Annotated in this window: 419 protein-coding genes, 1 tRNA gene, 2 rRNA genes, 5 pseudogenes and 1 riboswitch (2 of these 428 only partly in view); of the genes and pseudogenes, 236 read left to right on the top strand and 191 right to left on the bottom strand. The window is 62.6% G+C overall.

The features are described from left to right. From HS968_RS20655 to HS968_RS20635, 5 genes are all read left to right on the top strand, one after another. Window positions 1-1,676, top strand: a 23S ribosomal RNA gene (locus HS968_RS20655) (it extends 1,219 nt beyond the left edge of the window). Between the two features lie 141 nt (window positions 1,677-1,817). Further along, window positions 1,818-1,933: ribosomal RNA gene (gene rrf, locus HS968_RS20650) — 5S ribosomal RNA — on the top strand. A 159-nt stretch (window positions 1,934-2,092) separates the two neighbouring features. Then, complete coding sequence (locus HS968_RS20645) at window positions 2,093-2,752, top strand: paraquat-inducible protein A (RefSeq protein WP_179622460.1); 660 nt, start codon at window positions 2,093-2,095, stop codon at window positions 2,750-2,752. Continuing rightward, a complete protein-coding gene (locus tag HS968_RS20640) occupies window positions 2,739-3,356 on the top strand; it encodes a paraquat-inducible protein A (protein ID WP_106736999.1) in 618 nt (205 codons plus the stop codon). The genes HS968_RS20645 and HS968_RS20640 overlap by 14 nt, the downstream gene beginning before the upstream one ends. Next, complete coding sequence (locus tag HS968_RS20635) at window positions 3,349-5,652, top strand: PqiB family protein (RefSeq protein WP_119695358.1); 2,304 nt, start codon at window positions 3,349-3,351, stop codon at window positions 5,650-5,652. The genes HS968_RS20640 and HS968_RS20635 overlap by 8 nt, the downstream gene beginning before the upstream one ends. 125 nt (window positions 5,653-5,777) lie before the next feature. On the opposite strand, the gene mksF is transcribed toward HS968_RS20635, so the two are convergent. The 3 genes from mksF to mksB all read right to left on the bottom strand — a co-directional run bounded on the left by mksF (window position 5,778) and on the right by mksB (window position 10,624). Beyond that, complete coding sequence (gene mksF, locus HS968_RS20630) at window positions 5,778-8,609, bottom strand: Mks condensin complex protein MksF (RefSeq protein WP_182368489.1); 2,832 nt, start codon at window positions 8,607-8,609, stop codon at window positions 5,778-5,780. After that, window positions 8,606-9,298 carry an Mks condensin complex protein MksE gene (gene mksE, locus HS968_RS20625; protein ID WP_182368487.1) on the bottom strand — a complete coding sequence of 231 codons (693 nt, stop codon included), beginning with the start codon at window positions 9,296-9,298 and terminating at the stop codon, window positions 8,606-8,608. The genes mksF and mksE overlap by 4 nt, the downstream gene beginning before the upstream one ends. Before the next feature lie 84 nt (window positions 9,299-9,382). Then, window positions 9,383-10,624: an Mks condensin complex protein MksB gene (gene mksB, locus HS968_RS20620; protein ID WP_143499129.1), complete on the bottom strand. Its 1,242-nt coding sequence runs from the start codon at window positions 10,622-10,624 to the stop codon at window positions 9,383-9,385. A gap of 324 nt (window positions 10,625-10,948) precedes the next feature. On the opposite strand from mksB, the gene HS968_RS20615 reads away from it, so the two are divergent. From HS968_RS20615 to HS968_RS20590, 6 genes are all read left to right on the top strand, one after another. Beyond that, window positions 10,949-11,980, top strand: coding sequence for a DUF6160 family protein (locus HS968_RS20615; protein ID WP_017362521.1), 1,032 nt, complete (start codon window positions 10,949-10,951; stop codon window positions 11,978-11,980). A gap of 2 nt (window positions 11,981-11,982) precedes the next feature. Continuing rightward, complete coding sequence (locus HS968_RS20610) at window positions 11,983-13,044, top strand: hypothetical protein (protein WP_182368486.1); 1,062 nt, start codon at window positions 11,983-11,985, stop codon at window positions 13,042-13,044. After that, a complete protein-coding gene (locus HS968_RS20605) occupies window positions 13,031-13,621 on the top strand; it encodes a DUF6160 family protein (RefSeq protein ID WP_179622455.1) in 591 nt (196 codons plus the stop codon). The genes HS968_RS20610 and HS968_RS20605 overlap by 14 nt, the downstream gene beginning before the upstream one ends. Window positions 13,622-13,632: 11 nt before the next feature. Further along, window positions 13,633-15,960: a DUF6160 family protein gene (locus HS968_RS20600; RefSeq protein WP_182368485.1), complete on the top strand. Its 2,328-nt coding sequence runs from the start codon at window positions 13,633-13,635 to the stop codon at window positions 15,958-15,960. A gap of 272 nt (window positions 15,961-16,232) precedes the next feature. Then, complete coding sequence (locus HS968_RS20595) at window positions 16,233-17,330, top strand: carboxynorspermidine decarboxylase (RefSeq protein WP_182368484.1); 1,098 nt, start codon at window positions 16,233-16,235, stop codon at window positions 17,328-17,330. 137 nt (window positions 17,331-17,467) lie between these two features. Then, entirely contained in the window at window positions 17,468-18,712 is a 1,245-nt protein-coding gene (locus HS968_RS20590) for a saccharopine dehydrogenase family protein (RefSeq protein ID WP_182368483.1), read from the top strand. Between the two features lie 42 nt (window positions 18,713-18,754). Here the strand turns inward: HS968_RS20590 and HS968_RS20585 are convergent, their stop codons facing one another. Further along, window positions 18,755-19,579 (bottom strand): dienelactone hydrolase family protein, encoded by an 825-nt coding sequence (locus tag HS968_RS20585; RefSeq protein WP_182368481.1) that lies wholly within the window; start codon window positions 19,577-19,579, stop codon window positions 18,755-18,757. Window positions 19,580-19,676: 97 nt separating this feature from the next. On the opposite strand from HS968_RS20585, the gene HS968_RS20580 reads away from it, so the two are divergent. The 3 genes from HS968_RS20580 (at window position 19,677) to rimI (ending at window position 22,258) form a co-directional block, all read left to right on the top strand. Continuing rightward, entirely contained in the window at window positions 19,677-20,672 is a 996-nt protein-coding gene (locus HS968_RS20580) for a GlxA family transcriptional regulator (RefSeq protein ID WP_182368480.1), read from the top strand. Window positions 20,673-20,816: 144 nt separating this feature from the next. Next, window positions 20,817-21,620, top strand: a complete 804-nt coding sequence (locus tag HS968_RS20575) for an energy transducer TonB (protein ID WP_182368479.1) — start codon at window positions 20,817-20,819, stop codon at window positions 21,618-21,620. A gap of 185 nt (window positions 21,621-21,805) precedes the next feature. Then, window positions 21,806-22,258, top strand: coding sequence for a ribosomal protein S18-alanine N-acetyltransferase (rimI, locus tag HS968_RS20570; RefSeq protein ID WP_021488733.1), 453 nt, complete (start codon window positions 21,806-21,808; stop codon window positions 22,256-22,258). A 294-nt stretch (window positions 22,259-22,552) separates the two neighbouring features. On the opposite strand, the gene HS968_RS20565 is transcribed toward rimI, so the two are convergent. From HS968_RS20565 to hmpA, 3 genes are read right to left on the bottom strand one after another with little or no spacing between them, the layout of a single operon-like run. Next, window positions 22,553-23,728: an NnrS family protein gene (locus HS968_RS20565; protein ID WP_182368478.1), complete on the bottom strand. Its 1,176-nt coding sequence runs from the start codon at window positions 23,726-23,728 to the stop codon at window positions 22,553-22,555. Continuing rightward, window positions 23,715-23,966 (bottom strand): transmembrane sensor/regulator PpyR, encoded by a 252-nt coding sequence (locus HS968_RS20560; protein ID WP_182368476.1) that lies wholly within the window; start codon window positions 23,964-23,966, stop codon window positions 23,715-23,717. Before HS968_RS20560 ends, HS968_RS20565 begins: the two co-directional genes overlap by 14 nt. An 18-nt stretch (window positions 23,967-23,984) precedes the next feature. Then, the gene (gene hmpA, locus HS968_RS20555) at window positions 23,985-25,166 is read right to left on the bottom strand and encodes an NO-inducible flavohemoprotein (protein WP_182368475.1); all 1,182 of its coding nucleotides are present in this window, start codon (window positions 25,164-25,166) and stop codon (window positions 23,985-23,987) included. A 194-nt stretch (window positions 25,167-25,360) separates the two neighbouring features. Between hmpA and norR the strand changes: the two genes are divergently transcribed. Then, entirely contained in the window at window positions 25,361-26,911 is a 1,551-nt protein-coding gene (gene norR / locus HS968_RS20550) for a nitric oxide reductase transcriptional regulator NorR (RefSeq protein ID WP_182368474.1), read from the top strand. A 128-nt stretch (window positions 26,912-27,039) separates the two neighbouring features. On the opposite strand, the gene HS968_RS20545 is transcribed toward norR, so the two are convergent. Genes HS968_RS20545 through HS968_RS20535 form a run of 3 tightly spaced genes read right to left on the bottom strand, consistent with a single transcriptional unit; the run spans window position 27,040 to window position 28,727 of the window. After that, window positions 27,040-27,966 carry a class I SAM-dependent methyltransferase gene (locus HS968_RS20545; RefSeq protein WP_182368473.1) on the bottom strand — a complete coding sequence of 309 codons (927 nt, stop codon included), beginning with the start codon at window positions 27,964-27,966 and terminating at the stop codon, window positions 27,040-27,042. Further along, entirely contained in the window at window positions 27,959-28,297 is a 339-nt protein-coding gene (locus tag HS968_RS20540) for an FKBP-type peptidyl-prolyl cis-trans isomerase (RefSeq protein ID WP_182368472.1), read from the bottom strand. Before HS968_RS20540 ends, HS968_RS20545 begins: the two co-directional genes overlap by 8 nt. A gap of 1 nt (window position 28,298) precedes the next feature. Continuing rightward, window positions 28,299-28,727, bottom strand: a complete 429-nt coding sequence (locus tag HS968_RS20535; RefSeq protein ID WP_182368471.1) for a group II truncated hemoglobin — start codon at window positions 28,725-28,727, stop codon at window positions 28,299-28,301. A gap of 211 nt (window positions 28,728-28,938) precedes the next feature. Here HS968_RS20535 and HS968_RS20530 point away from each other — a divergent pair, with 211 nt between their 5' ends. The 3 genes from HS968_RS20530 (at window position 28,939) to HS968_RS20520 (ending at window position 32,856) form a co-directional block, all read left to right on the top strand. Further along, on the top strand, window positions 28,939-31,302 hold the full coding sequence (locus HS968_RS20530) for a DNA polymerase II (protein WP_182368470.1): 2,364 nt from the start codon (window positions 28,939-28,941) through the stop codon (window positions 31,300-31,302). Window positions 31,303-31,499: 197 nt separating this feature from the next. Then, entirely contained in the window at window positions 31,500-32,486 is a 987-nt protein-coding gene (locus HS968_RS20525; protein ID WP_182368469.1) for a TerC family protein, read from the top strand. Between the two features lie 64 nt (window positions 32,487-32,550). Beyond that, window positions 32,551-32,856, top strand: a complete 306-nt coding sequence (locus HS968_RS20520) for a hypothetical protein (RefSeq protein WP_182368468.1) — start codon at window positions 32,551-32,553, stop codon at window positions 32,854-32,856. 35 nt (window positions 32,857-32,891) lie between these two features. Here the strand turns inward: HS968_RS20520 and HS968_RS20515 are convergent, their stop codons facing one another. Both HS968_RS20515 and HS968_RS20510 read right to left on the bottom strand, forming a co-directional pair. Then, on the bottom strand, window positions 32,892-33,548 hold the full coding sequence (locus HS968_RS20515) for a DsbA family protein (RefSeq protein WP_182368467.1): 657 nt from the start codon (window positions 33,546-33,548) through the stop codon (window positions 32,892-32,894). Further along, complete coding sequence (locus tag HS968_RS20510; RefSeq protein ID WP_182368466.1) at window positions 33,545-33,976, bottom strand: disulfide bond formation protein B; 432 nt, start codon at window positions 33,974-33,976, stop codon at window positions 33,545-33,547. Before HS968_RS20510 ends, HS968_RS20515 begins: the two co-directional genes overlap by 4 nt. Before the next feature lie 158 nt (window positions 33,977-34,134). After that, a riboswitch (yybP-ykoY riboswitch) is annotated at window positions 34,135-34,299 on the top strand. A gap of 5 nt (window positions 34,300-34,304) precedes the next feature. Here HS968_RS20510 and mntP point away from each other — a divergent pair. Then, window positions 34,305-34,874, top strand: a complete 570-nt coding sequence (gene mntP, locus HS968_RS20505) for a manganese efflux pump MntP (protein ID WP_182368464.1) — start codon at window positions 34,305-34,307, stop codon at window positions 34,872-34,874. A gap of 2 nt (window positions 34,875-34,876) precedes the next feature. Next, on the top strand, window positions 34,877-35,821 hold the full coding sequence (locus tag HS968_RS20500) for an SMP-30/gluconolactonase/LRE family protein (RefSeq protein WP_322790694.1): 945 nt from the start codon (window positions 34,877-34,879) through the stop codon (window positions 35,819-35,821). Here the strand turns inward: HS968_RS20500 and HS968_RS20495 are convergent. The 7 genes from HS968_RS20495 to HS968_RS20465 form a co-directional block, all read right to left on the bottom strand. After that, a complete protein-coding gene (locus HS968_RS20495; protein WP_182368463.1) occupies window positions 35,802-36,242 on the bottom strand; it encodes a hypothetical protein in 441 nt (146 codons plus the stop codon). The two genes, HS968_RS20500 and HS968_RS20495, sit on opposite strands and share 20 nt — an antisense overlap. Then, window positions 36,227-37,366 (bottom strand): NAD(P)/FAD-dependent oxidoreductase, encoded by a 1,140-nt coding sequence (locus HS968_RS20490; RefSeq protein WP_182368462.1) that lies wholly within the window; start codon window positions 37,364-37,366, stop codon window positions 36,227-36,229. Before HS968_RS20490 ends, HS968_RS20495 begins: the two co-directional genes overlap by 16 nt. 74 nt (window positions 37,367-37,440) lie before the next feature. After that, window positions 37,441-38,883, bottom strand: a complete 1,443-nt coding sequence (gene rhlB, locus HS968_RS20485) for an ATP-dependent RNA helicase RhlB (RefSeq protein WP_182368461.1) — start codon at window positions 38,881-38,883, stop codon at window positions 37,441-37,443. 110 nt (window positions 38,884-38,993) lie between these two features. Next, on the bottom strand, window positions 38,994-40,157 hold the full coding sequence (locus tag HS968_RS20480) for a dipeptidase (RefSeq protein WP_179622434.1): 1,164 nt from the start codon (window positions 40,155-40,157) through the stop codon (window positions 38,994-38,996). 96 nt (window positions 40,158-40,253) lie between these two features. Beyond that, window positions 40,254-41,192 carry a GGDEF domain-containing protein gene (locus tag HS968_RS26545; RefSeq protein WP_182368459.1) on the bottom strand — a complete coding sequence of 313 codons (939 nt, stop codon included), beginning with the start codon at window positions 41,190-41,192 and terminating at the stop codon, window positions 40,254-40,256. 191 nt (window positions 41,193-41,383) lie between these two features. After that, entirely contained in the window at window positions 41,384-43,285 is a 1,902-nt protein-coding gene (locus HS968_RS20470) for an acyl-CoA synthetase (protein WP_182368458.1), read from the bottom strand. A 109-nt stretch (window positions 43,286-43,394) separates the two neighbouring features. Further along, a complete protein-coding gene (locus HS968_RS20465) occupies window positions 43,395-44,054 on the bottom strand; it encodes an alpha/beta hydrolase (protein ID WP_182368457.1) in 660 nt (219 codons plus the stop codon). Between the two features lie 479 nt (window positions 44,055-44,533). On the opposite strand from HS968_RS20465, the gene HS968_RS20460 reads away from it, so the two are divergent. The 4 genes from HS968_RS20460 to HS968_RS20445 all read left to right on the top strand — a co-directional run bounded on the left by HS968_RS20460 (window position 44,534) and on the right by HS968_RS20445 (window position 48,793). Then, on the top strand, window positions 44,534-45,562 hold the full coding sequence (locus HS968_RS20460) for an amino acid ABC transporter substrate-binding protein (RefSeq protein WP_106736967.1): 1,029 nt from the start codon (window positions 44,534-44,536) through the stop codon (window positions 45,560-45,562). A 98-nt stretch (window positions 45,563-45,660) separates the two neighbouring features. Next, window positions 45,661-46,845: an amino acid ABC transporter permease gene (locus tag HS968_RS20455; protein WP_170965283.1), complete on the top strand. Its 1,185-nt coding sequence runs from the start codon at window positions 45,661-45,663 to the stop codon at window positions 46,843-46,845. Window positions 46,846-46,854: 9 nt separating this feature from the next. Then, window positions 46,855-47,952 carry an amino acid ABC transporter permease gene (locus tag HS968_RS20450; RefSeq protein WP_182368456.1) on the top strand — a complete coding sequence of 366 codons (1,098 nt, stop codon included), beginning with the start codon at window positions 46,855-46,857 and terminating at the stop codon, window positions 47,950-47,952. 79 nt (window positions 47,953-48,031) lie between these two features. Continuing rightward, a complete protein-coding gene (locus HS968_RS20445) occupies window positions 48,032-48,793 on the top strand; it encodes an amino acid ABC transporter ATP-binding protein (RefSeq protein WP_106736965.1) in 762 nt (253 codons plus the stop codon). 107 nt (window positions 48,794-48,900) lie between these two features. Here HS968_RS20445 and HS968_RS20440 read toward each other — a convergent pair whose 3' ends face one another. The 4 genes from HS968_RS20440 to HS968_RS20425 all read right to left on the bottom strand — a co-directional run bounded on the left by HS968_RS20440 (window position 48,901) and on the right by HS968_RS20425 (window position 53,202). Next, window positions 48,901-50,241 (bottom strand): sigma-54-dependent transcriptional regulator, encoded by a 1,341-nt coding sequence (locus HS968_RS20440; RefSeq protein ID WP_182368455.1) that lies wholly within the window; start codon window positions 50,239-50,241, stop codon window positions 48,901-48,903. Window positions 50,242-50,243: 2 nt separating this feature from the next. Beyond that, window positions 50,244-51,836, bottom strand: a complete 1,593-nt coding sequence (locus HS968_RS20435; protein ID WP_179625217.1) for a sensor histidine kinase — start codon at window positions 51,834-51,836, stop codon at window positions 50,244-50,246. Next, window positions 51,826-52,068: a PP0621 family protein gene (locus HS968_RS20430; RefSeq protein ID WP_119695392.1), complete on the bottom strand. Its 243-nt coding sequence runs from the start codon at window positions 52,066-52,068 to the stop codon at window positions 51,826-51,828. Before HS968_RS20430 ends, HS968_RS20435 begins: the two co-directional genes overlap by 11 nt. A 141-nt stretch (window positions 52,069-52,209) precedes the next feature. Then, complete coding sequence (locus HS968_RS20425; protein WP_106736961.1) at window positions 52,210-53,202, bottom strand: outer membrane protein assembly factor BamD; 993 nt, start codon at window positions 53,200-53,202, stop codon at window positions 52,210-52,212. A gap of 138 nt (window positions 53,203-53,340) precedes the next feature. Here HS968_RS20425 and rluD point away from each other — a divergent pair, with 138 nt between their 5' ends. The 4 genes from rluD (at window position 53,341) to HS968_RS20405 (ending at window position 56,903) form a co-directional block, all read left to right on the top strand. Next, window positions 53,341-54,315, top strand: coding sequence for a 23S rRNA pseudouridine(1911/1915/1917) synthase RluD (rluD, locus tag HS968_RS20420; RefSeq protein ID WP_182368454.1), 975 nt, complete (start codon window positions 53,341-53,343; stop codon window positions 54,313-54,315). Then, on the top strand, window positions 54,312-55,049 hold the full coding sequence (gene pgeF / locus HS968_RS20415) for a peptidoglycan editing factor PgeF (RefSeq protein ID WP_182368453.1): 738 nt from the start codon (window positions 54,312-54,314) through the stop codon (window positions 55,047-55,049). Before rluD ends, pgeF begins: the two co-directional genes overlap by 4 nt. 126 nt (window positions 55,050-55,175) lie before the next feature. Beyond that, window positions 55,176-55,766: a TetR/AcrR family transcriptional regulator gene (locus HS968_RS20410; RefSeq protein ID WP_238338866.1), complete on the top strand. Its 591-nt coding sequence runs from the start codon at window positions 55,176-55,178 to the stop codon at window positions 55,764-55,766. Window positions 55,767-55,793: 27 nt separating this feature from the next. Then, window positions 55,794-56,903 carry an NADH:flavin oxidoreductase gene (locus HS968_RS20405; RefSeq protein WP_182368451.1) on the top strand — a complete coding sequence of 370 codons (1,110 nt, stop codon included), beginning with the start codon at window positions 55,794-55,796 and terminating at the stop codon, window positions 56,901-56,903. A 125-nt stretch (window positions 56,904-57,028) separates the two neighbouring features. On the opposite strand, the gene HS968_RS20400 is transcribed toward HS968_RS20405, so the two are convergent. Together HS968_RS20400 and bsrA are read right to left on the bottom strand one after the other, a co-directional pair. Beyond that, window positions 57,029-58,231 carry a glycosyltransferase family 4 protein gene (locus HS968_RS20400; protein WP_182368450.1) on the bottom strand — a complete coding sequence of 401 codons (1,203 nt, stop codon included), beginning with the start codon at window positions 58,229-58,231 and terminating at the stop codon, window positions 57,029-57,031. A 58-nt stretch (window positions 58,232-58,289) separates the two neighbouring features. Then, window positions 58,290-59,192 (bottom strand): LysR family transcriptional regulator BsrA, encoded by a 903-nt coding sequence (gene bsrA, locus HS968_RS20395; RefSeq protein ID WP_182368449.1) that lies wholly within the window; start codon window positions 59,190-59,192, stop codon window positions 58,290-58,292. Window positions 59,193-59,271: 79 nt separating this feature from the next. On the opposite strand from bsrA, the gene HS968_RS20390 reads away from it, so the two are divergent. After that, window positions 59,272-60,381: an SRPBCC family protein gene (locus tag HS968_RS20390; RefSeq protein ID WP_182368448.1), complete on the top strand. Its 1,110-nt coding sequence runs from the start codon at window positions 59,272-59,274 to the stop codon at window positions 60,379-60,381. Here the strand turns inward: HS968_RS20390 and cysZ are convergent. Continuing rightward, window positions 60,355-61,119, bottom strand: a complete 765-nt coding sequence (gene cysZ, locus HS968_RS20385) for a sulfate transporter CysZ (protein WP_119695400.1) — start codon at window positions 61,117-61,119, stop codon at window positions 60,355-60,357. The genes HS968_RS20390 and cysZ overlap by 27 nt on opposite strands. Before the next feature lie 271 nt (window positions 61,120-61,390). On the opposite strand from cysZ, the gene trxB reads away from it, so the two are divergent. Next, window positions 61,391-62,338: a thioredoxin-disulfide reductase gene (gene trxB, locus HS968_RS20380; protein ID WP_119695401.1), complete on the top strand. Its 948-nt coding sequence runs from the start codon at window positions 61,391-61,393 to the stop codon at window positions 62,336-62,338. 94 nt (window positions 62,339-62,432) lie between these two features. Here trxB and HS968_RS20375 read toward each other — a convergent pair whose 3' ends face one another. Beyond that, window positions 62,433-63,377, bottom strand: a complete 945-nt coding sequence (locus HS968_RS20375; RefSeq protein ID WP_182368446.1) for a GlxA family transcriptional regulator — start codon at window positions 63,375-63,377, stop codon at window positions 62,433-62,435. A 196-nt stretch (window positions 63,378-63,573) separates the two neighbouring features. Between HS968_RS20375 and HS968_RS20370 the strand changes: the two genes are divergently transcribed. From HS968_RS20370 to HS968_RS20355, 4 genes are all read left to right on the top strand, one after another. Then, window positions 63,574-64,044: a nuclear transport factor 2 family protein gene (locus HS968_RS20370; RefSeq protein ID WP_119695403.1), complete on the top strand. Its 471-nt coding sequence runs from the start codon at window positions 63,574-63,576 to the stop codon at window positions 64,042-64,044. Window positions 64,045-64,144: 100 nt separating this feature from the next. Continuing rightward, entirely contained in the window at window positions 64,145-64,864 is a 720-nt protein-coding gene (pcsA, locus tag HS968_RS20365; protein ID WP_119695404.1) for a phosphatidylcholine synthase, read from the top strand. Then, the gene (locus HS968_RS20360; protein ID WP_106736948.1) at window positions 64,861-65,142 is read left to right on the top strand and encodes a GIY-YIG nuclease family protein; all 282 of its coding nucleotides are present in this window, start codon (window positions 64,861-64,863) and stop codon (window positions 65,140-65,142) included. The genes pcsA and HS968_RS20360 overlap by 4 nt, the downstream gene beginning before the upstream one ends. Before the next feature lie 64 nt (window positions 65,143-65,206). Then, window positions 65,207-66,142: a glutathione S-transferase family protein gene (locus tag HS968_RS20355; protein ID WP_182368445.1), complete on the top strand. Its 936-nt coding sequence runs from the start codon at window positions 65,207-65,209 to the stop codon at window positions 66,140-66,142. A 6-nt stretch (window positions 66,143-66,148) separates the two neighbouring features. Here HS968_RS20355 and eutC read toward each other — a convergent pair whose 3' ends face one another. The 4 genes from eutC to exaC all read right to left on the bottom strand — a co-directional run bounded on the left by eutC (window position 66,149) and on the right by exaC (window position 71,389). Then, on the bottom strand, window positions 66,149-66,961 hold the full coding sequence (gene eutC, locus HS968_RS20350) for an ethanolamine ammonia-lyase subunit EutC (protein ID WP_182368444.1): 813 nt from the start codon (window positions 66,959-66,961) through the stop codon (window positions 66,149-66,151). Between the two features lie 15 nt (window positions 66,962-66,976). Continuing rightward, on the bottom strand, window positions 66,977-68,371 hold the full coding sequence (locus HS968_RS20345; protein ID WP_182368443.1) for an ethanolamine ammonia-lyase subunit EutB: 1,395 nt from the start codon (window positions 68,369-68,371) through the stop codon (window positions 66,977-66,979). A 75-nt stretch (window positions 68,372-68,446) separates the two neighbouring features. Continuing rightward, window positions 68,447-69,706: an ethanolamine utilization protein EutH gene (gene eutH / locus HS968_RS20340; protein WP_179622425.1), complete on the bottom strand. Its 1,260-nt coding sequence runs from the start codon at window positions 69,704-69,706 to the stop codon at window positions 68,447-68,449. A gap of 162 nt (window positions 69,707-69,868) precedes the next feature. Next, window positions 69,869-71,389: an acetaldehyde dehydrogenase ExaC gene (gene exaC, locus HS968_RS20335; RefSeq protein ID WP_179622424.1), complete on the bottom strand. Its 1,521-nt coding sequence runs from the start codon at window positions 71,387-71,389 to the stop codon at window positions 69,869-69,871. Between the two features lie 341 nt (window positions 71,390-71,730). On the opposite strand from exaC, the gene qhpR reads away from it, so the two are divergent. After that, window positions 71,731-72,810 carry an AraC-like transcriptional regulator QhpR gene (qhpR, locus tag HS968_RS20330; protein WP_182368441.1) on the top strand — a complete coding sequence of 360 codons (1,080 nt, stop codon included), beginning with the start codon at window positions 71,731-71,733 and terminating at the stop codon, window positions 72,808-72,810. A gap of 216 nt (window positions 72,811-73,026) precedes the next feature. Here qhpR and HS968_RS20325 read toward each other — a convergent pair whose 3' ends face one another. From HS968_RS20325 to yjeH, 4 genes are all read right to left on the bottom strand, one after another. Next, window positions 73,027-73,347, bottom strand: coding sequence for a glutaredoxin family protein (locus HS968_RS20325; RefSeq protein WP_182368440.1), 321 nt, complete (start codon window positions 73,345-73,347; stop codon window positions 73,027-73,029). Between the two features lie 232 nt (window positions 73,348-73,579). Beyond that, on the bottom strand, window positions 73,580-74,587 hold the full coding sequence (gene yejK / locus HS968_RS20320) for a nucleoid-associated protein YejK (RefSeq protein ID WP_182368439.1): 1,008 nt from the start codon (window positions 74,585-74,587) through the stop codon (window positions 73,580-73,582). A 138-nt stretch (window positions 74,588-74,725) separates the two neighbouring features. Next, window positions 74,726-76,066, bottom strand: a complete 1,341-nt coding sequence (locus tag HS968_RS20315; protein WP_182368438.1) for a TAXI family TRAP transporter solute-binding subunit — start codon at window positions 76,064-76,066, stop codon at window positions 74,726-74,728. Window positions 76,067-76,607: 541 nt separating this feature from the next. After that, window positions 76,608-77,861 (bottom strand): L-methionine/branched-chain amino acid transporter, encoded by a 1,254-nt coding sequence (gene yjeH / locus HS968_RS20310; RefSeq protein ID WP_182368436.1) that lies wholly within the window; start codon window positions 77,859-77,861, stop codon window positions 76,608-76,610. A gap of 121 nt (window positions 77,862-77,982) precedes the next feature. Here yjeH and HS968_RS20305 point away from each other — a divergent pair, with 121 nt between their 5' ends. From HS968_RS20305 to HS968_RS20270, 8 genes are all read left to right on the top strand, one after another. Continuing rightward, window positions 77,983-78,402 (top strand): Lrp/AsnC family transcriptional regulator, encoded by a 420-nt coding sequence (locus HS968_RS20305; RefSeq protein ID WP_119693371.1) that lies wholly within the window; start codon window positions 77,983-77,985, stop codon window positions 78,400-78,402. After that, window positions 78,399-79,619, top strand: a complete 1,221-nt coding sequence (sbcD, locus tag HS968_RS20300; RefSeq protein WP_182368435.1) for an exonuclease subunit SbcD — start codon at window positions 78,399-78,401, stop codon at window positions 79,617-79,619. The genes HS968_RS20305 and sbcD overlap by 4 nt, the downstream gene beginning before the upstream one ends. Before the next feature lie 31 nt (window positions 79,620-79,650). After that, entirely contained in the window at window positions 79,651-79,926 is a 276-nt protein-coding gene (locus HS968_RS20295; RefSeq protein WP_182368434.1) for a putative quinol monooxygenase, read from the top strand. A gap of 218 nt (window positions 79,927-80,144) precedes the next feature. Beyond that, window positions 80,145-80,612: a hypothetical protein gene (locus tag HS968_RS20290; RefSeq protein WP_182368433.1), complete on the top strand. Its 468-nt coding sequence runs from the start codon at window positions 80,145-80,147 to the stop codon at window positions 80,610-80,612. A gap of 80 nt (window positions 80,613-80,692) precedes the next feature. Beyond that, the gene (locus tag HS968_RS20285; protein ID WP_182368431.1) at window positions 80,693-81,298 is read left to right on the top strand and encodes an HD domain-containing protein; all 606 of its coding nucleotides are present in this window, start codon (window positions 80,693-80,695) and stop codon (window positions 81,296-81,298) included. A 99-nt stretch (window positions 81,299-81,397) separates the two neighbouring features. Next, window positions 81,398-81,757 carry a hypothetical protein gene (locus HS968_RS20280; protein WP_182368430.1) on the top strand — a complete coding sequence of 120 codons (360 nt, stop codon included), beginning with the start codon at window positions 81,398-81,400 and terminating at the stop codon, window positions 81,755-81,757. A 48-nt stretch (window positions 81,758-81,805) separates the two neighbouring features. Then, window positions 81,806-85,240: an AAA family ATPase gene (locus HS968_RS20275; protein ID WP_182368429.1), complete on the top strand. Its 3,435-nt coding sequence runs from the start codon at window positions 81,806-81,808 to the stop codon at window positions 85,238-85,240. Window positions 85,241-85,242: 2 nt separating this feature from the next. Further along, the gene (locus HS968_RS20270; RefSeq protein WP_182368428.1) at window positions 85,243-85,785 is read left to right on the top strand and encodes a hydrolase; all 543 of its coding nucleotides are present in this window, start codon (window positions 85,243-85,245) and stop codon (window positions 85,783-85,785) included. Between the two features lie 2 nt (window positions 85,786-85,787). Here the strand turns inward: HS968_RS20270 and HS968_RS20265 are convergent, their stop codons facing one another. Next, window positions 85,788-86,549 (bottom strand): substrate-binding periplasmic protein, encoded by a 762-nt coding sequence (locus HS968_RS20265; RefSeq protein ID WP_238338865.1) that lies wholly within the window; start codon window positions 86,547-86,549, stop codon window positions 85,788-85,790. A gap of 314 nt (window positions 86,550-86,863) precedes the next feature. On the opposite strand from HS968_RS20265, the gene HS968_RS20260 reads away from it, so the two are divergent. Both HS968_RS20260 and HS968_RS20255 read left to right on the top strand, forming a co-directional pair. Then, window positions 86,864-87,637: a substrate-binding periplasmic protein gene (locus HS968_RS20260; RefSeq protein WP_182368425.1), complete on the top strand. Its 774-nt coding sequence runs from the start codon at window positions 86,864-86,866 to the stop codon at window positions 87,635-87,637. Window positions 87,638-87,732: 95 nt separating this feature from the next. Beyond that, the gene (locus HS968_RS20255) at window positions 87,733-88,977 is read left to right on the top strand and encodes an SLC13 family permease (protein ID WP_182368424.1); all 1,245 of its coding nucleotides are present in this window, start codon (window positions 87,733-87,735) and stop codon (window positions 88,975-88,977) included. A gap of 363 nt (window positions 88,978-89,340) precedes the next feature. Here the strand turns inward: HS968_RS20255 and rlmF are convergent, their stop codons facing one another. Beyond that, entirely contained in the window at window positions 89,341-90,342 is a 1,002-nt protein-coding gene (gene rlmF, locus HS968_RS20250; protein ID WP_182368423.1) for a 23S rRNA (adenine(1618)-N(6))-methyltransferase RlmF, read from the bottom strand. Between the two features lie 209 nt (window positions 90,343-90,551). Between rlmF and HS968_RS20245 the strand changes: the two genes are divergently transcribed. Next, complete coding sequence (locus tag HS968_RS20245; protein ID WP_182368422.1) at window positions 90,552-91,022, top strand: bacteriohemerythrin; 471 nt, start codon at window positions 90,552-90,554, stop codon at window positions 91,020-91,022. Between the two features lie 6 nt (window positions 91,023-91,028). On the opposite strand, the gene HS968_RS20240 is transcribed toward HS968_RS20245, so the two are convergent. The 5 genes from HS968_RS20240 to HS968_RS20220 form a co-directional block, all read right to left on the bottom strand. Beyond that, window positions 91,029-92,858, bottom strand: coding sequence for an SLC13 family permease (locus tag HS968_RS20240; RefSeq protein WP_182368421.1), 1,830 nt, complete (start codon window positions 92,856-92,858; stop codon window positions 91,029-91,031). 31 nt (window positions 92,859-92,889) lie between these two features. After that, complete coding sequence (locus HS968_RS20235; protein ID WP_182368420.1) at window positions 92,890-93,186, bottom strand: winged helix-turn-helix domain-containing protein; 297 nt, start codon at window positions 93,184-93,186, stop codon at window positions 92,890-92,892. Window positions 93,187-93,285: 99 nt separating this feature from the next. After that, window positions 93,286-94,734: an APC family permease gene (locus tag HS968_RS20230; RefSeq protein ID WP_106736921.1), complete on the bottom strand. Its 1,449-nt coding sequence runs from the start codon at window positions 94,732-94,734 to the stop codon at window positions 93,286-93,288. 98 nt (window positions 94,735-94,832) lie between these two features. After that, complete coding sequence (locus tag HS968_RS20225; RefSeq protein WP_043094305.1) at window positions 94,833-95,246, bottom strand: RidA family protein; 414 nt, start codon at window positions 95,244-95,246, stop codon at window positions 94,833-94,835. Window positions 95,247-95,258: 12 nt separating this feature from the next. Beyond that, a complete protein-coding gene (locus tag HS968_RS20220) occupies window positions 95,259-96,152 on the bottom strand; it encodes a phytanoyl-CoA dioxygenase family protein (RefSeq protein ID WP_043094307.1) in 894 nt (297 codons plus the stop codon). A 263-nt stretch (window positions 96,153-96,415) separates the two neighbouring features. Between HS968_RS20220 and HS968_RS20215 the strand changes: the two genes are divergently transcribed. Continuing rightward, on the top strand, window positions 96,416-97,111 hold the full coding sequence (locus HS968_RS20215) for a helix-turn-helix transcriptional regulator (protein ID WP_106736919.1): 696 nt from the start codon (window positions 96,416-96,418) through the stop codon (window positions 97,109-97,111). 4 nt (window positions 97,112-97,115) lie between these two features. Here HS968_RS20215 and HS968_RS20210 read toward each other — a convergent pair whose 3' ends face one another. The 8 genes from HS968_RS20210 to HS968_RS20175 all read right to left on the bottom strand — a co-directional run bounded on the left by HS968_RS20210 (window position 97,116) and on the right by HS968_RS20175 (window position 106,134). Next, a complete protein-coding gene (locus tag HS968_RS20210; protein WP_182368419.1) occupies window positions 97,116-97,577 on the bottom strand; it encodes a hypothetical protein in 462 nt (153 codons plus the stop codon). 238 nt (window positions 97,578-97,815) lie between these two features. After that, window positions 97,816-98,610, bottom strand: coding sequence for an ABC transporter ATP-binding protein (locus HS968_RS20205; RefSeq protein ID WP_119693360.1), 795 nt, complete (start codon window positions 98,608-98,610; stop codon window positions 97,816-97,818). Further along, a complete protein-coding gene (locus HS968_RS20200) occupies window positions 98,610-99,500 on the bottom strand; it encodes an ABC transporter permease (protein ID WP_106736916.1) in 891 nt (296 codons plus the stop codon). The genes HS968_RS20205 and HS968_RS20200 overlap by 1 nt, the downstream gene beginning before the upstream one ends. A 110-nt stretch (window positions 99,501-99,610) precedes the next feature. Next, a complete protein-coding gene (locus HS968_RS20195; RefSeq protein WP_182368418.1) occupies window positions 99,611-100,588 on the bottom strand; it encodes an ABC transporter substrate-binding protein in 978 nt (325 codons plus the stop codon). A gap of 82 nt (window positions 100,589-100,670) precedes the next feature. Further along, entirely contained in the window at window positions 100,671-103,502 is a 2,832-nt protein-coding gene (locus tag HS968_RS20190) for a valine--tRNA ligase (protein WP_182368417.1), read from the bottom strand. Window positions 103,503-103,652: 150 nt separating this feature from the next. Then, window positions 103,653-104,090, bottom strand: a complete 438-nt coding sequence (locus HS968_RS20185) for a DNA polymerase III subunit chi (protein ID WP_182368415.1) — start codon at window positions 104,088-104,090, stop codon at window positions 103,653-103,655. Window positions 104,091-104,150: 60 nt separating this feature from the next. After that, window positions 104,151-104,570: a DNA polymerase III subunit chi gene (locus HS968_RS20180; RefSeq protein ID WP_182368414.1), complete on the bottom strand. Its 420-nt coding sequence runs from the start codon at window positions 104,568-104,570 to the stop codon at window positions 104,151-104,153. 76 nt (window positions 104,571-104,646) lie between these two features. After that, on the bottom strand, window positions 104,647-106,134 hold the full coding sequence (locus HS968_RS20175; RefSeq protein ID WP_182368413.1) for a leucyl aminopeptidase: 1,488 nt from the start codon (window positions 106,132-106,134) through the stop codon (window positions 104,647-104,649). A gap of 142 nt (window positions 106,135-106,276) precedes the next feature. Here HS968_RS20175 and lptF point away from each other — a divergent pair, with 142 nt between their 5' ends. Continuing rightward, window positions 106,277-107,395, top strand: a complete 1,119-nt coding sequence (gene lptF / locus HS968_RS20170) for an LPS export ABC transporter permease LptF (protein WP_182371660.1) — start codon at window positions 106,277-106,279, stop codon at window positions 107,393-107,395. Continuing rightward, entirely contained in the window at window positions 107,388-108,452 is a 1,065-nt protein-coding gene (lptG, locus tag HS968_RS20165; protein WP_182368412.1) for an LPS export ABC transporter permease LptG, read from the top strand. Before lptF ends, lptG begins: the two co-directional genes overlap by 8 nt. 74 nt (window positions 108,453-108,526) lie before the next feature. Here the strand turns inward: lptG and HS968_RS20160 are convergent, their stop codons facing one another. From HS968_RS20160 to HS968_RS20150, 3 genes are all read right to left on the bottom strand, one after another. Continuing rightward, the gene (locus HS968_RS20160) at window positions 108,527-109,024 is read right to left on the bottom strand and encodes an RDD family protein (RefSeq protein WP_106736908.1); all 498 of its coding nucleotides are present in this window, start codon (window positions 109,022-109,024) and stop codon (window positions 108,527-108,529) included. Between the two features lie 105 nt (window positions 109,025-109,129). Then, complete coding sequence (locus tag HS968_RS20155) at window positions 109,130-109,342, bottom strand: cold-shock protein (RefSeq protein WP_003459665.1); 213 nt, start codon at window positions 109,340-109,342, stop codon at window positions 109,130-109,132. Between the two features lie 344 nt (window positions 109,343-109,686). Beyond that, window positions 109,687-109,771: transfer RNA gene (locus HS968_RS20150), tRNA-Leu, on the bottom strand. A 217-nt stretch (window positions 109,772-109,988) separates the two neighbouring features. Between HS968_RS20150 and HS968_RS20145 the strand changes: the two genes are divergently transcribed. The 7 genes from HS968_RS20145 (at window position 109,989) to HS968_RS20115 (ending at window position 116,869) form a co-directional block, all read left to right on the top strand. Further along, window positions 109,989-110,762: a substrate-binding periplasmic protein gene (locus HS968_RS20145; protein WP_182368410.1), complete on the top strand. Its 774-nt coding sequence runs from the start codon at window positions 109,989-109,991 to the stop codon at window positions 110,760-110,762. A gap of 35 nt (window positions 110,763-110,797) precedes the next feature. After that, entirely contained in the window at window positions 110,798-111,841 is a 1,044-nt protein-coding gene (queA, locus tag HS968_RS20140) for a tRNA preQ1(34) S-adenosylmethionine ribosyltransferase-isomerase QueA (protein WP_182368409.1), read from the top strand. Window positions 111,842-111,861: 20 nt separating this feature from the next. Beyond that, on the top strand, window positions 111,862-112,977 hold the full coding sequence (gene tgt / locus HS968_RS20135; RefSeq protein WP_179625148.1) for a tRNA guanosine(34) transglycosylase Tgt: 1,116 nt from the start codon (window positions 111,862-111,864) through the stop codon (window positions 112,975-112,977). A gap of 39 nt (window positions 112,978-113,016) precedes the next feature. Continuing rightward, entirely contained in the window at window positions 113,017-113,346 is a 330-nt protein-coding gene (yajC, locus tag HS968_RS20130; protein ID WP_106736904.1) for a preprotein translocase subunit YajC, read from the top strand. 68 nt (window positions 113,347-113,414) lie between these two features. Beyond that, window positions 113,415-115,283, top strand: a complete 1,869-nt coding sequence (gene secD / locus HS968_RS20125; protein ID WP_179622402.1) for a protein translocase subunit SecD — start codon at window positions 113,415-113,417, stop codon at window positions 115,281-115,283. 8 nt (window positions 115,284-115,291) lie between these two features. Beyond that, on the top strand, window positions 115,292-116,209 hold the full coding sequence (secF, locus tag HS968_RS20120) for a protein translocase subunit SecF (protein WP_182368408.1): 918 nt from the start codon (window positions 115,292-115,294) through the stop codon (window positions 116,207-116,209). Window positions 116,210-116,326: 117 nt separating this feature from the next. After that, window positions 116,327-116,869 carry a glycine zipper 2TM domain-containing protein gene (locus HS968_RS20115; RefSeq protein ID WP_119693345.1) on the top strand — a complete coding sequence of 181 codons (543 nt, stop codon included), beginning with the start codon at window positions 116,327-116,329 and terminating at the stop codon, window positions 116,867-116,869. Window positions 116,870-116,925: 56 nt separating this feature from the next. Here HS968_RS20115 and suhB read toward each other — a convergent pair whose 3' ends face one another. Then, entirely contained in the window at window positions 116,926-117,741 is an 816-nt protein-coding gene (gene suhB / locus HS968_RS20110) for a type III secretion system regulator SuhB (protein ID WP_106736900.1), read from the bottom strand. 144 nt (window positions 117,742-117,885) lie between these two features. Here suhB and trmJ point away from each other — a divergent pair, with 144 nt between their 5' ends. The 22 genes from trmJ to HS968_RS20000 all read left to right on the top strand — a co-directional run bounded on the left by trmJ (window position 117,886) and on the right by HS968_RS20000 (window position 137,027). Further along, complete coding sequence (trmJ, locus tag HS968_RS20105; RefSeq protein WP_182371659.1) at window positions 117,886-118,665, top strand: tRNA (cytosine(32)/uridine(32)-2'-O)-methyltransferase TrmJ; 780 nt, start codon at window positions 117,886-117,888, stop codon at window positions 118,663-118,665. Next, the gene (gene cysE, locus HS968_RS20100) at window positions 118,658-119,437 is read left to right on the top strand and encodes a serine O-acetyltransferase (protein WP_119693343.1); all 780 of its coding nucleotides are present in this window, start codon (window positions 118,658-118,660) and stop codon (window positions 119,435-119,437) included. The genes trmJ and cysE overlap by 8 nt, the downstream gene beginning before the upstream one ends. Before the next feature lie 136 nt (window positions 119,438-119,573). Continuing rightward, window positions 119,574-120,065: a Fe-S cluster assembly transcriptional regulator IscR gene (gene iscR / locus HS968_RS20095; protein ID WP_182368407.1), complete on the top strand. Its 492-nt coding sequence runs from the start codon at window positions 119,574-119,576 to the stop codon at window positions 120,063-120,065. A gap of 30 nt (window positions 120,066-120,095) precedes the next feature. After that, the gene (locus HS968_RS20090) at window positions 120,096-121,310 is read left to right on the top strand and encodes an IscS subfamily cysteine desulfurase (RefSeq protein ID WP_182368405.1); all 1,215 of its coding nucleotides are present in this window, start codon (window positions 120,096-120,098) and stop codon (window positions 121,308-121,310) included. Between the two features lie 74 nt (window positions 121,311-121,384). Further along, window positions 121,385-121,771, top strand: a complete 387-nt coding sequence (gene iscU / locus HS968_RS20085) for a Fe-S cluster assembly scaffold IscU (RefSeq protein ID WP_017362576.1) — start codon at window positions 121,385-121,387, stop codon at window positions 121,769-121,771. A gap of 13 nt (window positions 121,772-121,784) precedes the next feature. Continuing rightward, window positions 121,785-122,108 carry an iron-sulfur cluster assembly protein IscA gene (gene iscA / locus HS968_RS20080; RefSeq protein WP_106736894.1) on the top strand — a complete coding sequence of 108 codons (324 nt, stop codon included), beginning with the start codon at window positions 121,785-121,787 and terminating at the stop codon, window positions 122,106-122,108. After that, window positions 122,108-122,629: a co-chaperone HscB gene (hscB, locus tag HS968_RS20075; protein WP_179622397.1), complete on the top strand. Its 522-nt coding sequence runs from the start codon at window positions 122,108-122,110 to the stop codon at window positions 122,627-122,629. The genes iscA and hscB overlap by 1 nt, the downstream gene beginning before the upstream one ends. 45 nt (window positions 122,630-122,674) lie before the next feature. Continuing rightward, entirely contained in the window at window positions 122,675-124,540 is a 1,866-nt protein-coding gene (hscA, locus tag HS968_RS20070; protein ID WP_182368404.1) for a Fe-S protein assembly chaperone HscA, read from the top strand. Window positions 124,541-124,543: 3 nt separating this feature from the next. Continuing rightward, window positions 124,544-124,885 carry an ISC system 2Fe-2S type ferredoxin gene (gene fdx, locus HS968_RS20065; protein WP_106736892.1) on the top strand — a complete coding sequence of 114 codons (342 nt, stop codon included), beginning with the start codon at window positions 124,544-124,546 and terminating at the stop codon, window positions 124,883-124,885. Between the two features lie 15 nt (window positions 124,886-124,900). Next, the gene (gene iscX, locus HS968_RS20060; RefSeq protein ID WP_182368403.1) at window positions 124,901-125,101 is read left to right on the top strand and encodes a Fe-S cluster assembly protein IscX; all 201 of its coding nucleotides are present in this window, start codon (window positions 124,901-124,903) and stop codon (window positions 125,099-125,101) included. A 102-nt stretch (window positions 125,102-125,203) separates the two neighbouring features. Continuing rightward, a complete protein-coding gene (gene ndk / locus HS968_RS20055; RefSeq protein WP_106736890.1) occupies window positions 125,204-125,635 on the top strand; it encodes a nucleoside-diphosphate kinase in 432 nt (143 codons plus the stop codon). A 28-nt stretch (window positions 125,636-125,663) separates the two neighbouring features. Then, the gene (rlmN, locus tag HS968_RS20050; protein ID WP_182368402.1) at window positions 125,664-126,812 is read left to right on the top strand and encodes a 23S rRNA (adenine(2503)-C(2))-methyltransferase RlmN; all 1,149 of its coding nucleotides are present in this window, start codon (window positions 125,664-125,666) and stop codon (window positions 126,810-126,812) included. 13 nt (window positions 126,813-126,825) lie between these two features. Continuing rightward, complete coding sequence (pilW, locus tag HS968_RS20045) at window positions 126,826-127,587, top strand: type IV pilus biogenesis/stability protein PilW (protein ID WP_182368400.1); 762 nt, start codon at window positions 126,826-126,828, stop codon at window positions 127,585-127,587. After that, complete coding sequence (locus HS968_RS20040) at window positions 127,584-128,579, top strand: helix-turn-helix domain-containing protein (protein WP_182368399.1); 996 nt, start codon at window positions 127,584-127,586, stop codon at window positions 128,577-128,579. Before pilW ends, HS968_RS20040 begins: the two co-directional genes overlap by 4 nt. Before the next feature lie 3 nt (window positions 128,580-128,582). Next, window positions 128,583-129,695 carry a flavodoxin-dependent (E)-4-hydroxy-3-methylbut-2-enyl-diphosphate synthase gene (gene ispG / locus HS968_RS20035; protein ID WP_106736886.1) on the top strand — a complete coding sequence of 371 codons (1,113 nt, stop codon included), beginning with the start codon at window positions 128,583-128,585 and terminating at the stop codon, window positions 129,693-129,695. A 23-nt stretch (window positions 129,696-129,718) separates the two neighbouring features. Further along, window positions 129,719-131,008 (top strand): histidine--tRNA ligase, encoded by a 1,290-nt coding sequence (gene hisS / locus HS968_RS20030; protein ID WP_182368398.1) that lies wholly within the window; start codon window positions 129,719-129,721, stop codon window positions 131,006-131,008. A 31-nt stretch (window positions 131,009-131,039) separates the two neighbouring features. Further along, on the top strand, window positions 131,040-131,678 hold the full coding sequence (locus HS968_RS20025; protein ID WP_182368397.1) for a tetratricopeptide repeat protein: 639 nt from the start codon (window positions 131,040-131,042) through the stop codon (window positions 131,676-131,678). Then, complete coding sequence (gene bamB / locus HS968_RS20020; RefSeq protein WP_119693334.1) at window positions 131,671-132,822, top strand: outer membrane protein assembly factor BamB; 1,152 nt, start codon at window positions 131,671-131,673, stop codon at window positions 132,820-132,822. Before HS968_RS20025 ends, bamB begins: the two co-directional genes overlap by 8 nt. A gap of 113 nt (window positions 132,823-132,935) precedes the next feature. Further along, on the top strand, window positions 132,936-134,411 hold the full coding sequence (der, locus tag HS968_RS20015) for a ribosome biogenesis GTPase Der (protein WP_179622391.1): 1,476 nt from the start codon (window positions 132,936-132,938) through the stop codon (window positions 134,409-134,411). A gap of 138 nt (window positions 134,412-134,549) precedes the next feature. Further along, a complete protein-coding gene (locus tag HS968_RS20010; RefSeq protein WP_182368396.1) occupies window positions 134,550-135,698 on the top strand; it encodes a pyridoxal phosphate-dependent aminotransferase in 1,149 nt (382 codons plus the stop codon). 74 nt (window positions 135,699-135,772) lie between these two features. Continuing rightward, entirely contained in the window at window positions 135,773-136,555 is a 783-nt protein-coding gene (locus tag HS968_RS20005; RefSeq protein ID WP_182368394.1) for an amidohydrolase, read from the top strand. A 16-nt stretch (window positions 136,556-136,571) separates the two neighbouring features. Next, window positions 136,572-137,027, top strand: a complete 456-nt coding sequence (locus HS968_RS20000; RefSeq protein ID WP_182368393.1) for a hypothetical protein — start codon at window positions 136,572-136,574, stop codon at window positions 137,025-137,027. 161 nt (window positions 137,028-137,188) lie between these two features. On the opposite strand, the gene leuA is transcribed toward HS968_RS20000, so the two are convergent. From leuA to HS968_RS19975, 5 genes are all read right to left on the bottom strand, one after another. Beyond that, window positions 137,189-138,859 carry a 2-isopropylmalate synthase gene (gene leuA, locus HS968_RS19995; RefSeq protein WP_119693329.1) on the bottom strand — a complete coding sequence of 557 codons (1,671 nt, stop codon included), beginning with the start codon at window positions 138,857-138,859 and terminating at the stop codon, window positions 137,189-137,191. A gap of 389 nt (window positions 138,860-139,248) precedes the next feature. After that, on the bottom strand, window positions 139,249-140,499 hold the full coding sequence (locus HS968_RS19990; RefSeq protein WP_182368392.1) for a mechanosensitive ion channel family protein: 1,251 nt from the start codon (window positions 140,497-140,499) through the stop codon (window positions 139,249-139,251). A 121-nt stretch (window positions 140,500-140,620) separates the two neighbouring features. Next, on the bottom strand, window positions 140,621-141,445 hold the full coding sequence (locus HS968_RS19985) for a peptidoglycan DD-metalloendopeptidase family protein (protein WP_182368390.1): 825 nt from the start codon (window positions 141,443-141,445) through the stop codon (window positions 140,621-140,623). 187 nt (window positions 141,446-141,632) lie between these two features. Further along, the gene (gene xseA / locus HS968_RS19980; protein ID WP_182368388.1) at window positions 141,633-143,012 is read right to left on the bottom strand and encodes an exodeoxyribonuclease VII large subunit; all 1,380 of its coding nucleotides are present in this window, start codon (window positions 143,010-143,012) and stop codon (window positions 141,633-141,635) included. Between the two features lie 43 nt (window positions 143,013-143,055). Next, window positions 143,056-143,988 carry a LysR family transcriptional regulator gene (locus HS968_RS19975; protein WP_182368386.1) on the bottom strand — a complete coding sequence of 311 codons (933 nt, stop codon included), beginning with the start codon at window positions 143,986-143,988 and terminating at the stop codon, window positions 143,056-143,058. Between the two features lie 34 nt (window positions 143,989-144,022). Between HS968_RS19975 and HS968_RS19970 the strand changes: the two genes are divergently transcribed. Both HS968_RS19970 and HS968_RS19965 read left to right on the top strand, forming a co-directional pair. Next, entirely contained in the window at window positions 144,023-144,490 is a 468-nt protein-coding gene (locus HS968_RS19970) for a multidrug/biocide efflux PACE transporter (RefSeq protein WP_182368384.1), read from the top strand. A 56-nt stretch (window positions 144,491-144,546) separates the two neighbouring features. Continuing rightward, window positions 144,547-145,101: a sugar ABC transporter ATPase gene (locus HS968_RS19965; protein ID WP_182368382.1), complete on the top strand. Its 555-nt coding sequence runs from the start codon at window positions 144,547-144,549 to the stop codon at window positions 145,099-145,101. Window position 145,102: 1 nt separating this feature from the next. On the opposite strand, the gene HS968_RS19960 is transcribed toward HS968_RS19965, so the two are convergent. After that, the gene (locus HS968_RS19960; RefSeq protein ID WP_182368380.1) at window positions 145,103-147,211 is read right to left on the bottom strand and encodes a TonB-dependent siderophore receptor; all 2,109 of its coding nucleotides are present in this window, start codon (window positions 147,209-147,211) and stop codon (window positions 145,103-145,105) included. A 143-nt stretch (window positions 147,212-147,354) separates the two neighbouring features. Between HS968_RS19960 and guaB the strand changes: the two genes are divergently transcribed. The 3 genes from guaB (at window position 147,355) to HS968_RS19945 (ending at window position 151,737) form a co-directional block, all read left to right on the top strand. Then, on the top strand, window positions 147,355-148,824 hold the full coding sequence (gene guaB, locus HS968_RS19955; protein WP_182368378.1) for an IMP dehydrogenase: 1,470 nt from the start codon (window positions 147,355-147,357) through the stop codon (window positions 148,822-148,824). Window positions 148,825-148,899: 75 nt separating this feature from the next. Then, window positions 148,900-150,477: a glutamine-hydrolyzing GMP synthase gene (gene guaA, locus HS968_RS19950; RefSeq protein WP_182368376.1), complete on the top strand. Its 1,578-nt coding sequence runs from the start codon at window positions 148,900-148,902 to the stop codon at window positions 150,475-150,477. A gap of 282 nt (window positions 150,478-150,759) precedes the next feature. Then, window positions 150,760-151,737: a class I SAM-dependent methyltransferase gene (locus tag HS968_RS19945; protein ID WP_182368373.1), complete on the top strand. Its 978-nt coding sequence runs from the start codon at window positions 150,760-150,762 to the stop codon at window positions 151,735-151,737. On the opposite strand, the gene HS968_RS19940 is transcribed toward HS968_RS19945, so the two are convergent. The 3 genes from HS968_RS19940 to HS968_RS19930 all read right to left on the bottom strand — a co-directional run bounded on the left by HS968_RS19940 (window position 151,727) and on the right by HS968_RS19930 (window position 153,285). After that, window positions 151,727-152,074, bottom strand: coding sequence for a hypothetical protein (locus HS968_RS19940; RefSeq protein WP_182368372.1), 348 nt, complete (start codon window positions 152,072-152,074; stop codon window positions 151,727-151,729). The genes HS968_RS19945 and HS968_RS19940 overlap by 11 nt on opposite strands. 237 nt (window positions 152,075-152,311) lie before the next feature. Further along, window positions 152,312-152,824 (bottom strand): hypothetical protein, encoded by a 513-nt coding sequence (locus HS968_RS19935; RefSeq protein ID WP_182368370.1) that lies wholly within the window; start codon window positions 152,822-152,824, stop codon window positions 152,312-152,314. Then, window positions 152,821-153,285: a hypothetical protein gene (locus tag HS968_RS19930; protein WP_182368368.1), complete on the bottom strand. Its 465-nt coding sequence runs from the start codon at window positions 153,283-153,285 to the stop codon at window positions 152,821-152,823. The genes HS968_RS19935 and HS968_RS19930 overlap by 4 nt, the downstream gene beginning before the upstream one ends. A gap of 264 nt (window positions 153,286-153,549) precedes the next feature. Between HS968_RS19930 and HS968_RS19925 the strand changes: the two genes are divergently transcribed. From HS968_RS19925 to HS968_RS19915, 3 genes are read left to right on the top strand one after another with little or no spacing between them, the layout of a single operon-like run. Beyond that, window positions 153,550-154,920, top strand: a complete 1,371-nt coding sequence (locus HS968_RS19925) for a multicopper oxidase family protein (protein ID WP_182368366.1) — start codon at window positions 153,550-153,552, stop codon at window positions 154,918-154,920. Window positions 154,921-154,976: 56 nt separating this feature from the next. Then, window positions 154,977-155,453: a tRNA adenosine(34) deaminase TadA gene (gene tadA / locus HS968_RS19920; protein WP_119693314.1), complete on the top strand. Its 477-nt coding sequence runs from the start codon at window positions 154,977-154,979 to the stop codon at window positions 155,451-155,453. 33 nt (window positions 155,454-155,486) lie between these two features. Beyond that, window positions 155,487-155,942 (top strand): hypothetical protein, encoded by a 456-nt coding sequence (locus HS968_RS19915; RefSeq protein WP_182371658.1) that lies wholly within the window; start codon window positions 155,487-155,489, stop codon window positions 155,940-155,942. 4 nt (window positions 155,943-155,946) lie between these two features. Here the strand turns inward: HS968_RS19915 and mltF are convergent, their stop codons facing one another. Then, on the bottom strand, window positions 155,947-157,413 hold the full coding sequence (mltF, locus tag HS968_RS19910) for a membrane-bound lytic murein transglycosylase MltF (protein WP_119693312.1): 1,467 nt from the start codon (window positions 157,411-157,413) through the stop codon (window positions 155,947-155,949). 167 nt (window positions 157,414-157,580) lie between these two features. Here mltF and purL point away from each other — a divergent pair, with 167 nt between their 5' ends. From purL to HS968_RS19895, 3 genes are all read left to right on the top strand, one after another. After that, a complete protein-coding gene (purL, locus tag HS968_RS19905; RefSeq protein WP_182368364.1) occupies window positions 157,581-161,477 on the top strand; it encodes a phosphoribosylformylglycinamidine synthase in 3,897 nt (1,298 codons plus the stop codon). A gap of 238 nt (window positions 161,478-161,715) precedes the next feature. Continuing rightward, on the top strand, window positions 161,716-161,985 hold the full coding sequence (locus HS968_RS19900; RefSeq protein ID WP_182368362.1) for a CDGSH iron-sulfur domain-containing protein: 270 nt from the start codon (window positions 161,716-161,718) through the stop codon (window positions 161,983-161,985). Between the two features lie 155 nt (window positions 161,986-162,140). Beyond that, window positions 162,141-162,458 (top strand): Nif3-like dinuclear metal center hexameric protein, encoded by a 318-nt coding sequence (locus HS968_RS19895; protein WP_106736861.1) that lies wholly within the window; start codon window positions 162,141-162,143, stop codon window positions 162,456-162,458. 46 nt (window positions 162,459-162,504) lie between these two features. On the opposite strand, the gene HS968_RS19890 is transcribed toward HS968_RS19895, so the two are convergent. Next, window positions 162,505-163,008 (bottom strand): L,D-transpeptidase family protein, encoded by a 504-nt coding sequence (locus HS968_RS19890; protein WP_179622376.1) that lies wholly within the window; start codon window positions 163,006-163,008, stop codon window positions 162,505-162,507. Between the two features lie 19 nt (window positions 163,009-163,027). Next, on the bottom strand, window positions 163,028-163,582 hold the full coding sequence (locus tag HS968_RS19885) for an NUDIX hydrolase (RefSeq protein WP_119693307.1): 555 nt from the start codon (window positions 163,580-163,582) through the stop codon (window positions 163,028-163,030). A 149-nt stretch (window positions 163,583-163,731) separates the two neighbouring features. Here HS968_RS19885 and HS968_RS19880 point away from each other — a divergent pair, with 149 nt between their 5' ends. Genes HS968_RS19880 through HS968_RS19860 form a run of 5 tightly spaced genes read left to right on the top strand, consistent with a single transcriptional unit; the run spans window position 163,732 to window position 166,990 of the window. After that, window positions 163,732-164,334, top strand: coding sequence for a CoA pyrophosphatase (locus HS968_RS19880; RefSeq protein WP_119693414.1), 603 nt, complete (start codon window positions 163,732-163,734; stop codon window positions 164,332-164,334). Between the two features lie 12 nt (window positions 164,335-164,346). Continuing rightward, complete coding sequence (locus HS968_RS19875) at window positions 164,347-164,871, top strand: gamma carbonic anhydrase family protein (RefSeq protein WP_179622375.1); 525 nt, start codon at window positions 164,347-164,349, stop codon at window positions 164,869-164,871. Continuing rightward, window positions 164,864-165,064 (top strand): DUF1289 domain-containing protein, encoded by a 201-nt coding sequence (locus tag HS968_RS19870; RefSeq protein WP_106736857.1) that lies wholly within the window; start codon window positions 164,864-164,866, stop codon window positions 165,062-165,064. Before HS968_RS19875 ends, HS968_RS19870 begins: the two co-directional genes overlap by 8 nt. A gap of 28 nt (window positions 165,065-165,092) precedes the next feature. Then, complete coding sequence (gene purT, locus HS968_RS19865) at window positions 165,093-166,274, top strand: formate-dependent phosphoribosylglycinamide formyltransferase (RefSeq protein ID WP_106736856.1); 1,182 nt, start codon at window positions 165,093-165,095, stop codon at window positions 166,272-166,274. After that, window positions 166,271-166,990, top strand: coding sequence for an SGNH/GDSL hydrolase family protein (locus HS968_RS19860; RefSeq protein ID WP_179622373.1), 720 nt, complete (start codon window positions 166,271-166,273; stop codon window positions 166,988-166,990). The genes purT and HS968_RS19860 overlap by 4 nt, the downstream gene beginning before the upstream one ends. Before the next feature lie 84 nt (window positions 166,991-167,074). Here the strand turns inward: HS968_RS19860 and HS968_RS19855 are convergent, their stop codons facing one another. Beyond that, complete coding sequence (locus tag HS968_RS19855; RefSeq protein WP_179622372.1) at window positions 167,075-167,875, bottom strand: cytochrome C assembly family protein; 801 nt, start codon at window positions 167,873-167,875, stop codon at window positions 167,075-167,077. A gap of 156 nt (window positions 167,876-168,031) precedes the next feature. Between HS968_RS19855 and ffh the strand changes: the two genes are divergently transcribed. The 5 genes from ffh (at window position 168,032) to rplS (ending at window position 171,488) form a co-directional block, all read left to right on the top strand. Further along, window positions 168,032-169,408, top strand: coding sequence for a signal recognition particle protein (gene ffh / locus HS968_RS19850; protein WP_119693302.1), 1,377 nt, complete (start codon window positions 168,032-168,034; stop codon window positions 169,406-169,408). Window positions 169,409-169,549: 141 nt separating this feature from the next. Next, window positions 169,550-169,801: a 30S ribosomal protein S16 gene (gene rpsP / locus HS968_RS19845; RefSeq protein WP_009403592.1), complete on the top strand. Its 252-nt coding sequence runs from the start codon at window positions 169,550-169,552 to the stop codon at window positions 169,799-169,801. An 8-nt stretch (window positions 169,802-169,809) separates the two neighbouring features. Continuing rightward, on the top strand, window positions 169,810-170,346 hold the full coding sequence (gene rimM, locus HS968_RS19840) for a ribosome maturation factor RimM (RefSeq protein ID WP_182368360.1): 537 nt from the start codon (window positions 169,810-169,812) through the stop codon (window positions 170,344-170,346). A gap of 5 nt (window positions 170,347-170,351) precedes the next feature. Further along, window positions 170,352-171,095: a tRNA (guanosine(37)-N1)-methyltransferase TrmD gene (gene trmD, locus HS968_RS19835; RefSeq protein ID WP_182368358.1), complete on the top strand. Its 744-nt coding sequence runs from the start codon at window positions 170,352-170,354 to the stop codon at window positions 171,093-171,095. Between the two features lie 42 nt (window positions 171,096-171,137). Continuing rightward, window positions 171,138-171,488 (top strand): 50S ribosomal protein L19, encoded by a 351-nt coding sequence (rplS, locus tag HS968_RS19830; protein WP_106736850.1) that lies wholly within the window; start codon window positions 171,138-171,140, stop codon window positions 171,486-171,488. A 75-nt stretch (window positions 171,489-171,563) separates the two neighbouring features. Here the strand turns inward: rplS and HS968_RS19825 are convergent, their stop codons facing one another. Next, window positions 171,564-172,244, bottom strand: coding sequence for a hypothetical protein (locus tag HS968_RS19825; RefSeq protein WP_182368356.1), 681 nt, complete (start codon window positions 172,242-172,244; stop codon window positions 171,564-171,566). A 216-nt stretch (window positions 172,245-172,460) separates the two neighbouring features. On the opposite strand from HS968_RS19825, the gene xerD reads away from it, so the two are divergent. The 4 genes from xerD (at window position 172,461) to thrC (ending at window position 177,308) form a co-directional block, all read left to right on the top strand. Continuing rightward, window positions 172,461-173,357: a site-specific tyrosine recombinase XerD gene (gene xerD / locus HS968_RS19820; protein WP_182368354.1), complete on the top strand. Its 897-nt coding sequence runs from the start codon at window positions 172,461-172,463 to the stop codon at window positions 173,355-173,357. 92 nt (window positions 173,358-173,449) lie between these two features. Then, window positions 173,450-174,175: a bifunctional protein-disulfide isomerase/oxidoreductase DsbC gene (gene dsbC / locus HS968_RS19815; protein ID WP_106736848.1), complete on the top strand. Its 726-nt coding sequence runs from the start codon at window positions 173,450-173,452 to the stop codon at window positions 174,173-174,175. Between the two features lie 361 nt (window positions 174,176-174,536). Further along, window positions 174,537-175,841: a homoserine dehydrogenase gene (locus tag HS968_RS19810; protein ID WP_182368352.1), complete on the top strand. Its 1,305-nt coding sequence runs from the start codon at window positions 174,537-174,539 to the stop codon at window positions 175,839-175,841. A gap of 57 nt (window positions 175,842-175,898) precedes the next feature. Then, window positions 175,899-177,308 (top strand): threonine synthase, encoded by a 1,410-nt coding sequence (thrC, locus tag HS968_RS19805; RefSeq protein ID WP_119693296.1) that lies wholly within the window; start codon window positions 175,899-175,901, stop codon window positions 177,306-177,308. Window positions 177,309-177,411: 103 nt separating this feature from the next. Here the strand turns inward: thrC and HS968_RS19800 are convergent, their stop codons facing one another. Further along, window positions 177,412-178,611: a CaiB/BaiF CoA transferase family protein gene (locus HS968_RS19800; protein WP_182368350.1), complete on the bottom strand. Its 1,200-nt coding sequence runs from the start codon at window positions 178,609-178,611 to the stop codon at window positions 177,412-177,414. 339 nt (window positions 178,612-178,950) lie between these two features. On the opposite strand from HS968_RS19800, the gene bacA reads away from it, so the two are divergent. From bacA to HS968_RS19755, 9 genes are all read left to right on the top strand, one after another. After that, window positions 178,951-179,571, top strand: coding sequence for a biofilm formation regulator BacA (gene bacA / locus HS968_RS19795; RefSeq protein ID WP_119693294.1), 621 nt, complete (start codon window positions 178,951-178,953; stop codon window positions 179,569-179,571). Window positions 179,572-179,585: 14 nt separating this feature from the next. Further along, window positions 179,586-180,281, top strand: coding sequence for a PspA/IM30 family protein (locus HS968_RS19790; RefSeq protein ID WP_182368347.1), 696 nt, complete (start codon window positions 179,586-179,588; stop codon window positions 180,279-180,281). Between the two features lie 60 nt (window positions 180,282-180,341). Beyond that, window positions 180,342-180,983, top strand: coding sequence for an OB-fold-containig protein (locus HS968_RS19785; RefSeq protein ID WP_182368346.1), 642 nt, complete (start codon window positions 180,342-180,344; stop codon window positions 180,981-180,983). 83 nt (window positions 180,984-181,066) lie between these two features. Next, window positions 181,067-183,103 (top strand): flotillin family protein, encoded by a 2,037-nt coding sequence (locus tag HS968_RS19780; protein ID WP_179622366.1) that lies wholly within the window; start codon window positions 181,067-181,069, stop codon window positions 183,101-183,103. A 161-nt stretch (window positions 183,104-183,264) separates the two neighbouring features. Next, window positions 183,265-183,504 carry a hypothetical protein gene (locus HS968_RS19775; protein WP_119693292.1) on the top strand — a complete coding sequence of 80 codons (240 nt, stop codon included), beginning with the start codon at window positions 183,265-183,267 and terminating at the stop codon, window positions 183,502-183,504. Window positions 183,505-183,610: 106 nt separating this feature from the next. After that, complete coding sequence (locus tag HS968_RS19770; protein ID WP_182368344.1) at window positions 183,611-188,848, top strand: DNA repair ATPase; 5,238 nt, start codon at window positions 183,611-183,613, stop codon at window positions 188,846-188,848. Next, window positions 188,845-189,393 carry a rhomboid family intramembrane serine protease gene (locus HS968_RS19765; RefSeq protein WP_182368342.1) on the top strand — a complete coding sequence of 183 codons (549 nt, stop codon included), beginning with the start codon at window positions 188,845-188,847 and terminating at the stop codon, window positions 189,391-189,393. The genes HS968_RS19770 and HS968_RS19765 overlap by 4 nt, the downstream gene beginning before the upstream one ends. A gap of 15 nt (window positions 189,394-189,408) precedes the next feature. After that, complete coding sequence (locus HS968_RS19760; RefSeq protein ID WP_182368340.1) at window positions 189,409-190,095, top strand: phospholipase D-like domain-containing protein; 687 nt, start codon at window positions 189,409-189,411, stop codon at window positions 190,093-190,095. Next, window positions 190,095-192,806, top strand: coding sequence for a DEAD/DEAH box helicase (locus HS968_RS19755; RefSeq protein ID WP_182368338.1), 2,712 nt, complete (start codon window positions 190,095-190,097; stop codon window positions 192,804-192,806). Before HS968_RS19760 ends, HS968_RS19755 begins: the two co-directional genes overlap by 1 nt. Here HS968_RS19755 and HS968_RS19750 read toward each other — a convergent pair. Next, window positions 192,803-194,557 carry a hypothetical protein gene (locus HS968_RS19750; protein WP_182368336.1) on the bottom strand — a complete coding sequence of 585 codons (1,755 nt, stop codon included), beginning with the start codon at window positions 194,555-194,557 and terminating at the stop codon, window positions 192,803-192,805. The two genes, HS968_RS19755 and HS968_RS19750, sit on opposite strands and share 4 nt — an antisense overlap. Window positions 194,558-194,748: 191 nt before the next feature. On the opposite strand from HS968_RS19750, the gene HS968_RS19745 reads away from it, so the two are divergent. Next, window positions 194,749-195,288, top strand: coding sequence for a YaeQ family protein (locus tag HS968_RS19745; RefSeq protein ID WP_182368334.1), 540 nt, complete (start codon window positions 194,749-194,751; stop codon window positions 195,286-195,288). Window positions 195,289-195,360: 72 nt separating this feature from the next. Further along, window positions 195,361-197,070, top strand: coding sequence for a single-stranded-DNA-specific exonuclease RecJ (gene recJ, locus HS968_RS19740; protein WP_182368332.1), 1,710 nt, complete (start codon window positions 195,361-195,363; stop codon window positions 197,068-197,070). On the opposite strand, the gene dapA is transcribed toward recJ, so the two are convergent. The 8 genes from dapA to HS968_RS19700 form a co-directional block, all read right to left on the bottom strand. Continuing rightward, window positions 197,067-197,933, bottom strand: a complete 867-nt coding sequence (gene dapA / locus HS968_RS19735; protein ID WP_182368330.1) for a 4-hydroxy-tetrahydrodipicolinate synthase — start codon at window positions 197,931-197,933, stop codon at window positions 197,067-197,069. The two genes, recJ and dapA, sit on opposite strands and share 4 nt — an antisense overlap. Before the next feature lie 119 nt (window positions 197,934-198,052). Then, a complete protein-coding gene (locus tag HS968_RS19730; RefSeq protein ID WP_182371696.1) occupies window positions 198,053-198,220 on the bottom strand; it encodes a hypothetical protein in 168 nt (55 codons plus the stop codon). A 32-nt stretch (window positions 198,221-198,252) separates the two neighbouring features. Beyond that, window positions 198,253-199,677, bottom strand: coding sequence for a gamma-aminobutyraldehyde dehydrogenase (locus HS968_RS19725; protein ID WP_182368328.1), 1,425 nt, complete (start codon window positions 199,675-199,677; stop codon window positions 198,253-198,255). A 79-nt stretch (window positions 199,678-199,756) separates the two neighbouring features. Then, entirely contained in the window at window positions 199,757-200,257 is a 501-nt protein-coding gene (locus HS968_RS19720) for a DUF3156 family protein (protein ID WP_182368326.1), read from the bottom strand. A gap of 1 nt (window position 200,258) precedes the next feature. Next, on the bottom strand, window positions 200,259-201,680 hold the full coding sequence (locus tag HS968_RS19715; RefSeq protein WP_182368324.1) for an APC family permease: 1,422 nt from the start codon (window positions 201,678-201,680) through the stop codon (window positions 200,259-200,261). Between the two features lie 14 nt (window positions 201,681-201,694). Continuing rightward, window positions 201,695-202,846 carry an iron-containing alcohol dehydrogenase gene (locus tag HS968_RS19710; protein ID WP_179622356.1) on the bottom strand — a complete coding sequence of 384 codons (1,152 nt, stop codon included), beginning with the start codon at window positions 202,844-202,846 and terminating at the stop codon, window positions 201,695-201,697. 116 nt (window positions 202,847-202,962) lie between these two features. Continuing rightward, window positions 202,963-204,417 (bottom strand): gamma-aminobutyraldehyde dehydrogenase, encoded by a 1,455-nt coding sequence (locus tag HS968_RS19705; protein WP_182368321.1) that lies wholly within the window; start codon window positions 204,415-204,417, stop codon window positions 202,963-202,965. A gap of 134 nt (window positions 204,418-204,551) precedes the next feature. After that, on the bottom strand, window positions 204,552-205,463 hold the full coding sequence (locus tag HS968_RS19700; protein ID WP_119693279.1) for a LysR family transcriptional regulator: 912 nt from the start codon (window positions 205,461-205,463) through the stop codon (window positions 204,552-204,554). A 186-nt stretch (window positions 205,464-205,649) separates the two neighbouring features. Here HS968_RS19700 and HS968_RS19695 point away from each other — a divergent pair, with 186 nt between their 5' ends. After that, window positions 205,650-206,384, top strand: a complete 735-nt coding sequence (locus tag HS968_RS19695; RefSeq protein ID WP_182368319.1) for a tellurite resistance TerB family protein — start codon at window positions 205,650-205,652, stop codon at window positions 206,382-206,384. Window positions 206,385-206,399: 15 nt separating this feature from the next. On the opposite strand, the gene HS968_RS19690 is transcribed toward HS968_RS19695, so the two are convergent. Beyond that, the gene (locus HS968_RS19690) at window positions 206,400-208,172 is read right to left on the bottom strand and encodes a SulP family inorganic anion transporter (protein ID WP_182368317.1); all 1,773 of its coding nucleotides are present in this window, start codon (window positions 208,170-208,172) and stop codon (window positions 206,400-206,402) included. A 178-nt stretch (window positions 208,173-208,350) separates the two neighbouring features. On the opposite strand from HS968_RS19690, the gene HS968_RS19685 reads away from it, so the two are divergent. Continuing rightward, on the top strand, window positions 208,351-210,003 hold the full coding sequence (locus HS968_RS19685; protein WP_182368315.1) for a GMC family oxidoreductase: 1,653 nt from the start codon (window positions 208,351-208,353) through the stop codon (window positions 210,001-210,003). On the opposite strand, the gene HS968_RS19680 is transcribed toward HS968_RS19685, so the two are convergent. Next, window positions 209,996-211,642: a sensor domain-containing diguanylate cyclase gene (locus HS968_RS19680; RefSeq protein ID WP_182368313.1), complete on the bottom strand. Its 1,647-nt coding sequence runs from the start codon at window positions 211,640-211,642 to the stop codon at window positions 209,996-209,998. The genes HS968_RS19685 and HS968_RS19680 overlap by 8 nt on opposite strands. A 163-nt stretch (window positions 211,643-211,805) precedes the next feature. On the opposite strand from HS968_RS19680, the gene prfB reads away from it, so the two are divergent. The 8 genes from prfB (at window position 211,806) to HS968_RS19640 (ending at window position 219,312) form a co-directional block, all read left to right on the top strand. Continuing rightward, window positions 211,806-212,901 (top strand): peptide chain release factor 2 gene (gene prfB, locus HS968_RS19675; protein WP_179622350.1). Its coding sequence is split into 2 segments (ribosomal slippage): window positions 211,806-211,877 and window positions 211,879-212,901, totalling 1,095 coding nucleotides; the frame shifts between segments, so codons are not numbered across the junction. Between the two features lie 119 nt (window positions 212,902-213,020). Then, a complete protein-coding gene (gene lysS, locus HS968_RS19670; protein ID WP_179622349.1) occupies window positions 213,021-214,523 on the top strand; it encodes a lysine--tRNA ligase in 1,503 nt (500 codons plus the stop codon). A gap of 142 nt (window positions 214,524-214,665) precedes the next feature. Then, window positions 214,666-215,379 (top strand): TetR/AcrR family transcriptional regulator, encoded by a 714-nt coding sequence (locus tag HS968_RS19665; protein ID WP_119693272.1) that lies wholly within the window; start codon window positions 214,666-214,668, stop codon window positions 215,377-215,379. Between the two features lie 37 nt (window positions 215,380-215,416). After that, window positions 215,417-215,968, top strand: a complete 552-nt coding sequence (locus tag HS968_RS19660) for a hypothetical protein (protein ID WP_182368312.1) — start codon at window positions 215,417-215,419, stop codon at window positions 215,966-215,968. Between the two features lie 8 nt (window positions 215,969-215,976). After that, window positions 215,977-217,266, top strand: a complete 1,290-nt coding sequence (locus tag HS968_RS19655) for a flavohemoglobin expression-modulating QEGLA motif protein (RefSeq protein WP_119693270.1) — start codon at window positions 215,977-215,979, stop codon at window positions 217,264-217,266. A gap of 96 nt (window positions 217,267-217,362) precedes the next feature. Next, window positions 217,363-218,109: a TIGR00266 family protein gene (locus tag HS968_RS19650; RefSeq protein WP_119693269.1), complete on the top strand. Its 747-nt coding sequence runs from the start codon at window positions 217,363-217,365 to the stop codon at window positions 218,107-218,109. Continuing rightward, window positions 218,099-218,992 carry an alpha/beta hydrolase gene (locus tag HS968_RS19645; protein WP_238338864.1) on the top strand — a complete coding sequence of 298 codons (894 nt, stop codon included), beginning with the start codon at window positions 218,099-218,101 and terminating at the stop codon, window positions 218,990-218,992. The genes HS968_RS19650 and HS968_RS19645 overlap by 11 nt, the downstream gene beginning before the upstream one ends. Further along, window positions 218,989-219,312: a hypothetical protein gene (locus HS968_RS19640; protein ID WP_017362792.1), complete on the top strand. Its 324-nt coding sequence runs from the start codon at window positions 218,989-218,991 to the stop codon at window positions 219,310-219,312. Before HS968_RS19645 ends, HS968_RS19640 begins: the two co-directional genes overlap by 4 nt. A gap of 77 nt (window positions 219,313-219,389) precedes the next feature. On the opposite strand, the gene HS968_RS19635 is transcribed toward HS968_RS19640, so the two are convergent. Together HS968_RS19635 and HS968_RS19630 are read right to left on the bottom strand one after the other, a co-directional pair. Next, complete coding sequence (locus HS968_RS19635) at window positions 219,390-220,175, bottom strand: OmpA family protein (protein ID WP_119693267.1); 786 nt, start codon at window positions 220,173-220,175, stop codon at window positions 219,390-219,392. A 47-nt stretch (window positions 220,176-220,222) separates the two neighbouring features. Further along, on the bottom strand, window positions 220,223-220,636 hold the full coding sequence (locus HS968_RS19630; protein WP_179622345.1) for a DUF4398 domain-containing protein: 414 nt from the start codon (window positions 220,634-220,636) through the stop codon (window positions 220,223-220,225). 459 nt (window positions 220,637-221,095) lie between these two features. On the opposite strand from HS968_RS19630, the gene ppc reads away from it, so the two are divergent. From ppc to HS968_RS19595, 7 genes are all read left to right on the top strand, one after another. Then, window positions 221,096-223,732 carry a phosphoenolpyruvate carboxylase gene (gene ppc, locus HS968_RS19625; protein WP_182368310.1) on the top strand — a complete coding sequence of 879 codons (2,637 nt, stop codon included), beginning with the start codon at window positions 221,096-221,098 and terminating at the stop codon, window positions 223,730-223,732. Between the two features lie 223 nt (window positions 223,733-223,955). After that, window positions 223,956-224,603: an adenylate kinase gene (adk, locus tag HS968_RS19620; RefSeq protein WP_106736811.1), complete on the top strand. Its 648-nt coding sequence runs from the start codon at window positions 223,956-223,958 to the stop codon at window positions 224,601-224,603. Window positions 224,604-224,788: 185 nt separating this feature from the next. Continuing rightward, entirely contained in the window at window positions 224,789-225,562 is a 774-nt protein-coding gene (locus tag HS968_RS19615; protein ID WP_182368308.1) for a 5'-nucleotidase, lipoprotein e(P4) family, read from the top strand. A gap of 115 nt (window positions 225,563-225,677) precedes the next feature. Next, on the top strand, window positions 225,678-226,361 hold the full coding sequence (gene tsaB / locus HS968_RS19610) for a tRNA (adenosine(37)-N6)-threonylcarbamoyltransferase complex dimerization subunit type 1 TsaB (protein ID WP_182368306.1): 684 nt from the start codon (window positions 225,678-225,680) through the stop codon (window positions 226,359-226,361). A 113-nt stretch (window positions 226,362-226,474) separates the two neighbouring features. Next, window positions 226,475-226,819, top strand: coding sequence for a hypothetical protein (locus HS968_RS19605; protein WP_106736808.1), 345 nt, complete (start codon window positions 226,475-226,477; stop codon window positions 226,817-226,819). Window positions 226,820-226,843: 24 nt separating this feature from the next. Continuing rightward, window positions 226,844-227,713, top strand: a complete 870-nt coding sequence (locus HS968_RS19600; protein WP_182368304.1) for a DUF72 domain-containing protein — start codon at window positions 226,844-226,846, stop codon at window positions 227,711-227,713. Window positions 227,714-227,725: 12 nt separating this feature from the next. Further along, the gene (locus HS968_RS19595) at window positions 227,726-228,427 is read left to right on the top strand and encodes an extensin-like domain-containing protein (protein ID WP_182368302.1); all 702 of its coding nucleotides are present in this window, start codon (window positions 227,726-227,728) and stop codon (window positions 228,425-228,427) included. Window positions 228,428-228,541: 114 nt separating this feature from the next. On the opposite strand, the gene HS968_RS19590 is transcribed toward HS968_RS19595, so the two are convergent. Beyond that, entirely contained in the window at window positions 228,542-229,309 is a 768-nt protein-coding gene (locus HS968_RS19590; protein WP_238338863.1) for a hypothetical protein, read from the bottom strand. 106 nt (window positions 229,310-229,415) lie between these two features. Here HS968_RS19590 and HS968_RS19585 point away from each other — a divergent pair, with 106 nt between their 5' ends. Beyond that, complete coding sequence (locus HS968_RS19585; protein ID WP_119693259.1) at window positions 229,416-230,201, top strand: class I SAM-dependent methyltransferase; 786 nt, start codon at window positions 229,416-229,418, stop codon at window positions 230,199-230,201. Here the strand turns inward: HS968_RS19585 and HS968_RS19580 are convergent. Continuing rightward, window positions 230,198-230,833, bottom strand: coding sequence for a TetR/AcrR family transcriptional regulator (locus tag HS968_RS19580; RefSeq protein WP_182368300.1), 636 nt, complete (start codon window positions 230,831-230,833; stop codon window positions 230,198-230,200). The two genes, HS968_RS19585 and HS968_RS19580, sit on opposite strands and share 4 nt — an antisense overlap. Before the next feature lie 144 nt (window positions 230,834-230,977). Between HS968_RS19580 and HS968_RS19575 the strand changes: the two genes are divergently transcribed. Together HS968_RS19575 and HS968_RS19570 are read left to right on the top strand one after the other, a co-directional pair. After that, the gene (locus HS968_RS19575) at window positions 230,978-232,081 is read left to right on the top strand and encodes an efflux RND transporter periplasmic adaptor subunit (protein WP_119693257.1); all 1,104 of its coding nucleotides are present in this window, start codon (window positions 230,978-230,980) and stop codon (window positions 232,079-232,081) included. A 6-nt stretch (window positions 232,082-232,087) separates the two neighbouring features. Next, window positions 232,088-235,174, top strand: coding sequence for an efflux RND transporter permease subunit (locus tag HS968_RS19570; protein WP_182368298.1), 3,087 nt, complete (start codon window positions 232,088-232,090; stop codon window positions 235,172-235,174). 250 nt (window positions 235,175-235,424) lie between these two features. On the opposite strand, the gene bfr is transcribed toward HS968_RS19570, so the two are convergent. The 3 genes from bfr to HS968_RS19555 form a co-directional block, all read right to left on the bottom strand. Beyond that, the gene (gene bfr, locus HS968_RS19565; protein ID WP_106736800.1) at window positions 235,425-235,895 is read right to left on the bottom strand and encodes a bacterioferritin; all 471 of its coding nucleotides are present in this window, start codon (window positions 235,893-235,895) and stop codon (window positions 235,425-235,427) included. Between the two features lie 269 nt (window positions 235,896-236,164). Continuing rightward, window positions 236,165-237,694, bottom strand: coding sequence for a glycerol-3-phosphate dehydrogenase (glpD, locus tag HS968_RS19560; RefSeq protein WP_182368295.1), 1,530 nt, complete (start codon window positions 237,692-237,694; stop codon window positions 236,165-236,167). 206 nt (window positions 237,695-237,900) lie between these two features. Beyond that, complete coding sequence (locus HS968_RS19555) at window positions 237,901-238,659, bottom strand: DeoR/GlpR family DNA-binding transcription regulator (protein WP_119693254.1); 759 nt, start codon at window positions 238,657-238,659, stop codon at window positions 237,901-237,903. Between the two features lie 98 nt (window positions 238,660-238,757). On the opposite strand from HS968_RS19555, the gene ybaK reads away from it, so the two are divergent. From ybaK to HS968_RS19535, 4 genes are all read left to right on the top strand, one after another. Continuing rightward, the gene (ybaK, locus tag HS968_RS19550) at window positions 238,758-239,228 is read left to right on the top strand and encodes a Cys-tRNA(Pro) deacylase (RefSeq protein WP_182368293.1); all 471 of its coding nucleotides are present in this window, start codon (window positions 238,758-238,760) and stop codon (window positions 239,226-239,228) included. Between the two features lie 81 nt (window positions 239,229-239,309). Next, complete coding sequence (gene glpK, locus HS968_RS19545; protein ID WP_182368291.1) at window positions 239,310-240,797, top strand: glycerol kinase GlpK; 1,488 nt, start codon at window positions 239,310-239,312, stop codon at window positions 240,795-240,797. 47 nt (window positions 240,798-240,844) lie between these two features. Further along, window positions 240,845-241,582, top strand: coding sequence for a substrate-binding periplasmic protein (locus HS968_RS19540; RefSeq protein WP_182368289.1), 738 nt, complete (start codon window positions 240,845-240,847; stop codon window positions 241,580-241,582). A gap of 97 nt (window positions 241,583-241,679) precedes the next feature. Continuing rightward, window positions 241,680-242,486, top strand: coding sequence for a PhzF family phenazine biosynthesis protein (locus tag HS968_RS19535; protein ID WP_182368288.1), 807 nt, complete (start codon window positions 241,680-241,682; stop codon window positions 242,484-242,486). On the opposite strand, the gene HS968_RS19530 is transcribed toward HS968_RS19535, so the two are convergent. After that, entirely contained in the window at window positions 242,487-243,590 is a 1,104-nt protein-coding gene (locus HS968_RS19530) for an ABC transporter ATP-binding protein (RefSeq protein ID WP_182368286.1), read from the bottom strand. Next, a complete protein-coding gene (gene argF / locus HS968_RS19525) occupies window positions 243,587-244,507 on the bottom strand; it encodes an ornithine carbamoyltransferase (protein ID WP_182368284.1) in 921 nt (306 codons plus the stop codon). The genes HS968_RS19530 and argF overlap by 4 nt, the downstream gene beginning before the upstream one ends. Window positions 244,508-244,845: 338 nt before the next feature. On the opposite strand from argF, the gene HS968_RS19520 reads away from it, so the two are divergent. The 3 genes from HS968_RS19520 (at window position 244,846) to grxD (ending at window position 247,987) form a co-directional block, all read left to right on the top strand. Continuing rightward, window positions 244,846-245,277 carry a hypothetical protein gene (locus HS968_RS19520; RefSeq protein ID WP_021490288.1) on the top strand — a complete coding sequence of 144 codons (432 nt, stop codon included), beginning with the start codon at window positions 244,846-244,848 and terminating at the stop codon, window positions 245,275-245,277. 145 nt (window positions 245,278-245,422) lie between these two features. Next, window positions 245,423-247,531, top strand: coding sequence for a molybdopterin oxidoreductase family protein (locus tag HS968_RS19515; RefSeq protein WP_182368282.1), 2,109 nt, complete (start codon window positions 245,423-245,425; stop codon window positions 247,529-247,531). Between the two features lie 129 nt (window positions 247,532-247,660). After that, window positions 247,661-247,987, top strand: a complete 327-nt coding sequence (gene grxD / locus HS968_RS19510) for a Grx4 family monothiol glutaredoxin (protein WP_013716756.1) — start codon at window positions 247,661-247,663, stop codon at window positions 247,985-247,987. A gap of 63 nt (window positions 247,988-248,050) precedes the next feature. Here the strand turns inward: grxD and HS968_RS19505 are convergent, their stop codons facing one another. Genes HS968_RS19505 through HS968_RS19495 form a run of 3 tightly spaced genes read right to left on the bottom strand, consistent with a single transcriptional unit; the run spans window position 248,051 to window position 251,152 of the window. Then, the gene (locus tag HS968_RS19505) at window positions 248,051-248,389 is read right to left on the bottom strand and encodes a YdbL family protein (protein ID WP_119693248.1); all 339 of its coding nucleotides are present in this window, start codon (window positions 248,387-248,389) and stop codon (window positions 248,051-248,053) included. Window positions 248,390-248,400: 11 nt separating this feature from the next. Then, window positions 248,401-248,592, bottom strand: a complete 192-nt coding sequence (locus tag HS968_RS19500) for a YnbE family lipoprotein (protein ID WP_013716754.1) — start codon at window positions 248,590-248,592, stop codon at window positions 248,401-248,403. A gap of 4 nt (window positions 248,593-248,596) precedes the next feature. Further along, window positions 248,597-251,152, bottom strand: coding sequence for an intermembrane phospholipid transport protein YdbH family protein (locus HS968_RS19495; protein WP_182368280.1), 2,556 nt, complete (start codon window positions 251,150-251,152; stop codon window positions 248,597-248,599). Between the two features lie 132 nt (window positions 251,153-251,284). On the opposite strand from HS968_RS19495, the gene HS968_RS19490 reads away from it, so the two are divergent. From HS968_RS19490 to rmuC, 4 genes are all read left to right on the top strand, one after another. Further along, complete coding sequence (locus tag HS968_RS19490) at window positions 251,285-251,656, top strand: XRE family transcriptional regulator (RefSeq protein ID WP_182368278.1); 372 nt, start codon at window positions 251,285-251,287, stop codon at window positions 251,654-251,656. A gap of 206 nt (window positions 251,657-251,862) precedes the next feature. After that, window positions 251,863-252,615 (top strand): RES family NAD+ phosphorylase, encoded by a 753-nt coding sequence (locus HS968_RS19485; RefSeq protein WP_182368276.1) that lies wholly within the window; start codon window positions 251,863-251,865, stop codon window positions 252,613-252,615. Between the two features lie 428 nt (window positions 252,616-253,043). Continuing rightward, a complete protein-coding gene (locus HS968_RS19480) occupies window positions 253,044-253,295 on the top strand; it encodes an SEL1-like repeat protein (RefSeq protein ID WP_182368275.1) in 252 nt (83 codons plus the stop codon). A gap of 180 nt (window positions 253,296-253,475) precedes the next feature. Further along, a complete protein-coding gene (gene rmuC, locus HS968_RS19475; protein WP_182371656.1) occupies window positions 253,476-254,837 on the top strand; it encodes a DNA recombination protein RmuC in 1,362 nt (453 codons plus the stop codon). Between the two features lie 97 nt (window positions 254,838-254,934). On the opposite strand, the gene HS968_RS19470 is transcribed toward rmuC, so the two are convergent. Both HS968_RS19470 and HS968_RS19465 read right to left on the bottom strand, forming a co-directional pair. Next, window positions 254,935-255,825 carry a metal-dependent hydrolase gene (locus HS968_RS19470; protein ID WP_182368273.1) on the bottom strand — a complete coding sequence of 297 codons (891 nt, stop codon included), beginning with the start codon at window positions 255,823-255,825 and terminating at the stop codon, window positions 254,935-254,937. After that, a complete protein-coding gene (locus HS968_RS19465; protein WP_182368271.1) occupies window positions 255,822-256,754 on the bottom strand; it encodes an alpha/beta fold hydrolase in 933 nt (310 codons plus the stop codon). Before HS968_RS19465 ends, HS968_RS19470 begins: the two co-directional genes overlap by 4 nt. Before the next feature lie 285 nt (window positions 256,755-257,039). On the opposite strand from HS968_RS19465, the gene HS968_RS19460 reads away from it, so the two are divergent. Beyond that, complete coding sequence (locus HS968_RS19460) at window positions 257,040-257,852, top strand: MerR family transcriptional regulator (protein WP_238338862.1); 813 nt, start codon at window positions 257,040-257,042, stop codon at window positions 257,850-257,852. 75 nt (window positions 257,853-257,927) lie between these two features. On the opposite strand, the gene HS968_RS19455 is transcribed toward HS968_RS19460, so the two are convergent. After that, window positions 257,928-261,416, bottom strand: coding sequence for a hybrid sensor histidine kinase/response regulator (locus HS968_RS19455; protein ID WP_182368267.1), 3,489 nt, complete (start codon window positions 261,414-261,416; stop codon window positions 257,928-257,930). Between the two features lie 200 nt (window positions 261,417-261,616). On the opposite strand from HS968_RS19455, the gene HS968_RS19450 reads away from it, so the two are divergent. From HS968_RS19450 to HS968_RS19440, 3 genes are all read left to right on the top strand, one after another. Continuing rightward, window positions 261,617-262,186, top strand: a complete 570-nt coding sequence (locus HS968_RS19450) for a GNAT family N-acetyltransferase (protein WP_182368265.1) — start codon at window positions 261,617-261,619, stop codon at window positions 262,184-262,186. Window positions 262,187-262,191: 5 nt separating this feature from the next. Continuing rightward, window positions 262,192-263,019 (top strand): helix-turn-helix transcriptional regulator, encoded by an 828-nt coding sequence (locus tag HS968_RS19445; RefSeq protein ID WP_182368263.1) that lies wholly within the window; start codon window positions 262,192-262,194, stop codon window positions 263,017-263,019. A gap of 417 nt (window positions 263,020-263,436) precedes the next feature. Beyond that, the gene (locus HS968_RS19440) at window positions 263,437-264,408 is read left to right on the top strand and encodes an IS110 family RNA-guided transposase (RefSeq protein ID WP_182368261.1); all 972 of its coding nucleotides are present in this window, start codon (window positions 263,437-263,439) and stop codon (window positions 264,406-264,408) included. 102 nt (window positions 264,409-264,510) lie between these two features. Here the strand turns inward: HS968_RS19440 and HS968_RS19435 are convergent, their stop codons facing one another. Next, window positions 264,511-265,848 (bottom strand): imelysin family protein, encoded by a 1,338-nt coding sequence (locus tag HS968_RS19435; protein WP_106736779.1) that lies wholly within the window; start codon window positions 265,846-265,848, stop codon window positions 264,511-264,513. A 190-nt stretch (window positions 265,849-266,038) separates the two neighbouring features. Between HS968_RS19435 and HS968_RS19430 the strand changes: the two genes are divergently transcribed. Both HS968_RS19430 and HS968_RS19425 read left to right on the top strand, forming a co-directional pair. Then, window positions 266,039-266,611: a LemA family protein gene (locus HS968_RS19430; protein WP_182368259.1), complete on the top strand. Its 573-nt coding sequence runs from the start codon at window positions 266,039-266,041 to the stop codon at window positions 266,609-266,611. A gap of 1 nt (window position 266,612) precedes the next feature. Further along, window positions 266,613-267,518: a GIDE domain-containing protein gene (locus HS968_RS19425; protein WP_182368257.1), complete on the top strand. Its 906-nt coding sequence runs from the start codon at window positions 266,613-266,615 to the stop codon at window positions 267,516-267,518. Window positions 267,519-267,601: 83 nt separating this feature from the next. Here the strand turns inward: HS968_RS19425 and HS968_RS19420 are convergent, their stop codons facing one another. Then, window positions 267,602-269,656: a putative bifunctional diguanylate cyclase/phosphodiesterase gene (locus HS968_RS19420; protein ID WP_119693236.1), complete on the bottom strand. Its 2,055-nt coding sequence runs from the start codon at window positions 269,654-269,656 to the stop codon at window positions 267,602-267,604. A 255-nt stretch (window positions 269,657-269,911) separates the two neighbouring features. On the opposite strand from HS968_RS19420, the gene HS968_RS19415 reads away from it, so the two are divergent. Together HS968_RS19415 and HS968_RS19410 are read left to right on the top strand one after the other, a co-directional pair. Continuing rightward, window positions 269,912-271,207, top strand: a complete 1,296-nt coding sequence (locus HS968_RS19415) for an ammonium transporter (protein ID WP_182368255.1) — start codon at window positions 269,912-269,914, stop codon at window positions 271,205-271,207. A 2-nt stretch (window positions 271,208-271,209) separates the two neighbouring features. After that, on the top strand, window positions 271,210-271,854 hold the full coding sequence (locus tag HS968_RS19410) for a hypothetical protein (RefSeq protein WP_182368253.1): 645 nt from the start codon (window positions 271,210-271,212) through the stop codon (window positions 271,852-271,854). Window positions 271,855-271,932: 78 nt separating this feature from the next. On the opposite strand, the gene HS968_RS19405 is transcribed toward HS968_RS19410, so the two are convergent. The 8 genes from HS968_RS19405 to HS968_RS19370 form a co-directional block, all read right to left on the bottom strand. After that, entirely contained in the window at window positions 271,933-272,514 is a 582-nt protein-coding gene (locus HS968_RS19405; RefSeq protein WP_003462535.1) for a superoxide dismutase, read from the bottom strand. A gap of 252 nt (window positions 272,515-272,766) precedes the next feature. Then, window positions 272,767-274,098 carry a DUF58 domain-containing protein gene (locus HS968_RS19400; protein WP_182368251.1) on the bottom strand — a complete coding sequence of 444 codons (1,332 nt, stop codon included), beginning with the start codon at window positions 274,096-274,098 and terminating at the stop codon, window positions 272,767-272,769. Then, the gene (locus tag HS968_RS19395; RefSeq protein WP_182368249.1) at window positions 274,095-275,135 is read right to left on the bottom strand and encodes an AAA family ATPase; all 1,041 of its coding nucleotides are present in this window, start codon (window positions 275,133-275,135) and stop codon (window positions 274,095-274,097) included. Before HS968_RS19395 ends, HS968_RS19400 begins: the two co-directional genes overlap by 4 nt. Further along, entirely contained in the window at window positions 275,132-276,310 is a 1,179-nt protein-coding gene (locus tag HS968_RS19390; RefSeq protein ID WP_182368247.1) for a DUF4350 domain-containing protein, read from the bottom strand. The genes HS968_RS19395 and HS968_RS19390 overlap by 4 nt, the downstream gene beginning before the upstream one ends. Beyond that, on the bottom strand, window positions 276,307-277,884 hold the full coding sequence (locus HS968_RS19385) for a DUF4129 domain-containing protein (RefSeq protein ID WP_182368245.1): 1,578 nt from the start codon (window positions 277,882-277,884) through the stop codon (window positions 276,307-276,309). The genes HS968_RS19390 and HS968_RS19385 overlap by 4 nt, the downstream gene beginning before the upstream one ends. Next, window positions 277,871-278,851, bottom strand: a complete 981-nt coding sequence (locus HS968_RS19380) for a stage II sporulation protein M (protein WP_182368243.1) — start codon at window positions 278,849-278,851, stop codon at window positions 277,871-277,873. The genes HS968_RS19385 and HS968_RS19380 overlap by 14 nt, the downstream gene beginning before the upstream one ends. Beyond that, window positions 278,848-279,573, bottom strand: coding sequence for an RDD family protein (locus tag HS968_RS19375; protein WP_182368241.1), 726 nt, complete (start codon window positions 279,571-279,573; stop codon window positions 278,848-278,850). Before HS968_RS19375 ends, HS968_RS19380 begins: the two co-directional genes overlap by 4 nt. A gap of 88 nt (window positions 279,574-279,661) precedes the next feature. Then, window positions 279,662-280,420: a DUF975 family protein gene (locus tag HS968_RS19370; protein WP_119693227.1), complete on the bottom strand. Its 759-nt coding sequence runs from the start codon at window positions 280,418-280,420 to the stop codon at window positions 279,662-279,664. A gap of 181 nt (window positions 280,421-280,601) precedes the next feature. Here HS968_RS19370 and sbcB point away from each other — a divergent pair, with 181 nt between their 5' ends. Further along, complete coding sequence (gene sbcB / locus HS968_RS19365) at window positions 280,602-282,035, top strand: exodeoxyribonuclease I (protein ID WP_182368239.1); 1,434 nt, start codon at window positions 280,602-280,604, stop codon at window positions 282,033-282,035. A 278-nt stretch (window positions 282,036-282,313) separates the two neighbouring features. Here sbcB and mvaT read toward each other — a convergent pair whose 3' ends face one another. Next, window positions 282,314-282,688 carry a histone-like nucleoid-structuring protein MvaT gene (mvaT, locus tag HS968_RS19360; RefSeq protein ID WP_182368237.1) on the bottom strand — a complete coding sequence of 125 codons (375 nt, stop codon included), beginning with the start codon at window positions 282,686-282,688 and terminating at the stop codon, window positions 282,314-282,316. A gap of 304 nt (window positions 282,689-282,992) precedes the next feature. Between mvaT and purU (HS968_RS19355) the strand changes: the two genes are divergently transcribed. From purU (HS968_RS19355) to HS968_RS19345, 3 genes are all read left to right on the top strand, one after another. Beyond that, a complete protein-coding gene (gene purU, locus HS968_RS19355) occupies window positions 282,993-283,844 on the top strand; it encodes a formyltetrahydrofolate deformylase (protein WP_182368235.1) in 852 nt (283 codons plus the stop codon). Window positions 283,845-283,952: 108 nt separating this feature from the next. After that, the gene (locus HS968_RS19350) at window positions 283,953-284,381 is read left to right on the top strand and encodes a CBS domain-containing protein (protein ID WP_119693224.1); all 429 of its coding nucleotides are present in this window, start codon (window positions 283,953-283,955) and stop codon (window positions 284,379-284,381) included. Window positions 284,382-284,396: 15 nt separating this feature from the next. Then, window positions 284,397-284,579 (top strand): hypothetical protein, encoded by a 183-nt coding sequence (locus tag HS968_RS19345; protein ID WP_119693223.1) that lies wholly within the window; start codon window positions 284,397-284,399, stop codon window positions 284,577-284,579. An 84-nt stretch (window positions 284,580-284,663) separates the two neighbouring features. On the opposite strand, the gene HS968_RS19340 is transcribed toward HS968_RS19345, so the two are convergent. Beyond that, on the bottom strand, window positions 284,664-286,541 hold the full coding sequence (locus tag HS968_RS19340) for a methyl-accepting chemotaxis protein (RefSeq protein ID WP_182368233.1): 1,878 nt from the start codon (window positions 286,539-286,541) through the stop codon (window positions 284,664-284,666). Window positions 286,542-286,696: 155 nt separating this feature from the next. Here HS968_RS19340 and HS968_RS19335 point away from each other — a divergent pair, with 155 nt between their 5' ends. Next, on the top strand, window positions 286,697-288,172 hold the full coding sequence (locus HS968_RS19335; RefSeq protein ID WP_182368231.1) for a helicase HerA-like domain-containing protein: 1,476 nt from the start codon (window positions 286,697-286,699) through the stop codon (window positions 288,170-288,172). A 76-nt stretch (window positions 288,173-288,248) separates the two neighbouring features. Here the strand turns inward: HS968_RS19335 and HS968_RS19330 are convergent, their stop codons facing one another. Beyond that, window positions 288,249-288,470, bottom strand: a complete 222-nt coding sequence (locus tag HS968_RS19330) for a hypothetical protein (RefSeq protein ID WP_179622309.1) — start codon at window positions 288,468-288,470, stop codon at window positions 288,249-288,251. Window positions 288,471-288,716: 246 nt separating this feature from the next. Then, complete coding sequence (locus HS968_RS19325; protein ID WP_182368229.1) at window positions 288,717-289,592, bottom strand: aldose 1-epimerase; 876 nt, start codon at window positions 289,590-289,592, stop codon at window positions 288,717-288,719. Window positions 289,593-289,692: 100 nt separating this feature from the next. On the opposite strand from HS968_RS19325, the gene HS968_RS19320 reads away from it, so the two are divergent. Next, window positions 289,693-290,448, top strand: a complete 756-nt coding sequence (locus HS968_RS19320) for a FadR/GntR family transcriptional regulator (protein WP_119693219.1) — start codon at window positions 289,693-289,695, stop codon at window positions 290,446-290,448. 90 nt (window positions 290,449-290,538) lie between these two features. On the opposite strand, the gene HS968_RS19315 is transcribed toward HS968_RS19320, so the two are convergent. The 21 genes and pseudogenes from HS968_RS19315 to HS968_RS19220 all read right to left on the bottom strand — a co-directional run bounded on the left by HS968_RS19315 (window position 290,539) and on the right by HS968_RS19220 (window position 314,378). Next, window positions 290,539-291,444: an EamA family transporter gene (locus HS968_RS19315; protein WP_182368227.1), complete on the bottom strand. Its 906-nt coding sequence runs from the start codon at window positions 291,442-291,444 to the stop codon at window positions 290,539-290,541. Between the two features lie 234 nt (window positions 291,445-291,678). Next, complete coding sequence (locus HS968_RS19310) at window positions 291,679-292,959, bottom strand: TRAP transporter large permease (RefSeq protein ID WP_182368225.1); 1,281 nt, start codon at window positions 292,957-292,959, stop codon at window positions 291,679-291,681. Continuing rightward, window positions 292,960-293,487, bottom strand: coding sequence for a TRAP transporter small permease (locus HS968_RS19305; RefSeq protein ID WP_119693216.1), 528 nt, complete (start codon window positions 293,485-293,487; stop codon window positions 292,960-292,962). It abuts the gene before it with no gap. A 59-nt stretch (window positions 293,488-293,546) separates the two neighbouring features. Further along, complete coding sequence (locus tag HS968_RS19300) at window positions 293,547-294,521, bottom strand: TRAP transporter substrate-binding protein (protein ID WP_106736753.1); 975 nt, start codon at window positions 294,519-294,521, stop codon at window positions 293,547-293,549. 77 nt (window positions 294,522-294,598) lie between these two features. Continuing rightward, on the bottom strand, window positions 294,599-295,474 hold the full coding sequence (locus tag HS968_RS19295; RefSeq protein ID WP_179622307.1) for an SMP-30/gluconolactonase/LRE family protein: 876 nt from the start codon (window positions 295,472-295,474) through the stop codon (window positions 294,599-294,601). Between the two features lie 53 nt (window positions 295,475-295,527). Further along, the gene (locus tag HS968_RS19290; protein WP_119693214.1) at window positions 295,528-296,352 is read right to left on the bottom strand and encodes an NAD-dependent epimerase/dehydratase family protein; all 825 of its coding nucleotides are present in this window, start codon (window positions 296,350-296,352) and stop codon (window positions 295,528-295,530) included. A 437-nt stretch (window positions 296,353-296,789) separates the two neighbouring features. Beyond that, entirely contained in the window at window positions 296,790-297,899 is a 1,110-nt protein-coding gene (locus HS968_RS19285; protein WP_179622306.1) for a DUF1513 domain-containing protein, read from the bottom strand. 2 nt (window positions 297,900-297,901) lie between these two features. Then, window positions 297,902-298,963, bottom strand: a complete 1,062-nt coding sequence (locus tag HS968_RS19280; protein WP_179622305.1) for an imelysin family protein — start codon at window positions 298,961-298,963, stop codon at window positions 297,902-297,904. Window positions 298,964-298,973: 10 nt separating this feature from the next. Continuing rightward, on the bottom strand, window positions 298,974-300,386 hold the full coding sequence (locus HS968_RS19275) for a di-heme oxidoreductase family protein (RefSeq protein ID WP_119693211.1): 1,413 nt from the start codon (window positions 300,384-300,386) through the stop codon (window positions 298,974-298,976). A 156-nt stretch (window positions 300,387-300,542) separates the two neighbouring features. Beyond that, window positions 300,543-301,340, bottom strand: a complete 798-nt coding sequence (locus HS968_RS19270) for an SH3 domain-containing protein (RefSeq protein WP_119693210.1) — start codon at window positions 301,338-301,340, stop codon at window positions 300,543-300,545. 150 nt (window positions 301,341-301,490) lie between these two features. Then, entirely contained in the window at window positions 301,491-302,201 is a 711-nt protein-coding gene (locus HS968_RS26820; RefSeq protein ID WP_407681666.1) for a methyl-accepting chemotaxis protein, read from the bottom strand. A gap of 198 nt (window positions 302,202-302,399) precedes the next feature. Continuing rightward, window positions 302,400-303,404, bottom strand: a pseudogene (locus tag HS968_RS26815) (methyl-accepting chemotaxis protein); the annotation flags it as partial. 457 nt (window positions 303,405-303,861) lie between these two features. Continuing rightward, window positions 303,862-304,632: an IclR family transcriptional regulator gene (locus tag HS968_RS19260; RefSeq protein ID WP_182368221.1), complete on the bottom strand. Its 771-nt coding sequence runs from the start codon at window positions 304,630-304,632 to the stop codon at window positions 303,862-303,864. A gap of 73 nt (window positions 304,633-304,705) precedes the next feature. After that, window positions 304,706-305,380 carry a sarcosine oxidase subunit gamma gene (locus tag HS968_RS19255; protein WP_182368219.1) on the bottom strand — a complete coding sequence of 225 codons (675 nt, stop codon included), beginning with the start codon at window positions 305,378-305,380 and terminating at the stop codon, window positions 304,706-304,708. Between the two features lies 1 nt (window position 305,381). Next, complete coding sequence (locus HS968_RS19250) at window positions 305,382-308,279, bottom strand: 2Fe-2S iron-sulfur cluster-binding protein (protein ID WP_182368217.1); 2,898 nt, start codon at window positions 308,277-308,279, stop codon at window positions 305,382-305,384. Beyond that, window positions 308,276-308,587 (bottom strand): sarcosine oxidase subunit delta, encoded by a 312-nt coding sequence (locus tag HS968_RS19245; protein WP_182368215.1) that lies wholly within the window; start codon window positions 308,585-308,587, stop codon window positions 308,276-308,278. Before HS968_RS19245 ends, HS968_RS19250 begins: the two co-directional genes overlap by 4 nt. A gap of 10 nt (window positions 308,588-308,597) precedes the next feature. After that, window positions 308,598-309,839 (bottom strand): FAD-dependent oxidoreductase, encoded by a 1,242-nt coding sequence (locus HS968_RS19240; protein WP_182368213.1) that lies wholly within the window; start codon window positions 309,837-309,839, stop codon window positions 308,598-308,600. 5 nt (window positions 309,840-309,844) lie between these two features. Next, complete coding sequence (folD, locus tag HS968_RS19235) at window positions 309,845-310,720, bottom strand: bifunctional methylenetetrahydrofolate dehydrogenase/methenyltetrahydrofolate cyclohydrolase FolD (RefSeq protein WP_182368211.1); 876 nt, start codon at window positions 310,718-310,720, stop codon at window positions 309,845-309,847. Then, complete coding sequence (gene purU, locus HS968_RS19230) at window positions 310,717-311,583, bottom strand: formyltetrahydrofolate deformylase (RefSeq protein WP_182368209.1); 867 nt, start codon at window positions 311,581-311,583, stop codon at window positions 310,717-310,719. The genes folD and purU (HS968_RS19230) overlap by 4 nt, the downstream gene beginning before the upstream one ends. A gap of 696 nt (window positions 311,584-312,279) precedes the next feature. After that, window positions 312,280-313,659: an ATP-binding protein gene (locus HS968_RS19225; RefSeq protein ID WP_182368207.1), complete on the bottom strand. Its 1,380-nt coding sequence runs from the start codon at window positions 313,657-313,659 to the stop codon at window positions 312,280-312,282. Then, window positions 313,656-314,378, bottom strand: a complete 723-nt coding sequence (locus tag HS968_RS19220; protein ID WP_119693201.1) for a response regulator — start codon at window positions 314,376-314,378, stop codon at window positions 313,656-313,658. The genes HS968_RS19225 and HS968_RS19220 overlap by 4 nt, the downstream gene beginning before the upstream one ends. Before the next feature lie 180 nt (window positions 314,379-314,558). Between HS968_RS19220 and HS968_RS19215 the strand changes: the two genes are divergently transcribed. From HS968_RS19215 to HS968_RS19195, 5 genes are read left to right on the top strand one after another with little or no spacing between them, the layout of a single operon-like run. Then, complete coding sequence (locus HS968_RS19215) at window positions 314,559-316,904, top strand: TonB-dependent receptor (RefSeq protein ID WP_182368205.1); 2,346 nt, start codon at window positions 314,559-314,561, stop codon at window positions 316,902-316,904. After that, on the top strand, window positions 316,904-317,584 hold the full coding sequence (locus HS968_RS19210) for a Fe2+-dependent dioxygenase (RefSeq protein WP_182368203.1): 681 nt from the start codon (window positions 316,904-316,906) through the stop codon (window positions 317,582-317,584). The genes HS968_RS19215 and HS968_RS19210 overlap by 1 nt, the downstream gene beginning before the upstream one ends. A gap of 20 nt (window positions 317,585-317,604) precedes the next feature. After that, window positions 317,605-318,708, top strand: a complete 1,104-nt coding sequence (locus HS968_RS19205) for an ABC transporter substrate-binding protein (RefSeq protein ID WP_182368201.1) — start codon at window positions 317,605-317,607, stop codon at window positions 318,706-318,708. After that, window positions 318,705-319,778, top strand: a complete 1,074-nt coding sequence (locus tag HS968_RS19200; protein WP_182368199.1) for a FecCD family ABC transporter permease — start codon at window positions 318,705-318,707, stop codon at window positions 319,776-319,778. The genes HS968_RS19205 and HS968_RS19200 overlap by 4 nt, the downstream gene beginning before the upstream one ends. After that, complete coding sequence (locus tag HS968_RS19195) at window positions 319,775-320,557, top strand: ABC transporter ATP-binding protein (protein ID WP_182368197.1); 783 nt, start codon at window positions 319,775-319,777, stop codon at window positions 320,555-320,557. Before HS968_RS19200 ends, HS968_RS19195 begins: the two co-directional genes overlap by 4 nt. A 31-nt stretch (window positions 320,558-320,588) precedes the next feature. On the opposite strand, the gene HS968_RS19190 is transcribed toward HS968_RS19195, so the two are convergent. From HS968_RS19190 to HS968_RS19170, 5 genes are all read right to left on the bottom strand, one after another. After that, a complete protein-coding gene (locus HS968_RS19190; RefSeq protein ID WP_179622289.1) occupies window positions 320,589-321,266 on the bottom strand; it encodes a carbohydrate-binding family 9-like protein in 678 nt (225 codons plus the stop codon). A 252-nt stretch (window positions 321,267-321,518) separates the two neighbouring features. Beyond that, window positions 321,519-321,872, bottom strand: a complete 354-nt coding sequence (locus HS968_RS19185; RefSeq protein WP_179625143.1) for a cupin domain-containing protein — start codon at window positions 321,870-321,872, stop codon at window positions 321,519-321,521. Window positions 321,873-321,906: 34 nt separating this feature from the next. Continuing rightward, window positions 321,907-323,301 (bottom strand): NAD(P)/FAD-dependent oxidoreductase, encoded by a 1,395-nt coding sequence (locus HS968_RS19180; protein WP_238338861.1) that lies wholly within the window; start codon window positions 323,299-323,301, stop codon window positions 321,907-321,909. Between the two features lie 20 nt (window positions 323,302-323,321). Continuing rightward, a complete protein-coding gene (locus HS968_RS19175) occupies window positions 323,322-324,605 on the bottom strand; it encodes a glycosyltransferase (RefSeq protein WP_179622288.1) in 1,284 nt (427 codons plus the stop codon). 182 nt (window positions 324,606-324,787) lie between these two features. Then, the gene (locus tag HS968_RS19170) at window positions 324,788-325,717 is read right to left on the bottom strand and encodes a GntR family transcriptional regulator (RefSeq protein ID WP_182368195.1); all 930 of its coding nucleotides are present in this window, start codon (window positions 325,715-325,717) and stop codon (window positions 324,788-324,790) included. A gap of 188 nt (window positions 325,718-325,905) precedes the next feature. Between HS968_RS19170 and HS968_RS19165 the strand changes: the two genes are divergently transcribed. The 11 genes from HS968_RS19165 to HS968_RS19115 all read left to right on the top strand — a co-directional run bounded on the left by HS968_RS19165 (window position 325,906) and on the right by HS968_RS19115 (window position 337,033). Beyond that, a complete protein-coding gene (locus HS968_RS19165; protein ID WP_182368193.1) occupies window positions 325,906-326,958 on the top strand; it encodes a polyamine ABC transporter substrate-binding protein in 1,053 nt (350 codons plus the stop codon). Between the two features lie 90 nt (window positions 326,959-327,048). After that, on the top strand, window positions 327,049-327,912 hold the full coding sequence (locus HS968_RS19160) for an ABC transporter permease (RefSeq protein ID WP_119693190.1): 864 nt from the start codon (window positions 327,049-327,051) through the stop codon (window positions 327,910-327,912). After that, window positions 327,905-328,717 carry an ABC transporter permease gene (locus tag HS968_RS19155; RefSeq protein ID WP_179622286.1) on the top strand — a complete coding sequence of 271 codons (813 nt, stop codon included), beginning with the start codon at window positions 327,905-327,907 and terminating at the stop codon, window positions 328,715-328,717. Before HS968_RS19160 ends, HS968_RS19155 begins: the two co-directional genes overlap by 8 nt. After that, window positions 328,707-329,786: an ABC transporter ATP-binding protein gene (locus HS968_RS19150; RefSeq protein ID WP_119693188.1), complete on the top strand. Its 1,080-nt coding sequence runs from the start codon at window positions 328,707-328,709 to the stop codon at window positions 329,784-329,786. Before HS968_RS19155 ends, HS968_RS19150 begins: the two co-directional genes overlap by 11 nt. A gap of 29 nt (window positions 329,787-329,815) precedes the next feature. Next, window positions 329,816-331,102 (top strand): nucleotide disphospho-sugar-binding domain-containing protein, encoded by a 1,287-nt coding sequence (locus tag HS968_RS19145; RefSeq protein WP_182368191.1) that lies wholly within the window; start codon window positions 329,816-329,818, stop codon window positions 331,100-331,102. Then, window positions 331,095-331,460, top strand: a complete 366-nt coding sequence (locus tag HS968_RS19140) for a cupin domain-containing protein (protein ID WP_106736725.1) — start codon at window positions 331,095-331,097, stop codon at window positions 331,458-331,460. Before HS968_RS19145 ends, HS968_RS19140 begins: the two co-directional genes overlap by 8 nt. 63 nt (window positions 331,461-331,523) lie before the next feature. Continuing rightward, window positions 331,524-331,868, top strand: a complete 345-nt coding sequence (locus HS968_RS19135; RefSeq protein ID WP_106736724.1) for a cupin domain-containing protein — start codon at window positions 331,524-331,526, stop codon at window positions 331,866-331,868. A 4-nt stretch (window positions 331,869-331,872) separates the two neighbouring features. After that, window positions 331,873-332,916 (top strand): aminoglycoside phosphotransferase family protein, encoded by a 1,044-nt coding sequence (locus HS968_RS19130; protein ID WP_182368189.1) that lies wholly within the window; start codon window positions 331,873-331,875, stop codon window positions 332,914-332,916. A 16-nt stretch (window positions 332,917-332,932) separates the two neighbouring features. Continuing rightward, the gene (locus tag HS968_RS19125) at window positions 332,933-334,435 is read left to right on the top strand and encodes an aldehyde dehydrogenase family protein (protein WP_106736722.1); all 1,503 of its coding nucleotides are present in this window, start codon (window positions 332,933-332,935) and stop codon (window positions 334,433-334,435) included. A 10-nt stretch (window positions 334,436-334,445) separates the two neighbouring features. Next, on the top strand, window positions 334,446-335,423 hold the full coding sequence (locus HS968_RS19120; RefSeq protein WP_182368187.1) for an NTP transferase domain-containing protein: 978 nt from the start codon (window positions 334,446-334,448) through the stop codon (window positions 335,421-335,423). A gap of 128 nt (window positions 335,424-335,551) precedes the next feature. Continuing rightward, window positions 335,552-337,033: an aldehyde dehydrogenase family protein gene (locus HS968_RS19115; protein ID WP_182368185.1), complete on the top strand. Its 1,482-nt coding sequence runs from the start codon at window positions 335,552-335,554 to the stop codon at window positions 337,031-337,033. Between the two features lie 52 nt (window positions 337,034-337,085). Here the strand turns inward: HS968_RS19115 and HS968_RS19110 are convergent, their stop codons facing one another. Further along, the gene (locus HS968_RS19110) at window positions 337,086-338,378 is read right to left on the bottom strand and encodes an NAD(P)/FAD-dependent oxidoreductase (RefSeq protein ID WP_182368183.1); all 1,293 of its coding nucleotides are present in this window, start codon (window positions 338,376-338,378) and stop codon (window positions 337,086-337,088) included. A gap of 126 nt (window positions 338,379-338,504) precedes the next feature. Here HS968_RS19110 and HS968_RS19105 point away from each other — a divergent pair, with 126 nt between their 5' ends. Beyond that, window positions 338,505-339,263, top strand: a complete 759-nt coding sequence (locus HS968_RS19105) for an IclR family transcriptional regulator (protein WP_182368181.1) — start codon at window positions 338,505-338,507, stop codon at window positions 339,261-339,263. A 470-nt stretch (window positions 339,264-339,733) separates the two neighbouring features. Here HS968_RS19105 and HS968_RS19100 read toward each other — a convergent pair whose 3' ends face one another. Both HS968_RS19100 and HS968_RS19095 read right to left on the bottom strand, forming a co-directional pair. Continuing rightward, on the bottom strand, window positions 339,734-340,705 hold the full coding sequence (locus HS968_RS19100) for an MBL fold metallo-hydrolase (RefSeq protein ID WP_182368179.1): 972 nt from the start codon (window positions 340,703-340,705) through the stop codon (window positions 339,734-339,736). Window positions 340,706-340,804: 99 nt separating this feature from the next. Beyond that, a complete protein-coding gene (locus HS968_RS19095; RefSeq protein WP_182368177.1) occupies window positions 340,805-341,629 on the bottom strand; it encodes an alpha/beta hydrolase in 825 nt (274 codons plus the stop codon). A gap of 119 nt (window positions 341,630-341,748) precedes the next feature. On the opposite strand from HS968_RS19095, the gene HS968_RS19090 reads away from it, so the two are divergent. Continuing rightward, window positions 341,749-342,756: a GlxA family transcriptional regulator gene (locus HS968_RS19090; protein ID WP_182368176.1), complete on the top strand. Its 1,008-nt coding sequence runs from the start codon at window positions 341,749-341,751 to the stop codon at window positions 342,754-342,756. A 500-nt stretch (window positions 342,757-343,256) separates the two neighbouring features. Here the strand turns inward: HS968_RS19090 and HS968_RS19085 are convergent, their stop codons facing one another. The 6 genes from HS968_RS19085 to HS968_RS19060 form a co-directional block, all read right to left on the bottom strand. Further along, window positions 343,257-344,513 carry a flavin monoamine oxidase family protein gene (locus HS968_RS19085; protein ID WP_182371654.1) on the bottom strand — a complete coding sequence of 419 codons (1,257 nt, stop codon included), beginning with the start codon at window positions 344,511-344,513 and terminating at the stop codon, window positions 343,257-343,259. 181 nt (window positions 344,514-344,694) lie between these two features. Further along, window positions 344,695-345,822 (bottom strand): YheT family hydrolase, encoded by a 1,128-nt coding sequence (locus tag HS968_RS19080; RefSeq protein ID WP_182368174.1) that lies wholly within the window; start codon window positions 345,820-345,822, stop codon window positions 344,695-344,697. Window positions 345,823-345,886: 64 nt separating this feature from the next. Next, the gene (locus tag HS968_RS19075) at window positions 345,887-347,557 is read right to left on the bottom strand and encodes an AMP-binding protein (RefSeq protein WP_182368172.1); all 1,671 of its coding nucleotides are present in this window, start codon (window positions 347,555-347,557) and stop codon (window positions 345,887-345,889) included. Window positions 347,558-347,606: 49 nt separating this feature from the next. Further along, window positions 347,607-348,770 carry an FAD-binding oxidoreductase gene (locus HS968_RS19070; protein WP_182368170.1) on the bottom strand — a complete coding sequence of 388 codons (1,164 nt, stop codon included), beginning with the start codon at window positions 348,768-348,770 and terminating at the stop codon, window positions 347,607-347,609. Then, on the bottom strand, window positions 348,763-350,283 hold the full coding sequence (locus HS968_RS19065; RefSeq protein WP_182368169.1) for a phytoene desaturase family protein: 1,521 nt from the start codon (window positions 350,281-350,283) through the stop codon (window positions 348,763-348,765). The genes HS968_RS19070 and HS968_RS19065 overlap by 8 nt, the downstream gene beginning before the upstream one ends. Before the next feature lie 47 nt (window positions 350,284-350,330). After that, window positions 350,331-351,167 carry an enoyl-CoA hydratase-related protein gene (locus HS968_RS19060; protein ID WP_182368167.1) on the bottom strand — a complete coding sequence of 279 codons (837 nt, stop codon included), beginning with the start codon at window positions 351,165-351,167 and terminating at the stop codon, window positions 350,331-350,333. 118 nt (window positions 351,168-351,285) lie between these two features. On the opposite strand from HS968_RS19060, the gene HS968_RS19055 reads away from it, so the two are divergent. Continuing rightward, a complete protein-coding gene (locus tag HS968_RS19055) occupies window positions 351,286-351,915 on the top strand; it encodes a TetR/AcrR family transcriptional regulator (RefSeq protein ID WP_182368165.1) in 630 nt (209 codons plus the stop codon). Window positions 351,916-352,152: 237 nt separating this feature from the next. Next, window positions 352,153-353,574: a MocR-like pyridoxine biosynthesis transcription factor PdxR gene (pdxR, locus tag HS968_RS19050; RefSeq protein WP_182368163.1), complete on the top strand. Its 1,422-nt coding sequence runs from the start codon at window positions 352,153-352,155 to the stop codon at window positions 353,572-353,574. 90 nt (window positions 353,575-353,664) lie between these two features. On the opposite strand, the gene HS968_RS19045 is transcribed toward pdxR, so the two are convergent. Further along, window positions 353,665-354,636 carry a GlxA family transcriptional regulator gene (locus HS968_RS19045; RefSeq protein WP_182368161.1) on the bottom strand — a complete coding sequence of 324 codons (972 nt, stop codon included), beginning with the start codon at window positions 354,634-354,636 and terminating at the stop codon, window positions 353,665-353,667. A gap of 108 nt (window positions 354,637-354,744) precedes the next feature. On the opposite strand from HS968_RS19045, the gene HS968_RS19040 reads away from it, so the two are divergent. Next, window positions 354,745-355,287 (top strand): thioesterase family protein, encoded by a 543-nt coding sequence (locus HS968_RS19040; protein WP_119693168.1) that lies wholly within the window; start codon window positions 354,745-354,747, stop codon window positions 355,285-355,287. A gap of 48 nt (window positions 355,288-355,335) precedes the next feature. Here the strand turns inward: HS968_RS19040 and nhaA are convergent, their stop codons facing one another. Continuing rightward, on the bottom strand, window positions 355,336-356,601 hold the full coding sequence (gene nhaA / locus HS968_RS19035) for a Na+/H+ antiporter NhaA (protein ID WP_182368159.1): 1,266 nt from the start codon (window positions 356,599-356,601) through the stop codon (window positions 355,336-355,338). Window positions 356,602-356,994: 393 nt separating this feature from the next. Then, on the bottom strand, window positions 356,995-357,594 hold the full coding sequence (locus HS968_RS19030) for a helix-turn-helix domain-containing protein (protein WP_106736711.1): 600 nt from the start codon (window positions 357,592-357,594) through the stop codon (window positions 356,995-356,997). A gap of 245 nt (window positions 357,595-357,839) precedes the next feature. Here HS968_RS19030 and glnT point away from each other — a divergent pair, with 245 nt between their 5' ends. From glnT to HS968_RS19010, 4 genes are all read left to right on the top strand, one after another. Beyond that, window positions 357,840-359,174, top strand: coding sequence for a type III glutamate--ammonia ligase (gene glnT / locus HS968_RS19025; protein WP_182368157.1), 1,335 nt, complete (start codon window positions 357,840-357,842; stop codon window positions 359,172-359,174). 77 nt (window positions 359,175-359,251) lie between these two features. Continuing rightward, entirely contained in the window at window positions 359,252-360,154 is a 903-nt protein-coding gene (locus HS968_RS19020; RefSeq protein ID WP_182368155.1) for a class II glutamine amidotransferase, read from the top strand. A gap of 160 nt (window positions 360,155-360,314) precedes the next feature. Continuing rightward, complete coding sequence (locus HS968_RS19015; protein WP_182368153.1) at window positions 360,315-360,998, top strand: GltB/FmdC/FwdC-like GXGXG domain-containing protein; 684 nt, start codon at window positions 360,315-360,317, stop codon at window positions 360,996-360,998. Window positions 360,999-361,028: 30 nt separating this feature from the next. After that, on the top strand, window positions 361,029-362,354 hold the full coding sequence (locus HS968_RS19010; RefSeq protein WP_119693162.1) for an FMN-binding glutamate synthase family protein: 1,326 nt from the start codon (window positions 361,029-361,031) through the stop codon (window positions 362,352-362,354). Window positions 362,355-362,637: 283 nt separating this feature from the next. Here the strand turns inward: HS968_RS19010 and HS968_RS19005 are convergent, their stop codons facing one another. After that, entirely contained in the window at window positions 362,638-363,423 is a 786-nt protein-coding gene (locus HS968_RS19005; protein ID WP_182368151.1) for an IclR family transcriptional regulator, read from the bottom strand. Between the two features lie 247 nt (window positions 363,424-363,670). On the opposite strand from HS968_RS19005, the gene HS968_RS19000 reads away from it, so the two are divergent. The 3 genes from HS968_RS19000 (at window position 363,671) to HS968_RS18990 (ending at window position 366,781) form a co-directional block, all read left to right on the top strand. Continuing rightward, window positions 363,671-365,032, top strand: coding sequence for an MFS transporter (locus tag HS968_RS19000; protein ID WP_182368149.1), 1,362 nt, complete (start codon window positions 363,671-363,673; stop codon window positions 365,030-365,032). Between the two features lie 63 nt (window positions 365,033-365,095). After that, window positions 365,096-365,965 (top strand): sugar phosphate isomerase/epimerase family protein, encoded by an 870-nt coding sequence (locus HS968_RS18995; protein WP_182368148.1) that lies wholly within the window; start codon window positions 365,096-365,098, stop codon window positions 365,963-365,965. Between the two features lie 9 nt (window positions 365,966-365,974). Beyond that, the gene (locus HS968_RS18990; RefSeq protein WP_182368146.1) at window positions 365,975-366,781 is read left to right on the top strand and encodes a shikimate dehydrogenase family protein; all 807 of its coding nucleotides are present in this window, start codon (window positions 365,975-365,977) and stop codon (window positions 366,779-366,781) included. A 40-nt stretch (window positions 366,782-366,821) separates the two neighbouring features. Here HS968_RS18990 and HS968_RS18985 read toward each other — a convergent pair whose 3' ends face one another. The 3 genes from HS968_RS18985 to HS968_RS18975 form a co-directional block, all read right to left on the bottom strand. Then, window positions 366,822-367,265, bottom strand: a complete 444-nt coding sequence (locus tag HS968_RS18985; protein WP_182368144.1) for a GNAT family N-acetyltransferase — start codon at window positions 367,263-367,265, stop codon at window positions 366,822-366,824. Between the two features lie 137 nt (window positions 367,266-367,402). Then, the gene (locus HS968_RS18980; RefSeq protein ID WP_182368142.1) at window positions 367,403-367,885 is read right to left on the bottom strand and encodes a hypothetical protein; all 483 of its coding nucleotides are present in this window, start codon (window positions 367,883-367,885) and stop codon (window positions 367,403-367,405) included. A 67-nt stretch (window positions 367,886-367,952) separates the two neighbouring features. Continuing rightward, on the bottom strand, window positions 367,953-368,408 hold the full coding sequence (locus HS968_RS18975; RefSeq protein ID WP_182368140.1) for a GNAT family N-acetyltransferase: 456 nt from the start codon (window positions 368,406-368,408) through the stop codon (window positions 367,953-367,955). A gap of 131 nt (window positions 368,409-368,539) precedes the next feature. Between HS968_RS18975 and HS968_RS18970 the strand changes: the two genes are divergently transcribed. The 3 genes from HS968_RS18970 (at window position 368,540) to HS968_RS18960 (ending at window position 372,397) form a co-directional block, all read left to right on the top strand. Beyond that, window positions 368,540-369,058, top strand: a complete 519-nt coding sequence (locus tag HS968_RS18970) for an RNA polymerase sigma factor (protein WP_182368138.1) — start codon at window positions 368,540-368,542, stop codon at window positions 369,056-369,058. Next, window positions 369,055-369,894, top strand: coding sequence for a FecR family protein (locus tag HS968_RS18965; RefSeq protein ID WP_182368136.1), 840 nt, complete (start codon window positions 369,055-369,057; stop codon window positions 369,892-369,894). The genes HS968_RS18970 and HS968_RS18965 overlap by 4 nt, the downstream gene beginning before the upstream one ends. A gap of 79 nt (window positions 369,895-369,973) precedes the next feature. Next, window positions 369,974-372,397: a TonB-dependent siderophore receptor gene (locus tag HS968_RS18960; protein WP_182368134.1), complete on the top strand. Its 2,424-nt coding sequence runs from the start codon at window positions 369,974-369,976 to the stop codon at window positions 372,395-372,397. Between the two features lie 88 nt (window positions 372,398-372,485). On the opposite strand, the gene HS968_RS26810 is transcribed toward HS968_RS18960, so the two are convergent. The 3 genes and pseudogenes from HS968_RS26810 to HS968_RS18950 all read right to left on the bottom strand — a co-directional run bounded on the left by HS968_RS26810 (window position 372,486) and on the right by HS968_RS18950 (window position 376,074). After that, complete coding sequence (locus HS968_RS26810; RefSeq protein WP_407681665.1) at window positions 372,486-373,193, bottom strand: methyl-accepting chemotaxis protein; 708 nt, start codon at window positions 373,191-373,193, stop codon at window positions 372,486-372,488. A 201-nt stretch (window positions 373,194-373,394) separates the two neighbouring features. Further along, window positions 373,395-374,330, bottom strand: a pseudogene (locus tag HS968_RS26805) (nitrate- and nitrite sensing domain-containing protein); the annotation flags it as partial. A gap of 544 nt (window positions 374,331-374,874) precedes the next feature. Further along, window positions 374,875-376,074: a GGDEF domain-containing protein gene (locus HS968_RS18950; RefSeq protein WP_182368130.1), complete on the bottom strand. Its 1,200-nt coding sequence runs from the start codon at window positions 376,072-376,074 to the stop codon at window positions 374,875-374,877. Window positions 376,075-376,661: 587 nt separating this feature from the next. On the opposite strand from HS968_RS18950, the gene HS968_RS18945 reads away from it, so the two are divergent. The 7 genes from HS968_RS18945 (at window position 376,662) to HS968_RS18915 (ending at window position 383,274) form a co-directional block, all read left to right on the top strand. After that, complete coding sequence (locus HS968_RS18945) at window positions 376,662-377,966, top strand: ammonium transporter (protein WP_182368128.1); 1,305 nt, start codon at window positions 376,662-376,664, stop codon at window positions 377,964-377,966. Between the two features lie 402 nt (window positions 377,967-378,368). Then, window positions 378,369-378,914, top strand: coding sequence for a dimethylamine monooxygenase subunit DmmA family protein (locus HS968_RS18940; protein WP_182368126.1), 546 nt, complete (start codon window positions 378,369-378,371; stop codon window positions 378,912-378,914). Further along, complete coding sequence (locus HS968_RS18935; RefSeq protein ID WP_182368124.1) at window positions 378,911-379,855, top strand: PDR/VanB family oxidoreductase; 945 nt, start codon at window positions 378,911-378,913, stop codon at window positions 379,853-379,855. Before HS968_RS18940 ends, HS968_RS18935 begins: the two co-directional genes overlap by 4 nt. Before the next feature lie 10 nt (window positions 379,856-379,865). Continuing rightward, a complete protein-coding gene (locus HS968_RS18930) occupies window positions 379,866-380,894 on the top strand; it encodes a heme-dependent oxidative N-demethylase family protein (protein WP_182368122.1) in 1,029 nt (342 codons plus the stop codon). Between the two features lie 108 nt (window positions 380,895-381,002). Continuing rightward, window positions 381,003-382,133 carry an aminomethyltransferase family protein gene (locus HS968_RS18925; protein WP_182368120.1) on the top strand — a complete coding sequence of 377 codons (1,131 nt, stop codon included), beginning with the start codon at window positions 381,003-381,005 and terminating at the stop codon, window positions 382,131-382,133. Between the two features lie 105 nt (window positions 382,134-382,238). After that, a complete protein-coding gene (locus tag HS968_RS18920; RefSeq protein WP_074917000.1) occupies window positions 382,239-382,577 on the top strand; it encodes a DMT family transporter in 339 nt (112 codons plus the stop codon). A 10-nt stretch (window positions 382,578-382,587) separates the two neighbouring features. Further along, window positions 382,588-383,274 (top strand): type 1 glutamine amidotransferase, encoded by a 687-nt coding sequence (locus HS968_RS18915; protein WP_182368118.1) that lies wholly within the window; start codon window positions 382,588-382,590, stop codon window positions 383,272-383,274. A gap of 284 nt (window positions 383,275-383,558) precedes the next feature. On the opposite strand, the gene HS968_RS18910 is transcribed toward HS968_RS18915, so the two are convergent. The 7 genes and pseudogenes from HS968_RS18910 to HS968_RS18885 all read right to left on the bottom strand — a co-directional run bounded on the left by HS968_RS18910 (window position 383,559) and on the right by HS968_RS18885 (window position 392,521). Continuing rightward, window positions 383,559-385,214 (bottom strand): methyl-accepting chemotaxis protein, encoded by a 1,656-nt coding sequence (locus tag HS968_RS18910; RefSeq protein ID WP_179622242.1) that lies wholly within the window; start codon window positions 385,212-385,214, stop codon window positions 383,559-383,561. 485 nt (window positions 385,215-385,699) lie between these two features. Further along, window positions 385,700-385,879, bottom strand: a complete 180-nt coding sequence (locus HS968_RS18905; RefSeq protein ID WP_106736687.1) for a hypothetical protein — start codon at window positions 385,877-385,879, stop codon at window positions 385,700-385,702. A gap of 52 nt (window positions 385,880-385,931) precedes the next feature. Continuing rightward, window positions 385,932-387,299 (bottom strand): ammonium transporter, encoded by a 1,368-nt coding sequence (locus HS968_RS18900; RefSeq protein ID WP_182368116.1) that lies wholly within the window; start codon window positions 387,297-387,299, stop codon window positions 385,932-385,934. Window positions 387,300-387,559: 260 nt separating this feature from the next. Then, a pseudogene (locus HS968_RS26430) lies at window positions 387,560-387,733 on the bottom strand (methyl-accepting chemotaxis protein); the annotation flags it as partial. 117 nt (window positions 387,734-387,850) lie between these two features. Further along, window positions 387,851-388,135 (bottom strand): annotated as a pseudogene (locus tag HS968_RS26425) (PAS domain-containing protein); the annotation flags it as partial. A gap of 589 nt (window positions 388,136-388,724) precedes the next feature. After that, window positions 388,725-391,070: a DUF1989 domain-containing protein gene (locus HS968_RS18890; protein ID WP_182368114.1), complete on the bottom strand. Its 2,346-nt coding sequence runs from the start codon at window positions 391,068-391,070 to the stop codon at window positions 388,725-388,727. 80 nt (window positions 391,071-391,150) lie between these two features. After that, window positions 391,151-392,521 carry an NAD(P)-binding domain-containing protein gene (locus HS968_RS18885; RefSeq protein ID WP_182368112.1) on the bottom strand — a complete coding sequence of 457 codons (1,371 nt, stop codon included), beginning with the start codon at window positions 392,519-392,521 and terminating at the stop codon, window positions 391,151-391,153. A 298-nt stretch (window positions 392,522-392,819) separates the two neighbouring features. Between HS968_RS18885 and HS968_RS18880 the strand changes: the two genes are divergently transcribed. The 5 genes from HS968_RS18880 to HS968_RS18860 all read left to right on the top strand — a co-directional run bounded on the left by HS968_RS18880 (window position 392,820) and on the right by HS968_RS18860 (window position 396,565). Further along, window positions 392,820-393,917 carry an ATP-binding protein gene (locus HS968_RS18880; protein ID WP_182368110.1) on the top strand — a complete coding sequence of 366 codons (1,098 nt, stop codon included), beginning with the start codon at window positions 392,820-392,822 and terminating at the stop codon, window positions 393,915-393,917. After that, entirely contained in the window at window positions 393,914-394,579 is a 666-nt protein-coding gene (locus HS968_RS18875) for a response regulator (RefSeq protein WP_182368108.1), read from the top strand. The genes HS968_RS18880 and HS968_RS18875 overlap by 4 nt, the downstream gene beginning before the upstream one ends. Next, complete coding sequence (locus HS968_RS18870) at window positions 394,576-395,370, top strand: PAS domain-containing protein (protein WP_182368107.1); 795 nt, start codon at window positions 394,576-394,578, stop codon at window positions 395,368-395,370. Before HS968_RS18875 ends, HS968_RS18870 begins: the two co-directional genes overlap by 4 nt. Window positions 395,371-395,525: 155 nt before the next feature. Then, window positions 395,526-396,236: an AzlC family ABC transporter permease gene (locus tag HS968_RS18865; protein ID WP_182368105.1), complete on the top strand. Its 711-nt coding sequence runs from the start codon at window positions 395,526-395,528 to the stop codon at window positions 396,234-396,236. Then, window positions 396,236-396,565 carry an AzlD domain-containing protein gene (locus HS968_RS18860; protein ID WP_182368103.1) on the top strand — a complete coding sequence of 110 codons (330 nt, stop codon included), beginning with the start codon at window positions 396,236-396,238 and terminating at the stop codon, window positions 396,563-396,565. The genes HS968_RS18865 and HS968_RS18860 overlap by 1 nt, the downstream gene beginning before the upstream one ends. A gap of 249 nt (window positions 396,566-396,814) precedes the next feature. Here the strand turns inward: HS968_RS18860 and HS968_RS18855 are convergent, their stop codons facing one another. The 7 genes from HS968_RS18855 to HS968_RS18825 form a co-directional block, all read right to left on the bottom strand. Further along, the gene (locus tag HS968_RS18855; protein WP_182368101.1) at window positions 396,815-397,402 is read right to left on the bottom strand and encodes a putative glycolipid-binding domain-containing protein; all 588 of its coding nucleotides are present in this window, start codon (window positions 397,400-397,402) and stop codon (window positions 396,815-396,817) included. A 157-nt stretch (window positions 397,403-397,559) separates the two neighbouring features. After that, window positions 397,560-397,901: a HopJ type III effector protein gene (locus HS968_RS18850; protein WP_182368099.1), complete on the bottom strand. Its 342-nt coding sequence runs from the start codon at window positions 397,899-397,901 to the stop codon at window positions 397,560-397,562. After that, window positions 397,898-398,191: a DUF1244 domain-containing protein gene (locus tag HS968_RS18845; protein ID WP_119693131.1), complete on the bottom strand. Its 294-nt coding sequence runs from the start codon at window positions 398,189-398,191 to the stop codon at window positions 397,898-397,900. Before HS968_RS18845 ends, HS968_RS18850 begins: the two co-directional genes overlap by 4 nt. 64 nt (window positions 398,192-398,255) lie before the next feature. Beyond that, a complete protein-coding gene (gene folX, locus HS968_RS18840) occupies window positions 398,256-398,627 on the bottom strand; it encodes a dihydroneopterin triphosphate 2'-epimerase (RefSeq protein WP_106736674.1) in 372 nt (123 codons plus the stop codon). Beyond that, a complete protein-coding gene (folE, locus tag HS968_RS18835) occupies window positions 398,627-399,187 on the bottom strand; it encodes a GTP cyclohydrolase I FolE (protein WP_106736673.1) in 561 nt (186 codons plus the stop codon). The genes folX and folE overlap by 1 nt, the downstream gene beginning before the upstream one ends. Window positions 399,188-399,208: 21 nt before the next feature. Beyond that, entirely contained in the window at window positions 399,209-399,919 is a 711-nt protein-coding gene (folM, locus tag HS968_RS18830) for a dihydromonapterin reductase (protein WP_182368098.1), read from the bottom strand. A gap of 307 nt (window positions 399,920-400,226) precedes the next feature. Continuing rightward, complete coding sequence (locus HS968_RS18825; protein ID WP_182368096.1) at window positions 400,227-400,793, bottom strand: antibiotic biosynthesis monooxygenase; 567 nt, start codon at window positions 400,791-400,793, stop codon at window positions 400,227-400,229. A 278-nt stretch (window positions 400,794-401,071) separates the two neighbouring features. On the opposite strand from HS968_RS18825, the gene HS968_RS18820 reads away from it, so the two are divergent. Continuing rightward, window positions 401,072-402,025 (top strand): MerR family transcriptional regulator, encoded by a 954-nt coding sequence (locus HS968_RS18820; protein WP_182368094.1) that lies wholly within the window; start codon window positions 401,072-401,074, stop codon window positions 402,023-402,025. Window positions 402,026-402,034: 9 nt separating this feature from the next. Here HS968_RS18820 and HS968_RS18815 read toward each other — a convergent pair whose 3' ends face one another. Both HS968_RS18815 and HS968_RS18810 read right to left on the bottom strand, forming a co-directional pair. Then, window positions 402,035-402,643, bottom strand: coding sequence for a PilZ domain-containing protein (locus tag HS968_RS18815; protein WP_182368092.1), 609 nt, complete (start codon window positions 402,641-402,643; stop codon window positions 402,035-402,037). A gap of 66 nt (window positions 402,644-402,709) precedes the next feature. After that, on the bottom strand, window positions 402,710-403,156 hold the full coding sequence (locus HS968_RS18810) for a PAS domain-containing protein (RefSeq protein WP_179622233.1): 447 nt from the start codon (window positions 403,154-403,156) through the stop codon (window positions 402,710-402,712). Between the two features lie 103 nt (window positions 403,157-403,259). On the opposite strand from HS968_RS18810, the gene HS968_RS18805 reads away from it, so the two are divergent. The 8 genes from HS968_RS18805 (at window position 403,260) to HS968_RS18770 (ending at window position 409,122) form a co-directional block, all read left to right on the top strand. Continuing rightward, window positions 403,260-403,709, top strand: a complete 450-nt coding sequence (locus tag HS968_RS18805; RefSeq protein ID WP_179622232.1) for a flavodoxin — start codon at window positions 403,260-403,262, stop codon at window positions 403,707-403,709. Window positions 403,710-403,915: 206 nt separating this feature from the next. Then, the gene (locus HS968_RS18800) at window positions 403,916-404,692 is read left to right on the top strand and encodes a class II aldolase/adducin family protein (protein WP_407681637.1); all 777 of its coding nucleotides are present in this window, start codon (window positions 403,916-403,918) and stop codon (window positions 404,690-404,692) included. After that, entirely contained in the window at window positions 404,689-405,585 is an 897-nt protein-coding gene (locus HS968_RS18795; protein WP_182368090.1) for an alpha/beta fold hydrolase, read from the top strand. The genes HS968_RS18800 and HS968_RS18795 overlap by 4 nt, the downstream gene beginning before the upstream one ends. Further along, a complete protein-coding gene (locus HS968_RS18790) occupies window positions 405,578-406,108 on the top strand; it encodes a DUF1569 domain-containing protein (RefSeq protein WP_182368088.1) in 531 nt (176 codons plus the stop codon). Before HS968_RS18795 ends, HS968_RS18790 begins: the two co-directional genes overlap by 8 nt. Before the next feature lie 154 nt (window positions 406,109-406,262). Further along, complete coding sequence (locus HS968_RS18785) at window positions 406,263-406,550, top strand: hypothetical protein (RefSeq protein WP_119693122.1); 288 nt, start codon at window positions 406,263-406,265, stop codon at window positions 406,548-406,550. A 115-nt stretch (window positions 406,551-406,665) separates the two neighbouring features. After that, the gene (locus tag HS968_RS18780) at window positions 406,666-407,577 is read left to right on the top strand and encodes an SDR family oxidoreductase (RefSeq protein ID WP_182368086.1); all 912 of its coding nucleotides are present in this window, start codon (window positions 406,666-406,668) and stop codon (window positions 407,575-407,577) included. A 91-nt stretch (window positions 407,578-407,668) separates the two neighbouring features. Further along, the gene (locus HS968_RS18775) at window positions 407,669-408,436 is read left to right on the top strand and encodes a crotonase/enoyl-CoA hydratase family protein (RefSeq protein ID WP_182368081.1); all 768 of its coding nucleotides are present in this window, start codon (window positions 407,669-407,671) and stop codon (window positions 408,434-408,436) included. Window positions 408,437-408,513: 77 nt separating this feature from the next. Beyond that, window positions 408,514-409,122, top strand: a complete 609-nt coding sequence (locus HS968_RS18770) for a DUF2846 domain-containing protein (RefSeq protein WP_182368079.1) — start codon at window positions 408,514-408,516, stop codon at window positions 409,120-409,122. Between the two features lie 12 nt (window positions 409,123-409,134). Here HS968_RS18770 and HS968_RS18765 read toward each other — a convergent pair whose 3' ends face one another. The 6 genes from HS968_RS18765 to HS968_RS18740 all read right to left on the bottom strand — a co-directional run bounded on the left by HS968_RS18765 (window position 409,135) and on the right by HS968_RS18740 (window position 415,110). Further along, window positions 409,135-409,995 carry a DUF6279 family lipoprotein gene (locus HS968_RS18765; RefSeq protein ID WP_182368077.1) on the bottom strand — a complete coding sequence of 287 codons (861 nt, stop codon included), beginning with the start codon at window positions 409,993-409,995 and terminating at the stop codon, window positions 409,135-409,137. Window positions 409,996-410,218: 223 nt separating this feature from the next. After that, window positions 410,219-410,920 (bottom strand): ABC transporter ATP-binding protein, encoded by a 702-nt coding sequence (locus HS968_RS18760; protein ID WP_182368075.1) that lies wholly within the window; start codon window positions 410,918-410,920, stop codon window positions 410,219-410,221. After that, window positions 410,921-411,688: a high-affinity branched-chain amino acid ABC transporter ATP-binding protein LivG gene (gene livG / locus HS968_RS18755; protein ID WP_106736658.1), complete on the bottom strand. Its 768-nt coding sequence runs from the start codon at window positions 411,686-411,688 to the stop codon at window positions 410,921-410,923. Continuing rightward, the gene (locus tag HS968_RS18750; protein WP_407681636.1) at window positions 411,685-412,953 is read right to left on the bottom strand and encodes a high-affinity branched-chain amino acid ABC transporter permease LivM; all 1,269 of its coding nucleotides are present in this window, start codon (window positions 412,951-412,953) and stop codon (window positions 411,685-411,687) included. The genes livG and HS968_RS18750 overlap by 4 nt, the downstream gene beginning before the upstream one ends. Continuing rightward, on the bottom strand, window positions 412,950-413,873 hold the full coding sequence (livH, locus tag HS968_RS18745; RefSeq protein WP_119693116.1) for a high-affinity branched-chain amino acid ABC transporter permease LivH: 924 nt from the start codon (window positions 413,871-413,873) through the stop codon (window positions 412,950-412,952). Before livH ends, HS968_RS18750 begins: the two co-directional genes overlap by 4 nt. A gap of 115 nt (window positions 413,874-413,988) precedes the next feature. After that, window positions 413,989-415,110, bottom strand: a complete 1,122-nt coding sequence (locus HS968_RS18740; protein ID WP_119693115.1) for a branched-chain amino acid ABC transporter substrate-binding protein — start codon at window positions 415,108-415,110, stop codon at window positions 413,989-413,991. Between the two features lie 297 nt (window positions 415,111-415,407). On the opposite strand from HS968_RS18740, the gene HS968_RS18735 reads away from it, so the two are divergent. Next, the gene (locus tag HS968_RS18735; protein ID WP_119693114.1) at window positions 415,408-415,725 is read left to right on the top strand and encodes a DUF2288 domain-containing protein; all 318 of its coding nucleotides are present in this window, start codon (window positions 415,408-415,410) and stop codon (window positions 415,723-415,725) included. Between the two features lie 89 nt (window positions 415,726-415,814). Continuing rightward, on the top strand, window positions 415,815-416,183 hold the full coding sequence (locus tag HS968_RS18730; RefSeq protein ID WP_119693113.1) for a DUF5064 family protein: 369 nt from the start codon (window positions 415,815-415,817) through the stop codon (window positions 416,181-416,183). A gap of 110 nt (window positions 416,184-416,293) precedes the next feature. Here the strand turns inward: HS968_RS18730 and HS968_RS18725 are convergent, their stop codons facing one another. From HS968_RS18725 to pyrC, 3 genes are all read right to left on the bottom strand, one after another. Beyond that, window positions 416,294-416,512, bottom strand: coding sequence for a bacterioferritin-associated ferredoxin (locus HS968_RS18725; protein ID WP_106736653.1), 219 nt, complete (start codon window positions 416,510-416,512; stop codon window positions 416,294-416,296). Window positions 416,513-416,693: 181 nt separating this feature from the next. Further along, a complete protein-coding gene (rnt, locus tag HS968_RS18720; protein WP_119693111.1) occupies window positions 416,694-417,368 on the bottom strand; it encodes a ribonuclease T in 675 nt (224 codons plus the stop codon). Beyond that, window positions 417,365-418,411 carry a dihydroorotase gene (gene pyrC / locus HS968_RS18715; RefSeq protein WP_182368073.1) on the bottom strand — a complete coding sequence of 349 codons (1,047 nt, stop codon included), beginning with the start codon at window positions 418,409-418,411 and terminating at the stop codon, window positions 417,365-417,367. The genes rnt and pyrC overlap by 4 nt, the downstream gene beginning before the upstream one ends. Before the next feature lie 318 nt (window positions 418,412-418,729). Here pyrC and HS968_RS18710 point away from each other — a divergent pair, with 318 nt between their 5' ends. The 3 genes from HS968_RS18710 to gloA all read left to right on the top strand — a co-directional run bounded on the left by HS968_RS18710 (window position 418,730) and on the right by gloA (window position 421,499). Then, a complete protein-coding gene (locus tag HS968_RS18710) occupies window positions 418,730-419,677 on the top strand; it encodes a flagellar protein MotY (RefSeq protein WP_182368071.1) in 948 nt (315 codons plus the stop codon). A 117-nt stretch (window positions 419,678-419,794) separates the two neighbouring features. After that, entirely contained in the window at window positions 419,795-421,012 is a 1,218-nt protein-coding gene (locus HS968_RS18705) for an argininosuccinate synthase (protein WP_106736649.1), read from the top strand. Window positions 421,013-421,106: 94 nt separating this feature from the next. Continuing rightward, the gene (gloA, locus tag HS968_RS18700; protein WP_106736648.1) at window positions 421,107-421,499 is read left to right on the top strand and encodes a lactoylglutathione lyase; all 393 of its coding nucleotides are present in this window, start codon (window positions 421,107-421,109) and stop codon (window positions 421,497-421,499) included. Window positions 421,500-421,541: 42 nt separating this feature from the next. Here gloA and nadE read toward each other — a convergent pair whose 3' ends face one another. Genes nadE through HS968_RS18685 form a run of 3 tightly spaced genes read right to left on the bottom strand, consistent with a single transcriptional unit; the run spans window position 421,542 to window position 424,221 of the window. Then, on the bottom strand, window positions 421,542-422,369 hold the full coding sequence (gene nadE / locus HS968_RS18695; protein WP_106736647.1) for an ammonia-dependent NAD(+) synthetase: 828 nt from the start codon (window positions 422,367-422,369) through the stop codon (window positions 421,542-421,544). Window positions 422,370-422,380: 11 nt separating this feature from the next. Continuing rightward, window positions 422,381-423,580 (bottom strand): nicotinate phosphoribosyltransferase, encoded by a 1,200-nt coding sequence (pncB, locus tag HS968_RS18690; RefSeq protein ID WP_182368068.1) that lies wholly within the window; start codon window positions 423,578-423,580, stop codon window positions 422,381-422,383. Further along, window positions 423,577-424,221: a nicotinamidase gene (locus HS968_RS18685; RefSeq protein ID WP_119693106.1), complete on the bottom strand. Its 645-nt coding sequence runs from the start codon at window positions 424,219-424,221 to the stop codon at window positions 423,577-423,579. Before HS968_RS18685 ends, pncB begins: the two co-directional genes overlap by 4 nt. Window positions 424,222-424,361: 140 nt before the next feature. On the opposite strand from HS968_RS18685, the gene HS968_RS18680 reads away from it, so the two are divergent. After that, window positions 424,362-425,054, top strand: coding sequence for an NUDIX hydrolase (locus HS968_RS18680; RefSeq protein ID WP_182368065.1), 693 nt, complete (start codon window positions 424,362-424,364; stop codon window positions 425,052-425,054). A gap of 266 nt (window positions 425,055-425,320) precedes the next feature. Here HS968_RS18680 and HS968_RS18675 read toward each other — a convergent pair whose 3' ends face one another. The 4 genes from HS968_RS18675 to HS968_RS18660 all read right to left on the bottom strand — a co-directional run bounded on the left by HS968_RS18675 (window position 425,321) and on the right by HS968_RS18660 (window position 429,123). Next, window positions 425,321-427,834, bottom strand: coding sequence for a penicillin acylase family protein (locus HS968_RS18675; RefSeq protein ID WP_182368062.1), 2,514 nt, complete (start codon window positions 427,832-427,834; stop codon window positions 425,321-425,323). 109 nt (window positions 427,835-427,943) lie between these two features. After that, window positions 427,944-428,405 (bottom strand): DUF2489 domain-containing protein, encoded by a 462-nt coding sequence (locus tag HS968_RS18670; protein ID WP_182368059.1) that lies wholly within the window; start codon window positions 428,403-428,405, stop codon window positions 427,944-427,946. Between the two features lie 7 nt (window positions 428,406-428,412). After that, window positions 428,413-428,607 (bottom strand): SEC-C metal-binding domain-containing protein, encoded by a 195-nt coding sequence (locus tag HS968_RS18665; protein ID WP_182368056.1) that lies wholly within the window; start codon window positions 428,605-428,607, stop codon window positions 428,413-428,415. Between the two features lie 18 nt (window positions 428,608-428,625). Beyond that, window positions 428,626-429,123, bottom strand: a complete 498-nt coding sequence (locus HS968_RS18660) for an LEA type 2 family protein (RefSeq protein ID WP_170965184.1) — start codon at window positions 429,121-429,123, stop codon at window positions 428,626-428,628. Window positions 429,124-429,314: 191 nt separating this feature from the next. Between HS968_RS18660 and HS968_RS18655 the strand changes: the two genes are divergently transcribed. After that, window positions 429,315-429,875, top strand: coding sequence for a hypothetical protein (locus HS968_RS18655; RefSeq protein ID WP_182368053.1), 561 nt, complete (start codon window positions 429,315-429,317; stop codon window positions 429,873-429,875). Between the two features lie 82 nt (window positions 429,876-429,957). Here HS968_RS18655 and HS968_RS18650 read toward each other — a convergent pair whose 3' ends face one another. From HS968_RS18650 to HS968_RS18640, 3 genes are all read right to left on the bottom strand, one after another. Beyond that, window positions 429,958-431,079: a hypothetical protein gene (locus HS968_RS18650; RefSeq protein WP_182368050.1), complete on the bottom strand. Its 1,122-nt coding sequence runs from the start codon at window positions 431,077-431,079 to the stop codon at window positions 429,958-429,960. 72 nt (window positions 431,080-431,151) lie between these two features. Next, entirely contained in the window at window positions 431,152-431,634 is a 483-nt protein-coding gene (locus tag HS968_RS18645; RefSeq protein ID WP_182368047.1) for a YchJ family protein, read from the bottom strand. Window positions 431,635-431,638: 4 nt separating this feature from the next. Beyond that, the gene (locus HS968_RS18640) at window positions 431,639-432,136 is read right to left on the bottom strand and encodes a DUF6231 family protein (protein ID WP_106736636.1); all 498 of its coding nucleotides are present in this window, start codon (window positions 432,134-432,136) and stop codon (window positions 431,639-431,641) included. A gap of 442 nt (window positions 432,137-432,578) precedes the next feature. Between HS968_RS18640 and HS968_RS26420 the strand changes: the two are divergent. From HS968_RS26420 to HS968_RS18625, 3 genes and pseudogenes are all read left to right on the top strand, one after another. Further along, window positions 432,579-432,932: pseudogene (locus HS968_RS26420) on the top strand (OmpA family protein); the annotation flags it as partial. Between the two features lie 293 nt (window positions 432,933-433,225). Beyond that, on the top strand, window positions 433,226-433,531 hold the full coding sequence (locus HS968_RS18630) for a DUF1145 domain-containing protein (protein ID WP_119693097.1): 306 nt from the start codon (window positions 433,226-433,228) through the stop codon (window positions 433,529-433,531). After that, window positions 433,524-434,285, top strand: coding sequence for a collagen-like protein (locus tag HS968_RS18625; RefSeq protein WP_119693096.1), 762 nt, complete (start codon window positions 433,524-433,526; stop codon window positions 434,283-434,285). The genes HS968_RS18630 and HS968_RS18625 overlap by 8 nt, the downstream gene beginning before the upstream one ends. Before the next feature lie 96 nt (window positions 434,286-434,381). On the opposite strand, the gene HS968_RS18620 is transcribed toward HS968_RS18625, so the two are convergent. After that, a complete protein-coding gene (locus HS968_RS18620; protein ID WP_106736632.1) occupies window positions 434,382-434,846 on the bottom strand; it encodes a CopD family protein in 465 nt (154 codons plus the stop codon). 130 nt (window positions 434,847-434,976) lie between these two features. Between HS968_RS18620 and dinG the strand changes: the two genes are divergently transcribed. The 15 genes from dinG to HS968_RS18545 all read left to right on the top strand — a co-directional run bounded on the left by dinG (window position 434,977) and on the right by HS968_RS18545 (window position 451,221). Further along, window positions 434,977-437,121, top strand: coding sequence for an ATP-dependent DNA helicase DinG (dinG, locus tag HS968_RS18615; protein ID WP_119693095.1), 2,145 nt, complete (start codon window positions 434,977-434,979; stop codon window positions 437,119-437,121). A 95-nt stretch (window positions 437,122-437,216) separates the two neighbouring features. Beyond that, window positions 437,217-438,362, top strand: coding sequence for a serine hydrolase domain-containing protein (locus HS968_RS18610; protein WP_119693094.1), 1,146 nt, complete (start codon window positions 437,217-437,219; stop codon window positions 438,360-438,362). 69 nt (window positions 438,363-438,431) lie between these two features. Beyond that, window positions 438,432-439,082 carry an OmpA family protein gene (locus HS968_RS18605; protein ID WP_119693093.1) on the top strand — a complete coding sequence of 217 codons (651 nt, stop codon included), beginning with the start codon at window positions 438,432-438,434 and terminating at the stop codon, window positions 439,080-439,082. Window positions 439,083-439,158: 76 nt separating this feature from the next. Continuing rightward, entirely contained in the window at window positions 439,159-439,806 is a 648-nt protein-coding gene (gene pdxH, locus HS968_RS18600) for a pyridoxamine 5'-phosphate oxidase (protein ID WP_119693092.1), read from the top strand. 178 nt (window positions 439,807-439,984) lie between these two features. Then, window positions 439,985-441,106: a sugar diacid recognition domain-containing protein gene (locus tag HS968_RS18595; RefSeq protein ID WP_119693091.1), complete on the top strand. Its 1,122-nt coding sequence runs from the start codon at window positions 439,985-439,987 to the stop codon at window positions 441,104-441,106. A 160-nt stretch (window positions 441,107-441,266) separates the two neighbouring features. Next, window positions 441,267-442,634: a GntP family permease gene (locus tag HS968_RS18590; RefSeq protein ID WP_119693090.1), complete on the top strand. Its 1,368-nt coding sequence runs from the start codon at window positions 441,267-441,269 to the stop codon at window positions 442,632-442,634. A gap of 55 nt (window positions 442,635-442,689) precedes the next feature. Next, entirely contained in the window at window positions 442,690-443,829 is a 1,140-nt protein-coding gene (locus tag HS968_RS18585; protein WP_119693089.1) for a glycerate kinase, read from the top strand. A 130-nt stretch (window positions 443,830-443,959) separates the two neighbouring features. Further along, window positions 443,960-444,421 (top strand): outer membrane lipoprotein, encoded by a 462-nt coding sequence (locus HS968_RS18580; RefSeq protein WP_119693088.1) that lies wholly within the window; start codon window positions 443,960-443,962, stop codon window positions 444,419-444,421. A 329-nt stretch (window positions 444,422-444,750) separates the two neighbouring features. After that, the gene (locus HS968_RS18575; RefSeq protein ID WP_119693087.1) at window positions 444,751-447,543 is read left to right on the top strand and encodes a monovalent cation/H+ antiporter subunit A; all 2,793 of its coding nucleotides are present in this window, start codon (window positions 444,751-444,753) and stop codon (window positions 447,541-447,543) included. Further along, window positions 447,544-447,873 carry a Na+/H+ antiporter subunit C gene (locus tag HS968_RS18570; protein WP_106736622.1) on the top strand — a complete coding sequence of 110 codons (330 nt, stop codon included), beginning with the start codon at window positions 447,544-447,546 and terminating at the stop codon, window positions 447,871-447,873. Next, on the top strand, window positions 447,870-449,375 hold the full coding sequence (locus HS968_RS18565; RefSeq protein WP_182368045.1) for a monovalent cation/H+ antiporter subunit D: 1,506 nt from the start codon (window positions 447,870-447,872) through the stop codon (window positions 449,373-449,375). Before HS968_RS18570 ends, HS968_RS18565 begins: the two co-directional genes overlap by 4 nt. Then, complete coding sequence (locus HS968_RS18560) at window positions 449,372-449,869, top strand: Na+/H+ antiporter subunit E (protein WP_106736620.1); 498 nt, start codon at window positions 449,372-449,374, stop codon at window positions 449,867-449,869. Before HS968_RS18565 ends, HS968_RS18560 begins: the two co-directional genes overlap by 4 nt. Then, window positions 449,854-450,123, top strand: a complete 270-nt coding sequence (locus tag HS968_RS18555) for a K+/H+ antiporter subunit F (protein WP_106736619.1) — start codon at window positions 449,854-449,856, stop codon at window positions 450,121-450,123. Before HS968_RS18560 ends, HS968_RS18555 begins: the two co-directional genes overlap by 16 nt. A gap of 152 nt (window positions 450,124-450,275) precedes the next feature. After that, window positions 450,276-450,614 (top strand): Na+/H+ antiporter subunit G, encoded by a 339-nt coding sequence (locus tag HS968_RS18550; RefSeq protein WP_119693084.1) that lies wholly within the window; start codon window positions 450,276-450,278, stop codon window positions 450,612-450,614. A gap of 82 nt (window positions 450,615-450,696) precedes the next feature. Further along, entirely contained in the window at window positions 450,697-451,221 is a 525-nt protein-coding gene (locus HS968_RS18545) for a GNAT family N-acetyltransferase (protein WP_182368042.1), read from the top strand. A 65-nt stretch (window positions 451,222-451,286) separates the two neighbouring features. On the opposite strand, the gene HS968_RS18540 is transcribed toward HS968_RS18545, so the two are convergent. Next, window position 451,287, bottom strand: partial view of an NAD(P)/FAD-dependent oxidoreductase gene (locus HS968_RS18540; protein WP_182368039.1) — a 1-nt sliver only. The gene runs 1,610 nt beyond the window's last position; only 1 of the gene's 1,611 nt is visible here; its start codon lies beyond the right edge, outside the window; only part of the stop codon is in view: it crosses the right edge, with 1 base visible at window position 451,287.

Below are 451,287 nucleotides of genomic sequence, written 5' to 3'. Positions count from 1 at the left end.
CTTGCTGGAGGTATCAGAAGTGCGAATGCTGACATGAGTAACGACAATGCGAGTGAAAAACTCGCACGCCGAAAGACCAAGGTTTCCTGCGCAACGTTAATCGACGCAGGGTTAGTCGGCCCCTAAGGCGAGGCAGAAATGCGTAGTCGATGGGAAACGGGTTAATATTCCCGTACTTCTAGTTACTGCGATGGAGGGACGGAGAAGGCTAGGCCAGCACGGCGTTGGTTGTCCGTGTTTAAGGTGGTAGGCTGATTTCTTAGGTAAATCCGGGAGATCAAGGCCGAGAGCTGATGACGAGCGTTCTTTTAGAATGCGAAGTGGTTGATGCCATGCTTCCAGGAAAAGCTTCTAAGCTTCAGGTAACTAGGAACCGTACCCCAAACCGACACAGGTGGTTAGGTAGAGAATACCAAGGCGCTTGAGAGAACTCGGGTGAAGGAACTAGGCAAAATGGCACCGTAACTTCGGGAGAAGGTGCGCCGGTGAGGGTGAAGTATTTACTACGTAAGCCCATGCCGGTCGAAGATACCAGGCCGCTGCGACTGTTTATTAAAAACACAGCACTCTGCAAACACGAAAGTGGACGTATAGGGTGTGACGCCTGCCCGGTGCCGGAAGGTTAATTGATGGGGTTAGCGCAAGCGAAGCTCTTGATCGAAGCCCCGGTAAACGGCGGCCGTAACTATAACGGTCCTAAGGTAGCGAAATTCCTTGTCGGGTAAGTTCCGACCTGCACGAATGGCGTAACGATGGCGGCGCTGTCTCCACCCGAGACTCAGTGAAATTGAAATCGCTGTGAAGATGCAGTGTATCCGCGGCTAGACGGAAAGACCCCGTGAACCTTTACTATAGCTTTGCACTGGACTTTGAGCTTGCTTGTGTAGGATAGGTGGGAGGCTTTGAAGTGGGGACGCCAGTTCTCATGGAGCCATCCTTGAAATACCACCCTGGCAACCTTGAGGTTCTAACTCTGGTCCGTTATCCGGATCGAGGACAGTGTATGGTGGGTAGTTTGACTGGGGCGGTCTCCTCCCAAAGAGTAACGGAGGAGTACGAAGGTGCGCTCAGACCGGTCGGAAATCGGTCGTAGAGTATAAAGGCAAAAGCGCGCTTGACTGCGAGACAGACACGTCGAGCAGGTACGAAAGTAGGTCTTAGTGATCCGGTGGTTCTGTATGGAAGGGCCATCGCTCAACGGATAAAAGGTACTCCGGGGATAACAGGCTGATACCGCCCAAGAGTTCATATCGACGGCGGTGTTTGGCACCTCGATGTCGGCTCATCACATCCTGGGGCTGAAGCCGGTCCCAAGGGTATGGCTGTTCGCCATTTAAAGTGGTACGCGAGCTGGGTTTAGAACGTCGTGAGACAGTTCGGTCCCTATCTGCCGTGGACGTTTGAGATTTGAGAGGGGCTGACCTTAGTACGAGAGGACCGGGTTGGACGAACCTCTGGTGTTCCGGTTGTCACGCCAGTGGCATTGCCGGGTAGCTATGTTCGGAAAAGATAACCGCTGAAAGCATCTAAGCGGGAAACTTGCCTCAAGATGAGATCTCACTGGAGCCTTGAGCTCCCTAAAGGGCCGTCGAAGACTACGACGTTGATAGGTTGGGTGTGTAAGCGCTGTGAGGCGTTGAGCTAACCAATACTAATTGCCCGTGAGGCTTGACCATATAACACCCAAACAATCTGCCCTCAAAGCAGAGGGTGTCGATGGTGAAGTCGACAGAAAGCCGAAAGTTTGCAAGAACTACAAATTACGAATCACATACCCAATTCGCTGTAGCGGCTAACCCCGAGACAGCAACAAATTGCTTGACGACCATAGAGCGTTGGAACCACCTGATCCCATCCCGAACTCAGTAGTGAAACGACGCATCGCCGATGGTAGTGTGGTGCTTCACCATGTGAGAGTAGGTCATCGTCAAGCTCCTATACGAAACCCCAGATCGCCTAGCGGTCTGGGGTTTCTTCTTTGTGGTGTGGAAAATAGCGCTTCGCGTAGGGTGCGCTGCGCGCACCGCTCCCTACGATATGTCGGCGTCTGGTGTCGCTCGGGTAGAATGCGTGAATTCTGCAGGGGACTTTCATGTCTGACTCGCCACCCGAACCTTCCTTGTCATCTTTGCCGCTCGAACAGTTGATTGCCTGTCATGAGTGCGATCTGCTGATGCGCAAGCCGGTACTGCAGGATGGAGAAAGCGCCGAGTGTCCGCAGTGTGGGTATGAGTTGTTCAGCCATCGCCATCACGTCGTTCGACGTAGTCTGGCCTTGGTGCTGACGGCTCTACTGCTTTATATCCCCGCGAACTTCCTGCCAATCATGCAGCTCAATCTACTGGGCCAGACCTCGCAAGATACGGTCTGGAGCGGTGTGATCGGTTTGTATGAAAGTGGTATGCAAGGCATCGCTGTGGTGGTGTTCCTCTGCAGCATGGCCGTACCACTGCTCAAGCTGATTTGCCAACTGCTGGTGTTGCTCAGCATTCGTCTCGATTTTGCCCGTAGCTACGGACTGCTGCTTTATCGTATCTACCACCATCTGCGTGAGTGGGGGATGCTCGAGGTCTATCTGATGGGCATCCTGGTGGCGATGGTCAAGCTGATGGATCTGGCGGACCTGAGTATCGGCCTGGGGTTGTTCTGTTTTATCGCGCTGTTGCTGGTGCAGGTCTGGCTGGAGGTGACCATGTCGCCGCATCAGATTTGGCAAGCCTTGTCCGGGGAGGACATCCATGCGGGCGATTGAAGCTGGATTGCTGGTCTGTCATGAGTGTCATCAGCTCAATCCGGTCGATACCGAGGCCGAACATCAGTATTGCAGTCGCTGCGGTGGCAGGGTTCATGAGCGTCGGCCAGGCAGTCTGGTGCGTACCTGGGCGCTGTTGCTGACGTCGGCGATTCTTTATATTCCAGCCAACCTGTTACCCATCATGACGGTCAACAGCCTGGGCAAGGGCTCGCCGGCGACCATCATGGGCGGGGTGGTGGAACTCATTCACCTGGGCATGCTGCCAATCGCTGCGGTGGTGTTCATCGCCAGTATTCTGGTGCCGACGTTCAAGCTGGTCGGGATCGCGCTGCTGCTGTACTCGGTTCAGCGCCATCAGCCGATGTCGGCGCGTCAGCGTATTCTGATGTACCGCTTTATCGAATGGATCGGCCGCTGGTCGATGCTGGATATATTCGTCATCGCCATTCTGGTGGCGATAGTGAATTTTGGCAGCCTGGCCAGCATCGAAGCTGGAGCCGGAGCGGCCGCCTTTGCCAGTGTGGTCATCCTGACCATGTTGGCTGCACTGACTTTCGACCCTCGCCTAATCTGGGACAACACGGAAACCGACCATGACTGACCTTCCTCTGGCCAAGACGCGTCCTGCTTCGAATTGGTCGGCCATCTGGGTTTTGCCCCTGATTGCACTGATGATCGGTGGGTGGCTGGCCTGGCGCGCCTACAGTGACGCCGGCATTCAGGTCGAGTTGGTATTCGCCAGTGGCGAGGGCATCCAGGCCGGCAAGACCGAGCTGATGTACAAGGGCATGGCGGTCGGCAAGGTGACGGCCATTAGCCTCGACAGCAGCGAGAAGAACAGGGGCGTCGTCGCCACGCTTGAGGTCAACAAGGAGCTCGAGCAGTACCTGCGCAGCGGTACGCGCTTCTGGTTGGTCAAACCGAATGTAAGCCTGGCAGGGATCAGTGGCCTGGAGACGTTGGTGTCAGGTAACTACATCACCTTTAGTCCAGGCGATGGCGAGCCGAGCAAGAGTTTCACCGCCCTGACCCAGGAGCCGCCGATGGGCGATGATGTGCCTGGTCTGCACCTGACGCTGAAGGCCGATCGGCTCGGCTCGCTCAATCGCGACAGCCCTGTGTTCTATCGGCAGATTCAAGTCGGTCGGGTGAAAAGCTACACCTTGGGCGAAGACCAGAGCACCGTCGAGGTGAAGGTTTTCATCGAGCCTGCCTACGCCAATCTGGTGCGCAAACATACGCGCTTCTGGAATGCCAGCGGGATCAGCGTCGACGCCGACCTGTCCGGCTTCAAGCTGCGCAGCGAGTCGCTGGCCAGTATCGTTGCCGGCGGTATCGCATTCGCCACGCCGGAGCACCGCAAGGACAGCCCGCCTACCGATCCGGCACTGCCATTCCGTCTGTACGAGGACTATGACGAGGCGCAGGCCGGGATCAAGGTCATGGTGACGCTGACCGACTTCGAAGGGTTGCAGGAAGGTCGTACGCCGGTGATGTACAAGGGCATCCAGGTGGGCTCGCTGAAAACCATGAAGGTCGACCGTGATCTCAATAGTGCCACGGCGGAGCTGACCATCAACCCGCTGGCCGAGGAGTACCTGGTCGAAGGCTCTGAGTTCTGGGTGGTCAAACCATCCATTTCGCTGGCTGGAATCACCGGCCTGGAAGCGCTGGTCAAGGGTAACTACATCGCTGTACGACCGGGCGAGAAGGGTAAGCCGCCGGCACGTAACTTCGTCGCGCGCAGCAAAGCTCCGCCTCTGGATCTTGGGGCGCCGGGCCTGCACCTGGTGTTGTTCACCGATCAGCTCGGTTCCATCGAGGTCGGCAGCCCGGTGCTCTACCGGCAGATCAAGGTCGGCTCGGTGCAGAGTTATCAACTGGGGCGTGATAACAACCAGGTGGTACTCGGCGTGCATATCGAGCCTGATTATGTGCATCTGGTGAATACCACCACGCGCTTCTGGAACGCCAGCGGCATCACCCTCAAGGGTGGGCTGTCTGGTGTCGAGGTCAAGAGTGAGTCGCTGCAGACCCTGCTTGCAGGCGGTATCGCTTTCGAGACGCCTGACCTACAAGCGGCCAGGTCGGATCGCCAGGTGCAACGCTTTGCCCTGCACGCCGATCGCGACAGCGCTTTGCAGTTGGGTCAGCAGATCACCATACGCGTCGCCGATGGCGATGGCCTGCAACCGGGTACGCTGGTGCGCTACAAAGGTCTGGAGGTCGGCAAGGTCGAGAACCTCAGCCTGACCGATGACCTGCAAGCAGTGATTCTCAATGTTCGTATCACCCAGGCCGCCGAGCAGATTGCCCGTGACGGCACGCGCTTCTGGGTCGTGAAGCCGGAGTTGAGCCTGACCCGTGCCGCGAACCTCGGGACGCTGGTCAGCGGCCAGTATCTGGAAGTACAGCCCTCGGCGCAGAAGGGCGCGCGCCGTACCGAGTTCACCGCGCTCGCCAGTGCGCCGAATCAGGCCGTGCGCGAGGAAGGCCTGCGCCTGGTGTTGAGCGCGCCACGGCGTGGTTCGATCAAGCCGGGCGTGATCGTCAGTTACCGCGAGGTGCCGGTGGGCAAGGTGGTGGATTTCGAACTTGGGCCGACTTCGGATCGCGTGCTGATCCATGTGCTGATCGAACCGCGTTACGCGCCCTTGGTACGTTCGGGTAGCCGCTTCTGGAACGCCAGCGGTATTGGTGTCGATGCCGGGCTGTTCAAGGGCCTAAAGGTGCGTACCGAGTCACTGGAAGCGTTGATCGAGGGCGGTATCGCTTTTGCCACGCCGAACAATCCAGAGATGGGTGGGCCGGCGCAACCTGGGCAGACCTTCGCGTTATTCGATGAACCGCAGGAACCCTGGATGCAATGGGCGCCGAAGATCGTGCTGGAGCAGTGAGTAAACTATAGAAATGAAAGGGGCCGCATCGAGCGGCCCTTTGCATTTTTGTGGTTATAAAAGCTCGCGGCTAAAGCCGCTCCTACACAAGATTGACCGTAGGAGCGGCTTTAGCCGCGATGCGTTCAGGCCGGCTCGGTGGCTTCTTCCTGCTGAGTTACCTGGGCTTTGGCACTTTCACGCGGCTTGATGAACTTCCAGTCCGCCTCGTCGATGTAGATGCCGTTGGGGCCGCTGCCGCCTTCCAGGTCGATGGCCACGTGCGCCGAGACCTGTGGTTTCACCGACGCCAGGATCGGCACGAAGCCGAGCTGCAGGCTGGTTTCGATCAGCGCCTGCTGGTTGCGTTCGTCGATGTCTGCCGCCTCGTCGAGGTAGTAGGGCAGGCGCACGCGCCCGGCCTGCTCGCGATCCATCAGGTGCAGCAACAGGTACATGTTGGTCAGCGCCTTGATGGTCATGGTGGTGCCGTTGGAAGCAGCACCATCGATGTCGGTGTGGATGATCGGCTGGCCATGCACCTTGGTGATCTCGAAAGCCAGTTCGAACAGATCCTTCAGGCCCAGCTGGTTGCCGTTGGCGGCTACCAGGCGCGACAGGTAGTCCTTGGCTTCCTCGTTCTTGGCATCCTGATCGGCTGATTGCGACAGGTCGAACACCGACAGGGTTTCGCCTTCCTCATACTGGCCGGCGCTGTGGATGATCTGGTCGATATGGCGCAGCGCTTCCTTGTTCGGCGCCAGGACGATGCGGAAGCTCTGCAGGTTGGAGACCTGGCGCTTGTTGATCTCGCGGTTGAACAGCGCCAGTTGGTGTTCCAGGTTGTCGTAGTCGCTGCGGATATTGCGCAGGGTACGGGCAATATCGGTGACCGCTGCACGGCGCGCCTTGGCCAGCGTCAGCGCCTCGTCCTGGCGGTGGGCGTAGGCGTTGACCAAGAGTTGCAGGCGGCGTTCGACATCATCCTCGCTGTCGAACTTGGCCACGCCTTTCAGGCGCACCTGGGCGTACAGCGCCTCGATCTGGCCGTCGATGCGCTGCAGTGCCTGCCAGGTGTCCTGATAGTCGTTGAGCAGCGGCAGCAGGTTGTCCAGCGAGTCGTCCACCGGCTCCATGAACGGCGTGCCGAAGGGCAGGTCGGCCGGCAGCAACTGGCGACGGCGCAGGGCGTCTTCCAAGGTGCGCTCCTTGGCTTCCAGATCGGCCAGTTGGCGGCCGACCAGTTGCAGCTTGGCGGAGAGCTGCTGCACGCGCTCGGCAAAGGCATCGCTGGCACGCTTGAGTTCGTCCTGGGCACCTTCCAGCTCGGCCAGGCGTTCCAGCTTCTGCGGCTCTTCGGCGGCCAGGGTCTGGCTCTTGCGGAAGTCTTCCAGCGCTTTCTGCGCATCCAGCACGGCCTGGTACAGCTGCTCGGCCTGGGCCTTGCTGGCGGCGCGGTCGGCGGCGACCGATTGCTGGGTCTTGAGCTGCTTGAGTTCGCGCTCCAGGCGATCCTTCTGGTCACGCAGGGCGGCACGATCGGCCAGTGCCTGCAGTGCCGGTGGTTCGATATGGCTGAGGTCGATGGACAGGCCCGGCACGGCGAAGGTATCACCCTTGAAGCGATCCAGCACTGCTTCGACGGCCTTGACCCAATCGTCACCCTCGGCCTGGATGCCTTTCTCGCCGAGCGGCAGGCTGAACAGCTGACCATTGAACAGGCGCATCAGGCGGTCGACATCGGCCTGGCTGAATTCCTCGCGCAGGCGCGAGTAGCTGTTGTTGTCGGCATGGTCGAGTTGCTGCTTGACCGACTTGAGGCGTTTTTCCAGGTCGCGCAGACGCTCGTCTAGGTCTTCGCTGGAGAACTGCCGCGACTGCGCCAGGGCGCCGGCCAGTTCGTCGTGGGCGTCCTTGGCGGCGAGCAGTTGCTCTTCCAGCACCTTGGCGTTTTCCACCAGGGCGAAGCGGTTCTTCAGTGCCGACAGCTCGCCCAGCCAGCGCTGGATTTCACTGATCTCGCGCTCCAGGCGCATCAGCTCACTGGTGCCGCCGCGCTGTTCGTTCTGCAGGCCGTCCTGCTCGCTGCGATAGTGCTCGGCCTGGATCACCAGCTCTTCCTTACGAGCATCGGCGTAGTCGTGCCAGGTGCCGAGCAGGTTGTCGAGCAGCGGCGAGAGGCGATGCAGCTTGCCGCGCAGCAGTTCGCGCTGGCCAACGCCGGCCGCCAGTGCCTCGATCTGCGGGCCGGCAGTCACTAGCGCCTGGTAGTCCTGCTCCATACGGCGCACGTCGCGGAAGGCCTCTTCGGTGGCGGCGATATAGTCGACGCTACCCGAGCGCAGGCTGTGCTCGAAGGCATCGAGGAACAACTGCTTGAGCTTGGCCGCGGTGATTTCGCGCATGTGCAAGAGGTTGATGAACAGCGCGCGGAAGGTCTTCAGGCTCTGCTCGCTGGTCGAGCGCAGCGGGATCAGGGTCAGATCCAGCGGGATGCTGGTGTGACCGCCGACCAGCAGGCGACGCAGTTCGTCTGGCTTCAGTTCGTAGGCGGTGATGCCGGCCTGGCCGAGGTGCTTGAACAGCTCGCGTTGACGCAGACAGGTGCCGTTGCTCTGGTAATGCTCCAGATCCAGCTCGCCGGCGTAGGCGAAGAACTGGTGGCCGAAGCCGCCGCCCGGGCCGCGACCGGCCACGCCGATCACGTGCGGGCCGTGGGGCAGGGCGACTTCGACGAGGATGTAACTGGTGTCGCTGGCGAAGTAGAACTTGCGCGAGGCTTCCAGGCTGTACTTGCCGAAGCTCATGTCCGACATACGCGCCAGGATGGGGAACTGCAGGGCATTGATCGAGGCGGATTTACCCAGGTTGTTGGCGCCGTAGACCGACAGCGGGTTTTCCAACGGGAACAGGCCGAGGCTGTAACCGGCGGTGTTCAGCAGGGCGAAGCGGCGGATGCCGTAGCGTTCCTGGCTCATGCGTCCATCTCCTGTGCGGCGCGTTCTTCGGCCATGGCGCGGGCCAGGGCGTCTTCCTCGGATTCCTCGGTATCGATGGCAACTGCCGTGTCGGTGTCGCCGTCATCGTCCAGCAGTACCGGCGCCGGCAGTGGCAGGTCGCTGCTGTGCAGGCTGGCGGCCAGGTCACGGTCGTGCTGCACCGACAGGCAGACGTCGAGGAAACGGTGCATCGGTGGGAGGAAGCGGTACACGCCGTTGCTGTCCTCGGCGAAGCCGAGTTGGGTCAGACGGCGGATGATCTTGTCTTCCAGTTCCTCGAAGGTGGTCACTTCGGCTTGCAGGAACAGGTCGCGGTACTTGTCCAGCAGTGCTGGCAGCTCATCACGGCCGATGCTGCCGCCGTCGAGTACGGAGAGCGGGTCGCGGCCCTGGTCGGCCAGGTGCTCGACGAGGATGAAGGTGAACAGCGCCAGGCGTTGGGCGGTCTTGTTCACCTGCGGGGCGACCTGCTCGGGGACGAAGTAGTAGAAGCCGCGCGGGTCGCAGACCAGCTCGAAGCCGAGGGCGCGGAACAGTGCACGATACTCATCCTGCATGCTGGACAGCTGGGCGTAGCACTCCGGCTCGCTGCGCGAGATGTGGTAGCCCTTGAACAGGTCGCGGAAGGCGGCCGCGAGCTGGGTCATTTCTTTTAGATCGATGTTCATACGCAATGCTCACGGGCAGTCGTAGGGTGCGCTGTGCGCACCCTGTCGTCGGTTGCGGTGCGCACAGCGCACCCTACGGGCAGCTCAGCCATTGGGCTGGCCTACCAGGGCAAAGGAGGCAAGGCTGACCTCATGGTCGCGGGTCAGGTACTGGCGGCGCTCCAGGCGTTCACGCTGGAAGCGCGATTCGCGCGACAGGCGTGAAAACCAGTAGAGCAGCTCGTCGGTAGCGCCTTCCGGTTCCTGTTCCAGCAGCCAGGTCATCAGATCCGGCAGCGGCAGGGACTGTTCGCAGCGTTCGATCATTTCCCGCGCGGTCTTCGGTGCCTTGGGCGCACCGCCCTTGCGGCTGCCGCTGGCCTTGGGGAAGTGCGCCGGCTTGGCTTCGAAACGAGCCAGGGCGTAGACGTAGGCTTCGACCTGACTGGCGCTGCCGAGGAAGTTGCTCTGCGGCCGAGTGAACAGCGGCATGGCGGCCTGCGGCACGGCGTCGATGCCCTTCTTGCGGATCACCGACAGCGCCAGCGCCGCGCCGCGGGTCACGGCGTTGTGCCGACGGGCCTCCTCGCGCAGCGGCAGCAGCAGTTCGCGGGCCTTGCGCAGGGTCAGCTGGGCGGTGGTCTGCATCTCCAGAATGCGCGCATGGGTGCGCAGTAGTAGGTCGTCGTCGACCAGCTGGCCGAGGCGCTGCTGGTCGCCGAGCAGGCGCAGCAGCACCTGTTCGACGCGGCGCACGCCCTGCTCGAAGGCGCCGTCGGCGGCGACCAGCTGGATCATCGGCTCGACGTATTCGTCCCAGGTGGCGAGCACCTCGGCGTAGCGTTGGCGCAGGGGAATCTGCCGGTCGCTGGTCTTGGCCCGGTCGGCCACGCCGACCAGCGCCTGTTCGTCGTTGGCCAGCTTTTTGAGGACGTCCCTGACGCGCATATCGAGCAGGCGCAGTTGGCGCGCCAGGTCGTTGGCGTCGCGTACCTCGAAGGCGTCCTGGATATAGCCGGCCAGGCGTTCCAGGTGGCGCAGGTAGGCTTCGATCTCCAGGCACAGGCCGAGGCGATGCTCGCGGCGCAGATAGGCGAGAAAATCATGGATCTGCGCGTTGAGCTCGAAACGATTGGGGCTCTTGGCCACTGGCACGAGGATGTCCAGGCGAATCCAGGTGTCGAGCAGGGCAGTGGTGTCGCTGGGCGTGGCGTCGGGCAGTTGCGCGGCGAGTTGGCCACGCAGCTCGACCAGGCTCAGGGTGCCAGCATCGAAGCGCTCGCAGAGCGGTTCGAGCAACGTCCAGTGTTCGGCGAGGGCGCGCAAAACGCGCTTGGGATCGATCATCGAGGCGCCGGGTTCCAGGCAAGTGAAAAGGGGAGATTGTACTGCAAGCAGTGGGCCGGGTTTGAGTCCGAATCGATCAGAGGCAAGCGACTCGATGTACGTGGTGACCAGACGCCTGTTGATGGTTCTTCAGCGGTGAATGAAGAGGTGTTACGCCGCTGTTGCCACTGGTAACACTCGTCTCGCTTTGACCAAGCGACTGGCGGCCATTTGCTGGCCCTTTCTCGACTATGGGTCGGGCCGCTCTGGCGCTGGTGTCCCTATAGTGGCCATAAGGATTCGAGTCGGAGTGCTCGACACCACAATAAGAACAGGGGTTTCGCCATGCGGCAGTCCTTTCGCTTTGCCAAACACGCTCAGGTACTGCTCTGTGCCGGTCTGATGAGCGCTTCTGTCCATGCCAGCATGGTTGAGCTGGAAGATAGTGAGCTTTCGGATGTCACCGGGCAGGCGTTCATCAACCTCAGTACCGACTCTCATTCTGGGTTGAATTTCACCAAGATCGATTTCGGCGTGAAGGTGGAAACCCAGATGAACATCAAGAAGCTGGAGTTGGGGAATTACTCGCGAAGCGGCGAAACGATGCCGGCCGATCTGTCGATCAACAACTTCGCGCTCGGAACGGTCGGCCCCAATGACACCATCAATCCCTTCTTGATCAATAACCCTTATCTCGAACTGGCCTACAACGGTAATCGGGTAGTCGGGGTACGTATCGGCTTCGGCGAGGCTCAGGGATTTCTGTCAGGCGACATCAACAGCTTTACCGGCAATCTGGCGATCGATATCTACGGTAAGGGCAGCTACCTCGGCGACAAGATCACCTGCGGCTGGGACTTCATCGTCTGTCTGCCAGCTAAGGGGCTGGTCAGCGGTGTCTGGGCTGACGAAGAGTTCAAGGCACAGGCGACGCTGGTCAACGGCCAGGGTGGCGCTGACCCAGTTCGCGCAACCAAGGCCGGGTTGGTCAATGGAACCCAGCTCGCCATGCCGGACAACAGCCAGTTCGCCAACTTCCTGCTGGGGTTGTTCACCTCGCAGAACTGCAATCTTCTGGGGGTGACCACCTGCTTCAACTTGGCAGACTACAAGACTCTCCCTGTGGGCAAGTTCGATACCAATACCAACCAGTTTCTCGACACCTCCAAGGGCGTGTTCATTTCCCTGCAGACGGAAAACGTGCCTTGGCGCGATCAACAGAATGCCGGACAGTTCATCAATGCGCTGGCCGGCGCCTTCATGAACATGCCGCGCAATGCCGACGGTTCGGGTGCCGTGACGCTGTCATTCCAGCAGGCGCTGGAGGGCATTCTGCGCCGCGATACCTGCCTTGGTAGCGCCGTCTCGGGGTGCTGACCATGGATGCTCGCGCGCTCTATCCGCTGCTTGGGGTATTGCTCGGTGCTTCGGCTCAGGCCATGGAGCCGTTGAGCGACGAGGAGATGTCCGATGTCCAGGGTGCAGGCCTTGGCTTCGTGTTGGATCAGGTGCTGATCGATGGCTCCGGCGCACAAATCGTGATCAATGACATCACTGATCGCCAGGGCCGCAATGTGCCTATCTCGCTGAAGAACCTCTACCTGGGTGCAGCCGGTAGCAACAAGGGCACCAACCTCAATCCGGTGACCATCGGCAGTCTCGATCATCCATTCGAGCTGGAACTGGCCAAGGGCGAGGAACTGCGCACCTTGCGTGATGACGGGCAATGGGTGCAGACCACTCCGAGCAACATCACCGTATTGTCGTTCAAGTTTCCCGAGCGCCTGACCTCCGGCGGCAATCCCTGCATCGCCAGCTATGCCGGCGCAGGCTCCAACTGCTCGACCGGGGCTAGCGGGCGCGCCGACCTGGGGATGCGCTTCGATTTTCAGGTTGCGGCCGGGCGTACCGAGATGCTCGCGCTGGACTTCCACCAACTGGTGATGGACGGCTCCTACCTGCGTCTGTGGGGCGATCGTGGACAGAACGGCAGCGGAGAGTTGGTGGGCGAAGCGCGTATCAACATTTTCACCAAGACCTTGGAAGTGATGTCCTGCGCCCAGGCCAACTGCAATACCACTGGCGAAACCGCGGCGCAGCGTGGTGCACGCACGCTCTACATCACCAATGGCTACGCCAATATTGCCCTGGGTTACGGCAAGTCGCAGCCGCTGCGTTTGCGCTCCAGCGCCGATGGCCAGTTCGTGCTGGAGTTGCAGAATCCCACTGCTAGCGGCACCACGGCGGCGCAACGCCAGGCCCTGGCCAGTGACTTCTACGCCAACGCGCCGCGCACCAATCTGGTGTTCGAGAACCTGACCGTTGGCGGCACGCGCAGCAGTCCCACCGCGGTTCCCACCGGTGGCTACAACTTTGGCCGCAACGAAATTTCCGGGCTGAGCTTCAACTACCTGAAGGTGAGCAGCTATGACCTGCGCTAGAACGGCTGTAGTGCTGCTGTCGCTGCTGCCGGCGTTGGCGCTGGCGGAAATGCAGGCACTGGACGACAGCACCCTCAGCGAGATGAGCGGGCAGGGCGGGGTTTACCTGTCCGGCGAGTTCAGCATCAACAAGGACGGTGGTGTGCTCTGGGGCACGCCGGCGACCAACAACCCGGCGCAGTGGACGGCCAACCAGCGCAGTTGCGCTCTGGCTGGCGCGACCAGCCCGGAGAGCTGCGGCATGCGTGTGGCCGTGCGCTCCGGTGCCAATGCCGGCTGGTACGTGCTGGACAACCTCAAGGGCATCTTCAGTTTCGAAGGCCTGACCCTGGATACCCGCACGCTCACCAGCGCCAGTGGCGAGCGCGAGGTGCTGGCGCTGGGGCTGCCCAACGAGATCCGCTTCAAGGACGGCAACTTCTCCTTCGGCGTGGCCAGTCAGGGCGGCTGGAAGAACAAGGCGCTGAGCGCGGCCAACGGCGGCGACCCGAGCTATCAGCAGACCAACATCTTCTCGGCCAAGATCGACGGCAGCATCCGCATGCAAGGCAGCGTGCTGGTGTTTCCCACGAACTGAGGAAGCGGATCATGCAGCGTTACGGATGGTTTGCGGCGCTCGTTCTTGGCAGCTCACCGGTCTGGGCCATGCAGGCGCTGGATGACGACGGCCTGGCCAATGTCAGTGGCCGTGGCGGTATCAGCATCGAAACCGCCGGTGGTGGCTGGTCGGCAGAGAGCCTCGAATACCGCGAGGATGGCCAGAGCCTGCGCCTCGAGGGTGTGTCCAGTCGGCCGCAGCAGGCCGGCAGCTTTTCCACCACGAAGATCGACGTGATCGATGACCGCCTGCATGTCGAGCATCAGGGCCGCCCGAACGAGCTGGCGGTGAACAACATCGGTTTTGCCGGCAGCGACAAGAGTTTTGGTGCCTTTCGCGCGTTCTACACCCTCGGCGCCAGCCTCAAACTCAGCGGTGGTGGCGCCAGTGGCGTGGCCGGTTTCAGCGTCGATGGCAGCCGGCTGAGCCTGGATGCGGTGACCTTCTATTACCGCGACAACGGTTTCGATCTGATCGTGCGCAATGCCTCGTTCGATGCCTACCTGAACAACGCCTATCTGGACATCGTCAGTGGCGGCAATGGTTCGGCGGTGCGCCTCGACCTCGGCGATACGCGCTTCGTCGCGCATATCGGCGGCATCGGCCTGGATCTGGCGCATGGCGATCCGCTGGCCGGCGTTGCGGTCACCCCAGGCGCTCCGGATACGCGGCACCCCGACCACGCACGCAGCTTCGGTCAACTGGATATGGATCTGCGCCTTGGCGGCAGCATTCGTATCGCCGGCGGGGGAGCCAATGGCCAGGGGCTGCGCCTGATTCCGCAGATCACCTTCGCCAACAGTCTGTTCCAGTACAAGGACGACGGTGTGCTGCGCGCCGAGAATTTCGCCGGCGTGCTCAGCAGCCAGAACGGCATCACGCTCGACCTGGTCGAGGACGGCAGTGGACGCTATGCCCAGTTGGCCTTTCAGGATCTCAAGCTCAACGCCAGCCTCGGCGGTCTGATCATCGGCAATCCCAACAATCAGAAAATCGGCAGCCTGGCGCTGGATCTCAACTTCCAGGATCAGGGCGCCCGGCAGAACTGGTTCAAGCTGCGTCCGGGCGGCGACCCCAACTCCGGGCTCAAGGGCATTACCGCGGATGTGTCATGGAACATGGTCAGCAGTTCGGTTTCGCTCACCGATAACGGCAACAGCATGTGGTTCAGTGGCCTGCGCACCCATGGCAGTGGTCAGCTTACGGTTGACCTGACCAAGAGCTGCGTGGGCGGTAGCAGTGCTGGTTGCTACGCCGGTAGTGCCAATACCCAGCCCGGCAGCAGCGGTTATGACGGCCATTTCGACGGCCTGCGCCTGGGCCTGAAGAACGTCAAGGGTAGCTACAGCTTCGATGGCTTGCGGGTCGGTCGCGCCGATGCGCCGTTGCAGGGTGGCACCGAGTTGCTGGTGCTGCTGGAAATCTTCCCGGCCTACGACTTCACCCTCAACGGCCAACTGACCCTGCGTCCCGGTGGGGCGAGCGGCGATGGCGTGCGCTACAACGCCGACTTCGTCGTCACCGATGCCAATGCCGCGATCACCGTCGACGAGGCCGGCAAGGGCTTGTGGCTGGCCGGCACCCGCTACGACATGCACTTTCGCGATGGTTCGCTGGACGTGACTCAGAATGGCGTGCAACTGAGCAAGGGCACCTACTGGTCGACGCTGGATGTGCACGATGTGCGCTGGGGGGATCGCAACACGGGGCAGAGTCTCGGTCGTATCGTGCTACGTCGCTACGAGCAGGGCTCGACCCTCAGCCTCAGTTCCGGTGGCGCGGGGGCTCTGTGCGTTGGTGGCAGTGGCGCCAGCGCATCGGCCTGTACCGCCAGCGGTGGGCGCTGGGAGGATCGCGGCAACGAAGGGCTGACGGCGGGGCTGAAGAACGTCTTCGTGCGCGATACCTCGGGCAATCCCGCGGACAGCGTGTCGACCAGCGAGAAGCGCAACCAGTTGATCATCGAGACGGATCGGGTGGGGGGCGTCAACGGCACTGGGGCACAACTGGTGGTGGACAACTTCCACACCTCCGATGCCAATCCGAGCGATGCCAATGCCAACAGCTATGGTGTACGCGTAGACCTCAATCTGGACGTGGCGCCGACCAAGGTCTGCAACAAGGGCGCCAGCGGTTGCCCGCCGGTGTCGCCTGACCCGCTGGGGTTCGCCGTCAACGGCCGGGTGCATTTCAAGGAAATCAACATCGACCGCATCCAGAATGTCCACCCCACTGGCGGGGCGGTCACCTCCATGTACGGCATGAAACTGCAGAATGCCGATATCCGCGCCAACCTGACCGCTACGCCGATCAACTGACTGTCGTGGTCATGTGGTTGTCATCGCGGCACGTTAGCGTGCTGTTCCAGGCCTGGTGTGATTCGTAGGGTGCGCCGCGCGCACCTGACCCGTCGCTTGCGGTGCGCACGGCGCACCCTACGTTTGTCGCTGGCGAACCGACTGGTAATCACCCGTTGTACAAAAAATCTCCAATGCCCTTTCGATATGCGCCGGTTATCGGCACAATTCGCGTCCACTTTTTTCCGGGGGGCTGAAAGTCCTCCCTTGGCCGACCTTGCTGGGGCGACGAGATGATCCAGACGCCGTACTACCTCATCGACAAACAGAAGCTTCTGGTCAACCTGGAGAAGATCGCCTACGTGCGTGAGAACTCCGGTGCCAAAGCGCTGCTGGCGCTGAAATGCTTCGCCACCTGGTCGGTGTTCGACCTGATGCAGCAATACATGGACGGCACCACCTCGTCGTCGCTGTATGAGCTGAAGCTGGGCCGGCAGAAGTTCGCCGGCGAAACCCACGCCTACAGCGTGGCCTGGGCCGACGACGAGATCGAAGAGATGGTCGCCAACTGCGACAAGATCATCTTCAACTCCATCGGCCAGCTCGAGCGCTTCGCCGAGCGTACCGAGGGCACCATCCGCGGCCTGCGCGTCAACCCGCAGGTGAGCAGCTCCGATTACCTGCTGGCCGACCCGGCGCGCCCGTTCAGCCGCCTCGGCGAGTGGGATCCGGCGAAGATCGAAAAGGTCATGGGGCAGATTTCCGGCTTCATGTTCCACAACAACTGCGAGAACGGCAGCTTCGAACTGTTCGACAAGATGCTCACCACCATCGAGGAGCGCTTCGGCCACCTGATCGCTCAGGTCGAGTGGGTCAGCCTCGGTGGCGGCATTCACTTCACCGGCGAGGGCTATCCGATCGATGCCTTCTGCGCGCGGTTGAAAGCCTTCTCGGAAAAGTACGGCGTGCAGGTGTATCTGGAGCCGGGCGAAGCGGCGATCACCCTCAGCGCCTCGCTGGAAGTCACCGTGCTCGACACCCTGTACAACGGCAAGCACCTGGCCGTGGTCGACAGCTCCATCGAAGCGCACATGCTCGACCTGCTGATCTACCGCCTCAACGCCAAGATGGCGCCCAACGATGGCGAACACACCTACATGGTCTGCGGCAAATCCTGCCTGGCCGGCGATATCTTCGGCGAGTACCAGTTCGACAAGCCGCTGCAGATCGGTGATCGCCTGTCGTTCATCGACGCGGCCGGTTACACCATGGTCAAGAAGAACTGGTTCAACGGTTTGAAGATGCCGTCCATCGTGGTCAAGCAGCTCGACGGCAGCGTCGAGGTAGCTCGCCAGTTCGAGTTCGACGACTACCTGTCCAGTCTGTCGTGACATTGCTGTGGTGGGCTGAAGCGGAACGCCGCCCGGCCCACCCTACAAACACGGGCACGCCGTAGGGTGGGCTTCAGCCCACCACCAAAATACGCATCAAACGCTTTCAACAACGCAGTACCCTGGAGGTGAAACAATTGAAGAAGAATGTTCTGATCATTGGTGCAGGAGGTGTTGCCAAGGTGGTGGCCCACAAGTGTGCGCAGCATAACGACGAGCTGGGTCGTATTGCGATTGCGTCACGGAACATCTCCAAATGCCAGGCCATCATCGACAGCGTGCAGGCAAAGGGCGGCCTCAAGCAGCCCGGCGAGATCAAGGCCTATGCGCTGAACGCCCTGGACGTGGAAGCGACCAAGGCACTGATCCGCGAAACCGAATCGCAGATCGTCATCAACGTCGGTTCGGCGTTCCTCAACATGTCCGTTCTACGCGCCTGCATCGACACCGGCGTCGCTTACCTGGACACCGCCATCCACGAAGATCCGAGCAAGATCTGTGAAACCCCGCCGTGGTATGGCAACTACGAGTGGAAGCACCTGGCCGAGTGCCAGGAGAAGGGCGTGACCGCCATCCTCGGCGTCGGCTTCGACCCGGGTGTGGTCAACTCCTATGCCGCTCTGGCGCAACAACAGTACTTCGACAAGATCGAGTCGATCGACATCCTCGACGTCAACGCCGGTTCGCACGGCAAGTACTTCGCCACCAATTTCGACCCGGAAATCAATTTCCGCGAATTCACCGGTACGGTCTACAGCTGGCAGAACAGCCAGTGGACACCCAACAGCATGTTCGAGGTCAAGCGTACCGACGACCTGCCCGTGGTGGGCGTACAGAACCTGTACCTGACCGGCCATGACGAGGTGCACTCGCTGTCCAAGCACCTCGACGTACCGAACGTGCGCTTCTGGATGAGCTTCGGCGACCACTACATCAACGTCTTCACCGTGCTGAAGAACCTCGGCCTGCTCTCCGAGCAACCGGTCAAGACCGCTGAAGGTCTCGAAGTGGTGCCGCTGAAAGTGGTCAAGGCCGTGCTGCCAGACCCCGCCTCGCTGGCGCCGGGTTACACCGGCAAGACCTGCATCGGCGACCTGGTCAAGGGCACCAAGGATGGTCAGCCGCGCGAGCTGTTCATCTACAACGTGGCCGACCACGAAGAAGCCTTTGCCGAGACCGACAGCCAGGGCATCTCCTACACCGCCGGCGTACCGCCGGTCGCCGCTGCGCTGCTGGTAGCGCGTGGCGAGTGGGATGCGCAGCGCATGGTCAACGTTGAGGAACTGCCGGCCGAGCCGTTCCTCAAGCTCCTGGATGGGATGGGCCTGCCCACTCGCATCAAGGACGAGCACGGTGATCGTCCCTGGGATCAGGCACTCTGACCCCGAACGAGGCCCGCCAATCGGCGGGCCTTGTCTTTTCTGCTAGGCGCCGGGCACCAGCTTCTGCCTGAAGAAGGCGAGAATCTCGTCGCGTGCGGCGCGGGTTGGTTGCCCGGCCTCGTCGATCAGGTGCACGGTCACCACGCTGTGCGGCGTCTGCACCACCTTCTCGAAGAACTCGGGTACCTCCTGATTGGCCGCGTTGTCGGGCAACTCGCGGGCGATGAAGTGCTCGCCCAGCGCACGTTGGTAAGCGGCGAAGCGCTGTGCCTGGCAGATGCGGTCGCCCGCGAAACGGTAGGCCAGTACGTCCAGTCCGTCGCGGTCGAGGCGTGCCTTGATCCTGGCGAGCTCCTCGTCGCTGCTCTCCAGCTTGGCGGGGTAGTCGATCGGCAGCGACGGCTGGGCCAGAACCGGAGCCAGCATGACCGGTTCAAGCATCATGCTCAGGGCAAAGTTGCCGGAAAAGCACATACCGATCGCGCCCACGCCCGGGCCGCCACATTCGGCGTGGGCCTGCCGTGCCAGGGCGCGCAGCCATTGCGTCACGGGACTCGACCCGGCACCGGCGAAGGCGTGGAACTCGGCGCTGACGCAGATCTTGCGGAAGATTTCCTGGGTTGCTTCCAGGTTGGAGGGATCGCCATCGCGGCCGTACAGCGAAGGCATGTAGACGGTGAAGCCGGCTTCGCGCACCCAGCGGGCAAAACGTGCCATGTACGGACTGATGCCGGGCAGCTCGGGCATCACGATCACCGCTGGGCCGCTGCCGCTGACTTGCACCACCTTGGTAATGCCGTCGAGGGTGATGGTGCGCGGGGTGAAATCATCGAGTGGATCGAATTCGTCGAGCTTTCTGGATGTCATGGTCGGGCTTCCTGTGATGGCGGCTGGCTTGCATTTGGCGCTGAAATGTCGCTTGCTTGAAGTGTCTTGAACGACATCTTTCGAGCGTTATCGGTCAATGTACGATTTCACCCTCATCGCCCTGCCCGGGGCTTTCGCCACGGCGGTCAGTGGCACCCTGGACATCCTTGCGTGCGCGGCGCGCCTGTCGCGTCAGGTTGGCTGCGCCGTTCCGCGCTGGCGGGTCTGTTCGACAGTCGCCAGCGTGCCCTTGAGTAGCGGCTTGCGTATCGAGGCGCAGCCGCTGCCTGAGGCGGGTCAGGCTGACGCCTCGGTCTGGCTGCTGCCGGGGCTTGGTGTCACCGATGCACAAAGCATAGCCACGCGTTTGGCCCAGGAGGACGCCCGCAGGGTCGCTGCAGACCTTCGTGCGCATGCGGCCAGCGGTGGCACCCTGGCCGCAGCCTGCACGTCGGTGTTCCTGCTGCAGGAGGCGGGGTTGCTGGCGCGGCGGCGGGTGACTACCACCTGGTGGCTGGGCGGCCTGTTGCAAAATCGCGCGCCCGATTGCCAGGTCGACGTTGCCCAGGTGCTGGTGGCCGATGGCGAGTTGCTGACAGCAGGCGCGGCCTTTGCCCATATCGATCTGATCATGCACCTGCTGCGTTGCCGCTTCAGTCCGGCGCTGGCGGAGGCTGTTTCGCGGGTGCTGCTGATCGATGGTCGTCAATCGCAGGCACGCTACATCGATCCGGCATTGCTGGCCGGTGGCAACGAACTGGTGGCGGATCTGGTCGCGCGTTTCGCGGCGGCACTGCCAAACCCGCCGAGCGTCGCTGAACTGGCAGCGGAGCGGGCGATGTCCAGTCGTACACTGGCGCGGCATGTGCGCAAGGCCACCGGCGGCAGTGTTTCCGCTCTGTTGCAGGGTGTGCGCATCAACCGTGCGCGCCTGTTGCTGGAGAACTCCCGCCTGTCGGTCGAGCAGGTGGCGGAACAGGTCGGTTATGCCGATACCTCGGCGTTGCGCCGGCTGATGCGCAAGTGGGCGCGTGGCACGCCGAGCCAGTTCCGTCAGGTCGTTGGCCAGATACAGGGGCGTGATGGTGACTAGAGGCCGTTCGTGCTTCCCGCGCGGGGTATTTCACGCGACAATTGCCGCCATCTTGCGACGTTGCTGTGTAGACGTCGCGATCCCCAATCCTGTTGCCGTGCCCAACGCCTGTTGGAGCGGCGCATCTTTGCCAGTGGAGGCCGTGTGATCCCCGAGCAGCGCCGACGTGCCTACCTCGACGCGATGCAGGTTGCCAGCTGGCTGCCGCGTACCGTATTGCCTTTCGCTGCCCCGTCACGCCCCGAGTTGCTCGAGCCGCCGCAGGCTGAGGTCGAGGTGGACGTGGTCGAAATGCCGGCCGAGCCGAGCGCTCCGGCGGTGGCTGCCGTGCGTGAAGCCTCGGCGGCAGCGGTTGTCGAACGGCCGAAGATCGAGATTCCGCGTCCAGGTGCCCAGCCGCGCCAGGCAGTTGTCGAGCCGGTAGCTGCAGAACCGGAGTCGGTCGAGGAAAAACCGCAGCGCGTTAGCCTGCCGCCTCCGCGTTTCGCCCTGCAGTTGCTGCGTGCCGGTGACTGCGCCCTGCTGGTGGAGCTGCCTACTGGCCAGCCTTTCCAGAGCCGCGACCCGGCCTACATCCTGCTCAAGGATCTGCTGCGCGCCGCCGGCTTGCCGGATAGCCCGCAACTGCTCGGCGAGCCAGTGCGCTGGCCACTGCTGGTGCGCGGCAATATGGATCAGGGCCCGCAAGCGGCGCTGGAGTTCGTGCAGAGCTTCGTTGCCGCACGGCTGGAAGAGCAGCCCAGTGCCTGCCTGTGGTTGGTCGGCCTGCCGGCCATTCGCTTCGCCGGTGAGGGCGACGAACATAGTTACAACCGCGAATCTCAGGTCGAAGGGCTGGGGACGTGCTGGGCCTTGCCGGGCCTGGAGCTGCTGATGGAAGAGCCGGCGCGCAAGCGCGAGCTGTGGCAGGCGATGCGGCGTGTTCGTCAGCGCTGGCTAGCTCCGTAAAACTATTAGCTGTGTGTCGGCCCTGCTGTGTTTAAAACAATCTGGCACGCCAGCCCGGCCGAAATACTCATGTACAAAAGTACAGTCGCCCGCGACTCCGACCGTTTCTCACTTGTTTTTGCGGGGGCGCCATCGGTATTGCATGGCTCTAGCTCGCAAGATCGTAGATATTTTTGAGTATTCCAATGAGCGATGCGATTTCCTTCCGCCCGATGACCGAGGCGGATCTCGATGCCGTGCTGAAGATCGAATACGCCGCCTTCAGTCATCCGTGGACGCGCGGCATCTTCACCGACAGCCTCAAGTCCTATAACTGCTGGCTGATGTTCGAAGGCAATCAGCAGGTCGGCCATGGCGTGATCAACCTGATCCTCGACGAAGCGCACCTGCTCAATATCACCGTCAAGCCGGAAAGCCAGGGCCGTGGGCTTGGCTTGCGTCTGCTCGAGCACTTGATGAAAGAAGCCTACGAGCTGGGTGGGCGCGAGTGCTTCCTCGAAGTGCGCGCCAGCAACCAGAGTGCCTACCGCCTGTACGAGCGTTTCGGCTTCAACGAGGTGGGGCGTCGCCGTGACTATTACCCGGCGGTCGGTGGACGAGAGGATGCGCTGGTGATGGCCTGTACGCTGGTCGATTGAGGCCGGGGTATGTACCGGGCGGCGATCCGTTCGCGAAGCGATCGCCGGCGATCGCGAAGGTAATCGGCGGACTGTTCGCTTGCGCTCCTGAGTCCGCCCTACGGTGCTGGTCGATTGAGATGAAGCTCGGTTGCTTCGTCTTGGGTGGTGCGCACGGCGCACCCTACCCGTAGTTCGTCTGGGCTCCTGAGTCCGCCCAGGGGCGCTGGTCGATTGGGATGAAGCCCGGATGCTGCGTCCTGGGCAGTGCGCCCTCCCCGTAGGGTGCGCCGTGCGCACCGAAATTTCCGCCAATCACCCCGGATGCCCATCGACCCGCGCCTGGCACAGCATCGGCGCGTAATACCAGGCGAACAGGACGAAGGCCGCGCCCCAGCATACGACTGCCAGCCATAACCAGCCGCTGCCGGCGGCGACCCTGATCAGTGCGCCCAGATTGAGCAGACCAAAGGCCCAGGCCATCGCCTTGGGCGGTTGCAGGGCGCGACCGGTATGGCCGAGGCTGACCCGCGCCATCATCGCCAGGATCAGCCCGCCCATCGCACCCACTGCCAACGCATGGCTGGCCAGGCTGGGGTGCGTCAGCCAGCCCAGGTGCCAGGCGGCCATGCTGAGGCTGGCGACCAGCAGCCAGGCGTAGCCCAGGTGCAGCGACCACAACAGCGGCACGCCCCAGATGCCGCGTAGATGCCAGCGCCACAGACGCAGGCCATGCAGCACGCTCAGCAGGATGAAAGGCGCGGCCAGCCACGGGTGGCCCTGCAGGTTATGCCCGCTGGCGAATAGCGCCGCGACCAGTACGCCGCAGGCTAGCAGCAAGCGATCCAGCCAGGGGTGAGTGGCGAATGCCTCGACTCGACCCAGGCCGCGCTGGGTGAAGAAGGGGATCACCCGGCCGCCGATCAGGCTCAGCAGCACCGCGACCAGCCATAGGGCGGCCAGCGCCCCGCGACGCTGCAGGTTGTCATCGCCCAGCGCCAGACCCGTGAGCGTGAGTGCCTGGCACAGCGCAAGCAGGCTCAGCACCAGCAGGATCGGGTAGTTGTTGCGTTGCCGGGCCGCGATCAGTTGGCGCGCCATCTGCGCGATGAACAGGCCGATAAAGGCCAGTTGCAGTGCGATCAGCACCGCCAGCGATGCGGGTACGAACCAGGCCAGGCGTGCCGCCAGCCAGACGCCGAACAGGCTGATCAGCGGCCATCCGCTCAGGCCTGGGCGGCCTGTCCAGTTCTGCACGGCAGTTAGCAGGAAACCGGCGATGATCGCCAGACCGAAACCAAAGGGCATCTCATGACGATGCCAGGCCAGCATGCCGCCGGGCACCGCCAGGCCCGGTGCACCATGCAGCACCGCCGCCCAGAGGGCGACGGCGAGCAGGGCGAACAGGGCGCCAGCGAGAAAGAACGGGCGAAAACCCAGGCGCCAGACTGGCGGGATGCTCAGTGCCTGTTTGCGATCAAGCAATTGCATGAACACCGACCCTCTTTTTCAGACGTTCCTGCGCGATCAGGCGCAGCACATAGCCGATCTTCAGCAGGCTCGGACCGATCAGCGTCAGGCTGTGCGCCAGCACCAGTGTCGGCACATTCAGGTAGCGTTCCAGGCCATAGGCCGCCAGCAGTCCCAGAAGCAGCAGAGACAGGCCGCTCCAGAGCAGTTGGCTGGACAGGTGCAGAATGTGTGCGGGTGGAAGGTTCAGCGGGTACATGTGTCACCTCCTCATCGATCAACTATCCAGGGCCGAAGCCGGGCCGAAGAATTCGTAGCGGCTCTGCTCGTCCGGTACGCCCAGCGCCTGCAGGTGGCGTTTGACCTGCGCCATGAACGGTTTCGGGCCGAGGAAGTAGGCGTCCAGATCGCGATCAGCCGGCAGCCATTGCGCCAGCAGATCGCGGCTCAGCAAACCGGTGGCGTCGGCGGCATCGCCCTCGCATGGTTCGCTGTAACAGACGTAGTGGCGAATCTGCGGATGCTCGGCGGCATGGGCATCGACCCAGTCGCGGAAGGCATGCACCTCGGCATTGCGCGCGCAGTGGATGAAGTGGATCGGCCGGCCACTGTGTCGCGCGGCATCGAGCATGGCCAGGGCCGGGGTGATGCCGACGCCGGCGCTGATCAGAGCCAGTGGCTTGTCCGACGCGTTCAGGGTGAACTCACCTGCCGGTGGGAACAGCTCCAGTTCGTCACCGACCTGGACGTTATCGTGCAGGTGGCTGGAGACCCGGCCGCCAGGCTCGCGCTTGACGCTGATGCGGTATTCGCGACCGTTGGCCAGGGCCGAGAGCGAGTAGTTGCGGCGTACTTCCTCGCCGTCCAGCAGCAGGCGCATGCCGATGTACTGGCCAGGCTGGTAATCGAGCAGGGCACCAGCATCGACAGGTGCCAGATGGAAGGAGGTGATCTCGGTGCTCTCGACGACCTTGCGTGCTACGCGGAAGGCCCGCGCGCCGCGCCAGCCACCAGGTGCCGTAGCGTTGTCCTGATAGAGCTGTTCCTCGGCACCGATGAAGATATCGGCCAGTTGCTGGTAGGCCACGGCCCAGGCCTCGATTACCGTGTCGGTGGCAATTTCCTCGCCCAGCACTTCACGGATCGCGCGCAGCAGGCAACTGCCGACGATGGGGTAGTGCTCGGGGAGAATCTGCAGGGCGACGTGCTTGTTCACCACCTGGCGCACCAGCGGGCCGAGTGCTTCGAGTTTGTCGATATGGCGGGCGTACATCAGCACGCCGTTGGCCAGAGCGCGTGGCTGATCACCACTGGCCTGATGCGCCTGGTTGAACAGCGGGCGTACCTCGGGGTACTCGCTGAGCATCATCCGGTAGAAGTGCGTGGTGAGCGCTTCTCCGCCGCTTTCCAGCAGGGGTACGGTGGCTTTGATCAGGTCACGTTGAGCGTTGGTCAGCATATGGGGTATCTCCGCAAGGCAAGTAAAAGACGCCGGTGTGGCTCGTATGGCCAGTTGTGGCGTGCTAGCGTTAGCGGTAGATACCTTTCAGAAAGCATGCCATTTAAATAATCTTTAAATATCAATGGCTTGCTTGTTTTGTTGTATTAATGACTCGCTTTGCGTGTGGGTCATAAAGACAAAGAGTAGTCTAAGTGACCGCTAACCCTCTGCTGGAAACTCTGATTCCCCTGGTCGCTGATCTGTCCCGTGAGCTGGATGACAGCGAGCGTTACCGCCGCCTGCTCGCCGCCTTGCGCCAGCTATTCCCCTGCGATGCCGTGGCGCTGCTGCGGCTCGATGGTGAAATTCTGGTGCCGCTGGCGGTCGAGGGGTTGAGCGCCGATACCCTGGGGCGACGGTTCAAGGTCAGCGAGCATCCGCGTTTGGCTGCGTTGCTGGAGCACGCCGGGCCGACCCGTTTCGCTGCTGATTGCGGCCTGCCTGACCCCTATGACGGCCTGGTCGAGGGGCTGCATGGCCACCTTGAAGTGCACGACTGCCTCGGTTGCCCGCTGTATCTGGACGAGCAGCTCTGGGGCCTGCTGACCCTGGACTCGCTCGATCCGGCCAGTTTCGGGCGGCTCGATCTGGACAGCCTCGACGCCTTTGCCAGCCTGGCGGCGGCCACGGTCAAGGTCAGCGAGCGTATCAGCGGCCTGGCGCAGCGGGTCGAGACTGAGCGTCAGCTCACCGAGCTGTACAAGCAGGCGCGGCAGCGACCGCGCGAGTTGGTGGGGCAGAGCGCGGCGCTGCGCAAGCTGCAGGACGAGATTCGTCTGGTTGGCGACAGCCCGCTGACCGTACTGATCACGGGCGAGACCGGCGTCGGCAAGGAGTTGGTGGCCGAGGCGATTCATGCCGCTTCGCCGCGCGCGCAGCGCCCGCTGGTCAGCATCAACTGCGCAGCATTGCCCGATGCGCTGGTGGAGAGCGAACTGTTCGGCCATGTGCGCGGCGCTTTTTCCGGGGCGATGAGCGAGCGTAGCGGCAAGTTCGAGCTGGCCGATGGTGGCAGTTTGTTTCTCGACGAAGTGGGCGAGTTGCCTTTGGCGATCCAGGCCAAGCTGTTGCGCGTGTTGCAGAGCGGCCAGTTGCAACGGGTTGGCTCGGATCGCGAGCATCGCGTCGATGTGCGGGTGATCGCCGCCACCAACCGCGACCTGGCGGCCGAAGTGCGTGCCGGACGCTTTCGCGCCGACCTCTATCACCGCCTGAGCGTCTATCCGCTGCCGGTGCCGCCGTTGCGTGAGCGCGGTCGCGATGTGTTGTTGCTGGCCGGCTACTTCCTCGAAGAGAACCGCGCCCGGCTCGGGCTGCGCAGCCTGCGCCTGAGTGCCGAGGCGCAGAAGGCGCTGCTGGGCCACGACTGGCCGGGCAACGTGCGTGAGCTGGAGCACTTGATCGGCCGCGCGGCGATCAAGGCGCTGGCGCGCCATGGCGAGCGTCCGCGGATTCTCAGTTTGGACGTGCAGGATCTGGACTTGCCGAGCAGTGAGACGAGGGCAGCCGTCGAGGCCGTGTTGGCGTCCGGCGAGCCGGTGCCGGAAGGCGTGGAGCTGCGCACGGCGGTGGACGCCTTCCAGCGACAGTTGATCGAACAGTGCCTGGCGCGGCATCAGGGCAAATGGGCCGACGCGGCGCGCGAGCTGGGCGTGGATCGCGCCAACCTCAGCCGCCTGGCCAAGCGGCTGGGCATTAAGTAGGGTGCGCTACGCGCACCGGGTCTGTCAGCGTTGGTTGGCGGTGCGCACGGCGCACCCTACGATGAGCAAGGCGTTAGCCCGTAGCCCGGATGTAATCCGGGGCCAGCAATTCCCGGATTTCATCCGGGCTACAGTTGGAACACCAACGCTTTCAGGTCACTCTCGGGGGATATGTCGGGGAACTCCGGCGGGTTGTCCAGACGCTCGACGAAGCGCAGTTGCGGCGCCTCGGCGGCCATGCCCTCAACGAGAAAGTCCGGGCCGATATCCGGGTCGTTGACGCAGGCCAGCACGGTGCCGTGCTCGGTCAGCAGCTCAGGCAGGCGCCGGAGAATCTTGGCGTAATCCTGAGTGAGAGCGAAGCTGCCTTTCTGAAAGCTTGGCGGGTCGATGATCACCAGGTCGTACGGCCCGCTCTTGCGCACCTTGCCCCAGGACTTGAACAGCTCATGGCCGAGAAACTCCACCCGGGAGAGGTCGTGCCCGTTCAGGCGATGGTTGTCGCGCCCGCGCGACAGGGCCGCACGGGCCATATCCAGATTGACCACATGCGCGGCACCGCCGGCGATGGCCGCGATGGAGAAGCCGCAGGTGTAGGCGAACAGGTTGAGCACGCGCTTGCCGGCGGCCTGTTCGCGCACCCACTGGCGGCCCAGGCGCATATCGAGGAATAGGCCGCTGTTCTGCTTGCTGCCCAGGTCGAGCAGGTAGTGCAGGCCGTCCTCGACGATGGGCCATTGCGCTTGTGGCTCACCGGCCAGCCATTCGCTCTCGCTGCCGTGCACGTAGCGGTGCTGCAGCAGCAGGCCACGTGCACCGCTGGCCTGCCATTGTGGCGTTTCCAGCAGTTCCATAAGCAGCGGCCGCAGCGCCGGTGACGGTTCACGGAACAGCATTACCAGGACGATGCCGGACAGCCAATCGACGGTGATCTGTTCCAGCCCCGGCCAGCAGCGACCGCGGCCATGGAACAGGCGCCGGGTCTCGTTGCCGGGGTGGTTTTCCAGTGCCTGCAGCAGGTGCTCGCGCAGGGTGACGAGGGCGGTGTCAGTCATCGCGGGTCAGCACTTCCAGCAGCTCGATCTCGAAGGTCAGGTCGGAGTTGGGCGGAATCGCGCCCATGCTGCGCTCGCCATAACCCAGGTGTGCCGGCACCTGCAGCTTGCGCTTGCCGCCGACCTGCATGCCCATCAGGCCCTGATCCCAGCCCTTGATCACGCGACCGGTACCGATCACGCACTGGAACGGCATGCCGCGCGAGTAGGACGAGTCGAACTCGCTGCCATCGGCCAGCCAGCCGCGATATTGGGTAGTGATCAGGGCGCCCTTGACCACGGCCTTGCCGTCGCCGGGTTGCAGGTCTTCGATGATCAGTTCGTCAGTCATGTCAGGTTTCCTTGCGGTGACGGTTTTGGCTGGCCTGTACCGAGCGTTCGGCGGGTACGCGCAACTGGGTCAGCAGATAATCGGCGAAGGCCGGTGCATAGTTCTGCAGGGCGACGGCCCCGGCCATACAGCTCAGCCAGCTTTCCGCCAGCGCCTGGTCGATTGGCCACTGGGCATGGAAGGCCGGAATGCTGATGCCGCCGTATTTTTCGGCGAACAGGCGTGGGCCGCCCAGCCAGCCGCTCAAGAAGCACGCCAGCTTGTCACGCGAGGCGCTCAGGTCGGCTGGGTGCAGGGCGCGCAGCGCGGTGGCCTCGGGGCGTTCATCCATCAGCCGGTAAAAGTCGTCGACCAGACGGCGTAGGCCGTCGATGCCGCCAGCGGCCTGGTAGGAGGCATCACCGGTGCCGTAGGGAGGTGTGTCGCTCATCGCGTTGTTCCGCGGAAAAGGCGCCATTGTAACCGCTGGCGTAGAATGCTCGGCCAGTTTGGTTCGAGGTAATGGGTAACTGCAGAGGCTGTTTTCTCCCCTCTCCCATTCATGGGAGAGGGGCCGGGGGAGAGGGGAAAAGCTAACACCCTCTCCCCAGCCCTCTCCCGCAAGCGGGAGAGGGGGCCGATCGTGCTTGCCTGAAACGATGATGACGCAACCCCAGCAAGGCTTCGTGCTCAGCCGCCATTGGCGTGATACGCCGGAGGGTACAGAGGTGGCCTTCTGGCTGGCGACCGATGCCGGCCCGCGTCAGATACGTCTGCCGTGCCAGGAGATGGTCGCCTTCATTCCCGCCGAGCAGCGCGCCTGGGCGGAGCCGCTGTTGCGTAATGAAAAGGGCGTTGAGCTGCGCGAGTTGGCCTTGCGCGACTTCAAACGCCGCCCGGTGCTGGGCCTGTATTGCCGCCAGTACCGCCAGTTGCTGCAACTGGAGAAGAAGCTGCGTCAGGTTGGCGTGGATGTGTACGAGGCCGATATTCGCCCGCCGGATCGTTACCTGATGGAGCGCTTTATCACCGCCAGCGTGCTGTTCGACGGTATCGAGCAGGCGGACGGCAGCCTGCTCTGCAAGTCACTCAAGCCCGCCGCCGATTACCGCCCGGCGCTGCGCCTGGTGTCGCTGGATATCGAGACCAGCGCTCGCGGCGAGCTGTATTCCATTGCCCTGGAAGGCTGTGGTCAGCGCCAGGTGTATATGCTCGGCCCGGCCAATGGCGACGCCAGCATCGTCGACTTCGACCTGGAGTACTGCGACAGCCGCAAGGCGCTGCTCGAACGCCTGAATGCCTGGCTGCAGCGGCATGATCCGGACGCCATCATCGGCTGGAACCTGGTGCAGTTCGACCTGCGCGTGCTGCGCGATCACGCCGAGCAACTCAAGGTGCCGTTGTTGCTGGGGCGTGGTGGCGATGTGATGGGCTGGCGCCAGCACAACAGCAGCCAGCACTACTTCGCCGAGGCGGCCGGACGGCTGATCATCGATGGCATCGAGGCGCTGCGCTCGGCCACCTGGAGCTTTTCCTCGTTCAGCCTCGAATCGGTGGCGCAGACCCTGCTCGGTGAGGGCAAGGCCATCGACACGCCCTATGCACGGATGGACGAGATCCAGCGCATGTTCGACGAGGACAAGCCGGCGCTGGCCCTCTACAACCTCAAGGACTGCGAGCTGGTCACGCGGATTTTCGCCCACACCGATCTGCTCGCTTTCCTCCTGGAGCGCTCCAGCGTCACCGGTCTGGCGGCCGACCGCAGCGGCGGCTCGGTGGCGGCCTTCACTCACCTGTATCTGCCGCCCATGCACCGCCTGGGTTTCGTCGCGCCGAACCTCGGCGACATTCGTGGCGAGAACAGTCCCGGTGGCTTCGTCATGGACTCGCGCCCCGGCCTCTACGACTCGGTGCTGGTGCTGGACTACAAGAGCCTGTATCCATCGATCATCCGCAGCTTTTTGATCGACCCGCTGGGCCTTGTCGAAGGCCTGCATCAGCCGGATGACGAACACTCGGTGGAGGGCTTTCGTGGCGCACGCTTCTCGCGTACCCGGCATTGCTTGCCGGCCATCGTTGAGCGCGTCTGGCAGGGGCGCGAAGCGGCCAAGCGCGAGGGCAACGCAGCCTTGTCGCAGGCGCTGAAGATCATCATGAACGCCTTCTACGGCGTGCTCGGCTCCAGTGGTTGCCGCTTCTTCGACCCGCGCCTGGCTTCATCCATTACCCTGCGTGGGCACCAGATCATGAAGCGCACGCGCGAGCTGATCGAAGCCGAGGGGCATGCGGTGATCTACGGCGACACCGACTCCACTTTCGTCTGGCTCGGTGGTGCGCATGGCGAGAAAGACGCCGCGCGGATCGGTCGTGGGTTGGTGAGCAAGGTCAACGCCTGGTGGCAAGAACACCTGCTGCGTGAATACGGCCTGAGCAGCGCGCTGGAGTTGCAGTACGAAACCCACTACCGACGCTTTCTCATGCCGACCATCCGCGGCACCGAGGAAGGCAGCAAGAAGCGTTATGCCGGCCTGGTTCACAACGAGGACGGCAGCGAGCGCATGGTGTTCAAGGGCCTGGAGACGGTGCGCACCGACTGGTCGCCGCTGGCCCAGCGCTTCCAGCAGGAGTTGTATCGCCTGGTGTTCGCCGGCCAGCCCTATGAGGGCTACGTGCGCGACTACGTGAAACGCACGCTGGCCGGCGAGCTGGACGAGCTGCTGGTCTACCGTAAGCGCTTGCGCCGGCGCCTCGACGATTACCAGCGCAACGTGCCACCGCATGTGCGTGCCGCGCGACTGGCCGACGAGCACAACCAGCGTCTTGGTCGGCCCCTGCAATACCAGCGCGGCGGCTGGATCAGCTACCTGATCACCACTGCCGGGCCACAGCCGCTGGAGCGTTTGCAGTCACCCATCGACTACGAGCACTACCTGAGCCGCCAACTGCAGCCGGTAGCCGATGCCATCCTGCCGTTCGTCGGCGGCGACTTCACCAGGCTGGTGGATGGGCAGCTCGGGCTGTTCTGAAAAACCTCCGGCGCCGCTCTGGGCAGCCGTTCGCGTCGAGAAACTGGCAACTTGCCGTGAAATACTTTGCAAAATTCGCCCCGTTGAGCGGCGTTCGCGGCCTGAGTATCTTTGCGCCCGTGATGCCGGGCCCCTCTGGCGGTTAATACCGCGATGTCGGAATCACAGTCTGTTCAATCTGACTGTAGGAGGGGCTCATGACTGCCCTAGAACCGTTCCTCTTCGCCGACTTCCTCGGCACGGCCACCTGGTTGTGGCTGGTCTTCATCGCTGTCGTCATCTCCCTGCTGGCCTTCGACCTTGGCGTACTGCATCGCGATAACCGCGAAATCGGTGTGCGCGAGAGCTTGTTGCTGTCCGCCGGCTACATCACCGCAGGCCTGCTGTTCGGTGTCTGGGTGTTCTTCCAGAAAGGCGGCGACGCCAGCATGGATTACGTCACCGGCTTTCTGATCGAGAAATCGCTGTCGATGGACAACGTGTTTCTCATGGCCATGATCTTCAGCTTCCTCGCCATCCCGCGGCAGTACCAGCACAAGGTGCTGTTCTGGGGAATCATGGGCGTGCTGGTGCTGCGGGCGATCATGATCGGCCTGGGCGCTGCGCTGATCCACGAGTTCGCCTGGATCCTCTACGTGTTCGGCGCCTTCCTGTTCTTCACCGGTGTGAAGATGCTGTTCTCCAAGCTGGACGCCGAGCCTGACCTGGAAAGCAACGTGCTGGTGAAATTCCTGCGCAAGCACCTGCGCGTGACCGACGACCTGCACGGCGAGCGCTTCTTCGTGCGTCAGGATGACGGCAAGGGCCGCAGCGTGCTGTGGGTGACGCCGCTGTTTCTGGCGCTGATCCTGATCGAGTGCGCCGACCTGATGTTCGCCATCGACAGCGTGCCGGCGATCTTCGCCATCACCCAGGATCCGTTCATCGTCTACACCTCGAACATCTTCGCCATCCTCGGCCTGCGTGCCCTGTACTTCGCCCTGGCGGCGCTGATCCACCGCTTTGCCTACCTCAAGTACGCGCTGGCGCTGGTGCTGGTGTTCATCGGCGCGAAGATCTTCCTGGTCGGCATCATCGGCAAGATCCCGGCCGTGGTGTCCTTGAGCGTGACCCTGGGCCTGCTGATCGGCGGCGTGCTGCTGTCGTTGTACAAGACCCGTGGTCAGCCGCCCGCCAAGATCTGACGGATAAGCTTTTTGCCCGGCTACGCCCCGTGTGTGGCCGGGCTTTCGACACTGGAGAAACCTGATGTACAACCCCTGGAAACACCGCCTGGCGCCTGCCGCACTGGGCCTGGCACTGATCGCCCTGGTTGGCTGCGATGCTGCCGAGCAATCTGCGCAGAAGTTGGCCGAAGAGGCGAAGAAGGAAGCCCAGGCGCTGATCAGTGACTCGGTTGGCGAGGTGGTCGATGAGGTCAATCGCCAGGTGGATTCCCTGCAGGAATCCACCAACCGCGCCCTGGGTAAAGAAGGCGAGGAGCAGGCTGAGAAGGACGATGAAGCCGAGCCGCAGAAGGCGGATCAGCTCGAGGCTCAGGGCGTCGAGACCTGAGTTCGCAACGCCCTGTATCGAGACGGCGGGGTGGGCTAGTTGCCTGCCCGCGCCACTTCCTCCATCACCAGCGCCCGCAATGGGGCTGGGCCGAATTCACGCAGCGGCTGGCCATTGACGAAGAAAGTCGGCGTGCCGCGTACACCTACGGTCTGCACATCCTGCATGTCGGTCTTCAGGATGGCGTCGATGGCCGGTGAATGCATCTCCTCGCGTGCCTTGGCTACGTCCAGACCGACTTTCTCGGCTGCTTCCCAGGCCTTGGCGGCACTGGCGTCGTCATGCCATTGCGGCTGGGCCTGAAGGATGGCGTCCAGTACCGGCAGATAGAGATCCTGCTTGCGCGCCGCTTCCAGCAGGCGAGCCGCTTGCTCCGAGGCCTGGTGGAACAGGGTGTAGCGGATCACCAGACGAACGCTTTGTGGATTCTCGGCGAGGATCTGTTTGACGTAGGGGTGGAACGCCCGACATGCCTCGCAGGACGGATCGAAGAACTCGACGATGGTGACCGGGGCCTTGGCCGGCCCGATCACGGGGGAATGGAAGCGCACCAGGCTGCTGCTGTCCGGCGCCGGATGCGGCGCTTCGGCGTGCTGCTCGGAGGGGGCCAGGCCCTGGTAAAGCAGAGCCGCGCCAGCGAATACGGCAAGAATCAGCAGGCTGAGGGTGACGACCAGGGTTTTGCGGGTCATTGCAGGGTTCTCCGGCGAACGATGAGCAGCAGGATGGTGATCAGGGCGAAGGTGGCCAGGGCCAGCAAAGGCAGCGGCAGGCCGAGGATGGTCATGTTGGCATCGGTGCAGGATGGGCCGCTGGCGCTGCACGGCTGGATGCGCTGCGGGATGATGTCGAAATACAGCAGGCTGTGTCCCAGGGCGATCAGACCGCCGATGACCGACAGCGGCAGGGCGTAATGCCAGACGGCGAAGTCCGCTCGGTAGCAGGCCACAGCGAGAATCAGGGCCAGCGGAAACATGAAGATGCGCTGGAACCAGCACAGTACGCAGGGGGCCTGCCCCATGACCTCGCCGATGAACAGCGCGCCAAGCGTGGCGAGCAGAGCCAGTAGCCAGGCCAGCAGCAAAGGCGTCCAGGCAGGAGAGTGAGGTGTGGTGCTCATCGGCAGTCTCTTGGTTGAGGTCGTGCGACGCCAGGCGTTGCGGCGCCACTCGGGGCGCAGAGTGAACACCCTGAAGCCGCTACAGGGTCAAGCCGTGTCGGCTGACGATCGGTATGCCTGCCCTCTTTTTCCTGTCCGGGGTTCTGCTATGCTGCGCGCCTCTTTGGGGAGTAGCCTGCCGTCGCGTTAGCGCCGGCGCGTTGGTCAACATTCTCGGCAACCTGCCGTGGCCAACGCATCCGCTGGGATTGGTGAGACCAACGACAGTCCTGTGCCAGGTCGGGCGCGCAGTGGCTTGTCGTTGACTCAGGCCCGGCTGGAGTTTCCCTTGAATCCTCTTTCGCTGCTTCTTCTGTCTTTCGCCATGTCGACGGATGCCTTCGCGGCTGCCATCGGCAAGGGCTCGGGCCTGCACAAGCCACGCTTTGCCGAGGCCCTGCGCGCAGGGTTGATCTTCGGCACCATCGAAGCCATCACGCCGATCATCGGTTGGCTGATCGGCCAGGCGGCCAGCCGCTTCGTCCTCGAGTGGGATCACTGGATCGCCTTCATCCTGCTGGTCGGGCTCGGCCTGCATATGATCCATGCCGGGCTCAGCACCGATGAGGACGAGCCAGAAGATCGACCCGCGCGCCATTCCTTCTGGGTACTGGCCATCACCGCCGTGGCCACCAGCATCGATGCGCTGGCTGTCGGTGTGAGCCTGGCGTTCGTCGAGGTGAACATCCTGGTTGCAGCACTTTGTATCGGTTTGGCCACCACCCTCATGGTGACACTGGGCATGTTGCTCGGTCGTATACTCGGTCAATTGGTTGGCAAGCGCGCCGAGATACTCGGCGGCGTGGTGCTGATGCTGGTTGGCGCGACCATTCTCTACGAACATTTTGCGAGTCTGTGAACATGAGCATGTCCCTGCGTTTGCTGAAAAACGCACTGCTGGCTGCTGCCGCGCTGGTGGCCGCCGCCCTGACGTTCTTCGCCTGGCAGTATTTCTTTCCGGTACAGGCTGCCAGTGGCTGGTCGTACCGCGTCGCTTACAACGGTGTGCAAAAGGCCGCCGGGCTGGCGCGCGCTCCGGGTGGCGGCATTCTGGTCAGCCAGGAGTTGCAGGATGGCCGCGGTAATATCCTGCTGATGCGGCCCGAAGGTGGCCGTGAGGTGGTCGTCGAGGGGCTGTCCAAACCCGACGGCATGCTCGCTACGCGTGGCGGTCTGGTATTCAGCCAGGAGTCGGGCGACAAGCCGGTCAGCTTCCTGTTGGACGAACGTGTCTCCGCGCTGTTCGAGGGCGATCAGGTGCAGGGGCTGTGGGACGATGGCCACTACCTGTATGCCATCGAGGATCGCAAGAGCGATGGTCGCCTGTGGCGCTACCGCTGGGATGACCAGCAACTGAGCGTGGTGCGTGACAACCTGTCGGAAACCGAGTCGATCACCCGTTGCACGGACGGGCGCATGCTCTACAGCGAGAAGGAAACCGGGGTGATTCGAGAGTTGCGCGAGGATGGCCGCGATCCCGTGGTGATCGATGGCCTGCGTAACCCGACGTTCCTGTTGTGTGACGAGCAGGGCTTGTGGATCAGCGAGGACTCGACCCATCGCGCCCGCTTGCTGCTGGTCGATGCACAGGGCGAGCAGACCACCGTGCTGTCCTTCCTCAAGGCGCCGCAGGCGATCCTGCCGCTGGACGATGGCCGCTACCTGATTGCCGAAGGTGGGCGTGATCGGGTGCTGGAATTGAGCCTGGCCAAGGATGACGGTTCCCGTCGCCAGCCTGGCAGTTTGACCAGGCACGAAGGCGCGGACGAGCAGGAGCAGAGCGTGCTCAGGGGCGCGGGCGGTTGAGCCGTTCCAGTAGCGCTAGCAGCCCCAGGCTTGGCAGCAGTGCCAGGCCCAGCAATTCTAGGTCGTTCAGGAACAACTCGTGGAAGATCTCGTCGGCTGTCCAGGTGTTGCCATAGGCATTGGCGAGCAGGTTGACGGCGCAGTACGCCGCAAATGCCGCGCACAGAGCGAAGACCAGCAGCACCGTCACGGGTTGAGCGCGCCGCAACAGACCGCAGGCGGCGGCCAGCAGAAACAGTGCGAATGCGGGTACGCAGGCCAGCGCCAGCTCGATGACGAGATGACCGTCTGACTCCGTCAACAGCGGCCAGGCCAGTACCTGGCACACTTGCTGTAACTGGCAGGTCAGCAGGCCGATGAACAGCGCGGTGCCTGGCAGCAGGCACAGCCCCTGTAGCAGCCGAATCAGCGTGGTTCGCATGTGGATAACCGTGCAGGGCTGAGCAGCGCTTCGCTGAGGCCGAACTGCTGTAGCGACGGTGGCAGTGGCTGCCGACGGATCAGCGCCGCGCAGGCCTGGCCCATGGCGGCACTGGTCTGGATGCCGTAGCCGCCCTGAGCCGCGACCCAGAAGAAATCATCCGCCTGGGTATCGAAGCCGCCGACCAGATCGCCGTCGGCGACGAAACTGCGCAGGCCTGCCCAGGTATGCGCCGGGCGGCGAATTCGTAGCGTGGTGTGGCACTCGATTTGATGAATGCCCAGAGCGATATCCAGCTCTTCCGGTTGCACGTCATGCGCTGTCACCGGGTCGGCATTGGCTGGCGAGCCCAGCATCAGGCCAGCATCGGGTTTGAAGTAGAAGGATTCGTCGAGGCTGACCAGCGCCGGCCAGGCCTGGCAGTCGACACCCGCCGGGCCATCGAAGGTGAAGGCTGTACGGCGTTTGGGTCGCAGGCCGATACCGGGCAAGCCGGCCAGATGTGCGATCTCATCGCACCAGGCGCCGGCCGCGTTGATCAGCACGGCCGCGAGGTAGCGTTGCCCTGCGCAATCCACTTGCCAGCCGTCTGCTTGGCGGCTGATCGTCAGCACCTCGCGGTTGCAATGAATCTCCCCGCCTTGCTGGCGGATGCCGCGCAGGTAGCCCTGGTGCAGCGCCGCGGTATCGATATCGGCGGCGCTGGGGTCGAACAGCGCGCCATGCACGAGCTCACGGCGCAGCACCGGAACCAGTGCGCAGGCTTCGTCAGCGCTGAGCAGGCGAGCCGCGGCGACATGTTCACGGGCCTGTTCGTACTGGCGCTGCAACTCGCTGGCGTCACCGCTGAAATCCACCACCAATTCGCCCCGCGGCGTGAGCAGTGGATGCTCGGCAAAACCGGCTGGTGGCGCATCGAAAAAGGCGCGGCTGGCAGCAGTCAGCGCGCGTACCTGTGGCGTGCCGTAGGCCACGGTATACAGTGCCGCCGAACGTCCTGTGGAGTGGTAGCCGGGCTGCGCTTCGCGTTCGAGCAGGAGTGTCTTGCCGTGGCTGGCGAGGAAATAACCGGTGGAGGCACCGGCAATGCCGGCGCCGATGATCAGGTAATCGCAGTGCTGCATGGCGTATCGAATCAACGGGATCAAATGAAAAAGGCGAAGCTGGAGGGCTTCGCCTTTGTTCTGTCTGCGCCGCCTCAGTGCTTGCGCGGTACCGGTTTGAGCAATTCATCCGGCGGCATTTCGCACTGGATCTTGCGGCCGATCAATTCCTCGATCGGCGGCAGGGCGAAGGCGTCATCTTCACCGGCGAAGCTGATCGAGGTGCCACTGGTGCCGGCACGACCGGTACGGCCGATGCGGTGCACGTAGTCGTCCGGGTCTTCCGGCAAGGTGAAGTTGATCACGTGGCTGATGGCATCGACGTGAATGCCGCGGCCTGCGACGTCGGTGGCGACCATGACGCGGATCTTGCCTTCACGGAAGCCTTCCAGCGCGCGGATGCGCTTGTGCTGGGGAATGTCACCGGACATCTGCACGGCGCTGATGCCGTCGCGGGTCAGGCGCTCTTCGATACGGCGCACTTCGTCCTTGCGGTTGGCGAAGACCATCACCCGCGTCCAGTCGTTCTGACTGATCAGGTTGTACAGCAGCTTGTACTTGTCGGCCGAGGCCACGGCGTAGACGTGTTGTTCGACGGTGTCGCTGGCGACGTTTTCCGGCTCGATCTCGACGATGGCCGGGTTGACCGTCCACTGCTTGGCCAGGTTCATCACGTCTTCGGTGAAGGTGGCGGAGAACAGCAGGGTCTGGCGCTCGCCCTTCATCGGCGTCTGGCGGATGATCTGGCGCACCTGCGGGATGAAGCCCATGTCGAGCATGCGGTCGGCTTCGTCGAGCACCATGACCTCGACCATGTCCAGGTGCACCTCGCCGCGCTGGTTGAAGTCCAGCAGGCGGCCGGGGGTGGCCACGAGGATGTCGCAGAAGCGCGATTCCAGCTGCTTGAGCTGCTTGTCGAAGTCCATGCCGCCAACGAATTGCATGACGTTGAGGCCGGTGTACTTGGTCAGCTCGGCGGCGTCCTTGGCGATCTGCACCACCAGTTCACGGGTCGGCGCGATGATCAGAGCACGCGGCTCACCCATGTAGCGCTCTTTCGGCGGCGGGGTCTGCAGCAATTGGGTGATGATCGAGATGAGGAAGGCGGCAGTCTTGCCGGTACCGGTCTGGGCGCGACCGATGGCGTCCTGGCCTTTGAGGGTGTAACCCAGTACGCCCGCCTGAATCGGCGTGCAGTAGGGGAAGCCGAGGTCGTGAATGGCATGCATCAGCTCGGGAGCGAGCTTGAAGTCATGGAAGCGCGTCTTGCCTTCGGCCGGTTCGACCACGAAGTCTTCCAGTTTCCAGGTGTTTACTGGCTTGGCCGGGCGCTCACGGCGCGGTTTGTCGGCCTTGGGCGGGCGGGCCTGGCCTTCCTGAGCGGCAGCGCTTGTCTCAGGTTTGCGTGATGGTTTGTCTTTGCGGCCAGGCTTTTCCTGGTCGCCGGCCTTGGCCTGGACGGGTGTTGCGGGCGTAGGTGCCGGTTGTGGCTGCTCGCCTTCGGCTTTGCCGAACATTTTCTTGAGTGCTTTGAGCACGGGCTTCTCATCGATTGGTTAAGGAGTCAACGCCCGCCAGTGTAATGCAAGACGCGGGCGTGGCGAAGTGCTTCGCTCGCGTCTGTCAAGAGGGCAGCGCGTCGCGCGTCTCATTTCTCCGGCAGGCTGGCCAGCAGCAGGCGCTGCACGTTGCCACCCATGATCGCGGCGATGGCCGTATCGTCGAAGCCTGCTTTCTGCAGGCCTTCGGTGATCTGCGCAAGGCCGGTGACATCGAATGGCGTATGCACGGTGCCGTTGAAGTCCGAGCCCAGGGCAACGTGTTCGACGCCAACCTTGTCGGCGGTGTAGCGGATGGCTTTGACGATGGCGGCGACCGAGGTGTCGCACACGGCCGTGCTCCAGTAACCGATGCCGATCACTCCGCCCGTGGCGGCGATGGCCTGCATGTGCTGGTCGCTGAGGTTGCGCGTGCCGGCGCAGGTGCCTTCGACGCCGGTATGCGAGACCAGCACCGGGCGCTTGGCCATGGCCAGTACGTCGTCGATCAACGGGCGTGAGGCGTGGGCCAGATCCACCAGCATGGATTTCTCTTCCAGGCGTGCGATGACCTGGCGACCCAGTGGGGTCAGGCCACCTTTTTTCAGGCCATGGGCGGAGCCGCCGACTTCGTTGTCGAAGAAGTGGGTGAGGCCAGCGATGCGAAAGCCGGCGTCATACAGCACGTCGATGTTCTCCAGTTTGCCTTCGATGGGTTGCAGGCCTTCGGTGGCGAGCAGACCGGCGACGCGGCGCGGATCCTGTTGCCAGGCTTCGACGAAGCGGGCGAGGTCGCCACGCGTGCGGATCAATACCAAGCGGCCGTCGCTGTCGGCAGCGGCGTCCTTGAGCTTCTGTGCCTGATACAGCGCACGTTGCAGCAGGCTGCTCCAGGTTTCCCGCGGCCAGCGCTGGGCCATGGCCAGCAGAGTGATGTTGTCGCTGTCGGCGCCGTTGCTCTCCATGTTCAGGCCACGTGGGGTTTTGGTCACGGTGGAGAACACCTGCAGGCCGAGTCGGCCTTCGAGCATGCGTGGCAGGTCGGAATGGCCGTAGTCGTAGCGCTTGAGCAGGTCGCGCTCCCAGAGCAAGGCGTCGTCGTGCAGGTCGGCGACGAACAATCCCTGGTGCAACTTCTGCGCGCTGGCGCTGGCTGGATAGGGTGGCGGGCTGGCCACACTGTTCATCTGTGCGTCGAGTACCTGGGGCAGGCCCAGAAAGGCGAGTGCGGAAAGAGGGACGAGCAGAAGCACAGCGATCAGCAGTTTGCGCATGAGAAGCCATCCGGGCGTGTTGTTATGCCGGGCACTCTAGCAGGGAAGCGGTGCGCACGGCGCTTAGGGCGTGTCGTACGCACCAAATAAGTCGGCTCAACCGCAGAGGCAGTTACGCCCTTGCTGCTTGGCCTGGTACAGCGCGGCATCGGCGCGGGCGATCAGGCTTTGCAGGCTGTCCTGATGCTGCATCTGGGCCAGGCCGATGGAGATGGTCACGCCGGGCAGGACGCCGACCGGTGAGTAGAAGGAGGCGATCTGCTCCAGGCTCACGCGCAGGCGCTCACCGATGCTGCGCGCCTCCAGATCGCTGATCTCGGGCAGCACGATGACGAACTCTTCGCCTCCGAAACGCACCAGGCTGTCCTTGGGGCGCAGCTGACTGCGCAGCGTGTGCGCCACCAGGCACAGGGCATAGTCGCCGGCCAGGTGGCCGTGCTGGTCGTTGTAGGCCTTGAAGTGATCGACATCCAGCATCAGCAGCGACATCGGTTCGTCATTGAAGGCGCAGCGGGTGCTCTCGCGCTCGAACACGTGCTCGAGCCAGCGTCGGTTGAAGCAGCTGGTGAGGGTGTCGACGTTGGCGTTCTGTTCGCTGTCGAGGATCAGCCGGTTGCCCTGGCGCACTCGCTCGCACAGCAGCTCCAGCAGGTTCTGCATCATTTGTGGCGATTGCTGGAACAGCGCGACCAGCGATTCACGGTGCAGGCGCAGTACCGTGGAAGGGCGCTCGGCTACCACGTAGGCGGAGGGATGCTCATTGTCGATGAAGCTGATCTCGCCGGCGCAGTCACCGACTTCCAGGGTACTGACGGCCTGGTTGTCCAGCGAGCCGAGGTAGACGCGGAGCTGGCCTTCTATCAGCAGGTAGAGGTGTTGGTTGCGGTTGAAGGGGGAGAGCAGGACTTCGCCGGCCTCCAGCTCGCAGGCACGAAACTCTCGCAGCAACTGATCCAGGCTGCTGGCTGCGACTTTCTGGAACAGTCGCAACTGTCGAACTTGTTGCAGGTCTGCCTGCCAATGCGCCGGTTTCATCGCGGTCTTGTCGGGCCTGTCTGGGCGTCGAGGCCGGACGGCATCGCAAACGCTCCGTGTCGTGGTCGTGAACGAGTTTCGACATTATTCCCGCGCTGAAGGCGTGGCAATGCTTGCCCAAAGTTGGGCCGACCAGTGGTGCGGCGTTGATGCAAAGCTGTTAACTGGCGCGCGTCCTTGCGCGCTCGGCGTCACGGTACGAGGTGGATGCGGTGCCCTACGGCATAGCCGGCCAGACGCTCGCCAATGGCAGGCACAAGTGCCTGTTCCTGGCTGGGCAGGTGGATATGCGCCAGTTGCCCGGCCTTGTCGTCGCTCAGTACCTCGACCTGAATGGCGGGATGCAGATCGCTCAGGGCGGCCTGGTAGACGCGGGTAATGGCATCGAAGCGCAGCGCTGGTTTGAATGTCTTGCCTACCGCGGTCAGCGGAATGGCGTCGATGATCCAGGCGTCCTTGGGCACGGCGGCGCGCTCGGGGATGTGCGCGGCGGCATGTTCGAGCAGTTCGGCTTCGCTGACCTCGGTGCCGGGCTTGAGCTGGATGTAGACCACCGGCAGCTCACCGGCTTTCTCGTCAGGTTTGCCGACGGCGGCGGCCATGGCCACGGCGGGATGCTTGTGCAGAGCCTCTTCGATCATCTGCGGGTCGATGTTGTGACCACCGCGGATGATCAGATCCTTGCTGCGTCCGGTCAGCCAGATGTAACCCTCCGCATCGACACGGCCGAGGTCACCGGTGTTGAACCAGTCGCCATCGACCCAGATGCCGGCATTCTTGCTTGCCTGCAGGTAGCCCTTGAACACCGTGGCGCCACGGATGCACAGGTTGCCGATTTCGTTGGGCGCGGCCTCGCGCAGGTACTGCCCCTGTTCGTCGAGCACCTTGATGCTGACTGCGCAGTAAGGCATCGGCAGGCCGATGGAGCCAGGACGGCGCTCGCCCGCCGGCGGGTTGGCACAACTGCCGCAGGTGCCTTCGGTCAGCCCATAGCCTTCGAGCAGGGTCAGGCCGGTCTTGGCCTCGAACTGACGGATCAGCTCCACCGGCATCGGCGCGGCGCCGCACAGGGCGTACTTCAGCGAGGACAGGTCGTAGCCTTCGCTGGGAATCTGCAGCAGGCCGGCATAGATAGTCGGCACGCCGCTGAAGAAACTCACCTTGTGGCGTTCGATGACCTTCCAGAAATTGCCGATCAGCGTGGTGTTGCGATAGCCCTGCGGCGTTGCCAGCAGCACTTCCGCACCACCGATAAAGGCCGTAAGACCGGTGACGATGACGCCATTGACGTGAAACAGCGGCAGGCCGCACAGCGTCACGTCGCCTGGGCCGAAGCGGGTGACCAGGTTCATGCTGTAGGCCATCGCCACTTCGTTGCCATGGCTATGCGGCGCCAGTTTCGGCGTGCCGGTAGTGCCGCCGGTATGGAAGTAGCTGGCGATGTCGTCTGCTGCGATCACGCGGCCGCTTTCAAGATGGTCGGCGGGGCAGTCTGCAATGGTCGTGTCGAAGTCCAGTACGCCCTCTGGCAACGGCCCGCGTTGGGCCTTGATGGCGCTGCGTTGTGGCTCCGGCAGCAAGTTGGCCATGTCCACGCAGAGAATCGCCTTCAGCTCCGGCAGTCGATCACGGAGGGCGTCGACCTTGGCCCACAGGTCGGTGCCGGGGAAGGGCGCCAGGGTGACCAGCAGTTCGGAGTCGGAGGCATGGATCAGCTCGGCGATATGCTCGGGATCGAGCAGCGGGTTGATCGCATTGACGATGCCCGCCGCTTCGCCGCCCCAAATGGTGTAGTGGGTCTGTGGCAGATTGGGCAGCAGGAACGACACGGCCTTGCCCGGTTGCAAGCCCAGGCGGTGGAAGGCATTGGCGGTCTGAGTGATCTTGCCCAGCAGTTCGCGGTAGTTCAGGCGCAGTGGGGATTCTTCGCCCGTGCCCTGGAGGATGAACGACAGGGCTGGCGCGTCGGGGTGGGCCTGCGCCGTGCGGCGAATCAGATCATAGGTGCTCGGTGGCAGGTCGCGTTCGACGAGCGGGGTGCGCTCGATCGTTTCGATGTCCTGCTGTGTACGGATCAGGGGCGCTGTGCTCATTCGTGCATCTTCTCCGGGGCGGGTTGCCAGCATGTAGGGTGTCACCGTGCGCATCGGGTCGAATCCGGTGCCGAACCGGTGGTGCGCAGAGCGCACCCTACGGCACTGTTCAGCTGGCGAGCAGTTGGCTCAGCCAGTCGGCGATGTCGCGAATCTCTTCCGGAATGACCTCGTGGGCCATCGGGTAGTCGCGCCACTGTACCGGTACAGATCGAGCGTGCAGACGGTCGAAAGCGGCGCGTCCCATATCGGGGGCTACGACGTCGTCGAATCTGCCATGCAAACAAAGCACCGGCAGTTGTCTTTTTGTATCTGCCAGGCTCATTTCGTCGTTGAAAGTCGGGGCGTAGGTGGACAGCGCGAGCACGCCGCCGAGTGTCTCCGTGCAGCGCAGGAAGGCGGTATGCAGCACCACTGCGCCGCCCTGGGAAAAGCCTGCAAGCACGATGCGGCGGGCCTCGATGCCACTGTCCAGTTCTGCCTGGATCAGATCCAGCACCTGCTGCGCCGACTCTTCCATCTGTTGCTCGTCGATGGCGCGGGCCGGGGTCATGGCCAGGATGTCGTACCAGCTCGGCATGCTCCAGCCGCCGTTGATGGTCACCGGGCGGGTTGGTGCCTGTGGCAACACGAAGCGTGTGCTGGGCAGGCGCTCCTGCAGGGCCTCGGCCACCGGCAGGAAATCATAGCGATCGGCGCCCAGGCCATGCAGCCAGATCACGCAGGCATCAGCGGTGTGTGGGGGCTGCAGAATCATGGGTGGGGTCATTGGTAGCTCCAGTGTGGTGCGCCCGCTCGAAAATGGGGCGGCGCCTTTTTTCAGGCTTGGCTAATCTGTGAATAAGTTGTCGCACGGGTGCAACTTTTGCTCTTGACCGGCAGTTATGCTGCATTTCGCATGACGCTGGTACGGCGCTTGCTATGGCTGAAACGGACTGACGAAGCAGCGCGGTAACGGTAACACTGTGCCATTGCCCGCTGCTCAACAGGCAGGAATCTGCTGTGTGGGGTTCCTTGACTCAAGCCACCGGGGCACTACCGTCCTGGTGGACGACGATCCGTCTCTAGCCCGTTCAACCAATGGGCAGGGTGAGAGTCGGTTGGCCAGCAGAGGGCATCGCCGACTAGACTCATGCCTGACGTCCGATCTTCTCGTCGTCGCCGTTGCTGCCAGCGGCGCGCAGGCCTCAAAAGGGTGGGGAAGTAGGACGGAGACTCCAACACAACAAGAGCAACTGGAGGTTTTTGATGAAGATGGTGAAATCCACCCTGGCAATGCTGACCACCGCAGCTGTGCTTGGTGTCAGCGGCTTCGCGCAAGCCGGTGCCACCCTGGACGCGGTACAGAAAAAAGGCTTCGTGCAGTGCGGCATCAGCGATGGTCTGCCGGGCTTCTCCTACGCCGATGAAAAAGGCAATTACCTGGGTCTGGACGTTGATGTCTGCCGCGCTGTTGCTGCTGCGGTATTCGGTGACGCCACCAAGGTCAAGTACAGCCCGCTGACCGCCAAGGAGCGCTTCACCGCTCTGCAATCCGGCGAAGTCGACATCCTGTCGCGCAACACCACCTGGACCAGCTCGCGTGATGCGGCTCTGGGCCTGAACTTCACCGGCGTGACCTACTACGACGGCCAAGGCTTCCTGGTTAACAAGAAGCTGGGCGTTTCCAGCGCCAAGGAACTGGACGGCGCCACCGTGTGCATCCAGGCCGGTACCACTACCGAGCTGAACCTCTCCGACTACTTCCGTGCCAATGGCCTGAAGTACACCCCCATCACCTACGATACCTCCGACGAGAGCGCCAAATCGGTCGAAGCTGGCCGTTGCGACGTACTGACCTCCGACCAGTCGCAGCTGTACGCGCAGCGCATCAAGCTGGCCAACCCGGACGACTACGTCGTACTGCCGGAAGTCATCTCCAAGGAGCCGCTCGGCCCGTCCGTTCGTCAGGGTGACGAGGAGTGGTTCGACATCGTGCGCTGGACCCTGTTCGCCATGCTCAACGCCGAAGAACTGGGCGTGACCTCGGCCAACGTCGAAGAAACTGCCAAAACCACCAAGAACCCGGACGTCGCTCGTCTGCTGGGTACCGAAGGTGAGTTCGGCAAGGATCTGAAACTGCCGAAAGACTGGGCTGTTCAGATCGTCAAGCAAGTGGGTAACTACGGTGAATCCTTCGATCGCAACGTCGGTGCCGGCAGCGAGCTGAAGATCGAGCGTGGTCTCAACGCCCTGTGGAACAAGGGTGGTCTGCAATACGCACCGCCAGTGCGCTGACCATCCACAACGGCAGGCCAAATGGCCTGCCGTTGTCGTTTCCGACTACATGAATCCCCGACCCGCTGCAGCGGGCCGGAGATTCAACGAGGGCTGTTATGCAAACGACCGCTAATGCCCCGCGCCCGCGAGGATCGCTATTGACCGATCCGCAGGTGCGCGCGTGGCTGTTCCAGATCATTGCCGTAGTCGCCGTTGTGGCGCTCGGCTGGTTTCTATTCCAGAACACCCAGGCCAACCTGGAGAAGCGCGGAATCATCTCCGGCTTCAGTTTTCTCAACAACAGTGCCGGCTTCGGCATCGCTCAGCACCTGATCGATTACTCCGAGAGCAACTCCTACGGGCGTGTGTTCATCATCGGTCTGCTCAACACCTTGCTGGTGTCGGTCATCGGTATCGTGCTGGCGTCCATTCTCGGCTTCCTGCTCGGTATCGCGCGGCTGTCGCCGAACTGGCTGATCAGCAGGCTGGCGACGGTCTACATCGAGATTTTCCGCAACATTCCGCCGTTGTTGCAGATTCTCTTCTGGTACTTCGCGGTATTCCTGACCCTGCCCGGACCACGGCAAAGCCTGGACGTCGGCGAAGTCTTCTTCCTCAACAGCCGTGGCCTGTACATGCCGGCACCGGCTCCATCGGAGAGCTTCGGTTTCTTCGCCGTGGTGCTGCTGGCGACTATCGTTGCCATCATCGTGCTCGGGCGTTGGGCCAAGGCGCGGCGTGAGGCCACTGGCAAGATCTTCCCGCTGCTGTGGACGTCGCTGGCGATGATCGTCGGCATCCCGGCATTGGCTGTGTTGATCGGCGGTAACCCGCTGGTGTGGAGCGTGCCGGAACTGACCGGCTTCAACTTCCGCGGCGGCTGGGTGCTGATCCCCGAACTGATGGCGTTGACGCTGGCTTTGACCATCTATACCGCAGCCTTCATCGCCGAGAACGTGCGGTCCGGGATCATGGCCGTGAGCCATGGCCAGACCGAGGCGTCGCGCTCGCTGGGTTTGCGTCCGGGTATCACGCTGCGTCTGGTGATCATTCCGCAATCGCTGCGCGTGATCATTCCACCGCTGACCAGTCAGTACCTCAACCTGGCCAAGAACTCCTCGCTCGCCGCCGGTATCGGTTATCCCGACATGGTTTCGTTGTTCGCCGGAACGGTACTCAACCAGACCGGGCAGGCCATCGAGGTGATCGCCATCACCATGAGCGTGTACCTGGCCATCAGCATCAGCATTTCCCTGTTGATGAACTGGTACAACAAGCGCATTGCGCTGACTGAGCGGTAAGGAGCAGCCATGCAAAGTCATATTTTCAAACCGGATCTGCCGCCGCCGCGCATGAGCGTCGGCGTGCTGGGCTGGCTGCGGGCCAACCTGTTTTCCAACTGGTTCAACACCCTGCTGACCTTTTTCGCCATCTACCTGATCTGGCTGATCGTGCCGCCTCTGCTGCAGTGGGCGATCATCGATGCCAACTGGGTCGGTAGCACGCGCGCCGACTGCACCAAGGAGGGCGCCTGCTGGGTGTTCATCCAGCAGCGCTTTGGTCAGTTCATGTACGGCTTCTACCCCACCGAGCTGCGCTGGCGGGTAGATACCACGCTGTGGCTGGCGATCATCGGCGCTGCGCCGCTGTTCGTCCCGCAGATGCCGCGCAAGGCGCTGTATGGCCTGGCTTTCCTGGTGATCTACCCGGTCATCGCTTGGTGCCTGTTGCACGGTGGCGTGTTCGGTCTGAGCGTGGTTTCCACCAGCCAGTGGGGCGGCCTGATGCTGACCCTGGTGATCGCCGCTGTCGGTATCACCGGTGCGTTGCCGCTGGGCATCCTGCTGGCATTGGGGCGCCGCTCCAACCTGCCGGCGATCAAGGTCATCTGCGTCACTTTCATCGAGTTCTGGCGCGGCGTGCCGCTGATCACCGTGCTGTTCATGTCTTCGGTGATGCTGCCGTTGTTCCTGCCCGAAGGCATGCACTTCGACAAGCTGATGCGTGCGCTGATCGGGGTGATCCTGTTCCAGTCCGCCTACATCGCCGAAGTGGTGCGCGGTGGCCTGCAGGCCATCCCCAAAGGCCAGTACGAGGCCGCTGCGGCCATGGGCCTGGGCTACTGGCGGATGATGGGCCTGGTGATCCTGCCGCAAGCGCTCAAGCTGGTGATTCCCGGCATCGTCAACGTGTTCATCGCCCTATTCAAGGACACCAGCCTGGTGATCATCATCGGCCTGTTCGACCTGCTCAACAGCATCAAGCAGGCGACTACCGACCCAGCCTGGCTGGGTATGGCGACCGAGGGTTATGTATTCGCCGCGTTGGTTTTCTGGGTTTTCTGTTTTGGTATGTCCCGCTACTCCCTGCATCTGGAGAGAAAGCTGGATACCGGCCACAAGCGTTAGGAACCGTTCAGTCGCTGAGGCGCGCCTGCCCGTGATGCGGCGTGCCAGAACCTGAATGAGTCCCTTGGAGGAATGAATAATGAGTGAAGCAATCAAGCAACCCAGCGCTGAGCCGATGATCCTGCTGCAAGGCGTGAACAAATGGTACGGCCAGTTCCACGTGCTCAAGGACATCAACCTCAGCGTGCAGCAGGGCGAGCGTATCGTGCTCTGCGGCCCGTCCGGTTCGGGCAAGTCCACCACCATCCGCTGCATCAACCGCCTGGAGGAACACCAGCAGGGGCGCATCGTGGTCGATGGCACCGAGCTGACCAGCGACCTCAAGCACATCGAGGCGATCCGCCGCGAAGTGGGCATGGTGTTCCAGCACTTCAACCTGTTCCCGCACCTGACCGTGCTGCAGAACTGCACCCTGGCACCGATGTGGGTGCGCAAGATGCCCAAGCGCCAGGCTGAGGAAATCGCCATGCATTTCCTCGAGCGCGTGCGCATTCCGGAGCAGGCCAACAAGTTTCCGGGGCAGCTCTCCGGTGGTCAGCAACAGCGTGTGGCGATCGCCCGTGCGCTGTGCATGAAACCGAAGATCATGCTGTTCGATGAGCCGACCTCGGCACTCGATCCGGAGATGGTAAAAGAGGTTCTGGACACCATGATCGGCCTGGCCGAAGACGGCATGACCATGCTCTGCGTGACCCATGAAATGGGCTTCGCTCGCACCGTGGCCAACCGGGTGATCTTCATGGACAAGGGTGAGATCGTCGAACAGGCCGAACCCAACAGCTTCTTCACCAACCCGCAGAACGAGCGCACCAAGCTGTTCCTCAGTCAGATCATTCACTGAGTCAGCGTTGCGTTATCAAAAAGGGAGCCTTCGGGCTCCCTTTTTCGTTGTGGGCGCAGGTCGTAGGGGGCGCTGCGCGCACCGACGCGCAGGAGGCATGGTGTGTGTCAGTCGATGCCCAGCTTCTTCAGGCGATAGCGCATCGAGCGGAAGGTAAGGCCAAGGCGCTGGGCTGCGGCCGTGCGGTTCCAGCGGGTTTCTTCCAGGGCCTGCATGATCAGTTTGCGCTCGATGTCTTCGAGGTAGTCCTCGAGGTTGTCGATCTGCGCCAGGCTGGCTTCGCCGCCTTCGTTGCTGGGGCCGCTGGCGTCGGCCAGGCGCAGGTCGCTGGGTGTGATCTGGTCGTCTTCGCACAGGGTATAGGCGCGCTCGAGCATGTTTTCCAGCTCGCGCACGTTGCCGGGGAAGCGGTAGTTCTTCAGTTTCTCCAACGCATCGGGATGCAACTTGGCAGCAGCAAGGCCGGTGCTGTCGGCCAGGCGCGTGAGCATCACGTCGGCCAGCTGGGCGATATCTTCGCGACGCTCACGCAGCGGCGGTACGCGCAGTTCGATGACGTTGAGGCGGTAGTAGAGATCCTGGCGGAAGCGGCCGGCGGCGACTTCGGCGGCGAGATCCTTGTGGGTGGCGCAGAGTATGCGTACGTCGACCACCACTTCCTGCTGACCGCCGACGGCGCGCACGGCTTTTTCCTGAATTGCACGCAGCAGTTTTACCTGCATTGGCAGCGGCAGGTCGGCGACTTCATCGAGGAACAGCGTGCCGCCATTGGCCGCCTGGAACAGGCCCAGCTTGTCTTCGATGGCGCCAGTGAAGCTGCCTTTCTTGTGCCCGAAGAACTCGCTCTCCATCAACTCAGAGGGGATGGCGCCGCAGTTGACCGGGACGAAGGGCTGTTCGACGCGCGGGCCCTGCTCGTGGATCAGGCGGGCGACCAGTTCCTTGCCGCTGCCCGACTCACCGCTGATATAGACTGGTGCCTGGCTGCGCGAGAGCTTCTGGATCTGCTTGCGCAGCGACTTCATGGGCGGCGAATCGCCGAGCAGGCGGCTGTCGACCGGGGTTTCCCCGCACTCGGGGGAGCGGATGCGCAGGGCGGTGGCGACCAGTTCGCGCAGGCGACCGAGATCTACCGGTTTGGTGAGGAAGTCGAAGGCGCCGGCTTTGAGCGAGTTGATCGCGGTATCCAGGCTGCCGTAGGCGGTGATCATCGCCACCGGCACTTGTGGGTAGCGCTGTTGGATGTGCTGCACCAGTTCCAGGCCGGTGCCGTCGGGCAGGCGCATGTCGGTCAGGCACAGATCGAAGGGTTCGCGCGCCAGCCATTCGCGTGCTTCCTTGACGTTGCGGGCGCTGCGGGTGTCCAGCTTCATGCGTCCGAGGGTGATTTCCAGCAACTCGCGGATATCGGGCTCGTCGTCGACGATCAGTGCTCTCTGACGGTTCATGCTCAGCTCAGTTTGCGCGGGTGGGCGAAGGTGATGCGGAAGCAACTGCCGCCATCTTCGCGGGGTTTATAGTCGAGGCGTGCCTGGTTGCCCTGGCACAGCTCGCGGGAGATATACAGGCCGAGGCCGGTGCCCTTGTTCTCGGTGGTATAGAAGGGCTCGAAGATATGCTGCTCCAGCTCGGGCGGCACGCCGGGGCCGTCGTCGAGAATCTCCAGCACCGGCAGGTCGCTGGTCTCGTCGCGAAACAGGCGCAGCCATACCTGGCCGAGCCGGTGTTTCTGGGCGCTATAGCGTAGGCCGTTCTGTACCAGATTAGTCAGTACCTGGGTCAGTTGATGCGGATCCATCCGTGTTTGCAGACTGCCGCCCTGGGTTTCCAGATGGATCTGTCGATCGTTCGGTGCCGAATTGCGAAATTCGCTGGCAAAACGGTGCAGCCAGTATTTCAGGTCGAGCAGTTGCGGTTCAGCCTGGCGTCTGCGCGAGAGCTGCAGGACGTTCTCGATCACCAAGTTCATGCGCTTGGAGTGATCCTGAATGATCTGCGCCAGGCGTTGATCCGGGCCTTGCAGGTCTTCAGATTCCTGTAGCAGCTGTGCGGCGTGGCTGATCGCGCCCAGCGGATTGCGAATCTCGTGGGCGATACCGGCGGTCAAGCGGCCGAGCGAAGCCAGTTTGAGCTGTTGTGCCTGCTGGGCGATCTGCGAAATATCATCGAGAAACACCAGGATGTGTTGCTGTTCGCCGCGGTGCAGGGAAATGAAGCTGGGCTGCAGAACCGGGCCGTCGACCTGAGCCTGCAGGCTGTCCGGACGCAGGGTCGGGTTGTGCAGCCACTGCTGTAGGCGCTTGACCAGTTCGGGGCAGTGCGGATCGATGATCTTGCCGGTCAGCTCACCTCGCCCGAGCAACTGCGTTGCGCCCTGGTTGGCCAGCAGCACTCGGTGTTGGGTGTCGAGCACGAGGATGCCGGTGCGCATGCGCTGCAGGATCTGTTCGTTGAGCTCTTCCAGATTCGCCACGTCGGCCGCGCGTTGCTCGGCCAGGCTTTCGCTCACCTGCAGGCGGCGTGTGATGCCCTGGATGAAAAGGGCTCCGGCGAAGCACAGCGCACCGAGGGCGCCTGCTTGTACGTACTGCGCGGCAGCGGCGGGGCGGCTGAGGCTGAGATAGAAGGTCAGGTAGATCAGCGCCATCGCGGCGATGGCGGCAATCAGCAGGCCGATGCGCCCGCGCAGCAGGATGTTGGCGATGGCCACGGCAACCACCAGCAGGTTGCCGATGCCGCTGGGCGTGCCGCCGGCTGCATAGAACAGGGCCGAGAGGAAGATCACGTCGACCAGCGCCAGGCTGAACAGCTGCATCAGGTGCTTGGGCTTTTGCACCAGCACGGCAATGAAGATATTGAGGATCAGATAGACCCAACTGCCGGTGCGAAACAGCTCGATATGCACGACGTCCAGCAACTGTTCGTCGAGATTGCTGGAGATCAGCAGGATCAGCGCCAGCCCGATGGTCAGGCGATAGAAGTGATAGAGCCTGAGGATGCGCTGCCCTTGTTTGCTGTTCTGTACGCTGGTGTCAGCGATCACCGGTGTGAGGGCCTTGCTCAAGGTGTTTCTGGCTGCAGTACCAGCGCTGATCCTGAGTCAGCGCTTGAGTCTGGGGAATGTGCACGCCGCAGTGTGCACAGCGCACCATGGGCGCAGGTTCATCTTCGCGCTGCGCTTGGCTGGGGCGCTTGGGGGCGCTGATATAGCGGCGCCAAACCCAGATCGCGGCGAAGATGATGGCGATCCAGAACAGCAGGCGAAACAGACCCATGGTGCACTCTTTTGTTTGGTTGAGGGTGGCAGTTTAGCCAAGGTGAAGTCCGCGGCACAGGGGGGGCGGTGGCAAGCTGTGCGCTGTTTCCGGGGCAATAAAAAGGGAGGCCGAAGCCTCCCTTGTTCAATCACGCATCGCTCAGTCGAACAGACCGAAGGTCAGGTAGCTCCAGATCGAGCGCTTCTTGGCGGTTTCGCCGGTCTTGGCGTCCTGTTGCAGTTCAGCCGGGATTTGTTGCTCGGCGTCTTCGTACTGGCGGATCACGTCCTGGCTGGCGCGGGTTTCGCCCGGCGGCAGCGGCGTGTCGGTTTCGATCAGGCCCAGGGTGGCCTTGGCCAGCCAGGAACGGTTATCGGCTTCTTCTTCGAGCGGGACGAACTCGCCGCTTTCCAGGCTCGGATGATCCGGGTAGTTGAGCTTGAGGGTTTCCAGGCTGGTGGCCGCCAGGTCATCCAGCGACAGGCGCTGATAGGCCTCGGTCATGATCGCCAGGCCGTCACCCACGGATGGGGTTTCCTGGAAGTTTTCCACCACGTAGCGGCCACGGTTGGCCGCGGCGACATAGGCCTGGCGGGTCAGGTAATAGTGGCCAACGTGCACTTCGTAGGCAGCCAGCAGGTTGCGCAGGTAGATCATGCGCTGCTTGGCGTCTGGCGCGTAGCGGCTGGTCGGGTAACGGCTGGTGAGCTGGGCGAACTCGTTGTACGAGTCGCGCGCAGCGCCTGGGTCACGCTTGGTCATGTCCAGCGGCAGGAAGCGCGCCAGCAGGCCACGATCCTGGTCGAACGAGGCCAGGCCCTTGAGGTAGTAAGCGTAGTCGACGTTGGCATGCTGCGGGTGCAGGCGGATGAAGCGCTCGGCCGAAGACTTGGCGGCTTCCGGCTCGGCATTCTTGTAGTAGGCGAAGATCAGTTCCAGCTGCGCCTGCTCGGCGTAGCGCCCGAACGGATAGCGCGACTCCAGTGCCTTCAGTTTGGAGATAGCCTGGGTGTAGCTGCGGTTGTCCAGGTCGGCCTGGGCCTGCTGGTACAGCTCCACCTCGCTGAGGTTTTCATCGACCTCCGGCTGCTTGGAAGAGCAGGCGGCGGTAAGGGCGAGGATGGCGATCAGCAGCAGGTGTTTCACTTGCATGGCGGCTTGCGTCCCTGTGACGGCCGCGCGGCCGTCCTGTTATGATGAGCGCCCCCGGAAAACCCTGGGGCAAAGACGCCGTATTTAACCACAAGCCTGTCGCCGAAACCAAAGGCCAGGCTCCCGCCGTTGCCGAAGATGACTTCTATAAACAAGCAGCTGATTCAACTCCAGGCCGTCGTCCCCTTTGAACAGGGCGGTCAACGCCTCGACCAAGTGGCTGCGCAGCTGTTTGGCGAGTTCTCCCGTTCGCGCCTTTCCACCTGGATCAAGGAAGGTCGCCTGACTGTCGATGGCGCCGTGGCGCGCCCGCGCGATACCGTGCATGCCGGCTCGACGCTGGTGCTCGATGCCGAGCAGGAAGCGCAGGGCGAGTGGATCGCGCAGGACATCGAACTGAACATCGTCTATGAAGACGAACACCTGCTGGTCATCGACAAGCCCGCAGGTCTGGTGGTGCATCCGGCAGCCGGACATGCCGACGGCACCCTGCTCAACGCCCTGCTGCACCACGTGCCGGACATCATCAACGTGCCGCGTGCCGGTATCGTCCATCGCCTGGATAAGGACACCACCGGCCTGATGGTGGTGGCCAAGACGCTGCAGGCGCAGACCAATCTGGTCGAGCAACTGCAGAAGCGCACCGTCAGCCGTATCTATGAATGCATCTGCATCGGCGTGATCACCGCCGGCGGCACCATCGATGCGCCGATTGGCCGTAGCTCCAGTCAGCGTCAGCGCATGGCGGTGACCGATGGCGGCAAGCCGGCGATCAGTCATTACCGTGTGCTCGAGCGCTATCGCTCGCACACCCATGTGCGGGTCAAGCTGGAAACCGGGCGCACCCACCAGATTCGCGTGCACATGACCCACGTTGGTTATCCGCTGGTGGGCGATCCGGTCTATGCCGGGCGTTTCCGCATTCCGCCGGCGGCGAGCCCGACCCTGGTGCAGAGCCTCAAGGAGTTTCCGCGTCAGGCCCTGCATGCACGCTTCCTCGAGCTGGATCACCCGGCCACTGGCAAGCGTATGAAATGGGAGTCGGCGCTGCCGGATGATCTGGTCTGGCTGCTGACCCTGTTGCGTCAGGATCGCGAGGCCTTCGTCGGGTGAGTGCCCACGATTGGCTCATTCCCGATTGGCCTGCGCCGGCCAACGTGCGCGCCTGCGTCACCACGCGCAGTGGCGGTGTCAGCGTGGCGCCGTTCGATAGCTTCAACCTGGGCGATCACGTCGATGACGCCCCGGCGGCGGTGGCGAGCAATCGTCAGCATCTGGTTGAGGCCCTGGGTTGCCAGCCTGCCTGGCTGCGTCAGGTGCATGGCATCGTGGTGGCAGAAGCCGATCCGGCGACAGTCATCGAAGCCGATGGCAACTGGACGGCCACCCCAGGTATCGCCTGCACGGCAATGACGGCCGACTGCCTGCCTGCCCTGTTCTGTGATCGCGCGGGGACGCGTGTGGCAGCGGCCCATGCCGGTTGGCGCGGGTTGGCCGGTGGCGTGCTGGAGGCGACCGTGCAGGCGCTCGACGTCGCACCGCATGAGCTGCTGGTCTGGCTCGGCCCGGCCATCGGCCCGGCAGCGTTCGAAGTGGGTAGCGAGGTGCGCGAGGCCTTCGTGCAACAGCATGCCGAGGCTGTCAGCGCATTCGTACCCAGCGCCAATGCCGGCAAGTTCATGGCCGATATCTACCAGCTGGCGCGCATTCGCCTGGCCGCCATCGGCGTGACCGCCGTCAGCGGCGGTGGGCTGTGTACTTACAACGATGCGCGCTTCTACTCCTATCGCCGCAACGCCCGCACCGGGCGTTTCGCTTCGCTGATCTGGCTACAGCCGCGAGCTTGAGTAGGGCGGGTGAAACCCGCCAGACTGGCTAGCGGCGGGTTGAACCCGTCCTACGTTTTCTAGTCCTTAATCACCAATATCAATAGTGCTGGGCTGGGCGAGACGACCGGTCATATGCTCGGCGCCATGAACAGCATTCGACTCGACAAGCGCGATCTGATCCTGAGCAAAGGCTCGGCGGTGATGACACGTCGCGGCTACCACGGCACCGGCGTGCTGGAGATCGTCCAGGCGGCCGGGATTCCCAAGGGCAGCTTCTATCACTACTTCGCCAGCAAGGAAGATTTCGCCCTGCAGGCGCTGGCCTTCATCTATCGGCCACGTCTGGCGCGTTATGCCCAGGCGCTGAATGATCCGGCGTTGAGTCCGCGTGCACGCATCCTCGCTTACTACCGTGATCTGCTGGCGCACTTCGCCCGGCAGGACACGCCGCAGTACCACTGTTTCATCGGCAGCCTGAGTTTCGAGATGAGCGAGATGCTGCCGGCGATCGGCGCCGAGGTCGCGGCCATTCAGCAGGCCTCGGTGGACATCCTGCGCGATTGCCTGGAGCAGGCGCAGACCGTCGGCGAACTGCCGGCCGACGAGGACTGCGGCAACCTCGCCACCTTCATCAGCGACGCCTGGCAGGGCGTGCTCGCCCGCCTCAAGGTGGGCCGCAACCTGCAGCCGCTGGAAGCTTTCGTCACCCGCCTGGAGCGTTTGCTGCAGGCCTGATTACCGTTCAACCCCAGAGGAAAGATGATGAGCGCTCCCGTTCAAGCCCTGTTCGCCCCGTTCCGCCTCGGTAACCTGGAGCTGCCGACCCGTGTGGTCATGGCGCCGATGACCCGCTCCTTCTCGCCCGGTGGCGTGCCCAACGCCAAGGTCGTCGAGTATTACCGTCGCCGTGCCGCCGCGGGCGTGGGCCTGATCGTCACCGAGGGCACCACCGTCGGTCACAAGGCCGCCAACGGCTACCCGAACGTGCCGCGTTTCTACGGTGAAGACGCCCTGGCCGGTTGGAAGCAGGTGGTCGATGCCGTGCATGCCGAAGGTGGCAAGATCGTCCCGCAGCTCTGGCATGTGGGTAACGTGCGCAAGCTGGGCACCGAGCCGGATGCCAGCGTGCCCGGTTATGGCCCGATGGAGAAGGTCAAGGACGGCCAGGTGGTCGTGCATGGCATGACCCAGGCCGATATCGACGAGGTGATCGCAGCCTTCGCTCAGGCTGCGCGCGACGCCAAGGCCATCGGCATGGACGGCGTGGAGATTCATGGTGCCCACGGTTACCTGATCGACCAGTTCTTCTGGGACGGCAGCAACCAGCGTACCGACCAATATGGGGGTGACCTGGCGGCACGTTCGCGTTTCGCCATCGAGCTGATCCAGGCGGTGCGCGCGGCGGTCGGCCCGGACTTCCCGATCATCCTGCGTTACTCGCAGTGGAAGCAGCAGGACTACACCGCACGCCTGGTGCAAACCCCGGAGCAACTGGAAGCCTTCCTCAAGCCACTGTCCGATGCCGGCGTGGACATCTTCCATTGTTCGACCCGCCGTTTCTGGGAGCCGGAGTTCGAAGGCTGCGACCTCAACCTGGCCGGCTGGACGCGCAAGCTCACCGGCAAGCCGACCATCACCGTCGGTAGCGTCGGCCTGGATGGCGAATTCCTGCAGTTCATGGTCAAGACCGACAAGGTGGCCGAGCCGGCCAGCCTGGAAAACCTGCTTGAGCGCCTGAACAAGGAGGAGTTCGACTTGGTTGCCGTGGGCCGTGCGCTGCTGGTCGACCCGGATTGGGCGCTGAAGGTGCGTGAAGGCCGCGAGCAGGACATTCTGCCGTTCAGCCGCGATGCGCTGACCACGCTGGTCTGAGTCCGTTTCTATCGGGCGCCGCGATCCGGCGCCCCGTTTCAGCCCCGGCACATCGGGGCTTTTTTACGTCCGCATGTTTTGAGCGGATGTGATCACGTAGGGTGGTTGTAACCCGCCAGATTGTCTCAGTGGCGGGTTTCACCCGCCCTACTGGCAAGCTCCGTGTGGACGCTGAGTTGCGCCTGAGGTTGCATGGCGCTGCGCAGGTGTTGTTCGAACAGCGTGACGATGCCATCCCAACTCAGGTGGCTGGCATGTCGGCGGGCATTGAGGCGGATGCGGCGCAGTACCTCTGCATCTTCCAACAGCTCGCAGGCCGCTTCGCAGAAGCCGGCCTCGTCGCCAGGGCGGGCAAGCATGCCGTTGTGCCTGTGATGAATATGCTGAGCGGCTGCCGCCTGGTCGAACGCCACCACGCCGAGGCTCGATGCCAGGGCCTCCAATACCACGTTGCCGAAGGTTTCCGAGAGGCTGGGGAACAGGAACAGATCGCCAGAGGCATAGTGCATGGCCAGCGTCTCACTGCGCTGCAGGCCACAGAACTGCGCCTCCGGCAATTGCGTCTGCAGGCTGGCGCGCAGTGGCCCGTCGCCAACCAGAATCAACCTCATACGGCGCTGGGGATGGGCTGTCTGCAGGGCCTGGAAGGCTTTTACCAGCAGACCGAGGTTCTTCTCTGCCGCCAGGCGACCGACATGCAGCACGGCCAGATCAGCCGGCCCCAGGCCCCAGCTTTCGCGCAGGGCGTCGCTGCGTCTGCGTGGGTGGAACAGCTGGCTGTCGACACCCCGCGCGAGCAGGGCCAGGCGTTCGAAATCACGGCGTTCGAGATCGACCTTCTGGCCGATGCTTGGCACCAGCGTGAGCTGCGTGCGGTTGTGGAACCAGCGCAGGTAGTTGGTCATCGCCCGTGTCAGCAGGCCGATGCCGTAGTGCCCGGTGTACTGCTGGAAGTTGGTGTGAAAACCGCTGACCACCGGGATCGCCAGGCGCCTGGCGGCGCGCAGTGCGGACAGGCCCAGCGGGCCTTCGGTGGCGATATAGAGTACATCCGGGCGTTGTCGCTGCCAGCGCCTGAGTAATTTGTGCAGCGATGACTGGCCCCATTGTAGACCGGGATAGCCGGGTAGCGGCCAACCGCGGGTGAGCAGCAGATCGCTGCCCGTTTCCTGCTCCTGGTCGACTTCCTGGCGTGGTCGTACCAGCTGCACGTGATGACCACGACCACGCAGACCGTCGACCAGGCGGCCGAGGGTATTGGCTACGCCGTTGATTTCCGGCGGGAAGGTTTCGCTGATCAGCGCGATATGCAGAGAAGGTGCGTTCATGCATGCAGTCTCTGCCCAGGTCATGTAGTGAACATGACGTTTTGATTGCGCTTATATGTCAGGCGAGCAGGCCGTGCAGTTGTTCACGCAGCCAGCTGTGCGCCGGATCATGGTGCTGCTGGCGATGCCAGATCAGGCTGATCTGCACGGCAGGCATGTCGAAGGGCAGCGGCGCCACCTGCAGCGCGAACATCGGCGCGAAGGCTTCGGCCAGGCGCGCCGGCACGGTGCCGAGCAAGTTGGTTTGGGCGACGATGGCGGGAATCGGCAGGTAATTGGGCAGATGCAGCGCCGCCTGACGTCTGACCTTGGCCGAGCCCAGGACGATTTCCAGTGGTGAGCCACGTCCTGCTCGCGGCGTAACGAGCACATGGCGGGCCTGCTGGTAATCCATGAGACTCAGGCCGCCGACGAACGCCGGATGATCCTTGCGCCCGATCACCACCAGCGCCTCTTCACGCAGGGGCGAATAGCGCAGGTCAGGCGAGTCGAAATGCAGGTAGTCGATGGCAATGTCCAGGGCGCCACTCTCCAGGCGCGCGAGCAGGTTGTCGGCATCGTCATGCTGCGCCACCAGTTCCACCTGCGGCGCGACGCGGGCCAGATGTGCTTGCAGCATCGGCAGCAGCGCAGCCTGGGCGTAGTCGTTGAGCGACAGGTTGAACACGTGCGCGGCCTGCACATCGAAGGGTTCCGCGGGGCCGAGACCAGTCAACAGCAGCTGCAGCGCCTGGCGCACGGGCGGGTAAAGCGTTTGGGCACGTGCGGTTGGCGTCATACCGCGAGCGGTACGCTGGAATAGCTCCTCGCCCAGTTGCTGGCGCAGGCGGGCGAGGGCATTGCTCACCGTCGACTGGCTCAGGTGCAGACGCTGGGCCGCGCGGGTCAGATTGCCTTCCTGCATCAGGGCATCGAAGACCAGTAGCAGGTTTAGGTCGAGCTGGCGCAAATTCGTTATCACGGATAATGCTCTTTTCAACTATCCATTATTCGAATGATTCGGCCGCGCCTAGACTGCTGTCAATCCACAGGAGAGCGCCATGGCCTACAACAACGACAATGCCCAGGCTTTTCGCAGCGATTACCGGGCTGCCATCCATCCGCTATACAACCCCTGGCTGCACGCCGCGTTCGTGCTGGCCTATGGGCTGCTTTGCATCGGCTTGCTCTGGAGCACATTGGAAACCGTGGCGCCCTGGCAATGGCTGCTGGTGCCGGCCACGCTGGTGTTCTTCAGTTGGGGTGAATACCAGGTGCACAAACGGCTCGGCCATAACAAGACACGCTTCGGCAAACTCTTCTACAAACGTCACACCGGTGACCACCACAGTTTCTTCGTCGAGACGCTGATGCCCTACGAAACGGCGCGCGACTGGCGCGTGATCCTGTTCCCGGCCTGGCTTATCGTACTCTTCAGTCTGCCTACGTTCGCCGCCTGGTGGCTGCTGTCTCAGCTCGACGGCAACTTCGCCGCGCTGTTCGCCGGCAGCATGCTGCTGGGCTATATGAGTTACGAAGTGGTGCATGCCTGCGAACATCTTCCGGCCGAACACCCGGTGTCGCGCTTGCCTTGGATTCGCCAGATGCGCCGTCTGCATGCGCTGCACCATCGCCGTGAGCTGATGCATTCGCGCAACTTCGGCATCGTCCATCCGCTGATGGACTGGCTGTACGGGACTCTGCACTGGGAGCCGGAGGTGATTCATCAGCAGAACCGCCAGCAGCACCGAATCCGCATCGCCCAGCCTACCGAGCACGTGCTGGAATACGCCGCGGCGCCGAGCCACTGGCCGCAGTGGCACCCGTCGTCACTGCGTATCTACGGTCGCGAGGGGGCGCTGTTCGCGGGCGAGCGATTCGAAGAAGACATTCATGCCGGTGGCCGTGCCGGGCATCTGCGCTGGGACGTGCTCGACTATCAGCCCGGCCAGCGTTGGCAGGCCAGCGCGCGTGGCGATCATGGCCTGCAATTGCTGTTGACCTACGAGTGCGTGTCGCTTGAGGACGGCTGCGAGTTCGTGCGCACCCTCGAGTACGGTTTCGACGGCTGGCTGATGCGCGTGGTGAACGCCCTGTTCATGCACCGCCGCGTCGAGCGTGAGTCGCAGGCGTCGATGCGGGCGTTACACGATGTCCTTGCGCGAACCTAGCGCCTGCTCACCGCGCTCGCGCACCCAGAACAAGGTGGCACCGGCCACTGCCGCCGGCATCATCAGGATGTTCAGCCCCGGCACCAGCAGCGCGGCGTAGGTGATGCCGCCGAAGCTCAGGCTCTGCCAGCGTTTTTCGCGCAGCCAGGCGAGCATGTCCTGCCAGCTCATCTTGTTGTTGTCCGCCGGGTAGTCGATGTACTGCACGGCCATCATCCACACGCCGAACAGTAGCCACAGTGGCGCAGCGATCAGGTTCACCACCGGTATGAAGCTGAGGATCAGCAGGCCGATGGCGCGTGGCAGAAAGTAGGCCAGCTTGCGCATCTCGCGGCCCATGGTGCGCGGCACCATGGCGGCCAGTTCGCCCCAACTGAACGGCGGAAAGTGATCCTCGCCGCGCGCCACCACCTCGACCTTTTCCGCGAGAAAACCGTTGAACGGCGCGGCGATGATGTTGGCCAGCATGGTGAAGGTGAAGAACACCATCAGCAGCACCAGTACCACGAACAGTGGCCAGAGGATGTACTGGAGAAAGCTCAGCCAACTCGGCAGGGTGGGCATGAAGGTGTCGACCCAACCGCTGAACTGCTGCACGGCAAAGCTGATCATGGTGACGAACAGGATCAGATTGACCGCCAGTGGTAGCAGTACGAACAGGCGCAGGCCAGGGCTGAGTACCAGCTTCAGGCCTTCTCGCAGGTATTGCGGGCCGGACAGAACGGGAGCGGCAGGCATGGCGGTCTCCTGAGTGGTTGATGCGCGCGACCATACCGACTTCGTCGGCGCGGCGAAAGTTCAGCCATGGGCGAGGTTCAACGCCAGCGGCAATAGGCGAATTCTATTCGCGAAATTGGCAATGGATATTTCCGCTTCGTCAGCCGCATCGATAGCCTTGCGCACAGTTTCCCTTTTGCGGGGCTCTCATCCTTCCAAGCCTTCCCCTAGTGCTTCGAGAGTCCCTTTTTATTCTGGCCTGCTGGCCCTGTGGGCCTGCGAGGAGATAGCGATGTCTGTCGTTCGTCATGCCCGCGTCATCATCCTGGGTTCCGGCCCCGCCGGTTACAGCGCAGCGGTCTATGCTGCGCGCGCCAACCTGAAGCCACTGCTGATCACCGGCATTCAGGCGGGTGGTCAGCTCACTACCACCACCGAGGTGGACAACTGGCCTGGCGATGCCCATGGCCTTACCGGCCCGGCGCTGATGCAGCGTATGCAGGAGCACGCCGAGCGCTTCGATACCGAGATCGTCTTCGACCATATCAACGCCGTGGATCTGGCCGGCAAACCCTTTACCCTGGTTGGCGACAGCGGCACCTATAGCTGCGACGCGCTGATCATCGCTACCGGTGCCAGTGCGCGTTACCTGGGCTTGCCCAGTGAAGAGGCGTTCATGGGCCGCGGCGTTTCGGCATGTGCAACCTGCGACGGTTTCTTCTACCGCGGTCGTGAGGTCGCGGTGGTCGGTGGTGGTAACACGGCTGTAGAGGAGGCGCTGTACCTGGCCAATATCGCCAGCAAGGTGACCCTGATTCACCGCCGTAATGGCTTCCGTGCCGAGAAAATCCTGCAGAACAAGCTGCAAGAGCGCGTGGCCGAGGGCAAGATCGAGCTGCAACTGAATGCCGAGGTGGACGAGGTGCTGGGTGATGCCAGTGGCGTTACCGGCGTGCGCCTGAAGCAATACGGTGGTGCCTACCGCGAGCTGAGTGTCGAAGGGCTGTTCGTCGCCATCGGTCACACCCCCAACACCAGTCTGTTCGAAGGTCAGCTGGCGCTGAAGGACGGCTATCTGGTGGTCAACGGCGGACGCGAAGGCAATGCCACCGCGACCAGTATTCCTGGCGTGTTCGCTGCCGGTGACGTGGCCGATTCGGTCTATCGACAGGCGATTACCTCGGCCGGTGCCGGTTGCATGGCGGCGCTGGATGTCGAGCGCTATCTCGACGGCCATTGATCGAATAGTGCAGTTAACGAGGCCCGCCAATCGGCGGGCCTTTTTTTGTCGGGATGACAGCGCGAAACGCTCTGGGTGCAAAGGTTTTCGTTGTCTAAACGCCACGCTGCATACGTTTACGAAAGGCCCCGGGTGTTTCGCCGCAAAGCTGTTTGAAGCGCTTGGCGAAGGTGGCGCGGTCGGCGAAGCCGATCTGGCTGGCGATCTGTTCCAGCGACTGGCCCGAGCTTGCCAGCGTTTGCTGCGCCAGGCTGATGCGCAAGCGCTGCAGGTAGTCGCCAGGCGTCAGTCCGGTGGTGTGTTTGAAACGGCGCAGCAGGGTGCGGGGCGAGCAGTGCGCCTGCTGCGCAAGGCGGTTCAGGTCGATCGCTTCGGCGTGATGCTCGCGTAGCCAGCTCAGTACCGGCAGTAGCGTGCTGTCATCGATGGCGGGCAATAACGGTGCGAAACGCGTCTGTGTGCCGCGTTGACGTTCGATCACCATGGCGCTGGCCACCTGCTGGGCCAGCCATTCGCCCGCATGCAGGGCAATCAGATGCAGGCACAGATCGAGCCCTGCCTGGGCGCCGCCGGAGCAGAACAGCGGGCCGTCTTCGGTGAGCAGCAGGTCGCTGCGCAGGTTCACCTGGGGATAGTGCCGGGCGAAGGCTTCGGCCAGCGCCCAATGAGTGGTCGCCTGGCGTCCATCGAGCAGCCCGGCCGCCGCCAACAGGAAGGCGCTGCTGCACAGGCTGGCCACCTGTTGTTCGCCACGCTGCGCCAGCCAAGGCAGCAGCCTGGCGTTGTTTTCCAGCGTTCGGCTGATGGCACTGCCGGTGGCGGGCACTATCAGCAGGTCGGCCTGCTCGGCCAGAAGTAGGCCGCCATCGACCTGTATCTGGGCGAACTCCAGCTGCACCGGTTCTCCGTCCAGGCTGAAGCGCTGAACCAGAAAACAGGCTGTGCCCGCCAGGCGATTGGCCAGGCTGAAGGCATCCTGCGCCATGCTCAGGCTGGAGCAGACGGTTTGCGGGCAGACGTACAGCGCGATGCGCAGCATGGGAGTACTCTTGATTGAGGTTGGCGATTATTGACACAAAGTTGTCGCTATAGCCAATCGCCATGTCCCCGCCGGACGAACAGACTGAAGTGAACCATCCTTGCGAACGTGTAGGGTGCGCTGTGCGCACCAGTGAGCGACACCGTGACAGCGGTGTGCGCGACGCGCCCTAATGAAAAGCCTGTAGGAGCACCTCATGAGCCACCCCAATGCCGATCTGATCCAGCGCTTCTACAGCGCCTTCCAGAAGCTCGACGCCGAAGCCATGGCCGCCTGCTATGCGGCGGATGTGCGCTTCTCCGACCCGGTTTTCGTCGGTCTGCAAGGCGCGGAGGCAGGGGACATGTGGCGTATGCTTTGCAGCCGTGCCGAGGGCTTCTCGCTGACCTTCGACTCGGTGCATGCCGATGACCATGCCGGTAGCGCCCGCTGGGTCGCCACGTACCGTTTCAGCGCCACGGGGCGGCAGGTGGTCAACCATATCCAGGCCCGCTTCGTCTTCCGTGATGGCTTGATCGTCGAGCACCGTGATCATTTCGACCTGTGGCGCTGGGCTCGCCAGGCGCTAGGGGCCAAAGGGCTGTTGCTAGGCTGGGCGCCGCCGGTTCAGGCTGCCATTCGTCGACAAGCGGCCCGCGGACTGGCCCAGTTTCGGACGGCGCGCTAAGGCAGGCGAAGGAACGCAGTGGTAGGCTAGCCGGTCATAGCCTTCAATAAGAGAGTGCGCACATGGGGTGCCGCATCTCCACTGCCAATCGAGACCTGCCGTGACCGAACTGATCGTAGCCGTAAAACAGGCCAAGGCCTGGGGGGTGCATGCCGTCACTGCCAGTGGTGTGATTCTCGCCCTGCTGGCGTTGCTCGCCGTGCTCGACGGCCAGCCCAAACAGTGTCTGATGTGGCTGGGACTGGCGCTGCTGGTCGATGGCCTGGATGGCTCCCTGGCGCGACGTTACGACGTCAAGGGAGTGTTGCCGCATTTCGATGGCTCGACCCTGGATCTGGTCATCGACTACCTGACCTATGTGTTCATCCCGGCGATCTTCCTTTACCGCTTCATCCCGTTGCCTGAATACACCCCGCTGTTCGCCGTAGGCCTGATTCTGGTGTCGTCGCTGTTCTGCTTCTGCAACCTGAACATGAAGAGCAAGGACAACTACTTCGTTGGCTTCCCGGCGGCCTGGAACGTGGTGGTGCTGTATTTCTACATTCTCGACATCCACCCCTGGGTGACGCTTGGCATCATCGTTCTGCTGGCGGGGCTGACTCTGACCAGGATGAAATTCCTGCACCCGTTCCGCGTACGTCAGTTCATGCCGCTGAACATTCTGGTGACCTTCGTCTGGATGCTCAGCAGCGCCCTGCTGATCCTGCAGTACCCCGTTAGCCAGCCTTGGCTGCTGGCGCTCTGGTGGCTGGCTTCGGCCTATTTCGTCGGTATGTGCCTGTGGCGCTCGGCGCGTGAGTGGTTCCCGGCGCGCGGATGACGGCAGCACTCGACAAGCCCTGGTTCGTCTATCTGGTGCGTACCGCCAATGGTGCGCTGTATTGCGGCATCAGCGACGACCCGCAGCGGCGTTTCGCCCAGCACCAGAGCGGCAAGGGCGCACGCTTCTTTCACACCAGCCCGGCGCTGGCATTGGCTTATGTCGAAGCCTGTGCCGGCAAGGGCGATGCCCTGCGTCGTGAACGTGCGATCAAGCGCCTGAGTAAAACCGCCAAAGAAGCGCTCATTCTGGCCGTTGATGGCGATTCATCAGCCTGAGGCAGTGTGCGCGTCTCGGCCGCGCGGGTAAGCTGGGCGCTTTCGAATCGACGCGGAGCGCGCCATGCACGAGCTGATCCTTCATCACTATCCGACCTCGCCGTTTGCCGAGAAGGCTCGCCTGCTGCTGGGCTTCAAGCAACTGTCCTGGCGTTCGGTGATGATTCCGCCGGTGATGCCCAAACCCGACCTGACCGCGTTGACGGGTGGCTACCGCAAGACTCCGGTACTGCAGATCGGTGCTGACATCTACTGCGATACGGCGCTGATCGCCCGTCGTCTGGAAGCGGAAAAGAGCACGCCGTCACTGTTCCCGGAAGGGCAGGGTTTCAATGCCGCCACACTCGCGCAGTGGGCTGATTCGGTGCTGTTCCAGCATGCGGTATCGCTGGTGTTCGCCCCCGAGTCCATGGCTGTGCGCTTCGCCAAGGTGCCGCCGGAATTCGCCAAGGCTTTCGCCGCCGATCGCGCGGCGCTGTTCTCGGGTGGCACGGCCAGCCGTTTGCCGCTGGAGCAGGCGCGCCACCAATGGCCGGCGCTGATGGGGCGTTTGCAGCAGCAACTGCAGCAGGGCGGGGGAGATTTTCTGTTTGGCGAGCCCTCGATTGCCGATTTCGCCGTTGCCCATCCGTTGTGGTTCCTGCGCGCTACGCCAGTCACTGCGCCGCTGGTTGACGATTATCCGGACGTGGCGGCCTGGTTGGCGCGGGTACTGGGCTTCGGCCATGGTGCGCTCAGCGAGATGAGCAGTGAGGAGGCCATCGCTACTGCCCGCGACGCTCAGCCGGCACCCTTGCCGGACGAGGCGTTCAGCGAGCCCAACGGTTTCAGCGCTGGGCAGCGCGTGGCCATTGCAGCCATCGACTATGGCGTCGATCCGGTCGAGGGCGAATTGGTATTCGCCGGGCGTGAAGAGTTGATCCTGCGGCGTGAGGACGAGCGTGCCGGCGTGGTGCACGTGCATTTCCCACGCCTGGGCTTTCGCATCGAGGCGCGCTGAAGCGCCTCAGTCATGCAGCGGTGGCAGCAGGAAGTTTCCTGGGCCGCCGCCTTCGAGGGTGGGGACTTGCGCCTCATCCTTGAGATCCACTCCGGACAGTTGCCGGCGACAGGCCTCCCGCATCAGGTACATCAGGCGGAAGGTGGCCATGCCGTAGCTGAGCCCCTCCAGGCGCACGTTGGAGATGCAGTTGCGGTAGGCGTCATTGAGGCCGACACGCGGCGCGTAGGTGAAGTACAGGCCTAGGCTGTCTGGTGAGCTGAGGCCGGGGCGTTCGCCGATCAGGATCACCGTCATCTTCGCCCCCAGGCGTTCGCCCACTTCGTCAGCCACGGCGACCCGGCCCTGCTCGACGATGCCGATGGGCGCCAGTGACCAACCTTCCTCCAGCACCTGCTCCAGCAAACGATCGAGAAACGGCAGGCTGTGCCGTTGCACCGCCAGTGACGACAGACCGTCGGCGATGACGATGGCCAGGTCGTAGCCCCGCCCGTGTTTCTCGGTGTAGTCATCGAGCTGGCGCGCCGCGTCTTCGTGCAGGCGCCGGCCCAGATCCGGGCGTTGCAGGTAGGTATGGCGATCCGCCGCGGCGCTACGCAGCACCAGTGTCGGGAGTTGGCGGTCGTGCAGCGCCTCACGCAGGGGCGTGTGTTCGAAGGGCAGGTGCACGGCGTCACGGGCCTGAGCGTGGGCGAACTGGAAATCCAGCTGCGCGGCGGTCGGCAGGCTGGTGCCGGCGCGGCCCAGGGCTATGCGTGCGGGGGTCAGCTGGCGCAGTTGTTGCCAAGGGTTTTCGGTAGCGGGGGATTTGTCTGTCATGGCTATCTCGAATACTCAGGCGAGCTGAGCCAGGGCCTGGCGAAAGGCGGGGGGCAGTTCCTCGCCCATGTGCAGGCGACCACCCTGTTGCTGGAAGATGCCCATACGTGCCAACCAGGCCTCGAACTCTGGTGCGGCGTGCAGGCCGAGCACCTTGCGCGCATAGAGCGCATCGTGGAATGAGGTGGTCTGGTAGTTGAGCATCACGTCGTCGGAACCGGGGATGCCCATGATGAAGTTGATGCCGGCGGCGCCGAGCAGGGTCAGCAACATGTCCATGTCGTCTTGGTCGGCTTCGGCATGGTTGGTGTAGCAGATGTCGCAGCCCATGGGTACGCCGAGCAGCTTGCCGCAGAAGTGATCCTCCAGGCCGGCGCGGATGATCTGCTTGCCGTTGTACAGGTATTCGGGGCCGATGAAGCCGACCACGGTGTTGACCAGGAACGGGTTGTAGTGGCGCGCCACGGCGTAGGCACGGGCCTCGCAGGTCTGCTGGTCGACGCCATGGTGGGCGTTGGCCGACAGCGCGCTGCCCTGGCCGGTTTCGAAGTACATCAGGTTGTTGCCGAGGGTGCCGCGCCCCAGGCTCAGCCCGGCTTCGTAGCCCTCCTGCAGGATCTTGAGGCTGACGCCGAAGCTGGCGTTGGCCGCCTCGGTGCCGGCGATGGACTGGAACACCAGATCCAGCGGTGCGCCGCGCTCGATGGCGGCGATGGAGTTGGTGACGTGGGTCAGCACGCAGGATTGCGTGGGAATCTCGTAGCGCTGGATCACGGCGTCGAGCATTTCCAGCAGGGTGCAGATAGCACTCATGCTGTCGGTGGCCGGGTTGATGCCGATCATGGCATCGCCGTTGCCGTAGAGCAGACCGTCGACCACGCTGGCAGCGATGCCGGCCGGGTCGTCGGTGGGGTGATTGGGTTGCAGGCGCGTGGACATGCGACCGCGCAGGCCCATGGTGTTGCGAAAACGGGTGACCACGCGAATCTTCTGCGCCACCAGCACCAGATCCTGCACGCGCATGATCTTCGATACCGCTGCCGCCATTTCCGGCGTCATGCCCGGCGCCAGGGCGCGCAGGCTGGTTTCGTCGGCGGCGTCGCTGAGCAGCCAGTCGCGTAGTCCGCCCACGGTCAGGTGGCTGACCGGTGCGAAGGCCTGGGCGTCGTGGGTATCGATGATCAGGCGGGTGACTTCGTCGCTTTCGTACGGAATCAGCGCTTCATGCAGGAAGTTCTTCAGCGGCACGTCGGCCAGGGTCATCTGTGCGGCTGCCCGTTCGGCATCGCTGCTGGCCGCGACGCCGGCGAGGTAGTCGCCGGAGCGTGCCGGCGTGGCCTTGGCCATCAGCTCGCGCAAGTCGTCGAAGCGCCAGGTCTGGCCACCGATGCTGTGGGAGTAGCTTGCCATGTGTTTCTCCTGAACCAGTCTTTCATGTTCGCCCACGGCGCCTGCCAGGGCAGGCGCCGGGTGTTACGGCAAGTGTCAGGCCGGGCTGACCTGCGGTTTGCCTGCGACCGGGTACTCGTCCTGGTCGATGATGCCGACGGCGCGATCCTGTTTCTCCAACTCCAGTGCCTTGGGCACCGACAGCCAGTAGGCCAGGCCGATGGCGACGAAGCCGGCGATCAGCTTGCCGACCAGTACCGGCAGGATAATGGTCGGCTGGAAGTTGGCGGTGAAGGACAGGTGATCCCCGAGCAGGAAGGCCGCGCAGACGGCGAAGGCAATGTTGATCACCTTGTCTTTCGGCGGCATGAAGCGCACCAGGCGGAACATGGCCAGGATGTTGGCGATGGTGGCGAGCATGCCGGCACTGCCGACGGCGCTCAGGCCGACCTTTCTGCCCAGGCTTTCCAGCGGGCCGCCGAAGTATTTGCGCAGCAGGTAGACCATCGGGAAGGCGCCAGCCAGCATGATGCCGATGTAGCCAGCGGTCTCCAGGGCGCGGGTCTGATCCTCGGCGTCGGCGATGATCGGGTGAAAGCCCCAGCCGCCGAAGACGATGGTGAACACGCCGGTGAAGTATTCGACGATGGAGAACACCAGCACCAGCTTGATCATCGCATCCAGACCGCGACCGAAACCGATGAAACCCTTGATCATCATATCCGGCAGGAAGCGCAGGCCGGCGGCCAGCGCCACGACGAAGACGAAGATCGGCAGCAGATTGGTGAAGATGCTGCCCAGACCCAGTGCCAACTGGTAGGTGGCCTCGCCGTTAGTGGCGACCACTTCACGTACCATCGGATCACTGACCACCAGCAGCACGCTGGCGATCAGCACGCCGACCGGAATGGTCAGGATGCCGGACATGATGCCCAGCGCCATGTACTTGTGGTCGCGCTTGTCGAGCATCGCCAGGCCCATCGGAATGGAGAAGACGATGGTGGCGCCGCCCATGAAGCCGGTGATCAGCGCCATGATCAGCGCTTCCTTGCTCGAGGCCAGAGCCGAGGCCAGGTGATAGCCGCCCATGTCCGAAGCGATGATCATCGTCGCGGCCAGTGCCGGGTCGGCGCCCAGGGCATCGAAGAACGGCCCGCAGGCTTTCTCGATGAGTACCGTGAGATAGGGGATGGAGGCCATGATGCCGGCCGCCGGTACGAAGATGTAACCGGTGGCGTGGATGCCTTCCATGAACTCCTTGCCCAGGCCTTTTTCGCTGTCATAGATGGCTGCGAAAGCCCCCACCACGGCGCAGGCCATGATGATGTAGAGAACGTAATTACCTATCTGATCCATTGCTGTGCCCTGACTGTTTTATTGGATGGCGGGGCGGCTGGGGCTCGCTCGAACGCAGCGCTGCCCGGCCACTTTTCCCAAGAAGGGAAAGGGCGGGCATGCAGGCTGTTCGATGGTGCGAGGGTCGCTCCTTATGCATGGCAGACCGTTGAAAACGGTGGGTTAAAAGAAGCCCAGCGGATTGATGTCGTAGCTCACCAGCAGGTTCTTGGTCTGCTGGTAGTGGTCGAGCATCATCTTGTGGGTTTCGCGGCCAACGCCTGATTTCTTGTAGCCACCGAACGCGGCGTGCGCCGGGTACAGGTGGTAGCAGTTGGTCCATACGCGGCCAGCCTTGATCGCACGGCCCATGCGGTAGGCGACGTTCATGTCGCGGCTCCACACACCGGCGCCCAGGCCGAACTCGGTGTCGTTGGCAATCGCCAGGGCTTCGGCTTCGTCCTTGAAGGTGGTCACACCGATCACCGGGCCGAAGATTTCTTCCTGGAACACGCGCATCTTGTTGGTGCCTTTGAGCAGGGTTGGCTGGATGTAATAGCCGCTGGCCAGGTCACCTTGCAGCTGCTCGGCGGCACCGCCGGTGAGCACCTGGGCGCCTTCCTGCTGAGCGATTTCGAGGTAGCTGAGGATCTTGTCGTACTGCTGCTGTGAAGCCTGGGCGCCGACCATGGTCTCGGTGTCCAGCGGGTTGCCACGCTTGATCTGTTTGACCTTCTTCAGCACTTCGACCATGAAGGCGTCGTAGATCGACTCCTGCACCAGGGCGCGCGACGGGCAGGTGCACACCTCGCCCTGGTTGAAGAAGCCCAGCACCAGACCTTCGGCGGCTTTCTCGATGAAGGCCGGCTCGGCGTTCATGATGTCGGCGAAGAAGATGTTCGGCGATTTGCCACCCAGCTCGACGGTGCTCGGGATGATGTTCTCGGCGGCGCACTTCATGATGTGCGAGCCCACCGGAGTCGAACCGGTGAAGGCGATCTTGGCGATGCGCTTGCTGGTGGCCAGCGACTCGCCGGCTTCGCGGCCGAAGCCCTGAACGATGTTGAGCACGCCCGGCGGCAGCAGGTCGCCGATCAACTCGACGAAGAGCGTGATCGACAGCGGCGTCTGCTCGGCCGGCTTGAGCACGATGGCGTTGCCGGCAGCCAGAGCCGGAGCCAGTTTCCAGGCGGCCATCAGCAGCGGGAAGTTCCACGGGATGATCTGCCCGACCACGCCCAGTGGCTCGTGGAAGTGATAGGCCACGGTGCCTTCGTTGATCTCGGCGGTACTGCCTTCCTGGGCACGGATGCAGCCAGCGAAGTAGCGGAAATGGTCAGCGGCCAGCGGTACGTCGGCGTTCAGCGTCTCACGCACGGCCTTGCCGTTGTCCCAGGTTTCGGCCACGGCCAGCAGTTCGAGGTTGGCTTCGATGCGGTCAGCGATCTTCAGCAGGATGTGCGAGCGCTCCTGCACCGAGGTCTTGCCCCAGGCATCGGCGGCGGCGTGGGCGGCGTCCAGCGCCTTGTCGATGTCGGCGGCGTTGGAGCGAGGGAATTCGGCGATCACCGAGCCGTCGACCGGGCTGGTGTTGGTGAAGTACTGGCCACTGAGCGGGGCGACGAACTCGCCACCGATGTAGTTGCCGTAGCGCGGCTTGAGGGTAATGACGGCGCCTGGGGTACCGGGTTTGGCATAAAGCATGAGCGTTCTCCGAAACAATGTTGTTGTACTTGTGCGTAGCAGGTGAGCTGGAATTTCAGCTGAGGCTCAGGGCGATCATGAGCCGATTTCATGAGCGCAACTTGACTGCGGAGGCGCCGCGCTGTCGTGCAAAGTCAACTTGAGGGGGCCGTGCGTCGGCTGTGTCGTAATGGGTCAAGTCGCTCGCATCGTTGTGGTGCGCGTGTTTCAAAATGACTCACTTGCCAGGTGCGTGTGTGCGCTGATGCAGCGCCCAGGCCTGCTGCGAAGGGCTTTCTGCTTCAGGACGGTGCGGGCGTGGTTCTTGCTTTCTGAAACTGACTGTCACGAAGGAGAACCTGATGAGTGCCTTTCTCTCTCAGGCCAGCGGTGCGCTCGGCGCCTCGCTCTTGTCCGGTGCACCGGCCAATGCGGGTGTGCTGGCGGCGGCGGCGAGCGGCCTGTGCGGTTTCATCGAAAAGCACGGTGGCGATGCCGACCGCATCCTTGGGGTGTCCGGTATCGACCCTGAGTGCCTGCGTCATCCGACCTTGAGCCTGGCGCTGCCCAATTACTGCCAAGTGCTCGAAGAGGCCGCGCACCAGTCCGGCTGCGACAATTTCGGCCTGTACTACGGTCAGCAGTTCAAACCCCAGGCGCTCGGCCTGCTGGGCTATATCGGCTTGTGCTCGGCGACCTTGGAGCAGGCGCTGATCAACTTCTCCCGCGCCTTCCCGCTGCACCAGCGCAACAGCCTGATCCGCCTGGTCGACGAGGGCGAGTGCTACCGTTTCGACTACCAGGTGCGTCATGGCGCCATCCTCAGCCGCCGTCAGGACGCCGAGTTGACCCTGGGCATGGCCCTCAACCTGGTGCGTCATGTGCTCGGCCCGCAGTGGGCACCACGTGCGGTGCACTTCGAGCACCCGCGCCCGGAGCACTGGCACGAGCACTGTAAGGTGTTCGATGCGCCGGTGTACTTCGAGCAGCCGTGCAACTCCCTGCTGATTCCCAAACGCGGCCTCGAGCGTGCCATGCCGGACAGCGACCCGGTCTTGCTGATGGTGATGCAGGACTCGCTGAACCAGATCAGCGCACTGTGCGGTCGTGGCGAACGCGACATGGTCAATGACGTGCGCGAGCAGATTCGCCAGCGCTTGCTGTACGGCGAGCCCGCGCTGGACGATGTCGCGGAAATGCTGGGGATGGCCAGTTGGTCGCTGCAGCGGCGCCTGCGCGAGCAGGGCCTGAGTTTCTCGCAACTGGTGGACAACGTGCGCCGTGAGTTGGCCAACCGCTACCTGCGCCAGCCGCAGTTGCCGATCTCGCACTTGGCGCCGCTGCTCGGCTATTCGGAAACCAGTGCCTTTTCGCGGGCCTTCCGCCGCTGGTTCGGTGTCAGTCCGCGGCAGTGGCGACGTGAGGGTGGTTCGCTGAATTGAGCGGCAGGCGATGCCTCGTTGCGGATTGCCTAGGTTCTGTACGAAAAGTCGTCGAGCGAAGGTCAGGCGATATCGATGGCGGCCCAACAAAAACGGGTGAGGAACGACCGGGGTCGCGTCCGACTTTACGAGCTGTAAATGAGCATTCGACCGGGCTGGCGCTCCAGCCCGTTTTTAACGAAGCATCACCGAGCGCAGGCACTTTTTGTATAGAGCCTAGTAAGCGGCGCGAATGGCACGCACGTCGTAGCCGTGGATGACCTGGCCGCGCATATCTATCACCGGTACGCCGCGCCCGCCCAAGGCCTGATACTGGCTGCGGCCGGTTGCATCGGTCTCGATATTCACTTCGCGATAGGTGATGTCGTCCTCGGCGAACAACTCGCGCGTCTTGGCGCAATAGCCGCACCATTGCGTGGCGTAGAGCACCACCTCACCGCTGGCATTACCGGCCTGCGGCGGGTCGATCCAGCGCTCGATCTTGTCCCAGTGCTGGAACAGGGCCAGGGCTGCGAGTAGCAGCAGAATTGTCTTCATCGTTTCACGTCCTTGTGCAGTGCGCGGTCATCTCAGCCTAAACCGCGCCGGGACGATCCGCCATATCGGCCTGTAGGGTGGGCTTCAGCCCACCAAAAACGCTCTCTGCCTCGTGAGGAAAGCCGGGCACCTTCTTCGGTGGGCTAAAGCCCACTCTACAGAAACTAAAGCGGATCGCCGCCCGGCCCACCCTACAAAAAACAAGCGGATCGCCTGGCCACAAGAGCAGGCATCAATCCTGACGGCGTTTGAGCTGATCCTTCAACTGGGTCGGCAACTGACGAATGATCAGCATGTCGCGGCCCTCGTCGTATTCGATCTTCGAGCCCAGCAGGTGCGCCTCGAAGCTGATCGACAGGCCTTCGGCGCGGCCGGTGAAGCGCTGGAACTGGGTGAGGGTGCGTTTGTCCGCCGGAAATTCCGGGGCCATGCCGTAGTCCTTGTTGCGGATGTGCTCGTAGAAGGCCTTGGGGCGCTCTTCGTCGATCAGCCCGGAAAGCTCTTCCAGGGTGATCGGCTCGCCCAGCTTGGCCTGGCTGGTGGCGTAGCCGACCAGGGTCTTGGTCTTCTCGCGGGCGGAGTCTTCCGGCAGATCCTCACTTTCCACGAAATCGCTGAAGGCCTTGAGCAGGGTGCGGGTTTCGCCGGGGCCGTCGACACCTTCCTGGCAGCCGATGAAGTCGCGGAAGTAGTCGGAGACCTTCTTGCCGTTCTTGCCCTTGATGAACGAGATGTACTGCTTGGACTGCTTGTTGTTCTGCCACTCGCTGATGTTGATGCGTGCTGCCAGGTGCAGTTGGCCGAGATCCAGGTGTTTGGCCGGAGCCACGTCAAGCGCATCGGTCACCGCCACGCCTTCGCTGTGGTGCAGCAGGGTGATGGACAGGTAGTCGGTCATACCCTGCTGGTAGTGCGCCAGCAGCACGTGGCCGCCGGTGGACAGGTTGGACTCTTCCATCAGCTTCTGCAGGTGCTCGACGGCCTGGCGGCTGAAGGCGGTGAAATCCTGCTCGCCATCGAGGTAGGTCTTCAGCCAGCCACTGAACGGGTAGGCGCCGGACTCCTCGTGGAACAGGCCCCAGGCCTTGCCCTGCTTGGCGTTGTAGCTCTCGTTGAGATCGGCCAGCAGGTTCTCCATGGCCTGCGAGCTGGCCAGCTCGCTGTCGCGGGCGTGCAGCACGGCAGGGCTGCCATCGGGCTTCTTGTCGATCAGGTGGACGATGCAGTGGCGGATCGGCATGGCGTTCTCGTGGGCAAATTGAAACAGACGCGCAGTTTACCCGAAGCCGATGGTGGGCGAGTGTCCGGCTGCCATCACTGCGTGGGAGAGGCTTCAGCGGCGACGATCGCGGCTGCAGCCTCTCCCACAGGTTCTGCTCTAGCGTTGTTCCGGCTCCGGCGCGCGCCGTTGCTGCAGCATGCGCAGGCGGTTGATCACGTAGCGCAGGTGCATGTGCAACTCGTACAGCTCGTGGGAGTAGGACAGCGGCACCTCGACCGAGGCCAGTTCATCTTCCAGTTTCTCCAGGCGCTGGATCTCGCTGTCCAGCTCGTCAGGCAAGGAGCCGGCATGCAGCTTGCGGTCGATCTCGCGCAGGTATTTGTACCAGCGGTAGATGCGCGCACGAATGCGCCACTGGTAGATCGGACCGACCGCCTTGAACAGCGGGATCATCACCACGATCAGTGGGATCAGCAGGATGATGTAGCGGTCGGCCAGCGAGGCGATGCGAAACGGCAGGTAGCGCTGCAGGATCGGCAGGCCGTTGCTGTAGTAATGCTCGGCGTCCTTGTGTAACTCGAAGGTGCGCGGCTCGGCGCTGGGGTAGGCGCCGGCGGCATCGAGCAGGTTGCCGTTCTTCATCACTTCGCGGGTGGCGGCGAGAAACAGCGGCACCAGACCAGGGTTGAAGTCTTCGTTGACCACCAGCGTGGCCACTGGCGAGAGGGTGACGATATCGCGATCTGGCGCATTGCAGGCCAGGTCGAGCAGGCCTTCGCCAACCCTTACCTGGGTGAAGAAGGGCAGGCGTGCCTCGTAGGCGGCTGCACGGCGAAAATGCGCCAGGGCGATTTGCGGGTCGGTCGCCAGTTGCTGCACCAGGCTGTTTTCAGCCGGGCCGACGAAGAAGCCGGCGTCCAGCTCGCCAGCCATCAGGGCACGTGCGGCTTTGCCGCCGCCGATGCTCTGCCAGGTCTCGGGATACTGTTCGGGGGTGATGCCATTGGCACCGAGTACGGCATCGCTGGCAGCACGGGTGCCGCTGCCTTCGCCGCCCAGGGCTACGCGCAATGGCTGTAGATCGGCGATGCGGTCGAGGCTGATGTCACGCCGGTAGAACAGCCACAGAGGCTCCTGATAGATCGCGCCGAGGCTGTGCAGACGGTCGCGTTCGGCTTCGCTCAGCTGGCGTTCGAGGCCGCTCTGCACCAGGGCGATTTGCACGTCGGGATCATCGGCCAATAGTTGCTGCAGGTTGTCACGCGAGCCGGAGGTGGGCACCAGCTTCAGGTTGAAACCTTCCTTGGCCAGTTCTTCCTTGAGCTGCTCGGCGAACTGCTGGTAAGCGCCGCCCTGGCTGCCGGTGGCCATGCTGGCGCTCATCGTCGGTGGTGGTGGGACGAACTGGAACAGGGCCCAGACCAATCCAGCCACCACGGGGACGATCCACAGGTTGGCCAGGATCATGATTTTCAGGTCGTTCAGTACGCGGCGCATTGGGCATCCTTTCTGCGGTGTCGATTCAAGGATAGAACCCCTGAGCGACAATGGTCACGCCTTGGCTGTGATGCCGCTCGGGTTACGCCGTTTTCGACTTCCCGCAGGCGAGAAGGTGCAGGTTGCGTCATGCCGGTGATTGTTGACTGCACCAGTGGGGCGACCGCGCGCATAGGGCCAGCTCGGCTTGGGCATCCTGCGTCGCTCTACCTCCTGCATCCATGCAGTCGTCGTGAAGCAATACACCACTGCCATCCTGTAGACGGCATCAATGGCGGGCTGTTCGCTGGCGCTACGAGCGGTCGGCGTCCCGATCCGCCCTACGGACTCGCCAGTGGATCACCCACGTAGGGCGTACTCGCGAAGCAGTACGCCGCTACTATCCCGTAGCCGGCATCAATGGCGGACTGTTCGCTGCGCTACGAGCGGTCGGCGTCCCGATCCGCCCTGCGGACTTGCCAGTGGATCGCCTACGTAGGGCGTACTCGCGAAGCAGTACGCCGCCACCATCCCGTAGCCGGCATCAATGACGGGCTGTTCGCTAGGTCAGCGCCTTGTGCATCACGCGCAAGCGGTCGAGCAACAGCAACGCCCCGAGCAGCGCCACGGCATACAGCGCGTCGCTGCCGAGCATCGCCAGCACCAGCGTGCAGAGCACCGCGCTGAGCCCAGCGAGCAGGCGCCAGATGCCGCGCAGCAGCACCCAGCCGGCGGCCATGCTGAGCAGATAGATGAGCACGAAGTTGCCGTTGGCGTAGCGGATCAGATCGTCCACCGACAGCTTCAGCGCGGCCGATAGCATGGCGCACAGCGCGCAGATGGCGACCACCAGTATCAGGGCGCGGCCCGGTACGCCGTGGCCGTTGCGCACGGCCAGCGATGCCGGCAGGCGCCCTTCGTCGGCGAGGCTCCAGATCAGTCGGGCAAAACCCTGCACGTAAACGTTCATCGAGGCGAAGCAGGCCAGGTAGCCGAGTACCGCGACCAGCACGCGTGCGTTCTCGCCCAGCAGCAATTCGAACAGACGGGGCAGGGCGGTGGTATCGCTGTGCACGTCGCCATAGGTGGCGAAGCTCAGCACCGCCACCGAGCAGGCCCAGTACACCAGGCCGGCCAGCAGTACGCCGAGCAGCAACGCCAGCGGGAAGTCGCGCTGCGGATTCTTGAATTCCTCGCCCAGGTGGGTGAAGGCTTCGATGCCGACGAAGCACCAGAACATCACCCCCAGTGCGGCTGGCAGCAGGTGCCATTGCTCGCCGAGCGGTGGCAGCAGCGGTTGTGTGCTGTGGGGCAGATCGCCGATCCACCAGATTAGCGCCACGCTGGCGACGATGGCCACGGCGATCAGCCCCTGGAGCACGCCCGAGGCCTTGGCCGGCCGTTGGCCGAGCAGCAGCATGGCGACGAGCGTGAGCAGCTGGATCGCCAGCAGCTCGCTGCCATCGAGGTCGAACAGTGCCAGCCAGAAGCCGCTGGCGATATGCAACGCTGCCGGCAGGCCCACCGGCAGCACGGCGAGGAACAGCAGCGCGCTGATGCCCTCCATGCGCAGGCCGAAGGCGCGGCCGATCAGGTGCGGTGCACCGCCCGCATGAGGGAAACGTTTGCCCAACTGGGCGAAGGTGAAGGCCACCGGCAGCACCAGGGCGATCAGAATCAGCCAGGCCCAGAGCGATACCTCGCCAGCCGCGGTGGCGGCCAAGGCCGGCACCACGAAGATGCCGGTGCCGAGCAGCGAGGTGCTGAGCAGGGCGATGCCTTGCAGCAGGCCCAGCTCCTTGTTCAATCGACTCATGGGGTATGCTCGTACTTTTCCAGATACCGCCATGGTAAGCCGTCGTCCTTGAGCAAGGCGTCGGCTTTCACCGACGAAATGACGGTTTCTCTGTCAACTTGATTGCCATCCCGAGAGCCCCGTGGACAAGTTCGATCGCCAGATCCTCGCCTTGCTGCGCAGTGATGCGCGCACCTCCGTCAGCCACATCGCCCGTGAGGTCAATCTGTCACGCTCGGCCGTCAGCGAGCGCATTCGTCATCTTGAGGCGAGTGGTATTATCCGTGGGTATCACGCCCAGGTCGCGGTGCCGGGCGACGGTGGGGTCAAGGCCTTCCTCGAGCTGTTCTACAAGAACGCCCGTTGTCAGGATTACGTCGAGCGAATGCGCGAATACCCGGAAATTCGTCACTGCAGCGGCATCAGCGGCGAGACGGACATGCTGGTACTGGTCGAGGCACCGAGCATGGCACGCCTGAGCGAAGTGCGTGCGGCCATCGAAGCCTTCCCGCAGATGCAGCGGGTCAAGACGCATGTCGTGGTGCAGGACTGGCCGCTATGAGCCTGCGCATCCTGCACACCTCCGACTGGCATCTGGGCCAGCATTTCATGGGTAAAACCCGCCAGGTCGAGCACCAGGCCTTTTGCGCCTGGCTGCTGCAGCAGGTTCGTGAACAGGCGGTGGATGTGCTGCTGATCGCTGGTGATGTCTTCGATACCGGATCGCCGCCCAGTTATGCCCGTGAGCAGTACTACCGGCTGGTGGTGGAGCTGCGCGACGCCGGTTGCGCCCTGGTCGTGCTCGGTGGCAACCACGACTCGCCGGCGATGCTCGGTGAAAGCCGCAGCCTGCTGGCGCAACTGGGCACTCAGGTGGTGCCTGGCGTGGGTGTCGACCTGACCGAGCAGGTGCTGGTGCTGAATGATCGCGCTGGACTGCCGGGCGCCATCCTCTGTGCCATTCCCTTCATTCGTCCACGCGACGTCATGGCCAGCCATGCCGGGCAGAGCGCGCAGGACAAGCAGCAATCCCTGCAGCAGGCCATCGCCGAGCATTACCGAGCGCTATATGACCTGGCGTTGAGCAAGCGTACCGAGCTGGATCTGGCGCTGCCGATCATCGCCACCGGTCACCTCACCACCGTCGGTGCCAGTGCCAGCGAATCGGTGCGCGAGATCTACGTCGGCAGCCTGGAGGCTTTTCCCACCAGCGCCTTCCCGCCTGCCGACTACATCGCCCTGGGCCATATCCACCGCCCGCAGAAGGTCGGCGGTCTGGAGCATATCCGCTACAGCGGCTCGCCCATCGCGCTGTCCTTCGACGAGGCGCGTCAGCAGAAGGAGGTGTTACTGCTGGAGTTCGGCGATGCCGCGCTGCAAGCGATCACACCACTGCCCGTGCCGGTATTCCAGCCCATGGCCAGCCTGCGCGGCTCGCTCAAGGAACTGGCAGTCGCCATCGCCGACATAGCGGCTCAAGGCACGCCCGAGCGCCCCGTGTGGTTGGAGGTGCAAGTCAGTTCCGACGACTACCTGAGCGACTTGCAGAGCCGCATCAACGGCCTGTGCGAAGGGCTCCCCGTGGAGGTGCTGCGTATCCGCCGCGAACGCGGCAACGCGACGGCGAGCCTGGCCAGTGAAGCACGGGAAACGCTGGACGAGCTGAGCGTGGAGGACGTTTTCGCCCGCCGCCTGCAACAGGAGGTCTTGGAAGAAGAGGATGCCCAGCGTTTGCAGGGGTTGTATCGGCAGGTGTTGGAGGCGGTGCAGGGGCAATAACGTCGCGGACGATCCATCGATAGGAGCGCTTATGGCCAACGTGACACTGAAGGGGTACATCCTAGTACCGGAAAAGGACTTGCAAGAGGTTCGTCGCGAACTGATCAACCATCGGCGCCTGACGCTGGACGAGCCCGGTTGCATAAGCTTCATCGTTACCGAGAATGCCGAGAACCCACTACGCTTCGACGTTTTTGAAGAGTTTGTTGATCGCCAGGCCTTCGCTCTACATCAGGCGCGCGTACGTGCTTCTCGCTGGGGACAAGTGAGCGTCGACGTGACGCGGCATTATGAGATTTTCGAGTAGGTCGAGTGCATGGCCACCGTAGCCCGGATGCAATCCGGGAATGTCTGTCATAGATACTCTCTGTAAGCCCAGTGGGCTGACTACACCAGCAAAGCCTTGACCAGGCACGTGTATAGATCAGCGACGTAGAAGAAAGACAGATTTATTTATTGGTACCCTCAACAACTGAAAAATAAATCTGTCCCCTTTTTGTCCTTGGCTTAACTGTAAGAAATTTTATGAAGCTACTCCGATACTTTGATACCGATGATGGCTCTCTTCCGGAGTTGGAGGTGCGATATTCAAGTCCAGATAAAGTATCCACGGCTTTCGAGTTTCTCTTCGCAAATAATGCTCGAAATGTAACTGCCAGCGGAGGCTACCTTTGGATCAACTCTTTGCAAAAAGAGAAGTTATTCACAGGTAGCTGTGATGCTGCATTGGTTATTTGTGAGTCAGCGGAACCATTTCATGTAGTGCTGGCAGGCATAACCATTGCGAACTGCACGCTTCCCGATTTAGGAGTTCTCGTTATGCCCTCTAGCTTGACCATCGACTACCGAATGGGCTGTGCATGGGGAGAGTTCGAGATCAACGCTCTGCTCATGCTGTTGAAAGGGCTATGTGCGCTAGGTGGTACGCTTTTCGCTCCTTGGTGGGGTGCCGAAGGCGAACATGAGTTCACTGAGGCTCTGCGTCGCGCCTGACAAGTGACTCAAATCGTTCGCTACGCTCACTGGGGCGGGCTAAAGCCCGCCCCTACCCAACGGCCGCTATCGACTCCTAAATGACTCTTCTCCCCTCATCCTGGGCCCATGCCTGGCCAGACCTCGGCCTACAGCCGCCATCTGGGCTGTTCGAACAACTCGTCCGTGCCTACGAGGAACCCCAGCGGCACTATCACTCACTGCAGCACCTATCCGAATGCCTGGCGCATTTCGAGCAGGCGCGCCATTTGGCGCAGCAGCCAGGCGAGGTGGCTATCGCGCTCTGGTTCCATGACGCCATCTACGATGTGCGTGGCAAGGATAACGAGCGCCAGAGCGCGGATTGGGCTATCCGGGTACTTGCGAGTTGCCAGGCCAGTCAGGCGACGCTGGATCGTGTCGAGCGACTGATCATGGCCACCCGGCATGACGCGACGCCAAGCGATGCGGACGAACAGTTATTGGTGGATATCGATCTGGCCATCCTCGGAGCCACGCCTGAGCGGTTCGCCGAGTACGATGCACAGGTGCGCGCCGAATACGCCTGGGTGCCTGGTTTCGTCTACCGTATGAAGCGGCGTAGCGTGCTCAAGGCATTTCTGGCGCGCCCCCGTCTATACGGCACCGATCATTTCAGGGCGCGCTATGAGGCACAGGCGCGGCGTAACCTGGCCGCTGTCCTCTGAAATTGCTGCGGGTACGGCAACGGCCTATGCCTATGGATGAACTGCGTCCCGATTTGACGAGTCGAAGCTCGCATCCCAACCCATATCTGAGGCCTCTGCATGGCAACTATCCGTTTGACCTCGTCCCTGGCTCTTGGCGCACTGCTGCTCGGCGGGTGCGCCAGCAACTCCGGTGGTGATGCTTCCGTCACCGAGCAATGGCTCGGCCGCTGGAATGGGCCGGAGGGTACTTACCTGGATATCACCGGTACGCCCGCCGATTACCGCCTGACCATCGCCAACCTCGACGGCCCGCGGCGTTTCGTCGGGCGCGCGCAGGGCGAACGGATCGTCTTCGTGCGTGACGGCGTGGTGGAGAGCATCAGCGCCACCGATGGTGAGGCCACCGGCATGAAATGGCTGCTGGACAAGCACAACTGCCTGACCGTACGCAGCGGTGAGGGCTATTGCCGCGACTGAATCGTCGATATGCCAGAATGACCGCCTTCAACGGCTTACGACCTGTGCATGAAAATCCTCAGCCTGCGCCTCAAGAATCTCAACTCCCTCAAGGGCGAATGGAAGATCGACTTCGCTGCCGAGCCTTTCGCCGGTAGTGGCCTGTTCGCCATCACCGGGCCGACCGGCGCGGGCAAGACCACCTTGCTCGATGCCATCTGTCTGGCCTTGTATCACCGTACGCCGCGCATGAGCACGCTGTCGGCCAGCGGCAACGAGCTGATGACCCGGCATACCGCCGACTGCCTGGCCGAGGTCGAGTTCGAGGTGAAGGGGCAGGGCTACCGCGCCTTCTGGAGCCAGCGCCGGGCGCGCGACAAGATAGACGGCGCGTTGCAGGCGCCCAAGGTGGAGCTGGCGCGTATCGCGGATGGCGAAATCCTCACCGACAAGATCCGCGAGAAGGAAAGCCTGACTGCCGAGTTGACCGGCCTGGATTTCGAGCGTTTCACCAAGTCCATGCTGCTCGCCCAGGGCGGCTTCGCGGCGTTTCTCGAGGCCAATGCCAACCAGCGTGCCGAATTGTTGGAGGAGCTGACCGGCACCGAGGTATACGGGCAGATTTCCCAACAGGTCTATGAGCGGACCAAGGCCGCCGAACAGTCGCTCAACCTGCTGAAAAGCCGTGCCCAGGGCATGGAGCTGCTGGACGATACGCAGCGCGCCGAGCTACAGGCTGAGGCTGAGCGTCTGGCCCTTGACCAGGCACCGCTGCACAGCGAGCAACAAGCGTTGCTGGCCGGGCAGCGCTGGCGTGAGGCCTTGCAGCGTGCCGAGCAGCAGGCGGCTGCAGCGGCGCAGGGGCTGGAGCAGGTACAGCAGCGTCAGGGCGCAGCGGTCGATGATTTGCAGCGCCTGGCTGCCAGTGAGCCTGCTGCGCGGTTGCAGCCATTGCATCTGGCCTGGCAACAGGCGCAGCAGGAGTCTCGGCAGGCTGAGCAAGGGCTGCTCGCACTGAGGCAGAACATGCAGGTGTGCGCCGAGCGTGAACTGCAGGCGCTGTGGCTGGCCAGCCGCCATGCGTCGCACTGGCGTGATGAGCGGCAGGTTGCGCTGGCGCAGTTGCAGCACCAGCACGCAGACGTGCAGGCGCTGCTGACTGAGCGCAGCCAGCATTCGCGCCTGGGCGAGTTGCTCGGGGGCTGGGGCGCGCGGTTCGTGCAGCGAGCACAGGGTGAGCAGGCGCTACAGGCCGCTCAGGCGCGTTTGAGCGAGTCGAGCACGCAGCTTGCAGCGCTGCAGCGCCAGCGCGAGGAACAAGGCGTGCGCCTGGCAGCCATGCAGCAGCAGGTGCAGCAGGCACGTGACGCCGAATCTCGGCAGCAGGAAGCCGTGCAAGCGCTGCTTGGCGAAGCAGGGGAAGCTGGCCTGCGCCAGGACTGGCAACGCCTGCAAGCACGCAGCCGAGTGTTCGACCGCTTGCAGCAACTGATGCAAAGCCGTGAAGCGCTGAGTACGCAACTCGCCGAGTTGCCGCCGCGTCTGGCCGAGTTGCAGCGTCGACAAGTGGACAAAAATGCAGAGATCAGCGCCCTGCGCGAACGCTACAAGGCGCTCAAGCAACAGGTCGGCGACAAGGAAAAATTGCTGGAGCAGGAAAAGCGCATCCAGGATCTGGAAGCCCATCGCGCTCGTTTGCAGCCTGGTGAGGCTTGCCCGCTGTGCGGCTCGCACGAGCACCCGGCGATCACTCAATACCAGGCGTTGAATGTCTCGGCGACCGAGCAGGCGCTGGCGCAATGCCGCAGCGAGTTGAGCGAACTGGAGAGCCAGGACGTCAACCTGCGCGATGAACTGACTCGCCTGGCCGCGCAGATCGAGCAGGTACAAGCGCAACAGAACCAGGCCCAGGCGCAATTGCAGCCGCTGGATCAGCAGTGGCAGCAGCAACTGGCCGAGCATGACATCCGCCTGCAGGAAGCCAATGAGCTGGGGCGGTTGCAACAGCAGCACGAGCACGAGCTGGCAGCTCTACAAGTGCGTCTGGAGGCGCTGCAAATCCAGCAAGCCGAATGGCAGCGCCTGCGCGAGCTGCGCGAAAAAGCCGAGCGTGAACAGGCCGAGGCCGAACGGCAGCAGGCGCTGCTGAGCCGTGATCTTGAAAACACCCAGGCGCGTCTGGTCGAGCAACAGACTCACTGCAGCCAGCTGCAGGTCGAGCAGGCGCAGCAGGCCCAGGAGCTGCTGGCCAGCCTGGAGGGATTCGCCAGTGAGCTGCCTGTCGATGGGGAGCGTTGGCTGGCGCAGCAGAAAGCCGCTTGGCAAGGCTGGCAGGAAGCGCAAGCACGCGAGCAGCAACTGCACGAACGCCTACGCGAGGCGCAGCGGCAACTCGACGAGGCGCAGGCGCAGGCCGAGCACTGGCAGCAGCGCTGGCAGGAAACCGGCGCGCAGAACCTGGCCGAGCCGGCACCCGCAGTGAACCCACAGCAGGCCTTGCACGAGGCGGTCGAGCGGCTGGCCGCTACGCAGCGTGAACGCGATGGTCTGGCGGGCAGCGAACAGGCCCAGGTCGCGTTGCAGGCACGCCTGCAGGCGCGCCAGGCTGAATGTCTCCAGGCCTGGCAGCAGGCGCTGGCGAGCAGTCCTTTTACCGATCAGGCTGCTTTCGAGGCGGCTGTGCTGGCCGATGACGAACGTCAGCGACTGATGCAGCTCAAGGCCGACCTCGAGCGGGCTCACACCCAGGCTACGACCTTGCTGGCCGCGGCCCAGGCCGAGGTGCAGCGCTTGCTGGCCGAGCCGCAGACTGCCTTGAGCCTGGATGAGTTGGCCGAGCAGATCCAGGTTCTGCAGGAGCGTCTGCGCGCCTTGAGCGAGCGCCAGGGTGAACTGCGTGCGCAGTTGCAGGCCGACGAGGCGCGGCGCAGCAGCCAGCAGGCGCTGTTCGCCGAGATCGCCGCGCAAGAGGGTGAGCAGCGCCTGTGGCAGCAGCTCAACGGCCTGATCGGTTCGGCCGACGGCGCCAAGTTCCGCAAGTTCGCCCAGGGCCTGACCCTCGATCACCTTATCCATCTGGCCAACCGCCAACTGACGCGTCTGCATGGGCGTTATCAACTGGCGCGCAAGAGCAGCGGTGAACTGGAACTGGAGGTGCGCGACACCTGGCAGGCCGATGTGGCGCGCGACTGCCGCACGCTGTCTGGCGGTGAGAGTTTTCTGGTCAGCCTGGCCCTGGCCCTGGCGCTGTCCGACCTGGTCAGCCACAAGACCAGCATCGACTCGCTGTTCCTTGACGAGGGCTTCGGCACCCTGGACGGCGAAACCCTGGAAGTGGCGCTGGATGCGCTGGACAACCTCAATGCCAGCGGCAAGACCATTGGGGTGATCAGTCACGTCGAAGCGATGAAGGAGCGAATTCCCGTGCAACTGCGGGTGCACAAGGGCGTCGGCCTGGGTTACAGCCGGCTCGACGCGCGTTTTGCAGTGAAGGAAGGAGCATGACCATGCTGATGCGAGCGAAGGATTCCACCCTGCTGGTGATCGATCTGCAGGAGCGGCTGTTGCCAGCCATCGATGGCGGTGCAGCAGTGGTCGAACAGGCCACCTGGCTGGTACGCCTGGCGCAGCGGCTCGATGTGCCAGTGATCGCCACCGAGCAATACCCCAAGGGGCTGGGCGTTACCGGCGCCGAGCTGCGTGAGTTGCTGCCGGCCGAGGGGCTGCGCGAAAAGATTCACTTCTCGGCGACCGCTGGCGCCGGGTTGTTCGATCTGCCGGGTGGTGAACGCCGGCAGTTCATCGTCTGCGGCACGGAAACCCATGTCTGTGTACTGCAAACCGTGCTGGGGCTGCTGGCGGCCGGGCGCGAGGTGTTCGTGGTGGACGAGGCGGTGGGCTCGCGCCGGCCGCGTGACAAGGCGCTGGGCCTGGCGCGCATGGAGCGCGCCGGGGCGGTGATCGTCTCGCGCGAGATGGTCGCTTTCGAGTGGCTGGAGCAGGCCGGCACGGATGTGTTTCGCGAGGTCAGTCGCAACTTCATCCGCTGAAACTATGGGGTGGCTGGCTGCGGTTCGAGTCGGTAGTGGCCGGCCTGCAGATCGTCGAAGTACTGCTGGTAGCGACCCTCCTCGCGAAACCGTTGCAGGCGGGTATTGAAGCGTTCGCGTAGCGCTTCGCTCTGTTCCAGGCGCTTGGGCAGCATCAGGTAGCTGAGGTTGATCAGCAGCGGTTTGGGGTGATGAGTGATGCGTTCGACATCTTCCTTGGTGAACTCGCTGCGCAGGGCTGCGTAACCGACGTTGCGCTCCTGCGGGTAGAGCACCACGCGCTCCTTGAGCAGCTTTTCGAAGTTCTGTCGGTCGCTGGAGACGCGTTCGATGCGCACCTTGCCTTCGGCGAGAAAAGCATCGAAGGCCGGCCCGTAGCTGTATTCCAGGCCGCCGCCAAGGGTCATGCCGCTGAGGTCATCGAAGCGCTGCCAGTCGAATGGCTGGCTCTTGAGGTGAAAGAACACGAACTGCTCGTCGAGCAGCGGTTCGCTGAAGATAAATTCCGCCTCACGTTCGTTCTTGTGCATCCAGACTGCGGTGGCGTCATAGCGACCTGCAGCCGCTTCGGCGTAGGCACGTGGCCAGGGCAGAAAACTGAATTCGACGCGGTAGCCTTCCTCGGCCAATAGGTCGCGGATCAGATGCGCCACCGGCCCCTGCTGCTCGAGCCTTGCGGACAGGTATGGCGGCCATTCACCTGCGCTGATGCGCAGTAAAGGCTTCTCCGTGGCGCTCGATGCCGCGCTAAAGAGCAGACTCATGAACAGAATCGGCAAGCCATGGCGCATCGGTGATCCTCGACAGCAGGGCAGCAGGATGATGGCAATTTAGACGCTTTGCCCGGTTGCTCCCAGTCATCGCCCTGGTTGGTTCGTTGCAAAAGGTTGTTGCAAGCCTAGCGACTGGCGTTGCGTTGTGGATGCGACGCACGTCGCAAGCAGAATCAGGGGCAAATCTTTCCATGGGGCCAGGCTGACCAGCATTCGTGAATCTGCCTATGCTTAGTCACAGCAATACGATTGGTAGCCTAGGAGCATGCGGGTCTATCTATGCTCTGGTGAGGGAGTTTCGTTTTTTGCACAAAGCGCTGCATTACTGCCTGATCTGGTTGTTTAGCGGTGCCTGTTACGGCGCACAACCTTCGTTGACTTTCTGTCATGAGGATCAGGACTCCTTTCCCTGGGTGATGACCGACGGCACAGGGCTCAACAGGGCGCTGCTGGGCCTGGTGGAACAGTCGCTCGGGCTGCATGTCACCTACGTTTCGGTGCCCTGGAAGCGTTGCCTGGCAGGGGTGGAGCAAGGCCTTTACGACGGCGCCTTCGCGGCCAGTTTCAAGGCCGAGCGACTGCGCATGGGGCACTACCCAACGGACGCCGAGGGCCGGCCAGACCAGCTCAGGCGTCTGCATACCTCGCGCTACACCCTGTATCGCCGAGTGGGGAGCGCCGTGTCCTGGGATGGTCAGCGCTTCGACCAACTCAAGGGGCGCGTCGGCTCGCTCAGCGGTTTTTCCATTCGTGATCTGCTGCTGGCGCAAGGTGCAGAGGTCGATGAGTCCAGTCGTGATCCGCTGGCACTGTTGCAGATGCTCATTCATGGCCGTGTCGAGGCGGTGGCATTGCAGACTCAACGCGGTGATTTCGTGTTGCAGAGTCATCCGCAGTTGGCACGCCAGATAGAAAAATTGCCTCAATTGCTGGAAGAAAAACCCTATTACCTGATGCTGTCCGATGCGCTGCTGATGCGCGACCCGGCATTGGCCGAAAGCATCTGGGCCGAGGTGGCGATTCAGCGAGAGTCGTCGGTCTACCAGGCGCTTGTCGCGGCTTATCTGGCGCGGCCTTGAGTGACGATAAAAATATGCAGCGTGCTATTCCCGTCAGGCATCGGCATCGCTAGAGTCCGCTGATTGTTTCGTGCATCCGTTCGGGTGGATACCGCATGACCTTCGCTGCCGGGTTGACCATTGGCCTGTTCATTCTGACCTATCTGGGCATGGCTGCCGGTGGCATTCGCGGGCTGCGCATCGACCGCAGTTGGATCGCCTGCTTCGCGGCTGTCGTGCTGCTGGTCAGCGGCGCGCTGAGCATGAATGACGCGGCGCATCACCTCGACCCTGGAGCGTTGTTGCTGCTGCTGGCGCTGATGCTGGTTTCCGCGCAGTTCGACTTTTCTGGCGTATACGCCTGGCTCAACCGCTACCTGACCGAACACGCCGAGCGGCCCGCGGTATTGCTGGCGGGCGTGGTGATGCTGGGTGGCTTTCTCTCGGCCATTCTGGTCAACGATATCGTCGCCTTCGCCCTGACCCCGCTGCTCTGCCGCAGCCTGCATCTGCGTGGGCTGGAGCCGCGGCCGTTCCTGTTGGCGCTGGCGCTGTCGTGCAATGCCGGCTCCGCTGCCAGCCTGATCGGCAACCCGCAGAACATTCTCATCGGTCAGGCCGGTGGCCTGGACTTCTGGGGCTATGTGGCCGTGGCCGGCCCGCCTGCGCTGGTGGCCATGCTTATCGTCTATGCGGTGATCTGGCTGCAATGGCATCGCCACTGGGGCGAGGCCAGGCCATTGGCCGTGGAGGACACGCCGGTCGAGCACATCTACGGCGCGCGCAGTTACCTCAAACCGTTGTTGGCCAGCCTGGCCTTGCTGGCCTTGTTCGCCACGGCCTTGCCGCGCGAGTTGTCGGCGTTGCTGGTGGCGGTGCTGGTGATGGTGTCGCGCCGGGTGGACAGTCGCGACTACGTGAACAAGGTGGATTGGAACCTGCTGCTGTTGTTCGTCGGTCTGTTCCTGGTCAGCGGTGCGGCGCTGCAATTGCCGCAGCTGGCGCAAGGCGCCGCCTGGCTGGCCGAGCATGGTTTGCTGCCGCAGGGCGTGTGGTCGCTGGCGGCCTCGTCGCTGGTGGCGGGCAACCTGATCGGCAACGTGCCGTTCGTGGTGTTGCTGCTGGGGCTGATGCCGGAGCTGTCGCACTCGGTGCTGATCGGCCTGGCGGTGATGTCGACTCTGGCCGGCAACCTGCTGCTGATCGGCAGCGTGGTCAATCTGATCGTTGCCGAAGGAGCGAAGCGCCAGGGTGTCAGCCTTGGTTTCGTCGACTATGCGCGCAGCGGTGTGCCGGTAACGCTGCTGAGCATGGCGGTGGCAGGGCTTTGGCTGGGGCTGGGCGGCTGGCTGCCCTGGTAACGGTTGACAAAGTGTAGGGCGAGCTCAGGAGCGTCAGCGAACAGCCCGCCATTGATGCCGGCTGCGGGATCGTTGTGGCGTACTGCTTCGCGAGTACGCCCTACAAACTCAGTGCGTAGGGCTGGCTCATGGCGTAGGGCGGGTCGGGGCGCCGGCTGCTCGTAGCGTCAGCGAACAGCCCGCCATTGGTGCCGACTACGGGGTCGTTGTGGCGTACTGCTTCGCGAACGGATCGCCGCCCGGTACGCCCTACATGGTCGGCCGCCCGGCAGTGTGTGCTCTGGCTCAGTGCGTAGGGTGGACTCAGGAGCGCCAGCGAACAGTCCGCCGTTGCTACCGGTTACGAGATCGTTGCGGACTGGTTCAGCGCCAACGATTGTCGCGCCAGGCGCTGCGTTGTTGCGCATCCTTGAACGTCCAGGCCACCAGGCGGCTCTGCTTCTGTCCCTGAGACATGCCGAGAATCCTCACTTCGACAGCACCTGCCTTGGCCAGCCAGCCTTGCAGCAACTGCACATTGCCGCTCTTGGACACCAGGCTGCTGAACCACAGCACCTGATCAGCCACCTGCGCACTTTCGCTGGCCATGCGCTTGAGAAATTCCGCCTCACCCCCCGGGCACCAGAGTTCGGCCGCCTGGCCGCCGAAGTTGAGCACCGGTAGCTTGCGCTTGGGGTCGAGCTTGCCGAGGTTGCGCCATTTGCGCGTGCTGCCGCTGCTGGCCTCGGCGGCGGAGGTGTGAAAGGGCGGATTGCACAGGCTCAGGTCGAAGCGCTCGTCGCCTTGCAGCAGGCCGAGGAAGATGTGCTCGGCATTACCCTGCTGGCGCAGCTCGATCGCACCCGCCAGCTGCGCGTTGTTCTGCACGATGGTGCGGGCCGAGGTCAGGGCCTCGGCGGCGATGTCCGCACCGACGAAATGCCAGCCGTATTCGCAGTGGCCAATCAGCGGATAGATGCAGTTGGCGCCGACGCCGATATCCAGTGCGCGCAGGTTTTCGCCACGGGGAATCTGCCCGTCATTGTCGCTTGCCAGCAGGTCGGCGAGGTTGTGCAGGTAATCGGCGCGGCCGGGAATCGGCGGGCACAGATAGCCTTCGGGAATGTCCCAATGTTCGATGCCGTAGTACTGACGCAGCAGCGCGCGGTTGAACACCTTGACCGCAGCCGGGTTGGCGAAGTCGATGCTGGGTTTGCCGTACGGGTTGGTGATGACGAACTGACCCAGCTCGGGGCTGACCCTGATCAGCGCCGGGAAGTCGTAGCGTCCCTGATGACGATTACGCGGATGCAGCTCGCCCTTGTTCGGTGCTGTTTTTACGGCAGCTGGCGCTGGCTTGCGTGGACGTTTTGGCGGCTGGGGCATGGTGGGGATCTGCGGAGTCGGACGCGCGATTTTCCCATGCTTTGCTGGCATGCCGTAACCCACAGCAACGTGAGAACGATCTGTGCGGCGTTTAACGAACATGGCCAGTGGCCATAAAACAGCAGGCCTTGTATTGATCCAGGTCAATGGGGTTCGCTTGCCTGTGCCCGTAGACTGCGCGCCTCATCGATCAGCAGCAAGGAGGCACCATGGCATACCTGGACTGGAGCGACGACCTCAATACCGGCATCACGGTCATCGATGATCAGCACAAGCGTATCGTCGCGATGATCAATCAGCTGGATGCCGCTCAGCGTGCCGCCAGCAAGGTGCAGGCAGGGGAGGTGATCGACGAACTGATCGACTACACCATCTCGCACTTCGCTTTCGAGGAGGCGATGATCGAAGAGGCGGGCTACATCTTCACCAAGGCGCACAAGCGGGTGCACGCGTTGTTCATCAAGCGTGTGGAGGATTACCGCGAACGCTTCAATCGTGGCGAGGACATTGCCGACGAGCTCAAGGGGATGCTGGGACGCTGGTTGTTCAGCCATATCCGCAGCGACGACCGCAATTACGTCGAGGCGGTCAATGAGAACCTGCGTCGGCTGAGTGCCGACGCTTCCGAGGGCGGCTGGTTGCGCCGCGCAGGGCGGCGTTTCTTTCGCGGTGCCGCCTGACCTGATTCACAGCGGGAAGATCAGCGGTACCAGCAGCACGCTGACGATCATCACCAGAATGGTGAAGGGCACGCCGACCCGCACGAAATCGCTAAAGCGGTACTGACCTGGCCCCAGCACCAGCGTGTTCACCGGCGAGGAAATCGGCGTCATGAAGGCTGCCGAAGCGGCCAGTGCAACCGTCAGAGCGAAGGGGTAGGGTGACACGCCCAGTGTCTGTGCCGTGGCGATGGCCACCGGCCCCATCAGCACGGCGGTCGCCGTATTGGAAATGAACAGGCCGATCAGTGCTGTGGCGGCGAACAGGCTGGCGAGAATGGCGTAAGGGCCAGCATCGCCGAGCAGGGCGACCAGGCCGTGCACGGCCAGATCGATGCCGCCGGTCTGTTGCAGCGCCTGGGCGAAGGGCAACATGCCGACGATGAGAATCAGCGTGGGCCAATGGATCGAGCGATAGGCACTGTCCAGATCGATGCAGCGGAAGGCGCCCATCAGCAGGCAGGCGATCAGCGCGGCGAGCACGTTGGAAACCAGGCCGCTGACCATCAGCACGATCATCACGGCCAGGCTGAGCAGGGCATAAGGCGCCTTGCGCGCGGCCGGCGCCACTTCATCCACTTCGGCAGGCAGGCTGAGCACCAGGAAGTCGCGACTCAGCCCTTGCAGGCGGCGGATGGCCTTCCACTCACCGGCCACCAGCAGGGTGTCCGAGGCTTTCAGGCGTTCGTCCACCAGCACGCCTTCCAGCGCCTGGCCATGGCGACGCAGCCCAACCACATTGAGCTTGTGCTGGCTGCGAAAACCCAGCTCCTGAATGGTCTTGCCGATCAGTTGCGACTCCGGCGGCATCGCCACTTCGGCCAGGCCCAGTTCATGGGCGTGCACGCTGTAATAGGAGTGCGGCAGCGGCATGGGCTCCAGGCCCAGGGTCTGGTAGATGCCGAGCAGGGCGATGGACGGGCTGATCAGATCCACCAGCAGCACGTCACCGGGCTGCAGCTGGGTATTGCCGGTGGCCATCAGCAGCAGGGTGCGGAACTTGCCCTGGCGCTCCACGGCGATCACGTTGATGCCGTACTGCTGACGCAATTCCAGCTCGTTCAACGGCTGGTTGGCCAGGGGCGAATTGATCTGTACGCGCAGGCGCCGCTCGCGTTCTTCGAGGTTGTAGGCCTGGGCCAGGTCGGTCAGGGTCAGGCGAGGCGCGGCGGATTCGCCCTGTGCATCGCCATGTTGCAGCCAGCGGCGGGTCAGCAGCATGTAGCCGATGCCCAGCACGAGGATCGCCAGCCCGACTGGCGTCATGCTGAAGAAGCCGAAGCCCTCCAGGCCGGCGCGGCGTAGCTCGGCATGAATCACCAGGTTGGGCGCGGTGGCTACCAGGGTGAGCATGCCGCTGATCAACCCGGCGAAGGCCAGCGGCATCATCAGCCGCGCGGGAGAAATGCGCAGGCGCGCTGCGACGCCGAGCACCACGGGAATGAAGATCGCCACCACGCCGGTGGAACTCATTACCGAGCCGAGGCCGGCGGCAGCCAGCATCAGCAGGATCAGCAGCCGGGTTTCGCTGCTGCCGGCCTTCTTCACCAGCCAGTCGCCGAGGCGGTAGGCGATGCCTGTGCGCACCAGCGCGGTGCCGATGACGAACAACGCCGCGATCAGTATCACGTTGGGGTCGCTGAAACCGGACAGCGATTGCTGCACGGTAAGCACACCGCTCAACGGCAGGGCGACCAGCACCAGCAGGGCCACCACGTCCATGCGTGGTTTGCCGATGACGAAGAGGGTGACGGCGCCGGCGAGCAGTGCCAGCGTCCAGAGCAGGTCGGGGTTCATGCGGGCTCCTTGAAAGACCGGGCCAAGGATCTCAGGGATAGCCGAGCGTCGTCTTGATCTGCTGCAGATTGGCGGCAATCCACTGCCTGTCGATCGGGCCCCAGTCGCGAATCCGGTAGTGCCCGGCATTGTTGCGCTCGCCATCGGCCTGCTGGAACGGGCAGTCGATGTCCAGCTCGACCAACGCTGTGAGCGTGTCCTGAGCGGTACGCCGCGGCATGCCGGTCGCCTCCATCAGTGCCGGTACGTTGGTGGCCTGGCCGCTGTCGATCAGCCAGGCAACGTAGAGACGGCGGTAGAAGCTGGTCTTGGTCTTGCTCACATCCATTTGGGCGGTATCCGGCTGTGCAGAAGAATCCGGAGAATACCGTCTGCAAACCGGTTGTGCCATGAGCCGGGCTTGTCGGATGACAAGCCCGTCAGGTTCTCAGGCCAGTTCGCGTAGCGCCAGGTAGCGCTCAGGGGCGCGCCCCTTCAGAAGCAGGGCCGAGATGCTGCCAAGTGCAAAAGCGCAGGCGACACCCAGGCCCATGAGCTTGGCGATATCGTCGGCATCGTCGCCACCGATCAGCATGGGCAGGTTGGCGATGGCAATGGCCAGACAGGCGAGGATGCCGATCAGGCCGCCCAGCGGGGCGATGCGTGTATGCCACAGGCGGGTATCGCTGCCACTGCGCTTGAAGTAGACCAGAACGGCCAGGCTGGTCAGGGCGAGAATCACCATGTAACCGATGGTACCGGCGGTGGCGCCCCAGGCGTAGATCTGCGTGACCGGATCGAGGCCGGCCAGGGTCAGCAGCAGGATGCCGACCAGGGCAAAGGCGCTCTGCAGCAGCGAGGCGATGTAGGGCGAGCCGTGTTGCTCGTGGATGCGTGAGCAGCGCGCCGGCAGTACCGAGTACTTGCCAAGAATGTACTGGTAGCGAACGACGATGTTGTGCAGCGACAGCATGCAGGCGAACAGGCTGGTGATCAGCAGCACCTGGATTACATCGCTGAAGGCTTTGCCGAGGTGCTGTTCGGCCAGGAGCAGGTACATGTCGCCGGGGTGTTCGTTGGCGAAGGCGACGATCTGTTCGACACCGATACCGGCGACTGCGCACCACATCGACAGAACATAGAAGATGCCCACGCTGAACACGGCGGTGTAGGTGGCGATGGGAATGGTGCGCTCCGGATTTCGTGCTTCCTCGCGGTAGATCACCGTGGATTCGAAACCGATGAACGAATAGATCGCGAACAGAATCCCCAGGCCCGGCGAGCCGGAGAGAATGTGCTCGGGCTGGAAGGACTCCAGCGGCAGGCCGGCGATACCCTTGTCGGCCACGACCAGCAGGTCGATCACCAGTACCACGGCGATTTCCAGGATCAGGGCGACACCAAGGAACTTCGAGCTCATTTCGATACGCCGATAGCCCAGTACACCGATCACGACGATCGCAGCCAGGGTCAGTTGCCACCAGGGAGGCGCAATGCCGAACAGGCTGTCGAGCAGCTCGCTCGAGGCGTAGCCGACGTAGGTGCCGATGGCGAGCATGAACAGCGAGTAGGAAATCATCGCCAGGGTCGCCGCACCGAGGCCGACCACGCGGCCCAGGCCTTTCTGGATGCAGGCATAGAAGGCCCCGGCATTGCCGATATGGCGTGACAGGGCGACGAAGCCGACGGCGAACATGAACATGATCAGCATCGCGGCGAGGGCGTCGAAAGGTGCGGCGGCACCGTTTCCCAGGCCGATCATCAGCGGTGTGTTGGCCACCATCACGGTCAGTGGGGCGGCGGTGGCAACGACCATCATGACGATGGGCACGATGCCCAGGTTGCCACTGAGGGCATGGGGTTTCGCTGCGCTCTGCGCAACGGTCGAGTCATTCATGCTTGCTAGTCCCGTTGTCTGTTCTGTTGTCCCCGCGGCAGGGCGCGCGTGGGCGGGAGAGGTTCGCGCCAGTGGCGCGGCACGCAAGGGGTCACGGCTCAAGGCGTGGCCATGGCGATTGCGGTGACCTCGAGCTGTTGGGCGGGGTGGATCATTCCCTGAATTTCCAGGGTCGTGCTGCTGGGTCGATGCGCACCGACCCAGGGCCCGAGACGGGCGGGGATGACCGCCGAGAGCGCCTGGATATCGGTGGTGTAGAACGTCCAGGTCACCAGATGGCGGCGTTCCAGGCCTTCTGCCTGCAGGCAGCGGTCGAGAATGTCCAGTACGAAGTCCAGCTGCGCGCCGATGTCGCCTTCGCCCACCAGTTCCAGGCTTTCCAGGTTGCCACGCAGGGGGGCGATGCCGGACAGGTAGAGCGTATCGCCGGCCCGTACCGACTGGTGGAAGGCAAAGGCCTCGAAGACGTCCTGGCCCAGGTAGCCGATCTCGGGTGTGTTACGCGTGATCATGGCGTGCTCTCCTCAGGCGCTTTCGCTTTGCAGGTTATGGCGGAAGCTGCCGCCGTTGTCCGCGCGCTGCGCATCGACCAGTTCGATGCTCATGGCCACGGGAGCGACGTCGTCACGCAGGGCGGTCAGCGGATCCTCGAAGTCGCGGGTGTAGCCAAGGGCGAAGCAGCCGTACTGGTAGCCCATGACCTTGAGCAGGTCATCGGGCAGGGTCTGGGCGATTTCGCGCGGACAGGACAGGTACTGGTTTTCCTCCTGACGTACCCAGCCCACGGCATAGGTGATGTTGATGGCCTGGCGGATGGCGTCGGAGCGGTTGCTGCCAGCGCCGTGATAGATCTTGCCGGTGTAGAACAGGGCCGAGCCGCGTTTCATCACGGCCGCAATGCTCTGCTCCTCAGTGTATTTCTGCTTGCGTCCGACGAACTGGCTGCCGGGGACGATGCGAGTGGCGCCGTTTTCCTCGGTGTAGTCGGTCATGGCCCAGAGCAGGTTGCATTGCACCTGATAGTCGTCAGGGAAGGGGAAGAAGTCCCAGGCCAGTTCGTCCTGGTGCAGCATTTGCGCGGGCGATCCGGGGAAGACGCTGATGATCTGCGTCAGGTGCAGCTGGAAGGTCGAGGCATGTGCCAGGAACAGTTCGGTGGCGCCCAGCACGGAAGGGTGCATGACCAGCTCGCGGGCCGCCGGTGAACGGGCGATGAGCGAGCCGGTGCGCTTGGTCTGATGGCCGATGAAGTTGTCCTTGCCGTAGGCCGTGTCCTGGATATAGGGCGCCATTTCGGCGGCAATGCGATCCATCTGCTCGGCGCTGGCCAACTCGTCGACGATCACGTAGCCGTGCTCGCGCAGTGACTGGCTGATCTGCTCGGCGGTGGCGGTATTGGGCAGGCGGTTGAGTGTCATCAGGGTTACCTCGACGGTCGTGGCTAACAGGTCGAGGCGAGAGTAGGCAGCCCGTGAAAACGCAACAATCCATCCGAAGATGGACAAAATTTCGCGATTTCGGTGTTTTTCACGCTCTTGGTGCAATTGCCGGGGCGAAGCTCTGTTGTGGTGCTTGCAGGCTGCCCCACAGGCTTCTGGAGCACCTTTCGGACGCGGCATGTCGATTGCTTGCAGAGGCATGGCATCCACGCCTGTGTTCAACAATCCCGAGAGTGCCTGTCATGAGTACGATGCAAACGGCCAAGGGTGATCTACTGGTCAGGGAGGCCATGCACTTCAGTCGCGATTTTCTTGGCGTCAGTGGCGCCCTGTTCTATTGGGTGGATCGCCGGCGCCAGGAGATGCAGGTGCTCGAGACGCTGGATGTGCCTCCCGGATTTCTCGAACAGTACCGTCGTGGCATGCAGCCGTTCGACCCGATGTGCGTCAGCCGCATGCTGGCGCGACACGACAGCGTTGGCGTACTGAGCATTGCTCGCGAATCGCAGAACCGCGCCGAGATGCGTCACTATCAGGGCTATCTCGATACCTATGGCGTGCTCGATACCGTCGACCTGATGTTCTGGGGTGAACATGCGGCTTTTGGCGGCATCGGTTTTCTGCGAACGCTGGGCGACCCCCCTATCAAGGTCGATACGACAGGCCTGGTGGCATTGCAGCGTCTGCTGCAGGCCAGCTTCAGCGCCCATCCACATGTTCGTCAGCTGCAACTGGAGCAGCGTCTGGATGCTTGCGGCCTGAGCGTGCGTGAAAGGCAGGTCGCCGCGTTGATCGGGGCTGGAGCCTCCAATCGCGAGATCGCCGAGGCGATGAACATCACCCTGGCGACGGCCAAGACCTATGTGGTGCGTATCTTCGAGAAGCTCAACATCGACAGCCGTACCGCGCTGGTGGCGTTCATGGGGCAGCTCAACTGAGCGTTCAGTGAGCCTGGCGTGCCGCGCGGCGACGCAGGGTGCGATGGCGGCTGCCGAAGAAGAGTTGCAGAAAGGGCTCTACCAGCACGGCCGGCAGAATCGGATCGATGGTCAGGTCGTCGACCACCCGAGTGCCGCCATCGACGATTTCGATACGTCGGGCGTGGCGCCAGCGGCGCATGCCGGTCATCGGTGATTGCTCGACGAAGCCGCTGCCGGGCGTCAGCGACTGCAGAGTCAGGCGCGAGATGCCGATGGGCAGGATGCCGAACAGCCACAACCAGCTGGTGAACAGCGGCTTGCCGGCTTCTACGGGCAGGTCTTCGAGGTTGCGCACCCCTTTGGGTACGCTCATCCACAGCCAGGGATGCATCTCGGCGCGCAGGCTGCGCACGTCAGTGATCCAGCGCCAGACGCATTCCGGTTCGGCGGGCAGAGTAGAGGTGAAGCTCAGGTGCAGGGTCATGGGCGCGGTGAGCGCTGGTGGCTCCGGTTACACCGCCTGCGGGCGGCTGGCAGGGGGTAATCCTGCCAGCCTATGCATCCGAGGTGAAGAGGCTATGCGTTCGGAAGGCTTTCGCAGTCGTTTCCCGGCGTTTAACGCAGTGTGCGTTGAGGGCGAGGATCGGCATGCGTAGGGTGCGCCGTGCGCACCGGGAAGGTGCCGCGGACGTTTCGGTGCGCATGGCGCACCCTACAAGGGGTCAACTCAGCAACAGGGCGTCGTCGGCCAGCTTCTCGCCACGCACCTTCTCGAACATTTGCAGCAGATCCGGCACATCCAGGCCCTTGCGCTGCTCGCCGGCAACGTCCAGCACCACCTGGCCCTGGTGCAGCATCACCGTGCGGTCACCGACATCCAGCGCCTGGCGCATGCTGTGGGTGACCATCATGGTGGTCAGCTGTTTCTCGGCAACGATGCGTGCGGTCAGTTGCAGGACGAAATCGGCGGTGCGCGGGTCGAGTGCCGCGGTGTGTTCGTCGAGCAGCAGGATGCGCGAGGGTTGCAGCGCTGCCATCAGCAGGCTGACCGCTTGGCGCTGACCGCCGGAAAGCAGGCCGATGCGATCGCTCAGGCGGTTTTCCAGGCCCAGGCCGAGGGTCGCCAGGCTTTCGCGGAAGCCCTCGCGCATGGAGGCACGCACCGCTCGGCCGAGACCACGACGCTGGCCGCGTTGCTGCGCCAGGGCCATGTTCTCTTCGATGGTGAGGTCTTCGCAGGTGCCTGCCATTGGATCCTGGAACACGCGGGCGACACGCTGGGCGCGGCTCCAGACGGGCAGGCGGGTGACGTCCTGCTCGTCGATCATGATCGTGCCGCTGTCCACCGGCAGATCGCCGGACACGGCGTTGAGGAAGGTGGACTTGCCGGCGCCGTTGGTGCCGATCACGGTGACGAACTGGCCGCTCGGGATGTCCAGCGACAGGCCCTGCAGTGCGCGGGTTTCAATCGGCGTGCCGGGGTTGAAGGTGATCTTGAGGTTCTGGGCACTGAGCATCAGATGTGCCTCCTGCGAGCCAGGCGTTTCTTCGCCAGCGGGATGACCAGGGCGATGACCACCAGCACGGCGGTGACCAGGTTCAGATCCTGCGCCTGCAGACCGATGAAGTCGCTGTTCAGCGCCAGGGCGATGAAGAAGCGGTAGACGATGGCGCCGAGGATCACCGCCAGGGTGAGGTAGAACAGGCGGCGTGCCGGCAGAATGCTTTCGCCGACGATCACAGCGGCCAGGCCGATGACGATGGTGCCGATCCCCATGGAGATATCCGCGCCGCCTTGAGTCTGCGCGAACAGCGAGCCGGCCAGGGCTACCAGTGCGTTGGAGATGGCCATGCCGAGGATGACCATGGCGCCGGTGTTGACGCCTTGCGAGCGCGCCATGCGCGGGTTGGAGCCGGTGGCGCGGATGGCCAGACCTTGCTGAGTGGCGAAGTAGCTATCCAGTGCCAGCTTGGCGCCGATCACCACTACCAGCAGGATCAGCGGCCGGGCGATGTAGTCGATCAACCACTCGGGTTGCAGCACGGTGAAGATGGTTGGCTCCATGATCAGCGGGATGTTCGGCCGCCCCATGATGCGCAGGTTGATCGAATACAGCGCGATCATCATCAGGATGCTGGCCAGCAGATCCATGATCTTCAGGTGCACGTTGAGCACCGCAGTGACCACGCCAGCCAGCGCGCCGGCGGCGGTGGCGATCAGCGTGGCCAGGAACGGGTCGGTGCCATTGGCGATGAGGACAGCGCAGACCGCGCCGCCCAAGGGGAAACTGCCGTCCACGGTAAGGTCGGGAAAGCGCAGCAGACGGAAGGAGATGAATACGCCAAGCGCCACCAGACTGAAGATCAGGCCGATCTCGAGGGCGCCGAACAGGGAAAACAGGGACATAGAATTGACCTGGTGGGTGGGTGGAAACCGAGCGGCCGTGATATTGGCAGCGCCCACCGTCTATCACGGTGAGCGCTTTGCCGCGGCGCGCTCAGTTACACCCGTACAGCTTACTCGATGATTTCAGCCGCCGAGTCCAGCAGCTCCTGGCTCAGGGTGACGCCCTGACGCTCGGCAGCGGCCGGGTTGAGGAACAGGCTGAGGTTTTCGCTGGTTTCCGGCTTGATGTCGCCGGGCTTCTCGCCGTTCAGCACGCGCAGCACCATGCGGCCGGTCTGCTTGCCATGTTCGAAGTAGTCCAGGCCCAGCGCCGCGATGGCGCCGCGTTTGACGCTGTCGGTGTCGGAGGCGATCAGCGGGGTGCGGGTGTCGTTACCGACCTTGACCAGCGACTCGTAGGCCGAGACCACGTTGTTGTCGGTGTTGGTGTAGATCACGTCAACCTTGCCGACCAGGCTGCGGGCCGCGGAGCCGACGTCGACCGAGCGCGGTGCGGCGGCTTCGACCAGGGTCATGCCCATGCTCGGCAGCAGTTCCTTGAGACGGCGAACCACGACAGCCGAGTTGGCCTCGCCGGGGTTGTAGACCATGCCGACGCGCTTGGCGTCCGGCAGTACGCGCTTGATCAGCTCCATCTGCTTGTCCAGTTCGAGCAGATCGGAAACACCGCTGACATTGCTGCCGGAGGCTTCCCAGTTGCGTACCAGCTGCGCTTCGACCGGATCGGTGACGGCGCTGAACAGGATCGGCGTGCTCTTGGTCGAGGCGACCAGCGCCTGTGCCGACGGCGTGGCAATGCCGACGATCACATCCGGACGGTCACCGATGAACTTGCGGGCGATCTGCGCAGCGGTGCCCGTGTTGCCCTGGGCACTCTGATACTGCCACTTGAGGTTCTCGCCTTCGCGATAGCCGCCTTCTTCGAGGGCGGCCTTGATGCCGTCGCGCACCGAGTCCAGCGCCGGGTGTTCGACGATGGCAGTGACGGCCACGGATTTCTGTTCAGCGGCGATGCTGGCGCCGGGAGCACCCAGGGCCAGTGTCAGGGCAGCCAGGGGCAGCCAGCGATGTTTGGCGATCTGCAGCATTGCTATCTCCTGCCGGGAGGTATGCCCGGGTATGTGGCGAATATGCGGCGGCGCGCCTTCGTGGGGCGCGCCGTCCGGGTTCTTACAGATTGGCGATCTTCTCGCGTTGTTCTACCAGCTTGGCCAGTGCCTGCTCGGCCTCGGCCAACTTGGCGCGTTCCTTTTCCAGCACTTCGGCCGGAGCCTTGGCGACGAAGCCTTCGTTGGCCAGCTTGCCGCCCACACGTTGTACTTCGCCTTGCAGGCGGGTGATTTCCTTGTCCAGGCGCGCCAGTTCAGCGTCCTTGTCGATCAGGCCTGCCATCGGCACCAGTACCTGCATCTCGCCGACCAGGGCGGTGGCGGACATTGGCGCCTCTTCACCCGCGGCCAGCACGCGAACCGATTCCAGCTTGGCCAGCTTGCTGAGCAGCGGCTCGAAGTCGGCCAGGCGGCGCAGATCCGCGTCGTTGGCGTTGGCGACGATGATGTCGATGCGCTTGGCCATGGAGATTTTCATCTCGCCACGGATCTGGCGTACGCCGAGCATCAATTGCTTGACCCACTCGATGTCGCCTTCGGCGGCCGGGTCGATGCGGCTTTCATTGGCCACCGGCCAGGGCTGCAGCATGATGGTCTCGCCGCTGATGCCGGCCTGGCTCTTGATGCGCTGCCAGATTTCTTCGGTGATGAAGGGCATGAACGGGTGCGCCAGGCGCAGGATCACTTCCAGCACGCGCACCAGGGTGCGGCGGGTGCCGCGCTGACGCTCGAGCGGTGCGTTCTCGTCCCACAGCACCGGCTTGACCAGCTCCAGGTACCAGGCGCAGTACTCGTCCCAGATGAACTCGTACAGGGCTTGCGCGGCCAGGTCGAAGCGGAAGGCATCGAGGTGGCGGGTCACGTCCTGCTCGCAGCGCTGCAGGGCGGAGATGATCCAGCGGTCGACTGGCGACAGGTCGACGGCTTCGCCATGGATGCCGGTGTCCTGGCCATCGGTGTTCTCGATGACGAAGTTGGCAGCGTTCCACAGCTTGTTGCAGAAGTTGCGGTAACCCTCGACGCGGCCCATGTCGAACTTGATGTCGCGGCCGGTGGAGGCCAGCGCCAGGTTGGTGAAGCGCAGCGCGTCGGTGCCGTAGGCGGCGATGCCGTCGGGGAACTCGGCGCGGGTCTGCTTGGCGATCTTCTCGGCCAACTTGGGCTGCATCATGCCGCTGGTGCGCTTGGCTACCAGCGATTCGAGGTCGATGCCGTCGACGATGTCCAGCGGGTCGAGCACGTTGCCCTTGGACTTGGACATCTTCTGCCCCTGACCGTCGCGCACCAGGCCGTGCACGTAGACGGTCTTGAACGGGATCTGTCCGGTCAGGTGGGTCGACAGCATGATCATCCGGGCGACCCAGAAGAAGATGATGTCGAAGCCGGTGACCAGCACGTCGGTGGGGTGGAAGGTCTTGAGGAAATCGGTCTGCTGCGGCCAACCGAGGGTGGAGAAAGTCCACAGGCCGGAGCTGAACCAGGTGTCGAGCACGTCTTCGTCCTGGCGCAGGTTGGCATCGCCGAGGTTGTGCTTGGCGCGAACCTCAGCCTCGTCGCGACCGACGTAGACGTTGCCGGCATCGTCGTACCAGGCTGGAATGCGGTGGCCCCACCACAGCTGACGGCTGATGCACCAGTCCTGGATGTCGCGCATCCAGCTGAAGTACATGTTCTCGTACTGCTTGGGCACGAACTGGATCTCGCCGCTCTCGACCACGGCGATGGCTTTCTCGGCCAGCGGCTTGGTGGAGACGTACCATTGGTCGGTCAGCCACGGCTCGATCACGGTGCCGGAGCGGTCGCCTTTCGGCACTTTCAGGGCGTGATCTTCGATTTTTTCCAGCAGGCCGGCGGCGTCGAAGGCGGCGACGATCTGCTTGCGTGCGACGAAGCGGTCGAGGCCGGCGTACTCGGCCGGCAGGCTGCCGTCGATCTCGCCGTTGACGCTGCCGTCGATGTTGAACACCTGGGCTTGAGCCAGCACGGCGGCGTTCTTGTCGAAGATGTTGATCAGCGGCAGGTTGTGGCGTTTGCCGACTTCGTAGTCGTTGAAGTCATGCGCCGGGGTGATCTTCACGCAGCCGGTGCCGAACTCGGGGTCGCAATAGTCGTCGGCGATGATCGGGATGCGGCGGCCCAGCAGCGGCAGTTCGACGAAGGTGCCGATCAGCGCCTTGTAGCGTTCGTCTTCCGGGTGCACGGCCACGGCGCTGTCGCCGAGCATGGTTTCCGGGCGGGTGGTGGCGACGATCAGGTAGTCTTTGCCGTCAGCGGTCTTGTTGCCGTCGGCTAGCGGGTAGCGCAGGTTCCACAGGCTGCCTTTCTCGTCGTGGTTCTCCACTTCGAGGTCGGAAATGGCGGTGTGGAACTTGGTGTCCCAGTTGACCAGACGCTTGCCGCGGTAGATCAGGCCGTCTTCGTGCAGGCGCACGAACGCTTCCTTGACTGCCTCGGACAGACCTTCGTCCATGGTGAAGCGCTCGCGCGACCAGTCAACCGAACTGCCCAGACGACGAATCTGGCGGGTAATGGTGCCGCCGGACTGCTCTTTCCATTCCCAGACCTTTTCCAGGAATTTCTCGCGACCCAGGTCATGGCGACCGATGCCGTCGGCGGCCAGCTGGCGCTCGACCACCATCTGCGTGGCGATGCCCGCGTGGTCGGTGCCCGGCTGCCACAGGGTGTTGCGCCCCTGCATGCGGCGGAAGCGGATCAGGCAGTCCATGATCGAGTTGTTGAAGCCGTGGCCCATGTGCAGGCTGCCGGTGACGTTCGGCGGCGGGATCATGATGGTGTAGGGCTCGCCCGAGCCCTGCGGGGCGAAGTAACCCTTGGCTTCCCAGTTCTGGTACAGGGCAGTTTCAATGGCGTGCGGCTGGTAGGTCTTGTCCATGCGCGGCGGGACCCTTTGACGGCTGATCGGAAAAGCCGGCAAGTATAGCGGGGATAGGGCTGACGGCGTAAGGGTGAGGGCGCGGCATTCGTAGGGTGCGCCGCGCGCACCAGCGGTTCGTTGGTTGCCTTGGTGCGCCGTATCCTGCGGTCAGGATTTGCGTGGAGGCAGCAGGCGCGGCAGGCGGGCTTCGAGACGGCGCTTGAGTTCGGCTTCGATCTGCGGCACGAAGTCGTCGATCACATCCTGCAATATCAATTGCGCCGCAGCGCGCAGTTCGCCATCGAGTTGTTGCAGTTCGCGGGTGCTGTCATGCAGGCGTGGCTGTAGGTTGGCGCGCACAGGGCTCGGCGTCGGCTGGCTGATTGGTGCTGGAGCTGAGGCGTGGCGTGCCGCCGGTGCCACGTTGAACGGCGGAGGCGGGCCGGGTGGCGCACTGACGATATCGGAAAGCACCGGGATGCTGTCCGGGTCGAGCGAGTCGATCAGCAATGGTGGCTCGTGGCTGTCGTCGCCCAGCAGTTCGCGGATCGATTCCAGGTCGTGCAGCAGCTGAGCAGGTTTTTGCGGAGGTTTGGGGGTGTCCATGGCGGTCGGCACAGCGAGAAGAAGGGCAGGGGTGGCCTGTGTTGTGAGCATCAGCAGGCGCTAAAGTTCGACGCGCTTGGGATCATACCCGCGCTGGCGATAGCTGCGGAAATTCTCGCGACAGGCGTTCAGCAGTTCAGGCTGCTGGTTGACGATCTCGATGACGCGGGCAAAACGCTCGACATTGGGCGACAGGCTGCTGCCCAGGTTGATCAAGACACCCTGTTCGGTGCTGGGCACTTCATCGATGCCCACGACCACCGGCGACAGCGGGGCGTCACGGTGCAGGTCATGAGGCACGAAACGCTCAGCCTTGAATTGCCAGAGCATCTCGTCGAGTTCGTCACACTGCGCCTCGTCGCTGCCGCGCACGAACACCGGCATGCCAGCATTCCAGGCTTTCAGAGCCAGCTGGCAGGCGGCGCGCAGGCGGCCCTGGGCGTCGCTGGAGGAGAGGACGTAGAACTCGATTCTGGGCATTGCGATACCAGGAGTAGGGCGGTGCTGTAGGAGCGAATTCATTCGCGAATGAATTCGCTCCTACAGGTCGGTGGCGTCAGGCCTTGGCGCGATCCAGCAGGTACTGGGTCAGCATCGGGACGGGGCGGCCGGTGCCGCCCTTGTCCTTGCCGCCACTGATCCAGGCGGTACCGGCGATATCCAGGTGTGCCCAGTGGAATTCCTTGGCAAAGCGCGACAGGAAGCAACCGGCGGTGATGGTGCCGGCCTTTGGCCCACCAATGTTGGCGATGTCGGCGAATGGGCTGTCCAGCTGCTCCTGGTACTCGTCGTACAGCGGCAGTTGCCAGGCACGGTCGTCGGCGGTTTCGCCAGCCTTGAGGATCTGCTTGATCAGCGCGTCGTTGTTGCCCATCAGGCCGGAGACATTGCTGCCCAGAGCGACGATGCAGGCGCCGGTGAGGGTGGCGATGTCGATCACCGCCTGCGGCTTGAAGCGCTCGGCGTAAGTCAGGGTGTCACACAGCACCAGACGGCCTTCGGCGTCGGTGTTGAGGATTTCCACGGTCTGTCCGCTCATGGTGGTGACGATGTCGCCAGGACGGGTCGCACGGCCGCTGGGCATGTTCTCGGCGCAGGCCAGCAGGCAGACCAGGTTGATCGGCAGTTGCAGCTCCAGCACGGCCTTGAGAGTGCCGAACACGCTGGCAGCGCCGCACATGTCGTACTTCATCTCGTCCATGCTGGCCGCCGGCTTGATGCTGATGCCGCCGGTGTCGAAGGTGATGCCTTTACCGACCAGGGCGAAAGGCTTGTCGTCCTTCTTGCCGCCCTGGTAGTGCATGACGATCATGCGTGGCGGCTGCTCGCTGCCCTGGGCCACGGCGAGGAAGGCACCGGCGCCGAGCTCCTTGAGTTTCTTCTCGTCGAGGATCTCGACCTTGAGGTTCTTGTGCGCCTTGCCCAGGGCCTTGGCCTCTTCGGCCAGGTAGCTGGGGTGGCAGAGATTCGGCGGCAGGTTGCCCAGGTCTTTGGTGAAGGCCACGCCGCTGGCGATGGCGCGGGCATGCTGCAGGCCACGCTCGGCATCGGCCAGCTCGGCTTTGTCGACGAACAGGGTGATTTTCTTCAGTGCGCGAGGGTCGGCTTTCTTGCTCTTGAATTGCTCGAACAGGTAAGTGCCATCGGCCAGGGTTTCGACAATCAGGCGGGTCTTGCCGTAGGCATCGCGGCCCTTGACCTTGAGTTCGCCCAGAGCCAGCAGCGCGTCGCTGCCGCCCAGGCCCTTGAGTACGCCGTGCACACCTGCAACCAATTTGCGCAGTTGACGGTCGGATAGGTCGCCCTTGCCGCTGCCTACCAGCAGCACACGCTCGGCCTTGAGGCCTGGCAGGCTGTGCAGGAGTAAGGTCTGGCCCGGTTTGCCGGCGATATCGCCGCGCTTGAGAACGGCCGACAAGGCTCCGCCGCTGGCAGCGTCCACGGCCTTGGCCACCTCGCCCAGCTTGCGGCCTTCGCCGATGGCGACGACCAGGGTGGCGGTCTTCAGGGTTTCCGGACGGGTAGTTTTGACGAGGAATTCCATATGAGCTGTCCCCAAGACAAAGAGTCGGGTTTGACGGATAATGGCCGCCATTTTTCGAGGGTCCACCTTAAGGTGGGCCGGCAAGTAGGTGCGGCTAGTTTGAGCGCTCGTGCCTGAGCCTGACAACCCTGGAGCGTCCGGTTTGATCGTCTTCCGTTATCTTTCCCGTGAAGTGCTGGTAACCCTCAGCGCGGTAAGCGCCGTGCTGTTGGTGATCATCATGAGCGGCCGTTTCATCAAGTACCTGGCTCAGGCTGCGCAGGGCGTGCTCGACCCGGGTGTACTGTTCTTGATCATGGGCTACCGGATCCCGGGCTTTCTGCAGCTGATTCTGCCGCTCGGGCTGTTCCTCGGCTTCCTCCTGGCATATGGCCGGCTTTATCTGGACAGCGAAATGACCGTGCTGTCAGCCACCGGCGTCAGTCAGCAGCGTCTGACCGTTTACAGCATGGCGCCGGCATTGATCGTCGCACTGCTGGTCGGCTGGCTCAGTCTGGGCCTGGCGCCGCAAGGCGTGGCCAGCGTGGCGCGCATTCTCAATGAGCAGGATGCCCTGACTGAACTCGACACCTTGGTGCCAGGGCGCTTCCAGTCGATGAAAGACGGTTCGCGAGTCACCTATTCACAGGAATTGTCGGCGGATCGCAGCGAGCTGCGCGGTGTGTTCATGTCCGAGAAGCGCCTTGCCGCCAGCAGCGGCACCGAGCGCGGCATCACCGTGCTGGTGGCCGAAAGCGGGCGCCAGGAAATCCAGGCCGATGGCAGTCGCTATCTGATTCTGGAAAACGGCTACCGCTATGACGGCGAGCCGGGGGAGGCTGATTACCGCGCCATTCGTTACGACACCTATGGTGTCCTGCTGCCCAAGCCGGAAGTGGCCGTCGAAGCCAGCGAGCGCGAAGCAATGCCGACTCGCGAACTGTTCGGCAGCGACGACCCGCGCATGCAGGCCGAGTTGCAATGGCGTCTGTCGATCCCGTTGCTGGTATTTGTGGTCACCCTGCTGGCTGTGCCGCTGTCCAAGGTCAATCCGCGGCAGGGGCGCTTCCTCAAGCTGTTGCCGGCAATCTTCCTCTATATGGCCTATCTGGGCCTGCTGATCGCGGCCCGTGGTGCGCTCGACAAAGGGCGGTTATCCCCTGCGCTTGGCCTGTGGTGGGTGCATGGCATCTTCCTGAGTATAGGTTTGCTGCTGTTGTACTGGGAGCGCCTGAGCCTGTGGTGGGCTAGCCGTCGTGTGTCGGAGGTGGCCCATGGCTAAGTTGGATCGCTACATCGGCACCCAGGTTTTCTTTGCCATTCTCGCGGTGCTGGGCATCATCCTCGGCCTGGCGCTGCTGTTTGCCTTCATCGACGAACTGGGTGATCTGAACAAGGGCGATTACGGTCTGGCTCAGGCGCTCTGGTACATCCTGCTGACCGCACCGCGCCGCGCTTACGAGATGCTGCCGATGGCAGCGCTGATCGGCTGCCTGATCGGTCTCGGCACCCTGGCCAGCAACAGCGAGCTGACCATCATGCGCGCGGCAGGCGTCTCCATCGGGCGCATCGTCTGGTCGGTGATGAAACCCATGCTGGTGCTGATGCTGGCGGGCATCCTGATCGGCGAATACGTCGCCCCTCTCACCGAGAATCAGGCTCAGGCCGACCGCGCTCTGGCGCAGGGTGGCGGTGCCGCGCAGAGCTCCAAGCGCGGGATGTGGCATCGTCAGGGGCAGGAATACGTACACATCAACGCCGTGCAGCCCAATGGCGTGCTGCTTGGGGTGACGCGCTACCGTTTCGATGATGAGCGTCGCCTGCAAGTTGCCAGTTTTGCGCGTCGAGCCGAATTCCGTGACGGGCAGTGGATGCTGCGTAACGTGCAGACCACCTTCCTGCATGAAGACCACTCCGAAGTGGTCAAGCAGCCTGAAGAGCGCTGGGATATCGAACTCAATCCAGAACTGCTCGGCACCGTGGTGATGGAGCCCGAGGCGCTCTCGGTTACCGGGTTGTGGCAGTACATCCACTACCTGAGCGAGCAGGGATTGAACAATGCGCGCTATTGGCTGGCCTTCTGGACCAAGTTGCTGCAACCGTTGGTGACGGCCGCCCTGGTGTTGATGGCGATTTCCTTCATCTTCGGCCCGTTGCGCTCGGTTACCTTGGGGCAGCGGGTGTTCACTGGCGTGCTGGTGGGCTTCGTGTTCCGCATCGCCCAGGATCTGCTCGGGCCATCCAGCCTGGTGTTCGGCTTCTCGCCGTTGCTTGCGGTGTTGGTGCCGGCAGGTATATGTGCGCTGGCCGGGGTCTGGTTACTGCGTCGAGCGGGCTGATATCGAAGCAATGAAAAAGCCGGCTCTGCAGCCGGCTTTTTATTGTCCGCGATTCTGATGGTGAGCGTCAGGGCTCACTTCTTGTGGATATTCTTCGGCAACTGCACCACTCGGCTATCGGAATAGATGTCGTGCCAGGTGCGGTGCTGTTTGTCCCAGAGCATCCAGATGAAACCCAGCCCGGCGAACAGCCATGAGCCGATGGATACGACGAAGCGGAGCAGGGCCTGCCATAGATCGATGGCACTGCCGTCGGCATTCTGGATGCGTAGCCCCCACGCCTGCATGCCCAGCGTCTGGCCGTTGTGCGTCCAGAACTTGGCGAAGAAGCCGAAGAGACTCAGCAGAACCAGGCTGGCCAATACCGGATCATTGTCCAGCGCGCCGGCCTCGGCCATTGCCCGTAGCGTATCGCCGCCATGGATCAGGCGCAGAATGCCTTGCTGGTAGATCAGAGTGACCACCATGATCAAGGCTACGCCGAGCAGAAAATCATAGAAGATTGCCGCTAGGCGACGGATCAGCCCTGCCGTGGGAAAGTCTCCCTGCGGGCGTAGCGTGTGTCTTGGCATGACGGGCTCGCTGTGACGATAGAGCGGGCCATTCTAACCGCGACTTTTCTGCATGCATAAAAAAACCCCTGATAGTGATCAGGGGTTCTTCAAAGCAGCGGCGAATTAGCCCAGGACTTGAACCTGGTCAGCCTGCATGCCTTTTTGACCTTGCACAGCTACGAAGCTGACTTTCTGGCCTTCTTTCAGGCTCTTGAAGCCGTTGCCTTCGATCGCGCGGAAGTGCACGAACAGATCCGGACCGCTCTCGGGAGTGATAAAACCAAAACCTTTCTCGTCGTTAAACCACTTGACGGTACCGTTCTGACGATTCGACATGTCTTTTTCCTTGAAACTAGAGTTGATGACAGCCTCTATCGCTTATTGTTAGAGGGCTGAGACTGGTTGCAAAGAGTAATAGAAGTCGAGCGGGATGTAGCGGATCTAAATGATCTGCCGCACCTGAGTCACGATTCACAGCGACCCATGCAAACAGTTGGATAACTCTACGCTAACTTTTACGCAATTGCCAACCCCTGCCCGCACCGTCGCCGGCCAGGTATTACGGGGCTTACCGAGGCACCGAGAACCCGCCGCGGCCATAAAGTTGCAACAATCGATCAGGTGGTTCTCGCCGATACGAAAAAAGCCCGCAAGACCAATGTCTTGCGGGCTTTTAATTGTGGTGCCCCGGGGGAGACTCGAACTCCCACTCCTTTCGAAAACGGATTTTGAATCCGCCGCGTCTACCGATTCCGCCACCGGGGCACAATGGCGGCGCAGTATAGGGATCGACCTCGCGTCGGTCAATCGGCGTTATCTGTTAATGAATCCATATACCAAGTGCCAATGGCGCAACTGGCCGTATCCCGCTTTTATTGCCTCGGCGCTCGGGCGGTTGGCGCTAGAATCGCGTCTGTCATCAGCAGTGCCGAGTCCGGTGTTTATATCGGTGTATCGGAGCCGTCATGGAAGGGGAGAGGGTGTGTTCAACGTCTTTTGCCGGGCGATCATCACGGTTTTGCTGCTGGTCCCTGCCTCCCAGGCCGGCACCCTGACCTATGCCGTGACGGACGAAAGCTGGGTGCCTTACTGGATCGTCGAGGATGAGCGAGTCAGCGGCATTCTGCATGAGTTCATGCTTGCTCTGGACGAGCGATTGCCAGAGGCGTTGCAGGCCAGTCACCCTCTGCCACCGCTGCGTACCCAGAAGCTCTTTCGTGAAGGCCTGCTGCAGATCGAATGTTGCGTGAGCAAGAGCTGGCGCGGTTCCGCCGAGCAAGCTGAGAGTTCGCTGTGGACGGTGCCCGTGCTGGAAGCGGAGGAGATACTGATTTTCGCACCCGGTAGGCGCTTTCCTTATCGGCATCTCGAGGATTTGCGTGGCCGTTCCATTGCCACGGTGCGAGGTTATGGGTATGCCGGCAGTGAGTATTTTCAGCGTAACGATGGTGCCGATGTCCGCGCCTTGATCTACCGGGTTGCTCAGGGGCATAGCGAGGCTGGCATTCTGGATCGCTTGGAATGGCGCTACCTGCAGCATGAGGGCGCGCAAGTGCAGGCGCCACGCTGGCGCGTGGAGGAGGGGCCGGTAATCAATCGCTCGCAACTGCGGTTGCGTTTGCATCCATCATTGGCTGAACGATTGGCGGCGTTCAATGCCGCTGTAGTGGCCTTGCAGCGCGATGGCACCCTGGCGCGTATCGTTGCCCGGCACGCACCGCAGGCTCACGTGGCCGGGGAAGGGGAAATCCGGTAAGCTTTGCCACCCTGCAGAAATACCCCCTCCGAATCATGCGTGTTGCCGATTTCCACTTCGATCTTCCCGAACAGTTGATCGCCCGTCATCCCCTGGCCGAGCGCCGTGCCAGTCGCCTGTTGCAATTGGATGGGCCGAGCGGCGAGCTTCGCCATGGCCAGTTCACCGATCTGCTCGGGCAATTGCGTGCCGGCGACCTGATGGTGTTCAACAATACGCGGGTGATTCCGGCGCGCTTGTTCGGGCAAAAGGCATCGGGCGGCAAGCTGGAAGTGCTGGTCGAGCGCGTGCTCGATCAATATCGCGTGCTGGCCCATGTGCGCTCCAGCAAATCCCCCAAGCCTGGTTCGCAGATTCTCATCGAGGGTGGTGGCGAGGCCGAGATGGTCACGCGCCACGATGCGCTATTCGAGCTGCGCTTTGCCGAGCCGGTATTGGCGTTGCTCGAACGTGTCGGCCATATGCCGTTGCCTCCTTATATAGATCGCCCCGACGACGAGGCGGATCGTGAGCGCTATCAGACCGTCTATGCCGAGAAAGCCGGTGCGGTGGCCGCCCCTACTGCCGGGCTGCACTTCGATGACGAATTGCTGGCTGCGATTCGTGCCAAGGGCGTGGACACCGCATTCGTGACCCTGCATGTCGGTGCCGGGACCTTCCAGCCTGTGCGTGTCGAGCGGATCGAAGATCACCACATGCACAGCGAGTGGCTGGAGGTCGGCCAGGACGTCGTCGATGCCGTGGCCGCCTGCCGGGCGCGTGGTGGACGGGTGGTGGCGGTGGGAACCACCAGTGTGCGTTCGCTGGAAACGGCTGCGCGCGATGGCGAGTTGAAGCCGTTCAGTGGCGATACCGACATCTTCATCTATCCGGGGCGGCCGTTTCATGTGGTCGATGCCCTGGTGACCAACTTTCACCTGCCCGAGTCGACCCTGCTGATGCTGGTGTCGGCCTTTGCCGGTTATTCCGAGACCATGGCGGCCTACCGCGAGGCGGTGGCGCAGGGTTATCGCTTCTTCAGTTACGGTGATGCCATGTTCATCACCCGCAATCCCGCCGCGCGCGGGCCCGAGGTTTGAGCATGTCGCGCACCTGTCGTATGTCCTTCGAATTGCTCGCCACCGACGGCAAGGCCCGCCGTGGCCGCCTGACCTTCCCGCGCGGCGTGGTGGAAACACCGGCCTTCATGCCGGTGGGCACCTATGGCACGGTCAAGGGCATGTTGCCGCGTGATATCGAGGCCATCGGCGCGCAGATCATTCTCGGCAACACGTTCCACCTGTGGCTGCGCCCGGGCATGGAAGTGATCAAGAAACATGGCGACTTGCACGATTTCATGCAGTGGCAGGGGCCTATCCTCACCGACTCCGGTGGTTTCCAGGTGTTCAGCCTCGGCGCCATGCGCAAGATCAAGGAGGAGGGCGTGTACTTCGCCTCGCCGGTCGATGGCGCCAAGGTGTTCATGGGGCCGGAGGAGTCGATGCAGGTGCAGCGCGACCTGGGCTCGGACATCGTGATGATCTTCGACGAGTGCACGCCTTACCCTGCCGAGTTCGATGTGGCCAAACGTTCCATGGAGTTGTCGCTGCGCTGGGCCAAGCGTTCCAAGGCTGCTCATGGCGAAAGCACGGCAGCGTTGTTCGGCATCGTCCAGGGCGGCATGCATGAAGAACTGCGCATGCGCTCGCTCGAAGGGCTTTGCGAGATCGGCTTCGACGGCCTGGCCATAGGCGGGTTGTCGGTAGGCGAGCCGAAGGAAGAGATGATCCGCGTGCTGGACTTCCTGCCGCCGCACATGCCGGCCGACAAGCCGCGCTACCTGATGGGCGTGGGCAAGCCGGAGGATCTGGTCGAGGGTGTGCGCCGTGGCGTGGACATGTTCGACTGCGTGATGCCGACGCGTAATGCGCGTAACGGCCACCTGTTCGTCGATACCGGTGTGGTCAAGATCCGCAATGCCGTGCACAAGCTCGACGATTCACCGCTGGATCCGACCTGCGACTGTTACACCTGCAAACACTTCTCCAGGGCTTATCTGCATCACTTGGACAAGTGCGGGGAAATGCTCGGCAGTATGCTCAATACCATCCATAACTTGCGCCATTATCAGCGGGTCATGGCTGGTTTGCGCGAGGCTATCGGACAGGGTAAATTGGCCGACTTCGTCGAATCCTTCTACGCCAAACGCGGTCTTCCCGTGCCGCCACTGGACTGAATAACTGTCTCTAATTCGAGATTACAACAGGAGTGTTACATGAGCTTTTTCATCCCAGCAGCCTACGCTGACACCGCAGCTGCCGGCCCTGCCGGTAGTGGTTTCGAGTGGATTTTCCTGATCGGCTTTCTGGTCATCTTCTATTTGATGATCTGGCGTCCCCAGGCCAAGCGTGCCAAAGAGCACAAAGGCCTGATCAGCGGCCTGCAGAAGGGCGACGAAGTGGTGACCAGCGGTGGTATCGCCGGCAAAGTGACCAAAGTGACCGATGATTTCATCGTCGTCGAAGTTTCCGACAACGTGGAACTGAAATTCCAGAAGCAGGCTGTTGCAGCCGCCCTGCCCAAGGGCACGCTGAAAGCCATCTGATCTGGCTCTTGGTTTTCTATCGGCGGGGCGCATTTAGCGCCCCGCGTCATAAGCGGGTGGCTTGATTCATGCTCAACAAATACCCCCTGTGGAAATACCTGCTGATTCTGGCCGTTCTGGCCATTGGCCTGGTTTATTCCATTCCCAACCTCTACCCGGACGATCCGGCCGTGCAGATCAGTGGCGCGAGTTCCGCCCTGACCATCGAGCAGGCCGACCTGGATCGCGCTGCCAAGGCGCTGCAGGACGCGGACATCCAGGTCAAGGAAGCCAGTGTCGACGAGCGTGGTCGTGGTGGCCTGATTCGTCTGACCCGTCAGGATGACCAACTGCCGGCCAAGGACATCGTCCGCCGTGCGTTGGGTGATGACTACGTGGTAGCACTGAACCTCGCGCAAACCACGCCACAATGGTTGCGCAACCTCGGCGCCAGCCCGATGAAGCTGGGCCTCGACCTTTCTGGCGGTGTGCATTTCCTGCTGGAAGTGGATATGGACAAGGCGCTGGATGTGCGCCGCAAGGTTTACGAAGGCGAAATCAAGACGCTGCTGCGCAAGGAACGTGTGCGCTACCGCAGCATGCCGGAGCAGGGTGGTCGCATCCAGCTGGGCTTCGCCGATACCGAGAGTCTGGAGAAGGCGCAGAGCCTGATTCGCAAGGACTTCACCGATTTCGAGCTGAGCACCGTGACGCGCGGTGGTCAGCAGGTACTGCAGTTGGCTCTGACCCAGGCGAAGATCAGCGAGATTCGCGAATACTCGATCCGTCAGAACCTGACCACTGTCCGTAACCGTGTCAACGAGCTGGGCGTTGCCGAGCCGCTGGTGCAGCGCCAGGGTGCCAACCGCATCGTGGTCGAGCTGCCAGGCGTGCAGGACACCGCCGAAGCCAAGCGTATTCTCGGCAAGACCGCTAACCTCGAGTTCCGCCTGCAGGCTGATTTCGACGCGCCGCGTGGCGCCACCGAGAGCTTCGGCTTCCGCGAGGAAGGCCGCCCGCCGGTTCAGCTCGAGCGTGAACTGATCATCACCGGTGACCAGGTCACCGACGCTCAGGCCAGCTTCGACGAGAACGGCCGTCCGCAGGTGAACATCCGTCTCGACGGTCACGGTGGCGAGCTGATGAATCGCGCTACGCGCAATAACGTCGGCCGCAGCATGGCGGTGATCTTCATCGAGCAGAAGCCGATCACTCGCTACGAGCGTCAGACCGTCGACGGTGTCGAGCAGGATGTGGCGATTTCTTCCTTCGTCGAAGAGAAGAAGATCATCAGCCTGGCGACTATCCAGTCGGCACTGGGCAGTCAGTTCCGCATCACCGGCCTCAATGGCCAGGGCGAGTCGTCTGAACTGGCGCTGCTGCTTCGCGCTGGCGGCCTGGCCGCGCCGATGTACTTCGCCGAAGAACGCACCATTGGCCCGAGCCTGGGTGCGGAAAACATCACCAAGGGTATCGAGTCGACCGAGTGGGCGATGATCTTCGTGGCCATCTTCATGGTTCTGATCTATCGCTTCTTCGGTGTGCTGGCGACCGTGGCGCTGGCGTTCAACCTGGTGCTGCTGGTGGGGCTGATGTCGGCCATCGGTGCCACGCTGACCTTGCCAGGTATCGCCGGTATCGTGCTGACTCTGGGTATGGCGGTTGATGCCAACGTACTCATCTACTCACGGATACGTGAGGAGCTGGGCAACGGCTTGTCGGTGCAGCGTGCCATTCACGAAGGCTTCGACCGTGCCTACACGGCGATTCTCGACAGTAACCTGACCACATTGCTGGTCGGCGGCATCCTGTTTGCCATGGGCTCCGGGCCGGTCAAGGGCTTCGCGGTGACCATGTCCCTCGGGATCATCACCTCGATGTTCACAGCCATCATGTTTACCCGCGGCATGGTCAACCTGATCTTCGGTGGCCGTGACTTCAAGAAGCTGTGGATCTGAGGCAAGCCATGATCAAGTCAACTATTCGTTTCATGGCGATCCGCAACGTTGCGTTCGCCATCACCGTGCTGCTGACCCTCATCGGTCTCGGTGCGTTGTTCTCCAAGGGGTTGAACTACGGCCTCGATTTCACCGGTGGTACGCTCATCGAGCTGCAGTATGAACAACCGGCGGATCTCGAAGGGATCAAGCGCGAGTTGGGGCAGGCCGGCTATAACGACGCCATCGTGCAGAGTTTCGGTGCCACTACCGATGTGCTGATTCGTTTGTCCGGTGATGACCCGCAGCTGGGCTCGCAGGTCGCCGATGCGCTGCGCAAGATCGATGTGGACACCCGCTTCGAGCTCAAGCGTGTGGAGTTCGTTGGCCCGCAAGTGGGTGAAGAGCTGCGCGATCAGGGTGGCCTGGCCATGCTGCTGGCACTCGGCGGCATCCTGCTGTACCTGGCCTTCCGCTTCCAGTGGAAGTTCGGTGTCGGTGCAGTCGCCTCGCTGGCGCATGACGTGGTGATCACGCTGGGTGTGCTGGCATTCTTCCAGGTGCCTTTCGACCTGACCGTGCTGGCTGCGGTGCTGGCGATGATCGGTTACTCGCTCAACGACACCATCATCATCTATGACCGCATTCGCGAAAACTTCCGCATGCTGCGCAAGACCGGCCTGGAGGAGAACATCGATATCTCCGTGACCCAGACGTTGCTGCGTACCATTGCGACCTCGCTTTCCACCTCCTTGGCGCTGGTTGCGCTGCTGGTGTTCGGTGGCGACGTGTTGGCGGCCTTCGCCCTGACCCTGCTGGTCGGTGTTGTGGTCGGTACCTATTCTTCGGTCTACATCGGCGCTACCGTGCTGATCTGGCTGAAGCTGGGCGTGGAGGATCTGATCCCGCCGGCAGTCGAAGCCGAGGCTGACGACGGCCTCCCATAGGGTGTGACGCGCTTCATGAAAGAACGCAAAAGCCGCGGCAAGTCGAACTTGCCGCGGCTTTTTGCTGTCCTAGGCAGGGAGAAGGGCGCGAGTCGCCGAGCCTAGGAGACACAAAAAATGAATAAATCACTGTTGGTAGGTGCCGTACTGGGTGCTGTTGGTGTGACCGCTGGTGGTGCTGTCGCCACCTATAGTCTGGTCGATCGTGGCCCGGACTATGCTGAGGTGCTGGCCGTCACTCCGATCAATGAAACCGTGAAAACCCCGCGGGAAGTCTGCAAGGACGTGGCTGTAACCCGTCAGCGTCCGGTGCAGGATCAGCATCAGATCGCTGGTACCGCCATCGGCGCCATCGCTGGTGGTTTGCTGGGTAACCAGGTCGGTGGCGGCACCGGCAAGAAGATCGCCACGGTAGCGGGTGCGGTCGGCGGAGGCTATGCCGGTAACAAGATTCAGGAAGGCATGCAGCAGCGCGACACTTACACCACCACCGAAACCCGCTGCAACACCGTGACCGATACCAGTGAGAAGCTGGTTGGCTACGACGTGAAGTATCAGTTGGGCGAGAAGGTCGGCAATGTGCGCATGGATCGCGATCCGGGCAGCCGTATTCCGGTCAACAAGCAAGGTGAACTGGTGCTGGTGCAGCAGGCACAGTAAGAATACAGAGCAATAAAAAACGCCCCTCGGGGCGTTTTTTATTGCTCGATGGATGCTCAGCGCTTCATCGAGGGAGCCAGGTGTGGCTGAATTGCAGTCAGTACGGCCTTGAAGCACTTGGTGTTGCCGGCAACGATCTGGCCCTTCTCGAGGAATTCGTGGCCGCCAGTGAAGTCGCTGACCAGTCCGCCTGCTTCCTGAATCAGCAGGGCGCCTGCGGCCATGTCCCACTCGGACAGGCCGAATTCCCAGAAAGCGTCGTAACGACCGGCTGCGACGTAGGCCAGATCCAGGCTGGCGGCGCCGGCACGGCGTACGCCGGCGGTCTGGCCAACCAGGCTGCGGAACATGCCCAGGTAGTTCTCGAGGTTGTCCAGTTGTTCATTGCGGAACGGGAAGCCGGTGCCCAGCAGTGCGCCGTCCAGGCTCTTGCGGTTGCTGACGCGCAGGCGGCGACCATTGAGGGCGGCACCACGGCCACGGCTGGCGGTGAATTCTTCCTGGCGAACCGGGTCGAGGACGATGGCGTGCTCGAGGCGGCCGCGGTATTTGCAGGCGATGCTGATGGCGAAATGCGGAACGCCGCGAATGAAGTTAGTGGTGCCGTCCAGCGGGTCGATGATCCACTGATAGTCGGCGCCTTCGCCGCTGCCTTCCAGTACGCCACCTTCCTCGCCGAGGAAGCTGTGGGTCGGGTAAGCCTTGCGGATGGCTTGGACGATCATCAGTTCGGCGGCCTTGTCGACCTCGGTGACGTAGTCCTTGGCATCCTTCTCGTCGACCGAGATGACATCCAGGCGCTCAATGGAGCGAAAGATCATTTCACCGGCGCTGCGGGCGGCGCGCAGGGCGATATTCAGCATGGGCTGCATGGGTGGTTCACCTGGGGCGTTAAAGAAAGCCGGCCATGTTAGCAGAAAACCGTTGCCGATGAAGCGCCGTCTGTACCTGCATGGCAATCACGCAAGGGCTTGGGTAAGATCGTTGCCCCCTAATCGTTTCTGAGAGTGTCTGCATTGCTGGACAATATTCGCGTCGTTCTGGTGGGCACCAGTCATCCGGGCAATATCGGTGGTGCTGCGCGGGCGATGAAAAACATGGGCTTGTCGCGCCTGGTGCTGGTCGAGCCGGAAGATTTTCCCAGTAGCGATGCAGTTGCTCGCGCATCCGGTGCGACCGATGTGCTGGATGCGGCTCAGGTGGTTGGATCGCTCGAAGAAGCGCTGGTCGGCTGCAGTCTGGTGATTGGCACCAGTGCCCGTGATCGGCGTATTCCCTGGCCTTTGCTCGATCCGCGTGAGTGCGGTGTCGCCAGTTGCGAGCAGGCGGCAGCGGGCGGTGAGGTGGCGCTAGTGTTCGGTCGTGAATACGCCGGCCTGACCAATGAAGAGCTGCAGCGATGTCAATACCACGTGCATATCCCGTCCAATCCGGATTTCAGTTCGCTGAATCTGGCGGCGGCGGTGCAGGTGCTGGCCTATGAAGTGCGCATGGCCTGGTTGGCTGCTTCGAGCCTGCCGACCAAGGTGGAAAAGCTGGAAGCCACGGCGATGCTCAATGCCCAGGCGGCGACAGCGGATGAGCTGGAGTCTTTCTACGGTCATCTGCGGCGCGTGCTGGTGATGATCGGTTTTCTCGATCCGCAGAAGCCACGACACCTGATGACTCGCCTGCGCCGTTTGTATGGGCGCAGTGCGGTGAGCAAGTTGGAAATGAATATCCTGCGCGGCATTCTCACCGAGACCGAGAAAGCCGTGCGTGGAGAGCCTCATAAGCAGGGGAAGTCTGATGTTTGAACGCATGCGAGAAGATATCCAGAGCGTATTTCACCGTGACCCGGCGGCACGCAACGCCTTCGAGGTGGTGACCTGCTATCCGGGGCTGCACGCCATCTGGTTGCATCGTGTGGCACATGCTCTATGGCGTTCGGGTTGGAAGTGGCTGGCGCGCGTGGTGTCCAATTTTGGTCGCTGGCTGACCGGTATCGAGATTCATCCGGGTGCCAGGATCGGGCGGCGATTCTTTATCGATCACGGTATGGGCATCGTCATCGGTGAGACGGCCGAGATCGGTAACGATGTGACGCTGTACCAGGGCGTGACTCTTGGTGGTACCAGCTGGAACAAGGGCAAGCGCCACCCGACGCTGGAGGATGGTGTGGTGGTCGGTGCCGGGGCCAAGGTGTTGGGGCCGTTCACTGTCGGTGCGGGGGCCAAGATCGGCTCCAACGCGGTGGTGACCAAGGCGGTGCCGGCTGGTGCAACGGCGGTGGGTATTCCTGGCAAGATCATCGTCAAGTCCGATGACGAGCAGGAGGCCAAGCGTCAGGCCATGGCCGAGAAGATCGGCTTCGATGCCTATGGTGTCGGGCAGGACATGCCGGATCCGGTTGCGCGCGCCATTGGTCAACTGCTCGACCATCTGCAGGCGGTGGATGGGCGTCTGGAGGATGTGAGCAAGGCGCTGGCGTCGATGGATTGCGACTATCGTGCCAGGGCTCTGCCGGCCTTGCGTGATGAGGACTTCGCCGAGGTCTGCAAGGGGCAGGGCGATAAGCCGGCAGCCTGATGCGTGGCGGGGTGGTCTCTGCTATCATCCCGCCTCCCTTCGCGGTCAATCCTGAGTAAATCAATAGGTCTTATAGTTGACTTAAATACTCGGAAATTGCATACTTCGCCGCAATTCAGTGATTCGTGGTAGAGCCATGCGACTGACCACCAAAGGCCGTTACGCCGTTACCGCCATGCTTGATCTGGCGCTGCACGCGCAGCATGGGCCTGTTTCCCTAGCCGACATTTCAGAGCGACAAGGCATCTCCTTGTCCTATCTGGAGCAGCTGTTCGCCAAGTTGCGCCGTGGCAACCTGGTTTCCAGTGTGCGTGGGCCGGGTGGCGGCTATCAGCTGTCGCGCGACATGGGCGGCATCCAGGTGGCTCAAGTGATCGATGCGGTCAATGAGTCAGTGGATGCCACGCGTTGCCAGGGGCAGGGTGATTGTCACTCTGGCGACACCTGCCTGACTCATCACCTGTGGTGCGATCTCAGTCAGCAAATTCATGAATTCCTCAGTGGCATCAGCCTGGCCGATCTGGTCGCGCGCCGTGAGGTTCAAGAGGTCGCGTTGCGCCAGGATCAGCGCCGCTGCAATGGCAGGGCGCCGCGCCTGGATAAGATTGAAGCGTCTGCCATCGAATGAGCAGGGCGTTTGCCTGATAGGAGAAACCCAATGAAATTGCCGATTTATCTCGATTACTCCGCAACCACGCCGGTAGATCCGCGTGTTGCGCAGAAAATGAGCGAGTGCCTGCTGGTCGACGGTAATTTTGGCAACCCGGCGTCGCGCTCCCATGTGTTTGGCTGGAAGGCCGAAGAAGCGGTGGAAAACGCCCGTCGCCAGGTCGCCGAGTTGGTCAATGCCGATCCGCGCGAGATTGTCTGGACCAGTGGTGCCACCGAGTCCGACAACCTTGCCATCAAGGGTGTTGCGCACTTCTACAGCAGCAAAGGCAAGCACATCATCACTTCCAAGATCGAGCACAAGGCGGTGTTGGATACCACCCGCCAGCTCGAGCGCGAAGGCTTCGAGGTCACTTATCTGGAGCCGGGCGAGGACGGTCTGATCACGCCGGCAATGGTTGAGGCTGCATTGCGCGAGGACACCGTTCTGGTGTCGCTCATGCACGTCAACAACGAAATCGGCACCATCAATGACATCGCTGCCATTGGCGAGCTGACCCGTTCGCGCGGCGTGCTGCTGCATGTCGATGCGGCGCAGTCCACCGGCAAGGTGGAAATCGATCTGGAAAAGATGAAGGTCGACCTGATGTCCTTCTCTGCCCATAAGACTTACGGCCCGAAAGGCGTTGGCGCCCTGTACGTACGTCGCAAGCCGCGCGTGCGTCTGGAAGCGCAGACCCATGGCGGTGGCCATGAGCGTGGCATGCGCTCTGGCACCCTGGCGACTCACCAATGCGTCGGCATGGGTGAGGCCTTCCGTATCGCCAAGGAAGAGATGGTCGCGGAAAATCAGCGCATCGCTGCTCTGCGTGATCGTTTCTACCGTCAGCTGGAAGACATGGAAGAGCTGTACGTCAACGGCAGCCTGACTGCTCGTGTGCCGCACAACCTTAACCTGAGTTTCAACTATGTCGAGGGTGAGTCGCTGATCATGGCGCTCAAGGATCTCGCCGTATCGTCCGGCTCGGCCTGCACCTCGGCTTCCCTGGAGCCGTCCTACGTGCTGCGCGCCCTGGGTCGTAACGATGAGCTGGCACACAGCTCGATTCGCTTCACCTTCGGCCGCTTCACCACTGAAGAAGAGGTCGACTACGCCGCTGTCAAGGTTCGTGAGGCCGTGGACAAGCTGCGTGAGTTGTCGCCCCTGTGGGATATGTTCAAAGAAGGTGTCGACCTTTCCACCGTGGAATGGGCAGCACACTAAAAGCTGCCGAGGCGGATCGCTCGGTTTCCAGCGGTTCGCCGGAGAGCGGCACCTGATGAGAGAGGAAGTACACCATGGCATACAGTGACAAGGTCATCGACCACTACGAGAATCCGCGCAACGTCGGCAAGCTGAACGCCGAAGATCCGGACGTTGGCACCGGCATGGTCGGCGCGCCGGCTTGCGGCGACGTCATGCGCTTGCAGATCAAGGTCAGCGAGAGCGGCGTGATCGAAGACGCCAAGTTCAAGACCTATGGCTGCGGTTCCGCCATCGCTTCCAGCTCCCTCGCTACCGAGTGGATGAAGGGCAAGACCCTGGACGAGGCTGAAAGCATCAAGAACACCCAGCTTGCCGAAGAACTGGCGTTGCCGCCGGTGAAAATTCACTGCTCGGTGCTCGCCGAGGACGCCATCAAGGCGGCCGTGCGCGACTACAAGCAGAAGAAAGGCTTGCTCTGATACGAGGTTTGCAATGGCCATCACCATGTCTGAAGCTGCTGCCCGTCACGTGCAACGCTCCCTCGATGGGCGTGGCAAGGGGGCAGGTATTCGTCTTGGCGTGCGTACCACGGGTTGTTCCGGCCTGGCCTACGTGCTCGAGTTCGTCGATGAGCTGGCGGCCGAGGATCAGGTTTTCGAGAGCCATGGCGTCAAGGTGATCATCGATCCCAAGAGCCTGGTGTATCTCGATGGCACCGAGTTGGACTTCGTCAAGGAAGGCCTCAATGAGGGCTTCAAGTTCAACAACCCCAACGTGCGTGGCGAATGCGGTTGCGGTGAGAGCTTCAACGTCTGATGGGTAGTCCCTGCCACTTCGCGCTGTTCGACCTGCAGCCCAGTTTTCGCCTCGACCTCGATCAGTTGGCTGCGCGTTACCGTGAGCTGGCGCGTCAGGTTCACCCGGATCGCTTCGCTGACGCTGGCGAACGTGAGCAGCGTATGGCGCTGGAGCGTTCGGCCTGTCTCAACGAGGCCTACCAGGTATTGAAGACGCCTTCGCAGCGCGCTCGTTACTTGCTCGCTCTGCGCGGGCCCGAGCTGCCGTTGGAAGTGACGGTGCAGGATCCGGACTTCCTGCTGCAGCAAATGGAGCTGCGCGAGGAGTTGGAAGAACTGCACGACGATGCCGACCTGGCTGGCGTTGCGGCTTTCAAGCGCCGCCTCAAGTCTGCGCAGGAGCAGCTCAACGAAAGCTTTGCCGCTTGCTGGGACGATGATGCCCGGCGTGAGGAGGCTGAGCGCCTGATGCGCCGCATGCAGTTCCTCGACAAGCTTTCCCATGAAGTGCGCCAGTTAGAAGAGCGCCTCGACGATTAACCTGTGGGTTGCTCCGGCAGCCCGCCTGATGATTTCAAGACGACCATGGCCTTATTGCAGATCGCCGAGCCAGGACAGAGCCCACAACCTCACCAGCGTCGGCTGGCGGTGGGTATCGACCTGGGTACCACCAATTCTCTGGTCGCTGCAGTGCGTAGCGGGTTGGCTGAGCCGCTTCCTGATGAGGCGGGCAAGGTCATTCTGCCGTCGGCGGTTCGTTACCACCCCGAGCGTGTCGAGGTGGGCGAGTCTGCCAAGTTGGCGGCTGCCAGCGATCCGTTCAACACGGTGCTGTCGGTCAAGCGTCTGATGGGGCGTGGCATCGCCGACGTGCATCAGCTTGGCGAGCAATTGCCTTATCGCTTCGTCGTTGGCGAGTCGCACATGCCCTTCATCGAGACGGTGCAGGGAGCGAAGAGCCCGGTCGAGGTGTCGGCGGATATTCTCAAGGCGCTGCGTCAGCGCGCCGAGCAGGTGCTGGGTGGCGAGCTGGTTGGGGCGGTGATCACCGTGCCGGCGTATTTCGACGATGCCCAGCGTCAGGCCACCAAGGATGCGGCGCGACTTGCCGGCCTGAATGTCCTGCGTCTGCTCAATGAGCCCACGGCAGCAGCCGTCGCCTATGGCTTGGATCAGAAGGCCGAGGGCGTGGTCGCCATCTATGACCTGGGTGGCGGCACATTCGATATCTCCATCCTGCGCCTGACCGGCGGTGTGTTCGAAGTGCTGGCGACCGGTGGCGATAGCGCACTGGGTGGCGATGACTTCGATCATGCCGTGGCGGACTGGATCATCCAGCAGGCCGGCATCTCCAGCGATCTCGATCCGGCTGCGCAGCGTAGCTTGCTGCAGGCCGCCTGCGCTGCCAAGGAGGCACTGACGGCCGCTGATGAGGTCGAGCTGAGATATGGCGACTGGCGCGGCAGGCTGTCGCGCGAGCAGTTCGAAGCACTGATCGAGCCGATGGTGGCGCGCAGCCTCAAGGCTTGCCGGCGCGCCGTACGCGACTCCGGCGTCGAACTGGACGAAGTGAGCGCGGTGGTCATGGTGGGCGGCTCTACACGTGTGCCGCGTGTGCGTGAAGCCGTAGGTGAATTGTTCGGACGTGCGCCGCTGACCAATATCGATCCGGATCAGGTGGTGGCGATTGGCGCCTCGATTCAGGCCGATACGCTGGCCGGCAATCAGCGTGGTGATGGCGAAGAGTTGCTGCTGCTGGACGTGATTCCCCTGTCGCTCGGCCTGGAGACCATGGGCGGGCTGATGGAGAAGGTGATTCCTCGCAACACCACTATTCCGGTTGCGCGCGCGCAGGAGTTCACTACTTACAAGGATGGCCAGACGGCCATGATGATTCACGTGCTGCAGGGCGAACGCGAGCTGATCGCCGACTGTCGTTCCCTGGCGCGTTTCGAGCTACGCGGTATCCCACCGATGGTGGCTGGGGCGGCGAAGATTCGCGTGACCTTCCAGGTGGACGCCGATGGCCTGCTTAGCGTGGCGGCTCGTGAACTCGGTTCCGGTGTGGAGGCGAACATTCAGGTCAAACCGTCCTACGGGCTGACCGATGGCGAAATCGCCCGCATGCTGCAGGATTCCTTCCAGAATGCTGGTGACGACAAGGCTGCCCGTGTTCTGCGTGAGCAGCAGGTCGATGCTCAGCGTCTGATCGAGGCTGTCGAGGCTGCGTTGCAGGTCGATGGCGAGCGTTTGCTCGATGCCGAGGAGCGCGAGGTCATCGAACTGCAAGTGCAGGAGCTGCGTGATTTGCTCGTTGGTAACGATGGGCTTGCCATCGAGCGGCAGACCAAGCGCCTGTCACAGGTTACTGATGCCTTTGCTGCCCGTCGTCTGGACTCCACCGTGAAAGCCGCGCTGGCCGGGCGCAATCTGAATGAGATCGAGGAATAACTGATGCCGCAGGTGATTTTTCTGCCCCACGAGAGATTTTGCCCGGAAGGCCTGGTAGTCGAGGCAGAGCCGGGTATCTCGATTCTTGAGTTGGCGCACGAGCACCATATCGAGATGGAAAGTGCCTGCGGTGGCGTGTGTGCCTGCACCACCTGCCACTGCATCGTTCGCGAAGGTTTCGATTCGTTGAACGAGGCGGATGAGCTGGAAGAGGACTACCTGGACAAGGCATGGGGGCTCGAGGCTCAATCGCGCCTGGCTTGTCAGGCCATCGTTGGTGAAGAAGACATCACCGTTGAGATTCCGAAATATTCGCTTAACCATGCAGCTGAAGCGCCGCACTGATCAGGAAGTATCATCATGAGCCTGAAATGGGTCGATGTATTGGAAATCGCCATCCAGTTGAGTGAGCAGAAGCCGGATGTCGATCCGCGCTATGTGAATTTCGTCGATCTGCGTAGCTGGGTGCTGGCTCTGCCGGCGTTTTCCGACGACCCGCAGCGTGGTGGTGAGAAGGTGCTCGAGGCGATCCAGGCGGCGTGGATCGAAGAAAACGATTGAGCCCAGGCGCCTCAGGGCGCACGCCCTACGCTTTTGACCGGAACCCGCGTATAATTCGCGGGTTTAATTTTTCGCTTTAACCCATAGTTTCTGGAGCTTCACATGGCCGTTCAACGTACTTTCTCCATCATCAAGCCTGACGCCGTTGCCAAGAACGTCATCGGTGAGATCACCTCCCGTTTCGAAAAGGCCGGCCTGCGTGTCGTAGCTTCGAAGATGGTTCAACTGTCCGAGCGCGAAGCTGCTGGCTTCTACGCTGAGCACAGCGAGCGTGGCTTCTTCAAGGATCTGGTTGCTTTCATGACTTCCGGTCCGGTCATCGTTCAGGTTCTGGAAGGCGAGAACGCCGTTGCCAAGAACCGTGAGCTGATGGGCGCTACCAACCCGAAAGAAGCTGCCGCCGGCACCATTCGCGCCGATTTCGCCGTTTCCATCGACGAGAACGCCGTTCACGGTTCGGATTCCGAAGCTTCCGCTGCTCGCGAGATCGCTTACTTCTTCTCCGCTACCGAGCAGTGCGCGCGCATTCGCTGATTACAGCGAATGATGCGAGGGTGAAGCCATGACCAATACCACCGGCAAGATCAACCTGCTGGGCCTGACCCAGCCGGAAATGGAAAAGTTCTTCGAGTCCATTGGCGAGAAGCGCTTCCGTGCCGGCCAGGTAATGAAGTGGATTCACCACTTTGGCGTCGATGATTTCGCCGCCATGAGCAACGTTGGCAAGGCCTTGCGCGAGAAGCTCGAGGCCTCTGCCGAGATTCGCAGCCCGGAAGTGGTCAGCGAAAATATTTCCGCCGATGGCACGCGCAAGTGGGTGGTGCGTGTGGCGTCCGGCAGCTGTGTTGAAACCGTATACATCCCGCAGAACGGCCGTGGCACCCTGTGTGTGTCGTCGCAGGCCGGCTGTGCACTGGATTGCAGCTTCTGCTCCACCGGCAAGCAGGGTTTCAACAGCGACCTGACCAGTGCCGAGATCATCGGCCAGGTGTGGATCGCCAACAAATCCTTCGGCAGCGTGCCGGCGAAGATCGACCGTGCCATCACCAACGTGGTGATGATGGGCATGGGTGAGCCGCTGCTGAACTTCGACAACGTCGTCTCTGCCATGCAGATCATGATGGACGATCTTGGTTATGGCATTTCCAAGCGCAAGGTGACTTTGTCCACCTCCGGCGTGGTGCCGATGATCGACAAGCTGGCCGAGGTGATCGACGTTTCCCTGGCGCTGTCGCTGCACGCGCCCAACGACGAACTGCGCAACCAGTTGGTGCCGATCAACAAGAAGTACCCGCTGGAAGTGCTCCTGGCGGCGTGCAAGCGCTACATCTCCAAGCTCGGTGAAAAGCGTGTGCTGACCATTGAGTACACCTTGCTCAAGGGCGTCAATGATCAACCCGAGCACGCTGAGCAGATGATCGCACTTCTCGCCGATGTGCCTTGCAAGATCAACCTGATTCCGTTTAATCCATTCCCCTTCTCGGGATACGAGCGGCCGAGCAATAACGCTATTCGCCGCTTCCAGGATCTGTTGCACAAGGCTGGTCATAACGTCACGGTACGCACGACGCGTGGTGACGATATCGATGCCGCCTGCGGTCAGTTGGTTGGCCAGGTCATGGATCGTACCCGCCGCAGCGAGCGCTATATCGCCGTGCGCCAGCTGGGTAGCGAGGCGCAAGAGCCTGCTGCCGCTGTCAACCGAAATTGAAAAGAGGATGCCTATGACCTTGCGCCCCGCGCTGTTATTGCTCGTCGTCAGCCTGCTCGGTGGTTGCGTGACCACTGGCGATGTCGACCCCATGCGTACGGCGGAAGGGCGTGAAAAGGCGCGTGACTCTTATGTGCAACTGGGGGTCGCGTATATCCAGCAGGGCGACACCCAGCGTGCCAAGGTGCCACTGAAGAATGCGCTCGATCTGGATCCGTCCAATGCTGACGCCCATGCCGCACTGGCCATGGCCTTTCAGCTGGAAATGGAACCGAAACTGGCCGATGAGCATTTTCGCAAGGCGCTGTCCCAGCGCCCGAAAGATGCGCGCCTGCTGAACAACTATGGTGGCTTTCTGTTCGAGCAGAAGCGTTATCAGGACGCCATGAACACCTACCTCAAAGCGGCCGAGGACAACCTCTATCCGGAGCGTTCCCGGGTGTTCGAGAATCTGGGGCTGACGGCGCTGCAGTTGAATCAGCGTGAGCAGGCCAAGGAGTATTTCCAGCGTGCGTTGCGCCTGAGCAGTCGCCAGCCACGTGCGTTGCTGGAAATGGCCTTACTGTCCTACGAGGACAAAGAATACGTACCGGCTCGCAGTTACTACGACAGTTACAGCGAGATGGCGCCGCAGAATGCTCGCAGCCTGCTGCTTGGTGCGCGTCTGGCCGAGGTCTTCGAAGATCGTGATCGGGCGGCCAGCCTCGGGCTGCAATTGCGACGCCTGTACCCGGCTTCTCAGGAATATCAGCAATACGTTTCGGGGCAAAAATGAAAACGGCACATAGCGAAGTGACACAGCCAATGCCGAACAATCCAGGCGAAAGCCTGCGCCAGGCCCGCGAGATCAAAGGGTGGAGCGTCGCTGAAGTAGCAGTGCAGCTCAACCTGACGCCACAGCGTCTGGCCCAGATCGAGGCCGGAGCCTTCGACAAGCTGCCGGGTACGACTTTCGCTCGCGGTTATATCCGTGCTTACGCCAAGTTGCTGGAGCTGGATCAGAATCGCCTGGTGGTGGAGTTCGATCAGTTCACCGGTACCGATTCGGCCGGCAGTAGCGTGCACAGCCTGGGTCGTATCGAAGAACCAGTACGTTACTCGCAGAGCATTCTGCGCCTGGTGAGCTTCCTGCTGCTGCTGGCGTTGGTCGGCGCCGGTTTTCTCTGGTGGCAGGATCAGGGACGCCCTGTTGCCAGCCTGGCCGATCTGGGCTTGGAGCATGTGGAAGTGGATGGCGCCGATGGCACTACCCAGGTTCACTCGCTGGCCGAGCCGGAAGATCAGGCCGTGGTCGCTGCCCAGGGTAACGAGCAGAGCAGCCCTCTGCTGCTGCCGATAGAGCCGGGTGAGGCGCCGGAAGTTTCCAGTGATGGCCAGCAGTCTGCTAGTGAGCCGGCGACTGCTGATTCCACCGCTGCTGCCGCGCCAGAAAGCCAGGCGGCACCTGCACCAACTACTCCTGCTGCAGAACAGGCGCCGGCAGCCTCTGCTGCTCAGCCGGCTGCACCTGTTGCGATCGCTGCTGGACAGGGCGCGCTGAACATCCAATTCACCGCCGATTGCTGGACGCAGGTCACCGATGCTGATGGCAAGGTACTGCTGAGTGCGCTCAAGCGTAGTGGTGAGCGTATCGAGCTGAGCGGCAAGGCTCCGCTGGAGCTGCGCCTGGGCTTCGCCCGGGGCGCCCAGGTCAGCTACAACGGCGAGAACGTCAATGTTGCGCCGCACATGACTGGCGAAACCGCGCGCCTGAAACTGGGGTTGTAAATCATGCATTGCGAATCGCCGATCAAGCGCCGACTGTCGCGCAAGATCTGGGTTGGCTCGGTACCGGTGGGCGGTGATGCGCCGATCGCGGTACAGAGCATGACCAACACCGACACCAATGATGTCGCTGCTACCGTGGCGCAGATTCGTCGCCTGGAAGACGCCGGCGCCGACATCGTGCGCGTCTCCGTGCCGGACATGGACGCTGCTGAGGCCTTCGGTCGCATCAAGCAGCAGGTACGCGTACCGCTGGTGGCGGATATTCACTTCGATTACCAGATCGCCCTGCGGGTGGCTGAACTGGGCGTCGACTGTCTGCGCATCAACCCCGGCAACATCGGTCGTGAGGATCGCGTCAGGGCGGTGGTCGAGGCTGCGCGCGACAAGGGCATCCCGATCCGCATCGGCGTCAATGCCGGTTCGCTGGAAAAGGATCTGCAGAAGAAATACGGCGAGCCGACTCCTGCGGCACTGGTCGAGTCGGCTTTGCGCCATGTCGAACACCTGGATCGCCTGAATTTTCCTGACTTCAAGGTCAGCGTGAAGGCCTCCGACGTGTTCATGGCGGTGGAGGCCTATCGGCTGCTGGCCAAGCAGATCGAGCAGCCACTGCATTTGGGCATCACCGAAGCCGGCGGTTTGCGTTCGGGCACGGTGAAGTCCGCGGTGGGACTGGGCATGCTGCTGGCCGACGGAATTGGCGATACCATCCGCATCTCGCTGGCCGCTGACCCGGTGGAGGAGATCAAGGTTGGTTTCGACATCCTCAAATCCCTGCGTCTGCGTTCGCGTGGCATCAACTTCATCGCCTGCCCGAGCTGCTCGCGGCAGAACTTCGATGTGGTCAAGACCATGAACGAGCTGGAAAGCCGTGTCGAGGATCTGCTGGTGCCGCTGGACGTCGCCGTGATCGGTTGTGTGGTCAATGGGCCTGGCGAAGCCAAGGAGGCGCATATCGGCCTTACCGGCGGTAGCCCGAACAACCTGGTCTATATCGATGGCAAACCGGCCTCGAAGCTGACCAATGAAAACCTGGTGGACGAGCTGGAGAAGCTCATCCGCGACAAGGCGGCCGAGAAGGCCGCCGCTGATGCCGCTGTGATCGTACGCGGCTGAGAGCTGCGTCTTAAGGATTCTTTGTGAGCAAGTCCCTGCAAGCCATTCGTGGCATGAACGATATCCTGCCGGAGCAGACGCCTGCCTGGCGCTACCTGGAAAGCACCCTGGTCAGCCTGCTCGATGGCTATGGCTACAAGGAAATCCGTCTGCCCATCGTCGAGTACACCGAGCTGTTCGCCCGCGGTATTGGCGAAGGCACCGACGTGGTCGACAAGGAGATGTACACCTTCCGCGACCGTAACGAGGAATCGCTGACCCTGCGTCCCGAAGGAACCGCCGGCTGCGTGCGTGCCGTGCTCGAGCACGGTTTGTCCGGTGGTGGCCAGGTGCAGAAGCTGTGGTATGCCGGCCCGATGTTCCGCTACGAGAAGCCGCAGAAGGGGCGCTACCGCCAGTTCCATCAGGTGGGCGTGGAAGCCTTCAATCTGCCGGGACCGGACGTCGATGCCGAACTGATCGTGCTCACCTGGCGTCTGTGGAAGCAGCTCGGCCTGTCCGATGCAGTGACCCTGCAGCTCAACAGCCTGGGCTCCAGCGAAGCACGCGCCGCCTATCGTGACGCTCTGGTGGCTTACCTGCAGGAGCGTTTCGATCAGCTCGACGAAGACAGCCAGCGTCGCCTGACCACCAATCCGCTGCGTATCCTCGACAGCAAGAGCGAGAGCACTCAGGCCGTTCTGGTAGGTGCGCCGGTTCTGGGGAACTATCTGGACGAGGAGTCGCTGCAGCACTTCGAAGGCGTCAAGGCGCGCCTGGATGCCGCTGGCATCCGTTATCAGATCAACCAGAAGCTGGTACGCGGCCTGGATTATTACAATCGCACCGTATTCGAGTGGGTCACCGACAAGCTGGGCTCGCAGGGTACCGTCTGTGCCGGTGGTCGTTATGACGGCCTGGTCGGGCAGCTCGGTGGCAAGCCGACGCCTGGCGTAGGTTTCGCCATGGGCGTGGAGCGCCTGGTACTGCTGCTGGAAACTCTCGAACTGCTGCCGGCCGAGTTGAATCGTGCTGCCGACATCTACATCTGCGCATTCGGTGAGCCGGCCGAGCTGGCGGCACTGTCGCTGGCCGAGCGAATTCGCGATGCCATTCCCGGCATTCGTCTACTGGTCAACGCCGGTGCCGGTAGTTTCAAGAGCCAGTTCAAGAAGGCCGACAAGAGTGGCGCACGCTATGCGCTGATTCTGGGGGACGACGAATTGGCAGGGCGCGTGGTAGGTTTCAAACCGCTGCGCGACGACAGTGAACAACAAAGCGTTGCCTGGGATGCTCTGGCCGAGCATCTTGCAGCCTGCCTGGCGCAGGCTTGAGCATCCGAATAGCTTAGGAACAGGGTTAAACATGCAGACCGAAGACGAACAGATCGCGCAACTGAAGGACTGGTGGGAACGCAACGGCAAGCCTTTGCTGGCCGGTGGCGTATTGGCGCTGGTAGCGGTATTCGGCTGGCACGCCTGGCAGAAATATCAGGTCAACCAGTCGCAGGGCGCCTCGATGCTCTATCAGCAGTTGCTGGAAACCGCCCTGGATCCGGCAGGCAAACCCGATGCGGCCAAGGTTGCGGATCTGGCCGGCAAGCTCAACAGCGAATATGGCGGCAGCCATTACGCTCAGTACGGCAATCTGTTCGTTGCCAAGGTCGCTGTCGAGGCCGAGCGCCTCGATGATGCGGCCGTTGCGTTGCAAGCCGTGGTCGACAAGCCGGCCGACGCGACGCTGGGCGAGATGGCCCGTCAGCGTCTGGCTCGCGTACTGGCTGCACAGGACAAGGCTGACGCCGCGCTGAAACTGCTCGATGGCAAGGTCGAGGACGCTTTCCTCGCCAGCCGTGAAGAACTCAAGGGCGATCTGCTGGTACAGCTGGGTCGCAGCGATGACGCGCATGCCGCCTATCAGAAGGCCAAGGATGCGCTGGCCGACGACGCCGCTGTTGGCGGCCTGCAGATGAAGCTGGACGACCTGGCAAAAGGGGATGCGTGACGTGATGCGTTGGAAGAATGCCGCACTGCTGGCCCTGGCCGTTCTGGCCGTGGGTTGCAGCAGCAATAGCAAGAAGGAACTGCCGCCCGCCGAACTGACCAAGTTCGACGTCGAAGTCGAGCTGCGCACCGAGTGGAGCCGCTCCGTCGGTGACGGCCAGGGCGACACCTTCAACATGCTGGTTCCGGCTATCGACGGCGATGTCATCTACGCCGCCGATGTCGAGGGGCTGGTCATGGCCATGGATCGCACCAGCGGCAAGGTGATCTGGCGTAAGAAGCTTGAAATCCCGGTGTCCGGCGCCATCGGTGTTGGCTACGGCCAGGTATTGCTGGGCACGCTCAAGGGTGAAGTGATCGCCCTCGATGCCAGCGATGGCGAAGAGCAGTGGCGTTCGCGCGTAACCAGCGAAGTGCTGGCCGCGCCTGCCAGCAATGGTGACATCGTCGTGGTACAAACCCAGGACGACCGCCTGATCGCTTTCGATGCCAGCACCGGTAGCCAGCGCTGGATCGTCGAGAATACTCCGGCCGTGCTGACCCTGCGTGGCACTGGCGCTCCGTTGGTGACCAACCGCCTGGTAGTCGCTGGCCTGTCGAGCGGCAAGGTCGTCGCGGTCGACGCTCAGCGTGGCTTGCCGGTCTGGGAGCAACGTATCGCCATTCCGCAAGGCCGTTCCGAGCTGGAGCGCGTGGTCGACATCGACGGCGGTCTGCTGCTGTCCGGTGGCACCGTCTACGCGGTGAGCTACCAGGGCCGTGTCGCGGCGATGGATCTGGAGTCCGGTCGCGTGCTCTGGCAGCGCGAGGCATCCAGCTCGGTCGGCGTTGCTCAAGGCTTCGGCAACGTTTACGTCAGCATGGCCAGCGGTACCGTCGAAGGTATCGACGAGCGTAGCGCTTCTGCCCTGTGGAGCAACGATTCGATGGCGCGTCGCCAACTGTCGGGCCCGGCGGTGTTCTCCAGCTATGTCGCCGTGGGTGACTTCGAGGGCTATTTGCACCTGTTGAGCCAGGTCGATGGTCGCTTCGTCGGCCGTACCCGTATCGACAGCGACGGACTGCGCGCCCAGCCTCTGGTGGTGGGTGACTGGCTGTACGTCTACGGCAATAGCGGCAAGTTGGTGGCACTGACCATCAAATGAACCGACTATGCTGCATCCAGACCTGAGGTTTGGGTGAAGCATGCGCAACAGATTCCGGCCGCTGCCCCTGCAGCGGCCTTTGCATTTTCTGAATTAACCGAGTGGAGAGCCTGATGGTTCCCGTAATTGCCCTGGTGGGCCGGCCGAATGTCGGCAAGTCCACACTCTTCAATCGCCTGACCCGCAGCCGCGACGCCATCGTCGGCGACCTGTCCGGTCTGACCCGCGACCGCCAGTACGGCGAGGCGAAGTGGCAGGGGCGCACCTATATCGTGATCGACACCGGTGGTATTTCCGGTGACGAGGAAGGCATCGACGCGAAGATGGCCGAGCAGTCGCTGCAGGCTATCGAAGAGGCCGATGCCGTGCTGTTCCTGGTGGACGCGCGCGCCGGCATGACCGCTTCCGACCAGATGATTGGCGAACACCTGCGCCGTCGTAACAAGCAAAGCTTCCTGGTGGTGAACAAGGTCGACAACCTTGACGTCGACCTGGCCCGCGCCGAGTTCAGCCCCATGGGCATGGGCGAGCCATTGGCGATTGCTGGCGCGCATGGCCGTGGCATCACCCAGATGCTCGAGTCCGTGCTCGGTACCTTCCCCAAGGATGCCGGCGAGCCGGAGGAGGGCGCTGGCGAGGAAGAGGTGCAGGAAGGCCAGGAGGCCAAGCGCATTCCCGGTCCGAGCGAGAAGGACGGTATCAAGCTGGCTATCATCGGTCGCCCCAACGTCGGCAAGTCGACCCTGGTCAACCGTATGCTCGGTGAAGAGCGGGTGATCGTCTATGACCAGGCGGGCACCACTCGCGACAGCATCTACATCCCCTTCGAGCGTGACGACGAGAAGTACACCCTGATCGATACCGCCGGCGTGCGCCGCCGCGGCAAGATCTTCGAGGCGGTGGAAAAATTCTCGGTGGTCAAGACGCTGCAGGCCATTCAGGACTCCAACGTCGTGGTGTTCGTCATGGACGCCCGCGAAGGCGTGGTCGATCATGACCTCAACCTGCTCGGCTTCGTGCTGGAAAGCGGCCGCGCCCTGGTCATCGCCCTGAACAAGTGGGATGGCATGGATCAGGGCCAGAAGGACTACGTGAAGACCGAGCTGGAGCGCCGGCTGTTCTTCGTCGACTTCGCCGACATCCACTTCATCTCGGCGCTGCATGGCACTGGCGTGGGTCACCTGTACAAGTCGGTGCAGGCTTCGTTCAAGTCGGCCATTACCCGTTGGCCGACCAGCCGCCTGACGCAGATTCTCGAAGATGCCGTCAGCGATCACGCACCGCCCTTGGTCAATGGCCGTCGCATCAAGCTGCGCTATGCCCACCTCGGTGGTGCCAACCCGCCGCTGATCGTAATCCACGGTAACCAGGTCGATGCCGTACCGCGTGCCTACACCCGTTACCTGGAAAACACCTACCGCCGCGTGCTCAAGCTGGTCGGTACGCCGATTCGCATCGAGTACAAAGGTGGCGAGAACCCCTACGAGGGCAACAAGAACACCCTCACGGATCGCCAGGTGAACAAGAAACGCCGCCTGATGAGCCACCACAAGAAGGCCGAGAAAAAGCGCAAGGACAAGCGCAAGTAAGATCGGCCTCGTCCTGCCCGGTGGCGTTGCGCTAGGCAGGGCATAAGCTTCTTCCGCCTTTTCATAAGCCGCGCGGGTGCCGCCCGCGCTGTGCTTCGGCTATCCTCGCGGCTTGATTTATCCCCGCAGGAAGTCGCGATGCTCGCCAGCAAACTGCCTAACGTCGGCACCACCATCTTTACCCGCATGTCCCAGCTCGCTGCCGATGTTGGCGCGATCAACCTGTCTCAGGGTTTTCCCGACTTCGATGGCCCGCAGGCGCTGCGCGAGGCGGTTGCGCGTCATGTGTTGGAAGGGCGCAATCAGTATTCGCCGATGACCGGGCTGCCGAGCCTGCGTCAGCAGGTGGCGGCCAAACTGGCACGCAGCTACGGTGTGCAACGTGACGCCGACAGCGAGATCACCATCACCCCAGGTGCCACCGAGGCGATCTTCTGCGCCGTGCAGGCGTTGATCCGTGCCGGTGATGAAGCCATCGTTCTCGATCCCTGTTATGACAGCTACGAACCTTCGGTGGAACTGGCGGGAGGGCGCTGCGTGCATGTGCCGCTGGCCTTGCCGGCGTTCCTCATCGACTGGCAGCGTCTGGCCGATGCGATCACACCGCGCACCCGGCTGATCTTCCTCAATTCGCCGCACAATCCGAGTGGGGCGCTGATCTCGCGGGCTGACCTGGATCGCCTGGCCGAGCTGATTCGAGGGCGCGATATTCACCTGATCAGCGACGAGGTCTACGAGCACCTGATCTATGACGGCGCCCAGCACGCCAGCGTGCTGGCCCATGAGGAGCTGTATCAGCGTGCCTTCGTGGTCAGCTCTTTTGGCAAGACCTACCACGTCACCGGCTGGAAGACCGGTTACGTGGTCGCCCCGCCGGCACTGACCGCCGAGCTGCGCAAGATCCACCAGTACGTCAATTTCTGTGGTGTGACGCCGTTGCAGCATGGCCTGGCTGATTTCATGGCGGCGCATCCCGAACATGTCGAAGAGCTGCCAGCGTTCTATCAGGCCAAGCGCGACCTGTTCTGTGACCTGCTGGCAGGCTCGCGATTCACCTTCACCCGTGCGCCGGGCACCTATTTCCAGCTGGCTGATTATTCGGCGATCCGCCCGGATCTGGACGATGTGGCCATGGCCGAGTGGTTGACCCGCGAGCATGGCGTAGCGGCCATTCCTGTGTCGGTGTTCTATCAGTCGGTGCCACAGGGTTTGCGTCTGGTACGTTTCTGCTTCGCCAAGCGTGAAGAAACCCTGCGCCTAGCCGCTGAGAAATTGAGCGCGGTGTAGGTTGTAGGGCGGGTGCAACCCGCCTGAGAGAGTCTGGCGGGTTGCCCCCGCCCTACGGTGAGCGAGGCGCCTACATGAGCAATAAATCCGATCTCGAACTGGCACTGATCCAGACCACGTTGGCCTGGCACGATCCGGCCGCGAACCGCGAGCACTTCCAGGCATTGCTGGAACAGGCGCGTGGCGCCGATCTGGTGATCCTGCCGGAGATGTTCTCCACCGGTTTTTCCATGGAGTCGGCAGCATTGGCCGAGTCCGAAGATGGCCCCACCAGCAGTTGGCTGCGTGAACAGGCGCAGCGTATTGATGCAGTCATCTGCGGCAGCCTGATCATCCAGGCTGCTGATGGCAGCTATCGCAATCGACTGCTCTGGGCACGCCCGGACGGTACGTTGGCGCATTACGACAAGCGTCACCTGTTCCGGATGGCCGGTGAGCACAAGCATTACAGCGCTGGCGATGTGCAGGTCGTGCTGGAACTCAAGGGATGGCGTGTGCGCCCGCTGATCTGCTACGACCTACGCTTTCCGGTGTGGAGCCGTGATGCTGGCGGCACCGATCTTTTGCTGTATACCGCCAACTGGCCGGGCGCGCGCCGTCAGCACTGGAACCGCTTGTTACCGGCGCGGGCCATCGAGAACCTGTGCTATGTCGCGGCTGTGAACCGTGTCGGCGAGGACGGCAAGGGCCATGGGTATACTGGCGATTCCCAGGTGTTGGACTTCCAGGGGGAGGCGCTGCTGACGGCAGGCGACGGCGATGGTGTGTTCCGTGCCCGCTTGTCCAGTGAGGCGCTGGCGGCCTATCGCGAGCGCTTCCCGGCACACCTGGATGCCGATGTTTTCACCATGAACTGATCAGGAGCTACATGACATGGACGTACAACAGAGTAATCCCTTCCAGACGCCGCAGGCGGATCTGCAACAGACCACCACCAACCAGGCGCCGCTCTACAGCATCGCTGGCGTCGGTCTGGCGACATTCATCGGTACGCCGCTGGCCGGTGCCTGGCTGCTGGCGCACAACCTGCAGCTGCTCGGCAAGGCGGATCGGGTGGCGATGGTCTGGGGTGTATCCATTGCGCTGCTGCTGATCACCTTGGTGCTGGCCTTCGTGCTGCCGGAAGAGGTGCCTGCACTGCCTTTCGCCATTGCGCAGCTCATGGCGATGATCATGCTGGCAAAGAACCTGATGGAGGCCGAACTCAAGCAGCATACCGAGGCTGGAGGCGTGTACCTCTCCAACTGGCGTGCAGCGGGTATCGGCCTGTTGTTCACCTTGGCCGTGGCCGCATTGATGTTCGCGGTGCTGATGATCTTCGATATCTGAACGCCGTATTCCCGGATGCTGGCTTGAGTCCGGTGGCGATGCTTCGTGTGCCCCAGTGTCGATGATCTCGGATCTTCGGTGCGCACGGCGCACCCTACGCAGCTTGCAGCATATGAAAACGCCGGGCATTGCCCGGCGTTTTCATGTGTGGCGCAGGCGAATCAGGCCGCTTGCGACTCGGTCTGGCTCAGCGCACGGTTCAAGGCGCTGAACAGGGCGCGGAAGCTCGCCGTGGTCAGGTTCTCGTCGATGCCGATACCGTGCAGGGCGCGGCCACCGTTGACACGCAGTTCGATGTAGGCCGCGGCCTTGGCGTTGGCGCCTGCACCAATGGCATGCTCGCTGTAGTCCATGACTTCAACGGCGACCGGCAGGGCAGCGGCCAGGGCTTCCAGCGGGCCCTTGCCGATGCCGCGCCAGTGGTGGCTTTCGCCAGCTTTGACGACTTCCACGTCCACCGCACTGGTGCCGTTCTCTTCCTGCAGGCGATGACCTTTCAGGGCGTAGGGGCTGCGTGCTTGCAGATACTCGGTTTCGAGCAACTGATGGATCTGCGCGGCAGTCATCTCCAGGCCGAGGCGATCGGTTTCACGCTGCACCACCTGGCTGAACTCGATCTGCATGCGGCGCGGCAAGCTGATGCCATATTCCTGCTCGAGCAGGAAGGTGATGCCGCCCTTGCCGGACTGGCTGTTCACCCGAATTACTGCCTCGTAGTCGCGGCCGATGTCGGCTGGGTCGATCGGCAGGTACGGCACTTCCCACAGGGCGTCTTTCTTCTGCTGGGCGAAGCCCTTGCGGATGGCGTCCTGGTGCGAGCCGGAGAAGGCGGTGTGAACCAGATCGCCGACGTACGGATGGCGCGGGTGCACCGGAATCTGGTTGCAGTCTTCGACCACCTTGCGCACCGCGTCGATGTCGGAGAAGTCCAGCTCCGGGTCGACGCCCTGGGTGTAGAGGTTCAGCGCCAGGGTTACCAGGCAGACGTTACCGGTGCGTTCGCCGTTGCCGAACAGGCAGCCTTCGACACGGTCGGCGCCGGCCATGACGGCCAGCTCCGAGGCGGCGACGCCGGTGCCGCGGTCGTTATGGGTGTGCACGCTGATCAGCACGCTGTCGCGGCGGTCGACGTGGCGGCCGAACCACTCGATCTGGTCGGCGTAGTTGTTCGGCGTGGCGCACTCGATGGTGGCGGGCAGGTTGAGAATCAGCTTGTTGGCCGGGGTCGGCTGGAACACGTCGATCACTGCGTTGCACACCTCGACGGCAAAGTCGATCTCGGTGCTGCTGAACACTTCCGGCGAGTACTCGAAGCCCCACTGGGTTTCCGGTGCGGCGTCGGCCAGGCGTTTGATGGTGGTGCCGGCAGCTACGGCAATGGCTTTGACGCCGGCCTTGTCCTGGTTGAAGACGATCTTGCGGAAGCTCGGCGCGCAGGCGTTGTAGTAGTGGACGATGGCTTTCTTGGCGCCTTTGAGCGACTCGAAGGTGCGTTCGATGAGATCGTCACGGGCCTGGGTCAGTACCTGGATGGTCACGTCGTCCGGGATGTGGCCGCCTTCGATCAACTCGCGGACGAAGTCGAAATCGGTCTGCGAGGCGGACGGGAAGCCCACTTCGATTTCCTTCAGGCCCACGGCGACCAGGCACTTGAAGAAGCGCATCTTCTTCTCGGCATCCATCGGCTCGATCAGCGACTGGTTGCCGTCGCGCAGGTCGGTGGACAACCAGATCGGTGCCTTGTCGATGATCTTGTCCGGCCAGGTGCGATCCGGGATCTGAATCTGGGTGAAGGGGCGGTACTTCTTCGACGGGTCTTTGAGCATGGTCATGAGTCAATCCTGAACGCGAGGGCCGCTAGGGGCCGTGCTGAACAATAAAAACAGAGAAAAGGTGGGGAATTCGGGGTCGGCAGACCCTAGCGCAGTCGTTGGGAGACCAGGCACAGGTTGGCGTGTTGCCGGAGGATGATGAGGGTCTGCGAGATATTCATGGAGTCAACCCTAACCATTGAGGAAAAAGCTGGCAAGCATGTTGGAAAAATTGGTGAAAAAAAGCGGATTGGGTGGTATGGCGATTTTTTGTTGCTGCTTCTCTCGCTTATTCACCTTTTCATTGCGTAGTGCTGGCGTGCTTGTGAAGACGGTTGTGAGCCAGCCTGTTGGCGGTGTTCATCGCCACAAGCCGGCTCCTGAAAGCGGGAATCTGGTTCCCGTAGGCGTCAAGGGGCTGGTTGCAGCGTCGGACGCAGCTCGCGCATGTCCGCACCGCTCGGGTGTTGGAACACGCGCAGGCCGAACTCGGGAAGGATGGCCAGCAGGTGGTCGAAGATGTCCGACTGGATGCCTTCATAGGCATTCCAGGCGATGGTGTTGGTGAAGCAGTAGATTTCCAGCGGCAGGCCGTCGGCGGTCGGGCTGAGCTGACGCACCAGCAGGGTCATGTTCTGGTGAATGTTCGGATTGTGCCGCAGGTAGTGTTCGACGTAAGCGCGGAAACTGCCGATGTTGGTGATGCGGCGGGTGTTGACCGCTTCCTTGCCGTGCTCGGCCAGCTTGGTGTTCCAGTCCTGCAGTTCCTGATCCTTGCGGTCGAGGTATTCGTCGAGGAGCATGAAGCGACGCAGGCGAGCGATCTCCTCATCGCTGAGGAAATGCACACTGGTCTGATCCAGATACAGTGCGCGCTTGATCCGGCGCCCGCCGGATTCCTGCATGCCGCGCCAGTTCTTGAACGGGTCGGTGATGAAGCGCTTGGTCGGGATGGTGGTGATGGTCTTGTCCCAGTTCTGCACCTTCACCGTGTGCAGGGCGATGTCGATCACATCGCCGTCGGCATTGAGCTGGGGCATTTCCACCCAATCGCCGACACGCACGATATCGCTGGAGGAAATCTGTACGCTGGCCACCAGCGACAGCAGGGTGTCCTGGAAGATCAACATCAGCACCGCAGCCATGGCGCCGAGGCCGGACAGCAGGATCAACGGCGAGCGGTCGATCAACGTCGCCACCATGAGAATGGTGGCGATGGCGAAGATGGCGATCTTGATCACCTGCAGGTAGCCCTTGATCGGCTTCAGGTGTGCGTTGGGGCGACGCTGGTAAAGGGTGTTGAGGATGTCCAGCAGGGCGCCGATGGCCAGTGCGATGGTCAACACGATGAAGGCGCCACAGACGTTCTGCGTCACCGTCACCACGGCTTCCGGCATGCCCGGTACCACGGCCACGCCGGAGGACAGCACCAGCGCCGGCACGATGTTGGACAAGCGCTTGATGATGCCGCTTTCCTTGATCTGGCCGTGGCGGCCCAGGGCGGTCGCGCCGACCACGCGGTAGATGGCACGTACCAGAATACGTTTGACGATCCAGTTGGACAGCCAGGCGGCAATGATCAGGGCGAGGGTGGCGGTGAGGGTGAGCAGTTCAGGCTGTTCGTTCAGCCAACCCATCCAGGTATTGAGCTCATTCGGCATTTCCGACTCCGAAGCAGGCAGTGAGGAAAGGCCGACGCTACAGGGCCGGCCATCAGAGCCGCCGTACCCTAGCAAAAATATGCCGTTAACCCAAACGGCAGGTGCTGCACGCTGCGTCGGTTCAGGGCTTGAATGCGCCGATGAAGATCGCAGGATCAACCCGCGCATCGTTGAGGCTGACGTTCCAGTGCAGGTGCGGGCCGGTGGCGCGACCGGTGGCGCCGACCTTGCCGACATGGCCGCCTCGGGCGATTTCGTCACCCAGCTTCACGTCGATTTCCGATAGGTGGCAGAACATGCTGATCAGCCCTTGGCCGTGGTCGAGGAACACCGTTTTGCCGTTGAAGAAGTAATCGCCGATGAGGATTACCTTGCCGGCCGCCGGTGCCCTGATCGGCGTGCCACGGTTGGCCGCAAAGTCCAGGCCCGAGTGTGGGTTGCGTTCCTCGCCGTTGAAGAAGCGGCGCAAGCCGAACGGGCTGGACAGCGGGCCATTGACCGGCCTGTCGAACATCAGGTTGCTCGGTTGGCGCGCACTGAACTGCTGGTAGGCACGGGTCTGCTCGGCCAGCTCGCGTTCGATACGTTTCAGGTTGGCGGCGTTGGGCGTGACCTGTTGTTGGTTCTTGATGGTGAGGCGCTGCTCGGTGTAGTGCTTGGCGTCGACCTGGAAACTCAGCTTCTGGCCGCCTTCGACCTCCACCTGCTGGCTGCCCGGTTTGACGCTGAGCGGAATGCCGACGATGGCGATCCAGCGCTGGCCGTCCTCGTGCACGGTGAGTACCGGTTTGCCCTGATAGTGCACCTTCGGTGCCTGTGCCGGGTTACCCAGATCGACTACCGCAACCCCACCCGGCACCGGCTTGTTCAGCAGGCGGGTGATGAAGCCTTCGGCGTGGGCGGGGATGGCAAGACAGAAGGCAAGCAGAAAGATCAGTGGGCGCATAAAAGTCCTATACGAAAAGAACGCTGAAGGCTGGATGCTGAACTTAAAAGCGGATCGGCGTCACTCTTGCGTCCAGCGCTTCCAGCGCTGTTCTCATTTTGTTAATGGTAGGGTGGGCTTCATCCCACCCACAGGGCTGGTCTTGAAGAGCTGAAGCGGAGCGCCGCCCGGCCCACCCTACCAACTGTTAGTCCAACAGCGACAGCGTCGCCGGCTGTATGTGGTTGTCTTCGACGCGCACGTCCAGTTCACCTTCGCTCAGGCGCGCCTTGAGGCGTTGGCCCGGTTGGGTCTGCGCGGCGCTGCGCACGGCATGGCCGCGTTCGTCGAGGAGGATGCTGTAGCCCCGGCCCAAGGTGGCCAGGGGGCTGACGATCTGCAGTTGCGCGGCCAGTGCACCCAGTTGCTGGCGCTGGCTGCGTAGCTGGCCTTGCATGGCACGTGGCAGGCGCGCTGCCAGCCCGTCGAGGCGCTGGCGCAGCAGTGCCAGGTTGCGCCCCGGATGCTGGGCAGCGAGGCGAGCATCGAGGCGGGCCAGGCGTTCCCGCTGATTGGCGAGTTGCTGGTTGAAGGCGCGGCGCAGGCGCATGTCCAGGTCGTCCAGGCGCTGCGCCTGCTGGCGCAGGCGTTCGCCTGGGTGACGCAGGCGATTGCTCACGCCGTCCAGGCGCAGGCGTTCGCGGGCCAGACGGCCTTGCATCTGCAGCACCAGGCGCCGCTGCAGGTTGTGCAGACGCTGCACCAGTTCGCTGCTGTCTGGCGCCAGCAGTTCGGCGGCTGCCGAGGGCGTCGGTGCGCGCACGTCGGCGACGAAGTCGGCGATGGAAACGTCCGTCTCGTGGCCCACGGCACTGACGATGGGCGTGACGCACGCAGCCACGGCGCGGGCCACGGCTTCCTCGTTGAAGCACCAGAGATCCTCCAGCGAGCCGCCGCCACGGGCCAGGATTAGCGCGTCGAAACCTTGCGCATCGGCACGTTGCAGGGCGCGGACGATCTGCGCGGTGGCCTCGCGACCCTGTACGGCGGTAGGGATCAGGTTCAGCTCTACCTGCGGGGCGCGGCGGCGGAACACGCTGATGATGTCGCGGATCACCGCGCCAGTGGGCGAGGTGACAATGCCGATACGCTTTGGATGGGCGGGCAGGGCGATCTTGCGTTCGGTGGCGAACAGGCCCTCGGTGCCAAGTTTTTCCTTCAGTGCCTCGAAGGCCAGGCGCAGTGCGCCGTCACCGGCCGGCTCGACGGCATCGAGAATCAGTTGGTAGTCGCCGCGTCCTTCGAACAGCGAGACCTTGCCGCGTACCTTCACCGCCAATCCGTCACGCAGGGCCTGGCGTACGCGCGCAGCGTTCTGCCGGAACAGCGCGCAGCGCACCTGGGCCTGGCTGTCTTTCAGAGTGAAGTAGATGTGGCCGGAGGCCGGGCGGGCGAGGTTGGAGATTTCCCCCTCGACCCAGATGCCGGAGAACACGTCCTCCAGCAGCAGGCGGGCGCGGTTGTTGAGCTGGCTGACGCTGAGCACCTCGCGGTCGAGGTTCAGGCGAGCAAAGGGATCATTGATCATGGGGCGGCATGATAAGCCGAGAGGTGCACTGGCGCGACCCTGCTCAACTGTCTTCGAGCAGACGATCGAGCAGCCAGGCCGCCACTGGGCCGAGTTCGCGTTGCCGCGACCAGATAGCGTCCACGGTCACCCGTCGTGGCCAGCCACTGCAGGGCAGTTCATGCAGGCTACCGAAACTGTAGGTGTCGACCAGTTGCCGTGGCAGCTCGGCCCAACCGAAGCCCAGACGCGCCATTTCCAGGAGCATCAGGTAGTCCGGTGCGGCCCAGCAACGTCCGCCGCTGCCGGGTAGATCGTCGGTATTGGCATCGTCATGGGCGACGCTGCTCAGGCGTAACAGGCGCCAATGCGACAAGTCTTCCTGGCGTACCTGGGCCAGCTTGCTCAGGGGATGATCCTTGGCGACGAACAGGCCGAACTCGCTGCTCATTTCCAGGCGGGCATGGGCGATATGTGGCGGGTAGGTCGGTTGTGCACCGAGCAGGCCTAGTTGTGCGCGGCCCTGGGTGACCAGGTCGAGCACGTCGGCCTGTTCGGCGATCAGGCTTTCGAACTGCAGATCGGGGAAGCGCTGATCCAGCTCCTGCAGGCGTACTTCGTATTGTTTCGGTTGGTAGGCGTCGGACAGCGCCAGGGTCAGGCGCGCTTCCTGGCCTCTGGCCAAACCGGCGGCATGTCGCGCCAGGCGGTCGCTGGCGCACAGGACTTCTTCGGCGTGGGCGAGCAGGCTGGCACCGGCCTCGGTCAGTTGCAGGTGGCGGGGGCCGCGTTCGAACAGGGCCACGCCCAGGTCGATTTCCAGGCGGGCGACTGCCTCGCTGACAGTCGACTGACTCTTGCCCAGGCGCCTGGCGGCGGCGCTGAGCGAGCCACAACTGGCGGCCTGGGCGAATGCTTGCAGCGATTCGGGGGAAATATTCATATCGGTTTGGCCGATGGCTGTTGCTTTTTGGTTGGCTGGTTTTCCGATGATCATAGCCCTCGTCGTCACTTATCACGAGGTTTGCTTCATGACTCAGCCCCTGCCGCGTTCCCTGCGTGAGCGTATTGGTCATTCCCTGGCCTTCGAAGGTATTGCCGTGCTCATCTGCGCGCCGGCCATGGCCTGGTTCATGGGTAAGCCTTTGCTGCAGCTCGGCGCCTTGACCCTGATGTTCTCCACCGTCGCCATGCTGTGGAACATGCTGTTCAACTACCTGTTCGATCGCGCCCAGAGCCGGTTGGGCTTCGAGCGCGGCCTGTGGGCGCGGGTCTGCCATGCACTGCTGTTCGAGGGGGGGCTGGTCGTCATGCTGGTGCCGTTGGCGGCCTGGTGGCTGTCGATTGGCCTGCTCGAGGCGCTGCTGCTGGACATCGTCCTGATTCTGTTCTTCCTGCCCTACACCATGGCATTCAACTGGATTTACGACGTGCTGCGTGCCCGCTTGTTGGCGCGGCGTGAGGCGCAGGCCAATGCTGCGATCTGTCGCGGGGCTTGATTTGCCGGCGGCAGCGCCTAAGCTGCCGCCCTTTCCTTGCCAGCCGTTCGAGCACCATGACCGCGCAACTGATCCTCGTCCCGCAGATTTCCACACTTCCTGCCCATGAAGAGAAGGCGAGGGCCATGCTGCGCTGGTTGGTCAAGCGCGAGATCGTCGAGGCGCTGCCGACCACCTGCGGGCAGGGCGGCAACGGCATGGCCTATGCCATCGGGCCCGGCGCTCGGCGCATCGCCCAGCACCCCGAGTTGCTGCCCTATGGGCAGCCGCACAATGGCCTGGAAATCATTACCCACCGCTGCATCTATATACCAACGCGTGGTTTTCTCGAGGAAGCGGGCTGTGCCGAATGTCGCAAGGAAGTCGGCGTGCCGTTGTTCGATAGCCTGGAAGTGTGGTGGCCAGGGGAAACCGACAACTTCACCTGCCCGGAATGCGGGCATGAAGATGACATCAACGGTTTCCTGTTCCTGCAGCCGTGCGGTTTTTCCAACCTGGGCTTCATCTTCAACGGCTGGATGGATGCCGGCCTGCGCCCGGCGTTCGTCGAGGAGTTCGGCGAACGACTGGGCTTTGCCGTGAGGCAGGTGCGGGTCGACGATCCGGCCTGAATCAGAACTCGATGCTGGCAGAAAGGCGTACCTCGCGCGGCTCGCCGACTGCGACACGCAGATTGCCGCCGCTGGACGGGTAGTAACGCTCGTCGAACAGGTTGCGTACGTTCAGTTGCAGGCGAGTCTTCTCGCCGAGCAATTGACTGTCCCAACTGATGAAGGCATCGGCCACCGTGTAGCTGTCCAGCCAGAATGTGTTGGCGTTGTCGCCGGCGCGCTCGCCGACGTAGCGTGCGCCCCCCCCCAGCCGCCACTGACCGAATTGCTGTGGCAGATCCAGGTGATGGGTAATGTAGAGGCTGGCGATGTTGCGTGCGGCGTTGACCAGCTCGTTGCCTTCGTTGGTCGGGTCATCGAGGATTTCCGTATCGGTGTAGGCGTAGCTGCCGAGCACTTCCCAGCGCTCGCTGAGGCGGCCACTGATATCCAGTTCCACGCCGCGCGAACCGACCTTGCCTGCTGCTTCCGAAACGTTGTTGTTGCTCACCACCACGTTCTCTTTCTCGATATCGAACAGCGCCAGGCTGGCGCCGATACCTCGCGGCAGGTCGAGTTTTACGCCCAACTCGTAGCTGCGACCCTCTTCGGGATCGAAGGCCTGGCCGGTAGTGGCGTCCGAGGCATTGGGTACGAAGGAGCGGCTGTAGTTGCCGTAGAAGGCCACCTGGTCGTTCAGTTGGAAGACCAGGCCGCCGAAGGGCAGGAAGGTGGTGTCGTGGCGGTCGGTTGGGCGGACGTAGGTGGCTCCTCGTCCTTGCTCGACGAGCTGCTCGAAGCGCTGATAACGGCCACCGAGAACCAGAATCCACTGGTCGTTCAGATGCCAGTTGTCCTTCGCGTAGATCGACCGTGAATGCAGCTCGTCGCTGCGATCACTTTGCGCGGGATTGAGCAGCGAAGGTGCGGCGAGGTTGCCGTATACCGGGTTGTAGATATTGAAGCCACCTACTGCCGGGCCGCGCCAGGTGTCGCCACGGAAGTTGTCGACTCGCTCGGTGTCGGCACCGATCAGCAGGTCATGAGGCTGGCCGAACAGGTCGGAATTGCCGATCCAGTCCCAGGCCAGGTATTGGGTCTGGTTGTCATGTTCGCTGCCATCGGAGCGGCGCCGCATTGCACCAGCAGGGCTATTGAATCCATTGGGATCGGGTCGCGCTTCGGCATAGTCGTAGCGCTCGTTGTTCCAGCCGTAGGTAAGGCGCGTCGACCAGTCGTCGCTGAGTTGATACTCGGCAGTGGCGGTGAGCAATTCGTCGATGCCTTCTGCCTTCGACCAGCTCTCGCCGAAGCGGTCCTTGTAGGACACCTTGGCCGGCTTGCTGTTGATGATCACCGTGCCGCGATCCACTGGCGTGCTGTATTCCTTGTATTCGTAGGCGATGTTGAGGCGCAGGCGTTCGCCTTCCCAGCTCAGCGAGGGTGCAATCAGGCTGTTTTCCTTGGTGCCGAAGTTACGCCAGTAATCTTCGTGCTGACGCTCGGCAATCAGGCGAAAGGCCAGGCCACTGTCGGCAATCGGGCCGGTTACGTCGACCGCCAGGTTGCCGCCGCCAAAGCTTGAGCTGCCTGCGTCGATGCGCGTGTCCCATTGGTACTGCGGCTTCTTGCTGGTGACGTTGATCAGGCCGCCCGGTTCCAGCGCGCCATATAGCAGCGAGGCCGGCCCCTTGAGCACCTCCACGCGTTCGGTGGTGGCGCTGAAGTTGCGCGAGAGGCTGGAGCGAATGCCGTCACGAAGGATCGATCCATCGGCGTTGGCACCAAAGCCTCGTTTCACGAAACCGTCCTGGGTGCCGCCCAGCGTATTGCTCTGGCTGACGCCACTGACGAACTTCATCGCGTCATCCAGCGAACGCACCCGGTAATCCTCAATGGTCTTTGGCGTAACCACCTGAACCGACTGAGCCTCATCCCTGAGTGCAACGGAGGATTTGCTTGCCGTACTGGCACGCTTTGCCTGGTAACCGTCGTCTTCGAGAGTCGGGGCAGCGACGATTTCCTGGCTGGGTAGCTCCAGCTCCTGAGCCAGCAGGTGGCTGGCTGGAAGCAGGCAAAGGGTAAGCAGAGCGGCACGCTGGCTGCTCAAGGAGGAGCGGTTAGGTTTCATTTGGCACTCAAGTGCAAGTGTTTTTGAGAATCATTATTTTATGTGTTCGAGGCATGACTGCCTAGAGGCACACTTTGCATTGAGTGAAATGAGGTCGCTGGGTATAATGCCGCGCTTCTTATTTTCCCGCTCGGGAGCCCGCCATGCTGCGCATCAGCCAAGAAGCACTCACTTTCGACGACGTCCTGCTTATCCCCGGTTACTCCGAGGTGTTGCCCAAGGACGTCAGCCTCAAGACCCGCCTGACTCGCGGCATCGAACTGAACATCCCGCTGCTGTCAGCCGCCATGGATACGGTCACCGAGGCTCGCCTGGCTATCGCCATGGCGCAGGAAGGCGGCATCGGCATCATCCACAAGAACATGACCATCGAGCAGCAGGCTGCCGAAGTGCGCAAGGTCAAGAAGTTCGAGTCCGGTGTGGTCAAGGATCCGATCACCATCGAGGCTGATGCGACCGTTGGCGATCTGTTCGAACTGACCCGCCTGAACAACATTTCCGGTGTACCAGTGCTGTACAACGGCGATCTGGTGGGCATCGTCACTTCCCGCGACGTACGCTTCGAAAACCGCCTGGACGCCAAGGTGCGTGAGGTGATGACACCGAAAGAGCGCCTAGTCACCGTCAAGGAAGGCGAAGATAAGGCCACCGTGCGCAAGCTGCTGCACAAGCACCGCATCGAGCGCGTGCTGATCGTCGATGATCAGTACCGCCTCAAGGGCATGATGACCGTCAACGACATCGAGAAAGCCAAGGCCTACCCGCTGGCGAGCAAGGATGACCAGGGTCGCCTGCGCGTTGGCGCCGCTGTCGGTACCGGTGCCGATACGGGTGATCGGGTTGCAGCGCTGGTCAATGCTGGTGTGGACGTGATCATCGTCGACACTGCTCACGGTCACTCCAAAGGCGTGATCGACCGCGTGCGTTGGGTCAAGCAGAATTTCCCGGACGTCCAGGTGATCGGTGGCAACATCGCCACTGGCGCCGCTGCCAAGGCACTGGTCGAGGCTGGCGCCGACGGCGTCAAGGTCGGCATCGGCCCTGGCTCGATCTGCACCACCCGCATCGTCGCCGGCGTTGGCGTTCCGCAGATCAGCGCCGTGGCCAATGTCGCCGCCGCGTTGGCGGGCACCGGCGTACCGCTGATCGCTGACGGTGGCATCCGTTTCTCCGGCGACCTGTCCAAGGCCATCGTCGCTGGCGCCTCCGCCGTGATGATCGGTTCCATGCTGGCCGGTACCGAAGAGGCCCCGGGTGAAGTCGAGCTGTTCCAGGGCCGTTCCTACAAGGCTTACCGTGGCATGGGCTCGCTGGGCGCCATGGCGCAGGCGCAAGGTTCGAGTGACCGTTACTTCCAGGACTCCTCGGCTGGTGCCGAGAAGCTGGTGCCGGAAGGCATCGAAGGTCGCGTGCCGTACAAGGGCGCGATGGCAGCCATCGTTCACCAGTTGATGGGCGGCCTGCGTGCCTCCATGGGCTACACCGGCTGCGCCACCATCGAAGAGATGCGCACCAAGCCGGAGTTCGTGCGCATCACTGGCGCCGGCATGGCTGAATCGCACGTCCACGACGTGCAGATCACCAAGGAAGCGCCGAACTACCGGGTCGGTTGATCCGCTGCACTTTTATGAATAACGGGGCTGTTCGATCAGCCCCGTGTCATTTGTGAATACCTACGAGAGATGGCCATGGCCCACGACATTCACGCCCACCGCATCCTCATTCTGGACTTCGGTTCCCAGTACACCCAACTGATCGCCCGCCGCGTTCGTGAGATCGGCGTCTATTGCGAACTGCACCCTTGGGACATGAGCGACGAGGACATCCGTGCCTTCGCCCCGCGCGGCATCATTCTCGCCGGTGGTCCGGAGTCGGTGCACGAAGCCAACAGCCCGCGCGCGCCGCAGGCCGTGTTCGATCTGAATGTACCGGTGCTGGGCATCTGCTACGGCATGCAGACCATGGCCGAGCAGCTCGGCGGCAAGGTGGAAGGTTCCGACCTGCGTGAGTTCGGCTACGCCCGCGTCGACGTGGTTGGCAAGAGCGAGCTGCTGGCTGGCATCGAAGACCATGTCGACGCCGACGGCGTACTCGGCCTCGACGTGTGGATGAGCCACGGCGACAAGGTCACCCGCCTGCCGGAGGGTTTCCACATCCTCGCCAGCACCCCGAGCTGCCCGATTGCCGCCATGTGCGATGACTCTCGCCACTACTACGGCGTGCAGTTCCACCCGGAAGTGACCCACACCAAGCAGGGCGGTCGCATCCTGTCGCGCTTCGTGCTGGAAATCGCCGGTTGTGAGCCGTTGTGGACGCCGGCCAACATCGTCGAAGACGCCATCCGCCAGGTTCGCGAGCAGGTTGGCGACGCCAATGTGCTGTTGGGGCTGTCCGGCGGCGTCGACTCCTCGGTGGTTGCTGCGCTGCTGCACAAGGCCATCGGCGATCAGCTCACCTGCGTATTCGTCGACAACGGCCTGCTGCGTCTGCACGAGGGCGATCAGGTCATGGCCATGTTCGCCGAGAACATGGGCGTCAAGGTCATCCGTGCTGATGCCGAAGAGCAGTTCCTTTCCAATCTGGCCGGTGAGTCCGATCCGGAGAAGAAGCGCAAGATCATCGGTCGCACTTTCATCGATGTGTTCGATGCGCAGGCCAGCAAACTGGACAACATCCAGTTCCTCGCCCAGGGCACCATCTACCCGGACGTGATCGAGTCGGCTGGCGCCAAGAGCGGCAAGGCTCACGTGATCAAGAGTCACCACAACGTCGGTGGTCTGCCGGAGGAAATGAACCTCAAGCTGGTCGAGCCGCTGCGTGAACTGTTCAAGGACGAAGTGCGCAAGATCGGCCTGGAACTGGGCCTGCCCTACGACATGGTCTACCGCCACCCATTCCCGGGCCCAGGTCTGGGCGTTCGTATCCTCGGTGAAGTGAAGAAGGAATACGCCGATCTGCTGCGTCGTGCCGACCACATCTTCATCGAAGAGCTGCGCAAGGCCGACTGGTACCACAAGACCAGCCAGGCTTTCGTGGTGTTCCAGCCGGTGAAGTCGGTCGGTGTGGTTGGTGATGGCCGTCGCTACGCCTGGGTTGTCGCCCTGCGCGCCGTGGAAACCGTGGACTTCATGACCGCACGCTGGGCTCACCTGCCTTACGAGCTGCTGGAAACCGTCAGCGGCCGCATCATCAATGAAATCGAAGGCATCTCCCGCGTCACCTACGACGTGTCGAGCAAGCCGCCAGCGACCATCGAGTGGGAGTGATCCCGTAGCGCTGAATGAAAAAACCGGCTTAGGCCGGTTTTTTCATGGAAGTCTGAAGCACCTCATTCTAGATAGCATTGAGGATGCCATTAGCTTGTGGGCACCGATTGATGCGACGGTCAGGCGTGGTGCACCTGTTTGCAGTTCTTCTGCGGAAGAGGTTTGCTCACGAATTATGTAAGTGAGGTGAGTTGTTCGAGTCGTTGAGCCTCATGTTGGGGTAGCATCGGCAGAGTTACTTGGTTTTTACATGCTTGGGCTTTGGGTGTAGAAGGAAATACAATGATTCTCGAACCTCTCGATAAGCGAATGATAAATTGGGATTTTTCTCGTTTTGAGAGTAGGGGCTGCCCTTTCTGTGATGCGATAAGTACTAAGCCGTCTTACATTCGTCCTGATAGGTGTTCTGTGTTAAATTGCTCGATGTGTGGCTGTTATTATGTTTCTCCAGCACCCTCCGAAAATTTGCTCAATGATTTTTATAGTTCTTACCATGTTGCGTACTTTGGTGGGCGTATAAGTTATGGTGTTGAAAATATAAAGTCTGAGTTGGATGTTTTGGATCCGCAATCCGATCCGCGTTTGAGTTTTGTTATGAAGGATATGCTTCTCAGGTTAAATGCGGGGTATAGAATCCTTGATTTTGGCTGTGGAACAGGAGAGTTTCTATATCAAGCAAAACAACTAGGAGCCTCTGTTGTCGGTGTTGAGTTCGATCATGTCGCGGTTTCGATTTGTCACCAACTCGGTCTTGAATCTGTTCTCTTGGGTGGTATCGATGTGTTGAAAAATATCGATGAAAAATTTGATCTTATTGTTTTGAATGATGTGATTGAGCACGTGCTGAACCCTAATCAGCTCATTTCTGATTTGTGCGAGTTGCTTGACAAGGGTGGCAAGATTTTAATATGGACTCCGAACGGGGACGCTATCGCGAATGATGATCGCAAGACTGCTCTGCGTGTCGACTTGGAACATATGCAGTATCTGACAAGTGGTGCTGTGTCAGAGTTATGCCGTAGAAATAGTCTTTCGGTCTGCCATTACCAGCAACTTGGTTTTCCATCGGATAGAAATTTTATTGATAATCTCAGTGAGCGGTCTTGGCGGGCGCAGATCAAGAGCAGACTGCTCGTCTGCCTTGGGGGTATAGGCTTAATGGGTTTTGTAAGGCGCGCGTTGTTGCGTCTCGGTTATAAGCGCAGTATTTACCTGTCGGGTGGTAGTTATAACTTGTTTTGCGTATTGGTTAAACGATAGTGGGTGTAGAGAAAGACTCAGTAGAAAATCTGCTCTTTTCGGTATGCTCACGATAATGTTGGCCGTGGCGTTCGCAGTAGAGTTCTAGGCAGATCATTGGCCGGGCATCTTCGGCGTCGCCTTCCTTCGGATCCGGAGTCAGAATCTCATAAGCTGCAACCTGGGCCGCACCGGGTCGCAGAAAAGCCTGGCGTATGCCTTTCAGTATGAGACGTCCGAACAGGTAGTAGCCTCCCTGCCGATGGCGATCAGCCCTATAGCCATTGGCGATACCGCCCATCAGCACTATCCAGAAGAGCAGCAACAGCGAGGTGAGAATTACCAAGGCGATGCTCATCGCTGTGCCGAAATGATCCATGTCGTGCAGAGAGCCGCGTGGGGAGCGTAATTCTAACGCTGCTTTGTTTCAGCGGGGCATTGACCAAGGTTTTACTGCACTGGCTGTATTTGGCCCCATGTTTTTATAGGCCAATGCTGATTTTTATGAGGCAGGGAGGGCGCTTCTACATAAAAGCGTATCTCAATCTCAAGTCGCTTGTGATGGAAATGCCCCGTGGCGTTGAAGGCGGCCATATCAGGTATACCAGGCCAGCAGAACTGTGGTCACCAATCCCGCTGAGGCTATTAGCCAAAAGGCAACGACTTCACGGCTGTAATGAAGTTGCTCGATCAGAACCGCTTTTTCATTACGGGGGTTGCATGCGATGGCTATCCATCGTCCATCGAGTAATTGATGCCAGTCACTGTCACTCATCCAGCAGGAGGCACTGTGTTCAGGTAGTTCAAGGGCTTTGAACAGATTTTGGCTGGTCAGTGGCTCGAGAGTCAGGTGGAAGTGTTTTCCCTTTATTTCACAGTTGAGTTCCAGTTCAACGACAGGGCGAGCGTCGTCATAAAGCCGATCTTCTGGGTCGTGAGTCGATACTCGGAAGGCGATCACCTGCGCTGTGCCGGGCTGCATGCAGGCAATCTTTATACGCTGGATGATCATTGTGAGCGCGCCATAAACAACTCTGGCAAAAAACGCCCAGAAAACCATGAGGATAAGAAGCAGGACAATGGCAAGAGCAATCTCCCAATTCTTCAATGGCCGACTCCTTGTATGAGCAAGATCGTGGCAAGCCAGGTTATGAGGTAGAGTGCCAATCCCAGGCATATATGAAAGTAACCTGCCTTGAGTGGACGCTCGAAATGTGCATCTGCTGGCCGTTCAATTTTTATATAAAGAGTGGCTGTTCCGGTCTGCTTGTCGATTACAACGGGGTCACCTACCTGTTGCTCATCTAGATATTGAACTTCGTACGTTCGCCCCTCGTGGTGGTAGCGTAATAGGTAGATGGTGCAGTAGTGAACCCAAGTTCTCTTATGTGCGTGGAAGCGATTCTTTATCATGCGCTGATCTACAATCTCTGCGCGAATGGGGAAGTAGTCCTTTTTTCTGGTTTTGCTCAACAGATAAATTTTTCTGTGATTTTCAGAAAGTGCCCATAACCAGAAAAATATAAATAAAGTCGCTGGTGCTGAGAGGGCGATTAAGAAGTAAATCATGGAAGCTTCCATAGCCTCGAAGTTAGTCCATAAGCTCAGGTCATCAGCTTGAGCTGTGCAGTTCCTGGATTCAAGCGCCCCGTATGCAGGGTTGTTACGCGTTTTGCCAGCGCTGAGCGGCTGGTCGCAATTTCAGCGAGTCTGATAGGAGGCGGTTTTTCAGGCTTGTGCGGCAACACGCCTCACCCAGGTCTCGTCTTGTCATCCTTGGAAATGAGAAGATGATGCAATTGGGGGGAGCCCTGTGAATCGCCGAGGATGAAGATGTCGTTTACCCGCAGACAAGTGCTCGCTGGCCTGGCTGGCCTAGGTATCGCCGGGCTTGGTGCTGGCGGTGTGCGTTACTGGCTGGGTCGCCCGGAGAACGTGGCGACCCATGACTACGAGCTGATCGCTGCACCGCTGGATCTGGAGCTGGTGCCGGGGCATATCACGCCGGCCTGGGCCTATGGTGGTCAGGCGCCTGGCTTCGAGCTGCGCTGCCGACAGGGCGAGCGTCTGCGGGTGCGCTTCATCAATAAACTGGACGTGCAAAGCACCATCCATTGGCATGGCATCCGCCTGCCGCTGGAGATGGATGGCGTGCCCTATGTTTCCCAGGCGCCGGTGTTGCCGGGTGAATATTTCGACTACGACTTCATTTGTCACGATGCCGGCAGCTTCTGGTATCACCCGCACACCACCAGTGCCGAGCAACTTGGGCGCGGCCTGGTCGGGCCATTGATCGTCGAGGAGCGCGAGCCGACGGGGTTCCGCCATGAGCGCACACTGAGCCTGAAGACCTGGCATATCGATGAGCAGGGCGCTTTCACCGAGTTTCTGGTACCGCGCCAGGCGGCACGCGAGGGTACGCGAGGTCGACTGAGCACCATCAATGGTGAGCCTAACCCTGACCTGGAACTGCCGGCAGGGCAGGTGGTGCGCCTGCGCCTGATCAATGTCGACAACACCATCACCTATCGCCTCAACCTGCCAGGTGGCGAGGCGCGTATCTATGCGTTGGACGGCAATCCGGTGCAGCCGCGTCCGCTAGGCAAGGAATATTGGCTGGGCCCTGGCATGCGCATCGATCTGGCGCTGAAGGTGCCGGCGGCTGGGCAGGAGTTGTCCCTGCGTAACGGCCCGTTGCGTCTGGCGACCATAAAGAGTGTTGCCAGCAGCGAGCCGTCAGCGGATTGGCCGCCAGCCTTGCCGGCCAATCCCATTGCCGAGCCGGATCTGGCTCGCGCCGAGACCTTGCGCTTCAATTTCGAGTGGGCGGCGATGCTGTCCGGCAACGTGGAGCAGGGCGGCAGCTACAAATACTGGCAGATCAACGGCCAGGCCTGGGACATCAATGACAAGACCTGTGCGGATCGCCCGATTGCTACTCTGAAGAAGGATGGCCACTACATCTTCGTGCTGCGCAACATGGCGCAGTATCAGCACCCCATTCACCTGCATGGTATGACTTTCAAGGTGTTGAGTTCTGATCGGCGTCAGATCATTCCGTACTTCACCGATACCTACCTGCTGGGCAAGAACGAGACTGCGCGCATCGCTTTCGTTGCCGATAATCCCGGTGTCTGGATGTTCCACTGCCATGTGATCGACCATATGGAAACCGGGCTGATGGCCGCCATCGAAGTGGTGTAGGGTAGGCGCCGTTTTTCGGCCTGCCTTCGTCGGCGGTCAGCCCTGGGATTGATGCAATGAAAAGACCGCAGATCATCGACCGCTCGCGTGACGAGCACTTCATGCGCCTGGCGCTGGAGCAGGCGCGACTGGGCGCCGAGCAAGGCGAGGTGCCAGTGGGTGCGGTGCTGGTGCAGGGCGACGAAGTGGTCGGTCAGGGCTTCAATTGTCCGATCCTGCGTCACGACCCCAGCGCTCATGCCGAGATGGTGGCGATCCGCGCGGCGGCGCAAAGCGTGCAGAACTATCGGCTGCCTGGCAGCACCTTGTACGTCACGCTGGAGCCCTGCAGCATGTGCGCCGGTTTGATCGTGCATGCGCGCATCGCTCGCGTGGTGTTCGCTGCCAGCGAGCCGCGTGCCGGTGTGGCGATCAGCCAGGGGCAGTTCTTCGAGCAGAGCTTTCTCAACCACCGTGTGCTGGTGGAGGGCGGGTTGCTGGCCGAGGAGAGCGGGGCAATGCTGCGAGAATTCTTCAAGGCTCGGCGCGGCTGAGCATCGCTACAGGGAATGATCATGAATAAACGGATGTTGGGCCTGCTGACGCTGTTGACCGTGCCTGCGCTCGCGGCCGAGCAGGAGGTGTATCTGCTTGCCAGTGTGCAGTTGGGTGGCTCCAACCTGGCGCAGAGTATCTTTCTCCATGAGCCGCAGATCACCACGCTTGAAGAGTGCCAGAAGGCTGTTCGCATTGGCCAGCGTGATCGTGACTGGCTGCGCTACCACCATATCTTCATGCGCGACCGTTTTCAGGGCTTTACCGGTCAGCTGGATTACCGCTGCGTATTCAGTGATCAGCGTTTCAGCCACTGGGATGATCGGGCACGTTACAGCCATCCCTACCTGATCAGCATTGATGAGCAGGCCATTCTGCGGGTGGAGCGAGTCGAGAGTCAGGCGCAGTGCGCGAGTCGGCTCAAGGGGTTATCCGAGGCGCGGCGAGCAATCAGTCGTTGTGCGGTGGGGAATCAACGCTTGCTCTGAATACTCAGAGCGGCGGGGTTTCTTCTTCGGGCTTGCGTTTGTCGATGCCTGGCAGGTGAATACCGCTTTCGGCCACTTGCGTCCCTTCCAGCTGTGGCTGGGTCACCCAGGTGAGGATGTCGTAGTAGCGGCGGATGTTACGCACGAAGTGCACAGGCTCACCGCCGCGCGCATAGCCATAGCGCGTCTTGCTGTACCACTGCTTCTGCGCCAGGCGTGGCAGGATCTTCTGCACGTCGGCCCACTTGTTCGGATCCAGCCCTTCGGCCTCGGTCAGCTTGCGTGCATCTTCCAGGTGTCCGCCGCCGACGTTGTAGGCTGCCAGGGCGAACCAGGTGCGATCCGGCTCGGCAATGCTTTCCGGCAGCTGCTGGTGAACCTGAATGAAGTAGCGTGCACCGCCTTCGATGCTCTGCCTGGGGTCGAGTCGGTTGGAGACGCCGACCGATTGCGCGGTGCGTTGGGTCAGCATCATCAGGCCGCGTACGCCAGTCTTGGAGGTGGCATTGGGTTGCCACAGCGATTCCTGATAGCCCATGGCGGCGAGCAGTCGCCAATCCACCTGATGGCTGTGGCCGGCCTGGCGGAACATCTTCTCGTAGCGCGGCAGGCGTTGTTGCAGGTGCTGAGCGAAGGTGTAGGCGCCGACGTAGCCGAGTACGTCGACATGGCCGTAGTAGCGTTCTTTCAGGCGTTGCAGCGTGCCGTTTGCTTCCGAGCGTTCGAGGAATGCGTCGATTTCCAGCAGCAGGCTGTCATCCTCGCCGGCGGCCACCGCCCAGCGCATGTGATTGGTCTCGCCAAGGTCGAAGCCTACCCGCACGTTGGGGAAATACACCTGGTTCATCGCCAGTTCGTTGGAGTCCACCAGCGTCAGGTCGATTTGTCCCTCGTCGACCATGCGCAGCAGGTCGACCACTTCCACGGCGTCGGAGACTTCGAACTCCAGCTCCGGTAGCTCCAGCTTGAGAGCGGCCAGTTGTTCGGCATGGCTGCTGCCGGCCAGCACCAGGATGCGCTTGCCGAGCAGGTCTTCCGTTTTGGTCGGGCGCGGCTGGCCCTGGCGATAGATGATTTGTGGCGTAACTTCCAGATACGGAATGGAGAAGCGGGCCTGGCGCTGGCGCTGCGGTGTATCAACCAGACCGGCGGCGGCCAATACCGGGCCGTTGGCGCGATCCAGGCTGGCGAACAGGCTGTCGAGGTTGTCGGCGGTTTCGATCTTCAGTTCCAGGCCGAGGTCGGTGGCGAAGCGTTTGGCCAGTTCGTATTCGAAACCGGTCGCACCGTTGCGATCCTGGAAATAGGTGGCGGGGCTGTTGCGAGTGACCACGCGCAGCTCACCCTCCGCCTTTACCTGCTCGAGTACGCTGGGCTTGGGGTCTTCGCCGCAGCCAGCGAGCATCAGGAGGGTTCCAATCGCCAACAGCCCTGTGGCGCAACGCATGCGTATCGCAGGTCGTGCAAACATCGGCGCAGTATACGCAAAGCCGCTGCGGCGCCATATCTCGACAGCGCTTCGCTTCTCTGCTAGCACGCGTTCGTCCTTAAAGCGCCTGGCTACAGGTGCCGCAGGCCGCTGCTTTAGGGTAGAATGCCCGGCCTCCAGCACACCCCTTCCCAGAGGCTGTTCCGACGATGTTGATTCTGCGCGGCGCTCCCGCCCTTTCCGCTTTCCGCCATGGCAAATTGCTCGAGCAACTGACCAGCAAAGTGCCGGCCGTGACCGGGCTGTACGCCGAGTTCGCGCATTTCGCCGATGTCACAGGTGTTCTCAGCACCGACGAGGAACAGGTACTGGCGCGTCTGCTCAAGTACGGCCCGAGCGTGCCGGTGCAGGAGCCCAGCGGCAAGCTGTTTCTGACCATTCCGCGTTTCGGCACCATCTCGCCGTGGTCGAGCAAGGCCAGCGATATCGCCCGCAACTGTGGCCTGGCCAAGATCCAGCGCCTGGAGCGTGGCATCGCCTATTACGTCACTGGCGAGCTGTCGGCGGATGATCAGGCCGCTGTTGCTGCTGCCTTGCATGACCGCATGACTCAGCTCGTGCTGGGCAGCCTGGAAGAGGCCTCTGCACTGTTCAGCCATGCTCAGCCCAAGCCGCTGACTGCGGTGGACGTGCTTGGCGGCGGCCGCGCGGCGCTGGAGCAGGCCAACCAGGATCTGGGCCTGGCCCTGGCCGAAGATGAAATCGATTACCTGGTGAAGAGCTTCAACGACCTGGGGCGCAACCCGCACGACATCGAGCTGATGATGTTCGCCCAGGCCAACTCCGAGCACTGCCGCCACAAGATCTTCAATGCCAGCTGGGACATCGATGGCGAGAGCCAGGAAAAGTCGCTGTTCGGCATGATCAAGAACACCTACCAGATGCACAACGAAGGTGTGCTGTCCGCTTACAAGGACAATGCCTCGGTCATCGTCGGCCACACCGCCGGGCGTTTCTTCCCCAATCCTGAAACCCGCCAGTACGGCGCGGTGCAGGAGCCGGTGCACATCCTGATGAAGGTGGAAACCCACAACCACCCGACCGCCATCGCGCCGTTCCCCGGTGCTTCCACTGGCTCCGGCGGTGAGATCCGTGACGAAGGTGCCACTGGCCGTGGTGCCAAGCCGAAGGCCGGCCTGACTGGTTTCTCGGTTTCCAACCTGAATATCCCAGGCTTCGTGCAGCCCTGGGAAAAGCCCTACGGCAAGCCCGAGCGCATCGTCAGCGCGCTGGACATCATGATCGAAGGCCCGCTGGGCGGCGCCGCGTTCAACAACGAATTCGGTCGCCCGGCGCTCAATGGCTACTTCCGTACCTTCGAGCAGGCGGTCGACAGCCCGCGCGGTGAAGAGGTGCGCGGCTATCACAAGCCGATCATGCTCGCCGGTGGCCTTGGCAACATCCGCGAGAACCACGTGCAGAAGGGCGAAATCTCGGTCGGCGCCAAGCTGATCGTGCTCGGCGGCCCGGCCATGCTCATCGGTCTGGGCGGCGGCGCCGCGTCGTCGATGGCCACCGGTGCCAGCTCTGCCGATCTGGACTTCGCCTCGGTGCAGCGCGAGAACCCGGAGATGGAGCGCCGCTGCCAGGAGGTCATCGACCGCTGCTGGCAGCTGGGTGAAGCCAACCCGATCAAATTCATTCACGACGTCGGCGCTGGCGGTATCTCCAACGCCCTGCCGGAGCTGATCAACGACGGCGGCCGTGGTGGTCGCTTCGAACTGCGCAACGTGCCCAACGACGAGCCGGGCATGGCCCCGCACGAAATCTGGTGCAACGAGTCGCAGGAACGCTACGTGATGAGCGTAGACGCTGCCGACTTCGAGCGTTTCAAGGCCATCTGCGAGCGTGAGCGTTGCCCCTTCGCCGTGGTCGGCGAGGCCACTGCCGAGCCGCATCTGACCGTGACCGACAGTCATTTCGGCAACACCCCGGTGGACATGCCGCTGGAAGTGCTGCTGGGCAAGCCGCCGCGCATGCACCGCAGCGTCGCGCGTGAAGCCGAGCAGGGCGATGACTTCGCCGCCAGCGAAGTGGCCATCGACGAAGCGCTGGAGCGCGTACTGCGTCATCCGGCCGTGGCCAGCAAGAGCTTCCTGATCACCATCGGCGACCGCACCATCACCGGTCTGGTGGCACGCGACCAGATGGTCGGCCCGTGGCAGGTACCAGTGGCCGACTGCGCCGTCACCGCCACCAGCTTCGACGTCTACACCGGTGAAGCTATGGCCATGGGCGAGCGCACCCCGCTGGCGCTGCTGGATGCTCCGGCGTCCGGACGCATGGCAGTCGGCGAAACCGTTACCAACTTGGCTGCCGCGCGTATCGAGAAAATGTCCGACATCAAACTGTCGGCCAACTGGATGGCTGCTGCGGGTCATCCCGGTGAAGACGCCCGCCTGTACGACACGGTCAAGGCCGTAGGCATGGAGCTGTGCCCGGCACTGGGCATCACCATTCCAGTGGGCAAGGACTCCATGTCCATGAAGACCCGCTGGCAGGAAGAGGGCGTCGACAAGAGCGTCACCTCGCCGCTGTCGCTGGTGATCACCGGTTTTGCCCCGGTGCAGGACATTCGCCAGACCCTGACCCCGCAACTGCGCATGGACAAGGGTGTCACCGACCTGATCCTGATCGATCTGGGTCGTGGCCAGAACCGTATGGGTGGCTCGATCCTCGCTCAGGTCTACGCGAAGATCGGCCAGCAGGTGCCGGACGTCGATGACGCCGAAGACCTCAAGGCCTTCTTCGCCGTGATCCAGGGCCTCAATGCCGATGGTCACCTGTTGGCTTACCACGACCGTTCCGACGGCGGTCTGCTGACCACCGTGCTGGAAATGGCCTTTGCCGGCCATTGCGGCCTGAGCTTGAGCCTCGATGCTCTGGCCGATGAGGCCAGCGAGCTGCCGGCCGTACTGTTCAACGAAGAACTGGGTGCCGTCATTCAGGTGCGTCAGGATGCTACCGCGGAAGTGCTGGCGCAGTTCAGCGCCGCCGGCCTTGGCGATTGCGTGGCCGTGATTGGCCAGGCCGTGAACAACGGTGAAGTCAGCATCAGCTTCAACAGCGAGCCGGTGTTCTCCGGCGAGCGTCGCCTGCTGCAGCGTCAGTGGGCCGAAACCAGCTACCAGATCCAGCGCCTGCGTGATAACGCCGAGTGCGCCGATCAGGAGTTCGATGCGCTGCTGGAAGAAGACAATCCAGGCCTGAGCGTCAAGCTGGGCTTCGACGTCAATCAGGATGTTGCCGCGCCCTACATCAAGAAGGGCGTGCGTCCGCAAATCGCGATCCTGCGTGAGCAGGGCGTCAACGGCCAGGTGGAAATGGCGGCAGCCTTCGACCGCGCCGGTTTCTCTGCCATCGACGTACATATGAGCGACATCCTGGCTGGCCGCGTTAGCCTGGAAGCGTTCAAGGGCCTAGTGGCCTGCGGTGGCTTCTCTTACGGCGACGTGCTGGGTGCCGGTGAAGGCTGGGCCAAGTCGGTGCTGTTCAACGCCCGTGCCCGTGATGCCTTCCAGGGCTTCTTCGAGCGCAAGGACAGTTTCACCCTTGGCGTGTGCAACGGTTGCCAGATGATGAGCAACCTGCATGAGTTGATTCCGGGTACCGAGTTCTGGCCGCACTTCGTGCGCAACCGCTCCGAGCAGTTCGAAGCGCGCGTGGCCATGGTGCAGATCCAGGAGTCGGCATCGATCTTCCTGCAGGGCATGGCCGGTTCGCGCATGCCGATCGCCATCGCTCACGGCGAAGGCCATGCCGAGTTCGAGAGCGAGGAGGCGTTGCTGGAAGCCGATCTGTCCGGCACCGTGGCCATGCGTTTCGTCGACAACCACGGCAAGGTCACCGAGACCTACCCGGCCAACCCCAACGGTTCGCCGCGCGGGATCACCGGCCTGACCAGCCGCGACGGGCGTGTAACCATCATGATGCCGCACCCGGAGCGCGTGTTCCGCGCCGTGCAGAACTCCTGGCGCCCGGACGAGTGGCAGGAAGACGGCGGCTGGATGCGTATGTTCCGCAATGCACGGGTCTGGGTGGATTAATAGCGGCCGCGTAGCGGCCTTCTGCTGACCCTCTCCCGCTCGCGGGAGAGGGTGCCCGAAGGGCGGGAGAGGGAAAGCGGCCGCGCTCCGATCCAGCTTGAGCTGGCGCCGGTGTAGATCTAGCGCCGAGCCCTCTCCCGCAAGCGGGAGGGGAGCACGCTCGTGTAGCCCGGATGCAATCCGGGAAAACCTGTGCCATACCTTCCCCGGATTTCATCCGAGCTACGCAGGCCCATCCATGGCCGATGATTCTCCCCTCATCCTTCCTGAAGTGCGCCTGTTAAAACCTGGCGAAATCCACCGCCTGTGTCGCTGTGGCCGTTCGGCGTCCCTGCCGGACTGCGACGACCACTGCGATTGCTCCCTGATCCTACACCCTGAGCGTGAGCAGCGTTTGTTGCTGTGCCGCTGCGGGCGCTCGGGCGAGTTGCCCTACTGCGATGGCAGTCATAGCCCATCGGCCCCACGTCTGGCCGACAAATGGCGGCGCTTTTTCAAGGGCAACTGAGAACGTCACCCCCGCAGGTTGAGTCGAAAACAGCGGAACCTGTCACGCCTCAAGTGGATTTGTGCAGGCGCCCTCAAGACAATTCAATGTCAAAGTGACATCATATTGGCGTCATGGATTGTCTGTTGTTCGGTTGCCCATCTGCGGAGAACTTGATGTACAAGCTGTGTTTCTATGTGCCGGAAACCCATCTGGAGCCGGTGAAAAAAGCGGTATTCGCGGCAGGTGGCGGGCGTATTGGCCTCTACGACAGTTGCTGCTGGCAAGTGCTGGGTCAGGGACAGTTCCGTGCGCTGGAAGGTAGCCAGCCATTTCTTGGCCAGGTTGGCGGCATCGAGCAGGTCGCGGAGTGGAAGGTTGAAATGGTCGTCGCTGACGAACTGATCCACGATGCAGTGAAGGCTCTGAAGAAGACGCATCCCTACGAAACGCCGGCTTTCGACGTCTGGCGGCTATCCGACCTGCAGTTCTGATTCGATATGAAAAGGGCGCCATTGGCGCCTTTTTCATTGCAATGGCTCAGGGCCTGATTTCGATCAGCGTGCCATCTTTGACCAGGCTCCATACCTCGCGCATATCGTCGTTCTTCATGGCGATGCAGCCTTCGGTCCAGTCCAGGGTGTGGAAGAACCACTCCGGGTATTCCTCGTCCAGCGGCGTGCCGTGAATCATGATCATGCTGCCTGGCGGCACGCCGGCAGCCTTGGCCTTGGCCAGGTCGCGGGCATTGGGGTAGGAGATATGCAGCGACAGTTGGTACTTGTCGCTGGGTTTGCGCCAGTCGATCCAGTAGAAGCCCTCGGGCGTGCGCAGGTCGCCCTCGCGCTGCTTGGCTCCGTCGGGTTGTTTGCCGAGGGAGATACGGTAGGACTTGATGGTTTCACCGCGCTGCTGCAGATGCAATTTGCGCTCGGATTTGAGTACCAGCACCTTGTCCACCGTGCGGCTGCTGGCCACGGGTGTGGTGCTGGCCATGGCATTGAGGCTGAGGGTGAGGCAAAGCAGGGGCAACAACCAGCGCATCGGGTGATATCCGCAAAGGTCAACGGGGCGTGTAATGAGCGCGCAGCGCCGCGAGCGGCTCGTTGCGTACCGGGAAGAGGTTTTGCCGACGGTCGGCAAAGAAGCATTCTAAGGTACGCCCTATGGTCGGGAAAGCCAGCTCAGACCAGGGGATCTGTGATTCTTCGAACAGGCGCACTTCCAGGCTCTCTTCACCCACGGCGAAATCCAGGTCTACCAGCTCGGCGCGAAACATCATGTACACCTGGCTGATGTGGGGCAGGTCGAAGAGGGTGTAGAGGTTCAGGTCACGCACGCGAGCGCAGGCTTCCTCGAGGGTTTCGCGGGCGGCGGCCTGTTCGGTGGTTTCGCCGTTCTCCATGAAGCCAGCGGGCAGTGTCCAATAGCCGCGGCGCGGTTCGATGGCGCGGCGACACAGCAGCACCTGGTCACCCCAAACAGGTAGACAACCAGCAACGATGCGCGGGTTTTCGTAGTGAACGGTGGCGCAGTGGCCGCATACGTGACGCATGCGGTTGTCGCCAGCGGGAATCATGCGGGTAACGGCGTTGCCGCACTGGCTGCAGAATTTCATGCCCTGTCCTCGGTTGCTGGCGCTATCTTGGCTGCCTGCGTTGTGGCCGGCAAGCCCGCCATTGAGGCCATCCAAGCCTATCGCCGGGGTTGGGCGAGCGAGCGCTTTCATGCCATGATGCCGGGCAAAACAAGATTCCGAGTATGCCCATGCTGGACGAGTTGCTCCATCGCGTGCGCGGTTATTCACCGCGCCCTCTGGAGACCGAGCGCAGCTTCCCTGAGGCGGCGGTGCTGGTCCCCATCACCCGCAGTGACGAACCTGAACTGGTATTGACCCTGCGTGCCAGCGGTTTGTCGACTCACAGTGGCGAGGTCGCGTTCCCAGGTGGTCGGCGCGACCCGGAAGATCGTGATCTGGTGGATACCGCGCTGCGCGAGGCCGAAGAGGAGATTGGCCTGCCGCCAGGCTTGGTCGAGGTCATCGGGCCGCTCAGCAGCCTGGTTTCGCGTCACGGCATTCAAGTTACGCCCTATGTCGGCCTGGTGCCGGACTACGTGGAGTACAAGGCCAATGACGCCGAGATCGCCTCGGTGTTTTCGGTGCCGCTGGAGTTCTTTCGCAGTGATCCGCGCGAGATGACTCATCGTATCGATTACCTCGGGCGCAGCTGGTACGTGCCGTCCTACACCTATGGCGAGTACCGCATCTGGGGCCTGACGGCGATCATGGTGGTGGAGCTGGTCAATCTGGTTTATGACGCTGGCATCGCTCTGAACCAGCCCCCCGAACACTTCATCCATCTGCGCTGAGGACTGACGAGCATGAAATACCGCCTGGGAAGTTCCCGTGTCGACGCCCATCCCGACAGCTGGGTCGCGCCGAGCGCCGACCTGATCGGCAAAGTCCGTCTGGAGGCCGGTGCCAGCGTCTGGTTCGGTGCCGTGCTGCGTGGCGACAATGAACTGATCCACATCGGTGAGAACAGCAACGTGCAGGACGGCAGCGTCATGCATACCGACATGGGTTTTCCGCTGACCCTGGGCAAGGGCGTGACCGTCGGCCACAACGTGATGATGCATGGCTGCAGCGTCGACGATTACAGCCTGATCGGCATCAATTCGGTGATCCTCAACGGCGCGAAGATCGGCAAGTACTGCATCATCGGCGCCAACAGCCTGATTCCCGAGGGCAAGGTCATTCCCGACGGCAGCCTGGTGATGGGCAGCCCCGGCAAGGTGGTGCGCGAGCTCACCGAGCCGCAGAAGAAGATGCTCGAAGCCAGTGCTGCTCATTACGTCCATAATGCGCAGCGCTATGCCCGCGAACTGGTGCCTGACGATGAGTGAGGCGGAAAAGCCCGTGCGCTCGCCTTGCGTGCATGTCTGCGCGCTGGACGAGCAGGATGTCTGCATCGGTTGCCAGCGCACGGCAGCCGAAATCACCCGCTGGGGCCGCATGGAAAACACCGAGCGCCGTGCGGTGCTGCAATTATGCCTGGAGCGCGCCCGCGCTTCGGGACTTCTACTGACGTCTTCCTGATTCACTGTCCCGTTTTCGAGGAATATTCATGCCCCGTATTGGAACCCCTCTGTCGCCGAGCGCGACCCGTGTACTGCTGTGTGGTTGTGGTGAGCTCGGCAAGGAAGTGGTGATCGAACTGCAACGCCTGGGCTGCGAAGTCATCGGCGTGGATCGCTATGCCAATGCCCCGGCCATGCAAGTGGCGCATCGCAGCCACGTCATCGACATGCTCGACGGCGCCGCCCTGCGCGCGGTGATCGAGAAGGAGCAGCCGCACTACATCGTTCCCGAGATCGAGGCCATCGCCACCGCGACCCTGGTCGAGCTGGAGAGCGAAGGCTTCAACGTGGTGCCCACCGCTCGCGCCGCACAGCTGACCATGAACCGCGAAGGCATCCGCCGCCTGGCCGCCGAAGAGCTGGGCCTGCCGACCTCGCCGTACCACTTCTCGGACAATTTCGAAGACTACGTCGCTTCGGTGAAGTCCGTTGGCTATCCCTGTGTCGCCAAGCCGATCATGAGCTCTTCCGGCAAGGGGCAGAGCGTGCTGCGCAGCGATGCCGACCTGCAGAAATCCTGGGATTACGCTCAGGAGGGCGGTCGCGCCGGCAAGGGCCGGGTGATCGTGGAAGGCTTCATCGACTTCGATTACGAAATCACCCTGCTGACCGTGCGTCATGCCAGTGGTACCAGCTTCTGCGCGCCGATCGGCCACCGCCAAGAGAACGGTGATTACCAGGAATCCTGGCAGCCGCAGGCGATGAGTCCGAAGGCGTTGGCAGAGTCCGAGCGCGTTGCGCTGGCGGTCACCGAGGCGCTGGGCGGCCGTGGTCTGTTTGGTGTCGAACTGTTCGTCAAGGGCGATCAGGTTTGGTTCAGCGAGGTCTCGCCGCGTCCGCACGATACCGGTCTGGTGACGCTGATTTCTCAGGATCTGTCCGAGTTCGCCCTGCATGCGCGCGCCATTCTCGGGTTGCCGATTCCGGCCATTCGCCAGCTGGGCCCGTCGGCTTCGGCGGTGATCCTGGTCGAGGGCAACTCGCAGCAGGCCAGCTTTTCCAATCTCGGCGCTGCGCTGAGCGAGCCGGATACCGCACTGCGCCTGTTCGGCAAGCCGGAGGTCAAGGGCCAGCGCCGCATGGGTGTGGCACTGGCGCGTGACGAGTCGATCGATGAGGCGCGTGCCAAGGCACTGCGCAGCGCCAAGGCTGTTCGCGTCCAGCTGTGAGGCATGCCCTCTGGTGGCTGGCGACGCTTGCGCTAGCGCCGCTTGCAGTGCCGCTGGCATTGCGTACGCGGCGCACGGCGTTGCGTTTGCCGCCGGCAGAGGGGGAAGTTCGCGGCCTGGCTGGCGCCGCACTGCCTGGCGAGCCGTTTCGCCTGCTGCTGGTCGGTGAGTCGACGGTCGCTGGAGTCGGTGTAAAGCACCTTGATGAGGCGCTGGTCGCCTGCCTGGCCGAAGCACTTGCCGAACGTATGCAGCGGCCAGTGCACTGGCATGCCTGTGGCGAAAACGGCATCACTGCCGAGCGGGCGCGTCAGCGTCTGTTGCCTGAAGCCCTGAGCGAGTCGGCCGATCTGGCCTTGCTGGTTTTCGGCGTCAACGACACCACTCATCTCACTACCTGCAAACGCTGGCAGACTGCCTTGCGCGGCATGGCCGTGGCGTTGCGTGAGCAGGGGATGGTGGTGGCGTTCAGCGCCGTACCGCCCTTGCAGCACTTTCGGGCCTTGCCCTGGCTGTTGCGGCAACTGCTTGGCTGGCGGGCGAGTTTGCTGGATCGCGAGCTGCGTGCGGTAGCGCGGGAGCAGCAGGCGCAATATTGCGAGTTGGGCCTGGCGTTCGAGGCGCACTACCTGGCGGAGGATGGCTACCATCCATCCGCGTTGGGTTACAGGGTTTGGGCGCAAGGCCTGGCTGAGCACCTGGCGAGGGCTTGTTGAGCTTCAGTTGGGTGCCGCTGAACCCGTAGCCCGGATGCAATCCGGGAGCGTCAGTAAGTAGGGCGGGTTACAGCCGCCCTGCTGTCAAACGTGCAGGATGAATTCGCGAACCAGCTTGCTGCCGAAGTAGGCCAGCATCAGCAGGCAAAACCCGGCCAGCGTCCAGCGAATGGCCTTGTGGCCGCGCCAGCCCATCTGATGGCGTCCCCACAGCAGCACGGCGAATACCACCCAGGCGAAGCAGGAGAGGATGGTCTTGTGCGCCAGGTGCTGGGCGAACAGGTCGTCGAGGAACAGCGCACCCGAAAGCAGTGAAAGCGACAGGGCTACCCAGCCGGCCAACAGGAAGCCGAACAGCAGGCTTTCCATGGTCTGCAGCGGAGGGAAGTTCTTGATCAGTCCGGACGGGTGCTTGTGCTTGAGCTGGTAGTCCTGCAACAACAGCAGGATCGACTGGAACACGGCGATGGTCAGCAGGCCATAGGCCAGGATCGACAGCAGGATATGCGCCAGGATGCCGGGGTGTGCCTGCACCGGGCTGATGGTGCCGGAGGGCATGAATTCGGCCAGCAGCACGGTCATCGCGCCCAGCGGGAACAGAAGCAGCAGCAGGTTCTGCACCGGTATGCGCAGGCAGGCCAGCAGGATCAGCGCGATCACCGCGCAGGCAATCAGGCTGGCCGCGTTGAAAAAGTCGAGGTTCAGGGCGCCGCCGTGGTTCAGCTGGAAGAACAGGCTGACGCCATGCAGCAGCAAGGCGAGTGCGCCGAACACTACGAGCAGGCGTTTGTCGGGTGTGCTGCGCTTTTTCAGGTGCAGACCTTGGTAGGCGGCAGCGCCGGCATATAGAAAGGCAGCGGCTAGGCTGGGCAGCAGAGGGTGCATAAGTCCGTGTAAGGCGAGCCCGAAAGGCGCTGAGTGTGGCACAGAAGGCCGGTGACACGAAAGACCGCAGGCGGTGTCGGTGGCGCGGTGACTCCGCTATAATCCGCCGCCTGTTGCATGCCTGGCCCAGTCTGGGCGCTCTTCAAAGGAACGCGCATGTTCGAAAATCTTACCGATCGCCTTTCCCAGACGCTGCGTAGCGTCACGGGCAAGGCCAAGCTCACCGAAGACAATATCAAGGACACGCTGCGCGAAGTGCGTATGGCGTTGCTTGAGGCCGACGTCGCTCTGCCGGTGGTCAAGGACTTCGTAAACCGGGTCAAGGAGCGTGCGGTCGGCACCGAGGTGTCGAAGAGCCTGACCCCAGGTCAGGCCTTCGTGAAGATCGTTCGTGCCGAGCTCGAAGAGCTGATGGGCGCGGCCAACGAAGATCTGGCGCTGAACGCTGCGCCGCCTGCCGTGGTGCTGATGGCTGGCCTGCAAGGTGCGGGTAAGACTACCACCGCCGGCAAGCTGGCCAAGTTCCTCAAGGAGCGCAAGAAGAAGTCGGTACTGCTGGTTTCCGCTGACGTCTATCGCCCAGCGGCGATCAAGCAGCTGGAAACCCTGGCCAGCGATCTGGAAATCGCCTTCTTCCCTTCCGATGTCAGCCAGAAGCCGGTGGATATCGCCAACGCGGCGATCCGTGAGGCCAAGCTCAAGTTCATTGACGTGGTCATCCTCGATACCGCCGGTCGTCTGGCTGTCGACGCCGAGATGATGGCCGAGATCCAGGCGCTGCACGCCGCAGTCAAACCGGTCGAGACCCTGTTCGTGGTCGACGCCATGACCGGTCAGGACGCCGCCAATACCGCCAAGGCTTTTGCCGACGCCCTACCGCTGACCGGCGTGGTGCTGACCAAGGTCGACGGTGATGCCCGTGGTGGTGCCGCGCTGTCGGTGCGCCACATCACCGGCAAACCGATCAAGTTCATCGGTATGGGCGAGAAGAGTGACGCGCTGGAGCCCTTCCACCCGGATCGTATCGCCTCGCGCATTCTTGGCATGGGTGACGTGCTCAGCCTGATCGAGCAGGCCGAGCAGACCCTCGATCGCGAGAAGGCCGAAAAACTCACCAAGAAACTGAAGAAGGGCAAGGGCTTCGACCTCGAAGACTTTCGTGACCAGCTTCTGCAAATGAAGAACATGGGCGGCCTCGGTGGCCTGATGGACAAGCTGCCGTCCATCGGCGGTGTCAATCTGTCGCAGATGGGTAATGCCCAGGGCGCGGCCGAGAAGCAGTTCAAGCAGATGGAGGCGATCATCAATTCGATGACTCCCGCCGAGCGCCGTGACCCGGACATCATCAGCGGTTCGCGCAAGCGTCGCATCGCGCTGGGTTCCGGCACTCAGGTGCAGGACATCGGCCGGCTGATCAAGCAGCACAAGCAGATGCAGAAGATGATGAAGAAATTCACTGCCAAGGGCGGTATGGCCAAGATGATGCGCGGCATGGGGGGGATGTTCCCCGGCGGCGGCATGCCGAAATTCTGATGCTTGTGCCCAGCTCGACGGCTGGTCGGAAAAAGAGATTTGCAAACAGCCGCATAATCCTTAGAATATGCGGCCTTTCGGGCCTAGGCCCATTTTTGATGTGTGCCTCAAGTTAGCACCGACTACAGGAACGATGTTCTCATGGTAACTATTCGTCTCGCTCGTGGCGGCTCCAAAAAGCGCCCCTTCTACCACCTGACCGTGACCAACAGCCGCAATGCGCGCGACGGTCGCTTCGTAGAGCGTATCGGTTTCTTCAACCCGATCGCCTCGGGTGCTGAAGTCAAGCTGTCCGTCAATCAAGAGCGCGCTACCTACTGGCTGAGCCAGGGTGCACAGCCGTCTGAGCGCGTTGCTCAGCTGCTCAAGGAAGCTGCCAAGGCTGCTGCCTAAGCATCTTTATGAGTACGACGCCGGCCGTAGCCGAGGATCTGGTTGTTCTCGGCAAGATTGTTTCGGTGCACGGCGTCAGGGGTGAGGTAAAGGTTTATTCCTTCACTGACCCCATCGATAACGTGCTCGATTACCAGCGCTGGACGCTCAGGCGTGATGGCGAGGTAAAGCAGGTAGAACTGGCCAGTGGCCGCCTTCAGGGCAAGGTGCTGGTTGCCAAGTTGAAAGGTCTGGATGATCGCGAAATCGCGCGTACTTACGCCGGCTTCGAGATCTGCGTGCCGCGCAGCGAGCTGCCGGATCTGGATGATGGCGAGTTCTACTGGTACCAGTTGCACGGGCTGAAGGTCATCGATCAAGCGGGGCAATTGCTCGGTGTGGTCGACCATCTGTTCGAGACGGGTGCCAATGATGTGATGGTAGTCAAGCCCGTGGCGGGCAGTCTGGATGATCGCGAGCGCCTGTTGCCCTATACGGAGCAATGCGTGCTGACGATTGATCTGGCTGCTGGCGAGATGCGGGTGGACTGGGATGCGGATTTCTAAGGCTCATGCGCGTAGAAGTCATCACGCTGTTCCCTGAGATGTTCGCTGCCATCGGCGAGTACGGCATCACCAGTCGTGCGGTGAAGCAGGAGCTGCTGCAGCTCAACTGCTGGAACCCGCGGGACTACACGACCGATCGACATCATACGGTGGATGATCGCCCCTTCGGTGGCGGCCCCGGCATGGTGATGAAGATCAAGCCTCTCGAGGATGCTCTGGCTAGCGCCAGGCAAGCCGCGGGAGAGGGTGCGAAGGTGATCTACCTTTCGCCCCAGGGCCGTCAGCTGAATCAGGCTGCGGTTCGCGAGTTGGCGCAGGAGCAGGCGCTGATCCTGATCGCCGGTCGTTATGAAGGTATCGACGAGCGCTTCATCGAGGCGCATGTCGATGAGGAATGGTCGATTGGCGACTACGTCCTGTCCGGCGGTGAGCTGCCGGCCATGGTGCTGATCGATGCGGTGACGCGCCTTTTGCCTGGTGCATTGGGTCATGCCGATTCGGCCGAGGAGGACTCCTTTACGGATGGCCTGCTCGACTGCCCGCACTACACCCGCCCGGAGGTGTATGCGGATAAGCGTGTTCCTGAAGTGTTGCTTAGCGGCAACCACGAACACATCCGGCGCTGGCGTTTGCAGCAGTCCCTTGGGCGGACCTGGGAACGTCGCGCTGATCTTCTGGATAGCCGCTCGCTTTCTGGAGAAGAGAAAAAGCTGCTGGAGGAATACATCCGCCAGCGGAACGATAGTTAACGTATCGATGGCAGGCCGGGAGGCTTGTCTTAGGAGCGCAGCATGACCAACAAGATTATCCAGATGCTCGAAGCCGAGCAGATGAACAAAGAAATCCCGACTTTCGCCCCAGGTGACACCGTCATCGTTCAGGTAAAAGTTAAGGAAGGCGACCGTCAGCGTCTGCAGGCTTTCGAAGGCGTCGTTATCGCCAAGCGTAACCGCGGCCTGAACAGCGCGTTCACCGTTCGTAAAATCTCCAGCGGTGTAGGCGTCGAGCGTACCTTCCAGACCTACTCTCCGCTGGTCGACAGCCTGAGCGTCAAGCGTCGCGGTGACGTGCGCAAAGCCAAGCTGTACTACCTGCGCGACCTGTCCGGCAAAGCCGCGCGCATCAAGGAAAAGCTGTCCTAAGTTCGGACGCTTCTCTGAAAAAAGCAGCCTACGGGCTGCTTTTTTTGTTATGGGCCATCGCAATGTGGCCTGAGCTCAGGGGCGCAGGCTGATTTTCAGGCTGGCTTGGGACAGGTCGATGTTGTGCAGGCTGAGGTTGCCGAAGCTCTGCCCGGCGGGGGCGTCCTTGACGCGGATGTTGTCGAAGCGCAGTTCGCCAATGGAGCTGGGCAGGTTGACGTTGAACGAACCGTCGTTGTTCAGCGTCGAGCGCAGTTTGCCAGTGTCATAGCGCACATCGCGCAGGCTGGTTTCTGCGTCCAGATTATCGAGTACCGGCATCACCAGCTTGGCCAGTTGCTTGACCGTACTCAGCCCATCGCCACTTTCCGCGCGCAGCAGCAAACCCTGCAATGCGTCGTCCAGGCCTTGTGCGCTCACCGAACTCATTTCGCTGTCGCTCAGTGACTGCATGCCGCGCGGCGTTTCCTCCTGAGTGATGCTGCTGGGTGGCTGCAGGCGCTGGATGTCGGCGCTGGCCATCTGGAAGGGCGTCATCAGGGCTGCCACCAGCGTGGCGGCCAGGCGCAGGTTGTTTTGCTTCTTCAGTGCTTTGCTCAGTTGTTTCTGAGTCAGCAATCCCTGCTCTATGAGCACTTCACCGAGCCGTTTCTGGCTGGTGAGTTGTGCCTTGATCGCGGCGTCCAGCTGCGTGCTGCTAATCAATCCTTTGTTGATGAGTATCTGGCCGAGTCGCGAGTGAGCGTGTTGGGACATGAAGGGGCTACCGGTGGGTGATGGCAGGTTGAAATCATCGTCCCAACCATGCTGGCTGTCACCCAACCAAGGATAGGCTTGTCTGATGGAGATTCGTCTGGCTGGTAGCGTCCGGTTACCCGGCTGTTTCGATTGGTTGCAGCTGCGTGTCTTTGTGGCTGGAGGCTTGAACGGGGCTGTGAAACACTAGGTGTCCGCCGTTACTGAAGTCTTTGCATGTCCACTCTGTCGCATCCGTTGATCGAGCAGTTTCTTGAGTCCCTCTGGCTGGAGAAGGGGCTGTCCGACCATACCCGTGCTGCTTATCGCAGCGATCTGGAGCACTTCAACGCCTGGCTCGATGAGTGCGGTCTGGAGCTGCGGTCAATTGGTCGCGATGGGATTCTCGATCACCTGGCCTGGCGTCTGGAGCAGCGCTATCAGGCGCGCTCCACGGCGCGTTTTCTCTCGGGGCTGCGCGGTTTCTACCGCTTTCTGCTGCGTGAGGCGTTGATCAGCGAAGACCCGACCTTGCAGATCGAGTTGCCGCAGATCGGCAGGCCGCTGCCCAAGTCGCTGTCCGAGGCGGATGTCGAAGCCCTGCTGCAGGCGCCCGATCTGGATGACCCGATTGGTTTGCGTGATCGCGCCATGCTCGAGGTGCTGTATGCCTGTGGCCTGCGGGTCAGCGAGCTGGTGGGCCTCACGCTGGAACAGGTGAACCTGCGCCAGGGTGTGCTGCGGGTGTTCGGCAAGGGCAGCAAGGAGCGCCTGGTGCCGTTGGGCGAGGAGGCTATCGCCTGGATCGAGCGCTACAGCCGCGAAGCGCGGCCGCTATTACTTGGTGGCAGGCCCAGTGATGTGCTGTTCCCTAGTCTGCGTGGTGGGCAGATGACTCGGCAGACCTTCTGGCATCGTATCAAGCACCAGGCGCGTGTCGCCGGGATCGCCAAGTCGCTGTCGCCGCACACGCTGCGCCATGCCTTCGCCACTCATCTGCTCAATCATGGTGCCGACCTGCGTGTCGTACAGATGCTGCTGGGGCATAGCGACCTTTCTACCACGCAGATCTACACCCATATCGCGCGTGCTCGTCTGCAGGAGTTGCATGCCAAGCACCACCCGCGCGGTTGAGTGCGCCGTCTGGTCGCTGAAGCGCTGTCTGTCAGGCCATCTGTGGTAGGCTGTGCCGATATTTGCTCGTCCGTCATTCGACAGGAGTATCCATGTCCCTGAGCCGTATTTCCCTTGCGCTGGCACTCGTGCTGGGCAGTAGCGTAACCCTGGCCGACGATCCCGATCAGGCGATTCGGCAGAGCCTGAAATCGCTGGATGCCAGCCTGCCGATCGAGGCTATCGCCGAGAGCCCGATGACGGGTATCTATCAGGTTCAGCTGCAGGGCGGTCGTCAGCTCTATACCAGTGCCGATGGTCAGTTCCTGATTCAGGGCTACCTGTTCCAGGTCAAGGATGGCAAGGCCGTCAACCTTACCGAGATCGAAGAAAGCCGCGCGGTGGCCCAGCAGATCAATGCCATTCCGGCCAAGGAAATGGTGGTCTTCGCGCCCAAGGCACCGAAGACCCATATCACCGTCTTTACCGACACCGACTGTGGCTATTGCCAGAAGCTGCACAGCGAAGTGCCGGAGCTCAATCGTCTGGGCGTCGAAGTGCGCTATGTGGCCTTTCCGCGTCAGGGTATGAACAGCCCGGCGGCCAAGGAGCTGGTCAGCGTCTGGTGTGCCAAGGATCAGCAGGAAGCGATGAATCGCGCCAAGACCCGCCAGAGCGTAGCCGACGCTACCTGTGACAACCCAGTGGCCAAGCAGTACCAGCTCGGTCAGATGATTGGGGTCAACGGCACGCCGGCCATCGTCTTGGCCAACGGCAAGATGATTCCGGGCTACCAGCCGGCGCCGCAGTTGGCCAAGATTGCCCTGGAGTCGAACTAAGAACCTATCCACGACCTGCTGTGCGTCGGCTCTGCTGCGTTAAAAACAGGCTCGGAGAGCCGCTTGCGGCTAACGCGCTTTAGCGCGGCCCGAAGGGCGAACGAAGTGAGTACTGCTCATTTACAGCTCGTAAACTGCGCGTCCTCGCCTGTTTGACTCGCTGGCGCTCGCCCTTCGGGCCAGCCTTCGGCTGTTACTCCCGCTGGTCGTTGCGCCTTGCATTGCTCTAGCTCGCGAGCTCGTGAATAGGTTCTTTGAGCCGTGGATTGACTAACAAACAGCCGCTTCGTAAGGTGCGGCTCTTTATCTGCGGCCGGGGCTTGCTCCGGCCGTTTCGTGCAGTGCTGATGGGGAATTGAGTGTGAAGCCGGTCAAAGTGGGCATCTGTGGGTTGGGCACCGTCGGTGGCGGTACTTTGAATGTACTCAAGCGCAATGCCGAGGAGATTACTCGGCGCGCCGGTCGCGGCATTGAGATTGCCCAGATCGCCATTCGTTCGCCCAAGCCGCAGTACGACACCACCGGCATTGCCATGACCAGCGATGTCTTCGAACTGGTCAACAATCCTGAGATCGACATCGTCATCGAGCTGATCGGCGGCTATACCCTGGCCAAGGAGTTGGTGCTCAAGGCTATCGAGAATGGCAAGCACGTGGTCACCGCCAACAAGGCGCTGATCGCGGTGCACGGTAACGAGATCTTCGCCAAGGCGCGTGAGAAGGGCGTTATCGTCGCCTTCGAAGCTGCCGTGGCTGGCGGTATTCCGGTGATCAAGGCGATCCGCGAAGGTCTGGCTGCCAACCGCATCAACTGGCTGGCCGGCATCATCAACGGCACCGGTAACTTCATTCTCACCGAAATGCGCGAGAAGGGCCGTGCCTTCGAGGACGTGCTCAAGGAAGCGCAGGCGCTGGGTTATGCCGAAGCCGATCCGACCTTCGATGTCGAGGGTATCGATGCCGCGCACAAGCTGACCATCCTGGCCTCCATCGCCTTCGGTATTCCGCTGCAATTCGACAAGGCTTACACCGAAGGCATCACCAAGCTGACCACCGCCGACGTGAACTATGCCGAGGCGCTGGGTTATCGCATCAAGCACCTGGGCGTCGCTCGTCGTACCGAGGTCGGTATCGAGCTGCGCGTGCACCCGACGCTGATCCCGGCCGACCGCCTGATCGCCAACGTCAATGGCGTGATGAATGCGGTGATGGTCAATGGCGATGCGGTTGGCAGCACGCTGTATTACGGCGCTGGTGCCGGCATGGAGCCGACTGCCTCGGCAGTGGTGGCTGACTTGGTGGATGTGGTGCGTGCGCTGACTACTGATCCGACCAATCGCGTGCCGCACCTGGCTTTCCAGCCGGACTCGCTGTCCGATCACCCGATTCTGCCGATCGCCGAGTGCGAGAGCGCCTATTACCTGCGTATCCAGGCCAAGGATCACCCGGGTGTGCTGGCCCAGGTGGCGAGCATCCTCTCCGAGCGTGGCATCAACATCGAGTCGATCATGCAGAAGGAGGCCGAGGAGCAGGATGGCCTGGTGCCGATGATCCTCGTGACCCATCGTGTGGTCGAGGCGCGTATCATCGAAGCCATTGCCGCCATGGAAGCGCTGGATGGCGTGACCTCGCCGGTCATGCGTCTGCGCGTCGAACAGCTCAACTAATCCCGTGTCCACCCGCAGGCGCAGGCCTGTGGGTGCAGTCGAACGAAGGTTTATCCCATGCGCTATATCAGTACCCGCGGCCAGGCGCCGGCCCTGAATTTCGAAGATGTGCTGCTGGCTGGCCTGGCCAGCGATGGCGGCCTCTACGTGCCGGAGAATCTGCCGCGCTTCACCGTCGAGGAAATCGCTTCCTGGGCGGGTCTGCCGTATCACGAGCTGGCCTTCCGGGTGATGCGCCCGTTCGTTGCCGGCAGCATCTCCGATGCTGATTTCAAGAAGATCCTCGAAGAAACCTACGGCGTGTTCGCCCACAACGCCGTGGCGCCACTGCGTCAGCTGAACGGCAACGAGTGGGTGTTGGAGCTGTTCCACGGCCCGACTCTGGCGTTCAAGGACTTCGCCCTGCAACTGCTCGGTCGCCTGCTCGATCATGTGCTGGCCAAGCGCGGCGAGCGCGTGGTGATCATGGGGGCTACTTCCGGCGACACGGGCTCGGCGGCCATCGAAGGCTGCAAGGCCTGCGACAACGTCGACATCTTCATCATGCACCCGCACAACCGTGTGTCCGAGGTGCAGCGTCGGCAGATGACCACCATTCTCGGTGAGAACATCCACAACATCGCCATCGAAGGCAACTTCGACGACTGCCAGGAAATGGTCAAGGCCAGCTTCGCCGACCAGGGCTTCCTCAAGGGCACGCGTCTGGTAGCGGTCAACTCGATCAACTGGGCGCGGATCATGGCCCAGATCGTCTACTACTTCCACGCTGCGCTGCAGCTCGGTGCGCCGGCGCGTTCCATTGCCTTCTCGGTGCCGACCGGCAACTTCGGCGACATCTTCGCCGGTTACCTGGCGCGCAACATGGGCTTGCCGGTCAGCCAACTGATCGTTGCCACCAATCGCAACGACATCCTGCATCGCTTCATGAGCGGCAATCAGTATGTGAAAGAAACCCTGCACCCGACCCTGTCGCCGTCGATGGATATCATGGTGTCGTCCAACTTCGAGCGTCTGCTGTTCGATCTGCACGGTCGCAATGGTGCTGCCATCGCCAGCCTGATGGATAGCTTCAAGCAGGGCGGCGGTTTCAGTGTCGAGGGAGATCGCTGGGTCGAGGCGCGCAAGTTGTTCGATTCGCTGGCGGTGAATGACGAGCAGACCTGCGAGACCATCACCGAGGTGTACAAGGAATGCGGCGAGTTGCTCGATCCGCACACAGCCATCGGTGTGCGCGCCGCGCGTGAATGCCGCCGCAGCTTGGCGACGCCGATGGTGGTGCTGGGAACCGCGCATCCGGTCAAATTCCCCGAGGCGGTGGAAAAGGCTGGTATCGACGCCGTTCCGGCGTTGCCGGCTCACCTGACCGATCTGTTCGAGCGCGAAGAGCGTTGCACGGTGCTGGCCAATGATCTGAAGGCCGTACAGCAATTCGTCGCGGCTCACGGCAATCGCGGCAAGCCGCTCTGATACCGCGCTAAGCCGAAAGTGAAAGGCCGCAGGAGTGCAAGCTCCTGCGGCCTTTTCATATCTGCAAACTGGCGTGAGTCGAATGATATCCGGGAGTGGAATCCTAGAGCGCGCCGTCTGCGCGCAGCGCGGCAATTTGTTCGGTGCTGTAGCCGAGCCCGCCCAGAACTTCTTCGTTGTGTTCGCCCAGTTCCGGGCCTACCCAGTCGACGCTGCCCGGCGTCTCCGATAGCTTGGGTATGATGCCCGGCATCTTGAACGCCTTGCCATCCGGCAGTTTGGCTGAGAGGAACATCTCTCGGGCGAGATACTGTGGATCGCTGAACATGTCCTCGGCCGAGTAGATGCGGCTGGCGGGAACCTCCGCCTGGCGCAGCAGGTTTTCCACTTCGTTCAGTGGCAGGCTTGCCGCCCAGCGGTCGATCACTTCGTACAGTTCGCCACGGCGTGCGTCGCGTCCGTCATTGCTGCTCAAGGTCGGGTCGTTGGCCAGGTCTTCGCGGTCGATCGCCTGCATGAAGCGCTTGAAGATAGCATCGCCGTTGGCGCCGATCTGGATGTGCTTGTTGTCGGCCGTGGTGTGGATGGAGGAGGGCGTGATGCCGGGCATGATGTTGCCGCTGCGCTCACGGATGAAACCGAACACATCGAACTCCGGCACCATCGACTCCATCATGGCGAACACCGCCTCGTACAGGGCTACGTCCACGACCTGGCCGCTGCCGCCGTTGACCTCGCGCTGGCGCAGCGCCATTAGTGCGCCGATCACGCCCCAGAGGGCGGCGATGGAGTCGCCGATACTGATGCCGGTGCGCACTGGTGGGCGATCCTCGAAGCCGGTGATGTAGCGCAGTCCGCCCATGGATTCACCGACGGCGCCGAAACCGGGTTGCTCCTTCATCGGGCCGCTCTGGCCGAAGCCGGAGAGGCGCACCATCACCAGTTTGGGATTGAGTGCGTGCAGGGTCTGCCAGTCGAAACCGAGTTTTTCCAGTACGCCGGGGCGGAAGTTCTCGATCAGGATGTCTGCCTCTGTCAGCAATTTGCGCAGTACCTCGCGGCCGGCTTCATGCTTGAGATTGAGGGTGATCGAGCGCTTGTTGCGCGCCTGCACGAACCACCACAGCGAGGTGCCTTCGTAGAGCTTGCGCCATTTACGCAGTGGATCGCCGCCGTCGGGAGATTCCACCTTGATCACCTCGGCGCCGAACTCGGCGCAGATGCGTGAGGCGAACGGGCCGGCGATCAGGCTGCCGAGTTCGATCACTTTCAGGCCGGACAGGGGTTTGCTGGGTGTGCTCATGATGACTCCTGTAGCTGTGGACGGCAGCAAGCCTATTGCATTGATGGAGGCCTGGCCACGTTTGCTCGTGTAGTGGCAAACGACCCAAGTGCGAAGGGGTTGGCGCTTTTCGGCGTGCAACGGCAGGCGTGCTGCGGTTTAATTCGCCCAGGCGAATGGATGCGCTTGGTCAGATCGCATGGATGGCTTTCCCTTCTTGTCCTTTCCTTCAAAGCCCCTCTGTCTCGCCGGCCGCTTCGTGGTCGTGGATGAGTACTGTCCGATATTTCGACGAATGGTATGAAATTCATCACATGTGATGTGTTGCGTTATTACATGTGAGGATCTAGGCTGCTCTTCATGGACAATAAATCATCAGCCCATTACCAGCGTCTTTATCGTCAGCGCCTGCGGGAGCAGGGGTTGGTGAAGAAGGAAGTCTGGATCTTGCCCGAGCACGCGCCGCTGTTGCTCGCGTTCGAGCGCAAACTGCGCCAGCCTCAGTTGTCGCTGGCTTCGATGGAAAAGGAGGAAGGTATGAGCATGCCGCAGGTTTGGACCGCCCAGGCGCTGAGTGAAGCGTTGGCGGCAACGGAACTGTTCCAAAGCGGGCAGGCCGGCATCGAATTGCTTCAGGGTGCCGATGCCAGTTTGCATGTCACCATGCGCGAGTACGGCGAGCTGCCGTTGTTCATCGCCGTATTCGGTGAGCAGATCGTCGTCGAGGCGCTGCTCTGGCCGGCTGCCGATGTCACGGATATCGCCGCGTTCAACGAAGAAGTGCTGCGTACCCACAAGCTGTTTCCGCTGTCGTCCATCGGCCTGGAACGCTCGGCCGACGGTAGCGATAGCTACATCATGTTCGGCGCGCTTAGCTCGTCGTCGACACTGTCCGACGTGGTGTTCGAGATCGAACTGCTGGCGGACAACGTGATCAAGGCCACCGAAGCCTATGAAGGCTTCCTCAAGACCAGCGCCTGAGAGGAGATAAGACGATGAATGTCTGGAGCAAATTGCTGACGGCGCTGCGTGGCGGTGCCAACGAAGTGGGTGAGGCAGTGGTCGATAGCCAGGCCCTGCGTATCCTCGATCAGGAAATCCGCGACGCCGATGTCGAGCTGCGCAAGTCTAAGGAAGCCCTGGCCGAGATCATGGCCAAGCAGAAGCTGGCCAGCGACAAGGCCAACAAGAGCGCGGCGAGCATCGCCGAGTACGAACAGTACGCGCTCAAGGCGCTGGATGCGGGCAACGAAACCTTGGCCAAGGAAGTCGCCGAGAAGATCGCCAACCTGGAAGTCGAGCAGGCCAGCGAGCGTGAACAGGCCGAGGGTTTCGCCGCCAGCGTGGCGCAACTGCGCAAGGCCGTGACCCAGGCCGAGGGCAACATCAAGCGCCTCAAGCAGCAGGTGGATACGGTCAAGGCCACCGAAAGCGTGCAGAAGGCGCAGATGGCCGTAGCACAGCGCTATGGTGGTTCGCAGGCCAAGTTGCAGACGGCGGTCGAGTCGCTCGAGCGCATCAAGCAGAAGCAGGCCGAGCGCGCGGCGAAGATGGAGGCTTCGGCCGAACTGGCTGCCACCAGCGCGCCGGATGATTCGCTGGAAGCCAAGCTGCGTGCTGCTGGCATCAAGGCCGACAACGCCAGTGCGGACAGTGTGCTGGCACGCCTGAAGGACAAGTCCAAGTCCTGACCTCGCTGTGAATAACACGGGGCGTTCGCGCCCCGTTTCCCTGATTCGGGAAAGGAAAAAATGGAACTCTTCCTGCAGACTTCGCTGTCATTTCCCACTGCCATCTACAGCTTCCTGCTGTGCGTGGCGGTCATCTACTGGTTGGTCGTTGCGGCCGGCTTGCTCGAAGTCGACCTGCTCGACGTCGAGGCCGACTCGATGATGGAAGGCAGCGGCCAGACCGAAGGGCTCGCTGGCCTGCTCTACAAGTTCAAGCTCGACGGCGTGCCGGTCACACTGGTGCTGACGTTGCTGTTCTTCTTCGCCTGGTTCGTCTGCTACTTCATCGAGCTTTGGTTGCTGCGTCACCTGCCGCTGGGAATCTTGCGCTATCCGCTTGGGTTGCTGGTCATCGCCGGCGCCTTCGTCCTGGCTGCGCCACTGTGTGCGGTAATCTGCCGACCGCTGCGCCCGCTGTTTCACAAGGTCGAAGCGATCAGCAGCAAGTCGGTGCTGGGTCAGGTGGCCGTCGTTCGCAGTGGTCGCGTCACGGCCAGCCATGGCGAAGCGGTGCTGGAGGATGGCGGCGCTGGTCTGATCCTGCGGGTTCGCGCCGATGAGGCATCGGGCTTCAAGCGTGGCGACCGCGTGGTGCTGCTGGAATACCTGGCCGCCGAGCATGCCTACCGGGTCATCACCGAAGAAGAGTTTCGAGGCGTCTAGCCGACAATCCGTACGTAACAGAGGGCTGGCACGCTAGGCATTGCCGAACCTGCCTGCACAATTAGCAAAGGAGTAAAGCTGTAATGGAAAACCTGATTCCCTTCATCGTCGGGGCAGGGCTGGTCGTCCTCTTCGTGATTGCCTTGATCGCCCTGTTCAAGGCCTTCTACATCAAGGTTCCGCAAGGCACCGCGCTGATCGTCAACGACATGAGTTCGACGCCCAAGGTGCACTTCACCGGCTCGCTGGTGTACCCGGTGATCCACCTCAAGGAGTTCATGAAGATCTCCCTGATCACCCTGGAGGTCGACCGCCGCGCCAAGGACGGTCTGATCTGCCGCGACAACATGCGCGCCGACATCACCGTGGCCTTCTACCTGCGCGTCAACGAAACCCAGGAAGACGTGCTCAAGGTGGCCAAGGCCATCGGCGTCGAGCGAGCCTCCGACCGCGGCGCGGTCAACGAGCTGTTCAACGCCAAGTTCTCCGAAGCGCTGAAGACCGTCGGTAAGCAGTTCGACTTCGTCGAGCTGTTCGAGAATCGCCAGGACTTCCGTGATCGCATCGTCGAAGTGATCGGCAACGACCTCAATGGTTACGTGCTCGAAGACGTGGCCATCGATTACCTGGAGCAGACCTCCAAGGCTTCCCTGGATCCGAGCAACATCCTCGACGCCGAGGGTATCCGCAAGATCACCGAGCTGACCGCCGCACAGAACGTCATCACCAACGAACTGGAGCGCAACGAAGAGCTGGCGATCAAGAAGAAGAACGTCGAAACCCGCGAGGCGACCCTGTCGCTTGAGCGTCAGCAGGCTGATGCCGAGGCGCGCCAGAAGCGTGAGATCGAGACCATCCGTGCCCGTGAGGAAGCGGAAACCCTCAAGGTGCGTGAGGAAGAGCGCCTCAAGGCCGAGCAGGCACGCATCCAGACCCAGCAGGAACTGGATATCCGTGCTGAGAACCACCAGCGCGAAGTGGAGGTGGCCCAGCAGAACCGCCAGCGTGCCGTGGTCATCGAAGTGGAGAAAGTCACCCGCGCCAAGGATCTGGAAGTGGTCTCCCGCGAGCGCGAGGTCGAACTGCAGCGCATCGAGAAGGAAAAGGCGCTTGAAGAAGAGCGCAAGAACATCGCCGCCGTGGTGCGCGAGCGTGTTGCGGTCGAGAAGACCGTGGCGCAGGAAGAAGAGCGCATCAAGGAAGTGCGTGAAGTGTCCGAGGCCGAGCGTTTGAAGCAGGTCACCGTGCTCAACGCCCAGGCCGAAGCCGAGCAGGAGCTGGTGCGCCAGGTCAAGCAGGCCGAAGCCGACGAAACCCGTTCCAAGCACAAGGCAGTGGAAATCAACAACCTGGCCCAGGCCGAGCTGGAAGCCGCAGCCAAGAGTGCCGAGGCCAAGAAGAAACTGGCCGAAGGTATCGAAGCCGAGCGCGCCGCGCCGGGCCTGGCCGATGCGCGGGTGCGTGAAGTCACCGCCGCGGCGAAAGAGAAGGAAGGTCTGGCCGAGGCTCGCGTGCAGGCCGAGCGTCTGATCGCCGAAGCCAAGGGCGAGCAGGAGAAAGGTCTGGCCCAGGCCCGCGTGATCGAAGCGCAGGCTGCCGCCAAGGAAAAGGATGGTCTGGCCGACGCCAAGGTGTTGGAAGAAAAACTCGGCGCCCAGGCTCGCGGCGAAGAGCAGCTCGGTACTGCCAAGGCCAAGGCCACCCAGGATCTGGGTATGGCCGAAGCCCAGGTGCTGCTGGAGCGTCTGAACGCCGAGGCAGAAGGTCTGGGCAAGAAGTTCGGTGCTCTCGACGCGCTCAGCGACAATGCTCGTCAGCACGAAGAGTTCCGCATGCAGTTGGAGAAGAGCTTCGAGGAGGCCATGGCCGCCATCGCCGCGAACAAGGAAATCGCCAAGGATCAGGCCGAGGTGTTGGCTACCGCGCTGGCCAAGGCGAAGATCGAGATCGTCGGCGGCGAGGGCGACTTCTTCAACTCCTTCGCCAAGTCGCTGTCGGTGGGCAAGGCCATCGAGGGCGTGGTCGGCAAGAGCCCGGTGGTGCAGGACGTGCTGTCGCGTCTGTTGCAGGGGCGTGTGCCGGAGGCCAAGCCGGCGCAGCCGGACGTTGAGCAGGCATAGAGCGTGAAATAGCCGTCACTCCCGCTTTCACGGGAGTGACGGTAAACCGTTCGTAGGGTGGGCTTCAGCCCACCACAGCGAGCCGCTCGAGTGGTCTGACTATCAGAATCGCCGGCAAGCCGGCTGCTGCAGACCATTCGCTCACTCAGGAGAGCTCATGCATGTCTGAATCAAGAGACTATCTGGAGATGACCTTCCGCTCGATTCAGTGCTTCAGCAATGACGGGCGTCTCGATGCCCAGGAGCTGAAAGCGCTGCTGGAGATCGCCGAGCGTGATGGGGTGATCGACGATAACGAAGTACGGGTGCTGAAGAAGATCATCGCCCAGGTGCGGCCCGAGGAAATCGACCAGCCGCTGCGTGACAAGATCGCCAAGATCGAGAAGAAGATCGGTGCGTAGGTTGGCCCTGGCGCCAGCCTTGCCCACCTGACCCGCCACAACCGATCAAGAACCCGCTCCCATCGGGCCTCGCTGGCCCGCAGGCGAAGATTTCAGGAAGAACACGATGTCGGACGAACAAACACAGGACGTATTGGACAAGGCCGTCGCCGAAGGTGGTGCCTACGAGGTGCTGCACCGGCGCTTGCAGGAGCAGGGCCAGCGCCTGCGCGGCCTGACCGAGGCGCTCAATGGCCAGCGCCTGGCCGAGTTCGGCAGTAGTCACATGGAGGCCATCGGCCGGGTGCGTATCCGCACCGAGAACAACTGCATCGCCCGCGATATCGTCCAGGTCGGCGAGTGCCTGCTGTTCGGCTACAACGTGTTCATTGGCCTGAAGAAGGAAACCCACGTCGCCGACGTGTTCTCCCTCTACCGTCTGGTGGAGAACGCCGAAGGCTACGAGGCCGAGTCGGTGCCGCTGGAGGGCAGCTTCCTGGCCCAGGCCAGCTTCGTCGCCGACTTCAACGAGCTGTACACCTACTACAAGAACACCCGTTTGCTGCAGTTGGCCATTCGTGACGGCAAGCTGCTGGCGAGTTTCCAGATCGGCGAGCGAATCACCGATATCCGCGTGTTCCGCTGGTCGATCTCCACCGACGGCAAGGACGTCCGCTACATCGACAACCGCGGCGAGCGCGATATCGCGCTGCCGGCGCCGTTCGACTTCGAGTGGCAGAAGACCACCCGCGAGATGGTGGTCATGGGCCGCCATCCGCACATGAACATCCTCGACACCGTGTTCGTCGAGACCGTCGGCGGCGACCTGACCATCAAGGTCGAGAACAACACCCAGGACGGCCAGGGCATCTACCGCGAGGCGGTGGTGGACAAGACCCAGTCGCTGGACGACGCACAGATCGAATATGCCCGTCTGGGCAGCCTGATCCTGCTCAAGGTGCTGCCGTACCGTGAGGAGCAGTGGCGCTACCTGGTATTCAACAGCCTGACCCGCCAGGTCGAGCGTATCGACGCCATCGGCCTGGCCTGCGTGCAGCTGCCGGAAGACCACGGCATCATCTTCCCGGGCGGCTACTACCTGCAGAACGGCGAGCACAAGACCTTCGAGCAGTCGATGGTCGGCATGCGTTTCAAGCGCTCGGTGCGCTCGCCCAACGGCGAAGACGTGCAGTACATCTTCTACCACCCGGAAGAAGGCCGCGCGGCGCTGTTCACCTACAACATGATCAACCGCCAGTTGCACAACCCGATCTTCGGCCATGGCTACGCGCGCCTGGAAGACGGGCGCATGGTGATCTTCTCCGCCGAGGGCAGCGAGCCGACCCGTATCCACCCGATGCAGATCTGGCAGACGCCGTTCGAGAGCGAGGACTACGCTGCCCGCCAGCCGGCGCGCAGTGGCTTCTTCGGGCGCATCGGCAACGCCGAGCTGGTACGTGGCGTATCCGACCTGCTCAACCTCAGCCGCGAGATCGACAGCCGCGAAGTATCGGTGGCGCGCTACACCCAGCTGTGCCAGAACACCCGCCGCCTGTTCGACATCTACCACTGGCTGGGCGACGCCCAGTGCGCTGAGCTGGCGCCGCTGCTGCGCGAAGTGGCCGCCACTTCCGAGCTGGTGCTCGACGAGTTCGAGAAGGTCGAGAGCATTCGGCAGCAGTCCAGCCGGGCCATGGCCGAGGCCGAGTCGCGGCAGAAGAGCCTGCTCTCGGGTCTGCTGGTCGACAGCTGGGACGAGGTGCAGCACTTCGTCGAGGCGCTCAACGCCATCACCGCGCAGCGCGGCCAACTGCTGACCATCCGCGACTACCGCTATATCGACGTGGCGCGCATCGACGCCATGGAAACCGAACTGCTCGACGCGCAGGAGCGCGTGGCCACTGCCACCTCGGCTTTCCTCGCCAGCGATGCGGCGCTGCAACCCTATGTGCAGCGCCTCGGCGAGCTGGACACTCTGGCGCAGAAGGCCGAGACCGTCACCCAGCTCAACGAGCCGCTGGTCGAGATGCAGGAGATGGCCGGCAACCTCGACATGCTGTCGAGCCTGATGGCCTCGCTGAAGATCGACGATGCCACCCAGCGCACGCGTATCGTCGAGTCGATTTCCGAGGTCTACGCCCGTCTCAACCAGGCCAAGGCGCGCGCCGAGCAACGGCGCAAGGGCCTGGGTTCGGCCGAGACCGTGGCGCAGTTCGGCGCCCAGTTCAAACTGTTCGGCCAGGGCATCACCAACGCCCTGGCACTGGCGCAGGATCCGGAGAAGTGCGACGAGCAGCTGTCGCGCCTGCTGGTGCAGCTGGAAGAGCTGGAAAGCCAGTTCGGCGATCAGGAACAGTTCCTCAGCGACATCCTCGGCAAGCGTGAAGAGTTGCTGGAAACCTTCGAGGCGCACAAGCAGAGCCTGCTCGACGAGCGTCAGCGCCGTGCCCAGGGTGTGCTCGACGCCGCCCAGCGTATCCTCGACAGCCTCGGCCGGCGTACCGCACGCCTGACCCAGATGGAGGAGCTCAACGCCTTCTTCGCCGCGGATCCGTTGATCCTCAAGTTGCGCGAAATGGCCGAGCGCCTGCGCGAGCTCAAGGACAGCGTCAAGGCCGATGACGTCGAGGCACGCCTGAAGGCCGCCCGCGACCAGGCCGTACGCGCTTTGCGCGACAAGAGCGAGCTGTTCGAAGAGGGCGGCAACGTCATCAAGCTCGGCCCGCGCCACCGCTTCAGCGTCAACACCCAGGAACTCGATCTGACTCTGATGCCGCGTGGCGATGCGCTGTATCTGCACCTGACCGGCACCGATTTTCTCGAACCGCTGCGCGACGAAACCCTGGAGGGCCTGCGCGACTATTGGCAGGTCTCGCTGGAGTCCGAATCGCCATCGCTGTACCGCGCCGAATACCTCGCCGGGCTGGTGCTGGACGCCGCACTCGGCGGGCGTGAAGGCCTGACCCTGGACTTGCTCAAGACCCACCTGGCGCAGCCGGATGACCTGACCCGGCTGATTCGTGATTTTGCCGCGCCGCGTTACAAGGATGCCTACGAGAAAGGCATCCACGACCATGATGCTGCGCTGATCCTGATCCAGTTGCTGCCGCTGCGCGAAAGCGCCGGGCTGCTGCGTTATGCACCGGCCTCCCGTGGCTTCGCCGCGCTGTTCTGGAACCGCTGGGGACAGGATATCGAGGCCGAGCTGTGGCCCGAGCGAGCGCGCAGCAGCCTGCACCTGCGGCAGATGTTCGGCAGCGAGAATGGTGTGCTGCGCCTGCGGGAAGAGATCGATGCGGCGATGCAGCGTTTCCTCGCGCAGAACCCGCTACCGATCGATGCCTCGCAGCGCCAGGCAGCTGCGGCCTATCTGGTCGAAGAACTGGCAGCCAAGCCCATCGAGTTCACCTTCAGCAAGTACGCGCGGCAACTGCTCGACAGCCTGCAGCAGCGCATGCAAACCAGCCATATTTGGGACGACTACCGTGAGGCGCTGGACAACCTGCGCGGGCGCCCAGTGCAGCGTTGGTCGCTGGCGCAGACTTGGTTCGATGGCCTCTGTGCGCAGGACGAGGCGTTGGCTGAGCTGGTCGAGTACATTCCCGAAGCCGTGGCCATCAGCCTGCTGGACGATGAATTTGCGCGGCGCTTCACCGAGGTCGATCTGCGCTTTGCCGTCAGCGGATTGCTCGGCGACCATCCGCGTGTGCAGGACGGCGCGCTGGTATTGGCCATCGATGACTACTTCGCCCGCCTCGAACAGCACCGCGGTCACTTCGTGCCGCAGTTGCAGCGCTACCAGGCGCTGCGCCAGGACGTGATCAACCGCGAGCGCCAGGCCCTGCGCCTGAGCGAGTTCAAGCCGCGACCGCTGTCGTCGTTCGTGCGTAACAAGCTGATCAACGACGTGTACCTGGGCTTTATCGGCGACAACCTAGCCAAGCAGATGGGCACCGCCGGCGAGAACAAGCGCACCGACCTGATGGGGCTGTTGATGCTCATCTCGCCGCCCGGCTACGGCAAGACCACACTGATGGAGTACGTGGCGCACCGCCTGGGCTTGATCTTCATGAAGATCAACGGCCCGGCATTGGGCCACGAGGTGCGTTCCATTGACCCGGCGCAGGCGCCGGACGCCACTTCGCGCCAGGAGCTGGAAAAGCTCAATCTGGCGCTGGAGATGGGCAACAACGTGATGCTCTATGTCGACGACATCCAGCACACCCATCCCGAGTTCCTGCAGAAATTCATCTCGCTGTGCGACGGCACACGGCGCATCGAGGGCGTGTGGAAGGGCCGCACCAAGACCTACGACATGCGCGGCAAGAAGTTCTGCGTGGTGATGAGTGGCAACCCGTACACCGAGTCCGGAGACGTGTTCAAGATCCCCGACATGCTCGCCAACCGCGCCGACATCTACAACCTCGGCGACACCCTGGGCGGCATGCAGGAAGCCTTCGCGCTGTCCTACATCGAGAACAGTCTGACCTCCAACCCGGTGCTGGCGCCGCTGGCCACCCGCGATATGGCGGATGTTTACCGCTTCGTCGCCAAGGCTGAGGGCAAGCCGTTCTCCGCCAATGAGCTGTCGCACACCTACAGCGCCGCCGAGATCAACGAGATCACCTCGACTCTGCAGCGCCTGATGCAGGTGCGCGACGTGGTCGGTCGGGTCAACCAGCAGTACATCGTCAGCGCCGCGCAGGCGGATACATACCGTACCGAGCCGCCGTTCAAGCTGCAGGGCAGCTACCGCAACATGAACAAGATGGCCGAGAAGATCAGTTCGGTGATGAACGACGCCGAACTGCTGCAACTGATTGCCGACCACTACCAGGGCGAGTCGCAGTTGCTCACTACCGGCGCCGAGGAGAACCTGCTCAAGCTCGCCGAGCTGCGCGGCAATCAGACTCCGGAGCAGGTCGAGCGCTGGGCGCAGATCAAGCGCGACTTCATGCGCAACAAGGCCATGGGCGGCAGCGACAGCGATGTTGGTGGCCGCGTGGTGGCGCAACTGGTCGACCTGGTCGAAGGTGTACGCGGTCTGGGCGCCGGCAAGCCGGCCAGCGAGACGCCGAGCATTCCCTGGGAGCAACTGCTGGCTGGTCTGGACAATCTGGGCAAGCTGCGCCCGCAGGTGGAGGTGGTCGCGCCGCCGCAGCCGGGCACGCAGAAGTTGCTGGAGAACCTGGCCGACAGCCTGCAGAACAGCTTCCTGCCGCTGATCAAGGCGATGGACAAGAAGATCGATATCGACCTGCGCACCCACAACCGCATGTTGGAAATCTCCACCCAACTGCGTGACCTGGGAACGCTGCTTGGACAGGAGCAGCGTAGCGACATCGTGGATGACGAGGCGCCGTGAGGCGAGGCTGGCTGACCGAGCTTCGCCCGCTGTTGGTGATCAGCGGCGCGATGCTGCTGGTGCAAGTGGTCAATGGCGCCCTTGGCGGCGCCTTGAACGTCTGGGGCTTGCTGCCCCGGCATATCGAGGCGCTACCCGGCATTCTTCTCGCGCCCTGGCTGCATGGCAGCTGGGCGCATCTGCTCAGCAACCTCAGTGGCCTGCTGGTGCTCGGCAGCCTGGTGCTGCTGCGCTCGCGCCGTGACTTCTTCCGATCCAGTGCCTTTATCATCCTGCTCAGCGGTGCGCTGGTCTGGCTGTTCGGTCGTACCGGCCTGCACGTCGGCGCCAGTGGCTGGTTGTTCGGCTTCTGGGGGCTGCTGCTGGCACGGGCCTGGTTCGAGCGCAGCTTGCTCGACCTGCTGCTGGCCGTGCTGGTGTTCTTCCTCTACGGCGGCTGGTTCTTCGGCCTGCTGCCACGCGCTGGCGTCTCCTTCGAGTACCATCTGGCCGGTGCCTTCAGTGGCGTGCTCTATGCCGCATTGAGTCGCCGCCGCAATCAATGACGAAAGGGAATTTGCATGGATTTCAACCGACTCGACCAGCACCTGCGCGACAGCCTGGCCGACCTGCGCCTGAGTAACGAGGAACGCGACGAGCTGCGCGAGCTGGGCAATGACCTGAGCCCCGATCAGGTGCGCTACATGCGCAACCGCGCCTTCGCCCTGGTGCGTGAGTTGATCCAGAACCCCGAGGACGCCATGTCCGCCCTGAAGTGGCTGGAGCAGGTGATCAAGACCCTGGAGGTACGTTGCTCGCCGATTCGCGGCCATAGCAGCGCGCACTTCAGTCCTGGCGAGAGCTGCCGCCAGCGCATTCGCGACCTGTGCCGCCAGGCCAGGGAATCGGTGGATGTCTGCGTCTACACCATCTCCGACAACCAGCTCAGCGACGAGTTGATCGCCGTGCACCGTCGCGGTATCGCCGTGCGCATCATCAGCGACAGCGAAAAGCGTTTCGATGCTGGTAGCGACATCCAGCACCTGGTCGAGCAGGGCGTGCCACTGCGCATCGACAACAGCCCGTTCCACATGCACCACAAGTTCGCCCTGTTCGATGGCCGCCTGCTGCTCAACGGCAGTTTCAACTGGACGCGCAGCGCCAGTACCAGCAACGAGGAAAACCTGCTGGTGACCGATGACCCGCATCTGGTGGCCGAATATCGCCGCGAATTCGACAAGCTCTGGGCGCGTTACGCAGGTAACTGATGAGCGACCAACACGCCCGCCAGCTGATCGGCTTCTACCGTAGTTGCTACCTGGCCGACAGCCGCGACCTGGATCTGGACAACCTGGGCAAGCTGCCGGCCCAGCGCTGGGCCTGGCTCGATGGGCGTGAAGAGCTGGTCAGCGGCAGCCTGCCGCTGCTGCCCCTGTCGGCCGAGCTGGGGCTTGCCCTGGCTGAGGCCCAGGCCCTGTATCAGCGCGAGCTGCAACTGGTCTATGGCGTGCTGCCAGTGTGCGGCCGCCTGCAGCTGGAGCAGGGCGGCTCGCAGGCCATCTGCGGCCCGCTGTTCTACTACGAGGCCAGCCTGCAACCCACCGAGGATGGTAACGGCCACCTGCTCGGCATCGACGTGCAGCGTGCCCACGGCAACTGGCGCCTGCTACGCCGCCTGTTCGACGACAGCCAGGGGGGCGAGATCGACGGCCTGCCGCTACCGGCGGCGGCACTGGATATTGCCGGGCTTGGCGAGCTGCTGGCTTGGGTCGAACGTCATACCCTGGCGCGCGAGGTGACCGCTGCGGCCGGCTTTCCGGCGCTGGCCAGCGCTGACGAACTGGCCCAGGCCCAGCGTCGGCGCAGCCTGAGCCTGCTGCCCGGCGCCTTCGTTGCGTTGGTGCCGCGTGGCAGCGGCAGCCGTGGTATCGCCCACGAACTGCAACTGCTGCACGAAGCGCCGCATCTATCTCCTGCGCTGTTGCAACTGCTCGGTGAGACACCGCCGGTTCAGCTCGCCGGTTCAACCAGCACGCCGCAACGTTTGCCGGCGCAACTCAGCACGGCCCAGTGTCGGGCGCTGGACAATGCCGCGCGCTATCCCCTCAGCCAGATTTCCGGGCCGCCGGGCACCGGCAAGAGCTACAGCCTGGCGGCGCTGGCGCTGGATCGTTACTTGCAGGGTGAGAGCGTGCTGCTGGTCAGCCGCAGCGCCCAGGCAGTACGGGTGATCGCACAGAAGCTGCGCGAGGACTTCGGCCTACGCGACGGTGTGCTCGAAGGCGATGGCCAGAGCTTGCGTCAGGCCCTGCGTGAGCGCCTGGAGCGCCTGCTGCAGGGCGAGTTCGAGAACGTTTCCGAGCAGGCCGAGGAGCGTCAGCGCAGCGAGTTGCAGGTGCTGACCCAGGCTGAGCAACGGCTGTCGGCGGATTTTCGTGAACGGTGCGAACAGGCAGTGCGCTGGAGCCGCCTGCTGCTGCGCGCCGAGCGCGGCAGCCTGGCGTTCTGGCGGCGCTGGCTGCAGGTACCCTGGGTGCGCAAGCGCATCGGCAGCAGCGTGCGCCCCTGGGTGCTGCTCGATGAGCTGCGCTACTGTCAGCAGCGCCGTCAGCGTCTCAGCCGCGAGCACCTCAACAGCCATCGAGCGCTGAACCTCAAGCGCCTGCTGCTCAGCGATCGTGCGCTGTTCGTGCGCTACAACCAGGCCATCCGCGCGCGCAACTCGCAGCGCCAGTTGGCCCTGTTCGAGGATATCGACCCGGCCCGCCTGCTGGCAGCATTCCCGATCTGGGTGGTGACGCTGGACGAGTTGCACCGCCTGCTGCCGCTGCGCCCCGAGCTGTTCGACGTGATGGTGATGGACGAGGCGACCCAGTGCGATATCGCCTCGGCGCTGCCGGCCTTCCAGCGCTGCAAGCGCGCCGTGGTCACCGGTGACATACGCCAGCTGCGGCATATCTCCTTCCTCTCCCGCGTGCGCGAGGTGCAGTTGTTGCAGCGTGCCGGTCTGCAGGCCGAGGAACGCGAGGCCTGGAGTTACCGCGACAACAGCGTGCTCGATCTGGTCGGCCAGCAGTTGGCCAGCCAGGAGGCTGTGGTGTTTCTCGACGAACACTTCCGCAGCCGCCCGGCGCTGATCCGCTTTAGCAACGAGATGTTCTACGACCGCCGCCTGCGGGTGATGAAGGAACGTCCCGGCGTCCAAGGCTGCGACAGCCTGCAGTTACAGCGGCTGGATGGCCAGCGTGGGCGCAATGGCGCCAACGAGGTGGAGGTTGCGCGGGTACTGGCGCTCCTCGAAGCGCACCTGGCCGAGTACCGTGGCAGCCCGCTAAAGCCCAGTGTCGGCGTGCTGTCGCCGTTTCGTGATCAGGTCGAACTGATCCGCAAGCGCGTCGGTGAAACGCTGCCACTGGAACAGCTGCGCGAATTTCGCCTGCTGGTGGACACGCCCTATGGCTTCCAGGGCGAAGAGCGCGATCTGATGATCCTCAGCTTCGCCATCGACCGCGAGTCGAGCCAGGCGGCGGCCTACCTCAATCGCGCCGACCTGTTCAACGTCGCCATCACTCGCGCTCGCGAACGCCAGGTGCTGCTGTTCAGTGGCGACGAACGCCAGTTGCCCGCCACGCACCTGCTACGTCGCTATTTGGAGTCGCTGGAGATACCGGGTGCTGCCTGGCAACCTGGCGCCACCGATGCGGCGCGGAGCCAGTTGTGCGAGGCGTTGCAGGCCCAGGGGGTGACCACCTGGAATCACTACCCGCTGGCCGGGTTGGTGCTGGACATCTTTTGCCGGCGCGGCGACAAGTGCCTGGCCATCGACCTGATCGGCTTTCCGGGGGAGGGCGAGGGCTTTCTAGAACTGGAGCGCTACCTGGTGCTGGCGCGGGCAGGGTTGGAAACCCTGCCACTGAGTTACGGCCTATGGCGCGAGGCACCGGAGCAGGCGCTGGAGGCGCTACTGGCGCGCCTCTAGGTCGAGGCCTCGGTTTCGTTGCGCTGACCTTGGCTAAGCATGCCCCAGGATTTCCAGGTGGTGTCGTCATTCAGGCGCTCGAACAAGCGCTGCTGCAGGTGTTGGCTGCGTTGTTTGTCTTGCTCGGCCAGGCGCACGATACGTTGATGTAGCGCGTTTATGGGGGCGTCAGCGTGCCCGATAAGCGTTTTGAAGCTGATCTGTTCCACGGCTTCTTCCAGTCGATCTGCTTCGACATAAGCCTGTAGCAACGGCGCCTCCTGCCAGTCGCTGGTCAGGCCTTCCTCAAGCAGTTTCCTGGCAGTGTCCAGCTCGCCAAGCTTGATCAGGACTGTGACGAATTCATCGCAGTAGAAACTTCTATCGTCTTCTTCCTGGAACTGCGCATCGCGCAGTTGTCGTTCGATCTCTTTCGCCAGTGTCCGAGCCTGCTCCGGCTCGCCGAGTGTCTGCAGTAATTCACAGTGATGAATGCGCTCGGATAGTGCGTCGTCGAATTCGAGTTGGGCGTGCAGTTTGGCGATTTCTTCCAGATGATTGCGGATCGTCCAGCTATCGCGCTGGCTCAAGGGGCGCTTGGCTTGCTCTTTTAGCAGGTGTTGCAGGTAGAGCAGGCGCATGAATGGCCACTCCGGCTGTCCTCTGCGACTGCTCACCAGGCGATCCGACTGGCGTAGCAGATCTCCCGTCCAATAGTGCTGGCTTTCGCAATGGCGCTGCGCCAGGTTGAGCATGAGCCAGTTGAGCGTGGCGGGCTCCAGACGCGATGCTTCATCGTCCAGCAGTTTTTGCGCTTGCCGGGTATCGCCTTGCCGGACATACCAGTCCAGATAGTGCTCCAGCAGGATCGAGTGGGTGCTTCCGGTCGAGTTGAGCAACAGCTGTTGTGCCAGATCATGGCGCTGGTCATGCAGCAATTGAGCGAGCAGCTTTTCGTAATCCAGCAGGTAAGCGGCGGCGGAGTCGACGGAGCCCAGCAAGGTCAAGGTGTGCTCGTACTGCCCTTTGTCCAATAGCAACTGCGCGATGTAGCGCTTGTCTTCCTCGCTCCGTTCGGCGAGTTGAAGCAGTTCCGGATAGCGCTGAAATTCGGCCAGCGCCTGCATGAAGGGGCGCCACTCGATAAGCGAGCGCTGTTCTTCGGTATTTAATGCAGCTTCAGCCTTGGCAAAGCTCGCCTGCGCGGCATCGGGCATATCGCTGCATTGCTGCAGGCGCGCGAGAGCGATCAGTTGGTCGGCATCGAGCTGATCATCCTGGGTCAGGGCAGCCAATACGCTACGTGCCCCATCTGCTTTTCCCTCGGCCAGCAGCAGTTCGGCATGCAGCAGCGGTAGGCTGGAGAGATCTGCACCCAGGCGATTCTTTATCTCGAGCGCCTTGTCCCTCTGTCCGTTCTCCAGCAGGTACTGCAGCATCTCTACCAGGGCGTTCTGGGCGTAGGGCGCTTCGAGATGTGAGAGCAGTTTTAGCGCGTCCTCCTCCCTATCCAGCTTCAGCAGTACGCTGCAGAGCGAAACATGAGCGATTTGCCAGGCATCTCCCCACAGGCGGGAGGCGACCTGCAAGGCCAGCTCCGGTGCGCTGAGGCTCAGTATGCTGATGCGATTGATTTGTGCGGCGTCTGTGGGCGTGATGCGCGCATGGCGGCCTGAGACATCCACGTGAAGTTCTTCTTCCGTGCCGCTGACCGAGTTAAGGAGCCTGACGATGATGAAAAATACCATCGCCGCAATGATGAGCGCCTCCATGAAACCTCCTTGTGGCAGTGCTTTCCCTTGGGCATTCATCATGAATGCTCCGGCGTTGCGGTTTATACGGATCACCGGTCAGGCTGACAACCGCGTATCGGGACATTTGCCAACCTGTTCATTGGCGCGTCGGCATCGAGATGGCGATTCGCGTTAGACTTGCCGTCTTTCGACCAGCCAAGAAGCCCGCCATGGCCCTGCCATCGACCACCTACAAGATCGAACTGAACCTCACCGACATGGATCGCAGCGTTTACGAAAACCTGCGTTTCACCGTCGCGCGCCACCCCTCGGAAACCGAAGAGCGCCTGGCTGCGCGGCTTATCGCTTATGCATTGTTCTATCACGAGCAACTGGCCTTCGGCCGTGGCCTGTCGGATGTCGACGAGCCGGCGCTGTGGGAGAAGAGCCTGGATGACCGTGTGCTGCACTGGATCGAAGTCGGTCAGCCGGACAGCGAGCGCATCACCTGGTGTTCGCGACGTACCGAGAAATTCAGCCTGGTGGCCTACGGCAACCTGCGCGTGTGGCAGACCAAGTGCCTCGACCCGGTGCGCAGCCTGAAGAACATCAACGTGGTTGGCCTGGGCCAGGAGGCGCTGGCCGAGCTGGCGCTGGACATGCCGCGTTCGCTGTCCTGGAGCGTGATGATTAGCGATGGCGAGCTGTTCGTGACTGACGAGCGCGGTCAGCACGAGATTCCGCTGGAATGGTTGGCTGGCCAGCGTTGAAGCCGTAGGGCGGGTGCAACCCGCCGGATCACCTGTGGCGGGTTGCACCCGCCCTACACGAAAAGACTCAAGATGCGTATCGAAGCCCGTCCCCTACCTGCACAACTGCCCGACCTGGGTAACCTGCCGCCCCTGCTCACCCGTCTCTACGCCGCGCGTGGCGTGCAGTCCGCCGAGGAGCTGGACAAGGGGCTGGCGCGGTTGATCCCGTACCAGCAGCTCAAGGGCATCGATGCGGCGGTCGAACTGTTGGTTGAGGCGCTGGCGCAGCGTCAGCGTATCCTCATCGTCGGCGACTTCGATGCCGATGGCGCCACGGCCAGCACGGTCGGTGTGCTCGGCCTGCGCCTGCTCGGTGCAGCGCATGTGGACTACCTGGTGCCGAACCGCTTCGAGTACGGCTACGGCCTGACCCCGGAAATCGTTGCCGTGGCGCTGGAGCGCCAGCCCGATTTGTTGCTGACTGTGGACAACGGTATTTCCAGCGTTGACGGCGTGACTGCTGCCAAGGCAGCAGGACTGACGGTGCTGGTCACCGACCACCACCTGCCAGGGCCGGAGTTGCCGGCTGCCGATGCCATCGTCAACCCGAACCAGCCCGACTGCACCTTCCCCAGCAAGGCTTTGGCAGGCGTTGGTGTGATGTTCTACGTGTTGCTGGCGCTGCGTGCGCGTCTGCGTGAGACCGGTTGGTTCGCCAACCGCCAGGAGCCGAACCTGGGCGAGTTGCTCGATCTGGTGGCGCTCGGTAGCGTCGCCGACGTAGTGCCGCTGGACGCCAATAACCGCATCCTGGTGCATCAGGGCCTGGCGCGAATTCGCGCCGGCCGTGCGCGACCGGGCCTGCGCGCGATTCTCGAAGTCGCCGGTCGCGACCATCGGCGTATCACTTCCACTGATCTCGGTTTCATCCTCGGCCCGCGCTTGAATGCGGCCGGGCGCCTGGACGACATGAGCCTGGGCATCGAATGCCTGCTTTGCGACGACGAGGCGCTGGCCCGCGATATGGCGGTACAGCTCGACCAGCTCAATCAGGATCGCAAGGCCATCGAGCAGGGCATGCAGCGCGAGGCGCTGGCCCAGCTCAAGGATCTGCCCCTTGAGGACATGCCGTTCGGCCTGTGTCTGTTCGAGCCGGACTGGCACCAGGGCGTGATCGGCATCCTCGCTTCGCGTCTGAAGGAGCGTTACCACCGTCCGGCCATCGCTTTCGCCGATGCAGGCGAGGGGATGCTCAAGGGCTCGGCGCGCTCGGTGCCGGGGCTGCATATTCGCGATGCGCTGGACGCCGTGGCGGCGCGCCATCCGGGGCTGATCAGCAAGTTCGGTGGGCACGCGATGGCGGCCGGCCTGTCGCTGCCGCAGGCCAACTTCGGGGCCTTCGCCCAGGCTTTCGATGCCGAAGTGCGTCGTCAGCTGTGCGAGGACGATCTGACTGGCCGTTTGCTATCCGACGGTCAGCTCGACGTGACCGAATTCCATCTCGAACTGGCGCGCGCGTTGCGCAATGCCGGCCCCTGGGGACAGCATTTCCCCGAGCCGTTGTTCCATGGCGTATTCCAGATCGTGGGCCAGCGTATCGTGGGTGAGCGCCATCTGAAACTGGTGCTCAAGACCGAGTGCGGCAGCGTGCAGCTCGACGGCATAGCCTTCAACATCGACCGTGACGTCTGGCCCAACCCTACGTTGCGCTGGGCCGAGCTGGCGTACAAGCTCGACCTCAACGAGTTCCGCGGTAACGAGACCGTGCAACTGATGGTGGCGCATATCGCTCCGCGCTAGCACTTAAGCCTGGCCAGCACCTCCCGCAGTCTTTCGCGTGTTGCCTCTGTGCAGGGCAGCAGTGGTGCCCTCGGTTCCTCGCCGATCAGGCCCTGAAGCGCCAGCGCCGCCTTGATCGCCGATGGGTTGGCTTCGGCAAAGGCGGCCTGCATCCAGGGCAGCAACTGGTAGTGCAACTGACGGGCGCCCTGTAGATCACCGCCTGCCACACACTGCTGCATACGCACGTACAGATCGGCGCGGATATGTGCCGACGCCGAGATGGCACCGGCGCCACCGAGGCACAGGGTGTTGAAGATCTGCGTGTCCTCGCCGGCCAGCACCTGCACCAAGCCTTCGGCGATCAGCGTCATGGTGGTTTCGGCATCCCCCGCGCAGTCCTTGATGGCCTGGATATTGGGATGGCTGACGATGCGGCGCAGCGTGTCGCGCTCGATGCGTATTCCTGTGCGGTAGGGAATGTCGTAGAGCACCAGCGGCACCTCGGCTGCATCTGCCAGCGTGGTGAAGAAGTGCTCCAGCCCGGCCTGGGATGGACGGATGTAGTAAGGCGCCGGCACCAGCAGGCCGGCCAGCGGGCGCCGCTGGATTTCCCGTTGCAGGTCGAGCAGGGCGCTCAGTTGGTTGCCGGCCAGGCCCATGATCACGCGCTCTGCGGGGACGCGCTGGAGTACCGCATCCAGCACCGCCAGTTGCTCTACCTGGCTCAGTGCGGCAGCTTCGCCGGTGGTGCCGCAGACCACGAAGCCGGCGACGCCATCCTCCAGCAGCTTGCCCAGCAGACGGTCGAGGCTGGTGAAATCGATCTCACCGTTACGAAAAGGGGTGACCAGCGCCACCCAGATACCCTGAAAATTGGACATGCAAAACTCCTTGCGACTGACCGTCTGGTCGCCGTCAGGGAGGGGGCGGGAATCGAGCGGGAGGGGAGATACAACCTGGCGCTTGTCCTGTCAGCCCATCTGACGGGACAGCGCCCCGGTCAAATGAGCGACTGTTTCTTGGATTTCTTGGCAACGACGACGTACGCGCACTGGCAGGCAGTGAAGCCTGGGATCAGCGGCAGTTGGTCGAAGGTGGCGTACATGGAGAGCCCGTTGCGTAAATCGTTCGGTGATGTTGCGGGGTCGAGCGCGAGGCTGTCAAGCACGGGGTGGTTTCCCCGTGCCGGACAATTGCTGATCAGTGCTTGAACATGACGTGGCGAATGACGGTGTAGTCCTCCAGGCCATACATCGACATGTCCTTGCCATAACCCGAGAGCTTCACGCCGCCGTGAGGCATCTCGCTGACCAGCATGAAGTGGGTGTTGACCCAGGTGCAGCCGTACTGCAACCGGGCAGCCAGGCGATGGGCACGACCCACATCACGCGTCCAGACCGATGAGGCGAGGCCGTAGCTGGAGTCGTTGGCCCAGGACAGCACCTGGGCTTCGTCATCGAAGCGGGTGACCGATACCACCGGGCCGAACACTTCTCGCTGGACGATCTCGTCATCCTGGCGTGCCCCGGCCAGTACGGTGGGCTCGAAGAAGTAACCTGCACGATCGGCTCGCTTACCCCCGGTGATGACCTCGATGTGTGGCTGGGCCTTGGCGCGCTCGACGAAACCTTCGACGCGCTGCAGATGCTGCTCGGTGATCAGCGGGCCGAGTTCGACACCTTCTTCGTCCTGCAGACCAATCTTGAGCGTACTTACCGCCTCGCCGAGTTTGCTGACGAAGCGCTCGTAGATGTCGCGGTGGGCATAGATACGGCAGGCCGCGGTGCAATCCTGGCCGGCATTGTAGAAACCGAAGCTGCGGATACCTTCTACTGCGGCGTCTATATCGGCATCGTCGAAGATGATGACCGGTGCCTTGCCGCCCAGCTCCATGTGCATCCGCTTCACGCTGTCTGCGGTGCCGGCGATGATGCGGCTGCCGGTATTCACCGAGCCGGTCAGGGAAACCATGCGCACCTTGGGGTGGCAGGTCAGCGGCTCACCGACACTGGAGCCGCGGCCGAATACGATATTGACGACGCCTGCGGGGAAGATCTCTGCCAGCAATTGGCCCAGGTGCAGAGCGGTCAAGGGCGTCTGCTCCGAAGGCTTGAGCACGACGGTGTTGCCGGCTGCCAGCGCTGGGGCGAGCTTCCAGGCGAGCATCATCAGCGGGTAGTTCCAGGGTGCGATGGAGGCGACCACGCCAACCGGATCGCGGCGGATCATCGAGGTGTGCCCCGGCAGGTACTCGCCGGCGGCCGACCCTTGCAGGCAACGCGCCGCACCAGCGAAGAAGCGGAATACATCGGCAACTGCGGGAAGCTCATCGTTGAGTGCAGCGTTATAAGGTTTACCGCAGTTCTGCGACTCCATGCGGGCCAGTTGCTCGGCATTGGCATCGATGGCATCGGCCAGTGCCAGCAGCAGCGCCGAGCGCTGCCCGGGAGTGGTTTGCGACCAGTCTTCGAACGCCGCGTCCGCGGCGAGTACGGCAGCATCAACTTGGGTGATGCTGGCCTCTGGAATTTCCATCAGGGCGCTACCCAGCGAGGGGTTGAAGATGGTTTGAACCTCACCTTCTCCAGCGACCAGTTGGCCGTTTATCAAGAGCTTGGTTTGCATGTTATTGGCCTCGTTGCAGGGCCGGCACTGTCAGTACAGATGCCGGTCGGATGTTCTTCGTTAAATCGCTCTGGGGCAGTCAACACCTGGCTTGTAGCAGCGCAGGCAGTCCGGAGATCAGAGCCACTTCGTTTTCCTTCATGCGCACGAAGTAGTGCATCGGCGGTAGTAGCGTCCAGACGAAGCAGCCAGGCAGTGGGCGTACGCGCAGGTTCACCTGCCCCTGTTCACTGGTCAGCTCGACCTGCTCGGTATCCAGGCTACGCAAGCTAGCGGTCAGCTCGGGAGACTGGTTCAACCAGGCCTCCAGAGCTGTCTGGTCGCTCTTCCATTGGCGGCCCTTGACCCACTTGGCTCGGCCCTCTGGCACCGTGCTCATGTTCAGTGCGTAACGCACATCCAGCTTGTAGATACGGCTGAAGAACTGGCGGCGGACGTAGTAGTCCAGGCGCCGTTCGATACCGACTTGTTCGTCCAGTGCCTGCAAAGGGTCTTCTGCAGACGGCGCGTGTCCGAACTGCGTGCACAGATGCCGGAAGGCCTGCTGTGCACGGCGCTCTACGTTGCCGAAGATGTTCATCTCAGACGTGTTCCAGCGCTTTTGCCGAAGACGGGGTGGTGCGTGCTTGATCGACTTCCGTTGTGCTCAGCCCATAGAGCTGCTCCAGAGGAACCGGGCGGAACAGTGGAATGCGCTTGTAACGCAGCCAGCAGATGGCATAGGTCACGATCAACAGCATGAAGCCGCCGGAGATCGCATAGATGCGCAACTTCATTTCCGTCTCGGGGTGGATGGTCAGAATCATGTACAGGCAGGCTGCGATCCCGATGAGCTGAGGGATTGGGAACAGCGGGGTACGGAATGGCCGTTTGATGTTGGGGTAGCGGCGACGCAGGATGATCACGTTGATCTGGGCGATCACGTAGGACAGCAGCCAGGTTACGCAGGACGCCAGGATCAGGGTGGCGATCAGATCCATGTCGATGCTCAGCAGGAAGGGAATGCACAGCAGTGCGAACACCGCGATGATGCCGACCCAGGGCGTACGGAACTGTGGGTGTACATAGGTGAAGGCCTTGGGCAGCAGACCTTCGCGAGCCAGACCGTAGAGCATGCGCGGAACGGCCGCGAGGTGGGAGCTGACCGAGCTGGCGCTGGCCAGCACCGTGATCAGCACGATGAAGACCGCGCCGATATGGCCGAACATCGCCCGGGCACCTTCAACCTGTGGTGCGGTGGAGCTTTCGAGAATATTCAGCGGCACGTAATGGGCAATCGCCTGACCAAACAGCATGTCCGCCACGAAGATGGTCAGCAGGCCGAAAATCATGGCTTTGGGGATGGTCTTCTCGGGCTCGACCACTTCCTCGGCCATGGGCGCGACATACTCTATGCCGACGAATAGCCAGATGCCCAGGGCCAGAGATTGGAATACCACCTCCCAGCCTTTCGGGTTGAAGGGCACGCTCTGGATTTCGCCCACGGTGCCGATACTCAGCAGACCGAGCAGACCCATGATCGAGGTACCAATGATCATCGAGCCGGTGATCAGCACTTGAACCGAGCCGAATACACCAACGCCAACCAGGTTGACCACCAGGAACAGCACCAGCATGGTGATGGCAACGATGGTTGCACTGATCGATGGGAACAGGCTCTGCACCGCCAGCCCGGCCGTGATCGACTCCATCGCGCCGGCCGCGGAGACCAGCACGATGTAGCCACCCAGCACACTGACGATGGCCATGAATGGGCCCATGGCAATCAATGTGTAGTCACCGATCATGCCGGCGCCGGGCATGAACGATGACAGCTCGGCGTAAGAGAAGGAAACCAGGATGCTGACGAACATCGCGATCAGCGCGCTGACCATGAAGGCCGGGCCGACCAGGCCCATGCTGTAGCCGAGGGACACCATGGTGGTGCCGGCAACGACAAGCCCGGTGCAGGTGGCGAAGGCCCGCCAGAAACCGAGGGTTCTGTTCAATGAAGTGGATGTCATGTCCGTGCCTCGATTCAGTATTGGTAAGCCTGGTGGATGATCGCCAGGTAGCTCTCGACGCTCATGGGCTTGGCGTTGCTGCTGTCGGAAATATTGCTCTTGGATTTCTCGGCGATGGCCAGGAAGTCCTCTTCACGTACGCCGGCGACTTCCTTGAAGCGAGGGATCTTCAGCTCACGGCTCATGGCGAACAGGTGTTCCACTGCAGCCTCGGCGGCGGCTGCTGGAGCCAGCGTCGGATCGATGCCAAGGGCGTAGGCGACATCGGCATGGCGGCGCAGATCGGCATCGCGGTTATGGGCAAACACGAACGGCAGGAAGATGGCGTTGCCGACACCATGTGGCGTGTCGTACATGCCGCCGATCGCCTCGGAAATGCAGTGCACGCTGGCGATGTCAGCGTTACCGAACGCCATGCCGGCGATCAGGCTGGCGATCAGCATCTGCTCGCGGGCTTCTAGATTGTCCGGCTCCTGCACGGCGGGCTTGAGATAGCGTGCGATCAGGCGGATGGCATGCAGAGCCAGCCCATCACTGATGGGGTTCGCCGGCTTGCCGGTATAGGCTTCGATGGCATGAGTCAGGGCGTCCATGCCGGTGGCAGCTGCGATGGCCGGTGGCAGGGTGGTGGTGATGTCCGAGTCGAGCAGTGCCAGCACCGGGCCGATGCGGTAATCCAGCAGGCTCATCTTGAACTGGCGTTTAGTATCGGTGATGACCGAGAAGAAGGTGACTTCGCTACCGGTTCCGGCAGTGGTCGGAATGGCCACTACAGGTAGGGCAGGGCCTTGCAGTTGGAACGCGCCCTCATAGTCTTCGACCTTGCCTGGATGGGTGAGCAGCACTGCGATGGCCTTGGCGGCATCCATGGCGCTGCCGCCGCCGACTGCCAGCAGGCCGTCGATGCCCTGACCGCGGAACTGCTCGGCGACCCGGTTGACATCCTCGGCACGGGGGTTGGGCTTGACGTCGGCAACTTCTGCATAGCGAATGCCGGCCGCATCCAGGCTCTGGTAGATGGTTTCCAGCAGACCGGCCCGTTTGACCCCGGGGTCGGTGATCAGCAGAACATGGCGCAGGCCAAGCTCGGCCAAATGCTCGCCGGTGCGTGCGCGCAGGCCGGGCTCCATGACTATTCGGGTGGGTAACAGAAACTGGAACTGCATGATGGATACCTCTTGCTCGCAGATGCGCTGACGATTTTTGTTGGTGGCAGGTATGTCAGTGGCCGGCTAAGTCGGCTGACCTCGTTATGGTTGTTTTGTGGGCCGATCCTTGAGCCTCAGAGTGGTTTGTGGCGGGCCATGATGTGGCGCACCACGCTGTAATCCTGCAGGGAGTCGCTGGACAGATCCTTGCCATAGCCGGAGCGCTTGAGTCCGCCATGAGGCATTTCGCTGGCCAGCATGAAATGGGTGTTGATCCAGGTGCAGCCGTACTGCAGGCGATTGGCCAGCTGGAAGGCCTTGTCCAGATCCTGCGTCCAGACCGAGCTGGCCAGGGCGTATTCGGAGTCGTTGGCCCATTCCAGAGCCTGGCGCGGGTCTTCCACGCGGGTGATGGTCACGACCGGACCGAACACTTCGCGCTGGACGATTTCGTCCTGCTGGCGGCAACCCGCGAGCAGCGTCGGCTGGTAGTAGAAGCCGGGGCCGGAGTGCATGGCGGCGCCGGTGACCCGCTCGATATGCGGCAAGCCAAGAGCGCGTTCGACGAAACTGGCCACCCGGTCGCGTTGGCGGGTGCTGATCAGTGGCCCCATCTCGTTGTCGCTGTCCTTCTTGCGGGCGAAACGGATGTTGCCTATCGCATCGCCCAGTGCAGCGGTCAGGCGGTCATGGATGCCTTTCTCGGCATAGATGCGGCAAGCCGAGGTGCAGTCCTGCCCGGCATTGTAGAAACCATGGGTACGGATGCCTTCAACCACGGCATCGAGGTCGGCGTCATCGCAGACGATGACGGGCGCCTTGCCGCCCAGTTCCAGGTGAGTGCGCTTGAGCGTGCGTGATGCGCTCTGGAGAATCTTCTGCCCGGTGATGATGTCGCCGGTCAGTGACACCATGCGCACCTTCGGGTGGCCGACCAACTGGCTACCGACGCCCTCACCACTGCCGCAAACGATGTTCAGCACGCCTGGCGGAAGAATCTGCGCCAGTACCGGCGCCAGCGCGAGAATGGACAGCGGAGTGTGTTCGGATGGTTTGAATACCAGGGTATTGCCAGCCGCGAGAGCGGGGGCGATTTTCCAGGCGGCCATCATCAGGGGGTAGTTCCATGGTGCTATGGAAGCGATCACGCCGACCGGGTCACGCCTGACCATGCTGGTATGGCCGGGAATGTATTCGCCGGCGAGCTGGCCCTGTTGGCAGCGCACGGCGCCTGCGAAAAAGCGAAAGACATCAGCGGTGGCCGGAATGTCGTCCCGGCGTGCCAGATGCAGGGGCTTGCCACAGTTGAGTGATTCCAGACGGGCGAGCAGTTCGGCGTTACTTTCGATTGCCTCGGCAATCGCCAGGAGAAGGCCGGAACGCTGGGCTGGCGTGGTGCGTGACCAGGCAGGAAAAGCACTGTTGGCAGCCAGCACGGCCTGTTCCAGTTGCTCCAGCGAGGCTTCGGCAATGTTGATCAGAACGTCGCCAGTGGCCGGGTTGATGATCGGCTCGACGAAGCCCTCACCGCTGACCAGTTGGCCATCGATCAGCTGAGCGCTGTGCAGGGGCGGGAGGCTCGCGGACATTCTCGGACTTCTTCTTTTTCTCGTGTCGTTCTGCATGACGTCTCCTCGTGTGTCGGAGCGCCTGTATTCACGGAAGCGAGACTAGAGTCCGACAGTTGGCTTCACAAATTCTAAATATTGAAAGTAGCGTTCGATTAAATCGAAACCTTGCGATTTGTCGGCTGTGCCCGTGCCAGCGTCAGGAATGGATCGACCAGTACCGGTCGTGCCGTCCCCCTGCGCCAGGCCAGCCCGACCTCAAGTGGCTCGTTCAGATCCGCCAGCGGGCGGGCCTCGATGATGTCGCCCTCCAGTGACCAGGGGCGGTAGGTCATGTCAGGTTGAATGGACAGGCCGAGCCCTGCCGCAACCAGGCTACGTACGGCCTCCACCGATGCGGTGCGCAGGCTGACGCGAGGAGTGAGACAGGCGCGATGCCAGATACGCTGGGTGTGCAGGCCCATTTCATCGGCGTTGAGCTGGATCAGTGGTTCGCTGGCTACATCGGCCAGGGTGATGCTGTCTCGATCCAGTAGTGGGTGACGCGGTGGTAGCCAAAGGCGGTGCGGAGAGTGCGTCAGCACTTCGGTCTGCAAGGCATGGCGATCTTCGAGGTTGGAGAGGATCAGGACACCGACATCAATCTCCCCGGCGACCAGCAGATGCTCGATGTAGGGTCGCTCGTCCTCGATAACGCGCGTCTGCACATTGGGGTAGGCGTGTTGAAATCGCGTGATCAGGTCGGCCAGGTAGTAGCCTGCGACCAGGCTCGTCACGCCGATGGTGAGCTGGCCTTTAACCTGGGATGTGCTTTGCTGCAGGCTGCGCTTGGCGTTTTCCACCGTGGCGAGAATCAGGTGGGCCTGCCGCAGGAACTGGTGGCCCTGGTGAGTGAGGCTCATCCCCTTGGCATGGCGGTTGAACAGGGTAACGCTGATTTCTTCCTCCAGTTGCTGAATCGCCTGGGTCAGTGTCGACTGGGAAATGAATACAGCTTGAGCCGCCGCAGATATCGAGCCTGTCTCGGCAACGGCGATGAAATGGCGAATCTGGCGCAGGGTCATCATGGCATTGAGAGGTTCTGACAGTTTTGCCCATTATGGTTTATCGAATGTGTTCTTCCTCGTTCTTTTTCATCGAAAGCTTGGCCGTGTTGAAGGGAAATATAGGCAACATCTGGAATTGATCTGCTTACCGACGCTCTATAAGGGCAGGCATAGAATCGGCCGCATTTGCGCAAGAGGAATTCCTTCATGAACACACGTGGCTTGCTCGATCAACTGCTCAAATCCGGGCAGGACTTGCTGCAACAGAAGGGCGCTGGCGGCGCCTCTTCTGGGCTGGGTGGGGCGCTGGGCGGTTTGCTCGGCGGTGGTGCAGGCAAGGCTGGTGGTAGCGATCTGGGGGCGATGCTCAAGGGCGCCGGTGGCGGTGCCGCGTTGGCCATGCTGCTGGGCAACAAGCGTGTGCGCAAGGTCGGTGGCAAGGTGGCCATTTATGGTGGTCTGGCCGCGCTCGGCGTGATGGCCTACAAGGCCTACGGCAACTGGCAGGCGCAACAGGCCCAGCAAGGTCAGGCGCAACCGGTCGAGCCGCAGACACTGGATCGTTTGCCGGCGCCGCAGGTCGAGCAGCACAGTCACGCGATTCTCAAGGCACTGGTGGCCGCGGCCAAGGCCGACGGTCATGTCGATGAGCGTGAGCGTCAGTTGATCGAGGAAGAGCTGGGCAAGCTGGCCAATGATGCCGAGCTGAAGCAATGGCTGCACACCGAGTTGAACAAGCCGCTCGATCCGGCCGAGGTCGCGCGCGCCGCTACCACTCCGGAAATGGCCGCCGAGATGTACCTGGCCAGCGTGCTGATGGTCGACGAGGAGCACTTCATGGAGCGTGCCTACCTCGAAGAGCTGGCGCGTCAGTTGCAGCTCCCTCCCGCACTCAAGTCCGAACTGGAAGCTCAGGTGCGGTCACTGCCAGCCGGCGTCTGACCGCCCCTTCGCATTTCAATCCGCATGCCAGGCCTTGTCTGGCATCGCGTCCCCGCCATGATCGTTCAGGTAGGCGTCGACAGCGGCGCTTACCGTAGGCTGATGATGGCGCTCCTGCCTCTCGTTCAGCAGACCAAAGCGTCGTAGCTTGTCCATCATCGGGCCCTTTACCTCGGCAAAATGCAGCTCGATGCCGGCATCTTCCAGCATCTTTTCCAGTTCACCGAGCATGTCGGCGGACGTCACGTCGATACTGGTTACCGGTTCGGCTGCGACCACCACACGGCGTACGGCGGTGGGAGATTGCGCGATCGCCTGCAGCAGGCATTGCTGGAACAGTTCGGCGTTGGCGAAGAACAGTGGCGCGTCCCAGCGAAACAGCAGCAGGCCCGGTATTTGCTGGGCTTCGGGATAGCGCTCGATATCATGGAAGCCACGGATGCCATCGACCTTGCCGAGAATGGCGTAGTACGGCCGCCAGGCATCCCAGAGAAACTCGATCACTGCCAGCACCAAGGCAATGCCGATGCCGGGAATGACGCCGAAGGTCACCACGCCGACGAAGCAGGCCATCGATAGCCAGAACTCCCATTGCTGCACGCGGAAGATGCGCTGCAGATCGGTAATGACGAACAGACCAATGACAGCAGCGATCACCACTGCGGCAAGTGCGCTGGTGGGCAGGTACTGCATCAGATTGGGCGCCACGACCAGCAGCAGGGCGACGCCCAGGGCACCGACCACGCCGGCGATCTGAGTCTTGGCCCCTGCGGCCTCGGCGACGGGGGTACGTGATGAGCTGCTGCTGATGGGGAAACCCTGAAACAGGCCGCCAATCAGGTTGGCGGCGCCGAGGCCGACCAGCTCCTGATTGGGATCGACCTGATGCCCGGTGCGAGCCGCATAGGTGCGTGACAGTACGCTGGTATCGGCGAATGCGACCACGGCGATGGCGATGCCGCCAATCACCACACTGGCGATATCGACACCGCTGAGCCAGGGCAGGACGAAGCTCGGCAGACCTTGTGGCAGCTCACCGAGAACCTGAACGCCGTGAGCATCGAGATCCAGCAGAGCGACCGCGAGCGTCGCCAGCGTCACTGCGATAAGGATGCCGGGAAGCTGTTTGAAGCGTTTCAGCAACAGGATCAAGGTCAGCGTGCCAGCGCCGACTGCCAGGCTGTAGAGGTTGGCCTGGCCATCCAGCAGTGCGGCGCCGATTGCACGGATATCGCTGAGCGGGCCCTGGCTGTCGATGGAAAAGCCGAACAGCTTGGGGGTCTGGCTGATCAGTACGCTCAGGGCGATACCGTTCATATAGCCGTAGCGAATCGGCTTGGACAGCAGTTCGGTAATGAAGCCCAGGCGCAGAAAACCGGCGATTATGCAGGTCAGCCCGGCAACCACCGCCATCATGCTGGCCAGGGTCACCGCGCGCATTGGGTCGCCGCCGGAAAGCGGCAGCACCACGGCGAGAATCAGCGCTGCCAGCGCCGAGTCCGGGCCGAGTACGAGGATGCGGCTCGGGCCGAACAGCGCGTAGGCCAGCAGAGGCACGATGGTCGCGTACAGGCCATAGATACCGGGCACGCCGGACGCTTCGGCATAAGCGATTCCCACCGGCACCAGCATGGTGGTCAGCACCAGGCCGGCGGCGATGTCCTTGGGCAGCCAGGCCAGCTGGTACTGCCTGAGCATCAGCAGGCCGGGTAGCCAGCGCAGCCAGCCGTTCTGTGGCTGAGCGGCGGGAAGTGGCTTGTGCGTGTTGCTCGGTGAAGCTGGTGGCATCGCAATGGCTCGGGCGGGAATCGTGGCAAGTAAAGCGCAGAGCGCAGTTGCTTAACCATAGGTGTCGTCCGTCGATGGGCGAGCATTCATCCGTTGCATCAGACCAAAAGATCATTCTGCGCGGCTTGTTCGGCGGCTAGTCTCAGGGTTTCGATTCGTTGCTCTTGCGAGGATGCTCATGGCGCAGCCGCCCCTGGAATGTTACGACTACCTGATCGTCGGCGCCGGCCCGGCCGGTTGCCTGCTGGCCAACCGGCTCTCCGCCGATCCTGGCGTCAGCGTATTGTTGATCGAGGCCGGCGGGCGCGATAACTATCCGTGGATCCACATTCCGGTTGGCTACCTCTATTGCATCGGTAATCCGCGTACGGACTGGTGCTACAGCACCGAGAGCGACCCTGGCCTGCACGGCCGTTCGCTGAAATATCCGCGCGGACGTGTGCTGGGTGGCAGCTCTTCGATCAACGGCATGATCTACATGCGTGGCCAGGCGGCTGACTACGATGGCTGGGCGGCGGCTGGCAATCCGGGCTGGGCCTGGCGCGACGTGCTGACGCTGTTCAAACGCTCGGAGAATCATTTTGCCGGCGGCAGCGAGCTGCATGGCGGCACGGGTGAATGGCGGGTCGAGCGCCAGCGGTTGTCCTGGGACATTCTCGAAGCCTTTCGCCAGGCTGCAGCGCAGACTGGCATCACCAGCATCGACGACTTCAACGGCGGCGATAACGAAGGCTGCAGCTACTTTCAGGTCAACCAGAAGCGCGGGGTACGCTGGAACGCCTCCAAGGCATTTCTGCGCGGCATTCGCCAGCGCCCCAATCTGCACGTGTTGACCGGTGCGGAGGCCGAGCGTCTGGAACTGGATGGTGGCCGCGCCAATGCGCTGCACCTGCGCTGGCAGGGGCGGGCGCTGCGGGTCAGCGCTCGCCGCGAGATCATCCTGTGTGCCGGTGCCATTGGTTCGCCGGTGCTGCTGCAGCGCTCCGGCATCGGCCCTCGACCCGTGCTCGAACGCCTGGGCCTTGGCGTGAAGCACGAGCTGCCCGGCGTTGGCGAGAACCTGCAGGATCACCTGCAACTACGCCTGATCTACCGGGTCAGCGGGGTGAAAACCCTCAATCGCATCGCCGCCAGCGCGTGGGGCAAGTTGGGCATGGGCTTGGAGTACCTGTTCAATCGCAGCGGGCCGCTGGCCATGGCGCCCAGTCAGCTCGGCGCTTTCGCCAGGTCGAGCCCCGAGCAGTTGCGCGCCAACCTGCAGTACCACGTGCAGCCACTGTCGCTGGAGCGTTTTGGTGAACCCCTGCACGATTTCCCGGCATTCACTGCCTCGGTTTGCAACCTGCGCCCATACAGCCGCGGGCGTGTCACGATCACGTCGATGGATGCCAGCGTCGCGCCATCGATCATGCCGAACTACCTGAGCGATTCACGCGACCTGCAGGTGGCGGCCGACGCGATTCGGCTGACCCGGCGCATCGTCGCTGCGCCTGCTCTGGCGGGCTATCGGCCCGAGGAATACAAGCCGGGGCCGGAATACCGTAGCGAAGAAGACCTGCAGCGGGCCGCCGGTGAAATCGGTACCACCATCTTCCATCCGGTGGGCACCTGCGCGATGGGACAGGGGCGCGAGGCTGTGGTCGACGCGCGTCTGCGCGTGCATGGCATCGCCGGGCTGCGTGTGGTCGATGCCTCGATCATGCCGAGCATCACCTCAGGCAACACTTGCTCGCCGGTGCTGATGATCGCGGAGAAAGCTGCGCAGATGATCACCGAAGACGCACGGCGCCAGGTGCCGGCGCCCGCGGTGCGCGAGGCCCTGGTCAGCTGAGGTGTTTTTCGAGTTCGCTCTGGAAGAGCGCCCGGTTACGTCCGTCTTGCTTGGCGCGATACAGCGCCTGGTCGGCCAACTGCAGCACCTCGTCCAGCTCATTGTGATCCACCGGCCAGAGCGCACCGCCTATGCTGCAGCCGATGGCAACTGCTCCTACCTCCAGCAGCACTGGCTGGCCGAGCGTGGCGATGGCCCGCTCAGCCACCTGGCGCGCGTGCTGTTGCGCGTCCTGCCCTGGTACTTGCAGCACCATGAGGAACTCGTCACCGCCCAGGCGCGCGACCATGTCGCCATCGCGCAGGCAACTGCGCAGGCGCTGGGCGATCTCCCGTAGCAAGTGATCGCCAGCGGCATGACCGTGGATATCGTTGATCGGTTTGAAACCATCGAGATCGAGATAGAGCAGGGCCAGACAGCCATGTTGCAGGTGGCTGCGCTGTTGGGCCTGGGGCAGGAATTTCTCCAGCGCCATGCGGTTGGGCAACCCGGTCAGGGCGTCGTGATGGGCGAGGCTCTCCATGACGCCAAGCGCCGTCTGTTGCAGGGTCAGGCTTTCTACTAGATGCCGGATCGACTGACTCAGTTGGTGAACTTCACGGCTGCCGCGCAGCTCGGGAATTTCGTTGATCTCGCCTGCGCTGAGGCGATCCGCGGCGGTGGCGATTTCCTGCAGGGGGCGGGTGAAGTAGCCGCTGATCACCCAGCCGAGCATGGCGAAGATCAAGGCCAGGCCGCAGCCCCAGAGCAGGATGGTGAGCAGCAGGCTTTGCGCGGGGGCGTAGGCCAAGTCCAGTGACTGGCGCGCGACGACAGTCCAGCCCAGGCCGGGATAGTCCTTGTAGCCCTGGCTCAGGGTCAGACCGGTAAGGTATTCGTTGCCATCCGGCCATTGCTCCACCGCCCAACGGCTTTCGCCCGGTTTCAGGCCGTCGAGTGCCGGCAGGCGCAGGGACTGCCCGATCATCTCGCGAGGGCCCAGCAGAATGCTGTTATCCCGCCCGATCACGAAGAACTCGATCATGCGTCGATCCTGGATCGGGGCGAGAATCGATTGAGCGACCTCATTGGCCCAGCCCCACGACAGGTGGCAGGCCAGTACGCCGGCCAGGCTGCCATCGTTCGCCGTTACCGGCAGGCTGATGTCGACGAACTTCATCGCCTCACCGCTGGGGTTGGGCAGCAGCTTGGCCAGCAGTACGGCCTCGTGCACGTCGCCGATGAACAGATCCTCACGCCCCTTCAGGTAGACCGGGCGCTGGGCAATGCTGGCGCCTTCCAGCACGCCATTGCTGGAGGCCAGCACCTGGCCTGCTGGGTCGGTGAAGCCGATCCAGGCGATGCTGGGAATTTCCTTCTGCAGGCTGTCGAGCAGGCGCCGTATCTCGGCCGGATCCTCCGGTTGCCGCAGTGTTTGCAGGTTGCCGAGCACGCGCAGCACTGCCGAGCGCGAAGCCATGTCGCGATCCAGGCGGTCGACCATCGCATAGGACACCTCGGCCATGTTTCGGCCTATGTCCTCGCGGATCTGCTGGCTGGTGTGCTGGCCGATCAAGGTGCCCAGCAGCCAGGTGAGTGCACCGACCAACAGGGCGATGAAAAGGGCGATATGGCTACGCAGGCTATGCGATGGGGGCATGCTGGGGATCCGAGAAAGGGCGTTGTTATTGGCTTTGTGACCAGTATAGATCGCCGTTGATCCATTGAGCCGTGATCACGTGTCAAGAGTGTGCTGCCAGCCTGTTCAGGCTCGGGTATAATCGTCGGCTTTCCGTCCGATTTGCCCGCGAGAGCCGCCTACCATGGAAATCAATCCGATCCTCAACAGCATCAAGGATCTCTCCGAACGCACCCAGACCATTCGGGGGTATCTTTGACTACGATCAGAAGCATGATCGTCTGGTCGAAGTAAACCGCGAGCTGGAAGACGCCAGCGTCTGGAACAAGCCCGAGTACGCCCAGGCCCTGGGCCGTGAGCGCGCCATGCTGGCGCAGATCGTCGAAACCATCGATGACCTCACTGGCAGCCTGGCCGATTCCAAGGATCTGCTGGAAATGGCCGCCGAAGAGAACGACGAAGGCGCGGTGAACGACGTCGCCGCCGAAGTCGAGCGCCTGCGCGAGATTCTCGAGAAGCTCGAGTTCCGCCGCATGTTCAGCCACGAGATGGATCCGAACAACTGCTACCTGGACATCCAGGCCGGTTCCGGCGGCACCGAGGCCCAGGATTGGGCCAACATTCTGCTGCGCATGTACCTGCGCTGGGCTGACAAGCGCGGCTTCAATGCCGAGATCGTCGAGCTGTCCGAGGGTGAAGTCGCCGGCATCAAGGGCGCCACTGTGCACATCAAGGGCGAGTACGCCTTCGGTTGGCTGCGCACCGAGATCGGCGTGCACCGCCTGGTGCGCAAGAGCCCGTTCGACTCCGGCGCCCGTCGTCATACCTCGTTCTCGGCGGTGTTCGTCTCGCCCGAGATCGACGATAAGGTCGAGATCGAGATCAACCCGGCCGACCTGCGTATCGACACCTACCGCTCCTCCGGTGCTGGTGGTCAGCACGTAAACACCACCGACTCGGCGGTACGTATCACCCACGTGCCGACCAACACCGTGGTGGCCTGCCAGAACGAACGTTCGCAGCACGCCAACAAGGACACCGCGATGAAGATGCTGCGGGCCAAGTTGTACGAGCTGGAGATGCAGAAACGCAACGCCGCCTCGCAGGCGCTGGAAGACAGCAAGTCGGACATCGGTTGGGGCCACCAGATCCGCTCCTACGTGCTCGACGACTCGCGCATCAAGGATCTGCGTACCGGCGTCGAGCGTAGCGATTGCCAGAAAGTGCTCGATGGCGACCTCGACGGTTACCTCGAAGCCAGTTTGAAGCAGGGGCTGTAAGGCAGCACCAACCCTGTAGGTGAGAGCCTGCTCGCGACGCTTTGTAACGGGCTCGCGAGCAGGTGTCAGATGGCCTACAACGAATTCAATTGAAAGATACGCCAGGCAGACAAGCGACCATGAGCGACCAACAACTCGACCACAACGAACTGCAACAGGAAGAAAACAAGCTGATTGCCCAGCGCAAGGAAAAGCTTGCTGCCGTCCGTGAGCAGGGCATTGCCTTCCCCAACGATTTCCGCCGCGACAGCCTGTGCGCCGACCTGCAGAAACAGTACGAGGGCAAGAGCAAGGAAGAGCTGGAAGCCGCTGCCATCCCGGTGAAGATTGCCGGGCGCATCATGCTCAACCGTGGCGCCTTCATGGTGCTGCAGGACACCTCCGGTCGCCTGCAGGTCTACGTCGACCGCAAGGGCCTGCCGGCCGAGACCCTGGAAGCGATCAAGACCTGGGATCTGGGCGACATCATCGCCGCCGAAGGCACCCTGGCGCGTTCCGGCAAGGGCGACCTGTACGTGCACATGACCAACGTGCGCCTGCTGACCAAGTCGCTGCGTCCGCTGCCTGACAAACACCACGGCCTGACCGACACCGAGCAGCGCTACCGCCAGCGCTACGTCGACCTGATCGTCAACGAGGAAACCCGCCACACCTTCCGCGTGCGCTCGCAGGTGATCGCCCACATCCGTCGTTTCCTCAATGACCGCGGTTTCCTCGAAGTGGAAACCCCGATGCTGCAGACCATCCCCGGTGGCGCGGCGGCCAAGCCGTTCGAGACCCATCACAATGCGCTGGACATGGCCATGTTCCTGCGTATCGCCCCGGAGCTGTACCTCAAGCGCCTGGTGGTTGGCGGCTTCGAGAAAGTATTCGAGATCAATCGCAACTTCCGTAACGAAGGCGTCTCGACCCGGCACAACCCCGAGTTCACCATGCTCGAGTTCTACCAGGCCTACGCCGACTACCGCGACAACATGGATCTGACCGAGGAGCTGTTCCGCGAGCTGGCCCTGGCCGTGCTGGGCACCACCGACGTGCCGTACGGTGACAAGGTGTTCCACTTCGGCGAGCCGTTCGTGCGTCTTTCGGTGTACGACTCGATCCTCAAGTACAACCCGGACATCACCGCGGCTGACCTGAACGACGTCGAGAAGGCCCGCGCCATCGCCAAGAAGGCCGGCGCCAAGGTGCTCGGCCACGAAGGCCTGGGCAAGCTGCAGGTGATGATTTTCGAGGAGCTGGTGGAGAGCAAGCTGGAGCAGCCGCACTTCATCACCGAGTACCCGTTTGAAGTCTCGCCGCTGGCGCGTCGCAACGACCAGAATCCGAGCGTCACCGACCGCTTCGAGCTGTTCATCGGTGGCCGCGAGATCGCCAACGCCTACTCCGAGCTCAACGACGCTGAAGACCAGGCCGAGCGTTTCCTCGCCCAGGTGGCGGAGAAGGACGCCGGTGACGACGAAGCCATGCACTACGACGCCGACTTCGTTCGTGCGCTCGAGTACGGCATGCCGCCCACCGCCGGTGAAGGCATCGGTATCGACCGCCTGGTGATGCTGCTGACCAACTCGCCGTCGATCCGCGACGTCATCCTGTTCCCGCACATGCGTCCGCAGGCTTGATGCCTCACGAAAAGCCGCCTTCGGGCGGCTTTTTGCTACCTGTCGTTCCACTTTGTGGGGCGTGTCGGCGTGGATGGTGTTTCAACGGCCTGTTAACCATTACTCTGAGTGCCATAACCAGAACGTAGAGGGTCGACCCATAGTGAGTTCCGTTTCTGCGTCCCCGAATGCCACCGAGGCAGCCAACGCCGTTGCCGAGAGTGTCCAGTACCAGGGCCGCAAGGCCAGCCGACAAGGTAGCGAGCAACGCCGCCAGGCGATTCTCGATGCCGCCATGCGCATCATCGTGCGCGATGGCGTGCGCGCCGTACGTCACCGCGCGGTCGCTGCCGAGGCGCAGGTACCGCTGTCGGCCACGACTTATTACTTCAAGGATATCGATGACCTGATCACCGATACCTTCGCCTTGTTCGTCGAACGCAGCGCCGCGCAGATGGCGGCTTTCTGGGCCAGCACCCAGGGCGCGCTGCAGGAGATGGTCGGTCGTCTCGATGGCAGTGAAGCTGCGCGTCGACAACTGGCCGATGAAATCGCCGAGCTGGCGGTGCAATACGTGCAACGTCAGTTGCGCGAGCGCCGCGAGCACCTGATCGCCGAGCAGGCGTTCCAGCAGGAGGCGCTGCTCAATCCACGCCTGAGTGACCTGGTTCGCGCCCATCGCCAGATCCTGCAGCAGGGTGTGACGCACTTCTTCGAAGTGCTCGGCTCGCGCCAGCCGGAGCAGGATGCCGTGCTGTTGACGGCTACCATCGTGCGGATGGAGTATCAGGGCCTGCTCGACGGCATCGAGAATCTGGACAGCCAGGGAATGCTGGCCATCCTTAAACGCTACATGAACCTGGTTCTCGGGCTTTGATGCCCAACCGGCTGGTGGTTTTCACAAGGAGAGCGAAATGAAAGCCTGGCGCGTACTGGTCGCCTTATCCTTCCTGATGTTGAGTGGCTGTCTGGTCACTTTCAAGGATCCGATTCCGGCCAATGAGGCGGCACCGATCCCGCTGCTGGGCGAATGGACCCGGCAGGACGAATGGGGCGATCAGCTCTTTCTGGAAATCACCCGTGCCGGTGCCAACCTGTACGAAGCGCGCATTTACGAAGGCAGTGCGGACAACCTCGACAGCCTCGAGGAGTTTGGCTTCACCGTCGCCCACCACGGTCGTCGCTGGTATCTCTCGGCTGGGCTGCCCAAGAGCCTCGGTGCCAACTTCGCCATCGCCGGTTTCGAGCTGACCCGGGACAACGAACTGGTGGTGTACAACCTCGATACCGACCGCATCCTTCAGGACATGGAAAAGGGCCTGCTGGAAGGCCAGACCGTCTCCATGCCCGAAGCCGATGGTGCCTTGATCACCAGCCCGCTGGAGAAGGTACTCGCTTACCTCGACGATCCGGCCAACGCCGACCTGTTCGTCGAAGTGGCGCGCTATCAGCGGGGTGCCGACTAGGAAAAGCAATGAACAGCCAGCAAAAACTGGACGATTACCAGCTCTGCATTCGTGCCCTGAGCGACCGTATCGTCGAGGCGCAGACGCCGATCCGCGTGCTCGATGCAGTGAAGTGGGATGACGGCATCCGCGACGGTTTTCTCAAGGCCAAGGGCAAGCAACCACCAGCGGTGGATCGCGACTACTACCTGAGCCGGCCGCTGGCCTTCGATGCGCAAGCGAAGAAGCTGGAATTCCAGAACATCGAGCGCGACATCACCCGCCAGCTCGGCCAGTTCAATCCGGTCGGGCAGATCATGCGACGCATGTGCAAGGAATACCGCATGGTCATCCGCATGCTCGAGGCGCGTGGCACCGAGGACTTCGGGCTGATCAGCCAAGAGCTCTACGGCGCCGCCTCCGACGCTTTCCATGCCGGTGATCCGACCCTCGCCGATCTCGGCCTGATGCTTTCGGACTACCTCAACAACATCGCCGCCCGTGGCGACCTGGAAGACGAGCCCAAGGTGCTTGGCGCCGCCGATGCGGTGAGTATCCTGCAACAGCGCCTGGCCGGCGTGTTCGGCGACGACACCATTCGCGTGTTCGAGTCCGACGGTATCCTCGCCGACGCCGCGGCTGGCGCCGACTACATCAAGATTCGCAGCGATGCGCGCTTCAACGAGCGTGACGTCAAGGCGCTGGAGGTGCATGAGGGGCTGGTGCATGTCGGCACCACGCTCAATGGCTTGAACCAGCCGATCTGCACCTTCCTGGCCAAAGGCCCGCCCTCGTCGACGGTGACCCAGGAAGGCCTGGCCATCCTTATGGAAGTGATCGCCTTCGCCTCCTACCCGACGCGCCTGCGCAAGCTGACCAACCGTACCCGCGCCATCCACATGGCCGAAGAGGGGGCGGATTTCCTCGAGGTGTTCGAGTTCTTCCGCGAGCAGGGTTACGGCCTGGAAGGTGGCTACAGCAACGCCAGCCGGGTGTTCCGTGGTTCGTTGCCGAACGGCCTGCCGTTCACCAAGGATCTGTCGTATCTCAAGGGTTTCATCCTGATCTACAACTACATCCAGTTGGCGGTGCGCAAGGGCAAGCTGGAGCAGATTCCGCTGCTGTTCTGCGGCAAGACCACCCTGGAAGATATGCGCACCCTGCGCAAGCTGGTGGACGAAGGCCTGGTGCTGCCGCCCAAGTACCTGCCGCCGCAGTTCCAGGATATGAACGCTCTGTCGGCCTGGATGTGCTTCTCCAACTTCCTCAACCATTTGAGCCTGGATCGGATCGAAGCGGACTACGCCAATATCCTCTAGCGACTGCAGGGTGCGCCGTGCGCACCACGGCGCCAGCGTGCAGTCTGATCGACGAAGCTTGTCTAACCCTGCCGTAGCAACCCAGGAGACCAACGAGTGCCCAGCCATCAACTCGACTACGAAATTCTCGGCAGCTCAGCGCAGTCGGTGGAGATCGTTCTCGACCCTGGCGAAACGGTGATCGCCGAAGCCGGGGCGATGAACTACATGACCGAGGGTGTGCGTTTCGAAACGCGTATGGGCGATGGCTCGTCCAGCGGTCTGCTGGGCAAGCTGTGGAGCGTCGGCAAGCGCATGCTGACTGGCGAATCGCTGTTCATGACCCACTTCAGCAATGCCGGCAAGAACCAGGCGCGGGTCGCCTTCGCCGCGCCTTACCCGGGTACCGTGGTGCCCATCGACCTGGCCAAGATAGGCGGCCGGTTGATCTGCCAGAAAGATGCCTTTCTCTGTGCGGCGCATGGCACCAGCATTGGTATCAGCTTTGCCAAGCGTCTGGGCGCGGGGTTCTTTGGTGGTGAAGGGTTCATCCTGCAGAAGCTCGAAGGTGATGGTTTGGCCTTCGTGCATGCCGGCGGCACGGTGATTCGCAAGGAGCTGAACAACGAAACCCTGCGTCTGGACACCGGCTGCCTGGTGGCCTTCAGCAGTGGTATCGATTACGACATCGCTCTTGCTGGCGGCCTGAAGAGCATGCTCTTCGGTGGCGAAGGCATTCTGCTGACCACGCTCAAGGGCACCGGCACGGTGTGGATTCAAAGTTTGCCGTTCTCGCGCCTGGCCGAGCGCGTCTATGCCGCGACCGTACAGGCGCGCGAAGAGGTTCGCGCTGGTGGCAAGTAGCCTGCGAGCGCTGGCGTTGCTGCTGGCCAGCCTGTGGCTGGTCGGTTGCAGTGGCTTGTTGTTTTACCCCGAGCCAGGGTTGCCGATCACCCCGGAGCGTGCCGGGCTGGAATACCGCGACATCGAACTGCGCGCCGCCGACGGCACGCGTCTGCACGCCTGGTGGTTGCCGGCCAAGGCTGGGGTGAAGGTCAAGGGTACGGTACTGCACCTGCACGGCAATGGCGGCAATCTGGCCTGGCACCTGGGCGGCGTTCACTGGCTGCCGGAGCAGGGCTATCAGGTGCTGATGCTGGATTATCGGGGCTATGGCCTGTCCGCCGGCAAGCCGCGATTACCCGAGGTCTATCAGGATATCGATGCGGCCTTCGCCTGGCTCGCACAGGCGCCGCAGGTGCAGAGCGCGCCGCTTTTCGTGCTGGGGCAGAGTCTTGGTGGCGCTCTGGCCGTGCATTACCTGGCCGAACATCCCGAGCGGCGCTCAGCCCTGCAGGGCATGGCCTTGGATGGTGTACCGGCGAGTTACCGTGATGTCGCCCGCTACGCACTGAGCACGTCCTGGCTGACCTGGCCGTTGCAGGTGCCATTGTCCTGGCTGGTACCGGATGCCGACAGTGCAATCAACAGCATCGATCGGCTCCAGGGTTTGCCGCTGATGATCTATCACAGTGTTGACGATACGATCGTGCCGCTTTCCAATGGTCGCCGTTTGTATCAAGCTGCGCGCCCGCCACGCGCCTTTCAGGCAACCCGTGGGCCGCACGTGCAAACCTTTGCCGAGCCCGCCTGGCGCCAATCGTTGCTGGCGTTTTTCAGTGCGCCGCAGGCTTTTGTCGAACGCCAGGTGCCGGCTACCGAATCCGCAACAGAGAATCTGCAATGACCGAACGCAATCCCATCCCTCTGATCCTCACTGGTGTCGCCAGCATCGTCGGTACCGTTGGCGTGCTCTGGTATTACGGTTATGTGCACTTCGCCAAGCCGGAAGATGCGCTGCTGCTGTCCGATTTCACCATGCTCAAGACCATTCCTGGCGAGGACTACAAGGTTTCGCTGAAGCCTGCTGACCAGGTGGCGCAGTGCATCGACGGCGTGCTGGTGCTGTTCGACCTGCAACAGAAGGGCCTGACCGGCGTGCTGGTGGATAACAAGAAGCAAGCCGTGCGCTGCATGGGCCAGGAAACTCCAGCACTGGAGCAGTAAGGCCAAAACGCTTACGTAGGGCGCATGACCAAAAAGAAACCCGCCATCAGGCGGGTTTCTTCATTGCGCTGGCGCTATCAGGCGCCGCTAGCCGAACGGGGTGCGACCGGCTGGTTGTCGTTGGAGATGGTCACCTCCACGCGACGGTTCTGCGCACGACCGGAGTCGCTGGAGTTGTCCGCAACCGGATACTCCTTGCCGTAACCCTGGGCGACGATACGCGTCGGCTCGACGCCAGCGCGAATCAGCGCGCGACGTACGGATTCGGCGCGACGCTCGGACAGGCCCTGGTTGTAGCTGGCCGAGCCGACGCTGTCGGTGTAGCCCTCTACGATCACCTGACGCTCCGGGTTTTCCTGGAGGAAGCGCGCCAGTTGCGTGACGTTGGGCAGCGCGCTGCTCTTGAGTTCGGCCTTGTTGAAGTCGAACAGTACGTCACCGAAGGTCACCAGGGTGCCGCGCTCGGTCTGCTTGGCGTTGAGGCTGTCCTGCAGCTTGCGAATCTGTGCATCACGCGCATCGAGCAGGGCCTGGGCACGTTGCGCCGAGGTGTTCTTCAGTTCGGCTTCGGCGGTACGCAGGGCGATGGTCTGCTTGGCCACCTCGACGCGCTGATTGGTCAGGTAGGCCAGCTGGTCGACCTTCTTCTCGTCTTCCTTCTCCATGTAGGCCTTGTCGGCCTTGTTCAGCCATTCCTGGGCTTCCTTGGTTTCCAGTGCGGCGACTTTGCTCGCCTGCGGGTCGCTCTGCAGCGTGGAGAAGTTGCTGCGGGCCGACTCCAGGTTGGCATTGGGCTGGTGCGAGCAGGCGGCCAGGCCGACGCTCAGGGCCAGAAGGGCGGGGATCATTACGTGTTTACGCATGGCGTTCATCCTTTGATCTGTCAGCGAATGGGTGGGGTGCATGCGGCTCACTGAGCGCTACGCATGCCTTCCTCACGCAGTTCCTGCACACCCTGGCGGGCGTCCTGCAGTGCTTGTTCGGCTTTGGCGGCCTGGGCCTTGCGCTCGGCGAGACGAGCATCCCACTCGGCCTGTTCGGCCAGGCGGCGGGCTTTCTCGTACTCCTTCTCATGCATGGCCAGTTCGGCCTCCTTGAGCTTGTCCTGCGCCGATTTCATTTCCACGGCGGCAAACTCGGTACCGCCAGCGCTGATTGCCGAATTCACGGCAGACTGCGTCACGGCGTACTGCTCACTGGGCGGATTACCGGCGCAGCCCGCGAGTACCAGGCTGCTGCCCAGTACCAGTGCAGCCAGCTTGATCCCATGCAGACGAGTGCGCTGGGCTTTTTCGGTATGGGTCTTCATGGCGGCTAACTCCATTTGAAACACTCCTATGAATGACGATATCCGTGACATCTGGCGCATCAGGACGGCGTTTTACCCAAGGGGTTGCTGATGCCGGCATTGCTTGATGGCCTACCGAATGGACAGGCATTTTTTTTGGATAGTTCATAAAAAAAGACAGTGAGCTTATGTTTTATGGGATGACCGGTTGGTCAACTTATCGCTCGCTCCATGCGTTCAATTGCCTCGCAGCACTGCATTGAACAGCTTGTTCAATGGGCTCTGCACGCCCGTGGTGACGTCTGGCATGCGTTGGAAAGGCTTATGCCAAACGGATTTATGAGCATTTCATGAAGGTTTTTGAACAAAATAACGAACAGGTGGTGGCGCCCAATGCAGCACTGTTTGCATGTGCATTGGGAGAGGCGACCCAGCCTTGTAAGTAACGGAAGGGCTGTGCACTCTGTTGACCTTGGTTAGCAGAAGGAGTGCGACATGGCGGAAATCGATGCGCGTCTACGTGAGGAAGTTCACCTGCTCGGCGAGTTGCTTGGGCAAACCATCAGTACTCAGTTGGGCGACGACTTCCTCGACAAGATCGAGCGCATTCGCAAGAGCGCCAAGGCCGGTCGGCGTGGCTCTGCGGCAGGTGCCGAGCAACTGAGCAGCACCCTGGGCGATCTTGGTGACGACGAGTTGCTGCCCGTGGCGCGCGCCTTCAATCAGTTCCTCAACCTGGCCAATATTGCCGAGCAACAGCATCGGGTACGTCGCCGTCGGCCGAATGAGCCCGAACCTTTCGAGTTGCGTGTGCTCGACGAACTGCTCGAACGTCTGCTTGCCGCAGGTCAGGGCGGCGATGAGCTGGCGCGTCAGTTGGGGCGCCTGGATATTCAACTGGTGCTGACAGCGCACCCTACCGAAGTGGCGCGGCGCACCCTGATCCAGAAATACGATGCCATCGCCGCGCAACTGACGGCGCTGGATCACAGCGACCTGTTGCCGGTCGAGCGCGAGCGCATCATCGAACGGCTGCAGCGGTTGATCGCCGAGGCCTGGCATACCGAGGAGATCCGTCGCAGCCGACCCAGCCCGGTGGATGAGGCCAAGTGGGGCTTCGCGGTCATCGAACATTCGCTGTGGCTAGCGGTGCCGCGTTTCCTGCGCAAGGCCGACCAGAGTCTGCACGCCGCCACTGGGTTGCGCTTGCCGCTGGAAGCCGCGCCGATCCGCTTCGCTTCGTGGATGGGCGGGGATCGTGACGGTAACCCCAATGTCACCGCCAAGGTCACCCGTGAAGTGTTGTTGTTGGCGCGCTGGATGGCGGCGGATCTGTACCTGCGCGACATCGATCAGCTGGCTGCCGAGCTTTCCATGCAGCAGGCCAGCGATGCGCTGCTTGCCCAGGTCGGCGACAGTGCCGAACCCTATCGGGCGCTGCTCAAGCAACTGCGTGAGCGTCTGCGTGAAACCCGCAGTTGGGCGCAACAGGCGCTCACGGCTGCCGTGGCTCCCAGTGCGGCGGTGTTGCAGGACAATCGCGACCTGCTGGCGCCGCTGCAACTGTGCTACCAGTCGCTGCACGAGTGCGGCATGGGCGTGATCGCCGATGGCCCGTTGCTCGACTGCCTGCGTCGGGCGGCGACGTTCGGCCTGTTCCTGGTGCGTCTCGATGTCCGCCAGGACGCCGCACGGCATGCCGCCGCGCTGTCGGAAATTACCGATTATCTTGGTCTGGGGCGCTACGCCGACTGGGACGAAGACGCACGCTTGAGTTTCCTGCAGCGCGAACTGGATAACCGCAGACCGTTGCTGCCAAGCGACTACCGACCCTCTGCCGATACGGCCGAAGTGCTCGCCACCTGCCGTGAAGTGGCCGCTGCGCCTGCGGCCTCGCTGGGTTCCTATGTGATCTCCATGGCTGGCGCCGCCTCCGATGTACTGGCGGTGCAACTGCTGCTCAAGGAGGCCGGGTTGCGCCGGCCGATGCGCGTGGTGCCACTGTTCGAAACCCTGGCTGATCTGGATAACGCCGGCCCGGTCATCGACCGTCTGCTCGGTCTGCCAGGCTATTGCGCCCGTCTGCACGGCCCGCAGGAGGTGATGATCGGCTATTCGGATTCGGCCAAGGATGCCGGCACCACCGCTGCGGCCTGGGCGCAGTACCGCGCCCAGGAAGAACTGGTGCGCCTGTGCGCTGAACATCAGGTCGAGTTGCTCCTGTTCCATGGTCGCGGTGGCACCGTCGGCCGGGGCGGTGGTCCGGCACACGCGGCGATCCTGTCGCAACCGCCCGGTTCGGTCGCGGGGCGTTTCCGCACCACCGAGCAGGGGGAAATGATTCGTTTCAAATTTGGCCTGCCGGATATCGCCGAGCAAAACCTCAATCTCTACCTGGCCGCCGTGCTGGAAGCCACGCTACTGCCACCGCCCGCACCGGAGCCGAGCTGGCGAGCCATGATGGACCGTCTGGCCAGTGCTGGCGTGACGGCCTATCGCGCCGTGGTGCGTGAGCATCCGCAGTTCGTCGAGTACTTCCGCCAGGCTACGCCGGAGCAGGAACTGGGCCGCCTGCCATTGGGCAGCCGGCCGGCCAAGCGGCGCGAGGGCGGCGTGGAGAGCCTGCGGGCGATTCCCTGGATCTTCGCCTGGACGCAGACGCGGCTGATGCTGCCAGCCTGGCTCGGATGGGAGCAGGCGCTGGGCCAGGCCCTGGCCGATGGCGACGGTGAACTGCTCAAGCAGATGCGCGAGCGCTGGCCGTTCTTCCGTACCCGTATCGACATGCTGGAGATGGTGCTGGCCAAGGCTGACGCCAGCATTGCCGCGCTTTATGACGAGCGCCTGGTCGAACCGGCGCTGCGTCCATTGGGTGCGCAGTTACGCGACCTATTGTCGCAGGCATGTGCTGCGGTGCTGGAATTGACCGGTCAGTCACAGCTGCTTGCGCACAGTGTCGAAACCCTGGAATCGATCAGCGTGCGTAATACCTATCTCGACCCGCTGCATTTGCTGCAGGCCGAGCTTCTGGCCCGCTGCCGGCTGCGTGAACAGGCGCCGGAGAGCCCTCTGGAGCAGGCGCTATTGGTCAGCGTGGCGGGGATCGCGGCGGGTTTGCGCAACACCGGTTGAGGTGGCTGAACACGTTGTCAGGTATAGGTTCAGTCGCTGCCAAAAGCAGCGTACGAGTCGCCGGAAGGAGGTTTTTTATCCGACTTTTGGCGGCTTGTGCCGCTGGGGTGCGCTGTGTATCTTGAGCAGCCTTTTGGCCGCTACAGCTGCCGTACACACTTAAGAGATTGGCCCCACGAGGCGAGTCCGACCGATTACTACATAACTCTTGAGGAGCACATCGATGCGCGTGATTCTGCTGGGGGCGCCCGGTGCCGGCAAAGGTACCCAGGCTCGCTACATCACCGAGAAATTCGGTATTCCGCAAATCTCCACTGGCGACATGCTGCGTGCTGCGGTCAAGGCCGGCACCGAACTCGGCCTGAAGGCCAAGAGCGTGATGGATGCCGGTGGCCTGGTTTCCGATGACCTGATCATCAATCTGGTCAAGGAGCGCATCGCTCAAGCCGATTGTGCCAACGGTTTCCTGTTCGACGGTTTCCCGCGCACCATTCCGCAGGCCGAAGCCCTGCGTGACGCTGGCGTGACCCTCGACCATGTCGTGGAAATCGCCGTCGACGACGAAGAAATCGTCAAGCGTCTGTCCGGCCGTCGCGTACACCCGGCTTCCGGCCGCGTCTACCACACCGTATACAACCCGCCGAAGGTCGCCGGTCAGGACGATGTCAGCGGTGAGGAGCTGGTTCAGCGCGAAGACGACAAGGAAGAAACCGTGCGTCATCGTCTTTCCGTCTACCACTCGCAGACCAAACCGCTGGTGGACTTCTACCAGAAGCTCTCTGCCGAGACCGGTACGCCGAAGTACACCCACATTCCGGGTGTTGGCAGCGTCGAAGACATCACTGCGAAGACCCTGGCTGCTCTGGACTGAGTCCACTGAGCCAGCTGTCCTCCTGCCAAGGCCCCGAAAGGGGCCTTGGTTGTTTATGGAACACGGATACGTTCTGGTCGCTCTCAAGCATGGCCGCGCAACATCGGCCGACTAGTATCGACGATGCGAACCTCCGGCCGGCGCCGGAGGGAGTTGATACGTGAACCAATAGAAGAGGGCATTCAATGACCGAGAAACGCATCTGGCTGGGCCTTGCGGTATCGCTGCTGGCCACTCCGCTGGCATTCGCCGACTCCACCGCACAGGGCAAGGCCGACTGTTCCGTCGCCGAATTCACCATGGGCTTGCGCTTTCAGCAGCAGTCGGCGGAAGTCCAGGCGCTGCAGCTGCAGGCTTACAACATCGCCACGGAGAAACTCGACAAGGCCGTGGCTGCGGCGAAAGATCCGTCGAAGCTGGCCATCGTCACTGACCTAGATGAAACCGTGATCGACAACAGTGCTCTGCTCGCGCGTGACCTGGCCAACTGTCACCAGTACGACGCCTGGGACACCTGGCTGCCCTGGGAGCGCGATGGCACGCCGGAGTTGATTCCTGGTGCGAAGAAATTCCTCGAGCACGCCGACAAGCTCGGTGTGACTATCCGCTACATCTCCGATCGCGCCGATGAACAGAAGAAGTACACCCTGGCCACTCTGAGCAAGCTGGGCCTGCCGCAGGTGTCTGAAGAGAGCGTGCTGCTGCTGGGGCCACCCAAGGTCGAACGTCGCGCCATCGTCAGTGCCGATCATCAGATCATCATGCTGCTGGGCGACACGCTGCATGACTTCGATGCCCGCTTCCGCAAGACGCCGCTCGATGCCCAGCGCAAGACCGTCGCCGAGGAGTCCGATAAGTGGGGCGTCGAGTGGATCGTGTTCCCCAACGCCGGTTACGGCACGTGGTCCAAGGCGCCGCTGAAAGGCTGGGACGCCGAGCCGGTGGTCGAGCCCTGGTAAGGCCAGGCTGACCTCCGCTGGTCATTCGGTGGCAGTCAGAGGCTGTCGTGGCGCTGGAAAAAAAATCCCCGAGCCGGTCTAATGCCGGCTCTTTTTCTTCAGCTGTCCGAATGCAATGACCACTCTCCTGGCCCTGGATACCGCTACCGAAGCCTGTTCCGTCGCACTGCTGCATGACGGTCGCGTGCTCAGCCACTACGAAGTGGCGCCGCGTCTGCATGCTCAGCGCCTGCTGCCGATGATTCAGCAACTGCTGGGCGAGGCGGGGATCGCCGCGGCACAACTGGATGCGATCGCCTTCGGTCGCGGCCCTGGTGCCTTCACCGGCGTGCGCATCGCCATCGGTGTCGTGCAGGGCCTGGCCTTCGCACTGGATCGACCGGTGCTGCCGGTATCGAACCTGGCCGTGCTCGCTCAGCGTGCGCTGCGGGAGCAGGGCGCGACTCAGGTGGCTGCGGCCATCGATGCGCGCATGGACGAGGTCTACTGGGGTTGCTACCGCGTCGAGGCCGGCGAGATGCGCTTGCTCGGGCAGGAAGCGGTGCTGCCGCCGGAGCAGGCCGAGGCGCCGCGCGGCAGCAGTGGCGAATGGTTTGGGGCCGGTACCGGCTGGGGCACTTTCGCGTCACGTATCGCCCTCAAGCCGGCGGCCATGGATGGCAGCCTGCTGCCGCATGCCGAAGACCTGCTGAGCCTGGCTCGTTTCGCCTGGGCCCGTGGCGAGGCATTGCCGGCCGATCAGGCACAGCCGGTATACCTGCGCGATCAGGTCGCCACGCCCAAGGCGCCACCCGCGTGACAACTGGTCGGATGCTGATCGCCAGCAGGCTCGCGGTATTTGCCAACACCCGTGCTCGCCGCTACATTGCCAGCATTGTCACTTGTTCAGCCGAGCCTACCGAGCAGTCCTAGATGCGGATCGACGGTTACCTACCTCCTTACTCGCCAGATCGCGGCCCCCGTTCGGGGACTGCGGTCACGCCTTATCGTGAGGCACAGCGGGAGGTCGAGGCGCAGCGTGAGCAGCCGGCAGCACCTGCCAGTAGCCAGGGGCTGGAGCAGGCGCCGCAGATTCGTCGGGTACAAGCCAGCAGCGCCGGTAACGACAGCTTGCCGACGCGTGCGCAGGATGCCACCTACGCCCAGCCTGCACCGGGCAGTCGCGCCGCGCAGGCGCTTGCCAGTTACAGCACCACGGCTGCCTACGCCAATGATTACGACGCCCAGGAAGTACTCGGGCTCGACCTCTACGCCTAACGGCGTATCGTTGTTACCCATTCGATGACCTCAGCCTTTCCCTATCATCTTGGTTGCCCTTCATGGAGCGAGGCTACCTGGCGCTCCACGCTCTATCCGGACGATACCCGCTCTGGCGATTTTCTCGCCTGCTATGCACAGGTGTTCAATGCCGTGGAGGGCAATACCACCTTCTACGCGCGGCCTTCCGAGCAGACCGTTGCGCGTTGGGCCGAGCAGATGCCGGAGAACTTCCGCTTTTGCGCCAAGCTGCCCCGCGACATCAGCCACGGTGGTGACCTTTGCCAGCAACTGGATGAGGTCGAGCAGTTTCGCCAATTGCTGGCACCGCTTGGGGCACGGGTAGCACCTTATTGGCTGCAGCTGCCGGCCAGCTTCGGCCCCTCACGTCTGGCCGAGCTCGCTGCATTCATCGAGCAATGGGGTGATTGGCCGCTGGCCGTCGAAGTGCGCCACCCGGAATTCTTCGCCAAGGGCGATGCCGAGCGCCTGCTCAATCGCCTGTTGCATGAGCGGGGCGTCGAGCGCATCTGCCTGGATTCGCGCGCGCTGTTCAGTTGCGACTCGCAGGCGCCTGCGGTACTGCACGCACAGGCCAAGAAGCCGCGTCTGCCAACCCGGCCTGCGGCGTTCAGCCAGAACCCGCAGCTGCGCTTCATCGGTCACCCGGAGCTGCTGGCCAACGATCCCTTCATGACGCCCTGGCTGGACAAGGTCGCCGGCTGGATCGAGCAGGGGCTACGCCCTTACGTGTTTGCCCATACCTCGGACAATCGCCTGGCGCCCGAGCTGGCGCGGCGTTTTCACGAGCAATTGATCCAGCGCCTGCCTGGTTTGCCTGAGTTGCCGGTATTGAAGACGGAGCCGGAACTGGAGCAGCTCGGCTTGCTCTGATAAGGGATGAATATGCTGATACGGATAATCGGCCGTTTGCTGTTTCTCTCCGTGCTACTGGGTGCGGCGCTGCTGCTGGCGCTGTGGCGTGGTTGGCTGGATGTCGCGCCGCGTTTCAACCCCTGGGCGCCGCTGGATGTAAGAGAGACGCCGAACCTGCTGACGCCTTTCAAACTCTGGCGCCTGAGCGAAGATCGCGAATTGTGCGACCTGGCCCTGGCGACTTCCGAGTTGCGTGTCACGCGCCTGCCTGACAGCACGCCGCACCCAGGTTGCCCGGTGGAGAATGCCGTGCGCATCCAGGGGGCCAGGGTTGGCCTTAGCAGCAGCTTCATGGCCACCTGCCCGCTGGCGGTGAGCTTCGCTCTGTTCGAGCGACATGGGCTGCAACCTGCGGCGCAGGCCGTGTTCGGTCAGCCGGTGACCCGTGTCGAACACGTTGGCAGCTTCGCCTGCCGCAGCATTGCCGGCAGTCAGCGGCCCAGCCAGCACTCCTATGCCAATGCGCTGGATATGGTCGGCTTCCGTCTGCGCGACGGTCAGCACATCAGCGTGCTGCGGGATTGGCCACGGGAGGACGACAAGGCGCGTTTCCTGCGTCTGGTGCAGGCAGCGGCTTGCGACAGCTTCAATGTCACCCTCGGCCCTGAATACAACGCTGCGCACCGTGACCACTTTCACGTGGATATGGGAATGTGGCGGATGTGCCGCTGAGGCGCTTGTGATCCGTAGGGCGGCTTTACGTAGGGTGTGCCGTGCGCACCCAGCAAGCACCGCGTGATTCCCGGTGCGCACGGCGCACCCTGCTCGTATGTCGGCGCGGCGCGACTAGCGCTTGGCTAACAGCAGATCGGCCGCCTGACCGCTGCGTCCATCGGCGAATTCGAACTGCCCCAGTTGCGCGATCTGGTCGTAGGCGCCGAGAGCGATGCTGACATCGCGGGCGCGCAGGTCGATGGCGCTGACGCCGGCTTCACCGAGCGTTTGCAGATGCTGACGGCCCTGGCTGTCGAAGCGCAGCAGACGTAGCTGGTGGAATACCGCATCGGCAGCATCGATACGTCCGTCACCGTTGTCGTCGAAGCGCGCCAGCTCGGCGAAACCGTTGGCGGCGCCGTGCTGATCGCCAAACAGCTCGCGGCCATCGTCGATGCGCCCGTTGCCGTTACGATCGAGCGCCAGTAGCGCGTCGTCGCCGGTGGGCACGCTGATCGAATCCATACGTCCATCGGTATCCAGATCGAAACGCACCGCACGGCCAAGACCACTGGTGGAGAATCCGTTGCCAGCCAGATCCAGCACCAATGGGTCGACCTGCTGGGGCGCCTGGCCCACGCTGACATTCAACTCCAGGCCGCGCTGCTCGATGACCGCCTGGCTGACGGCGGCTGCGCTGCTGGCTACGGCAGGTGGCGCGGCGGTTTCCCGCAGCTCGCGAGCAATTTCCCCCGGTTTCTGCTCGTCTTCAATACCCAGGGTACGGCGCAGGATCTGATAATTGATCGACTCATGCGCCGCGCTGTCGAGCTCATCGTCCAGTGGGCGAGGGCTGGCAGGGCTGCTGCTTGGGCGTGGAGCGGAGAGGGCGTCGAACATGTTTGCACTCGATGCGGCTGTCGGCGGCCGGGTCTGGCAGAATGCCGCTTCTTCGATATCGGCCAGGCGGCTGATGGTTTGAGTGATTTTTGAGCAGAACGAGCCAATGACCGACGAGCGGCACAACGCCAGCATCCGTATCCAAACCTTGCATCCTCAGTACGCCGAAGCGGCCGCCCGATGGGCGTCTCGCCTGGGGCTGGCGCAGGAGGGGGAAACCGAGTTCGCCCTGCAATTGGGTGACGATGGGCTGCAACTGGTGGAGCTGGGCGACAAGGCGCCCGGCCCGGTGCGGGTGGATTTCGTCGAGGGCGCCGCGGCGCACCGGCGTCAGTTTGGCGGCGGCAGTGGGCAGATGATCGCCAAGGCGGTGGGTGTGCAGCCGGGTGTTCGGCCGAACGTTCTCGACGCAACGGCAGGCCTAGGGCGCGATGCGTTCGTGTTGGCCAGTCTGGGTTGCAGAATGACCCTGATCGAACGCCAACCGCTGGTCGCTGCGCTGCTGGAGGACGGGCTGCAGCGTGCGGCGCTCGACCTCGAAGTGGCGCCTATCGCAGAGCGTATGCGCCTGTTCACCGGCAATGCCATCGAGCTGATGCGCAACTGGCAGGGCGAGGCGCCGCAGGTGATCTATCTCGATCCGATGTTTCCACATCGCGACAAGAGCGCGCTGGTGAAGAAGGAGATGCGCTTGTTCCGTCCCTTCGTGGGGGACGACCTGGATGCGCCGGCATTGCTCGAAGCGGCGCTGGCGCTGGCCACTCATCGTGTAGTGGTCAAGCGCCCGCGCAAGGCACCGGCAATCGAGGGGGGCAAGCCGGGCTACGTGCTGGAGGGTAAATCCAGCCGTTACGACATCTACCCGAAGAAGAAGCTGGAAGCCGGCGCTTAGGGCCTGTAGGCGCGCAGAAACAGTTGCACCGCGTCCTGCACATGATGTTCGGCGGCTTCACCTTCCAGCGGTTCGCCGCAACCGATCAGCAGGCGGAAATGTGCGCCGCCCTTGAGCAGACTGAAGAAGTGATCGGCGGCCAGATGCGGATCATCCAGGTTCAGCAGGCCGCGCTTGGCGGCTTTGTGCAGTAGCACTTCCATCTCTTCCTGCACCCGCTTGGGGCCGGCTTCGTAGAACATCTGCGACAGCTTCGAGCCCTGGCTGGCCAGGATCACCATCATCCGGTGCATTTCTACCGATTCGCGGCTGTTGACCAGCGCCAGGAAGCCGCGCGCGATCCCTATCAGCTGGCTTTCCAGCGGCACGTTATCCGGCAGTTCGAAGAGCAGCTCGGGGAGCTGCTCTTCGCATTTGGCCTTGATCGCAGCGGAGAACAGCGTCTCCTTGTCGGTGAAGTGGCTGTACACCGTGAGCTTGGAAACACCAGCCTCAGCGGCGATGGCGTCCATACTGCTGCCATCGTAACCATTGCGCAGAAACAGGCTCTTGGCCGCTTCGAGAATGGCGAGGCGTTTGGCGGGATCCTTCGGACGGCCGGGACCGGAAGGTTGTAACAACTTGTCAGGCATTGGCGGATTTTAATACTGGACTGGCGAGTTTGCTATTTTTACTATACCCGGCAGTACAAATATTCCAAAGGGTATCTCCAAAAGCATTGGCTAGGCAGTCAGCTTTGGGAGGCAGCCCGAAACCTTCTCCGAAAGGTCTTACACATGTCTCGCCACGTTCTCCCGCTTGTTGCATCTCTGGGTCTCGTATTTCTGTTGTCTGCCTGCGGCAATAGCGAGCAGATGGAGCAGCCGATCCGGCCTGCCATGGTGGTGCAGCCGCAGCCGGCCACCGCTCTGGTCGACAGTTATCCGGGAGAAGTGCGCGCCCGTTACGAGCCGGAGCTGGCATTCCGTATCGGCGGCAAGGTGAGCAAGCGCATGGTGGATGTCGGTGACCGGGTGAAGAAGGATCAGGCGCTGGCCGAACTCGACCCGCAGGACGTGCGCCTGCAGCTGGAAGCCACCCGCGCGCAAATGGCCGCGGCCGATGCCAACTTGCAGACCGTGCGTGCCGAGCGTGAGCGCTACAAGACGCTGCTCGAGCGCAATCTTGTCAGTCGCTCGCAATTCGACAATATCGAAAACCAGTACCGCGCCGGCGAAGCCCGTCTGAAGCAGGTCAAGGCCGAGTACGACGTGGCCCGCAACCAGACCGACTATGCCGTGCTGCGCGCCTCGCAGGACGGCGTGATCGCACGGCGTGCGGTCGAGGTGGGGCAGGTCGTGGCCGGCGGCCAGACCGTTTTCACCCTGGCTGCCGACGGCGAGCGAGAGGTGTCGATCAGCCTGCCGGAGCAGAGCTTCGGGCGTTTCGAGATTGGCCAGGCAGTCGAGGTGGAGCTGTGGTCGCAGCCTGATCAGCGCTTCCCCGGTCGCATCCGCGAGATGGCGCCCGCGGCCGATCCGCAATCGCGTACCTTTGCCGCCCGTGTCGCCTTTACCGAGGGGAAGGTGCCGGCCGAACTGGGGCAGAGCGCACGGGTTTTCATTGCCAGCAATGGCGAGGTGCCGCTGGCCGTGCCGCTGTCGGCACTCAGTGCCGAGCAGGATCAGCCGTTCGTCTGGGTCGTCGATCCCAAGGCGCACACCGTGCAGCGTCGTCTGGTACGTGTTGGCGCCTATGGTGATGAGCGTGTGCCGGTGCTGGAGGGGCTTTCCGCCTCCGATTGGGTCGTGGCAGCAGGTGTGCAGATTCTGCGTGAGGGGCAGCAGGTTCGCCCGGTCGATCGCGACAACCGCAACGTCGAACTGGCTGCCAAGGAGTAAGCCCGCATGAGCTTCAACCTGTCTGCCTGGGCGCTGCGCCATCGCCAGATCGTCCTCTACATCATGCTGCTGTTCGCCGTGGTCGGTGCGCTGTCCTATACCAAGCTGGGACAGAGTGAAGACCCGCCGTTCACCTTCAAGGCCATGGTGATTCGCACCAACTGGCCGGGTGCCAGTGCCGAAGAGGTGTCGCGCCAGGTCACCGAGCGCATCGAGAAGAAGCTGATGGAGACCGGCGAGTACGACCGCATCACCAGCTTCTCCCGTCCGGGCGAGTCGCAGGTCACCTTCATGGCGCGCGACTCCATGCGCAGCTCGCAGATTCCCGAGCTGTGGTATCAGGTGCGCAAGAAGATCAGCGACATCCGCCACACGCTGCCGCCCGGCATCCAGGGGCCGTTCTTCAACGACGAGTTCGGCACCACCTTCGGCAATATCTATGCATTGACCGGCAGTGGCTTCGACTACGCCGTGCTCAAGGACTACGCCGACCGCCTGCAGTTGCAACTGCAGCGGGTCAAGGACGTCGGCAAGGTCGAGCTGGTCGGCTTGCAGGATGAGAAGATCTGGATCGAGCTGTCCAACACCAAGCTGGCGACCCTCGGCCTGCCGCTGTCGGCGGTGCAACAGGCGCTGGAGGCACAGAACGCAGTGGCGGCCGCCGGCTTCTTCGAGACGCCCAGTGAGCGTATCCAGCTGCGCGTGACCGGGCGTTTCGAGTCGGTGGAGGAGATTCGCGAGTTCCCCATTCGCGTCGGTGACCGCACGTTCCGTATAGCGGACGTGGCCGAGGTCAAGCGCGGCTTCAACGATCCACCCGCGCCGCGCATGCGCTTCATGGGCGAGGACGCCCTTGGTATCGCCGTGTCGATGAAGGATGGCGGCGACATTCTGGTGCTGGGCAAGGCGCTGGAAGATGAGTTCGCCCGTCTGCAACAGACGCTGCCGCTGGGCATGGAGCTGCGCAAGGTGTCGGATCAGCCAGCGGCGGTGAAAACCGGCGTGGGCGAGTTCGTCAAGGTGCTGGTGGAGGCGCTGGTGATCGTGCTCGCGGTCAGCTTCTTCTCCCTCGGGGTGCGCACCGGCCTCGTCGTGGCGCTGGTGATTCCGCTGGTACTGGCGATGACATTCGCCGCTATGTATTACCTCGGCATCGGTCTGCACAAGATTTCTCTCGGCGCGCTGGTGCTCGGGCTCGGCCTGTTGGTGGATGACGCGATCATCGCGGTGGAGATGATGGCGATCAAGATGGAGCAGGGCTATGACCGCTTCAAGGCGGCCAGTTTCGCCTGGACCAGCACCGCCTTCCCCATGCTCACCGGGACGTTGATCACCGCTGCCGGCTTTCTGCCCATTGCCACGGCTCAATCCGGTACGGGCGAGTACACCCGTTCGATCTTCCAGGTGGTAGCCATTTCGCTGATCGCCTCGTGGATCGCGGCAGTGATGTTCGTGCCGTATCTGGGTGACAAGCTGCTGCCGGATCTGGCCAAGCTGCACGCGGCCAAGCATGGCGGTAGCGCCAGTGGTCATGACCCCTATTCGACGCCGTTCTATCGCCGCGTTCGCGCCACGGTGGAGTGGTGCGTGCGCCGTCGGGGCATCGTGATTCTGCTGACCATTGCGCTGTTCGTCGCTTCGGTGCTGTTGTTCCGCTTCGTGCCGCAACAGTTCTTCCCTGCCTCCGGGCGTCTGGAGCTGATGGTCGACATCAAGCTGGAAGAGGGCGCTTCGCTGAGTGCGACCGAGGCCGAAGTGCACCGTCTGGAAAAACTGCTCAAGGAGCAGACCGGCATCGATAACTATGTGGCCTATGTCGGTACTGGATCGCCACGTTTCTACCTGCCGTTGGATCAACAGTTGCCAGCGGCCAGCTTCGCCCAGTTCGTGGTGCTGGCCTCTAGCATCGAGGAGCGTGAGCGTCTGCGTGGCTGGCTGATCCAGGTCATGAACGACGAGTTCCCGAGTCTGCGTAGCCGCGTCAGTCGCCTGGAGAACGGGCCGCCGGTGGGCTACCCGATCCAGTTCCGGGTCAGTGGTGAGCACATCGAGGATGTCCGCGCGCTGGCCCGTCAGGTGGCGGACAAGGTGCGTGAGAATCCGCATGTGGTGAATGTGCATCTGGACTGGGAAGAGCCGAGCAAGGTGGTGATCCTCAATATCGATCAGGATCGTGCCCGCGCCCTGGGGGTCAATACCGCCGAGCTGTCGCGCTTCCTGCAGGGCTCCTTGTCCGGTACCAGCGTCAGCCAGTACCGCGAGGGCAACGAACTGATCGAAATCCTCCAGCGCGGTACGCCGCAGGAGCGCAAGGCACTGAGTTTGCTGCCGAGCCTCGCGGTACCGACCGACAGCGGCCGCAGCGTGGCCCTTTCGCAGGTGGCGACGCTGGAGTACGGCTTCGAGGAAGGCATCATCTGGCACCGCAATCGCCTGCCCAACGTCACCGTGCGGGCCGATGTCTATGGCAAGGAGCAGCCGGCCAGCCTGACGCAGCAGATCCTGCCGACTCTGGAGCCGATTCGCGCCGAGTTGCCGGATGGCTACCTGCTGGAAGTGGGTGGCACGGTGGAAGACTCGCAGCGTGGTCAGAAATCGGTGAACGCCGGTATCCCGCTGTTCATCGTGGTGGTACTGACGCTGCTGATGTTGCAGCTCAAGAGCTTCTCGCGTTCGGCAATGGTGTTTCTCACCGCGCCGCTGGGGCTGATTGGCGTGACGTTGTTCCTGCTGATCTTCCGCCAGCCGTTCGGCTTCGTCGCCATGCTCGGCACCATCGCCCTGGCCGGGATGATCATGCGCAACTCGGTGATTCTGGTGGATCAGATCGAGCAGGACATCAGTCACGGTCTGGATCGCTGGCACGCGATCATCGAGGCGACGGTGCGGCGTTTCCGGCCCATCGTACTGACCGCCCTGGCGGCTGTGCTGGCGATGATCCCGTTGTCGCGCAGCGTGTTCTTCGGGCCGATGGCGGTGGCCATCATGGGCGGCCTGGTTGTTGCCACGGCGCTGACCCTGCTGTTCCTGCCGGCGCTGTATGCGGCGTGGTTCCGGGTCAAGGAAAACGAGGTGCGGCAGGACGCGCATTGATCCAGGGTTCCGTGGCGGTGCGCACGGCGCACCCTACGGAGCTTTCAGGCCGCGCTTCGGTGGCAACGAGGTGCTAGAGCGAAGAGCCGAAAGTCCCCTGCGAACTGCCTGAAGCAGTGGAGGGTGGCAATAAAAAATTGCTGGGAGCAATTTTTGACGTCGCTTGTGGCGGTTCGCAGGGTTGTTGCCAGGGATGAAAGGCAACAAAAAACGGGAGCCATTGGCTCCCGTTTTTGTTAGCGCAGTTGGATCATTCGTCCATCTGCGACTGCAGGTAGTTCTGCAGGCCGACGGCTTCGATCAGGCTGAGTTGGGTTTCCAGCCAGTCGATGTGCTCTTCTTCGGACTCCAAAATGTCTTCCAGCAGTTCACGGCTGGCGTAGTCGCCGACGCTCTCGCAGTAGGCGATGGCAGCTTTGAGGTCGCCGTGGGCCTTGTGCTCGATCTTCAGGTCGCACTCGAGCATTTCCTTGGTGTTTTCACCGATCAGGATCTTGCCCAGATCCTGCAGGTTGGGAATGCCTTCGAGGAAGAGAATGCGCTTGATCAGTTTGTCGGCATGCTTCATCTCGTCGATGGACTCGTGATACTCGTGCTCGCCGAGTTTCTTCAAGCCCCAGTCTTCGTACATGCGCGCATGCAGGAAGTACTGGTTGATGGCGACCAGTTCGTTACCAAGAATCTTGTTCAGGTGTTGAATGACCTTCTTGTCGCCTTTCATGTTCGCTCCTGCAGCTTCAATGACCGTGATGGCCTTGAATTTTCGGCTCCGTTTTTCTTTATGTCAAACCTAAGTATTTGAAACATAAGTAAAAATAAAACCGAATAAGAATGTTTTTATTCTGCATCAAGGTGCCAAGTTATTGAATTGCCGTAATAAAAAAGTTGCTGAAAGTTCCTGCGTGACTCAAACGGTTAATTGGCGGGCGTGATTTATTTTTTTCCGCCCATAAAAAAGCCCCGCAGAGCGGGGCATGGGGCACGCAGAATTCAGGCGGCGTGAGCCGAATGCGGGTCGCGGCTGCGCAGATAGTCTTGCAGGCGGGACTGCTGCGCCGGGGTCATGAACAGGCCCAGCTTGCTACGCCGCCAGAGAATATCGGCGCTGCTGCGCGCCCACTCTTCGCGGCGCAGGTAATCCACTTCGCGGGTGTAGAGGCCGGCGCCGAGGTGTTCGCCGAGGTCAGTGAGGTTGTGCACGCCATCGAGCAGACGCCAGGTGCGGCTGCCATAACTGGTGGCCCAGCGCCTGGCCAGGCTGGTGGGCAGCCAACCGTAGCGCTCGCAGAGTGCTTCGACCAATGTGCTCTGACTTTGCAGATCTTCGCCGCCGGGCAATGGGGCGCTGGCTGTCCAGCTCGGGCCCAGTTTGGTGAAGTGCGGCGCCAGTTGTTGCATGGCGGACTCGGCCAGCTTGCGGTAGGTGGTCAGCTTGCCGCCGAATACCGACAGCAGCGGTGCTTCGCCCGGCGCCCCGGAGAGTGACAGGGTGTAGTCGCGAGTGATGGCCGAGGGCTCATCGGATTCGTCATCGCACAGCGGGCGCACGCCGGCGAAGCTGTGCAGCACATCGCTACGGCTGAGCTGCTGCTTGAAGTGGTCATTGACCACCTTGAGCAGGTAATCGGTTTCCTCTGCCGTGATCGCCACCTGAGCGGGGTCGCCCTGGTACTCGCGGTCGGTGGTGCCGATCAGAGTGAAGCGTTCCAGATAAGGAATGGCGAAGACGATGCGGCGGTCTTCGTTCTGCAGGATGTAGGCCTGCTCGCCGTCGTACAGCCGTGGCACGACGATATGGCTGCCCTGAATCAGGCGAATGCCATAAGGCGATTGCTGCTTGAGATCCTCGCGGATGAAGCGGGCGACCCAGGGGCCGGCGGCATTGACCAGGGCGCGTGCGCGAATCGACAGCAGACTGCCGTCGCTGCGCTCCAGGTGGATATGCCACAGCCCTTTGCTGCGCCGGGCGCTGACGCAACGCGTGCGCGGATGAATGTGCGCGCCTTTTTCCCGTGCGGCCATGGCGTTGAGTACCACCAGGCGGGCGTCGTCCACCCAGCAGTCGGAGTATTCGAAACCGCGGCTGATTTCCGCCTTCAATGGGCTGCCGGCGCCGAAACGCAGGCCGCGCGAAGCTGGCAGGCGCTCGCGCTTGCCCAGGTGGTCATAGAGGAACAGGCCGGCGCGAATCATCCAGGCCGGGCGCAGGTGTGGGCGATGCGGCAGGATGAAGCGCATCGGTTTGACGATATGCGGCGCCTTGGCCAGCAGCACTTCGCGCTCGGCCAGTGCTTCGCGTACCAGACGAAATTCATGATGTTCCAGATAGCGCAGGCCGCCATGGATCAGCTTGCTGCTGGCCGAAGAGGTGTGGCTGGCCAGGTCGTCCTTTTCGCAAAGGAACACGGACAGGCCGCGACCGGCCGCATCGGCTGCAATGCCCACACCGTTGATACCGCCGCCAACAACGGCGAGGTCATAGACTTCCGCAACGGGGCTGGCGAACTGGTCGTGGGGCATGTGGCACGCTCGGCTATTTGAATTCGAATGTGTTTATGTTCACTTTCGAAAATATGCTAGACGAAGATGCGCAGCTTCGCTACCCCGACACGCGATTGCGCGCCGAGCGGTAGTTCAGGGGTGGGTTTGTAGTAGGGCGGGTGCAACCCGCCGATACGTTGCTGGCGGGTTGCACCCGCCCTACGCGATAGCCGTCGAGAGACCAATCAGACCAGATCGAGCTGAACCTTGTGGCTGTGCAGCAGGCGGGTGATGGCGGCAGAAGGTGCGCTATCGGTGAAGACGCGGTCGACCAGGGCGATGGAGCCCAGGCGTACCACGGCATTACGGCCGAACTTGCTGGAGTCGACGGCGAGAAAGACCTGGCGGGCATTGTCGATGATGGCCTGGGAAACCCGCACTTCCTGGTAATCGAAGTCGAGCAGGCTGCCGTCGTCGTCGATGCCGCTGATGCCGACGATCGCGTAGTCGACCTTGAACTGCTGGATGAAGTCCACGGCAGCCTGGCCGACGATACCGCCGTCGCTGCGTACCGTACCGCCGGCCACCAGCACTTCGAAGTCGGCCTTGGCGCTGAGCTGGGCAGCGACGTGCAGGTTATTGGTGATGATCTTCAGGCCTTTGTGGTTCTGCAGTTCGCGGGCAATGGCCTCGGTGGTGGTGCCGATGTTGATGAACAGCGAGGCGTGATCCGGAATCTGCGCTGCCACGGCCTCGGCGATACGTTGTTTTTCATCGCGCATCTGCCCGGCGCGCATGCCGTAGGCGGTGTTCTGAATGCTCGAGGATTCGCAGGCCGCGCCACCATGCGTGCGGCGCAACAGACCATGCTCGGCCAGTTGGTTGATATCGCGGCGAATGGTCTGGGGGGTGACGGCGAAGGCCTGAGCCAGCTCGTCGATGCTGACGTAGCCGCGTTCGCGGGCGAGGTTGAGGATGTCGTGCTGGCGGGGAGCGAGATTCATGAGCGCTTCCTGTGAGGGTCACCCATTATAGGCTGTAGATGCGGAGGATTTCGGCCTGTTAATGTAGGGTATCTTTCGCAGCGTTTTCACATTCGAACATGACTCCAGCAATCGATCTGTTGAAGAAGGCCAAGGCCGAACACCGTGTGCACAGCTACCAGCACGATCCCAAGGCGCCATCTTACGGGCTGGAGGCGGCGGAGAAGCTCGGTCTGGCCCCGGAGTGCGTGTTCAAGACTCTGCTCGCGGCGACCGAGAAAGGTGAACTGCTGGTGGCCGTGGTGCCGGTTGCCGGCAGTCTCGATCTCAAGGCGTTGGCCGCGGCGGCTGGCGCGAAGAAGGCCGACATGGCCGATCCGATGGCTGCGCAGCGCGCCACCGGTTATCTGGTCGGCGGTATCAGCCCGCTGGGGCAGAAGAAACGCCTGCGCACGTTCATTGACGAATCGGCGCGCCAGCACCCGACCATTCATGTCAGCGGCGGCCGGCGCGGACTGGAACTGGAGCTCTCGGCCAAGACCCTGGCGCAGCACACCCAGGGCCACTTCGCGGCTATCGGCAAGCCCTGAGTCGCACAGTATGCTTCAAGCAAAATGAGCCATTTTGCGGTCAACAGCAGCGAACGCTATCGATAACAACAAGGAATCTTCATGTCCCAATACCTGCTAGCCATCGACCAGGGCACCACCAGTTCTCGCGCCATCATCTTCAGTGCCCAGGGACTGCCGGTGGCGCGTGCCCAGCAGGAGTTCAAGCAGTATTTTCCGCAGGATGGCTGGGTCGAACACGATGGTCAGGAAATCTGGCTGTCCACGCTCAAGGTGTGCCGTGATGCCATTGCCAGCAGCGGCCTGCAGCCTGAGGCGATCGCGGCCATCGGCATCACCAACCAGCGCGAAACCACTTTGGTCTGGGACGCCGTCAGCGGTACGCCCATCCATCCTGCCATCGTCTGGCAGGATCGCCGCACCGCCGATTATTGCGCCGGGCTCAAGGGTGACGGTCATGAGGCAATGGTTTCGGCCAAGACGGGCCTGCTGATCGACCCGTATTTCTCCGCCACCAAGCTGCGCTGGATTCTGCATAACGTGCCCGGCGCCCGTGAGCGTGCCGAACGCGGCGAGCTGCGCTTCGGCACCGTCGACAGCTTCCTGCTGTGGCGCCTGACCGATGGCAAGGTACATCGCACCGATGCCAGTAACGCTTCGCGCACGCTGATGTTCAACATCCATACCCAGCAGTGGGACGAAGAGCTGCTCAAGCTGTTCGATATCCCTGCCAGCCTGTTGCCGGAAGTGCTCGATTGCGCGGCCGAGTTCGGTCACACCGACAGCGAGCTGCTCGGCGCCAGTATCCCGGTGCTGGGCATGGCCGGTGACCAGCAGGCGGCACTGATCGGCCAGGCCTGCTTCGAACCTGGGATGGTCAAAAGTACCTACGGCACCGGCTGCTTCATGATCCAGAACACCGGTGACCAGCCGGTGAGCTCGAAGAATCGCCTGCTGACCACGGTCGGTTACCGTCTCGATGGCAAGGTCACCTACGCCGTGGAGGGCAGCATCTTCGTGGCGGGCGCGGCGGTGCAGTGGTTGCGCGACGGCATCAAGCTGATCAGTCATGCGCGTGAAAGCGAGGCGTTGGCCGAAGCCACCGGCGAGGCCTGCGGCGTGTACCTGGTGCCGGCCTTCACCGGACTTGGTGCGCCGTACTGGGATCCCAAGGCGCGGGGCGCCATCTTCGGCCTGACCCGCGACACCGGGATCAAGGAGATCGTCACCGCCGGCCTGCAGTCGGTGTGCTACCAGACCCGCGACCTGCTCGAAGCCATGCGCCAGGACGGCGCGGCGGCGCCCAGCGCCTTGCGCGTGGACGGCGGCATGGTGGAGAACAACTGGGTCATGCAGTTTCTCGCCGACATCCTCGGCGTCAGTGTCGAGCGCCCCGAGGTCACCGAGACCACCGCGCTTGGCGTGGCCTATCTCGCGGGTTTGCAGCTCGGCCTGTACCAAGACCTCAATGCCATTGCCAGCCATTGGCATCGTCAGCAGCGCTTCGAGCCGCGAATGAACGAAGTGCACCGCGAGCGGCTCTATGCCGGTTGGTTGGATGCGGTGAAACGGGTGCGCAGCGAAGCGTGACAAGGCTCGTCCCGGTGCGCTCCCTGCTGAGCAGAGTGGGCGTCGGCATGATGCTGTCACTGCTGCTTTTTTGCAGTGGGCTGGCGCGGGCGGAGAAGCTGGTGATTGCCGGCGATCTATGGTGCCCGATCAACTGTGCCGCGGATGTGGAGAAACGTGGCCTCTTCGTCGAGTTGGCCGAGCAGATCTTTGCCGAGTCCGGTATCGAGGTGGAGTATCGCGTCATCAACTGGGCGCGCGCGGTGCACGATACCCGTCGCGGCAAGCTGGGTGCGCTGATTGGCGCTGGTGTGCAGGATGCGCCGGATTTCATCTTCACGCCCAGCGCCCCCGGTATTTCGCGCATGTGCTTCTACGCCCTGCGCGGTGGAGCCTGGCGCTACAAGGGCTTGGAGTCGTTGCAGGCCGTGCGTCTCGGCGCGATCAACGGCTACAGCTACGGCGCCGAACTCGATCTGTATCTGCGTAACCACCATGACCTGGATCACGTACAACTGATGACCGGCGACCGCGCGCTGATCAGCAACCTGCGCAAACTGCGTCATGGTCGTATCGATGTGCTGGTGGAAAATGCCTGGGTGATGCAGGCGCTGCTCAGCGAGCGCTACCTGCATGGTGAGGTGGTGGAAGTGGGTTGCCGTCAGCCGGATATTCCCATCTACCTGGCATTCGCCCCAGGACTGCCCGAGAGCGCGCGTTATGCGCAGCTGTTCGAACAGGGGCTGCAGCGTTTCCGTGAGGACGGGCGCATGGAGCAACTGTTACGGCGCTACGGCATTCGCTGACGTCTACTGTTCGGGAAAAATACAGCTCGGCTGTACGGGGTTCGCTACCGGCAAACTGGGCATGCTCTGAATTCTCAGAACCGGCCAGGAAAGCCCCATGTCTCTCGAATTTCATCAGATCGACGCCTTCACCAATCAGCCCTTCGCCGGTAATCCGGCCATCGTCTATCGCCTTGAACATTGGCTCGACGAGGCGCTGATGCAGCGTATCGCCGCCGAGCACAATCTGGCCGAGACGGCGTTCGTGGTGAAGGAGGGCAACGCCTGGCATATCCGCTGGTTCACGCCGGTCAGCGAAGTGCCGCTGTGCGGGCATGCCACTCTGGCGGCTGCCAAGGTGCTGTTCGACATCTATCAGGAACCGGCCGACGTGCTGGAATTTACCTGCTTGTCCGGAGCGCTGCAGGTCACCCGGCAGGGCAAGCGCCTGGAGCTGGATTTCCCGGTGCGCCGCGCGGCCGTGGTGGCGCAGGCGCTACGCGAGCAAGCCGAAAGTGCCCTGGAGCGCCAGGTGGAACAGGTGCTGGCGCTGGGCAACGCCGATGGCGGCGTGCAGGAGCTGATGGTCGTCTTGGGATCCGAAGCCGAACTTCGTGAGTTGAAACCGAACCTGCCAGCGCTAGCCACGTTGCCTGGGCTGGGTGTACTGGTCACGGCCGCTGGGCAACAGCACGACTTCGTCTCGCGTTACTTTGCACCGACTATCGGCATCGATGAAGACCCGGTCACCGGCTCGACCCATTGCATCCTCATGCCCTATTGGGTCGAGCGCCTGGGCCGCAACACGCTCAGCGCCTTCCAGTGTTCGGCACGTGGCGGTGAGCTGCTCTGTCGTCTGGAAGGTGAGCGGGTGAAGATCGCTGGCCATGCGCGGCATATCGCCAGCGGCCAGCTGATGCTCTGATCAGTTGCTGCTGACCCGGCGTACGCCGCCGGAGTCGCTCAGCTGCAATTGAGCGGCGACGCTGCCGAGGGCCGGGAAGGCCACCAGGTGGTCGGCGGCGATGCGGATACCCACTTCGTCGCCCGGCTGGTGGTCGGCATGGCTGGGGAAGATCGACTCCAGTTGGCTGCCGGTCGGTAGTTGCAGGCGGTAAAGGGTAGCCGCGCCAAGGAAGGTCTTGCCAACGATACGCGCCTTCAGGCCACTGTTTTCGTCCGGGACGATGTCGTCTGGGCGCAGCAGCACATCCACTGCGCTGCCCTGAGCCCAGGTATAGGCGCGGTTGCCACGGATCACGCCGAGTTCGGTTTGCACCGTTTCCGGGCTGAGCAACTGGCCGCGGATGAAATAACCCTGGCCGATGAAGCTGGCGACGAAGGGGGTCAGCGGCTCGTGGTAGAGGTTGAACGGCGTGTCCCATTGCTCCAGGCGACCATCCTTGAACACGCCAACATGATCGCTGACGGCGAAGGCTTCTTCCTGATCGTGGGTGACCAGAATGGCGCTGGTGCCGCGTGCCTTGAGAATCTCGCGCACCTCATGGCTGAGGCGCCGACGCAGTTCGCCATCGAGGTTGGAGAAGGGTTCGTCCAGCAGCAACAGCTTGGGTTCCGGTGCCAGTGCACGTGCCAGGGCGACGCGTTGCTGCTGGCCGCCAGACAGCTCGTGTGGATAACGCTTGGCCAGATGGCCGAGCTTGACCAACGCCAGCAGTTCCTGAGTCACGCGCTCGGCGTTGGGTTGCTTGCGAATGCCGAAGGCGACGTTCTCCGCCACGCTCAGGTGGGGGAACAGGGCGTAGTCCTGAAATACCATGCCGATGTGGCGCTTCTCCGGTGCCAGGGTGAAACCGGCGCGGGAGATTACCTCGCCGGCCAGCTCGATCTCACCTTCGAGTACCGGCTCGAAGCCGGCAATGGCGCGCAGCGTGGTGGTCTTGCCGCAGCCGGACGGGCCGAGCAGGCAGCCAATATCGCCGGCGTTGAGGTGCAGGTCGAGATCCTGTACCACCTTGTGTGCGTAGCCGCAGTTCAGCCCGCGTAGCTGCAGCAGGGGCTGGCTCATGCGTGGTGGTACGCCGGCTCGACCAGCAGTTCCAGCAGCGCTTTCTGAGCGTGCAGGCGGTTCTCGGCTTGATCCCAGGCCACTGAACGCGGGTCGTCGAGCAGGTCGAAGCTGATTTCTTCGCCACGGTGCGCCGGCAGGCAGTGCATGAACAGCACGTCTTCAGCTGCCGCATCGAGCAGATCACGGGTGACCTGGTAGGGGCGGAACAACGCCATGCGCTGCTCGGCTTCGTCTTCCTGGCCCATGGAGGCCCACACGTCAGTACTGACCAGATGGGCGCCGGCGACCGCTTCACGCGGATCGCGCACGACCTGCACACGGTCGCCAGCCTGGGCCAGGAAGCGTGCGTCCGGCTCGTAGCCAGCAGGGCAGGCGACCCTCAGTTGGAAATCGAACTGGATCGCCGCTTCGATATAGGAGTTGCACATATTGTTGCCGTCGCCGATCCAGGCCACCGTCTTGCCGGCGATGCTGCCGCGGTGTTCGAGGAAGGTCTGCATGTCGGCCAGCAACTGGCAGGGGTGCAGGTCATCGGACAGGCCGTTGATGACGGGAACCCTGGATTTGGCCGCGAACTCGGTGAGGTTGCTATGGGCGAAGGTACGGATCATCACCGCATCGAGCATGCTCGACATGACGATGGCGGCGTCGCCGATTGGTTCGCCACGGCCCAGTTGGGTGTCGCGTGGCGAGAGGAAGATGGCCTGGCCGCCGAGCTGGATCATGCCGGCTTCGAAGGACAGGCGGGTGCGGGTCGAGGCCTTCTCGAAGATCATGCCCAGCACGCGATTCTTCAGTGGCTCGAAGAGCACGCCACGATTGCGCAGATTCTTCAGCTCGATGCCTCGGCGGATCAGCCCCACCAGTTCGTCCGGTGTGTAATCCATCATCGAGAGAAAGTGTCTGACGCTCATCGTTAACTACCTTTATCACAACAGCTCGCAAGCCCATGGCCGGCGATCAAAACCGACAAAAACAGCAGAGCTTGCGGCAGGAGGCCGCAGGGTGCGACGAAACAGGGGAAGGCGCGATCTTATAAGGAAATGACGAGACGGCGCAAATTGCCGCCCTCTGGCATACAAAATCCTGTTTTGTAAGCCTTTTCCCAAAGCTGCGTGCGAGATGTCACAAAACTGAAATCCTCGCTTGCGCCGCTCTAGAACGGGCCTCTAGGATGCCGCCGCCTTTCCAAGGCAATGCATTGCCCCCGCAACGGGGACATCCATGGAATATATGTGCAAAGGAGTTTTGCATGAAACACGTAGCCTACGCCGCCGCTTTCTCCGCTCTCGCCTTGCTGACTGGCTGTGCCAGCCAGAACGTTAGCCAGCCGACCGTTCCGCTGAACGGCACCGTGCAGACTAACCTCAAGGCCGACGTGAAAGTGGGCGAGCCCATCTCCGGTCAATCTTCGGTGAACATCCTGTTCGGTGTGTTCAAGCTGGGTGGTGACACTCAGTTCGCCGATGGCGTGACCTACGGTGGTGGCGAGGGTGGTTTCGCACTGGGTCTCGACCCGGTCGCTTCCGCCAAGTCCGCAGCTGCCTACAAGGCAGTCAAGGCCTCGGGTGCCGACGTGATCGTCGCCCCGCGTTACGAAGTGAACGTTCAGGATTACTTCGTGTACAAGACCGTTAGCGTCAACGTTACCGGTAACAAGGGCACCGTGACCTCCATCCGTTAATCCGGACAGTCGCGACCCTGAATCGGCAGGCTTGATGCCTGCCGATTCATGAGACGAACGCTGCTGGCGTCGCCTCCGTGCTCGGCCCATAGTTCATGACCTGCGACCTGACCGGTCGTCTCGGATCAGAACAAGAGGCCAGGCCATGACCAAGTCCCTCCATTACCGTGCATGCCATCTGTGCGAAGCCATCTGCGGGCTCGCCATCGAAACCGAAGCTCAAACCGACGGTAGCACGCAGATTCGCTCGATCAAGGGCGATGCCCAGGACAGCTTCAGCCGCGGCCATATCTGCCCCAAGGCCGTTGCGCTGCAGGACATCCAGAACGACCCTGACCGTATCCGCCAGCCCATGCGCCGCATTGGCGAGCAGTGGCAGGCCATCGGCTGGGATGAGGCTTTCGATCTGGTAGCCGAGCGTCTGAGCGCGATCCAGTCCGAGCACGGACAGAACGCCGTGGCCGTGTATCAGGGCAACCCCAGCGTGCATAACTATGGGCTGATGACCCATAGCAACTATTTCCTCGGTCAGCTGAAAACCCGCAATCGCTTCTCCGCCACGTCGGTGGATCAGCTGCCGCACCACCTGGCCAGCCACCTGATGTATGGCCACGGCCTGCTGATTCCGATTCCCGATATCGATCACACCGATTTCATGCTGATCTTGGGCGGCAACCCGCTGGCCTCCAACGGCAGCATCATGACCGTGCCGGATGTGGAAAAGCGTCTGAAGGCCATCCAGGCCCGCGGCGGCAAGCTGGTGGTGGTCGATCCGCGTCGCAGCGAAACCGCGGCCATCGCCGATCAGCACCTGTTCGTGCGCCCTGGCAGTGATGCCGCGCTGCTGCTGGCATTGTTGAATACCTTGTTCGAGGAAGGCCTGGCGCGTGAAAGCCATCTGCCGGTGGAGGGGCTGGAGCAGGTGCGCGAAGCCATCGCCGGCTTCGATGCCGAAACCATGAGTTCGCGCTGTGGCGTGCCGGCCGCCACCATCCGCCAGTTGGCGAGGGATTTCGCTGCCGCGGACAAGGCGGTGTGCTACGGCCGTATGGGCGTTTCCACCCAGGCGTTCGGCACGCTTTGTCAGTGGCTGGTGCAGGTGATCAATCTGGTGACCGGCAACCTCGATCGCTCGGGCGGTGTGCTCTGCACGTCACCAGCGGTGGATCTGGTGGCGAGCACCTCGGGTGGTCATTTCAATCGCTGGCAGAGCCGTGTGTCCGGCCTGCCGGAATATGGCGGCGAGCTGCCGGTTTCGGCGCTGGCCGAAGAGATGCTGACGCCGGGCGAGGGGCAGGTTCGCGCCCTGGTCACGGTGGCTGGCAATCCGGTGTTGTCCACGCCCAATGGACGGCAGCTGGAGCAGGCGTTGGACGGCCTGGACTTCATGCTCTCGGTGGATTTCTACATCAACGAGACCACCCGTTACGCCGACCTGATCCTGCCGCCAACCGCACCGCTGGAGCACGATCACTACGACACCACCTTCAATGTGTTCGCCGTGCGTAACGTCACCCGTTTCAACGAGGCGATCCTGGCCAAACCAGACGGTGCGCTGCACGACTGGGAAATCTTCGTGGGCCTGGCCAAGGCCTTTGCGGCGCGCAACAACCTCGAGCTGAAACCGACCCTGGCGCCGGAGCAGATGATCGATATGGGCCTGCGCTTCGGCCCCTATGGTGATCGCAGTGAGCACAAGCTCAGCCTGGCTGCGTTGCGCGAACATCCGCATGGGCTCGACCTGGGGCCTTTGCAACCGAATCTGGCGGCACGACTGAAAACTCCGAGCAAAGTGGTGCAGGCCGCACCCGAACAGTTGTTGGCGGATCTGGCACGCTTCGCCGAGCAGGAGCAGCCTGCTGCCCATGAACTACTGCTGATCGGCCGCCGCCATGTACGCAGCAACAATTCCTGGATGCACAACTATCACCGCCTGGTGAAGGGCAAGCCACGTCATCAGCTGTTGATGAACCCGGCGGATCTGGCCAGCCGCGGCCTGGCCGATGGTCAGCGCGTACAGGTGCGTTCGCGCGTCGGCAGCATCGAGGTGGAGGTGGCCGCCAGCGATGAAGTGATGGCGGGTGTGGTCAGCCTGCCCCATGGTTGGGGCCATGCCCGACCTGGGGTGCAGATGGATATTGCCTGTGCACAACCGGGCGCCAGTGCCAATGACCTGACCGACGAGCGCCGGCTCGATGCGCTGTCCGGCAATGCCGTGCTCAATGGTGTGCCGGTGGAGGTGGTGGCCGCGTAGCCCGAGTGAAATCCAGGGTTGTCTTGATGTTATGGGGCGATTGCAAGGCCGAGCATTACGCTCGGTTTTTCGCTACAATCGCGCCACCGTGGCGACCGTCGGGTCGCGAAGTCTATGCTGAGGTGCCCCATGGATATCATCGAAACCATCAAAGAGCAGATCGCCAACAACACCGTTCTGCTGTACATGAAAGGCTCGCCCAATGCCCCGCAGTGTGGCTTCTCCGCCCGTGCTGCCCAGGTGGTGATGGGCTGCGGCGAGAAGTTCGCCTACGTCGACATCCTGCAAAATCCGGAAATCCGTGCCAACCTGCCGAAGTACGCCAACTGGCCGACCTTCCCGCAGCTGTGGGTTGGCGGTGAGCTGGTCGGCGGTAGCGACATCCTCACCGAGATGTACGAGAAGGGCGAACTGCAAACGCTGATCAAGGACGCCGTGAGCAAAGCCGGCGCCTGATCACCGTTCGCACAAAGCAAAGAACCCGCCTAGGCGGGTTCTTTCGTTTCTACCACAGGCTTTCTACTTCTGCAGCCACTGGCCGTTCAGCTGGATGAACTGGCCCTTGGGCGTGCGCTCGATGGCCTTCTTGCCGGCGATGGCCTCCACGTCGCTCAGGCTGATGCCGTTGTCTTTGGCCACCTTTTGATATTCGGCACGACGCGCCTGGTTGATCAGGCGAGCGATCTCGTCGGCCTGGCCGCCGGATTTGATCACACCCAGATAGCCATTGGGTTGCTCGCCCAGCTGGCCGCTGGCCTTGGCGTCGCCCAGCGCGCTCATGGCCTGGTTGAGGTTCAGTGCATAGGCCGGCAGGCTCAGGGTCAATGCCAGCAGCAGGGTCGAAAGGTATCGAATCATCATGCTTCTCCTTAGAAGAGACCGCTGTCTTCGTTGAAGACATTGTCCAGCGCCTTGTCCACCTTGATGTAGATCTCGTGCTCGACCTTGACGTTGAGGTTGATGTTGATCGGCTCGTTGGGCATGGCCAGCTGCACCGTCGGGGTACAGGCCTGGCAGAGCAGACCCAGGCTCAGGGCTGCGAGGAGGCGGTACGTGCGCATGGCGCTACTCCTTTGACTCTTGGGGGACACGCTGGCGCATCCGTTGCTGAATCCGTTGCTGGATGATGTCGCTGACCTTGTCGGTCAGTTGCAGGCTGGCCAGCAGGGTCGGAATGTCTTCTTCCAGGTTGATGGTGAAGTGGATAGGCCGGCCCTGTTCGATGGCCGGATTCTGTCCATGTAGACGCATACCAAGGCGCAGTGTGCCGGACGAATCATAGTCGAGGCTACTGCTGAGCAGATCGTAGTGGAAGTCCTCCAGGGCATCGGTGACCAGCTTCATGCCCGGGTTGGCCTGGCCCATGGCGCGGATGCGCGGCGAGTGAAAGCGCAGGCGGCCGCCAGGGGCGCGTGCTTCGATCAGCCCCTGCTCGACGCTGATCGCGTCGCCCAGGCGCAGCGGCAGCGTGCCGTCGAGCAGGCCATTGCCTTCCAGGCCTTCGGCCGGATAGACGCGAAACAGTTCCTGCAGATCCAGGCCGCTGAGCTTCAGCGGTAGCAACTGGCTGGGGCGATCCAGGGCCCAGGTCGCCGGTTCCAGACGCAGGCTGCCGCCGAGGATGCCCAGTTCGGCGCGCTGATGGCTGAGGCTGCCGGCCATGGGGTGTTGCAGGCTGGCCTGATAGCTGGCCTGCAGCTGCAAGGGGCCGAGGGCGATGCCGGGGTCGATCTGTTTCGCGCTCAGGCTCGGCAGTTCCAGCGCCAGGCGGTCGCCAGCGAGTTGCAGCTGCAGCTCGGCGTCCACCCCGCTCAACGTGCTGCGGTCATAGATACCGGCCAGGCCTTTGCCATTCAGGTTCGCCCTCAGTTGCAGGGGCTTGCCGCTGGGCAGATTCAGGCTGGCATCGGCCTGGATGCGGCCATTGTCCAGCGTCAACAGTGGCGGCCAGTTGGCCAGGGTTTGCGCCAGCGGGTTGCCGGCGCGCAGGAAGAGTTCGTCGAGCTTGGCGCTCAGACCCAGCGCATCGGCTGTATGGTTCAGGCTCAACGCCATGCTTAGCCCCGAGTCAGCCAGCAGGACACCGTCGAGTTTCTGGCTGGCGCTCTCAGCTTCCACTTGGCCTTGCCATTGCCAGCCCTGCGCCTGCAATTGCGGGTGTTGCAGGCTCTGTATGTGCAGCGCCAACGGCCCGGACAGCGTTGGTGAGCTTGGCGCTCCAGCAATGCCGAGGTTGGCGAGTGTCAGTCGAGTCTGTTGCAGCTCCAGATCGCTGCTGTGCAGGCGCTGGATATCCAGGCGAGAGTTGCCGGTGAGGGATACTTGCAGCAGCTGTGTGTTAGCGCTGCCGGTCAGGCCCAGGTTCAGCTGCAGGCCATCTGCACGATTGCCTGCCAGATCCACGCGCTTACTACGGGCATCGAGTTGCAACTGGCGCACGTTCAACGACCAGTCAGGGGACTGTTGCAGGCCGAGCTCGGCATTGACCTGCAGCTCGAGTGCTCCTTGTCCGGCAAGCTTCAGTTGTACGGCTAGTTCGTTGTCGAGGCTGCTCTCCAGTGGTGTGAGTTGCATCTGCAACTGGCGGGGTTGCAAGCCGCTTGGCAGGGCGTCCAGCCAGGGCGTGTCCTGCGTGTCGAGTTGCAGGTTGCCGTGCAGCTTGCGGGCTTGCCACAGGCCAGTGGTGTTGAGCAGGTCGAGCTGCAGTTCACCGCTGATCAGGCCAACGCCCGGCAGCGGCCATGGCTGCGGCAGTTGGGCGTCGACACGTAGCCATCCCGGCGCGGCCAACAGTTCGCCGAGCTGGCGGGTGGCCTGCGGCAGTTGCAGCTGCCACTGGGCAATGACGCCGGCCTGCTGCGGTGTCGTTGGCAGGTTGGTAGCGTCAAGCGGCGTCCATTCGCTCAGCCAGGCGCCGACCCAGGCGATTTCCTGCAAGGGGGCGAGCAGCAGGTTACCAGCCCATTGCAGCGCATCGTTCTGGGCGAGCAGGTCGCTGTGCAGCTCCATCTGTTGCTGAGCGTCGAGGTGCAGGGTCATCTGTAACTGGCGTGGACTGTTCAGGGCACTGCCGAGTCCTTGCAACTGCCCCTGCAGTGTCGCGCTGTGGCTATCGCGCACAAGCTGCAGGTGCAACTGCAATGCATCGTTCAGATGCTGCAGGCTGAGGTCGCCATCGAGTGTGCATTGGCCGCTGTAGCAGGGCAGCTGGGCATGAGCGTCCTGCACATCGATCTGTCTTGGCAGCCAGGGCAGGGTGTTGAGCGCGTTGTTGAAGAGGGCGCTGAAGTCGCTGTCGGCCGAGTTTTCTACCTCTGCCGGGGCAGGTTGCCAGGTGACTTGCAGACCCTGTGCGACGAGGCGATAGCGCGGCGCTTCGCTTGCCAGCCAGAAGAGTTGCAATTGTTTGACCTGTGCATGCAGCTCACCGCCCTGGTGCTGCGTCAGGCTCACGTCATGCAGTTGTAGGCCGCGCCAGGACAGGCTCGATCGGTGCCAGTCCAGCTCGATATGTTGCTCTTCGAGCAGTTGCTGCACGAGATAGCCGGCATAGCAGATCAGTAGCGACAACACCGCCAATGTTGCGATGCCTATGCTCAGCCAGAAACGCCGGCGGCTCATGAGTTCTCCTTGCCCGATGCAGTGCAAAGGACGGTACCCCATGCTCGGATGGGTGCCAAGCAGCTTTCCATGCTATTGTGTGTTTACAGCTTTCATAGGTTTCTTTGTTCAAAACACGCGTAGGAGGAGATGATGAGTGCAGTAACTCGCAGCCAGCCTGACGCCGATGCGGTACTGGCCAAGGCCTTGCTCAATACCCGCGAACAGTTGGGGCTTACCCAGCAGGAGTTGGCCGATATCGTCGGCGTCCATCGCAGTGCCATCGGGCGCTGGAACGAGCAGGGTGGATTGCGTCCACAGAGCAAGACCGGCGAACTGGCGCTGCTATTGATACGCGCCTATCGCGCGTTGTTTGCCCTGTTTGGCGGCAACCAGCAGGACATGCGCCATTTTCTGCGTACCGAGAATCGCCATCTGGCAGGCGTTCCGTTGCAGCAAATGAGTCAGGTGCAGGGCCTGGTGCGTGTCGTCGAGTATTTGGACGCCATTCGCGGCAAGATCTGAGCGCATGTAGGGTGCGCCATGCGCACCGATTATCGGCCTGGTTCGCTGACAGTCCGTCTTCTTGAAAGCCGCGGCGTACTGCTTCGCGAACGGGTTGTCGCCCGGTCACCCTACGACTGATCGCACAGACCATTTCTTATGTGAACGGCATCAGGCCCTGGCTCGCGATGCTTTTAGCAGGCTCTACGCTAATTGGAGGTATCGCCATGGATATCTGGCAACGATGTGAAGGCGAGCGCCAGGTTCGGCCGCTGCGCGGCAAACTGCTGCGCATGGTGGAAAGCCAGGCGCAGGTCGCGACCCTACAACTGGTGGATAACCTCGCCGAGCAGGCCCTGCTCGAGGAATTGCTCGAGAGCAGCAAGCCGCCACTGCCCGAGGCCGCCGAGCCACTGCACTATCTGCTCAAGACGCCGTTTCGTTATCCACCGCTGCGTTGGGGCTCGCGTTTTGGCACCGTGCATGAGCCCAGCCTGTTCTACGCTGCCCAGCGCCTGGAAACGGCCATGGCCGAGGCTGCCTACTACCGTTTCGTGCTGTGGAACGGCATGGCCACCCCGCCGCCCAGTGGGCGCATCCTTTCCGAGCACTCCACCTTCGAAGCGCGTTATCGCGTCGAGCGCGGTATCCAGTTGCAACAGCCACCATTCGATCAGCACGGCGCCCTGTTGGCTCACCCCAGCGATTACAGCGTGCCCCAGCGTCTCGGCGCGGCGATGCGTGCGGCGGGTATCCAGGCCTTCGAGTACCGCTCGGCGCGCTGCCCGGATGGCGGTAGCAATGTCGCGCTCTACGTGCCGGCTGCGTTCGCAGAAAAGCGTCCGCGCAACCTTACGGCCTGGCTATGTGAAACCACCGGCGAATACGTGGCATTCAAGCATGCGCAGACGCCGGATCAGCCACGGCTGTTTCACTGGGAGCAGTTCCTGGTGCAGGGGCAATTGCCACACCCCGCATGAATACTGCGCTGATCATTCAGATGCCCCGAAACAGAGCGCTGCGCGGATATGTCGCAGCGAGTTGTGCACAATGCTGAAGCAGTCTGTCATCTCACTGTCAGAATCGCCGCTAAACGTTTGATTTTCCGTGGTTGATTTTTAAGTCAATGAAAAATATGCACTTTTTTCGTTGGTGAAAAAATCGTCAGTTTGACTGAGAGCCCCATGGCATCGGGCCTGTGACCTCTTTCTCCCAAGTTGTTCATGGAGTTATCCACAGCTTCTGTGGATTGTGCGGAACCTATTTCGTGGAACGCAATCGGGCTGTTCTGGCAAGTCTTTACCTCTGGAAAAAAAGGAGTAGAGTGGCGCGCCCCGGCAGTCACCCCTTCGTATTTATGCCTCGCGCTCCGTTCTCTGCATCCGCCACGCCCCGTCCCAACGTTCCCATGCGCGTTGCACTCTGGTTGCTCGACAACCCGCGCCTTGGGCAGACGGCCAGCGCCAAACGTCTGGCCGGCAACCTGCTCAAGCAGCCAGCGTTGAAAGGTTGCGTGCAGGCGCAGAGTCGCCTGGGCCAACTGTTGTGCCGTGATTGTGGCAATACCCGTGACCGCCGTATCGGTTACGAGCTGCTGCGCCAGGCTGCCCGCGCGGGTGACCGTGGTGCGCAACAGGAATTGGAGCGCCTGTCGCGCTGATTCCGTGCTGGCCCCGTGTAAATAGTCAGCTGGGTATACTGCTCGGCGGTCAAACACGGAGCGTCTATGCCAATCGATCCCCTTTCTCTCGCCATTGGCGCCGTCGCGGCGTTGATTCCGCTGCTGGCGGGCCTTTGGTCGCTACAACGCCGGGTTACCCAGGCGCAGAGCGAGCAAGCGCTGCTGCAGGAGCGTCTGGAACATGCCCAACTGAGTCAAACTGGACTGTTGGCGCAGCTCGATGCCTGCCGCGCCGAGTTGGCCGAGGTCAGCGAGATCAAGGTGGAGCAGCAGACCGAGCTGGCTGGGCTGCGCCGTGAGAACGAGCTGTTGCAGCAGGAGCGGCAGATTGCCCGCGAAGCCGCGCAGTCCTGGAACCAGCAGCGCGATCGCAATGAAGCTGAACTGCGACGGCTCACCGCCGAGTGTGCGGCGCTGGCCGCCGAGCTGCAGGAAAATCGCGACAACCAGCAACAACGCCTCGATGACCTGCAAGGCGCGCGCAACGAGCTGCGTGCCCAGTTCTCTGAGCTGGCGACGAAGATCTTCGATGAGCGCGAGCAGCGTTTCGCCGAGACCAGCCAGCAGCGCCTCGGCCAGTTGCTCGACCCGCTCAAGGAGCGCATCCAGGCGTTCGAGAAGCGGGTCGACGAGAGTTATCAGCAGGAGGCGCGCGAGCGATTTTCGCTTGGCAAGGAGCTCGAACGTCTGCAGCAGCTCAATCAGCGTCTGGGCGATGAGGCGACCAACCTGACTCGTGCCCTGAAAGGTCAGAAAACCCAGGGCAATTGGGGGGAGCTGGTGCTGGAGCGGGTGCTGGAGCATGCCGGCCTGGAGAAGGGGCGCGAGTACCAGACTCAGGTCAGCCTCAAGGGCGCCGGTGGCGAGCGCTTCCAGCCCGACGTACTGATCCGTCTGCCAGGCGACAAGCAGGTGATCGTCGATGCCAAGGTCAGCCTCACGGCTTATCAGCAGTATGTCGCCGCGGTGGACGAGCCCGGCCGTCAACAGGCGTTGAAGCAGCATCTGCTGTCCCTGCGCAGCCACCTCAAAGGCCTCTCCGGCAAGGATTACCAGCGCCTGGAGGGGCTGCACAGCCTGGATTTCGTGCTGCTCTTCGTACCTATCGAGGCGGCCTTCGCCGCGGCGCTGCAGGCCGAGCCGGATTTGTTCCAGGATGCTTTCGAACAGCACGTGGTGATCGTCAGCCCGACCACCTTGCTGGCCACGTTGCGGGTCATCGACAGCCTTTGGCGCCAAGAGCGCCAGGGCCAGAATGCGCGCGAGATCGCCGAACGCGCCGGCCAGCTGTACGACAAGTTCGTCGCCTTCATTGCCGATCTGGATGAGATGGGCAGCCGTTTGCAGCAATTGGACAAGGCCTACGCCGGTGCCCGTAACAAGCTGGTGGACGGCCGTGGCAATCTCATTGGCCGGGTGGAAAACCTCAAGCTACTGGGGGCACGTGCCAGCAAGAGCCTGCCGAGCGAGCTGCTCGAGCGCTCCGCCGATCTGCCGGCGCTGGACGAACTCGGCGAGTGAGCGCTCACAGCCGGCGATTGTAGGAAGTAGGGCGGGTGCAACCCGCCGGAGCGCCAATGGCGGGTTGCACCCGCCCTACATGTGGCGATCCTCCGCTTCAGGCCGCGGCTTTTTCCGCCTCTGCGCGTAGTGCGGCCGGCGAGTTGGCCAGGTAATCCAGTGCCGCCTGTAGATCGCCCTCGACACGCGGGTGATAACGCGGATTGAAATAGCGCAGTACCGAGCGTCCCACGCTGGATGTGGTCGGCAGCAAACCGCGCTTGCCCAGGTCGTGCCACATGCGCAGAAAACCAGGGCGGTAACGGGTGGCTGGATCCTGGCGCATCATCACCTTCATCGCATCGCTGAACAGATAGAGCAGCGCAGGCGTGGCGATCAGCATGCACAGCCAGCGCATCGCCAGACTGCCGCCCAGGTGCACGTGCAGGTCATGAGCTACGCAGCGGTGCTCCACTTCCTCGGCGCCATGCCAGCGCAGCAGGTCGAGCATCACCGGATCGGCGTGATCGAGCCCACGGCTGTTGACGACCCAGTCGCCGAGCACGCAGGTAAAGTGCTCCACGGCGGCGATCAGGCCGACGCGCTGGCGCAGCCACCAGGGTTGCAGGCGGCGAGTCAGGGCATTTTCTCCCAGCGGGTAGTCGCACAGAACCTTGTTGAACAGCCAGTCGACCTTGCGAGTAAAGGGCTTGGGATCGATGCCATGGCGCATCAGGTAGGGTGCCAGTGCGCTGCCGTGGGCACGAGCGTGCTGCGCCTCCTGCAGCACGAAGCCTCGTACGTCCTCGCGCAGGCCAGGTTCGCTGACCAGCGGCAGCGCCTTGTTGTAGACCTTGCAGAACCAGAATTCGCCGGCCGGCAACAGCAGGTGCAGGCCGTTCATGATGTGCGAGGCTTCCGGCTCATTCGGTACCCAGTGCAGTGGGGTTTCGGTGAAGTCGAAGCGCACCTTGCGCTGCTGCAGAGCGGGTGGGCTTGGCGGGTTCATGTGCGAGCCTCGCGGGAACGTGCCTGTTCCAGTTCGTTCACGTATTCACGCACCCAGCTGGCCAGGTCGGTTGGTTCGGCCAGCAACTGCCAATGACCAGCGCGGACTTCGCGACGGCTCAGCAGTGGTGCCCAGTGCTGCAGGTCGTCGAACAGCTGTGGGCGCACGAAGCGGTCATTCAGCGGCACGATCAGTTGCAGCGGAACGCGGGTGCTGCGGTTACGTGGGCGCAGCAGACTGCGGATGAAGTTGGCGCGGTACAACTGCACGCCGCGCATGCCATCAGCGCTTTGCGTGCGGCTCGCCGGCAGGTTGCGTATGCCTTCGAGGCGACGCAACAGCCAGGGCCAGGCGCGATCCAGGCCCAGGCGCCAGCACAGCTCCGGTAACAGCGGGGTGTGGAAGAAGGCGATGTACCAGGAACTGAGCAATTGCCCCAGCGCTTGCAGCAATGCCTTGGGGCGCCGCAGGGTCAGGCGTTCGCGCATCCAGTGGCCGACATGATCGAGGCAGGGGCCGGAAATGCTGGTATAGGACGCCAGCAGCGGTTGGATGCGTGGTTCGGTCACCGCCTCCCAGCTCTGGATCGAGCCCCAGTCATGGGCGACCAGGTGCACCGGGCGATCCGCGCTGGTGGCGCGCAACACTGCTTCCAGGTCGCGCGCCAACTGTTCCAGGCGATAGTCTCGCAGACGCTTCGGCACCTGGGAGGCGCCACAGCCGCGCACGTCATAGGCGACGATGCGGTAGTCGGTTGCCAGCTCGCGAACCAGTGGTAGCCATATCTCATGATTGTCCGGATAGCCATGTACCAGCAGCAGGGTCGGTGCTCCGGTCTTGTCCCAGATATAGGCTTGCAGGCGCAGGCCGTCGCTGTGAACGCACACCTGTTGCGGCGGCAGTGCATGGCGTTGCAGTGGCGCATTCATGATGCAAGGCCCAGGCGGATAGCGAGCGGGTGCATGGCAGGCTCCAGGGAGGTAACGATTACATTGTTTGATGTAATCGTCATTGTTGTGCGCCCACGCGCACTTGCCTAGTCATCCCGGGATCAAGTGGCAGTGGAGCGTTACGGCGTTACCTCAAGGTGCCAGGTGCTCTGGAATGGGCCTTGCTGGTGCAATTAGCGGGTTTCCCAGGCGGCGGCTGCGAGCAAGTCCAGCCCTTGGTTGGGGCGGTTGTGAGCCTTGCTGGCGCAGGGCTATGATCGCGGCATGACTCAAGCCTCCGCATTTTTCCAACGCCTTCTGGGTAGTGCCGCGCCCGTGGCTGCGGCAGTCGCCGCCGAATACACGGTGGACGAATTGGCCCAGGCTGCGCAGACCACTGTGCGTAACGTGCGCGCCTATCAGGATCGTGGTCTGCTACCGCCGCCAGAACGCCGCGGGCGTGTCGGCATCTATGGCGGGGAACATATGGCGCGTCTGCGTCTGATTGGCCAGTTGCTCGAACGTGGCTACAGCATCGTCAGTATTCGCGAGTTGTTCGAGGCATGGGCGCAGGGGCGTGATCTGGCCCATGTGCTGGGGCTCGAGCAGGCCATTCGTGGCCCAGGTGAGCCCGAGCAGCCGGGGCGGCTGGAGTTCGCCGAGTTGCAGGCGATCTTTGGCAGCGATCTGGATGACGCCGTAATCGACCGCGCTCAGGCCCTGGGGTTGCTGCAGTTCGCTGGCGATCACCTGAGCGTACCCAGCCCGCGTCTGTTCGCTGCTGGCGTGGAGTTGTATCGCGCCGGTATCCCGCTGCCGGCGCTGTTCGATGAACTGGAGTCGATTCGCCGGCATGTCGAGCAGGTGTCCACAGGCATCGTGCAGATGATCGTCGGGCATCTGGTCAACCCGCTGCTGCAGAGCTCGTTGCCCCGTGCCGACCAGTTGGAAGGCCTCAGCGCCCAACTGCTGCAATTGCGCCCGCTGGTCGAGCAGGTGGTCGAAGCCGAGCTGGCGCGTGGTCTGCCGGTGGCGGCCAATCGTGAACTGAGCGAGCGGGTGCACCAGCTGCTGCAGGGATTCCTGCAGCGCAACTAGCGTCGCACCTGCCCAGGCTCGGAAGTTATCCGCAGCCTGGACGATCTCCCAGATGGCATCCGAGCATTCTCACCGTTAGCCGCGCAAGGTCAGATGGCGACTGAGCAAGGCGCGCAGGGCGGCAGGTTTGACTGGCTTGGGCAGATAGTCGAGGCCAGCGGCGTGCACTTCTGCCACCAGCTCAGGGCGGCCGTCGGCGCTGATCACCACGCCCGGCATGGGCTCGCCCATGCGCGTACGTAGCCAGGCCATCAGCTCGGTACCGGTTTCACCTTCGTCGAGGTGATAGTCGATCAGGGCCAGTTGCGGGCGTACTTCCTCGCTCAGTAAGTGCTCGCACTCCAGGCGGTTGCGCGCCGTCCACACCTGGCAACCCCAGCGCGACAGCAGGCTGTGCATGCCGGTGAGGATGCTGTCCTCGTTGTCGATGCACAGCACCTGGGTGCCCTGCAGCGGTTGGCCCTGCACGGCCTGCGTCGCCTGTACCTGAGGCCGGGAGGCGGGTTTCTGCACCAGCGGTACGCTGACGCTGAACACGCTGCCCTTGCCAGGCCAGGAACGCACTTCCAGGCGATGGGAGAGTACGCGGCACAGGCCGTCGGCAATCGCCAGACCCAGGCCCAGACCTTTTTCAGCGCGGGTCTGGTGGCTGTCGAGGCGCTTGAATTCTTCGAAGATCACCTTGCGCTTGTCCTCGGGAATACCGGGGCCGCAGTCCCAGACTTCGAGGCGCAGGTGCTGGCCTTCACGGCGTACGCCGAGCACCACGCGGCCTTTGGCGTAGCGGAAGGCGTTGGTCAGGAAGTTCTGCAGGATGCGGCGCAGCAGCTTGATGTCGCTGTCGATCCACTGTCGGCTGCCCCGTACGCGCAGGTCGATACCCTGTTCGGTGGCCAGCACGCCAAATTCGGCAGCGAGGGTATCGAACAGATTGGCCAGGGCGAAGGGGTGGCGATCAGGGGTGATCCGGCCGTTTTCCAGGCGCGAAATATCCAGCAGGTCGGTGATCAGATCCTCGGCCGAACGCAGTGAGCTGTCCAGGTGGCGTACCAGTTCCTGGGCCTCCACCGGCAGCGCGTCATCCTGATGCGCCAGCGCGGCGGAGAACAGACGCGCAGCGTTGAGCGGTTGCATCAGGTCATGGCTGACGGCCGCGAGAAAGCGGGTCTTGGACTGGTTGGCCGCTTCGGCGTGGGCTTTTGCTTCACTCAGCGCCTGGTTGAGCTGCGACAGCTCCTGGGTGCGTTCGGCGACGCGACGTTCCAGGCTTTCATTGGCTTCCTTGAGGGCACGCTCGGCCTGACGGAATTCGGTGATGTCGGTGAAACTCATGACGAAGCCGCCACCGGGCATCGGATTGCCGATCAGCTCGATCACCCGGCCATTGGGGAAGACCCGCTCGTAGCTATGCGCGGTGCCCTGGCGCATCCAGTACAGGCGTTTGGCGACGTTCTCCTCGACATCGCCGCCGCCGAGCATGCCGCGCTCGGCATTGAAACGGATGATCTCGGCGATGGGGCGGCCGACGTAGATCAGCCCCTCGGGGTACTCGAACAGCTCCAGATAGCGGTGGTTCCAGGCCACCAGGCGCAGGTTCTGGTCGACCACGCTGATGCCCTGGGTAATGTTTTCGATCGCGCCCTGCAGCAGGGCGCGGTTGAACTGCATGACCTCACTGGCCTCGTCGACGATGCGCACCACATCCTCGACCTGCATTTCACGGCCTTCGATGGCCGCCTTGACCACCGCGCGCGTGCTCGATGCACCGAGTACGCCGGCAAGCAGGCGCTCGGTATGCGCGATCCATTCGCTGTTGGCCGGCTGGTTGGGGTCGAACTCCTTGCCTTTGCTCTGGCGTTGAGCAAAGCGCAGGAAGCTCTTGCGAGCACGTTCCTCGCCAACGAAGCGGCTGGCCAGCATCAACAGATCGGCGACCTGAACCGCCAGCAGGCTGCGGCTACTGGGCTTGGTGCCAAGGTCATGACCGATGAAGCGCCCGGCCTGCCAGTGTTCGGACACCCGCGTGCGGGAGAACCAGGAAACCCAGGCGAACAGCAGGAAGTTGCCGGCCAGCGACAGCACCACACCGCGGGTCAGCGGATCGACATGCAGGCCGATCGGCGCGTAGAGCAGGGTGGCCAGCGCAGGGAAACTCTCCAGCGACCAGCCCATGCCACGCGCCACCAACGGCAGCACCAAGGTGTAGAACCACAGCATGGAGCCCAGGATCAACCCGGCGAACACGCCCCTACGGTTGGCCTGCTTCCATACCAGAGCACCGAACATAGCCGGCGCCAGTTGGCCGATGGCAGCGAACGACACCTGGCCAATGGTGGCCAGGCTAGCGCCCTCGCCGAGCAGGCGGTAGCAGACGTAAGCCAACAGCAGGATCAGCACGATGCTGACGCGACGCGCCGTGAGCATCCAGTGACGGAAGGCTTCGAACGGCCGCTCGGTGCTCTGCCGACGCAGCAGCCAGGGCAGCAGCATGTCGTTGGAAATCATGGTCGACAGGGCCACGGAGGCGACGATCACCATGCCGGTAGCGGCCGAGGCACCACCGATGAAGGCCAGTACCGCCAGGCCAGGATGCGCCTCGGCCAGCGGCAGGCTGATGACGAAGGAGTCCGGGGTCACGCCTGCGGGTAACAGCATCTGCCCGGCCAGCGCGATGGGCACCACGAACAGGGCGGCCAGTACCAGATAAGCCGGGAACACCCAGCGCGCCAGGCGCAGATCCTTGGGCTCGATGTTCTCCACCACGGTGACATGGAACTGCCGTGGCAGGCAGATGATGGCGATCATCGCCATGCCGGTCTGTACCAGCATGGCTGGCCAGTTCACCGCCTCGTTCCAGAAGGCATCGAGATCCCGGGTGTTGTGCGCCTGCGAGATCAGGTCATTGAAACCGTTGTACAGGCCGAAGGTGACGAAGGCACCGACGGCGAGGAAGGCCAGCAGTTTGACCAGCGACTCGAAGGCGATGGCCAGCACCATGCCGCGGTGGTGCTCGGTGACGTCCAGGTTGCGCGTGCCGAACAGGATGGTGAACAGCGCCAGAGCCAGCGACACGATCAGTGCGGTGTCCTGCGCACTGGTGCCCGTGTCCTGGGCGTGCACGCCGATCAGCAGGTTGACGCCGAGCACGATGCCCTTGAGCTGCAGGGCGATATAGGGCAACACGCCGACCAGGCAGATCAGCGCGACGACGATGGCCAGCGGCTGCGACTTGCCATAGCGGGCGGCGATGAAGTCGGCGATGGAGGTGATGTTCTCCTGCTTGCTGATCATCACCATCTTCTGCAGCACCCAGGGCATGGTCAGCAGCAGGATGATCGGCCCCAGGTAGATCGGCAGGAATGACCACAACTGTTCGGCCGCCTGGCCCACCGCACCGAAGAATGTCCAGCTCGTGCAATACACCGCCAGTGACAGGCTGTAGACCCAGGCGCGAACCTTCGGTGACATCGGCGTGCGGCGGCGGTCGCCGTAGAACGCGATGGAGAAGAGGATGGTCATGTAGATCAGCGCGACCGCGGCAATCAGCCCAGGGGACAGCGACATGCGAACTCCAGAACGCAGCGAGGAACGATAACGACCAGCGCCGATGGGCGAGGCGGACGATAAGCAGTGTTGCACAAAGCCGCGCGCTGTCGGCTGCGACCAAGGTCGCACGGCGGCTGCCGGGCTTTGCGACAAGGGTCGATTGTGTCGGAGTCGGGCGCCTGATAGCGTGATCGATCTGGGACTCAGGAGGGATCCTAATGTTCAAGCCGCAACTGGTCACGCTGCAACGTGGTGCTCTACGCCTGGAACCGCTGGCCGATGCCGATATTCCCGCATTGGTGGCGCTGGCCGAGAGCAATCGTGAAGAGCTGCTTTACATGAGTGGTACTCAGCGCCTGGATTGGTATCGCAGCGCGCTGGCCGACCTGCGCGAGCAGCGCGCATTGCCGTTCGTCATCCGGCTCGGCGACGTACTGGTGGGCACCACCCGTTTCGCCGATTTCATGAACACACTGCCGGCCTGTGAAATCGGCTGGACCTGGCTCGACCGCAGCCAGCATGGCAGCGGGCTGAACACCAGCATCAAGTACCTGATGCTCAAGCATGCCTTCGACAACTGGGGCATGGTGCGTGTGCAACTGAAGACCGCCGCCAGCAACCTGCGCTCGCAACGCGCCATCGAAAAACTCGGTGCCGTGCGTGAAGGGCTGCTGCGTAATCATCGTCGTCTGGCCGATGGGCGTCTCGACGACACCGTGCTGTACAGCATCACCGATCATGAATGGCCGCAGGTGCGCGAAGCGCTGGAGTCGCGCTTCGGCGCCTGATCGTCATGGCGAGTCGCGAGCACACGCGTTTCTGGCAGGCCTCGGCGTTATCCGGGGTAGAGCTGCTACAGGCGCGTTATCGCGAGCAACGCTTCGCACCTCATGTGCACGAGGGTTTCGTCTTCACCGTGATCGAACACGGTGCCCAGCGCTTTCGTCATCGCGGCTGCGATCACCTGGCGCCGCAGGGCAGCATGGTGTTGATCAACCCGGATGAGGTGCATACCGGCTCCAAGGCCCACGAGGATGGTTGGCGTTATCGGGGGTTCTACCCCAGCAATGGCCAGGTGCTGGGGGCATTGCAGGAACTCGGTCTGGCCGGCGCCGGCATGCCTTCATTCGACTTCAGCGTGCTGCATGATCCGCAGCTGCATGCGGCCTTTCTGCGACTGCATCGCCTGCTCGAGGATGGTGCCGAAGCATTGCAGCAGCAACTGGCCTGGCGCGAAGCCATTCTGGCGTTGTTCCAGCGCCATGCGCGAATTGGCGAGCCGCAGTCGCCCGGCCGCGAGCCCTGGGCCGTTTCATGCGCCAAACAGATGCTCGCCGAACGACTGGTCGAGCCGCCCTCGCTGGAAGAATTGGCAAGTACGGTCAATCTGTCGCCCTTTCACTTTGCCCGGGTTTTTCGTCGCGCCACAGGCCTGCCTCCGCATGCCTGGCTCAAGCAGCGACGCCTGGAACAGGCTCGTGTCTTGCTCAAAGGCGGTTGCTCGGCGGTGGGTGTCGCCACTCAGTTGGGCTTCTCCGATCAGAGCCACCTGTCGCGGCAGTTCAAGCAGGCTTATGGCGTCAGCCCCGGTGAATACCGCAGCGGCGTGGCTCGGAGGTAAGCCGGGGGTGTAGCGGATTCCCCGACTCGTAGGGTGGGTTAGCGGCGCCGAGCACCGTTCTTGCTGTCGCCGATGAGCGCAGCGCGCCGCGTAACCCACCAGGCGATAGATCGCGTTGCGCCTATGGTGGGTTACGCCGCATCAGGCGTCTTGAATTGATCGGCAAACGTGACAGGCGGCTAACCCACCCTTGTATCTCGACCATAGCCTCCTGCGAGGTTATGGTTCCCGACTGATCATCGGGGGAGGAGCTGCAGGCCGTACCCACCCTTAAGCCTTGAGCTTGCCTCGTAGATTGCGCTGCGCTTCTCCGCACTCATCCGCCAAGTCCGAACGGTATCCAGAGCTTCGAGCTCGCATCAGCAAGGTTGGACAGGATGACGTGATGATCGGTGCAAATCTGTGGAGGAGGACATTATGGCAGCGGTAGTGGGCGTTGATATCGCCAAGCGCACCTTCGATCTGGCGATCTTGCAACCTAACGGCAAGCACCGAACCAAAAGCAAACTGAGCAACGACAAGGCAGGCTTTGCGGTCTTCGCCGACTGGCTGCAGCGACATGCCGAGCCTGGCGCATGGATCGTGATGGAGGCCACGGGCATCTATCACGAGGCGCTTGCTGAGCATTTCCATGAACTGGGTTATCGGATCGCGGTGCTCAACCCGTCGCAGATCGCCCGTTATGCCCAGAGCCAACTGCAACGCAGTAAAACGGACAAACTGGACGCCAAGCTGATCGCCACCTATGGCCAGCTACACGTCGAGCACTTGCGTGGCTGGTACCCGGAGCCGGTGTCCGTGCGTCAGCTGCGTGCCTTGACCCGGCGCCTGGAGGATCTGCAGTCGCTGCGGCAGATGGAGCTCAATCGACTCGACGTCAGCTCGAGCACTGTTCAAAGCTCGATTCAGGCGGTTCTGCAAAGGCTCGATGAACAGATCGCCTGGACGCTAGAACAGATCAAGCGACATATCGACGATGACCCGGATTTGCGTGGTAAACGCGACTTGCTCGTGAGCATCAATGGTATCGCCGAGAAGACCGCGGCTCTGATAATGGCTGAACTCGGTGATATCGAACGCTTTACCGATGCACGTGCCGTCACGGCATTTGCCGGTTTAGATCCACGGTTACAAGAGTCTGGTGTCGCCCGAGGCCATAGCGGCATCTCGCGCACGGGCTCGGCCAGACTACGGACTGCGTTGTACCTGCCTGCCGTGGTGGCGCTCACTTATAACCCAGCGATCAAAGCGCAGGCCGAGCGTCTAAGAGCCAGGGGCAAGAGGGGTAAACAAACCGTCTGCGCAGCGATGCGCAAACTGCTGTGCATCGCTTATGGCGTACTGAAATCGCGCAAACCTTTCGATCTTGCTTTGGCAATTGCACGGTAAGGCGCAAGACGGTATCTACGGTCTGTCTGCGCCGGAGATAACAGGCCATAAAAAAACCGGCGCTCCTTGCGGATGCGCCGGTTGTTCAACCCTGCGTTTCGATCAGAACTCGTGATCGGCGGTGTCCGGGTTCAGGTCGCTGATGCCCAGCTTGCCGGCAGCCTGCTCGATAGCGCCGGTCTGCTTGACCAGTGCAGCGATGGCGCCGCGAACCAGAGCCTGACCTTCGGCGTTGTCGGCTGCGATCAGTTGATCGAAGTGCACGTTGTTCTTCTCGGCACTGTCGACCAGCTTTTGCAGTTCGGCTTGGGTGGCGTCCAGATCGGCCTTGAGGGTGCTGTCAGCCTGAGCGTCGATTTTGGCGACCAGTTCAGACAGGCTCGGGCCGGTCAGGGTGCTGCCATCGGCTTTCTTGTACTCGCCCAGATAGACGTTGCGGATGCCCAGGCCATTGTAGAAGTGCGAGTTGTGGGTGTTGTCGCTGAAGCAATCGTGCTCGTCTTCGGTGGAGTTGGCTTCCAGCGCGACTTTCATGCGCTCGCCGGCCAGTTCGCCCAGTGACAGGCTGCCCATGCCGAACAGCATCTTGCGCATACCGTTCTCGGCGGAGTCGGCCAGCAGCTCGCTGCGGTAGTTACCTTCCACGCCGTCTTTCCACTGCTCGACCATTTCGTCCAGGTCGCTGACCAGCAGGTCGGTGGCAGCTTTCAGGTAGGTGCGGCGACGCTCGTTGTGACCACCGGTAGCGCCTTCGCCCACCAGGTAATCGGTGTAGGGACGCTCGCCGGCGCCAGGGTTGGTGCCGTTCAGATCCTGGCCCCAGAGCAGGAATTCGATGGCATGGTAGCCGGTGGCGACGTTGGCTTCGGAACCGCCCAGCTCGTTCAGGCTAGCCAGCAGCTCGCCGGTGATTTCGCTGACGTCGATCTTGTCTTCACCCACCTGGATTTCGGTGTTGGCGATGATGTTGGCCTGTGCGCCCGGGTTGCCCAGCGCATGCTGGTAGTCGGCGGCGACGTAGTCGATCAGGCCTTCGTCCAGCGGCCAGGCGTTGAGCTGACCTTCCCACTCGTCCACCACCGGGTTGCCGAAGCGGAACACTTCGGTCTGCATGTACGGTACGCGTGCGGCCAGCCAGGCTTCGCGAGCAGCCTTCAGGGTCGCCTCGCTCGGGTCGGCGAGCAGGGCATCCACGGCGCTCTGCAGGGCCTTGCCGGTGCTGGCTGCGTCGCTGAATACGGCCAGAGCCAGGTCAGCGTAGTGCTTCACTACTGCCTGCGCAGCTGCTTCGTCGACCTTGGCGGCTGCGCTGGTGACGGTGCTCTCGGTGCTGGCAGCCGGAGCCGCCGCTTGGTTGGCAGGCGCTTTGTCTTCACCGCAGCCGGCGAGGGAAATGGCGATGGCCAGCAGGCTGGCGGAAGCCAGGGGCATACGAATCATGGCGTGGTCCTTTGCATGTACAGAATGTGGATGGTACGCAGGGGTACCTGAAAAACTGCAACATAATGCAAATGTTTCGCATTATGTGTAAAGGCCATTATTCGTTGCTGTGCGGGATATCGCTTCCGCCGCCCGTGACTGCCGTTAGAATGCCAGCACCCGATTCGCAGTTCTGCATGGAGAAAACTGCATGAGCCTGACCGCCGTGATCCTGATCGTCGTCCTCATTTTGCTGGGCGCCTACGCGGTGTCGTTGTACAACGGCCTGGTGCGTCTCAAGCATGGAGTGAGCAAGGCCTGGTCGAATATCGACGTGTTGCTCAAGCAGCGTCATGACGAGCTGCCCAAGCTGGTGGAAACCTGCAAGCAGTACATGCAGTACGAAGGCTCCACGCTGGAACGTGTGATTGCGGCGCGCAGCGCGGTTGCCAGTGCTCGCGAACAACATGACGTAAGCGCCCTGGGCAAGGCCGAAAGTGGTCTGCGCGCCGGCCTGGGGCAATTGTTCGCCTTGGCCGAGAACTACCCGGAGCTCAAGGCCAACGACAGCTTCCAGCATCTGCAGCAACGCATCAGCGGTCTGGAAAACGGCATCGCCGACCGGCGCGAGCTGTACAACGAAGCGGTCAATCTCAACAACGTGCGCATCGAGCAGTTTCCGGATGTGATCGTCGCGCGCATGTTCAACTTCCCGGCGGCCGAGTTGCTGGTGTTCAGCGACGCGGAGAAAGCCGACGTCGATATCAAGTCCCTGTTCAACTGAGATGATGCACGGCGATCCTCTCGGCTTTCTGGTTGCACTGTTCTTCACCCTCGGTGCCTGCCTGGGCGGTGGTTGGTGGTGCTTGCGACGTTGGTCGCAGGCACGCCACCTGCTCGACACGCCAACTTCGAAGATTCGTTCGGCGGCGCAGGGCTATGTCGAGCTTTATGGCGTGCTCGAAGAACTGCCGGATGTGCAGACTCGCGGGCCGCTGACCGGCAAACCCTGCCTGTGGTGGCGCTTCCGTATCGAAGAGTACGTCTCCAGCGACAAGAAACGCAGTTGGCGGGTTGTCGAGAGTGGCGCCAGCGATACCTGGTTGCGCCTGGTCGATGGCACCGGTGAGTGCCTGATCGACCCGCGCGGGGCGGAGATTCGCACGGCGGTTCGCGAGGTCTGGGAGGGTAATCTGCGTCACCCGCTGGGCCCAGCCAAGACCGGGCTGTTCGGTTTTCTCACCAGCGGCAAACGCTACCGCTACAGCGAAGAGCGTTTTCATGCCGGCCAACCGCTGTATGCCATCGGCGATTTCCGTACTCACGGCGCTGCGCAACAGGGTTTCGACATGCCCTCGGCTCAGGGCGAGGTGATCCGCGAGTGGAAGGGCGATTACGTCGGCTTGTTGCGGCGTTTCGACAGCGATGGTAATGGCGAGCTCGATGAACTGGAGTGGAATCGTGTGCGCCTGGCGGCGCAACTCGAAGCCGAGGATCGGCATCGGCGCAAGGCAGCGCAGCCTGCGCGGCACCAGATGAGCAAGCCCGGAGAGCGTCAGCCGTTCATCCTTTCCAACAGCGGAGAGGACGAGCTGGCACGTAGTTTCTATTGGCAGGCTGCCGCAGGTGCGGCGCTGTGTCTGGCGGGTGCGCTGTCCACGGCCTGGCTGTTCGGCGTGCAGCATTGGTAGGGCTAGCCAGGACGTTGAGTCTGCATACGGCCTTGTAGGGTGCGCCATGCGCACCGGCTTTGCCTAACGCGGGTGTCGTCTACCTAGAGCGTAGCGGCAGAACTCAGGCGTCTCGCCTGCTTGAGGAACAGGGTTAATTCGCGCGCTGGTAGCGGTTTGCTGTACAGGTAGCCCTGACCCTCATGACAGCCCTGGGCGATGATGTAGGCCTCCTGCTCGGCGGTTTCCACGCCTTCGGCGATCACCTGCATGCCCAGGCTCTTGCCCAACTGGATGATGGCGCGAACGATGGTGGCGTCGTCCTCGTCTTCGAGCAGATCCTGCACGAAGCTCTTGTCGATCTTGATCTTGTCCAGCGGCAGGCTCTTCAGATAACTCAGCGAGGAGTAGCCGGTACCGAAGTCGTCGATGGCGATCAGCGCACCGGAGCGGCGTAGGCTGAGCAGGTGCTGGGCGGCGGTGCTGATGTCTTCCATCAGGCCGGTTTCGGTGACTTCCAGCTCGAGGCTCTTCGGTGGCAGGCGGTAGACCTGCATCAGGTTGTTGACCACGCGCGGCAGCTCCGAGTGGTGCAGCTGCACGGTGGACAGGTTGATGGCCATGCGCAGGTCGGTGAACCCCTGGTCGTGCCATTCGCGCAATTGGCGACAGGTCTGGTCGAGAATCCATTCGCCGATGGGAATGATGGTGCCGTTCTGTTCGGCCAGCGGAATGAACAGATCCGGCGGCACGAAACCATGCTGCGGGTGTTGCCAGCGCAGTAGCGCTTCGACGCCGACCACGCGGTGGTCGCGATAATCCACCTGCGGCTGATAGACCAGATGCAGCTGGTTCTGCGCCAGGGCGTCGCGTAGATCCTTCTCCAGTTCGCGACGGCGACGCATCTCGCTGTCGACGCTGGCGATGTAGAACTGGTAGCGATTGCGCGAGCGGCTCTTGGCCAGGGTCATGGTCTGTTCGGCTTTCTGCAACAGCTTCTCGGTGCTGTCGCCATCCTCCGGGAACAGCGTGATGCCGATGGTGGCGCGCAGACGCACTTCCTGGTGGTCGAGCAGGAAGGGCAGTTCCAGGTCGTCGAGCACGCTTTGCGCCAGTTCGGCGGCTTCGTAGGGCTGTTCGATATCGGCCTGAACCAGGGCGAACTGGTCGCCACCCAGGCGCGCCAGGGCGCCGAGACGGCCACTGTGGCTGCGCAGGCGGTCGGATAGGGCGAGCAGTAGCTGGTCGCCGCTCTGGTAGCTGAACTGTTCGTTGATGCCCTTGAAGTCGTCGAGACCGACACACAGTACGGCGACGCGGCGTTGCAGGCGGCCGGCGTCTTCGAGAATCTGGTCGAGCTGCTGTTGCAGTTGCTGGCGGTTGGGCAGGCCGGTGAGGAAGTCGTACTGGGCCATGCGCAGCAGGCTGTTCTCGGCCTCCCGGCGTAGGTGGGTGTTGCGCTCGATGGAGGATAGAAGCTGATTGGCGGTGTTGATCCACAAGCCCAGTTCGTTCTTCTCGTTGCCCTTGAGCATGGGCAATTTGTGTTCGCTGGGGCGATCCGGATTGATGTGGGTCAGGTGCTCGATGATCTTCGACAGCGGTTTGGTCAGCAGCCAGTGATAGACCAGGTACAGCACCAGGCCCATGGCCATGGCGCGTAATACGCCGGAGATGAAGATGATCACCGAGTTGGTGACGAAGCTCTCGCCGTACGGTGCTGTGTCGAGGGTGATGTTGAGGTCGCCGTAATACTCACTGTAGGGGCCTCGGCCGACCAACTTGGTGGAAAATAATTGTTCCTGACCAAGAATCGGATCGGTCAGCCAGCGGGTCGGGATCTGTGCCAGGTCGCGGGATTTTTCCGCCAGCATGGGCTCGTTGGGGTGGCCGATGGCGGCGTAGCGCACCGACTCGTGCTGGAACAGGCCTTCGATCACCTGCATGCCCATTTCCCGATCCAGGCTGTACACGGCCTGGGTCGATGGGTCGCGGAACATCCCCAGAATGCGTTGCGCATCATTGGCAACCGCCTGGCGCGTCTTGTAGGCATCGAACACGATCTGCGCGCAGCTCAGTACCACTCCCACTACCAGTGCCGACAGCAGCACTACGCGGAGCAACTTGAGTGACAAGCTGTTCTTCAATTCCAGCTTCAAAGGCAATTCCTTGTGTCGATGCTTACAGCGTCAGTCAGACGAGAGTATTGGCAATCTCGACCTAGCCGTCAAAGGGCCATCATCACTGGTGGCACTTTTTGTTCTCAAGGATCGGTCATGGTGCGCGGCAATCCATCTGGCCGTGCCCCTTGCTCTGTGTCGGTGCGAATTTAGCGGACTTGAGCGCTATCTGACATGGCAAATGGCTGGCACAAGAGTTGCGAAGGCTGACGTGACCATTATGAGGGGGCTCGGATGAAAACACTGTGGCTGTGGTTCGTCGCTGTCTGCTTTACCCCGTACGCACATGCCGCCGATGACGAGGCGATCAATATCGCCTGGATCGTGCTGGCCAGTGTCCTGGTGTTCTTCATGCAGGCCGGTTTTGCCCTGTTGGAAAGCGGCATGTCGCGTGCGAAGAACGCGGTCAACGTGATGATGAAGAACTACATGGACAGCTGCGTGGGCGGCATCGTCTTCTGGCTGGTGGGCTTCGGCCTGATGTTCGGCAGCAACCTCACGGGCTGGTTCGGCATGAGCCATTTCGGTCTGCACGAAGGCGAGCCCTGGGATTACACCTTTCTATTGTTTCAGATGATGTTCGCCGTCACGGCGGCGACCATCGCCAGTGGTGCGATGGCCGAACGCACACGCTACTCGGCGTATCTGATCGGTGCGGTGCTGATCAGTGGTGTGATCTACCCGATATTTGGCAGCTGGGTATGGAGCGGTGTGTACGGTGGTCAGGGCTGGTTGGCCAAGATGGGATTCGTCGACTTCGCCGGTTCTACCGTGGTGCATAGCGTCGGCGCCTGGTGCGCCTTGGCCGGCATCCTGGTGCTGGGGCCGCGACTGGGCCGCTTCGGCAGTGACGGTGAGGCGCGGATGATTCCCGGCCACAATCTCGGCATGGTGGCGTTGGGTGGTTTCATCCTCTGGTTCGGTTGGTTCGGCTTCAACGCCGGGAGTAACCTGGAGGTCAGCACCAGCCTGGGCTTGATCGCGCTGAATACCCACCTCGCCGCTGTTTCTGGCGCCATTGGTGCCCTGTTGGCACAACGCAGCACCGCCAGTCCGATCCTGCTGACCACCACCGTCAACGGTTCGCTTGGGGGGCTGGTGGGGATTACCGCCGGTTGCGCAACGATGGCGCCGGGCTTCGCTGCGCTCAGCGGGCTGCTGGCTGGTTTCGTGGTGGTGTTCGGCATGCGCCTGCTCGACCGGCTGCGTATCGACGATGTCGTCGGTGCGGTGTCCGTGCATGGTTTCGCCGGCATCTGGGGCACGCTGGCCGCGGGGTTGTTCTATCAGGGCGACCTGTTCAACTGGTCGCGCGTGGCGATCCAGGCGTTGGGCGCCGCTTCTGCTTTCCTCTGGGCATTTCCCATGGCGCTGCTGATGTACCTGCTGCTGGCCAAGACCATCGGTCTGCGCGTGACGCCGCAGCAGGAACAGCGCGGGCTGGATTTTGCCGAGCACGCCGAGGTGGGGTATCCAGAGTTCAACCTGGCGCAGACCTTCGATAGCGAGCAATGGTCGAGGAGGGGCTGAGGATGAGACTGAGCCTTCGTCGCCGCGCGATCTATACCGGTCTGGCCGGACATTTCTCCGAGGAGGAGGTCTGGCCCCTGCTGGCATTGTGGGAGAGCAAGTACGCCGACAAGCCGCCCTTTGCACTCAATGAGTTTCTCGCCGAGGTGGTGCTGCGTACCGAGCGCAAGCTCGAGCGTGCGCGACTGTATCGCGAACTGGTCGGTGCCTTGACCGGGCCGCCCTCACAGCTGTTGCCGGATCCGGAAGAGCAATTGCTGGCCTGGCGCCAGGGCCGCAACGAGGCGATTCGCAGCGTGGCCAAGCCGGATGCTGCCGCACAGAAAACCTTCCTCTCGCTCAGTCAGGCATTGCTGGAGCAACTGGAGGTGCCGCAGCAGCAGGCCTTGCGTCGATTTGCTTCCGGCAACCTGGGAGGGATGCAGGTGGGGGCGGAGCTGGCCACGCGGCTGCGGGCCTGGCTGGAGCAGGGCACGCAAGAGGGTATAGAAAGCCTCGGTCTGGAACAGCTGCGCAAGCTGCTCAATCTGCTCTATATCGGCTTGTGCGAGTTTCTCGGCCCTGTGCGGGCGGATCGGGTGCTGAGTCAGGCGGTCAGTCGAGTAGAGGAAGAGGGCGTGGCCTTTTCTCCGCGGCGTCTGCTTTAGCGGCGATGAAGCCGCGCCTCGGGGCAGAAACGAAAAACCCGGCCGAGAGGCCGGGTTCTTGCGTTACGAGGCTTGGACTCAGGCCGCGTAGTTCTGGGCAACGAAGTCCCAGTTGACCAGGTTCCAGAACGCTTCGACGTACTTCGGACGCAGGTTGCGGTAGTCGATGTAGTAAGCGTGTTCCCAGACGTCGCAGGTCAGCAGCGGGGTGTCGCCGCTGGTCAGCGGGCAGCCGGCGCCGATGGTGCTGGCCAGGGCCAGGGAGCCGTCAGCTTTCTTCACCAGCCAGCCCCAGCCGGAACCGAAGGTACCGATGGAAACCTTGCTGAACTCTTCCTTGAACTTGTCGAAGGAACCGAAGGCAGCGTTGATGGCGTCAGCCAGGGCGCCGGTCGGTTGGCCACCGCCATTGGGCGACAGGCAGTTCCAGTAGAAGGTGTGGTTCCACACCTGAGCGGCGTTGTTGAAGATGCCGCCCGAGGACGTCTTGACGATCTCTTCCAGGCTCTTGCCTTCGAACTCGGTGCCCGGCACCAGGTTGTTCAGGTTCACCACGTAGGTGTTGTGGTGCTTGTCGTGGTGGAATTCCAGGGTCTCGGCGGAAATGTGCGGCTCGAGAGCGTTCTTTTCGTAAGGCAGCGGCGGCAATTCAAAAGCCATGGTCTATCTCCTACTCAGGTCGTGTGCGGTATGCGCATGAGGCCGTTCACGGGCGGCCGGAACAGCAGGCCAGTGCGGTGTTCCGCTACAGCCTGCAGGCGGCGGGAGTTTCCACTCCTTGCGCCGCAGAACGGGGATCATAGCACCGGCCCCCCGGCTTAACCACGCAACAACTGTGTGGGAAAGCCGATGCCAGGGCCTCTACGTCTCCGTATGTGGGGTTCGACCGCGGCGCGTGGGAGGTGTTGCTTTTTAAAGTGCTCCGGCCTTCTTCCAGGCCAGGTAACTGCTGACCAGCTCCGGGCCCAGTTCACCTGGCCGGGCGTCGAGCACTGGCACGTCGTGGGCGGCGAGGCGCTCGTGCAGCTCGGCGCGGGCGTTGAGGTAATCCAGCGTGCCGCAGTAGGCCAGGGCCTGATCGAACTGCTCCACGGGTGTCTGGCGCAGGCGATCGAGTGCCTCTTCGCGCAGGCTGGCAATTAACACCCGATGCTGGCGCGACAGGCGCTTCACGGCGGCGAGAAGATCCTGATCATCTTCGTCGCGCAGGTTGGTCACCAGCACGACCAGGGCACGGCGCCGCTGGCGGGCCAGCAGAAGGTCGGCGGCCGCACTGAAGTCAGCCGGTTGCTGGCTGGTTTCCAGGTCGTAGACGGCATTGAGCAGCACGTTGAGCTGAGCCGGCCCTTTGACCGGGGCCAGGTAGCGCGACTGATTGCCGGCGAAGGTCGCAAGGCCCACGGCATCGCCTTGGCGCAGCGCCACGTAAGTGAGCAGCAGCGTGGCGTTGAGGGCGTGATCGAAGTGCGAGAGTTCATCGTCCTGGCTGCGCATGCGTCGGCCGCAATCGAGCAGGAAGACGATCTGCTGGTCGCGCTCGTCCTGGTATTCGCGGGCAATCGGCGTGCGCTTGCGCGCGGTGGCCTTCCAGTCGATCTGGCGCAGGGTGTCGCCGTCACGAAACTCGCGCAACTGGTGGAACTCCAGGCCCAGGCCACGGCGTGGGCGTTGGCGTACGCCGAGCTGGCTCAACCAGTCATCCACAGCCTTGAGCTGGGCACCGTACAGGCGAGCGAAATCGGGGTAGACGCGGCTCTCGTCAGGCAGCTCCAGCAGGCGCTTGGCCTGCCACAGACGCAACGGGCTGGGTAGTGCCAGTTCGCAATGGTTGAAGTGGAAATGCCCGCGCACCAGTGGCTTGAGGCGATAGAGGATGCGCGTCTGCTGGCCCGGGCGCAGGCTCATGCGTTGCGGCAGGTGCTCGAATGCCATGCCTTCGGGAATGTGGTCGAAGACCTCGATCTCCAGGGCCTGGGGGTAGTCGTGATGAGCCGTCAGTTGCACCTCGCTCCAGCGCCCGAGCGGCAGGTTGCCCGGCAGCGTGCGCACCACGCGTGGCGAGGGCAGGCGGCGCAGCCACAGAGCGTCGAGCGTGGCGAGCAACGCCAGGGCTACCAGCAGGCCCCAGGCAATCGGCATCACGTTGCTTGCCAGGCTTATGCCGAGCAGGGGCAGGGCGCCGAGCAGCACGGCGGCAGCGAACAGGCCGCCGAGCAGCCCGAGGAGCAGGCGCGAGGGCTTCATAGACGAGGGGCCGGTACCTGGTCGAGCAACTGTTGCAGCACCTGATCCACCGACAGACCTTCGATGTCCAGCTCCGGAGCCAGCCGCACGCGGTGACGCAATACGGCCAGGGCGCAGCTTTTGATGTCATCGGGCAGGACGAAATCACCGCCGCGCAGCAGCGCCCGCGCCCGTGCGCCACGTACCAGAGCGATGGAGGCGCGCGGGCCGGCGCCCATGGCCAGGCCGGGCCAACTGCGGGTGGCGCGGGCCAGACGTACGGCGTAGTCGAGCACTTGATCGTCCAGTGGCAGGTCGCTGGCGATCTTCTGCAGGGCCAGCACATCCTTGGCCTGCAGCAGGGTACGCAGCGGGCTGACCTCGAGCATGTCGGCCTTGGCCGAGCGGGTGACCTGGCGCACCATGTTGAGCTCTTCGTCCTGCTCCGGATAGTCCATGCGCAGCTTGAGCATGAAGCGATCCAGCTCGGCTTCCGGCAGCGGATAGGTGCCTTCCTGCTCGATCGGGTTCATGGTCGCCAGCACCATGAATGGCAGCTGTACGGCCAGCGCGCGGCCTTCCAGGGTGACCTGGCGTTCCTGCATCACTTCCAGCAACGCGGCCTGCGTCTTGGCCGGGGCGCGGTTGATTTCGTCGGCCAGCAGCAGGTTGGTGAACACCGGCCCTTTGCGCAGTTTGAACTGCTCGCTCTGCATGTCGTACACGGCATGGCCGGTGACATCGCTGGGCATCAGATCCGGGGTGAACTGGATGCGTGCGAACTCGCCGCCGAAGCAACGCGCCAGGGCACGCACCAGCAGGGTCTTGCCGAGACCGGGAACGCCTTCGACGAGCACGTGACCGCCGGCGATCAGGGCGGTGAGCACATCGTCGATCACCGTATTCTGGCCGATCACCGCCTTGCGCAGCTCTGCGCGCAGTGCCTGCGCCAACTGGCTGGCCCGCTGGCGCTGTTGGGCCTGCGGATTACTGGCGGGCGTGGCGGGGGCCTCGTTGACTGGCGTGATTTCGGCGTCGGGTGTCTGTTCGCTCGTCATAGGGCATTCCTGAGGTTCTGCAGGTGCGCGACCTGGCGGGTGAAATCGGTGGCGGAAAGGCGTTTCTGTGGCAGCGGGCGCATGGCCTGGCTGATTTCCCTGGCCGGCAGACGGGTCAGGCGACCCAGCACCTGCCATTGCTCGGCCACGGCGAGTTTTTCAAAACCGGGATGACGGCGCCGCGCACGGCGCTGGATGTCCTGCTGCAGGCCCTTGAGCAGGCTGTGCTGGCCGCTGCGGCGGAGCAGGAAATCGGCGCTGCCACGCAGATGTTCTTCCAGTTGCCGACGTGCACGGCTGGCCGGCGCTTGCAGCGGGCCGTGGCGCATGCCGAGGTGCCAGAGGCCGGCGATGATCAGCAGAGCCAGCACCGCCAGCGCCAGCGGGAAATGGCGCAGCAGCAGGCTTGCCAGGCTGTCGCTGTCAGCGTGGTAGAGCAGGGTCACCGCGCTGTCCTGGCCGAGGTACCAGAGCAGCCAGGCATGGTCGTATTCGTCGATGTTGCGGTTCTGCCAGATCCACGGATCACTGAGTACGGTGATCAAGCCGTCGCCGTGATAGAGCTGCAGCAAGTGGGTAGCCAGAGCACTGTTGGCCCAGGCGTGGGCGCGGTTCTGCGAGTCGTACAGGTGGTAGTCGGTGTCGAAGGCGATATAGGCGGGTTCCTGCTCGTTTTCCAGGTAGAGCTTGGTCAACTGTGGATAGGCTTCGCCTTCTTCACTCGCTTCGTCCGCGCTGCTCTCTTCTTCGTCCAGCTCGTCGCTCATGTGTTGCTGGATGCCGAGCAGGTCGAGCAGCAGATCGCCACTCTTGCCCTCGTCCTCATCCCACAGGCGTTCGGCGATCAGCAGCAGATGACCGCCATTGGCCGTCCATTGCAGTAGTTTTTCGGCCTGACGTGGAGTCATGTTGCTGCGGTCGGCCAGCAGCATCAGGGTCTGGCCCTGGCTGGGCAGGCCGTCGAGCACTTCCAGGCTGTCGGCGCGGCGCGCAGTGATGTTCTGCAGGCGCAGGAAGTGTTCGGCTGCCAGGTAGGGGCTGCTGTCCACTTCCGGTGAAGGGCCGTGTTCGACCACCTCTTCATAGGGTTCGAGCTTGCCCAGCAGGTAGCTGGCGAGCAGACCCAGCACCAATAGCAAGGCCATGCCCAGGATGAATCCGGCGCGCCGACTCATGGTGTGCGCCCCTGGCCGAACAGGTTGCGCCAACCCTGACACAAGCCCAGGCGTAGCGCCTCGGCAGGCAGACGATGACCATAGGCCAGCGCCTGCCAATGGCCGGTGAGCTGCTGGCTGTAGTCTGCCAGTTCCTGCTGTTGTAATCCGGCGACCAGGTGCAGGACTTCGCCCTCGGTGTGTGATTGTTTCAGCGGCAACCGATGCTCATGTAGCAGGCGGCTTAGCAGGGCGCGATAAAGCAGACCGAGGGCTGCGCGAGGTTGCTCGGCCCAGAGTCGCTCGGCCTCGCTGGCGACGTCGTCAGGCAGGCTTTCTGGTGCCAGTTCCAGGCCGAACAACTGATCGGGTGTCGATACCTTGCGCCGCAGTGGCAGGCCAATATGTTCGCCGAAGATCTGCAGCCATTCTCGGTAACGCCAGAGGATGAAGGCCAGCAGGGCGACGAGAGCACCCCACAACAGCACTTCGAAAATCTGTGCGACGACATCCAGACTCTTCCACCACTCGCCAAGCTTGAGCAGGTTCTTGAGCATCTCGAGCAGGGCTTCGAGGTCTTGCGGGTCGGCTTCCTGGGCCGGTTTTTCCTCACCCAGGCGCCAGCGCGTGACGGTTTCACGATGCTGGAACGGTGGTTCGTCGAGCAGGGATTCGATGCCGGCGCGCGCTGCCTGGCTGGTCAGCTGTTGCTTGAGCAGGCGTGGTGCGTCAGGGCCTTGCAGTTCGGCTTGTTCGCTGGCGCTCGCGGGCGTTTCGGCCCAGGCATCGCTCGGCAGTTGGCTCAGCAGCACGGCGCAGCCAAGCAACACGGCATAGGCGCTGCCGGTCAGGCGCTGGCGCAGGCGGCGGAAGGTCAGCTCGATGTCCCAGGCTTCCAGTGCGGTACGTCGATTGAGATAGAGGGTGAAACCGCAGGCGACGTAGACCGGTTCCCAGAGAATCAGCAGCAACACGTACAGCAGGTTGGACAGGTGTTCCAGCCAGAGCCATTGACCACTGCTGGCGGCGATCAGGGTTTCCCAGCTCCAGTTGGTTTCCACCTGCTGCGGCAGCATCAGGTAGAACAGCGCGGCCAGACCCATCCACAGGGCGATTTCCAGGTGCACACCGACCAGCGTCAGCCAGGTGGCGGCGCCGCTGTCGCGCTGGCCGAGGACGATCAGGCGCTGGCTGCGTGCCTGGCCAGACAAACCTTCGAGCTGCAGTACCGGCAGGTCGAAGCTGCGCGTCGGGCTCAGGCGGCGCCAGGTGAGGCTGGCCAGCAGTTGTGGCCACAGCAGGCGTGGCAGGGCCCGCAGGGACTGCTTCAACGATGGTGTGTTGCCGAACAGTGCCTGCGACAGGATGTACAACGGCAAGCGCTCGTAAGCAGGCTTGAGCCACCAGAAGATGAAGATCGCCCAGCCCGGGTACTGCCAGAGCACTGCGCAGAGCAGGGCGAACAACGGCAGGGTAACCAGTGCCCAGCTCGCCATCAGCAAGCCGGCGTGACGACGCGCGAGCAGCACGCCGAGGTCGATGGCTTCCCAGGCGGTGCGAGGACGGATGGCGACGCTGGCTTCAGTCAGGCGCATGTTGCCTCCGGCCGGCCAGCAGCAGGTACATCAGCACCAGCGCCCAAAGACCTGCACCCACCGCGTACTTGATGTCGGGGCTGGCGAAGGTGGTCGATGACCAGAAGGCTTCGATGAACGCCGCCAGCAACAGGAACAGGATCACGCCAGCGACCAGCTGGATTGCTTTGCCAGCAGCCAGGCGCAAGGCCTCGCCACGCGGTAGGCGACCCGGCGCCAGCAAGGCCCAGCCGAGCTTGAAGCCGGCGGCGCCGGCCAGGGCGATGGCGGTCAGTTCGAATGCGCCATGGCCGATGACGAACGACCAGAACGGCTCGCCGTAGCCGATGCGGGTCAGGTGACCGGCCACCGCGCCGATCATCAGGCCGTTGAACAGCAGGAAGAACAGGCTGCCCAGGCCGAGTAACAGGCCGCTGGCGAAGGTCTGAAAGGCGATGCCGATATTGTTCATGATGTAGAAACCGAACATCACCCAGTCGTCGCCCGAGCCACGTTCGCTGAAACGACCAAGACGCCGCGCGTCGGGGTCATACATGCGCTCCATCTCGCTGACCTGATCGGGGCTGACCAGGCTGTAGATCAGCTCCGGGTAGAGGTAGGTGAGCAGTCCCATCAGGCCCAGGCTGCCGAAGAACAGCAGACTGGCCGCACAGACCGCGCGCCATTCACTGCGCACCAGGCGAGGGAAACCGCCGAACAGGAAGCGGATCAGCTGTGCGCCGAGGTGGCTGCGGTGACGGTAGAACTGCTGGTGGCCGCGCATGGCCAACTGTTGCAACTGATCGATCAGGTGGCTGCTGTAGCCTCGCGCCTGTGCCAGCGCCAGATGCTGACAGAGTTGCCGGTAGTTGGCGGCGAAGCGGCTGTTGGACTTGGGCTCGGCCTTGCCCCGCTCGAGTGCTTCGAGTTGAACGGCGAAATTATCCCAGTCGACCTGGTGGCGATTTTCGAACAGGCTTTGCTTCATGGCGTGGTTCCCAACAGCCCGCGTGCGATGCCGTTGAGGCGCGCTTCGGTCTGCTCGGCGGGTACCTGCAAGGGTTCGGCCAGCAGCGCCGCGAGTTCGGCGCGGCGGGCGGCGGACAACTGACCACCACGTTCGGCGAAACCGAGCAGGGCCCGTTGTTCGGCCAGGCTGAGCGGGAAGGGCGGTGGCAGCGGTTCGGCGTCCGGCAATTGCGGGCGCGCCACGGCGGCATCGCGGTAGACCACCAGGGTGCCTGCGGCGATATCGCCGAGACGTTTGAACGCCGGATGATTCAGGCAACTGATGATGCCCAGGGTGTAACCGAACGGCAGGATGTCGACGAAACGCAGCAGGTTGCGTGTCAGCGAGGCGGCCCAGCCGATGGGTGTGCCGTCATCGTGCACCACACGCAGGCCAAGCATCTGCTTACCGGGCGAGCGGCCCTGGTTGAGCACTTCGAACAGCACCATGTACCACCAGGTCACGAGAAACAGCAGGATGGTGCCCAGGCCCATGCCGAACTGACCGAGAAGACCGAGGACGATGAACATGACAGCCAGGATCAGGCCGCGGATCGCCAGGTCGATGGCGAAAGCCAGGGCGCGCGGCACTAGGCCAGCCGGACGCAGATGCAGGTCGATGCCTTCCGGCGTCTCGACCTGGTAGCGGGTGTCCAGGGGCGGCTGGCTAAGCGGAAAGCTGGCGCTTGAGCGTGAGGGCATGGCGGACTGCATCAGGGAAAGCCCGATGCTAGCGAGCAGCGGGTCGATAACGCAACCGGGCCGATCGATTCGGCCCGGTCAGGTCAGCTCATTGGCCGGCAGGCAGCACGCCAAAGATCGTGCGGTAGAGAACGCCCATGGCGACGACCATCAGTGGGATGGTCCAGACCAGGCCGATGCCCAGCGGAATGGCACTGACCATGACGATCAGGCCGAGCAGCAGGAACAGGCCGAAGACCTTGAACCAGTGCTGGGTGATGGCCTTGCGCGAGGCTTCCAGCGCCTGCCATGGCGATAGACCGCGCTCGACCACCAGCGGGATGGCCAGCAGGTAGGCGACGGCCAGATAGATGCCTGGGATCAGCAGCAGGATCATGCCAAGGTAGATCAGCAGCATCATCACCACTGCAGTGATGATCAGCGGCATGGTGCGGCCGAAGTGGCTGAAGATCTCGTTGAAGCTGAGTGGCTGATCAGCCGCGCGGCGGATACCCACCATGTTGATGCCGGCCATGAAAGGGTAGGCCAGGGCCGAGGCCAGCAGCGAGATCACGATCTCGCCGGCGAACATGATGAACAGGTTGTCGCTCAGTGCGCTGAAGATACCGACGACACTTCCGAGGATGAAGGACGCGGCCAGCAGCACCACGTAGAACACCAGGAAACCGCCGATGATGATGCCCTTGGTGCCACTGACCTTGCTCCAGGATTCGCTGAGCAGATCACCGATGTTGAAGTCGTAGCCACGAGCCAGGGCTTCTTCGATGCTGGGCGTCTGGTCGCTGACGGGCAGTTGCAGGTTGCTGACGGGGGCGGCGTAGGGATTGGGGGCAGTGCTGTCACTCATGGCGGCATCCTTGTTCATGAGAGTGGTGGGAAGGCCGCAATGCTAGTAGCAGAGGTGTTGGCCTACAAGAGGTGGCAGGCCGAGGCGTGTAGCCTCTGTGCGCTGGTTCAAGCTTTGCCGACGGCGGTGTCGCGGGACACGAATGTTAGACTCCCTGCACTTTGCATTGAAGGAAGCGCAGATGGCCTCCAGCATCTTCTGGTACGACTATGAAACCACTGGCATCAACCCGCGTAGCGACCGTCCGCTGCAGGTGGCTGGTATTCGCACCGACGAGTCGCTCAACGAGATCGGTGAGCCGCTGAACATCTATTGCCAGCCCAGCGACGACATCCTGCCGCATCCGGCTGCGTGCCTGGTCACCGGTATCGACCCGCAGCGTCTGCGTGAGAAAGGCCTGGGCGAGGGTGAGTTCGTCACCCGCGTGCATGCCGCACTGTCTGCACCGGGGACCTGCGGTGCCGGCTACAACAGCCTGCGCTTCGATGATGAGGTGACCCGTTACAGCCTCTATCGCAATTTCTTCGATCCCTATGCCCGTGAATGGCAAGGGGGTAACAGCCGCTGGGATCTGATCGATCTGGTGCGCATGGCATACGCGCTTCGCCCTGAGGGTATCGAGTGGCCGCAAGAGGATGGGCGGGTGACGCTCAAGCTGGAGCGCCTGACCCAAGCCAATGGCATCGATCATGGCCAGGCCCACGATGCGCTTTCCGACGTGCGCGCAACCATCGGCCTGGCTCGGCTGCTGCGTGAGCGTCAACCGCGTCTGTACGACTTCCTATATCAGTTACGCAGCAAGCAGCGGGTGATGGATCAGATTCGCCTGCTGCAGCCACTGCTGCATGTTTCCGGTCGCTTCTCGGCTGCGCGCCATTATCTGGCGCCGGTCTTGCCGCTGGCCTGGCATCCGCGTAACCGCAATGCATTGATCGTCTGCGATCTGCAGGCCGACCCGAGCGTGTTGCTGGATCTGGATGCCGAGACGCTGCGTAGTCGTCTTTACACCCGGCGCGAGGATCTGGCGGAGGGGGAAGTGCCAGTCCCGCTGAAACTGCTGCATATTAATCGCTGCCCGGTGGTCGCTCCCCTTTCCGTGCTGCGTGATGCGGATCGGCAGCGCCTGGGCCTGGACTGGTCGCTCTGCGAGTGCAACGTCGAGACGCTCAAGGCGGCGCAGGCGCTATGGCAAGACAAGCTGGGGACGATTTACCAGGAGGAAGCATTCGCCGGCAGCGCTGACCCGGAACAGCAGCTATACGGTGGTTTCATCGGTGATCGTGACCGCCGCCTGTGCGAACAGGTGCGTAATGCGCAACCGCAGGAGCTGGCTTCGCGAGACTGGCCATTCGATGACGCACGTTTGCCGGAACTGCTGTTTCGTTACCGTGCTCGTAACTTCCCGGACACGCTCTCGCCGCCCGAGCAGCAGCGCTGGACGGACTTCTGCCGTCAACGTCTGAGCAACCCGGAGTGGGGCGCGCCCAATACGCTGGAGCAATTTCGCGTGGCACTCGAGGCGATGCGTGGCGATTGCAGTCTGAGCCAGGTACAGCTACTTCAGCAATGGCTGGCTTATGCAGAGCAATTGCAGGTGCGCTACGGCTTGGAATAATCGAATCGGTGAGCTGGGTTGTGCAAAAAGTCAGTGGGTGCAGGGGAAAGTACCGACAGCCCCTGTGCGGTAAAAATGGACTCGGGAACTTTTATCTGAACGTCTGAACTATTGGCAGTTCAATCGATTCAGCGTTCCTGCTCTGGCTCGATAAGCTGGAGGTTTCTGGCAACGGGATGAGCAATTGCCTGAAACTGTTTTCTCGGTCAACTCTGGGAAAAGTTGCAGGCATAAAAAAACGCCAGCATGGCTGGCGTTTTGTGGGTGTTGCTCAAGCGTTAGCCCAGCAGAGTAGCCCAACCTTCAACAACATCGGCGCCCCACTTGGCTTTCCACTCTTTCAGCGTCTTGTGGTTGCCGCCTTTGGTTTCGATCACTTCGCCGCTGTGCGGGTTCTTGTATTGCTTGACCTTGCGGGCGCGCTTGGTAGCGGCAGGCTTGGTGGTGCGAACACCCTTGGCGCTTTTGGCTTCCGGGTCGAGCAGGGCAATGATGTCACGCAGGGACTTCTGGTATTCGCCCATCAGGGTGCGCAGCTTGCCTTCGAACTCCAGCTCTTTCTTCAGCTTGTCATCTTGCGACAGGTTCTTCAGGCGCTCTTGCAGCTCTTTGATGGCTTCTTCGGTGGCGCGGTATTCATTGATCAGCGACATGGGCATTACCTTGGCGTGAATAAGTTTTAGTAGTGAACAGTGGGCTAATAATAGTCAGGCACTTTAAACAAGTAAACAGCGTATAAAGAAATAACCTATGTGCAGTGCAACCCTTTGTGTCGGGCAGGGTTGAATTAATTCGATTGTTTCAACTGTGTGTAAAGTTTTGCCGTTGCGCGTTGTGGCGATGTTTGCGTGCCAGCCGAGGGCGTATCGCCACGCATTATTCGGGGCCGCGCTACTGCAGTTTTCCGGGCTTGTCGTTAGAATGAGCGACTTTTGCGCCGTCATTGGGGTTTTGTATATGCGCACGTTCAGATTGGTCATCGCCTGCCCGGATCGCGTTGGTATCGTGGCCAAGGTCAGTAGTTTCCTGGCGACTTACAACGGCTGGATCACCGAGGCGAGCCATCATTCCGATACGCAAAGTGGCTGGTTCTTCATGCGTCATGAAATCCGTGCCGACTCGCTGCCGTTCGAGCTTGATGGTTTCAAACAGGCTTTCGCGCCCATCGCGCGCGAATTTTCCATGGAGTGGCGCATCACCGATTCGGCGGAGAAAAAGCGCGTCGTGCTGATGGCCAGCCGTGAATCGCACTGCCTGGCCGATCTGCTGCACCGCTGGCACAGCGATGAGCTCGATTGCGATATTCCCTGCGTGATTTCCAACCATGACGACCTGCGCAGCATGGTCGAATGGCATGGCATTCCCTATTTCCATGTGCCGGTCAATCCGCAGGACAAGGTACCGGCCTTCGCCGAGGTAGAACGCCTGGTCAAGGAACATGGGGCCGACGTCATCGTGCTGGCGCGCTACATGCAGATTCTGCCGCCTGCGCTGTGCAGCGAGTACGCGCAGCGGGTGATCAACATCCACCACAGCTTCCTGCCGTCCTTCGTCGGAGCCAAGCCTTATCACCAGGCTTCATTGCGCGGCGTCAAGTTGATCGGGGCCACTTCGCATTACGTTACCGAAGAGCTGGATGCCGGCCCGATCATCGAACAGGACGTTGTACGCGTGACCCATCGCGACGATATCGAGGAAATGGTGCGTCTTGGCAAAGACGTGGAAAAAATGGTGCTCGCACGTGGGCTACGCTATCACTTGGAAGACCGGGTTCTGGTGCATGACAACAAGACGGTCGTGTTCGACTGAGTTCGCCAGGCACCAGCGCTCCGGTAGGCAGTACCACAACAGGCGCCTCTGAACGCGCAAGCGATAACCAGGCCGTTGGTTTCAGAGGTGTCTACTAGGAGGTTGTTCATGCTCAATTCGATCAAGGTTCGGGACTACATGACTCGCCATCTGGTGACTTTTCGGGCGGAGACCGATCTGTTCACCGCTATTCACCGCCTGCTGGAGCACCGTATCTCGGGTGCGCCAGTGGTGGATGATCAGGGCGAGCTGATTGGTCTGCTGTCGGAGGGTGATTGCCTGCGTGGCATTCTCTCGGGTGCCTATTACGAGGCCATCGGGGGCAATGTCGGCACCTACATGACCAAGGTGGTGGAGACGGTTTCCCCGGAGGCCGACATCATCGAAGTGTCCGAGCGTTTCCTGCGTGGTCGTCGTCGGCGCATGCCGGTCGTCGAAGGTAATCGCCTGATTGGTCAGATCAGCCGCAGTGATGTTCTGCGGGCGGTCAAGGCATTCGCCCAGCATGAAAACAACAAGACTCAGGAAGCCAGCTGACAGGCAGGTGGTGCGATGAGTGATCCACTGGATCGGGCGACCTCCAAGGCGCCGCCCACCCTCGGTGAAGGTTGCGTTCGGCGCTACGATCCCGAGGCGCTGAGCAGTGAAGATGGCACCGAGTTTCCCGATGCTGCCGAACTGTGGCGCACGTTGCAGGAGACGCAGGGCGAAGAGCCCGCAGAGGGTTCTGAATGATGGTCGCAGCATGAATCAGGGGCGCTCCAGGCGCCCCTGATTCATTTTGATGACTCCGATATAGGTGCCTCCACGTACCCTGCCTCAGATGCGGAAACTGTCGACCAGGTGCTTCAGGCGTATCGCCTGTTGTTCCAGGTCGCCACAGGCGCGCAAGGTGGCTTGCAGGTTTTCCACGCCTTCCTGGTTGAGGGTGTTGATCTCGGTGATGTCCATGTTCAGAGCTTCGATCACCGAGGTCTGCTCCTCGGTGGCAGTGGCCACGGACTGGTTCATGCCATCGATCTCGCCGATACGCAGGGTCACGCTGCCCAGGCGTTCGCCGGCCTGATTGGCGATCTCCACGCTGTTCTCGCTGTAGCGCTGGCTCTCGGTCATGGTGGTGACCGACTCGCGTGAACCGACCTGCAGTTCCTCGATCATCTTCTCGATTTCCTGCGCCGACTCCTGCGTGCGATGTGCCAGGTTGCGCACCTCGTCGGCCACCACGGCGAAACCGCGACCGGCCTCGCCAGCACGGGCCGCTTCGATGGCGGCATTGAGTGCAAGCAGGTTGGTCTGTTGGGAAATGCTCTTGATCACCTCGAGAATCTGGCCGATGTCCACCGTCTTGCTGTTGAGCATCTCGATCTTGGTGCAGGCGTCACTGATCTTGTCCGACAGCTCGCTCATCGACTGGATCGCCTGCTGTACCACCCTGCCGCCGTCTTCGGCCTGATGGCGCGCGTCGGATGCCTGGCTCGAGGCGTCGGCGGCGTTGCGGGCGATCTCCTGGGCGGCGGCGCCCAGCTGATTGATCGCCGCCGCCACGCTGTTGGTGCGGCTAGCCTGTTCGTCGGAGTTGGCCATCGACGAGTTCGAGGCGCCGACTACCAGCTTGGCCACCTCGTTGACCTTGGTGGTGGCCTGCGACACTTCGCGAATCGAGCCGTGGATACGTTCGACGAAGCGGTTGAACGAGCTGGCCAGGGCGCCGAACTCGTCGTTGGACTGGATGGTCAGGCGCTTGGTCAGGTCGCCTTCGCCCTGAGCGATGTCTTCCATCGCCTTGCCCATGGTGGTCAGCGGCTGCATCAGCACGCGAATCAGCAGGCCGAGTAGGGCGATGATCAAGACCACGGCGATGACCGTGGCGATGATGGCCGAGGCGCGAAATTCGCTGAGCATGGAATAGGCCTTGGCCTTGTCCACCGATAAGCCGACATACCATTGCACCGACGGCAGCCCGGTGACCGGTGCGAAGGTGAGGATGCGAGGCTCTCCATCGAGTGTTGCCTCGCTGAACTGGCTGCTGATGCGCGGCGTGTCCTGCGGATAGATGTCCTTGAGGTTCTTCATTACCCAGTTTTTGTCCGGGTGTACCAGGATCTTGCCGTCAGCGCTGACCAGGAAGGCGTAACCGATGCCATCGAAGTCCAGGGCGTTGATGATGTTCACCAGGGTCTGCAAGCTGAGATCGCCGCCCACTACGCCTGCAGGTTGCGCTGGGGTGGCGATAGTGATGATCAGATCGCTGGTCGCGGCGTCGACGTAGGGTTCGGTCAGGGTGGTGCCGCCAGCCGCCAGGGCGTCCTTGTACCAGGGGCGGGTGCGCGGGTCGTAGTCGGCGGGCATTTGCTCGTCCGGGCGCATGGTGAAACCGCCAGCCGCCGTGCCCAGGTAGGTGAAGGCGAAGGACGAGGTCAGCGCACGTTGTTCGAGCAGTTTGATCACCCGCTCCGAATCACTGTCGTTGACGATCGACTGGGCGGTGCTTTCTACCAGCAGAATACGGCCGGACAGCCAGTTCTGAATGTTGCTGGCGGTGACGTTACCCATTTCCTGCAGGTAGCTTTCCAGGTCCTCGCGGATGGCGTTGCGTTGCAGATAATCGTTGTAAAGGGTGAACAGGGAGAAGGCGACCATTACCACAAGCGAAGCGGCGAGCAGGATCTTGTGGCTGAACTGCAGGTTTTTAGTCATGGTGTCTTGCTTCCGGAGGGCTCTGGAACCAGTCTTGTGTTTTACGCCCTGGCAGAACGGCAGTGGCGTGGTTGTTACGGTGAGCTCCGCTCGCCTTTGATCCGATGCCTGTGTCGGCATAGTTGCAGTAAAGCTCTAACCCAGGGGATGGCAAGATGCCTTTAAGTTCGCAGTTCATATTGGGCGCTGGTAGCGATGGACAACCGGTGGGGCAGCCGTTGCGGCTGGCCAACCGCCATGGCCTCATTGCCGGCGCCACTGGCACAGGCAAGACAGTGACGCTGCAGCGTCTGATCGAGACGTTCAGTGATGCTGGTGTAGCGGTATTCGCTGCTGACGTTAAGGGTGATCTTTGTGGCCTGGGCGCCGCCGGTACGCCGCAAGGCAAGATCGCCGAGCGCATCGCCAGCATGCCCTGGCTGGAGCACCGACCGCAGGCCTATCCGTTGACCCTGTGGGATGTACACGGGCAGAGCGGTCATCCGTTACGCACCACCCTCAGCGAAATGGGCCCACTGCTGCTCGGCGCCTTGCTGGAGTTGACCGACAGCCAGCAGGCTGCGCTCTATGCCGCATTCAAGGTGGCGGATCGAGAAGGGTTGTTGCTGCTCGACCTGAAGGATCTGAAAGCGCTACTCGGCTATCTCAAGGACAGCCCGCAGGTGCTCGGCGAGGACAGTGCGCTGTTCACCAATACCTCGGCGCAAGCCTTGCTGCGACGTCTGGCCAGTCTGGAGCAGCAGGGCGCCGAGGCGTTGTTCGGCGAGCCGGCGTTGCAACTCGAGGATCTGCTGCATCCGGATCGCGATGGCCGTGGGCGGGTTCATCTCCTCGATGCCACTCGCCTCGTACATGAAGCGCCCAAGGTCTACGCCACCTTCCTGCTGTGGTTGCTGGCCGAACTGTTCGAGCAGTTGCCGGAGCGCGGCGATGCCGACAAACCGGTGCTGGCACTGTTCTTCGATGAGGCCCACTTATTGTTCCAGGGCACGCCGAAGGCCCTGCAGGATCGTCTCGAGCAGGTGGTGAGGCTGATTCGTTCGAAAGGCGTCGGGGTGTATTTCGTCACTCAATCGCCGAGCGACTTGCCAGATGACGTGCTGGCGCAACTCGGCTTGCGTATTCAGCATGGTCTGCGTGCGTTCACCGCCAAAGAGCAGAAGGCGCTACGCGCCGTGGCCGATGGTTTCCGTCCCAACCCGGCGTTCAACAGTCTCAGTGTGCTGACCGAGTTGGGGATTGGCGAGGCGCTGGTCGGCACGCTCGAAGAAAAGGGAACGCCCGCGATGGTGCAACGCGTGGCCATTGCTCCGCCGCAATCACGCATCGGTCCATTGAGCGAGAGTGAGCGCGCGGCGCTGGTGCGTCAGTCTTCCCTGGCTGGGCGTTATGACAAGCCCATCGACCGCGAGTCGGCCTATGAGCTGCTCACCGCACGTGCTGCACAAGCGCGCAACGAGGCTCCGGTGAAGGTGCCAGGCAAGCAGAAGGCGGAACCGGGACTGGGCGAGATGGCCAGCGACCTGATCGGCAGTGCGATGAAGAGCGCGTTGCGTCAGGCTGCTAACCAGATCGGTCGGCAACTGGTGCGTGGGCTGATGGGATCGCTGACGGGCAGCAAGAAACGCTAGCAATAGGGCGGAGCAACCCGCCTGAGTGGCAATGACGGGTTGCTCCGCCCTACGCGCTGGTTTGTGTTGGGCGTGGCTAGCTGGCGGCTTCGTCGGCAGCTGCCAGCTTGTCCTGGCGTTCTTTTTCGATTTTTTCGATTTCTTTATCGAAAGCCTGATCGAGCAGGCTGGGTCTCTTGCGCCAGGGTTTGCGGTCAGGATCCGGTTGAGCGGCGTAGGTGATGACTTCCCCGCCGTATACATCCTTGTAACGTTGCGCCTGGCGCTCGAGTTCGGCGCGCAGTTCGTCTTTCGTCACGTGTGTTACCTGTAAAAGTGTGGTGATCGGCCCATACGACGCGTGAAACGCTCCGTCTCACTGTTGCGGCCGTAGGATAATCGAGAGGTTCATGACTTATCGGGCGGTGCGTGCATTACAAAGTTGCAGGCTTGGCACGGCCACCCGTTATGTTCAGTTACTGATGTATTGGTAACTTTTTCATGAGAAAAGTTGCAAGACGCAACTCGCACGTATTATCGCCAATGCCTTTCGAATGTCCAGCCATCAACCCGCAATCGCCTGATAATGCAGGCTGTATCGCAATTGGCGGCTTTCTCCAGCGGCCAGCAGGTGCAGGCCTGGGTGCCCTTCCAGGTGATGCGCATTGACCGGGTGGGTAACGGGTTCGAAGCAGAAGAAGTTCTGTTCCTGAGGGCAGAACAACAGAAACACGTCAGTGCCTTCTGCCTGGCAGACAAGTTGATAGCCAGCATCCGGCTGAATGATGCGTGCGTTACCGGACCAGGCGGTAAAGGCATTGTCGACAAGTTGTTCGGGTAGTTGCGTGGGCTGTTCGAAGTTCCAGGTATTGGGCAACTCGATCCATTGCTGGGAAAGTTTGTCTTCGCCACACAGCCAGACACCTTTGGCTGTCGCCTGCAATTGAGTCTGCGCAGTGCGTGTCAGGTAAGGGTGCAGGCCGAGTCCGTACCAGGTGGGTTGGTCACCCATGTGCGTGGTTTGTAACGTCAGGCTCAGACGGCCGTCACTGAGTTGTACGTGCAGGCGTGCCTGGTAGGGAAACGGCTGTTGGCTGTCGAGTTGCAGTACGGTGCTGTCGGACGTCGTGTTCACCACCTGCCAGGGCTGCTGCCAGGCGCTGCCGTGGATCGGCAACGGTTCATGGCCGGTGTTGGCTGTCAGTGGCTGCCAACCGGCTGGGGTATCGAAGCCGCCGCCGCCGATGCGGTTCGACCAGGGCAGTAGTGGATAGCATGCCAGTCGCCGCGGGTTGGCGCTGGCCAGTGCCTGTTCGTCGCTGTGGCGCAATAATGGCCAGCCGTCGTTCAGGCGTGTCCAGTTGACCAGGCTGGCGCCCAATTCGGGGGCGATGGTCAGTTGTGTCACGTGATCGCTCAGCGTCAGCAAAGAAGTTGGCATTTGGCGTTCCAGAGGTGGTATTTGTCGGGAATTCATAGTGTCATCGTACAACTGCTGGGCTATCATTGCCGCAAACTCTTGAATCGAGAATCCGCCCGCCATGGAAATGCAAAACACCCCACCTCGCGCTCGTCGCAAGCACCGCAGCCTGGCTCAGGAGTTGGTGGCCGACTTGTCGCAGCGCATTCGCGACGGGGTGATCAAGCGCGGTGAGAAACTGCCGACCGAGTCGGCGATCATGGAAGAGCAGGGCGTCAGTCGCACTGTGGTGCGTGAAGCACTGTCGCGTTTGCAGGCTGCGGGCCTGGTCGAGACCCGCCATGGCATCGGCACCTTCGTGCTCGATACGCCCAGCGCCAGTGGTTTTCGCATCGACCCGGCAACCATCGTCACGCTGCGTGACGTGCTGGCCATTCTCGAACTGCGCATCAGCCTGGAAGTGGAGTCCGCCGGTCTGGCGGCCCAACGCCGCAGCGACGCGCAGTTGCAGGAGATCCGTCAGGCACTGGACGCGATCAACGAGAGCGCGGCCAGCTCCAGCGATGCGGTGTCCTCGGATTTCCAGTTCCACCTGCGCATTGCCGAGGCCACCGGCAACCGCTACTTCACGGACATCATGAGTCACCTGGGTACCAGCATCATTCCGCGTACCCGGGTCAATTCGGCCAGGTTGGCCCACGATGACCAGACGCACTACATGGCGCGCCTGGAGCGTGAACATGAGCAGATCTTCGAAGCCATCGCGCGCCAGGATGCCGAAGCGGCTCGTGCGGCCATGCGTCTGCACCTGACCAACAGCCGCGAGCGTTTGCGTCAGGCGCATGAAACCGCCGAGGCCGAGGCGCTGCACGGCTAAGATTGGCGTAACGCCAGGCTGGTGCGTCATATGCACCAGCCTGCTATTCCCCGCACGCACGCACGCACAGCGTAGCGACCCCGCGACACCCTAGCGCCGGTAGGCCAGGGCGACGATACCGCCGACCACGATCAGCCCGCCGATCACCTGCAGGCCGCCAAGCACCTGGCCGAGCACCAGCCAGCCCAGCACCATGCCTGCTACCGGTTCCATGTTCATCACCGGCGCATTACGCGCGATGTTCAGGCGCGGCATGCAGATGAACAGGGTGGAGAAGGCGGCGCCGTAGAGCAGCACCAGGCAGGCCAGTGCGATCCAGCCAGCGCTGGCGTTGGGCAGGCTCAGACCACCCGGAATCAGGCCACTGCTACCCAGCAGGGTCGAGGCGCTGAACACCACGGCCAAGGTCAGCATGCTGCGCACCGAGCCGGCGATTTTCGACAGTCGATTTTCGGTGATCCATAGCGCCACGGCGAACACGGCGGCAGCTGTCAGGCTGAACAGGATGCCGGCGACCCACTCGCCATCCGGCGTATCGGCGCTGGCCAGGCGACCCGGAACATCGAGCACCAGCACCAGGCCGAACAGGATCACGCCCATGATGGCCAGCGCCTGGCGGGTTGGCGCCGCACCGCCGAGCGCCCAGGTGAGCAAAGCCAGCAGGATCGGTGAAAGGTTGACCACCAGTAGCGCCAGCGCCACCGGAATACGCGCTACCGCCGAGTAGATGCAGAAGCTCTGGATGGCGATCAGCAGGCCCAGCAGGATCTGCCAGCCCCAGGTGGCGCGACCCAGTTTCAGCGATTCACGTCGCCACAGTACCAAGGCGGCCAGCGCGACCAGGGTCACGCCGGCGCGCGCGAGCATGGCCAGCAGCAGCCCGGTGTCGTGGTCGAAGGCGATCCGCGCAGCGATGTGGTTGCCCGCGAACGAGCACGCCAGCGTGGCGAGGATCAGGACGGCGATGTGACGCGGAAACGGGGTGGAACCTTGCATGACGAAAGTCCTATTGGTCATGGCCTTCTTCGAGCCTATTCAAAGTCTGCTGCGCGTCGGCCATGCTGCGTTGAAACCAGGCTCAGAATGCTCATTTACAGTGCGTAAACTCCGCTTCTTCGCCTGGTTTCGCCTTGCATGGCTCTAGCTCGCGAGACTTTGAAAAGACTCTCGGCCCTAAAGCAAAACGCCGCCCGATTGGGCGGCGTTGTCGTTCAATGCCCGGGTTTGCTGTCAGAGCACGACGCTCGGCAGCCACAGCGAGATGGCTGGAATGTAGGTCACGGCCATCAGCACCATGAACAGCGCGGCGTAGAACGGCAGCAGTGCCTTCACGGTGTTCTCGATGGTGACCTTGCCGATTGCGGCGCCGACGAAGAGCACTGCACCCACTGGCGGAGTGATCAGGCCGATACCCAGGTTGACCAGCATGATCATGCCGAAGTGTACCGGGTCTACACCGAAAGAGGTGACCACCGGCAGCAGGATCGGAGTCAGGATCAGGATCAGCGGAGCCATGTCCATCAGCGTGCCCAGGGCCAGCAGCATGAAGTTGACGCACATCAGGATCACGTAGCGGTTGTCCGAGAAGGTCAGGAACGCGGTGGTGATCTTCGATGGGATCTGCATCAGGGTCATGATGTAGCCGAACGCGGCAGCGAAGGCGATGAGGATCATCACGATCGACAGCGTGCGCACGGTGCGGTGCAGCATCTTCGGCAGTTCAGTCCACTTGTAGTCGCGGTAGATGAACATGGTCACGAAGAAGGCCCAGATCACCGCGACGGCAGCCGACTCGGTGGCGGTGAATACGCCGGAGAGAATGCCGCCAAGGATGATGACCATGGTCATCAGGCCCCACAGGGCTTCGACGCAGATCTTGATGGCCTGGCGCAGCGGGATCACTTCGCCTTTCGGGTAGTTGCGCTTCTTGGCGAACCACAGGCACAGCGCGGCCATGGTGGCGCTCATCAGCAGACCAGGGCCGATACCGGCCATGAACAGCGCGGCGATGGACACGGTACCGCCAGCGGCCAGCGAGTAGATCACCGAGTTGTGGCTGGGCGGGGTGAGCAGCGCCTGTACCGAACCGGAAACGGTCACGGCGGTGGCGAATTCACGCGGGTAGCCTTTCTTCTCCATTTCCGGGATCAGCACCGACCCCACCGAGGCGGTGTCGGCCAGGGACGAGCCGGAGATGGCACCGAAGAAGGTCGACGCGGTGATGTTCACCAGCGACAGACCGCCGCGGACGAAACCGACCAGCACCCCGGCGAAAGCCACCAGGCGGCGAGCCATGCCGCCCTCGGCCATGATCGCGCCGGCCAGCACGAAGAACGGAATGGCCAGCAGGGAGAACTTGTTCACACCACCGGCGATCTGGATCATCACGGCGTGCAGCGGGATCTCGATCCACCAGGCCCCGATCAGGGCGGAGACACCGAGGGAGTAAGCAACGGGGACGCGTAGCAGGATCAGGACGATGAAACTGCCCACGAGAATGGCGGCATCCATTTACGCGGCCTCCTTGGAATCTTCAGAGTGTTCGAAGTCGACGGCACGGCGCTTGTGTTGATCGCCGTAGAGCAGTTGTTCGATGACGAACAGGAGGGTGATGAAACCGCCCACCGGGATTGGCATGTAGCTGATGCCGACACGTACCGAGGGGAGGGTGCTGAGGTATTGGTTCCAGGTCGCTGCACACAGCTTGTAGCCCCAGATCAGCATGAACAGCGCGATGCCGCCCATGACCAGGCGTACGAACAGCGTGATCAGCGGTGCCAGGGTTCGTGGCAGGCGATCGGTCAGTGAGGTCACGGCCATGTGGGCACCTGCACGGTAGCCGGCAGCGGCTCCGACGAAGGTGAACAGCACCATCAATAGCACTGAAATAGGCTCGGGCCAGCCCAGTCCTTGACCCAGCACGTAACGGCTGAAGACGCCCCAGGGGATGATCGTGGCCATGATCACGATCGCCAGGCTGGCGGTTGCGATGCAGGCACGGTAGATGGCGTCGTTGACGCCTAGAACCAGGTTTTTCATGAGACTTCACCGGTTGCGCGGCGCAGGCAGGGTGCCGGCGCCGCGCGCTTGCGCGTGGATTACTGGACTGCTTCGATGCGCTTGATCAGGTCGGCGAACTGGGCGCCGTACTTCTCACGAACCGGGGCGGTGGCGTCGTAGAAGGGCTTGGTGTCGACTTCGATGAACTCGACGCCTTCGGCCTTGAGCTTCTCGTTGGAAGCGGTTTCCTTGGCGACCCACAGATCACGCTCTTCCAGCTGGGCTTCCTTGGCCAGTTTCTTGACCAGCTCCTGTTGTTCCGGCGTCAGCTTGTTCCAAGTGGTCTTGGACATCAGCAGCGGCTCGGGCAGGATCAGGTGATGCGTCTGGGTGTAGTACTTGGCCGCGCGGAAGTGGTTGTGCTCGAGCAGGGTCGGCGAGTTGTTCTCGGCGCCGTCGATCACGCCGCTCTGCAGGGCGCTGAAGATCTCACCGGTGTCCATGGCGATGCCGTTGCCACCCATGGCGTTGAGAGTGTCGATGAACAGCGGGTTGCCGATCACACGGATCTTCATGCCCTTGAGGTCTTCGATCTTGCGTACCGGCTTCTTGGTGTAGAGGCTGCGGCTGCCGGCTTCCATCCATGCCAGACCGACCATGTTGAAGTCGGAATTGGTGATGGCGTCGAGGATGTCCTGGCCGATGTCACCGTCGATCACCTTGCGCATGTGGTCGATGTCGCGGAACACGAACGGCATGTTGAACACGTTGGTGGCTGGAACCACCGAACCGACCGAACCGAGGCTGACGCGGGTCAGTTGCACAGCGCCGATCTGGGTTTGCTCGATGACTTCCTTCTCGGAGCCCAGTACGCCGCCTGCGAACATGCGGGACTTGATTTCACCGTTGGTGGCAGCTTCCAGTTTCTTGCCGAGGTTTTCCATGGCGACTACGGTCGGGTAGCCGGCAGGGTGGATTTCGGCAATCTTCAGGGTCGTCTCGGCCTGAACGAAGGAAGACAGACCGAGAGCTAGCGGAAGTGTGGCGAGAAGCAACTTGCGTTTGAGGTTCATGCGGAAAGCTCCGTCTTGTTGTTGTTGGTGTACAGCAGTGCGAGTCCGGTGCCGCAAGCGGCCCGGGGTGAATCGGATCAGGGTTGGAAGGTCGGCTCCTCGATACCGCGTACGCCGGCTTGCAGGGCGAATACGCCGCCCGCCAGAGGCTGGTCGGAGAGGTCGCCGCCAGGGCGGATCGAAGTGACGAACAGGGTGTCGAGGTTGGCTCCGCCGAAAGCGCACATGGCGGGTTTCTTCACGGGAACCGCCAGCGAACGGTCGAGGCGGCCATCCGGGGTGAAGCGATGGATCAGGCCTTCGTCGTTGCCGCAGATCCAGTAGCAGCCGTCGACATCCATCGCGGCGCCGTCGGGGCGACCCGGATGCTGCTTCATGTCGATGAACAGACGACGGTTGTGCGGCGTGCCGCTATCGGTGTCGTAGTCGAAGGCCCAGACGCTCTGCACGGTCGGGTGCGAGTCGGAGAGGTACATGGTGCGGCCATCGGGGCTGAAGGCCAGGCCGTTGGGCACGATGAAGTCATCGAGCACCTGTTGCAGCTGACCGTCGTAGCGATACAGCGCGCCGACGCGGGCGCCTGCGGCCATGTCCAGCAGCATGGTGCCGGCCCAGAAGCGCCCCTGGCGGTCGCAGCGACCGTCGTTGAAGCGCATCTCCGGGCGGGCATGATCAACCTGCGCCAGACGCTCGGACAGTACGCTGCCGTCGTCCTGTGGGCGCAGGTGGAAGATGCCGCTCTGCATGCCGGCGATCCAGCCACCTGCCGGGTGCATGGCGATGCAGGCGAGCATCTCGTCTGCCTGCCAGCTGCGTATGCTGGCATCGGCGGCGTTCCAGCGATAGAGGCGACCGGCCGGGATGTCGGCCCAGTACAAAGCCTGTTCCTGGGCGTTCCATACCGGGCTTTCGCCGGTGGCGTTGCGGGTATCGAAGATCAGTTCGGCTGACATGGCAGTTCGTCGCTCTGGTTATTCTTGTAGCGTCGCTGGGTGTAACGGGTGAATCAGTCGCCGAAGGGGCCGGAGGCAACGAACGCACCACCTTGGTAGATGCGATTCGGGTCGTCTTCGGCAGGCTGCGGCTGTGCCTCGATCTTGGCGCGGAAGATTTCCGAGCTGTCCTTGGGCTTGAAGCCCAGGTGAGCGGCATGGCTGTTGTCCCACCAGACGTCACGGTTGTTGGACATGCCATAGACCACGGTGTGGCCGACGTTGTCGGCGTACAGGCAGCGCTCGATCAGGTGCGTGAGGTCGTCGAAGCTCAGCCAGGTGCTCATCATCCGGCGGTTGGCAGGCTCCGGGAACGAGGAGCCGATGCGGATGCTGACGGTCTCGATGCCGTAGCGATCGAAGTAGAAGCTGGCCATGTCTTCGCCGTAGGACTTGGACAGACCGTAGTAGCTGTCGGGGCGGCGCAGGGCGTGGGCGTCGATGCCTTCGTTCTGCTTGTAGAAGCCGATGACATGGTTGGAGCTGGCGAACACCACGCGTTTGACGCCGTGGCGGCGGGCCGCTTCATAGATGTGGAATACGCCGCAGATGTTGGGGCCGACGATTTCTTCGAAGGGACGTTCTACCGATACGCCGCCGAAGTGGATGATGGCGTCGACGCCTTCGACCAACTGATGCACGGCCTGTTTGTCAGCCAGATCGCAGGGCACGATTTCTTCGTGCGGGCCTTCGGCTGGAGCCATGTTGGCGATGTCGGAAAGGCGCAGGATATTGGCGTAAGGGCGGAGGCGTTCGCGCAGTACCTTGCCCAGGCCGCCGGCAGCACCGGTGAGCAACAGACGATTGAACGGGCGGAAGTCGCTGGAAGTAGAGGTCATTGCAGGGCCTGGACTCTTGTCGCTTGTTGTTATTGGGTTGTCATACGTTGTCGTATGACTTGGATCGATTATCAGCAGCCAACCAGGCAATGTCAACGCAGTGGAAAAGGAAAATTGCGAGTTTTCGCCTGGGCTTCGATAGCCAGTGGCGCAGCGATAGGGTATTCGCTATTTATGTAAATGCTGGCGTTGAGCGGCTCTATGACGCTTGTCTTGGCCGGGTTTCATGTGTTTGGCGGAGGCTCGGCGAGCTTTGCGAGCGGCGCTTGAGCAAAACGGCGCGTTCGGCTTTTTGACTAAAGTTGTATGACAACGTATCTCGATGTGAATGGCGGCCGAGATAATGCCCGTTCGGGGCAGGGTAGGGTGTGCGGGGCGCACCGGGAATACTGCGGTGCTTGCAGGGTGCGCATGACGAACCCTGCTTGATTGTCGGTTCAGGCCAGGCGCAGGTGGTTGTCCCACAGTCCGGCGGGTAGCTCCAGCGCCTTGGCGGCGATGCGCTCGCTGCGGCAGTCGTACAGGCGGCAACGGCCCTGGCCGGAGCTGACGACGAAGCCATCGGCTACCGCACCGACGCCGGCACAGTCAGGAAGGGCCACGTCCAGGCGAACCTCGGCGCTGTCCAGATCCCAGATGAAGAAGCGATTGCCGCGCGGGGCGGTCATTGCCAGCAGGCGCAGCTCGTCGTGAATGGCGACGCTGGCCGTGTACTGATTCATCATCGCGCGCTGCGCCTCGCCCAGGGCGAAGGGCTGGAACGGCTGGCCAGGGCGCTTGATCGCCAGCAGCGGCACTCTGTCATGCAGGTCGCCCATGTATTGCTGGCCGCTGACCACAGTGCCATCGCGAGCGACGGCCAGGTGGCGGATGCTGTTCTGCGGGTCGGCTAGGCGCTCCTGGCTGACCAGGCTGCCGTCGCGGCGCATCAGCACCAGGCTGGCGTCCATGGCGTCGAGGTTCATCTCCACGCGGCTTTCCGCTTCGGTGCGGATGCCGCCGTTTGCCACCACCAGGGTTTCGCCGTCAGGCATCCACAGCAGTTGGTGCGGGCCGACACCGTGGGTGCCGTGCTCGCTGTCGCGCAGCAGCTGTTCGCCTTGCAGGCGATAGACACCCAGTACGCCACGGCCCGGCTCGGTGGTGTCGTTCTCGGTGGCGTACAGCCAATCACCGTCCTTGTGGAACACGGCGTGGCCATTGAAGTGGCGTCCGTCCGCTGAGGTGAGGGTCTGTAGCAGGCGACCGTCGCGGGTATCGATCAGGTAGCTTTCGGTGCTCGGGCGGCGGCCGACGAACAACGCCAGCGGCAGGCTGAGATGCGGTACCACGTCGTGGCAGCGTTCGTTCACCGGGGTGGCGAAGGCGCGCTCGCCATCCAGGCGATAGCCCACGGCGTAGTGGCGGCCGTCGGCGTCGTCGCGGGCCGACAGCAGCAGTGGCTGGCCGGAAGGGCCGAATAGCGTCCAGCCACCGAAGGCGCCGGCGGCTGCCAGGCTCGCGGCCACGGCGCCGAGACCGAGACCGAGAAAGGCTCTGCGCTGCATGCTCAATCTCCGTCGTGGGCGTTGAAGCCGATCTGCACGCCGAGCGCCTTGGCCAGCTCGCTTTCCTGCAAGCGATGCAGGCGGTTGAGGCTGTCGTAGAGCTCGTTCAGGCTGGTGCGGCCGGCTTCGTCGGCGAGCAGTTCGCCCAGCGGGCGATCCAGTGCGGCCAGGCGCTGGCGGGTGTCCTGGTAGGCCGCGTCGATGCGTTGACCCAGCTCGGCCTGATCCTTGTCCAGCAGTGACTGGATGCCGTCACGGTTGGTGCCATGCCAGAGCAGTTCGGCATTGGCCAGCGCCGCGCCGAGGTTGGCCAGGCTGGCCGCGCTGCGCCAGGCTTCGGCCTGGTAAGGCTGGGGAATGCCCTTGCTCTGGCGGCCCATGGGCGCGCCGAGCTTCTTCTTCAGACCATCCAGGGCGCTGACCTGCACGCGCAGCAGCTCGGCGATGGCTTCGTTGGAGTCGGCGTAGCGCTCGTTGGGGAAGGCTTTGAGCTGCGCCGCGGTGCCTTCCTTGGCCTGCCACTGAGCGAGGATATCGGCGGCGAGCGCCTGCTGGTGTTTGCCGATGGATTCCAGCAGCGGGCAGTAGCGGGCCTTCTGCTCGGCCTGGTTGAGATCCAGGTTCGGGTCGAACAGCAGGTATTCGTAAGCGGTCAGGCCTTGCACCACCACGCTGGCGCTGGCCAGGTCGTCAGCACTCAGCTGCGGCTTGCTGTTGAGCAAGGCTTCGACCTGGCGCTGCACCAGGTTCTTCTTGTCCGGCCAGAACTGGATCTGCCAGGCGCGGTTGCCTTCGGCGAGCGGGCCGAGCAGCACTGGCTGCAAACCGGCCCAGGCACTCTGGGCACCAAGGAAGGCCTGGCGCGCGGCGGGCAGATCGGCGCTGCCGGCGCAGAACGCGGCGGCGCTGCTGGCCAGTTGGCGGTCGGCCTCCTGCCAGCTGTTGTAAGCCGGAAGGATCACGCCTTCGGTCAACGCGGCGCTGACCTTGGCCTTGGGATCCTGCTGACCACAGCCGACCAGGGCCAGGCCGAGTAGTGAAGCGATCAGGGTTTTGTGCAACATCGCAGGCTCCTTACAGAGAATTTAGGAAGGCGAGCAGCGCTGCTCGCTCATCGCCATCGAAACGCAGTACGCGCTGCTTGGCCGCTTCGGCTTCGCCGCCGTGCCAGAGAATCGCCTCCAGCAGGTTGCGCGCGCGACCGTCATGGAGGAACTGAGTATGGCCGTTGACCTTTTCCGTCAGGCCAATGCCCCACAGCGGCGCCGTGCGCCATTCACGGCCGCTGGCGAGAAACTCCTCGCGGCCATCGGCCAGCCCTTCGCCCATGTCATGCAGTAGCAGGTCTGTATAAGGTCGGATCAACTGGTTGGCCAGTTCCGGCTCTGCCGCGTCAGCCGAGGTGGTGAAGCTTGGTGTATGACACTGCTGGCAGCCAGCCTGGTGAAACAGACTCTTGCCCTTGAGCACCTCTGGGGCGTCGACGTTACGCCGTGCCGGCACGCCGAGGTTACGACTGTAGAACAGCACGCTGGCGAGGATATTGTCGCTCACTTCCGGTTCGCCGCCGTTGGGCGCGGCCAGGCAGTCGGTCTGCGCGGCGGTGCAGTTGTCATGGGGAATCAGCGAGCTGGTCAGGCCCATGTCGTTGGCGAAGGCGTCGGCGTTCTGCTGGTTGAGGTTGGGTTGTCCGGCTTTCCAGCCGAAGCGGCCGAGCACGCTGCGCTGCTGGGCGCGATCCCAGACCCTATTGGGGCGACCGGAGATGCCGTCGCCATTGGCGTCATCCGGATCGGCGCCGGCCAGGATGTCCTCTTCGGCGATGGCTTCGAGCAGGCCGAGGCCGATCATCGGTGGGGCGATGCGCACCGAGAACAGGGTATCCGGGTGCATGTCGCCGTAACCGAGCTGGCTGATGACCAGCTGCGGCTTGCGCAGCTCCACCACGGTGCCGTCGGCGAAGCGCACCGGCACGCTGCTGTAGGTCACGCGCACTTTGCCTTCGGGGGCCACGCCTGGGTTGGCCATGTCCTGCAACTGGGCGCCGTAGGTCGGTTCGGCGACCACGCCCTGGCGTACCAGCAACTCGGCATGCTCCGCTTTGGCGGGTATCGACAGGCGTACCAGCATCGAGGCGGCGCTGACGGCGTCCGGGCCTGGTGGGTGGCCGCGACCATCCTTGAGGTGGCAGTTCTGGCAGGCATTGGTGTTGAACAGCGGGCCCAGGCCGTCGCGTGCGGTGGTGGTGGCGGGGGCGGTGACCCAGGGGTTGCGGAAGAAGCTGTTGCCGACCGAGAAGTCCAGGCGGCGGCTTGGCGCCAGGTTGGCCGAAGGCTGGGAGAAGGCGTTGTGATCGAACTTGCGTACCGTGGCCGCACCGGCTGACAGGGCTTCGCCGGGCTCTGCCGCGGTAAATTCAGGCTGCTGTTCACAGGCAATCAGGGACAAGGCCAGAAAGGGCAGCAGGCAACGCTGGAGCGGCGACATCGAGGAACTATCCAGGCGGGCAAGAAACGGGGCGCCAAGATTAGCAGGCTAACGTAATTTAAATAAGATGGATTAGCGTTATCTGCACGTGGCCAGAGGTCGCGGGTCGGCTGCGTCAACGTCGCGCACCGACGCAGTCGGTTGGCCCCATTCGCCTCAGGCCGTCGGCCTGTTCACTTCGATGAACCACTTGGGTTGCATGGCGGTGAAGTCGGTGCGGATGTTCGAGGGCAGGTAACTGGCTGAATCCAGCACGCGGAGCTGACCCGCCAGGCGTTCGCATACCACCCAATGCCAGAAGTCGCGGCCGTTTTCCTGGTGGTGCTTGATCGCCAGCAGCGCCAGATCCGGCAGGCTCTCCCAGGATTCGAAGGGTGTCTCGCCGGCTGCGGCAGTCGCACCTCCCGTGGCCAGCAGGCGCCTGACGTATTGGGTATCGGACCACAGCGATTCGTCCTCGGCATGGATGCCCATGGCGTTGGCGATCGTTTTCATCTCGGCGTAGGTCTTGCCGAGAATATTGGCCGAGGCGGCGATGCCGCAGCCGCTGACTTCTTCCTGGATCACGCAGGCCGTCGAGTGGGTTTCCTCGACGGGCTGTTGGACGAGATTGGCCTGGGGCACCCAGCCCGATTCCGCCGTGCCTTCGCGCGTGCACCAGTACCAGCCATTGAGGCTGCGCGAGACAAGCAGCCGCTCGCCGGCGCGGACATCCAGTTCGCGGGCGGTATAGGCCTCGCGAGCGCGGGCGCGCTGTTCATCGAGTCGTTCGATGACCTGGCTGGGTACCCAGCCACCTTCCTGGCCCGGCGTGGTGCAGAAGAACCAGTTATCCCAGCCTTCGTCGCCCTGATACGCCTCGCCGACGCTAAGCGGCGCGCCCTCGGCGAAGGTGATCGGGTTGGGAAATTCGCTGTTGTGATCAAGGGTGACGATAAAGATTTGCCGAGTCATGTGCTTCCTGCCAAGACGGAACCGTTGCGTTTAGGCGCGACAGCGTATCGGCAGGCCAAGCGTTGGGAAAGGGCGTGGGAGTTTGCCGTGTGGTCGCGGTAAGACGGGAATAGGGGCGGCCTGGTGAGCGTGACCAGGCCGCGGGGTGACTCAGGCGCTGACCCGGAAGCGGTTGACCTGCTCCTGCAGGTCGCTGCCCAGGCGCGCCAGGTCGACGCTGGCCGCCGAGGTTTCCTCGGTGGCGGCGGCCGACTGTTCGGCGATGTCACGGATGTTGGAAATGCTGCGGTTGATCTCCTCGGCCACCGAGCTCTGCTGCTCGGAGGCGGTGGCGATCTGCTGGTTCATCTGCTGGATGCGCGACACGGCCTCGTCGATCAAGGTCAGCGCGGTGCCGGCCTGACGCGCGGCTTCCACGGTTTCGCCCGCCATGCTGCGGCTCTTGGTCATCACTCCCACGGCATTCTCGGCGCCGCTTTGCAGGGTTTCGATCAGTTGCTCGATCTGCTGCGTGGACTCCTGCGTGCGGCGCGCCAGGGCGCGCACTTCATCGGCGACCACGGCGAAGCCACGGCCGGCGTCACCGGCGCGCGCGGCCTCGATGGCGGCGTTGAGGGCGAGCAGGTTGGTCTGCTCGGCGATGCTCTTGATCACGTCCAGCACGGTACCGATGTTGGCGCTGTCGCCCTTGAGGCGGCCGATGGCCTCGGCGGAGGCTTCGACGGTATGCGCCAGTTGCTCGATGCTGGTGATGGCCTGCTGCACCACGGCGCCGCCCTGACGGGTCTGATCCTCGGCGTGGCTAGCCGAGCTGGCGGCGCTTTCGGCGTTGCGCGCGACATCCAGCACGGTGGTCGCCATCTGGTTCATGGCGGTGGCGACCTGCTCGGTCTCCATGCGCTGTTCGGTGACGCCGGCACTGGTCTGCTCGGTGACGGCCGAGAGCTCCTCGGCGGCGGTGGCGAGCTGGGTAATGCCGGCGCCCAGGCGCCCGATGAGGTCGCGCAGGCTCTCGGTCATGGCCTGCATGGCTTGCATCAGTTGGCCCAGCTCATCGCGTCGTTCGCTGCGAATGTCGAGGGTGAGGTCGCCGCTGGCCACCTGGCGCGCGACGCTGACCACCCGTTGCAGCGGGCCGACGATCACCTGGGTGATCAGCACGGCGCAGAGCAGGCCAAGGACGAATGCCACTGCAGCGGCCACGATGAGCAGGTGCTTGGCGTCGTTGGAGTCGTTCTCCAGCAGGGTGCGTTGCAGCCCCAGCGACTTGCTGGAGGCAGCGGCCACCTCGCGGGCACGTTCGGTCATCGCCTGCTCGGACTGGTTACGGGCTTGCAGGCTGGCGCGCATGCTCTTGAATTGCTCGCGGTATTCGCCGAGCGAACGCATGGCTTCGTCGAGCGTCTGGCGCGCCTGCGCATCCAGGGTCAGGCGCTGGAGTTTCTCGCCGTTGCTTGCCAGTGACTGGAAATGTTCATCCAGCTTGCTGGCGTAGCTGTCTTCGCCGCGCAGGAGGAAGTCCTTCTCCCTGCGCCTGGCTTCGAGCAACTCGGTGGACAGCGTGTTGGCCAGGTTGGCGTGATCCAGCAGTTCGATGCTGGTCGCGTCGTTGGTCTGGCGAATCTGCTCGACGGCGGTCAGGCGCAGGCGTTCGGCCAATGACTCGAAACGTTCGAGTGCCGCTCTGGCCGAGTCTTCCATGGCCTTCTGAACCTGCTGGTTGCTGTTGGTGGTTTCCTGCAGATGGAGCAGTTCCGCGCGGTAGCGCTCGACGTCCTCCTTGATCTGGCGCATCAGCGCCTTGTTCTCCGGCAACTGCAGGCGTGCTTCGCTGGTCTGGGCCTGGGCGCCGATCTCGTCGGCGAGGGCGACGGCCTGGTTCAGGTACTGGGTTTCGCCACGGATGATGTAGTTCTTTTCCTGCTGGCGAGCCTGGGTCAGCTTGTTGTCGATGGCGTTGACACCGAGCAGGTTGTCGAAGCGTGTCAGGCTGGTTTCCAGCGCCCAGTGCCCGATCCAGACGGTGCACAGGGTGATGAGCAGGATCAGGCCGAAACCGGCCATGAGTTTCTTACGGACACTCAGGTCAAGCAGGACTCTAGCAAGCGTATTCATGACAACTCCTTGTAGCGCACGTTTCTCGTAGAACCTGGGTCTGCAGCGTGCATGACTGCCTGCGGGGGTGATTGGCAGACATGCTCGACCGTGTAGGCGAAGCGGGTGCCAATACGACGAGTGGATGGTGCTGGAGGAGGGCTGGTCGGGCGTTCGGCCAGGCGTGATGGGCGGACGGCGTTCGTGCGGATTTTCTGGCCATCGCTGAGGGTAGTGAGTGGCCACGGCGTTGCCGGGGACGCCTGCAAGCGTGCTGATAAAGCTCGACACTCGAAGTGATCTGGCGTCCGCAGAATATCAGTCTGCCGGATGATGGCAATATGATGTTACGTATTTCGTTGAAAAAATGACGCCGATCTATTGGCGGTGCGCTGAGCTAGCTTCGCGCGTTCGCCGATGAAGGTAATTATTTGCCTCCGAGTTCGAGGGAAATGGCGTCAGCGCAGGTTTGCAGACTTTCTCGATAACGTTCGCGCGCCACCGGGCTGTCCATCACCGCTTCCGGGCCGGAGAGGTTGATTGCCGCGACCACGTCACCGCGGTGGTCACGCACGGCGCAGGCGATCGCCGTGGAGTAGTCGGAGCGGTGCATCACCCAGCCGCGCTCGCGGTCGCGTTCGAGCAGTTGCTGCAGCTCGGGCAGGGTCTTCGGTGCGGGCGGCGGGTAGTCGTCCAGGCGTACGTGCTGGTAGAGCTTGTCCAGCTCCATGGGCGTCAGGCCGCTGAGCAGCATGCGGCCCATGGCCGTGCAGTGGCAGGGGATGCGTGTGCCGATGGGGATGTTCACCGACAGCCGCTGGGCAGCGAAGGCGCGGCCGATGTAGAGACTCTCGGTCTGCTCACGGATGGACAGGTGGCACGACAGTGAGGTGCGGTCGCGCAGGGCATTGAGGTGCGGCATGGCGATGTCCACCAGGTCGCGGCTGGCCAGGTAGGCGAAGCCGTCGCAGAGCACCTGCGGGCCCAGTTCGTAGCTGTTCTTGCCGAGCTTGCGCAGGTAGCCCATGTCGGTGAGCGTGACCAGGATGCGGTAGATGGCCGAGACGCTGACCCCCAGGCGCTCGGCGATGGTGTTGCTGCTCAGGCTGCGCTCGCTGGCGTTGAACATCTGCAGGATGCTCAGGCCGCGTTGCAGTGCGGGGACGCGGTAGTCCAGCTCGTCTTCTTGGATGCTCATGGTGCTTCCCTTGTAGCTGTGTTGCCCTCTCCCCCAGCCCCTCTCCCATGAATGGGAGAGGGGAGTGAAGAGCTCATGGCAGGGCGTCGATCCCGACCGGCTGTCCGCCGAACTCCTGCATGGCATCGAGCAGCGCGCCCCAGAAGTAATGCACCGAGGCGCGGTCGCAGAGGATGTGCAGGCACGGCACTTCGCCCAGCGGCAGGTTGGCGATGATGACGTTGATCCGCGCCGCCGAGGTCTGCGCCACCTGGCCAACGGCGAAGGCCTGCGGGCTGAGGTCGACGCCGCAAAGCTTGGCCATCACCTCGGCCTGACAGGTGCCGGTCAGCACCAGCCAGGCATGGCTGTCCTGGCGCGGCAGCAGGTACTGGCCGGCGCTGGCCTGCCACTGGCTTTCCTCGCGCTGCGCTTTGCTGCCGGCATCGTGCAGGCTGCCGAGCAGCAGGTACTCGGTTTGCGACAGGCGCAGCACGTGGCTGCCATCGGCCTGACTCAGCGCCTGGTTGGGCGCCTGCGGTAGCTGGTAGCCCAGTGCGCCCAGGTAGTCGGCAGATGCCGGGCCGCGCAGGCCGTAGCGCGCCAGGCTGGTCAGGTCGATGAGTGCGCAGTGGCCCAGCAGGGCGCTTTCGTCGCTCTGGCCGTAGGTGGTGACGATGCAGCTCTCGCCGAACGGGGCGAGGGTGGCGCCGGCCTGCAGACGGTAGAGCGGGCTGCGCGCTGCGAATTGATTGGCTTGGAGGGTCATCTCACAGCTCCTGGCGTTGGCTTTCAGGGTCATAGAAGGGCAGTTGCACCACCGTGGCCTGCACCACCTCGCCGCCTTCGACGCGGATCGGCAGGCGCTGGCCCGCCGCGGCCTGGTCGGGCGCGCAGTAGGCCAGGCCGATGATCTGGCCGAGGGTCTGCGAGTACTCGCAGGAGGTGACGTTGCCGCTGATGTCCGGCCCCTTGAGCACCAGATGGCCTTCCAGCGGCTGGCTGCTGCCTTTGGCCAGGGTGAAACCGACCAGCTTGCGGATCGGCGGCTGCGCTTCGAGGATTTCCACCGAGCGCTTGCCGACGAAGAACGGCTTGCTGCGGGCGATCGCCCAGCTCATGTCGATCTCGGCCGGGCTGGTCATGCCATCGGTGTCCTGGCTGATGATCACGTGGCCTTTTTCCAGGCGCAGCAGACGCTGGGTTTCGACGCCGAATGGGCGAATGTCGAACTCCCGACCGGCTTCCATCAGCGCATCCCACAGGGCTTCGCCGTAACGCGCCGGAACGTGAATCTCGTAGCCCAGTTCGCCGACGAAACCGACCCGCAGCAGGCGGGCGGGAATGCCGGCCACCGTGCCCAGGCGCACCGCCAGGTAGGGGAAGCCCTCGGCGGACAGGTCGACATCGCCGCAAAGTTTGGCCAGCACCTTGCGCGAGTCCGGCCCGGCCAGGTTGACCGCAGCCAGCGCGGCGGTGACGTTGGTGATGTCGACGTTCAGGCGCCACTGCGCGTTCCACTTGAGCATCTGCTGGTAGACGCGATCCACACCGCTGGTGGTGGCGCTGACGTAGAAGTGCTCGTCGGCAAAGCGTGCGCAGACGCCATCGTCGATCACCACGCCGTGCTCGTTGGTCATCAGCGCATAGCGCGAACGGCCGACCGGTTGCTTGGCGAAGGCGAAGGTGTAGAGGCGGTTGAGCAGCTCGGCGGCGTCCGGGCCGCGTACGTCGAGGCCGCCCAGGGTGGACACGTCGATCAGGCCGACCTTCTCGCGCACCTGGCGCGCTTCGGCCTGCATGCAGGCTTCGCGTTCTTCCGGCTTGCCGTAGTAGGCCGGGCGCTGCCAGATGCCGGCGGGCATCATCTTCGCCCCCAGCTCCAGATGGCGCGCGTGCATGGCGGTTTGCCGATACGGATCGAAGCCACGGCCGGCGACCTGCGCCAGGGTTTCCGGGCAGAACGGCGGGCGCGCGGTGGTCACTCCGGTTTCGCTGACGCTGCGGCCGGTGGCCTGGGCCACCAGGCGCGCGGTGGGCAGCGCCGAGTGGCGGCCCTGCGACGGGCCCATGCCGACGGTGGAGAAGCGCTTGACCAGTTGCACGTCGCGGTAGCCGTGACGGGTGGCGTTGACGATGTCACGCACTTGCAGGTCTTCGTCGAAGTCGACGAAATCCTTGCCTTTCGGGTGAGGGAAGATCGGCCAGGGGAAGTTGACTCGCGGCTCGCTTGGCAGCTCGCGCGGGCTCGAATCCGCCTCCAGACCCAGCGCAGCCAGTGCACGCAGGGCGCCGTTGGCGGCATCGGCAAGCAGCGCGTCAAGGGCGTTGCGACCATTGACCGAGCCGACCACCTGCAGCCCGCTGGGCAGGCCGGACAGGCTGAAGCAGGCACTGGCGTCGTCGTAGGCCAGCTTGCCGCCGGCCTGGCACAGCAACTGGTACACCGGCATGTAGCCGGCGGACATGCACAGCAGGTCGCAGTCGATGCGCAGGCTGCTGTCGGCGACCTTGCCCTGGCCTGTGATGCGGCGCACGTCCACGGCGTTCAGGTGCTTGTCGCCCAGCGCTTCATAGACCGTGCTGCCGGCATGGCAGGCGACGCCACGGGTTTGCAGGGCGGTGGCCAGGCTGCCGTCATCGGCGCGCTCGCGCATGTCCACCAGGGCGGCGACCTCGACACCGGCATCGAGCAGGTCGAGAGCAGCCAGGTAGCCGTCGTCGTTGCCGGTCAGTACCACGGCGCGCTGGCCCGGTTTGACCGCGTAGAGCTTGATCAGGCGCTGCGCGGCGCTGGTCAGCAGCACACCGGGCAGGTCGTTGTTGCGAAACACCACCGGCTGGTCGAAGGCACCCGCTGCGACGATGCACTGGCGGGCACGCACCTTGTACATGCGATTGCCCTGAATCACCGGCAGGTAGTGGTCGGTGAACCAGGCGTTGCAGGTGGCTTCCTTGAGGATGCGGATATTGGCGTGGCCTTCGACGGCGGCCAACAGCTCGGCGCGCAGCTCGGCGGCACGTTTGCCTTCGACGTCGAAACGCGCCCAGGCCAGCGCGCCGCCGAGGTAGTTCTGCTGTTCGATCAGCAGCACCTTGGCCCCGGCGTTGGCAGCGCTCAGCGCCGCGCACAGGCCGGCCGGGCCGGCGCCGATCACCGCCAGATCGGTGAACAGGAAGGCCTTGTCGTGGTACTGCGGCTGCAGCTTGAGGTTGAGTACGCCGAGGCCGGCTTTCTTGCGGATCAGCGGTTCCCAGACCTTCCACATGCCCTTGGGCTTATAGAAGGAACGGTAGTAGAAGCCCACCGGCATGAACTTGGAGAAGTGCCCGAGCAGGGCGTCGCGATCCTTGTCCAGGCTGCCGTTGTAGTTCTGCGCGGTGACTTGCAGACCGCCAGACAGCGGCTGCATATCGGCCAGCACGTTGGGCTCGTCCGGTAGTTGCACCAGGGTGTTGGCGTCCTGCCCGGCCATCGACAGCGGGCCGCGCGGGCGGTGGTACTTGAACGAGCGCGACAGCAGCCAGCGCTGGTTGGCCAGCAGGGCGCTGGCGATGCTGTCGCCGGCCAGACCCTGGTAGGTGGTGCCCTCGAAGTCGAAGCTGACGGGGCGGTTGCGGTCGATCAGCAGGCCCAGCGGGGCTGGCAGGCGGATATCGGCGCTCATGCGCTTACCTCCTGGGGTTTGCTGGCAGGCGCGGCGAAGTCGACGCGACGGTCGAACAGCTCCTTGGGGTCGAAGGTGCGCAGGATCTCATCGCTGACGGTGTGGCGTTCGGCCAGGAACCAGTAGCTGGAGGCGTTGTGCATCCACCACTCGGTGACGACGCCGGCGATGTTCTCGCTGTTGAACACGTAGTCGGCCCATTCGGCGTCCGTGCAGGTGTTCGGATCGGGCATGCGCTTGAGTTCGCCGCCGTAGGTGAATTCGTTGATGTTGCGAGGCCCGTTGAGCGGGCAGGGCATGATCTTCATGGTGCGAACCTCAGTGACTGGCAGCCGTGGCGCCCATCTCGTTGACCTGGCGGAAGGTCGAGAAGCGCTCGAGGGCGAAGGGTTTGATCAGCTCCGGCACCTTGCCGCCGCTGGCGACCAGCTCGGCCATGGTCTTGCCGCAGATCGGCGTGGCCTTGAAGCCCCAGGTGCCCCAGCCGGCGTCGAGGTAGTAGTTGGTCAGCGGCGAGTGACCCATGATCGGGCTGTAGTCCGGGGTCATGTCGGTGCTGCCGGCCCACTGACGCATCAGCTTGGCACCGGCCATGAACGGGAACATCTCGATGGCGTGGGCCAGCAGGCTTTCCTTCAAGTCGAGAGTCGAGCGCGTGTTGTACAGCGGGTAGGGGTCGGAGCCGCCACCGAAGACGATTTCGCCACGGCTGGTCTGCTGCACGTAGCAGTGCAGCGCCGAGGAGCTCACCAGCGGATCGAGGAACGGCTTGAACGGCTGGGTGACCATGGCCTGCAGTGGGTAGGTATGGATCGGCGCCTTGATCCCCAGCTTGTTCATCAGCAGCGAGCTGGCGCCGGCCACTGCCTGCACCACGCAGCCGCAGCGCACGGTGCCACGGTTGGTCTTCAGCGCCGTGACCTTGCCATTCTCGACGACGAAGTCCTGCACCTCGGTGAGCTGGTGGATTTCCACGCCGCGCTTGGCCGCCTGCTTGGCGTAGCCCCAGGCTACGGCGTCGTGGCGCGCGGTGGCGCCGTCGATGTGCCAGAGCCCGGCGAGCACCGGGATATGACCGGGGTCGAGGTTGAGCGTCGGTACCAGTTCGTGGATCTGCTGGCGGTCGATCATCTCGGTGCGGCCACCGAAGTGCTTGTTCACCTCGGCGCGCTGGCGGAAGGCACGCACGGTGGCGTCGGTGTGCGCCAGGGTGAGCTGGCCGCGCTCGGAATACATGATGTTGAAGTCGAACTCGTTGGACAGGTCCTTGAACATCCGCACCGACTCGGCATAGAAGCGCACGCCTTCGCTGGTGAGGTAGTTGGAGCGGATCACCGCCGTGTTGCGCGCGGTGTTGCCACCGCCGAGGTAGGACTTCTCCAGCACCGCGACGTTGGTTACGCCGTGGTACTTGGCCAGGTAATAGGCGGTGGCCAGGCCATGGCCGCCACCACCGATGATGACCACGTCGTACGCCGGCTTGAGTTCCTTCGGCGCAGGCAGGTCGACCTCCACGGGGTATTCCGAGGATAGGCCGTACTTGAGCAGGGCAAGGGGCATTGCGGTTACTCCTGGGCCGTCAGGCCATGTTGCTGGCGGGCGGCGGTGACAGTGTTCTGCATCAGCAGGGCGATGGTCATCGGGCCGACGCCACCGGGCACCGGGGTGATGGCCGAGGCCACCGGCAGCACGGCGTCGAAGTCGACATCGCCGACCAGACGCGAGCGGCCGTCCTCGTCGATGCGGTTGATGCCGACGTCGATCACCACCGCACCGGGTTTGATCCAGTCGGCGCCGATCATTCGAGGCCGACCGACGGCGGCGACGACGATGTCAGCCTGGCCACAGAGCTTCTCCGGCTTGACGCTGCGCGAATGCAGCACCGTGACGCTGCAGTTGGCGGCCAGCAGCAGCGCCGCCATCGGCTTGCCGACGATGTTCGAGCGGCCGACCACCACGGCGTGTTTGCCGGACAGGTCGCCGAGGGTGTCGCGCAGCAGACGCATGCAGCCGGCCGGCGTGCAGGGCGTGAGCACCGGGCGGCCCTGGCTGAGGCCGCCGACGTTCTCGCTGTGGAAACCGTCGACGTCCTTGGCCGGGTCGATGGCCTGCAGCACGCGGGTTTCATCGATGTGCGCCGGCAGCGGCAGTTGCACCAGGATGCCGTTGACCGATGCGTCGGCATTGAGCCCGGCCACCACTTCCAGCACGGCCTCGGCGCTGGCGTCGGCGCCCAGGCGATATTCCAGCGAGCGGATGCCCACTTCGTTGGCGCGCAGCACCTTGTTGCGCACGTAGACGTGGCTGGCCGGGTCGTCACCGACCAGCACCACGGCCAGCGCCGGCTCGATGCCTGCACCCTTGAGTACGGCCACGTCGGCGGCGACTTCGGCGAGCACGCGGGCGGAGGCGGCCTTGCCGTCGATCAGCTTGCTGCTCATCGGAAGATCACCGTCTTGTCGTGATTGAGGAACACGCGGTGCTCGAGGTGGTACTTGACTGCCTTGGACAGGGCCACGGTTTCGGTGTCACGGCCCACCGCGACCAGCGCGTCGGGGGTGTAGTTGTGATCCACGCGTTGCACTTCCTGCTCGATGATCGGGCCTTCGTCGAGATCCGAGGTGACGTAGTGCGCAGTGGCGCCGATCAGCTTCACGCCGCGATCGAAGGCCTGGTGATAGGGCTTGGCGCCCTTGAACCCAGGCAGGAACGAGTGGTGAATGTTGATGGCGCGGCCGGACAGTTGCTTGCACAGGTCGTCGGAGAGGATCTGCATGTAGCGCGCCAGCACCACCAGATCGGTCTTGGTCTCGTCGACGATCTTCAGCAACTCGGCTTCCTGCTGGGCCTTGGTGTCCTTGGTCACCGGCAGGTAGATGAAGCGGATGCCCTCGCGCTCGGCCATCGGCCGCAGGTCGAGGTGGTTGGAAACGATGGCGGTGATCTTCATCTGCAACTCGCCCTTCTGGTGGCGATAGAGCAGGTCGGCCAGGCAATGGTCGTACTTGCTGACCATCAGCAGCACACGCATCGGCTCGGTGGTGTCGTGCAGCTCCCAGGTCATCTCGAAGCGTTCAGCGACATCGACGAAGCCGTCCTGAATCAGCTGGATATCGCCGGCAAAGCCACTGTTGAAACGGAAAACCGCACGCATGAAGAAAGAGCCGCTGACCTCGTCATCGAACTGCGCCATCTCGCTGATGTAGCAACCATGGTCGGCAAGGAAGGACGTTACGGCGGCGACGATGCCCGATGTGGCCGGGCAACTGATCTTGATCACGAACGGGTGCTTGGCGTGCTGCATGGCGAATCCTCTGCTGGGGTCGGCGGCAGGAAAATCTTCATGGATAAAAGAGATGTTCGTCTGTGAATAAAAATTACTGTGACGAATCTATTTTTCGTGTTGGTGATTTTTATAAGTGAATGAAGGTGCTCTGTCCATGCCTGTTAGGAATTTTTTTATCCTGAAGGGAAATAAAAGACGGGTGGCAGCGACGCTCCTATTCGCGACGCAATCCAGAACGGCTTGCACGCAAATGACGTGGAGGAGCGAGCCCGTAGGGTGCGCTGTGCGCACCGGGTGAACGCTGTCGTCAGGCGGTGCGCGCAGCGCACCCTACGGTGTAGCCCGGATGCAATCCGGGGTGGGCTGCGTGCAGATGGTTCGGCAGGCACGAGCTGTAGGGTGCTCCATGTGCACCGGGGAGAACGCTGTCGTCAGGCGGTGCGCGCGGCGCACCCTACGGTGTAGCCCGGATGCAATCCGGGGTGGCCAGTGTGCAGATGGCTCGGCGTGCACGAGCTGTAGGGTGCGCCATGCGCACCGGGGAGAACGCTGTCGTCAGGCGGTGCGCACAGCGCACCCTACGGGTATGTAGCTCGGATGTAATCCGGGGTGGCCAGTGTGCACATGGCTCGGTGGGCACGAGCTGTAGGGTGCGCCGTGCGCACCGAGGAAAACTCTGTTGTCAGGCAACACGCACAGCGCACCCGACGACGCTCAACCCCGACGAGGAAGGTCGAGCACTGCCAGCAGCCCGCCACCCGTGCGGGGTTGCAAGGTGAGGCTGCCGCCGTGGGCGCTGGCGATCTGCCGGGCGATGCTCAGTCCCAGGCCGTAACCACCGGCACTCTCGCTGCGCGCTTCGTCCTGGCGGTAGAAGGGCTCCATGACGCGCTCCAGCAGCGCCTCGTCGATGCCCGGCCCACGGTCGGCAATGCCGATGCGCAGTTGTTCGGCACTGTCTTCGAGCTGGATTTCGATCAACCCGCCGGCATGCCGCACGGCATTCTCCAGCAGGTTCTGCAGGCAGCGGTGCAGGCCACTGGCATGCGCCACCAGCGGTCGAGCGTTGCCGTGGATTTCGACCTGCGCCCCCAGGTCGTGAAAGTCCGCCTGCAGGCCCTGTAGCAAGGCGTTCATATCCACCGGTTCGCGGGCGTCATCCAGCTCGCCGCTGCGCAGGAAGTCGAGGCTGGCCGAGACCATCTCCTCCATCCGTTGCAGGTCGTCGCGAAAGCGCTGGCGGGTGGCTTCGTCGGCGAGCAGTTCAGCACGCAGGCGCAGACGGGTGATCGGCGTGCGCAAATCATGCGAGACGGCGGCGAAGAAGCGCGTGCGCTCGGCGATGCTGTCGATCAGCCGGCGCTGCATGGCATTGAACGCCTGCGCGGCCTGGCGTACTTCGCGCGGCCCGTCGACCGGCAGGGGCGGGCGGTGAATATCCTGGCCGAGGGCTTCGGCGGCGCCGGTCATGCGTTGCAGTGGGCGCAGCACCAGGCGCACCGCGAGCAGGGCGATGAGTACCACGACGATGATGCGCAGCAGGTAGATGCGGGTCAGGTAGTCGAGCAGCAACGACAGGGTCGAGGCGCTCGTCCAGCCCTGTTCCTCGATGGCTTCCAGATACAGCACGGGGCCGCTGGGCAACTGCAGTTCGACCTGGAAACGGCCACTGGCTGGCGTCGTGCCAAACAGCACCGGCAGGCTGGCGGGGTGGCCGTCCGGGTCGAGCACGTCGAGCGCCAGCAGGCGCAGGGTTGGCGTGCTGCCGGTGCGTTCGGCGATCACCTGGCGCAGCAGTGCCTCGCGGTTGCGGTCGGCTTCGTCCAGTTGCCTGGCGGGCGGTGCTGCTTCCAGCAGGCGCAAGTCCGGCCCTTGCAGCGCCTCGATCAGGGGCACCGCCAGGGCCGGATCACGGCGGTCGAGCAGGATCAGGTCGGCCAGGCGCGTGGCCAGCAGGCGCGTGGGTATCTCCAGTACCTGGCCGTGGCGCATCTCGTACCAGATGCTGCTGGTGAGAATCTGCGCGGCGAACAGACCGGCCACCAGAATCAGCACCAGACGGCCGAACAGCGAATCGGGCCAGAGCCGCTTCACGCCTGCTGTACCTCTTCGACGGTCAGGGCATAGCCCTCGTTGCGCACGGTGCGGATCAGCCTGGGCGCACGCGGGTCGTCTTCCAGATGCTGACGCAGGCGGCTGATGCACACGTCGATGCTGCGGTCGAACGGCGCGCGTTCCTTGTCGAAGGCGTGGCCGAGCAGAAAGTCGCGGCTCAGCGGGCGGTTGGGGTGTTGCAGCAGCAGGCGCAGCACGCGGTAGTCGGAGTTGCCAAGGCTGATCACCAGCCCGGCGGGCGAGCGCAGCTGGCGCGTGGCGGTATCCAGGCGCCAGCCGGCGAAACGCAGGCTGGTGGCTTCATCGAGGCGGGCGCGATCCGGGAAGCTCTGCGTGCGGCGCAGCACCACCTTGATCCGTGCCAGCAGCTCGCGCGGGTCGAAAGGTTTGGCCAGGTAGTCGTCGGCGCCCATTTCCAGGCCGACGATGCGGTCGACCAGGGTGCCGCGCGCGGTGAGCATGATCACCGGAATATTGCTGCGTACACGCAGCTCGCGGCACAGGGTGAGGCCGTCCTCGCCGGGCAGCATCAGGTCGAGTACCACCAGGTCGATCAATTGCTCTTCCAGACGCTTGCGCATCTCCGCCCCCTGACTGGCCACCGAGGTCTGGTAGCCGGCCTCGCTCAGGTAGGTGGCGAGCAACTGACGAATCTCGGGGTCGTCATCGACGATGAGGATGTGATCCGGTCGGGACATCGGGCAGTACCTGCAAAGGCTGAGCGCGGAACATACACCGACGCCCAGGGGCAAATGTAATGGATTGTTTTGGAACGCGTTCGGTTGGCGCTTCCGATACATCTTCGAGGCAGCCCGGGAGGGGCGGGTCGATAGAATTCCTTAAATAAAAATGCGAGTGATTGTATTTAAGGAGTTGCAATGCCCCAAGCGCTTTCCACGTCTCCCCTCAGCCTGTCGCGCACGCTGGCTCCGGCCTTTGGCCTGATGCTTGGCGTCTGTGCGTTGCCGGTGATGGCTGACGCTGCGGCCATCGACCTTCCGGATCTGCAGGTTTCCGGCAAGCGTACGACCTACAAGGCCGACAACGCCTCCTCGGCGAAGATCGCCGTGCCGCTGCTCGATGCTCCGCAAAGCGTCAACGTGGTGCCGCGCGAGGTGCTCGAAGAACAGAACGCGCAGAGCCTGCAGGACGTGCTGCGCAACGTGCCGGGCATCACCTTCATGTCCGGCGAAGGCAACCTGGGTTGGGGCGACCTGTTCTCCATTCGCGGCTTCTCCTCGGAGCAGAGCCTGACCGTCGACGGTGTGCGCGATGCCGGCATGTCCAGCCGCAACGACACCTTCAACCTGGAGCAGGCGGAAGTCTATAAAGGCACCGGTTCGGTGGAGTCGGGCGTCTCGGCGATTGGCGGCAGCGTCAACCTGGTCAGCAAACGCGCTCACCTGGGCGATGCCGGCAAGCTCTCCGCTGGCATCGGCACTGACAACTACAAGCGCCTGACCGCCGACATCAACCGCGAGATCAACGACACCAGCGCGGTGCGCATCAACCTGATGAAACACTACAGCGCCGTCGCCGAGCGTGATGAGGTGGATTACGACCGCTGGGGCCTGGCGACTTCCTTCGGTCTTGGTCTGGGCACCGACACGCGCCTGTGGCTGGATGCCTTCTTCCAGAAGGACAATAACACCCCGGACGGCGGTGTGCCGATCCAGCGCGGCACCAACGGCAAACGCATGCCCGGCGTATCGCGCGATGCCTGGTACGGCGATTCCAGCCTGTACACCCAGCGCAGCGAAACGCGCTCGCTGACCGGCTTGTTCGAGCATGATTTCGACGACAGCACCACGTTGCGCAACCAGCTGCGCTGGCAGCAGACCGATAACTGGGCGGTGCTCTCGCCGGCGCGCTTCGTCGCTGCCAATGCCGATGGCAGCCGCAACTGCAGCGGCACACGCTGCGCCAGCCTCGGCTATATCGGTGTCGGCCCGGCCAGTTCGATCAATGGCGTCAACTCCTACACCGACTACATCAACAGCGGCGATACCCGCTACGCCTACCTGCGCGGCAGCGATTTCGGCCTGTCCAAGCGCTACTCGATCATCGACAACCAGACCGACCTGAGCTTCGCCTTCAACACCGGCGGCATCGGTCATCAGGCGGTCACCGGCGTCGAGCTGTACAAGGAAACCTACGCCGGCCTGCACAACACCATGAAGGTGCCGGACGGCGCGATGTTCTTCGACATGAGCGACCCGGCCCACCAGTTCGCCTCTACCTATGCACGCAAGGGCTACGGCGACCCGGCCACCGAGGTGAAGAACGCCGGCTTGTACGTCTCCGACACCCTGACCTTCAGCCCGCAATGGCAATTGCTGTTGTCGCTGCGCTACGACCGCTGGAAGGTCGCTACCGAGACCGCCGGCAATGAAACCAGCCGCAGCGACGATACCTTTGGCGGCCGCGCCGGGCTGGTTTTCAAACCGGCCGAGAACGGCAGCATCTACCTGTCCTACAGCCAGTCGGCGCAGCCGTCGGCCATCGGCGCCAGCACCAACAACCAGGTGTACGGCGCGGCCAGCACGGCGGACTACGAGCCGGCCGAGGCGCGCACCTACGAGCTGGGCACCAAGTGGGAGCTGCTCGATGATCGCCTGGGCCTGACCGCCGCGCTGTTCCGCACCGAGCTGGACAACAGCTGGGAATACAGCGAGGGCGAGACCGCACCCGTGCGTGCGCTGCCGGCCAAGCGGGTCGACGGCATCGAGCTGGGTCTGCAGGGCGAGCTGACCTCGAAGTGGAGCGCCTACGCCGGCTTCGCCGCGATGAAGAGCCGCCAGACCAAGGGTGCCAACAAGGGCGAGGAGGCCAAGAACGTCCCCGACCTGACCGCCAACCTGTGGACGACCTACGAGCTCACCGATGACCTGAGCCTGAGCTACGGCGCCAACTATGTCGGCCGCCGCCGCTACAGCGACAACAAGTACGTCGGCGGGCTGAACAACAACAGCAGCAACGCCGAAGGCCCGGCTGGCGTGTTGCCCATCTACACCCGCGACCACGAGAAGGCGCCTGGCTACTGGCTGCACAGCGTGGCCGCGCGTTATCAGGTGGACGCCAGCACCACGTTCAACCTCAACGTCGAGAACCTGTTCAACACGTTCTACTACAGCCGCATCGGTGCCTCGCTCGATGGCTTCCAGCTGTACGGCGTACCGGGTGCCGGACGTACCGTCACCGCCAGCGTGGATTACAGCTTCTGATGCTGATCGAAATCGAAGCGCTGCTCAGCGCCACGGAACTCGACGAGGTGCGCCGGCAACTGCTGGCGCAACCCTGGGTCGACGGCAAGGTCACGGCCGGCGTGCAGTCGGCGCAGGTCAAGGTCAACCGCCAGCTGGACGAGGACAACCCGCTGGCCCGTCAGCTTGGCGAACTGATCCTGCGGCGCCTGTCGAACAACGCGTTGTTCATGTCCGCTGCCTTGCCCAAGCGCATCTATCCGCCGCTGTTCAATCGCTACGGCGGCGGCGAGGCGTTCGGCTTCCATGTCGACAACGCCATTCGCGGCATCAAGGGCGTGCGCGAACGCGTGCGCACCGACCTGTCGGCGACGCTGTTCCTGGCTGACCCATCCAGCTACAACGGCGGTGAGCTGGTGATCCGCGACACCTTCGGCGAGCAGCGCGTCAAGTTGCCGGCCGGGCATCTGGTGCTTTATCCCGGCAGCAGCCTGCACCGCGTCGAGCCGGTGACGCGCGGCGAGCGTCTGGCCTCGTTCTTCTGGATCGAGAGCCTGGTACGCGAGGACGGCCAGCGGCAGATGCTGCTGGACATGGATGTGGCCATCCAGCGCCTCACTGCCCAGGGCGCCGACGACCAATCACTGCTGGAACTCACCGGCGTCTATCACAACCTGCTCCGTCGCTGGAGCGACACCTGAATCCATTCGAGGTCATCTGCATGAGAATCTCTTTGCTGCGGCGCGCCTGTGCGTTGCCCCTGTTACTGCTGGCCCTGGCCGGCTCCGCCCACGCCGTGGAAGTCACCGACGTGCTCGGGCGCAAGGTCGACGTACCGGCTGAACCCAAGCGTGTGGTGCTGGGGGAAGGACGGCTGTTCTTTGCCCTGGCGCTGCTCGACCGCGAGGCGCCGTTCCAGCGTGTGGTCGGCTGGCAGAACGACATGCGCCTGCTCGACCCGCACACCTATGAGGTCTACGCGCAGAAATACCCGGCCATCGCCGATATTCCACTGATTGGCCAGGCGTCCGAGCAGAGTGTCAGCGCCGAGCAGATCCTTGCTCTCAAGCCTGATCTGGCAGTGTTCAGCATCGCCGGCGAAGGCCCGACCCAGCACAGCCCGGTCGCCGACCTGCTGGCCGCTGCGGGCGTGCCGGTGCTGTTCATCGATTTTCGCGTGCACCCGATCAAGAACACCCGCGTCAGCCTGGAGGCACTGGGCAAACTACTCGGCCGTGAGCGCGAGGCTCAGGAATACCTGAGCCTGTACGACCGTCACCTGGCACGCGTCACCGATGCCGTGGCCGACCTGCCGGATGCGCAGCGGCCCAAGGTGTTTCTCGAACTGCTGGCCGGCGTCTGGCAGGCGCCGGGTCACACCACCGGCAAGAGCGGCCTGGGCGGCGTGGTGGAGGCAGTCGGTGGGCACAATATCGCCGCCGGCGTGGTGCCGGGCGCTATTGGTGACGTCAGCGTCGAGTACGTGCTGACCGCCGATCCGGACGTCTATATCGCCACCGGCAACCGCAACCCCGGCGTGCTGCTCGGCGCTGGCGTGGACGAGCAGACCGCCCGCGACAGCCTGACGAAGATCACCGCGCGCCCCGAGTTCGCGCCGTTGCGACCGATCCGCGCTGGCCAGGCGCATGGCCTGTGGCATGACTTCTACAACTCGCCGTTCAACATCCTCGCCATCGAGAGCATGGCGCGCTGGATTCACCCCGAGCGCTTCGCCGACCTCGATCCACAGGCGACCCTGGCCGAGATCAACCGCTTCCTTGCCGTTGGCCTGGATGGCCACTACTGGATCGATGCAACGCCGTGAGTGCCTATCTGCAACGTGCCGGCGCGCCTGCGCTGGAGGCGGCAGCGCTGAGCTACCGCCGCCTGCTGCTACATCGCAGCGTGCTGGTGGGCGTGTTGCTGGCGCTGCTGGTGGCCAGCGTGCTGGCTGACCTGGCCAGCGGCGCCTCGGGCATGGGCCTGGGCCAGTTGCTGGCCGGCATTCTCGACCCCGATGCGCTGAGCGCCACCGAGCGGGTGATCATCTGGAACGTGCGCCTGCCGTACGCGCTGATGGCGGTGCTGGTCGGCGCCGCGTTGTCGCTGGCTGGCGCCGAGATGCAGGCGATCCTCGACAACCCGTTGGCCAGTCCTTTCACCCTCGGTGTGTCCTCGGCGGCAGCGCTTGGCGCCTCGCTGGCTATCGCCTATCCGCTGGCCATCGACTGGCTGGCGCCGAGCGGCCAGGTGACGGTGGCGGCGTTCGTCTTCGCCTGCCTGTCGGTGCTGCTGTTGCAGGCCATGTCGCGCCTGCGCGGGGCGGGTGTGGAGAGCCTGGTGCTGTTCGGCATCGCCCTGGTGTTCAGTTGCAACGCACTGGTGTCGCTGCTGCAACTGCTGGCTACCGAGGACGTGTTGCAGCAACTGGTGTTCTGGACGCTGGGCAGCCTGGCGCGAGCCAACTGGGAGAAGCTCGCCATTCTCGCTACGGTGCTCGCAGTGCTGTTGCCGTTCTCCTTGCGTGCCGCACCGGGCATGACCTTGCTGCGCATGGGCGAAGATCGTGCACGCAGCTTCGGCGTCGATGTACGCCGCCTGCGCTACGCCTCGCTGCTGCGTATCAGCCTGCTGGCCGCCACCGCCGTGGCCTTCGTCGGCACCATCGGTTTCGTCGGCCTGGTCGGCCCGCATATGGCGCGCCTGCTGGTCGGTGAGGATCAGCGCTTCTTGCTGCCGGCCAGCGCGCTGGTCGGCGCCTTGCTGCTGTCGCTGTCGTCCATCGCCAGCAAGCTGATCCTGCCGGGCGTGATCGTGCCGGTGGGCATCGTCACCGCGCTGGTCGGGGTGCCGGTGTTCGTCGCGCTGGTGTTTCGCCGTGGGAGGCGCCTGTGAATCTCAAGGTCGATGGCATCGAGGTGGCGTACGGTCGCCGCCGCATCATTCATGGTCTGTCGCTACCGGAGTTGCCGGCCGGCAGCCTGGTGGCACTGGTGGGCCCCAATGGCGCCGGCAAGTCCACGCTACTGCGCGCGTTGGCCGGGCTTGAGCGCATGCAGGGCGGGCTGAGCCTGGGCGGCCGCGACCTGACCCGGCTGAACGCCGCCGAGCGATCGCGCTTGCTGGCCTATATGCCGCAGCAACTGCCGCCAGGTATCGCCCTCGGTGTGCTGGAAAGCGTGATCGCCGCGCTGCGAGTGGGTAACGAGCCCGATGTACTGCGTGCTTCGTTCGAGGCGCTGGCACGGATTGGCATCGAGGATCTGGCCGAGCAATCGCTGGACGGCCTGTCCGGCGGTCAGCGGCAACTGGTTTCGCTGGCCCAACTGATCGCGCGCAAGCCGCAGGTGCTGCTGCTGGACGAGCCGACCAGCGCGCTCGATCTGCATTACCAGTTGCGGGTGATGGACTGCGTGCGTGAGCTGGTGCGTGAACACCAGTTACTGGCCGTGGCGGTACTGCACGACATCAACCTGGCCGCTGCCTGCGCCGACTTCATCGTGGTGCTGCATGGCGGCCAGTTGTACGCCAGTGGCGCACCGGCAGAGGTGTTGACCCCGGCGTTGCTGGCCGAGGTCTACGGCGTCGAGGCGCGGGTCGAGCAATGTTCGCGCGGGCGCCTGCAGGTGCTGGTGGATCGGGCGCTGCCCAGAGCCCGATCAGGCGCGCAGTGATATCCAGGTCGGTGGAGATCGACGGCAGGATTCATGCGAAACGAATCGTGCCAAAGGTCTCCGGGGCGTGGAAGTTGAGCTCCTTTACCGGGCGCCATGAGGCCCAGTGTGGGTGCGAGGTTTCGTCGGCGCACTTGAACAGGTTGCAGCGCCACGCTTGGCCGGGCAGCGCGTCGAGCGGGCCGACATAGGCTTCCAACAAGGTGAAGGGCAGGAAGAACTGCAGGCACCATTCGGTCGGCTCGCTGAGCTCTGGCTCCACCACGGCAGGTAGGGTCGAACGGATGGCGACCTGGCGGCCCTGTTCGGGTGTCAGTTTGACGAATTCCTTGAAGCCGCCCGGCGCGCGCTCGGCATCGGTGATGTAGTAGCTGAGCAGGGTGCCGTTGCCACTCATTTCCAGGTTCAGGTAGCCGTTGTTTTCGGCTTGCCCGGCCTTGGGCTGAAAGTACACCTCGACGCAGCTGTCCTTGCACACCAGATCCTGGAACTGCGTGTGCACGCAGCGCACGTAGCGATCATGGGCGCGGAAGATGCCGTGGATGCCGGCATCGCTGTACAGCAGGCGCGCTTCGGTGAGCGGGCGGTGGTCGCTGCTTTCCGGACGAAACTGCTCGATACGGATGATTTCCGCAGCCTGCCAGGCGGGATCGGCCCAGTCGGCGTTCAGCGCGGGAGGCTGGGGCAGGTGGTTGACGCGATATTCCATATAGGGATTCCAGTTCTGCTGTGTTCAGAACCTGTTTACGATCTTTTGGACTAGAGCCAGACGATACCGATGGCGGCCCCGCAAAAACAGCTGAGGAACGGTCGGAGTCGCGCTCGACTTTACGAGTTGTAAATGAGCATTACTCGTTTCACTCGCCCTTCGGGCCGTCCTCCGGACGTTCAGTGACAAGTCACTGTCCGAAGCTGTTTTTAACGCCATATGGCTGACGGCCAGGAGATCGTAGACAGGTTCTCAGGTGCCCAGGATCACGTAGATCTTCCGCACCTGGCTGAGGTTTTCCCAGGTGCCCTTGAAACCCGCCGCCACCACGAAGGTGCTGCCGGGGCCGAACTCGCGGCTGCTGCCGTCGGCGTCGGTCAGGCGTACCTGGCCTTCGAGGATGTGGCACAGCTCGTCGTAGTCGCAGTCGCAATATTCCTTGTGCGTACCGGCCTCCCAGACACCAGCGGTGAAGTGTTTGCCGGGGTTGGTGAAGTGACGCCAGGTGTGACTGCGATAAGGCGCCTCAACGATGGCGGGATCGGTGATGTCGCGAACCAGTGGCTCGACCGGGCTGGTGGCGAAATCGATAACGTGAGCGGGCATCTTGGACACGGTGGGTTATCTCTTGTTGGAATGATCAGGAGTCGAAGCCGACGCCGAAGGCGTCCATGGTGCGCAGCAGCAGGTTGCGTCGACCGGTGCGGTCTTCCTGCTCCAGGCCGCGTTGGGCCAGGGTCACGGCGCTGTAGCGGATTGGCTCCGGCGGGAACATCACCGGCGCCCGGCTGAGCATCTTTAGTGCGGTACGCTCGGTCTTTTCGCCCGCCAGCAGGTCGAGCATGGTGGCAGCGGCGAAGCGGCTGGCCGAAACGCCCTGGCCGGTAAAGCCGAGGGCATAGGCGATGCGGCCCTGGCTGGCGCTACCGGTGAACATGGTGGTGCGCGCCGAGGAGTCGATGATGCCGCCCCAGGCGTGGCTGAAGCTGATGTCACCGAGTTGCGGAAAGGTATCGAGGAACTGTTCGGCCAGGCGGATGAAGGTTTCCGGACGTTGGGTGAGGCCTTCGTCGAGTTTGCTGGCGAACGGGTAGACGGCGTCGTAGCCGCCCCAGAGGATGCGGTTGTCGGCCGTCTTGCGCCAGTAGTGGAACTGGTTGCCGGAGTCGGCGATGCCGTAGCGCCCTTGCCAGCCGATGGCAGACAGCTGTTCGTCGCTCAGCGGCTCGGTGGTTAGTGCATAGTCATAGATAGGGATGACCTTGGAGGTCAGGCGCGGCAACAGCGAGGTGAAGATATTGGTGGCCAGGGCCAGACGTTCTGTCACCACCACGCCGTAATCGGTTTCCAGGCGGATGCCGTCGACATGCTCGACCAACTGGCGTACCGGCGAGTGTTCGTAGACCTCGATGCCCTGTTCCAGACAAGCTCGGCGCAGCTCGCGCACCATCTTCACCGGGTTGAGCAAGGCGTAGTTGGATTCGAACAGACCTGCCACATAGTTCGGCGAGTCGAGGCGGGCCTTGAGCGCGTCGCCTTCCAGGTATTGGCAATCGATGCCGAAGCGCCGGTATTTCTCCTGCATGGCCTTGAGGCCGTCGACCTGCCAGGGCGTGGTAGCGACGTTCAGCTTGCCCTGGCGTTCGAACTCCACATTCAGGCCCAGGCGTTCGATGTCCCGCTGCAATGCGTCGAGGTTCTGCCGGCCCAGGCGAATGAGGGCTTCGGCTTCCTGTGGCCAGCGCTTGAGCGCATTGGACACCCCGTGGGAAATGCTCGGCGCGCAGAAGCCGCCGTTGCGTCCGCTGGCGGCGCCACCGCAGGCATTGGCTTCGAGCAGCACGATGCGTTTGTCCGGGTGGCGCTGGCGCGCCAGCAGGGCCGTCCACAGGCCGGTGAAACCACCGCCGACAATGGCCAGATCACAGTGCAACTCACCGGCGTGCCGAGTGAAGCCCGGGGGAGGGCCTTCGGCATCCAGCCAGTAGGGCTGGGGAATCGCGTGCTTGAGACTGGTGAGTGCGCGGTGAGTCATGTCGATGGCTTCTTGTTGGTCTATGAACTCGATAGCCCGAGGATGGCGCGAGCAGCCACCTCGGTGCCGTGGGAGGCTTGCATGGCGCTGCGGGCATCGGCCAGGCGCTGTTGCATGGTGTTGTCGGTTAGCAGTTCGGCGATGGCTTCAGGCAGCGCGCTCAGCGGGTCGGCAAAGCGCGGCAGGTAGCGGCCGACGCCAACTTCCTCGGCGCGGCGGGCGTTGTCGTGGCCGTCCCAGCAGTAGGGGATGATCAGCGACGGCAGGCCGAAGTACAGGGCCTCGCAGAAGCTGTTGTTGCCGCCGTGGTGGATGAACAGCTGGCACTCACGCAACACCGCCGGCTGCGGATACCAGCTGTCCAGGTAGACGTTGTCCGGCACCGCGTCGTACTGCTCGCGGTAGGCGCCGACATTGACCAGAAATCGGTAGGGCAGGGTGGCGGCGATGGCGATCAGACGTTTCATCATGCCCACGTCGGCGGCGCCCAGGCTGCCGAAGCTGAGGTAGATCAGTGGCGCGTCGTTGTGCTGCGGGAACGGCGGCACCACGTACGGCGCCTCGCGTCGTACGCAGCCATCCAGATAGACAAAACGCTGTGGGTCGAGCGGCTGCTGGCGCTCGTAGCGCACCGGTGTCGGCGACAGCAACAGGTTCAACCAGGGCGATTCCTCGAGGAACAGCCCGGGTGCACAAGGCGGGTGGCCACTGCTCTCGAGGAAGCGCGAAAAGCGTGAGTGCGCCGGCTCCACTGCTTCGACATAGCGTTGCCAGTAGGTCTGGCAGGCCTCTTTGTCGCTGGCGCTGGCGCCAGACAGATAGGGCGGTACGGCCGGGTCGGGCAGTTCGGTTTCGGCGCAGGAAATCACCCGCACCCAGGGGCAACCGGCCTTGGCGATGGCCGGGAACATCACCACGTTGTCCAGCACGATGGCGTCCGGTTTGAGCCGTGCGAGCAATTGCTGCAGTGGTTTTTCCGCTTCGATGGCGGTATCGATGATCGCTTCCCAGGCCGGCGCGACGTAGCTGTCGATCTGCTCCAGCGGGGTCTGGTCGAAGTAGGGGATGTTGCGCTCGATGAAGCGCTCCCAGTAATGCTGGTGTTCCTCTGCCGACAGCGGGCTGTCCAGCAGCAAGGGGTACTCGGCGAAGCCGTATTCGGCGAACAGACCCTGGAAGTGTTCGTGACAGATGAAAACCGGGCGAGCGCCCTGCTCGCGCAGCGCCTGGGCGATTCCGATGCAGTTCAGCGCGGCGCCGAAGCTGGCCTCGGGGAACAGGGCGATGAGTTTTTCTCTAGGCATAGTCGACTTTCTTCCATGGCAGGGGAGCAGTGGCTCCTGCCTGCGTGAATTTAATACTGTATTTTTTTTAATAAAAAAACATTTTTATTTTTTGGAGGTGCTGCGCGAGGCGCAGTCGCGTTCGTTCGGCGGCGAGCATGCCATGCTCGTCGCTGACTTATCGGGTTAGCAGGTTACAAGTCTTATCGGCGCTGGTAGAAGCCCAGCGGGATGCCGCGGTTGGCGGTTTGTGGGCGCATGGCGGCAGAGAGGCGCAGGTGCAGGCGCAGCAGGTCGGCGGCGATCTGCAACTGGCCGCGCTCGATATGGTCGAGTATGCGCAGGTGTTCGCGCAGTGATTCTTGCAGGCGATGTGCGTTCATCGACGGTAGCAGGTTGGGCAGGCGTCGCAGGCGTTGATGCTGCAGCAGCGAGTCACCGATGAAGCGGTTGCCGCTGCAGGTGGCGATCATCTCGTGGAAGCCGATGTCGAGTTCGCGGAATTGCTCCAGATCGAAGCGCTCGATCGGCTGTGCCAGCAGCGCCTCGGTGCTGTCGCGCAGTAGCGAGAGGCGCTGACGGTCGATGTTGAAACCCTCGGCCAGCAGGGCTTCCGGTTCCATCACCATGCGAAAGTGCAGGCTCTCTTCGAGTGCGGTGAGGTTGTCCAGCAGTGGGCGGAAGCGCCAGGACTGGCCGGGGCCGCGCTCCAGTACCTGATCCTCGCTGAGCTGGCTGAGCACCTTCTGCGCGGCCGGCCGGCCGATCGCGTAGCGGCGCATGATCTCGCTGACGCTGATGCTGCTGCCCAGGCGCCCCGCCATGCGGTCGCGCAATACCGAGCTGGCCAGTTCTTCTTCTTCCGCCTGGGGCAGAGCGGGTGCCAGTGCCTGGCTGGTCGGGTCGGTCAGCAGGCTGTAGCCGCGTCCGGTCTTGTGTTCGGCCAGGCCCTGCTCGACCAGCAGATTGAGTCCGGCGCGAATCAGTGTGCGCGATACCTCGAAGCTGCGTGCGAGCTGTTGTTCCGAGAGGGCGTCGCCGCTGTTCATCCCGTTTTCCTGGGCGAGCTCGATGATGCGGCGGGCCAGTTCCAGGTGATTGGTGCGGGGTTTTTTCTCGGTGGTCTTGCTCAATTTGGCTCGTCTCGTACGGGGTGGTCGCGCGCGCCCCACCTTATGCCACAGCCCTGCGTGCTCAACAAGAAAGCAGAAAAGTGTTGACTTGATTGGGTCTCTGGTTTTTATTTGAAAAAAAAGACATGCAATACCGCTTTTGATTCGCTGCCTTCGAAACAACAACAAACAATCGTTAGGTGTGCCACATGAAAAGAAGCAGAACCCTGCTGTGCGCAAGTCTCATCCTGTCATCCGCTCTGGCCGCTCCGCTGGTTCAGGCCAAGGATCTGGTGATTTCCATCTGGGACGGTTACATGGCCCCGGATGCCCTGGATAAATTCCACAAGGCCACCGGCATCAAGGCCGACAAGTCGCTGCATGCCACCAACGAAGAAATCATGGGCAAGCTCATGGCCTCCGGTGGTGATGGTTACGACGTCGTCTTCGTGTCCTCGCCCTTCGCCGAGATTCTGCAGAAGCAGGGTCTGCTGGCCGAGATCGATCCGGTCAAGGTTTCCAACCTGAAGAACCTCTACCCCGAGGCTCAGAAACTGGCCTATGACGAGGGCAACCACTTCTCGGTGCCCTACACCTGGGGCACCACCGGCATCTGCTACCGCTCCGACAAGCTGGCCCAGACGCCATCGAGCTGGAACGACCTGCTCAACCCGAGTGAAGAAACCAAGGGCAAGCTGACGCTGCTGGCGACCGACCGCTGGTTGCTCGGCGCCGGCTTCCTGGCCAATGGCTGGAACGTCAACGAAGACGCTCCGGAGCATATCGCCAAGGTGCGCGACCAGTTGATCGCCACCAAGAAACGCATCCTCTCCTTCGACGACACCACCTTCTACTCCAAGCTGGCTTCTGGCGAGACGGTGCTGGCGCATGCCTGGGACGGCTGGTGCAACTACGGCACCCAGGCAAACGCCAGCATCAAGTTCGTGGTACCCAAGGAAGGTTCCGACCTGTGGGTCGACACCATGGTGGTGATGAAGAGCTCGAAGAACCTCGACGCGGCCTACCAGTTCGTCAACTTCATGCTGGAGAAGGACAACCACGCCTGGGTCGCCGAGAACATCCTCTACAAGGTGCCCAACCAGGCCGCCATGGAAGGGCTGAGCAAGGAACTGCTGACGCAGTACCCGAACCTCACCACCACGCCAGCCGAACTCGTCGAGCAGCAACTGCTACGTGACGTCGGTGGCTCTACGCAGAAAGCCTATACCCGGGCGGTGACCGAGATCATGGCCGCCCAGTAACGGCTGCACGACTGCGGGGTTGCATTCGCAGCCCCGCCATCCAAATCCGCTGCATACCACCTCATTGGCTTGGGGTTGGGGGAGCTACGCATGAGTGTTTTGCACGCTGACAGACGTTTGTCGGCCTGGCTGCTGTTGCCTGCATTGAGCTGGCTGGCGCTGTTTCTGCTGGTGCCGTGTTTGCTGGTGCTGGTCTACAGCTTCTTCGAGCGCGGTGCCTATGGCGGCATCGACTATGTGTTCACCTGGGAAAACTACCAGCGCGCGTTCGACCCGCTGTACCTGGATATTCTGCTGCGCTCGGCGAAGATCGCCGGGCTGGCCACGCTGTACGCCGTGCTGATCGGCTATCCGGCGGCCTACGCCATCACCCGTGCGCCACAGCGCCGTCAGGCGGTGTACCTGTTCCTGGTGATGCTGCCGTTCTGGAGCAACTACCTGATCCGCACCTACGCCTGGATCGTCCTGCTCAACCGCAAGGGCCTGATCGCCAGCGTGCTGGAACCCATGGGCCTGTACGGCGAGTTGCTGGACATTCTGTACACCGAGAAAGCCGTGATTCTCGGCCTGGTGTACAACTACATTCCCTTCGTGATCCTGGCGATCTACTCCTCGCTGTCGCGGATCAATGGCGAATTGTGGGAAGCCTCCCACGACCTCGGCGCCTCGGGCTGGACGACCTTCCGCCGCATCATCCTGCCAATGAGCGTGCCTGGCATCGCCGCTGGTGCGGTGTTCGTTTTCGTCCTTAGCATCGGCAACTTCATCACCGCCGATTTGCTCGGTGGCAAGCAGGTGCTGATGGTCGGCAACCTGATCTATTCGCAGTTCCTCACTGCGCGCGACTGGCCGTTCGGCTCGGCGCTGGCCTTCTTCCTCATCGGCATCATGCTCCTGCTGCTGTTCGCCCAGGCGTTGCTGTCGCGACGTGCCCAGGAGGTGCGCCATGCGTAATTCGTCTGGCCTGCTGCTCGGCACTCACCTGTGGCTGGTGTATGCCTTCCTCTATGTGCCGATCCTAGTGCTGATCGCCCTGTCGTTCAACGCCAGTGGTTTGCCCACCGCCTGGGGCGGCGCCTCGTTCAAGTGGTACAGCGCTTTGTTGGCCAACCAGGCGATCCAGCATGCGGCACTGAACACGCTGATCGTCGCGGTGATCTCCACCGTGCTGGCCTGCCTGCTCGGCACGCTGCTGGCGCTCGGCGTCGAGCTGCGCGCACATGCCAGCGGCAATCCGGCGCGCAGTGCCGGGGTGGCTGACACCCTGCTGATGGCGCCGATGATCATCCCCGACATCGTCCTGGCCATCGCGCTGCTGAGCTTCTTCAACTTGCTGAAGATGAGCCTGGGCCTGCACTCGATCATCCTCAGTCACGTGGTGTTCAACATCGCCTTCGTCTGCGCGGTGGTGCGTACCCGCCTCAAGCACTTCGATTACTCGATTCTCGAAGCCTCCATCGACCTCGGTGCGGGCTGGCCGACCACCCTGCGCCGCGTGCTGCTGCCGGCGATCTTTCCGGGTGTGCTGGCGGGCGGCTTGCTGGCGTTCACCCTGTCGGTGGACGAATTCATCATCGCCTTCTTCAACTCCGGTTCGGGCAGCGCCTCGACCACTCTGCCGATGCAGGTCTACTCGATGATCCGCTTTGGCGTCACTCCCGAAATCAACGCTCTGGCGACCCTGGTGATGCTGGTCAGCTTCACTGCGCTGTTCGCTTCCCAGCGGCTCAACAAGGTGCAAAGCAAGCATGAAGACTGACAAAGCCCCGGTGCTGGTTCTGGACAAGATCAGCAAGAGCTACGGCCAGGGTCTGGCTGTGAACAACGTGTCGCTGAGCGTGCGCGAGAACGAATTCTTCGCCCTGCTCGGTCCGTCCGGCTGCGGCAAGAGCACCTTGCTGCGCATGCTCGCTGGCTTCGAGACGCCGACCTCCGGGCAGATCCTGCTCGATGGTCGCGACATCTCGCCGATGCCGGCCAACCGCCGTCCGCTGAACCTGATGTTCCAGTCCTACGCGCTGTTCCCGACCATGAGCGTGGCGGCCAACATCGCCTACGGCCTGGAGATGGAAAAGCTGCCCAAGGACGAGATCGCCCAGCGCGTCGAGGCCATGCTGGAGACCGCGCAACTGCGTGACCTGGCCCGGCGTCGTCCGGATCAGCTGTCCGGCGGTCAGCGTCAGCGCGTGGCCCTGGCCCGTGCGCTGATCAAGCGCCCACGTGTGCTGCTGCTCGACGAGCCGCTCGGCGCCCTGGACAAGAAGCTGCGCGGCCAGATGCAGCTGGAGCTCAAGCGCCTGCAGCACGAGAGTGGCATCACCTTCATCGTGGTCACCCATGACCAGGAAGAGGCGTTGGTCATGGCCGACCGCATGGCCGTACTCAAGGACGGCCAGGTCAGCCAGTGCGGCACGCCTGCCGAGCTCTACGAGTACCCGCAGAACCGTTTCGTCGCCGACTTCATCGGTGTCAGCAACCTCATCGAGGCCCAGCGCCTGTCCGGCAACCAGGTCGAGGCCGGTGGCCAGACGTTGCGCATCGAGCCAGGCGCCGAAAGCCTTAGCGGCAAGGTGACACTGGCCGTGCGCCCCGAGCGCCTGCGTGTGCTGGGGGCCGCTGACAGTACCTGCGACAACCGCCTCGACGGCCAGGTAGTGGAGGTCGCCTACCACGGCCTGGACACCAACCTGCACGTGCGCACGGCGGTGTCGAGCAAGCCCTTGATCGTTCGCGTGCCGAGCGCCGAACACGAGTTTTCCGCCTTCACCTGCGGCATGCCGATCAGCCTTGGCTGGAACGCTGTGCATGCCCGTGTCCTGTCCTGCTGAATCACAAGAACAACGTTGGGAGTACTGAAATGAGTGAACGCAAAGTCATCGCCTTCTTCCCCGAGGCCGCCTACGGCCCGGCGCTCAATTCCGTGGGCATCGCCCAGGCTTGCGAGGCCCTGGGGCACAAGGCCGTGTTTCTGACCGACCCGGGCATGACCGGGGTCTACTCGGCCTACGGCTTCGAAGAACACTACGTGAACATGTCCGAGCCGATGCCGGCTGACGAGATGGCGCGCTACTGGTCCGACTTCATCAATGGGCATATCCCCAACTTCGGCAAGGAGCCGATTGACCAGTTGGATAACTACGTCAAGGAGTGCTGGTCGGCCATCGTCGAAACCAGCAAGTGGGCACAGAAGGAGCTGCCGGCGATTCTCGACCGGATCAAGCCGGATCTGATCTGCGTCGACAACGTCATCCTCTTCCCGGCCATCAAGCAGTACGGCAAGCCGTGGGTGCGCATCATCTCCTGCTCGGAAAACGAGGTCGAAGATCCGGATATCCCGCCGTACCTGTCGGGCATGAGCATCGACGACAAGGCCGGGCATGAGCGCTTCCGCACCAAGTTCGAGCAAGTCATCACGCCGATCCACGACGACTTCAACCGCTTCCTCAACGAGTGCGGTGAGCGTCCCTATCCGCTGGGCACCTTCTTCGAAGAATCGCCGTGGATGAACCTGCTGCTGTACCCGGATCCGGTCAAGTTCGAGCGCCGTTACCCGCTGCCGAGCCGCACCTTCCACTACCTGCAAGGCTGCGTGCGCCAGGACAAGCCGTACGAGATCCCCGAGTTCCGCGCGAACAACGACAAGCCGCTGCTCTACGTCAGCTTCGGTAGCCTCGGTTCGGGCGACGTCGGCCTACTCAAGCGTCTGATCGCCAGCATCGGCCAACTGCCGTACCGCGCCCTGTTCAACGTCGGCGAGCATGTCAGTGAGTACAGCGACCTGCCGGACAACGTGATCATCTCCAACTGGTATCCGCAGCCCTCGGTGATCGCTCAGGTCGATGCGGTGATCCACCATGGCGGCAACAACAGCTTCACCGAGTGCCTGTATTTCGGTAAGCCGGCCATCGTCATGCCTTATGTCTGGGACGGCCATGACAACGCCATGCGCGCCCAGGAAAGCGGTCATGGTTTCCGCATGCACCGCAGCAACTGGGAGCACACCGAGCTGGCCGAGAAGCTGGCGCTGTGCGTCGGCGACGCTGAGATGAACGCGCGCCTCAAGCGCACCAGCGAGTACATGACCTCACGCAAAGGCCCGCAAGACGCGGCCAACATTCTCGACGGAATCCTCAAAAATGCCTGAAGCCATCCTGCAATCCAGCGCGCCACGCATCGTCGGCGCGCGTGACTACGCCGACCTGGTCGACTGGGGCTACCAGTCCGATGCCGTCGCCGGGCAGTCGCATTCCAGCGGCCGCCTGCTGCACAAGGGCCCGGACAATCGTCCGGAAGTCGGCCTCTGGGTGTGCACGCCGGGCACCTGGAAGTTGTCCATCCCGCGTGACGAGCTGTGCCATTTCCTGTCGGGCGTCGCCATCTATCGCCGCGACAATGGCGAAGTGATCGAGGTCGGCGCCGACACCCTGGTGCTGTTCCCCGCTGGCTGGACCGGCGAATGCGAGGTCGTCGAGACCCTGCGCAATACCTACATGCTGGTCTGAGCCGGCTGATTCTGCCGTGTCCATGTGGACGCGGCTTCGTTTGAACAAAGTGAGTACACGACCATGACAACTCCCATCATCCGCCGTCCCCTGGAAGTCACCGAGCTGAAGGACTGGGGCATCATCCCGACCATGCTCGAAGGCGAGTCGCACGTCAGCGGCGTGGTGCTGCACAAGGGCCCGAACGGTGAGTCCGAATGCGGCATCTGGCACTGCACGCCGGGCAAGTGGTTCTGCCATGTGACCAGCGACGAGTTCTGCCACTTCCTCGAAGGCCGCTGCACCTACGTGCACGAGTCGGGCGAAGTGATCGAGATCACCCCGGACACCGCCGCCTTCTTCCCCAAGGATTGGAAAGGTGTGTGCACCGTCCATGAGACGGTGAAAAAGGTCTACATGATTCGGTGATGACATGAATCCAGTCCTGACCTCTCAAACGGATGCCCGCGCGCAGATGCGCGAGGCCTTCGTCGCCGACCATTGGCATGCCGGGGTACAGCTGCAGGCGCTGCCGGCGGACGCTTCGGCGCGCCGCTACTTTCGCCTGGCGGGTGCCGACCTGCTGCTGATGGATTCGCCGCCGCAGTCCGAGCCGCTGCGGCCTTACCTGCAGGTCGCCGAGCTGCTGCGCGACCTGGGCTTGTCCGCGCCGCGCGTGCTGGCGGCCGACGAGGCGGCAGGGCTGGCCCTGATCGAAGATTTTGGCCACAGCACCTACACCCGCCTGCTCGCTGCCGGTCACGCCGAGGCGCCGCTGTATGAGCTGGCGGTGGATTGCCTGGCGCAGCTGCACGCGGCGCCGGCCGAACTGGGCGCAGTGTTGCCGGCCTACGACGACAAGCGTCTGGCTGACGAATTCGCCCTGTTCATCGACTGGTATGCGCCACTGCTGCTCGGTGCGGCGCCGTCCTCATCGCTACGTGCCGCCTACATGGGGCTGTTCGACGGCCTCTGTGACGACGCCGCGCAGCGCCGTGAGGCACTGGTGCTGCGCGACTTCCACGTCGATAACCTGATGCTTTTGGACGGACGCAGCGGCGTGGCCGCCTGCGGCCTGCTGGATTTCCAGGATGCCTTGCACGGCGCCTGTGCCTACGACCTGATGTCGCTGCTTGAAGACGCCCGGCGCGATGTGCCACGCGAACTGCAGGCGCAACTGCTGCAGCGCTACCTGGCGCAGCGCCCGGAGCTCGACCAGGCGGCGTTCATGGCCGATTACGCCGTGCTCGCCGCGCAGCGCCACGCCAAGGTGCTTGGCATCTTCGTGCGCCTGGGCCAGCGCGACGGCAAACTCGGCTACCTCGCTCACCTGCCACGGGTGCTGCGCCTGTTCCGTGAGGCACTGGAACGGCCTGCACTGCACCCGCTGCGCGATTTCCTCGATTGCCACCTCGAAGGCTGGCGCGACGACCTTCCGGTCGCCGTGCTCGACGGCCTGCGTGGCCAATCTCTCTGACTTTGCAGGAACTGCCATGACCACCTTCAACTGCGACACCCCGCTGCGCTTCATCAACCCGGACTACCAGAGCCCGGCGACCCGCCGTCTGCGCGGCATCATCGATCCGGCCAGCCTGCAGCAGGTCGGCAGCATCGGCTTGTGCGAGCGCGAAGATGTCGACGCCGCGCTGGACGCCGCCAGCGCCGCCTACCTGCAATGGCGCAAGGTCGACGCGAAAAGCCGTGCGGCCGTGCTGCACCGCCTGGCCAACGCCATCGAACAGAACGAGGCGTGCAACCGCGAAGTGGCCCGCCTGATGACCCTGGAGATGGGCAAACCCTTCCCCGAAGCCATGGGCGAGCTGGCCAACTGCGCGCCGATCTTCCGTTACTACGCCGAGATGGCCCGCGACGAGGCCGGCAAAGTGGCCGGTACCACCCAGCTCGGCTCATTCCAGCATGTGCGCTACGAGCCTTATGGCGTCAGCGTGCACATCATGCCGTTCAACTTCCCGATCCTGCTGATGTGCTGGACGCTGGCCGCCTCGCTGGCCGCCGGCAACGCCTGCATCGTCAAGCCGGCCGAGAGCACCAGCCTGTGCACGCTGAAGTTCATGGAACACTTCCGCGAGCTGCCGGCCGGGCTGATTTCCTGCCTGCCGGGCGATGCGCAGACCGCGCAACTGCTGGTGCAGTCCGAGCGCACCCACGCGGTGGCGTTCACCGGCAGCGTCGCCGCTGGCAAGGCGGTGGCGATGGCCTGTGCCGAGCGGATGAAACCGGCAGTGATCGAGGCTGGCGGCAGCGACCCGATGATCATCAGCAAGCACGCGCCGCTGGACGTAGCCGCTGCCGGTGCGGTGACCGCTGCCTTCCACCTTACCGGGCAGATCTGCACCTCGGCCGAGCGTTTCTTCGTGGTCGACGAGATTCACGACGAGTTCGTCGCCCGCTTCGCCGAACGCACCCGCCAGTTGCGTATCGGTCATGGTCTGGAACACAGCGAGATCGGCCCACTGGTCAGTCAGGCTGCACGTGACAAGGTCATGCGTCTGGTCGACGACGCGGTGGCGAAAGGCGCCGAGGTCGTCTGTGGTGGGCGCATCCCGCCGCAGCATCAGGTCGGCTGGTTCTACGAGCCCACCATCCTCGCCGGGGTGACCGCCGAGATGGCGATCTTCCACGAGGAGTGCTTCGGCCCGGTGGCGGCGATCTGCAAGGTGGCTGACTTCGACGAAGCCGTGCGCCTGGCCAACGACTCGCCCTTCGGTCTCGGTGCCTCGCTGTTCTCCACTGACCTGGCCGAGGCCATGGAAGCGGCGGATCGCCTGGAAGCCGGTATGGTCTGGGTGAACAACCCGCTGATCGACAACGACGCGCTGCCGTTCGGTGGCTGGAAGATGTCCGGCATGGGCCGTGAGCTGGGCCGTCAGGGGCTGGATGCTTTCCGTCGCTCGAAGATGGTGATCATCGACCACCAGCCGCAGATCCAGTCCTGGTGGTATCCCTACGCCGACGATGCGTTCTATCGCGCCTGAGGAGGGGATGATGAGCGATCAAGCGCAGTTCCCCACCCTGGCACTGATCCTGGCCGCTGGCCAGGGCACGCGCATGCGTTCCACCTTGCCCAAGGTGATGCACGAGGTGGGTAATCGTCCGCTGCTCGGCCACGTTCTGGCCACCGCACTTGAAGCCGGTGTGGAGCGCCTGGCGGTGGTGCTGGGGCCGGATAGCCCGGCAGCGGCCGACTACGTGGCACAGGTGGCGCCGCAGGCGCAGACGTTCGTTCAGCGTGAGCGCCTGGGCACCGCCCATGCGGTGCTGGCCGCGCGTGCCGCACTGGCGGCGCAGGCTGAGGGGTGCGTGCTGGTGCTGTTCGGCGACTCGCCGCTGATCGGCACACAGACCCTGGCGCGCTTGCGCCAGACCCTGATCGACGGCGCCGCGGTGGCGGTGGCCGGTTTCACCACTGCGCAGCCCGGACCCTACGGCCGCTTGCTGGTGGAGGGCGGTCACCTGCGTGCTATTCGCGAGGCCAAGGATGCCAGCCCGGCAGAGCTGGCGATCAACCTGTGCAATGGCGGCGTGATGGGCTTTCGTGCCGAGCACTGCCTGGCGCTGCTGGAGCGCATCGGCAACGCCAATGCCCAGGGCGAGTTCTACCTGACCGACGCGGTGGAGTTGGCCAACGCTGCCGGCCTCGCCGTGGTGGCGGTGGAAGTCGAGGAAGAGGAAATCATGGGGGTCAACGACCGCGAGCAACTGCATGCCGCCGAGCAGGTGTTCCAGCGCCGTCGCCGCAGCAGTGCGATGCGTGAGGGCGTGACCCTGGCCGCCGCCGATACCGTATTCTTCAGTGCCGATACCGAACTGGCGGCCGACGTGAAGGTGGAGCCGTGCGTGGTCTTCGGGCCGGGTGTACGGGTTGGTCAGGGCGCTCGCGTAGCGGCCTTCAGCCGTCTGGAAAACATACGAATCGAAGCGGCCGAACGGGCCAGAAAACCTGTTCACGATCTTGCGAGCTAGAGCTATGCAAGGCAAAAACAGGCGAGGATGCGGAGTTTACGAGCTGTAAATGAGCAATCCGAGCCTGTTTTTAACGCAGCAGAGCCGACGCACAGCAGATTGTGAACAAGTTTTGAGAGGAATAGCCAATGGATAGCTATCAGCATCTGTACATCGACGGGCAGTGGACGCTGCCAATCAAGGGCGGCAGCTTCGCCAGCACTGATCCGAGTGACGAAACGCTGCTGGCCCGGGTGCCGGCGGCCACGGCCGAGGATGTCGACCTGGCGGTGCGCGCCGCGCGCCGTGCTTTCGATGAAGGCCCCTGGCCGCGCATGTCCGGTGCCGAGCGTGGCAAGGTACTGCGCGCCATCGCCACCGGTATTCGCCAGCGTCTGCCGCAACTGGCCGAGCTGGAGGTGCGCGACAACGGCAAGCCGCTGCCCGAGGCCGAGTGGGATCTGGGTGATGCCGCAGGCTGCTTCGAGTTCTACGCGGGCCTTGCCGAAGCTGCCGATGCGCAACCCCGGCAAGATATCGCCCTGGCCGACGAGCGCTTCAGCTCCTGGGTGGAGCGCGAGCCGGTTGGCGTGGTGGGCGCGATCATTCCGTGGAACTTCCCGCTGCTGATGGCGGCCTGGAAGGTCGCTCCGGCGCTGGCTGCCGGTTGCTGCATCGTGCTCAAACCCTCCGAGCTGACGTCGCTGACGGCGCTGGAACTGGCCGCCATCGTCCACGAAGCGGGTGTGCCGGCCGGGGTGTTCAACCTGGTTACCGGGCTTGGGCCGGATGCCGGTGCACCACTGACCGAGCATCCGCTGGTGGACAAGCTGGCCTTCACCGGCAGCGTGCCGACCGGGCGCCGGGTGATGCAGGCTGCCTCGCGCGAGATCAAGAACCTCAGCCTGGAACTGGGCGGCAAATCGCCCTTCATCGTGTTCGCCGACAGCGATGTCGAGGCCGCGGTGGAGTGGATCATGTTCGGCATCTTCTGGAACCAGGGCCAGGTCTGCTCGGCCACTTCGCGGGTTCTTGTGCAGCGCGAGCTGTACCCGGCGCTGCTGGAAAGACTGGTCGCGGAGACGCAGAAAATCCGCATCGGCAATGGCCTGGAAGAGGGCGTACTGCTCGGCCCGCTGGTCAGCCGTGGGCAATACGACAAGGTGCTGGCTGCCATCGACTCCGGCCGCAGCAGCGGGGCGCGTCTGCTGCATGGCGGCGAGCGACCGGTAGGCTTGGACAAGGGCTACTACCTGACGCCGGCGATCTTCGCCGACGTACCGACCGACAGCGATATCTGGCGCGAGGAGATCTTCGGCCCGGTGGTGTGCCTGCGTGCCTTCGACGACGAGGCCGAAGCCCTGCGCCTGGCCAACGATTCGCCGTTCGGCCTGGCCGCCGCGGTGATGTCACGCGACCTGCCGCGTGCCGAGCGAGTGGCCAAGGGCCTGCGTGCCGGTATCGTGTGGATCAACTGCTCGCAGCCAACCTTCACCGAAGCGCCCTGGGGTGGCTACAAGCAGAGCGGCATCGGCCGCGAGCTGGGCCAGTGGGGGTTCGACAGCTACCGCGAGGTCAAGCAGGTCACCCGTTACGACAGTGATCAGCCCTGGGGCTGGTACATCAAGTAAGCGGGCACTGGCTCTGCCGCAATCGCTTGCACGCCGTTGTGCATGAGGTTGCTCAGAGCCTGTCGTAGGCGAAGGGGCTGGGATCGACCAGCGGCGTGCTGCCGTCGATCAGGTCGGCCAGCAAGTGGCCGGCGCCGGGCGCGATGCCGAAGCCGTGGCCGGAATAACCGGTGGAAAGAAACAGCCCTGGCAATTTCTCGACCGGGCCGATTACCGGGATGGCATCCGGGGTGACGTCCATCACCCCGGCCCAGCTTTGCTCCACGCGTATCTGACGGAAGAAGGGAAAAGCGGCCGCCAGGGCGTCGCGCGCTTCGGCCAGGATGGCCGGGGAGGGCTGCGGGTCGAGTACCCGGCAGCGCTCGAAGGGGCTCTCGCTGTCCATATCCCAACGCCGTGGCTGGCGTAGCTCGTCGAGAAAACGACCGTCCAGGCGCAGGCGCACTTCGCGAAACTGCTTGCTCAGTGCCGGGAGAAAATCACCGAGGTAACGCAAGCTGTCCGGTGTGATTGGCGCCAGGTTGCCGTTGCGCTGCGCAATCGTATAACCGCCGTCGGCGCGCTTGCGAAAGGCGTAGCGGCTGGCACCCACGGCCAGCTCCGGGCCGCCGGCCATCGGCGTGGTGCGCATTACCGAGGCCACCACCTTCAGTTGTGGCAGGCGCAGGCCAAGGTTGGCGCAGAACAGCGTCGACCAGGCGCCGCCGGCGAGCACCACATTGCTGCAATGCAGTCGGCCCTGCTCGCTGTACAGCCCGCGTACCCGACCCGCCTCGATGTCCAGCCCACGCACTGCGCAGCCGGTGACGATACGTGCGCCCAGGCGTTGCGCGGCGCGGGCGATCACTGCACTGGCGCGGTGCGGTTCGGCGCGGCCATCGTTGGGCGTGTGCAGCGCGCCGCTCCACCCTGCGGCGGTGCCTTCGGGCATCACCCGCAGCAGCTCTTTGCCTTCCAGCAGCCGTGCGTGCACGCCATGGATGCTAGCGGCCTGCAACCAATCGGCCTGCTGTTGCAGCTGGCGTGGGTTTTCGCAGGCGTAGAGCACGCCGCTGCGGCGAAAGCCCAGGTCTTCGCCGAGCTGCGTTTGCCAACTGTCCCATAAGCGCAGGCTGGCCAGGGCCAGGGGAATTTCCGTCAGATCGCGGCCCATGCTGCGGCACCAGCCCCAGTTGCGCGACGACTGCTCGGCGCCGATCAGGCCCTTTTCCAGCAGGGTGACGGCGATACCGCGGCGGGCCAGCCAATAGGCCGTGCTGACGCCGATAATGCCGCCGCCGATGATGGCGACTTCGGTGCTGTTCGGCAGCCTGTCGCTGACCACCTGTTCAATCTGCGGATACATGCACGCCCTCCGGTAGGGTGCGCCGTGCGCACCGAAAGAACCTGGCGACGAGCATGCCCTGACCGGCAGGGCGTGCAATTTGCATCGCACTTGCCTGCCTTCCTTTATCAGCATATGAGAAATGCCATGAGCGGCACCCAGACCCTGGAGCGAGCGTTCCTGCTGTTGCGCGTCATTGCTGCCTCCGGTCAGCAGGGCGCCAGCCTGGACGAACTGCGCGCGGCAATCGGCTGCTCGCAGGCCACCGCCTACCGCCTGCTGCAGTACCTGCGCCGCCAGGGCTTCGTGCGCGGCGCGGTGCCGCGTGGGCGCTACGTGCTCGGCTACGAACTGTTCGCCCTCGGTGCCCAGGCTGGCAATGCCAGCGCCCTGCGTGAACGGGCGCGACCGGTGTTGCTACGCCTGGCGCAGCGCTTCGGTGACAGCTTCTTCCTGTTGGTGGCGGACGGTCACCAGGTGTTGTGCCTGGACATGCTGGCCGGCGAGTTGCCGGTGCAGAGCTACAGCGGCGCGGTAGGCGGGCGCATCCCCATGGGCGTCGGCCAGGCCTCGCAGGTACTACTGGCCTGGCTCGGCCGCAGCGAGCGCAATGAAATCCTCGCCCACAACGCTGCGACCTTGCGCCTGGACTACGGCCTGGAGGTGGAACGCATCACCGCCAGCCTGCCCAGCGTAAAACGCCTGGGCTACGCCAGCGGCCTGGTCGATAAACGCCTGCCGGGCTACACCGGTTTGGCAGTGCCAATCCTCGACGTCAGCGGACAGCCACTCGGCGCACTCAGCTGTGCGCTGGCGCGACCGCGCATGACCGATGCCCGACGCCAGGCACTGGCGCAGGTGATGAAGGAAGAGGCGCAGCGGTTGGTGGTGGCGTTGGAGAGCTAGAGAGGGGAGAGCAAGGTGGTGATCCAGGTGGCGGGGCTGCATATGTGTGTTGTTCTTTTTAGGTTAGATGGCTGCGAGCGGCCAGAAGCAGACTTCCATCACGAGATCGCCAGCCAATCCAAGGCCGTGTCGCCGGATCCAGGCGAATACTTCCTGCTGCGCGGCCAACCACCTGTACGGCAAAAAGGTTTTTGCACACCGAGGTTATCAGCACGTCAGTGGGCAGAAATTGCAGTTGCTAACTCACGGCGTTGGAGCTCAGGCCAACGGCCTATAGGCTGCCCTGAGCTAGGGAAAATGCAGAGTTGGCAGCGGAGGCGCCTCTAACGACATTCACCGTGGGCATTAAAAGACTGGCCTGCAACACGGGCCGCGCTCGGCTGGTGACTCCGCGCAAATGTTAGGAAATAGCAGGTCTAAGATAGCTGCCTAAGTGGAGACGTAGGCAGCTATGTAGCCAGCCGAAGGTTTTATTGCTCGGGGTAAAATTTGTATCCGGCCCCATCAGCTTTAAGGTGACCTACGCCCGGAAATGGGAAATGGAAACCGCCCACCAACGGGTTGGTTTTATCCACAACCTGCAAAAACTGCTGGCGTACTTTTAGTGCGCTGTCCGGATCAATATCACTTGCAACCATCCATTCAGGATGGGTCGCAAAGAAAGCAGGCACATTAATCATGTCAGCAATGTAGTAAAAAGAACTTGAGCCAGACCTGATCTCATAAACAGTGTGGCCTGGTGTATGTCCATACGCAGCTTTTGAAAATATATCAGGAGCAACTTCTATTCCTGGCTCGAACTTATTCAACATGCTTTCAGGCATGCCAACGAACACTCGCCGCGCGATATCAAAAGCGCCTTTGCGCTGTTGTGGTGCCGCTTGCATATTCGCATCACTCATCCAGTAGTCATATTCTGGCCTGGGAACCCAGACCTTGGCATTGGGATAAACGAATGTACCGTCAGATTTTCTCAGCCCACTGATATGATCCGCATGGAAGTGGGAGATAAGAATAGTATCTATGTCTTCGGGTTTGTAGCCGGCTAATCGGAGGCTTTCAAGTAGCTTACCAGTAGTTTCTTTCGGTGAACCAAACTCGCCGAGCCCCGTATCGAGAAGAATATGGCGAGATCCTGAGACTACCAGATATGCAGTGAAGGGGAGTTCGACGTAATCAGAGCTAAGACCTTGGGCAGAAGCCAATTTTTTTACTTCGTCGAAAGGTGCGTTTGCGACATAGCGTTCATGCAAGGGCAGCCGAGTTGCGCCGTCGTGCAAAGCGATAATTTCTATATCTCCCATTTTAATGCGGTGGACGCGCTCCTGCGGCAACGTTGGCAGTCCGAAATCTGGAGCGGATTGCGCGAGCGCGGGCAGAGTGGACGCCATGGATAATGCTAAAACTGAACCTATTACTTTAATCATGTTGCGACGTTTCATATGGAGTCTCTCTTCTCTGTGATTCTTGGCGATGTGGGTTTGACTAAATCGCAATAGCTATACCTGAGTAATAAGTGGCAAGCGTGGAAACAAAAGCAATTAATATTTACTCAAGTTTTCTTGAGCCTGGAGTTGAGCCGCTTGTTTTGCTGCACGATCTATTATGGTTGCCACTTCAACTGGATGCGCCAGCATTGAAAGATGACTGGAGTCTATGTAGGTGACTTTGGCATTCATCCGTCGAGCTATAGCCTCTTGCACTGCTAGAGGTAGGGCGTTGTCCCTTGATGTCACTGAGTACCAAGTCGGCTTTTCTCGCCAAGCAGCATTAACAATTTTTTCAGAAAAGCTACTCGCATAAATTGGTTTCTGAACCGCTGCCAGCTGATTTACTCGCATTTGAGATAAGTCGTCGGCCATTACAGATTTATAGTCGTGCGGATCGTCGATCCAAGCAAACCCTGAATTGTCCACATTAAGCTTTGGTAGCGGTACATTTAAAAAGCTAAGTAGATCATTAACTGACTCACCTGTGTCTGGCGCCAGCGCTGATAGATAGAGCAAACCTGTCACGGCTGGTAGATTTCCCGCTTGAGTAATTACTGCGCCGCCCCAAGAATGCCCCACCAGAAATACATTTCTGTGATATCGGCGAATTGCCCTCACTGTACTATCGACATCAGCCTCTAAAGAAGTGAGAGGATTTTGTACAGCTATTACGTCGTAGCCCTTCAATTGCAGTTCCGCGATCACTGGAGTCCAAACTGATCCGTCTGTAAAGGCGCCATGCACCAATATGATCGCACTGCTCCCCTGCATAGCTTGGGACTCTTGTGAATGGGAGTTGATACTGATCATAATTAATCCCAGAACTTTGAGAAGATTCCTAATGTGAAAAAATTCTCCAGTAAACCCAGTTTGCATTTGTCCGTGCTCCAGTCCTTTCAGGCTATCTTCTCAAAGATTTTATGCACGGCCTGCGCCGCAACGAAGACGGCGACCTAGACATTCTTCGTACAAAACTCGCCATTCAGGGGGCAGGTATGCGCATTGCTATAGTCGCGCTAGATGGAAGCATGTTGTCAGCGGTTTCTGGGCTAACTGACATTTTTTGGATGACAAACCAGGCTTTGCGCTCTCCAGCCGGAGGGCCAACTCAGGGGGTTATCGCCCCGCCTGGCTTTTCTCTAGAGACACAGGTCGTCAGCCTCGATGGTCAGCCTGTTTGTGATCCAGCCGGCAAGCTGATTCAGGTAGATGCTGCTTTTCAGGTTGATGACAAATACGACGCGGTAGTTATAGCAGGCATGGCTCTTGGTGATAACGGCTTACCCCCCCTCACGGACTCAATCCGGCAGGCCGCAAAGTGGCTAAGGCGATCTCACGATAGCGGCGCATGGATTGGTGGAGCCTGTGCAGGAACTTTTGTCCTTGGCGAAGGGGGGCTACTCGATGGCAGACGCTGTACTACAACCTGGTGGCTGCAACATACTTTTAAGCGACGTTTTCCGAAGGCGCATGTTGTGTGGGGTGCAGCTGTTGAGGAGCAGGATCGCATAGTTACGACAGGAGGGCCTTTATCATGGATTGATCTCGCACTGCATATAATTCGACGCCTGGCTGGCAAGGAAATTGCTAAGCTAGCCGCAGATATTGCGGTTGCAGATACTCAACCGTTACCTCAGGCGATCTATGCGCCAAGGGGATTTGTAAACAATGCCGACCCCTTCCTGTTGCAAGCGGAGCAGATTGTGCGGCACGTAAAACCTAGAATCACAGCAGAGGAACTTGCCGGCGCTCTCAACTTGAGCGAACGCACGCTACACCGCCGTTTAAAGGATCTAGTAGGTGAGTCGCCAAAGTCTTTCATTACACGCGTGCGCATAGAAACAGCCTGCATGCTCTTAGATATACCTGGCGTAAGTGTCAAACAGGTTGCGAGCCAGTGCGGGTACAGCGATGATGCATCATTTAGACGTGCTTTTGCTCAACAAGTCGGCATGTCTCCATTTAACTATAAGCAATGGCAAGAGAAGAGAAGGGTTGAGTAATTAAACTATCTACTTACAAACTGAGATATCCTTCAGTACCTCCAGCTGTTCTGTCAAAAGGGTAAGCTTAATCGGATCCTTATTTATGTCTATTCCGCTGGGCTTTATGCATAGTGATAGCTAATTTAATTGAAGTCATAGCTGATTTTCTTTTGAGCCTCAAGCAAAAAGGTAGGCACTCTGCGGTGGATTGAGTCGACAGTTGCTTGTAAGACATAGAGGTTTTACAAATCAGAAAATTAACTAGGAAATATCAGCTGATATCATTGGCTATTGAGCGAGACAGTGAGCAATACGCACTGAATAAGAATTACGCATGGCTCATCCTAGCCTTCGGCTACATTTGAGCAATATTGGAGGCCGGATCAAGTTTTTTGACTGGCCGCTATCGAGCTGAAGCAGTTTATGATTAATGTCTGCTTCTGGCCAAAAGCCGACGTTTACAGCAGGGAAAATAGAGCAATCTCATTTCTGCCGGCGCATGTACGAAATCTTGCAAATCAAGCGCCTGCCTTAACGGCTGAGGCCCAGGATCTCAAGGCGTCCCGCGCGGCTAGGGCAATTTCCTCGTCACTGCGTCCAGCAAACTGACGCTCTACAGCATCAGCTGCGATGAGCCCCGCAATGGTGGGCTTGCCGACTGCGTCGGTCAGATCCAGCCATTCGATCCAGCTCGCCGGGGTGTCGTACCAGCGCAAATAACCTGTCGGCGAATGAGGCCACCAGCGCTGCTCGAACTGGAGCACAACTTTTTCGAGACTGCCCATCCCAAGGTGAGCCAACGCATCTCGCTGCGCATTAGGCAGCTCAGGCAGAAACTCCAGCGTTTTGAGCACACCAAGTGGCACGGTGCAGATGCAGAAATCGCCCCGTTCGTCGTTGACGCGGAGTTCGCTGCTTCGCCAGTCAATCTGCGTGACGGGCTGGTTCAAACGAATGTCTAGCCCTGTCGCCATGTGCTCGATGATCTGGCTGTAACCGCCTGGCAGGAAGTGATCATCATTGCCGACGCCTTCTTCATCGAGTGATTCCACCGAAAGCTCTGCAAGTGGGAGACAGGCCTCGCTGATCAGGTTGGCATCGATGGCATAACGTGTGAGCCGAGCTTGATCCGGCTCCAGGCTCGCCAGGTAGCGTGCTACCCCTTCAGACAGGGGCATCAGACGGTCGACCCCTTGGCGCAGTGCCTGCCAAGCCTCGTCGATACCGTGGATCGGCCCATCACTGGCAGCGGAAAGCGGTTGACCGAAGTCGGTTCCCACGACGCGAACCCCAAGGCGCTCTGCCTCACGGGCCAGAGTGTTGTCGGCGAACTGCTGTAGCCACGCTGCGCCGACGTCCACGGTCACCGAGCCCAGTTGCACGCTGTGGGTACGGCCGCCGATACGGTTGCGAGCCTCGATGACGACACAATCGACACCATGGGCGCGTAGATGACGTGCAGCCGCCAGGCCAGCACATCCCGCACCAATGACGATGACTCGCTGGGCGCCGCTTTGGACGGCGAGGCTGGCCGCCCGGATGCCGTCGTCCCAGGCACCATGAGTCATTGCCGGCGCATGGGGGTTACAGGCCTCGCCAGCGATCACTAACCGTCCACCCAGGCATTCGCCCAACACCTTGCGATGTTCCGGACGGCCACCGGGTAGAAGAGTGCTGTACGCACCCCGGCAGAACGCATCTTGGCTCCAGTGGGTAACGTGCCAGGCTGTGGGGCAACACACAGGAGATTCCCATTCGACACTTGGCTTGCTCATGAAGCTAACCTTCCTTTGTTCACTTGCTCTGGGCAGGGGGCGCTGCATGATGCCACACCGAATCGGCCCCAAGCGGTCATATGGGGCAATGGGAAAGGCCTCTCATGATGGGGCGTTACGACCCAGTCTTGGTCGTTCGCTTCTGCTCGATGCTTGTTCATCGCAGGCTCTCACTTGTCCTCTATTTCGCCTGCTCTGGTGATTCCTGCTCAGCCCCCGCATCCAGCGCCTGAAGAAACTCAGCCGCCAGATGATGGGCCCATGGATAGGCAGTGAGGCCGGCGAGATAAGCGCAATGGCTGCCACGGGCGGTGACGGCCAGTATGGTGCGCGGCATGTTCGCCATGGCCTGCCGGTGATCCTGCACGTTGTCCAGCACACACACTGGGTCGTCCTCGGCGTTGAGCACCAGCAGTGGAATGTTCACGCGGTGCATCAGTGTCACCGGGTTGCAGTTGTCGAGGAAGGCCTGGTGGCTGGGGTAACCCGCGCACTCGTACAGGTGCTGGTGAAATTCATCGAGGCTTTGCGCACCTTCCAGCGCCGCGAAGCTGGGCAGATGAGCCAGCGTGTCTTTGTTCGGGGTGACGAACTGGCGTACCAGCTTGCGTGCCATCAACCGGGTAAAAGGGGCGCGTGAGCGGGCGAAGGCGACACTGATGTCGTAGCCCGGGCAATAGGCGAACGCGCCGCGCAGCGGCGTATCGTCGCCTTGCTCGCCGAGGTAGCGGATCAGCAGGCCGGTGCCAGCCGAGATGCCTGCGGCGTACAGGGGCGACTGCGGATAGCGCTCGGCGATCAAGCGCAGCTGTTCGCGCAGATCCTCGGTGTCGCCCATGGTGTTGAAGCGTGCGCTGGTCAGCGCCAGCTCGCCATGGCCGCGCCGTTGGCACAAGACCACGCGCCACCCCGTCAGCCGCTGCAGGTCACGCATGAAGGCGCGCATGCTGTGCGGTGAGCCGGTGATGGTGTGCAGCACCACCAGCGTCGGTACATCGCTCGGCAGTTCAGCGCCCAGCCAGTGCAGCGCCGTGGTGCCGCCATCGGCCATGCGCAGGGTATCCACGTGGTCGTAGTGCAGGCGTCCGCAGAAGGCCTTCGTCAGCCCCAGGCCGAGCAGCTGCAGGTGGCCATTGAACAGCCAGGGCGTTACCCAGAAGCGCCGGCTCAGGCGCGGCACCTGGGCGAGCAGTTGCTGGTTTTCCGCGTTGGCTTGGTAGATCAACTGCGGCTTGCGCGCCGCCGTGCGCAGGTAGTGGATGACTAGCCCGACAGCGAGCACGGCAACGACGGTGAACCAGATCGACATCGGATGTCCTTGAGTTGGGAACGAGCCAGCTGCGTAGGGTATCCGCACAGCTGGCTGGCGCGGGTCAGGTTCGCAATTGCGCCCTGAGGATTTTGCCAATGGGTGACTTGGGCAACTGGTCGCGGAACTCGATGCGCTTGGGCACCTTGTAGGCGGTCAGTCGCTCGCGGCAGTGACGAATGATCGCTTCGCCATCCAACCCTGGCCGGTGCAGCGCGACGAAGGCGCACACGGCCTCGCCAGTGTTCTCGTCCGGCACGCCGATCACGGCCACTTCCATGACATCGGGATGCTCGGCGATCACCGCCTCGACCTCGTTGGGGTACACGTTGAAGCCGGAGACCAGCACCATGTCCTTCTTGCGGTCGACGATGCGGATGTAGTCGTCTTCGTCCATCACCGCGATGTCGCCGGTGCGGAACCAACCATCGACGAAGGCCTCGCGGGTTTCATCGGGACGGTTCAGGTAGTGCTCGATGATGTTCGGGCCGCGCACCAGCAGTTCGCCAGGCGTGCCGATGGCCAGCTCGTGTCCATCAGCATCGGCGATGCGCACGTCGAGACCGGGCAGCGGCAGGCCGACGGTGCCATGCCGTTCCTTGGGGCCAGGCGGGTTGAAGGCCACGAAGCAGGAGCTCTCGGTCAGGCCATAACCTTCGAGAATCTGGCCGACGAGTGCGCGCCAGCGTTCGCCGGTCACCGGGCGCAGTGCGGTGCCGCCGGATACGGCGAGTTTGAGCGCAGGCGGGTTGGCCTGGAACCAGGGTTCGGCCAGCAGGCCGGCATACAGGGTGTCCACCCCGGTCATCCAGCGCACCGGAAATTTCTCGAAGGCCGGACGGGTGTTGGCCAGCGGGCGCGGGTTGGGCACCAGCAGGTTGTGCCCACCACGGCCGAAGAACAGCAGGAAGTTAAAGTTGAAGGCGAAGATGTGATAGAGCGGCGGGATGGTGAGGATGATGTCACCGGGCTCGATCTGCGCGCCGAAGCCGGCCAGATAGTCTTCGGCCATGCGCAGTACCGCTTTCAGGTTGGCATGGGTCAGCACCGCACCCTTGCTCCGTCCCGTGGTGCCGCCGGTGTACTGGTACAGGGCGACCGGATGATTGCGCCGCGACAGTTGCAGCTCAGCGCCGACGCCTAGCGCCTCGCTGAAGCGCTGGAAGGCGATCTGCGGCGTCAGGTCGTCGCCGGTCTGCTCTTCCAGGTTCTGCTGGATGGCGCGGCCAACCAGCGCGGGAAAGAAATCACCGAGGCTGGTCAACAGCAGCGGCACGCCACGTTGCTCGATCACCTGCTGCGCGCGCTTGGCGAACAGATCGCACGCCACCAGCAGGCTGGCGCCGCTGTCGAGCAGTTGCGCGTCGAGTTCACGTTCGGTGTACAGCGGGTTGACGTTGGTGACGATCAAACCGGCCTTCCACGCACCCAGCACGGCAATGGGGTAATGCAGGCTGTTGGGCAATTGCAGGGCCACCACCGCGCCTGCCGGCAAACCCTGTTCATGCATCAGGTAGGCGGCGAAAGCGTTGGACAGCCGTTCGATTTCGGCGAAGGAAAGCTCGGCCTGCAAGCCGTTGGGCAGCACCTGGGTAAAGGCCGGTGCATCGCCGAAGCGCCGGGCATTCTCGCCGGCGCTATCGGCAAGGTTGCCGGCCAATGATTCGGCGTCGATGCGGTAGCCATGCAACTGCGTTGGATAGTGTTTTTCCCAGCGGCGGGATTGGGTGGTCATCGTCTTTCTCCTCGTTCTTGTTATTGGGGCTGGAGCGTCGCTTGCCTGCTCAGAGCAGCACTTCGATATCGCCGACGGGGAAGGCCACGCAGGAGTAGATCCAGCCGAAATCACGGTCGGATTTGCGCAGGTGCGCTTCCTGTGGGTTGAACACCTCGCCGGACGTCAACTTGACCCGGCACAGGCTGCATTCACCGGAACGGCAGGCGTTCTCGACGAAGTAGCCGTTGCGTTCCAGGGCATTGAGCAGCGGCTCACCGACGGTGCTGCGAAAGCTGCCACGCCCCTGCACGGTGATGGTCACCTCATCGTCCAGGCTCACGCCTGCCGGCCAGCCGGTCTGCTGGTGCGGCGTCTTGGGTGCACCGTTGGCCTCGACGCGGATGCGCCGGCGGGCAACGCCCAGCTCGCCGAGCAGCGCCATGCAGCTGTCGTTGAACGGCGTCGGGCCGCAGATGTAGAACATCTTGTCGCCGATATCACCGAGCAGTTCCTGCAGCATGGCGCGGTTCAGGCGACCACTGCGCCCGCTGTAGCCCGCAGGCGGCCGCGAGATGACTTCGCTCAGAGTGAAGTTCTCGTGCTGTGCCGCCAGCTCGCGCAGTTCATCGGCATAGATCACGTCGTCGACATGGCTGTTCACGTAGATCATGTGAAAGCGCTGCGGCAGCCCGCGCTCGAGGATGTTCAGCAGGATGCTGCGCGCCGGCGCCGAACCCGAGCCACCGGCGAGGAACACTAGGTCGTCGCCATGAAACAGCGGGTTGTGATGGAAGGTGCCCATCGGCCCAGAACTGCTTAGGCGCTGGCCGACGCTCACCCGGTCGAGCAGGTAGTTGGAGACGAAGCCGCCCTGGGCGCGTTTGACCGTCAGGTCGTAGTGCATGCGTTGCAGTGGCGAAGACGACATGGCGTAGGGCCGCGCCGTTCTCACCCCGTCGATCTCGACGAACAGGTTGATGTACTGCCCGGCCTGGAACGGCGGCAGCGGATGGCCGTCGACCGCTACCAGGCGCAGGGTCCTGGTGCTTGGCGTGTCCTCGATGATCTCGGCGACCTGCAGCGCCAGGCGCTTGGGGTGCAGTTGCACCACGCTGCCGGCCACGTCGCCGCGCACTTCCTGGAAGTCGCTGCCGCTTTGCTCCAGTGCCAGCTTGGCGGCGAACGCCTCGCTGTAACCGGCGATCAGGTTCAATGCATTGTGCTCAGACATTGGCCATCTCCTTCACCTTGATTTGCTTGAGCACGGCGCGAGCGGTCGACTCGCCGGCCATGTAGGTCGGCTGAAAGCCGCCCATGGACGTCCAGGAGCCGGCCATGTACAGGCCCGGCACGGCGTCCAGACGCTCGCGCAGCAGCGCCGAATCCTGCGCGCTCTGCTGGAAGCCGTAGATGGCGCCGCCGGGCGTGTTGAGGTAGCGCATCATGGTCAGCGGCGTGGCCACTTCGACCTCTTCGATGTACTGGCGCACCGTGGGGTAGACCTTCTCGATCAGCGCGATGAGCTTCTCGGCGAAGGCGTACTTGGTCTGCGCGTAATCCTCGGGCTTCACCGATTTCCACACGTCGCCGTATTGCAGGCAGACCAGCACTACCTGGCTCTTGCCGGCCGGTGCGGCGCTCGGGTCTTCCAGGTTGTAGCAGGTGAGCATGCCGCCGAGCGGCGCTTCCAGGCTGCCCATGCGCGCGTGGATCGCCTCCTCGTCGAGGGTCTCGTAGATGAAGCTCGACGCCGTGGTCACGCCCAGCTCCTGCGGTGTGCAGTCCAGGCCCAGGTAGATGACGAAGGCCGAGGTGCCCATGCGCCGCGACTTGAAGTCCTGCTGGATCTTCAGTGGTGGGCGGTCGAGGTCGAGCAGTTCGTTGAAGGTGATCAGCGGGCTGGCGTTGGACACCACCGCGTCGCAGGCGACCCGCTCGCCGCCTTCCAGGCTGACGCCACTGACGCGCCCGCCTTCGGTGTGAATCTTCTCCACGCCACAGTTGAAGCGCACCTCGCCACCGGCTTCGAGGAACGACTCCACCAGCGCGGTCGACATGGCCTGGGAGCCGCCCTTGATATGCCAGGGTTTGAACACCGCATAGGCGTAGAGCATGGTGGCCAGGTCGGCGAACGGCAGCATGTTCGGCGACACGCCGAGGTAGAGCCAATAGGTGGCGAGGATGTTCTTCAACTTGGCGTCGCTGAAGAACTCGTCGAGCACCTCGCGCGCCGGGCGGAAACCGTACTGCACGTAGTACGGGCACATCGACCTGAGCATCGCCTCGCTGTTGGCGCGGGCGGCTTGCGGCAAGGTCATGAAGCTTTCCAGGGTGACCTTCTCGCAGACCAGCATGAAGCGCTCGATGGCCTCGCTTTCGGCCGGATACATCTCCTGCAGCAGGCGGCGGATGCCCGACCAACTGGCCGGCAGCGTGACGTCCAGCTCACCCGGCACCACCAGGCGATACAGCGCGTGCTCCTGGATGAACTCGACCTTGTCCATCACCCCCAGCTTGTCGAAGAACTTGCGCATCACGAAGGGTTTGTCCTCGGTGCCCAGGCCGCTGAGCTGATGCAGCGCCACCTCGAACTCGAAGTTGCCGCGCACGAAGGAGGTCGCGCAGCCACCCGGAATATTGTGCCGCTCCACCAGCAGGGTGCGACTGCCGCCGCGCTGCAGTGCAGTGGCTGCGGTCAGCCCGGCGTTGCCGGCACCGATCACCACGGCGTCGTAATGCTTCATCGTTCACCTCAAACTTATCAGCGATAAGATTTGGTTAAAAAAAGGTCTCAGAAGGTGTCTTGAAGCTCGATCAGATCGGCGAATTCCGCTGGCGTGCCGCTCTTGCGTGCACCGACCGAACGCAGGATGTCCTGGCCGCTGAGGATCGAACTCTGTAGCAGCACGGTGTGTTGCAGGGATTCGTAGACGCCGTGGTCACGGCTGTAGAGCATGGCGCGCTTGATGCCGTTGATCGCGATCGGCGGGCGCTCGGCGATCTTCTGCGCGGCGGCAAAGGCGCCGGCCAGCAACTCCTCAGGCGTGGCGAAAACCTTGGCCAGCAGTCCCAGGCGATGAGCCTCGTCGACCTGCAGAGTGTCTCCGGTCAGCGCCAGGTAGCGAGCGACACCGGCCGGAATCAGTCGCGGCAGACGTTGCAGCACGCCCAGGTCAGCCATCATGCCGACGTTGGTTTCCTCGATGCGGAAGCTCGCCGCCTGCGAGGCGAAAACCAGATCACAGGCGGCGATCAGATCGAATCCGCCACCGATGCAGGCGCCCTGCACGGCGGCGATCACCGGGAAGCGCGCTCTCTCCAGCGCATTCAGCGCGTCCTGCATACGCTCCAGGTTGACCTGCAGCACCTCGCGCTCCTGCGGTGAGGTCGCGTGGAATTCCTTGGCGGTGGAGAACATCTGCATGTCCAGACCGCCACAGAACACCTTGCCCTGCGCCGAAATCACCAGTGCTCGTACTTGGCCCGAATGACTCAGGCGGCTGACGGCCTCCGGCAACTCGCTCCAGAAGGCCCGCGTGAGGCTGTTGGCCTTGTCCGGGCGATTGAGTTGCAGGTGGGCAACGCCGTTCTCGATGCTGACGGCAAAACATTCGTAGTGGTGAGTCATGGGCAGGCCTCATGCGGGGAATGTTAGCGATGCTAAGATCGAATCTTAGCACCGTCAAGATACTGCTCGATGATAAGATTCCAGCGCCCCTATCCCATGCAACCAAGGCTTCTCTCGCATGAGCACGAACCGCGCCCGCGACACCTACCATGTCGGCAACCTTGCCCCCCAGCTGCTCAGCGCCGCGCGAGAAATGCTCGAGGAAGTGGGGCCGACCAAGCTGTCACTGCGCGCTGTGTCCGAACGTGTCGGCGTCAGCTCCACGGCTGCCTATCACCACTACGCCAATCGCGCCGAACTGATCGGCCACCTGGCGGCTCAGGGCTTTCGCGAATTGGGTGCGGCATTGCGCTTGGAGGATCAGGACAGCACAGGCCTGCAGAAACTACGGGATGCTTGCCTCGCCTACTTCAGCTTTGCCCGCAATAATCCGGCGCTCTATCAGCTGATGTTCGGGCCGGAATCGGCCAGCGACGACATGCCGTTGCAGTACCTCGAGGCACGCGACGAGGCCTTTGACGAGTTGAAACGCATCATGGCCGACATCCTCGGCCAGGACGCCGCAAGTGCCGAGGGCCGCCGCGCTGCGCTGGCGGCCTGGTCTTACACCCATGGCCTGGCGTCACTGGTCATCCATGGCGTGCTGCACTTTCCCGCCTCGACCACCGACGCCCGTTTCGTCGACACTACCCTGCAAGGCTTCGAGCACCTGTTCACGGCCTGTGGCGTGGGGGCTGCGCAGCAGTGAAAGGGGCGTGCTGCAACGGTGCTGGCTGACCCGAGCAGGCCATTTCAGGCGTGGGTGTCGATCCTGTTATCGAAAACCTGCGCGCAACACTTGTCCCATGCGGGCCGCCAACGTCTTGTGCTTATGCCACCGGCGCAGGCAGCAGGCATGGCTTCCTTGGCCGCTGAGCCTTAGATTAGGCAAGCCTTGGCCTAGCGGACAGGTGCAATAACCAATCGGATAACTGGAGCAGTTTTCATGGAGCTGGAGCACCTGACGCCCTCTCGGGAACATGACGCACCGATCTACCTGCAGCTCTACCGTCGTTACCGGGAGGCAATCGCCAGCGGCAAACTCAGCCCAGGTGATCGAGTGCCGTCCGTGCGCAGCCTGGCCAGCGAGCTGAACCTGGCGCGTGGCACGGTCGAGGTGGCCTATCAGATGCTGGTGAGCGAGGGCTACTTCACGACGCGTGGCACCTCCGGCACAGTCGTTTCTCCCCATCTGGATGGTCTGCCAGAACCTGGCCAGGCGGCGTCCTTCGCTCCCGCCCAGTCGCCAGCCTCCAGCCTGAGCAACTCGGCTCGCGAGGTGCTGCCGTTCCAGCTCGGTTTACCGGCGCTGGATGCGTTTCCGCGCAAAGCCTGGGTGCGCCTGACCGGGCGGCGCCTTCGCACCCTGGATACCGCCGCCATGACCTATCCCGATGAAGCGGGATACGAACCGCTGCGGCGGGCCATCGCGACCTATCTGGGAATATCGCGGGGTATCGCCTGCTCGCATGAACAGGTCTTCGTCACGGCGGGTTATCGCGGGGCGTTGGAACTCGTCTGTCGTGCGCTGCTGCAGCCCGGAGACCTGGGCTGGTACGAGGAGCCTGGCTACCTGCTGGCCCGGCAGTTCTTGCAGCAGGCCGGCATGCGCCTGGAGCCGGTGCCGGTCGATGAGGACGGACTGAACGTGGCGAGTGCCCAGCAACGCGCCGCCGATGCCCGTTTCGCCGTGGTCACTCCCACACACCAGAGTCCGACTGGCGTTGCGCTGTCGCTGCCACGCCGTCTGGAACTGCTGGACTGGGCGAGCCGACGTAGCGCCTGGATCATCGAGGATGACTACGACAGCGAGTTTCGTTACCACGGCCGCCCGCTACCGGCACTCAAGAGCCTGGATCGCGATGGTCGGGTGCTCTACACCGGTACCTTCAGCAAGGTGCTGTTTCCCGGGTTGCGCTTGGCTTATCTGGTTGTACCTGCCAGCCAGGTCGCCACTTTCAACGCGGCGGCGCACCAGTATCCCAGCGCTGGTTCGATCCTGTCGCAGGCCATGGTTGCTGACTTCATGGAGCAGGGGCACTTCACCCGGCATCTGCGCAAGATGCGGGCTCTGTACGCGCAGAGGCATCAGTTCCTGATCGATGCGCTTAGTGGGGCGATGGGACAACGCCTGTACGTTTCGCCGCAGGCCGGCGGTATTCATGTGCTGGCCTACCTGAATGGCCGGAACGACGACCAGGCCCTGGCCAAGGCCGCCAGAGGCAATGGTCTTGCAGTACATGCCCTGAATGACTGGCGAATGCATAGCGCAGGGCAGGGCGGGTTGCTGATGGGCTTTGCCAACTTCAAGACGGCCGAAGAGACCGCGATCTCGGTTCGTCAACTCGAAACCCTGTTCAGTCGTTAGCCGAGGTCGCAAGTAATCGGCGGCCCTTCGATGACCAGCCTGTGTCCAGGCGCAAAGTGGATGTGACCCTGGTTATTGATCCGCCCTCAGCTAGAGCCCGGCAGGGCTCCTGAGAAAGCGCTTGCGGAAGGCGGCCGGCGAAATGCCGACACGCTGGCAGAACAGGCGGCGGAACGAGTTACTGTCCTCATAGCCCACGCGACTGGTGATGACCTCGAAATTCAGGCGCGTGCTTTCCAGCAGTTCCTTGGCCTTTTCCAGGCGCAATGCCTGGAGGTAGGCCAGCGGGGTGTGACCGGTGGCGTCCTTGAAGCGGCGCTTGAAGTTGCGAACACCGAAACCGAAGCGCTCGGCCAGCTCATCGATGTTGCAGGGGTTGGCGAAGTTCGACTCCATCCAGTCCTGAACGCGCAACACGGCCTCGTCGCCATGGCTGCGTGGCATTGACCAACTGATGTAGACGGACTGCTCGCTGCGTACGTTATCGATCAGCAGGTAGCGGCTGCATTGCTGCGCCAATTCGCGCGAGGCGAAGCGGCGAATCAGGTGCAGCAGCAAGTCCATCGCCGCACTCGCCCCGGCACTGGTGATCACCCGACCGTCCTCGCAGAGGATGCGCCGCTCGTCCACCCGCGCCGCAGGGTAGCGGCGTCGCAGCAGATCGGCGAAGGCCCAGTGGGTGGTGGCTTCGACACCGTCGAGCAGGCCCGCCTCGGCCAGCATGAAGGTGGCCGTGCACATCGAGGCGATGACCGCGCCCTGATCGTGCTGGCGCCGCAGCCAGCCGCGATAGCGCCCGAAGGCGGGCAGGGCGTCGCGCAGGCTGAAGAGAAAGCCAGGAATCAGCACCAGGTCGGTTTGCGTCACCGCGTCTAGTGACATGTCTACCGGCATCGCTCGACCCAGGGCATTGGCCACCGGCTGTCCGTCCAGCGATGCCACGCTGAGGGTGAAGGGGGCTGCGGCTGGCTGGGCGAAGCGATTGGCGGCGTCGAGGACTTCAAGCGCCAGGGCGGCGCTGGCCAGCGAGCTGTGTTCGGCCACCAGCAAGGTGATGTGCATGAAAACTCTCTTGCGTAAATCGCATGGTATTAGTCATTTCTGCATCTACCTTACTCCATGCGCGCCACCTAGAGTGCGGCCCTTGTCATTCAAACAGGTGTTCGCCGCATGAACCTGTGGTTTCGCCTTTTCCTGATGCTGTTGCGTCGTCCCTGGCGCAAGCCGGTGCCATGGCTCGCAACTACCGTGGTGCGGCTGCGGGTCTGGCCGCTGGATCTGGATTTCAATCGGCACGTCACCAATGGTCGCTACTTCACCCTAGCCGATGTCGGACGTATGGATTACGTACTGCGCAGCGGGGCTTTTCGCGTGGCGCTTCGGCACCGCGCGTTGCCCATCGTCGGCGACGTGTGCGGCAAGTTTCGCCGTGAGCTGAAGCTGTTCGAACGCTTTGAAATCCACACGCGGATGTTGGGTTGGGATGAGCGATGGAGCTTCGTCGAACACCGCTTCGTCAAGGATCAGCGGGTGATCGCCGTGGTGGTCATGCGCGGGTTGTTTCGTGGGCCGAAAGGCAATGTCGCGCCGGCCGAGTTCGCCCGTGAACTTGGCATCGATGAGCAGTCGCCGCCGTTGCCGCAATGGTTGCAGGAGTGGTCGGCGAGCTGTGATGGTTTGAGCCTGCACCTGCGTGAAGCAGAGCGTCCGTAGACGCCCTGCAGGTTGGTCAGGTGTCTTTGGCAGGAGCCATTGACTTGGCTAGATCCGCTGGACATCGCCGTCCTGGCGAATTTCTGCTCTCTGCGCGCGTTCTTCCTGGGCTTGATCCTGTGCCTTGGGCGCGAAGCGCAGAATCAGGCAGGCGATGATGGCCGACAGCAGTGAGCCGAGCATGATGCCGATCTTGGATTCCTCCACCAGCTCCGGGTAACCGGGAAAGGCCAGGCCGCTGATGAACAGGCTCATGGTGAAGCCGATACCGCAGAGCATGGAGATCGCATAGATCTGCAACCAGGTGCAGCTTCGGGGCTTGGCGGCCAGCCCGGATTTCACCGCCAGCAGCACGCCGCCAAATACACCGAGCTGCTTGCCAAGGAACAGGCCAGCCGCGATGCCCAGGGGCAAGGGCGCGAAGACATCCGCAAGGGCGAGGCCCTCGAAGGAAACCCCGGCATTGGCGAAGCCGAAGGAGGGGACGATCAGAAAGCCCACCCAGGGCGCGATGCCATGTTCGAGGCGGTGCAGGGGCGAATCGGGAGAGTCAGGTTCGCCAGGCGTGGGAATGTAGGGAATCAGGAAGGCGCCGACGACACCTGCGATGGTGGCATGTACGCCCGACAGCAGTGTCACGTACCACAGCAGGGCCAGGCCGATCAGATAGGGCCACAACACCATCACGCGCAGGCGGTTGAGCGTGAACAGCACGGCGATGATGGCGGCCGCCAAGAGCAGCGCGGTGACGTTGATCGAGGCGGTGTAGAAGATCGCGATGATCGCCACGGCGCCCATGTCGTCGATGATGGCCACCGACACCAGCATCAGCTTCAGTGACAGCGGTGCATGGCGGCCCAGCAGGGCCAGCGCGCCGACGGCAAACGCGATATCGGTCGCGGCGGGAATGGCCCAGCCGTTGCCAAGTTGTGCTTCCCCCTGGGTGATTGCCAGGAAGATCCCCGCAGGCACCATCATCCCCATCAATGCGGGCAAGGCGGGCAGGCGGCGTTGTTCCCAGGAGGAAAGACGACCGTCCACCAGCTCGCGTTTGATCTCCAGGCCTACCAGCAAGAAGAAGATCGCCATGAGGCCATCGTTGATCCACAGGTGCAGCGTCATCGGGCCGAGCTTCTCGCTGAGCGTCGGGCCAGTCGCCATGTGAAGCAGATGCAGGTAGCTGCTGGCCAGCGGGCTGTTGGCAATCATCACGGCTGCCGCGGCTGCGAACATCAGCAATACGCCACCGGCCGCCTCGCTGGCGAGAAAGCGCTTGAGCGCGGACGGCTGCGGGATCGATGACGAATAGGTCATGCAAGGTTCTCCTTGGACGAGTGGAAACAGGCGCTGTGTCGGACGGCCAATGAGCGAGTCTGGGAAAGGCGGACACAGCGAAGCGCTGGCCAGAACGGGGTCTGGTCAGAGGCGGGGAAAGGGCGCAGAGGAGTGGCGGAAAAGGCTCGGGACGGATTCGACGAATCGGGGCGTCGCCACAGAAAGCTGAACGGCTGCATGTTTCGGGAAAGCCTCACGGAAAACGACTGATCGTTCTCCGTATTCGGGGCTTACCCCGGGCGCACGCAGCACACGCCAAAGTGCGGGGATCTTATAGCGGGTTACTGGCGTGCTTCAACAGCATGACGTTGCAGGTTGTTTCATGGCGCGGGCAGGGCGCAGCCGATACCCGAGGCCGCCATGCTGTACTGGTCAATCAGCCCCGTAGTTCATGATCGACAACAGTCGGATTGGCACTTTCACCAGCTTCTCCGGGCCGTGCGGCACTTCGCCGTCGAAGGTCAGGCTATCGCCTGCCTGCATCGGGTAGAGCTGGTTACCGTGGCGGTACACCAGTTCACCTTCCAGCAGATGGAGGAACTCGGTGCCGGGATGAGCGAAGGTGGGGAACTCCTCGCTGGCGTCGTCCATGCTCACCATATACGCCTCGAAGCTCTTCTTCGGCCCACGGGTATGGTTGAGCAGGCGATAGGTGTGGCCCTTGTCGGTGCCTCGACGCACCACTTCGAGGCCTTCGCCGGCCTTCACCAGCAGGGCGCTGCCACCTTGCTGGTCGTACTGGCTGAACAGCTTGGACATGGGCATGCCGAGCACGTCGCAGAGGCGGCTGAGGGTGTCGAGGCTGGTGGAGACCTGGGCGTTTTCGATCTTGCTCAGCATGCCCTGGCTGATCCCGGCGATGCGCGCCACATCGGCGATCTTCAGTTCCTGCGCCTGCCGCTGGCGGCGAATCTGCATGCCCAGGTATTGCTCGAGCTTGAGGCGGGGAGGGATTTCTGTAGAAGTCGTCATGCGTGCTTATATCTTCTTATGAATAAAAAATTCGCACTGAGAATGTGCGGAGTGCCTTTCTTCGGTGCGTTTTCACGGTTGGAATTTCCTCCTATGAAAGCATCTTTCCTTGGCGGATAGAAGAAAGACGCGGGTTTCCGTGCTTGTGGGGGCGCGTATGCGCAGTTGGCAAGCTGCTTGCATTTCTTTTGGGGAAATTAAAATTCCCCAGCGGAATAATGGCGACGCCACCGGAGGCCCCAACCATGTTGCCCAGCGAAACCCAGAAAATCATCGACCAGCACGGCATCAAGTACGTGCTGGCCCAGTTCGTCGACATCCACGGCGCGGCCAAGACCAAGTCGGTGCCGGTCTCGGGGCTCAAGGCCGTAGCCGAGGAGGGCGCCGGTTTCGCCGGGTTCGCCATCTGGGGCATGGGCATGGAGCCGCACGGCCCTGACTTCATGGCGCGCGGCGATCTGTCCACGTTGATGCCGGTGCCCTGGCAGCCAGGTTATGGACGCGTGGTGTGCGTCGGCCATGTCAACGGCCAGCCGCATCCCTACGACACCCGCTATGTATTGCAACAGCAGGTGCAGCGCCTGACCGATCGGGGCTGGACACTGAACACCGGCCTGGAGCCGGAATTCAGCCTGTTCCGCCGCGATGCCGAGGGCAAGCTGGTGCCGGTCGATGCCAGCGACAAGCTGGAGAAGCCCTGCTACGACTACAAGGGCCTGTCACGTTCGCGCGCCTTCCTGGAAAAGCTCACCGAGGCGCTGCAGCCGGTCGGCTTCGATATCTACCAGATCGACCACGAGGACGCTTGCGGCCAGTTCGAGATCAACTACACCTACAGCGATGCCATGGAGTCGGCGGATCGCTTCACCTTCTTCCGCATGGCCGCCGGCGAGATCGCCAACGATCTGGGCATGATCTGCTCGTTCATGCCCAAGCCGGATCCGCGTCGCGCTGGCAACGGCATGCACTTCCACCTGTCGATCGGCAGCGCCAGCAGCAAGAACCTGTTTCATGACGCCAGCGACCCGAGCGGCATGGGCCTGTCCAAGCTGGCCTATCACTTCCTCGCCGGCTTGCTGGCTCATGGCCCGGCGCTGTGCGCCTTCGCCGCGCCGACGGTGAATTCCTACAAGCGCCTGGTCGTTGGCCGTTCGCTGTCCGGCGCGACCTGGGCGCCAGCCTTCATCGCCTATGGCGACAACAACCGTTCGGCGATGCTGCGCATTCCCTATGGGCGCATCGAGTTCCGCCTGCCGGACGCCGGCTGCAACCCCTACCTGGTCACCGCCGCGATCATCGCCGCCGGCCTCGACGGCATCGACCGTCAGCTCGATCCGGGCAGGGCCTGCAACGAGAACCTCTACAAGCTCAGCCTGGAGGAAATCGCCGCACGCGGTATCGACACGCTGCCGCAATCGCTCAAGGAAGCCTGTGATGCGCTGGAGGCCGACCCGCTGTTCCGCGAGGTGCTCGGCGCCGAGATCGTCGACGAGTTCATCAAGCTCAAGCGCATGGAATGGGTCGAGTACAGCCGCCACGTCTCCGACTGGGAAATCGAGCGTTACACCGAATTCTTCTAGCCGAACGCCCGCCCGCGCGGGCACACGCCAACGCCCCCGAACGAGCCTCCCCAAAGGGAGGTGATGAGGACTTTTTTATGTGTGGAATCGTAGGTCTGTACCTGAAGAACCCGGCGCTGGAAAACCAGCTCGGCGCCCTGTTCGAACCCATGCTGCTGGCCATGACCGACCGTGGCCCGGATAGTGCCGGCTTCGCCATCTACGGCGACGAGGTGAAGGACGGCTGGATCAAGCTGACCCTGCAGAGCACCGAGGCTGGCTATGACTTCAAGGCGCTGATGGGCGAGCTGGAAGGCCGCCTGGGCTGCTCGCTGGACTGGTTCCAGAACGCCAGCGCCGCCGTGCTCAAGACCAATGCCGACGAGGCGGCGGTACGTGCCGTGCTCGCCGAGCTGGCGCCGGTTGTGCGCGTGATGAGCGTCGGCCAGAGCATTGAGATTCTCAAGGGCATGGGCCTGCCGAAGGAAATCTCCGAGCGCTTCTCGCTGGCCAAGATGAAGGGCAGCCACATCATCGGCCACACCCGCATGGCCACCGAGAGCGCGGTGACCATGGAGGGCAGCCACCCATTCTCCACCGGCCAGGATCTGTGCCTGGTGCATAACGGCTCGCTGTCCAACCACTTCCGTCTGCGCCAGGAACTGCGCCGTCACGGCATAGAGTTCGAAACCGAGAACGACACCGAGGTCGCCGCCGGCTACCTGACCTGGCGCCTGCGCCAGGGCGATTCGCTCAAGGAAGCGCTCGACCATTCGATGGACGACCTCGATGGCTTCTTCACCTTCGCCATCGGCACCCGCGACGGCTTCGCGGTGATCCGCGACCCCATCGCCTGCAAGCCGGCGATCCTCGCCGAAACCGACGACTACGTGGCCATGGCCTCCGAATACCAGGCCCTGTCGACCCTGCCGGGCATCGACAAGGCCAAGGTGTGGGAGCCGGAGCCGGCCACCATGTATATCTGGGAACGCAGCGCTTGAGTCGCTCCAGGCCTACTGCGCACACCGATTGCTGCGTCAGATCCTCGCGATCCGCTCGCCGTACTACTCGTACTGTCTCGCGGCTCGCTGCGGTTCTTCCTTGCACTCGGCGCGCTCGCGACGGCCTGAATTCGACTCTCTACTTTTTGGGGACACGATCATGAAAACCATCGACCTTTCCAGCGCCACCGTGCGCGATCTGAACCAGGCTCTGCACGAGCAGGCCAAGACCCTCTCCGAGCGCGAGTGGGTGGTGAGCAACCCAGGCGGCAAGCACAACCTTGCCGTGGGCCTGAACGAAGCGCTGAGCGTGGAGATCGACGGCCACGCCGGCTACTACTGCGCCGGCATGAACCAGAAGGCCAGCGTCACCATCCACGGCAACGTCGGTGTCGGCGTCGCTGAGAACATGATGAGCGGCATGGTGCGCATCAAGGGCAGCGCCTCGCAGGCGGCCGGCGCCACCGCCCATGGCGGCCTGCTGGTGATCGAAGGCGACGCCGGCGCGCGTTGCGGCATCTCGATGAAGGGCGTCGATATCGTCGTCGGCGGCAGCATTGGCCACATGAGCTGCTTTATGGGCCAGGCTGGCAGGCTCGTCGTCTGCGGCGATGCCGGCGATGCGCTGGGCGATTCGCTCTACGAGACGCGCATCTACGTCAAGGGCACGGTCAAGTCGCTGGGCTCGGATTGCATCGAGAAGGACATGCGCCCCGAGCACCTGGAAGAACTGGCCGAACTGCTCAACCGCGCCGGCTTCGACGAAGACCCGGCCAGCTTCAAGCGCTACGGCTCGGCCCGCCAGCTGTACAACTTCAAGGTCGACAACGCTTCGGCGTACTGATCGCGCACCCTGCCCGAAGAGGAATTTGCAATGAGCGAAAAAATCACCCCGGTGCTGCGCGAGTCCGCCACCTTCGACCGCCTGTCCATCCAGGAAATCCAGCGTGCCGCCGAGACCGGCATCTATGACATCCGCGGCGGCGGTACCAAGCGCAAGCTGCCGCACTTCGACGACCTGCTGCTACTCGGCGCCTCCATGTCGCGCTACCCGCTGGAAGGCTACCGCGAGAAGTGCGGCACCGACGTGGTGCTGGGCAACCGCTTCGCCAAGAAGCCGATCCACCTGAAGATCCCGGTGACCATCGCCGGCATGAGCTTCGGTGCGCTGTCGGCCCAGGCCAAGGAAGCCCTCGGCCGTGGCGCCACCATCGCCGGCACCAGCACCACCACTGGCGACGGTGGCATGACCCCGGAAGAGCGCGGCCAGTCGCAGCACCTGGTCTATCAGTATCTGCCGTCGCGTTACGGCATGAACCCGGACGACCTGCGCAAGGCCGATGCTATCGAGATCGTCCTCGGCCAGGGCGCCAAGCCGGGCGGCGGCGGCATGCTGCTGGGCATGAAGGTCACCGAGCGCGTGGCGGGCATGCGTACCCTGCCGATTGGCGTCGACCAGCGCAGCGCCTGCCGTCACCCGGACTGGACGGGCCCGGACGACCTGGCGATCAAGATCGCTGAGATCCGCGAGATCACCGACTGGGAAAAACCTATCTACGTGAAGATCGGTGCCAGCCGCCCGTACTACGACGTCAAGCTGGCGGTGAAGGCCGGTGCCGACGTGATCGTTCTCGACGGCATGCAGGGCGGCACCGCGGCGACCCAGGAAGTGTTCATCGAGCACGTCGGCATCCCGATTCTCTCGGCCATCCCGCAAGCCGTACAGGCCCTGCAGGAGATGGACATGCACCGCAAGGTGCAACTGATCGTCTCCGGTGGCATTCGCACTGGCGCTGACGTGGCCAAGGCCATGGCCATGGGCGCGGATGCGGTGGCTATCGGCACCGCCGCGCTGATCGCTCTGGGCGACAACCATCCGCGACTGGACGAGGAATTGAAGGCCATCGGTTCGGCCGCCGGCTACTACGACGACTGGCAGAACGGCCGCGACCCGGCCGGCATCACCACCCAAGACCCGGAGCTGTCCAAGCGCCTCGACCCGGTCGCTGCCGGTCGCCGCCTGGCCAACTACCTGCGCGTGCTGGTGCTGGAAGCGCAGACCATGGCCCGCGCCTGCGGCAAGTCGCACCTGCACAACCTCGACCCCGAGGATCTGGTGGCGCTGACCGTGGAGGCCGCCGCCATGGCCCGCGTACCGCTGGCCGGCACCAACTGGGTACCGGGGCAATTGCAGTACTGAGCTCGATAGTAAAAAAGGGCCGCAACGCTTGGCGTTGTGGCCCTTTTTCATTGCCTTAGAACCTGTTCACGATCTGAAGCGGCAACTACAAGGCGAGAGCGGCCGGTCGGGCTGCGATTTTAAACCCGCTCATTTGGTGGGCTGAAGCGGATCGCCGCCCGGCCCACCCTACAGATCGTGCTGGCCTCGTAGGGTGGGCTTTAGCTCACCGCTGCAAATGGCCGCTTGCGCCACTTGGCTGCCACAATCTACGAACCTGTGCAGAAAGATTATGAACAGGTTCTTAGCGGCTGTTGAAGGCAGGCGAGACCAGGCTCAGAGCGGCCAGGCGCTTGGCGCAATCCTGCAACTGCGGTGCAATCGCTTCGATCTTCTCGGCGGTCATCCTGGCCGATGGGCCGGCGGCGCTGACGGTGCCGATGGGCCGGCCGTCGTCCACGTGGCGAATGACCACGGCCACGGCACTGGTGCCGGGCTCGTAGACATCGTGCACTACGCCATAGCCTCGCTTCTGCGTCTGGTCGATGCGATCCAGTAGCTCGCGCAAGCTCTTCGGGGCATTGGGGCCCATATGCTGCGCCCGATCCATGCCTTGCTCGGCGATCAGCTCCAGCGCGCGCTCCTCGCTTTCGGCGGCCATCCAGGCCAGGCCGTTGGCGGTCGCTGGCAGGTAGACATCGGAGCCGGCATCGGGGTCGTAGCGCAGCCCGGTTCGGGCACCCTGGGCCTTGGCCACCCAGATCAGGTGGTTACCCTCGATCACGGCCATGCGGATCAGCTCCCCGGTTTCCTGGGCCAGCTCGTCCAGCAGCGGCTGCGTGGCATCGGTGATACCGCTCGCGGCCAGGTAGGTAAGGCCGAGCGAGGCGAGCTTCACCGTCAGCAGGTAGTGCGTGGTCGCCGCGTTCTGCTTCACGTAGCCCATGTCCTTGAGCTCATTGAGCAGGCGATGTGTCGCGGTACGCGGAATGTCCAGGCGGTCGGCGATTTCGGACATGGGAAGCCCACCGACGTGTTTCACCAGCAGCTCGAGAATGGACAGGGCGCGGTCACGAACGGACGTGGACATCAGGGGGCGGCTCCAGAAGCAGGAAAGCCCTCATTCTAGGACGCTATGGAATTGCAATCCAATTGAATGCAGCCAGATAGATGGCTCTATTTTGGTTTTACTTTCCACTTGGAATGATATTCCAAAGATGTAATATTGAGTTGCCCACCGACACTCGGGGGTCAAGACTCCCTGGATTCGGCGCCACTGCCTTGGCCTTGCCGGAAAGGGTCTGAGACATAAACACAACAACAATCGGAGCCTCCCCATGAAACCCTCCAGCCAACTGGACATCCAGGCGTTCCTGGATTCCCGGCCTTTCGGCCACTTCCAGTGGAAGATCCTCCTGCTGTGCCTGACCGTACTGATCCTCGATGGCTTCGACGTGGTGGCAATGGGCTTCATCGCGCCCTCGCTGATCGCCGACTGGAACATCCCCCGCGAAGAACTGGGCATCGTGATGAGCATGGGCCTGTTCGGCCTGGCCATCGGCGCACTGATGGGCGGGCCGCTGGCTGACCGCTTCGGCCGGCGCAGAGTGATCATCGTCTCGATCTTCTTCTTCGGCTTCATGAGCCTGATTTCGGCCTGGTCGCCGAACGTCGAGATCCTTTCCCTGCTGCGCTTCCTCACCGGTCTTGGCCTGGGCGCCTCGCAGCCCAACGCGGCGACGTTGGCGTCGGAATATGCGCCGAAGAAATACCGCTCGCTGATGGTCACGGTGGTCTACTGCGGCTTCACCCTGGGTGCTGCCGGTGGCGGCTTCCTGGCCAACGGGCTGATCCCGAGCCATGGCTGGGAGTCGATCCTGGTGGTCGGCGGCGTGGTGCCGATCCTGTTCGCCGTGCTGCTGTGCTTCGTGCTGCCGGAGTCGGCCAAGTACATGGCGATGAAGCACCAGCATCGTGAAGAGCTGCAGCAGGTGGTCAACGCAATCGAACCGGGTACTGCCGATCAGGCCACCCAGTTCCTCAGTCCGGAGCCGCAACGTGCCGGCAAGGGCACGATCAAGCTGATCCTCTCGCCGTCGCATCGGCTGATCACCCTGGCGCTCTGGGTCGGCCTGTTCATGAATCTGCTGACGGTCTACTTCCTCAACAGCTGGCTGCCGATCATCGTCAAGGACGATGGCTTCAGCCTGGCCGACGCGGCGTTGGTGGGCGCGATGATGCAGGTCGGTGGCACCCTCGGGAACATCGTCATCGGTTGGGAGATGGATCGCTTCAACCCGCACAAGGTAATGATCGGCACGCTCATCGGCGGCGCCGTGCTGACCCTTTCGCTGGGCAACCTGTCGCCCGGTCTGTATGGCCTGATGGCGCTGGTCTTCATGCTGGGGTTCTGCATCAACGCGACCAACACCGGCTGGACGGCCATGGCCGCGACCTACTACCCGACCGAGATGCGCGCCACCGGCACCAGCTGGATGACCGGCATCGGCCGCTTCGGCGCGATCCTCGGCGCGTCCGTCGGTGCGGTGCTGCTGGGCCTGAAGTGGGACTTCAGCCACCTGTTCATGTTCCTCACCCTGCCCATCGGCATCGCCGTGGTCGCCGCCTACGTCAAAGGGCTGCGTGATCGCAAGCCGCAGGCTGCGCCCGGTGTGCTGGGCAACGCCTCCCATCCCTGAGCATTCGCTTTCCATTTTCGGCCGGGGCGTGACCCGGCCCTCAGGCTCTACAGGACGCCCATCATGAAGATCGCCATCGATTCCTACTGCTACCACCGTTACTTCGGCGAGGTGTACCCGAACCTGGAACAGCCTCCTGCTTACCGCATGACTCTCGAGGACTTCATCGACAGGGCACGCGCCCACGAGGTGCAGGGTGTTTCCATCGAGTCGTTCATGCTCGATGACAGCTCGCCACGTAATCTGGAGCGTTTGCGTGGTCTGCTGGATGAAGCCGGCCTCGAACTGGTCTGGGCCTGGGGCCATCCCCATGGGCTGGGTTCTGGTGCGCGTGTCGAGGAACTGGCCGATCTGCAGCGCCATATCGACATCGCCAAGGCGCTGGGCGCCAGCGTGATGCGCATCTGCGCCGGTGGGCGTCGCACGCGGCCGGAGTCCTGGCTCGCGCACAAGACCCAGTTGCTGCCGCTGCTGCGGCGGGCGGCCGATTATGCGGCGGGGCAGGGTGTGGTACTGGCCATGGAGAACCACGTCGACCTGTTGGCCGCCGAAGTGCTGGAGTTGCTCGAAGCCGTCGACAACCCGGCCCTTGGCGTGTGTCTGGATACCGCCAACAACCTGCGCATGTTCGAAGACCCGATGCAGGTGATCGAGCTGCTCGCGCCCCATGCCAAGGCCACGCACATCAAGGATATCTGCGCCTTCCGTGGTAGCCCGCGTGAGTTCGGCTTCTGGCCGAGCGTGCCGCTTGGCGAGGGCCTGATCGATATTCCGCGAACCCTGCAGCTGCTGCGTCAGCACGGTTTCGACGGGTTGCTGGCACTGGAAATCGATTACCTGCATCCGCGCTATGGCAGCGAAGAGGAGGCGATCGGCAAGAGCCTTGCCTTCATGCGCCAGACCCTGGCCCGGCAACATCAAACATGCGCCTGAGGTGATCCGATGAACGACACGATGATCCCCAGCCCGTCCGGCACTACCCGTTTCCTGGCGGTGGTCGGCGACCCGGTGAGCCAGGTCAGGGCCCCACTGCTGCTCAATCGACTCTTTCGCGATGAAGGCGTGGACGTGGTCATGATCGCCGTGCACGCCCGCGCCGAGAACCTGGAGACGGTCATCCGCGGTTTGCAGGCGGCCGAGAACTTTCACGGCATGCTGGTGACCATCCCGCACAAGTTTTCCTGCTGCCGGTTCGCCGAGCGGCACAGCCTCTGCGTGGAATTGTCCGGGGCGACCAATGCGCTACGGCGCGACCCCGATGGCGTATGGCGGGCGGAGAACTTCGACGGCATCGGCTTCGTCCTGGGCTTGCGTCATGCTGGCTTCGAACCGAAGGGCAAGGACGTGCTGCTGCTTGGCGGTGGCGGGGCGGGCAGCGCCATCGCCGTGGCGTTGCTCGAGGCTGGTGTGCAGCGCCTGCATCTGCGCGAGCCGGATCAGGCCAAGGCCGCAGAACTCATGCGCCGTCTGGAGTTGCACTGGCCAGGGCGCGTAATGCTGGATCGGGACAAGTCGATTCGCGATGTCGATCTGTTGATCAATGCCACGCCTCTGGGCTTGCAGCCGGATGATCCGCTGCCGTTCGACCCGGCCGTGCTGGCTGCGGGAACCTGGGTCGCGGACATCATCATGAAACCGGCCGAAACGCGCCTGCTCAGGCTGGCCGCCGAACGCGGGCTACCGGTGCAGCCGGGGATCAGCATGCTCAACGAGCAGATCGACTGCTACCGCGCGTTCTTTTCGTTCTGAGGGGGCTGACTTTCCGCTCGTCTGTCAGTTGAGTAGTCAGTCAGCCACGCGGCTTCTCATACCTGACATCGCGTTCATCGACGGCTTCCGCCAGCTGCCAGCCATGGCGGCGGTAGAAACCATTGGCGCGGATGCTCTCGTGGCCATCGGTGATCAGCCAGATCGACTCGTGCTGCTCGAACAGTGCCGCTTCCGCTGCATTCAGCAGCAGGCGGCCGAGGCCATGGCCTTCGGCGTGCGGGCGGATGAACAGGGCGAACAGCTCGCCGGCTTCGAAATCCACCATGGCAAAGCCCGCCGCCACGCCATCGAGCTCCGCGATCCAGGCGCAGGGTGCCTGGTCGATTGCCTCGGCCAATGCGGCCGGCGTAATGCCGAGTTCTGCCATCTCCTGGCGTGACAGGTGGTTCTCGATCACGCTGGTGCGGATGTCGAACAGGGTTTCGATATCGGCCGTCGTGGCCAGGCGAAGTGTTGCACTCATTGCCGGTGCTCCGTGCAAAAAGGGGCAACCATAGTCCGCAGTGGCGCGCTGGGCAAACCTGCGGGGCGGCAAGAGCTTGCCGTTCGACGGCGTCGCCTCGCCATGTCCGGCGAGGCAGTACCGCCTGCTGCGTGTGGTCAGGCGCGCACCGTGATGCCTGGCTCCTGAAACTTCATCAGGGCTTCGGCCGCGCGTTCTAGTCTGGCGACGCTGGCTGTCTCGTTGCGTGAGCGGGCGCCCTCGATGCCTTCTTGGATGCGGGCGAAGACGTTCGTGGGGGCATCGCCGTTTTCGAGCGGCTTGCCGTCGTAGTTGACCTTGAGCAGGGGCGAAGAACCCATCATGCCGAGCAGCGGCGAGGTCTCATCCAGCGTCAGGTTGCCGCTGCGGATAAGCCCGTTGACCGTTTCCAGCAACTCGTTACGCGACATGTGGGTGAAGTCGTATTGCTTGGCGTCGTGGGTTGCGACCGGGCTGGCGGAAGCCGTATTGCCGGCTGCCGCTTGCAGTTTTTCGCCAAGAATGGCGGCGAACGCGTTCGATGGATTGGCGCTCTTGCCGGCTTGGGGCGAGGTGCGCGCGCTCTCGAAGAAATGGCTGACTCCGTTCTCGACTTTCATGATGCCTCCCTGGGCATATCCAGTTGGTTTCAGGGAGAGAGCAAGATCGATGCCGTTCCTGGGGGCCTCATGCCGGCAACTGGCGGCTCATGATCAGGGTGCGTTCCTCGCCCTCGACGACTTCACGTATCTGGGTGAAGCCAAGCTGCCGGTAGAAACCCTGCGCCGTCAGCGATGACGGTACGAGCAATTCCCTGGCGCCTCGTTCCTGTGCCAGCCGTTCGATGGCTTCCATCAGCCTGCGTCCGATGCCCTTGCCCTGCTGGGTCGGATCAACGAAAACCGTGCGGATCACTTGCCCATCGAGGCTGGCAGTGCCGAGCACTTGCTGATCCTGCAGGGCAGCCAGAACCAGGCGTGTCTCGATCAGTTTGCCGATTCGTTCGGCGGTGAAGTTGCTCTCCACGCGCTGAATCACTTCGGGTGAGTAGTCCCTGGCGTTGCTGATGCGCAAGGCATCGACGATTACCCGGCTTATCGCTGGGGCGTCGTGCGGTTGTGCGGCGCGGATTTCGATGCTCATCCCGGAGGCTCTGGCTTGCTGTTGGGTTGGGCGATACCGATAGCACAGATGGGCGGGCTGGTGGCAATGCTTTAACTGAAAAGAATTCTCACTTATATTCGCGCTCACTCGATCGGCAGCGAAGCGCCCACTTGCCTCATTCCTCCGCCAATACCTCTCTGCTCGCCGTGCTGGCTCGTCATTATGAGGAGCTGGTCGACTCGGTGCGCCGGCGTTTCGGTGATCGCCATGCGGCGCGCGAGGTGGTGCACGATGTCTGCGTCCAGCTACTGGAGGCGCCAGAGAAGGACGGTGTGCGCGTGCCCTTGGCACTGCTGCGCAAGATTGCCCATGATCGCGCCGTCAGCCATTACCGCAGCGAGCGGCGGCGCCAGGCGTGGGTGGACGAGCAGGCGATATTGCCCGAACTGGCTTGCACGCTTCCCGGCCCGGATCGCTGTCACGAAGCCGCTCATGAACTGGAGCGTCTGTGCGCGGCGATTGCCCAGTTGCCGCCGCGCTGTCAGCAGGTATTCGTCATGCACAAGATTCACGAGCTGCCCCAGCAGGAAGTTGCCGAGCAACTGGGGATTTCCCTCAAGGCGGTGGAAAAGCACCTGCGCGTGGGCATGAGCAAGTGCCTGGCCTGGATGGAGCGACGCCCAGCATGAACCGCCAACCGCCGCGTGAGGACGACCTCGCACCCACGGATGACGCGATTGCCCGACACCGCGAAGCGCTGAAGGCACGCTTCCCTTTGCCCGCACCCAGCAAGCGCAGCCGGCGTCCGGCAGCGGGGACGTTCGGTCTGTTTGCCGCAGCGCTGGCGTTGGCTGGAGGTCTGCTCTGGCTCGACCCTGCCTACCGCAGCGAGGACTACGCCAGCGCGGCGGGGCAGGTGCAGGCAGTCGCACTGGCCGATGACAGTCAGGTCACGCTCGATGGCGCCAGCCGTATCCGCGTGAGCTGGCACCTGCGCAGCCGCCGGGTGGAGTTGCAGGCGGGGCAGGCGCTGTTCGCCGTCGCACCGATGGTGTATCGACCGTTCTTCACCGAAGCCGGGTCGACGCGCATCGCCGTGGTCGGCACCCGTTACAACGTCAGCCGCCTGGGTGACGATGTGCGGGTCACGGTGAGCGAGGGGCGGGTGTCAGTCCGCGGCCACGGCGATGCGTTGCTGCTCACGCCGGGTGATCAGGTGCGTGTGCGCGCCGGCCAGCTCGGCACGCCGCTGCGAACCGATGCCAGCGCCGCCGCTGCCTGGGTCGAGGGGCAACTGGTGTTCGAGCGCACGCCGCTGGGCGAGGTGCTCGATGCGCTGCAGCGCCAGGCAGGCATCCAGGTGCATCTGGCCGACGCCACGCTGGCGGAGTTGCCGGTATCCGGGCGCTTCGAGCGGGCGCGGCTCGATGGCCTGCCGGCCCTGCTGCCGAAGATCCTGCCGGTTGAGTTGAAAACGGGCACCGATGGCGTGTCGACCCTGAGCCGGCGCGGGGCGAAAAAATAATTTCACCACGAGGTAGGGTTTTGCCCGCGCTGTGGCGGCTATCTCCAGGAACGTCCTTTTTCATTCCCGGAGACCCCACGTGAGAACCCCGACACTGCGCCTTACCCTGTTGGCCAGCAGCCTGCTGCTGGGCCTGTCGTCGATGGTGCAGGCCGCCAGCGAAGTCGACTTCGACCTGCCTGCCGCGCCGCTCGAACAATCGCTCAATGCCCTGGCCGGCCAGTCCGCCGTGCAGATTCTCTTTTCCAGTGATATCGCGGGTGGCAAGCAGGCTGGCGAGCTGCGCGGTCGCTACAGCACCACCGAGGCCCTGCAGCGCCTGCTCGAGGGCAGTGGCCTGGAAGTGCATCAGCAGGATGAGCAGACCTATCTCGTCGTATCCCGCGAGCCAGTGCAGGCGCAGGTTAGCCCTGCCGCGCCGCTGGAGCTGGGGCCGATGGACGTGACCGCCTCGCGTACTTCCAGCGGCCTGGTTCCGCAGGTGCGTCAGGTCGACGTGATCGAGCGCGACAAGCTGGAGCAGTTGCGCCAGGGCTCCGACAGCCTGGCGACGCTGCTGGCCAAGGTCACGCCGGGCATGTCCGATTCCAGCCGTACCATCACCGACTACGGCCAGACGCTGCGTGGCCGCACCATGCTGATTCTGGTCGACGGCGTGCCGATGAACACCAACCGCGATTCCTCGCGCAACCTGGCCAGCATCGACCCGGCGCTGATCGAGCGGGTCGAGGTGGTGCACGGCAGCAGCGCGATCTACGGCGCCGGCGCCACTGGCGGCATCGTCAACATCACCACACGCCCGGCTGGTGGTGAGAGCCGCGCCGAGACCACGCTGAGCGGCACGTCGTCACTGACGCAACTGGACAACGACAGCCTCGGCGGCCAGCTGCAGCATCATCTTTCCGGTGCGCAGGGGCAGGTCGACTACGCCTTCGACCTCGGCGTGCGTCATATTGGCGGCTCGTTCGATGCGAACGGCCAGCGCATCGCACCGGAGCCGAGCCAGGGTGATCTGTTCGACTCCAACACCTTCAACATTGGCGGCAAGCTGGGGCTGCGCATCGATGATGACCAGCGCATTCAGCTTGCCCTCAGCCATTACGATGCCAAGCAGGACAGCGATTACACCTCCGATCCCTCGGTCGCCGCGCAGCCTGCTGGTACGGTGCCGGCGCAGCCGCTCGATGGCCTCAAGCTCGATACCCAGAACCGCATCAAGAACACCCTGGCCAACCTCGAATACAGTCACGAAGACCTGCTTGGCAGCCGTCTTTCCGCGCAGCTCTACTACCGTGACTACTTCACCCGTTTCACTCCATTCGATGCGCGCGGCGTGGCCACCCGCGGCCGCTTCGTCGACCAGGTGATGCAGAACAGCGAAATCTTCGGCAGCCGCTTCACCCTGCGCACACCGCTGGGGGAGAGCACCGAACTGGTCTGGGGTGCTGACCTCAACCACGAGCGCAGCGACATGCCGCTCGACATCTTCGACGCGGCGCGTTACGACGCCAGCGGTGGCCGGGTGTTCGAGAAGATCGGCAAGCTGACCTACATGCCCGAGCTGACCACCATCAGCACCGGCGCCTTCGCCCAGCTGCGCCACCGCATCAACGAGCAGTGGTCGGTCGACGGCGGCCTGCGCTACGAATACGCCACGGCCGAGTTCGACGACTTCGTGCCGCTGTCGGAAATCCGTAATGCCAACCCGGCGACCGTCAGTGGCGGCAAGGTGCGCTACGACGATGTGCTCGGCAACTTCGGCGTGGTCTATTCGCCGGTGGCCGGCCAGGAAATCTACGCTGCCTTCAGCCAGGGCTTCCAGCTGCCGGACATCGGCGTGCAGATGCGTAATGCGCGCAGCGGCTTCGACATCGGTTCTTCCGATCTGGAGCCGGTGAAGACCAACAACTACGAGTTGGGCTGGCGTGGCGCGCTGGGCGAGCAGACGCTGGCGTCGCTGGCGCTGTTCTACACCACGTCCAAACTGGGCGACGTGCAGAGCTTCAATAACGGCCTGATCCTGACCCGCACCGAGGAGCGCATCCACGGCGTCGAAGGCAGCCTCGACTGGCTGAACCTGGAGGAAACCTGGGGGCTGGGCGGTACCTTCACCTGGATGAAAGGGCGCGAGAAGCCGGACAACGGCGAATGGCGCGACATGACCGGTTTCCGCGTGCCGCCGCTGAAGATCACTGCCTACGTGCAGTACAACCCCAGCGAGGCCTGGAGCAACCGCCTGCAGGCGACCTACTTCGCCAGCAAGGACTATCGCCTCGATGGCCAGGCCAGCTTTGGCCGTCGCGACGTGGACGGCTACACCACGGTCGACCTGATCAGCGACTACCGCCTGAGCGATGCCGACAAGGTCAGCCTGGGTATCCAGAACCTGTTCAACCGCGACTACTACCCGCTCTACAGCCAGTTGCTGCGCAGCAACAACAACACCAGCCACCTGCCGGCGCCTGGCACCACGTTGACGGTGAGCTACAGCCACCAGTGGTAACGAAACGGCCCCGTCAGGTGGCGGGGCCGTGATGTCGGTGTTGTGAAGCCTGCGGCCGGTAGGAAGGTATACCGGCTCGGGCGATGACTCAGGCCACCTTGAAGCGGCCCACCAGTTGCTGCTGGTGGTCGGCCAGGCGCGCCAGCTCGCGGCTGGTCACGGCGGTCTGCTCAGCGGCGGCGCTGACCTGGATGACCAGGTCGTTGATGTCGTTGACGTTGCGGTTGATCTCCTCCGACACCAGGCTCTGTTCCTCGGCGGCGGATGCCACCTGGATGTTGCGGTCGCTGATGCTGGCGATGCCGTCGGCGATCTCCACCAGCAGATTGCCGGCCTTGACCACGTTGTTGGCGCCGGCCTGCGCCTTGTTCAGGGTTTCCTGCATGGAGCTGGCGGCACGGTCGGAACCGCTCTGCAGGTTGCTGATCATCTGCTGGATGCTGACGGTGGAGGCCTGGGTTTTCTGTGCCAGTTGGCGTACCTCGTCGGCGACCACGGCGAAGCCGCGGCCCTGTTCGCCCGCGCGGGCTGCTTCGATGGCGGCGTTGAGGGCCAGCAGGTTGGTCTGTTCGGCGACACCGCGAATGACGTCGAGTACCGAGGAGATGGCGTCGCTCTCCTGCTTCAGCTCGACGATGATCTGTGCAGTCTGCTCGGCCTGGGTCGAGAGGGCCTGTACCAGACGCACGGTGCTCTCGATTTCGGTCTTGCCCTGCACCGTGTTGTCGTTGACCTGGCGCGACATCTCGGCCGCCTCGGTAGTGCTGCGTGCCACGTCGCGTACGGTGGCGCTCATCTCGTTGATGGCAGTGGCGACCTGATCGGTGCCCAGGCGTTGCTGCGCCACGTTCTGGCTGGTTTGCAGGGCCACGGCTGAGGATTCCTCGGCGGCGGTGGCGACTTGCGCGGTGGCGCCGCCGATCTCCTGAATCACTTCCTTGATCTGCAGCGCCATGTTGTTGAGGTTGCGCGCGATCACGCCGAATTCATCACCGCCTTCGTAACGGGTGTGCGCGGTGAGATCGCGCATCGACAGGGCGACCAGGGTGTCGTTGACATCGCTGACCGCTGATTTGATGTTGCGGATGATCAGCAGCGACAGCGCCAGCACGGCAGTCAGTACGGCCAGCATGGCCGTGACGGTCAGCCACAGGCTGCTGGCGGCGTCGTCTCGTGCCTGTGCCGCCAGATGGCCGACGCTCTGGCCCAGTTCGCTTTCCACTTGCACCATGAGATCGATGCGTGCGGTGGAGAGCTTGAACCACTCTTCGGGCGTGGCGGTCAGTGCCTCGCCCAGCGGTGTTTCCAGTGCCGTGCGCTGCAGGCCGCTGGCGGCCTGCGCGGCTGGTTGTTGCAGCGCGTTGTCGAGCTTGCCCTTCAAGTCTGCTGCGGCGCGGCGCTGAAAGGCGTCCTGATAGGCGGCGAACTCGCCGAGATTGCGGCTCAGGCGCGAGAGCAGATCGGCATTCAGTTGCTTCTGGCTGAAGGCCAGGCCGAGCAGGGCGCGCTCGCGTCCGGCGCGTTCCTTCATTTCCACGAACTGGTTGAGTGCGCCGAGAGCTCGCAGGATTTGCGGATCGCTCACCCGTGCCTCCAGCGAGTGGGTGTAGCCGATCAGCATGCCGATCAGGCGGGTATAGCGAGCGCCCGATTCGGTGCTGTTGATCGATTGCGCGTCCACTTGCTGGCGCAGGGTAGCCAGCTCATCCAGCCCGCCAAGAACCTCTTTCAGTTCAGTCGAGGCTGTTACCGACAGGGTACGCAACGACTTGATCGCCGTGTCGCTGTCGAGCCGGAACTGGCTCAGGGCATCGCGCATGGAGGTTCCGGCGCTGCCGAGGAAGACGCCACTGGCGCCGCGTTCGCGCTGCAGGGCGGTGACGGCTGCGCTGATCTCCTGCGCGGTGTCACTGGCGGCAACGGTATGGTTCATCTCGGTCAGTGTCTGGTATTTGCCGGCGACATACAGGGCGGAGAAGGCCAGGAATCCGAGTAGGGGGAATATCAGGATGAGGAGGAGTTTCACGCTCAGCGGGGCATTTTTCAGCATGTTTGGTACGAGCCTATCGTCTGGATTGGGTGTTGGCAGGCGAACGACGATTGCCAGAGGCTTGTTGGCCAGTGGCGGTTTGGGCGGTCAGGGATCTTGGCGTCCCTTCGGTTGCACTTCGTTGCAGCGGCTGCTTCAAGGTGGTGGTTGCGCGCCATGAGCCGTTGGCCGACCCGGGTCACGGGTTGTTGTTGCCGGCATCGGTCAGGGGCGCATTCTTGAGCACGGTGCGTGAACAGATCATCGTTCGTTCGGCGGGTTTCTTTAATTCAATCCGCGAACGGCGATGAGTGCACAGGCATGTCCGCCGCGTGCATGGGCGCGGCAGCCAGGGCTCGAAGGCTAGAGTAGAGAGAATCGCCGGACGGCCTTTGACCGGCAGCAACGAATCGTCGTTTTGTCGGCTGCGTGGCTGCCGAAAGGGTGGTCAGGCCCGCAGGGCATGCAGCAACTGGCTGCACACCTGGTTGCGGCCCTGCTGCTTGGCTTGGTAGAGCAGACGGTCGCACTGGGCGAAGAGATCACGTGCCTGCTGCACGCCCGCTGCCTGGGTGGTACAGGCGCCGATGCTGATGGTTAGGCGATTCAGCCCATCGGGGCGGTATTGATGCTCGATGGCGAGGTTGGCCACCTGCTCGCGCAAGCGCTCGGCCAGGGCGTTCAGCTCTCCGACATCGGTGATCTGCAGCAGCACGACGAACTCTTCGCCACCATAGCGGTAGACATTGCCCTGGCCCTGACGCAGGCCGGCGCTGATGCAACGAGCGACCTCGCACAGGCACTGGTCACCGACCTGGTGGCCGTAGTGGTCGTTGAAGGGCTTGAAGAAGTCGATGTCCAGCAACAGCAGGGAGAAGGGCCGGCCATTGCGCTGCATCTGTTGCCAGTTCTCCTCCAGGGCGAGGTCGAAAGCGCGGCGGTTGCCGATGTCGGTCAGGGCATCGGTACTGGCTTGCCTGGCCAGGCGCAGGTTGAGCGCCGCCAGTTCATCACGCTGGCGCTGCTTTTCCTGATCATCGAGAAAGGCCCGGCGCACGCCATTGATGTTGGTCCAACTGATGAACAGGCTGAACAGCAGCACCGGCAAGTAGGCGATGCTGAACACCAGCACCGGCTTGCTCTGGCCATCGTGCAGCAGCCACTGGTTATACAGGATGATCCCCGAGATCGCGGCGGAGCAGGCGAGGATGCCACGGAAGCTGTAGCGCGCCCCCAGGTTGGCCAGGATGATGAACACCACCGAGGCGTAGACGAAGGTGGGCACATCGGGTGAGCTGCTGCGCTTGAGCAGTTCGAACCAGGCGATGGTGGAGATGATGTCGTGCACCGGCATCAGCATGTCCATCAGCAGCACGTTGCGATACCGCCAGAACACCAGGTAGATGTTGACCAGTCCGACCAGGCTCATGCCGCCACGCAACAGCAGGGACTCCAGCGCCATGTCGGGGATCAACAGCGCATCGGCGAAGACGTAGAGATCGTAGGCGATCATGGCGATGAAGTTGATCGCCAGCAGGAAGCGCCCATGGTGCTGGACGACGTAATGCTGGTAAGCCGTCTGCAGGGCGGCGGGAATCACCCAGGCCGATTGTCTGGAGGAGGCGATGCCTGACTCTGAGGCGCTCATCGTGCCGGATTCCTGTGCTTCTTCGTGACACATTCTGTTGGGGGCAATCGCATGCACCTGTCGGGATGGTGGCGCTCTGCTGCTTGCTTGCAAGGGTGCGCCATTATTACGCCGCTACTCGATGGCTGGGGAGGGGGTGGCGGTATTTTTAGCCTCTCCAGGGCACCTCTTAAAAACGTAGGCGAGGCAGCCAGCGCAAGGCAAAAACAGGCGAAAAAGCGCAGTTTACGCGCTGTAAATGAGCATTTTGATCGGACTCGCGCACGAGCCTGTTTTTAACGCCGCGATGGCAACGCAGGTAGTTTTTAGAGGTGCCCTCCAGAGCCGAGCCGTTGTTTTCCTTCCCTGCACCAAGACGGTGAGACTCGCTGTCGGCGAGTGTCCGAGTGAGCCAGTATGGCTTTTTTAACCGTCTGTTTTTATTTCACTTATTTATTTGTAATCGGATATTTCAAGTTGGCAAGGGGATTGCTATGCCTGAGGGGAAATAAAAATTCCTGTCAGGATATATTGTCCGGCAGGGTCTCGTATGCCGATGCCACGCGATAAGCCGCGCAGCACGGCTCTCTGATTGGAGGCTGTAGTCGATGACCCGTAGTCGTATGGTGTTGGGGCTTGTTCCGTTGTTGGGCAGTGCGGCCGTGCAGGCGGCCGAGACACCCGTGATCAACAGTGGTGACACGGCGTTCGTGGCGCTCTGCTCGCTGGTGGTGCTGCTGATGACCCTGCCTGGCCTGGCGCTGTTCTATGGCGGCATGGCGCGTGGCAAGAACGTGCTGTCGATCCTCATGCAGGTGTTCTGCACCGCCTCGCTGATGTCGGTGCTCTTCGCCATCTACGGCTACAGCCTGTGCTTCACCGACGGTGGTTCTTGGCAGTCGCTGATCGGCGGGTTGGACAAGCTGTTCCTCAAGGGCGTGGGCACCGACTCCGTGGTCGGTACCATCCCCGAATACCTGTACTTCCTGTTCATGCTGCTGTTCGCCGCGATCACCCCGGCGATCATCGTCGGCGCCTTCGCCGAGCGCATGAAGTTCTCGGCGGTGATGCTGTTCATGGCGGTCTGGCTGACGCTCAACTACATCCCCATGGCGCACATGGCCTGGGGCGGTGGCTGGGTGTTCAATCTAGGCGTGCAGGATTTCGCCGGTGGCAACGTGGTGCACCTGAACGTGGGCATCGCCTCGCTGGTCGGCGCCTGGCTGATCGGTCGGCGGCGTGACTACGGCACGTCGGCGCTGGCTCCGCACAACATGACCATGACCTTCATCGGCGGTGGCCTGCTGTGGGTCGGCTGGCTCGGCTTCTGTGGCGGTTGCGCGCTTGCGGCCAGTGGTTTCGCCATGCTGGTGATGGTCAACACCATGCTCGCCAGCTGCGCCGGGGCACTGGCCTGGATGCTGGTCGAGGGTGTGCATCGCGGCAAGCCGAGCCTGTTCGGCGCGGTGTCCGGCGCCATCGCCGGGCTGGTGGCGATCACCCCGGCCTGTGGCTACGTCGGGCCCATGGGCGCCATCGTGTTGGGCCTGATCGCCGCGCCGGTGTGCGTCTGGGCGGTGGAGAAGCTCAAGCCCGCCATGGGCCTGGACGATGCCTTCGACGTGTTCTGTGTGCATGGCGTGGCCGGCATCCTCGGTGGTCTGTTGACCCCGGTGTTCGCCCTGAGCGAACTGGGCGGGCAGGGTTTCACCGGCGAGCGTGGCCTGCTCGATCAATTGCAGATCAATGCCGGCGCGCTGCTGTTCAGCATCCTCTTCTCGGCGCTGACCAGTTGGGTGGCGTTCAAGGTCGCGGCGCTGTTCTGCGGTGGGCTGCGTGTGGACGAAGAACAGGAGATCGACGGCCTGGATCTCGCTGCACATGGCGAGGTGGGCTACAAGTACTCCAATTGATGCTTGCGCAGGGGCTATTGCCGTTTCACCTGGCAACGGCTCCCTGCCTCAATGGCGCACTGCTCCAGAGCGGATAGTGGCGTAGGGCGAACCGGAACGCCGGTCGCTCGTAGCGCAGCGAACAGTCCGCCAGTCCATTTCCAGCCCAGCACCACCGCTTCTTCACCCCTCAAACCCTCTGTTCAAAAATCCCCCTGATGCGCCGCAGTGGCGCGCTTTGCCCCGCGCTTGTGCAGTCTTTGCCGGCTTGCGGGATGGCCACCGGGGCCGGCGCCCACGCTGGCGCGGGATGACGAAAATGGCACAGTCCGTGCTTTCTCCATGAGAACAAAAAGTTCTCTCAGGGAATTTTCTCTGGAGGCCAACCGACCATCGCCTTGCTCTCACCCGGGAGGGTTTCCGATGACCGCATCCAGTACCGAACCCCTGTTCAGTACCCCACGTTATGCCACCGAGGCGTCCCGGCAACCGGCCACTCGCCGCCTCGTGGTCGCCCAGCAGGCCAGTGCCGCTGCCGCGCTGCTCGACCACCCGGTGCCGACTCTACTGCTGTGCCTGAGCGAGACGTTGCCGGCCAGTGCCGATCAGGAGAGCCTGCCCAGCATCGAGGCGTTGTACCTGCGCCTGCAGATGCTGCTGGAGAAGGCCCAGGCCGGCACCCGGCTGTACGTCTGTGGCGATGAAAGCTTTCTCTGGCATGTGTACCGCCTGGCACGCCACGCCGGCCTGCTCGGCGATGAGATCGAACTGTTCAAGCAGGGCGCGCGACGCCGCCTGTATTGCGTGCATTGCGGGCATTTCCAGGATATCGGCAGCGAAGGCGAGTGCACCTGTGGCCAGTGCCGGGTGAAGCTGTTCGTGCGCGAACATTTCTCCCAGCGCCTAGGCGCCTACATGGGCGTATGCGTCGACCCGGACAGTCCCTATGCCAAGGCGGTGCAGCCATGAGCGCGATGATCGACGTTCAGGTCACCGATGTACGCCAAGTGACCCCGGTGGTGCGTGAATTCACCTTCGCCGCTCTCGATGGCAGCCTGCCGGGCTTTTCCTGCGGTAGCCATGTCCAGGTGGTGTTGCCCATCGAAGGGCGCACCCTGCGCAATGCCTATTCGCTGTTGGGCGATCCGCGCGAGACCGGCGTGTACCGCATCGCCGTGCGTCTGCAGGACGCTTCGCGCGGTGGCTCGCGCTATCTGCACGAGCAGGTGCGGGTCGGCGACCGTTTGCAGATCGGTGTGCCGAGCAACCTGTTCGCCCTGCATTCGCAGGCCCGTCACCACATCCTGGTGGCCGGTGGCATCGGCATCACGCCGTTCATGGCCTACCTGGCTGAGCTAGAGGCGCAAGACGCTTCGTTCGAATTGCACTACGCCTACCGCAGCGGCCTGACCGACGCCTACGCCGACGAGCTGCGCGAGCGCCTGGGCGAGCGCTTCCATGGCTACGACGCCGCTGCCGGCCAGCGCCTGTCCTGCGCCGATCTGTTCGCCGCCAAGCCGCTTGGCAGCCACCTCTACGTCTGCGGTCCGCAGCGTCTGCTCGATGAACTCAAGTTGCTTGCCAGCGTCCACGGCTGGTCGGCCGGGCGCCTGCACTGGGAAGCCTTCGCCGCGCCCGAACCGGGCCAGCCGTTCACCGTCGAGCTGGCGCGCAGTGGCCAGCGCCTGCAGGTGCCGGGCGACCACAGCCTGCTCGAAGCGCTGGAGGCTGCCGGTGTGGAGGTGCCCAACCTGTGCCGGGGCGGGGTGTGCGGGCAATGCACCACGCGCTATCTGAGCGGCGAGGTGGAGCACCGTGATCACTATCTGGATGAGCAACAGCGCGGTGCCGCACTGATGCCCTGTGTTTCCCGCGGCGGCTGCTCCGGCACGCTGCTGCTCGACCTCTGAGGATTCCGCCATGCCCCTCGTGATGAAACCGTTGGAAACCTACCGGGACGATTTCACCTTCAGCAACAGCCCGCAGGCCATCGCCCGTTTTCCCTTCCCGTTTCCCGAGGACAGCTACATGTACTCGGTCAACATCGAGCCCGCCACGCCGCGCGAGCCGGGCTCGGTGTTCGAGCACTGGTTCGACATCGACGAGCACTATGTCTCGGAGATGGCCGAGCGTGCCTGCGTATTGGAGAAGGATCCGCAGCGCTGCCTGGTGATGCCGCACATGGCCCAGGCCGCATGGGACACCCTGGAAATGCTGATGGAACACCTGGCCGCCGACTACCCCGAGCATTTCGCTCTCGAGCGTGACGGCGATCAGTGGCTGTGGATCAACCGCCCGCTGGGCATCGAGCAGCGCTTCACCTTCGGCGATGCCAGCACGCTGCCGTTCGAGCCGCTGGAGTACATCACGCGCCAGGCGCAGGGCGACTTCGCTGTGCTCGATCAGCGCGACGGCGACCTGTTCATGGACGCCGGCATGGTCACCTGTCCGGCGGACTGGTCGATCAAGTTCGACGCCGGCATGAGCTTCAAGCAGTGGCATGCGCCGGTACCGGGCGTGGCACACCAGCTCGGTGTGTTCGACCGCGCGCTGAAGTACCTGCTGAACATCCAGGTCGGCCATCCGGTGCGCCGCCTGAACTGGACCATGACCATCAACCCGCGCATGGACACCTCCTCGGAGACCTTCCACGAATGGGGCCATGAGCGCGGCCTGGTGACGCCGGAGAACGTTGCACGCCTGGTGCACCTGCGCGTCGAGCTGCAGTTCATGCCACGCCTGCCGCGCAGCAATGCGCTGCTGTTCGGCATCCGCACCTACCTGATCAGTCTCGAGGAGCTGGCCAGCAACCCGGCCTGGGCCTGCCGCCTGCACCGCGTATTACGCGACCTGCCGGACGAGATCGCCGACTACAAAGGCCTGACCCGCTACCGCCAGACCGTGGTGGATTGGCTGCGCCAGTTCGACCCGCAGGCCAAGGCTGCCTGACCACCACCGAGATCCCTCTTCCCCGGCCCCTCTCCCACAAGTGGGAGAGGGGAGACAGACACCAGCCTGCGTGCGCAGGCTCAACGACGAACAACAGGAGAAACTGACATGGCCAATTCCTGGCGTATTTCCGCCCTTGCCGAGCGTCACCGCGCACTGGGTTCCAAACTTGAGGACTGGAGCGGCATGGGCACCGCCTGGACCTATTCCAGCGACCTGGCCGACGAGCACGAGGCGATCCGCACCCGTGCCGGGCTGATGGATGTGTCCGGGCTGAAGAAGGTGCACTACGTCGGCCCGCATGCCGAGAGCCTGCTGGAGTACGCCACCAGTCGCGACATCTCCAAGGTCTATCCGGGCAAGAGCGTCTACGCCACCATGCTCAATGAGGCCGGCAAGTTCGTCGACGACTGCGTGATCTACCGCACCGGCCCCAACGCCTTCATGGTGGTGCACGGTTCCGGCAACGGTTACGAGATGCTGGTGCGTTCGGCTCAGGGCCGCCAGGTGGCGGTTTTGTTCGATGACGATCTGCATGACCTGTCGCTGCAAGGCCCGCTGGCGGTGGACTTTCTCGCCGAGCACGTGCCGGGCATTCGCGAACTGCCGTACTTCCATCACCTGCAGACCAAGCTCTTCGACCGCCCGGTGATGATCTCGCGCACCGGCTACACCGGCGAACGCGGCTACGAGATCTTCTGCAAGGCCGCCGACGCGCCAGCGATCTGGGACGGCATCCTGGAGAAGGGCAAGGGCCTGGGCATCATCCCCTGCGCCTTCACCGCGCTGGACTGGCTGCGGGTGGAGAGCTACCTGCTGTTCTTCCCCTACGACAATTCCGAGATGTATCCCTTCGCCGACCAGGCGGCTGGCGACACCCTGTGGGAGCTGGGGCTGGACTTCACCGTGTCGCCGACCAAGAGCGACTTTCGCGGCGCCAACGAGCATCGCCGTCTACAGGGCAAGGAGCGCTTCAAGATCTTCGGCGTGCTGCTCGACGGCGACAAGGCGGCCGAAGCCGGCGACACCCTGTGGGCTGATGGCAAGCAGGTGGGCGTGATCACCTGCGCCATGTATTCGCGGCTCTCCGGCAAATCCATGGCCATCGCGCGCATGGACGTGCCCTACGCTGAGCAGGGCGCGCCGCTGGAAGTCAAAGGCAGTCTGGCGGTCAACGCCATCGCCCATACCCTGCCGTTCGATGATCCGGAGAAGAAGAAACGTACGGCCAAGGGCTGAGTGTCAGATCCCGCGACCTGGAGTCGTCGCGGGCAAGGAGTTCCTGGGGCAAGGGAACAGGGCCATAGGGATGTGGCCCGATTTGCCTCGGATCAGGAGGGTGTCATGGCCTGGTTGAACGGTTGGGGTTTTCTGCTGCTGGCCGGTATCTGCGAGGTGTTCTATGCCTCGATCATTCCGCGTACCGATGGTTTCACGCGTTTGTGGCCAAGCCTGTACTGCGCGTTTTTCCTGGCGCTGAGCATCTACCTGCTGAGCCTGTCGGTGCGCGAGTTGCCGCTCGGCCTGGCCTACGCCGTGTGGGTTGGCATCGGCACCCTGGGCACGGTGGCTTACGGCGCGATGTTTCTCGGCGAAAGCCTGAACCTGTTGCGCAGCCTGTGCCTGGTGATGATCGTCGCCGGCATCGTCGGCCTGAAACTGGCCAGCCACGAGACGGCGTAGGGAGACGAACATGCGTGTACAGATACTGCAGCACGTGCCCTTCGAGGGTATCGGCAGCATGGCCGAGTGGTTTCAGGCGCGGGGCGCCGATGTGCGTTACACCCGCTTCTTCGAGGCGAATGCGCAACTGCCCGAGCCCGCAAGCTGCGATCTGATCGTCGCCATGGGCGGGCCGATGAGCGTCAACGATGAAGCCGAGCTGCCCTGGTTGATTGCCGAGAAGGCGTTTCTCCGTGAAGCGATCGAGGCGGGTGTCGCGGTGTTGGGGGTATGCCTGGGGGCACAGTTGATCGCCAGCGCGCTGGGGGCCCGCGTGCATCCCAATGCGGTGGCCGAGATCGGCTGGTTTCCGCTATGGCGAGCCGAATCTGTCGGCGACGATTGCTTCGTCTTTCCCGACCGTGTCGAGTTGCTGCACTGGCACGGTGAAACCTTCGAGCTGCCTGCGGGCGCCACGCTGCTGGCGTCGAGCGAAGCCTGTCGGCACCAGGCGTTCCAGCTCGGCAGGCGGGTGATCGGGTTGCAATGCCACCCGGAAATGACGCCGCAGATTGTCGCCGACCTGCTGGCCGAATGCGCCGATGAACTCAGGCCAGGGCAATGGGTGCAAGCGCCGGAGCAGCTGGCGGCAGAGCCACGCACATACGTGCCCGGCAATGTCCTGATGGCGCGGCTGCTGGACTACCTGCTCGGCTAGCCGCCAGCGTGGCCAGGTTCTGGCCGCGCCGGGCGTTGCCTCAGAGCGGGTTCAAAGTCTGCTGCGCGTCGGCCATGCAGCGTTGAAATCAAGCTGGAACGCCAGCCCGGTCAGAAGCCGCTTGCGGCTAACGCACTTTAGTGCGGCCCCGGAGGGGTGAGCGAAGCGAGTCATGCTCATTCACAGCTCGTAAAGTCGAACGCGACTCCGAGCGTTCTTCGCTCGATTCGCGGGGCCGCCATCGGTATTGCCTGGCTCCAGCTCGCGAGACTTTGAACAGCCTCTCAGAGCTGGAAGCGCGCGATGTTCTCGCGCAGCGCCTCGCTGGTGCGCGCCAGGCTCTCGCTTTCCTGCTGGGTGCTGCGAAAGGCCGTGGCCGACTGTTCGGCGCTGTCGCGTACCGAGACGATGCCCTGGCTGATCTGCTCGGCCACCGTGCTCTGCTGCTCGGCGGCGGTGGCGATCTGCTGGTTCATGCCGTTGATGCGCTCGATCATGGCGACGATTCGTACCACGGCCTCACCGGCCTCGGAGACACCGGAAACCGACTGTGAACTGGAGTTCTGGCAGCGCTCCATGTAGTGCGAGGTTTCGTCGGCGATCTTCTGCAGGCTGGCGATCAACCCTTCGATCTCGGTGGTGGCTTCCTGGGTGCGTCGTGCCAGGTTGCGCACCTCGTCGGCGACCACGGCGAAACCACGTCCCGCTTCGCCGGCACGGGCGGCCTCGATGGCAGCGTTGAGCGCCAGCAGGTTGGTCTGGTCGGCCACCGCCTTGATCACGTCGAGCACACTGCCGATGTTGCTGCTTTCGGTTTTCAGGCGGCCCATCGCTTCGCTGGAGTGGTCGATCACCTCGGCCAGTTCGCCAATCAGGCTCACTGCCTGGCTGGCTTTGCGCTGGCTGTGCACGGCCGCTTCGTCGGCCTCGCTGGCGGCCTGCGCGGCGGATTCTGCGCTGCGTGCCACGTCCTGCACCGTTGCCGCCATTTCGTGCACGGCGGTGACGATCTGTTCCACTTCACGCTGGGCCTGGGCCACACCTTCGGCGTTGCGCAGGCTCGACTCGCTCAGTTCCTGGCTGGAATGGGCGACGGTACGCGATGAGCTGTCGATGCCTTGGGTGACCTGGCGCAGGTTCTGCTGCATGCGCAGCAGAGCGGCGAGTACGCTGCTCTCGGCGCTGTCCACGGCTTTCTCCATGATGCGCAGATCGCCTTCGGCAACACGTTGCGCGATGCGATTGAGGTCGCTCGGTTCAGCGCCCAAGGCACTGAGCAGGTAGCGGCTGATCCAGTGACCGAGCACGATGGCGGTGATCAGGGCGATGCCGCCGATCACCAGCAGGGCGAGGCGCTGGTTGGCGTATTCGGCTTCCTCTTCGATCACCCGGTTGTTTGCGACCTGCGTGGAGTAGCTCAGGTACGCCTCGATGGCCTGGGTGAGTTCTTCGAGCAAAGGGGTGCATTGCTCGGCGACCATCTTCAGGGCGGTGGCGTCCTCGCCCTTGAACAGGTGGTCGGCGATGGTGCGTGCGACTGGCGCATAACGCACTTCAACCTGCTCGAGACGTTTGAACAGTTCCCGCGCCTGTGGCGATACGCCCTCGTGCGTGTCGATGGCCTTGCGCAGTTCTGCCAGCTTCTCGCTCACGGCCCTGTCGTAGTTCTCGATGGCCGTACGGCGTTGAGCGCGTGCGGCCACATCCGGGGTCAGGGCCATGTTGCGCAGTGCTATGGCGCGTTCCTTGGCGGCATCGTTCAACTGGTTGGCCAGGCGGGTGCGCTGGTCGATGCCGTTGATGTAACCGGTGAAGTCGTCGTTGACGTCAGCCAGGCTGACCAGCGATACGGCGGTGATCAGCAGCATCAGCGCGAGGATGATGGCGTAGCTGGCATAGATCAGGGTGCGAGTAGAGAAGCGGGCAGATTGCGACGACATAAGGCACCTTCGGCATGAGTGACGGGCACGAGCTTGCTAGGGACGCATACCGTTGCGCTGTGCGCTCGGTGCCGCATCCTGCGTCGTCCACGAAAGGTTTTGCCGATCTCCATGGCGGCTGCCATGGTTGATGAGGGAAGTTGGGTGGCCTCAAGACCACCGCCGCTCATGGCTCAAGCGAGCAATGATGGCAAGATGATAGTCATAAGGATGGGCATGGTGGATAGTCCCCCACCGAGAATGCCGATGATCGGTAGGGCGTTGCTGACGAGGGCATCTCGCAACCCTGTCCTGTCGGGCTGAAAAAGCTTATGGCGCCTGCTCGTAACGCGTTGCCTGGCACAGCTCGACTGGCCGTTATCAATACCGTTACCGGTACCGTTCTTCCACGCTAAGCCGCAGGAGAGCAGAGTGCGGTTAGCGTATGCCGGCGGAGGTGTCGCGAGAGGAGGGTGGCCGGCGGCATGTACCGCCGGCCGCTGGGCTTACTTGAGCTTTTCCAGTTCGTCGTCTGGTAGCGCGTAGCTGTGTTTCTCGTGGATCATGGTGGCGACCAGTGCATAAAGGCTGACGCCGGCCACCAGCAGGCTGATGAAGATCAGGATGGCTGGCTTGTCGGCGAAGGTGAATACAGCGCTGGCGCCGTCGTAAGTGGTGATGCTCATGGCGATGCTCCTTTAGGTTGGCCCGTCACCCAGCGGCACGGGCCATTGCTGATCAGGCTGGTTTGGTTTCGCCAACCAGCGGGGTGGGCGCAGGGCCGCTGACGCTGGTGCTGCTGCCGTACATCGAGCTCCATTCCGGGTAGGCCTGGGCCGGTACTTCGGTCAGGTCGAGACCGCGCTCTTCGGCGTGCGCCGGAACGCGCAGCATGCCTGCCTGCTTGAGGGCGTAGGAGATGGCGTAGCCAGGGATGAAGCCCAGCGCGGCCATGACGATGGCGCCGCCCAGTTGGCCGAAGAAGCTGATTTCCGGCATGCCGTTCACGTTCGGGTAGCCAGCCAGGAAGATGCCGCTGATCACCAGGCCGGCGAAGCCGCCGAAGCCGTGCACGGCGAAGGCGCCGACTGCGTCGTCCAGCTTGAACTTGAGCAGCAGGTTGTTGACCAGCGGTGCCAGGGCCGACACGCCCATGCCGATCAGGTAGGCCAGCCCGGGGTGGTAGAGATCCAGACCTGGTGCCACCGAGATGATCCCGACCAGGCCACCGGACATCATCCAGTAGGGTTCGCGAGTGGTCAGGTAAGCGCCGATCAGGCCGCCAGCGAAGCCCATCAGGGTGTTGAAGGAGAAGGCCGAGAGGTTGGTCGGCTGGCCGTAGATGTTGATCCACTGCGCGCCGGAGTTGTAGATAATGCAACCGCCGAGGAAGCCGAAGAAGCCGACGATGATCAGCATCAGGCCGACCACGCTCATCGGCATGCTGTGACCGACGATGGCGTTGGCGCTGCCGTCGGCATTGAATCGGCCGATACGCGCACCGAGGTTGATCAGCACGCCAAGGGCGAAGAAGCCGGCGATCATGTGCACCACGCCAGCGGCGCCGACGTCATGGTAGCCCCACTTCACGGTCAGCCAGCCTTCCGGGTGCCAGCCCCAGGCCGCGGCGAGCAGCCAGAGGAAGCCACCGAGGACGATGGTCATGATGATGAAGGCGCTCATCCGTGCACGCTCGATGATCGCGCCGGAGAGGATCGAACCGGTGGTGGCGGCGAACAGGGCGAAGGCGCCCCAGAAGATGCCGGTGGCGTTGTCCTGGATGTTCGGGCCCATGGACTGGCTCCACGGCATGCCGGCCATCAGGGCGTCCATGCGCGGTACCAGGCCGTCCGGGAAGGCGTTGTACACGGCCCAGCCGAGCAGGAACACACTGGGGACGATGAAGCCGAAAGCGAGAATGTTCTTCACGCCGGCCGCCAGGGCGTTCTTCAGTCGCGATGCACCGATCTCGTAGGACAGGAAGCCTGCATGAATGCAGATCATCAGCGCGGTACACCACCAGTAGAACATTTCCATGTTCAGGGTGTTGGTCATCTCTATCAGAGCCTGTAGCTCTTCCAGAGTGGGTGTCTTCTGCTCTTCCATCAATCAATCCTCGATGCTGTTCTTATGAAGGTTCGTCGGTATTGGCAGTGGAACTGAAAGTGTTGCGCCCTAGGTTTTAATTTATCTGTAGTTATAAAAAGTTCTCTTAGTGAATAGGCAATAGCTGTGCCAGAAGTGGTCTTGCGCTCAGCGCCCGGCGGTTGCGGCGGGGCTGAAACAGCTGGTTAAAAAATGCCCTGTTTGTGCTCATTCGGTCGGCATCACGCCTGAAAATGGGTCGTAACTCAGGTGTTCTTTTGCAACATGCCCTGAATCTGCTGCACCGATTCCTGGGTGCGCCGCGCCAGGTTGCGCACCTCGTCGGCGACCACCGCAAAGCCGCGGCCCTGCTCGCCGGCGCGTGCGGCTTCGATGGCCGCGTTCAAGGCCAGCAGGTTGGTCTGTTCGGCGATGCCCTTGATCACCCCGGCGACCTGGGCGATCTGCCCGTAAGTGGCCTGGATACTGGCCTGTTCGCGTTCGTGCATGCTGGCGGCGGCCTTCTCGTCGCTGATCTCGCGTACCGCGCCGGTGACGTAGGTCAGCTTGCCCTGGGCATCGCGCAGGCAACGGCCACGCTCGCGGTACCAGACTTCGCCGCGGGTCTTGTGGCGCATGCGGTATTCCACGGCGTAGAAACCGTCGCCGCTCTTGTCCACCATGGACGCATTGAAGGCCTGCATCACCGCTTTCAGATCGTCCGGGTTGACCACCTGGAAATAGCTGTCCCAGCCATCGGGGAATTCGGCGCGGCTGTAGCCGATCAGCTCGCGGAACTGCTCGGACCAGCGGATCAGGTTCTGCGGATGATCCGGGTCGCCGTTGACTACGTTCATCGCCCAGCAGCCCTCGGTCAGGGTGCGCTTGGTCAGTTCCCAGACCTGGCGCTCTTCTTCCCAATGGGCGCGCTCGGTCGTGACGTTCTGGTTCTGTGCGTGGCTGGCGCGCAGCTCGTCTTCGAGCCGGGCACATTGCTGTTCGGCTTGAGCCAGCCGCTGCTTCAGCGCTGCGTATTCCTCTGCCGTACAGGGCGCGGGTGGCTGCTTTTCGCTGTGCTGGCGGATACGTTGCAACTCTTCCCAGTCACGCTGCAGGCGCTCCAGGCTGCCGAGCAACTGCGGTTGCTGCTGCAGGTGCGGGCGAGGCGTTGCCGGCGTGCGCTGGCTGAGCAGGTGCTCGAGCCACTGGTTGAGTTCATTGGCCAGGTTTCGGGGCGTATTGCTGAACCACATCGGCCGATCCTCCTCGGGGTCGTTGAGCGCTGCCCTCCTGATTGGCAGCTGCTACCCGGTTCCCTAGCAATTCTCTTTCCAAGAGCTGCGTCCGTATTTGGGAAGCCAATCCGTAGGGTGCGCCGTGCGCACCGAACCAGGCTGCGGCGAGCTCGGTGGTGCGCACGGCGCACCCTACGGCGGCATGCCGGCGTCAGGCTCTGACCCGGCTCTTGTCCGGGTCATAGGCCACGGTTCCGGCGGCGACCGTGGCGCCGATGCGTTTCTGCTGCCCATCGAGTTTGCCGATCTCCACGCGGGTGCCAGGCGCGCAGTAATCGACCGCCAGGCGGCACAGGGCGATGTTCTTGCCCAGCACAGGTGAGCGCGTGGCGCTGGTGATCACTCCAACCTGGGCGCGGCCGACATGCACGCAATCGCCATGAGCGGCCGTCTCGTTGCCTTCCAGCTCCAGGCCCACCAGATGGTGCATCGGGTGCTCCTTGCGTCGGAGCAGTGCTTCACGGCCGATGAAGTCGTCCTGCTTGCTCTTCAGCGGTACGCAGAATCCGATGCCGGCTTCGAACGGATCGGTCTGGTCGCTGAACTCGTAGCCGGCGAAGATCAGCCCAGCCTCGATGCGCAGCATGTCCAGTGCATGCAGGCCGAGCGGCGCCAATCCGAGTGGTTCGCCGAGCTGCCAGAGGCGTTGCCAGACCTGCATGGCATCGCCTGGATGACACCAGATTTCATAGCCCAGCTCGCCGGTGTAGCCGGTACGCGAGACCATCAGTGGCACGCCGTTGTAATCGCCCAGGCGGCCGACCAGGAAGCGGAACCAGCCCAGCTCCTCCAGCGGCGGCTGGGTGCCTGGTGTCCAGATCATCTGCTGCAGCAGTTCGCGGCTCAGCGGGCCCTGCACGGCTATGTTGTGGATCTGCTCGGAGGCGGACTTGATCCACACCTTCATGCCCAGTTTCTCGGCCTGCTGGCGCAGCCATTCACCGCCGAAGTCCTCACCGCCGATCCAGCGGAATGCGTCCGCGCCAAGACGCAGCAGGGTGCCGTCGTCGAGCATGCCGCCGTGCTCATAGCACATGGCGCTGTACACCACCTGACCGACCGCCAGCTTGCGCACGTCGCGGGTCAGGCAATGGTTGAGCAGGGTTTCGGCGTCGGGGCCGAGCACCTCGAACTTGCGCAGGGCGGACAGATCCATCACTGCCACCCGCTCGCGGCAGGCGTGGTATTCGGCGAGTGTGCCGTAGCCGTCGAACTGGGTCGGCGTCCACCAGCCGCGGTAGTCGATGAAGTGGCGGGTGAGGGCGGAGGTGCCCGGGTGGAAGCCGCTTTCGCGGGTCAGCACCGGGTCGGCGTCAGGCGTTTTGCGGTTGGCCATGGCGATACTGAAGCGCTCCTTGTCGGAATACACGCGAATGTGGATGTCGGTGGGGTTCCAGCCATTGGCCGGGTCGATGTCGTCCGGGCAGGAACTGCTGGCGCACACCAGATCGTTCATGGCGCGCAGCAGCACGTAGTCGCCGGGGCGCGACCAGGGCTCGTCCAGCGTAAGCTGCTGGTGCGCATCGACCCCGGTGTTGAAGAAGAAGTTGATCGCCGGCCAGCCGCGACGGCCCTGCACGCCATGGCCTTGCAGGGCGCGGCTGATGTTGTCGCTGCAGTTGGCGTGGCCGAAGTAACCCTGCGCCTCGTAATAGCGCGCGGTGCAGGCCAGGGCGAAGGTGTCATGGCGGCCGACGGTGTCGCGCAGCACCTCCAGCATCGGCTGCATGTCGCGGTCGAAGAACTTGCTGAACAGGCCGGGGCCGGGATAGGCGTTGCCGTTCAGGGTGCGGGTGACGGTGGGGTCGAGGTCGATCTCGCGGCCGGCATCGAGGCCGCGCCGGTCGAAGGCGACGAAGTCCGAGCATTGCCGGCCGGCGACGTCGATCACCTGGATGTACTGGCCGGCACCGACCACATAGTCGCGTGCGCTGCCGGGACTGATGGTGAACTCGTCGAGCACTTCACCCAACGGCGCCGGTAGGGTTGGAATCAGCAGGCTCGACGGGTTGGCGCGCTGGATGATCAGGCGCAACTCGCTGGCGCGCTGCTGGCTGTCCACCGTCGTCTGTCCGCCTGGGGCGGCAACGATCAGCAGCAGGGTTGCGTTGGCCTGTAGTTTCACCTGGTGACCAGCTGGCGTGCCGTCTGGCCATAGGCGTGCGGCCGTGGGCAGGTGGCGAGAGTCGATATGGCGTTTAAGCAGACCGCTGGCGACGTGCTGCGATTCGCGGCTGCCATCGCTGAGCAGACGAGCGATGAAGTCGGCGCCGGGGTTGGACAGCAGGCCGAGCGCCGCGAGCGCTTCACGACCGTCTTCGGTGAAAGCCAACAGCTCGGCATGCTGGTCGCCTTCGATATCGATCACCTCGATACGGTCGCCGGGCTCCAGGGCGACCACCGTCAGGCCGCCCGGGGCGACGCGATGGCGCTCCATGCCAGGTGTTCGAGCGAATAGTGCCGGCTCGTGTGGCCGGGAAATCACGGGCATCTGCATGCAAGGCACCTTGGTTCTTGTGATTGCTGCCGGTGCGCACGGCGCACCTTACGGGGCGTGCGCACGCTGGCGCAGGGTGCTCAGCCCACGGCTTTGATGGCTGTCTGCGGCGAGTCGGAAAGGTAGGCGGCGAGCGAGTCGTCCAGCGCCTCGAGCCAACTGGTGTGGTGTGGCGTGGCCAGGGTGCCGGTCATCAGCGAGCGGTGGCACTTGTTGCGGTAACCCATGATGTCGTCGTACTTGTCGTGCTTCCAGTCGAGGAAGGTCTGGTTCACGGCGGCGATATCGAAGCTCGGGTAGTCGGTGGCGTCGATCAGGGTCTGGATGTACTTGCCCTGGAATTCGAACATTTCCTGGGCGTTCTTCAGCGTCAGTTCTTCCTCGCGCCAGGCCAGGTCTTCGGCGTGCATGGCGGCCTGGTCGGGCAGGGCGATGCGCCCGAGGATAACGTCGCGGGCGTACCAGGCCTGGGCGTCGAACATGTTGAAGCTGTACCACTGATCCTGCATGCCGAGGTAGACCAGCTTGGGGTTGTTCTCCCAGAACACGCCCTTGTACAGGTTCAGCGGCCACAGGCGGTTGTCGGTCTTGAGCCGCAGATCCTCGGTGAGGAAGGGGAAGTGATGCTTGTAGCCGGTGCACAGGACGATGGCGTCGATGTGCTTGCTGGTGCCGTCGGCGAAGAAGGCCGTGCTGCCCGATACGTGCGTGAGCAGCGGTTTTTCCTCCCAGTTTTCCGGCCACTTGTAGCCCATCGGCGCGCTGCGGTAGCAACTGGTGATCGAGCGCGCGCCGTATTTGTAGCACTGCGAGCCGATGTCCTCGGCCGAGTAGCTGGCGCCGACGATCAGTACGTCCTTGCCCTTGAATTCCAGCGCGTCGCGGAAGTCGTGGGCATGCAGCACGCGCCCGGCGAAGCTCTCGAATCCTTCGAAATAGGGCACGTTGGGCGTGGAGAAGTGGCCGCTGGCGACCACCACGTAGTCGAAGCGCTCGGTGCTGGTCAGGTCGCGGTCATAGCTGTGTACGGTCACGTCGAACTGGCCGCTGGTCTCGTCGAAACTCACCCCGCGCACGGCAGTGTTGAACTGGATGTACTTGCGCACGCCGGCCTTTTCGACGCGACCCTTGATGTAGTCCCACAGCACTTCACGCGGCGGATAGGAGCCCATCGGCCGGCCGAAGTGTTCGTCGAAGGTGTAGTCGGCGAACTCCAGGCACTCCTTCGGCCCGTTCGACCACAGGTAGCGGTACATGCTGCCGTGCACCGGTTCGCCGTGCTCGTCGAGGCCGGTGCGCCAGGTGTAGTTCCACATGCCGCCCCAATCGCTCTGCTTCTCGTAGCAGACCAGCTCGGGAATCTCTGCACCTTTGGCGGCTGCGGACTGGAAGGCACGGAGCTGGGCCAGGCCGCAGGGGCCGGCGCCGATGATGGCGATGCGAGTGGTCATGCTGAATCTCCCATATGAAACCGTATGTGTAATTTCAGGAATTTAAATTTCCTTGTGGGAATTACCTTACTGGCTCGACACCCCGTCGCAACTCGCTCATTGGGGATACCTCCTTGGAGGTAGTCGCGTTGTTCGGCATGCTCTGCAGAGGGGCGTGGCGGCCTTCTGATGGTGCGTGGGTGATAAGACGGTTATTTCTCCTTGGGAAATATTGTTTCTTATCAATGGTTTCTCCCAGTGTCCTGTCAGGGCATGGAACTTGCTCAATCGAGAGCGATTCCTTGTCCGTGGAGGCCGGATGATCCAGTTGCTGCTGCGCACCCTGCTGCTCGAGCGACAGCCTCGACCCGCTGCGCCATCGGCTTATCGGCAGACCTTGCTGGAGCTGCCGCTGCGTCTGTTGCAGCAGGGCGGCGGCGATGGGCCGTTGCTGGAGTTGCTGCCGCAGCTGCAGCAGGCGCTTCAGGCCGATCACGCCTGCCTGTTGCTGCCGCAACGCACAGGGCCGGGTTGGCGGGCGTTGGGCGAGAGAGCTGCCTGCGCGGACTGTCCCGAGCATGCCGGAGAGCTGCCGCTGCCCGGCGTAGTGCAGCTCTGCCGCGGCTGTCTGCAGCAGGGGCGCTTTCAGGCCTTGTGCGGTCTGCAGCAGGAGGAAGGCCGTAGCGCGCTGCTACTGGTGGGTTTCAGTGGCCGTCCGGGCATCGGCCAGCGCAACCAGTTACGCGATATCGCCCGGCGCCTGGGCGAGGTGCTGCAAGCTTTCGCGGAGGATCGCCGCCTGCGTCGTCGCGAGCTGAGCGCCGAGCGCGGTGTGCTGGCGCGTGAGCTGCACGACTCGGTGGCGCAGCAGCTCGGCTATCTGCAAATTCGTAGCGCGCGGCTGCAAAGCGTGCTGGGCGACACCAGGCAGGCCGAGGTGATGCTCGATGATCTGCGCGATACCTTGCGTTCTGTGCATCGCCAGGTGCGCGAACTGATCAGCAGCTCGCGTTTGACCATGGACGGCCGCACGCTGCGCCAGGCATTGGAAGCCTCGGTGGCAGAGTTCGCCCGCAGCAGTAGCTGCGTGTTCAGCCTGGACAACCGTCTACCCGGCAATTGCCTGCCTGCCGACAGCGAGTTGCAGGTGCTGCAGATCGTGCGTGAGGCGCTGGCCAATGTGGTGCGGCACTCGCATGCGCGGCAGGTGCGTATTCGCCTGTGGCCGACCGCCAGTGGCCTGGAAGTCGAAGTCTGCGACGACGGTATCGGTTTGCCGGAGGATTTGCCTGATAGCGGTCACTTCGGCCTGAGCATCATGCGCGAGCGTGCGGCTGCGATCGGCGCCGAGCTGAGTGTCGAGGCGCTGCCGAAACGTAGCGGCACACGGGTGCATCTGCGCTGGAGTCGGCCATGACTGCCCCGTTCGACCTGCTGCTGATTGATGATCACCCGATGCTCCGTCGCGGCCTGGCAGAGCTGTTCGAATCCAGTGGCGAGTTTCGTGTGATCGGCAGCGTTTCCAGCGGTAGCGAAGGCATCAGCCTGGCGCGCGATTTGAATCCTGCGATGGTGGTGCTCGACCTGCATATGCCTGGGCTCGACGGCCTGGCCACGCTGGAATGGTTCAAGCGTGATCTGCCCGAGGTGAACGTGGTGGTGCTGACGGCTTCGGCCGCGCGCGACGATGTGCTCGCCGCTCTGCGTGCTGGCGCCGATGGCTACCTGCTCAAGGACAGCGAGCCGGAAGCCCTGCTGGCCGCAGTGAGTGCCTGCGCGCATGGCCAGGGCCGGCTCGATCCGGCGCTGTCGGTATTGCTCGCCAGCAGCCTGCGCGAGCGCGAGGCGGCCATGGAGGCCGAGCGCGTGGAGTTGACCGAGCGTGAGCGGCAGACCCTGGCGCTGATCGCCGAGGGCTTCAGCAACAAGCTGATCGCCCGCCAGTTGGGCATCAGCGACGGCACGGTGAAGGTGTATGTGAAGCATCTGCTGAGCAAGCTCAACCTGCGTTCGCGCCTGGAACTGGCGGCCTGGGCGCATCGCAGCGGCCTGCCCGAGGGCAATGGAGGGTGTCGATGAGTGGCTGGCGCCGTTTGCGCAATGCGTTTAGTGGTGGCAGCCGGTCGGTGGATTTCGATGCGCTGCCGATTGCGCTGATCCATCTGGATGGCACCGGGCTGATACGTCAGGCCAATCGCGGCTGGGAGCTGCTCAGTGGTTATCGGCTGCGCGATTGCCCGCAGGCCGAGCACAGCCAGTTTCTGCATATCGAAGATCGTCCCGTGTGGCAGCTTGGCCTGCACAGCCTGCGTGATTTGGGCACACCCTGGGTGGGCAGCCTGCGCTACATGAATCGCACGGGTGAATTGCGTTGGGTCGAGATTCGCCTGGCGCGGCACGGGGATGGCTTCGTCGCCAGCCTGGCCGATATCAGTGCGCAGATACCCGAGCATCAGCAGTTGCAGGCGCGCCATCGCAGCCTGAGCAATCTACTCGATGGCCTGCCGTTGATGGTCTATCGCTGCCGCAACAACCGTAACTGGAGCATGGAGTACGTCAGTGCGGGGTGTCTGGAGCTGACCGGCTATGCCGCGCAGCGTCTGGTCGACAGTCAGAGTCTGACCTTCAACGGGCTGATCCACCCGGCTGATCGTGAGCGGGTCTGGCGCGGCGTGCAGGAGGCGTTGCGCGAGTCACGGCCGTTCGCTTTCGACTATCGCCTACTGTGCGCCGATGGTAGCGAAAAGCAGGTCAGCGAGCGTGGCCGGGGCATCTATTCGGATCTGGGCGATCTGCTGGGACTCGAAGGCATCGTCATGGAGCGTGGTGCCGCACCGGCGCTGTTGCGGGACGTCGCCGCAGGCTTCTGAGCTCCATGCGTAGGGCGGGTGCAACCCGCCAGCCAGATGTGGCCCATTGTTCCCGCTCTACGTTCTGCGCCACGTGATCGTAAATCGGATTTGAGCAAGAACGTTCAAGACCTGCCTGGGGCGCTTGGCTAAGCTCGGCTGCCCAAGGAGGTTCCATGTCCCGTTATCAAGAATTCACCCAGGGCGCCCGCGATATGCTGCCGATGCTGCTCGGCGCCATGCCCTTCGGCATCATTTTCGGCAGCCTGGCTGGCGCCGCCGGGCTCGATCCCTGGCAGACGCAAGGTATGTCACTACTGGTATTCGCCGGTTCGGCGCAGTTCATCGCCATCAGCTTGCTGACCGGCGGCGCGGGTATCGCCGTGGTGCTGCTGACCACCTTGGTGGTCAACCTGCGTCATGCGCTGTATAGCGCCAGCTTGCAGCCCTACGTGTGCCACCTGCCCAAGCGCTGGCGCATGCCGTTGGCCTTCTGGCTCACCGACGAGGCCTACGCGGTGGTGGTGCAACGCTATGCGCGCGGCGATAGCGAGCCCTATCGGCACTGGTATTTTCTCGGTGCGGCACTGGCGATGTACTGCAACTGGCAGCTGTGCACGCTGGTCGGCGTACTGTTCGGCCAGGCCGTGCCGAACATCGGGGAATGGGGGTTGGATTTCGCCATGCTGGCAACCTTCATCGGTATTGTCGTGCCCATGCTGCGCAACCAGCCGCAGGTCGCTGCGGCCCTGGTCGCGGCTGCTGTCGCGCTGGCTTGTCATCCATTGCCGTACAAGCTCGGGCTGATGGCGGCGGCGGCCAGTGGCATCGTGGTCGGCGTATGGCTGGAGCGGCGCAAGCCGGTCTTGCAGGAGGAACTGGTCTGATGGATATCTGGTTGCTGATCCTGGGTATGCTGGCGATCACCTTTATCACCCGCTACAGCCTGTTCGCCTTCCCTGACCTGCGTTTTCCGCCGTTGATCCGGCAGGGACTGCACTACGTGCCGACCGCGGTGCTGACCGCCATCGTGATCCCCGGCATGCTGCTGCCCGACGGGCAGAACTGGGCGCTGAGCTGGGATAACGCCTATCTGTTGGCGGGGCTGGTTGCCATTGCCATCGCAGCTTTCACGCGGCATTTGCTGGCGACCATCGGTGGCGGCTTGCTGGTGTTCTTTCTGCTGCGTTGGGCGTTTGGGCAGTTGCCCATCTGAGTGGCGCTTGCCTTGGCTGTGCGTAGGATGCGCCGTGCGCACTAGGTAGGTACCGCAGTATTCGCGGTGCGCATGGCGCACCCTACCGGGAGCGTTGCCGACAGGTGATGTGTGTTGCGGTAGAGAGAGCTTTCCTCTGATGCGTCAGAGCACGTTGGCTTTGCGTAGGGTGCGCTGCGCGCACCAGGCCAACACCACCGTATTCGCGGTGCGCATAGCGCACCCTCGCGGTCGGACAAGTGATGCGTGTTACACCAGCGCGCTGACTTTCAGATCACGCTGGCTCAGGCGCAGGTAGTGTTCGTTGGCCTTGAGCAGCAGGGCCTGGTCGTCGACGCTCAACTCGGTCTGCGGGTTGCCCTCGACCTGGCTGCGGTAGAGCGTTTCACCGGGGCGGCGGCGTAGACACTGGTAGCGCTGCCGACGCGGTTCGATCTTGAGGCTGAGCATGTCGATATAGGCGACCTGCATTTCATCGCTCTGCCCGGTCTCCAGCGCGCTGCGTTGCAGTGGTGGGGTATGGGTGAAGGGCGAGGCCGACAGCATGACGTGCTGGCAGTCGAGCAGGTCGGGGCGAGGTTGGCCGTCGAGCAGCCAGTTGCCGCGCAGATCACGGTGCAGGCACAGGCTGCGCTGGCCGTGGTTGTCCACCTTGAGCCAGAGGCGGCGGAAGCGCCAGCGTATATCGCAATCGATCAGGTAGTTGGCAACGATGCTGTTGCCCTTGATGACCTGCATGAGATGGCTGGTAGCGTGAATGCCGTTGGCATCCTGGCTCAGGCGCAGCGTTTCCACGCCGGCGGTGTACCAGGGTTTCCATACCAGGGTCTGCTGCATCGGACGACTCCATGCCGAGCGCGAAACAGGAGGGAAGGGCAGCGACTGCGCGCAGAACACGTTCCCTCGTGTTCCATGATGTGTTGTGGCGCGCAGCATAGCGTGGTGGCGAAGTGATGTCTGTCAGCCTTTGCCGACAGTTGCGCAAGTTTTTGCGCTATTGCTTGGCTTTGAGTGGCTGTTGCTCGAACGTCACGCCTTCCAGGCCGTGAGTCATCAACGCGCGAATATTGCCGTGATCGCTGCCGTCCGGCGTGGCCACCACGCTGCGATAGTGTTCGCCGAAGGCGCGCAGGGCTTCGTCCTGGTTGAATCCTTCGAGCAGGGCCAGGCCCAGCGTCTTGCACGAGCCTTCGTTCTGCCCGGCAGCGTTTTCCACGTCTCCATTGCGAAAGGCGCTGGGCTGATAGTCATAGTGCTCGGCGACGAAGGCCAGGGTTTCGCTGAAGGCGAAGTCGTCCTGCTGCAAGCGGCTGCGCAGGTCGGTGAGGGCGGTCATGCGTGTTTTCCTTTTTCGAATGCGGCTTTCTGCTCGGCCGAGGCTTCTTTCTGGTGCTTGGCCTTCCAGTCGGCATAGGGCATGCCGTACACGGTTTCACGGGCCTGGTCGATGCTCACGTCGACGCCAAGATCATCGGCGGCGGCCTTGTACCACTTCGACAGGCAGTTACGGCAGAAGCCGGCCAGGTTCATCAGCTCGATATTCTGTACGTCAGTGCGATCACGCAGGTGTTGCACCAGGGCGCGAAAGGCTGCGGCTTCCAGTTCGAGACGTTCTTGCTCGGTCATGCTGGGCTCTCCGGGGCGAGGTTTGGCGGCGATGATAAGAGCGCGTTTCGAGGCCAGCAAGCCGTCAGCGGTGCCCGGCCAGGGTGATCGATACCGACTCGGCGAAACGCAGGGCATGCGGTTTGTCCACTTCCACCTCGGCGTAGCGCACCGCCGGGTTGGCCATCACCAGATCGAGAATCTCCTGGGTCAGGCGTTCGAGCAGGGCGAAGCGATTGCCCTCGACGTGAGCGATGATCGCCTTGGTGATGGTGCGGTAGTTCAGGGCGTGGTCGATATCGTTGACCTGCACGGCATCGACGGCCGGATAGAGAATGGTCAGGTTGATCAACACGTCCTGCTTGTTGTTGATCTCCTCTTCCTTGATGCCGATGTAGGTGCGCAGGCGCAGATCCTTGACGCGGATACGCGCCATTCCGGGTTCCAGTCGCGGCATTAGTTGTTCCGTCCGATCAGTTGCAGGAATTCATGGCGGGTATTGTAGGACTCGCGGAACGCGCCGAGCATCACCGAGCTGCTCATGACCGAGTTCTGCTTTTCCACCCCGCGCATCATCATGCACATGTGCTTGGCTTCGATCACCACGGCAACACCGGCGGCATTGGTCACGCTCTGCACGGCATCGGCGATCTGCTTGGTGAGGTTCTCCTGGATCTGCAGACGGCGAGCGAACATGTCGACGATCCGGGCCACCTTGGACAGGCCAAGCACCTTGCCGGTCGGGATGTAGGCGACATGCGCCTTGCCAATGAAGGGCAGCAGGTGGTGTTCGCACAGCGAATACAGCTCGATGTCCTTGACGATCACCATCTCGTCGTTGTCCGACTCGAACAACGCGCCGTTGACGATTTCTTCCAGTGACTGCTGATAACCGTGGCAGAGGTACTGCATGGCTTTGGCCGCGCGCTTCGGTGTGTCGAGCAGGCCCTCGCGCTCGGGGTTTTCACCGAGGCCTACAAGAATCTCGCGGTATTGCTGGGAAAGAGGTTCGCTCATGGCTGTGTCCTGGGGCTGGCCTCACTTGAGGTGGCGGCCGCCGTTGAGGGTAAGGGTGGTGCCGGTCAGATAGGGGGTGTCCAGCAGGTAGCGCAGGCTCTGGTAGAAAACCTGCGGGCCGGGCTCGAGGCCGAGTGCCGATTTGCTCAGGGCCTTGTTGCGGTAGGCCTGGTCGTCGCCGTCATTGAACATCAGCAGCGCCGGGGCGATGCCGTTGACCTTGATGCGAGGTGCCAGGCGCGCGGCGAAGGACAGTGTCAGGCTTTCCAGGCCGGCCTTGCTGGCGCAGTAGGCCGGACGGTTGGCGCTGCCCTTGCGCACCACGTCGTCGCTGACGTGGACGATGTCGGCCTGCTCCGAACGCAGCAGCAACTCGCTGCAATGCAGGTTGATCAGGTAGGGCGCGAGCATGTGCACGGTGAACAGCTGGCGGAAGGCCTCGGCTTCTTCGCCGGGTGTTTCGGCCAACCACTGCGAGGCGTTGTGGACGATGGCGCGCAGCCCGGAGCAATGCGTCTTGAGCTGTTCGATGAAGGCGAGAATGCCGGCTTCATCGCTGAAGTCTGCCTGCAAGGCGATGGCGCCGCGCTCGCGCAGGCGGGTGATGCTGTCGCGCTCCTGGCGGTAGCTGATGATCACCGCCTGGCCGTCATCGAGCAGGCGCTCGGCGCAGTACAGGCCGACCCGCTGGCCGGCGCCGGTGATCAGGATGGGAAAGCTGGCAGCGCTCATGGGCGACTCGTGCAGGAAAAATGAAGGCCAGCGGTCACGCGCTCGCGATAGCGCGCTTCTGGCAGATCGCCAATAAAGCTATACCAGTGCTACGGCTTGTACAACCATGCGAAGCGTGAGGGTTTGCTTGGGGGAGCCGCGCATGGCGCTATTTTCCTGTCTTTAAACGATTTTTACCGCGGCTTGGAGAAATGCTTGTTTGTACTTTATCTGTACGATTTTTATACCTTGTATAGGTTTTCCTGCTTGTAGAAACGTAGAAACGAATCGGCCAGCACGAGGCTGGCCGATGACGATGCGAGAACTTTCAGGATTTGCCGATGCTGGCCGCGCGTTTACTCAGCCGGGGCGTGGAGGTGCCTTGAAGCCATGGTTCCAGCAGGCGTGTGGACAGCGGGATGAACAGGTAGGTCATCAGCGGCGTCAGTGCCAGGGTGGAAAGCAGTACACGCGTGACCAGCGGCAGGTCGCTAAGCCAGGGGCCGAACAGCAGGTTGAAGGCCAGCGAAACCGGGAAGAAGGCCAGCCAGATGGCCACGCTCTGCTTCCAGCGCGGTGTTTGCCGGTGGGCGCTGCCGAACCAGGCATCGAGGCCTACGGCGCGCTTCTCCTGCGGTTGGGCGAACAGGCCGGTACCGCGTGCGAGCCAGGCCTGACGCGAAGCCGAATGTTCCCAGGCGGCCATGGTCTGCTCGTCGCTGAAACGGAACACGATCTGGAATTCGTCATCGCCGGGCGGAGGTGCCAGAACGCCGGAGCCGAGGTAACCAGGGAAGTCGGTGGCCAGGTGCTCGCCTTCACGCAGCCAGGCGATGAAGTCGTGATAGCGGCCATTGGCGACGCGACGCGCCACCATGAGGGTAACGGGGGACATTGTGTATCTCCTCGAATGTGGCCCGGGGCAGGGGTGATGCCGTGGGCAGTACTGAGCGCGGGGTAATGCGCTCAGTAGAAATGCAGCAAGGATTATTCCCATTTTCGGCAAAAGCGCCAGCGCCGTGTGATGACCGGCCTGTACGCCCTTCATGTGGCTGGCGAAGATCGAAGCAGATGCACCCTGATCGTGCGCCGTGCTTGTATGCGGTGCGAAGTTGGCAGCTTGAACGCCTGCTGTACAATGCGGCGATTCCTGTCTGCCGTGATGCTCATGCCATGTCCGAATTTGTTGGTGCCAGATCACCCATTTCCAGTGCGCTGAAGCAGGAAGAACTGTTTCCGATTCGTGAGGTTTCGCGGCTGACGGGCGTCAACCCTGTCACCTTGCGCGCCTGGGAGCGGCGCTACGGCTTGATCCAGCCGACTCGTACCGACAGCGGTCACCGTCTTTACTCGCAAGCCGATATCGATGCCGTGCGCAGCATCCTGGCCTGGATCGAACGCGGTGTCGCGGTCAGCAAGGTCGGCTCGATCCTGGCCAAGAGCGTCGCCAGTCGCAGCGTCGCCACACCGGCTTACAACGAAGTCAGCAGCGATGACTGGAGTCAGTGGCAGGAGCAACTGCGTCGTGCCTTGGAGAATTTCGACGAGCCGCGCCTTGATCGGCTGTATGGCCAGATTTTTTCCTGCTATCCGCTGGCGGTGGTGTTTCAGGACATTCTGATGCCGCTGTGGCAGGAACTGTTGCTGCGTCAGGATGACGTTGGTCAGCGTGGCGAATGGCTTCTGCTTGACGGCTTTCTCAGGGGACGCTGCTGGCAGCGTCTGCAACTGGGCCGTGATGAGTCGCGTGACCGTATCCTGCTGGCATCGCTGCCGGGGCAGTGCCGTGAGCTGGAGTTGCTGGTAGCTGCCTTGCTGCTGAGCAACCAGGACTCCGATGTGACGCTGATGGGGCCGGGCGTCCCCCTGAAGGATCTGGCGCTGATCTGTGAGCGGATGCAACCGCAGGCGCTGGTGCTGTTCAGCAACCAGCCGCCAGGCGAGGATTTTCCGCGTCAGCTTTCACGTCTGGCACTGGCGTTGGAATGCCCGTTGTTGCTGGCCGGCGACAGCTCCGATCTTGCCGAAGAAAGCCTGGCGGGTTCACCCATTGCCTGCCTGGGCAATGAAGGGCGAGTCATGCAGCGTCGCTTGCAGCAGTTTCTCGCCGGTCATCTCGACACCTGATCGAGGTCTTCAGCCAACCGTTGCGGTGCGATGCTGAAGGTCGCTGTGTTGCTCGAAAAGGTACTGGCGCAGCGTCTGCTCGTCTTCCTCATGCAGGGTTGCCAGGCTGTAGGCATAGCGCGTCTGGCTGATGCGTCGCACCAGGCGTGCGCGCAGCTGTACGCGACGCTGTTGCGGCAGCATCAGCTGCAGCAACTGATCCTTGGCCGGGCTGCCTGGCTTGCCGTAATGCACCAGCATGCCGCTGTGCGATAGCTCAATTGCCTGTAGGCCGCTGGGGCGGTCGTTGCTGTCGAGCAAGGTCAGCGGTGCTGGCGGCTCCAGGCGCCAGGGCCGCTCATTGACCCCGTGTTCGAAGATCAGTGGGGTGCCCAGCTCCAGGCGTGGATGGCTTTGCTCATCCTGAATCAGGTGCAAGGGAAAGCTCAGGTGTTGGTCGTCGCGGTGAGTGTCCAGGCTCAGTTGTTCTTTATTGCCCAGACGGCTGAGTAGTTGGCTCAGCTGTTCGCCAATGGCCAACTGTGGCGCCGTGCTGGGACGGCGCTTGCGCGAGGAGGTGGAAAGGATCTTCTGGATGTAATCCAGTTCGTCCTGAGTCAGCAGCGGGTCGCTTTGCATGATAGGTACTGCATAGGGTTGCAAACCATTCAGACCCCGCCGCGCGACGATAGTTTTGTACGTTCGTCAGCTTTTCAGGCGGGCCAGCTCGGCATTCAGTGCTGCGACCTCGGCTTCCAGCTCTCGCACGCGCTGCTGAGCTTCCACCTGCTCGGTGACGTCCTTCTGGATACCGATGTAATAGGTCAGTTGGTCGCCTTCGTTGAATACCGGGGTGATCGACAGCTCGTTCCAGAAGGCGCTGCCGTCCTTGCGGTAGTTGCGGATGATCTGGCGGCAGGGCTTCTGCTCCCGCACGGCGTCACGAATGGCCTGCAGGCCAACCTGGGCACGGTCGTTGCCCTGCAGGAAGCGGCAGTCCTGATAGAGGATGTCATCGCAGGGATAACCGGTCAGGTTTTCGAACGCGGCATTGGCGTAGATCAGGATGTTGTCTTCACCCTCCTGCTCGGCCACCACGATTCCGTCGTTGGAGGCATCGATTACCAGTTGCAGCAGCTTGGCATTGATCATGAGGACAATTCCGCGAGAGATATGCGCTGCATTCTAAAACATCGGGTCGGGCTGTCTACTTGCGGCATAATGCGCGGCGTTTTTCCCTGTTTCCGGAGTTGTCATGAAAATCGCCATCCTCTCGGGTTCGGTCTACGGCACCGCAGAAGAAGTCGCCCGCCACGCCGAACGTCAACTCAAGGCTGCTGGCCTGGAGGCCTGGCACAAATCGAACATGAGCCTGGACGAACTGCTGGCCTTCGCGCCGGATGCCTTCCTCACCGTGACCTCGACCACGGGCATGGGCGAGCTACCCGACAATCTGCTGCCGCTGTACAGCGAGATTCGCGACCGTTTGCCAGCCTGGAGTGGTTTGCCGGGCGCGGTGCTGGCGTTGGGTGATTCCAGTTACGACACCTTCTGTGGCGGCGGCGAGCTGATCCGCGAACTCTATGCCGAGTTGGGGCTGCGCGAGGTGGTCGAGATGCTGCGCCTGGATTCCAGTGAAACCGTCACGCCTGAAAGCGATGCCGAGCCCTGGTTGCAGGAACTTGCTGCGGCCTTGCAGGGCTGAGCGATCAAGGACGGGCAGGGCGCTTCATGCGCACCTGCCGGGCCATTCTGACGATAAGAGCGGCGAATATCGGCTTATCGCGCCACGTGTCATCGGCTTCGTGACTCGCAAGGCCATCAAGATGGCTGCCAGAGCGACTATCGCCTGTCAGCGGCAGGGCTAGACTGCGGACACCACCGATCAACAAGAATATCGAGGTGACCGCCGTGAACGCTCCGCTGAAGCTCCCTGCCGTGAAGAACCAAGTGTCTGAAGCCGAATGGCGCGCCCGTGTCGACCTGGCCGCCTGCTATCGGCTGATTGCCCTGTACGGCTGGGACGATCTGATCTTCACCCATATTTCCGCCAAGGTGCCGGGCACCGAAGATTTCCTCATCAACCCCTATGGGCTGATGTTCCACGAAATCACTGCATCCAGCCTGGTGAAGGTCGACCTGGCGGGCACCAAGCTGATGGACAGCCCGTTCGACATCAATCCGGCCGGCTACACCATCCACAGTGCGGTACACGAGGTGCGTCACGATGTTGGCTGCGTGCTGCATATCCACACCGCGGCAGGCATCGCCGTGTCGGCGCAGAAGCAGGGGTTGCTGCCGCTCTCGCAGCAGTCGCTGTTCGTGCTCGCCAGCCTGGCGTATCACGGCTACGAGGGGGTGGCGCTGAACCACGACGAGAAGGCGCGCCTGCAGGCTGACCTGGGTGAGAAGAACTTCATGATCCTGCCCAATCACGGTCTGCTCACGGCTTTCGGCAGCATTGCCGATGCCTTCCTCGGCATGTTCATCCTGCAGCGTGCCTGCGAGATTCAGGTGATGGCGCAGAGTGGCGGCTCGGAGCTGATCCATATTCCTCAGCAGATTCTCGATGGTGCTCAAGCGATGATCGCCGGGGTGATGAAGAGCCCGCAGGGTATGGGCGGTTCGCTGCCTTGGCCGGCGTTGTTGCGCAAACTCGACCAGCAGATGCCGGGCTACGACCAGTGAGCGAGTTGCCAGGCATTGCCCTGGATGACTGGCATGCTCGGGGGCTGGCAATGGATTTTCGTGGCCACACCATCCGCTACTGGGTGGCCGGTGCTGAAGATGCTGAGCCGTTGTTGCTGATTCACGGTTTCCCTACCGCGAGCTGGGATTGGCACTACCTGTGGGCACCGTTGGCCGAGCGCTACCGGGTGATCGCCTGCGACATGCTTGGCTTCGGTTATTCCGCCAAGCCTCGCGGCCATGATTACAGCCTGCTGGAGCAGGCGGATCTGCAACAGGCGTTGCTGGCGCACCTCGGCGAGCAGCGGCCCTTGCATGTGCTGGCACACGATTATGGCGACAGCGTGGCGCAGGAAATGATTGCCCGGCACCAGGACGGTCGAGTGAAGCTGGCCAGTTGCGTGTTTCTCAACGGCGGCCTGTTTCCCGAGACTCACCATCCGGTACGTGTGCAGAAATTGCTGCTGGGTCCGCTTGGCCCTCTGGTTGGCCGCCTGTTCTCGCGGCGCAAGTTGGCGCAGAGCTTTGCCCGTATTTTTGGCCCGCGCTCGCAGGCCAGTGATGCCGAGCTGGACGCCCTCTGGCAACTGGTGAAGTACAACAATGGCCCTGCGGTGATGCACCGGCTGATCCGTTACATGCCAGAGCGACGCCAACAGCGTGAGCGCTGGGTCACGGCGATGCAGGCGACGACAGTGCCGATGCGGGTGATCGACGGGGCGTTCGATCCAATCTCCGGGGCACACATGGTGGCGCGCTATCGCGAGTTGATAGCCGATGCCGACACGGTCCTGCTGGACGACATCGGCCATTACCCACAGCTCGAGGCGCCGCAGCAGGTGCTGGAGCACTATCTGCAGTTCGTTGAGGGAACAAGGAGTGATGATGCGTAGGCGTACCCTGTTGAAAGGCGCTGCTGTCGGCGGTGTGGCGGCTCTGGGGGCTGGTTTCTGGGCGTTACCGACCAGTCCGCGGCCGGCGGCCGTCAGCCTGGATGGCGCGCGCCAGGTGCTCGATGAATTGCAGGGGCGGGCGTTGGTCGCCACCCGTGGCTGGAGTCCGCAAGAAGTGTTCAATCACTGCGCACAGAGCATCGAGTACTCCATGGACGGTTATCCCGAGCTGAAGCCCGCCTGGTTTCGTCACAGCGTTGGGCCGGCAGCCTTTGCCGTGTTCAGTGTTCGTGGGGCCATGCGTCATCCGCTCGACGAGGTCATTCCAGGTGCCGCGCCGCTGGCCGAACCGGCTAGCCAGGAACTGGCATTGCAGCGCCTGCAGGCGGCCTTCGAACGCTTCGCCGGCTACGACGGCGAACTGCAACCCCACTTCGCCTACGGTGCACTCGATCATGCCGAATATGCCGAGGCGCACGTGATGCATCTCTACAACCATCTGAGTCTGATTCGTCCCGCCTGACAAACCACCTTCACGGCTTCCAGTTCTTACGGCGTCCAATGCAGCTGACGGTCTCACCCGCCAGCTGGCAAGTGGCCGCCGATCATTTTTGTCGAACCAATCTCGACCCTGGTGACTCACTAAAACTGTAACTCACCAACAATCGAGGTACGTCATGAACAAGACATTATCCGCACTCCTGCTGGGCGGCATGCTGAGCGCCGTAGCGCTGCCTACGTTCGCAGCCAACGATTCTGCTACCGATGGCAACGGACCAACCATGCCTGCACCATCAGACCCGCAGGCACCGACTACCCCAGGTGGCGAAGATAGCGATGGCTACGGTCTTCCTCCTGCAGGTGGTGGTCCGGGTACCGATGGCAATCCGGGCGGCAGCAATGGTGACGGTGGCACTGGTGGCGATGGCAATGGGGCCGGTTCTGGTTCCGGTTCGGGCAGCTGACGGCCTATAACGTCGCATTATCAGTCGTCATTCAGGCAGGTCGCGCGCTCTTGTGGAGCACGCGACGCTGCCGGACACTCGGGGGCATTGCCAATCTGCCCCGAGGAGTCAGTCGATGAGTGATGCCATCCGTTTCGAAGATCAAGTGGTGATAGTCACCGGTGCCGGTGGTGGCCTCGGTCGCGCCCATGCACTGCTGTTCGCACGTCATGGCGCCAAGGTAGTGGTCAACGACCTGGGCGGCAGCACTCACGGTGAGGGCGCCAACGCCTCGGCCGCGGACAAGGTGGTGGAAGAGATCAAGGCCTTTGGTGGCAGTGCTGTGGCCAACTACGATTCGGTAACCGATGGCGACAAGATCGTGCAGACCGCGCTGGATCACTTCGGGCGCATCGATGTGCTGGTGAACAACGCCGGCATCCTGCGTGACAAGAGCTTCCACAAGATGGAGGACGCCGACTGGGATCTGGTCTACAAGGTGCACGTCGAGGGCGCCTACAAGACCACCTATGCTGCCTGGCCCCATCTGCGCGAACAGAATTACGGTCGGGTGATCTTCACTTCGTCCACCTCCGGCATCTACGGCAACTTTGGCCAGAGCAACTACGGCATGGCCAAGCTCGGTCTCTATGGTCTGACCCGTACGCTGGCCATCGAAGGCCGCAAGAACAACATTCTGGTCAATGCCATCGCACCTACCGGTGCCACGCGCATGACCGAAGGATTGATCCCGCCCCAGGTATTCGAGCAGCTCAAGCCCGAGCTGATCAGCCCGTTGGTGGTTTATCTCGGCAGCGACGCCTGCCAGGACACCGGTGGCTTGTTCGAAGTCGGTGGTGGCTGGGTCGGCAAGGTTCGCTGGGAGCGTAGCCTCGGGGCTGGCTTCGATCCCAAGGCGGGTTTCGCGCCGGAAGATGTCGCCGCGCAGTGGCAGCGCATCTGTGATTTCGATGGCGCGGCGCATCCGGCCGATAACGTCGAGGCACTCAAGGAAATGATGGCGAATCTGCAGAAGTACGCCCTCTGATCGGCCAACGGGGCTGACGTCGCCTTGGCGACGCAATAGGGTAGAAGGCCGGCAGCGATGCCGGCCTTTTCTTTTTGGCGGAGGCAACGAGATGTCCGTGATCATCGAGCAGCATGGCCCGGTCACTACCCTGATCATCGACCGACCCCAGGTGCGCAATGCAGTGGATCGTCCCACGGCGCAGGCCCTGGCCGATGCCCTGCGCGCCTTCGAGGCGGACGAGCAGGCGCGTGTCGCGGTGTTGAGTGGCGCGGCTGGCACCTTCTGCGCGGGAGCTGATCTTGCTGCCGTCGCCGAAGGTGGGGCGCGTGCCAATCGGCTGGAGGTCGAGGGTGACGGGCCGATGGGGCCGAGTCGCATGCTCCTGGGTAAGCCGTTGATCGCCGCCATCGAGGGCCACGCGGTAGCCGGTGGTCTTGAGTTGGCGTTGCTCGCGGATCTGCGAGTGATGGCCAGCGATGCGATTCTCGGGGTGTTCTGCCGGCGCTTCGGTGTGCCCCTGATCGACGGTGGCACGGTGCGTTTGCCTCGCCTCATCGGTCAAGGGCGGGCGCTGGATCTGATTCTCACAGGCCGACCGGTCGAGGCCGATGAAGCCTTGCAGATGGGGCTGGTCAACCGTGTCTGCGAGCCAGGGCAGGCATTACCACTGGCCCAGGCGCTAGCAGCGCAGATAGCGGCCTTTCCGCAGCGCTGCATGCTCGCCGACCGTGCCAGTGTTCATGGGCAATGGTCGTTGCCATTGGATGCAGCGCTACGCGCCGAATTCGAGGGTGGGATGGCAGTGGTGGGCAGTGGCGAGACGCAGGCCGGCGCGCGTCGCTTTCGTGATGGCGCGGGACGACACGGCCGATTCTGAAAGACCCGCACTTTCGTCGGGTGCCGTTCGCCACGGCGCCGACTAAGCTCGGCTGACGATCTGCTAAGGACGACCCGATGCGCCGTTTGCTGCTGCCGTTTTCCATCTGCCTTCTGGTTGGCTGTTCTACTCCGGGCGCCTTTTTCGGTGACGTGAAGGGTGAGCCCTTCATTGCGCACACGCTGAGTGACGAGAACCACGCGCTGGTTTACCTCTATCGGCCACGCAACGACTGGGCGGATCAGGAGCTCGAGGCGCCAGGCTTGTTTCTCGACAATCGCCTGATCGGCAGTCTGCCCAGCAATGGCTATCTGGTGCTGGAGTTCGATGCGGCCAACTACAAGCTGGAGATGCGTCGCCCGTTGGCCGGCAGTTTCTGGACGTTGCTGGCCGACGGGCCGCTGGATTTCACCCTGATCTCCAGCTTCACCCTGGATGCGGCGGTAGGCGCTACCTACTACCTGCGTTATGACGAGGATGGCCCGCCACCGCAGAATTCAGCGTCCGAGGGCAATGCCGATGGGCCGCTGCAACTGGTTTCGGCCGAGCTGGCCGAGCAGGAGCTGGGCGCCACGCGTAGCGTACAGCCGATGACGCGCATCGCTGCCAGCCAGGTCGAGGTGGAACGACCGCAGCGTGGCTTCTGGCGCTCCATCGGGGAATCGCTGGACAAGATCGGGATCTGAGGGCCAAGTGCCTCAGCGTCCGGCCAGGCCATCGGGGGCCTGGCATTGCTGGGCTGCCAACTCGCTGTGCAAGCCATCGAGGCGTTTGCGTGCACGCTCCAGCTGGCTGTCTTCAGCCTCGCCGATGAGTTTGACGATCAGCTCGGCCATGGCTTGCCGATTCGCGTCGTAGCGGGCCTGGTAGTCGCCCGTGTAAAAGCGTTCGCGCTCTTGCAGCAGGGCAGTCATGCGCGCGTCGAAGTCGTCACCGCGGCGGACTTCCAGCGCTTCACGCAGCGCTTGCTGCCAGGCCAGGCGGTTGGCCAACCAGATTTCATTCTGTGCGCCCAGGCTTTGCGCCCAGTTCTCCACCTCGCGGGTCTGTTGCGTATTCAGCGTGCCGAACCAGGGTCGCAGACGTTCCGACATGCGTTCGGCACGCCTGGCAATCTGCTGCTCCAGTGAGGGGGCGAGGAATTCTTCGCGTAATTTTTCGTTCTGCTTCTCCAGCTCCTCGAACAGTTGTTCCACCTGACGCGGGCTGAGGCCGCGCAACAGTTCGGTGGTGCTGGGCGTGATTTCCACGGCGACGCGTTGCATGGCTTCGTCGAAGGCCGCCAGTTGCTTGGCCAGGCTTGCACTGTCGCGATTGCTCAGCGCCTGCTGGCTGACTTCCAGCCATTGCAGGTAGCGCGGGAGCTCCACGCTGCAGTGCCAGGCGAGGTGCTCTTGCAGTCGGGGTTTGAGCCAGGCGCTCTGCTCGTTGCTGAGCGTGACGTAGTCGCCCAGTTTCCAGGGGATCAGCCAGTCGAGATTGCGGTAGGCCAGACCGACGCGACTGCACGCGCCAAGCAGCAGGGTGAGAGCCAGTAGCAGGAGCAGGGATTTGCGCATGACCGCTGTTTCGCAGAGGCAGATGGGTTGAGCCTAATACCCGCCGAGGTAGACGCAAGAGGGTGGAAATATTCGCTTAACAGTTCGACCCGGTAATGGCCGAATCGAGCACGGGGGCATACATCCCCTGGGAGGCATATCGGCTACGGCGTTGGTGGCGTACCGACGCGTGCAATAAAAAACCGCCCCGAAGGGCGGTTCCGATACAGCTCACCGATAGCGCTCAGCCACCGAGGTAGGCGTCACGCACCTTCGGATCGTTCAGCAGCGCTTCACCGCTACCCTGCATCACGATATGACCGTTTTCCAGCACGTAGCCGCGGTCAGCCAGCTTCAGTGCCTGGTTGGCGTTCTGCTCGACCAGGAACACGGTCACGCCGTCTTCACGCAGCTGCTCGATGATGTCGAAGATCTGCTGGATGATGATCGGTGCCAGACCGAGCGAAGGCTCGTCGAGCAGCAGCAGTTTCGGCTTGCTCATCAGCGCACGGCCGATCGCCAGCATCTGCTGCTCGCCACCGGACATGGTGCCGGCGCGCTGGTTGAAGCGTTCCTTCAGGCGCGGGAACAGGTGTAGCACCTTGTCCATTTGCTCCTGATTGTCAGCCTTGTTGCCGAAGAAGCCGCCCATGGCCAGGTTTTCCTCGACGGTCAGGCGGGCGAACACGCGGCGGCCTTCCGGCACGATGGCGATGCTCTTGCGCATGATCTCCGGGGTGTCCATGCCGACCAGCTCTTCGCCCATGTAGCGGATGCTGCCACTGGTGGCGCGCGGGTTACCGCAAAGCGTCATCAGCAGGGTCGACTTGCCGGCGCCATTGGCACCGATCAGGGTGACGATCTCGCCTTTCTGCACTTCGATGCTGATGCCGTGCAGTGCCTGGATCTTGCCGTAGAAGGTGGATACGTTGTTGAAACTGAGCATTTACGCTTCCCCCAGATAGGCTTTGATCACGTCCGGGTTGTTGCGGATCTGCTCCGGCGTACCATCGGCCAGAGGCGTGCCCTGGTTGATCACGTAGATGTGGTCGGAAATGCTCATCACCAACTTCATGTCGTGCTCGATCAGCAGCACGGTGACGCCGTGCTGGTCACGCAGCATGGCGATCAGCGCCTTGAGGTCTTCGGTTTCGCGTGGGTTCAGACCCGCGGCTGGCTCGTCGAGCATGAGGATGCTTGGGCGAGTCATCATGCAACGGGCGATTTCCAGGCGGCGTTGCTGACCGTAGGCGAGGGTGCCTGCGGTGCGGTTGGCGAACTCCACCAGATTGACCTGCTCCAGCCAGTGCGCGGCGAAGTCCATCGCCTCGCGCTCGCTGCGGCGGAAGGCCGGCGTCTTGAACAGGCCGGCCAGATAGCCGGTGTTCAGGTGACGATGCTGGGCTACCAGCAGGTTTTCCACGGCGGTCATGTCCTTGAACAGACGCACGTTCTGGAAGGTACGCACCACGCCTTTGCGAGCGATCTTGTGGCCTGGCAGGCCCTCGATGGCTTCGCCGTTGAGGCGGATGCTGCCGGAGGTCGGCTGATAGAAGCCGGTCAGGCAGTTGAACACGGTGGTCTTGCCGGCACCGTTCGGGCCGATCATCGAGACCACCTGTTTTTCGCTTACTTTCAGGGCCACCTCGTTGACGGCCAGCAGGCCGCCGAAACGCATGGTCAGGCCGCTTACTTCAAGAATCGGGCGGCTCATCGCTTCAGCTCCAGGTGGGGACGTTGCATCGGCAGCAGACCTTGCGGGCGCCAGATCATCATGAAGATCATGACCAGGCCGAAGATCAGCATGCGGTACTCGCTCAGCTCACGCATCTCCTGCAGCATGACCATGACCACTGCTGCGAGAATCACGCCCAACTGCGAGCCCATACCGCCCAACACCACGATGGCCAGGATCATCGCCGATTCGATGAAGGTGAAGGACTCCGGTGTCACCAGGCCCTGACGGGCAGCGAAGAAGCTGCCGGCGAAACCGGCCAGGCTGGCACCGATGGTGAAGGCCGAGAGCTTGATCACGGTCGGGTTCAGACCCAGCGCGCGGCAGGCGATCTCATCTTCACGCAGGGCTTCCCAGGCGCGGCCGATCGGCATTCGCAGCAGGCGGTTGACCAGAAACAGGGTCAGCAGCACCAGCAGCAGGGCGATCAGGTAAAGGAAGATCACCTTGTACATCGAGCTGTAGGCGATATCGAAGAAGCCGTGGAAGGTCGGCATGTCGGCCGGCACGCGGCGTTCGAAGGACAGACCGAACAGGGTCGGTTTGTTCTCGTTGGCGATGCTCAGGCCGTTCGGGCCGCCGGTGTACTCGGTCATGTTGCGCAGCATGATGCGGATGATCTCGCCGAACCCGAGGGTCACGATGGCCAGATAGTCACCGCGCAAGCGCAGCACCGGGAAGCCCAGCAGGAAGCCGAACAGCGCCGCCATCATCCCTGCCAGTGGCAGGCAGATCCAGAAGCCGAAGCCGAAGTAGTGGGCGAGGATCGCGTAGCTGTAGGCGCCGACGGCGTAGAAGCCGACGTAGCCCAGGTCGAGCAGACCGGCCAGACCGACGACGATGTTCAGGCCGAGGCCGAGCATCACGTAGATCAGGATCAGCGTGGCGATGTCCACCGAACCACGGCTGGCGAAGAACGGCCAGACCAGGGCGAAGGCGATCAGCGCCAGGATCACCCAGCGTTGAGTGGAAGGCAGGGTCAGGAAGTTGCTTGCGTTACCCGGCAGGCGTGGCAGCGATACCTTGGCCCAGGCGGGCGTGAGGCGGTCACGCAGCAGTTGCCAGATGAAGATCAGCGTTGCTGCCGCGCCGATGCACCATAGCTCGAAGGCGGTGGCGCCTTCTACACGCAGGCTGATGCCGACGGTGGTCAGTTTCAGGCCCAGCACCGGATAGGAAATGATCAGCACCAGCAGGGCGCTGAAAATCGCCGATTTGAGGTTTTTCGTAATAGCGCTGCTCATACCTTTTCCACCTCTGGACGACCGAGAATGCCAGTGGGGCGGAACAGCAGAACCAGTACCAGCAGGGTGAAGGCGACGACGTCCTTGTACTGGTCACCGAAGATATCGGCACCGAAGGCTTCGGCCACGCCCAGCAGCAGGCCGCCGAGCACGGCGCCCGGAATGCTGCCGATACCGCCGAGCACTGCGGCGGTGAATGCCTTGATGCCGGCGAGGAAACCCAGGTGCGGGTTGATCACGCCATATTGCATGCTCAGCAGCACCGAGGCGACGGCCGCGAGCGCGGCACCGATGACGAAGGTCAGGGCGATGATGTTGTTGGTGTTGATCCCCAACAGGTTGGCCATCTTCAGGTCTTCGGCGCAGGCGCGGCAGGCACGGCCCAGGCGCGAGCGCGAGATGAACAGGGTCAGGCCGATCATGGCGACGAAGGTGACGATGAAGATCAGCACCTGCATATAGGAAATCACCACACCGTTGCTGACGCTTTCACCGAACAGGAAATTGCCGGGTAGCAGGCTGGGAATGGATTTGTCCTTGGAGTCCTGCGAGAGCAATACGGCGTTCTGCAGGAAGATCGACATGCCGATCGCGGAGATCAGCGGGATCAGACGGTTGCCGCCGCGCAAGGGGCGGTAGGCGACCCGTTCGATGCTGTAACCGTAGGCGCTGGTGACGATCATGGTGGCGGCGAAGGCCGCGATCATCACGAACGGCACGGCTTCGAGGCCGAACATGGCGAGACCTGCGATCACAGTGAAGGCCACGTACGAGCCAATCATGTAAACCTCGCCATGGGCGAAGTTGATCATGCCGATGATGCCGTAGACCATGGTGTAGCCGATGGCGATCAGGGCATAGGTGCTGCCAATGGTCAGGCCATTGATCAGTTGTTGTAGGTAGTGATAAAGCTCAGGCATTGCCTAACTCCTGGGCCTGCGTGAAGCGGCGCTTGTGGCGCAGCGCAAGGCCGGAATTCTTCTAATAAACAAAACCCACTGCGTGTGCAGTGGGCTTTGGGTTCAGGCGGGAAGCTTACTTGGCTTCGGACTTGGAACCGTCCTGGTGCCACTCGTAAACTACGAAGTTGAAGTCTTTCAGGTCGCCTTTCTCGTCGAAAGCGAGGTCGCCGGTCGGCGTTTTGAAGGTATTGGAGCGCAGGGCTTCGGCCACCTTGGCGGTGTCGGTGTCGCCAGCTTTCTCGATGCCCTCGGCGATAACCTGGACGGCAGCGTAGGCCGGGAACACGAACGGACCGCTCGGGTCTTCGTTCTTGGCCTTGAAGGCTTCGACCAGTGCCTTGTTCGCCGGATCCTGATCGAAGGACTTCGGCAGGGTGACCAGCAGGCCTTCGGAAGCCGGGCCGGCGATAGCCGAGATTTCCTTGTTACCCACGCCTTCCGGGCCCATGAACTTGACGTTCAGGCCACGCTCTTTGGTCTGGCGCAGCAGCAGGCCCAGTTCCGGGTGGTAGCCGCCGTAGTAGACGAAGTCGACACCCGCTTGGTTCAGTTTGGCGATCAGCGCCGAGAAGTCCTTGTCGCCGGCATTGATGCCTTCGAACATGGAGACTTTCACGCCTTTGCTTTCCAGGGTCTGCTTGACCGCGGTGGCGATGCCTTCACCGTATTGCTGTTTGTCGTGGATGACGGCGACGTTCTTCGGCTTGATGTGGTCAGCGATGAAGTTGCCGGCGGTCGGGCCTTGCAGGCTGTCCAGACCGATGGTGCGGAATACCAGTTCGTAGCCGCGAGCGGTGATGTCCGGGCTGGTGGAAGCCGCGGTGATCATCAGGATGCCTTCGTCTTCGTAGATGTCCGAAGCCGGTTGAGTGGAGCTGGAGCACAGGTGACCGACCACGAACTTGACGCCATCGTTGACGATCTTGTTGGCTACCGCCACGGCTTGCTTCGGATCGCAGGCGTCATCGTAGACCACGCCTTCGAGTTGCGCGCCGTTGACGCCGCCTGCCTTGTTGATCTGCTCGATGGCCATCTTGGCGCCGATGAATTGCATCTCGCCGTACTGGGCGACGGCACCGGTCACCGGACCGGCCAGGCCGATCTTGATGTTGTCGGCCGCCATCGAATAGCTGGCCGCCCCTGCCAGTGCCATTGCAGCGAACAGCTTGGAAATCTGCTTAGTAGCCTTATTCATGAGTGCTCCACTCGTCGTTATGTCTTCATTGTTGTAGTTCTTGCTGCCTAAGCTGCAGAACCGGATTGATACCCCGGCCATGCCCCCGGCAACTGTACCGGAACAGTGTAGAGCGCGGATTTGCGCCTTGAAAAGCCGGCATTGGGAGGCTGAACGCGGGGTTGTCGCTAAATTGCAAGGAATGTATAGAAATACGGCGTGCCCCGTTGCGGCTACAGAGCGTCCCGCGGCTTGTCAGGGGAAGAGCCGGCGCTATCATGCGCGCCTGCACTTACCGCCATCGATACGGGGCACACCATGACGGATGAATCTAGCACCCTCTATGCCAAGCTGCTTGGCGAAACCGCACCTATTCGCTGGCAGGAGCTGCAACCCTTCTTTGCTCGTGGTGCGCTGCTCTGGGTGGCAGGGCATGCGGATCTGATCGCCGTGGCGCAGGCGCTGGCGAGCGATGACCAGGCCAGGGTCGCGCAATGGATGAACGAGGGGGTATTGAGCAAGCTCGAAGATACCCGCGCCGAAGATCTTCTAGCCCGTGACCCGCAGCTCTGGGCGGTGGTGGTTGCTCCCTGGGTGCTGGTGCAGGAAAGAGCAGGGGATTCGACGTTGCACTGAACTGGTGCGAAGCAGGGGCATGAATCACGGTCTAGACTGTCTGGGCGCTCCTGCCGGGAGCTCATGCATCACGTCAAAGGAGTTGAATCATGTTCGAACCTGGACACCTGCATCGCAGCAACCTACCCGGAGAGAATGGTCAACCCGGATACAGCATCGACTTCTACTATGAGGTTCGCCAGGATCCGCAGGAGGGCGCCATGTTGCACGGGCGCCTGGCTGGTGAGATCGATGGCCAGCACTTCGAGGAGGTATTCGAGATGCACCGCGATACCGCCTTCAATTTCGCCAGTGTGATTTCTCGTCTGGTGGCCAAGCATGGCCTGCATCCCAATGCCAGCCCGATCATGCGGGCGCATCAGGAGTACGACGCCATTTTCGAGGATATCCGCGCCAAGCTGCACGCCAAGCCCGGTGAGGCGGTCAACCTGGAACATCTGAAGAGCGATGGTCTTTAGCCTGGCAGGTCTTCTTGGCAGGCGACGGCCTCTGGGGGATCAGCTGAACGGCGAGCATAAAAAAACCGGATCATGGGATCCGGTTTTTTATGTCGAGGTCTAGGCTCGATTCAGGCGGCGACGAACCCGGCAGGGTAGGCCAGTGCTGCTTGGCTACTCTGAACTTCGGCGATGGTTTCACGTACCACTTGTTTGGCCAGGCAGGCGCATTTGCCACATTGGCTGGCGATGCCGAGCGTGCCACGAACTTCGCGGTAGCTGCAGCAGCCCTCATAGACCGCGTCGCGGATCTGAGTATCGGTAACACCTTCACAGAGGCAGACGTACATAAGCAAGGCTCGTCTTGGTTGTTCTGTTCGATGCGAAGGATACTAATGTTAATGAGAATGCTTGTCAAAGATCTGTTGGGAACACTCGCATTGGCTGACGAACGGTTCCTGAGCGGATTGCCGTAGCCATGAAAAAACCGGCGCAAGGCCGGTTTTTCATGCTTCGGGTCAGGCATCAGGCCTACTGGTCGAACTCGTCCCAGCCGCCCATTTCTTTCCAGCGGTTGACGATGCCGCAGAACAGTTCGGCGGTTTTCTCGGTGTCGTAGCGCGCCGAGTGCGCCTCCTTGCCGTCGAACTCGATGCCGGCGGTCTGGCAGGCTTTGGCCAGCACGGTCTGGCCGTAGGCGAGGCCCGCCAGGGTAGCGGTGTCGAAGCTGGAGAACGGGTGGAACGGATTGCGCTTGATGCCGCAGCGGGCCACCGCCGCATTGAGGAAGCCCAGGTCGAAGCTGCTGTTATGACCGACCAGGATGGCCCGCTTGCAACCCGCCGATTTGATCGACTTGCGCAGGCCCTTGAAGATTTCGCCCAGGGCATGCTCTTCGCTTACCGCCATGCGCAGCGGATGATCGAGCTTGATGCCGGTGAATTCCAGCGCGGCTTGTTCGATGTTGGCACCTTCGAACGGTTCGATACGGAAGAAGTGGGTGTGATCCGGATAGAGGAAACCGCCTTCATCCATGGCGATGGTGGTCGCGGCGATTTCCAGCAGCGCATCGGTGGCGCTGTTGAAGCCGCCGGTCTCCACATCCACCACGACTGGCAGGTAGCCTCGGAAACGCGCGGCCATCGGTGTGCGTGGGCCGGACGGCAGGCTGGTTTCCAGTTCGTCTTCGTAGTTGTCTTCGCTCACGCCTGGCCCTCCAGCAGCTTCCAGCGCAGGGTTTCACCGGCGCGCAGCGGCACCACGTTGTTCTCGCCCAGGGGTAGGGTGGACGGTACGACCCACTCCTCGCGCACCAGGGTGATGCTGTCGGTGTTGCGTGGCAGGCCGTAGAAATCCGGGCCGTGGTGGCTGGCGAAGGCTTCCAGCTTGTCCAGCGCATTGCGCTGTTCGAAGGCCTCGGCATACAGCTCGATGGCGGCATAGGCGGTGTAGCAGCCGGCGCAGCCGCAGGCGGCTTCCTTGGCATGCTTGGCGTGCGGTGCCGAGTCGGTGCCGAGGAAGAAGCGTGCGTCGCCGCTTGCGGCTACGTCGAGCAAGGCTTCCTGATGCACGTTGCGCTTGAGGATCGGCAGGCAATAGAAGTGCGGACGAATACCGCCAACCAGCATGTGGTTGCGGTTGTACAGCAGGTGATGGGCGGTGATGGTGGCGCCGAGGTTGTTCGGGCGGCTCTGCACGAACTGCACGGCATCGCGGGTGGTGATGTGCTCGAACACTACCTTCAGCGTCGGGAAGCGCTCGACCACGCGCACCAGATGCTCGTCGATGAAGGTCTTTTCGCGGTCGAACACGTCGATTTCAGCGCGGGTGACTTCACCGTGAATCAGCAGCAGCATGCCCACTTCGGCCATGGCCTCGAGAGCTGGGAAGATCTTGTCGATGCTGGTGACGCCGGAGTCCGAGTTGGTGGTGGCGCCGGCCGGGTAGAGCTTGGCTGCATGCACGAAGCCACTGGCCTTGGCGTTGCGCACGTCTTCGGCGGTGGTCTTGTCGGTGAGATAGAGCACCATCAACGGCTCGAAACGACTGCCGGCCGGGCGCGCGGCGAGAATGCGCTGGCGATAGGCGTCTGCCTCTTCGGCGTTGCGCACCGGCGGTACCAGGTTGGGCATGATGATCGCGCGGGCGAAGGTGCGGGCGGCATCGCCGACGGTGTGCGGCAGCACCGCGCCGTCGCGCAGGTGAATGTGCCAATCGTCGGGGCGCAGTAGGGTCAGTCGGTCGGACATGGGGAGTTCCAGGCGGGCAAATCAGGCTGCGAATGCTACCGGAAACCGGCGAAAAATGCGCTGCAGGCTGCGAGATTCGAGCGCCCAGGCAGGCGTGCTCCAGCGCGGTGATTCGCTTCATCTTCGCCTGGCCGCGGATTGGTGGGGCGATAGAACACCCTGTGAACGACGGGCAGTGCAGGTGTGGTGACACGTTCGAGCAACGCCATGGGCAGCCCGTGACGCACAACAAATCCTGTTGATGTGCCGACGCTCGCCCTACAGTTTTTCCGGAAGCCACCGATACCTAGAAAGAACAGCGTTTTCGTGGAGCCCGTCGTGCGCCAGCCTCATCTCCTCCTTCCCTGCCTGCTGGCCGGCATGGCCCTGTGTCTGCCGGCACATGCCATCAGCTTCCAGACGCGTCTGGAGAGCGTGGAGTGGAAGGTCGAGGGGGACAAGTTCGAGTGCCGGCTCACTCAGCCGATCAGCAATTTCGGCAGCGGCGAGTTCGTGCGCCGAGCTGGCGAGCAGGTCACCTTCCGTCTCAAGGCGCGTGAGCGCTGGATGGGTGCCGGTTCAGCCACTTTGCTGGCAGCTGCAGCGCCCTGGCAGCCGGGGCGTGGCGATATCAACCTGGGTGTGGTCAACGTTGGCAACGGCGAGGTGCCGTTCAACAGTTCGCAGGAGCAGGGCGCGCGTTTGCTCACCGGCCTGCTCGAAGGCCGCAGTCCGGTGGTGCGCCACCGCACGCTGAACGGCGGTGACAACCTGGAGGTGCGCCTGCTACCGGTGAAGTTTCACAAGGCCTATGACGATTACCAGGCCTGTACCGCCAACCTGCTGCCAGTCAATTTCGACCAGATTCGCCAGGCGCAGATCGGCTTTCCAGGGGGCGGCATCGATCTCGATCCGATGGCCAAGGCCAAGCTCGATATCATTATCGACTTCGTCAAGGCTGACCCGACCATCAACAGCTTCCAGATCGACGGGCATGCCGACAACAGCGGCAATCGCCTGACCAACCGCGATTTGTCGCGCCGCCGCGCATTGGCCGTACAGGAGTATCTGGTGGCCGGTGGTGTGCCGGTCGAGCAGATCACCATGCGCTTCCATGGTGAGCGTTACCCGCTGGCGCCGAACAACAGCGAAGCCAATCGAGCCAAGAACCGCCGGGCAACCTTGCGCCTGGATCGTGTGCCGGCCCCCGAGGCTCCACCACAGAGCGCCCCGCAGACGGCACCACCGAGTACACCGGTCGACCCGGCTGGAAGTACCCCCTCCTGAGACAGAAAACGCCATTCTTGTCGTCGCTTCGTCGTCACTAGCTGTCGCGCCCCTGTAAATTGGCCCGCAGGGTCAGTAGAATCACCGGTTTTACCGTACAACCCGTGGAGTGATGGCATGGCGGACGTCAAAAAGGTAGTTCTGGCCTATTCCGGTGGCCTGGACACCTCGGTGATCCTCAAGTGGCTGCAAGATACCTATAACTGTGAGGTGGTGACCTTCACCGCTGACCTTGGTCAGGGCGAGGAGGTCGAGCCGGCCCGTGCCAAGGCTCAGGCCATGGGCGTCAAGGAAATCTACATCGACGACCTGCGCGAAGAATTCGTGCGTGATTTCGTCTACCCGATGTTCCGCGCCAACACCGTTTACGAAGGCGAGTACCTGCTGGGTACCTCCATCGCCCGTCCGCTGATCGCCAAGCGTCTGATCGAAATCGCCAACGAGACCGGCGCCGACGCCATCTCCCACGGCGCCACCGGCAAGGGCAACGACCAGGTGCGCTTCGAGCTGGGGGCCTATGCACTGAAGCCGGGCGTGAAGGTCATCGCCCCGTGGCGCGAGTGGGATCTGCTGTCGCGCGAGAAGCTGATGGACTACGCCGAGAAGCACGCCATCCCGATCGAGCGTCATGGCAAGAAGAAGTCGCCGTACTCCATGGATGCCAACTTGCTGCACATCTCCTATGAAGGCGGCGTGCTGGAAGACACCTGGACCGAGCACGAAGAAGACATGTGGCGTTGGACCAAGTCGCCGGAAGCGGCGCCGGATACTCCGACCTACATCGAGCTGACCTATCGCGCCGGTGACATCGTCGCCATCGACGGCAAGGAACTGAGCCCGGCCACCGTACTGGCCGAGCTGAACCGCATCGGCGGCGAGAACGGCATCGGCCGTCTGGACATCGTCGAGAACCGTTTCGTCGGCATGAAGTCCCGCGGCTGCTACGAAACCCCCGGCGGCACCATCATGCTCAAGGCTCACCGCGCCATCGAGTCGATCACCCTGGATCGCGAAGTGGCTCACCTGAAAGACGAGCTGATGCCGAAATACGCCAGCCTGATCTACAACGGTTTCTGGTGGAGCCCGGAGCGTCTGATGCTGCAGCAGATGATCGATGCTTCCCAGGCCAACGTGAACGGTGTGGTACGCCTGAAGCTGTACAAGGGCAACGTCATCGTCACCGGTCGCAAGTCCGACGACTCGCTGTTCGACGCCAACATCGCGACCTTCGAGGAAGATGGCGGCGCCTACAACCAGCAGGATGCGGCGGGCTTCATCAAGCTCAATGCCCTGCGCATGCGCATCGCTGCTGGCAAGGGCCGCAAGCTGGTCTGATAGACTGCCTGCTGCATGTCAACGAACCCCGGCCATGTGCCGGGGTTCGTCGTTCATGGCCCATGAAAATACCGAGCCGGTGAGGAGAATCTTCATGAGACTGCTGCATACCATGCTGCGCGTCGGCGATCTGGACAGATCCATCGCCTTCTACACCGAAGTACTGGGCATGACCCTGCTGCGGCGCAAGGACTATCCGGATGGTCAGTTCACTCTCGCGTTCGTCGGCTACGGCGACGAAGCGCACAACAGCGTGATCGAACTGACCCATAACTGGGGCGTGCAGAGCTATGAGCTGGGCACTGGCTATGGGCACATCGCGCTGGAGGTGGAGGATGTTCACAAGGCATGTGCCGATATCCGCAGCCGAGGCGGCAAGATTACCCGCGAGCCAGGGCCGATGAAGCACGGCACGCGGGTGCTGGCCTTCGTCGAAGACCCGGATGGCTACAAGATCGAACTGTTGTCGCCGTCGCGCCCGGCTTGACGACCGACGCCATGCGCACCTGAGTGCGCATGGCTATCCGCTTCAAGGAACCAGCGGCAGTTCGCGTTTGTGGCGAGTGGCGTCATAGGTGCGCACGATGGTGGCGTAGGCTTCGTCGCTGACCTTCTCGCCATGCAGGAAGGCATCGATTTCGGCGTAGGTCACGCCATGCGCTTCCTCGTCCGGCTTGCCTGGGCGCAATTCTTCCAGGTCGGCGGTCGGCGTCTTCTGCACCAGATGCTGTGGCGCGCCGAGGTGTTTGGCGATGGCGCGAACCTGGTTCTTTACCAGGCCGGAGAGTGGGGCGAGGTCGCAGGCGCCGTCACCGAACTTGGTGAAGAAGCCCATCACCGCTTCGGCAGCATGGTCGGTGCCGATCACCAGGCCGTTATTGGCGTTGGCGATGGCGAACTGCGCGACCATGCGGATGCGTGCCTTGATGTTGCCGACCACGAAGTCGCGGCGCGCATCGCTGAGTTTTTGCAGGTGCGTGACCTGTTCGCCCAGGCCATTGACGCTGCCGGCGATGTTGACCGTGTCGTTCTCGTCGGCGCGAATGAATTTCAGCGAATCCTGCGCGTCATGTTCATCGTGTTGCGCGTTGTGCGGCAGGCGCACGGCGATGAAGCGATAGCCCTGGTCGCCGGTTTCGGCGCGCAGTTCCTCGACCGACAACTGAGCCAGGCGTCCTGCGGTGGTGGAGTCCACGCCACCGCTGATACCCAGCACCAGCACTTTCAGGCCGGATTGCTTGAGGGTGTTCTTGATGAAGGTCTTGCGTCGTTCGATTTCCGCCACCAGGGCGGCTTCATCGGCGAAAGGCGGCACCACGTCGAGGGCGGCGGCGATTTCGGCTTGGCGGTTGCTCATGTCTGGAGTCCTCACTGGGTGACGCGAAAGACGTGTTTCAGGTAGCTGACGAAGTTCTCGTCGCGGCACTGGGTCTTGCCCGGCGTGTCGGAGATCTTCGCTACGGGTTGGCCGTTGCAGGCGATCATCTTGATCACGATGTTCATCGGTTCGACGCCGGGGATGTCGCAGGTCAGGTTGGTGCCAATGCCGAAGCTTACGTGGATTCGCCCGGAAAGTGCACGATAGAGCCGTAGCGACTTCTGCAGATCGAGGCCGTCGGAGAACACCAGGGTCTTGCTCATGGGATCGATGCCCAGCTTCTCGTAGTGAGCGATGGCTTTCTCGGCCCAGGCCAGCGGGTCGCCCGAATCGTGGCGCAGGCCATCGAACAGTTTGGCGAAGTACAGATCGAAATCACCCAGGAAAGCATCCATGGTGATGCAGTCGGTGAGGGCGATCCCCAGTTGGCCACGGTACTCGCGTACCCAGCAGTCCAGCGCGGCGATCTGGCTGTCGATCAGCCTCGGGCCGAGTTGCTGGTGGGCCATCAGCCATTCGTGGGCCATGGTGCCAATCGGCTTGAGTTCGAATTCACGGGCCAGGTGTACGTTGCTGGTGCCGACGAAGCGTCCCGGGAAGTCGCGTTTGAGGATGCGTACGGCCTGCTCCTGAACCCGATAGGAAAAGCGCCGGCGGGTGCCGAAGTCCGCCAATTGGAAACCGGCCAGCTCGTCGTCAGTGGCTTCGGCACGCAGCCAGTCGAGTTTCTCGTACAGGCGCTCGGCAGCCTGCTCCAGCAGCACTTCGCGATAGCGGTAACGGTTGCGCACCTCGCTGATGATGGCCAGCAGTGGGACTTCGAAGAGGATCACGTGCAGCCAGGGGCCACGCAGGCGGATATTCAACTGGCCGTCTTCGATGCTGGTGTGCACATAGCGCATGTTGAAGCGGAACAGGCTGAGGAAGCGGATGAAGTCCGGCTTGATGAACGGAATGCGTTCGAGGAAGGCGAGTTGATCGACGGTCAGGCTCAACTCGCTCAGGCGCTCGATCTGGTAGCGGATTTCGGCCAGGTAAGGCGTCAGATCCTCGGCGTTGCGGCAGCGGAACTCCCATTCGACTTCGGCGTTGGGGTAGTTGTGCAGCACCGCCTGCATCATGGTCAGCTTGTAGAAATCGGTATCGAGCAGGTTCTGCACGATGCGGTCGGCGAAGATGCTGTTGCTCATCCTTGGGTCTCCTTGGCCAGGGCCGTATCCAGCTGTTCCAGGCTGGTAGTCAGGGTAATGCCGCTGTCTTGCATCTCGCGACAGGCTGTCTGGGCGGTGTCGTCGGCGATGGCGCGGCAGGCTGGCAGGTGAACGATCACTTCGAATCCGGCGCGGCGCAGTTGCAGGGCGGTGGTCTTGACGCAGTAGTCCAGTGCCAGGCCGCCCACCAGTATCAGGTCGACGCCATTTTGCCGGAGAAATTCGATCACGCCCGTGCTGCGCTTCTCGGCCAGGTCGTGATAGCAGGCGCCGTAAGGGTGCAGATCCGGTTCCACGCCTTTCCACACGAAGTAGTCGTAATCCAGCGGTGCGGGCAGGTCGTCGAGCAATTCGAAGCCCACTGTACCGGGTACGCAGTGGCTGACCCAGGTCAGGTCGGCGTTGGCCATGGGCAGGAACTGCAGCATGTCGGCGTGATTGTCGACTACCCAGGCGGCCTTCGGGCTGTGGGCATCCTTGCTGCCGATGCGCAGTTGGCTACGGCTGGCCAGTTGGTTGAGCGCAGGAACGATGCTGTCGCCATCGGGTACCGGAAGCTCGTTCGGGCACAGCGGAGTGAAGCCTTTCTGGGCATCGACATCGAAACTGGCAATCTTCATGGCGTGGCTCCTTTCTCGTTTGGAGTGACTACATATTTCATTAGATGAAATATGTAGTCAAGTGATACCTCACGAACAGAGATGAAAAAACCTGGGTTATTGTTCAAGATGAAATATGTCATGGAGGCCGGGAGGCCCAGATGAGTGCTGCAGAAGTTCTGGCGGGGGTCGATATCGTCGCGTTGCGCCTGAGTGAGGAGGGCGCGTTGCAGGTGCTGCTGGTACGTCGTGGGCGCGAACCCTTCGCGGGGCAATGGGCGTTGCCCGGGGTGCTGGTCAATGGTCGTTGCGCTGACGTCAGCCTGGATGCTGCGGCGGCACGAGCGCTGGCCGACAAGGCGAAACTGCAGCCGCAGTATCTGGAGCAGGTGGCGACGGTGGGCAATGGCGTGCGTGACCCGCGTGGCTGGTCGCTCAGTACCTGTTATCTGGCACTGCTGGCGCCGGACGCGATACCTCCTGATGACAACCTGCGTTTCGTCGATCTGCAGGGGCTGATGACAGGTCAGCAGGCGCTGCCTTTCGATCATGCGCAGTTGGTTCGTCTGGCTTTCGAGCGCTTGCAGGGTAAGTCGGTGTATAGCTCGCTGCCGCTTTATCTACTGGCGTCGCGTTTCACCGTTACCGAGGCTTTGTGCGCGTTCCAGGCCTGTCTGGGCCAACCGGTACAGCACACCACGCTGCGCGGGCGACTGGAACGCATGAAGGCGCAAGGCTGGATCAGCGAGACTGGCAAGAAGAACTACCCGAAGATGGGGCGGCCGCAGAATCTGCTGGAGCATCGGCCAGTGGCAGCAGGCGCCTTTATCTTCGACCGCAGCTTGTTGGCCTGATGGCTGCGCGGCTATGAAGGGGAGCGAGGCGAGAAATCGCAGGCAAAAAAATAGGCGCCAGAGGCGCCAGGGGAGCATTTCAATCGATGCATAGGTTCTGAACCTGTATCGGTTGGAAAGTTCACTGCGCAATGCGCAAATGCCATCTTTTCTTCAGGCAAAAGAAAAGGCGCCAAAGGCGCCTTAAAACGATGATCTATGGAGTAAGTCGATTATTCAGAGTCCGGCGCTGAGCGAAAGGTTCAGCGCCGCCCGACGAACGGTCGTCACTTGCCCGGCATCAACAGCAGGCGCTGGTTGCCATAGACCTTGTCCAGATTCTGCGACTTGAATGGGAAGCTCATGTAGCCGCCTTTCAGCCAGGACTCGATGCCGTCGGCATAGTGCGGGCTGGCCGGGTTGCCCGATTGGCCGGAGCTGTTGACCCCGACCAGCGGTTCGTCGGCGGCGAAGTCGACGACGATGCGCATGGCGGGGATCAGGGCGGTATTGAAGTCCTGGCCCCAGGCGTACGCCGAGACGTTCAGCGTGCTGTGGTCGCCGCCAGCAGGGTAGGGGCCGCGATCCAGATAACCTTTCAGTGCATTGATGCTGGTACGTTGGCTGGCGCTCATGTACGGCGCCATGCGCGTGGTGTCGGTTACCCATTCGTAGGTGTGCAGCTTGCCCCACTGCCAATTGCGCCGTTCGTTGCCCAGGCGGCTTTCCAGCAGTTCGATACTGGCGGCCAGGCTGCGCGCGAGAATGTCCGGTTTGTCTTCTTTCTCCGGGGTACGGATGTCGTCCCAGAACGGGCTGTCCGGGCGGCCGAGCAGATGGTCGGCCTGCGCGGAGTAGGAGGTGTTGGCGGTTTCCACCAGGGCTTTCCAGGCCGGGCTGGTGTCCGGGCCGAGTTCGTCGAGGAAGATCTGCCGTGCGCTTTCATGCAGGAAGGCGCCGTAAATGGCTGCATCTGCCGAGCTGGCGGTGAGCTTGCCGTCGAACGCGAGCAGGCGTTTCAGCGCTTCATCGGCGCGCTCGCGTTGGCCGGCCGGCAGGGCGGCAATGGCCTGGCGCAGCGAGTCGTGCATGGCCGGGTCGTTGAACATGGTCTGCAGTTTGGCGACGAAGGGCGAGGTCTGGTCGTACTGCATGGCGATCATGCTGCGGCCATCGTGGCGACCGTTGCCGGCCAGCTGGGCGATGCGCTCGGCGCGCTCAGGGTAATACCACGAGCTCGACAGCTGCATGCCATAACCTGGTGGCACGCTGCGCTCGTTGGCTGTGCCCAGCCAGCCTTGTGGTGGATCCTGGTCGTAGGGATGCAGCATCGGGTCGGCGAATCCGTCCCAGGCGTAGCGCTCGTCCCAGCCGGGAGAGGGCAGCAGGCCGCGGCCTTCGCGGCGGTTCGGGTAGCGACCGGTTACCTGCCAGCCGATGTGCTGAGCGTCGGCGAAGACGATGTTGAGCGGCATGGCGCGGATTTCCCGTGCGGCTTCGAAGGCTTCGTCCACCGACTGCGCCCGGGACAGGTCGAAGAAGGCATCGAGGCTCTTGTCACGTTCGAACTGGGTGGTCTTCAGCGCCAGGCCATAACCACTCTGCATTTGCAGCGGTTGCAGGGCGTGCTTGCGCTCACCCAGTACCGAGTTGAGCAGCGGGCCATTGCGGGTTTCATAGAGCGTTTCGCGGATGGGGCGTTGGCCACGAATGAAGAAGGTTTCCTGGCGCTCCATGACCGGTAGCCATTTGCCGTCGGCCTGGTACATCAGACGACTGCCTTCACGCTGGATGCGTTCGAGGTAGATGTCCTGATTGTCACCCATGACCATGGTCATGCCCCAGGCCAGCTTGCCGTTGTAGCCGGCCACGACGGCCGGTACGCCAGCCAGGGAAACTCCTGCGGCCTGGTATTTGGGCGAGCGGATCTGCACGAAATTCCACAGCGAAGGCATGCTCAGCGGCAGGTGAGTGTCGTTGGCCAGCAGGCTTTTGCCGCCTCGGCTGCGCTCGGGTGCGATAGCCCAGTTGTTCGAGGCGGCAACGCCAAGCATGTGTTGCTCGGCGATCTGCGCGGCGGTTCGGGAAATTGCCTGCAGCCCAGGCAACTGACCTTTGAGATCCAGGCCCGCGAGTTTTTCCGCCTCGGCGAAGGGCAGGGGTTCATCGGGGTAGATCGGCAGAAGCCAAGGCAGCTTGTCAGCTCCAACTTGCTGGGCCATGGTCAGTGCGGCGATCTCTTCCTGCAGGTTCACCGCCAGGCCGAAATTGAGCAGGCAGAACAGCAGTACCGAATCCTCGGGCTTCCAGTATTCGGGGCGATAGCCGGCCTCGGCAAGATCCATCGGCAGACGATCGCGATAGCGGAAGATGTAGGCGTTGACGCCGCGCGAGTAGACCTCGAAGAAGCGCTTGAGGCGTGGCGATGCGTCGGCGTAGAGGATTTCCGCGCTCTTCTTCAGGTTCACCGCGCGCATGAACCGATCCATTTCCAGCGCACCTGGCCCGGTCAGTTCCGCCAGGCGTCCCTGGGCGAGCAGGCGCATGCCGACCATCTGGCTGAGGCGATCACCCGCATGCACGTAGCCGAGGGTAAAGAGTGCGTCATGGAACGTACCCGACTCGATCAGTGGCATGCCAAGGGCGTTGCGCCTGACCGATGCGCTCTCGGCGATGCCTTTGACGCGCTCCACGCCGCGAGTCGGCGGCACGCTGTCGGCATAGCGGCTATTGAGCAGAGACTGGCAGCCGGCAAGGCCGGTCAGTGAAACTGCAAGGGTCAGGCAGGCCAGCGTGCGCATGGCGAAATTCCTTGGAATACGATCAGGACGGGGCATACGGGCTGGTCAGTGAGTGGCCAGCCATGAAGTCGCCAAGGTAAAGAGGCAATGCAGGCCTGGCAAGAGGGGCTCAGACGTTTGCGGGTGCGCGCTTGAGCCCTTCATCCAGAAGCCAGCGTGCAGCGGTATGGGCAGGGACTTTGTGCTGCTGTTCCAACTCGCTGAACCGCTGCTCGAAGCGGCGCTTGTCGCCCTTGTCCAGAGCCTTCCAGGCGGTGTGGGTGGGAACGTCGGCTGTCGCCTCGAAAAGCTGATGAAACACCTGGCAGCGAGGATCATTGCTCAGGCCGCTGTCGTAGTTGTCGAGCAACACCTTGATGCGAATGGCGCCTTCGATCAACGGCAGTTGTTCATCCAGCAGGCTGCTGGCGAGGATAGCGAGGTCTCCCCCGAGCCTTTCCTGGCGTGCCTGAGCCGCTTCCTTGTGGGCTCGCTGCTGAGCCCAGACACGGCGCCAGAGGTACAGGGCATAGAGGCCCAGCGCTGCGATCAGCGCCAGACCGAGTAACAGGGAGAGGGTGAGAGTGCTCATCGGCTGGTCAGGCGCCGTGGCACTTCTTGAACTTCTTCTGGCTACCGCAAGGGCAGGGATCGTTGCGACCGACGTCTTTCAGTGCGTTGCGAACGGGCTCCTGATGAGCGTGATTGCAATGCGGGCCATGCACATGGCCATGATCATGATGATCGTGGTCATGGTCGCAGTCAGGGTCGTGGACGTGGGGTTGGTTACTCATGGCAGTTGCTCTTACTGGTTATTCGGGGATGAAATCGCCAGGAATTATCTCGCCATTGCGCGACATGTGCACGCTTCGACCGAACAACATGCCGGTTTTGACTTCACCCTTGAGGGTATAGCGGATCGGTGTGTCGGGTTTTTCCAGCATCTTCACCACCTGCCTGACATGGCGCCAGAGGTTGGTGCGTACTGGAACTTCGAACGTGTGGTGGCCGTGAGCGGGAACGGTGAACCACTCATTGGAGTGGCCTTCGGCAAGCAGGATGCCGTTGAGGTGGACGTTATAGTCCAGCCCGCGCACAGGAAGGCTTACCCCATTGGGGTTGTCGATACGAAAGCGCAGACGGAACTCCTGTTCGAGCAGTCTGGCCTTGATGACATCAACTTTGATGAGTTGGACATCCGGGTCCTTGAATCCACCTGTCATCCAGGTAGAGCATCCTGCGAGGCCAAAGGTCAGGCCGAAAAACATCAATAGGCTGATAATTCTTATCATTTGCGCCTGAGAAAACATTTCATACCCCCATTGCGCCCCAGTGTAACAAGCAACTGCTTGGCTGCAACCGGGAAGATGCCATTATTTTCAAGGCGATACTGTCGCTACTTGCATTGGGAAGACTTTGCGAGGTCGGGATGAGAAGCCGACGGTGTCAGCGCAAAAAAACCTGCGCCATACTGATGGCCGAATAGGACAGGAGTGTGACCATGAGCCGTTACGAGATCGCCTTTTCCGGGCAGCTGGTGCCGGGCGCCCAGCTGGAGCTGGTCAAGGCCAATCTGGCCAAGCTGTTCCAGGCCGATGCCCAGCGCATCGCTCAGCTGTTTTCCGGGCGGCGTATCGTGATCAAGAACAACCTGGATGCGGCCGGCGCCGAGAAATACCGGGCTACGTTGGAGCGAGCCGGTGCTCTGGTCGATGTGGTCGACATGGATGTGTTGATCGAAGAGGTCGAGCTGGCGCCGCCGCCTCCGGTCGAGCCAGTGTCTGCTCCCGCGGCATCTGTAGCGGCGCAGGCCGCGCGCCCCGGTCGGTTGCAGGTGGCACCGCGGGACGAATACATGGCTGCATTCAGTGAGGTGGATGCACCGGATTTCGGTATCGCCCCGGTCGGTAGCGATCTGCAGGATGCCAGGCCGGATGCAGCGGCACCGCAAGTCGATCTGTCCCAGTTCAGTCTGGCGCCGGTCGGCAGTGATATGGGCCAGGCCAAGGCCGCGGCTGCTGCACCGCCGCCCGATACCTCGCACCTGAAATTGCAGGAATAAGTAGTAGCCCGGCTGAACATCAGGAAGCGCCGCGACTGGTTTGCTCAGTCGCGGCGTTTTTATGTGATCGCCGGCCTTGTGGTCAGCCCGCCTGGCTCTTGCACTTGGCTTCGGCTTCTTCAGGTTTGAGATTGCGCACTGTCACGAAGAACAGCTCGCAGGTCTGCAGCTTGTCCGTCACCTGCCATTTCTGGGTGCAGCCATCGAGGGTCTGCTTCGGATCGCGTGAAGGTTGCTGGCCCATGCCAGCCTGCCAGCAAGCTGCGCTCAGATCCTGTCCCATGACCTTGATTCCGGTCGCATTGGCCTTGTCCTCGCTGCCCTGATTGTTGGCGGGATCGGCTGCATACCAGATGTAGCTGGGATGATTGGCTCCCAGGACTGAAACCTGCTGGCCGGGGGCTGCAGTGATCTGACCCAGGCCAAGTACTGCAAGCGATACGCCGTATTGCTGCTTGATCCAGTTCCGTACCGGGCTGCCGAATGCAACCATGGGCAAGGTGCCGTCGCCTTTGCCTGCGCTCAGCTCGACGACCATGCGTTGTTGATAGCGGTTGAAATAGTTGTAGACGCCTTCGAGTGCGCTGCCGGCGTTGGCGGGGGCGGCAATCGGCGCGATATCGACGATGGTCTGGTAAGCCGGTGTCTGCTCTGGCGGTACGCCGTTGCTGCTGAGCAACGCGGCCCAGCGATCCGTGGTGCTGGAGCGTAGGTAGTCCTGAGCCTGAGTCAAAGAGTAGTCAGGTGGGAAGTGCAGCAGTTCGACGCTCTTGCGATTTTCCAGGGCCATGCCCAATGGCAGGAAAAAGTACCAGTTGTACTGCCACTTGCCATCCTTGTTCAGTTGGCTGGCACCCTGGTAGGCGAGGTCGCCGGAATCCAGCAATTGCTGCAGTGGCTGGCCATAGCCCGGCGGAGTGCCCTCGAAGTAAGCCTGAATACGTTCGCCGCTGCGCAGCACTTTTACGCTGGCCTGAGCGTAGCCGTCCCGCTTGAGGCTCTGCTCCAGGTAGTGTTGTACGGTCTGTTCCAGCGTCCAGTCGCGGTAACAGATCACGCTACAGTTGTTCGGATAGGCGAATAGCCGGCTGACGCGTTGGCTATCCCCCAGGTCGACACGCTCCCCTTGTTGCCCAGTGGGCTGACCGGCGCAGCCTGCGAGCAGGGCGGCCAGGATGATGGCGATACCACTCTTCTTGTGCATGACTTTCTCCTTGTTGAATGTCCGGGTGGACGTTTCAACTCAAGCAGAAAGCCTCGTAAGTGCCAGCCCGGCTCAGGTGCCGAGGTAGGCGGCGCAGCACTTCTTGAACTTTTGTCCGCCCTGGCAGGGGCAGGGGTCGTTGCGTCCGGCTTTCAGTGGCACGGTCGGGTCGATGAAGTACCAGCGGGCGTCGATCTGCACGAAGGCCGAGCGTTCGCGATGGCTGTGCTCACCCTGCTGGTCATGCCAGCGTGCGGTAAAGGTGACCTGAGCGTGCTCGGGTTGGCCGCCAAATACATCACTGCTTTCCACCTCCAGGCCCAGCCAGGTGCTTTGAGCGCTCCAGGCGGTCATGGCGGTGCGATCCAGTGCACTCTGTTGAGCCGGCAGGGTAGTAGCGACCAGATAGTCCACCTGGCCCAGGACATAAGCGCTGTAGCGCGAGCGCATGAGCAGTTCGGCACTGGGGGCAAAAGCACCGTCGTGGTATTGACCACAGCAGTGGCTCAGCGGGTTGCCGCTACCGCAAGGGCAGTTGGGGTCGAGTGGGTTCATCGCGTTACCACCAGTACTTGCCGAAATTTTCCGGGTTGGCCCAGAACTTTGCGTTCAACCAGTCGGGAACTTGCTTGTAATCGAGCAGATCATAGGTGAACAGATGCAGGGTCTGTCCTTCGCGCTGGAATTGCTCGCTTGCTTGCATGGCTAGAGCGAAGAAGTCGGTTTCTTGCCAATCGCCGGCCTGCAGGTCGACCAGTACGGCGACTCGGCTGGCATTGAGGTTGCGGATGCCGCCGAGCAGTTGCAGACCCTCGCGTTTGGGCAGGTGCTCCAGGCAATCGACCAGTAGGGCGAGGTCGAAGCGCTGTGCGGCCACTTCGGGCGCCAGCGGAGCAGCTGGTGCAGTAGTGACCCGACACTGCGGATGAGCGTTCTGGAAAGCGCTGAGCGCGGGTAATTCGCTCGCTCCGAGCAACAGCAGTTTCTCGGGCGTATAACGGGCGAGCAGCGCGGCCAGAGCCTGCTGTGGTGTACGGGAACTTAGGCTGGCAGTCATCGAACATCCTCGAAAAGTCACTAAAGACTAACGTGGCGTCGATAATAGGCCTAGAGATAGAAGAAACTAAGCGCAATACCTTCTATAGCTGGCGGATTGTAAAACTCCTGTCTTTACTACTATGGAGTCGGTTATGGGCCGATGAACATTGGAGACCTAAAGTATGAGTATCACAAGGAACGCTGTACCCCTGATTCTGGCTAGTACCCTGTTGACCGGTTGTGCTGGGTTGCAGAAAACCGACTGGCCCACTTGCGCAGCCGTAGGCGGTGTCGGTGGTGCTGCATTGGGCGCAATCGAAAGCTCTACCTGGGCAGGCGGTGGTGCTGTTGCCGGTGCTGGCTTGGCAGCGGCATACTGCTGGGTTCATGGGGCCGATTCGCAGCAAGTAGCTGTCGTCGAGGAAGAAGTGGTTGTCGAGGAAGTCGTGGTCGCCGAGCCGGCTGAAGCCGTGCGAGTCGAGCTGGACGTCAAGTTCGATTTCGACAAAGCCCAGGTCAAGCAGGAAAGCTACGGCGATATCAAAGCTCTGGCTGACTTCATGAAACAGTACCCGCAAACCAGCACCGTGGTTGAAGGTCACACCGACTCGGTCGGTAGCGATGCTTATAACCAGGGCCTGTCGGAGCGTCGCGCCAGCGCCGTTCGCGATGTGCTGGTGAACCAGTATGGTGTTGAATCTGGCCGCGTGCAGGCAGTGGGCTACGGTGAAAGCCGTCCTGTCGCCGATAACGCCACTGCTGATGGCCGTGCCATCAACCGTCGCGTAGAAGCCGAGGTCGAGGCTCAGCCGTAAGGCTGCTTCACGCCGCTACGAGAGCCCGCACGGTCGTAAGGTCGTGCGGGCTCTGTTCTTTTCGGCTTCGCGATAACGCCTTTGCTCCCGTGATGGGGCGTGGCGCAACTGCGTCGTTCAGCGCCATGACCACCAGTCTTCTCTCTGGGACCGTGCTGCTCTCACCGATGGTGCGTGCCGTTTGTTCTCGGCGTGCGACAGAAAGTGATGGAAAACATTCCTCCGTACTGGTGGCCGACGCCACGAGCGGTTAACGTGCTGCGCTATTAGAAAGCGTGTGCACGAGGGCGGGGATGAAAGCATTGATGATCACGGGCAAGGTGTTGGCCTTGTCTTTCTGGCTGGTGTTCTGCGCCGCCCTGGCCAAGTGGCTGGGCAGCCCGTTCGAGCAATTGATCTACCTGCTGGCTGCCTTCTTGCTGTCACTGCATGGCCTTCAGCTATGGTTGTTCTCGTCGCTTCTGGTCGGGCGTAGCAGTCCCTGGCTGGATCGTGTCCAGGTACTGTTGTTCGGCATTTTCCATCTGTATCCGCTGAAAGTGGATAAACCAGTCGAAGCACCGGTTGCAGTGACAGTCGAGGAGGCCGCTCATGCGTAATCTGGCGCTTGTGCTGTGTTTCTGTGCGACAACGGCACTGGCCGATTCGCAGATCAAGGTTTCCTCCAACACGCTGATGCGCCTGCCAGCAGCTTCCAGCGCTTTGCAGCTGGATCGTCTGGAAGTGGCCGACCACGCTACGTTGCTGATTCCGGCGGCCGTGACCGAGCTGCGTATCGCCGAACTGCAGATGGGACGTGAAGCGCGTATCGGCGTTGCGCCTGGCGCTCAACCCTTGCGTCTGGAAATCCTTGATGCCGATGTGGGGGAAGGGGCCTGGATCAGCGCCAAAGGGGCTGCGGGCTCATACAGCAAACCTGCCACTGCAGGACGCGAGATCAAGCTCAAGCTGCATAAGATCACCTTCGAGTCACTGACTCTGGACGTTCGCGGTGGTCGTGGCACGCCTGGCTATGCAGGGCTCGACGGCGCTCACGGACAGCCGGGTGGATGCACCTGGGGCAGCGCCAGCAGTGGCTATGATGGCCAGGATGGTACTGACGGTCATGAAGGTGCGCCCGGCGGCAACGTCACCCTGGAAGTTTCGCACGCCGTTGAGGTCGAGCGTCTCCAGGTATTGCTCGATGGTGGTGCTGGCGGTGAGGCCGGTACTGCGGGGCGTGGCGGTCGTGGCGGTGCTGCCAAGGGCTGCCTGCTCTATGGCGTAGAGGGTGCCAGTGATGGCAGCCATGGTCGTCCGGGCCGCGAAGGCAGTGTCGGCCGCAGTGGTGAGCTGCAGGTTTTCCGTTTCTGAGCCTTTCGACTCTGTCGCGTAGGGTGTGCCGCGCGCTGTAGTGGGCGGTGAGTGTGTGGCTACACCCACCGCATGCGGCTTTCGGCCCGCCTCGCTTCAGAAAGTGGGGCGCATACCGACCAGAGCAGTCAGTGCCAGGCCGATCAGCAGGTTGAATCCCACCACCTTGCGAATCCTGCCCAGCACTGCGCCGCCTGCCGGCCAGTCCTCCGCCTCCACCGCACGACGCAATTCCGGCAGTTGCAGGGCCTGAATGCGCAGGAACAGGGCGAGCATCACCAGGTACAGCCCCATCATGATGTGCACGTAGCGCGGTGCGCCCTGCATTCCGCCGAAGCCCATCTGCAGCATGCCCATGCCGCTGACCGGCAGCAGCACCACCGCGGCCCACACCCAGATGAAGAAGCGCTTGAACACGCTCAGCCACAGGCGTAAGCGAGCGGGTGCTTCCAGCACTTCGACCGCCGAGGGACGCAGGATCATCCAGGCGAAGAACATACCGCCTACCCAGATCAGGGCAGCGAGCAGATGCAGGGCATAGAGCGAGGCGTAGGGCGTCATCAGGCGTCTCCGTTCGATTCTTGTAACGATCCTTCGACACAGGGTTCTGCGCTGGATCGATTGGCGCGCTATGATAGCGACCGCTTCAGAAATACTGAAAATTTATCCAGCCTTTTTCGTTTCAGAATACATGCTCAGCACTGAACTCAAGTCCCAGATCCAGGGCGCCTATTCCCGTTTCCTCGAGGCCAAGTCGCTCAAGCCTCGCTATGGCCAGCGCCTGATGATCGCCGAGATCGCCAAGGTGCTCGGCGCGATCAAGTCTGACGACGAAGGCAAACGCCTGGGCGATCCTGCCGTGGTCGCGGTAGAGGCGGGCACCGGTACCGGCAAGACGGTGGCCTACAGCCTGGCGACCATTCCGACCGCCAAGGCCGCGGGCAAACGCCTGGTCATCGCCACGGCGACGGTCGCCCTGCAGGAGCAGATCGTGCACAAGGATCTGCCGGATCTGCTGCGCAACAGTGGTCTGAACTTCAGCTTCGCCCTGGCCAAGGGGCGTGGCCGCTATCTGTGCCTGTCCAAGCTCGACCACCTGTTGCAGGATGGCGCCGCGCAAAGCGCCACCGCCCAGTTGTTCGAAGAAGAAGGCTTTCGCATCGATGTCGACGAGCAGGGCCAGAAGTTGTTTACCGCGATGATCGAGAAGCTCGCCGGTAACAAATGGGACGGCGACCGCGATTCATGGCCTGAAGAACTTGAAGACACGCGCTGGAGCCAACTGACTACCGATCATAGCCAGTGCACCAATCGGCATTGCCCGAACTTCCAGCAGTGTGCGTTCTACAAGGCCCGTGAAGGCATGGGCAAGGTCGATGTGATCGTCACCAACCACGACATGGTGTTGGCCGACCTGGCGCTGGGTGGCGGTGCCGTGCTGCCCGACCCGCGCGAAACCATCTACGTGTTCGACGAAGGCCATCACCTGCCGGACAAGGCCATCGGTCACTTCGCGCATTTCACCCGGCTGCGCTCGACTGCCGACTGGCTGACCCAGATCGACAAGAACCTCACCAAGCTGCTGGCGCAGAATCCGCTACCGGGTGACCTGGGTCGCCTGATCGAGCAGGTGCCGGAGCTGGCGCGCGAGTTGAAGAGTCATCAGCAGTTCATGTTCAGCGCCTGCGAGGAAATTGCCGACTTCAAGGCCGGCGAGGACATGGAAGGACGCGAGCGCCCACGCCACCGTTTTGTCGGTGGCGTAGTGCCCGAGCACATTCGCGAGCTGGGACTGGAGCTGAAGAAAGGTTTTTCCAAACTCAACGATCTGTTTACCGGCGTCACCGAACTGCTCAAGGAGGCGATGGACGGCGAGGGCGCAGTGGGTGTCGCCAGCCACCAGGCCGAGGAGTGGTACCCGTTGTTCGGCAGTCTGATGGCACGAGCCAAGGGCAACTGGGAACTGTGGTTGGCATTCACCGCCGAAGACCCGGAAGAGAGTCCGCCCATGGCCCGTTGGCTGACCCTGGCCGAGAGTGGCGCGTTGTTCGATATCGAGGTCAATGCGAGCCCGATCCTGGCCGCTGAGACCTTGCGGCGCAACCTGTGGAGCGTCGCCTACGGCGCCCTGGTGACCTCGGCCACGCTGACGGCATTGGGCTCTTTCGACCGTTACCGCATGCGCGCAGGTCTGCCCAAGGTGGCGGTCACTGCGGTGGTGCCGAGCCCCTTCCATCACGCGGATGCAGGTGTGTTGCGGGTGCCTGACCTCAAGGCCGATCCTCGCGATGCCGCGGTGCATACCGCGGCGATCATTCGCGATCTGCCGGCGCTGGTGGCTGGCAGTCGTGGTTCGCTGGTGCTGTTCTCCTCGCGTCGGCAGATGCAGGACGTATTCGACGGCCTGGAGCGCGACTGGCGTAAACGCGTGTTCATCCAGGGCAACCTGTCCAAGCAGGAGACCCTGAACAAGCACAAGGCACGTGTCGATTCCGGTGAAGAAAGCGTGCTGTTCGGCCTCGCCAGCTTTGCCGAAGGTGTCGACCTGCCTGGCGCCTATTGCGAGCACGTGGTGATCGCCAAGATTCCCTTCGCGGTGCCGGATGACCCGGTCGAGGCGGCGCTGGCCGAATGGATCGAGGCCCGTGGCGGCAACCCGTTCATGGAGATCGCGGTGCCGGATGCGTCCCTGCGCCTGGTACAGGCCTGTGGCCGTCTGCTGCGAACCGAAGAGGATCGCGGCACCATCACCTTGCTGGATCGTCGCGTGGTCACCCAGCGTTACGGCAAGGCGATTCTCAATGCCTTGCCGCCCTTTCGTCGGGAAATCCACTGAAACGCCCGTGCCACGGGCGTTTTGTCGATTACCAGCGGTTCCCAACAGGCGCATTGGCTGGAACAATGCCCGCAATTTCGTCAAAGGAGTCAACTGTGCAGGTTCAGGGGTATTTCGACTTGCGCTTCGAGGCGGTGAAGGAAGCCTTCGCCAGTCTCTTCGATGATCCACAGGAGCGCGGTGCCGCGCTCTGTGTCCAGGTCGGTGGGGAAACCGTGCTGGATATCTGGGCCGGTGTGATGGACAAGGACGGCCAGCAGGCCTGGCACAGCGATACCATCGCCAACCTGTTCTCCTGCACCAAACCCTTCGCCGCTGTCGTCGCCTTGCAACTGGTCGGCGAGGGCAAGCTCGAACTCGACGCGCCGGTTGCGCGTTACTGGCCTGAATTTGCTGCTGCGGGCAAGGAGCGCATCACCCTGCGTCATCTGCTCAGCCACCAGGCGGGCCTGCCGGCGCTGCACCAACTGCTGCCTGCCGAAGCTCTCTACGACTGGCAGACCATGACCACCGCGCTGGCCGCCGAAACGCCCTGGTGGACGCTCGGCGAAGGCCATGGCTATGCCCCGATCACTTATGGCTGGTTGATCGGCGAGCTGATCCGCCGTGTCGAGGGGCGTGGCCCCGGCGAAAGCATTGCCGCGCGTATCGCCAAACCGCTGGGCCTGGACTTCCATGTCGGCCTGGCTGACAGCGAGTTCGAGCGGGTCGCTCATATCGCCCGGGGCAAGGGCAACCTGGGGGATGCCGCAGCGCAGCGCCTGCTCAAGGTGATGATGAGCGATGCCGCTGCCATGAGTACGCGTTCGTTCACCAACCCGCCGTCGATCATGACCAGCACCAACAAGCCTGAGTGGCGACGCATGCAGCAGCCGGCCGCCAACGGGCACGGCAATGCCCGGAGCCTGGCCGGTTTCTACGCGGGCCTGCTCGATGGTCGCTTGCTGGAGAGCGAGTTGCTCGCCGAGATGACCCGTGAGCACGCCGTCGGTGAAGACAAGACGCTGCTGACTCAGACCCGTTTCGGCCTCGGCTGCATGCTCGATCAGGCGCAGGTGGCCAACGCCACCTACGGTCTGGGAGGCAACGCCTTCGGTCATCCCGGTGCCGGCGGTTCCAGCGGCTTCGCTGACCCCGAGCGCGATGTCGCGTTTGGCTTCGTTATCAACAATCTGGGACCGTTCGTCCTGATGGATCCGCGTGCGCAGAAATTAGCGCGGATATTGGCCCAATGCCTGTAACTGCCGGTCTACACTGCCTGGCAGTCGTGTTTTGAATAATTCGAATCGACTGAGACCCTGGGGGGCTTCATGCGCAACAAGATCTTCGCTTTCACCTGCTGCCTGCTGATTGCAGGTTGCTCCAGCCCGGAAAAGAAGGAAGTGGCCAAGCCGGCAGTGATGCCGCCACCACAAGTGACCCGTGCCTGGCTCGACGAATACGAGCCCAAGCTGCGCGAAGCGGTCAAAGGCAGCCATTTCGAGTTCGAGCGTCGCGAGAACCTGCTGGTGGTCACCGCGCCGGTACAGGGTTCCTTCAACCCGGATCGTCCGCAGATGCTGCTGCCGGTCAGCCTTGGTCCGATCACCCGCGTCGCCAAGTTGCTGGAAACCGATGAAGACATCGCTGTGGTCGTGCTCGGGCATGCCGACAGCAGTGGTGATGATGCGCAGAATCGCGACCTCAGCCAGCAACGTGCGCGTGCCGTGACCTCGATCTTCCGTCTCAGCGGCCTCAAGCAGAACCGACTGCAGGTCATGGGCCTGGGTTCGGATGCCCCACGTGCCGCCAACGACAGCGCCGCGGGCCGTGCGCTCAACCGCCGGGTGGAGATTCTGCTGACCTCGCGCGACACCATGCAGGGCCTGATCGCCAAGTACAGCCAGCCGGCCAAGGCCGAGTTGAAGGATGCACCCAAGGTAGCTGCCGTAGATCAAGGAAAACAGAACAAGTCGGAGTAAGCTTGGCGGCATTTCCCACTTGGTGAGGTGGCTCTGAAAACGCAAGTGCTTTCTAGAGCTGCCATCAGGAGCTGCCATGACCCAGACATTGGCCGATATGCGCCGCGACTACACCCGCGACGGCCTGAGCGAGACTCAGGCCCCGCTGGAGCCTTTTTCCCTGTTCCGTCAATGGTTCGATGATGCGGTGAAGACCGAGCAGTTGCCGGTCGAGCCCAATGCCATGACCCTGGCTACGGTCGACGAGAGCGGCCGGCCGCACTGTCGCGTACTGCTGCTCAAGGGCCTCGACGAGCGCGGTTTCACCTTCTTCAGCAATTACGACAGTGCCAAGGGGCGTCAGCTTGCGGTGCGTCCATTTGCTGCCATGACCTTCTTCTGGCCTAGCCTGGAGCGTCAGGTACGCATCGAGGGGCGCGTGGAGCAGGTCACTGCGGCCGAGTCCGATGGCTATTTCCAGGTGCGCCCCCTGGGCAGCCGGATCGGCGCTTGGGCCTCGCCGCAGAGCCGGGTGATTCGGGATCGTGCCGAGCTCGAAGGTCTGCTCGCTGAAACCGAGAAGCGCTTTCTCAACCAGACCCCGCATTGCCCGCCTCACTGGGGCGGCTATCGCCTGCTGCCGGAGCGTATCGAGTTCTGGCAGGGGCGTCCCAGCCGCCTGCATGACCGGCTCAATTACCGCCTGCAGGGCGAGGCCTGGATTCGCGAGCGCCTGGCACCCTGATGCACCCGCCATGACGGCCTTGTAGGGCGGCGCGGTGCGCACCAATCAAGATCGCATCACCGTCATTGGTGCACGTGGCGCGCCCTGCAAGGGCTGCGGATGCAATTCTGGGTGGTTTTCCGAAGTGTGAGCACGTAGCTGGCCTACAATGCCGGCTCTCGTCGCGGAGCCACTTCTCATGCTCGAACTCGATTCCACTCTGGCGCAGCGCATCGTCGACCGCGCGATGGCCATCCTGCCGCACAACATCAATGTGATGGATGCTCAGGGCATGATCATCGGCAGTGGTGATCCCAGCCGACTGCACACCCGTCATGAAGGCGCGCAACTGGTGCTGGCCAACCGCCGTGTGGTGGAAATCGATGCACAGGCGGCGGCCTGTCTGCGTGGCGTCAAACCGGGCGTCAATCTGCCGCTTCGTCATGCCGAACAACTGATCGGCGTGCTCGGCATCACCGGTGATCCCGAGGTGGTGCGCCCCTACGCCGAGCTGGTACGCATGGCCGCCGAGATGCTGGTGGAGCATCGTGTGTTGCAGGCTGAGCGGCATTGGCAGCGGCATCAGCAGGAAGCCTGGCTGCGTCAGTTGCTCGATCCGCAACAGGCCTTGGCCAGTCTCGAGGCGGAGGCCGAGCGGCTGGGACTGAATCTGGGCTGGCCCCGGCAGATGTGCCTGCTGCGTCTGGTGGAGCAGGGCGACCCGTTGCCGCGCCAGGCGCGTCTGCTGGCGGCGCTTGGAGGCAAGAGCGAGCATCTGGTGGCGCCGCTGGGGCGTAATGAATTGCTCTGGTGTCGTCCCTATAACGCCAGTCGCGATGATCAGGCCTGGTTGAGCCAGGCTGATGAGCGCGAATGGGGCGTGCGTTCCATGGCCTTGAGCGATCCTCTGAGCGATCTTGCCGAATTGCGTCAGGCCAGCCTGGTGTTGCGTGATCTGCAGGCCTATGGGCAGGCGCGCTTCCCACGGCGTCGCCTGTTGTCACTGGAGGAGCTGCGCCTGCCCACCTTGCTTTATGCGCAACGCCACAGCTGGTTGTTGCAGGGGTGGCTGGCACCGTTGCGTCAGGTTCTGGCTCAGGATGCACAAGGCACGTTGCGGGCCACGCTGGAAGCCTGGTGCGCCCATGATGGCCAGATTCAAACCTGCGCCCAGGCATTGGGCATTCATCGTAATACCCTGCGTTATCGCCTGGAGCGCATTGGCGAGCTGAGTGGGCTCGACCTCAATCGCTTCGATCAGCGCCTGCAGTTGTCCCTGGGGCTGGGCCTGCTGGGCGCCGAGGGCGATGAGCCCGGTTGAAGGAGTGTTGTGCGCCTGAACTAAATGACTCGTTCAAGGCTCTTGTCTTTTGGTGCGGGCGCACAGGGTCTGCCGCTCAAGGCTGAGCCACAATGGCCTGCCTGTCGGCATTCCCAGCCGGATACTGCATCCGGTCATAACAACAATGAGGAGACTGGTCATGGGCCTGGTCCTGATCCTGGTGGCGCTCATCGCGTTCATCGTACTGTCCACTACACGCTTGAAGTTGCACCCCTTTCTCGCCTTGCTGGGCGCCGCGATCATCGCCGGTTTCGCCTATCAGCTTCCCGCTCCCGAGATTCTCAAGACCGTCGCGTCGGGTTTCGGCGGCATTCTCGGCTACATCGGTATCGTCATCGCGTTGGGCACCATCATTGGGGTGATCCTGGAGCGCAGTGGCGCAGCCATCACCATGGCGGAGACCGTGATTCGTCTGCTGGGCCAGCGTTTCCCTACGCTGACCATGTCGATCATCGGTTATCTGGTGTCCATTCCGGTGTTCTGTGATTCCGGCTACGTCATCCTCAACTCGCTGAAGAACGCCCTGGCGGCGCGGATGAAGGTATCCGTGGTGGCCATGAGCGTGGCATTGGCCACCGGTCTGTACGCTACCCACACCTTCGTGCCGCCGACCCCGGGACCGATTGCCGCCGCCGGCAACCTCGGCCTGGAAACCTCGCTGGGCCTGGTGATCGCTGTCGGCCTGGTGGTCGCGCTGGTTACCGCGCTGGCTGGCATGCTCTGGGCCAACCGTTTCCTCAAGCAGAACGACAAGGAACTGCTGGAAGAGGCGCCGAGCGAACTGCTCGACGATGCGGTCGATTTCGAGGCACTCAAGGCGCGCTATGGCAAGCTGCCCAGCGCCTTCCAGGCTTTCGCGCCGATCTTCGTGCCCATCGTGCTGATCTGCCTGGGCTCCATCGCTGTGTTCCCCAGCAAGCCGTTCGGTGATGGTCTGCTGTTCGGCATGCTGAATTTCTTCGGTCAGCCGATTGCGGCGCTGCTGGTTGGTCTGGCCCTGGCTTGCACGTTGCTCAAGAGCGCCGACAAGCGTCAGGAATTCCATGATTACGTTGCCGATGGCCTGGTGTCCGCTGCGCCGATCCTGCTGATCACCGGTGCTGGTGGCGCTTTCGGCGCGATCCTCAAGGTCACCCCGCTGGGTGATTACCTGGGCACTACGCTGTCGGCACTGGGCATCGGTCTGTTCATGCCGTTCGTGGTCGCCGCCGCGCTGAAGAGCGCACAAGGTTCGACGACTGTCGCATTGGTCACCACCTCTGCGTTGGTCGCGCCACTGCTCGGTCAGTTGGGGCTCGATAGCGAGATGGGCCGCGTGCTGACCGTCATGGCCATCGGTGCGGGGGCGATGACTGTTTCCCATGCCAACGACAGCTTCTTCTGGGTCGTCACCCAGTTCAGTCGCATGAAGGTTTCCACGGCTTATCGTGCGCAAACGATCGCTACCCTGATCCAGGGTGTCGCCGGCATGATCACCGTCTGGCTGCTCAGCCTGGTTCTGCTGTAATTCGCTTCATTGGCGGACGGTTTTCGGGCCGTCCGCCCCTTCCGAGGTTCCCATCATGAAAATCGTCATCGCTCCCGACTCCTTCAAGGAGAGTCTCAGTGCGCCCGATGTGGCCGCAGCCATCGCACGCGGCTGGCAACAGGTGTTTCCCGAAGCCGAATGCCTGCTACGGCCAATGGCCGATGGTGGCGAGGGCACGGTGGATGCACTGCTGGCTGCCGTGGGTGGTGAGCGGCGCGAGCATCAGGTACGTGGCCCCATGGGTGAGGTGGTCACCGCGCATTGGGGCTGGTTGGGGCAGGGCACTGCAGTCATTGAAATGGCTGCTGCCAGCGGCCTGCATTGGGTGCCACGTGAGCGGCGTGATGCACGCCGGGCCAGTAGCTTTGGCACGGGCGAGCTGATCAGCGAAGCGCTCGAGGCTGGGGCGACGCGCATCATCCTCGGGCTCGGCGGCAGCGCCACCAATGATGGCGGGATGGGCCTTCTGCAGGCGCTTGGCGTGCGCTTTCTCGATGAGCAGGGACGCGAGCTGGCGTCTGGCGGTGCCGCGCTGGCAGGGCTCGATCAGATCGATCTGAGTGGCCTGGATGCCCGGTTGCTGCAGGTACAGGTCGAGGTCGCTGCGGACGTCGATAACCCGCTCTGTGGCCCACGCGGTGCGTCGGCAGTGTTCGGCCCGCAGAAGGGGGCATCGCCCGAGCAGGTCGCCGAACTGGATTCTGCGCTGGAGCGTTATGCGCGCGTCGTTGCGGCGACGCTTGGCGAGGATCACGCGCAATTTCCGGGCGTAGGTGCGGCGGGGGGGCTTGGCTTTGCCGCGCGGGCGTTTCTGAAGGCCAGTTTCCGGCCGGGCATCGAGCTGGTGGCCGAGCTGTCCGGGCTGGCCGAAGCGGTACAGGGGGCTGATCTGGTGATTACCGGTGAAGGGCGAATGGACGAGCAGACCCTGCATGGCAAGACGCCCATGGGCGTGGCGCGCGTCGCGCGGGCAGCGGGTGCACCGGTGATAGCTTTGGCAGGTAGCCTGGGCGAGAACTACCAGGCACTTTACGACGCCGGTATCGAAGCCGCGTTCAGCCTGGCGCCAGGGCCGCTTTCGCTGGAGCAGGCGATGGCTGGTGCCGCCGCGGAGTTGCAGGCGCGTGCGGTGGATATCGCTCGGCTGTGGCGCCTGGGCGGTCTGGCACGCTGATGCTTGGCTGAGCCCGCGCATAGAACCTAGCTGAACTCTGTCTGTCTGAATCTACTATTGTTGAGGCATGTTGGTGACGACTGCCTGGGCGTGGCGTCTAATGGATCGAGATATCTCTGGAGGAATTGCTATGCGTAAACCCACTCTGCTCATCACCTCGCTGGCTGCGTTTCTGGCTCTCGGCGGTTGCCAGTCCAGCCTGACCGGTGACACCTACAGCCGTGACGAGGCCCGAGCGGTGCAAACGGTGCGCATGGGAACCATCGAGTCGCTTCGACCGGTCAAGATCGAAGGTACCAAGACGCCGATCGGCGCCGGTGCCGGTGCGGTAATCGGTGGTGTCGGTGGTAGTGGTCTTGGCGGTGGCCGTGGTAGCGCCGTCATGGCGGTGGTCGGCGCCGTTGCCGGTGGCCTGCTGGGCGCAGCAGCCGAAGAAGGCCTGACGCGTACCCAAGGTGTCGAGATCACCGTGCGCGAAGATGACGGCACCATGCGTGCCTACGTGCAGGAAGTCGAACCGAACCAGGTGTTCCGGGTTGGCGAGCGCGTGCGCATCATGACCGTCAACGGCACCAGCCGCGTCACTCACTGATTCTGTATCCCCATGAAAGTCGGAGCGGTGCGACACCGCTCCGACTTTTTTATGCCTGCATCATTCATGGCGGCTCACCTACAGGGCCCTGGCTGGAGAGGGGAAATTGCCCCTGGCGCTCTGGTAATCGCACCGTCATTGCAACATGCTGTTTTTAGTAATAATTCAATGCATGACGCTGGTTCGATAGTTATGGATAATCGCTGGCTATTCTGGTTCTGACGACGGTGTAGCCGTTTCCGGGCGGTAGGGACTGCCGCCGTCACGGACTTTTGACTCCAGTTCATGCCGCCGGGTCGCGCCGGCCGTTCCGCATAGAGGGGGTGCCGATGGTACTTGCGCTGATTATCGCCTTGCCGTTTCTCGGGCTGATCCTGCCCGTGCTGGCCGACCGCTTCGGCCGTCTGGCCTGTGCCCTGGCCACAGCCATTGCGCCGCTCACGGCCCTGATCCTGCTGCTGATGCAACAACCGCGCGTATTCGCCGGTGAAGTGCTGCGCGTGCAGTACGAGTGGCTGCCGCAACTGGGCTTGAACCTTAGCCTGCGCCTCGATGGCCTGGGCTTCTTGTTCGCCCTGTTGATCCTCGGCATCGGTTTGCTGGTGATTCTCTACGCACGTTACTACCTGTCGAAGCGCGACTCGATGGGGCAGTTCTTCTCCTTCCTGCTGTTGTTCATGGGCGCCATGCTGGGCGTGGTGCTGTCGGAAAACCTGCTGCTGATGATGGTGTTCTGGGAGCTGACCAGCCTGTCGTCGTTCCTGCTCATCGGCTTCTGGGGCTGGCGTTCCGAAGCGCGCAAGGGTGCGCGCATGGCGCTGACCGTCACCGGCGGCGGTGGTCTGGCGCTGCTGGCCGGTATCCTGCTGATCGGCAACATCGTCGGCAGCTTCGAGCTGACCGACGTGCTGGCTTCGGGCGACCTGATCCGCGCCCATGCGCTGTATCCGCTGGCGCTGATTCTGGTGCTGCTTGGGGTGTTCACCAAGTCCGCACAGTTTCCCTTCCATTTCTGGCTGCCGCACGCGATGGCGGCGCCTACGCCGGTGTCGGCCTATCTGCACTCGGCGACGATGGTCAAGGCCGGCGTGTTCCTTCTGGCGCGCTTGTACCCGGCACTGGCCGACTCCGACTGGTGGTTCTATCTGGTCAGCCTCACCGGCCTGACCACGCTGCTGGTCGGCGCCTGCATGGCGTTGTTCCAGCATGACCTCAAAGGACTGCTGGCTTACTCGACCATCAGCCACCTGGGCCTGATCACCCTGTTGTTCGGCCTGGATACCCGTCTGGCAGCCGTGGCGGCGGTGTTCCACATCATCAATCATGCGACCTTCAAGGCCTCGTTGTTCATGGCCGCGGGCATCATCGACCACGAGACCGGCAGCCGCGACATGCGCAAGCTCGCCGGGCTATGGCGGTACATGCCACATACGGCCGTGCTGGCCATGGTGGCTGCTTCGGCGATGGCCGGGGTGCCATTGCTCAACGGCTTCCTCAGCAAGGAAATGTTCTTCGGCGAAACCCTCAATCAGCACCTGTTTGGCAGCTTCAATTGGGTGATCCCGGCAGTGGCGACACTGGCCGGTGTGTTCGCCGTAGCCTATTCGCTGCGTTTCATTCATGACGTGTTCTTTAACGGCGAGCCGCATGACCTGCCCAAGTACCCGCCGCATGAACCGCCGCGTTATATGAAGGTGCCGGTGGAGATTCTGGTCTTCCTCTGCTTACTGGTCGGCGTCGTGCCGGCCTATACGGTGGCACCGCTGCTGGCCAGCGCTGCAGGTGCGACCCTCGGCGGTGAGCTGCCGGAGTACAGCCTGGCGATCTGGCACGGCTTCAACCTGCCGCTGCTGATGAGCTTCATCGCACTGTTTGGTGGTATTGCCGTCTATGTGCTGCGCAAGCCGCTGTTCCAGTGGTACGAGGGGTTGCCCACGGTCGACGCCAAGCTGGTGTTCGACAATGCGCTGGTCGGCCTGATCAAGTTGGCGCGCCGCTTCACCGGCCTGCTGGAGAACGGTTCGCTACAGAGTTACCTCGGCTGGATGCTCGGCGCCACGCTGCTGCTGCTGATCGTCGCGTTGAGCCCGCTGCAAAATCTCACCGGCTCGGTGGAGCTGACGCCGCTCGATGGCATCACGGCGCTGGGCATGGTTCTGCTGATGGGCAGCGCGCTGTTGACCGTGTATTTCCATCGCCGCCGCCTGGTGGCGTTGATGCTGCTCAGCCTGGCGGGGTTGATGGTGGCACTGGCTTTCGCCCGTTTCTCGGCGCCGGATCTGGCGCTGACCCAGGTGTCGGTGGAGGTGGTGACCATCATCCTGCTGATGCTGACGCTGTATTTCATGCCGGATCGCACGCCAGTGGAGTCCAGCAGCCTGCGTGCGTTGCGTGATTTCACCCTGGCTGGTGGTGTCGGCGCGGTGGTGGCGATGCTTGCCTATGCCGTGCTGACCCGTCCGTACCAGAGCATTTCCTCGTTCTTCCTCGACAACAGCGTCTCCGGCGGCGGTGGCACCAATGTGGTCAACGTGATCCTGGTGGACTTCCGCGGTTTCGATACCCTTGGCGAGATCACCGTGCTGGCGATTGCCGCCATCGGTATCTATGCGCTGCTGTACGGCCTGCACCTGCCGCACCCGACCCACGACAAGAACGGTCGTCTGTGGTCGACCGACAGCCACCCGATGATCCTCGACAACCTGGCGCGTGCCTTGCTGCCGTTGGCGCTGTTGATCGCCGTATTCATCTTCATCCGCGGTCACAACCTGCCGGGCGGCGGCTTCATCGCCGGCTTGATCACCGCGGTCGCGCTGATCCTGCAGTACATCTCGCATGGCGTGACCTGGACGCAGCAGCGTCTGCGTTTCAGCTACCACAGTATGGCCGGCTGGGGCGTGCTGATCGCCGCCTTCACCGGCCTGGGCAGTTGGGCGTTCGGCGTGCCGTTCCTGACGTCCGCCTTCGACCATTTCCACATCCCGCTGATCGGCGAGATCGAGCTGGCCACGGCCATCCTCTTCGACCTGGGCGTCTACCTCGCGGTAGTGGGGGCTACGTTGCTGATCCTGTCCAACCTCGGACACGTCGGTCAGGACGAATCCTGCAAGGAGGTCATCTAAATGGAGGTGTTGTTCGCCATCACCCTTGGGGTACTCACGGCTGCCGGTGTCTACCTGATCCTGCGTGCACGGATCTTTCCGGTGGTCATGGGGCTGACCCTGATTTCCTACGCGGTCAACCTGTTCATCTTCGCCATGGGGCGGCTTGGCACCGGGGTGCCGGCGGTGATCGGACGCAGTCCGGCCTATGGTGACCCGCTGCCGCAGGCGCTGGTGCTGACGGCCATCGTCATCGGCTTCGCCATGACCGCCTTCGTCGTGGTGCTGGCGCTGCGCGGCCTGGGTGAGCTGAAGACCGATCACGTCGACGGCGAGGAGCCGCGCGTATGAATCATGCCCTGATCCTGCCGATTCTGCTGCCGATGCTGGCGGGCGCCTTGCTGCTGGTTGGCCATAATCTGAGTAAGCCCCTCAAGCGCGCGCTGTCGCTGACGGCCACCTGGGCCTTGGTGCCGCTGGGGCTCTACCTGGTCTTGCTGGCCGACGATGGCCAGTTACGCGCCTATGCACTGGGCAACTGGCAAGCGCCGTTCGGCATCATGCTGCTGCTCGACCGCCTCAGCGCGCTGATGCTGCTGCTGACGGCGGTGCTGGCCGGTTTCGCCGTGCTCTACGCCAGCCGCGGTGATGACGCGCGCGGGCAGAACTTCCACGCGCTGTTCCAGTTCCAGTTGCTGGGGATCAACGGCGCCTTTCTCACTGCCGACCTGTTCAACCTGTTCGTCTTCTTCGAGATTCTGCTGATTTCCTCCTACTCGTTGCTGGTACATGGCAACGGCAAGGATCAGATCAAGGCTGGCGTGCACTATGTGGTGCTCAATCTGCTCGGTTCGTCGTTCTTCCTGATCGGCGTGAGCATGCTCTACGGCCTGAGCGGCACGCTGAACATGCCGGATCTGGCACAGAAAGTGGCCGACGCCGACCCTGAGCTGGCGCCGCTGTTCAGCGCTGCCGCCTACCTGCTGCTGGTGGTGTTCGCCCTCAAGGCGGCGGTGCTGCCGCTGTATTTCTGGCTGCCGAAGGCCTACGCCTCGGCGCCTGCTCCGGTGGCGGCGCTGTTCGCGATCATGACCAAGGTCGGCCTGTATTCGATCTTCCGCGTGTTCACCCTGGTCTTCGGTGAAGGCGCTGGCCCGTTGGCCAACATGGCCCATGAGATGCTCTGGTGGCTGGCGTTGCTGACACTGGCCGCCGGTGCCATCGGCGCTCTGGCTGCCGAACGTCTGCAAGTGCTGTTGGGTTATCTGGTGGTGGTGTCGGTGGGCACGCTGCTGGCGGGCTTCTCGCTCGGTACGCCACAGGCGTTGAGCGCCGCCCTGTATTACCTGGTGCACAGCACCCTGATCAGCGCGGCGTTGTTCCTGCTGGCTGGGTTGATCGTGCGTCAGCGTGGCCCGGCGGGTGACGATCTGCACCTGCTGCAGGCCCTGCATCAACCGCTGCTGCTGGGCGCGCTGTTCTTCGCCGCGACCATTTCGGTGGCTGGTTTGCCGCCGTTTTCCGGCTTCCTCGGCAAGCTGCTGTTGCTGCGTTCGGTCGAGCCGGGCAGCCAGGCGCTGTGGTTGTGGTCGGTGGTGCTGCTCTCCGGGTTGGTGACGCTGGTGGCGCTGAGCCGTGCCGGCAGCCAGCTGTTCTGGCACAGCCATGGCCGGCCACTGGAGAACACCGCGCCGGCCGATTGGACGCGCCTTGGCGCAACGCTGGGCCTGCTGCTGGCCAGCCCCTTGCTGCTGGTGATGGCACAACCGCTGCTGGCCTACGCACAGGGCACTGCCGAGCAGTTGCTCAACCTGCAGCCGTACCTTTCGCTGATTAATGGAGGTGAGGCATGAGACGTCTGTTTCCCCATCCCCACCTGACCCTGCTGCTGGCCGTCATCTGGCTGGCGTTGGTCAACACCATCGCGCTCGGCCAGGTCTTGCTCGGCCTGTTCCTCGGCTGGGCCATCGTCTGGCTGACCCGCGACTTTCTGCTCAACGTGCCGCACCTGCGGCGGCCGCTGAAACTCGCCGCGTTCCTGATCAAGGTGTTCTACGACATCGTGCTGGCCAACCTGCACGTCGCACGCCTGGTGCTGGGGCCGCAGGATCGCCTGCGACCGGCATTCGTCGAGGTGCCGATGGACATCGAGGACGAGTTCCTTCTGTCGCTGCTGGCCTGTGTGGTTTCGCTGACCCCGGGCACCGTCTCGGCTGGGCTCAGCAATGATCACAAGACCCTGTTGCTGCATGGCCTGGATGTGCCGGATGCCGATGCCATGATCGCCGAAATCAAGAGCCGTTACGAAGCGCCGCTGCTGGAGATATTCGAATGCTCGCCTACGTGATTCCCGTCTGCCTGTTCATCATCGGCGTGGCCATGGTGCTCAACGTGCTGCGCCTGGTGCAGGGGCCGAGCATGCCGGATCGCGTGCTGGCGCTGGATACCCTGTACATCAATGCGCTGGCGCTGATCGTGCTGTTCGGCATTTGGCTGGATTCCGACCTGTTCTTCGAGATCGCCCTGCTGATCGCGGTGATGGGCTTCGTCAGTACCGTCGCCGTGGGGAAGCATCTGATGCACGGCGACATCATCGATTGATCCTGTCCAAAGTCTGCTGCGCGTCGGGCCTGCCGCGTTAGAAACAGGCTCAAAATGCTCATTTACGTTTGTAAACTGCGCTTTTTCGCCTGTTTCTGCCTTGCATGCCTCTAGCTCGCGAGACTTTGATCCAGGTTCTAGGAGGTTTTTCCATGCCACTGTGGGTCGAAATACTGGTCTCCCTGTTCCTGCTGATCGGCAGCCTGTTCGCTTTGGTTGGCGCCATCGGCTTGTACCGTCTGCCGGACTTTTTCATGCGCCTGCACGGGCCGACCAAGGCCACCACCCTTGGTGTGGGCGGCATGGTCATCGCTTCGCTGATCTTCTTCGGCAGTCGTGGCGAAGGGCTGAGCCTGCATGAGTTTCTGATCACCCTGTTCCTGTTCATTACCGCACCGGTGAGTGCGCACATGCTGTCCAAGGCGGCGATGCAGCAGAAGGTCGAGCTGGTCGAGCGCACTCGCGGACGTCCCTGGGAAGATGACCGTTAACAGGCACAGTTATCGTTTCTTGCTGTACCTGTGTCCGTACCAGGCCAGTCTCTAGACTGGCCTTTTCTTTGGGAGCCAGGTTATGAACGAAGCCCGCATTCGCCAGGCGCAGCCGGCCGATATCCAGGCCATGTGCGCACTGTTGCTGGAACACGGCCCCAACCCCTGGAACTACCTGCCCGAGGCCGAGGTGCGTGCTCACCTGCAGGCCATCGCAAGTGGCGAAACATTGGCCGTGTTGGCCGAGGGCAGCAGTGGCTTGCTCGGTTTCGTCAGCTATCGACTGACCCACGATTTTTCCGCTCATCAGCCCTTGGGGCGAGAGTTGGAACAGCACGCGTATATCTGCGAGGCGGTCGTGCATCGCGGCTGTGCGGGGCAGGGGTTGGGTTCGCGATTGCTCGAAGCGACGATTGAGTGCATCAGCGCATTGGGCGTGCAAGACGTCTACATCGATCGACACGAGGAGAATGCCGCCTCGGCAGGGATGATGCGCAAGGCCGGGTTCACTGAATTGCTGAGCTACGACGACCATGCACGGCGTAGCCATGGCTCGCGTCGCTCGACCTTGTGTTGCCGGCGCGTTGGCGGGAACGCTGACCAGTAGGGTGTGCTGTGCGCACCAATTGTTGTACGCAGGAGGCGGTGCGCATGGCGCACCCTACCAGGGGCT

Source organism: Pseudomonas berkeleyensis (assembly GCF_014109765.1).
Lineage (GTDB): Bacteria > Pseudomonadota > Gammaproteobacteria > Pseudomonadales > Pseudomonadaceae > Aquipseudomonas > Aquipseudomonas berkeleyensis.
Note: the sequence above shows the minus strand (reverse complement) of the source record. Positions and strands in the feature narration are given on the sequence as shown.

Excerpts from the sequence above, each read along its gene's own strand:
- HS968_RS20645 (WP_179622460.1), top strand. The coding sequence starts at position 2,093 with ATGTCTGACTCGCCACCCGAACCTTCCTTGTCATCTTTGCCGCTCGAA.
- HS968_RS20640 (WP_106736999.1), top strand. The coding sequence starts at position 2,739 with ATGCGGGCGATTGAAGCTGGATTGCTGGTCTGTCATGAGTGTCATCAG.
- HS968_RS20635 (WP_119695358.1), top strand. The coding sequence starts at position 3,349 with ATGACTGACCTTCCTCTGGCCAAGACGCGTCCTGCTTCGAATTGGTCG.
- mksF (WP_182368489.1), bottom strand. The coding sequence starts at position 8,609 with ATGAGCCAGGAACGCTACGGCATCCGCCGCTTCGCCCTGCTGAACACC.
- mksE (WP_182368487.1), bottom strand. The coding sequence starts at position 9,298 with ATGAACATCGATCTAAAAGAAATGACCCAGCTCGCGGCCGCCTTCCGC.
- mksB (WP_143499129.1), bottom strand. The coding sequence starts at position 10,624 with ATGATCGATCCCAAGCGCGTTTTGCGCGCCCTCGCCGAACACTGGACG.
- HS968_RS20615 (WP_017362521.1), top strand. The coding sequence starts at position 10,949 with ATGCGGCAGTCCTTTCGCTTTGCCAAACACGCTCAGGTACTGCTCTGT.
- HS968_RS20610 (WP_182368486.1), top strand. The coding sequence starts at position 11,983 with ATGGATGCTCGCGCGCTCTATCCGCTGCTTGGGGTATTGCTCGGTGCT.
- HS968_RS20605 (WP_179622455.1), top strand. The coding sequence starts at position 13,031 with ATGACCTGCGCTAGAACGGCTGTAGTGCTGCTGTCGCTGCTGCCGGCG.
- HS968_RS20600 (WP_182368485.1), top strand. The coding sequence starts at position 13,633 with ATGCAGCGTTACGGATGGTTTGCGGCGCTCGTTCTTGGCAGCTCACCG.
- HS968_RS20595 (WP_182368484.1), top strand. The coding sequence starts at position 16,233 with ATGATCCAGACGCCGTACTACCTCATCGACAAACAGAAGCTTCTGGTC.
- HS968_RS20585 (WP_182368481.1), bottom strand. The coding sequence starts at position 19,579 with ATGACATCCAGAAAGCTCGACGAATTCGATCCACTCGATGATTTCACC.
- HS968_RS20580 (WP_182368480.1), top strand. The coding sequence starts at position 19,677 with ATGTACGATTTCACCCTCATCGCCCTGCCCGGGGCTTTCGCCACGGCG.
- rimI (WP_021488733.1), top strand. The coding sequence starts at position 21,806 with ATGAGCGATGCGATTTCCTTCCGCCCGATGACCGAGGCGGATCTCGAT.
- HS968_RS20565 (WP_182368478.1), bottom strand. The coding sequence starts at position 23,728 with ATGCAATTGCTTGATCGCAAACAGGCACTGAGCATCCCGCCAGTCTGG.
- HS968_RS20560 (WP_182368476.1), bottom strand. The coding sequence starts at position 23,966 with ATGTACCCGCTGAACCTTCCACCCGCACACATTCTGCACCTGTCCAGC.
- hmpA (WP_182368475.1), bottom strand. The coding sequence starts at position 25,166 with ATGCTGACCAACGCTCAACGTGACCTGATCAAAGCCACCGTACCCCTG.
- HS968_RS20545 (WP_182368473.1), bottom strand. The coding sequence starts at position 27,966 with ATGACTGACACCGCCCTCGTCACCCTGCGCGAGCACCTGCTGCAGGCA.
- HS968_RS20540 (WP_182368472.1), bottom strand. The coding sequence starts at position 28,297 with ATGACTGACGAACTGATCATCGAAGACCTGCAACCCGGCGACGGCAAG.
- HS968_RS20535 (WP_182368471.1), bottom strand. The coding sequence starts at position 28,727 with ATGAGCGACACACCTCCCTACGGCACCGGTGATGCCTCCTACCAGGCC.
- HS968_RS20530 (WP_182368470.1), top strand. The coding sequence starts at position 28,939 with ATGACGCAACCCCAGCAAGGCTTCGTGCTCAGCCGCCATTGGCGTGAT.
- HS968_RS20525 (WP_182368469.1), top strand. The coding sequence starts at position 31,500 with ATGACTGCCCTAGAACCGTTCCTCTTCGCCGACTTCCTCGGCACGGCC.
- HS968_RS20520 (WP_182368468.1), top strand. The coding sequence starts at position 32,551 with ATGTACAACCCCTGGAAACACCGCCTGGCGCCTGCCGCACTGGGCCTG.
- HS968_RS20515 (WP_182368467.1), bottom strand. The coding sequence starts at position 33,548 with ATGACCCGCAAAACCCTGGTCGTCACCCTCAGCCTGCTGATTCTTGCC.
- HS968_RS20510 (WP_182368466.1), bottom strand. The coding sequence starts at position 33,976 with ATGAGCACCACACCTCACTCTCCTGCCTGGACGCCTTTGCTGCTGGCC.
- HS968_RS20500 (WP_322790694.1), top strand. The coding sequence starts at position 34,877 with ATGAGCATGTCCCTGCGTTTGCTGAAAAACGCACTGCTGGCTGCTGCC.
- HS968_RS20495 (WP_182368463.1), bottom strand. The coding sequence starts at position 36,242 with ATGCGAACCACGCTGATTCGGCTGCTACAGGGGCTGTGCCTGCTGCCA.
- HS968_RS20490 (WP_182368462.1), bottom strand. The coding sequence starts at position 37,366 with ATGCAGCACTGCGATTACCTGATCATCGGCGCCGGCATTGCCGGTGCC.
- HS968_RS20480 (WP_179622434.1), bottom strand. The coding sequence starts at position 40,157 with ATGCGCAAACTGCTGATCGCTGTGCTTCTGCTCGTCCCTCTTTCCGCA.
- HS968_RS26545 (WP_182368459.1), bottom strand. The coding sequence starts at position 41,192 with ATGAAACCGGCGCATTGGCAGGCAGACCTGCAACAAGTTCGACAGTTG.
- HS968_RS20470 (WP_182368458.1), bottom strand. The coding sequence starts at position 43,285 with ATGAGCACAGCGCCCCTGATCCGTACACAGCAGGACATCGAAACGATC.
- HS968_RS20465 (WP_182368457.1), bottom strand. The coding sequence starts at position 44,054 with ATGACCCCACCCATGATTCTGCAGCCCCCACACACCGCTGATGCCTGC.
- HS968_RS20460 (WP_106736967.1), top strand. The coding sequence starts at position 44,534 with ATGAAGATGGTGAAATCCACCCTGGCAATGCTGACCACCGCAGCTGTG.
- HS968_RS20455 (WP_170965283.1), top strand. The coding sequence starts at position 45,661 with ATGCAAACGACCGCTAATGCCCCGCGCCCGCGAGGATCGCTATTGACC.
- HS968_RS20450 (WP_182368456.1), top strand. The coding sequence starts at position 46,855 with ATGCAAAGTCATATTTTCAAACCGGATCTGCCGCCGCCGCGCATGAGC.
- HS968_RS20445 (WP_106736965.1), top strand. The coding sequence starts at position 48,032 with ATGAGTGAAGCAATCAAGCAACCCAGCGCTGAGCCGATGATCCTGCTG.
- HS968_RS20440 (WP_182368455.1), bottom strand. The coding sequence starts at position 50,241 with ATGAACCGTCAGAGAGCACTGATCGTCGACGACGAGCCCGATATCCGC.
- HS968_RS20430 (WP_119695392.1), bottom strand. The coding sequence starts at position 52,068 with ATGGGTCTGTTTCGCCTGCTGTTCTGGATCGCCATCATCTTCGCCGCG.
- HS968_RS20425 (WP_106736961.1), bottom strand. The coding sequence starts at position 53,202 with ATGCAAGTGAAACACCTGCTGCTGATCGCCATCCTCGCCCTTACCGCC.
- rluD (WP_182368454.1), top strand. The coding sequence starts at position 53,341 with ATGACTTCTATAAACAAGCAGCTGATTCAACTCCAGGCCGTCGTCCCC.
- HS968_RS20410 (WP_238338866.1), top strand. The coding sequence starts at position 55,176 with ATGAACAGCATTCGACTCGACAAGCGCGATCTGATCCTGAGCAAAGGC.
- HS968_RS20405 (WP_182368451.1), top strand. The coding sequence starts at position 55,794 with ATGAGCGCTCCCGTTCAAGCCCTGTTCGCCCCGTTCCGCCTCGGTAAC.
- HS968_RS20400 (WP_182368450.1), bottom strand. The coding sequence starts at position 58,231 with ATGAACGCACCTTCTCTGCATATCGCGCTGATCAGCGAAACCTTCCCG.
- HS968_RS20390 (WP_182368448.1), top strand. The coding sequence starts at position 59,272 with ATGGCCTACAACAACGACAATGCCCAGGCTTTTCGCAGCGATTACCGG.
- cysZ (WP_119695400.1), bottom strand. The coding sequence starts at position 61,119 with ATGCCTGCCGCTCCCGTTCTGTCCGGCCCGCAATACCTGCGAGAAGGC.
- trxB (WP_119695401.1), top strand. The coding sequence starts at position 61,391 with ATGTCTGTCGTTCGTCATGCCCGCGTCATCATCCTGGGTTCCGGCCCC.
- HS968_RS20375 (WP_182368446.1), bottom strand. The coding sequence starts at position 63,377 with ATGCTGCGCATCGCGCTGTACGTCTGCCCGCAAACCGTCTGCTCCAGC.
- HS968_RS20370 (WP_119695403.1), top strand. The coding sequence starts at position 63,574 with ATGAGCCACCCCAATGCCGATCTGATCCAGCGCTTCTACAGCGCCTTC.
- HS968_RS20360 (WP_106736948.1), top strand. The coding sequence starts at position 64,861 with ATGACGGCAGCACTCGACAAGCCCTGGTTCGTCTATCTGGTGCGTACC.
- HS968_RS20355 (WP_182368445.1), top strand. The coding sequence starts at position 65,207 with ATGCACGAGCTGATCCTTCATCACTATCCGACCTCGCCGTTTGCCGAG.
- eutC (WP_182368444.1), bottom strand. The coding sequence starts at position 66,961 with ATGACAGACAAATCCCCCGCTACCGAAAACCCTTGGCAACAACTGCGC.
- HS968_RS20345 (WP_182368443.1), bottom strand. The coding sequence starts at position 68,371 with ATGGCAAGCTACTCCCACAGCATCGGTGGCCAGACCTGGCGCTTCGAC.
- eutH (WP_179622425.1), bottom strand. The coding sequence starts at position 69,706 with ATGGATCAGATAGGTAATTACGTTCTCTACATCATCATGGCCTGCGCC.
- exaC (WP_179622424.1), bottom strand. The coding sequence starts at position 71,389 with ATGCTTTATGCCAAACCCGGTACCCCAGGCGCCGTCATTACCCTCAAG.
- qhpR (WP_182368441.1), top strand. The coding sequence starts at position 71,731 with ATGAGTGCCTTTCTCTCTCAGGCCAGCGGTGCGCTCGGCGCCTCGCTC.
- HS968_RS20325 (WP_182368440.1), bottom strand. The coding sequence starts at position 73,347 with ATGAAGACAATTCTGCTGCTACTCGCAGCCCTGGCCCTGTTCCAGCAC.
- yejK (WP_182368439.1), bottom strand. The coding sequence starts at position 74,587 with ATGCCGATCCGCCACTGCATCGTCCACCTGATCGACAAGAAGCCCGAT.
- HS968_RS20315 (WP_182368438.1), bottom strand. The coding sequence starts at position 76,066 with ATGCGCCGCGTACTGAACGACCTGAAAATCATGATCCTGGCCAACCTG.
- yjeH (WP_182368436.1), bottom strand. The coding sequence starts at position 77,861 with ATGAGTCGATTGAACAAGGAGCTGGGCCTGCTGCAAGGCATCGCCCTG.
- sbcD (WP_182368435.1), top strand. The coding sequence starts at position 78,399 with ATGAGCCTGCGCATCCTGCACACCTCCGACTGGCATCTGGGCCAGCAT.
- HS968_RS20295 (WP_182368434.1), top strand. The coding sequence starts at position 79,651 with ATGGCCAACGTGACACTGAAGGGGTACATCCTAGTACCGGAAAAGGAC.
- HS968_RS20290 (WP_182368433.1), top strand. The coding sequence starts at position 80,145 with ATGAAGCTACTCCGATACTTTGATACCGATGATGGCTCTCTTCCGGAG.
- HS968_RS20285 (WP_182368431.1), top strand. The coding sequence starts at position 80,693 with ATGACTCTTCTCCCCTCATCCTGGGCCCATGCCTGGCCAGACCTCGGC.
- HS968_RS20280 (WP_182368430.1), top strand. The coding sequence starts at position 81,398 with ATGGCAACTATCCGTTTGACCTCGTCCCTGGCTCTTGGCGCACTGCTG.
- HS968_RS20275 (WP_182368429.1), top strand. The coding sequence starts at position 81,806 with ATGAAAATCCTCAGCCTGCGCCTCAAGAATCTCAACTCCCTCAAGGGC.
- HS968_RS20270 (WP_182368428.1), top strand. The coding sequence starts at position 85,243 with ATGCTGATGCGAGCGAAGGATTCCACCCTGCTGGTGATCGATCTGCAG.
- HS968_RS20265 (WP_238338865.1), bottom strand. The coding sequence starts at position 86,549 with ATGAGTCTGCTCTTTAGCGCGGCATCGAGCGCCACGGAGAAGCCTTTA.
- HS968_RS20255 (WP_182368424.1), top strand. The coding sequence starts at position 87,733 with ATGACCTTCGCTGCCGGGTTGACCATTGGCCTGTTCATTCTGACCTAT.
- rlmF (WP_182368423.1), bottom strand. The coding sequence starts at position 90,342 with ATGCCCCAGCCGCCAAAACGTCCACGCAAGCCAGCGCCAGCTGCCGTA.
- HS968_RS20245 (WP_182368422.1), top strand. The coding sequence starts at position 90,552 with ATGGCATACCTGGACTGGAGCGACGACCTCAATACCGGCATCACGGTC.
- HS968_RS20240 (WP_182368421.1), bottom strand. The coding sequence starts at position 92,858 with ATGAACCCCGACCTGCTCTGGACGCTGGCACTGCTCGCCGGCGCCGTC.
- HS968_RS20235 (WP_182368420.1), bottom strand. The coding sequence starts at position 93,186 with ATGGATGTGAGCAAGACCAAGACCAGCTTCTACCGCCGTCTCTACGTT.
- HS968_RS20230 (WP_106736921.1), bottom strand. The coding sequence starts at position 94,734 with ATGAATGACTCGACCGTTGCGCAGAGCGCAGCGAAACCCCATGCCCTC.
- HS968_RS20225 (WP_043094305.1), bottom strand. The coding sequence starts at position 95,246 with ATGATCACGCGTAACACACCCGAGATCGGCTACCTGGGCCAGGACGTC.
- HS968_RS20220 (WP_043094307.1), bottom strand. The coding sequence starts at position 96,152 with ATGACACTCAACCGCCTGCCCAATACCGCCACCGCCGAGCAGATCAGC.
- HS968_RS20215 (WP_106736919.1), top strand. The coding sequence starts at position 96,416 with ATGAGTACGATGCAAACGGCCAAGGGTGATCTACTGGTCAGGGAGGCC.
- HS968_RS20210 (WP_182368419.1), bottom strand. The coding sequence starts at position 97,577 with ATGACCCTGCACCTGAGCTTCACCTCTACTCTGCCCGCCGAACCGGAA.
- HS968_RS20205 (WP_119693360.1), bottom strand. The coding sequence starts at position 98,610 with ATGCTCAGTGCCCAGAACCTCAAGATCACCTTCAACCCCGGCACGCCG.
- HS968_RS20200 (WP_106736916.1), bottom strand. The coding sequence starts at position 99,500 with ATGTCCCTGTTTTCCCTGTTCGGCGCCCTCGAGATCGGCCTGATCTTC.
- HS968_RS20195 (WP_182368418.1), bottom strand. The coding sequence starts at position 100,588 with ATGCTGCAGATCGCCAAACATCGCTGGCTGCCCCTGGCTGCCCTGACA.
- HS968_RS20190 (WP_182368417.1), bottom strand. The coding sequence starts at position 103,502 with ATGGACAAGACCTACCAGCCGCACGCCATTGAAACTGCCCTGTACCAG.
- HS968_RS20185 (WP_182368415.1), bottom strand. The coding sequence starts at position 104,090 with ATGGACACCCCCAAACCTCCGCAAAAACCTGCTCAGCTGCTGCACGAC.
- HS968_RS20180 (WP_182368414.1), bottom strand. The coding sequence starts at position 104,570 with ATGCCCAGAATCGAGTTCTACGTCCTCTCCTCCAGCGACGCCCAGGGC.
- HS968_RS20175 (WP_182368413.1), bottom strand. The coding sequence starts at position 106,134 with ATGGAATTCCTCGTCAAAACTACCCGTCCGGAAACCCTGAAGACCGCC.
- lptG (WP_182368412.1), top strand. The coding sequence starts at position 107,388 with ATGGCTAAGTTGGATCGCTACATCGGCACCCAGGTTTTCTTTGCCATT.
- HS968_RS20160 (WP_106736908.1), bottom strand. The coding sequence starts at position 109,024 with ATGCCAAGACACACGCTACGCCCGCAGGGAGACTTTCCCACGGCAGGG.
- HS968_RS20155 (WP_003459665.1), bottom strand. The coding sequence starts at position 109,342 with ATGTCGAATCGTCAGAACGGTACCGTCAAGTGGTTTAACGACGAGAAA.
- queA (WP_182368409.1), top strand. The coding sequence starts at position 110,798 with ATGCGTGTTGCCGATTTCCACTTCGATCTTCCCGAACAGTTGATCGCC.
- tgt (WP_179625148.1), top strand. The coding sequence starts at position 111,862 with ATGTCCTTCGAATTGCTCGCCACCGACGGCAAGGCCCGCCGTGGCCGC.
- yajC (WP_106736904.1), top strand. The coding sequence starts at position 113,017 with ATGAGCTTTTTCATCCCAGCAGCCTACGCTGACACCGCAGCTGCCGGC.
- secD (WP_179622402.1), top strand. The coding sequence starts at position 113,415 with ATGCTCAACAAATACCCCCTGTGGAAATACCTGCTGATTCTGGCCGTT.
- secF (WP_182368408.1), top strand. The coding sequence starts at position 115,292 with ATGATCAAGTCAACTATTCGTTTCATGGCGATCCGCAACGTTGCGTTC.
- HS968_RS20115 (WP_119693345.1), top strand. The coding sequence starts at position 116,327 with ATGAATAAATCACTGTTGGTAGGTGCCGTACTGGGTGCTGTTGGTGTG.
- suhB (WP_106736900.1), bottom strand. The coding sequence starts at position 117,741 with ATGCAGCCCATGCTGAATATCGCCCTGCGCGCCGCCCGCAGCGCCGGT.
- cysE (WP_119693343.1), top strand. The coding sequence starts at position 118,658 with ATGTTTGAACGCATGCGAGAAGATATCCAGAGCGTATTTCACCGTGAC.
- iscR (WP_182368407.1), top strand. The coding sequence starts at position 119,574 with ATGCGACTGACCACCAAAGGCCGTTACGCCGTTACCGCCATGCTTGAT.
- HS968_RS20090 (WP_182368405.1), top strand. The coding sequence starts at position 120,096 with ATGAAATTGCCGATTTATCTCGATTACTCCGCAACCACGCCGGTAGAT.
- iscU (WP_017362576.1), top strand. The coding sequence starts at position 121,385 with ATGGCATACAGTGACAAGGTCATCGACCACTACGAGAATCCGCGCAAC.
- iscA (WP_106736894.1), top strand. The coding sequence starts at position 121,785 with ATGGCCATCACCATGTCTGAAGCTGCTGCCCGTCACGTGCAACGCTCC.
- hscB (WP_179622397.1), top strand. The coding sequence starts at position 122,108 with ATGGGTAGTCCCTGCCACTTCGCGCTGTTCGACCTGCAGCCCAGTTTT.
- hscA (WP_182368404.1), top strand. The coding sequence starts at position 122,675 with ATGGCCTTATTGCAGATCGCCGAGCCAGGACAGAGCCCACAACCTCAC.
- fdx (WP_106736892.1), top strand. The coding sequence starts at position 124,544 with ATGCCGCAGGTGATTTTTCTGCCCCACGAGAGATTTTGCCCGGAAGGC.
- iscX (WP_182368403.1), top strand. The coding sequence starts at position 124,901 with ATGAGCCTGAAATGGGTCGATGTATTGGAAATCGCCATCCAGTTGAGT.
- ndk (WP_106736890.1), top strand. The coding sequence starts at position 125,204 with ATGGCCGTTCAACGTACTTTCTCCATCATCAAGCCTGACGCCGTTGCC.
- rlmN (WP_182368402.1), top strand. The coding sequence starts at position 125,664 with ATGACCAATACCACCGGCAAGATCAACCTGCTGGGCCTGACCCAGCCG.
- pilW (WP_182368400.1), top strand. The coding sequence starts at position 126,826 with ATGACCTTGCGCCCCGCGCTGTTATTGCTCGTCGTCAGCCTGCTCGGT.
- HS968_RS20040 (WP_182368399.1), top strand. The coding sequence starts at position 127,584 with ATGAAAACGGCACATAGCGAAGTGACACAGCCAATGCCGAACAATCCA.
- ispG (WP_106736886.1), top strand. The coding sequence starts at position 128,583 with ATGCATTGCGAATCGCCGATCAAGCGCCGACTGTCGCGCAAGATCTGG.
- HS968_RS20025 (WP_182368397.1), top strand. The coding sequence starts at position 131,040 with ATGCAGACCGAAGACGAACAGATCGCGCAACTGAAGGACTGGTGGGAA.
- bamB (WP_119693334.1), top strand. The coding sequence starts at position 131,671 with ATGCGTGACGTGATGCGTTGGAAGAATGCCGCACTGCTGGCCCTGGCC.
- der (WP_179622391.1), top strand. The coding sequence starts at position 132,936 with ATGGTTCCCGTAATTGCCCTGGTGGGCCGGCCGAATGTCGGCAAGTCC.
- HS968_RS20010 (WP_182368396.1), top strand. The coding sequence starts at position 134,550 with ATGCTCGCCAGCAAACTGCCTAACGTCGGCACCACCATCTTTACCCGC.
- HS968_RS20005 (WP_182368394.1), top strand. The coding sequence starts at position 135,773 with ATGAGCAATAAATCCGATCTCGAACTGGCACTGATCCAGACCACGTTG.
- HS968_RS20000 (WP_182368393.1), top strand. The coding sequence starts at position 136,572 with ATGGACGTACAACAGAGTAATCCCTTCCAGACGCCGCAGGCGGATCTG.
- leuA (WP_119693329.1), bottom strand. The coding sequence starts at position 138,859 with ATGACCATGCTCAAAGACCCGTCGAAGAAGTACCGCCCCTTCACCCAG.
- HS968_RS19990 (WP_182368392.1), bottom strand. The coding sequence starts at position 140,499 with ATGCCGAATGAGCTCAATACCTGGATGGGTTGGCTGAACGAACAGCCT.
- HS968_RS19985 (WP_182368390.1), bottom strand. The coding sequence starts at position 141,445 with ATGCGCCCACTGATCTTTCTGCTTGCCTTCTGTCTTGCCATCCCCGCC.
- xseA (WP_182368388.1), bottom strand. The coding sequence starts at position 143,012 with ATGATCAATGATCCCTTTGCTCGCCTGAACCTCGACCGCGAGGTGCTC.
- HS968_RS19975 (WP_182368386.1), bottom strand. The coding sequence starts at position 143,988 with ATGATCATCGGAAAACCAGCCAACCAAAAAGCAACAGCCATCGGCCAA.
- HS968_RS19970 (WP_182368384.1), top strand. The coding sequence starts at position 144,023 with ATGACTCAGCCCCTGCCGCGTTCCCTGCGTGAGCGTATTGGTCATTCC.
- HS968_RS19965 (WP_182368382.1), top strand. The coding sequence starts at position 144,547 with ATGACCGCGCAACTGATCCTCGTCCCGCAGATTTCCACACTTCCTGCC.
- HS968_RS19960 (WP_182368380.1), bottom strand. The coding sequence starts at position 147,211 with ATGAAACCTAACCGCTCCTCCTTGAGCAGCCAGCGTGCCGCTCTGCTT.
- guaB (WP_182368378.1), top strand. The coding sequence starts at position 147,355 with ATGCTGCGCATCAGCCAAGAAGCACTCACTTTCGACGACGTCCTGCTT.
- guaA (WP_182368376.1), top strand. The coding sequence starts at position 148,900 with ATGGCCCACGACATTCACGCCCACCGCATCCTCATTCTGGACTTCGGT.
- HS968_RS19945 (WP_182368373.1), top strand. The coding sequence starts at position 150,760 with ATGATTCTCGAACCTCTCGATAAGCGAATGATAAATTGGGATTTTTCT.
- HS968_RS19940 (WP_182368372.1), bottom strand. The coding sequence starts at position 152,074 with ATGAGCATCGCCTTGGTAATTCTCACCTCGCTGTTGCTGCTCTTCTGG.
- HS968_RS19930 (WP_182368368.1), bottom strand. The coding sequence starts at position 153,285 with ATGATTTACTTCTTAATCGCCCTCTCAGCACCAGCGACTTTATTTATA.
- HS968_RS19925 (WP_182368366.1), top strand. The coding sequence starts at position 153,550 with ATGTCGTTTACCCGCAGACAAGTGCTCGCTGGCCTGGCTGGCCTAGGT.
- tadA (WP_119693314.1), top strand. The coding sequence starts at position 154,977 with ATGAAAAGACCGCAGATCATCGACCGCTCGCGTGACGAGCACTTCATG.
- HS968_RS19915 (WP_182371658.1), top strand. The coding sequence starts at position 155,487 with ATGTTGGGCCTGCTGACGCTGTTGACCGTGCCTGCGCTCGCGGCCGAG.
- mltF (WP_119693312.1), bottom strand. The coding sequence starts at position 157,413 with ATGTTTGCACGACCTGCGATACGCATGCGTTGCGCCACAGGGCTGTTG.
- purL (WP_182368364.1), top strand. The coding sequence starts at position 157,581 with ATGTTGATTCTGCGCGGCGCTCCCGCCCTTTCCGCTTTCCGCCATGGC.
- HS968_RS19900 (WP_182368362.1), top strand. The coding sequence starts at position 161,716 with ATGGCCGATGATTCTCCCCTCATCCTTCCTGAAGTGCGCCTGTTAAAA.
- HS968_RS19895 (WP_106736861.1), top strand. The coding sequence starts at position 162,141 with ATGTACAAGCTGTGTTTCTATGTGCCGGAAACCCATCTGGAGCCGGTG.
- HS968_RS19890 (WP_179622376.1), bottom strand. The coding sequence starts at position 163,008 with ATGCGCTGGTTGTTGCCCCTGCTTTGCCTCACCCTCAGCCTCAATGCC.
- HS968_RS19885 (WP_119693307.1), bottom strand. The coding sequence starts at position 163,582 with ATGAAATTCTGCAGCCAGTGCGGCAACGCCGTTACCCGCATGATTCCC.
- HS968_RS19880 (WP_119693414.1), top strand. The coding sequence starts at position 163,732 with ATGCTGGACGAGTTGCTCCATCGCGTGCGCGGTTATTCACCGCGCCCT.
- HS968_RS19875 (WP_179622375.1), top strand. The coding sequence starts at position 164,347 with ATGAAATACCGCCTGGGAAGTTCCCGTGTCGACGCCCATCCCGACAGC.
- HS968_RS19870 (WP_106736857.1), top strand. The coding sequence starts at position 164,864 with ATGAGTGAGGCGGAAAAGCCCGTGCGCTCGCCTTGCGTGCATGTCTGC.
- purT (WP_106736856.1), top strand. The coding sequence starts at position 165,093 with ATGCCCCGTATTGGAACCCCTCTGTCGCCGAGCGCGACCCGTGTACTG.
- HS968_RS19855 (WP_179622372.1), bottom strand. The coding sequence starts at position 167,875 with ATGCACCCTCTGCTGCCCAGCCTAGCCGCTGCCTTTCTATATGCCGGC.
- ffh (WP_119693302.1), top strand. The coding sequence starts at position 168,032 with ATGTTCGAAAATCTTACCGATCGCCTTTCCCAGACGCTGCGTAGCGTC.
- rpsP (WP_009403592.1), top strand. The coding sequence starts at position 169,550 with ATGGTAACTATTCGTCTCGCTCGTGGCGGCTCCAAAAAGCGCCCCTTC.
- rimM (WP_182368360.1), top strand. The coding sequence starts at position 169,810 with ATGAGTACGACGCCGGCCGTAGCCGAGGATCTGGTTGTTCTCGGCAAG.
- trmD (WP_182368358.1), top strand. The coding sequence starts at position 170,352 with ATGCGCGTAGAAGTCATCACGCTGTTCCCTGAGATGTTCGCTGCCATC.
- rplS (WP_106736850.1), top strand. The coding sequence starts at position 171,138 with ATGACCAACAAGATTATCCAGATGCTCGAAGCCGAGCAGATGAACAAA.
- HS968_RS19825 (WP_182368356.1), bottom strand. The coding sequence starts at position 172,244 with ATGTCCCAACACGCTCACTCGCGACTCGGCCAGATACTCATCAACAAA.
- xerD (WP_182368354.1), top strand. The coding sequence starts at position 172,461 with ATGTCCACTCTGTCGCATCCGTTGATCGAGCAGTTTCTTGAGTCCCTC.
- dsbC (WP_106736848.1), top strand. The coding sequence starts at position 173,450 with ATGTCCCTGAGCCGTATTTCCCTTGCGCTGGCACTCGTGCTGGGCAGT.
- thrC (WP_119693296.1), top strand. The coding sequence starts at position 175,899 with ATGCGCTATATCAGTACCCGCGGCCAGGCGCCGGCCCTGAATTTCGAA.
- HS968_RS19800 (WP_182368350.1), bottom strand. The coding sequence starts at position 178,611 with ATGAGCACACCCAGCAAACCCCTGTCCGGCCTGAAAGTGATCGAACTC.
- bacA (WP_119693294.1), top strand. The coding sequence starts at position 178,951 with ATGGACAATAAATCATCAGCCCATTACCAGCGTCTTTATCGTCAGCGC.
- HS968_RS19790 (WP_182368347.1), top strand. The coding sequence starts at position 179,586 with ATGAATGTCTGGAGCAAATTGCTGACGGCGCTGCGTGGCGGTGCCAAC.
- HS968_RS19785 (WP_182368346.1), top strand. The coding sequence starts at position 180,342 with ATGGAACTCTTCCTGCAGACTTCGCTGTCATTTCCCACTGCCATCTAC.
- HS968_RS19780 (WP_179622366.1), top strand. The coding sequence starts at position 181,067 with ATGGAAAACCTGATTCCCTTCATCGTCGGGGCAGGGCTGGTCGTCCTC.
- HS968_RS19775 (WP_119693292.1), top strand. The coding sequence starts at position 183,265 with ATGTCTGAATCAAGAGACTATCTGGAGATGACCTTCCGCTCGATTCAG.
- HS968_RS19770 (WP_182368344.1), top strand. The coding sequence starts at position 183,611 with ATGTCGGACGAACAAACACAGGACGTATTGGACAAGGCCGTCGCCGAA.
- HS968_RS19760 (WP_182368340.1), top strand. The coding sequence starts at position 189,409 with ATGGATTTCAACCGACTCGACCAGCACCTGCGCGACAGCCTGGCCGAC.
- HS968_RS19755 (WP_182368338.1), top strand. The coding sequence starts at position 190,095 with ATGAGCGACCAACACGCCCGCCAGCTGATCGGCTTCTACCGTAGTTGC.
- HS968_RS19750 (WP_182368336.1), bottom strand. The coding sequence starts at position 194,557 with ATGGAGGCGCTCATCATTGCGGCGATGGTATTTTTCATCATCGTCAGG.
- HS968_RS19745 (WP_182368334.1), top strand. The coding sequence starts at position 194,749 with ATGGCCCTGCCATCGACCACCTACAAGATCGAACTGAACCTCACCGAC.
- recJ (WP_182368332.1), top strand. The coding sequence starts at position 195,361 with ATGCGTATCGAAGCCCGTCCCCTACCTGCACAACTGCCCGACCTGGGT.
- dapA (WP_182368330.1), bottom strand. The coding sequence starts at position 197,933 with ATGTCCAATTTTCAGGGTATCTGGGTGGCGCTGGTCACCCCTTTTCGT.
- HS968_RS19725 (WP_182368328.1), bottom strand. The coding sequence starts at position 199,677 with ATGCAAACCAAGCTCTTGATAAACGGCCAACTGGTCGCTGGAGAAGGT.
- HS968_RS19720 (WP_182368326.1), bottom strand. The coding sequence starts at position 200,257 with ATGAACATCTTCGGCAACGTAGAGCGCCGTGCACAGCAGGCCTTCCGG.
- HS968_RS19715 (WP_182368324.1), bottom strand. The coding sequence starts at position 201,680 with ATGACATCCACTTCATTGAACAGAACCCTCGGTTTCTGGCGGGCCTTC.
- HS968_RS19710 (WP_179622356.1), bottom strand. The coding sequence starts at position 202,846 with ATGCAGTTCCAGTTTCTGTTACCCACCCGAATAGTCATGGAGCCCGGC.
- HS968_RS19705 (WP_182368321.1), bottom strand. The coding sequence starts at position 204,417 with ATGTCCGCGAGCCTCCCGCCCCTGCACAGCGCTCAGCTGATCGATGGC.
- HS968_RS19700 (WP_119693279.1), bottom strand. The coding sequence starts at position 205,463 with ATGATGACCCTGCGCCAGATTCGCCATTTCATCGCCGTTGCCGAGACA.
- HS968_RS19695 (WP_182368319.1), top strand. The coding sequence starts at position 205,650 with ATGAACACACGTGGCTTGCTCGATCAACTGCTCAAATCCGGGCAGGAC.
- HS968_RS19690 (WP_182368317.1), bottom strand. The coding sequence starts at position 208,172 with ATGCCACCAGCTTCACCGAGCAACACGCACAAGCCACTTCCCGCCGCT.
- HS968_RS19685 (WP_182368315.1), top strand. The coding sequence starts at position 208,351 with ATGGCGCAGCCGCCCCTGGAATGTTACGACTACCTGATCGTCGGCGCC.
- HS968_RS19680 (WP_182368313.1), bottom strand. The coding sequence starts at position 211,642 with ATGCCCCCATCGCATAGCCTGCGTAGCCATATCGCCCTTTTCATCGCC.
- lysS (WP_179622349.1), top strand. The coding sequence starts at position 213,021 with ATGAGCGACCAACAACTCGACCACAACGAACTGCAACAGGAAGAAAAC.
- HS968_RS19660 (WP_182368312.1), top strand. The coding sequence starts at position 215,417 with ATGAAAGCCTGGCGCGTACTGGTCGCCTTATCCTTCCTGATGTTGAGT.
- HS968_RS19655 (WP_119693270.1), top strand. The coding sequence starts at position 215,977 with ATGAACAGCCAGCAAAAACTGGACGATTACCAGCTCTGCATTCGTGCC.
- HS968_RS19640 (WP_017362792.1), top strand. The coding sequence starts at position 218,989 with ATGACCGAACGCAATCCCATCCCTCTGATCCTCACTGGTGTCGCCAGC.
- HS968_RS19635 (WP_119693267.1), bottom strand. The coding sequence starts at position 220,175 with ATGCGTAAACACGTAATGATCCCCGCCCTTCTGGCCCTGAGCGTCGGC.
- HS968_RS19630 (WP_179622345.1), bottom strand. The coding sequence starts at position 220,636 with ATGGAGTTAGCCGCCATGAAGACCCATACCGAAAAAGCCCAGCGCACT.
- ppc (WP_182368310.1), top strand. The coding sequence starts at position 221,096 with ATGGCGGAAATCGATGCGCGTCTACGTGAGGAAGTTCACCTGCTCGGC.
- adk (WP_106736811.1), top strand. The coding sequence starts at position 223,956 with ATGCGCGTGATTCTGCTGGGGGCGCCCGGTGCCGGCAAAGGTACCCAG.
- HS968_RS19615 (WP_182368308.1), top strand. The coding sequence starts at position 224,789 with ATGACCGAGAAACGCATCTGGCTGGGCCTTGCGGTATCGCTGCTGGCC.
- tsaB (WP_182368306.1), top strand. The coding sequence starts at position 225,678 with ATGACCACTCTCCTGGCCCTGGATACCGCTACCGAAGCCTGTTCCGTC.
- HS968_RS19605 (WP_106736808.1), top strand. The coding sequence starts at position 226,475 with ATGCGGATCGACGGTTACCTACCTCCTTACTCGCCAGATCGCGGCCCC.
- HS968_RS19600 (WP_182368304.1), top strand. The coding sequence starts at position 226,844 with ATGACCTCAGCCTTTCCCTATCATCTTGGTTGCCCTTCATGGAGCGAG.
- HS968_RS19595 (WP_182368302.1), top strand. The coding sequence starts at position 227,726 with ATGCTGATACGGATAATCGGCCGTTTGCTGTTTCTCTCCGTGCTACTG.
- HS968_RS19590 (WP_238338863.1), bottom strand. The coding sequence starts at position 229,309 with ATGTTCGACGCCCTCTCCGCTCCACGCCCAAGCAGCAGCCCTGCCAGC.
- HS968_RS19585 (WP_119693259.1), top strand. The coding sequence starts at position 229,416 with ATGACCGACGAGCGGCACAACGCCAGCATCCGTATCCAAACCTTGCAT.
- HS968_RS19580 (WP_182368300.1), bottom strand. The coding sequence starts at position 230,833 with ATGCCTGACAAGTTGTTACAACCTTCCGGTCCCGGCCGTCCGAAGGAT.
- HS968_RS19575 (WP_119693257.1), top strand. The coding sequence starts at position 230,978 with ATGTCTCGCCACGTTCTCCCGCTTGTTGCATCTCTGGGTCTCGTATTT.
- HS968_RS19570 (WP_182368298.1), top strand. The coding sequence starts at position 232,088 with ATGAGCTTCAACCTGTCTGCCTGGGCGCTGCGCCATCGCCAGATCGTC.
- bfr (WP_106736800.1), bottom strand. The coding sequence starts at position 235,895 with ATGAAAGGCGACAAGAAGGTCATTCAACACCTGAACAAGATTCTTGGT.
- glpD (WP_182368295.1), bottom strand. The coding sequence starts at position 237,694 with ATGCCCCACGACCAGTTCGCCAGCCCCGTTGCGGAAGTCTATGACCTC.
- HS968_RS19555 (WP_119693254.1), bottom strand. The coding sequence starts at position 238,659 with ATGAATCTCGCTCCCCGCCAGCACGACATCCTCAACCTCGCCCGCGAA.
- ybaK (WP_182368293.1), top strand. The coding sequence starts at position 238,758 with ATGACTCCAGCAATCGATCTGTTGAAGAAGGCCAAGGCCGAACACCGT.
- glpK (WP_182368291.1), top strand. The coding sequence starts at position 239,310 with ATGTCCCAATACCTGCTAGCCATCGACCAGGGCACCACCAGTTCTCGC.
- HS968_RS19540 (WP_182368289.1), top strand. The coding sequence starts at position 240,845 with ATGATGCTGTCACTGCTGCTTTTTTGCAGTGGGCTGGCGCGGGCGGAG.
- HS968_RS19535 (WP_182368288.1), top strand. The coding sequence starts at position 241,680 with ATGTCTCTCGAATTTCATCAGATCGACGCCTTCACCAATCAGCCCTTC.
- HS968_RS19530 (WP_182368286.1), bottom strand. The coding sequence starts at position 243,590 with ATGAGCCAGCCCCTGCTGCAGCTACGCGGGCTGAACTGCGGCTACGCA.
- argF (WP_182368284.1), bottom strand. The coding sequence starts at position 244,507 with ATGAGCGTCAGACACTTTCTCTCGATGATGGATTACACACCGGACGAA.
- HS968_RS19520 (WP_021490288.1), top strand. The coding sequence starts at position 244,846 with ATGAAACACGTAGCCTACGCCGCCGCTTTCTCCGCTCTCGCCTTGCTG.
- HS968_RS19515 (WP_182368282.1), top strand. The coding sequence starts at position 245,423 with ATGACCAAGTCCCTCCATTACCGTGCATGCCATCTGTGCGAAGCCATC.
- grxD (WP_013716756.1), top strand. The coding sequence starts at position 247,661 with ATGGATATCATCGAAACCATCAAAGAGCAGATCGCCAACAACACCGTT.
- HS968_RS19505 (WP_119693248.1), bottom strand. The coding sequence starts at position 248,389 with ATGATTCGATACCTTTCGACCCTGCTGCTGGCATTGACCCTGAGCCTG.
- HS968_RS19500 (WP_013716754.1), bottom strand. The coding sequence starts at position 248,592 with ATGCGCACGTACCGCCTCCTCGCAGCCCTGAGCCTGGGTCTGCTCTGC.
- HS968_RS19495 (WP_182368280.1), bottom strand. The coding sequence starts at position 251,152 with ATGAGCCGCCGGCGTTTCTGGCTGAGCATAGGCATCGCAACATTGGCG.
- HS968_RS19490 (WP_182368278.1), top strand. The coding sequence starts at position 251,285 with ATGAGTGCAGTAACTCGCAGCCAGCCTGACGCCGATGCGGTACTGGCC.
- HS968_RS19485 (WP_182368276.1), top strand. The coding sequence starts at position 251,863 with ATGGATATCTGGCAACGATGTGAAGGCGAGCGCCAGGTTCGGCCGCTG.
- HS968_RS19480 (WP_182368275.1), top strand. The coding sequence starts at position 253,044 with ATGCGCGTTGCACTCTGGTTGCTCGACAACCCGCGCCTTGGGCAGACG.
- HS968_RS19470 (WP_182368273.1), bottom strand. The coding sequence starts at position 255,825 with ATGAACCCGCCAAGCCCACCCGCTCTGCAGCAGCGCAAGGTGCGCTTC.
- HS968_RS19465 (WP_182368271.1), bottom strand. The coding sequence starts at position 256,754 with ATGAATGCGCCACTGCAACGCCATGCACTGCCGCCGCAACAGGTGTGC.
- HS968_RS19460 (WP_238338862.1), top strand. The coding sequence starts at position 257,040 with ATGACTCAAGCCTCCGCATTTTTCCAACGCCTTCTGGGTAGTGCCGCG.
- HS968_RS19455 (WP_182368267.1), bottom strand. The coding sequence starts at position 261,416 with ATGTCGCTGTCCCCTGGGCTGATTGCCGCGGTCGCGCTGATCTACATG.
- HS968_RS19450 (WP_182368265.1), top strand. The coding sequence starts at position 261,617 with ATGTTCAAGCCGCAACTGGTCACGCTGCAACGTGGTGCTCTACGCCTG.
- HS968_RS19445 (WP_182368263.1), top strand. The coding sequence starts at position 262,192 with ATGGCGAGTCGCGAGCACACGCGTTTCTGGCAGGCCTCGGCGTTATCC.
- HS968_RS19440 (WP_182368261.1), top strand. The coding sequence starts at position 263,437 with ATGGCAGCGGTAGTGGGCGTTGATATCGCCAAGCGCACCTTCGATCTG.
- HS968_RS19435 (WP_106736779.1), bottom strand. The coding sequence starts at position 265,848 with ATGATTCGTATGCCCCTGGCTTCCGCCAGCCTGCTGGCCATCGCCATT.
- HS968_RS19430 (WP_182368259.1), top strand. The coding sequence starts at position 266,039 with ATGAGCCTGACCGCCGTGATCCTGATCGTCGTCCTCATTTTGCTGGGC.
- HS968_RS19425 (WP_182368257.1), top strand. The coding sequence starts at position 266,613 with ATGATGCACGGCGATCCTCTCGGCTTTCTGGTTGCACTGTTCTTCACC.
- HS968_RS19415 (WP_182368255.1), top strand. The coding sequence starts at position 269,912 with ATGAAAACACTGTGGCTGTGGTTCGTCGCTGTCTGCTTTACCCCGTAC.
- HS968_RS19410 (WP_182368253.1), top strand. The coding sequence starts at position 271,210 with ATGAGACTGAGCCTTCGTCGCCGCGCGATCTATACCGGTCTGGCCGGA.
- HS968_RS19405 (WP_003462535.1), bottom strand. The coding sequence starts at position 272,514 with ATGGCTTTTGAATTGCCGCCGCTGCCTTACGAAAAGAACGCTCTCGAG.
- HS968_RS19400 (WP_182368251.1), bottom strand. The coding sequence starts at position 274,098 with ATGAAGCCCTCGCGCCTGCTCCTCGGGCTGCTCGGCGGCCTGTTCGCT.
- HS968_RS19395 (WP_182368249.1), bottom strand. The coding sequence starts at position 275,135 with ATGACGAGCGAACAGACACCCGACGCCGAAATCACGCCAGTCAACGAG.
- HS968_RS19390 (WP_182368247.1), bottom strand. The coding sequence starts at position 276,310 with ATGAGTCGGCGCGCCGGATTCATCCTGGGCATGGCCTTGCTATTGGTG.
- HS968_RS19385 (WP_182368245.1), bottom strand. The coding sequence starts at position 277,884 with ATGCGCCTGACTGAAGCCAGCGTCGCCATCCGTCCTCGCACCGCCTGG.
- HS968_RS19380 (WP_182368243.1), bottom strand. The coding sequence starts at position 278,851 with ATGAAGCAAAGCCTGTTCGAAAATCGCCACCAGGTCGACTGGGATAAT.
- HS968_RS19375 (WP_182368241.1), bottom strand. The coding sequence starts at position 279,573 with ATGCCCTCACGCTCAAGCGCCAGCTTTCCGCTTAGCCAGCCGCCCCTG.
- HS968_RS19370 (WP_119693227.1), bottom strand. The coding sequence starts at position 280,420 with ATGAGTGACAGCACTGCCCCCAATCCCTACGCCGCCCCCGTCAGCAAC.
- sbcB (WP_182368239.1), top strand. The coding sequence starts at position 280,602 with ATGGCCTCCAGCATCTTCTGGTACGACTATGAAACCACTGGCATCAAC.
- mvaT (WP_182368237.1), bottom strand. The coding sequence starts at position 282,688 with ATGTCGCTGATCAATGAATACCGCGCCACCGAAGAAGCCATCAAAGAG.
- purU (WP_182368235.1), top strand. The coding sequence starts at position 282,993 with ATGCGCACGTTCAGATTGGTCATCGCCTGCCCGGATCGCGTTGGTATC.
- HS968_RS19350 (WP_119693224.1), top strand. The coding sequence starts at position 283,953 with ATGCTCAATTCGATCAAGGTTCGGGACTACATGACTCGCCATCTGGTG.
- HS968_RS19345 (WP_119693223.1), top strand. The coding sequence starts at position 284,397 with ATGAGTGATCCACTGGATCGGGCGACCTCCAAGGCGCCGCCCACCCTC.
- HS968_RS19340 (WP_182368233.1), bottom strand. The coding sequence starts at position 286,541 with ATGACTAAAAACCTGCAGTTCAGCCACAAGATCCTGCTCGCCGCTTCG.
- HS968_RS19335 (WP_182368231.1), top strand. The coding sequence starts at position 286,697 with ATGCCTTTAAGTTCGCAGTTCATATTGGGCGCTGGTAGCGATGGACAA.
- HS968_RS19325 (WP_182368229.1), bottom strand. The coding sequence starts at position 289,592 with ATGCCAACTTCTTTGCTGACGCTGAGCGATCACGTGACACAACTGACC.
- HS968_RS19320 (WP_119693219.1), top strand. The coding sequence starts at position 289,693 with ATGGAAATGCAAAACACCCCACCTCGCGCTCGTCGCAAGCACCGCAGC.
- HS968_RS19315 (WP_182368227.1), bottom strand. The coding sequence starts at position 291,444 with ATGCAAGGTTCCACCCCGTTTCCGCGTCACATCGCCGTCCTGATCCTC.
- HS968_RS19310 (WP_182368225.1), bottom strand. The coding sequence starts at position 292,959 with ATGGATGCCGCCATTCTCGTGGGCAGTTTCATCGTCCTGATCCTGCTA.
- HS968_RS19305 (WP_119693216.1), bottom strand. The coding sequence starts at position 293,487 with ATGAAAAACCTGGTTCTAGGCGTCAACGACGCCATCTACCGTGCCTGC.
- HS968_RS19300 (WP_106736753.1), bottom strand. The coding sequence starts at position 294,521 with ATGAACCTCAAACGCAAGTTGCTTCTCGCCACACTTCCGCTAGCTCTC.
- HS968_RS19295 (WP_179622307.1), bottom strand. The coding sequence starts at position 295,474 with ATGTCAGCCGAACTGATCTTCGATACCCGCAACGCCACCGGCGAAAGC.
- HS968_RS19290 (WP_119693214.1), bottom strand. The coding sequence starts at position 296,352 with ATGACCTCTACTTCCAGCGACTTCCGCCCGTTCAATCGTCTGTTGCTC.
- HS968_RS19285 (WP_179622306.1), bottom strand. The coding sequence starts at position 297,899 with ATGCAGCGCAGAGCCTTTCTCGGTCTCGGTCTCGGCGCCGTGGCCGCG.
- HS968_RS19280 (WP_179622305.1), bottom strand. The coding sequence starts at position 298,963 with ATGTTGCACAAAACCCTGATCGCTTCACTACTCGGCCTGGCCCTGGTC.
- HS968_RS19275 (WP_119693211.1), bottom strand. The coding sequence starts at position 300,386 with ATGTCGCCGCTCCAGCGTTGCCTGCTGCCCTTTCTGGCCTTGTCCCTG.
- HS968_RS19270 (WP_119693210.1), bottom strand. The coding sequence starts at position 301,340 with ATGACTCGGCAAATCTTTATCGTCACCCTTGATCACAACAGCGAATTT.
- HS968_RS26820 (WP_407681666.1), bottom strand. The coding sequence starts at position 302,201 with ATGGCGACCACCGTGCTGGATGTCGCGCGCAACGCCGAAAGCGCCGCC.
- HS968_RS19260 (WP_182368221.1), bottom strand. The coding sequence starts at position 304,632 with ATGAGCATCCAAGAAGACGAGCTGGACTACCGCGTCCCCGCACTGCAA.
- HS968_RS19255 (WP_182368219.1), bottom strand. The coding sequence starts at position 305,380 with ATGACCCTCCAAGCCAATCAATTCGCAGCGCGCAGCCCGCTCTACCGT.
- HS968_RS19250 (WP_182368217.1), bottom strand. The coding sequence starts at position 308,279 with ATGAGCGCCGATATCCGCCTGCCAGCCCCGCTGGGCCTGCTGATCGAC.
- HS968_RS19245 (WP_182368215.1), bottom strand. The coding sequence starts at position 308,587 with ATGAAGATCATGCCCTGCCCGCTCAACGGGCCTCGCAACATCAACGAA.
- HS968_RS19240 (WP_182368213.1), bottom strand. The coding sequence starts at position 309,839 with ATGCCCCTTGCCCTGCTCAAGTACGGCCTATCCTCGGAATACCCCGTG.
- folD (WP_182368211.1), bottom strand. The coding sequence starts at position 310,720 with ATGAGCAGCAAGCTGATCGACGGCAAGGCCGCCTCCGCCCGCGTGCTC.
- purU (WP_182368209.1), bottom strand. The coding sequence starts at position 311,583 with ATGCAGCACGCCAAGCACCCGTTCGTGATCAAGATCAGTTGCCCGGCC.
- HS968_RS19220 (WP_119693201.1), bottom strand. The coding sequence starts at position 314,378 with ATGTCCCGACCGGATCACATCCTCATCGTCGATGACGACCCCGAGATT.
- HS968_RS19215 (WP_182368205.1), top strand. The coding sequence starts at position 314,559 with ATGCCCCAAGCGCTTTCCACGTCTCCCCTCAGCCTGTCGCGCACGCTG.
- HS968_RS19210 (WP_182368203.1), top strand. The coding sequence starts at position 316,904 with ATGCTGATCGAAATCGAAGCGCTGCTCAGCGCCACGGAACTCGACGAG.
- HS968_RS19205 (WP_182368201.1), top strand. The coding sequence starts at position 317,605 with ATGAGAATCTCTTTGCTGCGGCGCGCCTGTGCGTTGCCCCTGTTACTG.
- HS968_RS19190 (WP_179622289.1), bottom strand. The coding sequence starts at position 321,266 with ATGGAATATCGCGTCAACCACCTGCCCCAGCCTCCCGCGCTGAACGCC.
- HS968_RS19185 (WP_179625143.1), bottom strand. The coding sequence starts at position 321,872 with ATGCCCGCTCACGTTATCGATTTCGCCACCAGCCCGGTCGAGCCACTG.
- HS968_RS19180 (WP_238338861.1), bottom strand. The coding sequence starts at position 323,301 with ATGACTCACCGCGCACTCACCAGTCTCAAGCACGCGATTCCCCAGCCC.
- HS968_RS19175 (WP_179622288.1), bottom strand. The coding sequence starts at position 324,605 with ATGCCTAGAGAAAAACTCATCGCCCTGTTCCCCGAGGCCAGCTTCGGC.
- HS968_RS19165 (WP_182368193.1), top strand. The coding sequence starts at position 325,906 with ATGAAAAGAAGCAGAACCCTGCTGTGCGCAAGTCTCATCCTGTCATCC.
- HS968_RS19160 (WP_119693190.1), top strand. The coding sequence starts at position 327,049 with ATGAGTGTTTTGCACGCTGACAGACGTTTGTCGGCCTGGCTGCTGTTG.
- HS968_RS19155 (WP_179622286.1), top strand. The coding sequence starts at position 327,905 with ATGCGTAATTCGTCTGGCCTGCTGCTCGGCACTCACCTGTGGCTGGTG.
- HS968_RS19150 (WP_119693188.1), top strand. The coding sequence starts at position 328,707 with ATGAAGACTGACAAAGCCCCGGTGCTGGTTCTGGACAAGATCAGCAAG.
- HS968_RS19145 (WP_182368191.1), top strand. The coding sequence starts at position 329,816 with ATGAGTGAACGCAAAGTCATCGCCTTCTTCCCCGAGGCCGCCTACGGC.
- HS968_RS19140 (WP_106736725.1), top strand. The coding sequence starts at position 331,095 with ATGCCTGAAGCCATCCTGCAATCCAGCGCGCCACGCATCGTCGGCGCG.
- HS968_RS19135 (WP_106736724.1), top strand. The coding sequence starts at position 331,524 with ATGACAACTCCCATCATCCGCCGTCCCCTGGAAGTCACCGAGCTGAAG.
- HS968_RS19130 (WP_182368189.1), top strand. The coding sequence starts at position 331,873 with ATGAATCCAGTCCTGACCTCTCAAACGGATGCCCGCGCGCAGATGCGC.
- HS968_RS19125 (WP_106736722.1), top strand. The coding sequence starts at position 332,933 with ATGACCACCTTCAACTGCGACACCCCGCTGCGCTTCATCAACCCGGAC.
- HS968_RS19120 (WP_182368187.1), top strand. The coding sequence starts at position 334,446 with ATGAGCGATCAAGCGCAGTTCCCCACCCTGGCACTGATCCTGGCCGCT.
- HS968_RS19115 (WP_182368185.1), top strand. The coding sequence starts at position 335,552 with ATGGATAGCTATCAGCATCTGTACATCGACGGGCAGTGGACGCTGCCA.
- HS968_RS19110 (WP_182368183.1), bottom strand. The coding sequence starts at position 338,378 with ATGTATCCGCAGATTGAACAGGTGGTCAGCGACAGGCTGCCGAACAGC.
- HS968_RS19105 (WP_182368181.1), top strand. The coding sequence starts at position 338,505 with ATGAGCGGCACCCAGACCCTGGAGCGAGCGTTCCTGCTGTTGCGCGTC.
- HS968_RS19100 (WP_182368179.1), bottom strand. The coding sequence starts at position 340,705 with ATGAAACGTCGCAACATGATTAAAGTAATAGGTTCAGTTTTAGCATTA.
- HS968_RS19095 (WP_182368177.1), bottom strand. The coding sequence starts at position 341,629 with ATGCAAACTGGGTTTACTGGAGAATTTTTTCACATTAGGAATCTTCTC.
- HS968_RS19090 (WP_182368176.1), top strand. The coding sequence starts at position 341,749 with ATGCGCATTGCTATAGTCGCGCTAGATGGAAGCATGTTGTCAGCGGTT.
- HS968_RS19085 (WP_182371654.1), bottom strand. The coding sequence starts at position 344,513 with ATGAGCAAGCCAAGTGTCGAATGGGAATCTCCTGTGTGTTGCCCCACA.
- HS968_RS19080 (WP_182368174.1), bottom strand. The coding sequence starts at position 345,822 with ATGTCGATCTGGTTCACCGTCGTTGCCGTGCTCGCTGTCGGGCTAGTC.
- HS968_RS19075 (WP_182368172.1), bottom strand. The coding sequence starts at position 347,557 with ATGACCACCCAATCCCGCCGCTGGGAAAAACACTATCCAACGCAGTTG.
- HS968_RS19070 (WP_182368170.1), bottom strand. The coding sequence starts at position 348,770 with ATGTCTGAGCACAATGCATTGAACCTGATCGCCGGTTACAGCGAGGCG.
- HS968_RS19065 (WP_182368169.1), bottom strand. The coding sequence starts at position 350,283 with ATGAAGCATTACGACGCCGTGGTGATCGGTGCCGGCAACGCCGGGCTG.
- HS968_RS19060 (WP_182368167.1), bottom strand. The coding sequence starts at position 351,167 with ATGACTCACCACTACGAATGTTTTGCCGTCAGCATCGAGAACGGCGTT.
- HS968_RS19055 (WP_182368165.1), top strand. The coding sequence starts at position 351,286 with ATGAGCACGAACCGCGCCCGCGACACCTACCATGTCGGCAACCTTGCC.
- pdxR (WP_182368163.1), top strand. The coding sequence starts at position 352,153 with ATGGAGCTGGAGCACCTGACGCCCTCTCGGGAACATGACGCACCGATC.
- HS968_RS19045 (WP_182368161.1), bottom strand. The coding sequence starts at position 354,636 with ATGCACATCACCTTGCTGGTGGCCGAACACAGCTCGCTGGCCAGCGCC.
- HS968_RS19040 (WP_119693168.1), top strand. The coding sequence starts at position 354,745 with ATGAACCTGTGGTTTCGCCTTTTCCTGATGCTGTTGCGTCGTCCCTGG.
- nhaA (WP_182368159.1), bottom strand. The coding sequence starts at position 356,601 with ATGACCTATTCGTCATCGATCCCGCAGCCGTCCGCGCTCAAGCGCTTT.
- HS968_RS19030 (WP_106736711.1), bottom strand. The coding sequence starts at position 357,594 with ATGACGACTTCTACAGAAATCCCTCCCCGCCTCAAGCTCGAGCAATAC.
- glnT (WP_182368157.1), top strand. The coding sequence starts at position 357,840 with ATGTTGCCCAGCGAAACCCAGAAAATCATCGACCAGCACGGCATCAAG.
- HS968_RS19020 (WP_182368155.1), top strand. The coding sequence starts at position 359,252 with ATGTGTGGAATCGTAGGTCTGTACCTGAAGAACCCGGCGCTGGAAAAC.
- HS968_RS19015 (WP_182368153.1), top strand. The coding sequence starts at position 360,315 with ATGAAAACCATCGACCTTTCCAGCGCCACCGTGCGCGATCTGAACCAG.
- HS968_RS19010 (WP_119693162.1), top strand. The coding sequence starts at position 361,029 with ATGAGCGAAAAAATCACCCCGGTGCTGCGCGAGTCCGCCACCTTCGAC.
- HS968_RS19005 (WP_182368151.1), bottom strand. The coding sequence starts at position 363,423 with ATGTCCACGTCCGTTCGTGACCGCGCCCTGTCCATTCTCGAGCTGCTG.
- HS968_RS19000 (WP_182368149.1), top strand. The coding sequence starts at position 363,671 with ATGAAACCCTCCAGCCAACTGGACATCCAGGCGTTCCTGGATTCCCGG.
- HS968_RS18995 (WP_182368148.1), top strand. The coding sequence starts at position 365,096 with ATGAAGATCGCCATCGATTCCTACTGCTACCACCGTTACTTCGGCGAG.
- HS968_RS18990 (WP_182368146.1), top strand. The coding sequence starts at position 365,975 with ATGAACGACACGATGATCCCCAGCCCGTCCGGCACTACCCGTTTCCTG.
- HS968_RS18985 (WP_182368144.1), bottom strand. The coding sequence starts at position 367,265 with ATGAGTGCAACACTTCGCCTGGCCACGACGGCCGATATCGAAACCCTG.
- HS968_RS18980 (WP_182368142.1), bottom strand. The coding sequence starts at position 367,885 with ATGAAAGTCGAGAACGGAGTCAGCCATTTCTTCGAGAGCGCGCGCACC.
- HS968_RS18975 (WP_182368140.1), bottom strand. The coding sequence starts at position 368,408 with ATGAGCATCGAAATCCGCGCCGCACAACCGCACGACGCCCCAGCGATA.
- HS968_RS18965 (WP_182368136.1), top strand. The coding sequence starts at position 369,055 with ATGAACCGCCAACCGCCGCGTGAGGACGACCTCGCACCCACGGATGAC.
- HS968_RS26810 (WP_407681665.1), bottom strand. The coding sequence starts at position 373,193 with ATGAGCGCCACCGTACGCGACGTGGCACGCAGCACTACCGAGGCGGCC.
- HS968_RS18950 (WP_182368130.1), bottom strand. The coding sequence starts at position 376,074 with ATGAGCGCCTCAGAGTCAGGCATCGCCTCCTCCAGACAATCGGCCTGG.
- HS968_RS18945 (WP_182368128.1), top strand. The coding sequence starts at position 376,662 with ATGACCCGTAGTCGTATGGTGTTGGGGCTTGTTCCGTTGTTGGGCAGT.
- HS968_RS18940 (WP_182368126.1), top strand. The coding sequence starts at position 378,369 with ATGACCGCATCCAGTACCGAACCCCTGTTCAGTACCCCACGTTATGCC.
- HS968_RS18935 (WP_182368124.1), top strand. The coding sequence starts at position 378,911 with ATGAGCGCGATGATCGACGTTCAGGTCACCGATGTACGCCAAGTGACC.
- HS968_RS18930 (WP_182368122.1), top strand. The coding sequence starts at position 379,866 with ATGCCCCTCGTGATGAAACCGTTGGAAACCTACCGGGACGATTTCACC.
- HS968_RS18925 (WP_182368120.1), top strand. The coding sequence starts at position 381,003 with ATGGCCAATTCCTGGCGTATTTCCGCCCTTGCCGAGCGTCACCGCGCA.
- HS968_RS18920 (WP_074917000.1), top strand. The coding sequence starts at position 382,239 with ATGGCCTGGTTGAACGGTTGGGGTTTTCTGCTGCTGGCCGGTATCTGC.
- HS968_RS18915 (WP_182368118.1), top strand. The coding sequence starts at position 382,588 with ATGCGTGTACAGATACTGCAGCACGTGCCCTTCGAGGGTATCGGCAGC.
- HS968_RS18910 (WP_179622242.1), bottom strand. The coding sequence starts at position 385,214 with ATGTCGTCGCAATCTGCCCGCTTCTCTACTCGCACCCTGATCTATGCC.
- HS968_RS18905 (WP_106736687.1), bottom strand. The coding sequence starts at position 385,879 with ATGAGCATCACCACTTACGACGGCGCCAGCGCTGTATTCACCTTCGCC.
- HS968_RS18900 (WP_182368116.1), bottom strand. The coding sequence starts at position 387,299 with ATGGAAGAGCAGAAGACACCCACTCTGGAAGAGCTACAGGCTCTGATA.
- HS968_RS18890 (WP_182368114.1), bottom strand. The coding sequence starts at position 391,070 with ATGCAGATGCCCGTGATTTCCCGGCCACACGAGCCGGCACTATTCGCT.
- HS968_RS18885 (WP_182368112.1), bottom strand. The coding sequence starts at position 392,521 with ATGACCACTCGCATCGCCATCATCGGCGCCGGCCCCTGCGGCCTGGCC.
- HS968_RS18880 (WP_182368110.1), top strand. The coding sequence starts at position 392,820 with ATGATCCAGTTGCTGCTGCGCACCCTGCTGCTCGAGCGACAGCCTCGA.
- HS968_RS18875 (WP_182368108.1), top strand. The coding sequence starts at position 393,914 with ATGACTGCCCCGTTCGACCTGCTGCTGATTGATGATCACCCGATGCTC.
- HS968_RS18870 (WP_182368107.1), top strand. The coding sequence starts at position 394,576 with ATGAGTGGCTGGCGCCGTTTGCGCAATGCGTTTAGTGGTGGCAGCCGG.
- HS968_RS18865 (WP_182368105.1), top strand. The coding sequence starts at position 395,526 with ATGTCCCGTTATCAAGAATTCACCCAGGGCGCCCGCGATATGCTGCCG.
- HS968_RS18860 (WP_182368103.1), top strand. The coding sequence starts at position 396,236 with ATGGATATCTGGTTGCTGATCCTGGGTATGCTGGCGATCACCTTTATC.
- HS968_RS18855 (WP_182368101.1), bottom strand. The coding sequence starts at position 397,402 with ATGCAGCAGACCCTGGTATGGAAACCCTGGTACACCGCCGGCGTGGAA.
- HS968_RS18850 (WP_182368099.1), bottom strand. The coding sequence starts at position 397,901 with ATGACCGCCCTCACCGACCTGCGCAGCCGCTTGCAGCAGGACGACTTC.
- HS968_RS18845 (WP_119693131.1), bottom strand. The coding sequence starts at position 398,191 with ATGACCGAGCAAGAACGTCTCGAACTGGAAGCCGCAGCCTTTCGCGCC.
- folX (WP_106736674.1), bottom strand. The coding sequence starts at position 398,627 with ATGCCGCGACTGGAACCCGGAATGGCGCGTATCCGCGTCAAGGATCTG.
- folE (WP_106736673.1), bottom strand. The coding sequence starts at position 399,187 with ATGAGCGAACCTCTTTCCCAGCAATACCGCGAGATTCTTGTAGGCCTC.
- folM (WP_182368098.1), bottom strand. The coding sequence starts at position 399,919 with ATGAGCGCTGCCAGCTTTCCCATCCTGATCACCGGCGCCGGCCAGCGG.
- HS968_RS18825 (WP_182368096.1), bottom strand. The coding sequence starts at position 400,793 with ATGTCCCCCGTTACCCTCATGGTGGCGCGTCGCGTCGCCAATGGCCGC.
- HS968_RS18820 (WP_182368094.1), top strand. The coding sequence starts at position 401,072 with ATGTCCGAATTTGTTGGTGCCAGATCACCCATTTCCAGTGCGCTGAAG.
- HS968_RS18815 (WP_182368092.1), bottom strand. The coding sequence starts at position 402,643 with ATGCAAAGCGACCCGCTGCTGACTCAGGACGAACTGGATTACATCCAG.
- HS968_RS18810 (WP_179622233.1), bottom strand. The coding sequence starts at position 403,156 with ATGATCAATGCCAAGCTGCTGCAACTGGTAATCGATGCCTCCAACGAC.
- HS968_RS18805 (WP_179622232.1), top strand. The coding sequence starts at position 403,260 with ATGAAAATCGCCATCCTCTCGGGTTCGGTCTACGGCACCGCAGAAGAA.
- HS968_RS18790 (WP_182368088.1), top strand. The coding sequence starts at position 405,578 with ATGCGTAGGCGTACCCTGTTGAAAGGCGCTGCTGTCGGCGGTGTGGCG.
- HS968_RS18785 (WP_119693122.1), top strand. The coding sequence starts at position 406,263 with ATGAACAAGACATTATCCGCACTCCTGCTGGGCGGCATGCTGAGCGCC.
- HS968_RS18780 (WP_182368086.1), top strand. The coding sequence starts at position 406,666 with ATGAGTGATGCCATCCGTTTCGAAGATCAAGTGGTGATAGTCACCGGT.
- HS968_RS18775 (WP_182368081.1), top strand. The coding sequence starts at position 407,669 with ATGTCCGTGATCATCGAGCAGCATGGCCCGGTCACTACCCTGATCATC.
- HS968_RS18770 (WP_182368079.1), top strand. The coding sequence starts at position 408,514 with ATGCGCCGTTTGCTGCTGCCGTTTTCCATCTGCCTTCTGGTTGGCTGT.
- HS968_RS18765 (WP_182368077.1), bottom strand. The coding sequence starts at position 409,995 with ATGCGCAAATCCCTGCTCCTGCTACTGGCTCTCACCCTGCTGCTTGGC.
- HS968_RS18760 (WP_182368075.1), bottom strand. The coding sequence starts at position 410,920 with ATGCTCAGTTTCAACAACGTATCCACCTTCTACGGCAAGATCCAGGCA.
- livG (WP_106736658.1), bottom strand. The coding sequence starts at position 411,688 with ATGAGCCGCCCGATTCTTGAAGTAAGCGGCCTGACCATGCGTTTCGGC.
- HS968_RS18750 (WP_407681636.1), bottom strand. The coding sequence starts at position 412,953 with ATGAGCAGCGCTATTACGAAAAACCTCAAATCGGCGATTTTCAGCGCC.
- livH (WP_119693116.1), bottom strand. The coding sequence starts at position 413,873 with ATGCCTGAGCTTTATCACTACCTACAACAACTGATCAATGGCCTGACC.
- HS968_RS18740 (WP_119693115.1), bottom strand. The coding sequence starts at position 415,110 with ATGAATAAGGCTACTAAGCAGATTTCCAAGCTGTTCGCTGCAATGGCA.
- HS968_RS18735 (WP_119693114.1), top strand. The coding sequence starts at position 415,408 with ATGACGGATGAATCTAGCACCCTCTATGCCAAGCTGCTTGGCGAAACC.
- HS968_RS18730 (WP_119693113.1), top strand. The coding sequence starts at position 415,815 with ATGTTCGAACCTGGACACCTGCATCGCAGCAACCTACCCGGAGAGAAT.
- HS968_RS18725 (WP_106736653.1), bottom strand. The coding sequence starts at position 416,512 with ATGTACGTCTGCCTCTGTGAAGGTGTTACCGATACTCAGATCCGCGAC.
- pyrC (WP_182368073.1), bottom strand. The coding sequence starts at position 418,411 with ATGTCCGACCGACTGACCCTACTGCGCCCCGACGATTGGCACATTCAC.
- HS968_RS18705 (WP_106736649.1), top strand. The coding sequence starts at position 419,795 with ATGGCGGACGTCAAAAAGGTAGTTCTGGCCTATTCCGGTGGCCTGGAC.
- gloA (WP_106736648.1), top strand. The coding sequence starts at position 421,107 with ATGAGACTGCTGCATACCATGCTGCGCGTCGGCGATCTGGACAGATCC.
- nadE (WP_106736647.1), bottom strand. The coding sequence starts at position 422,369 with ATGAGCAACCGCCAAGCCGAAATCGCCGCCGCCCTCGACGTGGTGCCG.
- pncB (WP_182368068.1), bottom strand. The coding sequence starts at position 423,580 with ATGAGCAACAGCATCTTCGCCGACCGCATCGTGCAGAACCTGCTCGAT.
- HS968_RS18685 (WP_119693106.1), bottom strand. The coding sequence starts at position 424,221 with ATGAAGATTGCCAGTTTCGATGTCGATGCCCAGAAAGGCTTCACTCCG.
- HS968_RS18680 (WP_182368065.1), top strand. The coding sequence starts at position 424,362 with ATGAGTGCTGCAGAAGTTCTGGCGGGGGTCGATATCGTCGCGTTGCGC.
- HS968_RS18675 (WP_182368062.1), bottom strand. The coding sequence starts at position 427,834 with ATGCGCACGCTGGCCTGCCTGACCCTTGCAGTTTCACTGACCGGCCTT.
- HS968_RS18670 (WP_182368059.1), bottom strand. The coding sequence starts at position 428,405 with ATGAGCACTCTCACCCTCTCCCTGTTACTCGGTCTGGCGCTGATCGCA.
- HS968_RS18665 (WP_182368056.1), bottom strand. The coding sequence starts at position 428,607 with ATGAGTAACCAACCCCACGTCCACGACCCTGACTGCGACCATGACCAC.
- HS968_RS18660 (WP_170965184.1), bottom strand. The coding sequence starts at position 429,123 with ATGTTTTCTCAGGCGCAAATGATAAGAATTATCAGCCTATTGATGTTT.
- HS968_RS18655 (WP_182368053.1), top strand. The coding sequence starts at position 429,315 with ATGAGCCGTTACGAGATCGCCTTTTCCGGGCAGCTGGTGCCGGGCGCC.
- HS968_RS18650 (WP_182368050.1), bottom strand. The coding sequence starts at position 431,079 with ATGCACAAGAAGAGTGGTATCGCCATCATCCTGGCCGCCCTGCTCGCA.
- HS968_RS18645 (WP_182368047.1), bottom strand. The coding sequence starts at position 431,634 with ATGAACCCACTCGACCCCAACTGCCCTTGCGGTAGCGGCAACCCGCTG.
- HS968_RS18640 (WP_106736636.1), bottom strand. The coding sequence starts at position 432,136 with ATGACTGCCAGCCTAAGTTCCCGTACACCACAGCAGGCTCTGGCCGCG.
- HS968_RS18630 (WP_119693097.1), top strand. The coding sequence starts at position 433,226 with ATGAAAGCATTGATGATCACGGGCAAGGTGTTGGCCTTGTCTTTCTGG.
- HS968_RS18625 (WP_119693096.1), top strand. The coding sequence starts at position 433,524 with ATGCGTAATCTGGCGCTTGTGCTGTGTTTCTGTGCGACAACGGCACTG.
- HS968_RS18620 (WP_106736632.1), bottom strand. The coding sequence starts at position 434,846 with ATGACGCCCTACGCCTCGCTCTATGCCCTGCATCTGCTCGCTGCCCTG.
- dinG (WP_119693095.1), top strand. The coding sequence starts at position 434,977 with ATGCTCAGCACTGAACTCAAGTCCCAGATCCAGGGCGCCTATTCCCGT.
- HS968_RS18605 (WP_119693093.1), top strand. The coding sequence starts at position 438,432 with ATGCGCAACAAGATCTTCGCTTTCACCTGCTGCCTGCTGATTGCAGGT.
- pdxH (WP_119693092.1), top strand. The coding sequence starts at position 439,159 with ATGACCCAGACATTGGCCGATATGCGCCGCGACTACACCCGCGACGGC.
- HS968_RS18595 (WP_119693091.1), top strand. The coding sequence starts at position 439,985 with ATGCTCGAACTCGATTCCACTCTGGCGCAGCGCATCGTCGACCGCGCG.
- HS968_RS18590 (WP_119693090.1), top strand. The coding sequence starts at position 441,267 with ATGGGCCTGGTCCTGATCCTGGTGGCGCTCATCGCGTTCATCGTACTG.
- HS968_RS18585 (WP_119693089.1), top strand. The coding sequence starts at position 442,690 with ATGAAAATCGTCATCGCTCCCGACTCCTTCAAGGAGAGTCTCAGTGCG.
- HS968_RS18580 (WP_119693088.1), top strand. The coding sequence starts at position 443,960 with ATGCGTAAACCCACTCTGCTCATCACCTCGCTGGCTGCGTTTCTGGCT.
- HS968_RS18575 (WP_119693087.1), top strand. The coding sequence starts at position 444,751 with ATGGTACTTGCGCTGATTATCGCCTTGCCGTTTCTCGGGCTGATCCTG.
- HS968_RS18570 (WP_106736622.1), top strand. The coding sequence starts at position 447,544 with ATGGAGGTGTTGTTCGCCATCACCCTTGGGGTACTCACGGCTGCCGGT.
- HS968_RS18565 (WP_182368045.1), top strand. The coding sequence starts at position 447,870 with ATGAATCATGCCCTGATCCTGCCGATTCTGCTGCCGATGCTGGCGGGC.
- HS968_RS18560 (WP_106736620.1), top strand. The coding sequence starts at position 449,372 with ATGAGACGTCTGTTTCCCCATCCCCACCTGACCCTGCTGCTGGCCGTC.
- HS968_RS18555 (WP_106736619.1), top strand. The coding sequence starts at position 449,854 with ATGCTCGCCTACGTGATTCCCGTCTGCCTGTTCATCATCGGCGTGGCC.
- HS968_RS18550 (WP_119693084.1), top strand. The coding sequence starts at position 450,276 with ATGCCACTGTGGGTCGAAATACTGGTCTCCCTGTTCCTGCTGATCGGC.
- HS968_RS18545 (WP_182368042.1), top strand. The coding sequence starts at position 450,697 with ATGAACGAAGCCCGCATTCGCCAGGCGCAGCCGGCCGATATCCAGGCC.